At 69.2% G+C, this 439,054-nt stretch carries 447 protein-coding genes, 4 tRNA genes and 3 rRNA genes (1 of these 454 only partly in view); 237 read left to right on the top strand and 217 right to left on the bottom strand.

From position 1 onward, the window contains the following. The 8 genes from H284_RS0108725 to H284_RS0108755 all read right to left on the bottom strand — a co-directional run. On the bottom strand, positions 1-757 hold the 5' portion of the coding sequence (locus tag H284_RS0108725) for a hypothetical protein (protein WP_231371126.1). The gene continues 185 nt to the left of window position 1, outside the view; 757 of the gene's 942 nt are visible here — the first part of the coding sequence; the start codon lies at positions 755-757; the stop codon falls past the left edge of the window. A 59-nt stretch (positions 758-816) separates the two neighbouring features. Beyond that, positions 817-1,440 carry a hypothetical protein gene (locus H284_RS0108730; RefSeq protein WP_081630384.1) on the bottom strand — a complete coding sequence of 208 codons (624 nt, stop codon included), beginning with the start codon at positions 1,438-1,440 and terminating at the stop codon, positions 817-819. A gap of 783 nt (positions 1,441-2,223) precedes the next feature. After that, entirely contained in the window at positions 2,224-2,796 is a 573-nt protein-coding gene (locus tag H284_RS20870; protein WP_231371127.1) for a hypothetical protein, read from the bottom strand. Positions 2,797-2,914: 118 nt separating this feature from the next. Then, a complete protein-coding gene (locus H284_RS20875) occupies positions 2,915-3,355 on the bottom strand; it encodes a hypothetical protein (protein ID WP_155885453.1) in 441 nt (146 codons plus the stop codon). A 121-nt stretch (positions 3,356-3,476) separates the two neighbouring features. Beyond that, positions 3,477-3,815 carry a hypothetical protein gene (locus H284_RS0108740; protein ID WP_020075947.1) on the bottom strand — a complete coding sequence of 113 codons (339 nt, stop codon included), beginning with the start codon at positions 3,813-3,815 and terminating at the stop codon, positions 3,477-3,479. Between the two features lie 13 nt (positions 3,816-3,828). Further along, a complete protein-coding gene (locus tag H284_RS0108745) occupies positions 3,829-10,212 on the bottom strand; it encodes an RHS repeat-associated core domain-containing protein (RefSeq protein ID WP_020075948.1) in 6,384 nt (2,127 codons plus the stop codon). Further along, complete coding sequence (locus H284_RS21160) at positions 10,212-10,706, bottom strand: hypothetical protein (protein ID WP_231371128.1); 495 nt, start codon at positions 10,704-10,706, stop codon at positions 10,212-10,214. The genes H284_RS0108745 and H284_RS21160 overlap by 1 nt, the downstream gene beginning before the upstream one ends. Before the next feature lie 370 nt (positions 10,707-11,076). Further along, positions 11,077-12,708 (bottom strand): RecQ family ATP-dependent DNA helicase, encoded by a 1,632-nt coding sequence (locus H284_RS0108755; protein WP_020075950.1) that lies wholly within the window; start codon positions 12,706-12,708, stop codon positions 11,077-11,079. A gap of 78 nt (positions 12,709-12,786) precedes the next feature. On the opposite strand from H284_RS0108755, the gene H284_RS20060 reads away from it, so the two are divergent. Beyond that, complete coding sequence (locus tag H284_RS20060) at positions 12,787-13,761, top strand: SDR family NAD(P)-dependent oxidoreductase (RefSeq protein ID WP_020075951.1); 975 nt, start codon at positions 12,787-12,789, stop codon at positions 13,759-13,761. Between the two features lie 19 nt (positions 13,762-13,780). Here H284_RS20060 and H284_RS0108765 read toward each other — a convergent pair whose 3' ends face one another. Beyond that, complete coding sequence (locus H284_RS0108765) at positions 13,781-14,791, bottom strand: SDR family NAD(P)-dependent oxidoreductase (RefSeq protein WP_020075952.1); 1,011 nt, start codon at positions 14,789-14,791, stop codon at positions 13,781-13,783. Between the two features lie 160 nt (positions 14,792-14,951). Here H284_RS0108765 and H284_RS0108770 point away from each other — a divergent pair, with 160 nt between their 5' ends. Continuing rightward, the gene (locus H284_RS0108770) at positions 14,952-15,176 is read left to right on the top strand and encodes a hypothetical protein (protein ID WP_018189345.1); all 225 of its coding nucleotides are present in this window, start codon (positions 14,952-14,954) and stop codon (positions 15,174-15,176) included. Between the two features lie 64 nt (positions 15,177-15,240). Continuing rightward, positions 15,241-15,606, top strand: a complete 366-nt coding sequence (locus H284_RS0108775; RefSeq protein ID WP_018189344.1) for a hypothetical protein — start codon at positions 15,241-15,243, stop codon at positions 15,604-15,606. Positions 15,607-15,612: 6 nt separating this feature from the next. Here the strand turns inward: H284_RS0108775 and H284_RS0108780 are convergent, their stop codons facing one another. Together H284_RS0108780 and H284_RS0108785 are read right to left on the bottom strand one after the other, a co-directional pair. Continuing rightward, on the bottom strand, positions 15,613-16,614 hold the full coding sequence (locus H284_RS0108780) for a quinone oxidoreductase family protein (RefSeq protein ID WP_231371130.1): 1,002 nt from the start codon (positions 16,612-16,614) through the stop codon (positions 15,613-15,615). 7 nt (positions 16,615-16,621) lie between these two features. Beyond that, on the bottom strand, positions 16,622-16,915 hold the full coding sequence (locus tag H284_RS0108785; RefSeq protein WP_020075954.1) for a GNAT family N-acetyltransferase: 294 nt from the start codon (positions 16,913-16,915) through the stop codon (positions 16,622-16,624). Positions 16,916-17,086: 171 nt separating this feature from the next. Here H284_RS0108785 and H284_RS0108790 point away from each other — a divergent pair, with 171 nt between their 5' ends. The 3 genes from H284_RS0108790 (at position 17,087) to H284_RS0108800 (ending at position 18,370) form a co-directional block, all read left to right on the top strand. After that, the gene (locus H284_RS0108790) at positions 17,087-17,866 is read left to right on the top strand and encodes a dienelactone hydrolase family protein (RefSeq protein ID WP_020075955.1); all 780 of its coding nucleotides are present in this window, start codon (positions 17,087-17,089) and stop codon (positions 17,864-17,866) included. A 16-nt stretch (positions 17,867-17,882) separates the two neighbouring features. Further along, positions 17,883-18,269, top strand: a complete 387-nt coding sequence (locus H284_RS0108795) for an MmcQ/YjbR family DNA-binding protein (RefSeq protein ID WP_020075956.1) — start codon at positions 17,883-17,885, stop codon at positions 18,267-18,269. Positions 18,270-18,297: 28 nt separating this feature from the next. Next, positions 18,298-18,370: transfer RNA gene (locus tag H284_RS0108800), tRNA-Arg, on the top strand. 106 nt (positions 18,371-18,476) lie between these two features. Here the strand turns inward: H284_RS0108800 and H284_RS0108805 are convergent. Next, on the bottom strand, positions 18,477-20,831 hold the full coding sequence (locus H284_RS0108805) for a M1 family aminopeptidase (RefSeq protein ID WP_020075957.1): 2,355 nt from the start codon (positions 20,829-20,831) through the stop codon (positions 18,477-18,479). Between the two features lie 153 nt (positions 20,832-20,984). Here H284_RS0108805 and H284_RS21030 point away from each other — a divergent pair, with 153 nt between their 5' ends. Beyond that, positions 20,985-21,122, top strand: coding sequence for a hypothetical protein (locus tag H284_RS21030; RefSeq protein ID WP_018189338.1), 138 nt, complete (start codon positions 20,985-20,987; stop codon positions 21,120-21,122). Between the two features lie 15 nt (positions 21,123-21,137). On the opposite strand, the gene H284_RS0108815 is transcribed toward H284_RS21030, so the two are convergent. Next, entirely contained in the window at positions 21,138-22,190 is a 1,053-nt protein-coding gene (locus H284_RS0108815; protein ID WP_020075958.1) for a LacI family DNA-binding transcriptional regulator, read from the bottom strand. 129 nt (positions 22,191-22,319) lie between these two features. Between H284_RS0108815 and H284_RS0108820 the strand changes: the two genes are divergently transcribed. The 4 genes from H284_RS0108820 (at position 22,320) to H284_RS0108835 (ending at position 27,412) form a co-directional block, all read left to right on the top strand. Beyond that, the gene (locus H284_RS0108820) at positions 22,320-23,243 is read left to right on the top strand and encodes a carbohydrate ABC transporter permease (protein ID WP_020075959.1); all 924 of its coding nucleotides are present in this window, start codon (positions 22,320-22,322) and stop codon (positions 23,241-23,243) included. Next, a complete protein-coding gene (locus H284_RS0108825; RefSeq protein WP_020075960.1) occupies positions 23,243-24,178 on the top strand; it encodes a carbohydrate ABC transporter permease in 936 nt (311 codons plus the stop codon). Before H284_RS0108820 ends, H284_RS0108825 begins: the two co-directional genes overlap by 1 nt. A 50-nt stretch (positions 24,179-24,228) precedes the next feature. Continuing rightward, positions 24,229-25,575: an ABC transporter substrate-binding protein gene (locus tag H284_RS0108830; RefSeq protein ID WP_020075961.1), complete on the top strand. Its 1,347-nt coding sequence runs from the start codon at positions 24,229-24,231 to the stop codon at positions 25,573-25,575. 73 nt (positions 25,576-25,648) lie between these two features. Beyond that, positions 25,649-27,412, top strand: coding sequence for a glycoside hydrolase family 35 protein (locus H284_RS0108835; RefSeq protein ID WP_020075962.1), 1,764 nt, complete (start codon positions 25,649-25,651; stop codon positions 27,410-27,412). Positions 27,413-27,417: 5 nt separating this feature from the next. On the opposite strand, the gene H284_RS0108840 is transcribed toward H284_RS0108835, so the two are convergent. Then, positions 27,418-28,182, bottom strand: coding sequence for a COG4705 family protein (locus tag H284_RS0108840; protein WP_020075963.1), 765 nt, complete (start codon positions 28,180-28,182; stop codon positions 27,418-27,420). A gap of 124 nt (positions 28,183-28,306) precedes the next feature. Here H284_RS0108840 and H284_RS0108845 point away from each other — a divergent pair, with 124 nt between their 5' ends. Continuing rightward, positions 28,307-29,077: a FadR/GntR family transcriptional regulator gene (locus H284_RS0108845; RefSeq protein WP_020075964.1), complete on the top strand. Its 771-nt coding sequence runs from the start codon at positions 28,307-28,309 to the stop codon at positions 29,075-29,077. Between the two features lie 25 nt (positions 29,078-29,102). Here H284_RS0108845 and H284_RS0108850 read toward each other — a convergent pair whose 3' ends face one another. The 10 genes from H284_RS0108850 to H284_RS0108895 form a co-directional block, all read right to left on the bottom strand. Then, complete coding sequence (locus H284_RS0108850; protein WP_020075965.1) at positions 29,103-30,416, bottom strand: L-fuconate dehydratase; 1,314 nt, start codon at positions 30,414-30,416, stop codon at positions 29,103-29,105. 8 nt (positions 30,417-30,424) lie between these two features. Next, the gene (locus tag H284_RS0108855) at positions 30,425-32,053 is read right to left on the bottom strand and encodes a GH39 family glycosyl hydrolase (RefSeq protein WP_020075966.1); all 1,629 of its coding nucleotides are present in this window, start codon (positions 32,051-32,053) and stop codon (positions 30,425-30,427) included. 41 nt (positions 32,054-32,094) lie between these two features. After that, the gene (locus H284_RS0108860) at positions 32,095-32,508 is read right to left on the bottom strand and encodes an RbsD/FucU family protein (protein ID WP_018189327.1); all 414 of its coding nucleotides are present in this window, start codon (positions 32,506-32,508) and stop codon (positions 32,095-32,097) included. Beyond that, positions 32,505-33,563: an aldo/keto reductase gene (locus H284_RS0108865; protein WP_020075967.1), complete on the bottom strand. Its 1,059-nt coding sequence runs from the start codon at positions 33,561-33,563 to the stop codon at positions 32,505-32,507. The genes H284_RS0108860 and H284_RS0108865 overlap by 4 nt, the downstream gene beginning before the upstream one ends. A gap of 52 nt (positions 33,564-33,615) precedes the next feature. Then, positions 33,616-35,166 carry an alpha-L-fucosidase gene (locus tag H284_RS0108870; protein ID WP_020075968.1) on the bottom strand — a complete coding sequence of 517 codons (1,551 nt, stop codon included), beginning with the start codon at positions 35,164-35,166 and terminating at the stop codon, positions 33,616-33,618. A gap of 20 nt (positions 35,167-35,186) precedes the next feature. Beyond that, positions 35,187-36,056, bottom strand: coding sequence for a carbohydrate ABC transporter permease (locus H284_RS0108875; RefSeq protein WP_018189324.1), 870 nt, complete (start codon positions 36,054-36,056; stop codon positions 35,187-35,189). Further along, a complete protein-coding gene (locus H284_RS0108880) occupies positions 36,049-36,879 on the bottom strand; it encodes a carbohydrate ABC transporter permease (RefSeq protein WP_231371131.1) in 831 nt (276 codons plus the stop codon). The genes H284_RS0108875 and H284_RS0108880 overlap by 8 nt, the downstream gene beginning before the upstream one ends. Positions 36,880-37,004: 125 nt before the next feature. After that, a complete protein-coding gene (locus H284_RS0108885) occupies positions 37,005-38,276 on the bottom strand; it encodes an extracellular solute-binding protein (RefSeq protein WP_018189322.1) in 1,272 nt (423 codons plus the stop codon). A gap of 70 nt (positions 38,277-38,346) precedes the next feature. Beyond that, on the bottom strand, positions 38,347-39,357 hold the full coding sequence (locus H284_RS0108890) for a Gfo/Idh/MocA family protein (protein ID WP_018189321.1): 1,011 nt from the start codon (positions 39,355-39,357) through the stop codon (positions 38,347-38,349). Next, positions 39,354-40,181 (bottom strand): sugar phosphate isomerase/epimerase family protein, encoded by an 828-nt coding sequence (locus H284_RS0108895; RefSeq protein WP_018189320.1) that lies wholly within the window; start codon positions 40,179-40,181, stop codon positions 39,354-39,356. Before H284_RS0108895 ends, H284_RS0108890 begins: the two co-directional genes overlap by 4 nt. Positions 40,182-40,280: 99 nt before the next feature. Here H284_RS0108895 and H284_RS0108900 point away from each other — a divergent pair, with 99 nt between their 5' ends. The 5 genes from H284_RS0108900 (at position 40,281) to H284_RS0108920 (ending at position 44,987) form a co-directional block, all read left to right on the top strand. Next, positions 40,281-41,315, top strand: coding sequence for a LacI family DNA-binding transcriptional regulator (locus H284_RS0108900; RefSeq protein ID WP_018189319.1), 1,035 nt, complete (start codon positions 40,281-40,283; stop codon positions 41,313-41,315). After that, complete coding sequence (locus tag H284_RS0108905) at positions 41,312-42,034, top strand: SDR family oxidoreductase (protein ID WP_020075969.1); 723 nt, start codon at positions 41,312-41,314, stop codon at positions 42,032-42,034. Before H284_RS0108900 ends, H284_RS0108905 begins: the two co-directional genes overlap by 4 nt. A gap of 50 nt (positions 42,035-42,084) precedes the next feature. After that, positions 42,085-42,822, top strand: a complete 738-nt coding sequence (locus tag H284_RS0108910) for an SDR family NAD(P)-dependent oxidoreductase (RefSeq protein WP_020075970.1) — start codon at positions 42,085-42,087, stop codon at positions 42,820-42,822. A gap of 49 nt (positions 42,823-42,871) precedes the next feature. Then, positions 42,872-43,852 (top strand): NAD-dependent epimerase/dehydratase family protein, encoded by a 981-nt coding sequence (locus H284_RS0108915; RefSeq protein WP_020075971.1) that lies wholly within the window; start codon positions 42,872-42,874, stop codon positions 43,850-43,852. A gap of 139 nt (positions 43,853-43,991) precedes the next feature. Continuing rightward, positions 43,992-44,987 carry a LacI family DNA-binding transcriptional regulator gene (locus tag H284_RS0108920; protein ID WP_020075972.1) on the top strand — a complete coding sequence of 332 codons (996 nt, stop codon included), beginning with the start codon at positions 43,992-43,994 and terminating at the stop codon, positions 44,985-44,987. An 18-nt stretch (positions 44,988-45,005) separates the two neighbouring features. On the opposite strand, the gene H284_RS0108925 is transcribed toward H284_RS0108920, so the two are convergent. The 9 genes from H284_RS0108925 to H284_RS0108965 form a co-directional block, all read right to left on the bottom strand. After that, the gene (locus tag H284_RS0108925; RefSeq protein WP_231371132.1) at positions 45,006-45,839 is read right to left on the bottom strand and encodes an amidohydrolase family protein; all 834 of its coding nucleotides are present in this window, start codon (positions 45,837-45,839) and stop codon (positions 45,006-45,008) included. Then, a complete protein-coding gene (locus tag H284_RS0108930) occupies positions 45,836-46,174 on the bottom strand; it encodes an L-rhamnose mutarotase (protein ID WP_020075974.1) in 339 nt (112 codons plus the stop codon). The genes H284_RS0108925 and H284_RS0108930 overlap by 4 nt, the downstream gene beginning before the upstream one ends. Continuing rightward, a complete protein-coding gene (locus H284_RS0108935; protein ID WP_020075975.1) occupies positions 46,171-47,349 on the bottom strand; it encodes a mandelate racemase/muconate lactonizing enzyme family protein in 1,179 nt (392 codons plus the stop codon). Before H284_RS0108935 ends, H284_RS0108930 begins: the two co-directional genes overlap by 4 nt. Before the next feature lie 28 nt (positions 47,350-47,377). Beyond that, on the bottom strand, positions 47,378-48,280 hold the full coding sequence (locus tag H284_RS0108940) for a carbohydrate ABC transporter permease (RefSeq protein WP_029042879.1): 903 nt from the start codon (positions 48,278-48,280) through the stop codon (positions 47,378-47,380). A 2-nt stretch (positions 48,281-48,282) separates the two neighbouring features. Further along, positions 48,283-49,224, bottom strand: a complete 942-nt coding sequence (locus H284_RS0108945; RefSeq protein ID WP_018189310.1) for a carbohydrate ABC transporter permease — start codon at positions 49,222-49,224, stop codon at positions 48,283-48,285. A gap of 1 nt (position 49,225) precedes the next feature. Beyond that, complete coding sequence (locus H284_RS0108950; RefSeq protein WP_018189309.1) at positions 49,226-50,599, bottom strand: ABC transporter substrate-binding protein; 1,374 nt, start codon at positions 50,597-50,599, stop codon at positions 49,226-49,228. A gap of 111 nt (positions 50,600-50,710) precedes the next feature. Further along, positions 50,711-51,316, bottom strand: a complete 606-nt coding sequence (gene eda, locus H284_RS0108955) for a bifunctional 4-hydroxy-2-oxoglutarate aldolase/2-dehydro-3-deoxy-phosphogluconate aldolase (protein WP_039731235.1) — start codon at positions 51,314-51,316, stop codon at positions 50,711-50,713. Further along, positions 51,313-52,074 (bottom strand): SDR family oxidoreductase, encoded by a 762-nt coding sequence (locus tag H284_RS0108960; protein ID WP_020075978.1) that lies wholly within the window; start codon positions 52,072-52,074, stop codon positions 51,313-51,315. Before H284_RS0108960 ends, eda begins: the two co-directional genes overlap by 4 nt. Continuing rightward, positions 52,071-53,087 (bottom strand): zinc-dependent alcohol dehydrogenase, encoded by a 1,017-nt coding sequence (locus H284_RS0108965; protein ID WP_020075979.1) that lies wholly within the window; start codon positions 53,085-53,087, stop codon positions 52,071-52,073. Before H284_RS0108965 ends, H284_RS0108960 begins: the two co-directional genes overlap by 4 nt. Positions 53,088-53,219: 132 nt before the next feature. Here H284_RS0108965 and H284_RS0108970 point away from each other — a divergent pair, with 132 nt between their 5' ends. Both H284_RS0108970 and H284_RS0108975 read left to right on the top strand, forming a co-directional pair. Further along, positions 53,220-54,206, top strand: coding sequence for an aldo/keto reductase (locus H284_RS0108970; protein WP_018189305.1), 987 nt, complete (start codon positions 53,220-53,222; stop codon positions 54,204-54,206). A 164-nt stretch (positions 54,207-54,370) separates the two neighbouring features. Continuing rightward, a complete protein-coding gene (locus H284_RS0108975) occupies positions 54,371-56,962 on the top strand; it encodes a right-handed parallel beta-helix repeat-containing protein (RefSeq protein ID WP_018189304.1) in 2,592 nt (863 codons plus the stop codon). A gap of 78 nt (positions 56,963-57,040) precedes the next feature. Here the strand turns inward: H284_RS0108975 and H284_RS0108980 are convergent, their stop codons facing one another. The 6 genes from H284_RS0108980 to H284_RS0109005 all read right to left on the bottom strand — a co-directional run bounded on the left by H284_RS0108980 (position 57,041) and on the right by H284_RS0109005 (position 63,061). Next, on the bottom strand, positions 57,041-57,670 hold the full coding sequence (locus H284_RS0108980) for a putative glycolipid-binding domain-containing protein (RefSeq protein ID WP_231371133.1): 630 nt from the start codon (positions 57,668-57,670) through the stop codon (positions 57,041-57,043). A gap of 114 nt (positions 57,671-57,784) precedes the next feature. Continuing rightward, positions 57,785-59,002: an ROK family transcriptional regulator gene (locus tag H284_RS0108985; RefSeq protein ID WP_018189302.1), complete on the bottom strand. Its 1,218-nt coding sequence runs from the start codon at positions 59,000-59,002 to the stop codon at positions 57,785-57,787. Further along, a complete protein-coding gene (locus H284_RS0108990; RefSeq protein WP_018189301.1) occupies positions 58,999-59,805 on the bottom strand; it encodes a substrate-binding domain-containing protein in 807 nt (268 codons plus the stop codon). Before H284_RS0108990 ends, H284_RS0108985 begins: the two co-directional genes overlap by 4 nt. 84 nt (positions 59,806-59,889) lie before the next feature. Then, entirely contained in the window at positions 59,890-60,678 is a 789-nt protein-coding gene (locus tag H284_RS0108995; RefSeq protein ID WP_018189300.1) for a carbohydrate ABC transporter permease, read from the bottom strand. Continuing rightward, entirely contained in the window at positions 60,671-61,651 is a 981-nt protein-coding gene (locus H284_RS0109000; RefSeq protein ID WP_018189299.1) for a carbohydrate ABC transporter permease, read from the bottom strand. The genes H284_RS0108995 and H284_RS0109000 overlap by 8 nt, the downstream gene beginning before the upstream one ends. 33 nt (positions 61,652-61,684) lie before the next feature. Continuing rightward, positions 61,685-63,061: an ABC transporter substrate-binding protein gene (locus H284_RS0109005; protein WP_018189298.1), complete on the bottom strand. Its 1,377-nt coding sequence runs from the start codon at positions 63,059-63,061 to the stop codon at positions 61,685-61,687. Between the two features lie 217 nt (positions 63,062-63,278). Between H284_RS0109005 and H284_RS0109010 the strand changes: the two genes are divergently transcribed. From H284_RS0109010 to H284_RS0109025, 4 genes are read left to right on the top strand one after another with little or no spacing between them, the layout of a single operon-like run. Further along, a complete protein-coding gene (locus H284_RS0109010) occupies positions 63,279-64,046 on the top strand; it encodes a VOC family protein (protein WP_020075980.1) in 768 nt (255 codons plus the stop codon). Further along, positions 64,043-64,993: an aldo/keto reductase gene (locus tag H284_RS0109015; protein WP_018189296.1), complete on the top strand. Its 951-nt coding sequence runs from the start codon at positions 64,043-64,045 to the stop codon at positions 64,991-64,993. The genes H284_RS0109010 and H284_RS0109015 overlap by 4 nt, the downstream gene beginning before the upstream one ends. A gap of 39 nt (positions 64,994-65,032) precedes the next feature. Continuing rightward, the gene (locus H284_RS0109020; RefSeq protein WP_018189295.1) at positions 65,033-65,395 is read left to right on the top strand and encodes a tautomerase family protein; all 363 of its coding nucleotides are present in this window, start codon (positions 65,033-65,035) and stop codon (positions 65,393-65,395) included. Positions 65,396-65,397: 2 nt separating this feature from the next. After that, complete coding sequence (locus tag H284_RS0109025) at positions 65,398-66,780, top strand: GH1 family beta-glucosidase (protein WP_051087267.1); 1,383 nt, start codon at positions 65,398-65,400, stop codon at positions 66,778-66,780. 67 nt (positions 66,781-66,847) lie between these two features. On the opposite strand, the gene H284_RS0109030 is transcribed toward H284_RS0109025, so the two are convergent. Further along, positions 66,848-67,102: a DUF3072 domain-containing protein gene (locus H284_RS0109030; RefSeq protein WP_018189293.1), complete on the bottom strand. Its 255-nt coding sequence runs from the start codon at positions 67,100-67,102 to the stop codon at positions 66,848-66,850. A gap of 171 nt (positions 67,103-67,273) precedes the next feature. Here H284_RS0109030 and H284_RS0109035 point away from each other — a divergent pair, with 171 nt between their 5' ends. Further along, entirely contained in the window at positions 67,274-68,821 is a 1,548-nt protein-coding gene (locus H284_RS0109035; protein ID WP_231371134.1) for a hypothetical protein, read from the top strand. Positions 68,822-68,836: 15 nt separating this feature from the next. On the opposite strand, the gene H284_RS0109040 is transcribed toward H284_RS0109035, so the two are convergent. From H284_RS0109040 to H284_RS0109050, 3 genes are read right to left on the bottom strand one after another with little or no spacing between them, the layout of a single operon-like run. Further along, entirely contained in the window at positions 68,837-69,367 is a 531-nt protein-coding gene (locus H284_RS0109040; protein ID WP_020075982.1) for a hypothetical protein, read from the bottom strand. 31 nt (positions 69,368-69,398) lie between these two features. Then, entirely contained in the window at positions 69,399-69,674 is a 276-nt protein-coding gene (locus H284_RS0109045; RefSeq protein ID WP_018189290.1) for a hypothetical protein, read from the bottom strand. A 39-nt stretch (positions 69,675-69,713) separates the two neighbouring features. Beyond that, a complete protein-coding gene (locus H284_RS0109050) occupies positions 69,714-70,712 on the bottom strand; it encodes an EamA family transporter (RefSeq protein WP_020075983.1) in 999 nt (332 codons plus the stop codon). Between the two features lie 69 nt (positions 70,713-70,781). Here H284_RS0109050 and H284_RS0109055 point away from each other — a divergent pair, with 69 nt between their 5' ends. Further along, complete coding sequence (locus H284_RS0109055; protein WP_029042880.1) at positions 70,782-71,336, top strand: CGNR zinc finger domain-containing protein; 555 nt, start codon at positions 70,782-70,784, stop codon at positions 71,334-71,336. A gap of 9 nt (positions 71,337-71,345) precedes the next feature. On the opposite strand, the gene H284_RS0109060 is transcribed toward H284_RS0109055, so the two are convergent. Together H284_RS0109060 and H284_RS0109065 are read right to left on the bottom strand one after the other, a co-directional pair. Next, positions 71,346-72,665 (bottom strand): NtaA/DmoA family FMN-dependent monooxygenase, encoded by a 1,320-nt coding sequence (locus H284_RS0109060; RefSeq protein ID WP_018189287.1) that lies wholly within the window; start codon positions 72,663-72,665, stop codon positions 71,346-71,348. A 6-nt stretch (positions 72,666-72,671) separates the two neighbouring features. Next, positions 72,672-74,045, bottom strand: a complete 1,374-nt coding sequence (locus H284_RS0109065) for an O-acetylhomoserine aminocarboxypropyltransferase/cysteine synthase family protein (protein ID WP_020075985.1) — start codon at positions 74,043-74,045, stop codon at positions 72,672-72,674. Positions 74,046-74,194: 149 nt separating this feature from the next. Between H284_RS0109065 and H284_RS0109070 the strand changes: the two genes are divergently transcribed. After that, a complete protein-coding gene (locus H284_RS0109070) occupies positions 74,195-76,087 on the top strand; it encodes an FAD-binding monooxygenase (protein ID WP_020075986.1) in 1,893 nt (630 codons plus the stop codon). A 36-nt stretch (positions 76,088-76,123) separates the two neighbouring features. Next, positions 76,124-77,029 (top strand): MBL fold metallo-hydrolase, encoded by a 906-nt coding sequence (locus H284_RS0109075; RefSeq protein ID WP_020075987.1) that lies wholly within the window; start codon positions 76,124-76,126, stop codon positions 77,027-77,029. A gap of 105 nt (positions 77,030-77,134) precedes the next feature. Here the strand turns inward: H284_RS0109075 and H284_RS0109080 are convergent, their stop codons facing one another. Together H284_RS0109080 and H284_RS0109085 are read right to left on the bottom strand one after the other, a co-directional pair. After that, positions 77,135-77,812 (bottom strand): IclR family transcriptional regulator, encoded by a 678-nt coding sequence (locus H284_RS0109080; RefSeq protein WP_269457367.1) that lies wholly within the window; start codon positions 77,810-77,812, stop codon positions 77,135-77,137. 77 nt (positions 77,813-77,889) lie between these two features. Then, the gene (locus tag H284_RS0109085) at positions 77,890-79,083 is read right to left on the bottom strand and encodes an alpha/beta fold hydrolase (protein ID WP_020075989.1); all 1,194 of its coding nucleotides are present in this window, start codon (positions 79,081-79,083) and stop codon (positions 77,890-77,892) included. 108 nt (positions 79,084-79,191) lie between these two features. Here H284_RS0109085 and H284_RS0109090 point away from each other — a divergent pair, with 108 nt between their 5' ends. Next, complete coding sequence (locus H284_RS0109090) at positions 79,192-79,752, top strand: ATP-dependent Clp protease proteolytic subunit (RefSeq protein WP_020075990.1); 561 nt, start codon at positions 79,192-79,194, stop codon at positions 79,750-79,752. Positions 79,753-79,774: 22 nt separating this feature from the next. On the opposite strand, the gene H284_RS0109095 is transcribed toward H284_RS0109090, so the two are convergent. Beyond that, positions 79,775-80,248, bottom strand: a complete 474-nt coding sequence (locus H284_RS0109095) for a hypothetical protein (RefSeq protein WP_020075991.1) — start codon at positions 80,246-80,248, stop codon at positions 79,775-79,777. A 225-nt stretch (positions 80,249-80,473) separates the two neighbouring features. Here H284_RS0109095 and H284_RS0109100 point away from each other — a divergent pair, with 225 nt between their 5' ends. Together H284_RS0109100 and H284_RS0109105 are read left to right on the top strand one after the other, a co-directional pair. Beyond that, a complete protein-coding gene (locus H284_RS0109100; RefSeq protein WP_020075992.1) occupies positions 80,474-81,499 on the top strand; it encodes a glycoside hydrolase family 6 protein in 1,026 nt (341 codons plus the stop codon). Between the two features lie 2 nt (positions 81,500-81,501). Then, positions 81,502-81,948, top strand: coding sequence for a hypothetical protein (locus H284_RS0109105; RefSeq protein ID WP_231371135.1), 447 nt, complete (start codon positions 81,502-81,504; stop codon positions 81,946-81,948). A 10-nt stretch (positions 81,949-81,958) separates the two neighbouring features. On the opposite strand, the gene H284_RS0109110 is transcribed toward H284_RS0109105, so the two are convergent. From H284_RS0109110 to H284_RS0109140, 7 genes are all read right to left on the bottom strand, one after another. Then, complete coding sequence (locus tag H284_RS0109110) at positions 81,959-82,837, bottom strand: alpha/beta fold hydrolase (protein ID WP_018189277.1); 879 nt, start codon at positions 82,835-82,837, stop codon at positions 81,959-81,961. Between the two features lie 47 nt (positions 82,838-82,884). After that, positions 82,885-83,514, bottom strand: coding sequence for an HAD-IA family hydrolase (locus H284_RS0109115; RefSeq protein ID WP_018189276.1), 630 nt, complete (start codon positions 83,512-83,514; stop codon positions 82,885-82,887). Between the two features lie 142 nt (positions 83,515-83,656). Then, complete coding sequence (locus tag H284_RS0109120) at positions 83,657-84,787, bottom strand: NAD(P)/FAD-dependent oxidoreductase (protein ID WP_029042881.1); 1,131 nt, start codon at positions 84,785-84,787, stop codon at positions 83,657-83,659. A gap of 5 nt (positions 84,788-84,792) precedes the next feature. After that, positions 84,793-85,797: a Gfo/Idh/MocA family protein gene (locus tag H284_RS0109125; RefSeq protein ID WP_020075996.1), complete on the bottom strand. Its 1,005-nt coding sequence runs from the start codon at positions 85,795-85,797 to the stop codon at positions 84,793-84,795. Continuing rightward, a complete protein-coding gene (locus H284_RS0109130; protein WP_018189273.1) occupies positions 85,794-86,564 on the bottom strand; it encodes an amino acid ABC transporter ATP-binding protein in 771 nt (256 codons plus the stop codon). The genes H284_RS0109125 and H284_RS0109130 overlap by 4 nt, the downstream gene beginning before the upstream one ends. Continuing rightward, positions 86,561-87,349, bottom strand: a complete 789-nt coding sequence (locus tag H284_RS0109135) for an amino acid ABC transporter permease (protein ID WP_020075997.1) — start codon at positions 87,347-87,349, stop codon at positions 86,561-86,563. The genes H284_RS0109130 and H284_RS0109135 overlap by 4 nt, the downstream gene beginning before the upstream one ends. A gap of 18 nt (positions 87,350-87,367) precedes the next feature. Then, positions 87,368-88,234: an ABC transporter substrate-binding protein gene (locus H284_RS0109140; RefSeq protein WP_018189271.1), complete on the bottom strand. Its 867-nt coding sequence runs from the start codon at positions 88,232-88,234 to the stop codon at positions 87,368-87,370. Between the two features lie 190 nt (positions 88,235-88,424). Between H284_RS0109140 and H284_RS0109145 the strand changes: the two genes are divergently transcribed. Beyond that, positions 88,425-89,546, top strand: coding sequence for a LacI family DNA-binding transcriptional regulator (locus tag H284_RS0109145; RefSeq protein ID WP_020075998.1), 1,122 nt, complete (start codon positions 88,425-88,427; stop codon positions 89,544-89,546). Between the two features lie 51 nt (positions 89,547-89,597). Here the strand turns inward: H284_RS0109145 and H284_RS0109150 are convergent, their stop codons facing one another. Further along, a complete protein-coding gene (locus tag H284_RS0109150; RefSeq protein ID WP_231371136.1) occupies positions 89,598-89,813 on the bottom strand; it encodes a hypothetical protein in 216 nt (71 codons plus the stop codon). A gap of 85 nt (positions 89,814-89,898) precedes the next feature. Between H284_RS0109150 and H284_RS0109155 the strand changes: the two genes are divergently transcribed. Continuing rightward, positions 89,899-90,849: a helix-turn-helix domain-containing protein gene (locus tag H284_RS0109155; protein WP_020076000.1), complete on the top strand. Its 951-nt coding sequence runs from the start codon at positions 89,899-89,901 to the stop codon at positions 90,847-90,849. On the opposite strand, the gene H284_RS0109160 is transcribed toward H284_RS0109155, so the two are convergent. The 5 genes from H284_RS0109160 to H284_RS0109180 all read right to left on the bottom strand — a co-directional run bounded on the left by H284_RS0109160 (position 90,822) and on the right by H284_RS0109180 (position 92,938). Continuing rightward, entirely contained in the window at positions 90,822-91,139 is a 318-nt protein-coding gene (locus tag H284_RS0109160) for a hypothetical protein (RefSeq protein ID WP_020076001.1), read from the bottom strand. The genes H284_RS0109155 and H284_RS0109160 overlap by 28 nt on opposite strands. A 120-nt stretch (positions 91,140-91,259) precedes the next feature. After that, entirely contained in the window at positions 91,260-91,433 is a 174-nt protein-coding gene (locus H284_RS20065; protein WP_018189266.1) for a CsbD family protein, read from the bottom strand. 90 nt (positions 91,434-91,523) lie between these two features. After that, positions 91,524-91,922, bottom strand: a complete 399-nt coding sequence (locus H284_RS0109170) for a MarR family winged helix-turn-helix transcriptional regulator (RefSeq protein ID WP_231371137.1) — start codon at positions 91,920-91,922, stop codon at positions 91,524-91,526. Between the two features lie 111 nt (positions 91,923-92,033). Further along, entirely contained in the window at positions 92,034-92,588 is a 555-nt protein-coding gene (locus H284_RS0109175) for a MarR family winged helix-turn-helix transcriptional regulator (RefSeq protein WP_020076003.1), read from the bottom strand. A 35-nt stretch (positions 92,589-92,623) separates the two neighbouring features. Further along, the gene (locus H284_RS0109180) at positions 92,624-92,938 is read right to left on the bottom strand and encodes a DUF7882 family protein (RefSeq protein ID WP_020076004.1); all 315 of its coding nucleotides are present in this window, start codon (positions 92,936-92,938) and stop codon (positions 92,624-92,626) included. A 130-nt stretch (positions 92,939-93,068) separates the two neighbouring features. Between H284_RS0109180 and treY the strand changes: the two genes are divergently transcribed. The 7 genes from treY (at position 93,069) to H284_RS0109215 (ending at position 102,505) form a co-directional block, all read left to right on the top strand. Beyond that, positions 93,069-95,333 (top strand): malto-oligosyltrehalose synthase, encoded by a 2,265-nt coding sequence (treY, locus tag H284_RS0109185; protein WP_029042882.1) that lies wholly within the window; start codon positions 93,069-93,071, stop codon positions 95,331-95,333. After that, positions 95,330-97,030, top strand: a complete 1,701-nt coding sequence (gene treZ, locus H284_RS0109190; RefSeq protein WP_020076006.1) for a malto-oligosyltrehalose trehalohydrolase — start codon at positions 95,330-95,332, stop codon at positions 97,028-97,030. The genes treY and treZ overlap by 4 nt, the downstream gene beginning before the upstream one ends. A gap of 44 nt (positions 97,031-97,074) precedes the next feature. Next, the gene (locus H284_RS0109195; protein ID WP_020076007.1) at positions 97,075-97,299 is read left to right on the top strand and encodes a hypothetical protein; all 225 of its coding nucleotides are present in this window, start codon (positions 97,075-97,077) and stop codon (positions 97,297-97,299) included. After that, positions 97,296-97,688 carry a type II toxin-antitoxin system death-on-curing family toxin gene (locus tag H284_RS0109200; RefSeq protein ID WP_020076008.1) on the top strand — a complete coding sequence of 131 codons (393 nt, stop codon included), beginning with the start codon at positions 97,296-97,298 and terminating at the stop codon, positions 97,686-97,688. Before H284_RS0109195 ends, H284_RS0109200 begins: the two co-directional genes overlap by 4 nt. Before the next feature lie 151 nt (positions 97,689-97,839). Continuing rightward, complete coding sequence (gene glgX, locus H284_RS0109205; RefSeq protein ID WP_020076009.1) at positions 97,840-99,876, top strand: glycogen debranching protein GlgX; 2,037 nt, start codon at positions 97,840-97,842, stop codon at positions 99,874-99,876. Continuing rightward, entirely contained in the window at positions 99,876-100,733 is an 858-nt protein-coding gene (locus tag H284_RS0109210) for a serine/threonine-protein kinase (RefSeq protein ID WP_020076010.1), read from the top strand. The genes glgX and H284_RS0109210 overlap by 1 nt, the downstream gene beginning before the upstream one ends. Further along, positions 100,730-102,505, top strand: a complete 1,776-nt coding sequence (locus H284_RS0109215; protein ID WP_020076011.1) for a glycoside hydrolase family 15 protein — start codon at positions 100,730-100,732, stop codon at positions 102,503-102,505. The genes H284_RS0109210 and H284_RS0109215 overlap by 4 nt, the downstream gene beginning before the upstream one ends. Before the next feature lie 122 nt (positions 102,506-102,627). On the opposite strand, the gene acs is transcribed toward H284_RS0109215, so the two are convergent. The 3 genes from acs to H284_RS0109230 all read right to left on the bottom strand — a co-directional run bounded on the left by acs (position 102,628) and on the right by H284_RS0109230 (position 107,720). Next, the gene (gene acs, locus H284_RS0109220; protein WP_020076012.1) at positions 102,628-104,607 is read right to left on the bottom strand and encodes an acetate--CoA ligase; all 1,980 of its coding nucleotides are present in this window, start codon (positions 104,605-104,607) and stop codon (positions 102,628-102,630) included. A gap of 165 nt (positions 104,608-104,772) precedes the next feature. Beyond that, on the bottom strand, positions 104,773-107,115 hold the full coding sequence (locus tag H284_RS0109225; RefSeq protein WP_020076013.1) for an ATP-binding cassette domain-containing protein: 2,343 nt from the start codon (positions 107,113-107,115) through the stop codon (positions 104,773-104,775). Positions 107,116-107,150: 35 nt separating this feature from the next. Further along, on the bottom strand, positions 107,151-107,720 hold the full coding sequence (locus tag H284_RS0109230; protein ID WP_029042883.1) for a dihydrofolate reductase family protein: 570 nt from the start codon (positions 107,718-107,720) through the stop codon (positions 107,151-107,153). Between the two features lie 48 nt (positions 107,721-107,768). Here H284_RS0109230 and H284_RS0109235 point away from each other — a divergent pair, with 48 nt between their 5' ends. Further along, entirely contained in the window at positions 107,769-108,779 is a 1,011-nt protein-coding gene (locus H284_RS0109235) for a PHP domain-containing protein (protein ID WP_020076015.1), read from the top strand. Positions 108,780-108,857: 78 nt separating this feature from the next. Here the strand turns inward: H284_RS0109235 and H284_RS0109240 are convergent, their stop codons facing one another. Genes H284_RS0109240 through H284_RS0109250 form a run of 3 tightly spaced genes read right to left on the bottom strand, consistent with a single transcriptional unit; the run spans position 108,858 to position 111,893 of the window. Further along, complete coding sequence (locus H284_RS0109240; RefSeq protein WP_231371138.1) at positions 108,858-109,649, bottom strand: hypothetical protein; 792 nt, start codon at positions 109,647-109,649, stop codon at positions 108,858-108,860. Positions 109,650-109,695: 46 nt separating this feature from the next. Further along, a complete protein-coding gene (locus H284_RS0109245; RefSeq protein ID WP_231371139.1) occupies positions 109,696-110,190 on the bottom strand; it encodes a MarR family winged helix-turn-helix transcriptional regulator in 495 nt (164 codons plus the stop codon). Between the two features lie 23 nt (positions 110,191-110,213). Further along, positions 110,214-111,893 (bottom strand): MDR family MFS transporter, encoded by a 1,680-nt coding sequence (locus tag H284_RS0109250; protein WP_020076018.1) that lies wholly within the window; start codon positions 111,891-111,893, stop codon positions 110,214-110,216. Positions 111,894-112,028: 135 nt separating this feature from the next. Here H284_RS0109250 and H284_RS0109255 point away from each other — a divergent pair, with 135 nt between their 5' ends. The 4 genes from H284_RS0109255 to H284_RS0109270 all read left to right on the top strand — a co-directional run bounded on the left by H284_RS0109255 (position 112,029) and on the right by H284_RS0109270 (position 116,020). After that, complete coding sequence (locus H284_RS0109255; RefSeq protein WP_020076019.1) at positions 112,029-112,682, top strand: TetR/AcrR family transcriptional regulator; 654 nt, start codon at positions 112,029-112,031, stop codon at positions 112,680-112,682. Between the two features lie 66 nt (positions 112,683-112,748). Continuing rightward, positions 112,749-113,414 carry a phosphatase PAP2 family protein gene (locus H284_RS0109260; protein WP_020076020.1) on the top strand — a complete coding sequence of 222 codons (666 nt, stop codon included), beginning with the start codon at positions 112,749-112,751 and terminating at the stop codon, positions 113,412-113,414. A gap of 195 nt (positions 113,415-113,609) precedes the next feature. Then, positions 113,610-115,541, top strand: coding sequence for a sigma-70 family RNA polymerase sigma factor (locus H284_RS0109265; protein ID WP_020076021.1), 1,932 nt, complete (start codon positions 113,610-113,612; stop codon positions 115,539-115,541). 206 nt (positions 115,542-115,747) lie between these two features. After that, the gene (locus tag H284_RS0109270) at positions 115,748-116,020 is read left to right on the top strand and encodes a hypothetical protein (protein ID WP_020076022.1); all 273 of its coding nucleotides are present in this window, start codon (positions 115,748-115,750) and stop codon (positions 116,018-116,020) included. Between the two features lie 22 nt (positions 116,021-116,042). Here H284_RS0109270 and H284_RS0109275 read toward each other — a convergent pair whose 3' ends face one another. Further along, on the bottom strand, positions 116,043-117,161 hold the full coding sequence (locus H284_RS0109275; protein WP_020076023.1) for a S1C family serine protease: 1,119 nt from the start codon (positions 117,159-117,161) through the stop codon (positions 116,043-116,045). Between the two features lie 114 nt (positions 117,162-117,275). Here H284_RS0109275 and H284_RS0109280 point away from each other — a divergent pair, with 114 nt between their 5' ends. The 4 genes from H284_RS0109280 (at position 117,276) to H284_RS0109295 (ending at position 120,497) form a co-directional block, all read left to right on the top strand. Next, positions 117,276-117,494 (top strand): hypothetical protein, encoded by a 219-nt coding sequence (locus H284_RS0109280; protein WP_018189243.1) that lies wholly within the window; start codon positions 117,276-117,278, stop codon positions 117,492-117,494. Positions 117,495-117,582: 88 nt separating this feature from the next. After that, positions 117,583-117,765, top strand: coding sequence for a hypothetical protein (locus H284_RS0109285; RefSeq protein WP_020076024.1), 183 nt, complete (start codon positions 117,583-117,585; stop codon positions 117,763-117,765). Positions 117,766-117,868: 103 nt separating this feature from the next. Next, positions 117,869-118,093, top strand: a complete 225-nt coding sequence (locus tag H284_RS0109290) for a hypothetical protein (protein ID WP_018189241.1) — start codon at positions 117,869-117,871, stop codon at positions 118,091-118,093. A gap of 124 nt (positions 118,094-118,217) precedes the next feature. Beyond that, a complete protein-coding gene (locus H284_RS0109295) occupies positions 118,218-120,497 on the top strand; it encodes an ATP-binding protein (RefSeq protein WP_039731336.1) in 2,280 nt (759 codons plus the stop codon). A gap of 61 nt (positions 120,498-120,558) precedes the next feature. Here the strand turns inward: H284_RS0109295 and H284_RS0109300 are convergent, their stop codons facing one another. Both H284_RS0109300 and H284_RS0109305 read right to left on the bottom strand, forming a co-directional pair. Next, positions 120,559-121,119 carry an RNA polymerase sigma factor gene (locus H284_RS0109300; RefSeq protein ID WP_020076026.1) on the bottom strand — a complete coding sequence of 187 codons (561 nt, stop codon included), beginning with the start codon at positions 121,117-121,119 and terminating at the stop codon, positions 120,559-120,561. A 103-nt stretch (positions 121,120-121,222) separates the two neighbouring features. Beyond that, complete coding sequence (locus H284_RS0109305) at positions 121,223-122,278, bottom strand: UDP-N-acetylglucosamine 2-epimerase (protein WP_020076027.1); 1,056 nt, start codon at positions 122,276-122,278, stop codon at positions 121,223-121,225. Positions 122,279-122,368: 90 nt separating this feature from the next. On the opposite strand from H284_RS0109305, the gene H284_RS0109310 reads away from it, so the two are divergent. Next, complete coding sequence (locus H284_RS0109310) at positions 122,369-122,653, top strand: GNAT family N-acetyltransferase (RefSeq protein WP_018189237.1); 285 nt, start codon at positions 122,369-122,371, stop codon at positions 122,651-122,653. On the opposite strand, the gene H284_RS0109315 is transcribed toward H284_RS0109310, so the two are convergent. The 4 genes from H284_RS0109315 to H284_RS0109330 form a co-directional block, all read right to left on the bottom strand. Next, entirely contained in the window at positions 122,613-122,969 is a 357-nt protein-coding gene (locus tag H284_RS0109315; protein ID WP_020076028.1) for a hypothetical protein, read from the bottom strand. The genes H284_RS0109310 and H284_RS0109315 overlap by 41 nt on opposite strands. 73 nt (positions 122,970-123,042) lie before the next feature. Next, the gene (gene lplAB / locus H284_RS0109320; protein WP_020076029.1) at positions 123,043-124,092 is read right to left on the bottom strand and encodes a lipoate-protein ligase LplAB; all 1,050 of its coding nucleotides are present in this window, start codon (positions 124,090-124,092) and stop codon (positions 123,043-123,045) included. A 57-nt stretch (positions 124,093-124,149) separates the two neighbouring features. Further along, the gene (locus H284_RS0109325; RefSeq protein ID WP_018189234.1) at positions 124,150-124,377 is read right to left on the bottom strand and encodes a hypothetical protein; all 228 of its coding nucleotides are present in this window, start codon (positions 124,375-124,377) and stop codon (positions 124,150-124,152) included. 156 nt (positions 124,378-124,533) lie between these two features. Continuing rightward, a complete protein-coding gene (locus tag H284_RS0109330) occupies positions 124,534-125,409 on the bottom strand; it encodes an alpha/beta fold hydrolase (protein WP_020076030.1) in 876 nt (291 codons plus the stop codon). A gap of 72 nt (positions 125,410-125,481) precedes the next feature. Here H284_RS0109330 and H284_RS0109335 point away from each other — a divergent pair, with 72 nt between their 5' ends. The 8 genes from H284_RS0109335 (at position 125,482) to H284_RS0109370 (ending at position 131,966) form a co-directional block, all read left to right on the top strand. Next, positions 125,482-125,913 (top strand): MarR family winged helix-turn-helix transcriptional regulator, encoded by a 432-nt coding sequence (locus H284_RS0109335; protein ID WP_018189232.1) that lies wholly within the window; start codon positions 125,482-125,484, stop codon positions 125,911-125,913. Positions 125,914-125,918: 5 nt separating this feature from the next. Next, positions 125,919-127,217 carry an MFS transporter gene (locus tag H284_RS0109340; protein ID WP_020076031.1) on the top strand — a complete coding sequence of 433 codons (1,299 nt, stop codon included), beginning with the start codon at positions 125,919-125,921 and terminating at the stop codon, positions 127,215-127,217. Positions 127,218-127,222: 5 nt separating this feature from the next. Next, positions 127,223-128,185, top strand: a complete 963-nt coding sequence (pip, locus tag H284_RS0109345) for a prolyl aminopeptidase (RefSeq protein ID WP_020076032.1) — start codon at positions 127,223-127,225, stop codon at positions 128,183-128,185. A gap of 10 nt (positions 128,186-128,195) precedes the next feature. Next, entirely contained in the window at positions 128,196-128,888 is a 693-nt protein-coding gene (locus H284_RS0109350) for a nucleoside/nucleotide kinase family protein (protein WP_020076033.1), read from the top strand. Positions 128,889-128,897: 9 nt separating this feature from the next. Next, positions 128,898-129,155 carry a glutaredoxin family protein gene (locus H284_RS0109355; protein WP_018189228.1) on the top strand — a complete coding sequence of 86 codons (258 nt, stop codon included), beginning with the start codon at positions 128,898-128,900 and terminating at the stop codon, positions 129,153-129,155. A 50-nt stretch (positions 129,156-129,205) separates the two neighbouring features. After that, positions 129,206-130,003, top strand: a complete 798-nt coding sequence (locus tag H284_RS20510; RefSeq protein ID WP_020076034.1) for an alpha/beta hydrolase — start codon at positions 129,206-129,208, stop codon at positions 130,001-130,003. Between the two features lie 96 nt (positions 130,004-130,099). Then, complete coding sequence (locus tag H284_RS0109365) at positions 130,100-131,071, top strand: aldo/keto reductase (RefSeq protein WP_018189227.1); 972 nt, start codon at positions 130,100-130,102, stop codon at positions 131,069-131,071. Positions 131,072-131,102: 31 nt separating this feature from the next. Next, positions 131,103-131,966: an aldo/keto reductase gene (locus H284_RS0109370; protein WP_020076035.1), complete on the top strand. Its 864-nt coding sequence runs from the start codon at positions 131,103-131,105 to the stop codon at positions 131,964-131,966. A gap of 96 nt (positions 131,967-132,062) precedes the next feature. On the opposite strand, the gene H284_RS0109375 is transcribed toward H284_RS0109370, so the two are convergent. The 5 genes from H284_RS0109375 to H284_RS0109395 form a co-directional block, all read right to left on the bottom strand. Then, positions 132,063-132,968 (bottom strand): LysR family transcriptional regulator, encoded by a 906-nt coding sequence (locus H284_RS0109375; RefSeq protein WP_020076036.1) that lies wholly within the window; start codon positions 132,966-132,968, stop codon positions 132,063-132,065. Between the two features lie 64 nt (positions 132,969-133,032). Continuing rightward, entirely contained in the window at positions 133,033-133,743 is a 711-nt protein-coding gene (locus H284_RS0109380) for a winged helix-turn-helix transcriptional regulator (RefSeq protein ID WP_020076037.1), read from the bottom strand. A gap of 13 nt (positions 133,744-133,756) precedes the next feature. Then, positions 133,757-134,212 (bottom strand): VOC family protein, encoded by a 456-nt coding sequence (locus tag H284_RS0109385; RefSeq protein WP_020076038.1) that lies wholly within the window; start codon positions 134,210-134,212, stop codon positions 133,757-133,759. Positions 134,213-134,258: 46 nt separating this feature from the next. Then, the gene (locus tag H284_RS0109390; protein ID WP_020076039.1) at positions 134,259-134,918 is read right to left on the bottom strand and encodes an MOSC domain-containing protein; all 660 of its coding nucleotides are present in this window, start codon (positions 134,916-134,918) and stop codon (positions 134,259-134,261) included. Between the two features lie 31 nt (positions 134,919-134,949). Beyond that, complete coding sequence (locus H284_RS0109395; protein WP_020076040.1) at positions 134,950-136,434, bottom strand: oligopeptide:H+ symporter; 1,485 nt, start codon at positions 136,432-136,434, stop codon at positions 134,950-134,952. A 139-nt stretch (positions 136,435-136,573) separates the two neighbouring features. Here H284_RS0109395 and H284_RS0109400 point away from each other — a divergent pair, with 139 nt between their 5' ends. The 4 genes from H284_RS0109400 (at position 136,574) to H284_RS0109415 (ending at position 139,743) form a co-directional block, all read left to right on the top strand. Beyond that, positions 136,574-137,011: an Lrp/AsnC family transcriptional regulator gene (locus H284_RS0109400; RefSeq protein ID WP_018189220.1), complete on the top strand. Its 438-nt coding sequence runs from the start codon at positions 136,574-136,576 to the stop codon at positions 137,009-137,011. Between the two features lie 50 nt (positions 137,012-137,061). After that, on the top strand, positions 137,062-137,487 hold the full coding sequence (locus tag H284_RS0109405) for an SRPBCC family protein (protein ID WP_018189219.1): 426 nt from the start codon (positions 137,062-137,064) through the stop codon (positions 137,485-137,487). Positions 137,488-137,575: 88 nt separating this feature from the next. Next, a complete protein-coding gene (locus H284_RS0109410; RefSeq protein ID WP_018189218.1) occupies positions 137,576-138,322 on the top strand; it encodes a response regulator transcription factor in 747 nt (248 codons plus the stop codon). Continuing rightward, on the top strand, positions 138,319-139,743 hold the full coding sequence (locus H284_RS0109415) for a sensor histidine kinase (protein WP_018189217.1): 1,425 nt from the start codon (positions 138,319-138,321) through the stop codon (positions 139,741-139,743). The genes H284_RS0109410 and H284_RS0109415 overlap by 4 nt, the downstream gene beginning before the upstream one ends. 33 nt (positions 139,744-139,776) lie before the next feature. Here the strand turns inward: H284_RS0109415 and H284_RS0109420 are convergent, their stop codons facing one another. Further along, entirely contained in the window at positions 139,777-140,610 is an 834-nt protein-coding gene (locus tag H284_RS0109420) for an aldo/keto reductase (RefSeq protein ID WP_029042884.1), read from the bottom strand. 49 nt (positions 140,611-140,659) lie between these two features. Next, positions 140,660-144,346 carry a proline dehydrogenase family protein gene (locus H284_RS0109425; protein ID WP_020076042.1) on the bottom strand — a complete coding sequence of 1,229 codons (3,687 nt, stop codon included), beginning with the start codon at positions 144,344-144,346 and terminating at the stop codon, positions 140,660-140,662. A 94-nt stretch (positions 144,347-144,440) separates the two neighbouring features. Between H284_RS0109425 and H284_RS0109430 the strand changes: the two genes are divergently transcribed. Both H284_RS0109430 and H284_RS0109435 read left to right on the top strand, forming a co-directional pair. After that, positions 144,441-146,030, top strand: coding sequence for a phytoene desaturase family protein (locus H284_RS0109430; protein ID WP_020076043.1), 1,590 nt, complete (start codon positions 144,441-144,443; stop codon positions 146,028-146,030). 85 nt (positions 146,031-146,115) lie between these two features. After that, the gene (locus tag H284_RS0109435; RefSeq protein ID WP_018189213.1) at positions 146,116-146,667 is read left to right on the top strand and encodes an SRPBCC domain-containing protein; all 552 of its coding nucleotides are present in this window, start codon (positions 146,116-146,118) and stop codon (positions 146,665-146,667) included. A gap of 27 nt (positions 146,668-146,694) precedes the next feature. Here the strand turns inward: H284_RS0109435 and H284_RS0109440 are convergent, their stop codons facing one another. After that, complete coding sequence (locus H284_RS0109440; protein WP_020076044.1) at positions 146,695-147,678, bottom strand: DNA-3-methyladenine glycosylase family protein; 984 nt, start codon at positions 147,676-147,678, stop codon at positions 146,695-146,697. 86 nt (positions 147,679-147,764) lie between these two features. Between H284_RS0109440 and H284_RS0109445 the strand changes: the two genes are divergently transcribed. Continuing rightward, complete coding sequence (locus H284_RS0109445) at positions 147,765-149,135, top strand: FAD-binding oxidoreductase (protein ID WP_020076045.1); 1,371 nt, start codon at positions 147,765-147,767, stop codon at positions 149,133-149,135. A gap of 22 nt (positions 149,136-149,157) precedes the next feature. On the opposite strand, the gene H284_RS0109450 is transcribed toward H284_RS0109445, so the two are convergent. The 4 genes from H284_RS0109450 to H284_RS0109465 all read right to left on the bottom strand — a co-directional run bounded on the left by H284_RS0109450 (position 149,158) and on the right by H284_RS0109465 (position 152,372). Next, positions 149,158-149,718, bottom strand: a complete 561-nt coding sequence (locus H284_RS0109450) for an acyl-CoA thioesterase (RefSeq protein WP_018189210.1) — start codon at positions 149,716-149,718, stop codon at positions 149,158-149,160. Positions 149,719-149,827: 109 nt separating this feature from the next. Next, positions 149,828-150,154: a nuclear transport factor 2 family protein gene (locus H284_RS0109455; RefSeq protein ID WP_020076046.1), complete on the bottom strand. Its 327-nt coding sequence runs from the start codon at positions 150,152-150,154 to the stop codon at positions 149,828-149,830. Between the two features lie 48 nt (positions 150,155-150,202). Then, positions 150,203-152,023 carry a 2-succinyl-5-enolpyruvyl-6-hydroxy-3-cyclohexene-1-carboxylic-acid synthase gene (menD, locus tag H284_RS0109460; protein ID WP_020076047.1) on the bottom strand — a complete coding sequence of 607 codons (1,821 nt, stop codon included), beginning with the start codon at positions 152,021-152,023 and terminating at the stop codon, positions 150,203-150,205. Further along, entirely contained in the window at positions 152,016-152,372 is a 357-nt protein-coding gene (locus H284_RS0109465) for a PLD nuclease N-terminal domain-containing protein (protein WP_020076048.1), read from the bottom strand. The genes menD and H284_RS0109465 overlap by 8 nt, the downstream gene beginning before the upstream one ends. 42 nt (positions 152,373-152,414) lie before the next feature. Between H284_RS0109465 and H284_RS20075 the strand changes: the two genes are divergently transcribed. Beyond that, positions 152,415-152,768, top strand: a complete 354-nt coding sequence (locus tag H284_RS20075) for a DUF4229 domain-containing protein (RefSeq protein ID WP_231371143.1) — start codon at positions 152,415-152,417, stop codon at positions 152,766-152,768. A gap of 10 nt (positions 152,769-152,778) precedes the next feature. On the opposite strand, the gene H284_RS0109475 is transcribed toward H284_RS20075, so the two are convergent. The 3 genes from H284_RS0109475 to H284_RS0109485 form a co-directional block, all read right to left on the bottom strand. Next, the gene (locus tag H284_RS0109475; protein ID WP_020076050.1) at positions 152,779-153,762 is read right to left on the bottom strand and encodes a 1,4-dihydroxy-2-naphthoate polyprenyltransferase; all 984 of its coding nucleotides are present in this window, start codon (positions 153,760-153,762) and stop codon (positions 152,779-152,781) included. 26 nt (positions 153,763-153,788) lie between these two features. Continuing rightward, positions 153,789-154,811: an AMP-binding protein gene (locus H284_RS0109480; protein ID WP_020076051.1), complete on the bottom strand. Its 1,023-nt coding sequence runs from the start codon at positions 154,809-154,811 to the stop codon at positions 153,789-153,791. A gap of 186 nt (positions 154,812-154,997) precedes the next feature. Beyond that, the gene (locus tag H284_RS0109485) at positions 154,998-155,909 is read right to left on the bottom strand and encodes a 1,4-dihydroxy-2-naphthoyl-CoA synthase (protein ID WP_020076052.1); all 912 of its coding nucleotides are present in this window, start codon (positions 155,907-155,909) and stop codon (positions 154,998-155,000) included. Positions 155,910-155,965: 56 nt separating this feature from the next. Between H284_RS0109485 and H284_RS0109490 the strand changes: the two genes are divergently transcribed. Next, positions 155,966-156,958: an o-succinylbenzoate synthase gene (locus H284_RS0109490; protein WP_020076053.1), complete on the top strand. Its 993-nt coding sequence runs from the start codon at positions 155,966-155,968 to the stop codon at positions 156,956-156,958. 7 nt (positions 156,959-156,965) lie between these two features. On the opposite strand, the gene H284_RS0109495 is transcribed toward H284_RS0109490, so the two are convergent. The 10 genes from H284_RS0109495 to H284_RS0109540 all read right to left on the bottom strand — a co-directional run bounded on the left by H284_RS0109495 (position 156,966) and on the right by H284_RS0109540 (position 170,658). Next, positions 156,966-157,985, bottom strand: a complete 1,020-nt coding sequence (locus H284_RS0109495; RefSeq protein ID WP_020076054.1) for an HAD-IIA family hydrolase — start codon at positions 157,983-157,985, stop codon at positions 156,966-156,968. Beyond that, positions 157,960-158,598 (bottom strand): hypothetical protein, encoded by a 639-nt coding sequence (locus tag H284_RS21165; protein WP_231371144.1) that lies wholly within the window; start codon positions 158,596-158,598, stop codon positions 157,960-157,962. The genes H284_RS0109495 and H284_RS21165 overlap by 26 nt, the downstream gene beginning before the upstream one ends. Before the next feature lie 1,285 nt (positions 158,599-159,883). Then, positions 159,884-160,000, bottom strand: a 5S ribosomal RNA gene (rrf, locus tag H284_RS0109505). 134 nt (positions 160,001-160,134) lie between these two features. After that, positions 160,135-163,248 (bottom strand): 23S ribosomal RNA (locus H284_RS0109510). Between the two features lie 413 nt (positions 163,249-163,661). Then, positions 163,662-165,185 (bottom strand): 16S ribosomal RNA (locus H284_RS20080). Together the 16S, 23S and 5S rRNA genes form the textbook arrangement of a ribosomal RNA operon. A 696-nt stretch (positions 165,186-165,881) precedes the next feature. Further along, positions 165,882-166,955 carry a c-type cytochrome biogenesis protein CcsB gene (ccsB, locus tag H284_RS0109520; protein WP_020076056.1) on the bottom strand — a complete coding sequence of 358 codons (1,074 nt, stop codon included), beginning with the start codon at positions 166,953-166,955 and terminating at the stop codon, positions 165,882-165,884. A 9-nt stretch (positions 166,956-166,964) separates the two neighbouring features. Further along, positions 166,965-168,593, bottom strand: a complete 1,629-nt coding sequence (resB, locus tag H284_RS0109525; RefSeq protein ID WP_018189198.1) for a cytochrome c biogenesis protein ResB — start codon at positions 168,591-168,593, stop codon at positions 166,965-166,967. After that, entirely contained in the window at positions 168,577-169,317 is a 741-nt protein-coding gene (locus tag H284_RS0109530) for a cytochrome c biogenesis CcdA family protein (protein WP_020076057.1), read from the bottom strand. Before H284_RS0109530 ends, resB begins: the two co-directional genes overlap by 17 nt. A 1-nt stretch (position 169,318) precedes the next feature. Beyond that, entirely contained in the window at positions 169,319-169,936 is a 618-nt protein-coding gene (locus tag H284_RS0109535) for a TlpA disulfide reductase family protein (RefSeq protein ID WP_020076058.1), read from the bottom strand. Continuing rightward, the gene (locus tag H284_RS0109540) at positions 169,933-170,658 is read right to left on the bottom strand and encodes a histidine phosphatase family protein (protein ID WP_020076059.1); all 726 of its coding nucleotides are present in this window, start codon (positions 170,656-170,658) and stop codon (positions 169,933-169,935) included. The genes H284_RS0109535 and H284_RS0109540 overlap by 4 nt, the downstream gene beginning before the upstream one ends. 152 nt (positions 170,659-170,810) lie before the next feature. On the opposite strand from H284_RS0109540, the gene H284_RS0109545 reads away from it, so the two are divergent. Beyond that, on the top strand, positions 170,811-171,569 hold the full coding sequence (locus H284_RS0109545; protein WP_029042886.1) for a JAB domain-containing protein: 759 nt from the start codon (positions 170,811-170,813) through the stop codon (positions 171,567-171,569). Here the strand turns inward: H284_RS0109545 and aspS are convergent. Next, entirely contained in the window at positions 171,499-172,827 is a 1,329-nt protein-coding gene (gene aspS, locus H284_RS0109550) for an aspartate--tRNA(Asn) ligase (protein WP_029042887.1), read from the bottom strand. The two genes, H284_RS0109545 and aspS, sit on opposite strands and share 71 nt — an antisense overlap. Positions 172,828-172,900: 73 nt before the next feature. On the opposite strand from aspS, the gene H284_RS0109555 reads away from it, so the two are divergent. Then, entirely contained in the window at positions 172,901-174,085 is a 1,185-nt protein-coding gene (locus H284_RS0109555; RefSeq protein WP_020076061.1) for an acetyl-CoA C-acetyltransferase, read from the top strand. Positions 174,086-174,132: 47 nt separating this feature from the next. Here H284_RS0109555 and H284_RS0109560 read toward each other — a convergent pair whose 3' ends face one another. The 7 genes from H284_RS0109560 to H284_RS0109580 form a co-directional block, all read right to left on the bottom strand. Continuing rightward, a complete protein-coding gene (locus H284_RS0109560) occupies positions 174,133-175,260 on the bottom strand; it encodes a bifunctional 2-methylcitrate synthase/citrate synthase (protein WP_029042888.1) in 1,128 nt (375 codons plus the stop codon). Positions 175,261-175,479: 219 nt separating this feature from the next. After that, entirely contained in the window at positions 175,480-175,890 is a 411-nt protein-coding gene (locus tag H284_RS20880; RefSeq protein ID WP_155885454.1) for a hypothetical protein, read from the bottom strand. A 19-nt stretch (positions 175,891-175,909) separates the two neighbouring features. Then, complete coding sequence (locus tag H284_RS20885; protein ID WP_155885455.1) at positions 175,910-177,004, bottom strand: chymotrypsin family serine protease; 1,095 nt, start codon at positions 177,002-177,004, stop codon at positions 175,910-175,912. Between the two features lie 238 nt (positions 177,005-177,242). Further along, complete coding sequence (locus H284_RS0109565; RefSeq protein ID WP_020076064.1) at positions 177,243-178,160, bottom strand: recombinase family protein; 918 nt, start codon at positions 178,158-178,160, stop codon at positions 177,243-177,245. Positions 178,161-178,238: 78 nt separating this feature from the next. Continuing rightward, positions 178,239-178,610 (bottom strand): hypothetical protein, encoded by a 372-nt coding sequence (locus tag H284_RS0109570; protein ID WP_020076065.1) that lies wholly within the window; start codon positions 178,608-178,610, stop codon positions 178,239-178,241. Between the two features lie 78 nt (positions 178,611-178,688). Then, complete coding sequence (prpB, locus tag H284_RS0109575; protein WP_020076066.1) at positions 178,689-179,630, bottom strand: methylisocitrate lyase; 942 nt, start codon at positions 179,628-179,630, stop codon at positions 178,689-178,691. Beyond that, a complete protein-coding gene (locus H284_RS0109580) occupies positions 179,631-181,202 on the bottom strand; it encodes an MmgE/PrpD family protein (protein ID WP_020076067.1) in 1,572 nt (523 codons plus the stop codon). Positions 181,203-181,233: 31 nt separating this feature from the next. On the opposite strand from H284_RS0109580, the gene H284_RS0109585 reads away from it, so the two are divergent. After that, the gene (locus H284_RS0109585; RefSeq protein WP_020076068.1) at positions 181,234-181,872 is read left to right on the top strand and encodes a LysE family translocator; all 639 of its coding nucleotides are present in this window, start codon (positions 181,234-181,236) and stop codon (positions 181,870-181,872) included. Positions 181,873-181,930: 58 nt separating this feature from the next. Here the strand turns inward: H284_RS0109585 and H284_RS0109590 are convergent, their stop codons facing one another. Together H284_RS0109590 and H284_RS20085 are read right to left on the bottom strand one after the other, a co-directional pair. Then, complete coding sequence (locus H284_RS0109590) at positions 181,931-182,461, bottom strand: YbhB/YbcL family Raf kinase inhibitor-like protein (RefSeq protein WP_018189187.1); 531 nt, start codon at positions 182,459-182,461, stop codon at positions 181,931-181,933. A 9-nt stretch (positions 182,462-182,470) separates the two neighbouring features. After that, positions 182,471-183,247, bottom strand: coding sequence for a polyprenol monophosphomannose synthase (locus H284_RS20085; RefSeq protein WP_020076069.1), 777 nt, complete (start codon positions 183,245-183,247; stop codon positions 182,471-182,473). Positions 183,248-183,400: 153 nt separating this feature from the next. On the opposite strand from H284_RS20085, the gene trhO reads away from it, so the two are divergent. Both trhO and H284_RS0109605 read left to right on the top strand, forming a co-directional pair. Then, on the top strand, positions 183,401-184,288 hold the full coding sequence (trhO, locus tag H284_RS0109600; RefSeq protein ID WP_020076070.1) for an oxygen-dependent tRNA uridine(34) hydroxylase TrhO: 888 nt from the start codon (positions 183,401-183,403) through the stop codon (positions 184,286-184,288). 100 nt (positions 184,289-184,388) lie between these two features. Beyond that, positions 184,389-185,975, top strand: a complete 1,587-nt coding sequence (locus H284_RS0109605) for a Na+/H+ antiporter (RefSeq protein ID WP_231371145.1) — start codon at positions 184,389-184,391, stop codon at positions 185,973-185,975. Here H284_RS0109605 and H284_RS0109610 read toward each other — a convergent pair. Beyond that, entirely contained in the window at positions 185,968-187,416 is a 1,449-nt protein-coding gene (locus H284_RS0109610) for an LssY C-terminal domain-containing protein (RefSeq protein WP_020076071.1), read from the bottom strand. The genes H284_RS0109605 and H284_RS0109610 overlap by 8 nt on opposite strands. A 45-nt stretch (positions 187,417-187,461) precedes the next feature. Here H284_RS0109610 and H284_RS0109615 point away from each other — a divergent pair, with 45 nt between their 5' ends. From H284_RS0109615 to H284_RS0109625, 3 genes are read left to right on the top strand one after another with little or no spacing between them, the layout of a single operon-like run. Then, positions 187,462-188,238, top strand: coding sequence for an isocitrate lyase/PEP mutase family protein (locus H284_RS0109615; RefSeq protein WP_020076072.1), 777 nt, complete (start codon positions 187,462-187,464; stop codon positions 188,236-188,238). A 56-nt stretch (positions 188,239-188,294) separates the two neighbouring features. Then, complete coding sequence (locus tag H284_RS0109620; protein WP_020076073.1) at positions 188,295-189,317, top strand: MDR family oxidoreductase; 1,023 nt, start codon at positions 188,295-188,297, stop codon at positions 189,315-189,317. 28 nt (positions 189,318-189,345) lie between these two features. After that, positions 189,346-189,744, top strand: a complete 399-nt coding sequence (locus tag H284_RS0109625) for a DUF1304 domain-containing protein (protein ID WP_018189180.1) — start codon at positions 189,346-189,348, stop codon at positions 189,742-189,744. Between the two features lie 31 nt (positions 189,745-189,775). Here H284_RS0109625 and H284_RS0109630 read toward each other — a convergent pair whose 3' ends face one another. After that, positions 189,776-191,047, bottom strand: coding sequence for an FAD-dependent oxidoreductase (locus H284_RS0109630; RefSeq protein WP_020076074.1), 1,272 nt, complete (start codon positions 191,045-191,047; stop codon positions 189,776-189,778). 23 nt (positions 191,048-191,070) lie between these two features. Here H284_RS0109630 and H284_RS0109635 point away from each other — a divergent pair, with 23 nt between their 5' ends. Next, complete coding sequence (locus H284_RS0109635; RefSeq protein WP_018189178.1) at positions 191,071-191,460, top strand: DUF1304 domain-containing protein; 390 nt, start codon at positions 191,071-191,073, stop codon at positions 191,458-191,460. Between the two features lie 19 nt (positions 191,461-191,479). On the opposite strand, the gene H284_RS0109640 is transcribed toward H284_RS0109635, so the two are convergent. Next, positions 191,480-191,866, bottom strand: a complete 387-nt coding sequence (locus tag H284_RS0109640) for a hypothetical protein (RefSeq protein WP_018189177.1) — start codon at positions 191,864-191,866, stop codon at positions 191,480-191,482. A 107-nt stretch (positions 191,867-191,973) separates the two neighbouring features. On the opposite strand from H284_RS0109640, the gene H284_RS0109645 reads away from it, so the two are divergent. From H284_RS0109645 to H284_RS0109675, 5 genes are all read left to right on the top strand, one after another. Continuing rightward, the gene (locus H284_RS0109645) at positions 191,974-193,155 is read left to right on the top strand and encodes an ROK family transcriptional regulator (RefSeq protein ID WP_020076075.1); all 1,182 of its coding nucleotides are present in this window, start codon (positions 191,974-191,976) and stop codon (positions 193,153-193,155) included. A 138-nt stretch (positions 193,156-193,293) separates the two neighbouring features. Then, a complete protein-coding gene (locus H284_RS0109650) occupies positions 193,294-194,412 on the top strand; it encodes an ABC transporter substrate-binding protein (RefSeq protein ID WP_018189175.1) in 1,119 nt (372 codons plus the stop codon). Positions 194,413-194,541: 129 nt separating this feature from the next. Further along, positions 194,542-195,372, top strand: a complete 831-nt coding sequence (locus H284_RS20090; protein ID WP_018189174.1) for an ATP-binding cassette domain-containing protein — start codon at positions 194,542-194,544, stop codon at positions 195,370-195,372. Further along, on the top strand, positions 195,369-196,622 hold the full coding sequence (locus H284_RS0109670; RefSeq protein ID WP_018189173.1) for a sugar ABC transporter permease: 1,254 nt from the start codon (positions 195,369-195,371) through the stop codon (positions 196,620-196,622). Before H284_RS20090 ends, H284_RS0109670 begins: the two co-directional genes overlap by 4 nt. A gap of 44 nt (positions 196,623-196,666) precedes the next feature. Continuing rightward, positions 196,667-196,903, top strand: a complete 237-nt coding sequence (locus H284_RS0109675) for a hypothetical protein (protein WP_018189172.1) — start codon at positions 196,667-196,669, stop codon at positions 196,901-196,903. Between the two features lie 127 nt (positions 196,904-197,030). Here H284_RS0109675 and hemL read toward each other — a convergent pair whose 3' ends face one another. The 15 genes from hemL to hemE form a co-directional block, all read right to left on the bottom strand. Next, the gene (gene hemL, locus H284_RS0109680; RefSeq protein WP_039731342.1) at positions 197,031-198,338 is read right to left on the bottom strand and encodes a glutamate-1-semialdehyde 2,1-aminomutase; all 1,308 of its coding nucleotides are present in this window, start codon (positions 198,336-198,338) and stop codon (positions 197,031-197,033) included. Next, positions 198,335-199,306 (bottom strand): porphobilinogen synthase, encoded by a 972-nt coding sequence (gene hemB / locus H284_RS0109685; protein WP_039731343.1) that lies wholly within the window; start codon positions 199,304-199,306, stop codon positions 198,335-198,337. Before hemB ends, hemL begins: the two co-directional genes overlap by 4 nt. Before the next feature lie 55 nt (positions 199,307-199,361). After that, positions 199,362-199,673 carry a hypothetical protein gene (locus H284_RS0109690; RefSeq protein ID WP_089938100.1) on the bottom strand — a complete coding sequence of 104 codons (312 nt, stop codon included), beginning with the start codon at positions 199,671-199,673 and terminating at the stop codon, positions 199,362-199,364. A 20-nt stretch (positions 199,674-199,693) separates the two neighbouring features. Next, positions 199,694-200,041 (bottom strand): hypothetical protein, encoded by a 348-nt coding sequence (locus H284_RS20095; RefSeq protein WP_020076080.1) that lies wholly within the window; start codon positions 200,039-200,041, stop codon positions 199,694-199,696. A gap of 14 nt (positions 200,042-200,055) precedes the next feature. Beyond that, a complete protein-coding gene (locus H284_RS0109700; protein ID WP_155885456.1) occupies positions 200,056-201,288 on the bottom strand; it encodes a Tle-like phospholipase domain-containing protein in 1,233 nt (410 codons plus the stop codon). 527 nt (positions 201,289-201,815) lie between these two features. Further along, entirely contained in the window at positions 201,816-202,163 is a 348-nt protein-coding gene (locus tag H284_RS0109705; RefSeq protein ID WP_155885457.1) for a hypothetical protein, read from the bottom strand. A 158-nt stretch (positions 202,164-202,321) separates the two neighbouring features. Continuing rightward, positions 202,322-203,116 (bottom strand): uroporphyrinogen-III synthase, encoded by a 795-nt coding sequence (locus tag H284_RS0109710; protein ID WP_020076083.1) that lies wholly within the window; start codon positions 203,114-203,116, stop codon positions 202,322-202,324. Beyond that, complete coding sequence (gene hemC / locus H284_RS0109715) at positions 203,113-204,114, bottom strand: hydroxymethylbilane synthase (protein ID WP_020076084.1); 1,002 nt, start codon at positions 204,112-204,114, stop codon at positions 203,113-203,115. The genes H284_RS0109710 and hemC overlap by 4 nt, the downstream gene beginning before the upstream one ends. Then, a complete protein-coding gene (locus tag H284_RS0109720; RefSeq protein WP_020076085.1) occupies positions 204,111-205,292 on the bottom strand; it encodes a ferrochelatase in 1,182 nt (393 codons plus the stop codon). The genes hemC and H284_RS0109720 overlap by 4 nt, the downstream gene beginning before the upstream one ends. After that, positions 205,289-206,020 (bottom strand): hydrogen peroxide-dependent heme synthase, encoded by a 732-nt coding sequence (gene hemQ / locus H284_RS0109725; protein WP_018189166.1) that lies wholly within the window; start codon positions 206,018-206,020, stop codon positions 205,289-205,291. The genes H284_RS0109720 and hemQ overlap by 4 nt, the downstream gene beginning before the upstream one ends. A 49-nt stretch (positions 206,021-206,069) precedes the next feature. Further along, positions 206,070-206,285, bottom strand: coding sequence for a DUF3618 domain-containing protein (locus tag H284_RS0109730; protein ID WP_018189165.1), 216 nt, complete (start codon positions 206,283-206,285; stop codon positions 206,070-206,072). Next, complete coding sequence (locus H284_RS0109735; protein WP_018189164.1) at positions 206,275-206,760, bottom strand: phage holin family protein; 486 nt, start codon at positions 206,758-206,760, stop codon at positions 206,275-206,277. The genes H284_RS0109730 and H284_RS0109735 overlap by 11 nt, the downstream gene beginning before the upstream one ends. A gap of 37 nt (positions 206,761-206,797) precedes the next feature. Continuing rightward, positions 206,798-207,118 carry a hypothetical protein gene (locus tag H284_RS0109740; protein ID WP_018189163.1) on the bottom strand — a complete coding sequence of 107 codons (321 nt, stop codon included), beginning with the start codon at positions 207,116-207,118 and terminating at the stop codon, positions 206,798-206,800. A gap of 8 nt (positions 207,119-207,126) precedes the next feature. Further along, positions 207,127-208,788, bottom strand: coding sequence for a protoporphyrinogen oxidase (hemG, locus tag H284_RS0109745; RefSeq protein WP_020076086.1), 1,662 nt, complete (start codon positions 208,786-208,788; stop codon positions 207,127-207,129). After that, positions 208,773-209,921 (bottom strand): uroporphyrinogen decarboxylase, encoded by a 1,149-nt coding sequence (gene hemE / locus H284_RS0109750; RefSeq protein WP_020076087.1) that lies wholly within the window; start codon positions 209,919-209,921, stop codon positions 208,773-208,775. Before hemE ends, hemG begins: the two co-directional genes overlap by 16 nt. Before the next feature lie 98 nt (positions 209,922-210,019). Here hemE and H284_RS0109755 point away from each other — a divergent pair, with 98 nt between their 5' ends. The 6 genes from H284_RS0109755 to H284_RS0109780 all read left to right on the top strand — a co-directional run bounded on the left by H284_RS0109755 (position 210,020) and on the right by H284_RS0109780 (position 218,230). Beyond that, entirely contained in the window at positions 210,020-211,324 is a 1,305-nt protein-coding gene (locus tag H284_RS0109755) for a glutamyl-tRNA reductase (RefSeq protein WP_020076088.1), read from the top strand. 41 nt (positions 211,325-211,365) lie between these two features. Beyond that, positions 211,366-212,010 carry a GNAT family N-acetyltransferase gene (locus tag H284_RS0109760; protein ID WP_020076089.1) on the top strand — a complete coding sequence of 215 codons (645 nt, stop codon included), beginning with the start codon at positions 211,366-211,368 and terminating at the stop codon, positions 212,008-212,010. 111 nt (positions 212,011-212,121) lie between these two features. Continuing rightward, positions 212,122-213,021 carry an Abi family protein gene (locus H284_RS0109765; RefSeq protein WP_020076090.1) on the top strand — a complete coding sequence of 300 codons (900 nt, stop codon included), beginning with the start codon at positions 212,122-212,124 and terminating at the stop codon, positions 213,019-213,021. Positions 213,022-213,092: 71 nt separating this feature from the next. Continuing rightward, complete coding sequence (locus H284_RS0109770; RefSeq protein ID WP_020076091.1) at positions 213,093-214,481, top strand: glycine--tRNA ligase; 1,389 nt, start codon at positions 213,093-213,095, stop codon at positions 214,479-214,481. A gap of 64 nt (positions 214,482-214,545) precedes the next feature. Further along, positions 214,546-217,125, top strand: coding sequence for a DUF2156 domain-containing protein (locus tag H284_RS0109775; RefSeq protein ID WP_020076092.1), 2,580 nt, complete (start codon positions 214,546-214,548; stop codon positions 217,123-217,125). Positions 217,126-217,171: 46 nt separating this feature from the next. After that, on the top strand, positions 217,172-218,230 hold the full coding sequence (locus H284_RS0109780) for an NAD-dependent epimerase/dehydratase family protein (protein WP_020076093.1): 1,059 nt from the start codon (positions 217,172-217,174) through the stop codon (positions 218,228-218,230). On the opposite strand, the gene H284_RS0109785 is transcribed toward H284_RS0109780, so the two are convergent. Then, positions 218,194-219,354 (bottom strand): PrsW family glutamic-type intramembrane protease, encoded by a 1,161-nt coding sequence (locus tag H284_RS0109785; protein WP_020076094.1) that lies wholly within the window; start codon positions 219,352-219,354, stop codon positions 218,194-218,196. The genes H284_RS0109780 and H284_RS0109785 overlap by 37 nt on opposite strands. Before the next feature lie 121 nt (positions 219,355-219,475). On the opposite strand from H284_RS0109785, the gene H284_RS0109790 reads away from it, so the two are divergent. The 3 genes from H284_RS0109790 (at position 219,476) to H284_RS0109800 (ending at position 222,938) form a co-directional block, all read left to right on the top strand. Continuing rightward, a complete protein-coding gene (locus H284_RS0109790; RefSeq protein ID WP_018189152.1) occupies positions 219,476-219,877 on the top strand; it encodes a hypothetical protein in 402 nt (133 codons plus the stop codon). 16 nt (positions 219,878-219,893) lie between these two features. Beyond that, the gene (locus H284_RS0109795) at positions 219,894-221,870 is read left to right on the top strand and encodes a M13 family metallopeptidase (protein ID WP_020076095.1); all 1,977 of its coding nucleotides are present in this window, start codon (positions 219,894-219,896) and stop codon (positions 221,868-221,870) included. Between the two features lie 159 nt (positions 221,871-222,029). Continuing rightward, a complete protein-coding gene (locus tag H284_RS0109800) occupies positions 222,030-222,938 on the top strand; it encodes a serine hydrolase (RefSeq protein WP_020076096.1) in 909 nt (302 codons plus the stop codon). A 13-nt stretch (positions 222,939-222,951) separates the two neighbouring features. Here H284_RS0109800 and H284_RS0109805 read toward each other — a convergent pair whose 3' ends face one another. The 6 genes from H284_RS0109805 to H284_RS0109830 all read right to left on the bottom strand — a co-directional run bounded on the left by H284_RS0109805 (position 222,952) and on the right by H284_RS0109830 (position 228,333). After that, positions 222,952-223,371, bottom strand: coding sequence for a hypothetical protein (locus H284_RS0109805; RefSeq protein ID WP_231371146.1), 420 nt, complete (start codon positions 223,369-223,371; stop codon positions 222,952-222,954). 37 nt (positions 223,372-223,408) lie between these two features. Next, entirely contained in the window at positions 223,409-223,882 is a 474-nt protein-coding gene (locus H284_RS0109810) for a GbsR/MarR family transcriptional regulator (RefSeq protein WP_018189148.1), read from the bottom strand. 14 nt (positions 223,883-223,896) lie between these two features. Beyond that, on the bottom strand, positions 223,897-225,591 hold the full coding sequence (locus H284_RS0109815) for an ABC transporter permease (protein ID WP_020076098.1): 1,695 nt from the start codon (positions 225,589-225,591) through the stop codon (positions 223,897-223,899). Continuing rightward, positions 225,588-226,523: an ABC transporter ATP-binding protein gene (locus H284_RS0109820; protein WP_029042894.1), complete on the bottom strand. Its 936-nt coding sequence runs from the start codon at positions 226,521-226,523 to the stop codon at positions 225,588-225,590. Before H284_RS0109820 ends, H284_RS0109815 begins: the two co-directional genes overlap by 4 nt. A 69-nt stretch (positions 226,524-226,592) precedes the next feature. Next, a complete protein-coding gene (locus tag H284_RS20515; RefSeq protein ID WP_020076100.1) occupies positions 226,593-227,591 on the bottom strand; it encodes a hypothetical protein in 999 nt (332 codons plus the stop codon). Between the two features lie 106 nt (positions 227,592-227,697). Next, positions 227,698-228,333, bottom strand: a complete 636-nt coding sequence (locus tag H284_RS0109830; protein WP_020076101.1) for a hypothetical protein — start codon at positions 228,331-228,333, stop codon at positions 227,698-227,700. Positions 228,334-228,402: 69 nt separating this feature from the next. Here H284_RS0109830 and H284_RS0109835 point away from each other — a divergent pair, with 69 nt between their 5' ends. Further along, positions 228,403-229,743, top strand: coding sequence for an MATE family efflux transporter (locus tag H284_RS0109835; protein WP_020076102.1), 1,341 nt, complete (start codon positions 228,403-228,405; stop codon positions 229,741-229,743). A gap of 74 nt (positions 229,744-229,817) precedes the next feature. Here the strand turns inward: H284_RS0109835 and H284_RS0109840 are convergent, their stop codons facing one another. Further along, positions 229,818-231,026, bottom strand: a complete 1,209-nt coding sequence (locus H284_RS0109840; protein ID WP_020076103.1) for an amidohydrolase — start codon at positions 231,024-231,026, stop codon at positions 229,818-229,820. 4 nt (positions 231,027-231,030) lie between these two features. Continuing rightward, positions 231,031-232,122 (bottom strand): LacI family DNA-binding transcriptional regulator, encoded by a 1,092-nt coding sequence (locus H284_RS0109845; protein WP_020076104.1) that lies wholly within the window; start codon positions 232,120-232,122, stop codon positions 231,031-231,033. Between the two features lie 69 nt (positions 232,123-232,191). Here H284_RS0109845 and H284_RS0109850 point away from each other — a divergent pair, with 69 nt between their 5' ends. Beyond that, positions 232,192-233,454 (top strand): MFS transporter, encoded by a 1,263-nt coding sequence (locus tag H284_RS0109850; protein ID WP_020076105.1) that lies wholly within the window; start codon positions 232,192-232,194, stop codon positions 233,452-233,454. A gap of 41 nt (positions 233,455-233,495) precedes the next feature. Here the strand turns inward: H284_RS0109850 and H284_RS0109855 are convergent, their stop codons facing one another. Next, complete coding sequence (locus H284_RS0109855; protein WP_020076106.1) at positions 233,496-234,542, bottom strand: lactonase family protein; 1,047 nt, start codon at positions 234,540-234,542, stop codon at positions 233,496-233,498. Positions 234,543-234,587: 45 nt separating this feature from the next. On the opposite strand from H284_RS0109855, the gene nucS reads away from it, so the two are divergent. The 4 genes from nucS (at position 234,588) to H284_RS0109875 (ending at position 236,958) form a co-directional block, all read left to right on the top strand. Next, entirely contained in the window at positions 234,588-235,283 is a 696-nt protein-coding gene (gene nucS, locus H284_RS0109860; protein WP_018189138.1) for an endonuclease NucS, read from the top strand. Then, entirely contained in the window at positions 235,283-235,702 is a 420-nt protein-coding gene (locus H284_RS0109865) for an SseB family protein (protein WP_020076107.1), read from the top strand. The genes nucS and H284_RS0109865 overlap by 1 nt, the downstream gene beginning before the upstream one ends. Before the next feature lie 37 nt (positions 235,703-235,739). Further along, a complete protein-coding gene (locus H284_RS0109870) occupies positions 235,740-236,417 on the top strand; it encodes an HAD hydrolase-like protein (protein WP_018189136.1) in 678 nt (225 codons plus the stop codon). Positions 236,418-236,520: 103 nt separating this feature from the next. Continuing rightward, positions 236,521-236,958 carry a hypothetical protein gene (locus tag H284_RS0109875; protein WP_020076108.1) on the top strand — a complete coding sequence of 146 codons (438 nt, stop codon included), beginning with the start codon at positions 236,521-236,523 and terminating at the stop codon, positions 236,956-236,958. Between the two features lie 132 nt (positions 236,959-237,090). Here the strand turns inward: H284_RS0109875 and H284_RS0109880 are convergent, their stop codons facing one another. Continuing rightward, entirely contained in the window at positions 237,091-238,995 is a 1,905-nt protein-coding gene (locus H284_RS0109880) for a BglG family transcription antiterminator (RefSeq protein ID WP_020076109.1), read from the bottom strand. A gap of 165 nt (positions 238,996-239,160) precedes the next feature. Here H284_RS0109880 and H284_RS0109885 point away from each other — a divergent pair, with 165 nt between their 5' ends. The 10 genes from H284_RS0109885 to H284_RS0109930 all read left to right on the top strand — a co-directional run bounded on the left by H284_RS0109885 (position 239,161) and on the right by H284_RS0109930 (position 247,961). Beyond that, positions 239,161-239,469 (top strand): PTS sugar transporter subunit IIB, encoded by a 309-nt coding sequence (locus H284_RS0109885; protein WP_020076110.1) that lies wholly within the window; start codon positions 239,161-239,163, stop codon positions 239,467-239,469. 63 nt (positions 239,470-239,532) lie between these two features. Continuing rightward, a complete protein-coding gene (locus H284_RS0109890) occupies positions 239,533-239,799 on the top strand; it encodes an HPr family phosphocarrier protein (protein ID WP_018189132.1) in 267 nt (88 codons plus the stop codon). A 14-nt stretch (positions 239,800-239,813) separates the two neighbouring features. Further along, on the top strand, positions 239,814-241,523 hold the full coding sequence (gene ptsP, locus H284_RS0109895) for a phosphoenolpyruvate--protein phosphotransferase (protein ID WP_020076111.1): 1,710 nt from the start codon (positions 239,814-239,816) through the stop codon (positions 241,521-241,523). After that, complete coding sequence (locus H284_RS0109900) at positions 241,520-243,037, top strand: PTS mannitol transporter subunit IIBC (RefSeq protein WP_020076112.1); 1,518 nt, start codon at positions 241,520-241,522, stop codon at positions 243,035-243,037. The genes ptsP and H284_RS0109900 overlap by 4 nt, the downstream gene beginning before the upstream one ends. Next, on the top strand, positions 243,034-243,471 hold the full coding sequence (locus tag H284_RS0109905) for a PTS mannitol transporter subunit IIA (RefSeq protein ID WP_020076113.1): 438 nt from the start codon (positions 243,034-243,036) through the stop codon (positions 243,469-243,471). The genes H284_RS0109900 and H284_RS0109905 overlap by 4 nt, the downstream gene beginning before the upstream one ends. Continuing rightward, complete coding sequence (locus tag H284_RS0109910) at positions 243,468-244,640, top strand: mannitol-1-phosphate 5-dehydrogenase (RefSeq protein WP_020076114.1); 1,173 nt, start codon at positions 243,468-243,470, stop codon at positions 244,638-244,640. The genes H284_RS0109905 and H284_RS0109910 overlap by 4 nt, the downstream gene beginning before the upstream one ends. A 96-nt stretch (positions 244,641-244,736) precedes the next feature. After that, a complete protein-coding gene (locus tag H284_RS0109915; protein WP_020076115.1) occupies positions 244,737-245,927 on the top strand; it encodes a type III polyketide synthase in 1,191 nt (396 codons plus the stop codon). Further along, positions 245,924-246,451: an isoprenylcysteine carboxyl methyltransferase family protein gene (locus H284_RS0109920; RefSeq protein ID WP_018189126.1), complete on the top strand. Its 528-nt coding sequence runs from the start codon at positions 245,924-245,926 to the stop codon at positions 246,449-246,451. Before H284_RS0109915 ends, H284_RS0109920 begins: the two co-directional genes overlap by 4 nt. After that, entirely contained in the window at positions 246,448-247,488 is a 1,041-nt protein-coding gene (locus tag H284_RS0109925) for an NAD(P)/FAD-dependent oxidoreductase (RefSeq protein ID WP_020076116.1), read from the top strand. The genes H284_RS0109920 and H284_RS0109925 overlap by 4 nt, the downstream gene beginning before the upstream one ends. Before the next feature lie 188 nt (positions 247,489-247,676). Further along, positions 247,677-247,961, top strand: coding sequence for a ParB family protein (locus H284_RS0109930; protein WP_018189124.1), 285 nt, complete (start codon positions 247,677-247,679; stop codon positions 247,959-247,961). Between the two features lie 105 nt (positions 247,962-248,066). On the opposite strand, the gene H284_RS0109935 is transcribed toward H284_RS0109930, so the two are convergent. From H284_RS0109935 to H284_RS0109945, 3 genes are all read right to left on the bottom strand, one after another. After that, positions 248,067-249,719, bottom strand: a complete 1,653-nt coding sequence (locus tag H284_RS0109935; RefSeq protein WP_231371147.1) for a chaplin family protein — start codon at positions 249,717-249,719, stop codon at positions 248,067-248,069. Positions 249,720-249,809: 90 nt separating this feature from the next. After that, complete coding sequence (locus H284_RS0109940; RefSeq protein ID WP_020076118.1) at positions 249,810-250,769, bottom strand: hypothetical protein; 960 nt, start codon at positions 250,767-250,769, stop codon at positions 249,810-249,812. Positions 250,770-250,820: 51 nt separating this feature from the next. Further along, complete coding sequence (locus tag H284_RS0109945) at positions 250,821-252,023, bottom strand: MFS transporter (protein ID WP_020076119.1); 1,203 nt, start codon at positions 252,021-252,023, stop codon at positions 250,821-250,823. A gap of 124 nt (positions 252,024-252,147) precedes the next feature. On the opposite strand from H284_RS0109945, the gene H284_RS0109950 reads away from it, so the two are divergent. Beyond that, a complete protein-coding gene (locus H284_RS0109950) occupies positions 252,148-252,600 on the top strand; it encodes a MarR family winged helix-turn-helix transcriptional regulator (protein WP_020076120.1) in 453 nt (150 codons plus the stop codon). A 6-nt stretch (positions 252,601-252,606) separates the two neighbouring features. Here the strand turns inward: H284_RS0109950 and H284_RS0109955 are convergent, their stop codons facing one another. Beyond that, complete coding sequence (locus H284_RS0109955; RefSeq protein WP_020076121.1) at positions 252,607-253,110, bottom strand: hypothetical protein; 504 nt, start codon at positions 253,108-253,110, stop codon at positions 252,607-252,609. A gap of 47 nt (positions 253,111-253,157) precedes the next feature. Here H284_RS0109955 and H284_RS0109960 point away from each other — a divergent pair, with 47 nt between their 5' ends. Continuing rightward, on the top strand, positions 253,158-253,520 hold the full coding sequence (locus H284_RS0109960) for a nuclear transport factor 2 family protein (RefSeq protein ID WP_020076122.1): 363 nt from the start codon (positions 253,158-253,160) through the stop codon (positions 253,518-253,520). Between the two features lie 33 nt (positions 253,521-253,553). On the opposite strand, the gene crcB is transcribed toward H284_RS0109960, so the two are convergent. The 3 genes from crcB to H284_RS0109975 are packed head-to-tail and all read right to left on the bottom strand — an operon-like array spanning position 253,554 to position 254,895. Beyond that, on the bottom strand, positions 253,554-253,931 hold the full coding sequence (gene crcB, locus H284_RS0109965; RefSeq protein WP_018189117.1) for a fluoride efflux transporter CrcB: 378 nt from the start codon (positions 253,929-253,931) through the stop codon (positions 253,554-253,556). Further along, the gene (locus H284_RS0109970) at positions 253,928-254,371 is read right to left on the bottom strand and encodes a fluoride efflux transporter FluC (protein WP_018189116.1); all 444 of its coding nucleotides are present in this window, start codon (positions 254,369-254,371) and stop codon (positions 253,928-253,930) included. The genes crcB and H284_RS0109970 overlap by 4 nt, the downstream gene beginning before the upstream one ends. Further along, on the bottom strand, positions 254,368-254,895 hold the full coding sequence (locus H284_RS0109975; protein ID WP_020076123.1) for a universal stress protein: 528 nt from the start codon (positions 254,893-254,895) through the stop codon (positions 254,368-254,370). The genes H284_RS0109970 and H284_RS0109975 overlap by 4 nt, the downstream gene beginning before the upstream one ends. Positions 254,896-254,980: 85 nt before the next feature. Here H284_RS0109975 and H284_RS0109980 point away from each other — a divergent pair, with 85 nt between their 5' ends. The 4 genes from H284_RS0109980 to H284_RS0109995 are packed head-to-tail and all read left to right on the top strand — an operon-like array spanning position 254,981 to position 257,420. Next, positions 254,981-255,409, top strand: coding sequence for a phage holin family protein (locus tag H284_RS0109980; protein ID WP_018189114.1), 429 nt, complete (start codon positions 254,981-254,983; stop codon positions 255,407-255,409). Continuing rightward, positions 255,406-255,684 (top strand): hypothetical protein, encoded by a 279-nt coding sequence (locus H284_RS0109985; protein ID WP_018189113.1) that lies wholly within the window; start codon positions 255,406-255,408, stop codon positions 255,682-255,684. Before H284_RS0109980 ends, H284_RS0109985 begins: the two co-directional genes overlap by 4 nt. After that, positions 255,674-256,714, top strand: a complete 1,041-nt coding sequence (locus H284_RS0109990) for a YihY/virulence factor BrkB family protein (RefSeq protein WP_020076124.1) — start codon at positions 255,674-255,676, stop codon at positions 256,712-256,714. Before H284_RS0109985 ends, H284_RS0109990 begins: the two co-directional genes overlap by 11 nt. Before the next feature lie 49 nt (positions 256,715-256,763). Next, positions 256,764-257,420, top strand: a complete 657-nt coding sequence (locus H284_RS0109995) for an NUDIX domain-containing protein (RefSeq protein WP_020076125.1) — start codon at positions 256,764-256,766, stop codon at positions 257,418-257,420. Between the two features lie 33 nt (positions 257,421-257,453). Here the strand turns inward: H284_RS0109995 and H284_RS0110000 are convergent, their stop codons facing one another. From H284_RS0110000 to H284_RS0110010, 3 genes are all read right to left on the bottom strand, one after another. Then, positions 257,454-258,458: a hypothetical protein gene (locus H284_RS0110000; RefSeq protein WP_231371149.1), complete on the bottom strand. Its 1,005-nt coding sequence runs from the start codon at positions 258,456-258,458 to the stop codon at positions 257,454-257,456. 329 nt (positions 258,459-258,787) lie between these two features. Continuing rightward, positions 258,788-260,464 carry a sensor histidine kinase gene (locus H284_RS0110005; RefSeq protein ID WP_020076127.1) on the bottom strand — a complete coding sequence of 559 codons (1,677 nt, stop codon included), beginning with the start codon at positions 260,462-260,464 and terminating at the stop codon, positions 258,788-258,790. Between the two features lie 3 nt (positions 260,465-260,467). Next, complete coding sequence (locus tag H284_RS0110010) at positions 260,468-261,142, bottom strand: response regulator (RefSeq protein WP_231371150.1); 675 nt, start codon at positions 261,140-261,142, stop codon at positions 260,468-260,470. 114 nt (positions 261,143-261,256) lie between these two features. On the opposite strand from H284_RS0110010, the gene H284_RS0110015 reads away from it, so the two are divergent. Together H284_RS0110015 and H284_RS21035 are read left to right on the top strand one after the other, a co-directional pair. Next, positions 261,257-261,970, top strand: coding sequence for a copper resistance CopC family protein (locus H284_RS0110015; protein ID WP_020076128.1), 714 nt, complete (start codon positions 261,257-261,259; stop codon positions 261,968-261,970). A gap of 47 nt (positions 261,971-262,017) precedes the next feature. Next, the gene (locus H284_RS21035; RefSeq protein WP_018189106.1) at positions 262,018-262,161 is read left to right on the top strand and encodes a hypothetical protein; all 144 of its coding nucleotides are present in this window, start codon (positions 262,018-262,020) and stop codon (positions 262,159-262,161) included. A gap of 4 nt (positions 262,162-262,165) precedes the next feature. Here the strand turns inward: H284_RS21035 and H284_RS21040 are convergent, their stop codons facing one another. Beyond that, positions 262,166-262,321 carry a hypothetical protein gene (locus tag H284_RS21040; RefSeq protein ID WP_020076129.1) on the bottom strand — a complete coding sequence of 52 codons (156 nt, stop codon included), beginning with the start codon at positions 262,319-262,321 and terminating at the stop codon, positions 262,166-262,168. A gap of 135 nt (positions 262,322-262,456) precedes the next feature. Between H284_RS21040 and H284_RS0110030 the strand changes: the two genes are divergently transcribed. Together H284_RS0110030 and H284_RS0110035 are read left to right on the top strand one after the other, a co-directional pair. Continuing rightward, the gene (locus H284_RS0110030) at positions 262,457-263,644 is read left to right on the top strand and encodes a MarP family serine protease (RefSeq protein ID WP_020076130.1); all 1,188 of its coding nucleotides are present in this window, start codon (positions 262,457-262,459) and stop codon (positions 263,642-263,644) included. 53 nt (positions 263,645-263,697) lie between these two features. Then, positions 263,698-264,717 (top strand): NADPH:quinone reductase, encoded by a 1,020-nt coding sequence (locus H284_RS0110035; protein WP_018189103.1) that lies wholly within the window; start codon positions 263,698-263,700, stop codon positions 264,715-264,717. Here the strand turns inward: H284_RS0110035 and H284_RS0110040 are convergent. Next, positions 264,701-265,957: an MFS transporter gene (locus H284_RS0110040; protein WP_018189102.1), complete on the bottom strand. Its 1,257-nt coding sequence runs from the start codon at positions 265,955-265,957 to the stop codon at positions 264,701-264,703. The two genes, H284_RS0110035 and H284_RS0110040, sit on opposite strands and share 17 nt — an antisense overlap. Before the next feature lie 89 nt (positions 265,958-266,046). On the opposite strand from H284_RS0110040, the gene H284_RS0110045 reads away from it, so the two are divergent. Genes H284_RS0110045 through H284_RS0110055 form a run of 3 tightly spaced genes read left to right on the top strand, consistent with a single transcriptional unit; the run spans position 266,047 to position 267,666 of the window. Then, the gene (locus H284_RS0110045) at positions 266,047-266,592 is read left to right on the top strand and encodes a TetR/AcrR family transcriptional regulator (protein WP_018189101.1); all 546 of its coding nucleotides are present in this window, start codon (positions 266,047-266,049) and stop codon (positions 266,590-266,592) included. Between the two features lie 31 nt (positions 266,593-266,623). After that, on the top strand, positions 266,624-267,364 hold the full coding sequence (locus tag H284_RS0110050; protein WP_018189100.1) for an AzlC family ABC transporter permease: 741 nt from the start codon (positions 266,624-266,626) through the stop codon (positions 267,362-267,364). Further along, positions 267,361-267,666 (top strand): AzlD domain-containing protein, encoded by a 306-nt coding sequence (locus H284_RS0110055; RefSeq protein WP_020076131.1) that lies wholly within the window; start codon positions 267,361-267,363, stop codon positions 267,664-267,666. Before H284_RS0110050 ends, H284_RS0110055 begins: the two co-directional genes overlap by 4 nt. A gap of 548 nt (positions 267,667-268,214) precedes the next feature. On the opposite strand, the gene H284_RS0110065 is transcribed toward H284_RS0110055, so the two are convergent. The 5 genes from H284_RS0110065 to H284_RS0110085 form a co-directional block, all read right to left on the bottom strand. Then, the gene (locus H284_RS0110065; protein WP_231371151.1) at positions 268,215-268,886 is read right to left on the bottom strand and encodes a GntR family transcriptional regulator; all 672 of its coding nucleotides are present in this window, start codon (positions 268,884-268,886) and stop codon (positions 268,215-268,217) included. Between the two features lie 230 nt (positions 268,887-269,116). Beyond that, complete coding sequence (locus tag H284_RS0110070) at positions 269,117-270,208, bottom strand: substrate-binding domain-containing protein (RefSeq protein ID WP_020076134.1); 1,092 nt, start codon at positions 270,206-270,208, stop codon at positions 269,117-269,119. Between the two features lie 55 nt (positions 270,209-270,263). Further along, positions 270,264-271,607, bottom strand: a complete 1,344-nt coding sequence (gene mmsB, locus H284_RS0110075) for a multiple monosaccharide ABC transporter permease (protein WP_020076135.1) — start codon at positions 271,605-271,607, stop codon at positions 270,264-270,266. Positions 271,608-271,609: 2 nt separating this feature from the next. Further along, entirely contained in the window at positions 271,610-273,157 is a 1,548-nt protein-coding gene (gene mmsA / locus H284_RS0110080; RefSeq protein ID WP_020076136.1) for a multiple monosaccharide ABC transporter ATP-binding protein, read from the bottom strand. 117 nt (positions 273,158-273,274) lie between these two features. Further along, positions 273,275-274,465: an ROK family transcriptional regulator gene (locus H284_RS0110085; protein ID WP_020076137.1), complete on the bottom strand. Its 1,191-nt coding sequence runs from the start codon at positions 274,463-274,465 to the stop codon at positions 273,275-273,277. 111 nt (positions 274,466-274,576) lie between these two features. On the opposite strand from H284_RS0110085, the gene H284_RS0110090 reads away from it, so the two are divergent. The 3 genes from H284_RS0110090 (at position 274,577) to H284_RS0110100 (ending at position 276,184) form a co-directional block, all read left to right on the top strand. Next, complete coding sequence (locus H284_RS0110090; protein WP_020076138.1) at positions 274,577-275,392, top strand: shikimate 5-dehydrogenase; 816 nt, start codon at positions 274,577-274,579, stop codon at positions 275,390-275,392. A gap of 83 nt (positions 275,393-275,475) precedes the next feature. Beyond that, positions 275,476-275,718 (top strand): DUF6458 family protein, encoded by a 243-nt coding sequence (locus H284_RS0110095; RefSeq protein ID WP_018189090.1) that lies wholly within the window; start codon positions 275,476-275,478, stop codon positions 275,716-275,718. Positions 275,719-275,746: 28 nt separating this feature from the next. Continuing rightward, positions 275,747-276,184 (top strand): MarR family winged helix-turn-helix transcriptional regulator, encoded by a 438-nt coding sequence (locus H284_RS0110100; protein ID WP_020076139.1) that lies wholly within the window; start codon positions 275,747-275,749, stop codon positions 276,182-276,184. Positions 276,185-276,191: 7 nt separating this feature from the next. Here the strand turns inward: H284_RS0110100 and H284_RS0110105 are convergent, their stop codons facing one another. After that, complete coding sequence (locus tag H284_RS0110105) at positions 276,192-276,419, bottom strand: hypothetical protein (RefSeq protein ID WP_018189088.1); 228 nt, start codon at positions 276,417-276,419, stop codon at positions 276,192-276,194. Between the two features lie 92 nt (positions 276,420-276,511). Between H284_RS0110105 and H284_RS0110110 the strand changes: the two genes are divergently transcribed. The 4 genes from H284_RS0110110 (at position 276,512) to H284_RS0110125 (ending at position 279,958) form a co-directional block, all read left to right on the top strand. Next, the gene (locus H284_RS0110110; RefSeq protein WP_020076140.1) at positions 276,512-276,910 is read left to right on the top strand and encodes a MerR family transcriptional regulator; all 399 of its coding nucleotides are present in this window, start codon (positions 276,512-276,514) and stop codon (positions 276,908-276,910) included. A 132-nt stretch (positions 276,911-277,042) separates the two neighbouring features. Next, on the top strand, positions 277,043-277,300 hold the full coding sequence (locus H284_RS0110115) for a hypothetical protein (RefSeq protein WP_018189086.1): 258 nt from the start codon (positions 277,043-277,045) through the stop codon (positions 277,298-277,300). Between the two features lie 55 nt (positions 277,301-277,355). Continuing rightward, positions 277,356-277,913 carry a dihydrofolate reductase family protein gene (locus H284_RS0110120; RefSeq protein ID WP_020076141.1) on the top strand — a complete coding sequence of 186 codons (558 nt, stop codon included), beginning with the start codon at positions 277,356-277,358 and terminating at the stop codon, positions 277,911-277,913. Between the two features lie 110 nt (positions 277,914-278,023). After that, positions 278,024-279,958 carry a PKD domain-containing protein gene (locus H284_RS0110125; RefSeq protein ID WP_020076142.1) on the top strand — a complete coding sequence of 645 codons (1,935 nt, stop codon included), beginning with the start codon at positions 278,024-278,026 and terminating at the stop codon, positions 279,956-279,958. Between the two features lie 30 nt (positions 279,959-279,988). Here H284_RS0110125 and H284_RS0110130 read toward each other — a convergent pair whose 3' ends face one another. After that, positions 279,989-280,921 carry a hypothetical protein gene (locus tag H284_RS0110130; RefSeq protein WP_020076143.1) on the bottom strand — a complete coding sequence of 311 codons (933 nt, stop codon included), beginning with the start codon at positions 280,919-280,921 and terminating at the stop codon, positions 279,989-279,991. Between the two features lie 159 nt (positions 280,922-281,080). On the opposite strand from H284_RS0110130, the gene H284_RS0110135 reads away from it, so the two are divergent. From H284_RS0110135 to H284_RS0110145, 3 genes are read left to right on the top strand one after another with little or no spacing between them, the layout of a single operon-like run. After that, entirely contained in the window at positions 281,081-281,899 is an 819-nt protein-coding gene (locus H284_RS0110135) for a hypothetical protein (protein ID WP_020076144.1), read from the top strand. Then, positions 281,896-282,312, top strand: coding sequence for a phage holin family protein (locus tag H284_RS0110140; RefSeq protein WP_018189081.1), 417 nt, complete (start codon positions 281,896-281,898; stop codon positions 282,310-282,312). Before H284_RS0110135 ends, H284_RS0110140 begins: the two co-directional genes overlap by 4 nt. After that, positions 282,309-282,887: a DUF3618 domain-containing protein gene (locus tag H284_RS0110145; RefSeq protein ID WP_020076145.1), complete on the top strand. Its 579-nt coding sequence runs from the start codon at positions 282,309-282,311 to the stop codon at positions 282,885-282,887. Before H284_RS0110140 ends, H284_RS0110145 begins: the two co-directional genes overlap by 4 nt. 75 nt (positions 282,888-282,962) lie before the next feature. Here H284_RS0110145 and H284_RS0110150 read toward each other — a convergent pair whose 3' ends face one another. The 4 genes from H284_RS0110150 to H284_RS0110165 all read right to left on the bottom strand — a co-directional run bounded on the left by H284_RS0110150 (position 282,963) and on the right by H284_RS0110165 (position 286,462). After that, positions 282,963-284,282 carry a GGDEF domain-containing protein gene (locus H284_RS0110150; RefSeq protein WP_020076146.1) on the bottom strand — a complete coding sequence of 440 codons (1,320 nt, stop codon included), beginning with the start codon at positions 284,280-284,282 and terminating at the stop codon, positions 282,963-282,965. 51 nt (positions 284,283-284,333) lie between these two features. Beyond that, positions 284,334-285,095: an EAL domain-containing protein gene (locus H284_RS0110155; protein WP_018189078.1), complete on the bottom strand. Its 762-nt coding sequence runs from the start codon at positions 285,093-285,095 to the stop codon at positions 284,334-284,336. A gap of 105 nt (positions 285,096-285,200) precedes the next feature. Next, entirely contained in the window at positions 285,201-285,773 is a 573-nt protein-coding gene (locus H284_RS0110160; protein ID WP_020076147.1) for a GNAT family N-acetyltransferase, read from the bottom strand. Next, positions 285,770-286,462 carry a hypothetical protein gene (locus tag H284_RS0110165; RefSeq protein ID WP_020076148.1) on the bottom strand — a complete coding sequence of 231 codons (693 nt, stop codon included), beginning with the start codon at positions 286,460-286,462 and terminating at the stop codon, positions 285,770-285,772. Before H284_RS0110165 ends, H284_RS0110160 begins: the two co-directional genes overlap by 4 nt. Positions 286,463-286,576: 114 nt before the next feature. Between H284_RS0110165 and H284_RS0110170 the strand changes: the two genes are divergently transcribed. The 7 genes from H284_RS0110170 to H284_RS0110200 all read left to right on the top strand — a co-directional run bounded on the left by H284_RS0110170 (position 286,577) and on the right by H284_RS0110200 (position 293,358). Next, positions 286,577-287,965, top strand: a complete 1,389-nt coding sequence (locus H284_RS0110170; RefSeq protein ID WP_020076149.1) for an APC family permease — start codon at positions 286,577-286,579, stop codon at positions 287,963-287,965. Between the two features lie 12 nt (positions 287,966-287,977). After that, the gene (locus H284_RS0110175; RefSeq protein ID WP_020076150.1) at positions 287,978-288,667 is read left to right on the top strand and encodes an aspartate/glutamate racemase family protein; all 690 of its coding nucleotides are present in this window, start codon (positions 287,978-287,980) and stop codon (positions 288,665-288,667) included. A 93-nt stretch (positions 288,668-288,760) separates the two neighbouring features. Next, positions 288,761-290,146, top strand: coding sequence for a ferredoxin reductase family protein (locus H284_RS0110180; RefSeq protein WP_020076151.1), 1,386 nt, complete (start codon positions 288,761-288,763; stop codon positions 290,144-290,146). Further along, positions 290,143-290,673 (top strand): FMN-binding protein, encoded by a 531-nt coding sequence (locus H284_RS0110185; protein ID WP_020076152.1) that lies wholly within the window; start codon positions 290,143-290,145, stop codon positions 290,671-290,673. Before H284_RS0110180 ends, H284_RS0110185 begins: the two co-directional genes overlap by 4 nt. After that, positions 290,670-291,422 carry an FAD:protein FMN transferase gene (locus H284_RS0110190; RefSeq protein WP_029042897.1) on the top strand — a complete coding sequence of 251 codons (753 nt, stop codon included), beginning with the start codon at positions 290,670-290,672 and terminating at the stop codon, positions 291,420-291,422. The genes H284_RS0110185 and H284_RS0110190 overlap by 4 nt, the downstream gene beginning before the upstream one ends. A 50-nt stretch (positions 291,423-291,472) precedes the next feature. After that, the gene (locus H284_RS0110195; RefSeq protein WP_231371152.1) at positions 291,473-292,141 is read left to right on the top strand and encodes a response regulator transcription factor; all 669 of its coding nucleotides are present in this window, start codon (positions 291,473-291,475) and stop codon (positions 292,139-292,141) included. Next, positions 292,138-293,358 carry a sensor histidine kinase gene (locus tag H284_RS0110200; protein WP_020076154.1) on the top strand — a complete coding sequence of 407 codons (1,221 nt, stop codon included), beginning with the start codon at positions 292,138-292,140 and terminating at the stop codon, positions 293,356-293,358. The genes H284_RS0110195 and H284_RS0110200 overlap by 4 nt, the downstream gene beginning before the upstream one ends. 22 nt (positions 293,359-293,380) lie before the next feature. On the opposite strand, the gene H284_RS0110205 is transcribed toward H284_RS0110200, so the two are convergent. Together H284_RS0110205 and H284_RS0110210 are read right to left on the bottom strand one after the other, a co-directional pair. Continuing rightward, positions 293,381-294,814, bottom strand: a complete 1,434-nt coding sequence (locus H284_RS0110205) for an APC family permease (RefSeq protein WP_020076155.1) — start codon at positions 294,812-294,814, stop codon at positions 293,381-293,383. Between the two features lie 32 nt (positions 294,815-294,846). Then, positions 294,847-295,944: an alcohol dehydrogenase catalytic domain-containing protein gene (locus tag H284_RS0110210; protein ID WP_020076156.1), complete on the bottom strand. Its 1,098-nt coding sequence runs from the start codon at positions 295,942-295,944 to the stop codon at positions 294,847-294,849. A 113-nt stretch (positions 295,945-296,057) separates the two neighbouring features. Between H284_RS0110210 and H284_RS0110215 the strand changes: the two genes are divergently transcribed. Beyond that, complete coding sequence (locus H284_RS0110215; protein WP_020076157.1) at positions 296,058-297,482, top strand: PucR family transcriptional regulator; 1,425 nt, start codon at positions 296,058-296,060, stop codon at positions 297,480-297,482. 281 nt (positions 297,483-297,763) lie between these two features. Here the strand turns inward: H284_RS0110215 and H284_RS0110225 are convergent, their stop codons facing one another. Together H284_RS0110225 and H284_RS0110230 are read right to left on the bottom strand one after the other, a co-directional pair. Continuing rightward, complete coding sequence (locus H284_RS0110225) at positions 297,764-298,270, bottom strand: hypothetical protein (protein WP_020076159.1); 507 nt, start codon at positions 298,268-298,270, stop codon at positions 297,764-297,766. Further along, a complete protein-coding gene (locus H284_RS0110230) occupies positions 298,267-298,875 on the bottom strand; it encodes an RNA polymerase sigma factor (protein ID WP_020076160.1) in 609 nt (202 codons plus the stop codon). The genes H284_RS0110225 and H284_RS0110230 overlap by 4 nt, the downstream gene beginning before the upstream one ends. Positions 298,876-299,002: 127 nt before the next feature. On the opposite strand from H284_RS0110230, the gene H284_RS0110235 reads away from it, so the two are divergent. Then, positions 299,003-299,572 (top strand): hypothetical protein, encoded by a 570-nt coding sequence (locus H284_RS0110235; protein WP_231371153.1) that lies wholly within the window; start codon positions 299,003-299,005, stop codon positions 299,570-299,572. Positions 299,573-299,644: 72 nt separating this feature from the next. Here the strand turns inward: H284_RS0110235 and H284_RS0110240 are convergent, their stop codons facing one another. Beyond that, positions 299,645-301,426: a glycoside hydrolase family 3 protein gene (locus H284_RS0110240; RefSeq protein ID WP_020076162.1), complete on the bottom strand. Its 1,782-nt coding sequence runs from the start codon at positions 301,424-301,426 to the stop codon at positions 299,645-299,647. Beyond that, the gene (locus H284_RS0110245; protein WP_020076163.1) at positions 301,423-302,727 is read right to left on the bottom strand and encodes an MFS transporter; all 1,305 of its coding nucleotides are present in this window, start codon (positions 302,725-302,727) and stop codon (positions 301,423-301,425) included. The genes H284_RS0110240 and H284_RS0110245 overlap by 4 nt, the downstream gene beginning before the upstream one ends. A gap of 121 nt (positions 302,728-302,848) precedes the next feature. On the opposite strand from H284_RS0110245, the gene H284_RS0110250 reads away from it, so the two are divergent. Then, positions 302,849-304,117, top strand: a complete 1,269-nt coding sequence (locus tag H284_RS0110250) for a TetR family transcriptional regulator (RefSeq protein ID WP_020076164.1) — start codon at positions 302,849-302,851, stop codon at positions 304,115-304,117. A 73-nt stretch (positions 304,118-304,190) separates the two neighbouring features. Here the strand turns inward: H284_RS0110250 and H284_RS0110255 are convergent. Further along, positions 304,191-304,274, bottom strand: a tRNA-Leu gene (locus H284_RS0110255). Between the two features lie 142 nt (positions 304,275-304,416). Here H284_RS0110255 and H284_RS0110260 point away from each other — a divergent pair. The 7 genes from H284_RS0110260 (at position 304,417) to pknB (ending at position 313,347) form a co-directional block, all read left to right on the top strand. Continuing rightward, positions 304,417-305,154, top strand: coding sequence for an FHA domain-containing protein (locus H284_RS0110260; RefSeq protein WP_020076165.1), 738 nt, complete (start codon positions 304,417-304,419; stop codon positions 305,152-305,154). Beyond that, entirely contained in the window at positions 305,151-305,741 is a 591-nt protein-coding gene (locus tag H284_RS0110265; RefSeq protein WP_018189057.1) for an FHA domain-containing protein FhaB/FipA, read from the top strand. The genes H284_RS0110260 and H284_RS0110265 overlap by 4 nt, the downstream gene beginning before the upstream one ends. 3 nt (positions 305,742-305,744) lie before the next feature. Continuing rightward, positions 305,745-306,995 carry a Stp1/IreP family PP2C-type Ser/Thr phosphatase gene (locus tag H284_RS0110270; protein ID WP_020076166.1) on the top strand — a complete coding sequence of 417 codons (1,251 nt, stop codon included), beginning with the start codon at positions 305,745-305,747 and terminating at the stop codon, positions 306,993-306,995. Next, positions 306,979-308,385 carry an FtsW/RodA/SpoVE family cell cycle protein gene (locus tag H284_RS0110275; protein WP_020076167.1) on the top strand — a complete coding sequence of 469 codons (1,407 nt, stop codon included), beginning with the start codon at positions 306,979-306,981 and terminating at the stop codon, positions 308,383-308,385. Before H284_RS0110270 ends, H284_RS0110275 begins: the two co-directional genes overlap by 17 nt. A gap of 1 nt (position 308,386) precedes the next feature. Continuing rightward, positions 308,387-309,841 (top strand): peptidoglycan D,D-transpeptidase FtsI family protein, encoded by a 1,455-nt coding sequence (locus H284_RS0110280; RefSeq protein WP_018189054.1) that lies wholly within the window; start codon positions 308,387-308,389, stop codon positions 309,839-309,841. Continuing rightward, positions 309,838-311,574, top strand: a complete 1,737-nt coding sequence (locus tag H284_RS20105) for a serine/threonine-protein kinase (protein WP_020076168.1) — start codon at positions 309,838-309,840, stop codon at positions 311,572-311,574. The genes H284_RS0110280 and H284_RS20105 overlap by 4 nt, the downstream gene beginning before the upstream one ends. Before the next feature lie 78 nt (positions 311,575-311,652). Continuing rightward, positions 311,653-313,347 (top strand): Stk1 family PASTA domain-containing Ser/Thr kinase, encoded by a 1,695-nt coding sequence (gene pknB, locus H284_RS0110290; protein ID WP_196802828.1) that lies wholly within the window; start codon positions 311,653-311,655, stop codon positions 313,345-313,347. 43 nt (positions 313,348-313,390) lie between these two features. Here the strand turns inward: pknB and H284_RS0110295 are convergent, their stop codons facing one another. From H284_RS0110295 to H284_RS0110305, 3 genes are read right to left on the bottom strand one after another with little or no spacing between them, the layout of a single operon-like run. Continuing rightward, positions 313,391-314,029: an anthranilate synthase component II gene (locus tag H284_RS0110295; protein ID WP_020076170.1), complete on the bottom strand. Its 639-nt coding sequence runs from the start codon at positions 314,027-314,029 to the stop codon at positions 313,391-313,393. After that, the gene (locus H284_RS21045; protein WP_018189050.1) at positions 314,026-314,184 is read right to left on the bottom strand and encodes a hypothetical protein; all 159 of its coding nucleotides are present in this window, start codon (positions 314,182-314,184) and stop codon (positions 314,026-314,028) included. Before H284_RS21045 ends, H284_RS0110295 begins: the two co-directional genes overlap by 4 nt. A gap of 1 nt (position 314,185) precedes the next feature. Further along, entirely contained in the window at positions 314,186-314,947 is a 762-nt protein-coding gene (locus tag H284_RS0110305) for a class E sortase (protein WP_231371155.1), read from the bottom strand. Between the two features lie 109 nt (positions 314,948-315,056). Between H284_RS0110305 and H284_RS0110310 the strand changes: the two genes are divergently transcribed. Continuing rightward, on the top strand, positions 315,057-315,317 hold the full coding sequence (locus H284_RS0110310; RefSeq protein ID WP_018189048.1) for a cell division protein CrgA: 261 nt from the start codon (positions 315,057-315,059) through the stop codon (positions 315,315-315,317). A gap of 212 nt (positions 315,318-315,529) precedes the next feature. Here the strand turns inward: H284_RS0110310 and H284_RS0110315 are convergent, their stop codons facing one another. Together H284_RS0110315 and H284_RS0110320 are read right to left on the bottom strand one after the other, a co-directional pair. Continuing rightward, complete coding sequence (locus H284_RS0110315) at positions 315,530-316,387, bottom strand: rhomboid family intramembrane serine protease (protein WP_029042899.1); 858 nt, start codon at positions 316,385-316,387, stop codon at positions 315,530-315,532. A 23-nt stretch (positions 316,388-316,410) separates the two neighbouring features. After that, positions 316,411-316,950, bottom strand: coding sequence for a peptidylprolyl isomerase (locus H284_RS0110320; protein WP_018189046.1), 540 nt, complete (start codon positions 316,948-316,950; stop codon positions 316,411-316,413). A gap of 121 nt (positions 316,951-317,071) precedes the next feature. On the opposite strand from H284_RS0110320, the gene H284_RS0110325 reads away from it, so the two are divergent. Next, positions 317,072-317,650, top strand: coding sequence for a hypothetical protein (locus H284_RS0110325; protein WP_020076172.1), 579 nt, complete (start codon positions 317,072-317,074; stop codon positions 317,648-317,650). 78 nt (positions 317,651-317,728) lie between these two features. Further along, positions 317,729-317,932, top strand: a complete 204-nt coding sequence (locus H284_RS0110330) for a PspC domain-containing protein (RefSeq protein ID WP_029042900.1) — start codon at positions 317,729-317,731, stop codon at positions 317,930-317,932. Here the strand turns inward: H284_RS0110330 and H284_RS0110335 are convergent. Next, positions 317,929-318,354 carry an NUDIX hydrolase gene (locus tag H284_RS0110335; protein WP_029042901.1) on the bottom strand — a complete coding sequence of 142 codons (426 nt, stop codon included), beginning with the start codon at positions 318,352-318,354 and terminating at the stop codon, positions 317,929-317,931. The genes H284_RS0110330 and H284_RS0110335 overlap by 4 nt on opposite strands. A gap of 48 nt (positions 318,355-318,402) precedes the next feature. On the opposite strand from H284_RS0110335, the gene H284_RS0110340 reads away from it, so the two are divergent. Continuing rightward, positions 318,403-319,266 carry an Fpg/Nei family DNA glycosylase gene (locus H284_RS0110340; RefSeq protein ID WP_020076174.1) on the top strand — a complete coding sequence of 288 codons (864 nt, stop codon included), beginning with the start codon at positions 318,403-318,405 and terminating at the stop codon, positions 319,264-319,266. Positions 319,267-319,272: 6 nt separating this feature from the next. Here H284_RS0110340 and H284_RS0110345 read toward each other — a convergent pair whose 3' ends face one another. Together H284_RS0110345 and H284_RS21170 are read right to left on the bottom strand one after the other, a co-directional pair. Next, a complete protein-coding gene (locus H284_RS0110345) occupies positions 319,273-319,695 on the bottom strand; it encodes a rhodanese-like domain-containing protein (protein WP_020076175.1) in 423 nt (140 codons plus the stop codon). Positions 319,696-319,789: 94 nt separating this feature from the next. Continuing rightward, on the bottom strand, positions 319,790-319,963 hold the full coding sequence (locus tag H284_RS21170; protein WP_020076176.1) for a hypothetical protein: 174 nt from the start codon (positions 319,961-319,963) through the stop codon (positions 319,790-319,792). Here H284_RS21170 and H284_RS20115 point away from each other — a divergent pair. Then, positions 319,905-320,261, top strand: a complete 357-nt coding sequence (locus H284_RS20115) for an Lrp/AsnC family transcriptional regulator (RefSeq protein ID WP_231371156.1) — start codon at positions 319,905-319,907, stop codon at positions 320,259-320,261. The two genes, H284_RS21170 and H284_RS20115, sit on opposite strands and share 59 nt — an antisense overlap. A gap of 21 nt (positions 320,262-320,282) precedes the next feature. Here the strand turns inward: H284_RS20115 and H284_RS0110355 are convergent. From H284_RS0110355 to dnaA, 10 genes are all read right to left on the bottom strand, one after another. After that, positions 320,283-320,355, bottom strand: a tRNA-Ala gene (locus H284_RS0110355). A gap of 11 nt (positions 320,356-320,366) precedes the next feature. After that, positions 320,367-320,443: transfer RNA gene (locus H284_RS0110360), tRNA-Ile, on the bottom strand. A 50-nt stretch (positions 320,444-320,493) separates the two neighbouring features. Further along, complete coding sequence (locus H284_RS0110365; protein ID WP_018189039.1) at positions 320,494-320,907, bottom strand: DUF3566 domain-containing protein; 414 nt, start codon at positions 320,905-320,907, stop codon at positions 320,494-320,496. After that, on the bottom strand, positions 320,897-323,449 hold the full coding sequence (gene gyrA / locus H284_RS0110370; protein ID WP_018189038.1) for a DNA gyrase subunit A: 2,553 nt from the start codon (positions 323,447-323,449) through the stop codon (positions 320,897-320,899). The genes H284_RS0110365 and gyrA overlap by 11 nt, the downstream gene beginning before the upstream one ends. Before the next feature lie 47 nt (positions 323,450-323,496). Beyond that, entirely contained in the window at positions 323,497-325,497 is a 2,001-nt protein-coding gene (gene gyrB / locus H284_RS0110375) for a DNA topoisomerase (ATP-hydrolyzing) subunit B (RefSeq protein ID WP_018189037.1), read from the bottom strand. Between the two features lie 123 nt (positions 325,498-325,620). Then, positions 325,621-326,130, bottom strand: a complete 510-nt coding sequence (locus H284_RS0110380) for a DciA family protein (RefSeq protein ID WP_018189036.1) — start codon at positions 326,128-326,130, stop codon at positions 325,621-325,623. Then, positions 326,123-327,289 (bottom strand): DNA replication/repair protein RecF, encoded by a 1,167-nt coding sequence (recF, locus tag H284_RS0110385; protein WP_020076178.1) that lies wholly within the window; start codon positions 327,287-327,289, stop codon positions 326,123-326,125. The genes H284_RS0110380 and recF overlap by 8 nt, the downstream gene beginning before the upstream one ends. A 21-nt stretch (positions 327,290-327,310) precedes the next feature. Continuing rightward, on the bottom strand, positions 327,311-328,198 hold the full coding sequence (gene gnd, locus H284_RS0110390; RefSeq protein WP_018189034.1) for a phosphogluconate dehydrogenase (NAD(+)-dependent, decarboxylating): 888 nt from the start codon (positions 328,196-328,198) through the stop codon (positions 327,311-327,313). A gap of 38 nt (positions 328,199-328,236) precedes the next feature. Continuing rightward, positions 328,237-329,382 carry a DNA polymerase III subunit beta gene (dnaN, locus tag H284_RS0110395; protein WP_020076179.1) on the bottom strand — a complete coding sequence of 382 codons (1,146 nt, stop codon included), beginning with the start codon at positions 329,380-329,382 and terminating at the stop codon, positions 328,237-328,239. A gap of 413 nt (positions 329,383-329,795) precedes the next feature. Continuing rightward, on the bottom strand, positions 329,796-331,226 hold the full coding sequence (gene dnaA, locus H284_RS0110400; RefSeq protein ID WP_020076180.1) for a chromosomal replication initiator protein DnaA: 1,431 nt from the start codon (positions 331,224-331,226) through the stop codon (positions 329,796-329,798). A 447-nt stretch (positions 331,227-331,673) separates the two neighbouring features. On the opposite strand from dnaA, the gene rpmH reads away from it, so the two are divergent. The 8 genes from rpmH to H284_RS0110435 all read left to right on the top strand — a co-directional run bounded on the left by rpmH (position 331,674) and on the right by H284_RS0110435 (position 339,258). After that, positions 331,674-331,811, top strand: a complete 138-nt coding sequence (gene rpmH / locus H284_RS0110405) for a 50S ribosomal protein L34 (protein ID WP_018189031.1) — start codon at positions 331,674-331,676, stop codon at positions 331,809-331,811. Positions 331,812-331,820: 9 nt separating this feature from the next. Continuing rightward, positions 331,821-332,207: a ribonuclease P protein component gene (gene rnpA, locus H284_RS20705; RefSeq protein WP_081630390.1), complete on the top strand. Its 387-nt coding sequence runs from the start codon at positions 331,821-331,823 to the stop codon at positions 332,205-332,207. Continuing rightward, positions 332,204-332,533 carry a membrane protein insertion efficiency factor YidD gene (gene yidD, locus H284_RS0110410; protein ID WP_018189030.1) on the top strand — a complete coding sequence of 110 codons (330 nt, stop codon included), beginning with the start codon at positions 332,204-332,206 and terminating at the stop codon, positions 332,531-332,533. Before rnpA ends, yidD begins: the two co-directional genes overlap by 4 nt. Positions 332,534-332,542: 9 nt before the next feature. Then, positions 332,543-333,505 carry a membrane protein insertase YidC gene (gene yidC / locus H284_RS0110415; protein WP_020076181.1) on the top strand — a complete coding sequence of 321 codons (963 nt, stop codon included), beginning with the start codon at positions 332,543-332,545 and terminating at the stop codon, positions 333,503-333,505. A gap of 16 nt (positions 333,506-333,521) precedes the next feature. Further along, complete coding sequence (locus H284_RS0110420; protein WP_020076182.1) at positions 333,522-334,079, top strand: Jag family protein; 558 nt, start codon at positions 333,522-333,524, stop codon at positions 334,077-334,079. 14 nt (positions 334,080-334,093) lie between these two features. After that, positions 334,094-334,720 (top strand): 16S rRNA (guanine(527)-N(7))-methyltransferase RsmG, encoded by a 627-nt coding sequence (gene rsmG / locus H284_RS0110425; RefSeq protein WP_020076183.1) that lies wholly within the window; start codon positions 334,094-334,096, stop codon positions 334,718-334,720. A gap of 2,574 nt (positions 334,721-337,294) precedes the next feature. After that, positions 337,295-338,281, top strand: a complete 987-nt coding sequence (locus H284_RS0110430) for a ParA family protein (protein ID WP_020076184.1) — start codon at positions 337,295-337,297, stop codon at positions 338,279-338,281. After that, positions 338,281-339,258, top strand: a complete 978-nt coding sequence (locus H284_RS0110435) for a ParB/RepB/Spo0J family partition protein (RefSeq protein WP_018189025.1) — start codon at positions 338,281-338,283, stop codon at positions 339,256-339,258. The genes H284_RS0110430 and H284_RS0110435 overlap by 1 nt, the downstream gene beginning before the upstream one ends. Here the strand turns inward: H284_RS0110435 and H284_RS0110440 are convergent. From H284_RS0110440 to H284_RS0110465, 6 genes are all read right to left on the bottom strand, one after another. Continuing rightward, positions 339,249-340,214, bottom strand: a complete 966-nt coding sequence (locus tag H284_RS0110440; RefSeq protein WP_020076185.1) for a D-alanine--D-alanine ligase family protein — start codon at positions 340,212-340,214, stop codon at positions 339,249-339,251. The genes H284_RS0110435 and H284_RS0110440 overlap by 10 nt on opposite strands. A 14-nt stretch (positions 340,215-340,228) precedes the next feature. After that, a complete protein-coding gene (locus tag H284_RS0110445; protein WP_020076186.1) occupies positions 340,229-341,554 on the bottom strand; it encodes an aminotransferase-like domain-containing protein in 1,326 nt (441 codons plus the stop codon). Positions 341,555-341,690: 136 nt separating this feature from the next. Continuing rightward, a complete protein-coding gene (gene trxA / locus H284_RS0110450; RefSeq protein ID WP_481299496.1) occupies positions 341,691-342,035 on the bottom strand; it encodes a thioredoxin in 345 nt (114 codons plus the stop codon). Next, complete coding sequence (gene trxB, locus H284_RS0110455; RefSeq protein ID WP_018189021.1) at positions 342,032-343,018, bottom strand: thioredoxin-disulfide reductase; 987 nt, start codon at positions 343,016-343,018, stop codon at positions 342,032-342,034. Before trxB ends, trxA begins: the two co-directional genes overlap by 4 nt. A gap of 84 nt (positions 343,019-343,102) precedes the next feature. Continuing rightward, positions 343,103-344,710 carry a murein biosynthesis integral membrane protein MurJ gene (gene murJ / locus H284_RS0110460; RefSeq protein WP_018189020.1) on the bottom strand — a complete coding sequence of 536 codons (1,608 nt, stop codon included), beginning with the start codon at positions 344,708-344,710 and terminating at the stop codon, positions 343,103-343,105. Next, positions 344,703-346,976, bottom strand: a complete 2,274-nt coding sequence (locus H284_RS0110465; RefSeq protein WP_231371157.1) for a DUF6049 family protein — start codon at positions 346,974-346,976, stop codon at positions 344,703-344,705. The genes murJ and H284_RS0110465 overlap by 8 nt, the downstream gene beginning before the upstream one ends. A gap of 95 nt (positions 346,977-347,071) precedes the next feature. Between H284_RS0110465 and H284_RS0110470 the strand changes: the two genes are divergently transcribed. From H284_RS0110470 to dnaB, 9 genes are all read left to right on the top strand, one after another. Further along, positions 347,072-348,496, top strand: coding sequence for a CCA tRNA nucleotidyltransferase (locus H284_RS0110470; RefSeq protein ID WP_020076189.1), 1,425 nt, complete (start codon positions 347,072-347,074; stop codon positions 348,494-348,496). Further along, positions 348,481-349,383 (top strand): carbohydrate ABC transporter permease, encoded by a 903-nt coding sequence (locus H284_RS0110475; RefSeq protein ID WP_020076190.1) that lies wholly within the window; start codon positions 348,481-348,483, stop codon positions 349,381-349,383. Before H284_RS0110470 ends, H284_RS0110475 begins: the two co-directional genes overlap by 16 nt. Next, positions 349,370-350,203 (top strand): carbohydrate ABC transporter permease, encoded by an 834-nt coding sequence (locus H284_RS0110480; RefSeq protein ID WP_020076191.1) that lies wholly within the window; start codon positions 349,370-349,372, stop codon positions 350,201-350,203. Before H284_RS0110475 ends, H284_RS0110480 begins: the two co-directional genes overlap by 14 nt. 13 nt (positions 350,204-350,216) lie before the next feature. After that, complete coding sequence (locus tag H284_RS0110485) at positions 350,217-351,554, top strand: ABC transporter substrate-binding protein (RefSeq protein ID WP_020076192.1); 1,338 nt, start codon at positions 350,217-350,219, stop codon at positions 351,552-351,554. Positions 351,555-351,796: 242 nt separating this feature from the next. After that, positions 351,797-352,168, top strand: coding sequence for a 30S ribosomal protein S6 (gene rpsF, locus H284_RS0110490; protein ID WP_018189014.1), 372 nt, complete (start codon positions 351,797-351,799; stop codon positions 352,166-352,168). Between the two features lie 4 nt (positions 352,169-352,172). After that, a complete protein-coding gene (locus H284_RS0110495) occupies positions 352,173-352,685 on the top strand; it encodes a single-stranded DNA-binding protein (RefSeq protein WP_018189013.1) in 513 nt (170 codons plus the stop codon). Between the two features lie 81 nt (positions 352,686-352,766). Further along, the gene (rpsR, locus tag H284_RS0110500) at positions 352,767-353,030 is read left to right on the top strand and encodes a 30S ribosomal protein S18 (RefSeq protein WP_018189012.1); all 264 of its coding nucleotides are present in this window, start codon (positions 352,767-352,769) and stop codon (positions 353,028-353,030) included. An 11-nt stretch (positions 353,031-353,041) separates the two neighbouring features. Continuing rightward, a complete protein-coding gene (gene rplI / locus H284_RS0110505) occupies positions 353,042-353,494 on the top strand; it encodes a 50S ribosomal protein L9 (RefSeq protein ID WP_018189011.1) in 453 nt (150 codons plus the stop codon). Positions 353,495-353,955: 461 nt separating this feature from the next. Then, on the top strand, positions 353,956-355,329 hold the full coding sequence (gene dnaB / locus H284_RS0110510; RefSeq protein WP_018189010.1) for a replicative DNA helicase: 1,374 nt from the start codon (positions 353,956-353,958) through the stop codon (positions 355,327-355,329). Between the two features lie 148 nt (positions 355,330-355,477). Here dnaB and H284_RS0110515 read toward each other — a convergent pair whose 3' ends face one another. After that, positions 355,478-356,449, bottom strand: a complete 972-nt coding sequence (locus H284_RS0110515; RefSeq protein ID WP_039731246.1) for an aldo/keto reductase — start codon at positions 356,447-356,449, stop codon at positions 355,478-355,480. Positions 356,450-356,671: 222 nt separating this feature from the next. Between H284_RS0110515 and H284_RS20120 the strand changes: the two genes are divergently transcribed. Continuing rightward, positions 356,672-357,235, top strand: a complete 564-nt coding sequence (locus H284_RS20120) for a GNAT family N-acetyltransferase (RefSeq protein ID WP_020076195.1) — start codon at positions 356,672-356,674, stop codon at positions 357,233-357,235. On the opposite strand, the gene H284_RS0110525 is transcribed toward H284_RS20120, so the two are convergent. Further along, entirely contained in the window at positions 357,210-358,199 is a 990-nt protein-coding gene (locus tag H284_RS0110525) for an NADP-dependent oxidoreductase (protein WP_020076196.1), read from the bottom strand. The two genes, H284_RS20120 and H284_RS0110525, sit on opposite strands and share 26 nt — an antisense overlap. 79 nt (positions 358,200-358,278) lie before the next feature. On the opposite strand from H284_RS0110525, the gene H284_RS0110530 reads away from it, so the two are divergent. The 4 genes from H284_RS0110530 (at position 358,279) to H284_RS0110545 (ending at position 360,974) form a co-directional block, all read left to right on the top strand. After that, on the top strand, positions 358,279-358,830 hold the full coding sequence (locus H284_RS0110530; RefSeq protein WP_020076197.1) for a TetR/AcrR family transcriptional regulator: 552 nt from the start codon (positions 358,279-358,281) through the stop codon (positions 358,828-358,830). 85 nt (positions 358,831-358,915) lie between these two features. After that, on the top strand, positions 358,916-359,344 hold the full coding sequence (locus tag H284_RS0110535) for a helix-turn-helix domain-containing protein (RefSeq protein WP_020076198.1): 429 nt from the start codon (positions 358,916-358,918) through the stop codon (positions 359,342-359,344). A gap of 74 nt (positions 359,345-359,418) precedes the next feature. Then, a complete protein-coding gene (locus H284_RS0110540; RefSeq protein ID WP_018189005.1) occupies positions 359,419-359,832 on the top strand; it encodes a VOC family protein in 414 nt (137 codons plus the stop codon). A gap of 83 nt (positions 359,833-359,915) precedes the next feature. Beyond that, positions 359,916-360,974 carry a hypothetical protein gene (locus H284_RS0110545; protein ID WP_020076199.1) on the top strand — a complete coding sequence of 353 codons (1,059 nt, stop codon included), beginning with the start codon at positions 359,916-359,918 and terminating at the stop codon, positions 360,972-360,974. Between the two features lie 42 nt (positions 360,975-361,016). Here H284_RS0110545 and H284_RS0110550 read toward each other — a convergent pair whose 3' ends face one another. After that, entirely contained in the window at positions 361,017-361,616 is a 600-nt protein-coding gene (locus tag H284_RS0110550; RefSeq protein ID WP_029042903.1) for a gamma carbonic anhydrase family protein, read from the bottom strand. Between the two features lie 85 nt (positions 361,617-361,701). On the opposite strand from H284_RS0110550, the gene H284_RS0110555 reads away from it, so the two are divergent. Continuing rightward, positions 361,702-362,205: a hypothetical protein gene (locus tag H284_RS0110555; protein WP_020076201.1), complete on the top strand. Its 504-nt coding sequence runs from the start codon at positions 361,702-361,704 to the stop codon at positions 362,203-362,205. On the opposite strand, the gene H284_RS0110560 is transcribed toward H284_RS0110555, so the two are convergent. Continuing rightward, the gene (locus H284_RS0110560; protein WP_020076202.1) at positions 362,198-362,908 is read right to left on the bottom strand and encodes a Pr6Pr family membrane protein; all 711 of its coding nucleotides are present in this window, start codon (positions 362,906-362,908) and stop codon (positions 362,198-362,200) included. The genes H284_RS0110555 and H284_RS0110560 overlap by 8 nt on opposite strands. A 96-nt stretch (positions 362,909-363,004) precedes the next feature. Here H284_RS0110560 and H284_RS0110565 point away from each other — a divergent pair, with 96 nt between their 5' ends. Then, a complete protein-coding gene (locus tag H284_RS0110565; RefSeq protein ID WP_020076203.1) occupies positions 363,005-363,607 on the top strand; it encodes a DUF308 domain-containing protein in 603 nt (200 codons plus the stop codon). Then, positions 363,604-363,933, top strand: a complete 330-nt coding sequence (locus H284_RS0110570; protein ID WP_020076204.1) for a hypothetical protein — start codon at positions 363,604-363,606, stop codon at positions 363,931-363,933. The genes H284_RS0110565 and H284_RS0110570 overlap by 4 nt, the downstream gene beginning before the upstream one ends. Before the next feature lie 37 nt (positions 363,934-363,970). Here the strand turns inward: H284_RS0110570 and purB are convergent, their stop codons facing one another. Beyond that, positions 363,971-365,350: an adenylosuccinate lyase gene (gene purB, locus H284_RS0110575; RefSeq protein WP_020076205.1), complete on the bottom strand. Its 1,380-nt coding sequence runs from the start codon at positions 365,348-365,350 to the stop codon at positions 363,971-363,973. Positions 365,351-365,419: 69 nt separating this feature from the next. Continuing rightward, entirely contained in the window at positions 365,420-365,806 is a 387-nt protein-coding gene (locus tag H284_RS0110580; RefSeq protein WP_018188998.1) for a phage holin family protein, read from the bottom strand. Between the two features lie 57 nt (positions 365,807-365,863). Between H284_RS0110580 and H284_RS0110585 the strand changes: the two genes are divergently transcribed. The 14 genes from H284_RS0110585 (at position 365,864) to H284_RS0110650 (ending at position 378,162) form a co-directional block, all read left to right on the top strand. Further along, a complete protein-coding gene (locus H284_RS0110585; protein ID WP_231371158.1) occupies positions 365,864-366,352 on the top strand; it encodes a hypothetical protein in 489 nt (162 codons plus the stop codon). Positions 366,353-366,394: 42 nt separating this feature from the next. Next, on the top strand, positions 366,395-367,504 hold the full coding sequence (locus H284_RS0110590) for a pyridoxal phosphate-dependent aminotransferase (protein WP_286132272.1): 1,110 nt from the start codon (positions 366,395-366,397) through the stop codon (positions 367,502-367,504). 4 nt (positions 367,505-367,508) lie between these two features. Then, the gene (pdhA, locus tag H284_RS0110595) at positions 367,509-368,648 is read left to right on the top strand and encodes a pyruvate dehydrogenase (acetyl-transferring) E1 component subunit alpha (protein WP_020076208.1); all 1,140 of its coding nucleotides are present in this window, start codon (positions 367,509-367,511) and stop codon (positions 368,646-368,648) included. A gap of 383 nt (positions 368,649-369,031) precedes the next feature. Continuing rightward, positions 369,032-369,991, top strand: coding sequence for an alpha-ketoacid dehydrogenase subunit beta (locus H284_RS0110600; protein WP_039731350.1), 960 nt, complete (start codon positions 369,032-369,034; stop codon positions 369,989-369,991). Between the two features lie 59 nt (positions 369,992-370,050). Then, complete coding sequence (locus tag H284_RS0110605) at positions 370,051-371,514, top strand: dihydrolipoamide acetyltransferase family protein (protein WP_020076210.1); 1,464 nt, start codon at positions 370,051-370,053, stop codon at positions 371,512-371,514. A gap of 98 nt (positions 371,515-371,612) precedes the next feature. Continuing rightward, the gene (locus H284_RS0110610; protein ID WP_020076211.1) at positions 371,613-372,515 is read left to right on the top strand and encodes a metal ABC transporter solute-binding protein, Zn/Mn family; all 903 of its coding nucleotides are present in this window, start codon (positions 371,613-371,615) and stop codon (positions 372,513-372,515) included. Next, a complete protein-coding gene (locus H284_RS0110615; protein WP_020076212.1) occupies positions 372,512-373,372 on the top strand; it encodes a metal ABC transporter ATP-binding protein in 861 nt (286 codons plus the stop codon). The genes H284_RS0110610 and H284_RS0110615 overlap by 4 nt, the downstream gene beginning before the upstream one ends. Beyond that, a complete protein-coding gene (locus tag H284_RS0110620; protein ID WP_020076213.1) occupies positions 373,369-374,259 on the top strand; it encodes a metal ABC transporter permease in 891 nt (296 codons plus the stop codon). Before H284_RS0110615 ends, H284_RS0110620 begins: the two co-directional genes overlap by 4 nt. A 6-nt stretch (positions 374,260-374,265) precedes the next feature. Next, positions 374,266-374,682 (top strand): Fur family transcriptional regulator, encoded by a 417-nt coding sequence (locus tag H284_RS0110625; protein ID WP_020076214.1) that lies wholly within the window; start codon positions 374,266-374,268, stop codon positions 374,680-374,682. Between the two features lie 138 nt (positions 374,683-374,820). Next, entirely contained in the window at positions 374,821-375,057 is a 237-nt protein-coding gene (gene rpmB / locus H284_RS0110630) for a 50S ribosomal protein L28 (RefSeq protein ID WP_018188988.1), read from the top strand. Positions 375,058-375,059: 2 nt separating this feature from the next. Then, positions 375,060-375,227 (top strand): 50S ribosomal protein L33, encoded by a 168-nt coding sequence (gene rpmG / locus H284_RS0110635; RefSeq protein ID WP_018188987.1) that lies wholly within the window; start codon positions 375,060-375,062, stop codon positions 375,225-375,227. Between the two features lie 2 nt (positions 375,228-375,229). Further along, positions 375,230-375,535 (top strand): 30S ribosomal protein S14, encoded by a 306-nt coding sequence (rpsN, locus tag H284_RS0110640; protein ID WP_018188986.1) that lies wholly within the window; start codon positions 375,230-375,232, stop codon positions 375,533-375,535. Positions 375,536-375,781: 246 nt separating this feature from the next. After that, entirely contained in the window at positions 375,782-376,066 is a 285-nt protein-coding gene (locus H284_RS0110645) for an HU family DNA-binding protein (protein ID WP_018188985.1), read from the top strand. A gap of 185 nt (positions 376,067-376,251) precedes the next feature. Next, the gene (locus H284_RS0110650; protein WP_442911221.1) at positions 376,252-378,162 is read left to right on the top strand and encodes a bifunctional copper resistance protein CopD/cytochrome c oxidase assembly protein; all 1,911 of its coding nucleotides are present in this window, start codon (positions 376,252-376,254) and stop codon (positions 378,160-378,162) included. Positions 378,163-378,203: 41 nt separating this feature from the next. Here the strand turns inward: H284_RS0110650 and H284_RS0110655 are convergent, their stop codons facing one another. Then, positions 378,204-379,250: a hypothetical protein gene (locus H284_RS0110655; protein ID WP_020076216.1), complete on the bottom strand. Its 1,047-nt coding sequence runs from the start codon at positions 379,248-379,250 to the stop codon at positions 378,204-378,206. A 93-nt stretch (positions 379,251-379,343) separates the two neighbouring features. Here H284_RS0110655 and H284_RS0110660 point away from each other — a divergent pair, with 93 nt between their 5' ends. Next, positions 379,344-380,660 (top strand): ATP-dependent DNA helicase, encoded by a 1,317-nt coding sequence (locus H284_RS0110660; protein WP_018188982.1) that lies wholly within the window; start codon positions 379,344-379,346, stop codon positions 380,658-380,660. A 37-nt stretch (positions 380,661-380,697) separates the two neighbouring features. Further along, positions 380,698-381,051, top strand: a complete 354-nt coding sequence (locus H284_RS0110665) for an FHA domain-containing protein (RefSeq protein WP_018188981.1) — start codon at positions 380,698-380,700, stop codon at positions 381,049-381,051. A gap of 65 nt (positions 381,052-381,116) precedes the next feature. Here H284_RS0110665 and H284_RS0110670 read toward each other — a convergent pair whose 3' ends face one another. Then, positions 381,117-381,659: a hypothetical protein gene (locus H284_RS0110670; protein ID WP_020076217.1), complete on the bottom strand. Its 543-nt coding sequence runs from the start codon at positions 381,657-381,659 to the stop codon at positions 381,117-381,119. 29 nt (positions 381,660-381,688) lie between these two features. Then, positions 381,689-382,102: a DUF4383 domain-containing protein gene (locus H284_RS0110675; protein WP_020076218.1), complete on the bottom strand. Its 414-nt coding sequence runs from the start codon at positions 382,100-382,102 to the stop codon at positions 381,689-381,691. Between the two features lie 164 nt (positions 382,103-382,266). On the opposite strand from H284_RS0110675, the gene H284_RS0110680 reads away from it, so the two are divergent. Continuing rightward, complete coding sequence (locus H284_RS0110680) at positions 382,267-383,535, top strand: serine hydrolase domain-containing protein (RefSeq protein ID WP_020076219.1); 1,269 nt, start codon at positions 382,267-382,269, stop codon at positions 383,533-383,535. An 18-nt stretch (positions 383,536-383,553) separates the two neighbouring features. On the opposite strand, the gene H284_RS0110685 is transcribed toward H284_RS0110680, so the two are convergent. Genes H284_RS0110685 through flgN form a run of 4 tightly spaced genes read right to left on the bottom strand, consistent with a single transcriptional unit; the run spans position 383,554 to position 386,742 of the window. Continuing rightward, positions 383,554-383,937 carry a flagellar assembly protein FliW gene (locus H284_RS0110685; RefSeq protein WP_018188977.1) on the bottom strand — a complete coding sequence of 128 codons (384 nt, stop codon included), beginning with the start codon at positions 383,935-383,937 and terminating at the stop codon, positions 383,554-383,556. Beyond that, the gene (gene flgL, locus H284_RS0110690; RefSeq protein ID WP_331272597.1) at positions 383,934-384,806 is read right to left on the bottom strand and encodes a flagellar hook-associated protein FlgL; all 873 of its coding nucleotides are present in this window, start codon (positions 384,804-384,806) and stop codon (positions 383,934-383,936) included. The genes H284_RS0110685 and flgL overlap by 4 nt, the downstream gene beginning before the upstream one ends. Positions 384,807-384,821: 15 nt before the next feature. Beyond that, positions 384,822-386,246, bottom strand: coding sequence for a flagellar hook-associated protein FlgK (gene flgK, locus H284_RS0110695; protein WP_020076220.1), 1,425 nt, complete (start codon positions 386,244-386,246; stop codon positions 384,822-384,824). Positions 386,247-386,250: 4 nt separating this feature from the next. Beyond that, positions 386,251-386,742, bottom strand: a complete 492-nt coding sequence (gene flgN / locus H284_RS0110700) for a flagellar export chaperone FlgN (protein WP_018188974.1) — start codon at positions 386,740-386,742, stop codon at positions 386,251-386,253. A 388-nt stretch (positions 386,743-387,130) separates the two neighbouring features. Between flgN and H284_RS0110705 the strand changes: the two genes are divergently transcribed. The 22 genes from H284_RS0110705 to arfA all read left to right on the top strand — a co-directional run bounded on the left by H284_RS0110705 (position 387,131) and on the right by arfA (position 406,137). After that, positions 387,131-387,943, top strand: coding sequence for a sigma-70 family RNA polymerase sigma factor (locus H284_RS0110705; protein ID WP_020076221.1), 813 nt, complete (start codon positions 387,131-387,133; stop codon positions 387,941-387,943). Between the two features lie 155 nt (positions 387,944-388,098). Beyond that, positions 388,099-388,935, top strand: a complete 837-nt coding sequence (locus tag H284_RS0110710; protein ID WP_026306982.1) for a flagellin N-terminal helical domain-containing protein — start codon at positions 388,099-388,101, stop codon at positions 388,933-388,935. A 106-nt stretch (positions 388,936-389,041) separates the two neighbouring features. Further along, entirely contained in the window at positions 389,042-390,430 is a 1,389-nt protein-coding gene (gene fliD, locus H284_RS0110715) for a flagellar filament capping protein FliD (RefSeq protein WP_020076222.1), read from the top strand. After that, positions 390,427-390,858, top strand: coding sequence for a flagellar export chaperone FliS (locus H284_RS0110720; protein WP_018188970.1), 432 nt, complete (start codon positions 390,427-390,429; stop codon positions 390,856-390,858). Before fliD ends, H284_RS0110720 begins: the two co-directional genes overlap by 4 nt. Next, on the top strand, positions 390,839-391,183 hold the full coding sequence (locus H284_RS0110725; RefSeq protein ID WP_020076223.1) for a hypothetical protein: 345 nt from the start codon (positions 390,839-390,841) through the stop codon (positions 391,181-391,183). The genes H284_RS0110720 and H284_RS0110725 overlap by 20 nt, the downstream gene beginning before the upstream one ends. A gap of 359 nt (positions 391,184-391,542) precedes the next feature. Beyond that, positions 391,543-391,884, top strand: coding sequence for a flagellar basal body rod protein FlgB (gene flgB / locus H284_RS0110730; RefSeq protein WP_018188968.1), 342 nt, complete (start codon positions 391,543-391,545; stop codon positions 391,882-391,884). Between the two features lie 28 nt (positions 391,885-391,912). Beyond that, entirely contained in the window at positions 391,913-392,305 is a 393-nt protein-coding gene (locus H284_RS0110735; RefSeq protein ID WP_020076224.1) for a flagellar basal body rod protein FlgC, read from the top strand. Beyond that, positions 392,305-392,610, top strand: coding sequence for a flagellar hook-basal body complex protein FliE (gene fliE, locus H284_RS0110740; RefSeq protein ID WP_020076225.1), 306 nt, complete (start codon positions 392,305-392,307; stop codon positions 392,608-392,610). The genes H284_RS0110735 and fliE overlap by 1 nt, the downstream gene beginning before the upstream one ends. Then, on the top strand, positions 392,610-394,211 hold the full coding sequence (gene fliF / locus H284_RS0110745; protein ID WP_020076226.1) for a flagellar basal-body MS-ring/collar protein FliF: 1,602 nt from the start codon (positions 392,610-392,612) through the stop codon (positions 394,209-394,211). Before fliE ends, fliF begins: the two co-directional genes overlap by 1 nt. Further along, on the top strand, positions 394,208-395,218 hold the full coding sequence (fliG, locus tag H284_RS0110750; RefSeq protein ID WP_020076227.1) for a flagellar motor switch protein FliG: 1,011 nt from the start codon (positions 394,208-394,210) through the stop codon (positions 395,216-395,218). The genes fliF and fliG overlap by 4 nt, the downstream gene beginning before the upstream one ends. Next, a complete protein-coding gene (locus H284_RS0110755) occupies positions 395,208-395,816 on the top strand; it encodes a FliH/SctL family protein (RefSeq protein WP_020076228.1) in 609 nt (202 codons plus the stop codon). The genes fliG and H284_RS0110755 overlap by 11 nt, the downstream gene beginning before the upstream one ends. Before the next feature lie 2 nt (positions 395,817-395,818). Continuing rightward, positions 395,819-397,141, top strand: a complete 1,323-nt coding sequence (locus H284_RS0110760) for a FliI/YscN family ATPase (protein ID WP_051092457.1) — start codon at positions 395,819-395,821, stop codon at positions 397,139-397,141. Further along, the gene (locus tag H284_RS0110765) at positions 397,141-397,575 is read left to right on the top strand and encodes a hypothetical protein (protein ID WP_020076230.1); all 435 of its coding nucleotides are present in this window, start codon (positions 397,141-397,143) and stop codon (positions 397,573-397,575) included. The genes H284_RS0110760 and H284_RS0110765 overlap by 1 nt, the downstream gene beginning before the upstream one ends. Then, positions 397,572-398,264: a C40 family peptidase gene (locus H284_RS0110770; RefSeq protein WP_020076231.1), complete on the top strand. Its 693-nt coding sequence runs from the start codon at positions 397,572-397,574 to the stop codon at positions 398,262-398,264. The genes H284_RS0110765 and H284_RS0110770 overlap by 4 nt, the downstream gene beginning before the upstream one ends. Further along, entirely contained in the window at positions 398,261-399,757 is a 1,497-nt protein-coding gene (locus H284_RS20125; protein ID WP_020076232.1) for a flagellar hook-length control protein FliK, read from the top strand. Before H284_RS0110770 ends, H284_RS20125 begins: the two co-directional genes overlap by 4 nt. Before the next feature lie 12 nt (positions 399,758-399,769). Continuing rightward, positions 399,770-400,231, top strand: a complete 462-nt coding sequence (locus tag H284_RS0110785; RefSeq protein WP_020076233.1) for a flagellar hook assembly protein FlgD — start codon at positions 399,770-399,772, stop codon at positions 400,229-400,231. Between the two features lie 31 nt (positions 400,232-400,262). Beyond that, positions 400,263-401,435: a flagellar hook protein FlgE gene (locus H284_RS0110790; protein ID WP_018188958.1), complete on the top strand. Its 1,173-nt coding sequence runs from the start codon at positions 400,263-400,265 to the stop codon at positions 401,433-401,435. Positions 401,436-401,554: 119 nt separating this feature from the next. Beyond that, positions 401,555-401,899, top strand: coding sequence for an ArsR/SmtB family transcription factor (locus tag H284_RS0110795; RefSeq protein ID WP_020076234.1), 345 nt, complete (start codon positions 401,555-401,557; stop codon positions 401,897-401,899). Then, positions 401,896-402,558, top strand: coding sequence for a cation efflux transmembrane domain-containing protein (locus tag H284_RS0110800; protein WP_020076235.1), 663 nt, complete (start codon positions 401,896-401,898; stop codon positions 402,556-402,558). The genes H284_RS0110795 and H284_RS0110800 overlap by 4 nt, the downstream gene beginning before the upstream one ends. Before the next feature lie 62 nt (positions 402,559-402,620). After that, positions 402,621-403,370, top strand: a complete 750-nt coding sequence (locus tag H284_RS0110805) for an ABC transporter permease (protein WP_020076236.1) — start codon at positions 402,621-402,623, stop codon at positions 403,368-403,370. 99 nt (positions 403,371-403,469) lie between these two features. After that, positions 403,470-404,483, top strand: a complete 1,014-nt coding sequence (locus H284_RS0110810; RefSeq protein ID WP_020076237.1) for a LacI family DNA-binding transcriptional regulator — start codon at positions 403,470-403,472, stop codon at positions 404,481-404,483. 148 nt (positions 404,484-404,631) lie between these two features. Next, positions 404,632-406,137, top strand: a complete 1,506-nt coding sequence (gene arfA, locus H284_RS0110815; protein ID WP_020076238.1) for an arabinosylfuranosidase ArfA — start codon at positions 404,632-404,634, stop codon at positions 406,135-406,137. On the opposite strand, the gene H284_RS0110820 is transcribed toward arfA, so the two are convergent. The 4 genes from H284_RS0110820 to H284_RS0110835 all read right to left on the bottom strand — a co-directional run bounded on the left by H284_RS0110820 (position 406,134) and on the right by H284_RS0110835 (position 408,877). Then, the gene (locus H284_RS0110820) at positions 406,134-406,811 is read right to left on the bottom strand and encodes an SDR family NAD(P)-dependent oxidoreductase (protein ID WP_020076239.1); all 678 of its coding nucleotides are present in this window, start codon (positions 406,809-406,811) and stop codon (positions 406,134-406,136) included. The two genes, arfA and H284_RS0110820, sit on opposite strands and share 4 nt — an antisense overlap. A 92-nt stretch (positions 406,812-406,903) precedes the next feature. After that, positions 406,904-407,731 carry an OmpA/MotB family protein gene (locus H284_RS0110825; protein ID WP_020076240.1) on the bottom strand — a complete coding sequence of 276 codons (828 nt, stop codon included), beginning with the start codon at positions 407,729-407,731 and terminating at the stop codon, positions 406,904-406,906. A gap of 1 nt (position 407,732) precedes the next feature. Beyond that, entirely contained in the window at positions 407,733-408,551 is an 819-nt protein-coding gene (locus H284_RS0110830; RefSeq protein ID WP_018188952.1) for a motility protein A, read from the bottom strand. Beyond that, positions 408,551-408,877, bottom strand: coding sequence for a flagellar FlbD family protein (locus tag H284_RS0110835; RefSeq protein ID WP_018188951.1), 327 nt, complete (start codon positions 408,875-408,877; stop codon positions 408,551-408,553). The genes H284_RS0110830 and H284_RS0110835 overlap by 1 nt, the downstream gene beginning before the upstream one ends. A gap of 147 nt (positions 408,878-409,024) precedes the next feature. Between H284_RS0110835 and H284_RS0110840 the strand changes: the two genes are divergently transcribed. Next, a complete protein-coding gene (locus tag H284_RS0110840) occupies positions 409,025-409,909 on the top strand; it encodes a flagellar motor switch protein FliM (RefSeq protein WP_020076241.1) in 885 nt (294 codons plus the stop codon). A gap of 5 nt (positions 409,910-409,914) precedes the next feature. Further along, on the top strand, positions 409,915-410,631 hold the full coding sequence (gene fliN, locus H284_RS0110845) for a flagellar motor switch protein FliN (protein ID WP_020076242.1): 717 nt from the start codon (positions 409,915-409,917) through the stop codon (positions 410,629-410,631). A 10-nt stretch (positions 410,632-410,641) separates the two neighbouring features. On the opposite strand, the gene H284_RS0110850 is transcribed toward fliN, so the two are convergent. Further along, the gene (locus H284_RS0110850) at positions 410,642-411,580 is read right to left on the bottom strand and encodes an Lrp/AsnC family transcriptional regulator (protein ID WP_020076243.1); all 939 of its coding nucleotides are present in this window, start codon (positions 411,578-411,580) and stop codon (positions 410,642-410,644) included. 211 nt (positions 411,581-411,791) lie between these two features. Between H284_RS0110850 and H284_RS0110855 the strand changes: the two genes are divergently transcribed. From H284_RS0110855 to H284_RS0110875, 5 genes are read left to right on the top strand one after another with little or no spacing between them, the layout of a single operon-like run. Beyond that, the gene (locus H284_RS0110855) at positions 411,792-413,138 is read left to right on the top strand and encodes an MFS transporter (protein WP_020076244.1); all 1,347 of its coding nucleotides are present in this window, start codon (positions 411,792-411,794) and stop codon (positions 413,136-413,138) included. A 2-nt stretch (positions 413,139-413,140) separates the two neighbouring features. Continuing rightward, a complete protein-coding gene (locus H284_RS0110860; protein ID WP_020076245.1) occupies positions 413,141-414,814 on the top strand; it encodes an amidohydrolase in 1,674 nt (557 codons plus the stop codon). Beyond that, entirely contained in the window at positions 414,804-416,444 is a 1,641-nt protein-coding gene (locus tag H284_RS0110865) for a thiamine pyrophosphate-binding protein (protein ID WP_231371159.1), read from the top strand. The genes H284_RS0110860 and H284_RS0110865 overlap by 11 nt, the downstream gene beginning before the upstream one ends. A 10-nt stretch (positions 416,445-416,454) precedes the next feature. After that, entirely contained in the window at positions 416,455-417,462 is a 1,008-nt protein-coding gene (speB, locus tag H284_RS20130) for an agmatinase (RefSeq protein ID WP_231371160.1), read from the top strand. Continuing rightward, complete coding sequence (locus H284_RS0110875) at positions 417,455-418,450, top strand: C-terminal binding protein (protein WP_020076248.1); 996 nt, start codon at positions 417,455-417,457, stop codon at positions 418,448-418,450. The genes speB and H284_RS0110875 overlap by 8 nt, the downstream gene beginning before the upstream one ends. 16 nt (positions 418,451-418,466) lie before the next feature. Here H284_RS0110875 and H284_RS0110880 read toward each other — a convergent pair whose 3' ends face one another. Further along, positions 418,467-419,195: an SUMF1/EgtB/PvdO family nonheme iron enzyme gene (locus H284_RS0110880; protein WP_039731355.1), complete on the bottom strand. Its 729-nt coding sequence runs from the start codon at positions 419,193-419,195 to the stop codon at positions 418,467-418,469. Between the two features lie 136 nt (positions 419,196-419,331). Between H284_RS0110880 and fliO the strand changes: the two genes are divergently transcribed. Genes fliO through csrA form a run of 8 tightly spaced genes read left to right on the top strand, consistent with a single transcriptional unit; the run spans position 419,332 to position 425,762 of the window. Then, on the top strand, positions 419,332-419,829 hold the full coding sequence (gene fliO, locus H284_RS0110885) for a flagellar biosynthetic protein FliO (protein ID WP_020076250.1): 498 nt from the start codon (positions 419,332-419,334) through the stop codon (positions 419,827-419,829). A 38-nt stretch (positions 419,830-419,867) separates the two neighbouring features. Next, positions 419,868-420,680 (top strand): flagellar type III secretion system pore protein FliP, encoded by an 813-nt coding sequence (gene fliP, locus H284_RS0110890; protein WP_196802839.1) that lies wholly within the window; start codon positions 419,868-419,870, stop codon positions 420,678-420,680. After that, on the top strand, positions 420,677-420,952 hold the full coding sequence (gene fliQ, locus H284_RS0110895) for a flagellar biosynthesis protein FliQ (RefSeq protein WP_018188945.1): 276 nt from the start codon (positions 420,677-420,679) through the stop codon (positions 420,950-420,952). The genes fliP and fliQ overlap by 4 nt, the downstream gene beginning before the upstream one ends. Next, positions 420,952-421,713 carry a flagellar biosynthetic protein FliR gene (locus H284_RS0110900; RefSeq protein ID WP_018188944.1) on the top strand — a complete coding sequence of 254 codons (762 nt, stop codon included), beginning with the start codon at positions 420,952-420,954 and terminating at the stop codon, positions 421,711-421,713. Before fliQ ends, H284_RS0110900 begins: the two co-directional genes overlap by 1 nt. Beyond that, complete coding sequence (locus H284_RS0110905) at positions 421,710-422,804, top strand: EscU/YscU/HrcU family type III secretion system export apparatus switch protein (RefSeq protein WP_020076252.1); 1,095 nt, start codon at positions 421,710-421,712, stop codon at positions 422,802-422,804. Before H284_RS0110900 ends, H284_RS0110905 begins: the two co-directional genes overlap by 4 nt. Before the next feature lie 59 nt (positions 422,805-422,863). After that, complete coding sequence (locus H284_RS0110910; protein ID WP_391508768.1) at positions 422,864-424,858, top strand: flagellar biosynthesis protein FlhA; 1,995 nt, start codon at positions 422,864-422,866, stop codon at positions 424,856-424,858. Beyond that, a complete protein-coding gene (locus H284_RS0110915; RefSeq protein ID WP_020076253.1) occupies positions 424,836-425,516 on the top strand; it encodes a hypothetical protein in 681 nt (226 codons plus the stop codon). Before H284_RS0110910 ends, H284_RS0110915 begins: the two co-directional genes overlap by 23 nt. Before the next feature lie 9 nt (positions 425,517-425,525). Next, on the top strand, positions 425,526-425,762 hold the full coding sequence (gene csrA, locus H284_RS0110920) for a carbon storage regulator CsrA (RefSeq protein ID WP_018188940.1): 237 nt from the start codon (positions 425,526-425,528) through the stop codon (positions 425,760-425,762). Here the strand turns inward: csrA and H284_RS0110925 are convergent. Then, positions 425,740-426,492 carry a DUF4386 domain-containing protein gene (locus tag H284_RS0110925; protein WP_020076254.1) on the bottom strand — a complete coding sequence of 251 codons (753 nt, stop codon included), beginning with the start codon at positions 426,490-426,492 and terminating at the stop codon, positions 425,740-425,742. The genes csrA and H284_RS0110925 overlap by 23 nt on opposite strands. A 30-nt stretch (positions 426,493-426,522) precedes the next feature. On the opposite strand from H284_RS0110925, the gene H284_RS0110930 reads away from it, so the two are divergent. The 3 genes from H284_RS0110930 to H284_RS0110940 all read left to right on the top strand — a co-directional run bounded on the left by H284_RS0110930 (position 426,523) and on the right by H284_RS0110940 (position 428,106). Then, entirely contained in the window at positions 426,523-427,206 is a 684-nt protein-coding gene (locus H284_RS0110930; protein ID WP_231371161.1) for a TetR/AcrR family transcriptional regulator C-terminal domain-containing protein, read from the top strand. 65 nt (positions 427,207-427,271) lie between these two features. Further along, positions 427,272-427,901: a TMEM175 family protein gene (locus H284_RS0110935; RefSeq protein WP_020076255.1), complete on the top strand. Its 630-nt coding sequence runs from the start codon at positions 427,272-427,274 to the stop codon at positions 427,899-427,901. Between the two features lie 16 nt (positions 427,902-427,917). After that, the gene (locus tag H284_RS0110940) at positions 427,918-428,106 is read left to right on the top strand and encodes a hypothetical protein (RefSeq protein WP_018188936.1); all 189 of its coding nucleotides are present in this window, start codon (positions 427,918-427,920) and stop codon (positions 428,104-428,106) included. An 86-nt stretch (positions 428,107-428,192) separates the two neighbouring features. On the opposite strand, the gene H284_RS0110945 is transcribed toward H284_RS0110940, so the two are convergent. Then, complete coding sequence (locus H284_RS0110945) at positions 428,193-428,420, bottom strand: hypothetical protein (protein WP_018188935.1); 228 nt, start codon at positions 428,418-428,420, stop codon at positions 428,193-428,195. Positions 428,421-428,542: 122 nt separating this feature from the next. Between H284_RS0110945 and H284_RS0110950 the strand changes: the two genes are divergently transcribed. The 3 genes from H284_RS0110950 to H284_RS0110960 all read left to right on the top strand — a co-directional run bounded on the left by H284_RS0110950 (position 428,543) and on the right by H284_RS0110960 (position 432,131). Further along, positions 428,543-431,434 (top strand): hypothetical protein, encoded by a 2,892-nt coding sequence (locus H284_RS0110950; RefSeq protein WP_020076256.1) that lies wholly within the window; start codon positions 428,543-428,545, stop codon positions 431,432-431,434. 147 nt (positions 431,435-431,581) lie between these two features. Continuing rightward, on the top strand, positions 431,582-431,794 hold the full coding sequence (locus H284_RS0110955) for a hypothetical protein (protein ID WP_020076257.1): 213 nt from the start codon (positions 431,582-431,584) through the stop codon (positions 431,792-431,794). 22 nt (positions 431,795-431,816) lie between these two features. Next, positions 431,817-432,131, top strand: coding sequence for a hypothetical protein (locus tag H284_RS0110960; protein ID WP_020076258.1), 315 nt, complete (start codon positions 431,817-431,819; stop codon positions 432,129-432,131). Between the two features lie 114 nt (positions 432,132-432,245). Here H284_RS0110960 and H284_RS0110965 read toward each other — a convergent pair whose 3' ends face one another. The 4 genes from H284_RS0110965 to H284_RS0110980 form a co-directional block, all read right to left on the bottom strand. Then, positions 432,246-432,440 (bottom strand): hypothetical protein, encoded by a 195-nt coding sequence (locus H284_RS0110965; protein ID WP_020076259.1) that lies wholly within the window; start codon positions 432,438-432,440, stop codon positions 432,246-432,248. Between the two features lie 26 nt (positions 432,441-432,466). Continuing rightward, on the bottom strand, positions 432,467-432,814 hold the full coding sequence (locus H284_RS0110970; RefSeq protein ID WP_020076260.1) for a hypothetical protein: 348 nt from the start codon (positions 432,812-432,814) through the stop codon (positions 432,467-432,469). After that, positions 432,811-433,110 (bottom strand): hypothetical protein, encoded by a 300-nt coding sequence (locus tag H284_RS0110975; protein ID WP_018188929.1) that lies wholly within the window; start codon positions 433,108-433,110, stop codon positions 432,811-432,813. Before H284_RS0110975 ends, H284_RS0110970 begins: the two co-directional genes overlap by 4 nt. A 118-nt stretch (positions 433,111-433,228) precedes the next feature. Continuing rightward, positions 433,229-433,897, bottom strand: coding sequence for an HAD family hydrolase (locus tag H284_RS0110980; RefSeq protein ID WP_020076261.1), 669 nt, complete (start codon positions 433,895-433,897; stop codon positions 433,229-433,231). Positions 433,898-433,953: 56 nt separating this feature from the next. Between H284_RS0110980 and H284_RS20135 the strand changes: the two genes are divergently transcribed. Both H284_RS20135 and H284_RS20520 read left to right on the top strand, forming a co-directional pair. After that, positions 433,954-434,772 (top strand): SDR family oxidoreductase, encoded by an 819-nt coding sequence (locus H284_RS20135; protein WP_051092458.1) that lies wholly within the window; start codon positions 433,954-433,956, stop codon positions 434,770-434,772. A 563-nt stretch (positions 434,773-435,335) separates the two neighbouring features. After that, a partial coding sequence (locus H284_RS20520) for a CLIPPER-2 domain-containing protein (RefSeq protein WP_155885459.1) occupies positions 435,336-439,054 on the top strand: 3,719 nt, incomplete at its 3' end.

Consider the following 439,054-nt stretch of genomic DNA (forward strand, 5'->3'; position numbering starts at 1 on the left):
ATCGACCCGGCGGGTCGCACTCCGGCTCCCATTCACTGACCGTGAACGTCGGCTCTCGCTCGATGTTCCACCGGCTCGTCGTCCACCATTTCTCACTGGTGTCCATCTCGAACGGGCACTCCGCTCCTCTGGCCGCATCTCCGAGCGCGGCGCACGCGTCGAGGTGGGCTTTCGCCGCTCCGACGGCGCGCTCCTTCCCTCGTGCCGTCAGCGCGACTGCCGGCACCAGGCCAGAGTGCGAGCCGAACCCGGTGAGGGCGGCCGGGGCGCTCTTCACCGTGATGTCGCCGGTCGAAACGCCCTCCAGACGGTACGTGCCAGGAAAGGCGTGAAGAGTCAGCTCGCGCTCATCCGGGATCCGCTGCCCGCTGATCGTCCGACCCAAGCCGTCGGGCCCCGGCCGGATTTCGATGTAGCCGAGCGAAGCGGGAAGAAGGTTCCACCGCCCCGCCGTTCGCTTCACCGTCAGCCGCGTCAGCGCTCGGCCGCTCTTCTGAACGGTCCGAACCCTGACCTGCGCCTCGTCTCCATCGATGGTCGTCGTCATGATCCTGTAGCCGGTGATCCGGTCGGTCGCCGCGCGGTAGGCCGCGTTCGTGAGAAGGACCTCACTCACCGCCAGCCGGGTTCCATCCAGCTCGAGTGCCCCCTCGATGTCCCCGGCCACGATCCGGTCCAGGTAGGCCCGGACGGCCGCCTCCGGGCGCTCGGCGATCGGCGTGCAGCCGACGCTGCCTGCCACGAGAGCGCCAGCCACGGTCAGCACTGCAACCAAGCGGACGCAGCGGCGACGCTCCCGAGGAGTGCCGCTCGCAATCATGCGCCGGGAAGGTTCAGCCCGGCCGACCAACTTTCGGCGATGATCTCCTGAGCGACCTGCTTGGCGTCGGCGAGCGTCTCCTCCAGGTAGTCCACGGCTCGCTCGGTAGCCTCGTGGTCCTCCTCGTGATCCAGGGAGAACTCGACCAAGCGGTGCGCCTCGGCAGAGAGATCGCCGATCCACATTCCGGCCGCGTCCTTCGGCTGAGGCCGTGGAACAGCGTCGGCCGGTGTCGCCTTCGGGTCGTAGGCCGTCAGCTCATCCAGGGCGTCAGCGAGGTGTTCGCGCGTGGTATCGGACACCGCTTCCGAACCTTCCAGCAGACGCTGCAACTGCGTCAGCGCCCCACGAGCCGCCTCGACCTCCTTCTGCTTCGTCGCCAGCTTCTTCTGCGCCGCCCTGTCGTCTTCGTACAACGCGACGGCCTTCTTCTTGGCCGCCACGAACGTGTTCTCCACGGTCCGCTGGGAATTCATCGCGACCGCACCCGACGCCCCGGCACCTGCAGCGAAGACCACCACGCCGGCCGCGCTCCCAATGACGATCCGGGTGAAGCCGCTACGCGGACGGGCTGGGGCCGGTTTCTGGACAGGTGGTGCGTACTGTTCGCTGCTCGTCATGCGATTCCTTTTCGGTCGTCTCTTCCACCAAGACGAAATAGACCCGGGATCGTGACGCTGTCTCGCGAATCGTGTCCTGAGACGTGACCCGACGTAGTCAGGAAATCTGGAGCATCCGATCTCGGATCTCCGTCAACTCAGACGGAGTGAGGAACTTCGGCATCGGGGTATGCACTGACCGAGGGGCAAGCTCCAACGTGCACGCGGCGCGCGGCTGGGAACGCAACGTGAGTCGGAGGGCACGACCCACGACCTCGATGGACTCCACGCTTGACGACTCGATACTCCCGAAGGCGAAGGGTTCCCGCAGCCCGGTCCACAGTCGGATGTCGTTCGACCGGATCGTCACGGCCAGGTTATGGAGAGTGAAAACAGGCGCGAGTCCGCACGATTCAAGGTCGCGACGCGTACGAGATGACAACTGGATCGCTATGGCTTCGGAACCCTCGGCAGCCCGGATACGATCCAGCTGGCGCCGTACAGAGGCGCGATAGAGCAGCATAAGACTGGAGACAGCGAACAGCGCCGCAACTCCCCCGATCACGAAAGCCTGGAGCTGTGACGCCTGCCCCGTATTCAATGCTCCTGCGACCATTCCGGCGAGAATGAGTGAGCCAACGACGAATCCGGCCGCTCCAAATAGCGCGTCTCTTCTGTTGGCGTTTTGCATTATCGGGTCAGCCGAGGGCGTCGAGGATCGCGAACGGAAGGACCGTCAGGTTTACCGCGTCAGTCACAATGCGACTCCCCTTTCGGCTGGGACATCCGGAAATCGGCACTGCATCAGATTTGGGACACCGCGCGCGCAAGCCCCTTGGTGGCCCGACCAGATGGCACGAGCAATCGCGTAGCCAGCGCCCGAAGTCGCACAGGGGCCTTATGCGGGTCGATCGTCAGCATGGCGGCTCTTCGCTCTAGCCTTCCCTCGCGACTGCCGAAGGAAGCCCACACGTGCGACCGATCAACGCGCGTGACGGGGAAGCCCGCACCGTATGGCGTGTATAGGCAAAGGTGACGATCGCCCAAAGTCACGATGAACGGCGGAAGGCCCTGCCCGCTACTAACGAGCGAGCCGAATTTCTCTGCCAGTTCCGGCAGAGCACCCAATGACTCCTCTTCGAGACGGCACACCCATGTATTGATGCCGCGATGGCTCAATTGCTTTCGAGCTCGCGCGACCGCTCGGGTTGCCTTGATGCGCAGACCGAGCCGGATGAGGACGAGCACCGCAACAACGGCAAGGAGCGCAAGGAACTGCGAGAGAGCCTGAGCGCTGCCGAAGACAACGGCAACGAGCAGACCGGTCAACGTACCCGCTACTGCAAAGCCGGCGAGCCATCGAAACACCGTCATCATCAGCGAACTCTCTCGTCCCGCCATGCTGAGACAGTCGACGAACCCATCTCGCCACGCTCCCTGGCCCGACGACTTGCTCGGTAGGGGTGGCGCTCAGGATCGCAGCCTTCCGGCGAACTCATCGCCCTTGTGCTCGAGACGATAAAAAGTCACGTACCAACGCGTTCGCTGCCGCCTCTTGGTCGCGGGTAAGCGCTGGCTGCCCGGCCTTGCGAACGATGATACCCGTCGGCGAGTGACGTCTCTCCATTTCGTAATGTCCTTGCTTGCTTGTCGTGTAACCCGCAGCGAGTTCTTGCTTTTCCTTGCGCTCCATCATCCGGACACAAAAGAAAAGGACTATGCAGCCGACGAGGAAAGTCATCATGAACGCAAGCGTCACCGGATCCAACGTTTGCGTCCGCGCGACGACGGTGAGACCGCAGATGATCGCACCGGCCCCGCCCACCACTGCAGCGCATCCACCCCACAGCGCCCAGCTGGACCACTGCAAGACACTGGGCCCGGGGAGAAGGTCCCGCCGCTCCCAGCGTTGCCTCCGTTCAGGGCTATTGCTCATCGGCCGCTCCAATCGTGTCTTCTCTGCTTACCTTTCGCCGGCACAGGGCTAACCCCAACCGTGGGCAACGCCTGTTGTATTTCCGGCTACGCCCAAGCCGATCTGTTATGGCGTCGATCCACTATTGGATGCGCGGGAATCGCGACCAGCGCTCGAAGAACCGCGCCGCGTCGTCATACGTCTGCGGATCACTCTTCAGCCAGTCTCGGGCGACCATCCGTCCCATCCGCTCGCATTCATCCATGGATTGCCTTCCGCGGGGATGGTCATATAGATCGCTGACATCCATCCAGAGCACATAAGCCAATCCGGCATGGTCTGCGTCAAACAGCTTTGTGAAGCGAGCTGCGCCTTCCATTGACAGCTCGTACACTTCGCCTGGCGCGGCAGACATCATGCTGCGTGACACATCGGACATCGTGGAGAGCACGCGCCGCTCAAGCTCCGCACTATCACCCATTAGGCGGTTCCTCCTAACCTTCGCCGAGCCGAATCTTGAGTATCGCCTTCCCGTCGCATCCGCTTGGGGTGAATTCTGCTGTTGACCCCTCGAATCCGCTCGAATTCTCGTCACGCACGCTGTACTTCGCTCCGTTCTTCTCGAAGATTGTCGCGCGTCCTCCACCCACGACCCGCTTGCTCCATCCCGCGTTGATGAGATTTCTCTCGAAGTCGCCGCGAGTCACGCTTGTAGCGACATTTCGTACAGAACCACCCTTCGTGATGTCAATGTACGAGGACGATCCCTTGTAGCCTGCAGTGCCGCCAGCAGCGGTGATCCCGATCAGTACGAAGGGCAGGGCGGCGTCGTGAATAGCTTGGTTGGCTGCCACCAGATCGCGAACCCATTGCGGCTGTGTCGACAAACTGGCCTGGCTGAGCGCTTTACCGCACGCCTCATTGATGGCGAGCTGTTGCTGTGACGAACCCACCTTCATCTGCGTGTCGCAGTTGATCCCTGCCGGCCAGTAGGACTCGTACAGCGCATGCCGCCACGAAGGGTCGTTCTCCCAGGTGGGCCCCGTGGCGGTCTTTGTTGGTGGGTCCTTCTTCGCGGGAGTGTAGGGCGGCGGCTCGGGTGGCATCTTCACGTCTTGGTATGCCTTGTGGGGCGGTGCGCCGCACCCGAGTGGGAGCGCATCGCTGGCACCAGTACGTGGCGCGCACTTGTGACCGTCCGGGTCCAGGAACGTGACCGGGTTGCTCGACACGTAACGGTAACGGCCCAGGGAGGCCGGCTCCGTCAGCAGACCACGCCAACTGTCCGGGGTCGTCCAACTGCCGGTCGCTGGGTCATAGCTGCGAGCGAACGTGTGCACCTGACCCTGCGTCACATCCTGCGGATGACCGGTATACGACTCCGGAGCCGACCAACCGCTCGACTCGAAACGCTGAGCACCCCAATCATCGTACGAAGACAATTCGGTCACCGAACCCGCCCGAGCACCTGCGACCGTCGAACCCAGCCCATCCAGCAGATCCCATGTCGCCTCACCCGTGGAGGTCACATGCTCAGCCAACGCACCCGCAGCATCCCGGACCAGCGTTGTGGTCCCCTGACCGGACACGTTCGCTTGCACCAGCTCGGCACCGTCGTAACTGTTGCGGGTGGTCGACGTGCCATACCTCGACTGATCCGTCACCGACGCCCGGCGCCCCAGACCGTCATAGGCATAGGTTGTCGACCGGCCCTCACGCGTTACGGCACCCACCTGACCTGCCGCGTTGTACGCGAATGAAGTTCCCGTCCCCGCTACCGCCTGCGACACCCGGTTCCCGGCGCCGTCATACGAATACGAGGCGACGCCAGCGGAGACTCCACGACCAGAACCCGTGGTCACGGATTGCGTCAGCTGGTTGGCGTCGTTGAACGTCGCCGTCTGCGCGAAGTCCCCGTCCTTCGCGCCCGACCGAGACCACGATGTCCGGTTACCCGCGGCGTCATAGCCGTACATGTTCTTCTCGGCCGACGACGTCTGAGACGTCGCCAGCCGGTCGAGCCGGTCGTATCCGTAAGTCACGGAGGTCACGTTCGATATCGGTGCCGCCTTCGCGGCGGGCGTCGAGTCGGTCGACCGCCCCGACGTACCCGACGGGTGGGTGGAGCCGGGCTTTGGGGCGAACTCCTGCGTCGGCTGAGCGACGGTGCGGCTCGCCCCCGCGAGGTTGCCGTCGGCGTCGTAGTCGTAGTGGTAAGCGAGGGAACCGCCGTCGGGTACAGGTTTGGACGCCGTTGGGAGAGTCCGACCCTTCAGATAGGTGTTCGTGTGGGTGCACAGCGTGCTCTCCCCCGCCGCCGGGGCGCTCCGGGCGGACAAGTAGCCGGCGACCGTGGTGCACTTGGCAGCCGTGGCGTCCCCCGAAGCATAGGCAGCAGGTTTCGGCGACGGCGTGGATGTCGTCCCGGCGACAACCGCCGGCGTGGAGTGCCGCACATCGGTGACGCGGTTCGACCCGTCGTATGCGTACGTCGTAGTGACGCCGGTCGAGCGTTGCAGTTCGGTCAGGTTGCCCGCCGGATCCCACGCGTAGGCCAGTGACCCCCAGGGCGACGACTGGGATGTCGTCTTGCCCGCCCGATCGTACGTGTACGTCAGCTTCTGGCCGGTCGGCAGCGTCATGGACGCGAGCTGGCCCGCCTTGTCGTACGCGTTCGCGAGTCGGCCGCCCGACTGGTCGATCTGGGTGGTGACGCGGCCGTCATCGTCATAGACCCAGCCGGAGACGCCCGTGGGATCGGTCATCGCGATCAAACGCTGTTCCGCGTCGTACTCGTAAGTCGCCACAGCGCCGGCCTGGTCCTGCCTGACCAGGTCACCTCGCTTGTCGTAGGAAAGTGCGGTGGTCGCCCCCGTACCAGTGGTGGTCTTGGCAATCCGCCCTGCCGGTGTGTACATCCAGCTCGTCGTGTTGCCGACGGGGTTCGTTTCGGAGGTCGTCCGTCCCGATGGGTCGGACGTGTACCGAGTGGTGTGCCCGTTCGGGTCGGTGATCGTCGCAAGGTTGCCGTCGCGATCGTAGGTGTACGTCGAGACGACATTCGTGTCGGGTGAGGGTTTCGCTCCCGACTTGTGGCCTTCCGTGACCTTGACCAGCTGACCGGCCGGGTCGTAGCCGTAGAGAGTGCGGTGGCCCTTCGCGTCCGTGACGGAGGTCTGGTTACCGGCGGCGTCCCATCCATACTGGGTCACCCCTCCGACGGGATCCGTGGTGCTTACCTGATTGCCATCACCGTCATACGTGAAAGCGGTCACGTTGCCGTTCGGGTCGGTGACGGAAGTGGTGCGACCGTTGGCGTCGTATGCGTACGCGGTCGCGCTTCCCTCTGCATCGGTCGCCGCGACGAGTTGCTCGAGTGCATCATAGGAGTAGGACCGGGTCCGACCCAAGGCATCCGTGACAGAGGTGACGTTGCCGTCGGAGTCGTAGCCGAAGGAGGTGACGTCGCCCGACGGGCTCGTCTGGGAGACGACCCGGCCCACCGCGTCGTAGCGGTAGGCCGTTACGGCTCCGCCGCGGTCTGTGACCGAGGTGAGGTTGCCGTCGGAGTCGTAGGCCAGGTCCGTGTGCTTTCCACGACCATCGGTGATACGGGCGACGCGGTCCATCAGGTCGTAGGCGTACGAGGTGGTGACGCCGTCCGCGTCGATCTGCTTGATGAGACGGCCGACGCTGTCGTAGCTGTAGCGCGTCTTGCTCCCGGTGGGGCTCGTCTCCGCTGTCAGGTTGCCGTGGGTGTCATACGCGTAAGACGTCTTTCCGCCCTCGGGAGAGACGACGGATGTCAGGTTTCCGACGCTGTCATAGGAATAGCTCCACGTCCCGCCATTCGGGTCGACGGTCTTCACCGTTCGATCTCGCGCGTCGCTGGTGAAGGACGCCGTGCCGCCAAGGGGGTCCGACCGCTTCGACAGTGAATCCTCAGCCGTGTAGCCATACGTGGTCACGGCCCCTGACGGACTCGTCGAGTCGGTCAGGTGGAACATCGCGTCCCACGAGTACTTCGTAACGGCTCCGGTGGGATCGGTCAGCGAAGCGAGGTGGTCGTTCGGTTCCCACCCATAACGGAACACACTTCCCACCGCGTTGGTCGCCGTGACGACGCGGTCGCCCGAATCCCAGCTGTAGCGGGTGGAGTGGCCGCCGGGGTCGACCTGCGAGAGCATCCGTCCGGCCGCATCGTACGAGTACCGTGTGACGCCCCCGGCGGGATCGGTTTGCGACGCCGGCCGCCCCGCCGCGTCATAGTTATAGGTCGTGGTTGCTCCGGAGGGTTGCTCGGAGGAGACCAGGTTCCCTGCCGCGTCGTAGGCGTAACGCACGATCGTGGCATCCGGCTGATGCACCGCGACCGTGCGCCCGGAACCGTCATAGTCGTATGTCCACGTGCGCGGGGAGCCGCCCGGTCCCCCGGCGTCGGTCTTGGTTGCCACGTGGCCCGAGGCGCTGTACGTGTACTTCGTCACAACACCATCCGGTGCAGTCTCCGAGGTCAGGTTCCCTGACTGGTCGTAGGTATAGGCCGTGCGTGCGCCGTTCTCGTCCGTTGACGACGTCACGTTGTTGTCCGCGTCGAAGCGGAACGATGCGGTGGTGCCGTCGGGATGCTGTACCTTCGTGATCCGAGACTGGGCATCGTAGAAATACACCGAGACACGTCCGAGGTTGTCCGTGTACGTGGTCTGACCCTGGGTGGAGTAGTCGAGCGTTCGGACGTTGCCCTCAACGTCCCACTGCTTGACCACACGTCCCTGGCTGTCGTACTGGTTCTTGAGGTACAGCGCTCCGGTGGCGTCTGTCCCCGTCAGCAGCTGGTGGGCACCGTCGTAGGTGAACGAATGCGTCCGCCCGTCGGGAAGGGTGATCGTCGCGAGGTTCCCTTCGCCGTCGTACGCGAGTCCCCACCGATCACCGCCCGGGCGCGTGAAACCCGTAACCCGACCCAGAGCGTCCGAGCCGACCGAGATGACCTGGCCTGCCGGGCCCGTGATGGAGGCGAGCGGATAGAACTGGGAGGCCTTCGGGTCCGTCGCCGGCCCGTAGGCCAGGGTGGTCACGTGTCCTTGGTCGTCCGTGTATGAGACGAGGTTGCCGATGCCGTCGATGTTGGAGGCGTCGAAGACCCAGGATTCGCCCGAGACATCGGTCAACCGGAGTTTCCCTCCCGGTACCTCGGACAGCGTCTGGTGCACCCCGGCGTCGGCCGTCGTATACCCGCCATGGCCGTCTGCAGTGAACACGAAGGACGCCCCATCGCCACGGACCACCATCACCGAGCCGTCAATGAAGCGTTGGGCGCGTGCACCCCATTCGAACGACCAGCCGGCACCCACGCGTGTCAGCCGTCCGTCCTGCGAGTTGTACGTGAGGGTCAGGTCGGTCACCGATCCTCCGGGGCCGCGGAGCGAGAACAATTTCTCGTCCTCGATCAGGTTCCCCGTGGAGAACGAGAACGGCTCGCCACCATAGGTCTGGTGGTTCTGGTGTCCCAGCTGGCGCCACCGCGCGATCTCCGCCGCGGACGGCGGGGATGGCCAGCCGCCGGTCACGGGGTCCGTGCAGTCGAAGCCCTGCGATTCCAGGTAGACGCCGAGTCCGGTCAGGACACCGTTGGCAATGTCCGTCATCCCTTCATTGATGACGGGACGGTCGTAGTTGTGGTCGAGGAACAGCGGCTCCACGTGGGTGAACGCGTTGGGAAGTCCCGCGAACTCGTCGCCCGGGAAGTTCCCATTGTTGCCAAGGCTCTTTGCGGGCCGGTTGGTATAGGTGGGCAGCACACCGACCAGTGCGTTGGAGAGCGCGTCGTCGGGCGCCCCGCCGCGGGAGTACACCTGGGATCCCCCATCGCCGGGCGATCCCCACGCGGTTCCCTGATTGGTGTTGAAGCCGATCCCCAATGTCGCGACGGGATCGGCGGCAGCTGCCATCCCCGCTCGGATCTCGCGCGGGACGAATGGCTGGTTCGGGTCTTGCCGTGTGATCGTGACCGTCGCCCGGCAGTCCTGCTCCAAGAGTGCCGCCACCTGTTGCGCAAGTCGGATGTTGTACCCGAGCTCGGTGACCGGCGGCGCGGGGGTCGACGCACGTCCCTCGTCGTTGTCCGGATCGAGCACGACCACGGGACCGGCCGGGACCGGGAACGGGATGCCGATCACGACGAACTGCGAGAGGTGCGTGGACACACCCTTCACGACACCGGCCTTCGCGTCGTAGTAGGACGGCAGCGCTGTCCAGGGCTCGCCCGCACCCTCTCGGGTGTAGATCTGCAGGGTCGAAGGATCGAGGCTTTTTGCCTTGACGGCCGAGAGGTCCGGTTTCAGTTCGAGGGCGATGCCGGGGATGACGTCTGAGACGACCGGGCCATTGTCGCCACCTCCCCGCCTGTTCTCCGTCGAGGCCGGGAACTGTGTGACCTGCTCGCCGGCGTCGTTCACGGCGGTGATTTCGACCGGGTCCGACACCGGCGCACCTGCGCCGGGCGCCTCGGCCTTGGCAGCGCGCAAAGCGTTGGCCGGCGCCGCGCCGACGTTCACCGTGAGCGACGACGCGACACCGTTGCCGGAGAAGGTGGCCGACGCGCCCAAGTCCTTGGCCTGAACCGTCGATTCGGTTCCCGGTCGGATGGTCCCCTGAGCTTGCGGTGCGGGAGCCTCGATTTCTTCTCTGACGCGCACCTCCTGTTCGGCTGCGGCAGCACGGACCTCGGCGAGCGTGGCTGCCGCGACACGACGCGATGTCTCTGCCGGCGACGCCTCAGCGGTCGTGACGGTTCCGGACAGTGTCAGGGCGACGACGGCTACGCCCCCGATCAGCCCGCGCGTCATCCACCGGAGGCGCGGCGTCGAGAACCGCATCACGCGATCCCACTGGGGCGGACGGCGGCGGCGAACAGCGCGCGCTTCCGCGCCAGCATCACGCCGGTCACGATCAGCCCGACCGCGAACGCAATGATCAGCCAGATCGCGATCGCCTGACCCGTCGACGCCAGATCCCCCCGCGGCTTCACGCAGGCGGCCAGCTGAATGGCATCGGAGACGCCGTCGGCGTCGTAGTCCTCGTGCCCCGTTGCACATTCCGTGGTTCCGCAGATCACCACACTCGCCCAGCGCGGCACCCCGTTGCGATTGCTGTCGGTATTGTCCGTGTAACACGCCGCCGAACCGCAAGTAAGTATGCGTGCGTAGTCCGGGATTCCGTCGCCAGCACTATCTGTGGTGGGGGATGCACATCGCGCCGTCCCGCAGGCCATCACCTCGGTCCAGTCCGGGACGCCATCCTTGTCGGCGTCTTCGCGCCCCGTGGCTCCCGTAGCAGTACCGGCGACCACTCGCTCGACGGTATCCGGCACCGTGTCGCCGTCGGCGTCGCAGGAAGCAGCATCTCGCTGTGCGGGGCACGGCTCGTGAGCTGGAGCGGCGGAGGCTGCCGCTGCCGGAGCCCAGACTCCGACCAGCACCGCCAGCATCGTGAGTGCGCAGAGAATCGCTTGTCGGAAGGTGCGATTGCTCGCGGTGGACCGAGCCGGCATCGGGTACCCCAGTCAGTTGGACGGCATTGGACGTGCCGTGTCGGACGCCGCGGCGTCAGGAGGGCACATCAATGGAGACGAAGCGAAGCCGGGATCGTGACGCCGTCTCGCAAACCCCGTACCCGAGGTGGCCGACTGAGGAGTTAGGCGTACCGGTGCACGCCCGCGATCGGGTGGAGCCGAGTGGAGGTCAGGCCGCCGGACTGACGACCTCGAGCAGTCCGGCGTCCGTCACGGCCGAGAGCGAGAGGACCTTGTAGCCCGCGTCGTCGAAGAACACCGTGAGCCGGTCCGCCTCGGTGTGCATGACGACGCCGGGCCCCCACGTCTCGTGGCGCACGCGCGCGGCGAGCGGGAACGGGTCTTCGCGGGCCGCGTCGTGCTCCGCCGCCCAACGCTGCGCGCTTCCGGAGGAGCAGGTGTCGCAGTTGCCGCACGGCTCGGGAAGCTCCTCGCCGAAGTAGCCCAGCAGGAACTGACGACGGCACATTCCGGTTTCGGCATACTCCTGCATCAGCTGCGCGCGGGAGTGCTCGATGCGCTGTCGCGACTCTGCTTCGGCGACCGCCTTCGCGGCCGCATCGCCCGGAACGACATCGGCCGCACGGAGATCGTCGTCGCTCCCGGACAGCACGTCCGCATCCCGCAGCAGGCCGAGAAGCCGCCCGAGCGAGCGCACACTGATCTGCACGCGTTCCGCGAGGCCTGCACGGGTGATGCCCGGCTCGAGGGCGATCGCCCCGAAGACGCGGGCGAGCTCGTCGGCGTCCGGTCCGCCGCCGGAGAAGAACTTGGTGAGGGCGAAATCCTCCGGTCGATAGTGCAAGGTGACCCGAGCCGGCTCGCCGTCGCGGCCTGCCCGTCCCGCCTCCTGGTAGTAGCTGTCGAGGGAGTCGGTCACCGACGCGTGGACGACCGAGCGCACGTCGTGCTTGTCGATGCCCATCCCGAAGGCGCTGGTGGCCGTGACCACGCGGGCGCGCCCGTCCATGAAGCGCTCGTAGACGTCGTCGCGCTCGGCTCGGCGCAGTCCGGCGTGATATGCCGCCGCCGGGATGCCGGCCTCCCCGATCTCATCGGCGTACAGCTCGGCATCCTTGCGAGTGGCGACGTAGACGAGCCCGGCCCCCTCCAGCCCGCGGATCTGCTCCACGACGGCGGCACGCTTCGCCGCATCCTCTTCGTGACGCACCACCTCCAGCCGGAGATTCGGGCGGTCGAACCCTGTCGCGAACAACCGCGGTTTGCGGAGGCCCAGCCGCTCGGAGATCTCGGCGCGCACGGGAGGCGCTCCAGTCGCCGTCATCGCGACGACCGGTGGATGGCCCAGTTCGTCGATGACGTCGCCGAGCAGCAGGTAGTCGGGGCGGAAGTCATGGCCCCACGAGGAGACGCAGTGCGCCTCGTCGACCGCGAACAGCGAGACGTCGACGGCGCGCAGCCGCTCACGCACCTCCGGGTTGGCGAGCTGCTCAGGAGCGAGGAAGGCGAATCCGGCCTCGCCCGACTCCAGCGCCTCCCAATCCCGTTCTCGTTCGCGCTGCCCGGCCGAGGAGTTGATGGCGACCGCGCCCGGCACATCCCTCGCCTCGCTGAGCGCGCGCACCTGATCCTCCTGCAGGGAGATCAGCGGCGAGACGACGATCGTCACGCCGTCGAGGATGGTTCCGGTCACCTGATAGAGCGAGGACTTGCCGTACCCGGTCGGCATGACGGCGAGCACATCGCCCCCGCCGAGCAGCACCTCCATGGCCTCGGCCAAGCCGGGGCGCAGCTGCTCCCAACCGAAGGACTCGCGGGCGACTTCCTGGATGCGCGACACATCAGAACCGTAGCCGCTCCCGCGTATCCCGCTGTCAAGGCCTCACGGCATCCGGCCGCAGCGCCTACCGTCAGCGGCATGAGCGCATCCCCTGTCGTCGTCATCACCGGAGCATCCAGCGGCCTCGGCCGGGGAACCTCCCTGGAGTTCGCCAAACGCCACGCGAGGCTGGTCCTGGTCGCCCGCAGCGCATCCACCCTTCAGGACGTCGCCGCCGAGTGCACGGCCAAGGGAGCCCGTGACGTCGTCACGGTGGCCGGCGACACGGCCGACCGCGAGACGAGCGACCGGGCTGTCGACACCGCCATCGCCCGTCACGGCCGGCTCGACGTGTGGATCAACGCGGCCGCGGTCAGCAGCTACGGAGTGTTCTGGGAGCAGCCGCCTGCCGAGTTCGAGCGCATCATCGACGTCGACCTCCACGGCTACGCGAACGGCAGCAGGAGCGCGCTGCGCGTCATGCTGCGCCAGCGATCCGGCACCATCATCAACGTCGCATCCATCCTCGGAGAGGTGCCGCAGCCGTACACGACGGCGTACTCGATGTCGAAGGCCGCCGTGATCGCCCTCGGACGCAGCCTGCGTTCCGAGCTGTCGCTGGCGAAGTCGCCGGTGCACGTGGTGACGGTGCTGCCGCCCAACCTGGACACCCCGATCTTCCAGCACGCGGGCAACCGCACCGGCCGCGCCCTGCAGGCGCTTCCTCCGGTCTATCCGCCGACGGATGCGGTGAAGCAGATCGTCGCCGCATGGAAGCGACCGGGGACACCGGAGCGGACGGTCAGCGGCGCCGGCAGGGCGATGGTCCGCCAGCACCGTCGGCACCCTCAGGCGGTGGAAGCGGCGATCGCCCGGCAGACGGAGATCGGCCAGTTCCGGAAGGCACCGGCCGCCCAGACATCCGGCAACCTGGACAGCCCGTCGGGCGCTCCGCTCGGCGTGACGGGTGGCTGGGGCGGCCGGCGCAAGCGGGCCGGCCGCGTGCTGCTGCTCGCAGCACTCACGGCCGGCACCGCCTACGCCATCCGTTCGAGGCGCGACCAGCGCAGCTGAAGGACACCCCCTGCGGCAGTTACTGGACCGACCAGCCGCCGTCGCTCGGAAGCACCGCGCCGTTGATGTTGACGCCGTCGTCGCTGAGCAGGAAGGTGATCGACGCGGCCAGCTGCTCGGCGGTCGCGATGGTCGGGATCTGCTGCTGGAACGGGGTGAGTCGCGCGGTCCCGGCCTCCGACGGGTGCGCGGGCATCGGGATGCCGGTGGCCACCCCGCCCGGGGCGACGGCATTGACCCGGATGCCCTGCGGACCGTACATGAACGCCGTGCTGCGGGTGAGACCGATGACGCCGTGCTTGGAGACGGTGTACGCGGTGCCGGACGCGTTCCCGCGCAGGCCGGCCTCCGACGCCACGTTGACGATCGAGCCGACACCCGCCTGCAGCATGGCGGGGAGCACCGCCCGCGTGAGCTTGAACCCGCCGGTCAGATTGATGCCGATCGTACGGTCCCAGACGGCGTCGGAGGTCTCGTGCGCCGGCGAGAAGTCGTCGTTGACGCCCGCGACGTTCGCCAGGGCGTCGATGCGGTCGCCGGCGGCGGCCACGATGCTGTCGATGTCGTCCTGTTTGGTGATGTCGCCCACCACCGTGGTGACCGCGCCGGTCGGCAGGCTCGACGCGAGCTCGTCCAGGCGCTCCGCGGAGATGTCCACGGCGATCACCCGGCCGCCCTCGCGGGCGATGCGGGACGCGGTCGCCCGGCCGATCCCCGACGCAGCACCGGTGACGATCACCGTGCGCCCGTCGAAGCGACCAGGGGTGACCTTCTCCACCCAGCCGGTATCCACATCCTCGGGCATGACACCGTCGTTGGCCTGCAGCACCAGGTCGTCGACGACGGACTGCGGCAGCTGCCCCTGGCTGAGCGCGACCAACTGCTGGAGCGGGAGGCCCCGCACCGGCGCGAGCATCTCCTCGCCCACTCCCGCCTGGGCGAGCAGCCCCTGGATGAGCGGAGCGCCCTTCGGGTGATCCAGCCATTCGCCGATGGTGCTGTGCGCCGTCAGCGGCTTCGATTCGGTCATCGTCGTCCCTTCCTCGTCGGGTTGTCAGCCGATTATGACACCAAGTGCCAGAAAGAACACTGCCAATCGACGGCAGGATGCCGGCACGCCAGGGCTTGCCACGACGACGTCGGGGCGTAACGGTGGGAACAGACGATCCATCCGTCGAGGGAGGGCCACCATGGAGACAGTTCTCGCCGTGCTGGAGCGCGACGACGATGCCTTCGAGATCGAGTTCGAACGGACCAGCGAACCGCCCTTCGAGCTGCGCCTGCCATCGCACATCGGCGGGGCGGCAGTGATGGATGTGTTCGACCTGTGCGATTCGACGCTGTGGCCCGAACTGATCCGGTACCGCTTCTCGGAGTGCGTGCCGGTCGTCATCGGCTCCGACGACGACTTCTGACGGCCCTGAGCGCCGACGTTCTGCTGCATTCCCGGCGGCCGGGCCGCTGGCTATGCTGTGCGCCATGAGCACCAAGAGCCGCCAAGGGCCGCACCACGAGGAGACGCTCCAGCTGGGCGAGAAGCGGGGGCTCTGGGGGGCGTTCGCAGGCCTCATCACCGCCGTGCTGATCGCGTATCCGCTGTCGGCCTGCATCGCGTTCGCGACGCATCCCACGACCCAGAAGCTGTTCGGCGGGCGCCTGGAGTCAGCGTCGGCGGGCGGTTATGCGGCCTTCTGGTGGGTGCTCGCGCTCGGCTGCCTGGCGCTGCCGTTCCTGGTCGGCTTCGGGATCGCGCGCCTGTCGGCTCGCGCGGTGGTCACCATCGCGGGGATCGTCGTGCTCTTCATCATCGCCGTGGTCGTGCTGGGGCAGATGTTCGCGTTCTGAGCCGGCTCAGACCATCGTGAGGACGACCTTGCGTCCCGGCGCCGCTGATTCGGCCGCCCGGTGCGCCTCCCACACCTCGGAGAGCGGGAACTCCACCGGCTCCGCCGTGCGCAACCCGCCGGCGGCGACGTCGGCGAGGAGCGACGAGAGGAGGCGGCGGTAGGCGGTGCGGCGGGTCGCGATGAACAGCGGGGCGCTGCAGATGCGCTCCGACCGGTCGCGCGCGGCCCGTGTGAACCCCCGGACGGCGTCGGCCCGCTCCTGCCCGGCGCGCCCGGCGAAGCCCGTGCGGACGAGCACGCCCCCGGGCGCGAGCACCTCACGGACACGCGGTGAACCCGTGTGGTCGATCGCCGCATCCACCCCGCCGCCCGCCGCCTCGCGAACCAGGGCGGCCCAGTCGGAAGCGCCGTAATCGACCAGCGGGATGCCGAGGTCGGCGATCGCGGCGCGGCTGCGGGCGGAGGCGGTGCCGATCACGGTCCGTCCGGCACGCAGGGCCAGCTGTGCGGCGAGCATCCCGACGGCTCCGGACGCGCCCTGCACCAGGATGCTGTCCCCCGCGCCGGCGAGATCGAGGGCGTGCCCCGCTGTCACCCCGTCGAGCGGGAGCACCGCGGCCGTCGCCGGGTCGAGGTCCGCGGGGAGGGCGACGAGCAGTGTCGGAGCGATCGTGACGAACGTCGCGTGAGCGCCCATCCGCGGAAGCGCGGCGACCACCCGGGCACCGACGCGCAGGCCCAGGGCGACCGACACCGCCGACTCCGTGACGAGCTCACCGACGAAGTCGTATCCCGTGATGAAGCCGGGAGCCGGCTGCAGCACGTACCCGCCGCGCCGGGCCAGCACATCCGTCGCGCCCAGAGAGGCGTGCGTCACTCGCACGACGACCTCGTTGCCCCGCGGCGGACGCACCGCCTCCCGGGCCAGCACCATGGCCGTCGGGTCGCCGAACCGTGACACCCGCGCGACGAGACGCGAAGGAACGGCCGACCCCTCGGCTGCCATCGGGCGGTCAGCCCGCCCGGCGCTGCAGCAGGGCAGCGCGTTCCGGGTGCGCCTCGAACCAGTCGGCCACGTACCAGCACATCGGCACGATCCGCAGCGTCCCGCCCTTCTCGATCTCGCCGACCGCGTACTCGACCAGCTGCGCGGCGTAGCCCTTGCCCCGGTGGTGCGGCACGGTGAAGGCGCGCGTCAGGGAGATGGAGTCGCCGAGGATGCGGTAGTCGAGCACGCCGACGAGCTCGCCGTCGACGTGCATCGCGTAGCGGCTCGCATCCGTCTGATCGCTGAACTCGGTGGCCATGTGGCCCATCGTACGTCCGTCGTGCTCCGAGGGAACCCGCGGTAGTGTGAAGGCGTGGGAACCCGACCCGCACCCGACGGCTCCCGCGCGCATCCCGCGACCACGTCACAGCAGACCCGGCCGCCGACGGCGCCTGCCGTCCGCGCGACGTGACGACCCAGGAGCCGCCCTGTGACGAACGACAGCCCGTCGCCCGCTCTCGCCCCCGCCTTCCAGGCCCTGCTCGAGCAGGTCCCGATCGGTGAACGCTCGGTCATCGAGGCCGAGACGGTGGCGTACGAACACGAGGGAGTCCCGCTCGAGGGATACCTGGCACGGGATGCGCAGGCCGACGAGCGACGGCCGGCGGTGCTGGTGCTGCACGACTGGCACGGCGTCGGCGACAACGTGCGGATGCGCGCCCAGATGCTGGCGCGGTCCGGGTACGTCGCCTTCGCCGCCGACCTCTACGGGACCGGCGTGCGGCCGGCCGGAGACGCGGCGCCCGCCGAGGCCGGCAAGTACTTCAACGACCTCCCGCTGCTCCGCGCCCGGGTGGCTGCGGGATTCAGCTGGTTGCAGCAGCATCCCGCCGTCGACCCCGCACGCCTCGCCGTCATCGGCTACTGCTTCGGGGGGACGGCCGCCCTCGAGTTCGCACGCACCGGAGCCCCGGCCCGCGGCGTCGCCTCGTTCCACGGCGGCCTGATCGCGCACGATCCGTCCGACGCGGCGCAGATCGCCGCCTCCCTGCTGGTGCTGACCGGCGGCGACGACCCGGTCGTTCCCGATGAAGCGGTGGTCGCGTTCGAGCAGGAGCTGCGCGGCGCTCCACACGTCGACTGGCAGGTGAACACGTACTCGGGTGCGCCGCATGCGTTCACCATTCCGGGCACGGACCGGTACCGTCCCCTCGCCGACGCGCGGAGCTGGCGGGCGCTGGTGTGCTTCCTGGACGAGGTCTTCCGGTGATGCGGAGGACACACTGATGGAGCATCCACTGCTCTTCGAGGAGGGCGATGCTCTCGTGGAGCGCATCCGAAGCCTCTGCTTGGGACTGCCCGAGGCAGTCGAGACGCTGAACCACGGCCGCCCCTCGTGGAAGGCCGGCGAGAAGGGCCGGGCGTTCGCCGTGCTCGGGTCGTCGATGGACCGCCCGGACACCCTCGTGTTCAAGCCGGATCCCGCGGAAGCGCCGGCCTGGCGTGAGGACCCACGGGTGTTCGTCCCGAAGTACTGGGGCCCGAGCGGCTGGCTGGCCATCGACCTCGATCGGGGCACCCGGGACTGGTCGGAGACCTCCGAGCTCATCGAGACGTCATACCGCCAGGTCGCTCTCCGCCGTCAATTGGCGGTCTTGGATGGCGTCATGTAAGCTCGTATCCGGTCCGCGTGCGGGTCATGCGCCACTAGCTCAACGGATAGAGCATCTGACTACGGATCAGAAGGTTGGGGGTTCGAATCCCTCGTGGCGCACTGTGTTTATACACACCCCACTGGTTGAGACAGTAGAGAAGCCCCGCTGAACAGGCATTGCCGTTCAGCGGGGCTTTTCATTTGCGGCCGACCTCCGCGCCGGGGGCTAGTCCTGTGACGGGGCCACGGCCGTCATTCGTGTCGCCCGCCGGCGACGCCACCCCGCCAGCAGCAGCGCTGCAACTCCGGCCAGGAGCACTCCGGAGCCGACGCCGAGCGGCAGTGTCACCGACGAGCCGGTGCTGGCGAGTGCGCCGGAGCCCGTGGCGGCCGACTCGGTCTGCGGATCCGACGAACCCACGGCGGCGACCAGGGTCAGAGCGCCCCAGCCGATCAGGTCGCCCTGGGCATCGACGATCGCCAGCTTGTGCGCTCCCAGTGGGGCGTCCGCCGGAATGGTGACCGAGAAGGCCCCGCCGGAGACGACGGCCGCCGCGAGCGGCCGCGGGGTCGAGAAGAGCACGGGAGTGACCGTCTCGCCCTCGTGCGCCCCGCCGACGATCGTCACGCGGACCACGCCACCCGGAACGGCTGTCGCCGGCACGCGCACCGGGCCGCGAGTCGCATCGGTCAGGTCGGCCTCGGTGATCGGGTCCGGACCGGAGATGACCGGCGTCGTGAGGGTCGAGGAGCAGTCCGCACAGGTCGCGCCCAGCGCTCCCACCGAGGCCGTCGCGGTGAGCGTGCCGCCCGAAGAGGTCTTCGCGATGACCGCGGTGAAGGCGACGGTCGCCGTGCCGCTCGTCGCGGTGTCCGGCACTGTCCAGGTGAGGGTGGAGCCGTTCAGCGCCAGACCCACCGGGAGCGACGATGCGTCGATGGCCGCATCGTCGAGCACGTCGGCGAGGTCGACTGTCGCGGTCGCGCCGGTCAACGGGACCTGGCCCGTGTTGTTCGCGGTCAGGGTGTAGGTGATCTCCTGTTCGGGGGCGACTTCGCCGTCCACCGGGTCGGAGGTCAGGCCGAGCGTCCACGTCGAAGGCCACGCCGGCTTGTCGGCGTCGTACACCCAATCCTGGAAGAAGGCGCCCAGATCGCGACCGGAGAGTTCTTCGGCGAGCGCGATGAAGTCCTCGGTCGTCTTGCTCTGACCGGCGTAGCGCTGCACCCAGGTCTTCATGATGGCGTCGAAAGCGGTCTGGCCGACGGACTGGCGCAACGCCTCCAGGGTCATCGCTCCCCGGGTGTAGACCTGCCAGTCGAAGAGGTCGGCCGGGTCGGTCATGGCTGCGGAGGGAATGGTCCAGCGGGCGCTGCTCGCCGCAGTCGTGTTCCAGGTGGTGAACAGCGACGAGGCCGTCGTCGTGCTGCTGCCGTGGTCCTGGTTGTACTGGGTGGGGATAAACGTGGCCGGGCCCTCGTTCAGCCAGATGCTGTTCCAGTCGGCCGGCGTCACCGAGTCGCCGAACCATTGGTGCGCCAGCTCGTGGATGAACGTGCCCGACGAGACGGAGCGTTCGAAATAGGGGCGATCCTGGGTCTCCAGGGCGTAGCCGAGGGAGGTGATGTCGACGACGAAGCCCGTGCTCCCGCCCGGGTAGGCGCCGTACTTCGACTCGAGGTAGTTGAGGATCTCGGGGAGTGCGGCACGGCGCGTCTGGATCGTCGTCTGGTTCGTGGTCGTGACGGCCGGGTCGACGAAGGTCCATTCGTGGATGGTCCTGCCGCTCACCGCGAGCGCGATATCCGACTCGTAGACGAGGTACTTGCCGATGGTGATCATCGCCAGCTCGGTGGCCATCGGCCGCGTCTGCCGCCAGTGCCAGGAGGTGCGGCTCCCGTCGCCGCTGGGCGTCTTCGCGACGAGCTCACCGTTGCTCACGGCGGCAGCGGAGACGCCGTCGATCGTCGTCGGGGCGTCGATGGTGATGTCGTACGTGGCCTTGTCGGAAGGGGTGTTGTTGCTGGGAAGCCAGGTCATGGTGCCGACCGGCTGGCCGAGAGCGGTCGCCCCGTCGGAGGTGGAGACCCATCCCTCGCTCGATCCGTCGGGATCCACGTGCGTGACCGGGGTGCCCGAGTAGGCGACCGCCACGGTGAAGTCGCCGGTCACCGTCGACGCCGGCGTGACGACCAGCTTGTACGAGCTGATGCTCGGATCGCTCGTCCGGCTGAACGTCGCCGGGGTTCCGTTGACGAGCACCGACGAGACGGTGAGACCCTCGAAGTCGAGGGAGAACGAGGAGAGCGCCTGCGTCGCCGTTGCGGTGATCAGGGTCGTGGCGGTGATGCTCTTGTCGGCGTTGAACGCGAGCGCCACGTCGTAGTGCGTGACGTCGTAGCCGCCGTTCCCGATACCGCGGAAGAGCGAGTCCCCGATCGCCGTCGCACCGGGCGTGCCGTCAGCGGCGGCGGCCGGAGTGCTGAGTGCGATCTGGCTGGCGCCGATCAGGGTGGCTACGAGGACGGCGGGGAGGAGGCGCCGCAGCCGCCTCCGAGGTGCGGTGTTCCGTGGTTCCAACGGTGATCCTCCAGGGATGCTTCGTCCGTGAGCGTTCGGTGGGCGAGACCATACCGGACGTTTGTTTCGAACATGAGTCGATTCTCAGGAACGACTCGGGGCTCTCCGCTCGTGCCGGGTCTACGAGAAGATGAGGTGTCGAGAGGGGAACCCATGGCGAGACACCGGCACGAGGACGAGGCCAGCGAACTGGCGGAGGCGCAGGCCGCGGCGGCCACTGAGGCCACCGAGACCGACGACGACTTCGTGGATGCGGACGAGTCGCTCGAAGCGGACGAAGAGCCCTCGTAGCGAGCGGCCCGCCGGTCAGGAGGCCGGCGGTGCGGCCGTGCTCGCGCGCACGACCAGGCGCGTGTGGAGCACCGAGGAGCGCACCGGCTCCGGGCGCGCCTCGATCTCCGCGATCAGCAGTTCGAGGGCGCGGCGGCCGATGGCCTCGAACTCCTGATGGATGGTCGTCAGCGGCGGCCAGAACGAGTCCGACTCGGCCATGTCGTCGAATCCGACGACGCTGACGTCCTCCGGCACCCGCCGGCCGGCCTCGTGGAGGGCGCGCAGAACGCCGAGGGCCATCTGGTCGTTCGCCGCGAAGACGGCCGTGATCTCGGGGCGCGCGGCGATCTCCTGCCCGTGGCGATAGCCGGCCGAGGTCGACCAATCGCCGCGGAAGACCTCCGGCACAGGAGCTCCCGCCGCCTCCAGCGTCCGGCGCCACGACTCCTCCCTGCGTGCTGCCGAATACGAGTCGCCGGGACCGGAGATGTGCCAGACCGTCCGATGGCCGAGATCGAGCAGGTGCTGGGTGGCCTGCCGCGCACCCTCCGCCTGGTCCGTGTCGACCTGCGGGTAGTCGGGGCGCTCGGTCGAGTCGACGACCACGACCGACAGCCCGGACGGCAGCTCGACGTCGGCGCGGTCGACGATGTGCGCCTCGATCACGACGATGATGCCGTCGACCGCCTGCTCCAGCAGACGGCTGAGCGCGACGCTCACATCCTGCTGTGTCGGGCGTTCGACCGGGACGACCGTGATCGAGTAGCCGGCGGTCGCCGCTGACACGGCGATGGCGTCGAGGGTCCGCATGTTGCCGTAGGACGACAGGGTGAACATGACCACGCCGATGTTCCGGAAGCGGCCGGACCGCAGCGCCCGCGCCGCGCGATTCGGACGGTAGCCGAGCGCCTGCATCGAGGCGAGGACGCGCTGACGCGTGGTCTCCTCGACGTTGGTGAGGCCGTTCGCCACCCGCGACACGGTCTGCGTGGAGACGCCCGCGTGCGCCGCGACATCGCCCAACGACGGACCGCGTTTGCGCCCGGTTGCACGGGCGGACGGGGATTCGGCCAGCGACTCTGCCATGGTCTCCACTTCTCGGTGTTCAACACGAGTGTCAACACGACCTTGCATCATGTTGACGTGAACATGTTAGAGTAGCCGCCACGATGTTGACGTAAACATCCGCACACCGATCTCGAACCCAGGGAAGACATGACAACGACGTCCCTCACGCGGGCCACCGCGCCCGGCACCCCCCGCCGCGGCCGCCGGTCGCGCCGCGACTGGCGCGGCTGGGCCTTCGTGGCCCCCTTCATGGTCGTCTTCGCGGCGATGATCATCGCACCGGTGGTCTACGCGATCTACCTCAGCCTCTTCCGCCAGCAGCTCATCGGCGGCAACGCGTTCGTCGGGCTCGGCAACTACGTCGGCGTGTTCCAGGACGAGAAGTTCTGGGCGTCCCTCGGCCGCGTCTCGCTGTTCCTCGTCGTGCAGGTGCCGATCATGCTGGTCCTCTCGCTGGTCGCCGCCCTCGCGCTCGACAGCGCGCGGCTGCACGGCGCCGGATTCTTCCGGATCGCACTCTTCCTCCCCTACGCGGTGCCCGGTGTGGTGGCCGCGCTGATCTGGGGATTCATCTACGGCGACCAGTTCGGTCTGACCGCGAGCATCAACCAGTTGCTCGGGACCGGGCTCGCGCCGCTCAGCGGACAGTGGGTGCTGGCCTCCATCGGCAACATCGTCACCTGGGAGTTCATGGGCTACAACATGCTCATCTTCTACGCGGCGCTGCGCGTCATCCCGGGCGAGCTCTACGAGGCGGCCGAGATCGACGGCGCCGGAGCGTTCCGCACGGTGTTCAGCATCAAGCTGCCCGCCATCCGCGGCGCGCTCGTGATCGCGACGATCTTCTCGATCATCGGCAGCTTCCAGCTCTTCAACGAGCCGAACCTGCTCAAGCAGCTGGCGCCCAACGCGATCAGCAGCTACTTCACCCCGAACATGTACGCCTACAACCTCTCGTTCGCCGGCCAGCAGTTCAACTACGCCGCGACCGTCGCGATCGTGATGGGCGTCCTGACCGCCGTCATCGCGTATGTGGTGCAGCTGCGCGGCACGAGGAAGGAGGCCCGCTGATGGCCACGCTGACCGACACCCGCAGCACCCGCCCGCGCGAGGCTCCGTCGCGCGCCGCCGCTCGCGTCCGGGCCGGCGCCTCCTCCGGCCGCCGCATCCGCAAGTCGCCGCTGCTGACGATCGTGATGGTGCTCTTCGTCATCTACTCGTTCGTGCCGCTCATCTGGCTGATCGTCAACGCGACGAAGACCCAGCCGGACCTCTACTCGTCGTTCGGGCTCTGGTTCGGCAAGGACTTCAACCTCTTCCAGAACATCGCCGACACCTTCACCTACCGCGGCGGAATCTTCGTGCAGTGGCTGGGCAACACCCTCCTCTACGTGGTCGTCGGTGCGGGCGGGGCCACGCTGCTCGCCACCGTCGCCGGCTACGGAATGGCAAAGTACAACTTCCCCGGCAAGCGCGCCGTGTTCGCCGTGGTGCTCGGCGCGATCGCCGTCCCGGGGACCGCCCTGGCCGTCCCGACGTTCCTGCTGTTCAGCCAGGCCGGGCTCACCAACACCCCCTGGTCGGTGATCCTGCCCTCGCTCATCAGTCCGTTCGGCTTCTACCTCATCTGGACCTACGCGAGCGAGGCCATCCCGACCGAGCTGCTGGAGGCGGCGCGGATGGACGGGGCAGGCGAGTTCCGCACGTTCTTCACCATCTCGCTGCGGCTCCTCGCGCCCGGCATCGTCACGGTCGCACTGTTCGCGATCGTCGCGACCTGGAACAACTACTTCCTGCCGCTCATCATGCTGAGCGACCCCACCTGGTACCCCCTCACGGTGGGCCTCAGCCAGTGGAGCGCGCAGGCGACCGGGGTCGGCGCCCAGCCGATCTTCAACCTCGTGATCACCGGATCTCTCATCACGATCGTCCCGATCGTGGCCGCGTTCCTGGTGCTCCAGCGCTACTGGCAGTCGGGTCTGGCCGCCGGAAGCGTCAAGCAGTAACCCCATCCCCCATCCGCAATCTCATTCCACGAAGAAGTGAAAGGAAGCTCATGAAGAGCACTCTCGCGTCCCGGCGCATCGCCCGGGTCGTCACCGCTGCGGTGGTCGGCGCCGTCGCCGCCGCCTCCCTGGCCGCCTGCTCCGGCGGCACCTCGTCCGGCGGCGGAAGCGCCTCAGACATCGACGCGGCGCTCAAGCAGGGCGGGACCATCACCTACTGGTCGTGGACCCCGTCGGCGGAGGCCCAGGTCGCGGCGTTCGAGAAGGAGTACCCGAAGGTCAAGGTCAAGCTGGTCAACGCCGGCACGAACACGACCGAGTACACCAAGCTGCAGAACGCGATCAAAGCCGGATCGGGCGCCCCCGACGTCGCGCAGGTCGAGTACTACGCCATCCCGCAGTTCGCTCTCTCCGACTCGCTCGTCGACCTCAAGCAGTACGGCTTCGACAAGCTTCAGGACGACTACACCCCCGGCCCGTGGGGCTCGGTGAACGTCGGCGACAAGCTGGTCGGCCTCCCGCAGGACTCCGGCCCCATGGCGATGTTCTACAACAAGACCGTCTTCGACAAGAACGGCATCGCCGTGCCGAAGACCTGGGACGAGTACGTCGCGGCCGCGCAGAAGCTGCACGCCGCCGACCCCAACGCCTACATCACGAGCGACTCCGGCGACTCCGGCTTCACCACCTCGATGATCTGGCAGGCGGGCGGCCGCCCGTTCGACGTCGACGGCACCAAGGTGTCGATCAACCTCCAGGACGAGGGCACCAAGAAGTGGACGGGCACCTGGGACAAGCTGGTCGAGGGCAAGCTGCTCTCCAGCGTCCCCGGCTGGAGCGACGACTGGTTCAAGGCGCTCGGCAACGGCTCCATCGCCACGCTGATCACCGGCGCGTGGATGCCCGGCGTGCTCGAGTCGTCGGTGAAGGACGGCGCCGGTCAGTGGCGCGTCGCCCCGATCCCGACCTACGACGGCAAGCCGGCCAACGCCGAGAACGGCGGCGGCGGGCAGGTCGTGCTCAAGCAGAGCAAGAACCAGGCCCTCGCGGCCGGCTTCCTCAAGTGGCTGAACAACGACGAGGGCAGCATCAAGGTGTTCCTCGAGTCCGGCGGCTTCCCGTCGACCACGAAGGACCTGAACTCCTCCGAGTTCCTCGCTTCCGCCCCCGAGTACTTCGGCGGCCAGAAGATCAACGAGGTGCTGGTGGACGGCTCCAAGAACGTGTCGACCGGCTGGCAGTACCTGCCGTTCCAGGTCTACGCGAACAGCATCTACGGCGACACGGTCGGACAGTCCTACACGTCGAACTCCAGCCTGAACCCCGGCCTGCAGGCCTGGCAGAAGGCGCTGGTGGAGTACGGCAACCAGCAGGGCTTCACCGTCACCGGCAAGTAGCAGAAGCAGCACCTCCGTGGCCGGCCGCGCACGCCGCGGCCGGCCACAGCCTTCCCACCCCTTCAGGAGAACCATGACCACCTTCGAGATCGCGGGCGACGACTTCGTCCTCGACTGCGAGCCGTTCCGCATCCTCTCCGGAGCGCTGCACTACTTCCGGGTGCACCCGGACGACTGGGCCGACCGCATCCACAAGGCGCGCCTGATGGGGCTCAACACGATCGAGACCTACGTGCCGTGGAACGCGCACGAACCGCGCCCCGGCGAATGGCGTGCCGACGGCGCGCTCGATCTCGCCCGGTTCTTGAAGGCGGTGGCCGACGAGGGGATGTACGCGATCGTGCGCCCCGGACCGTACATCTGCGCCGAATGGGACAACGGCGGCCTGCCCGCGTGGCTGTTCACGGATCCGGAGGTCGGCATCCGGCGGTCGGAGCCGCGGTTCGTCGCCGCGCTGTCCGCCTACCTGCGGAACGTGCTCGACATCGTCCGGCCGCTGCAGGTGACGGAGGGCGGCCCTGTGCTGCTCGTGCAGGTCGAGAACGAGTACGGCGCGTACGGCGACGACAAGGATTACCTGCGTCAGCTGGTCGAGGTCATCCGAGGCGCCGGGATCACGGTGCCGCTGACGACGGTCGACCAGCCGCAGGACGACATGCTCGAGAACGGTTCGCTGCCGGAGCTGCTGAAGACCGCCTCCTTCGGCTCCCGTTCGCGCGAGCGGCTGGCGACGTTGCGCCGGCACCAGCCGACCGGTCCGCTGATGTGCTCGGAGTTCTGGGACGGCTGGTTCGACAGCTGGGGCGGTCACCACCACACCACCTCGGTGGAGGAGTCGGCGGCCGATCTGGATGCGCTGCTCGCGCTGGGCGCGTCCGTCAACCTGTACATGTTCCACGGCGGAACCAATTTCGGCTTCACCAACGGCGCCAACGACAAGGGCGTCTACCAGCCGATCGTCACCAGCTACGACTACGACGCCCCGCTCGACGAGGCGGGCGAGCCGACCGAGAAGTTCTGGGCGTTCCGCGATGTGATCGCGCAGTACGCCCCGGTGCCGGAGCTCGAGCCCGTCGCGGCCGCGGCCGCGCCCGCGTTCTCCGTCCCGTTCGGCTCCTCGGTTCCGCTCTGGTCGGTCGCCGACCGGCTGGGCGAGTGGTCGCACACGGACTCGCTGCCGACATTCGACGAGCTGGGCCACTACAGCGGTCTCGGCCTGTACCGCACGGAGATCGACACGACCGAGCCCGCGGTACTGGAGTTCGGCGAGGTCCGCGACCGCGCGTACGTCTCCGTCGGCGCCAGCCGTCTCGGCGTGCTCGCCCGCGACCACCACGACTCGGCCATCGCGCTCTCCCCCAGCCGCGGGACGCTCACCGTGCTCGTCGAGGACCAGGGCCGCGTCGACTACGGTCCCCGTATCGGCGAACCCAAGGGACTCATCGGTCCGGTGCAGTTGAACGGCGAGGAGCTGCGGCGCTGGAGCGTGCTCCCGCTCGAGCTGTCGTCGCTCGCGCCCGTGCGCGACGCCCTCGACGCTGCCGGCGCCGACACGCCCGAGCGCCTGGCCGGTCCGGTCTTCGCCCGCGCCGTCTTCGGCCTGGACGAGCCGTGCCCCCTGTTCCTCGACACGACGGGATGGGGCAAGGGCGTCGCCTGGATCAACGGCTTCCACCTCGGCCGCTACTGGACTCGCGGGCCGCAGGAGACGCTGTTCGTCCCGCGCGGCGTCTTGCGTGCCGGCGCGAATGAGCTGATCGTGCTGGAGCTGGAATCCGCCGCCGAGGCCGTCGCCGCGTTCGTGCCGGAACCGCGTCTGGGCCACACGGAGGTCTGATCCGGTCAGAGACCAGCGGCCGAGGGTGCCTCCGCGACTGTTCCGGTAGCCGGGCGCCCTCGGACGCTGAGCACGGTGACGCAGACCGCGATCGCGGCGAGCAGGATCAGGCTGACCGGTCCGGTCCCCAGCGCCAGTCCGCCGCGAGCGTGCGACACGGCGAGGCCGTCGGACAGCGACGCCCCGAACGGCCGGGTCAGCACGTACGCGGTCCAGAACGCCGCCGTCGCGCCGAAGCCCCACCAGCGATAAGCCGCGCCGGGAAGGGCGAACAGGATGCCGAACAGCAGAGCGGAGGCGAAGTAGCCCAGCCCGAGCGTGGTCGCGGTCAGGTCGCCGACCGCTGTTCCGAGGGCGAAAGTCGCCAGGACCGCGCACCAGTAGAACACCTGGCGCGCCGGAGTGTCGATGCGGTGCACCGACAGCGTTCGCTGGGTGGCGAACCAGAGGACGAAGACCATCGCGAGAGCGACGGCGAACACCACCGTCGAGACGAGGTACGGGACGCCGAGCTCGACATGCAGCACATCGGCCACCATCGTGCCGAAGACGGCGACCATCAGCACGGCGCTCCAGTAGACCCACGGGATGTACCGCCGCACGGCGAACTGCAGCCCGAGCGCCACGGCGAACACTACGAAGGCCCCATCGACGGCGACGACAGGGTCGATGGTCTTCACCAGGAAGTCGGACGCCGTCTCCCCCATGGCCGTCGTCAGCAGCTTGGTCACCCAGAACAGGGCGGTGACGGCGGGAACGGTGTTGCGCATCCACTCAGCATCCCGAACGGAGGCGGCTTCGCGCCTGGGTGGAGGGGGCGAACGCCTGAAAGGGCTCAGAGACTCCGATCACGCGCAGGCCGCACGGTGAGCACGACGCGCTAAGGTCATACCTATGGCGACCGACTCCGACGCTGCAGCCCGGCTCATCCCGCAGCGGCTGCCCGCCGCGCGGCTGGGCGTCGCCGTGGTGGCCGAGCTCGTCGAGATCATCGTCACGGGCCAACTGAAGGAGGGCGACCTCCTGCCGCCGGAGGGCCCGCTCAGCGAGCACTTCGGGGTCAGTCGAACGGTCCTCCGCGAGTCCGTGAAGCGGCTCGAGGAGAAGGGCCTGGTTATCGTGTCCCAGGGTCGCGGCACGCAGGTCCAGGCGCCCGGCTACTGGAACATGCTCGACCCGGTGGTGCTCTCTGCGCTCATCGACAACGACGAGAGCCTCGGCGTGCTCGACGAACTGACCGTCGTGCGCGCCAGCCTCGAGTCGGCGATGGCAGGCGCGGTCGCCCGCTCGCACACGGCCGACGGGCTGCGGCGCCTCGAGAACGCGCTCACCGCGATGCGCGAGAGCGAGTCGGAGACGGACTCCTTCCGGCAGGCCGACGTGGTGTTCCACTACGCGCTCATGGAGATCTCCGGCAACCGCCTCGCGGAGAACATCGCCAAGCACCTCTACAAGCGCGCCGTCGAGTCCAGCCGATACCAGGGCATCAACCCGCCGGACGCCGTGGCGCTGACTCTCGACGAGCACGCGGCCATCGTGGAGGCCATCGCCAACGGGGATGCGGCCGCCGCCGAGCGGGCCATGCACGACCACATCCACATCTCGTGGGAGCGCCGCCGACTGCCGGACCACGCGCCGGGCGCCCGCGCGAGCCAGTCGAGCTGACCGACAGGCGGCGGGTCGTCGGTGATCAGGGCGTAAGCGCGGCCTGGCGCCAGTAGCCGCCGTCCGGGTACGAATACCGCGCGACGGATTCACCGAACATCTCGGCGCTGTACCCGGGCTTCGACGGGAGCGTGTAGTTGCCGTCGACGACGATGCACGGGTCGGTGAAGTGCTCGTGGAGGTGATCCACGAACTCGGTCACCCGGTTCTCCAGAGTCCCCGAGACCGCGACGTAGTCGAAGATGGAGAGGTGCTGGACGAGTTCGCACAGTCCGACACCGCCGGCGTGCGGGCAGACCGGCACGCCGAACTTCTTCGCCATCAGGTACACGGCCAGGATCTCGTTGACGCTCGCGAGCCGAGCGGCGTCGAGTTGGCAGAAGTCGATGGCTTCGGCCTGGAACATCTGCTTGAACAAGACCCGGTTCATGCCGTGTTCGCCCGTGGCGACCCCGATGGGCGCGACAGCCTTCCGGACGGCGGCGTGTCCGAGGACATCGTCCGGGCTCGTCGGTTCCTCGATCCACAGTGGCGTGAACTCGGCGAGCTGCTGCACCCATTCGATGGCCTCCGGCACATCCCATACCTGATTGGCGTCGATCATGAGCGTGGCGTCCCAGCCGATGACCTCGCGGGTGATCCGAAGTCGACGGATGTCGTCGTCCAGGTTCGCGCCGACCTTGAGCTTCACGTGCCGGTAGCCCGCATCGACCGCCTCCCTGAGCAGACGACGGAGCTTGTCGTCGCTGTAGCCGAGCCAGCCGGCACTGGTCGTGTAGCAGGGATAGCCTCCGCGTGCTTCGAGCTCGGAGATGCGCTGAGCGCGGGTCGGCGCCATCTCGGTGAGGATGTCGATCGCCTCGTCGCGAGTGAGCGCGTCGGACAGGTACCGGAGGTCGGCGGCGCCGACGAGCTCCTCCGGTGTCATCTCCGCCAGGAGACGCCAGAGCGGCTTGCCTGCACGACGGGCGGCGAGGTCCCAGACGGCGTTCATGACGGCGGCCATCGCCAGGTGCACGACGCCCTTCTCCGGCCCGAGCCAGCGCAACTGGGTGTCGGACCCGAGCAGACGGTATGTTGCGCCGAGATCGCCGACGACCTCCTCCACCGAGCGGCCGATCAGCGGAAGCGCCCGCTGGCGAGCGGCCTCGACGCACAGGTCGTTTCCGCGGCCGATCGTGAAGGTGAACCCGAACCCGCTGAGCTCGGGGTCGTCGGTGTCGAGCACGACGTAGGCGGCCGAGTAGTCGCCGTCCTTGTTCATTGCGTCCGAGCCGTCGAGACTGAGCGACGTGGGAAAGCGCACGTCGAAGACGCGGGCGCCGGTGATCGTGGTCATGGTTGCGCCTACAGTGCGAAGACCGACGCCACGGCCCACGGGGCCAGGGCGAGGTCGATCTCGAGGGTCCCGTTCTCCGAGGCGATCAGGGTCTGCCGCTGAAGAGCGTCGCCCTGCTCGCGCAGGTAGGTGGCCTGGGCGCGGGAGAGGTTGAGGGGCCGGCCCATGGCACTCCACGCTTCGGCCGCGTCACCGTGCCCGGGGGCGAGGATCTCGACCGCGAAGACGGCGCCCGGCTCCAGCCCGCCGATGGTGTGCCGCACGCGCTCGTCGGCGCCTATTCCGATCAGGTCGCGCGTCGCCTCGTAGGAGGTGCGCGAGCCGACCGAGCGGCCGTTCATGTCGTCGGGGTAGTTGTAGAAGACCGCGGCCAGCCTTCCCGTCGCGCTGTGCTGCGAGACGACGCCGCGTTCGGTGGAGGCGATCAGCCGATCGCCCAGCCGGTTCAGCATCTCGAAGGCGTGGAAGGTCGGCTTGTGGATGCCCTGCTCGTTCACCAGGCCGAATCCGCCGTGGAACGGGCCGATCCCGGCGCCGCCCTCCTCGAAGATGTCGGTGAAGGTCCAGTAGGAGATGGAGTCGGCCAGGTCGGCGCAGCGGAGATAGGCCCGCGTGATGTAGGTGGCGGCGAACACCGTGTCGTGGATGTGGTCGCGGCTCGACGGTGAGCTCGACCACTCGGTGATGTGCACCTCCGCGTCCGGGTAGGCGCTCTGGCCGATCAGCCGCCGGAGCAACGTCAAGTCGTCCGAGGTCGCATCCGCGTAGCGGGTAAGACTGACGGCCTCTCCGTTGGCTCCGAAGGCGAAGTCGGTGGGGTACAGGTGCGTCGAGATGAAGTCGACCGGGAGCTCCCGCTCAGCGCACCAGGCGAGGAAGTCCTCGACCCACACCGGTCGCCAGTCCAGTGCGTCCGGGTCGGATGCCGCGGCGGTGGCGTGCTCAGCCGAGCGGTTCTCGGTCTCTCCCGCGTAGCGCTCGTCCGGCACGAAGACACTGGTCGACGGGCCGCCGACCTGGAGTTCAGGATCGATGGCCTTGATGGCCTGCGCCGTCCGGGCGTACAGCTCGAAGTACTCGGTCTTCGTTCCGGTCCAGAAATGGGGAACGAGGTTGGGTTCGTTCCAGACCTCGAACCGCCACTCCCGCACTTCGGCGAGACCGTAGCGCTCGATCCAATGCTCCACCGAACGCACCACCAGTTCCACCCAGCGATCCATGTCCTTCGGCGGGCTGCAGTGCGCACCCCACCAGAACACCGTCTCGGTCTGGGTGGCGAGCTCGCGCGGCATGAAGCCGAGTTCCACGAACGGCCGCACTCCCAGATCGATCAGGAAGTCGAACACCTTGTCCACGTAGGAGAAAGTGTGCACCGGGGTTTCGAGAGGCACATCCGGCCCGAAGCCTCCGCCATAGGAGCCGCGGTACACGAACATGTCGTCGTGGAAGACGCCGTGGAAGCGGAGGTAGCGGAACCCGAGGCGATCCACGGCCTCACGGAACTGCTGCTGCCAGTCGGCCCGAAGCGCTTCATTGGCCCGGCCCGCCCCCGCGCAGAGGCTCCAGACGTGGGGAAGGACGGTCGACTCGGTGACGCGGTCGTCGACGGTGATGACGGGAAGCGAGGCGGGTGCCATGGGAATGATCTCCAGATGGTGGTGGGCGAACCGGATCCGCGTCAGCGCAGACCGATCGTGAGCAGCAGGTTGCCGTACAGGCGTTCGTCTCCGGTGGCGATGACGACGCCCACGTCCGGAGAGCGCACCCGGTCGTAGAACGCGAACCGGTCGACTCTCTCCATGGGCACGTCCGCGCCCAGCCGGCGTTCGTAGTCGTCCTGCGCCGGCGCCGCGACCCCGGGCGGGGTCTGCATGACGGTTGCCGCTTCGATGTTGACGACGGTGAGCACGGCATCGAGCACCGATGTGACGTCGAGCAGGCCTGGGCGCAGATTGAGATGGATGAGGCGCACACCCGATCCGGTGGCGGTCAGGTACGGGTAGTTCCCGTCCGCGATCAGCACCCCGGAGCCGTGGCCCGACGAGGCGAGCGCCTCCAGGAGCGGAGGATGGACGAGCGGGCCGGTGATCATGCGGACACCTCCGCTGCTGCGCGGCCGGCCGCGCGATCCGCGGCGTAACCATCCCAGCTCGGGATCGTTCCGTCGACGTCCCACAGGTCGAGCCAGCTCCCGGCCCCGGGCCACAGGAACACCTGACCCTTGATGAGGCGGTTGTTCTGTTCCGCCGATCGCAGCTCCTCGAGCTCGGCAGGGGTCAGCGGGTCCTCGACGACCGACCGCAGGTTGGCGATCAACTGCGACTCCTTCACCGAGAACGGGATCGGGATCTGGCCGCGCTGCACCGCCCACTTCAGGCAGATCGCCGCCGGATGCACCCCGTGCGCACGGGCGATCGAGACCACGACGGGATGCTCCATGTCAGACACATCCGAGAGGACGCGGTCGCGTTCGGGTCGCGACGGCGAGCCCAGGGGCGAGTAGCCCACCGGCTGGATGCCGTGATCGAGGCAGAACCGGAAGAGCTCGGGCTGCTGGAAGCAGGGGTGCAGTTCCATCTCGTTCAACGCCGGTGCGATCCGCGCATCGGCGAGGATCGCCGTCAGCTTCGGGATGGTGACGTTGGAGGTCCCCAGGTGTCGCACGACCCCCTCGTCGACGAGACCCTCCAGCGCGTGCCAGAGCGCCATGTACTCCTCGTGGATGTACGGGCGCGCGTCCGGGTCGCGGTCGGCCGCGTCGGCGAACGGTGCATGGTGGTTCGGGAACGGCCAGTGCACGAACACCGCGTCGAGCACGTCGAGTCGGAGGTCGCGCAGCGATCGGCGGACCGAGGCGACCGCGGCCTCGGGGTCGTGGGCGTCATTCCACACCTTCGACATCACGAACAGCTCGTCACGGGGCACGCCGCCGGCGATCGCGTCCTGCAGGACCACGCCGACCTGTGCCTCGTTGCCGTACACGGACGCGCAGTCGATCAAACGGTACCCGGCTCGGATCGCGCCGGCCACGGCAGCGGCCACCTCGTCCGGCCCGTAATGGTCGGATCCGAACGTCCCGACGCCGATCGCGGGCATCACGGCCCCGCTCGCGAGGCGGCGGGTGGGCACGGTGTCGATCGTGGTCATGTGTGTTCTCCGTTTTTCGATGTGAGCGGGCGGATGTGTCGCGGCGCCCGCACTAGATGCCCAGGCCGTGGAAGAAGTCGATGCGTGTCTCGGCGGCAGGCGGCTCCAGCTCGATACGCACCACCGCGCCACCGGGTCCCGTGGTCTCCGCGGGCGGGAGCACCACTTCCAGGGCCTCGCCGGTGCGCGTCCACTCCGGCCGCTCCGAAGAGCCCAGGACGCGCACGTCGGCGATCGGGCGGTCGAGGAAGCGGCTGCCCGACCCGAAGCTCCGGATGCGCATCCGGCCGTCCTCCGGCCGCACCATCCCGATCGCGTAGACGTAGTCGTGGCCGACCTCCGTCATCCTGGTGAAACGGAGGTCCTCCGCCGAGTACACGGGAGCGGCTGCGTCGGTGAACGAGCCGGCGGCGGGAGCCGTCGGCCCCTCGCCGAAGACGACCCACGGGCTGGAGCCGTAGATCGCTTCGCCGTGGACGGCCAGCCAGTCGCCCACGGCCTCCAGCAGCGCGGCCTCCTCGTCGGGGATCGTCCCGTCAGGACGGGGGCCGATGTTGAGCAGCAGGTTCCCGTTCTTCGCGACCACGTCGACGAGCTCCTGGATGAGCTCGGAGGCGTCCTTGTAGTCGTGCCCTTCCACCCAGCTCCACGATGTCCGCGACACCGATGTGTCGTTCTGCCAGACGTCGGGGCGGATGCCGCCCATCGTGCCGCGCTCGATGTCGAGCACCGCCGAGCCCGGCGCGAACGACTCCCACTTGTAGTTGATGACGACGTCGCGCCCCCACTCCGCCGCACGGTTGTAGTAGTACGCGGCGAGTCTGCGGATGTAGGGCTCGAACGACGGCTCCTCGATTCCGGTGTCGAAGTAGAGGATCTGCGGCCGGTAGGAGTCGATGATCTCGACGGTCCGCAGCAGCCAGTCCTCCAGGAACCGCTCGGTGGGATTCATCTCCTTGCGGAGGGCCGGCCCGTACAGGTCGGCGTACGCGGGATCGCGGACGTCGGAGTCGAACTCCGCTCCCCCGTTCATGAAGAACCAGTGCTCCGCCCGGTGGGTGGACGCGCCGGTGATCAACCAGGCCTGGTCGACCGCCGCCAGCAGGTCTCCCATCACGTCGCGCTGCGGGCCGACCTGCGTCACGTTCCAGCGCGAACGCGCCGTGTCGTACATCGCGTAGCCGTCGTGATGCTCGGCGACCGGCACGACGAACTGCGCGCCCGCGCGCTTGAACAGTGCGACCCACTCCTGCGGGTCGTAGTGCTCCATGCGGAAATGCGGAAGGAAGTCCTTGTAACCGAAACGGTCATGCGGCCCGTACGTCGCCAGGTGGTGGTCGAACGCGGGCGTGCCGCGCCGGTACATCGTGCGCGGGTACCACTCGTTCCCGAACGCCGGCACCGAGAAGGCTCCCCAGTGCAGGAAGATGCCGAACTTGGCGTCGCGGTACCACTGCGGAGCGCGATACCGGGACAGCGACTCCCAGGTGGCGTCGTACGGCCCGGCGTCGATGACGGCGTCGACCATCGCGAGCGCTGCACGGTTGTCCGAGACGTCGACGGGCGCCGGCAGCGTCGAGGGGTCGAGCGGTTCGAGGTTCACATGTCTCCGTTCGTCGGGGCTCAACGGCCGCCGAAGGCGCCCGCGCCGATCGCGGCCACCAGCTGTCTCTGGGCGAGAGCGACCACGACCACCACCGGGGCGATCGTCATCACGCACGCGGCCATCAGCAGTTGCCATTGCGTGCCGGTCTGCGTCGTGAAACCGGCGATGCCGATGGGTATGGTCCACTTCTCCGAGCTGTTGAGGATGATCAACGGCCACAGGAAGCTGTTCCAGCTCCCGAGGAAGGCGAAGATCGCCAGGACGGACAGGGCCGGGCGCACGAGCGGGACGATGACGCTGATCAGGATGCGCCAGGTGGAGGCCCCGTCAAGGCGGGCGGCCTCCTCCAGCTCCCCGGGGATCTGGAGCATGAACTGCCGGAGCAGGAAGGCTCCGAACGCTCCGAACAGGCCGGGGAGGATCAGCGCGACCCACGTGTCGGCGAGCCCTGCCTGGTCGAAGCCGAGGAACAACGGCACGACGGCGACCTCGCTCGGCAGGGTCAACGTGATGACGAACAGCAGGAAGACCGCGCTGCGGCCGGGGAAACGCAGCCGGGCGAACGCGAACGCCGTCAGGGTCGCCACGATCAGGGTGAGGAACGTGGAGATGGCGGCCACGACCAGGCTGTTGAGAAGGAGGCGACCGAAGTCCACCTCCGTCCACGCATCCACGAAATTGGACCAGAGGACTTTCGAGCCGATGAAGGTGATCTGCGCAGCGAACACCTCGTTCGCCGGCTTCAGCGCCGTGAAGACGGTCCAGATCAGCGGAAACGAGAACACGAGCGCGAACAGCCACGCGGCCGTGGTGTTGGCGGCGAACCCGATGGTCCGCCCGCGGCGACGCCAGCGTGGAGCGGAGGCCGGCAGCTGATGCTCAGTCATAGTGGACCCACTTCCTCTGTCCCCAGAGTTGGAACAGCGTGAAGATCGCGATGATCACGAACAGCACGGTCGCGATGGCGGACGCATAGCCCAGCTGATTGTTCGTGAAAGCGGTCTGATAGAGGTACAGCATGATCGTCATCGTGCTGTTGCCCGGCCCGCCGCCGGTGATCACGTAAGCCTGGGCGAAGGTCTGCCAGGCGCCGATGACGGTCAGCACCGTGGTGAAGAACAGGGCGGGGCTGACCAGCGGCAGGGTGATCGAGACCAGGCGGCGGAAGCGACCGGCGCCGTCGATCCGCGACGCCGCGATCACATCGGGGCTGATCGAGTCGATCCCAGCGCCGAGCACGATCATGTTGTAGCCGAACGACTGCCAGAGGGACACCCCGATCACGGTGGCCAACGCCCAGTTGCCGTCACTGAGCCAGGGGATCGGACCGAGTCCGAAGACCGCGAGGCCCTGGTTGACGGCGCCGTCCTTCTGGAACAGCAACCGGAAGACCGCGGCGTTCGCCACCATCGGGGACAGGGCTGGGATCAGGAAGATCACCCGGAGCCAGTTGCGGCCCGCGATGCGGGTCTTGAGCCACATCGCCATCGCCAGGGAGATCGCGATGTTCGCCGGGACGTACACGAGCACGAAGATCGCCGTCACCATGACGCTGTTGAGGAATTGCGGGTCGCGGAACAGCCGGATGTAGTTCTCCGTGCCCGTGAACTGGACGCCCCCGAGCACGCTCGAGTCGGAGAACCCCAGGATCAGCGAGGCGACCTGCGGGATGACGATGAACACGGCCAGCCCGATGAGCCCGGGGAGCACGAAGGCCCACCCCACCCAGCGGGGCCCCCCGAGGGGCCGGCGGCGAAGCCGGCCCCTCGGGCGCTCCGGTTGGGCGACGGACCCCTCGGAGACCTCTTCCTCCGCACGGTCCAGACGCACGAACGTCATTGCGGAAGGCCCGCCTTCACTTGCTGGAGGACCTGCTCGACTGTGCTCTTGCCGGAGAACGCATCCACCTCGTACTGGGTCAGCAGCGTGTCGAGCTGCGCCTGGCTGGAGGGCACCGGTGATGGAGTCGCGTCACCGGTCATCTGCTTGATGACCGCGGTGAACGCAGGCGACCCGACGTTGGTGGACCACGCGTCCAGCGCATCGAGCCGCGCCGGCACGGAGGCCTGCGACTTCGTCACGAACTCCAGTCCGCTCTTGCTCGTCATCGCCTCGATGGCCTTGAAGGCCTTCTGCTTGTCGCCGCAGGTCTTCGTGATGCCGAAGCCCGAACCGCTGATGAAGCCCTTGGAGGTGCCGCTCTTGCTCGGGACCACAGCGATGCCGACGTTGTCCTTGCCGAGGGTCTGCTGCTCGTGCTGCAGATCCCACAGACCCTCGAGTTCCATGGCCGCCTGACCCGTGCTGAACGCATCGATGTCCGGGAAGGTGCCGCCCGCGGCCGCCTCCAGCGGCTTCGCGACCTTGTACTTGTTGGCCAGGTCGACGAGCAGCTGCAGCGCGTCGCGGAAGTTCGGGTCGTCCAGCTTCGGACCGTTCTTGTCGGCGTAGGGGTGGCCGTCGGCCGCCATGAGAGTGCTGATGGGCGTCGAGCCCTGTCCGATCGCGAAGCCGTACACGCCATTCTTCGTGGTGGCCTTCGCCGCGGCGATGAAGTCATCGACCGTCCAGTCGAGACCGGGCTCGGCCACCCCGGCGTCCGCGAACATCTTCTTGTTGTAGAAGATGACGTTGGGACCGGCATTGAACGGGATGGAGTAGAGCTTGCCGTCGACGCTGAGCTGCTCGAGCATCGCCGAGCTGTACGCCGACAGGTCGACCTTGTTCTTCTTCACCAGATCGTCCAGGGGCTCCAGCCCCTGCACGTACTGGTTCACCCGGCCGTTCTGGAACGTGACCAGGCACGGCGCACTGCTGCCCTTCATCACGGTGGGCAGCTTGGTGTAGTAGTCGCCGATGGGCGGGCCGGAGAAGCTGACAGCCATGTCCGGGTCGGCGTGCTTGCCTCCGGCGATGTAGTCGCTCCACTGCTGCTTGTCGGCCTTGCCGCCGATCCACGTGTACATCTTGAGCGTCTTGCCGTCGAGGCCCGACGTTCCACCGCCGCCTCCGGAACAGGCGGCGAGAGCGAGGGCCAGAACGCTCGCGACCGCGACGGCGACGCCGACGCGTCCCCGTCGCCTCGGGCTTTTCAACCGTGACTTCATGAACTCCTCCTTGAGTATGAGAGCGAAACGTTACGACTTCAGTGATGGTAAGAGCACCAGGAATGCGAAGTCAAGAGATAACACCGGTCACTAAACGTTTCGTTCGCTCGGATTCTTTCAGCAGATCGTGCGCCAGGATGGTCTCGGCGACGGTCATCGTCTTCAGCGCATCGCCGAAGTGCGACGAGGGAAGACGGCGCGAACGCACCGCCTCGATGAATTCGGCGCTCTTGGCGAGGAAGCCTCCGCGGACATAGAGGTCCGACGAGCCCGCCACCTCGCCGGCATCGAGCTCCTCCCGCCCCTCCGCGTCCCAGATGGTGGCCCCGACCTCGAGGTCGCCTTCCGCCATGATCCCCGGCCCGTGGACCTCCACGCCGAACGTCCTGCGGCCGCTCGTCCAGTTCGTGATCATGACCCCGACGGCGCCCGTGTCGAACTCGAGCGTCGCCGCGACGAAGTTGATCTCGTCGACGATGACCCTGCGCGTCACATCCGAGACGGCGACGACCTCGCCGCCGCAGAGGTGCCGGAGGGTGTCGATCACATGGACGCCGTCGTCCATCATCCTGTCGCGTGCCGACACCATCGGGGTCGGATCGTTCTTGTAGAACCGGCACACGGCATGGACGACCTCGCCCCGCTCGCGAACCCGCCCGACCATGCGCTCCAGGAGCGGGGACGAGCGCCGCTGGAAGCCGACCTGGGTGATGCAGTTGTTCTCGTCGGCGAGACGGGCGAGCGTTCTCGCCTGGTGGAGGGTGAGACCCAGCGGCTTCTCGACGAAGAGGTCGAGTCCACGAGTCAGACAGCCGCACCAGATGCCGAACATGAGTTCGGGGGGACCGATGACATAGACGGCATCCGGGCGCGTCTCGTCGAGCATCGCCGACCAGTCGTCGAACAGAGCGGTGATGCCCCAGCGCTCGCCGGTCGCCCGGAGGCGCTCCGGTGAGAGGTCGCAGATACCCACGATCTCCACGTCGGGCAGCGACGACAACGACGGGTAGTGGACGAGGTTCGCCATCTGGCCGGCGCCGATGACGGCAACGCGCACCGGCCGGGTCCCGCCGGCGGTCATCGGGCCACTCCGGCGCCGGCCGCGGCCCGCAGACTCTGCGCGTATTCGAGATCGCGCGTCACCTTCGCCACGAGGTCGCTCTCGTCGGTGTACTCGGCGGTGAGGCAGATCGGCCCGTCGAACCCGCGCTCCGCGAGGTAGGCGAGCGCGCGACCCCACTCCGCCATGCCACTGCGGGCGTCGGTGAACACCGGCTCCCAGACCGGATCCCCGAACGCGGACGCCGGTTCGTCGACCCGCTCGTAGTAGGCGCTCTTGAGGTTGACGATGCCGAGCCAGGGCCAGAGCAGTTCCAACCCGTGCTCGGGCCGCTTGCGCGCGAGGGCGTCGTGAGCCGAGTCCCAGATCGCCGCGACGTGGCGGGGGTCGGCATCCTGGAGCAGAGCGAAGAGCTCCGAGGAGTCGGCGATGTAGTCGTCGTAGTGCGGCTGGACGGCAACGCGGACCCCGTAGCGTTCGGCGCGGTCGGACAGACCGGCGAGCACACGGCGGATCTCCGTACCGGTCGCGGCGTAGCCGTTCACCCCGATCGGCACCATGATCCGGATGAACGGCACGCCCGCATCCGCGCAGGCCGCGAAGGTCGCCTCATCCGTTCCGGAGGCGATGCTCGCGATCCCCACGCCCGAACGCGCAAGCTCGCGCGCCGCGGCGGGCAGAGCCGTCGACACCTCGTCCGGGGTGACCTGGTAGCCGGGGCGCACCGGAAGCTCGACGGCGTCGAATCCCATCCCCGCGACCAGCTCACCGAGAGCTCCGACCTGCGGCTCTCGCCACGGTTTGGTGAAGACACTCCACGTCGTCTTCGGATCATCATGTGGCATGGCGAACTCCTTTGTCGGGACGTCGGGGGAATTTTGTGCAACGATACAGTGGTTTGTGCAACGATACAGTGATTCCAAATCACGTCAACAGGAAGTCAGGTGAGAGCGATCGCAACGATCAGGGATGTCGCCCAGGCCGCCGGAGTCTCACCCTCCACGGTCTCGAACCTGCTCAATGCGCGCGAGCACCTCATGCAGCCGGAGACGCGCCGACGCGTGCTCGAGGCGATGGAGGCGCTCTCCTACCGGCCGAGCCGCGTGGCGCAGCAACTCCGCGGCGCCCCCAACCCCACCCTGGGTCTCATCGTCCCCTCCGTGGCCAACCCGTTCTGGGGATCGTGGGCCGCCCATCTCGAAGCGGCGTTCCACGCGCACGGACGGCAGATCTACCTCTGCAACAGCGAGCGCGATCCCGAGCGCGAGCGCGCCTACGTCGAGCAGCTCTGGGCCGACGGCATCGAGCACATCGTGCTCTCCACCTCGCTTCCGTCGCTCGAACACCTGCGCCCCGCCATGGACGCGGGCGTGCAGATCATCGCATTCGACCGCGAACATCAGGAGACGGACCCGCCCGAGCTTCTGAACGTCAGCATCGACAACGAAGCCGGCGCATGGATAGCGACACAGCACCTCCTCGAGCGAGGTCACACCCGCATCGCCTTCGTCTCCGGTGCGATGCGCACGATCAGCCGCCAGCGGCGCTTCGCCGGCTACCGCCGGGCGCTCGACGAGAGCGGCATCCCCTTCGACGACGCCCTCGTCCCCCGCTCCCCCGACTTCGGGGACGCGGACAGCAGCCCGCTCGCACGGGACGCGGTGCACGCCCTGCTGGCGCTCGACCAGCCGCCGACGGCCCTGGTCGCCGTCAACGACATGTTCGCCCTCAGTGCCTCCGCCGCCATCCGGGATGCCGGCCGCGATATCGCCGAATTCGCCGTGGTGGGCTTCGACGACATCCCGATCGGCAGGCTCGTATCGCCCGCCCTGACGACGATCCAGCAGCCGCTGCGCGAGATGGCCGAGGCCGTCGTCCGGCTGACGGCCGGCGGAGGCGGCGACCGCGAGACAGGTCCGTCACTCGTCTTCCCGCCGACCCTCGTGGTGAGGGCCTCCAGCGAACGGAGAATCGCATGACCGCATCCGGAGCCCGAGTGCTCGTCGCGGGAGCAGCCGGCGGTGTCGGCCGCGCCGTCGCCCGTGCTGCGGCGGCGGACGGCGCGACCGTCCTGCTGCTCGGGCGCGACCGGAGCCGTCTCGAGGAGGTGCGAGCGGACGTTGCCGCTGTCGGCGGGACCGCGCACGTCGCGGTCGCCGACACGACCTCGGCGCCCCAGCTCGACGACGCCGTGTCATCTCTGCGGCACGACGCGGGCGGCATCGACGTCATCGTCAACGCCGTCGGCGTCAACCTCAAGGGCCGCCGCCTGGACCAGCTCGACATCGCCGGCTGGCGGTCGGTGCTGGAGAGCAACCTCGACTCCGCCTTCCTCCTCACGCAGGCGGTGCTTCCCGGGTTCCGCGCGGACGGCGGCGGCCTGCTCATCCACATCTCCTCCGTCGCCGCTCTCGTCCCCGACATGTCGGGAGCCGCCTACCAGGCCAGCAAAGCCGGTCTCGCCGCGCTCGCGCGCGCCACCGCGCTGGAGGCCGGTGCCGACGGCGTCCGGGTCACGACGATCTCACCCGGGCTCATCGACACCGACTTCGTCCGCCACCGCCCCACCGCGCCGACGCCCGACGAACTGGCGGGGGCGCTCCGCCCGGAGGACGTCGCCGATCTGTGCCTCGCCGTCATCCGGTTGCCCGCCCGGGCGACCGTCAGCGACATCGTCGTGCGGCCTTCCGCGCGCTGATCGGCGTCGACCTCCCCTGTACCGACCGACCGACCGAGACGGAGATCTCCATGACCGCACCCTCCACCGCACGAAACGTCCTGATCACCGGAGGCGCGACCGGAATCGGCCTGGGCATCGCCGAGGCGTTCCTGGACGCGGGCGACCGCGTGGCGATCACGACGAACGCCTCGCCCGTGCCCGAGCACGTGGCCGGACGGGTCGTCGCCGAACGGATGGACGTCACCGACAGCGCTCAGGTGAAAGCGGCCGTGGCGCGGATCGGAGAGGCGCTGGGGGGCAGGATCGACGTGCTCGTCAACAACGCCGGCGGACTCGTCGCACGCCGCCCGCTGGACGAGGCCGACGACGAGCACTGGCACCACGTGATCGAACTCAATCTCTCCAGCGTCTTCTACGTCATCCGCGCGGCCCTGCCCGCGATGGCCGAGGGCGGCCGCATCGTGAACATCTCGTCGCTGGCGGCGCACAACGGAGGAGGCCGGGGCGCCTCGGCCTACGCTGCGGCCAAGGCCGGCGTCGAGGGCCTCACCCGCGCTCTGGCGAAGGAACTCGGGCCACGGGGGATCGCCGTCTCCGCTGTAGCCCCTGGCCTCATCCTCGAGACACCGTTCCATGAGCGCTTCACCCCGGAAGCCGACCAGCGTGCGACCATAGCCGCCACCCCGCTTCGCCGAGCCGGCACACCCGCCGATGTCGCCGCGGCGACGATGTACCTCGCGTCAGAGGCAGGCGGCTTCGCGTCGGGAACTGTGGTCGCGGTCAACGGCGCTGCCGCCTTCCACTGAACGAAGCGGTCTCCGCGCCTCCGTGGCGCCTACCGGAAAGAGAGCAGACATGCGCATCGTCGTCATCGGAGCAACAGGCCACATCGGCGGCTACCTCGTGCCGCGCCTCATCGAGGACGGGCACGACGTGGTCGCGATCACGCGCGGCAGCTCGGCGCCGTATCGCGACGACCCGGCCTGGCAGAGGGTCGAACGCGTGATCGCCGACCGCGAGGCGGAGGATGCCGTCGGCATCTTCGGCTCGCGCGTCGCCGAGCTCGAACCGGACGTGGTGGTGGACATGATCTGCTTCACCCCGGAGTCCGCCCGGCAGCTCGCCGATTCCCTCCGCGGACGGGCGCGTCAGCTGGTGCACGTCGGCACGATCTGGACGCACGGAACCCTCACCGAGGTTCCGGCTCCCGAGGACGCCGTCAAACAGCCCTGGGGTGAGTACGGCACCCAGAAGGAGGCGATCGAACGTCTGCTGCTGGCCGAGTCCCGACGCCAGGACGGCCTTCCCGTGGCGATCGTGCACCCCGGTCACATCTCCGGTCCCGGCTGGCCCATCATCACCCCGCAGGGCACCACCGACCTCGAGGTGTGGCGGACCCTGGCGAACGGGCGTGAGCTCCTGCTGCCGGGATTCGGGCTCGAGACCGTGCACCACGTGCACGCCGACGACGTCGCACAGCTGGTCCGACTCTGCCTCGAACAACCGGACGAGGCGAACGGGGAGGCGTTCCACGCCGTCTCCGAGCGCGCTCTGACGCTGCGCGGCTTCGCGCAGGAGGCGGCTCGGTGGTTCGGGGTGGAAGCGAGGCTGCGCTTCGTACCGTTCGACGAGTTCAGCGCCTCCCTTCCCGAGGAGCACCGCGACTCCGCCTTCCAGCATGTCGCCCGCAGCCACGCGATGAGCATCGAGAAGGGGAGGCGACTGCTGGGCTATGCACCGGCCTACTCCTCGCTCGCTGCCGTGGCGGAGTCGGTGGAGTGGCTCCGACAAGCCGGCCGTCTGGGCGACGGCATCCCGCCCGTCCGATTCGGCTGAGACGCCGCGGGGTGGACATCGGCTCTCTCGGCCGAAACGATTCACGCCGCGCTGACGCTGGATTATGCTGAGCGGACGCTACGCCCAGATATCGGCGACCGTGGAGCGTGTAGGCGGCAACACCAGGAAAGACGGGGATGTGACGACATACAAGGACATCCAGCGGGCAACGGGACTCTCGCTCGCAACGATCTCCAAGTACTACAACGGGCGAAACGTTCTCGAGGCCAATCGAGAAGCCATCGAGGCGGCGGCACGCGAGCTCGACTTCCGGCCCAATCAGTTCGCCCGGACGCTGCGCTCCCGCCGGTCCCGGACGGTCGGGGTGCTGCTGCCGGCGCTCGACAACGACTTCCACCTGACGATCATCGCCGGTGTCGAGGAAGCTCTCCGCCCGCGTGGGATCAGCGTCATCGTGGCCGCCAGCCCCGACCCGAGCGAAGATCCCGTCAACCTGCTGATGGACCGGATGGTGGATGGAATCGTCGCGGTCACCCCGCCGCACGATGTGCCCGCACTGCGCGCCGCGGCGGCGCGCGTTCCGGTCGTGATGGTCGACTGGTACATCGACGACGTCGCCGCGGACGGCGTCTTCATCGACAATGCGGCGGCCGGAGCGCTCGGCGGCCGGCACCTCCTCGACCACGGCCATCGCCGTATCGGCCTCGTCGGCGGCGAACCGGTGATCTCCTCGATGCGCCTGCGCACCGAGGGGTTCGAGCGGGCACTGGCTTCCGAAGGGGTTCAGGTCGACCCGTCGCTGGAGCGTCTCGTGCCGCTGACGATCGAAGCGGGCTACCGCGCCGCCCAGGAGCTCCTGGCCCTGTGGCCGCGGCCCACCGCGCTCTTCGCCACGAACTACGAGCTCACCCTGGGCGCCGTCACGGCCGTGAACGATTCCGGACTGCGCATCGGACGGGACATCTCGGTCGTCGGGTTCGACAGCCGGGAGCTCGCCCAGGCGCTCGTGCCGAAGCTGACGGTCATCGTGCAGCCGACCCGCAAGATCGCCAAGCACGCGGCGCGCCTGATCGCCGACCACATCGAGTCACCGGACGAGCGCCCCGCCCCGACGATCGAATACCTCGACGCGCACCTCATTCCGGGCGCCTCCGTGACGCGCCTGGACGACTGACGCGTTCGGGCGGACAGCTCAGGCGAGGGAGTAGACCCGCTCCGCGTTGCCGCCCAGCAGGGCGTCACGCTCGGCCGGCGAGAGCTCCGAGACGAGCGTGTCGAAGGCCTCGCGCCATGAGGGAGCGCCGCCGCCGAGCTCGGCGAGCGGCCAGTCCGAGCCGTAGAGCAGGCGGTCGGGACCGAACGCCTCCAGCGCCGTCGAGACGATCCCGCGGAGGTCGCCTGCCGTCCAGGTCCCCGGCACCAGCCCCGACGTGAGCCCGGAGACCTTGGCCGAAACGTTCGGGAGGGCCGCGAGAGCGCGCAGCCCCGCCTCCCATCGCGACGCGTCCGCGTCGTCGGCGAGCGGACCCCCGAGGTGGTCGAGCACGAAGTAGACGCCGTCGTTGCGCGCAGCCACGCGAGCCGCCTGCTCCAGCTGCCAGTCGCGGATCACGAGATCGAAGACCAGCCCCTCGCGACCGAGGGCGGCGAGACCGTCGGCGGTGTCGGCCCGCAGTATCCACTCGGGGTCGGGATCGATGTGGGCGAGATGCCGGACGCCGACGACCGGCACGGATCCGGCGCGCACCTCGTCGAGCTGCGCGCAGACATCGCCGGCGAGGTCGACCCAGGCGACCAGTCCCGCCACCACCCGCGGGTCGCTGCGCGACAGCCGGACGCTCTCCTCGAGGCTGTTGCTCGCCTGCACCAGCACCGCGCGGTCCATCCCCGTCGCAGCCAGCATCCCGCGCAGATCATCGGTGGCGAAGTCGCGGTCGATCGCCGCCATCGAGACGGGATCGATCCAGTCCTGCGGATCGGTGGAGCGGTCCCACAGGTGCACGTGAGCGTCGATCCGGGCGGTCACCGCTGGCGCCACACTTCGTCGATCGGCTGCCACAGGGAGCCCGGGTCACGTTCCTCGGCGATGCGCACCTGGCACGGGTCCGTGTACGTCCACCACTCCTGCGACAGCGGGTCGTCCGCGATCCGCTGCAGGTCGGCCGCGTGATCGTCGCCGACGTACTCGTAGTGGGCGAACAGGATGTCGCCGAAGACGTAGATGCTGTAGTTGCGGATGTTGCACTCGGTCATCTTCGCCTCGACGCCCGGCCACACGGCGCGATGGAGTTCGAGGTACTCCTCGCGCTTCTCGGGCCGGACGCCGACGACGAACGCGAACCGCTGCGGCTCGCCGCTCACGAGACCGGCCTCAGCGGCACGGTCGGGTCGTCGATCACGTCGGGCTCGGCGACGAGTCGCAGCGCCGCGCGTTCGGGGCGGATGTGCGGACCGGTGGCGGGAGGTGCGGGAGTCCCGCCCTCGCCGGTCAGCTTGGCCTCGTCCACGATGATGCCGATCCCCGGCCGGTCGCCGAGGACGATGCCGCCGTCGTCGAACTCCTGGTCGACATCCAGTCCGATCGGGAAGGAGAGGTCCTGCACCTCGTGCGTCAGCAGGTTGGGGATGGCGGCGGCTGCATGGGCGGCCGGGTTGGTGTTGTAGGTGACCGGGCTCACCGGCAGGTCGTGCCCGTGGGCGAGGGTCGCGACACGGAGCAGGTGCGTGATGCCCCAGACATTGCCGACCTGCACGATGTCCACCGCTCCGCTGTCGAGCAGCGGCCGGTACTGCTCCAGTCCGGTCAGGTTCTCGCCGCTCGCCACGGCCGCGCGGATCTTGCCGCGCAGCGAGGCCATGCCCGCCGCATCCCATCGGCGCAGGGGCTCCTCGATCCAGGTGAGGTCGAGGCGTTCCTCGATGGCGCCGATGTACCGTGCGGCCTGCGCGTGGTTCCACGACTCGTTGACGTCGAACATGAGCGCGGGATGCCGCGAGTTGCGGCTGAGGATGTCGCGCAGCAGCTCCAGACGCGGGAGGTCGCGGTCGAGGTCGCGCCCGCCCTTGAGCTTGCCCGCCTTGAACCCGCGGTCGGCGAACCGCCCGTAGAGGTCGGACAGCTCGTCGTCGGTCAGGCCGTACTCGAGGCCGGATGCGTACCCGGGCACGAACCGCTCGCGCGCACCGAGCATGCGCCAAAGCGGCTCCTCCGCCCCCTTCGCCTTGAGATCCCAGAGCGCCATGTCGATGGCGCCGATCGTGCCGAACGTGGTTCCGGAGTGACCGGCCTTGAACACCCAGTCGAGCATCCGGTCGTAGAGGGCGACGACCGAGCGCGGGTCCTCCCCCTCGACCGCCGGGAACACCCGCGCGATGTCGGCGTGCGCGCCGACCCCGACCCCTTCGATGCCGCTGTCGGTCTCGATGATCAGGACGGGGACGGGCGTCGTGTTGCCGGTCTGCACGCCGTTGACGTCGCCGGTGACCCGGCCCCAGTCGTGGACGGTGCTCAGACTGCGATAGCCCGTGATCTTCATCGGTGGTTCTCCTTCGGTGCTGACGTGCTCATTCCTTGGTCCCTCCCGCGGTCATCCCCGAGACGAGGAACCGCTGCGAGAACAGGAAGACGATGAGGACGGGCAGGATCGACACGATGGTCGCCAACGCCAGGGTCGGCAGCTGGACCGAGTCGGAGCCCGCCGAGCTGGGGTTGAAGGCCGGCGTCGCCGAGAGCAGCGAGGTCAGCCCGACCTGGATCGGGTAGCCGTCGCTGGAGGGCAGCATCACAAACGGCAGGAAGAAGTTGTTCCAGTTCTGCACGAAGCTGAAGAACGCCACCAGTGCGACGATCGGAGCGGCCAGCGGCAGCGCGACCCGGGTGAACACCTGGAACTCGGTGCACCCGTCGATCCGTGCGGCCGCGAGCAGGTCGCGCGGGATGCTCGTCGAGAAGTAGATGTACGTCAGGTAGACGCCGAACGGGAAGAACGACATCGGCAGGATCACCGACAGCGGGCTCCCGATCAGGCCGACGCTGTTGAGCTCCAGGAAGATCGGCAGCACCAGCGCTGTGCTCGGGATGAGCATGACCACCAGGGTGAGCACGAGCAGCGCCTTGCGGAGCCGGAACTCGGTCAGCGCCAGCGCGTAGCCGGCCGGGATGCTCACGATCAGCGTGATGATCAGCGCGCCGATCGAGTACAGCGCCGAGTTGCCGATCCACAGCGTCACCGCGCCGTCCTGGAAGCCGAACAGCTGGTTCCAGTTGGCGACGAAGTCCGACCACGACCCGACCGAGAACGGGTTGGCGACGATCAGCGCCTTGGACGACTTGGTCACCGCGAACAGCAGCCAGACGATCGGGATGGCGAAGAACAGCACGAAGACGACGAGGATGACGCCCGCGATGGAGCGTCCGCTCCAGCCGCGCAGACTGGCGCGGCGGCGCTCTGCGGTGAGTGCGGTCATGGTCATTCCTTCTCGAACAGGCCGCCGCGGGTGACGAACACCCAGGACAGCAGGAGCGCGACGATCAGCAGCAGGAGCGAGATCGCGGCGGCGCCGTTGAAGTCGTTCTGCTGGAACGCGTACTGGTAGGCGAGCTGGTTGAGCGAGTAGTCGTTGGGGACGACAGCGTTGCTCGCCTGGCTGAGCAGCTGGGGCTCGACGAACAGCTGCGTGCCGGCCGCCAGCGACATCACCCCCATGTACGCGATCCACTTGCGGAGCATCGGCAATTGGATGCGGAGGGCGATCTGCACGGCGTTGGCCCCGTCGATGCGCGCCGCCTCGATCACGTCGGTGCTGATGTTGTTGAGCGCGCCGTACATGATCACGATCCAGCCGCCCGCGCCCGTCCAGAACGCGATGATCGCGAAGATGGCCGGCAGGTTGCCCGGCTGGATGACCTGCACGAAGCTGTTCATCCCCATCAGCCGGAGGAGTCCGCTGACCGGGCTTGCCGTCGGGTCGAGCACGAACAGCCAGAGCAGGACGCTGGAGGCGCCGGCGAGCGCGCCCGGCAGGTAGTAGATGAACCGCAGGCCGGTGCTCGCCCACCGCACGCGCAGGGCGTGGACGACGAGCGCCAGCAGCACGACGAAGATCACGAGGCCGATCAGCCAGATGACGAGGTAGATCGTCACGTGCAGCACGGCCGGCCAGAACCGGAAGTCGGTGACGACCGTGATGAAGTTGTCGATTCCGGCGAACCCGCCGTCCGCCCGGGTGAAGGCGAGCAGCACCGCGTACAGGGCGGGCAGGATGCCGAAGGCGATGGCGAGCAGAGCGTAGAGCGAGACGAAGACGTAGCCGATGGGCGTGCGTCCTGGTGCCCGGCTGGACCGCCGGGCTGACCGCCGGCGCTCTGGGGCGCCGGCGGCCAGCTGGTCGCTCGGTGGAGCGAGGGTCATGTCAGTTCACCTTGTATCCGTCGACCTTGGCCTGGTTCGCGATGGCCTCCTGCCAGGTGGGCAGCAGGCTCTCGATCGACTTCCCGCCCGTGATGGCCGGGGTCATCGTCTTGGCCCAAACGGCCTCCTGGCTGAAGACGCCGTAGCCCCAGCCGTCCCACACCTGGGAGGCGGCGGTCGCGACGGGCTCGAGCGAGGTGGCGTAGTACTTGCTGGCCTCCTGCTTCTCGATCCACTTCTTGGCCGCCGGCGCGTACGCCGGGTAGCCGGGGGCGACATCCACCTGGTAGTCGTCGGAGGTCGTGACGAACTGCGCGAACTTCTCGGCGGCCTTCAGGTTCTTGGAGTGGCTGGAGATGAACCAGGTGCCGCCGCCGACGTTGCCGGTCACGGCCTTGTCCTCGCCCTTCCAGGGCAGCGGGGCCGCGACGCCGAGCTCGCCCGCCGGCACGTTGAGCGACTGCGGGTTGTTGAAGATGGCGCCGGCGTACCAGGCGGGGCCGGGCATCATGAGCACCTTGCCCGCGTAGCTCTTGACGAACTCCGGGGTGAAGACGCTGACGGCCGGGACCGTCTTGTTCTCGCGGAGCGTGTCGAGCAGGGTGGCGGCGCGCTTGCACTCGGTGCTGTCGGTCTTGACGGTCACCGACTTCGGGCCGGTGATGTCGTTGGCCTGGCACTTGCTGCCCCACATGAACACCTCGGGTGTCCAGGCGTCACCGGCGGTGCCGATGATGTAACCGGGGTGCTCGGCCGCGACCTTCTCGCCGAGCGCCTGGTACTCCTCCCAGGTGGTGGGGACGGCGTAGCCGAACTTGTCCATCAGGGTCTTGTCGTACCAGAGCACGGCTTGGGCGAGGTCGTTGCGGAGGCAGTACACCTGGCCGTTGACGGTGCAGGGGTTGAGGGCGCCCTCGGTGAAGTTGTCGAGGGTGTCCTTGGGGACGAGGCCCTTGTCGAGCACGGCGGCGAAGGCCTGCTTGCCGTTGCTCTTCTGGCTCGCCCAGGCGGCGTCGTTGTTCTGGCTGGAGAAGACCACGTCCGGCCAGCCGCTGCCGGCACGGTCGAAGAGCTGCATCTTCGTCCTGAAGGAGTTGGAGCCGTTGGCCGACCCGTCGTAGGTGACGACCTTGATCTTGGTGTCCGGGTTCGCCTTCTCGAATGCCTTCGCCGCGGCCTGACGGTCCGCGTCCACCCAGACGGTGATCGTCGAGGAGGTGTCCTGCTTGGCTTCGGGAAAGCCGTACGACCCGTTCGCCGAGCTCCCGCCGGTACTGCAACCGGTGAGAGCCAGGAGCGCCGTCGCGGCGCCAAGTGCGGCGACGGTCAGCGCCGGCCTACGGCGTGAACGCACCACAGTGTGGATTCCGACCATGAGATGTCCTTGTCTTGTCGACTTCGTTGACGACTCCGAGGAGGCGTGATCCCGACTATAGGGCATACGTATGATGTTTGCCAAGTAGCTGACGCGACACGGCGCGGCCGGTCATCGTGCCGCCTCGACCGCCGCCCGGCATAGCTCTTCGACGCGTGCGAAATCGCCGGCCGCGATGGCGGCGCGCGGCACCATCCAACTGCCCCCGACCGCGATCACGGACGGCAACGCGAGATAGTCCGCGGCTCGAGACGCGTCGATCCCGCCGGTCGGGACGAACGCCAGGTCCGGGAACACGGACGACAGCGCCGACAGAGCGGCAGGTCCGCCCGAGGATTCGGCAGGGAAGAACTTCAGCGTCCGCAGCCCCAGCGACCGGGCGCGCATCACCTCGGTCGCCGTCACGGCGCCGGGAACGGCCTGCACTCCGCGCCGCGCGCACACCGCGAGGACGGATTCGGAGAGGCCCGGGCTCACCACGAACGTCGCGCCCGCGTCGATCGCGGCCTCTGCCTGCTCCGGCTCCAGGACGGTGCCGACGCCGACGCGCAACCCCGGCATCCCGGCCAGAGCCCGCAGCGCATCCAGAGCCGCCGGCGTCCGCAGCGTGATCTCGGCCTGGTGGATGCCGCCGGCGAGGAGCGCGCGGCCCAGCGCTTCGGCGTCTCGCGCATCGTCGATCACGACGACCGGGAGGATCGGTTCGAACCCCGTCATCGCCCGAGCCACCCGCCGTCGACGGGCAGGATCGCGCCCGAGACGTAGCGGGCGGCGTCGGAGGCGAGGAACACGGCCGCTCCCCCGATGTCCTCCGGCGTCCCCCATCGACCGGCGGGGATGCGCTCGAGGATCGACCGCGAGCGATCGGGGTCGTCCTGCAGCGCCTGGGTGTTGTCCGTCGCGATGTACCCGGGAGCGATGCCGTTCACCGTCACGCCCCTCCCGGCCCACTCGTTCGAGAGGGCGCGGACGAGCCCGGCCACGCCGGACTTGGCGGCGGCGTACCCGGGAACGTTGATGCCGCCCTGGAAGGACAGCAGGGAGGCTGTGAAGACGATCCGGCCGCCGCCCGCTTCCAGCATCCGGCCGCCGAGCGCCTGGCTGAGCACGAACCCGCTCGTCAGGTCGACCTCCAGAACCTCGTCGAACCACTCCAGCGGATGCTCGGCCGCCGGGGCCCGCCGGATGGTCCCGGCGTTGTTCACGAGGATGTCGGCGTGACGGTCGCGGGCGGCGAGCTCCGCGGCGAACGCGCTCACCTGGGCGCGGTCGGCGAAGTCGACGCGGTGCCCCTCGAAGCTCCGCCCGAGCGACCGCACCCGGTCGCCGATCGCCGACCCGTCGGGGTCGAGCGTTGCGGAGACGCCGACGATGTCGGCGCCGGCCGCGGCGAGCGCCTCCGCGATCGCGAAGCCGATGCCGCGCTTCGCCCCGGTGACGACCGCCAGCCGGCCGGAGAGGTCGAAGCCGCTCATCGGCCGACCTCTACGAGGATCTTCATCGCCCCGCCGGCCTCGAGGGCCTCGAACGCCGACGCCGTCTCGGCGAGCGGCACCACCCGTGTGATCAACCGGTCGGCGGGGATGTCACCTCCCGCGACGAGCTCCACTGCCCGCTCGAAGTCCTGCCGCTGGTACACGCGCGCTCCGAGGATGCGGAGCTCGCGCCAGAACACCCGGTGCAGATCGATCGGCCGCGGCTGGGAGTGGATGGCGACGACGACGAGCGTGCCGCGGACCTTCGCCAGCGACGTCGCGCCGAGAACGGCCGCCGCCGAGCCGGAGACCTCGAACACCACGTCCGCGCCGGCTCCCCCGGTCCACTCCTCGACCCACGCGACCTGGTCCACCGCACTCGGGTCGAGGGTCCGCAGGCCCATCTCCTCCGCAGCGGCCCGGCGGCCGGGATCGATCTCCGCGATCACGACCTCGGCGCCGAAGGCGCTCGCGACGGTGGCGATGAGCACGCCGATCGGGCCCGCGCCGATCACGACGGCCCGGTCGCCGGGCGCCAGCTCCGAGCGGCGCACGTCGTGAACGGCCACCGCGACCGGCTCGACCAGCGCCGCATCCCTCAGCGACACCCCGTCCGGCAGACGGACGAGCGTGGAGGCCGGGACGTTCCAGCTCTGCTGCAGGGCGCCGGGGCTGTCGATGCCGATGAAGTCGAGGTTCTGGCAGATGTGCTCGTTGCCCGCACGGCACGCGGGACACGTGCCGTCCCACGCCAGCGGCATGACCGTGACGGCGTCGCCGACCGCCCATCCCTCGACGTCCGGGCCGATCGCGGAGATCGTGCCGGACATCTCGTGGCCGATCGTCGCCGGCAGCGTGACCCGCGCATCCATGTCGCCGTGGTAGATGTGCAGATCGGTGCCGCAGATCCCCGCGTAGGCGACGGCGATCCGCACCTCGCCGGGTCGCAGCTCCGCCGCCTCCCGCTCCTCGATCGTGATCGTGTGCTCGCCTGCGTAGTTCGCCGCCAACATCGCCGGCCGCTCCTTCCTCGTCCCTCGCCCGTCCCGAACGGACCTGGCGTGACGTCCTCGTCTCGAATGATCCAAACATAATACGTATGCTGAAAGGAAGCGATTCTGCTCCTCCGACGAAGAAGGCCTGCGATGACACCGACACTGCCCACCCGCACCCTCCGCACCGGGACCGACCTGACGGAACTCGGCTTCGGCGCCGCCCAGCTCGGCAACCTCTTCCGCGAGACCACCGACGAGGAGGCCCAGCGGGCGGTGAACGCCGCCTGGGAGGAGGGCCTCCGGTACTTCGACACCGCGCCGCACTACGGGCTGGGCCTCTCCGAGCGCCGCCTCGGTCGCGCCCTCGGCGAGACGCCGCGCGACCGCTTCGCGCTCTCCTCCAAGGTCGGCCGACTGCTCGTCGACAGTCCGGAGAGCGCCGACCGCCTCGACGACGACGGCTTCGTCGTTCCGGCGAGCACGCGCAGGGTCTGGGACTTCAGCCGCGACGGCATCCTCCGCTCGGTGGAGCAGTCGCTCGCCCGACTCGGCACCGATCGGCTCGACATCGCCTACCTGCACGACCCGGACGACGACTGGGAGGCCGCATCCACCACCGGCGTCGACGCGCTGGTGGAGCTGCGCGAGCAGGGCGTGGTGGGAGCCATCGGCGCCGGCATGAACCAGTCCGCGATGCTCGCGGAGTTCGTCCGCCGCACCGACGTCGATGTCGTCATGGTGGCCGGCCGCTTCACCCTGCTCGACCCGTCGGCGCTGGACGACCTCCTGCCGGTCGCGGCGGAACGCGGCGTCGGCGTCGTCGCTGCCGCCGTCTACAACTCGGGGCTGCTGAGCTCCGAGACGATCGACCCGGCCGCGCACTTCGACTACGGATCGGCGCCGGCCGAGGTGATCGACCGCGCACGGAGGATCGCGGAGATCTGCCGCGATCACGGCGTCAGCCTTCCCGCAGCCGCCATCCAGTACCCGTTGCGGCATCCCGCCGTCGTGTCCGTCGTCACGGGGATGCGCACGGAAGACCATGTGCGCAGCACCGTCGATCGCTACCGGGCGGACATCCCGGAGGCCCTCTGGGAGGAGCTGGATGCGGCGGGCCTGGCCCCCGACCCGGCGTGATCGCGACGGATCACGCAAACATCATACGTCTCTTGCAGTAAACATCATACGTATGCTAACCCTGTTCTGGGGGCACCGACGCCCTCCATGACAGGAAGCGATCGAACATGACATTGACGTCAGACTCGCGACGATCGATGGCCAGGAGACGAGGGCGACCCGCAGTGCTTGCGGTCCTCGGAGCCGCAGCCGTCATCGCCTCCGCGCTGATCCCGCTCAAGGCGCAGGCCGCGCCCGCGACCATCTTCTACGCTGCGCCCGACGGCAAGAACGCCGGGCACTGCTCCCAGTCGCAGCCGTGCTCCCTCGAGCGCGCCCAGCACGTGCTGCGGCCATCGGTCAAACACGGTGACGTCACCGTGCAGCTGGCCGACGGCACGTACCGCATCGACAAGCCGCTCACCTTCGACGCCGACGACGGCGGCGGCACGAACACGGTCCACTGGGCTGCCGCACCCGGTGCGCACCCGGTCATCAGCGGGGCGTCCGACGTCTCCGGCTGGACGAAGTCGGACGCCGGCGCCGGGATCTGGGTCGCCGACACCCCGGCGGGGCTCGACACCCGCCAGCTCTACGTCGACGGCGTGATCGCTCCGCGCGCATCCATCCGCCTGGCCAACGCCGACGTGACACCCACCGCCACCGGGCTGACGATCAAGAACCCGGCGCTCGCGTACCTCGCCGGGCTCCCCGACCAGGGCCGCATCGAGTTCGAGTCGCTCGGCGACTTCACCAACCGATACTCGCCGGTGCAGAGCATCAGCCCGACGCAGATCACGATGGCGCAGCCTGCCTGGGACAACAACACCTGGGGCTGGGACACCGTCCAGAACTCCTTCCTGGCCGGGCCGAGCTGGTACCTCGACAACTCGCTCGCCTTCCTGACGCAGACCAACCAGTGGTACATCGACCCGCACGGCGGAAAGCTGTACTACAAGCCCGCCGAAGGCGTCGACCCGAACAAGCTCGACATCGAGCTGCCGCGGCTGCAGTCGCTGATCAGCATCGGCGGCACCTACGACAAGCCGGTGAGCGGTCTCTCGTTCGAGGGCATCCAGTTCTCGGGCACGTCGTGGCTCGGCCCGTCGACCGACGGGTACGCCGACCAGCAGAACGGGCTCTTCATCAAGGGCTCCTACGACTATCGGCCCGCCGACGCGTTCACCAGCTGCTCCCGCGGCTGCGAGATGTTCGAGCGCGCCCGCACGAGCTGGTACCAGGAGCCCGCGGCGGTGCAGGTGTCGGCGGCGAGCCGCGTCTCGTTCACCGGCAACACGTTCACGAACCTCGGGTCGTCGGCCCTCGGCATCGGCAACGACACCAACGCCATGGCGAACGGGATCGGATACGGCGCAAGCAGCATCGACGTGGTCGGCAACCGGTTCATGGAGGACAGCGGACACGGCATCGCGGTCGGAGGCGTCCTCCCCGACGCGCACCACCCGAGCGATCCCCGCATGGTCAACCAGGACATCCGCATCCAGGACAACACGATCGACCGGGTGTCGGTGGACTACAAGGACAACAGCGGGATCCTGAGCACCTACGTGACGCGGGCGCAGATCCTGCACAACGAGGTCTCCAACGTTCCGTACGACGGGATCGACACCGGCTACGGCTGGGGCATCAACGACGCCGGCGGATCGAACGACTACGTCGACCGTGGTTACTACAAGTGGAACACGCTGTACACGACGCCGACGACCCTGAAGGACAACCGGGTCGAGGGCAACCTCGTGCACAACACGAAGGCGCGTTTCGCCGACGGCGGCTCGGTCTACAACCTGTCCGCCAGCCCCGGATCGGTCGTCGACAAGAACTACCTGTTCAACATCTCGGGCGTCGGCCTCTACCTCGATGAGGGATCGCGGTACATGACGTACGAGAACAACGTGGTCCAGGGCGGCTCCTTCGTCTTCACGAACGCCTACAGCCTGAGGAACAACACCAGCGACAACACCATCCAGAACAACTGGTACAACTCCGGAGGAATCTCGGCCCCGAACGCCGCGGCCCACAACAACACGCTGGTCAACAACGTCAAGGTCTCCGGTGCCAACTGGCCCGCCGGCGCCCGTGACGTGATCTGCGCGGCCGGTGTGGCGCCGCAGTACCGGACGTCGCTCAACGCCAACCGGTTCGGGTTCACCGGCTGCCCGGTGGATGCGCCCGTCACGGGCCTGTCGACGGCCGGCTCCTCCGCGGTCAGCTCCTACTTCGGACAGGCCGGTGACGCCTACGGGATCGCCGCGGCCGGAGCGGACGTGTGGGGCGCGGGCGGTCAGCACTCCGACCAGTTCGGGGCGATCTACAAGGCCGGGTCGTTCACCGCGAACTCCGCGGTGTCGGCGCGGGTTGTATCGGTGAACGACGCGAACGCCTCGGCGAAGTCGGGCGTGATGGTCCGCAACGACATCACGAAGGCCGGTTCGTCGGCCGGCTACGCGGTCGTCGCGGTGACGGCACGCAACGGCGTGGTGTTCGAGTGGGATGCCAACGGCGACGGCTACCTCGACACGGAGGCGAAGGCGTCGGTCGACGTCTTCCGGCCGATCTGGGTGCAGCTCGCCCGCACCGGCACGTCCTACACGGCGTCGTACTCGTACGACGGCGTCAACTACGTGCCGATCGGCTCACCGGTCACCCTCGCCTCTGCGGCGGCGACGCAGGACGCCGGGATCTTCTCGACGTCGCACGACGTGACGCAGTCGGCGATCAACCAGTTCGACGGACTGTCGATCACGGCGACACCGTAGCGCGGCAGGCCCGAGGTCTCGGCGCCGTCAGCGGTCACGACTGCTGGCGGCGCCGATTCGGTGTGCGGTCGTGGGTGCTCAGAGGATGCGCCGGGCCAGCCGCGGGTAGTCGATCACGATGCCGTCCTCATCCACGGTGAGATCGGCCATGAACGTGTCGCCCACACTGCGGTACCGCACCACGCTGTGACCGGAAGCCGGGTCGTACGGTTTCGCGGCGCTGTACGCCTGCCGGCTCGGGATGACCGCGAGCGACGGCAGGTCGACCCACGCCATCGTGAGCTCGGTCTCCGCCAGCCCCTCTCGGGCACGCAGGCGCAGGATCGGCATCGTGTTGGTGACCGGGCAGAGCGCGAGGTCGCAGTCGAGTGCGTCCTCCAGGGCTTCCGGGTGTGCCGCGCCCGGATCGGGCATCGGTTCGCCGTGGTAGCGCACGTCGCCGTGGGCGTACGTCTCGGTCGCCCAGGTGCCGTGGGTGCTGCGCGTCAGCACGAGCCAGCGCGTGAACCCGCGGCCGGCGACCGACACCGAGAGCCGCGAGGTCACCCAGTCCGGCCCGGTCTCCAGCGCCCAGCTGGTGACGTAGTCGGTGGTCCGCGAGGTGCCGAGGGCGTCGAGCCTGTCCGGTGCGAGGGTCAGCACCGCGGCCTCCAGTCGTTGCGGGTCCTCGTCGCCCACCCACTCCACGTGCCGTACAGCTCCACGCATGCTGCTCGCCTCCGCCCAAGACCGCCGTGGCCGAACCATATCCCAGCGCGCGGTCGGTGTGGAGAGGTGTGCCGCGACGCGTTCGGCCGGCCCGTCGGTCCGAGGACCTCGTGGTCAGCGACCCGGCGCCGCATGCGGGGTGAGCGCGTGCTGGAGCGCGAGCGTCGCCGCTCCGCCGGCCGCCGCATCCAATCCGGGGTCGGCGAGCTCGATGACGACCGGGTGGATGGCGCGGGTGCGGGCGAACTGCGAGACGTACGCACGGATCTCGCGGACGTAGATGGCTCCGGCGTCCGCGAATCCGGGTCCGGCCAGCACGACACGGTCGAGGTCGAGCACGTTCACGATCGACAGCACCGCGGCGGCCACATACCGCGCCGAGCGCTTGATCAACTCGCAGCAGCGCGGCTCGCCTTGGGCGGCCGCCCGTGCGATCGCCTCGAAGTCCGCGCGGAAGCGTTGCGGGTCGCGGGTGAGGCCCAGTTGCAGGACGAGGTCGTCGTCGTCCAGTGCCTGCGCCACCACCGCGCGGGGCGCCGCCAGCATCTCCAGGCACCCGCGCGCGCCGCACCAGCACTGCGGACCGTCGATGTCGATGACCATGTGGCCGATCTCACCGACGTTCGAGGAGGCGCCGCGGGCCACGCTGCCGCCGACCATCAGCCCCAGACCGAAGCCGTTCGAGAGGTACAGCGTCGCGAAGTCCTGCGTCGCGGGCACCCGGCCGGCCCAGTACTGGCCGAGGGCGGCGCACGCGGCGTCGTTGTCGCGCACCACCGGCAGTCCGATGCGCGGTTCGAGCGCCTTGTTCAGCGCGAAGGACTCCCACTCGGTGGAGGTGATCGACAGGCGCTCCGCTCCGGCGCCCAGGTCGAGGCCGGCGCCGGCGACCCCGACGCCCACGACGGACTCCAGCGCGATGTCGAGCTGGACCAGCAATTGGCCGAGCTCGCGGGCGATGCGCACCACATCCTCGCTCGGTCCCGCCTCCTCGATCCCGGGGGAGACCAGCCGGCCGATGACCGTGCCCGCGAGATCGGTCACGACGTAGGTCAGGCGCCCGGCGTCGAGCGAGAGCCCGACGGCGAACCGCCCGGTCGAGTTGAGCTCCAAAAGGCTGCTGCGCTTGCCGCCGGTCGACTCACTGAAGCCGGTCTCGATGACCAGGCCGTCCTCGATCAGCGACTTGACGATTCGTGTGATGGAGGTGGCGGTCAGCCCCGATCGCTCCGCAAGCTCGGTGCGTGTGACGGTGCCGCCGGATCGGACCATGTCGAGCACGGCGCTCCGGGTGTTCGCGGACGACGGTCCCAGCCGTCGGGCCGCACTCACGACGTCTCCCGCACGACGACGACCGGTTCGGGCGCCGCCACCGGTCCGACATCGCCGTCGTGGATGGCGGCGAGCGCCGCCGTGCCCAGCAGCGCGCCGATCTCCCGGCCGTGACGGTCGATCGCGGTGATCGGACGGCTCGCGCTCTGGCACACCAGAGAGTCGCTCCAGCAGATCAGGGATACCGCGTCAGGGACCGCGACGCCGTGCTCCTCCAGGGCGTCGAGCGCCGCGACGGCGTCGTGGTCGCTGTCGAACACCAGGACGGTCGGCGCCTCCGGCGAGCTCTCGGCAGCGATGCGCACCGCATCCGCGACGACATCCGCCGTCTGGACGACCTCGATGCGCCGGCCGCCGTCACCCGCAGCGCTGCCTGCATCGCTCACCAGCGGATCCGGCTCCGACTGCGCCGTCACGTACACCCAGCGTCGGGCGGGGTGCCCGTCGAGGTAGGCGGCGAGCGCGCGCGAGGCGGCCGCCGCATCCACCGTCACCGCCGGGTAGTCGGTATCGTCCGCGGCTGGGGCGAGCGCGACGAAGGGCATGTCGATCTGACGGAGAAGCCGGATGCGGGCATCCTCTTCCCGCGCCCCGAGCACGATGACACCGGCGATTCCCCCGACGCGGGCCCACAGCCGGTAGGTGCGCAGCTCCGACTCCTCGTCGTCGACCGACCGGGTGATGAACCGCATGCCGGCCGCGAGCAGGGGGCCGGCGATCGCGCGCACGATCGCGGAGGCGACCGGGTCGCGGTCGCGGCCGTGCCGGATCACCAGGCCGATCGATGCCGCCTGATCCGTCATCTGCTCACCGCCTTCCCCTCGCTCCGCACGAGACCCCAGATAGGAAGTCTGCCGGATGCGGCCCTCCCGCCACGACTTCCTCCGTCACTTGATCGCGCCCGCCGCCATGCCGCGCTCGAACTGCCGCTGCAGTGCGATGTAGGCGATGATCGTCGGGATCGCGGTGATCACCGATGCGGCGAGGATCTTCGGCGTGTCGTCGTTGTACTGCCGTCGGAAGAACTCGGGCAGCTGCGTGACCACGCCCATCCCGTCGTCGATCAGGAACACCTTGGGCAGCAGGTACGAGTTCCACGCGTAGATGAGCACCAGCACCATGAGCGCCACGGCCATCGGGCGAGACAGCGGGACCAGGATCGACCAGAACACGCGCCAGGTGCTCGCGCCGTCGATGCGGGCGGCCTCGAACATCGCGTCGGGGATGCCGTCGACGTAGCCACGGGCGATCAGCACGGTGAACGGGATCTGGAGCGCCGCGATAGGCAGGATCACCGACCAGTACGTCCCGAGCAGCCCGAGCTTTACCGCGGTCGTATAAAGAGGAGCGATCAACACCACCTCAGGCAGCGTCAGCGCGGCCATCATGAGCCAGAAGTACAGCTCCTTGCCGCGCACGCGCAGCTTCGAGAAGCCGAACGCCGCCGCGAGCGTCGCCACGTAGACGATGACGATCGAGGCGACCGCGATGATGATCGTGTTGAGGAAGAACTTCGGGAAGCCGGGGACCTGAACCACCGCGAGGTAGTTGCCCCACCCCTGCCCCTCGAAGCTGGTCTGGAGCATCGCGATCAGCGGGATCACGAACGGCACGACGGCGACCGTGAGGACCAGCTGCAGGGTGATGCGCGCGCGGAGCGAGCGGGTCTCAAACATCGGCGGCCTCCTTGCGGCGCGGTTTCGTACGGGTCAGACGCTCGCGTCCACGCAGCTGCATGAAGACGGAGACGGCGATCGCGATGATCAGCACCAGGATGGACAGCGCCGACGCGTAACCGAGGTTGCGGTCGCTGCTCGCCGTCTCGGCGTAGATCATGGTTCCGAGGAACTCGGACGAGTGCGCCGGGCCGCCCTGAGTGATCAGCCACGGGCTGTCGAACAGCTTCAGCGCCGTGATGAAGTTCAGGATGGCGAGCGAGACGATGATCGGGCGAAGCGTCGGAAGGACGATCGAGAACAGCACGCGGAAGTTGCCCGCGCCGTCCAGCCTCCCGGCCTCGATGAGCTCGGGGTCGATCTGCGCCATGCCGGCGTAGATGAGGATGAAGCCGTAGCCGATCGCACCCCAGCATCCGACCAGGGTGACGACGAGCAGCGAGGTCGTCGACTGGCCGATCCACGGCTGCTGCAGAGCCGACAGGCCGAAGAAGCCCAGGATGCTGTTAACCGTGCCGTCGCTCTGCCAGACCTCGACATGCGCCGGGGCGAGCGTGGCCGGTGCCACGACGACGGGGATGACGACGAGCACCTTGTAGAGGTTCGCGAAGCGGATCTTGGAGTGCATGGCCGCCGCGAACAGCGTCCCGCCGGCCACCTGCACGATGAACACCACGACGAAATAGATGATCGTGTTGCGCAGCGAGGTCCAGAGCACCGGGTCCGCCAGCGCCGAGATGTAGTTGCCGAAGCCGACCGGCGTCATCAGCGCCCGGCCGCCGGGCCAGGAGAAGAACGACAGGTAGCCCGAGTAGATGATGCTGTAGTAGATCAGCCCGACGGAGATGGCGAACGCCGGAAGGATCCAGCGGAGGCCCCCGGGCAGGAGGCGGGCGCGCCGCTTGGGGCGCCCGCCTCCCTTCACCACGGGTGTCTGTCGGTCGGATCCGATCTCAAGATCCGTGACGGTCATGACGTAGATCGATCCGTTCTCGTTCGATGGCGATTACTTGGTGCCGACCTTGCTCGCCTCGGAGGAGGCCTGCTGGTCGTCCGCGATGCTCTTGATCGACTTGTTCACCGAGGGGTCGAGCACCTGCTGGATGGCGACCACGATCGCGTCGAGCGACTTCTGGGTGGTCTGCCACTGGCGGGACTCCGTGGTCTCGCCGCTCTCCTTGATGAGGGTCTCGATCGCCGGACGCTGCACAGCCTCGTCCACGAGCGTGATGTTCGACCAGTCGGGCGTGGTCCCCTTCAGGGCCGGAAGCAGGTCGAGCGCGTTGGCGACGTTCTGCTGGCCGGTCTTGTTCATGGTCATCCACGAGACGAACGTCTTGGCCGCACCGATGTTCTTCGACTCGGAGTTGATCGCCAGGCCGTAGTCGGCCTCACCGAAGTAGGTGCTCTTGTGGCCCTCACCGGCGACATCCGGGAACTGCGCGGGCAGCTGGACGAAGCAGGTCGGGTTGCTCACACCGGCGGCCTCCATCGAGGCCTTGCACGACTCGGCGCCCGCGTACTGCGTGTACCAGAAGCCCATCTGGACCATGGCGGCGTCGCCCTTCATGAACTCGTTGTTCGCGAGCGGATACTGCGGGCCGTCCAGCGCGTTCGGCGGGATGATGCCGTCGTCCTTCATCTTCTTGATGATCTCGAGCACCTTCTGGCCCTGCTCGTCGTTCCACTTCGCCTTGCCGGTGGCGGCCTTGATGAAGAAGTCCGGGTCGACGGTGTTGGCGATCGAGTGGTACATCTCGGTCGGGAAGGTGTCGGTGCCGCCGGCACCCATGGTGAAGCAGGTCTTGCCGATGGCCGTCACCTTCTTGCAGGTGTCCACCCAGGAGTTGTAGTCCGTCGGAACCTTCGCGCCGGCCTTGTCGAGGATGTCCTTGTTGTACCAGAGGAATCCGGCCGACATCCCGCCCAGCGGGAGCGAGACGAAACGGCCGTCCGAGCCGGTCAGCTGCTTCACGTAGGAGCCGCCGATCTGGTCCTTCCAGTCGTCGCCGAGGGTGTCCTTTGCGAGCGACGTCAGGTCGAGCGCGTAGGGGCCCCACAGGTCCGGCGAGCCGCCCGCGGGAGACAGGTCGAAGACGTCCGGACCCTTGCCCGAGTCGAGCGCGGGCGTGATCGTGTTGCGGTAGTCGACGTTCTCGAAGTTCTTGTAGGTGACCGTGATGTCCGGGTACTCCTTGTTGAACTCTGCGATGTACTTCTCGGCCACCGGAGTGTCGGGGGTCCAGCCCCACCAGGTGACGCTTCCGGATTTGGCCGGCTTGACATCCGAGGCCTGATCGCCGGACGAGCCGGTGCAGCCTGTGATCGCCAGTGCGGCGGCCGCAGCCACCGCTGCCGCGGAAATGAACCGCGTACGCATCATTGTGATTCCTCCACCTCTTTGTGCTGATCTCGTGCATGGCGGCGCACGTTCGGGGCGAGCCTACACACGCATCCGAACGACGCGCAATAGTTAAAACCTTTTTGTCAAAAACCTCGCCTTGCCATGTATTGTGTCGTCTAATGCCGCTTTCTCTGGCCGAATGCACTTAGTTGCGTACGTTGAGATAGTGAGCTTTCAGCGTAGAAAGGACTCTCCCTTGGCCATCGAATCCGTACTCTTGAACGTCACCGACATCCCGCGGTCGGTCGAGTTCTACCGCCGCCACCTCGGCGCCGAGGTCATCGGGGCGGGTGACGACAGCGCGGTACTCGACCTGGTCACCGCGCAGCTCGTGCTCTACCGCATCGACACCCCCGCCGAGTCGACCTGGGTGGGCGACGACCTCCAGCGCGGCTTCCGTCATGTCGGCTTCAAGGTCTCCGACCTCGACGCCCGCGTGGACGCCCTGCACGACGCCGGCGTGCCGTTCCACCTCGAGCCGATCCACGCCGAGGGGGATGTGCGCATCACGTTCTTCTACGACCCGGACGGCACGCTGCTCGAACTGGTCGAGGGCCCGCTCCAGTATCACGAGGTCTACGACCGCAGCGCGGTCGAGCGGGACTGGGGCCTCGGCGACCCCGACCGCCCCCGCTTCGACCACGTCGCCGAGACCGTCGCCGACCTGGAGGCGACCAAGGAGCACTACGGCGAGCTCGGGTACTCGCTGATGTCGGGCATCCACCAGCCGAGCGACGACCGCGGCTTCGAGATCAACTTCCTGCGCCACGGCGACAGCTCGCTCGAGATCTTCACCTACGACAAGGCCGAGAAGGCGGAGCGCAGCCCGCAGCTCGACGCGCCCGGCTTCGTCGCGGTCGCCTTCGAGGGCCGAACCGCTCCGGGCACGGTTGTCGGCACCACCGGCGACCGCGAGGTCTACAGCGGCCCCGACGGCCTGCTGTACACGGTCGCGAACGCATGACCGCATCCACCTCGCTGCGTCCGCTCGGCGCGACGGGACTCTCCGTCAGCGCGGTGACCCTCGGCGGCGCCCCACTCGGCAGCATGCCCGAGAACTTCGGCCACGAGGTCGCCGAGGCGGACGCAATCGCGCTGGTGCAGGACGTACTGCGCAGCGGCATCCGGACCATCGACACGTCGAACGGGTACTCCGACGGCCGCAGCGAGGAGCGCATCGGCAAGGCGATCGCGGAGTTCGGCGGCCTACCGGACGACGTCGTGGTGATCACCAAGACCGACCAGCGCGACGGCGACTACAGCGGTGAGCGCGTACGACGGTCGATCGCCGAGAGCACCGGGCGGCTCGGGATCCGTCCCCTGCCGCTCGTGCACCTGCACGACCCGGAGTTTCACGACTTCGACGCCATGACCGCTCCGGGAGGGGCGGTGGATGCGCTCGTGCGGGCGAAGAAGCGCGGCGACGTCGGCCACATCGGGCTCGCCGGCGGTGACGTCCGGGTGATGCGCCGCTACCTCGACCTCGGCGTCTTCGAGGTGCTGCTCGTGCACAACCGCTGGACGCTCGTCGACCGGAGCGCCGGACCCCTGCTCGACCGCGCGGCCGAGCTCGGGATCGGTGTCGTGAATGCGGCCGTTCTGGGTGGCGGCATCCTCGCCGACGAGACCGGCCGCAAGACCGACTACGGATACCGGCCGGCCTCGACGGAGACGCTCGACGCCATCGCGCGCATGCGGGAGGCCTGCCGCCGGTGGGACACCACCCTCGCGGCCGCCGCCCTCCGCTTCTCGACCCGCGACGACCGCTTCGCGAGCACGATCGTCGGGATCAGCAGGCCGGAGCGCATCCAGCAGACCCTCGACGCCGCCGCGCTCGACCGGCCGCAGGAGTTCTGGGACGAGCTGGAGTCGCTCCTGCCCTCCCCCGCGAACTGGCTCGACGCCGACTGACCGACACCGACCCACCACCGAACACACGAAAGAGACACCATGCCACTCGTCCGAATCGACATGCACAGCCCGCTGGCCGACCTCCGACCGCAGATGAGCGCGGCCATCAACTCCGCGCTCGCGGACGGATGGGGCATGCCGGCCGACGACCTGTTCCAGATCTTCACGCTGCACGAGCAGGGCGACCTGTTCTACAGCCGCACCTTCCCGGACGCGGATCGCTCGGACATCGTCTTCATCAGCATCCTGGCCTACAACGGGTACTCTCCCGAAGTGAAGCAGCGCGGTGCGGAGCTGGTCGTCGAGCGGCTCGCAGCGCTCGGGATCAAGCGCGACGACATCCTCATCTCCCTCTACGAGAACGGCGACGGCGACTGGCTCGCCCCGTCCAAGGAGCAGTGACCATGCAGAGAAGCGACCTTCCCGACGGCTTCGTCGTCGGGAGCGCGACCGCCTCGTACCAGATCGAAGGCGCCACCCACGAGGATGGCCGCGGCGAGAGCATTTGGGATGCCTTCGCACGCGTCCCCGGAGCCATCGCCGACGGCAGCACGGGCGACGTGGCCGACGATCACTACCACCGCTGGCCGGAAGACGTCGCGCTGATGTCCGACCTCGGCCTCGACGCCTACCGGTTCTCGGTCGCGTGGCCGCGCATCCAGGCCGACGGCACCGGCCCCGCGAACCGTGCGGGCCTGGACTTCTACCGTCGGCTCGCCGAGTCGCTGCGCGAGCGCGGCATCACCCCGTGGGCGACCCTGTACCACTGGGATCTGCCCCAGGCGCTGGAGGACCGCGGCGGCTGGCTCGATCGCGACACCGCGATGCGGTTCGCCGACTACGCCGCTCTCGTCGCCGAGGAGCTCGGCGACGTCGTGACCGACTGGATCACGCTCAACGAGCCGTGGTGCTCGGCCTTCCTCGGCTACGCGAGCGGGCACCACGCACCCGGGCGAACGCTCGGCTCCCGGTCGGCGCACGCGGCGCACCACCTCCTCCTGGGCCACGGCCACGCGCTGGAGGCGCTGCGTGCGACCGTCCCGTCGGCCAGCATCGGCACCACGCTCAACCTGTACTCGGTGCAGCCCGCGGGCGACTCCGAGGCGGATGCGGACGCGGCGCGCCGGATCGACGGCCTCAGCAACCGGTTCTTCCTCGACCCTGTGCTGAAGGGCGCTTATCCCGTCGATGTGCTCGAGGACCTCGGCGAGACGCGGTGGTTCGCCGAGAACGCGACCGACGACGACCTGAAGCGTATCTCGGCGCCGATCGACTTCCTCGGGATCAACTACTACAGCCGCCACACGGTCGCATCGGGCTCGAAGCCCGCGGCGGGCGCACCCTCTAGTGCCTACCCGGGCAGCGAGCACGTCCGCTTCGTCAAGACCGGGGCTCCGGTCACGCAGATGGGCTGGGAGATCCACCCCGACGGGATGGTGGATGTGCTCCGCCAGGCCAACGCGCTCGCGCCGGGCCTGCCGCTGTACATCACCGAGAACGGTGCTGCGTACCCGGACCAGGTGGACGCGGACGGCCAGATCGACGACCCGCAGCGCGCCGAGTACCTGGAGGCGCACTTCGAGGCGGCTCGGGATGCGGTCGCCGAGGGCCTACCGCTGCAGGGCTACTTCATCTGGTCGCTGATCGACAACTGGGAGTGGGCGTGGGGTTACTCCCGGCGCTTCGGGATCGTGCACGTCGACTACACGACGCAGAAGCGCACGCCCAAGCGCAGCGCGCGCTGGGTCGCGGACTTCCTCCGCGACGCGGTGCCCGCCTCCCGCTGACATCTGGTTGACGCAACACGCCGTCCGCCGTCGGCCGGGGACGGCGTGTTGCGTCAACTCCATTCCGTCAGCCCTGACCGCGCCCCGTCTTCTGCTGAAGCCGGTCGATGTGCTCCGATGCCTGCGCCTTCGTGAGGTCGGCGGGGAGCTCCCCACCGGCCTCGCGGGCGAGGGTGTCGAGGTAGCTGCGCTGGGATGCGGTCATCGGCTCGTCGCCGGTGACCCACTCCGACGGGTCCTTGCTCGCAGGGTTGCTGTCGTCGCCGCGGGCGCCGAGCACATCGTCGCCGGAGCCGTTCGTGGTGCCGCTGGTGTCGCTCATGCGGCAGACAGTACGCCGCCGCACCGACATCGTCAGGGGGCCGGCCGCAGAGCGACATGCATTGAGAGGCTCATAGACCCGACCCGCCGGGCCACGCGTCAGGAGGGGGTATACCGCTTCGTCTTCATCAGTAGCACCGCCGAGCAGAACGCCCGGCTGATGGGAGACGACATGAGAAGAATTCGCAGGCTGACCGCCCAGCTGGCTGTGGCCGCGGTAGCCATCGCGCTGATCCCCGGCACGACGGGCGCCGAACCGGCCTGGGCCGGTCCGGAGACGAGTCGCGTCACAGCCGAACTGAGCAGGATCCTGGACACCGGGACGGTCGACACCAGCGGGAAAGCCCTGGCCGCGCTGAGCGCCCCCGAGCTCCTGGACCTCGGGCGGAAGAAGTTCGCCGCACTGGTCGAGAAAGGCGGGGACTTCTCCGACCTCGCCGGGGCCGGCGCGAAGGACGGCAACGTGTTCACCGCCCTTCCCGCCACACGGGGCGAACTGAACGAGTTCGCCCACACCGCCAAGTTCCGCGACCTCAAGGGTCTCGAAGCTCTCGACGGCGTCGAGGCGCTGCGCTGGATCTTCGACGTCACGGGCGCCTTCGACTCCGACCTCTCGAAGCTCCAGAAGGCCGAGATCTTCGCCGGACAGGTTCCCGTGCTCGCCGAGGCCCTCGGGCTGGCGAACGCCATCACAAGCGGCGACGACATCGACATCGCCCAGAACGTGGTTGCTCTTCTGGCCAACTCGGCCGGCTTCGTGGTGTCCTTCGCAAGCCCGGTCGTCGCCATCGTGATCGTGCTGATCGGCGCCCTGATCGGCGCGTTCATCGCCGCGTTCCGGGACACCTCGCCGATTCAGGTCGACTACATGAAGGGCATCCGCGACAAGCGGTTCCAGGAGTGGCTGCCGGACCACATCGACGAGCTCACCACATCCATGTCCGCGGCCGCAGGAGACATGTTCGCGGCCTGGCAGGCGACCGAGGTGTTCAACCTGGGACTTGTGGATGCCGCGGTCGACCGGGCGGCGCTCGCGGCCGAGGTGGCCGATCCGCGCTCCGGAGCGGAAGTCGTGGCCAAGGCGGCGACGCAGAAGTGGCACGCCCACGCGGCACTCCAGGCCAAGCTCGCAGCGGACCGCGAGGCGTTCATCGCGCAGAGCACGGACGGGTTCGCCGCCGCGATCACGAAGGCGATCGCGGATCCCGAGATGGTCACGAAGATCACGGATCAGGTGTTCCCTCTGTCCTCCGCCACGATCGGGTCCGTGGTCTACGGAACCTCCTCGCAGGACGGCCGCCTGGGCAGCGACAGCAACTGGGCGACCCTGTTCCCCGAGGGGGACGACGCGACCTGGCCCTGGGCGAACGCCGAGGGATCGACCGGCGGCTGGGACATGTTCGCCGCCGATGCCGCGGCCGTTGAATCCAACCGGTTCCCGTTCCTCCCGCGCGAGCAGCCGTACTGCTTCGTCAGCGGTCGGGACGGCTCGTTCTACGCCGGCCAGTCCGTCGATTGGCTGAATCAGAACTGCTACGCGACCCTCACCCGGATGGCGGACCGGTATCGATCGATCGTGGAGGACCTGCGTGGCACGCCTCTTCCCACGGTCGACCAGGACCAGCTGAAGACGCTGTTCACGCAGCACCTGAACGATCCCGAGATCCAGAAGGATCTCACCGTCATGACGCTGCCGATCGCCAGCATCCCCGGGAGCTGACGACCCCGCCCCGGCTCAGCGGCGCAGCACGCTGGGCCGGGGCAGGCCGAGCTCCTCGAGCAGGTCGCCGAGCATCCGATCGAGTTCGAAGCCTGCCTGGGTGATCTTGTTGTTTCCGAAGCTCGCCAGCCGGCTGCTCGGCTGGTCGACGCTCAGCACCGTGCCGCCGCCACGCGCAGCGTGCAGTTCGACCCGGATCGGGGTGTACAGCAGTGTGCCGGGATCGTGCCGGAACATCCGCGCAGCCGTGGCGTAGTCGCCGATGAGGTAGACCGCGCTCGGGATGTCGGCGCCGCCCACGCGCATCACCGCCGTCGGGTGGTCGGTCCAGAACCGCACGAACCGATGGATGCCCGGTCCGGCCGTCTCGCGGGTGAGCCGGCGCCAGTCCGCATCCTCCGCGAGGAGGTCGCGCAGCTGCGTGACGTCGAGCGGGGGCACCTCCGCTTCGAACGCGCGGCGGAGGGTTCCGAAGGCGACGGCGGCCTCCAGTTCGATGCGGGTGACCGGGACGGGGACGATGCGCTCGGTCGCGGGGAGGGCCATCACCCCATTCTCGCCGCTGCCGGGCGGCGGCTCAGCCCCGGCCTGTCACGCCGCGCTTCGGCGGGACCTGCGGCAGGTCGTCCGATGACCCGCCCGCGCGCAGCCGGGCAACGTACGCCCGCTCCCGCTCGAGCGTGTCCGTCTCGGGAACGCCGAACCGCGACGGGTCGGGACGGTCCGCATCCTGCTCGACCGTCAGCAGGCCGTCCGGGTCCCGCGGGTCGCGCACGCCGGTCAGGCGCACGTCGATCGTCGACTTGTCCTCGTCGTGCCCACGCCGGTCCTCATCGCGGCTCGTCGCATCCATGTCCCCACCATCGGCGCGTACGAGAGCCGCGGCAAGGGGTCAGCGCGGTTTGCTCCCCGGGATCGCGGAACCGAGCGGCGCGGACTCCTCAGGCGAGCCTGTGTCGTCGGGTGCGACGCCGTCGGCCGGGTCGGAGCGATCCGCGCGCACCAGCGCGATCCCGCCGAGGATGAGCAGGCCGCCCAGCAGCTGGAGTAACCCGAGCTGCTCGCCCAGCATCAGCCACGCGTACAGGGTCGCCGCGACGACCTCCAGCAGACCGGTGAACGACGCGAGTCGAGAACCGAGCAGCTCCGTCGCGGTGATGCTCGCGGCGTAGGCGACGGCCGTGGCGAACACCCCGACAACGGCGAGCGGCACCCACCACGCCACCGACTGCCCGAACAGCGGCACGTCGGCGAAGCTCACCGTGACCGGCAGCACGCCCGTCGCGCCGACGACGCCGAGGGCGATCGCCCCGATCAGGAGTCCGCCGCAGGCCAGGGCGACGGGCGGGAGTCCGTCGCTCGGTCTCGCGGCGATGACGTAGAAGGCCGCGCATCCGCCCATGGCGAGCACCGCCAGCACGAGCCCGAGCGGGTCGAGCGCGCCGGACCCGCCGGGCGAGACGACCAGCACGAGTCCGCCGATCGCCAGCACAGAGCCGGCCAGGACGACGACCCGCGGAGCGCGACGGGTACGCATCCATACGGCGACGACAAGCAGGACGGGCGCGAGGTACTCGACGAGGATGCCCGTGCTCACGGGGATGCGCTGGATGGCCGCGAAGTACAGCACCTGGGTGCCGGCGACGCCGACGAGCGCCATCCCGAGCAGCCGCCAGCGGCCCCGCCAGACGGCAGCCCAACGGCCGCGCACCGCGATCAGCGCGAACGGCAGCAGCACGACCCCGCCGATCAGAGCGCGCGCGGTCACGGCGGCGACGGGCGACCACCCGCTCTCGAGCAGCGGCTTGATGAAGGCGCCCGACATCCCGAATGTCGCCGCAGAGAGCACGGCGATGAGCAGGCCGAGCGAAGTCGGATGCCGATGCGTCATAGGGTCACCTGTCAGGGTCGTCAGCGATGATGGTCCTGACGGTACGCTCGTCATGAGTAAGGAGTCAACTTGCATTTTGCCCCTGACACAGAGGATGCTCTGGAGTTCGCCGTCCTGCTCGGCAACACGGTGCCCGACGCCTCGCGCAGCGGCGAGGACGAGCTGGCGACTCCGGAGCAGCTGGTCGCGCTGCTCACCGAGAACCGCTACTCGGGTCGGGTCGACGGCGACGAGGCCGAACTGCGGGCCGTCCACGAGACGCGCGACCGCATCCGCCGCACCTGGACGCTCGACCGCGACGAGGCGGCCGTCGAGGTCAACGCCATGCTGGCAGAGGCGCACGCCCTGCCGTACCTGATGCGCCACGACGGGTTCGACTGGCACCTGCACGCCACGGCCCAGGATGCGCCGCTCGCCGAGCGCATCCGCGTCGAGATCGCGCTGGCCCTGGTGGATGTGATCCGCTCGGACGAGACGGGCCGCCTGCGCGTCTGCGCGGCCGACGACTGCACCGGCCTCCTGCTCGACCTCTCCCGCAACGGTTCCAAGCGCTTCTGCAGCGTGCGCTGCGGCAACCGGATGAACATGGTCGCCTTCCGCGCCCGCAAAGAGCAGGACGCGTAGCCGACCGGCTCAGAAGTCGGACAGGTTGCCGCGGATGCCGCCGTCGCCGAACTCGCGCCGCAGGATCCCGCGCCGCCGCAGCACCGGGACGAGCTCGTCCAGGTTGCGGTGCAGCGTCACCGGGTGCAGGTCGCCGGAGAAGATGAAGCCGTCGTTCGACGCCTCCTCCCCCAGTTCTTCGATGAAGTCGGCGATCTGCTCGGCCGTTCCGACGAATCCTTCGCGGTCGGCGATGCGTCCCTTGACGACCTTCGGTGCGACCAGGTCGCGCAGCGTGACCCCGTCGCGGATGCCCTGCTTGCCGAACAGCCCCTTGATGCTGCCCTGCGACACGTGGTCGCCGAACACCGAGACGTCGAACGGCTCGTCGAGCGACAGCTGCGTCAGATCGGTCTCCAGGTCGCTCGACTGGCCGGCGAGCTCCCGGTACAGCTCCGCGTCGGTGGGATGCTTCGACGCCTCGACGACCCTCCGCGCCTCCTCGTCGCTCGGCACGACCTCCGGCTTGAAGACGAACAGCACCTTGATGGAGTCGGGGTCGCGCCCGGCCGCCACCGCCGCCTCACGCACCTTGGCCCGGTAGTCGCGGATGCTCTGCGCGTCCAGCGGTGCGAGGGCGAGCTGAACGTCGGAGTGCGTCCCAGCGAACGCGATGCCGCGCGGCGAACCGCCCGGCGAGACGATCGCCGGGTCGCCCTCGGTGAACGGCACGGCGTTGAGCGGCCCGGCCACCCGGAAGTACTCGCCCTCGTGTTCGAATGGCCGGATCTTCGAGCCGTCGGCGAAGTGGCGCGTCGCGGCGTCCTCGATGAGCGCGTCGTCATCCCAGCTGTGCCACAACCGCCGGATCACGGTGAGCCACTCCTCCGCGCGGTCATAGGCCGCATCGTGCGAGAGCGCCGGGAGTCCGAGGTGCCGCGCGCTGCCGACGTCGGTGACCACGTTGACCCCGAGCCGGTGACCGCTCAGGTGGTGCAGGCTCGCGAACTGGCGGGCGGCGACGTAGGGAGGGTAGGCGCCGGCGTTGATCGTGGGCGCGACACCCAGGTGCTGCGTCGCATCCAGCAGATAGGGCGAGAGGATGAGCGGGTCGTGCTTCGGGCCGCCGTACGCCTCGCGCACCCGCAGGTCGACGGTCTCCGGGAAGCCGATCGACAGGGCGTCCTCGATGATGACCAGATCGAGTCCGGCCTGCTCGAGTTCGCGCGCCGACTGCTGGTACAGGTCGGGTCGCGTCCAGCGGTAGTCCCACTCCCAATACGGCCGGCCCCAGCCCTGGGGCCCGAAGCCGCGGCTGAAGAACCAGCCGAAATGCTGCAGTCGTGCCATGCTCGCCTACCTCCCCGCCACAGCGCTCAGCGGCGCCGATGTCAGCTCTGCGTCCCCCGCGACGGCCGCATCCGGGACGGCCGCACCGGCGACCACCACGTCCGCCGCAGCGACCGCCGCGATGCCTCGCGCCAGATCCGCGATCAGGTCGTCCGCGTCCTCCAGGCCGATCGACAGGCGCAGCAGCCCTGGGCCGATCCCGATCCCGTCGCGCACGTGCCGCGGCAGGTGCGCGTGCGTGGTCGAGGCCGGGTGGAGGATGAGCGACCGCACGTCTCCGATGTGCGTCATGCGACTGAACAGCTCGACGGCGTCGTAGAACCGTTCGGCCGCTGCGGCACCGCCCGCGAGCGTGAACCCGAGGACCGCGCCCTGACCGCGCGGCAGGTACCGCTGGGCGAGGGGATGCGACGGGTGCGACGGCAGGCCCGCGTATTCGACCCCGGTGACCTCGGGCTGCGCTTCGAGCCAGCGGGCGACGGCGAGCGCGGTGTCCGACTGCCGCTGCACGCGGAGCGAGAGCGTCTCGATGCCCTGCTGGATGAGGAACGCGTTCAGCGGGGACAGCACCGGCCCGAACAGTGACGCGACGACGGATCGGGTGAACGCCGTGTAGGCGGCCGCGCCGTGCGTGGCCACGTAGCTCGCGCCGTCCAGCCAGTCGTCGGGCCCGGTCAGGTGCGCGAACGGCGAGGTCGCCCAGTCGTAGCTGCCCTGGTCGACGACGAGGCCGCCCAGCGTGGAGCCGTGGCCGCCGAGGTACTTGCTGGCGGAGTGCACGACGATGTCCGCGCCGTGGTCGCCCGGCCGCAGCAGGTACGGGGTGGCGAGGGTGTTGTCGACGATGAAGGGGATGCCGTTCTCGTGCGCGACGGCGGCCACGCCGGCGATGTCGAGGATCTCGGTGCCGGGGTTCGCGATCGACTCCCCGAAGAGCACCCGCGTGGTGGGCCGGATGCGCCGCCGCCATTCCCCGAGGTCGGTCGGGTCGTCGACGAACTCGATCTCGACGCCGAGCCTGCGCAGGCCGTTCTCGAACAGCCCGCGGGTGCCCGAGTAGACGCTCTGGGCCGACAGGATGTGGTCGCCGGCCTGAACCAGCCCGAGCACGGCGACCGTCAGCGCGGCCTGGCCGCTGCCGACCGCGATCGCCTCGCGGCCGTGCTCCAGGGCGGCGACGCGGCGCTCGAGGGCGGCGGTCGTCGGGTTGCCGGAGCGGCTGTAGGTGTACCCGGGCTCGTCGCCGCCGAAGCGGCCTTCCGCCTGCGCGAAGCTGTCGAACTCGAAACCCGCGGTGAGGTAGATGGGCGTGACCCGGGCGCCGTGGGCGGCATCGCGGGTCTCTCCCGCGTGCACCTGGGCTGTGCTGAACTCCGACATCCCCCTATGGTGCGGCACCACCCCCGCTGCGGCGCCTTCTGTTGCACAAAGCTACGCGGTGCAGGCATTACGGGATGGGGTACTCTGGTCGCGCGATATGCGAACGGTGCGTTCGCATAATGAACGACTTACGACGAAGTGAGGTTCCCGTGCAGTTCCACCACCACGGCTACGTCTCCGGCGACCCGCGCATCCACGAGCCGGCCGGCACCGGGATCGACCGCCCCGCCGAGCTGCCGGACGAGATGGATGTGCTCATCGTGGGCACCGGCCCCGCCGGGATGATCGCCGCAGCCCAGCTCTCCCAGTTCCCGAACGTCACGACACGGATCGTGGAGCGCCGCCCGGGCCGGCTCGCCATCGGGCAGGCCGACGGCATCCAGGCCCGCAGCGTCGAGACGTTCCAGGCGTTCGGCTTCGCCGAGCGGATCATCGCCGAGGCCTACCGCATCACCGAGATGGCGTTCTGGAAGCCGGACCCCGCAGACCCCTCTCGGATCGTCCGCACCGCGCGCCCGGTCGACGACCCCACCGGTGTCAGCGAGTTCCCCCACCTGATCGTCAACCAGGCCCGCGTGCTCGACTACTTCGCCGAGGTGATGGCGAACTCGCCGGCCAGGATGACGCCCGACTACGGCTACGAGTTCGTGCGGCTCGAGGTCGGCGAGGGCGAGCATCCCGTCGCCGTCACCCTGCGCCGGACGGCCGGACCGGACGAGGGCGCCGAGCGCGTGGTGCACGCGAAGTACGTCGTCGGCGCGGACGGTGCGCGCAGCAAGGTCCGCGAAGCCATCGGCTGCCACCTCGCCGGCGACCAGGCGAACCACGCCTGGGGCGTGATGGATGCGCTGGCCGTCACGGACTTCCCGGACATCCGCACCAAGTGCTCGATCCAGTCGGAGGCGGGCAACATCCTGCTCATCCCCCGCGAAGGCGGCTACCTGTTCCGGATGTACGTCGACCTCGGCGAGGTCTCGGCCGAAGACAAGGGCGCGATCCGGGCCACCTCCATCGAGCAGATCATCGAGCAGGCCAACCGCATCCTGCACCCGTACACGCTGGATGTGCGCAACGTCGCCTGGCACAGCGTGTACGAGGTCAGTCACCGGCTCACCGACCGCTTCGACGACGTGCTGCCGGAGGAGCTCGGGATGCGCACCCCGCGCGTCTTCATCACCGGCGACGCCTGCCATACGCACAGCGCGAAGGCCGGCCAGGGCATGAACGTCTCGATGCAGGACGGCTTCAACATCGGCTGGAAGCTCGGGCACGTGCTCGACGGCCGCAGCCCGGAGAGCCTGCTCGCCACCTACTCCGCCGAGCGGCAGGTCGTCGCGAAGGACCTCATCGACTTCGACAAGCAGTGGTCGACCCTGATGGCGAAGAAGCCGGAGGAGTTCGAGAGCCCGTCGGAGTTGGAGGACTTCTACGTGCGTACCGCCGAGTTCCCGGCCGGATTCATGACGCAGTACGCGCCGTCGCTCATCGTCGGGGAGCAGAGCCACCAGGAGCTCGCGACCGGTTTTCCGGTCGGCAAGCGCTTCAAGTCCGCTCCCGTGGAACGGGTGTGCGACGGCAACCCCGTGCACCTGGGCCACCATGCGCGCGCCGACGGCCGGTGGCGCATCTACGTCTTCGCCGACGCCGCCCGGGCCGGTGAGCCCTCGGCGGTGGCCGACCTCGCCGCCTGGCTGTCAGCGTCGCCCGAGTCGCCGCTCGCCGCGACGCCGGCCGGCGCCGACCCGGACGCCTGGTTCGACGTCAAGGTGATCTATCAGCAGGACCACACGGCGGTCGACCTGGGCGCGGTCCCCGAGCTCTTCCTCCCGCGCGTGGGGCCGTTCGGCCTGATCGACTACGAGAAGGTGTACGCCGCCGACCCGGACGACGACATCTTCGCGGTCCGCGGGATCGACCGCGCCGGTGCGATCGTCGTCGTGCGGCCCGATCAGTACGTGTCGGCGGTCCTGCCCCTGGCGGCCACGGACGAGCTGGCGGCGTTCTTCCGTCCGATCCTGCTCAGCCGGGAGCTGGCCGGCTGACGCTCGAGAGTCCGACGGTCGTCTAGCCTGGCGGGCGTGGACCGCTTCGAGACGATCGCCGAGGGCGTGCACGCCGTACGCATCCCCATGCCGGGCGGCGGGCTGCCGTACAGCCTGGCCTACCTCGTCGAGGACGATCGTGGTCGCCTCCACGTCATCGACCCGGGCTCCCCCACGGTCGAGGCGACCGGTGCGCTCCTGGGCGCGGTGGATGCGCTGGGGCGAACCCCGCACGACATCGCCTCGATCGTCATCACGCACCTCCATGCCGACCACGCGGGAGGCACCGCGGCCGTGCGTGCCGCGAGCGGCTCCACCCTGCTGATGCACGCGCGCGAGGCCGAGGCCGCCGCGGCGCTCGCCCGAGGGATCCCCGCGCCGGACTTGGACGCGTGGGGCGTTCCCGCCGACCGCCGCCCGGAGCTGCTCGCGGCCGTCGCCTCACCGATCGCGGCCGGGCTGCCCGCGCCGGACGCCGTGCTCGCGGACGGGGACCTTCTCGACATCCCGGGCCGTCGCCTCCGCGCGTTGTGGACGCCCGGGCACACTCCCGGCCATCTGTGCCTCCATGAGGAGGATGCCGGGCTCGTCTTCACCGGGGACCATGTGCTGCCGACCGTCAACTCGGGTCTCGGCCTCGGCGGCCCGACGGCCACCAACCCGATCGCCGACTACCTCGCCGGCCTCAGCCGCATCGGGGAGTTGGACGCGCTCGCCCTGCCCGGGCACGAGCATCCCTTCACCGGCCTGGCGGAGCGCACGGCCGCCCTGCGCGAGCACCACCTCCGCCGGTCGCGGGAGGTCGCCGCGCATCCCGGCGGCACCGTGTGGGAGATCGCGCGCGACCTGACCTGGACCGGCGGCTGGGACTCCCTCTCCGGCTTCACCCTGCTCTCCGCACTCGCCCAAACCGCCCAGCACCGCGACTTCGTCGCCCCCTGACGCCCTCCTTGCCCGTTCCCACCCACCGTCGAGTCCGCACAAATTGCACACGAAACGCCGTGCGAGCGTGCAAAGTTTGCGGACTCGACGGTGGGTGGGAGGGGGTCAGCGGAGGTCGGACTCGATGGCGGCGGCTGCGGTGCGCAGGCGCGCTCCGATCGCGGCGGCGTCCACGTCGTTCGCGACGTAGACGACGGCGAGCGCCGCCACCGGCTGCCCGGGCGCCACGACCGGCACGGCGATCGACGCGAGACCGGCGATCACCTCGTCGTGGCTGGTCGCGTACCCCCGGCGCTGCGCGAGTGCGGCGTCGTCGCGGGGATGCTCCCCCGGCAGCGCCCGCCACTGCGCCTCGGTCAGGGCGGACTGGATGGCGATCCCCGGCGCACCCGAGGCGAGCGGGTGCCGCGTGCCCGGTCGCTGGGCGACCGTGGCGTGCGCGTGCGACGGCTCCACGGTCACCAGCGTGACCACGTCGTGGCGGTCGAGCACTGCGAGGAAGGCCGTCATCGTGAGCTCGTTCGCGACGGCCGTCAGCTGCGGAAGGGCCGCCGACTGCAGATCGCGCGACACCGACCGTGCGAGTGTCGCCATCCGCGGCCCGAGCTCCACCGCACCGGCCGCGTCGCGCACGACGAGCCCGTGGTCCTCGAGAGTGCGGAGGATGCGGTACGTGATCGATCGGTGCAGGCCCAGCCGCGACGCGATCACCGGGATGCTGAGCGGCTCCCCCGCGTCGGCGAGCAGTTCGAGCATCCGGATGCCGCGCGACAGGGTCTGCAGCGGCGGCGTCTGCGTACTCGTCTGGCCAGAGGGTTGCGCGGCATCATCGGTAGGCACGTGTTCGATTATAGAAACGATCAGCCGTTCGACCTGTCCGAGCGCTCGAAGAACCGCAGCACCGCCGGCATCGCCTTATTCGCCACCGTGCCGTGTGTCGCTCCCGCGATCTGGTCGTACACCACGTCCGTCCCGCGCCTCTTCTCTTCTGCCACGAAAGCCGCCGTCGCCGACGGTCGCACCAGCGTGTCGTTGAGCCCTTGGGCCACCAGCACCGGCGCCGGGATCGGCATTCCGCCCGGCGTGTTGGCCGCGAGCAGTCCCGCCCACGGCTCCGTCGTCTCCGGATCGCCCGACAGGAACCGGCCGACCAGGGGCTGTGCCACATCGTGCAGGGCGCTGTTCTGGGTGAGCAGACAGAATCCCGCCATCGTCGGAACGGCTGCGACGGCGGAGGGAGTGAGGATCGAGTCGAGCGGCGCCCCGTACACCTCCGAATACGCATCGAACGCGTATGACGCGATGCTGACCCCCGAGACGTCGCCGATGTCGGCGCGCATCAGGGACGCCAGGTCGGTCGCAGGGGCGGCGACGGCGACCGCTCGCACATCGAGTTCCGGCGCGTACGCCTTCCACAGCTGAGCTGCGAAGAGGGCCGCCTGGCCGCCCTGGGAATGCCCCCACAGCAGGACCCGGTCGCTCGCGGCCGACCCGAGGAAATCGCGGGCGGCACGCGCCGCGTCGAGCACGTTCCGCCCTTCGGTCCCGCCGACGAGGTACGAGTTCGGTCCGCCGACTCCCATCCCCGTGTAGTCGCTCGAGACCACCGCGTAGCCCTGGTCGAGCAGCACCCGCAAGCCTTCGATCCACACGTACGGGTCGACCGAGCGGGACGGCGCGCACTTCTCCGCGCTCCCGGTCGTCGGATGCGCCCACGACACGATGGTCCGGCCGCCGTCGGGCGCTGGTCCGTCCGGCTCCAGCAGCATCCCGCTGTTCAGGACCGGTCGGCCTGTCAGGTCGGTGGAGCGGAACAGGATGCGCCATGCGGTCGCTCCGAACGGGCCGCCGGCCGCCAACTCGGAACGCACGATCTCGCCCGGCTTCCCCGCGGCGGCGGGCGGATCGTCGTAGAAGGTCCCGGTGTACGGCCGCGCCGCGAGGTCCTCCTCGCCGCGCACCTCTTGCGAGCATCCGCCGAGGAGAGCGGATGTGAGCACGCCGACGAGCGCGACTCCCGCTCCGGCCTGCCACTTGCTCCCCCGCTTGCGCACCCGACCATGGTGGCATGCAGCATGCCCCGCCGCACGAGTCTGCCGTGCGCAGATTCGCGGCGGGCAGAAGCCGCAGACACCGCGGTCAGCGACTCCCACACTGGGCTCATGGACACCGACAAGACCTCTCCCGTGCAACGGCTGCTCGACGAGCGCATCGTCTTCCTCGGCAGCGAGGTGACCGACGAGGTCGCCAACGACATCTGCGCCCAGCTGCTCCTGCTGGATTCGATCGCGCCCGACCGCGACATCTTCCTCTACATCAACTCCCCGGGCGGTTCGGTCACCGCCGGGTTCGCGATCTTCGACACCATGAACTTCGTGAAAGCCGACGTGGCCACGCTCGCGCTGGGCTTCGCCGCCTCCATGGGCCAGTTCCTGCTGTCGTCGGGGAAGCGCGGCAAGCGCTACGCCCTGCCGAACTCCTCTGTGGTCATGCACCAGCCGCACGGCGGCTTCGGCGGCACCTCGGCCGACATCCAGACGCAGGCGAAGCAGATCCTGCACTTCAAGCGGCGGATGGCCGAGCTCACCAGCGAGCAGACCGGACGCCCGGTGGCGCAGATCATCGAGGACGGCGACCGCGACCGCTGGTTCACCGCCGACGAGGCCCGCGACTACGGCTTCGTGGATGAGGTGGTCGGCTCGACGACGGCACTCAAGCCGTAGCCGCCCTCCAGCCGCGGAGCCCTCAGGCGGAAACGGGCTGCCGGGTGTTGACCACATCCACCCGGGCGTCGATGAACGAGTGCACGCTCTCGTGGATGTGGTACTGCGTGTGCGAGAGGCGCGCGTCCCTGCTCCGCAGCAGCGCGCGTGCGGCCGCCCGACGCGGGCGCAGACGCCCGAGCGAGATCGCGGAGGCGAGCAGCACCGCCAGAGCCAGCGCGGCACCCGCGCCGTCGACCGCCGCCTGCCACCCGGGGGCGGTCACGGCGAGGGCGACCGCCCAGGCGGCACCGATCACGACGAGCGCCGTGCCGGCGGTCCACAGCGTGACGCGGGCGAGACGCAGCGGATGCGTCGCGAGCAGCGCCCGGGCCTCCGCGTTCTCGCGCTCGTGCTGACGACGGCGTTCCTTCGCCCAGTGCAGGTCGCGCTCGTGGCGGCGGGCGAGCAGTTGGGCCCGGTCGTGGGCATGGTTGTAGGGCAGGGTGGTGTGCACGATACGTCCTTTGCGCGTTCGGGTTCTCCCGCGGACCGGTTTCGGGTCGGCTCCCGCGGGGCTCAAGACAGTAACTCGGGTGTGACATCCGCGAGCATAGCCAGAAAGACCGGTCTGTGGGTCGTTTGGAGGACACCGGTCTGTACCCCAATCCGGGCGACACGGATGCGGTCCACCCGGCGCTGTTAGGGTGTGGACTTCCGGGAGTGCGCGGAAGGGGAGCGGATGCGGAAACCGGTCGTCGCAGCAGTCGTGGGGGCGCTCGCCCTCATAGCGGTCGCCGCGGCCGTCGGCGTGGGCCTCAAGGCCGCCACGCCCGCCCCTGCGGCGACCGCACCCTCCAGCCCTCCCCCGACCACCGACCGGCAGGCGCCGGCGTTCGCGTCGCCGCGGCTCTATCTCGATCCGAACACCGAGGCCGCCGCCGCGCAGAAGCGCCTGCTCGCCCTCGGGGACACCGCCGGTGCGGCCGTCGCCGATCAGATCGCCGCGGTACCGACGGCGGTCTGGCTGGGCGAGTGGTTCCAAGGTGACCGGCTGGTGGCCGAGCTCCGCAACGACATCACGGACGCCCGAGCGCAGAAGGCCACCCCGGTCTTCGTCGCCTACGGCATCCCGAACCGCGACTGCGGCGGATACTCGAAGGGCGGGCTCTCCGCCGACCAGTACCTGCCGTGGATCCGCACCATGGCATCGACCCTGCAGGGCAGTGGCGCGGTCGTGCTGCTGGAGCCCGACTCGCTGGCCATGCTGTCGTCCGAGAAGTGCGCGGGCTCGGCGGAGGTCCGTCTTCCGCTGCTGCGTTCGTCGGTGAGCATCCTCGAGGGGGCGGGCGTCGCCACCTACCTCGACGGCGGGAACGCCCGCTGGCTGTCGCCGGACGACCAGGCCGCGTGGCTGAAGCGCGCGAACATCGAGGAGGCGCACGGCTTCTTCACCAATGTCTCGAACTTCGACACCACGCAGCGCGAACGCGACTACGCGGGCCGCCTCTCGTCGAAGGTCGGCTGGAAGCACTACGTGATCGACGTCTCCCGCAACGGCAACGGCTGGACGGGCACGTGGTGCAATCCGCCGGGTGCCGCTCTCGGGCAGGACCCGAAGGTGACCGAAGGCAGCGACGGCAAGCTGGATGCGCTGCTCTGGGTGAAGCATCCCGGCGTCAGCGACGGCAGTTGCAACGGCGGTCCGGCCGCGGGCGTCTGGTGGCAGGCCGGAGCGGAGGCGCTCGTGAACGGCCGCGACAAGTGACCGTGAGCGCCTGCGAGCAGCTCGCCGCTGCCTGCGACCGCCTCGCCGCGCGGACTCCGCCCCTCTCGCCGGGGCGGCTCCTGCGCGACCTCGGCCACGAGGTCGCGGGGGTCCGGCGCGGTCCGTTCTGGTTCCTCGACGCCGGGCGTGGCGGCTCCAACCGCATCCGCGGCCGCGGCTTCCGCCGGCACGTGGACGACGGGACGGAGGGCCAGGCGCGCCACTTCGCCGGGATCGTCTCGGTCGCCGCCCGCGTGGGGCCGGGTCCGGCCCGCTGGCTGTCCATCCACGTCGGACGGGATGCGCCCGACACCGCCGACGGCCGCCTCACCGATCTCGCGCTCGACTTCGTGCGGTCCGTCCGCTCGGGCGAACTGCCGCTGAGCGACACCGGCGGCTGGGTGCGGGCGCGGCTCTGCGCGGGCGCCGCATCCTTCCAGCGCTCCTGAGCCGCCGCTGCTACTCCGTCGACGGCAGGTGACGCCCGCGGTGGATCTCGTACAGGCTCGCGTGCCCGGGCGAATCGGGGTCGTCGACGATCGGCTGGTCGGCCATGAACAGCCGGATGATGTGGGCCAGCTCGCCGGGATGGCTGAAGTTGATCGCGTGCGCCGCCCCCTCGATCCGCACCACCAGCACGTGGTTGTCCGTCGCCGACGCGATCTCCCGCACCCGGTCCGGGCCGGGCAGCAGCGGGTCGCGGTCGCCGATCACGACGAGGGTCGGGATGCGCAGCTCCAGCAGCCGCTCCAGCGACGGGTACGACGTGAGGGCGCTGAACATCTTGAACGTGCTCGGAACGCCGAAGCGGAGGTAGTCGGGCGTCGCCACCCGCATCATCCGGGGCGGCTCACGGCCACCGTCCTTGGTCAGCTGGCCGATGGCCCGACGCAGCGGCCGGTTGTAGACGCCTCCCGCCGGCGAGACCAGGATGGCGCGCTCGATGCGCTCGGGATAGTGGTGCGCGAACTCGAGGATGACCGGGCAACCCATGGAGTTGCCGACGAGGGTGACCGTCTCGATGCCCCGGTCGTCGAGGAACCGCGCTGCGTCGCGCGCGAGGTCCGGGATGTCGAGACCCTGCGGCACCTTGCCGCTCCGGCCGAAGCCGGGCAGGTCGGGGACGAGGGTGTGGAACTCGTTCGCGAGCCGCTCGGCGGTGGGCAGCAGGTACCGGCCGGACAGGCCGAAGCCGTGCACGTGCATCATCGCCGGGGCGTCCGGCGGGTTCGGCGATTCGCGGTAGAACACGTCGACCCCGTCGACGACGGTCCATCGCTCGGAGAGGCTCGACGCCGGTCGGCGCGGGAGGCGCCGCGGCACGCTCTTGGTGCTCATGGCGCGATCCTGCTCGCCTCAGGCGGCCTCGCGCAATGCAGTACCTGTCAGCGCAGCGCGGCCCGGAATCCGGCGTAGTCGTTGAGCCGGTCGAGACCCGCGGTGGCCGCGGATTCGTGCGACCCCACCACGACGACGCGAGCGCCGGACGCCACGGCGGCAGCGATGCCGGCCTCCGCGTCCTCGAACACGACGCAGTCGCCGATCGGTACGCCGAGCTGCTCGGCGGCGCGGAGGTAGCCCTCGGGATCCGGCTTGCCGTGGGTGACGTCCTCCGCAGCGACGAGAACGTCGGGCACGGGGACTCCGGCGGCGCGGAGTCGGCCGACGGCCAGCTCGCGCGGCGCACTGGTCACCACGGCGACCGGCACTCCGTCGGCCACGAGACGGCGGAGCAGAGCGACCGCGCCCGGGATCTCGACGATGCCGTCGGTGCGGGTGACCTCCTCTGCGACGAGCCCGCCGACCAGGCCGGCCCGCTCGTCGTCGGTCAGTGCGGGGAGGAAGTGCGCGACGGTGTCGACCGCCTGCCGGCCGTGAGCGTACGCGAGGAGCGCCGACGCATCCAGCCCGTGTCGGTCGGCGAAGGCCGTCCAGACGGATTCGACCACCGCCGTCGAGTCGACGAGAGTCCCGTCCATATCGAACAGGAAGCCGGCCGCCGAAATCTCATCCACGCTCCGAGCTTAGGAGACGGCAGGGGATGCGACCCCGGCCAGACGAGAAGGGCGGCGAGAAGGCGGCGAGAAGCGCGACAAAAGGGGGCGGAGGGGGCCCATCCCACGGTGCCGCCGGAGCGGCGGACCCCCTCCGCGACGTTCACACCAGGGCGGCTGAGAAGCGCGCGGGGCGGAACGTGTCGAGGAGCGGCGACTTCTCGCCGGTCAGGATCTCGCGGGCGAGGAGTTCTCCCGCGATCAGCCCGAGCGTCGCGCCGCTGTGGGTGAAGGCCACGAAGTAGCCGTCGATCTGCTCCAGCTCGCCGAGCACGGGCTCGCCGTCGCCGGGGATGGGCTTGCCGCCGATGCCGAAGCCGTCGAGCTCCAGCGTCGGGTGGCCGGCGAGCACGCGCGACGCCTCCTCCAGCAGGCGGTCGACGATGCCGTCCGGCACGGTCACGGAGCCGTCGTCTCCGACGATCAGCGCCTCTTCCGACCAGGCCGAGTCGAGGGCGAGGGCGCCGGTCGGGGTCGGACGGACGGCGACGTTGGGCGTGTTCAGCACGGCCGTGAGCCCGGTCTGCACCGGCTTGGTCCAGACGAGGAGCGCCTCGGGGCTGCCGTCCTCGATCGTCACGCCGTGCTCGGCCACCTGGGCGGGGACGCCGGGGCCGGTCGCGAGCAGCACGGCGTCGGCGTCGAAGCGACGACCGTCGGGGGTGACCGCGCCGACGGCGCGGCCGTCCTCCACCACGACCTCGACGTGTCCGGCGTTGGTGATCAGTGTTCCGCCGCGCGACGTGAACTCCGCCGCGAGGTACGCGATGAGCGACGGCAGGTCGACCCAGCCCTCGCCCGGGTTGAAGATGGCGCCCTCGGTGGCGATGGCTGCCGGGTCGACCCCGGGGGCCCACTCGGCGATGTCGTCGGCGCTGAGCCACTGGGCGTCGTAGCCGATGGCACGCTCGTGCTCCAGGATGTGCGCGAACGACTCGCCCTCCGGCGCCCAGGTCAGTCCCCCGTCGAAGCGAAGGAACTCCGCGACGTCGGCGCGGGCCGCGAGGGTGCGGTAGCGGTCGATCCCGAGCTGGCGCAGCGCATGGTACTCCGGCGAGCGCAGGCCGGCCGTGTTCAGCCAGGACAGCGAGCGTCCGCTTGCGCCGCTGGCGAGCTCCGCCTCGGTCAGCAGCGTCACCTGGGCGCCGGAGCGGACCAGCTGGGTCGCGGTCGAGACGCCGAGGACGCCGCCGCCGATGACGACGACGCGGGTGCGGGTGGATGGTGCGGTCATGGTGCTCACTTTCGGTTCAGCGTGTGGATGGTGTCGATCAGTTCGAGGGCCGCCAGGCTCTCCCGCGGGTCCACCGGAAGCGGTGTTCCGTCCTGGAGCGCCGAGGCGAGCCCGCGGTAGAAGGCGGCGTAGTCGCCGGGCACGAGCGGGATCTCGTCGGGATGCGCGTCCGTGCCGAGACGCCCCGGCGCGGACGCCTGCCCGAGCCGCGGATCCCCGGGGAGGGTGCCGCCTGCGAGCTGCGACTCCTGCGGGTCGAGGCCCCAGGAGACGAAGCCGGAGCGCGAGCCGAGCACGCGGAACCGCGGCCCGGCGATGGGAGCTACGGCGTTCATCCAGAGGTGGCTGGTGGTGCCGGCGTCGTGCTCGAGGACGACGAAGACGTCGTCGTCGGCCCCCGCGTCTCGCCGGTTGCGCAGCTCGGCGTGCGTCACCCGGGCGGGGCCGAACAGCAGCAGGGCCTGGTCGATGAGGTGCGCGCCGAGATCGAAGAGGATGCCGCCGCCCTCCTGCGCGGACGTGGTCGACTTCCACGACTCGTCGGCCGCGGGCTTCCACCACTCGAACCGGGACTCGAAACGGCGGACCTCGCCCAACACTCCGTCGTCGACGAGTCGCCGCAGGGTGAGGAAGTCTCCGTCCCACCGGCGGTTCTGGAAGACGGTGAACGGCACGTCCGCCGCTTCAGCACGCTCGATCAGGGCGCGGCCGGCCGCCGTGTCGGGCGCGAACGGCTTGTCGACGACCGTCGCCAGACCCGCATCGATGGCGGCCGTCGCGTGGGCGACGTGCAGCGGGGTCGGCGAGGCGACGACCATCAGGTCGAGCCCGGGATGCGCGAGCAGCGCATCCACGTCCGGCACCGCCGTCGCGCCCGGATGGTCGACGGCCAGCCGGTCCGTCTGCGAGGTGACGACCGTAGCGAGCTCGAACGCGGGGTCCGCCGCGAGGAACGGCGCATGGAAGACCCGCCCGGCGACGCCGTAGCCGATCAGGCCGACGCGGATCACAGCACCTCCGAGAGGAAACGCTGCAGGCGCGGGCTCTGCGGCCGATCGAACAGATCGTCCGGTCGTCCCGCCTCCACGACCCGACCCTCGTCCATGAACACGACCTGGTCGGCGACCTTGCGGGCGAAGTTCATCTCGTGGGTGACGACGACCATGGTCATGCCGCGGCGACCCAGGTCTGCCATCAGGTTCAGCACGCCCTTCACGAGCTCCGGGTCGAGTGCGCTGGTGACCTCGTCGAACAGCATGACCTCGGGCTCCATGGCGAGCGCTCGGGCGATGGCGACGCGCTGCTGCTGGCCGCCGGAGAGGTCGCGGGGGCGGTGGTCCATCCGCTCGCCGAGTCCGACCTCGACGAGGCGCTCCTCGGCGATCCGCTGCGCCTCCGCCTTGGGCATCCGCTTCACCGACCGCAGCGCCAGCATGACGTTCTGCAGCGCGGTGTGGTCGGGGAACAGGTTGAAGTGCTGGAACACCAGGCCGATGCGGCGGCGGAGCACATCCGGCTTCGTCCCGAGGATGCTCGCGCCGTCGAGGCGGACATCCCCGCTCTTCGGCTCGTGCAGCCGATTGATGCCGCGGAGCATCGTCGACTTGCCCGAGCCCGAGGGGCCGATGACGCAGGTGGTGGTGCCCGGTGCGACGGAGATGCTGACGCCGCGGAGCACGTCGATGTCGCCGTACGCCATCGTCAGGTCGACGAGGTCGAGCGCAGAGCCGCGGAAGTCCGGCGTCTGCTGCGCGGGAAGCGGAGAGGTGTACGTCATGTGTTGCTCCCGAGGGTGATCGGCGCCGGCGGCTGGACCTCGTCCAGCTCGTCCAGTCCGCTCTTCGGCGGGGCCGGCTTGCGTCGTCCGGTGCGGAACCGGTTGTCGAAGTAGTTGACGAGGTGCGTCAGCGGCACGGTGATCACCAGGTAGAACAGTCCGGCGAGCACGAGCGGAGACAGGTTGCCGGTCAGCACCGCGGCGTCCTGGCCGACGCGGAACAGCTCCCGCTCGCCCACCAGCAGCCCGAGGAAGTACACGAGGCTGGAGTCCTTCACGATGGCGATGAACTGGTTCACGAGCGCGGGGAGCACCCGGCGGATGCCCTGCGGCACGACCACCAGGGCCATCGCCTTGGCGTAGCTGAGGCCGAGCGCCCGGCAGGCCTCGAGCTGCCCGCGGTCGACGCTCTGGATGCCGGCGCGGAAGATCTCGCCGATGTACGCGGCGGCGATCAGCGACAGCGCCAGGATGCCCAGCGGGTACGGGGACGGCCCGAAGATCGACTGCGAGAACCGGGCGAAGCCCTGGCCGATGAGCAGGATGGTGAGGATCGCCGGGAGTCCGCGGAACACATCCGTGTAGATGCGGGCGGGGATGCGGAGCCAGCGCGAGGTGGAGATCCCCATGACGGCGACCACCATGCCGAGCACGACGCCGATGACGGTCGCCGCGATCGAGATGATCAGCGTGTTGACGAGTCCGACACCGAGGAGCTGCGGGAAGACCTGCAGCATCGACGGGATGTCGAAGAAGGTGTGCGTGATGGTGGTCAGCCAGTCCATGGGGATCTCCCTGAGCTCCTACTTCGACGGGGTGGGCGTCGAGGTCTGCTCCGCCTTCGGCAGGTACTGGGTCGGCATCGGCGACCCGGGGAACCACTTCTGGTAGAGCTTCTTCCAGGTGCCGTCCTCCATCGCCTCGTGGAGCGCCTTGTTCAGCGCGTTCTTCAGGGCGGGGTTGCCCTTCGCGATGGCGAAGCCGGCGGGGGCGTCGAACGAGGGGATGTCCTCCGCGTCCTTCAACGTCGGGTACTGGGCGACGTAGCTCTTGGCCGCCTCGTAGTCGAGGAAGTGCGCATCCACCGATCCGCTGTTGACCGCGGAGACGGCCGCGTTGTTGTCGGGGAAGCGCACGAGGCTCGCCTTGGGGAAGTTCTTGACGGCGTACGCCTCTTGCAGGGTGCCCTGGACGACGCCGAGGCGCTTGCCTGCGAGGTCCTTCGCGGAGTCGATGCCGCTGGCCTTCGTGGTGAGCACGGTGAGGTAGCCCGCCAGGTAGCCGTCGGAGAAGTCGACCGTCTTCTTGCGCTCGTCGGTGATGCCGATGGCGGCGACGCCGACGTCGAACTGGTGGTTCGCGACGGCGGCGAGCAGGCCGGAGAAGTCCTGGCCCGTGAACACGGCCTTGCCGAGGCCGGCGCGCTTGGCGACGTCGGTGAACAGTTCGACATCGAAGCCGGTGAAGTCGCCCTTGGCATCGGTGAAGGTGTACGGCTTGGCGTCACCGAGGCTGGCGACCCGAACCGTGCCCGCCTCGATGAGGCCGTAGGGGTTGTCCTTCGTCGCGGAGCCGGAGGCGCCGCCGGCGCTGCAGGCAGCCAGGACCAGGGCGGCGGTTGCCGCGGCGGCCAACAGCCCGGCCGGCCGGAGGATGGTGCGTCGTTTCACTGCGGGGGTCCAATCGTCTGGGGGATGGTCGGCGAGAAACGGGACGTGTGATCCTCGTCGATCGGTGCGGGTTGCTGAGACCGGTCTCTGGCGATTACACTGAGACCGGTCTCAGTTGGTTTTCTGGGACGCTACATCACGTTTCCCGCGTTCGTCAACACTCGGAGTTCGCAGGAGGAAGGCGGCACCGATGTCCCCACGCCCCGCATCCCGGCGCGCCGTCACGGTCGCCGACATCGCCCGCGCGGCCAAGGTGTCCAAGGCGACGGCCGCCCGCGCCCTGGGCGATTACGGGCAGGTCAGCGATGCGGTCCGCTCGCGCGTGCTGGCCGCGGCGGAGGAGCTCAACTACCGCCCGAACGCACTGGCCCGCTCCATGAACACCGGCCGCTCGAACACGATCGGCGTGGTCGTCGGCGACATCGAGAACCCGTTCTTCGCGCACGCCATGCGCGGCATCTCCGATGTCGCCAGCAAAGCCGGTTACGACGTCATCCTCACCAACTCCGACGAGGATGTGGATGCCGAGGAAGCGGCCGTCGACGTCCTGCTGGACAAGCAGGTCGACGCCCTCATCGTGGCGCCGGCCTCTTCGGCGCGGGTGGCCCACCTGGCCGCCGTCGGCGCCGCCGGCCGGCCCCTTGTCCTGCTCGACCGCCGGGCCGACGGCGAGCCCTACGACTCGGTCACGGTCGACAACCGGTCAGCCGCCGCACGAGCCACCGCCGAGCTCCTCGCCGAGGGGCATCGCCGCATCGCCTTCATCTCGACGCACGACCACCCGGCGTCGCACTACACGCCCGGCGATCGCATCACCATGTCCAGCGTCGCCGACCGCGTCGCCGGCGTGCTCGAGACGCTCGCTGCGGCCGGCATCCCCTCACCCGAGCGCAACATCCGCCTCGACGCCCGCCGCCGCGGAGTGGATGTGGTGGCGCGCGAGTTGCTCGACGACGACGACCCCGTGACCGCGATCATCGCGTCCGACAGTCTTATCGCCATGACGGTCTTTCAGACCATCCGGACGCTCGGGCTGCGCATCCCGGACGACGTCTCCCTGATCTCGTTCGACAACCCCGAGTGGACCAGCATCACCACCCCGCCGCTGACGGTCGTGGAGCAGCCCATCTACGAGCTGGGTGTCGCGGCGGCCCGCCGCGCGCTGGAGCGCATCCACGGCGAGCGGGTGGACGACGCGGCGGTCGTCTTCGACGCCGATCTGCTGCGTCGCTCGTCGGTCGGACCGGCGCCCCACGCCGCTGCGCGGCCCGTCGCCGCCCTCACCGATGCCGTGGGTCGCGACACGCCGTAATGGCGGCGCCATAACGGCGTGTTGCGCCCCCTGCATGCGGCTGGGCCGACGTCAGCGACCCGTCTCGCGCGCCGCCTGGATCGCCCGCAGTTCGCCGAGCGCCCGCTCGCTCTCGCGGTTCACGTGTCCGCCGCGCGCGAGGATCGCCGCGGGCAGCCAGTCGCTGAGCACGAACCGGCGCCGGCGCGGCGGTTCTCCGCCGTTCGTCCGGGCCGGACGCGCGACCCAGCTGTGTTCCATCCCCTGTGTCCATGTCGTGTTCGCCATGACCTTCACGTTACGGACGTAAAGATTCGGACACGAGATGGCTTCAGGTCTATCTTCGCAAAGATACGGCCATTACACTGACGGCATGATCCGATCGGTCGCGGTTCCCCTCATCGACGAGTTCGCCATGTTCGAGTTCGGGGTCGTCTGCGAGGTCTTCGGCCTCGACCGCAGCTATGCCGGGCTCGAGCCGTTCGACTTCCGCGTCTGCTCGATCACCCCCGGCTCTCCCGTCGTCAGCCCGGTCGGCGTCAGCGTCACCGCCCCCTACGGCCTCGAGGCGATGGACGACGCCGACCTCATCGCCGTCCCCGCCGCCACCATCCGCGACGAGTATCCGGAAGAGTTCCTGGATGCGCTCCGCCGGGCATACGACCGTGGCGCGATCCTGCTCAGCGTCTGCTCCGGTGCCTTCGCCCTCGGCGCCGCCGGCCTGCTCGACGGACACGACTGCACCACGCACTGGCGCTACTCCGACCAGCTGCAGCGCCGCTTCCCGGAGGCCCGCGTCGACCCGGACGTGCTGTTCGTCGACGACGGCCGCATCATCACCAGCGCGGGCACCTCGGCCGGCATCGACGCCAGCCTCCACCTCGTCCGCCGCGAGCTCGGCAGCGCCGTCGCGAACACGATCGCGCGCAACATGGTCGTGCCGCCGCAACGCGACGGCGGCCAGCGCCAGTACATCGACAAGCCGGTCAGTGACTGCGAGGACGACACCTTCAGCGAGCTCATCGACTACCTCACCGAGCGCCTCGACGAGGCCCACACCGTCGGCAGTCTCGCTGAGCGGACGCACATGTCGACCCGCAGCTTCTCGCGGCGCTTCGTCGCGGAGACCGGCGTGCCCCCGATGCAGTGGCTCACCACCCAGCGCATCCTGCACGCCCGGCTGCTGCTGGAGACCACCGACCTGCCCATCGACGAGGTGGCGCGCCAGTGCGGTTTCGGCAGTGCCACCCTCCTGCGCCACCACTTCGACGCCGAGGTCGGCGTGCCCCCGACGCGCTACCGGGCGGCCTTCGCGCGCGCCTGACGTGCCGGCACGTGGCGCCGCGCGTCCGCATCCCGCGAAACCGGATGGCGCGGCGGCACCAGATCGTCGCCACGGTAGTGCCGCAGCAGCCGCCGGTTGCGGAGGGCGAAGTCGCCGCACAGGCCGACAGTGACCAGCCCGCACACGATCACGCCCCAGGCACGCGGGTTCTCCCCTTGCGTCGGGATGGCGACGGCGAGCGCGACCGTCGCGACCAGGGTGAGGAGCGCCAGCAGTGCGCCGATCCCCGCCCGCCGCGCCGCCCTGGCGCGATCCGTCCGGTCTCCCATGCACCGGAAACTACTCCGCGGACCGGGTGAACGATAGGCAACATCCGTTCGACATGCGGGTGAACACGACGAAGCCCCCGACCGGAATCCGGGTCGGGGGCCTCGTGGTTCGTCCGAGGGTCAGTGCTTGAAGGCGTCCTTGATCTTCTCGCCGGCCTGCTTGACGTCGGCCTTGATCTGGTCGCCCTTGCCTTCGGCCTCGAGACGCTCGTCGCCGGTGGCCTTACCCGTGGCCTCCTTGGCGTTTCCGCCCAGCTTCTCTCCGGCGTTCTCGATCTTGTCGTCCAGTCCCATGACGTCCCCTTTCGTGGTCCGTTTCGCCTTCGACGCTCCCACCGTTGCGGAGGCGGGTCTACCCCCGCGGAGCGACCTCTCACGCGACGCTCAGGAGGTGCTGTCGCTGCGGTCCAGGCCTTCGAGTGCGGAGGACATCCGCCCGAGGAAGCTCTTCACGATCTCCGCCTGGCGCTCGTCCAGCTCCGAGGCGGCCTCGAGCATCCGGCGGTGCATCGCATCCAGGGTGTGCCGCACCTCTTCGTCGGCTCCGGGCGTCGCGACGATCACCAGGCTGCGCCGGTCGACAGGATGCGGCTGCCGGGTGACCCAGCCGGCCACGGTCAGGCGGTCGAGCATGACGGTGACCGACGACGACTTCAGGTTGAGGAGAGCACCGAGCTCGGCGGGGGTCGCCGGGACGCCTTCGTTCTGCCGCTTCAGCAGGAACCGCAGGGCACGCAGATCGTTCTCGCCCATCCGCATGGACTCGCGGGTACGGCGACGCATCGCCTGCTCGGCGGCGCGGTAGTCGCGCAGCGCATTCAGGACGTCAACGGTATGCGGGTCCGCACGGTCGTACCAGTACCGCCCGCCGGTCTGTGCTTCGATGCTCCGATTTTACGTGCTGCTGCGCGTGCGGTCGCCGGACCGGTTCGGTTGACCCGCCGCTTCCGCAGCGTCGATGTGGTCGACGGCCTCGCGCATCCTCTGCAGGAAGTCGATGACCACTGCAGCGTCTTCCGGGTCGAGGGATGCCGCCACGTCGACCAGCTCCTGGCGCATGTCGCCGAGGATCGCCCGCTGCAGTTCGTCCTCCGGAACGGTCGGGACGACGATCAGAGCGCGCCGATCGAAGGGACTCGACTGGCGCTGGATGTGGCCGGCGCGCTCCAGCCGATCGAGCAGGGCGGTCACCGACGAGCTCTGGATGCCGAGGTACTCGGCCAGCTCTTTCGGACCCACCGTGCGGCCGGCCTCCTGCGCGCGAAGCAGGTAGCGCATCGCGGAGACGTCGTTCTCGCTCATGCGCAGCACGCCCTCGGAGCGTCGGCGCATGGCCGACTCGGCGACGCCGTAGGCGCGCATCGCCTCGAGCACCTCGATGCCGGGAGTGCGCTGGCCCGCGCGCTCCTCGTACCAGTAGTGCGCCGATCCCTGGGTCTCGGACGTCATGCCCTTAACGATAGAGCACCTACAAACTAGACGGCCTAGCTTTTCCCTTTCGGACCCGACGACGGCGAGGGTTCTGGCGTGACGAGGAGCCCGTTGGGCCGGTGCGTGCCGTCCATCAGCAACTCGAGCCACTCGCGGTTGAGCGGCGCGATCACTCCCTCGTCGTAGCGGAAGCGGATGGGAAGACCGTTGTCGACCCAGATGGCCTCGCGGCCACCGTCGCCCTCGCGGATCCAGCTGAGGGCGAAGGACTCCCGGCGCCGCAGCTTCGTCGTGATGACGACCTGCACGTGGGCCAGCAGCCGATCCGAGAACTCGTAGTCGGCTCCCCCGTAGCTCAGTACTCCCACCCCACGTCCTCCTCGGTTCCCTCGCTGATCCAGCGGATATGTAGTTAGTCTAATCATATTGCTTGCTCGTCTAGCAAAATGCCGGGCGATCCATTTCAAGCCCTACTCGCCGGCCCCACCCTCCCGGAGAATGAACGCTGTGAGCACCTACCGCCTCCAGATCTCGCCCGCCTTCACCCTCCGCGACGCCACGCAGGTGCTCGACCACATCCAGCGCCTCGGCGCCGATTGGGTCTACCTGTCGCCCCTCCTGGTGGCGGAGCCGGGTTCGATGCACGGCTACGACGTGGTCGACCACAGTCGAGTGGATGCGTCGCGGGGAGGCCCTGCGGCGCTGCGCGAGTTCGCCGACGCCGCGCACGGCCGGGGCCTCAAAGTGCTCGTCGACATCGTCCCCAACCACATGGGCGTCGCCACCCCCGCGGTCAACGCCTGGTGGTGGGATGTGCTCGAGAACGGCCAGGAGTCGCCGTATGCCTCGTACTTCGACATCGACTGGGAGTTCGGCCACGGACGTCTGCGTCTCCCCATCCTCGGCGACGGCCCGGACGAGGAGGACGCGCTCCGCATCGAGGACGGCGAGCTGCGCTACTACGACCACCGCTTCCCGATCGCGCCCGGCACCGGCGATGGAACACCTCGCGAAGTCCACGCCCGCCAGCACTACGAGCTGATGTCCTGGCGCCGGGCCGACGCCGAGCTCAACTACCGCCGGTTCTTCGCCGTCAGCACGCTCGCCGGGCTCCGCGTCGAGGACCAGCGGGTGTTCGACGACACGCACCGCGAGATCGGCCGCTGGCTGAGCGAGGGGCTCGTCGACGGCCTCCGCGTCGATCACCCGGACGGCCTCCGCGACCCCGGCCAGTACCTGGAGCGCCTGCGCGACCTCGCCGGCGACGCCCCGATCTGGGTCGAGAAGATCATCGAGGGCGACGAGCGGATGCCGGACTGGCCCGTGCAGGGCACCACCGGGTATGACGCCCTCGCGATCATCGACCGCGTCTTCGTCGACCCGTCGGGTGAGGGACCGCTGACCGCCCTCGCGGGTGAGATCGACGAGCGCGAGGAGAGCCAGGACTGGGTGGAGCTCGTCCACCGCCGCAAGCGCGCCGTCGCCGACGGCATCCTGCGCTCCGAGGTGCTCCGGGTCGTCCGCGAGCTCGGCGAGGGGACGGACGAGGAGACCGCGGACGCCGTCGCGGAGCTGGCGGCGTGGTTCCCCGTGTACCGCAGCTATCTGCCGTACGGCGACGAATACCTGGAGGAGGCACGTCAGGCCGCCGCGGCGACGCGTCCGGACCTCGCACCCGTGATCGCTCGTATCGTCGACCGCCTGGGCGACCGGTTCGAGCAGACCACCGGCGCCATCATGGCGAAGGGCGTGGAGGACAACGCCTTCTACCGCTTCACGCGGCTCGTCTCGCTGACGGAGGTCGGCGCGGACCCGTCCGAGTTCGCGCTCTCGCCGGAGGAGTTCCACCGTCGGCAGAGCGATCGTGAGCGCCGGCTCCCCGAGTCGATGACGGTGCTGTCGACCCACGACACCAAGCGCGGAGAGGACACCCGGGCGCGCATCCACGTGCTCGCCGAGCTGCCGGGCCGCTGGGAGCGGTTCCTGCGGACGGTGCGCGAGCGCGTCGGTTTCGGCGACGGCTCGCTCGAGAGCCTGCTGTGGCAGTCGATCGTCGGCGCGTGGCCCGCGTCGCGGGAGCGCCTGCACGACTACGCCCTGAAAGCAGCGCGCGAGGCGGGCGCATCCACCGGCTGGACCGATCCCGACGAGGCGTTCGAGGAGCGGATGTTCGCCGCTGTCGACGCCGCCTTCGACGACGAGCGCGTGCGGGCCGAGGTCGAGGCGCTGGCGGCGGTGATCGAGGCGCCCGGCGCGAGCAACGGCCTCGGCGCCAAGCTCCTGCAGCTGATGGCGCCCGGCATCCCGGACGTGTACCAGGGGTCGGAGCGCTGGGAGCGCTCGCTCGTCGATCCCGACAACCGCCGTCCCGTCGAGTTCGACGCGGCAGCCGCCCTCCTCGCCCACATCGACGAGGGATGGCAGCCCGAGATCGACTCGTCGGGCGCGGCGAAAGAGCTGGTCACCGCCAAGGCGCTCCGCCTGCGCCGCGACCGGCCCGAGCTGTTCAGCGGTTACCGTCCCGTCTACGCCGAGGGCTCGCGTGCCGGCCACCTCGTCGGGTTCGACCGCGGCGGTGCGATCGCGCTCGCCACCCGCCTGCCCGTCGGGCTCTCCGCGACCGGCGGATGGGCGGACACCACCATCGACCTGGGAGAGGAGCCCATGCGCGACGAACTCACCGGACGCGACTACTCTGGCCGCGTCCCGCTCGCCTCCGTGTTCGAGACCTACCCGGTCGCCCTGCTGGCGGTGGCCCGATGACCGCCGCCGACCGCCGGTTCCCCGTGTGGGCCCCGGAGGCGCGATCGGTGGATGTGGTGCTCGGCGGCCTGGGCACCTTCCCGCTCGCGCGTGTGCCCGCGTCCGACGCGAGCCCGACCGGCGGATGGTGGGAGCTGGCGGAGGCGCCGGAGCTCCCGACCGAACCCCTCGACTACGGCTTCCTCGTCGACGGTGACGGCCCTTTCCCCGATCCGCGCTCGCTCCGCCAGCCGAACGGCGTGCACGAGCTGAGCCGGGAGTTCGACCCGCGTGCCCACGCCTGGGACGACGGCGCGTGGGAGGGCCGCGACCTGACCGGCGCCGTGATCTACGAGCTGCACATCGGCACCTTCACGCCCGAGGGCACCCTCGACGCCGCCGCCGCGCGGCTCGACCACCTGATCGGCCTCGGCGTCGACGCGATCGAGCTGCTCCCGGTGAACGCCTTCAACGGGACGCACAACTGGGGCTACGACGGCGTGCTCTGGTACGCCGTCCAGGAGCAGTACGGCGGACCGGCGGCGTACCAGCGCTTCGTGGAGGAGTGCCACCGCCGGGGTCTCGCCGTCATCCAGGATGTCGTCTACAACCACCTCGGCCCGAGCGGCAACTACCTGCCGAAGTTCGGCCCGTACCTCGGCCAGGGCGCCAGCACCTGGGGGGTGAATATCAACCTCGACGGCCCGCAGTCCGACGAGGTGCGCCGCTACATCCTCGACAACGCCGAGTACTGGTTGCGCGATATGCACGTCGACGGCCTGCGGCTGGATGCGGTACACGCCCTGGAGGACCACCGAGCCACCCACCTGCTCGAGGAACTCGCGCTCCTCGCCGACGAGCTGGCCGGGGAGACCGGTCGGCCGCGCACGCTGATCGCCGAGAGCGACCTGAACGACCCGAAGCTGATCCGCACCCGCTCGCACCACGGCTACGGCCTCCACGCGCAGTGGGATGATGACGTGCACCACGCGATCCACGCCACCCTGAGCGGCGAGGACACCGGCTACTACAGCGATTTCGCCCGACCGGAGGCGCTGGTGAAGGTGTTCCAGCGCGGCTTCTTCCACGACGGCACCTGGTCGAGCTTCCGCGAGCGCCACCACGGCCGCCCGATCGACCCGGACATCCCCTTCACCCGCCTGGTCGTGTTCAGCCAGGACCACGACCAGATCGGCAACCGCGCCGCGGGCGACCGCCTCACCGCGACGCTCGACCCCGGACGCCTCGCGGCGGCCGCAGCCCTCACCCTGCTCGGCCCGTTCACGCCGATGCTCTTCATGGGCGAGGAGTGGGCCGCGACGACGCCATGGCAGTTCTTCACCTCGCATCCCGAGCCCGAGTTGGGGAAGGCGACCGCTGAGGGTCGCATCGCGGAGTTCGCCAAGATGGGCTGGGACCCGGCCATCGTGCCCGACCCGCAGGACCCGGAGACCTTCCTGCGCTCCAAGCTCGACTGGTCGGAGCCGGAGCGACCGCAGAACGCGCGGATGCTCGACTGGTACCGCACCCTCACCGCCCTGCGCCGGACGATCCCCGCCGACGCGCCCGCGACCGAGGTGGCGTACGCGGACGGCGTCTTCCGGTTCCGCCGCGGCGAGCTGCTCGTCGAGGTGAGCCTGTCGGGCACGGGCCTCGGCGCGGCGCCGTCGGATGCGGTCGCGGCGTTCGGTGAGGCCGTGCGCGTGACGCGGCGGTAGGTGCGAGTATATACTTGCAATAACTCTCTATATAGGATTGGTGGGTGACCATGACAGCCCCCGCGCGCAGCAAGAAGCTCATCGCCTTTCGCGAAGACCAGGTCGAGGCGTTGGCCGCGATCGCAGACGATACGGACAGCACCTTCACGGCGACGGTCCTGGACGCCGTCGATTCCTACATCGCCGCACACGACCGCACCACGCAACAGATGATCGACCGCATCGTCAGTCAGAACTCCGGTCTGCTCGAGCGCCTGCGCGACGCGTGAGCGCCCGGTATCTGACCCTCGAGGAGTCGCTCCTCGCCGTCAGGGCGGTCCACGGCGGCGACCCGCTCCCGTATGTTCGCGACACCGTCCTCCTGCAGTCGGCGCTCGAGCGCCCGGCGGCGACGCTGTTCGGCCGTGACGCCTATCCGGACATCTACGCCAAGGGTGCGGCAATGCTGCACTCGCTCGTGCGCAACCATGCCCTACTCGACGGCAACAAGCGCACCGGGTGGATCCTGTGCGTCCTCTTCTTCGCGCTCAACGGTCATGACGAGCGCTACGACGAGGACGCGATGTTCGACTTCATCCTCGCGGTTGCGGCCGGTGAGATCGAGGACATCGGCGAGATCGCGCGTCGCCTCGCCGACTGGTTCCCGCCGCGCGCCTAACGGTCCGCAACCCCCGTGTCAATGCCTGGATGGGTGTGTCACCGCGCAGGTATCGTGGCGTTCTACCGAACGGAGGCACCGTGTCCCGACCCTGCCCCCGGCCCTATCGCCGGACCGCCCCCAGCGCACGCCGCTCGCAGGGGTCGTCCCTGTGACGGCCGCCTCCACGCCGTACCCGCTCGGGGTGACCCTGCGCGACGGCGGTGCGAATGTCGCCGTCTACAGCGAGCGCGCCGACAAGGTCATCGTCTCGATCTTCGACCACCGCGGCCGTGAGAAGCAGACCGTGCTCACCGAGCGCACGGGTCACGTCTTCCACGGGTTCGTCCCCGACCTCACCGCCGGAACGCGCTACGGGCTCCGCGTGGATGGACCGTGGGATCCGGCCAACGGGCTCCGGTTCTCCCCGGCCAAGGTCCTGCTCGCGCCGCAGGCCCGCGCCGTGACCGGCTCATGGGACAACACGCAGGCCGTCTTCGGCCACCAGCTCGGCCGCCCGAAGCGCCGCAGCGACACCAACGGCGCCCGCCACGTCGCCCTCGGCATCGCCATCGACCCGCAGGAGTTCGACTGGGGCGACCACGAGCGCCCGCACACCCCGCTCAGCGAGACCATCATCTACGAGCTGCACGTGAAGGGCTTCACGAAGCTGATGGAGTGGGTGCCCGAGGAGTTCCGCGGCACCTACGCCGGGCTGGCGCATCCCGCCGCCGTCGAGTACCTCAAGAACCTCGGCGTCACCGCAGTGGAGCTTCTGCCCATCCACCAGTTCGTTCAGGATGCGCACCTGCAGGAGAAGGGCCTCCGCAACTACTGGGGCTACAACTCCATCGGCTTCTTCGCCCCGCACAACGAGTACTCGGCGACCGGTGACACCGGGCACCAGGTCGACGAGTTCAAGGGCATGGTGAAGGCCCTGCACGCCGCCGGCATCGAGGTCATCCTCGACGTGGTCTACAACCACACCGCGGAGGGCAACGACCTCGGGCCGACGTACAGCTTCAAGGGCATCGACAACCCGTCGTACTACCGGCTGGTCGAAGGGGATGCCGCCCACTATTTCGACACGACCGGAACCGGCAACAGCTTCAACGTGAGCCACCCGGCCGCCCTGCAGGTCATCATGGACTCGCTGCGGTACTGGGTCGAGGACATGCACATCGACGGCTTCCGCTTCGACCTGGCCACGACGCTGACGCGCCAGGGCGGCGACGCCAGCCTCCACAGCGCCTTCCTGACGCTGATCCAGCAGGACCCGACCCTCGCGCAGGTGAAGCTGATCGCCGAGCCGTGGGATGTCGCCGGCTACCAGCTGGGCGGGTTCCCTGCGGGCTGGTCGGAGTGGAACGGCAAGTTCCGCGACGACGTCCGCGACTACTGGCGCGGCACCCCCGGGGTGCTGTCCACCCTGTCGCAGCGGGTGCTCGGCAGCCCGGACATCTACGAGGACTCGCGCCGCGCTCCCCTGTCGAGCGTCAACTTCGTCACCGCGCACGACGGCTTCACGCTCGCCGATCTCACCAGTTACAACGAGAAGCACAACGAGGCGAACGGCGAGGACAACCGCGACGGCGAATCCGACAACCGCTCCAGCAACTACGGCGTCGAGGGTCCGACGGACGGCCCCGGCATCAACGCTTTCCGCACGCGGCAGCGCAAGAACTTCCTTGCTACCGTCCTGCTGTCTGCCGGCGTCCCGATGATCCTCGGCGGCGACGAGATCGGGCGCACGCAGCGTGGCAACAACAACGCCTACTGCCAGGACAACGAGATCTCCTGGTTCGACTGGCAGAACGCCGACTGGGAGCTGCACGAGTTCACGTCGAAGCTCATCCGCCTGCGCCGCACCGAGCCCGCCCTCCGGCCGGAGTGGTACCGGCACGCGCCGGACGTCGGCGGCCCGGATGTCGTCTGCATCGTCCGGGCGGACGGCGAGCCGTTCGCCGACGAGGACTGGGCGGATCCCGAGGCGCGCTCGATCGCATTCGAGCTGCGGCACGAAGGGGCCGACTCGTTCCTGCTCATGCTGAACGCGGCCGGCAACGGTGTGGAGTTCGTGCTCCCCGACGCCCCGGGTTCGCACTGGGAGCTGGAGCTCTCGAGCGACCCCGAGCTTGCCTTGGCCGACGGCGAGAGCGTCATCCTCGGCGAGTCGTCCTTCGCCCTGCTGAGGTCGCGGAGCAGCTGATGCCCGAGTCCACCATCCCCGCGCTGCTCGGTCGCTACCGGCCGCAGCACGTCATCGGCCGCGGCGGCGAGGCCAGCATCTTCCGCGCGACCGACGAGCTGCTCGGGCGCGAGGTAGCCATCAAGCTGTACCGCTCGGGCGGCGAGGAGGAGATGGCGCAGTACCGCACCGAGCAGGCGGCGCTCGCGCGGTTGAGCCACCACGGCATCGTCTCGCTGATCGACGCCGGGATCGATTACTCCTCTCCGAAGGATCCGCGGCCGTTCCTCATCATGGAGCTGGTCTCCGGCACCGACCTCGCCAGCATGCTGGCCCAGCGGGAGCTGACGCTGGAGGAGATCGCGGAGGTCGCCTACGACATCTCCGAGGCGCTCGAGTACGTGCACGCCAACGGGGTGGTGCACCGCGACATCAAGCCGTCGAACATCATGCTCGTGTCGTACGGCACGACGACCTTCCGGGCACGGGCGCGGCTCACCGACTTCGGGATCGCCAGCGGCATCGTCGGAACACCCTCGCAGCCGGATGAGGGCAAGACGACCGGCACGGCGGCCTACCTCAGCCCCGAGCAGGCGATGCGTCAGCCGGCCACCTCGGCGAGCGACATCTACTCGCTGGGGCTCGTCCTGCTGGAGTGCTTCACACGCTCGGTCGCGTACCCCGGCGCCGCCGTCGAGTCGGCGATGGCCCGGCTGGAGCACGAGCCGCCCATCCCGGACGGCCTGCCGGACGACTGGTCACGCATCCTCCACGCCATGACCTCCATGGATCCGGCCGCGCGTCCCACCGCCGAGCAGCTGACACCGCTGTTCCGCGAGGCGGTCATCTCGGCGGCCGGTCTCCAGCAGCGGGCGTGACGGCGGACCGGATGGAGGCTGCGGCCGCGATCGAGGACCACGCCGCCCTCGGCGACGGCCGCACCGTCGCCCTGATCGACCGCTCCGGCACGGTCGACTGGCTGCCCGTCCCCAACCTCGACTCCGCCCCCGCCTTCGCGGCGCTGCTCGATCCGGAGCGCGGAGGCCGCATCCTGCTGCGTCCCGTCACCGCGTTCCGGACCCGTCGGCGGTACCTCCCCGGCACCAACGTTCTCGAGACGACCTTCATCGCGGAGAACGGCACGGTGCGGGTCACCGATGCACTGGTCACCGGGGTGGCCGGGCGCCTGCCGTGGCTGGAGCTGGCACGCCGCATCGAGGGGGTCAGCGGAACGGTCGTCATGGACTGGGCGGTCGAGCCCGGCACGATGCTCGGCGGGAGCAGCCCGTGGGCGGAGCGCGTCGACGGCAAGCGCATCCTCCGCGTCGGGAAGGTCAACATCGGGGTCACCGGCCTCAACGACGCCGAGGACGATGCGGATGCGCCCCGGTTCCGCGGCCGCATCCGGGTCGTCGAGGGCTCCCGCCGGACGCTCACCATCGTCGCGACCGACGACGAGCCGCTGCACCTGCCCGACCCGGGCAACGTCGACATCGGGATCGACCGGACGATCGGCAACTGGGAGCTGTGGTCCCGGACCTTCTCGTATCAGGGGCCGTGGGATGACGCCGTACAGCGCAGCGCTCTCGCTCTGAAGCTGCTGCTGTACGCGCCGACCGGCGCCATCGCGGCCGCCGCGACCACCTCCCTCCCTGAGACCGACCGCGGCGGCAAGAACTGGGACTACCGCTTCGCGTGGGTCCGCGACACCGCGTACACGCTCCGCGCCCTGGCGCGCTTCGGTCTGCGGGAGGAGACGCACGCCGCGATCTCGTGGCTGCTCCGCGCCGTGAAGGGCGACGTCTCCGAACTGCGGGTGCTGTACGGGCTGCGGGAGGAGTCGACAGCCGAGCCGCAGACGCACGACGTGCCCGGGTGGCGCGGCATCGGACCGGTCGTCACCGGCAACCGCGCGGCCGGCCAGCTGCAACTCGGCGTGTACGGCGATCTCCTCAGCGTCGCGCTCGCCTACGCCGCCGCCGGCAACGTGCTCGACGTCCCGACCCGCCGACTGGTCGCTGACGTGGCCGACCGCGTCTGCGACATCTGGCACCTGCCCGACTCCGGGATGTGGGAGCTCAGCGAACTCCGCCACCACACCTCGTCGAAGATGGGATGCTGGCAGGCGCTGCAGGCCGCCCTGCAGCTCGTCGAGCTGGGCCAGATCGAAGGCAACCCGTCACGCTGGCGGCGGGAGGCCGACGCCATCCACACCTGGGTGGACGAGCGGTGCTGGTCGGACCGCCTCGGCGCGTACACGATGGCCGCCGACGAGGACGAGCTCGATGCGTCGGTGCTGCTCCATGCTCCCAGCGGCTTCGACCGGGGCGAACGGATGCGCTCCACCATCGTCGCGCTCCGGCGCGAGCTGGGCGACGGTCCGCTGCTCTACCGCTTCACCGGCGCGGCAGCCGAGGGCGAGCGTCCATTCACCGCGTGCTCCTTCTGGCTCGCCGCCGCCCTGGCCTGCGTCGGCGAGATCGACGAGGCGACGACGCTGATGGATGATCTGGTCGGCCGCGCGAACGACGTCGGCCTCTACGCCGAGATGATGGATGCGGACGGCGCCTTCTGGGGCAACTTCCCGCAGGCGCTCTCCCACCTGGGACTGATCGACGCGGCCCTGACCATCGCCGACCTGCGTCCCTGACCGCGCCAGCCGCCGCCGGAAACGGAGGACATCGTGCGGGCTCCGCCCCGCATCCACCTCCGTTCGGCCCATTCCGCCGGCGTGTCGGCCCGCGGCACCTCCCTATCGCGCACGCCGCCCGGTCAGCGCGCCCGTGCGGCCAGCGTCTCCGCGATCGCGTGCGGAACCGTTTCGTCCTGCAGCGAGGTCGTATCGCCGAGCGGCCGGCCGTCGAACAGGTCGACCAGCAGGCGTCGCATGATCTTGCCCGACCGCGTCTTCGGAAGGTCGCCGACGATGACCACGTGCCGCGGCTTCGCGATCGCCCCGATCTCGCGCGTGACCTGGTCGCGGAGGTCGGCCTCCGCCGGTGTCTCGCCCGACGGCACGACGAACGCGGCGACCGCCTGCCCGGTCGTGTCGTCGCCCACGCCGACGACCGCGGCCTCCGCGACCCGGGGATGCGCGACCAGCGCCGACTCGATCTCGATGGTCGACAGCCGGTGACCGGAGACGTTGATCACGTCGTCGAGACGGCCGAGCAGCCAGATGTATCCATCGTCATCGACCGCGGCGCCGTCTCCGGCCAGGAAGTACCCGCGGTCGGCGTACGGCCGCCAGTACGAGTCGCGGTAGCGCTCCGGGTCGCCCCATACCGTGCGCGACATGGCCGGCCACGTGCCGTCGATGACGATCGAGCCGCCCGAGCCGCGGGGCACATCCTCGCCTCGCTCGTCGACGACCCGCACCGTGACGCCGGGCACAGCGACCGTCGCCGAGCCGGGCTTCAGCGCGGTCACCCCGGGCAGCGGGGCGACGATCGCGGCACCGGACTCGGACTGCCACCACGTGTCGACCACCGGCGCGCGTCCCGCACCGAGGTTCTCGCGGAACCAGACCCACGCCTCCGGGTTGATCGCCTCGCCGACCGTGCCGAGAAGCCGGATGCTGGAGAGGTCCCAGCCCTCCCCCGGCCCATCCGGGAACCAGGTCATGAAGGTGCGGATCAGCGTCGGCGCCGTGTAGTAGGTGGTCACGCCGTAGCGCTCGATGATCTCGAAGTGCCGGCCGGTGTGCGGGGTGTTCGGCGTCCCCTCGTAGATGACGGAGGTCGCGCCGTTCGACAGCGGACCGTACAGCACGTAGGTGTGCGCGGTGACCCAGGCGAGGTCCGCCGTGCACCAGTACACGTCGTCGTCCTTGGCGTCGAACAACGCCCAGTGGCTCCATGACGCCTGGGTCAGGTAGCCGCCGGTCGTGTGGACGACGCCCTTCGGCCGCCCCGTCGTCCCGGACGTGTAGATGATGAACAGCGGCGTCTCGGCGTCGAAGAATTCAGCTTCGTGCACGTCGGGCGCCGTCTCGACCACGTCGTGCCACCACACGTCGCGTCCGGGCGTCCAGGGCACGTCCGCCGTCAGCTCGCCCGTCCGCCGGACGACCAGCACGTGCTCGATCGCGTTGTCGCCGGCGACCGCCGCATCCGCATTCGCCTTGACGGCCACGGCGGATCCCCGGCGGAACTGCCCGTCGGAGGTCACCAGCAGCTTGGCTCCCGTGTCCTCCACGCGGAAGCGCAGCGCCTCCGCCGAGAAGCCACCGAACACGAGCGAGTGGATGGCGCCCACGCGCGCGATGGCCAGGGTGATGACGACCGTCTCGGGGATGACGGGGAGGTACACGACGACGCGGTCCCCCTTCCCGACGCCCAACGCCGTGAGGGCGTTCGCCGCCTGCGCCACCCGCCGCTGAAGGTCCGCGTATGTGATCGTCTCGCGGTCGCCCGGCTCGCCCTCGAAGTGCAGGGCGACGCGGTCGCCCCGGCCGGCGGCGACGTGTCGGTCGACGCAGTTGACGGCCGCGTTGAGGCGGCCGCCCGCGAACCACTCGGCCCGCGGGACCGTCAGCTCGCCGTCGTCACCGGGCGCGGCCGGTTGCCACGTGTGTGCCGTGTGCCACGGTTCCGCCCAGTCGAGGCGGGCGGCCTGGCGCTCCCAGAACGCCACCGGGTCGGCGGCGGCCTCCGCGAACACGGAGGCGTCGACGTTCGCCTGCGCCGCGAACTCCTCGGACGGCCGGTACAGCCGCGTCTCGCGGCCGAGGTTCTCGATCGGGGTGCTCACCCTCCGACGCTATCCGTCCCGTCGCGTGCGCCCCTCCGCCCTCGCAACCTTCCGTAACCCGCCGCATCCCGCGCCCTCAACCCCACCGTCGAGTCCGCAAACTTTGCACGCCGCGACGGCGATTCGTGTGCAATTTGTGCGGACTCGACGGTGGGGGGTGAGGGGTCAGGCGCCGACGTAGCGGGCGAGGTGCTCGCCGGTGAGAGTGGAGCGGGCGGCGACGAGGTCGGCGGGGGTGCCCTCGAAGACGAGCCGGCCGCCGTCGTGGCCGGCGCCGGGCCCGAGGTCGATGATCCAGTCGGCGTGCGCCATCACGGCCTGGTGGTGCTCGATCACGATCACCGACTTTCCCGCGTCGACGAGCCGGTCGAGAAGTCCGAGCAGCTGCTCCACGTCTGCCAGGTGCAGGCCGGTGGTCGGCTCGTCGAGCACGTACACACCGCCCTTCTCGGCCATGTGCGTCGCCAGCTTGAGCCGCTGCCGTTCGCCGCCCGAGAGCGTGGTGAGCGGCTGACCGATCGTCAGATAGCCGAGCCCCACATCCGACAGCCGCTGCAGGATGGCGTGCGCAGCGGGCAGCTTCGCCTCCCCTCCCGCGAAGAACTCCTCGGCCTCGGTGACCGGCATCGCCAGCACCTCGCTGATGTCGCGGCCGCCCAGGTGGTACTCGAGCACCGACTCGTCGAAGCGCTTGCCCTCGCACACCTCGCACACCGTCGAGACGCCGGCCATCACGCCGAGGTCGGTGTAGATGACGCCGGCGCCGTTGCAGTTCGGGCACGCGCCCTCGGAGTTGGCGCTGAACAGAGCGGGCTTCACCCCGTTGGCCTTCGCGAACGCCTTGCGAATCGGCTCCAGCATCCCCGTGTAGGTCGCCGGGTTGCTGCGGCGCGAGCCGCGGATCGCGCCCTGATCGACCGACACGACGCCGTCGCGCGGCGCCACGGACCCGTGGATGAGGGAGCTCTTCCCCGACCCGGCCACCCCCGTGACGACCACCAGCACGCCGAGCGGGATGTCGACATCCACGCCCTGCAGGTTGTGCTCGGAGGCGCCGCGCACCTCGAGTGCTCCCTTCGGCGTCCGCACCGTCTCCTTGAGGTGCGCGCGGTCGTCGAGGTGACGGCCGGTGAGAGTGTCGCTCGAGCGGAGCTCCTCCACCGTGCCCTCGAAGACGACCTCGCCCCCGGCCGAGCCGGCTCGCGGACCGAGGTCCACGACGTGGTCCGCGATCGCGATCGCCTCCGGCTTGTGCTCGACCACGAGCACCGTGTTCCCCTTGTCGCGCAGCTGCAGCAGCAGCTCGTTCATCCGCTGGATGTCGTGCGGATGCAGCCCGACGGTCGGCTCGTCGAAGACATACGTGACATCGGTGAGCGACGACCCCAGGTGGCGGATCATCTTCGTGCGCTGCGCCTCGCCGCCCGACAGCGTGCCGGAGGGCCGGTCGAGCGACAGGTAGCCGAGCCCGATGTCCACGAACGAGTCGAGCAGGTGCTGCAGGTTCTTGAGCAGCGGACGGACGGACGGCTCATCGAGCCCGCGCACCCAGTCCGACAGGTCGGTGATCTGCATGGCACAGGCGTCGGCGATGCTGATGTCGGCGATCTTCGACGACCGCGCGCCCTCGCTCAGCCGGGTGCCGCCGCATTCGGGACACGTCGCGAAGGTGACGGCGCGCTCCACGAACGCGCGGATGTGCGGCTGCATCGCGTCGACATCCTTCGACAGCATCGACTTCTGGACCTTGGGGACGAGTCCCTCGTAGGTCATGTTGATGCCCTCGATCTTCACCTTGACCGGCTCTTTGTAGAGGAAGTCCTTGCGCTCCTGCTCGGTGAACTCACGGATCGGCTTGTCCGCGGGCACGAAGCCCGAGCTTCCGATGATCCGCACCGCCCAGCCGTCGGCCGTATAGCCCGGGATGGTGATGGCGCCCTCCGCGAGCGACTTGCTGTCGTCGAAGAGCTGGGTGAGGTCGATGTCGCTCACGCTGCCCATGCCCTCGCAGCGCGGGCACATACCGCCGAGCTGCGTGAACTCGCGCGACTCCGTCTTGCCGCCGACGGTGATCGCGCCGCGTCCGGTGACCGAGGGGATGTTGAACGAGAAGGCTTGCGGCGAGCCGATGTGCGGCTGGCCGAGCCGGCTGAACAGGATGCGCAGCATCGCGTTCGCGTCGGTCACCGTGCCGACCGTCGACCGCGCGTTCGCGCCCATCCGCTCCTGGTCGACGATGATGGCGGTCGTCAGCCCTTCGAGCACGTCGACGTCCGGTCGGGCCAGCGACGGCATGAATCCCTGGACGAACGCGCTGTAGGTCTCGTTGATCATGCGCTGCGACTCGGCGGCGATCGTGCCGAAAACCAGCGAGCTCTTGCCCGACCCCGAGACGCCCGTGAACACCGTCAGCCGCCGCTTGGGCAGCTCGACGCTGACGTCTTTCAGGTTGTTCTCGCGCGCCCCCTGGACGCGGATCAGATCGTGGCTGTCGGCCGCTGCGGTCATGTCGAATCCCTCCGTCGAACGCGACCTACGGTATATCAGGCGGTCGATTCTGCGGCCAGGATGCGGTAACGCAGCCGGGCGAACTGACCGACCGCCTCCGCGGATTCGAGGTGCAGGCGGTCGGACTCCACCCGCCGCGGGAAGAGCGGCGCGCCGCCGGTCAGCGCGACCGGCGCGATCGACACCGCCAGCTCGTCCAGCGCGCCTGCGTCGAAGAACTGCCCCGCCAGGTCCCCTCCCCCGACGACCCAGATGTCGCCGTCGCCCGCCGCCTCCCGGATCTCCGGCAGCGCATCCGCCACCGAGCCGGAGACGAAGCGGATGTCCGCACCCTCGGGCACCGGCAGCTCGCGGTGGGTGAACACGAAGGTCGGGCGCGTGCCGTGGAACTCCTGCCACTTCTCCGGCGCCTCGAGGATGCCGCTCTCGCGCAGCACCCACTCGTACGTCGTGCGCCCCTCGACCATCACGGTCGCTCCACGGGGGATCAGGCTCTCGTCCGGCTCCTCTCCGCCGGGCACCGCGAACAGCCAGGACAGCGAGTCGTGCTCATCGGCGATCCACCCGTTGATGGTCGCGGCCGTGTCGAAGACGATTCTCCCCATGCGCCCGACGGTACCGGCCACCACCGACACGGTGGGAGCATGGTGCGCATGGATGCCGTCGACGCGCTGAACGAGATCGCCTTCTGGCTGGAGCGGGAGCTCGCCCCGAGCTTCAAAGTGCAGGCCTTCCGCCGCGCAGCCGCCACGATCGCGCCCTTCGACCAGGAGGAGCTCGCCGCGCGGGTCGCCGACGGCAGGCTCAAGCGCACCAAGGGCATCGGCGACCGTACCTTCCAGGTCATCGCGCAGGCGGTGGAGGGCAGCGTACCGGACTACCTGGCCGACCTGCGCGAGCGCAACGCACAGCCCCTCGAGACGGCAGGCGCGGACCTGCTCGCCCAGCTCCGAGGCGATCTGCACAGCCACACCGAGTGGTCGGACGGCACCGTCCCGATCGAGGTCATGGCCGCGGCCGCCGCGACGCTCGGCCGCGAGTACCAGGCGATCACCGACCACTCCCCCACACTCACCGTGGCGAGCGGGCTCAGTGCCGAGCGCCTGGAGGAGCAGCTGGACGTCATCGCAAGCCTCGACACCGGCTCCGTGACCCTGCTCCGCGGGATCGAGGTCGACATCCTCGAGGACGGCACGCTCGATCAGACGCCCGAGCTGCTCGGCCGATTGGATGTGGTGGTCGGCAGTGTCCACTCCAAGCTCCGCTCCGACAAGCGGACGATGACGAAGCGCATGCTGGGCGGCATCCGCGACCCGCACACGAACGTCCTCGGCCACTGCACCGGCCGCCTGGTGCAGGGCTCGCGCGGCACCCGGCCGCCGTCGGAGTTCGATGCGGATGCGGTGTTCGCCGCGTGCGTCGAGAACCAGGTCGCCGTCGAGATCAACTCGCGGCCGGAACGTCAGGACCCGCCGGACGACCTCATCCAGCGCGCCCTCGACGCGGGATGCTTCTTCTCGATCGACACGGACGCGCACGCACCCGGCCAGCTCGACTTCCTCGCATACGGCGCAGCGCGCGCCGCCGCGAACGGCGTCCCCGCCGACCGGATCATCACCACCTGGCCGCTGGACCGCCTGCGCACCTGGCTCGCCAAGTCCTGAGCAGCATCGCCGAGGTGCACGTAGTTGTGCCCGACACGCCGCAGGAGTGCGCAACAAGGTGCACCTCGACGAAGGGGGTCAGAGCCCCCAGGCGGAGGCGGGAGCCTGCACGATCTCGACCGGGCGCGTGCTCCAGTGCGTGCCGTTGCCGTAGTGGCTGGTCGCCCAGGGCGAGGCCCAGATCGCGGCGGCGGTCGCATCGGCGGAGGTGCCGGCCTCGAGCCCGGCCACGATGTCCGGGTAACCGCGCTGCAGGTTCTTCGCGCAGTACTCGGCCGCGCTGATCAGGTCCGGGTAGCTGCCGAGACCCGCTCCACCGCCCGAGCCGTAGCCGTTGTTGAGAGGATTGTTACGGTTCCACCAGTCCGGCGGACCGTTCTCCTGGCGCATCCAGCGCAGCATCACCGTCACGTTCGCGTCGGTCTGCGGCCAGCCGCCGAACATCAGCACCAGCTTCGCCCAGGCCTCGTTGGTGCCGACGCGGGCGAGCGTCTGCAAGCCGTCGGTCGCGCTCAGGTCCTCGCGGTTGACGACAGGGGCGGCGATCGTCGCATCGACCAGCAGCTCCTGGGCGGGCGCCGGTGCAGCCGCAGCGGCCGTGGTCGAGCCGGACGCGCCGTCACCCGGCGCGAGCGTCGTCGACGGCGCGACGAGGAGGGTGGATGCGAGCGCGTCATCCGTCGGAACGATCGAGAATCCGCACACCAGGCCGATGACCGCGAGGCTCACGCCGATGCGGTGCTGAAGCGGCAGCAGGGGGCGTCTCCGCGACCTCGGCAGCCGGATCCGCACGCGCTGCGTCGGCACAGCGGCGCGACGGCCTGCCGAGCGGCGGCCGCGGGAACGACGGGGGGCGGATGCGGACTGCATACCCGACGAAGGGTACCAGCGTCCCGCTGAATCGCCACCGGGAGTTCTAGCCGGTGACCTCGTTGAGGCGGCCGAGCAACTCCGCCAGGCGACGCACATCCGCTTCGCCCCAGCGCCGGAGGCCCCGGTACAGCGTCGCCTGGTCGGCGGCGCGCACCTCGTTGACCTTCTCGATGGCCTCGGGCGTCGCCGCGATGAAGCTGGCCCGCCGGTCGGTCGGGTCGGTCTTGCGCTCGATGAAGCCCATGTCCTCCAGCAGCTTCACCTGCCGGCTGATCACGCTCTTGTCGGTGTAGAGCATGGCGGCGAGGGCTCCGGCGTGGATGGGGCCGCTGCGCACGATCGTCGTCAGCAGTTTGTAGCTTCCCGGCTGCAGGTCCGGGTGGATGCGGACCGCACGGTCGCGCATGGCCGTGCCGACCTGGTTGAACAGCCGGGTGAACTGCTCCTCCACCTCGGAGATGGCCGCGTCGCTCGCCGGTTCCGGGGCGGCGGGAAGGGTGGCGGCGGAGCCCGCCGCCACCCGATCCGTGTTGTCCATGGCCGCGATCATAACGTGACCGTCTAGCGACCGTTCCCAGCCGGGCTGTCGCCGTCGCCGACCCGCCGGACCGCGGCGACCGAACCGGTGGCCGGGGCGCCGATCAGGGCTTCCGCGACCTCCACCGCGTTCTCCTCCGCTGCCTCGAGCGGCGTCTCGGCGTTCTCCTCGCGCATCCGCTCGATGGCGGTCTTGCTGCCGAGCTTGATGTTCGGGAGGAAGAGGATGGCGATGACGGAGATGATCGCGAGCGGGACGGCGACCAGGAAGATGTCGGCGACGGCCTGTCCGTAGACCGACTCGACGATGGTCCGGATCGGCACCGGGAGGGTGTTGACCTCGGGGAGCGTCCCGCTCTGCAGCGACTTGGCGGCGGCGACGCCCTTCGCGCCGAGCTTGCCGACGGCGGTCAGCAGTTCCTGGTGGCGGTCGGCCATCATGTCCTTCACCGCGGTGCCCAGGATGGATCCCATCACCGAGACGCCGATGGTGCCGCCGAGGCTGCGGAAGAACGCGACATTCGAGCTGGCGGCGCCGAGCTGGTCCGGACGCACCGTGTTCTGGACGATGAGCACCAGGTTCTGCATGACCATGCCGACGCCGGCGCCGAGCACGAGCATGTAGAGGGAGACGAGCCCGTAGTTCGTGTCGTACTCGATGGTGCTCATCAGGTACAGGCCGGCGGTGAGCAGCACGGACCCGGCGATCATGAAGCCCTTCCACTTGCCGAACCGGCTGATCAGGTTGCCCACGATCATCGAGGAGAGCAGCAGTCCGAGGATCATCGGCAGCGTCAGCAGACCGGACTCCGTCGGCGTCGCGCCGCGGGCGAGCTGCATGTACTGACCGAGGAAGACGGACGTGCCGAACATGGCGACACCGACCGAGATCGACGCGATGACGGCGAGCGTGAACGTACGGTTCTTGAACATCCCGAGCGGGATGATCGGCTCTTTCACGACGAGCTCTGTCACGATCGTCGCGACGATGAGCGCGATCGAGCCTCCGACCATCCACATGGTCTCGGCGCTCCACCAGTCGAAGTTCTTGCCCGCGAGCGATACCCAGATGAGCAGGAGCGAGACGCCGGCCGCGAGGAAGATCGCGCCGAGGTAGTCGATGCGCACCTTCCGCGCCGGACGCTTCGGCAGGCGAAGCGTGAACTGGAGCAGGATGATCGCGACCACCGCGACGGGCACGCCGACGAAGAAGTTCCAGCGCCAGCCGATCGAGTCGGTCAGCAGGCCGCCGATCAGCGGGCCGCCGACCGTGCCCACGGCCATGACACCGCCGAACAGGCCCATGTACCGGCCGCGCTCACGCGGGCTGATGATGTCGGCCATGATGATCTGGCTCAGAGCCGTCAGGCCGCCGGCGCCGAGGCCCTGGACCACGCGGAAGCCGATGAGCATGTTGGTGTCCTGCGAGAAGCCGGCCATCGCGGAGCCCGCGACGAAGATCACGAGGGCGAGCTGGATGAGCAGCTTGCGGTTGAGCAGGTCGGCGAGCTTGCCCCAGATGGGCGTCGACACCGTGGTGGCGAGCAGCGTGCTGGTGACGACCCAGGTGTAGGCGGTCTGGTCGCCGTGCAGTTCGGAGATGATCCGCGGCATCGAGGTCGACACGACCGTGCCCGCGAGGATCGAGACGAACATCCCGAGCAGGAGTCCGGAGAGGGATTCGAGCACCTGCCGGTGCGACATCACGACCGGTGACCCATCCCTGGAGAGCGTTGTTGACATGTGGATCCTTCGCACGATTGGTTGACGACGATCAACCATATATAATTAGGTGACCAAAGTCAACTAACAACGTACATAACTGCAAAATTTCCTCCTATGCAAACTTCAACAACCGACGGCCTCCGCGAGCGCAAGAAGGCCCAGGTCAGAGCCGACCTCGAACGCGCCACCCTGGAACTCGCGCTGGAGCGCGACCTCGACGAGGTGACGGTCGACGAGATCTGCGCACGCGTTCCGGTCTCCCACCGCACCTTCTTCAACTACTTCGACACGAAGGAGGACGCGCTCTTCGACGTGCGGCGCGCGTGGGGCGACCCGGTGTGGATCGGCCGCCGCCTGACCGACGCGTACCGGGGAAGCGTCGTCGCCGCCCTCGTCGACACCCTGTTCACCGCATCACTCCCGGACGAGCAGGATGCGGACCTCCGCGAGGCGCGCATGCTCATCGCCGCCCGTCACTCCGGCCTCCTCCGGCGCCGTCTCGGACGGTTCGACGACCTGCGGTCGGGACTCGTCTCCGCCGTCGCCGCGTTCCTGACGGACATCAGCCGGGACGACGACGATGTGCCCCGAGGAGCCTTGGACGAGGAGGACGCCGCCGCCCGCGCCGAGCTGCTCGTCGTCGCATGCATCGCCGCCATCCGCATCGCCGTCCGCGAATGGGCCGAGGCGGGCGGGGACGGCTCCGCCGCCGAGGTCGCCGACCGCGCCGTGGCGATCACGCGGTCGGTCGCACCGTTCGTCCGCTGAGCGTCTTCACACCGTCGGGCGGCGGACGTCCAGTCTTCGCGCGCAGCCGCTCCCTACGCTGAGGGGATGCACTCGCGGCGACAGACCTCGTGGGCCCTGCGCGCCCCGGCCCACTGGATCGTCTGGACCGTCGTCCTCTTCGCGGTCACGATCGGGCTCGGCTTCGCTGCGAAGGCGCTGCCCGCACTGCGCTTCGACGGTCTCGACGCGGCCGTGAACCGGGTCAACTCCCCTCTGCTCGACGACGCCGCCCTGCTGCTCGACCGGCTCGACCATCCCGTCGTGGTGGCGGCGATCCTCGTCGTCGTGTTCGTCATCCTGCTGTTCGCGGTGGGATGGCGCCGAGCGCTGGGCGCGTGCGTCGTGACGGGCGCCGGCTGGCTGACCACGCTGGTCGTCAAGACGGTCGTCGCCCAGCCGCGGCCGTCCACCGCCGACCTGACCCACGTGCTGCACATCTCGCCGGCGACGCTGAGCTACCCCAGCGGGCACGTGGTCTTCGCCGCGGCGCTCGTAACGGCCCTGGCCATGGTGTGCCGCGCGGGGCTCCCCCGAGCCATCGTGGTCGTCGTGGGCGCCGTGTTCGTGCTCGCTGTCGCCTGGTCCCGACTCTATGTCGGCGTCCACTACGGCACGGATGTCGTGGGCGGCGTGCTGAACGGTGTCGCCGGCGCCGTGCTGTTCGCCGGTCTCTGGAACCTGGCTACACGCGGCCGCCGCCGCACGCGCTGACCGGGCGGGTCGTCCGACCTACGCAGTCTCTCCGCAGTCCGACGGTCCCGTGACCGCGGGGACGGGCGGGATGGTGGTGCCACACCATCCCCGATCGACGACGAAGAACTTTTTTTCTTCGATCGCGTCATGATCCGCAATTCACTGCGTCCAAGTCAGTGAACGCCCGTACCGCTATTCAAGGACCCGACCCTTATGACCGGTGAACTCGACGACCTCTCCGACGCCGACCTGATCGTCCTCGCACGAGACGGAGACACGCTTGCCTACGGCGTGCTCTGGAAGCGGCATTGGCAGGCCGGCCGCGCCATGGCGGCCTCGATCACCGGCCGGTTCGACCCCGATGATCTCGCGTCGGAGGCGTTCGCGCGCATCCTGACCTCGCTCGGCCGTGGCAAGGGCCCCACCTCGGGATTCCGCTCCTACCTCGCCACGACGGTCCGCAACGTGGCCATCGACTGGTCGCGCCGGAAGACGACGCCGAACATCGAAGACGCCGACGTCATCGAAGACTGGACCTTCAGCGAGGTCACGGCCCTCGACCGCATGGACAGGCAGACGATGGCGAAGGCCTTCTACGCCCTGCCCGACAAGTGGCAGGAGGTGCTCTGGTACACCGAGATCGAAGACATGGCGCCTCGTGAGGTGGCGCCGCTCATGGGCCTCAACGCCAACGCGGTCTCCGCACTCGCACTCCGCGCACGCGAAGGGCTCCGGCAGTCCTGGATCAACGCCCACCTGGCGAGCGCACCGACCGAAGACCCGATCCACGCGTGGACGCTGAAGAAGCTCGGCCCGTTCGTTCGAGGGCGCCTCGCCAAGGCCGACCGCCGCAAGGTGACGCAGCACCTCGACGCCTGCGAGCGCTGCGCGGACGCCGCCTCCGAGGCCGACCGCGTCGGCTCGCGGATCGCTCTCGGAATCCTGCCCCTGTTCCTGGGGCTCGCCGGCGCGACCGCGTACCTCTCGACGATCGGCGGATCGGGAACCGCCGTCGCGGCGACGCTCACCGAGACGACGCCGGCCGGTCCGGTGGCCGCCGATCCGGCGGCCACCGTCCGCACCGGCGGCCGGCTGCGGCATCTGTCGAGCGCGGCGACGGGTGGTTCGAAGGCCGGGATGGCCGCCGTCGCGGCCAGTGTGGTGGCGGCGGCAGCCCTGACCTGCGGGGTGGTCGTCGCCGCACCCGGCTCGGAGCTCGCCGCGGCCGAGACCGGGAGCGGCTCCACGTCCGGCTCGCAGAGCGCGGGCGGCGACGGGCCCGACCGCGTGGCCGAGACGTCACGTCCCACGCCGGAGCAGAAGGCTCAACTCAAGCCGGAGGCTCCTGCGACGGGCGTCGTGCCCGTTCCGGCTCCGGATGGCGACGGCAGCACTCCGCCCGTGGTCGACTCTCCGATCACCGAGCCCGTCGTCCCCGTGGCTCCGAGCGTGCCCGGCGCCGAGGCGCCGGTGCTTCCGCCGGACCCCGCCCCCGCGCCCGCTCCGCAGGGCTGCGTCGCCGCCATCCAGGCGATCCCGGCGGCCGACACGCTGCTCGCGTACCGACTGGACGACGAGTCCGGAGCCCGCACCGCGACGGACCTCGTCCACGGGAGCACCGCACGCTATGCGGGACACCCCGGCGCGGGCGAGTGGAACTTGACGGACGAGACGCTTCGGCAGCCCGTCGACCGGTTCACCATCCAGATCTGGTTCCAGGCGACCGAGGGCGGCGGCCGGCTGCTGGGGTTCAGCGGATCGAGCGACGGTGTCTCGGCGTACTACGACCGCCACCTGTTCCTGACGGATGACGGCCGTCTGGTGTTCGGCGTCTTCCCGGAGGCCGTCCGAACCGTGACCTCCGCATCCAGCTACACCGATGGCCGCTGGCACCAGGCCACCGCGACGTTGTCGGACGACGGCATGGCGCTGTACGTCGACGGCGAGAGGGTCGCTCACGACGGCTCCGTCACGCAGGCGCACGCGTTTCCCGGCCATTGGCGCATCGGAGCCGACAACCTCGACAACTGGGGGCCGGAGACTCCGTCCGCACGGCAGATCACGGGGAGCCTCGCTTTCGCGGCCGTCTACGGCGTCCCGTTGTCTGCCGACCAGGTGCGCGCCCAATGGAAGCTGTGCAGCTGAGTTCGTCGCGTCACGATCGCTCGGCAACAACGTCTACATAAGCGGAGAGCGCGTCATCGGGCTTCGCGCGTCTCCACCGGAGCGCCCCCTATGGGCCTCCCTTTCGGAGTGGCTCGGCCCGCTCGTCGGGTATCGAACCGGCCGGGCCGCTCCGTCACAACACACCGCAACGTGCGACGAGAGGACGCGAGGACGAGATGAGGCTGATGCACTGGAATCCGCGGGAGCGTGCCGCCGGGCTCGTCAGCGTGACGACCGATGGATGGCGCGGCGAGATCGTCACGCCACTGATCCCCCGCGACCCCACCTCGCCGCTCCGTTCGGCCCTCCTCAACGAGCGGGCCGAGCGCCTGGGCGAGCTCCGCATCCTCGACTTCCGGGTCTATGACACGGTACGCGTCGAGGAGAACGGCCCGGGCGACAGCTACCGGATCATTGACCGGTTCAAGATCGCGATCGGTGTCGAACGCCCCGCCTGAGCCGCTCAGCCCGCTCGCCCGCTCAGCCGCTACCGAGAGTCACGGTGGTGGTCTGGCGCCGGCCGTCCCGCACGTAGACCACGTCGACACCGTCGCCGGGTTTGCTCGTGAGCTGGATCGCCGTGAGGTCGTCGACGCTGCCGACGGGCCTGCCGTCGACGCGGGTGATCACATCTCCGGCCCGCAGGCCTGCCTGCTGCGACGGTCCACCAGGCGTCACCGACTGCACGTACAGTCCCGGCTGGTCGTTGTCGCCCTGGCCGGGCTGGATGGGCGTGACCGAGATCCCGAAGATCGGATAGGTCACCTTGCCGGTCGAGATGATCTGCTGCGCGATCGGCATCGCCACCGCCTGCGGGACCGCGAAGCCGATGCCGACGCTCCCGCCGCCTGCTTCCCCGGAGGCGCCGGGAACGGTCGCGATGGCCGAGTTCACTCCGATGAGCCGGCCGTCGCAGTCGACGAGCGCGCCTCCCGAGTTGCCGGGATTGATCGAGGCGTCGGTCTGGATCGCATCCGCCAGCACGGCGTTGCGGTCGCTGTCGCTCTGCACGGGGACCGTGCGACCGAGGGCGCTGACCACTCCGGTCGTGACCGTGCTGGAGAGGCCCAGCGGAGCACCGAGCGCGACCACCGGCTGGCCGACCTTGAGCGTTGTGGAGTCCCCCTGCTTGATGACGGGAAGTCCGCTGGCCTCCACCTTCACCACGGCGATGTCGGCGCGCGGCGACCGCCCCACGAGCTTCGCCGGGTGCGTCGTCCCGTCGTTGTAGAGGACGGCGATCTTCGCGCCCTCCGCTGCGGGGGCGATGACATGGTTGTTGGTGAGGATGTAGCCGTCGGCGGAGATGATCTCCCCGCTGCCGGTGCCGCCGGAGCCGTCGCCGGCGACCACCCCGATCGTCACGATCGAGGGGAGCACGTCGCTCGCGATGCGTTCGGCGTCGCACACCGACGCGGACGACAGCGAAGCGGTCCGGGCCGGCGCCATCCCGAGTGTGGATGCACCCGAGCGGAGGGTGAGACCGCCGAGCACGCCCGATCCCAGCAGGATGACCGCGCCCAGCACGGCGAGCAGCACGGTCGCCCACACCGGGAACCGCCCGGGTCGGTCCGTCCTCTTCTGGTCGGTCGACGTCATCTCTCGCGCCCCCTCGCTTCTGTTCGGGGTCATGGTGTCTCGACCGGTCGAGAGCTGGATAGACAGTTGGGTCGAGAGCTACGCCACGAGGGACGCGAGGACTAATGTGAACGCATGGATTTCGGCGACGATGTGTTCACCGCATTCCTCGTGCACCCCGACCAACCCGGGCTGGACCGGTCGATCGACCTCCCGGTGCTCGAAACGCATCCCCCTGTCCGCGTGCGCATCCCGGCGGACCAGGCGATGGAGGTCTACGAGCTGGTGACCGCGGACGATTGGCCGCGCGAGGCGATCTACCGGCACGTCGGCCGCGAGTCGTCTGCCTCCTGACCACTCGATGGACTAGCGGAATCGCGTGGGTTCACGTCAAGCTACTTCTCGACGCCGGTCGATGTGCGACGGGGAGGGGTGGGGTGCGGTGAACGAGGACGCGAACGCCTTTCCGGAGCCGGGATCACCCGGGTGGATGCGCGTGCAGGGCCACCCCGACGTCGCCAGGATGGAGGTCGTCGGCCGAACGGTGCGCGTCCGGCTGGTCTCCGGCGTCGAGCTGGAATGGCGGCGCGACGACGATTCGGTGGACGACCGTTCGCACGCGTGACCTTATGGAAAACAGCTAGTCCCCAACGGACGCTCCAAGGTGCATCATGGCCTCGCCGCCATCGACGGGTCCGACTCCCGCCGGGCGGGAGGAGGCACAGAAGATGGCTGACGAATTCGACTACATCCACCCACCGCACCCTCCGCGCCTCCGTGAGCATGTCGGCCTGATCCGCTGGACCCACGACTCCGAGGGCGGGTGGGTGACAGAGACCGTCACCGGCCAGTTCGCCGGGGGCGACTCGCAGCGCTGGCTGCTCCGGCTCTACTCCGGAGTCGAGCTCGAATACGACCTGGAGACGTGGGCGCCGTATCAGCCACACCTGTGACAGCTGTCTTTCGAGCCGTACCCGCTCCTGACACCATGCGAGACGTAACACCCAACAGGGGCGTCGGCTCATGGATCAGACGACGGTCAGGGCCGGCGCCCCGCCCCGGCTGACGGGGGTCGGTATGCAGACATCGAACTCCACGCACGGGCTCCCCGTGCGCCTGGACCCGATGGTCGGGCGTCGCGAGGAGGTCTCGCTGATCCGCCGCCTGCTGCAGACCTCCACCCGTCTGGTGACCGTCACAGGAACCGCCGGCGTGGGGAAGAGCCGCGTCGCGATCGCGGCCGCGGAGTCGCTGCGGCGCTCGGTGTCGGGCGTCTGGTACGTGGATGTGCGCGGTCGCGGGCAGGATGTCGCACTGGCGGTCGCGCAGGAGCTGAAAGTCGATCCGGGCGACGACGCCCTCGCCGCCGTGATCGCCGCGATCGGCGACGAGGACGCGCTGCTCCTGATCGACGACGCGGACGAGGCCGTGGCCGAGACCTCGGCGGTGATCGACGCCCTCCTCCTGACGTGCCCGGGCGTGCGAGCCATCGTGACCTCCCGCGAGCCGCCCTCCTCCACCGCGCAGGCGCTGGTGGCGATCGGCCCCTTCGCCCACCACGACTTGACCGCCAGCAGCGACGCCGTCCGGCTGTTCGCGGATCGTGCCGCATCGGGCGACGCCCTGTTCTCCGTCGACGGAAGCACGTTGCCGGAGGTCGTCGCGATCTGCGAGGCGACCTACGGCGTCCCCCTGGCGATCGAGCTGGCCGCCGCGCAGCTTCAGTTCATGGATGTGCGGACACTCGCGAGCCGCATCTCCCATCAGCTGGACACCCTGGAGCCGGCCGCCGCGGAGTCCCGGTCCCTCCGCGCCGCCGTCGAGGACAGCTGGGATCGCTGCACCGAGACGGAGCGGCGCGTGTGGTCGGATCTCTCGGTCCTGGCCCCGGGCTGGGATCTCGATCTCGGAGAGGCCATGGCCGCCCTGAGTGCACGCGCCCCGAGAGATGCGAGCGCCGCGCTCAAGCAGCTCATCCGGCGTTCGGTGATCCATCGCCGACGCGTCGAGGGGGATGTGCGCTACGAGCTGCTGCCCGCGCTGCGGGAGTTCGGGGCCGAGCGGGCGACGCATCCACAGGACGCCCAGGGGCACTTCGTGTCGTGCATGCTGCTCCGGTTGCACGATGCGGAGGACAACTGGTTCAGCGGCCGCCAACGCGAGATCCTGCAGCGACTGCGCGGAGACATCGCCAACATCCGCCGGGCGGTGTCGACGGCAGCGGCGCTCGGCGACGCCGATCGCGCCGTCGAAGTCGCGGTGACGGCCTGGCGGCAGGCGTGGATGCTGCACGGCAGCGGTGACGAGGTCGCGACCTGGCTCGGCATCGCGTTCGCTTCGGGTCGGCCGTCGCCGTTCTGGGCGGCGCAGGGGCACGCCCTCCGCGCGGCCGTCTTCGGCCAGACGGGGAAGCCGGGTCTTGCGCGCAGCGAGCTGGGCATCGCCCGCGCTGCTCTCGAGGAGGTCGCGAACGGCGACGACGCCGAGGCGGCTCAGGACTGCGCGGTCAGTGTTCGGAGCGCTGCGGAGGTCGTCGACACGGACGACAGGCGTGCGCTGGAGCTGCTCCGCATCCTGATGGACGAACTCGGCGAGGACGCCTACCGGTTCGGCCGGACGAACACGCCGCAACGTCTCGCCGCCCGGCTGCACGCCCTCGGCGAGCGCGCGGAGGGATCCCGCGTCGACGACGACATCACCGAACGCGCCCTCCTGGTCGGCGACCGCTTCGAGCGGTCCTTCGCGCTCACGACGCGGGCGTCGGCGTGCGCCGCTGCCGGTGAGTACGAGACGACCGAGGCGGACGCACGGGAGGCGCTGGTGGTGAAACGCGGACTCGGCAACGGTCTGGGGGTCGCCCAGGCGCTCGAACTGCTCGCCGACGTCGCGCGCGAGCACGCGGATCCTGCGCGAGGCGCGACCCTGCTGGGTGCGGCGGCGGCCCGATGGCGTGACGCCGGAGCGATCCGCGCCAACTATCCGCCGTACTTCTACGATCGGGCGGCCACCGAGCGGGCGCTCCGTCACCGACTCGGCTCCGATTCGTTCGACCGCGCGTTCGCCTACGGGGCGGCGCTGAGCGAGGAGGAGAGCATCGACTTCGCCTTGCACGGGATGGTCGAGACCCGGACGCGCACCGGCATTCCCGCCTCGGCGCGGACACCGGAACTGACGCCGCGCGAGTCGCAGGTGGCGGCCCTGGTGGCGGACGGCGCCTCCAACAAGGAGATTGCCCGGCAACTCTTCGTGTCGATCCGCACGGTCGAGACGCACGTGCAGAACGCCCTGGTGAAGCTGGGGTTGCGCTCCCGCACCGAGCTGGCGCTGTGGCATCGGGAGCAGACGCCCCAGGGATGAGCTCCGGGCGACCGCTCACCCGGAGGACACGGCGGCAGCGCGCGCCCTCCGGGGCGGACATTCAGGCGGCGAGGGTGAGATCCTCGCCGGCGACACCGGTGACGGCCGCGCGCAGACCGGTGCGGGCTCGGGCGGCGAGCGCGGCGGCGGCGCCGGGCGTCATCCCGAGGATCTCTGCGGCGGCGGAGAGCGGCAGGCCGTGCACGCAGGTCAACAGCAGGATGCGCTGCCAGCGCTCGGGGAGGCTGCGGAACGGGTGCTCCAGCTCGCCCAGGTCGGCGACCTCGAACTCGTAGACCGGATGGCCGACCTCGTCGCCGAGGGGCACGACGGTGATCCGGGCGTCGCGCGCACCCCAGGTGGCCGCGACGTTGCGGATCGCCGTACGCAGATAGTGGGCGAAACCCTCCGTCGGCCCGTTGCCGTTGCGCAGGGCGGTGAGCACCTTGGTGAAGGCCTCCTGGACGATGTCCTCCGCGTCGTAGCGCGAAGTCGTGCGGCGGGCGACGTGGTGGGCCCACCCCTCGTACCGGGTCCACAGGTCGGCGAAGACCGCGTGCTCGCCGCGACGGACCCGGTGCAGCAGCTCCAGGTCGGTCGGACGGAGGGCGCTCGCGGGCATCCTGTCTCCTCGGTCGTTCTCGACGGACCGGCGGCGCGCCGGTCGAGTGACTCCAGGGTCTGTTGCGGACTGACGTGCGCGGCACCGCAGAACTACCGAGGAACTACCGAGATGCCAGTCCCATCTCGACGCGCGGCGCGAAGTCCGGCCACCGCTCGCCGCGGCCGAGCAGAGCCGACAGGGCCGCGACGATCCGGTCCGCTGCGCGTCCATCTCCGAAGGGGGTGGGCCGGCGCGCCATGGCGACATGGCGGAGCGGATCGGCGAGAAGCGCGGAGGCCTCGGCGACGATCGTCTCCACGCGCGTCCCGACGGTGTGCGACGTCCCCGCGAGGACGCCCTCCGGTCGGTCGGTCGTCGCCGCGAGGACAAGAACCGGCACATCGAGGCTCGGCGCCACCTCCTCCAGCTCACCGCAGTCGGTGAGCACGAGGGTCGCGTCGGCGAGAAGCCGGACGAGGCCGGCGAACGGCGGCAGCGGTGTCGACAGGATGTTCGGCGCCCGGCCTGCTGCGGTGGTCAATCCCGCATGCACCGCGAGCTCCGGCCCCGAGCACAGCACGAAGACGTGACCGGGGAATCGCGCCGCCAGCACGCGGACCGCGGAACCGATCCGCTGCATCGGAGCCCCACGGTTCTCCGGCCGGTGGGCGACGACGAGCACGACGCGCCGGTCTTCCGATGCCACGGTGGCGGTGTCGGCCGACAGCACCGCGTCGACGAGGGGATCTCCGGTGACGACGATCCGTCCCTCTGGGACAGCGGACGCCAGCAGGACGCGCCGCGCGTGCTCCGTCGGCGCCAGCTGGAGGGCGGCGATCCGCCCGAGCATCCGTCGAACGGGCTCGCTCGGGAGGGTGTCGGTGACATCGCCGTCGCAGTGTCCGGCATCCAGGTGCGCAACCGGGATGCCGCGCTCGGACGCAGCCGTCGCGGCTACCAAGGCCGCTGCCGAGCCGCCGTGGACGAGCACGACGCCTGGCCGGTGCTGCTCGATGAGGTCCGCGGGATCCGCCGCAGCATCCACCGAAGGAGAGGACGGATCGGCGACGGGCACCAGGAACCCGGCCCGACTGAGCGCGTCGACGACCGGGCGCATCCGGATCTCGGAGTCCCGGCTGCCGAAGAGGGATAGGGCGACGGGAAGGACGATCGGCACGGCGGCCTCCTCTCGACGAGGGCGACGGATCCGCCCTCACCCATAGAGACGCGGAAAAGAGGCACGACCTGACGGGGTAGCGTGAGATTCATGAGCCTGAGCGTCGAGAAACAGCCGGAGCAGTCCCGTTACGCCCTGCTTCAGGACGGCGAGGTGATCGGCGTCGCCGAGTACGAACTGCGGCACGACGCGATCGTCTTCACGCACACCGAGGTCGACGAGGAGAAGCGCGAGAAGGGGATGGCGTCCACGCTCGTGCAGACGGCGCTCGACGACGTGCGCGACAACACCGACCTGCGCGTCATCGCCTCCTGCCCCTACGTGCGGAGCTGGCTCAGCGAGCACCCCGACTACGCGGAGCTGCAGAAGCGGTAGCGCGGCCGTCCTCGCTGGGGGCACGGCCCTCGGCGCGCTGGCCGTGACCGGCAGGGCCCAGGTCGAGCGTGATCTTGCCGCCCTCCCAGGCGCCGTCGCCCTTGTCGCCGGGGAGCGGTGCGGGAGCGGGCAGCAGGGACTGACGGTCCATCTCCTGCTGCGCCTCGTGACGGGCGGGCGCGAAGATCTCGTCGAACGATCCGCCGATCGCGCCGCTCATGGTGCCCGAGCCGCGCTGCGCCTTGTTCGAGAGGTCGATCCAGCCCAGCTTCACGGCGACGACGATCAGGGCGACGAACGCCGCAATGATCCCCACGACCCACCAATTCACGCCCTCCAGGGTACCGGAGGACCCGTGCACTGCCTGAGGATCGCCTGGCCCTGAAGCGCTACGGGACGCGGTAGAGCCACTCCTCGGTCTCGAACTTCTCGGCGACCAGTTTCTCGGCGGCGGCGTACTCCGCGTCGGTAAGGTCGCCGTCCGTCGCCCCGTAGAGGCTCTTGAAAGTCAGCTTCATCTGCTCGATGATCTCGGCGCGGCTGAGGCCGGTCTGGCTGCGGAGGGGGTCGACGCGCTTCGCCGCGCTGGTGATGCCCTTGTCGCTGATCTTCTCGCGGCCGATGCGGAGCACCTCGGTCATCTTCTGGCCGTCCATGTCGTAGCTCATGGTGACGTGGTGCAGCACCGCGCCCGAGCCCAGCCGCTTCTGCGCGGCGCCGCCGATCTTGCCGGACGGGCTCGTGATGTCGTTCAGCGGCTGGTAGACGGCGTCGATCCCGAGCGACTTGAGGGCGATGATCGCCCACTCGTCCAGGAAGGCATAGCTGTCGGCGAAGCTCATGCCCTGTACCAGGTCGGCCGGGGCGTAGATCGAGTACGTGACGACCGATCCCGCCTCCATGAACATGGCGCCGCCGCCCGAAATGCGGCGCACGACCTGGATGCCGTACTTCTTCGCGTTCTCCGGGTCGACCTCGTTCTTCACCGACTGGAAGCTGCCGATCACGACCGCCGGCTCGTCCCACTCCCAGATGCGCAGGGTCGGCCCGCGGCGACCCTCGCCCACCTCGTTGGCGAGCACCTCATCCAGGGCGAGGTGCATCTGCGGGGAGACGGCCTTCGCGTGCACGATCTCCCAGTCGTAGTCGCGCCAGCTGGTCGCCTTCGCCAGAGCGCGCCGGACCGTCACAGCGACGGCTTCCGGCGAGAACCCGAGCAGGCTGGCGCCCTCGGGCAGGGCGTCCTTGACGGCTGCTGCGATCGTCTTCGCATCCGACTCCGCGGGCAGGCCGTTCACGGCAGCGTCGATAGCCTCCAGGGCGGAGTCCGGCTCGAGGAAGAAGTCGCCGGCGAGCTGGAAATCCGCGATCCTGCCGTCCACCACCTCCAGGTCGACGACGACGAGCTTGCCCCCGGGGACCTTGTACTCACCATGCATACCCTTACCCTACGTCCGCCCGGAGGCGGGCGGGCGGGCGGGCGGACCATCCGGCGGTCACGCCGGTGGCGGTGTGCCTCCCGGCGGGTTCCTCGGGTTGCCCCATTCGTCGAGCTCCCGCTCCGGGCTGCGCAGGAACGTCACGCCCAGGCCGATGAGCAGGATGACGAGCAGCACACCGAGGATCACGAGGATCCACGCGAGGTCGGTGTCGTGCCCGCTGAAGTTCGCGGGGTTGTCGATCGGCGTGAACCGAGACAGTCCGCTCAGGATGTGTTCTCCCATGACGCCCTCCCGCCTACAGTGTCCGCGCACTCCCCTCCGTCGCGCTAGACACTCCCGTACCCCCTCCACTCCCGCCGTCGAGTCCGCAAAAACTGCACGCTGATCGAGCGATCGGCGTGCAGTTTTTGCGGACTCGACGGTGGGCGGAGCCTGGGGCTAGTCGCGGGCGGGGAAGCGCTGGGTGAGCCAGGCGGTGAGGTCGGCGAACACCTCGGCGCGATTGGTCTCGTTGAAGATCTCGTGCCGGGCGCCCTCGTAGACGATCGTGGTGACGTCGGACAGGTGCGAGCGGGTGCGGTAGGCCTGCTCCAGCCGTCGGGCGCTGACCGGCCCGCCGAGCGGATCGTCCGAGCCCACCTGGATGAGGACGGGGAGGTCGTGGGCCAGGTTGCGGGCGGGGCGGCCGAGCAGGCGGGCGGCATCCACCATCCCGAAGAGCTTCTGCAACGGCGTGAGCGTCGTGAGCGGGTCGTCGACGAACGCCTGTGCCACCGCGGGATCGCGACTGAGCCACTCGGCGCCTGTCGTGCCGAGGTGGGCGTGCCGCTTGTTGAGGTCGCCGCCGTTCATCGACCCGAGCGCGCGGTACGCGGTGCCGGACAGCACCATCCCGTCATACTCGTCGCTGTGACGGTTGAGCACGATCTGCCCGATCAGCGATCCCCAGCTGTGGCCGACGTAGACCAGCGGCAGGTCGGGGTTCTCGGCCCGGATGAGATCGCTGAAGGCGTAGACGTCGCGGATCGCCGCGCGCAGCCCGCCCGGCCCCAGCTTTCCGAGGCGCGTGGCGTCGCCCTCCCACTGCTCCATCCCGGTGCGCCCGTGGCCGAGATGGTCGTCGGCGTAGACGGCATAGCCTGCGGCGGCCAGATGGGTGGCCAGCTCGCGGTACCGGCCGGCGTGTTCTCCGACACCATGGGCCAGCTGGATGGCGGCCGCGGGCGGTGTACCCTCCGGCGTCGGCGCGTACACATCGAAATAGACGCGGACGCCGTCCTCGTCGTCGAAACTCCGGCCCTGCTCACTGTGCACGGCCCCAGTCTGGCGTACGCCGGCAGCGAAGGGGGTTTAGTTAGCCAGCCTAATTTGTTAGGCTAACTATGTATGAGCGCACGACTGTCGACCCACGATCTGAGCGGCGCACTCCGCATCGCGGTGGCGCGGCTCTCCAGACGTCTGCGTTCCGAGAAGGAGGACCACGAGCTCTCCGACTCCCAGACGGCCGCTCTCGGCTACCTGGTGCGCGAGGGCTCGGCGACGATCGGCGCACTGAGCGACTTCGAGCGCGTCAAGCCGCCCTCGATGAACCGCACCGTCAACCGGCTGGAGCAGGCCGGCTACGTCGCCCGCACCGCCGACGAGGCCGACGGGCGCAGGGTCGTCGTGGTCCCGACCGAACGCGGCGTCGAGCTCGTCGCCGAGACGCGCAAGCGCCGGGACGCCTGGCTGCATCAGCGGCTCCGTACGCTCACCGCCGAGCAGCGCACCACCCTCGCCGAGGCCGCCGAGATCATGCGGGAGCTCGCCGACTCGTGAGTTCCATGTTCCGCTCGCTCGCCGGCGTCAACTATCGCATCTGGGCAGCCGGCGCGATCGTGTCGAACGTCGGCACCTGGATGCAGCGGACGGCCCAGGACTGGATCGTCCTCACCCAGCTCACCCACAACAACGCAGCGGCCGTCGGCTTCGTGATGGCGCTGCAGTTCGGCCCGCAGCTGCTTCTGCTGCCGGTGACGGGATGGGCGGCCGACCACCTCGACCGCCGTAAGCTCCTGATGGCGACGCAGGGCGCGATGGGACTGCTCGGACTCGGCCTCGGAATTCTCACCGTGACCGGTGTCGTCCAGCTGTGGCACGTCTATCTCTTCGCACTCCTGCTCGGAGTCGTCGCCGCTTTCGACGCGCCTGCCCGCCAGACGTTCGTCTCCGACTTGGTCGCCGGCCCGAACCTGTCGAATGCGGTGGCGCTGAACTCCGCCTCGTTCAACGCCGCGCGCCTCCTCGGCCCCGCGGTCGCGGGCCTCCTCACCGCAGCGGTCGGCGCCGGCTGGGTCTTCCTGATCAACGCAGCCACCTTCGGAGCGGTGCTGTTCTCGCTCGCGATGCTCCGGCGCGAGCAGCTCTACCGCACGGAGCGCGCGAAGCGCTCGCGCGGCAGCCTGGTCGACGGGTTCCGGTACGTGCGGCGCCGCCCGGACATCCTCGTCATCCTGATCATGGTGTTCCTGATCGGCACGTTCGGTCTGAACTTCCCGATCTTCATCTCGACCATGTCGGTGAGCGTCTTCCACCAGGGCGCCGGGGAGTACGGCATCCTCTCGTCGATCATGGCCGTGGGATCGGTGGTCGGCGCCCTGCTCTCCGCCCGGCGCGACCGGCCGCGCGTCTCCCTGCTGTTCGCCGGCGCAGCGTTGTTCGGCCTCGGCTGCGCGCTGGCCGCCGTGATGCCGACGTACTGGCTGTTCGCCGCAGCCCTCATCGTGATCGGCGTCTCGTCTCAGACGCTCATGACGACGGCCAATGGCACGGTGCAGATGACGACGGATCCGGTGCTCCGCGGTCGCGTCATGGCGATCTACATGGCCATCTTCATGGGAGGCACCCCGGTCGGCGCGCCGATCGTCGGCTGGGTGGCCGACACCTTCGGCCCGCGCTGGGCGATGGGCGTCGGCGCCGCCAGCGGCTTCGCGGCGGCGCTGGTCGGCGTGATCTACCTCGTGAAGTACCGCGGGCTGCGCGTCCGGTTCGCCGGTCTCCGCCCGCGGGTCGTGCTCGCGCCGCGGGAAGTGCTCCGCGAGGAACTCGAGGAGATCGAGGCGACGGCCACCCGCACCTCCTGATCGGGATGCGGTACCGTGCGGGCATGTTCCCTGTGGTCGAGCCGTACGCGCACGGATGGGTGGAGAACCCCGACGGAGACAGCATCTACTGGGAGACCAGCGGCAACCCGGACGGTATCCCCGTCCTCTGGCTGCACGGCGGGCCCGGCAGCGGCCTCGGGCCCGGCAACTACCGCAAGCGCTACGATCCCGAGAGGTTCCGCCTCGTCGGCATCGACCAGCGGGGATGCGGCCGCAGCACCCCGTCCGTCGTGGATGCGCTCGACCGACTGCCCGCGAACATCACCGACGGACTCATCGCCGACATCGAGCTGGTCCGCGCCGAGCTCGGGATCGACCGCTGGATCGTGACCGGCGGATCGTGGGGATCGACCCTCTCACTCGCCTACGCTCTGGCGCATCCCGAGCGGGTGACCGGCATCGTGCTCGGCGCGGTGACGACCACCGGTCGCGCCGAGGTCGACTGGATCACGGAGACGATGGGACGTGTCTTCCCGGAGGCGTGGGAGGCGCTCGAGCGGTCATCGCACCGCCGCCCCGGCGAGCGCGTGATCGACGCGTACGCACGCGTGCTCGCGACCGGCACTCTGGAGGAGCGGATCGCCGCGGCCGACGCCTGGGACGCGTGGGAGTCGACCCACGTCTCCCTCGACCCGAACTTCGTTCCCGGCCCCCTGCACACCGATCCGACGCAGCGGCTCGTCTTCGCAACACTGGTGACGCACTACTGGGCCAACGACGCGTTCCTGCCCGGCGAGCGCGCCATCCTGAATCGGGTCGACGAGCTGGCGCACATCCCGGCGGTGCTCATCCACGGCCGTCACGACGTCAGCGGTCCGGTCATCACCCCCTGGCTGCTGCACAAGCGGTGGCCCGCGAGCCGGCTGATCGTCGTCGAAGGAGAGGGGCATGGCGGACCGCAGTCGTCGGAGCTGATGGCGGAGGCGATCAGTGGATTCGCGCGCTGACCCCAGCAGAATGGGACGCGTGACCACCGAATCCCCCGCTTCACCCGTCTCCGACGTCTCGGCCCTCGCCCGACGCGCACTCGCGCTCGCACCGACGGGCGGCCGGGCGATCGTCGGTGTCGCGGGCAGCCCCGGATCGGGCAAGACAACGCTCGCCCGGCACGTCGCCGACCGGGTGAACGACCTGGCCGGGGCCGGCACCGCGGTCCACCTCCCGATGGACGGCTTCCATCTCGCCAACGCGACCCTCGACGCCCTGGGACGCCACGACCGCAAGGGCGCGATCGAAACCTTCGACGGGTGGGGATTCGCGGCCCTGCTGCAGCGCGTGCTGACCGAGACCGGCAACCCGGTCTACGCGCCGGCGTTCGAGCGAACGGTGGACGAACCGGTCGCCGGCTCCATCGCCGTGCCTCCGGCCACGCGGATCGTCGTGGTCGAGGGCAACTACCTCCTCATCGACGCCGACCCGTGGTCGCGCATCCCCGCACTCCTCGCCGAGTCGTGGTTCGTGGAGACGCCGGAGGACGAACGGATGCGCCGGCTGGTCGACCGGCACACCCGCCACGGCCGGTCGGCCGAGGCGGCGGCGGCGTGGGCGCGCGACGTCGACGGCGCGAACGCCGTGCTCATCGAGGCGTCCAAGACCCGCGCCACGCTGCTGGTCGACGGCACCACCGGACTCTCAGGCGACGGCGCTTAACCTGGAGCAATGACCTCTCCGACCGCGTCCTTCGACCGTGTGACCGTCTTCGGCGCCGACTGGTGCCGCGACTGCATCCGCTCCAAGTCCCTCCTCGACCGACTCGGCGCCGACTACGAGTACATCGACCTCGTCGCGCGCCCCGAGGAGGCCGACCGCGCGCAGCAGATCAGCGGACGCACCAACATCCCGGTCATCGTCTTCCCGGACGGCCGCCACCTGGTGGAGCCGACCGACCCCGAGCTCGAGGCCGCCCTCCGCGCCTGACCCGGCTATGCGATGCGGGCGCATCCTGTCGCCGGTGGGATGCTGAACCCATGGTCGATCCCGATGTCGCGCTGCTGCGTGCCGGGGCCCGCGCGCGTGCCCTGGCGCGCCCACGCGTGCCCTTCGACGGCGTCGTCGCCGACGAACGCGTCGGCGACGTGACCGCGCGCCGGTACACGCCGACGACAGCGACGCGCCTGGATGCCGCGGTGCTGTTCCTGCACGGCGGCTACGGCATCCTCGGCGACCTGGAACTGCAGGACGGATACTGCCGTCGGATCGCGGGCATCCTGGCTGTCCCGGTGCTCTCGGTCGACTACCGGCTGGCGCCGGAGGCTCGTCTCGCCGACTCCGCCGCCGATGCGGTTGCCGCTGCGGACACGCTTGGTCGCGAGGGAAAGGGCCATGTCGTGCTGTGGGGCGACTCCGCCGGGGGTGCGGTTGCGCTCGCGGCCGCACGCTCCACCGATGCGGACGGCCTGGTCCTCACCAACCCGAACGTCGACCTCAGCCTTGCGCGCTACGACGACGCCGCGCCGGGTGGGCCCGGTCGCGAACTCTCCGAGTGGGCGTTCCTGCACTGGACGGGCGTCGATCGCCTCGAAGACGCCCCAGACCTCGCCGCCGATGCGGCAGGTCTACCGCCGGTGTTCGTCGCCGTCGGCTCGGAGGACTCGCTGCTCCCGGATGCGCAGCACCTGGAGGCACGATGCGAGGCGGCAGGCGTCCCGGCGCTGCTCCGCGTGGTGCCCGGGGCATCGCACGGCTTCATGGGCGGGCCGGACATCGAGACCGCCGACGCGGTGATCCGCGAGGCCGGCCAGCGCATTCTCGACGGAGACGCGTAGCCGCTCCGAGCGTGACGCGATTCATCATCAGGACCGCGCAATCCCATCCACACCTCCTGTTGGACATCTGACTCGGCGGGGCGTTGAGTGGCGGATATGGAGTACACACACCTGGGCCGGTCCGGCCTGAAGGTCTCGCGCCTCGTCCTCGGCACGATGAACTTCGGTCCGCAGACCAGCGAAGAGGATTCCCATCAGATCATGGATGCCGCCCACGATGCCGGCATCAACTACTTCGACACCGCCAACGTCTACGGCCAGCACAAGGGACGCGGAGCCACCGAGACGATCGTCGGCAACTGGTTCGCGCAGGGCGGCGGCCGCCGCGAGCGCACCGTCATCGCGACCAAGCTGTACGGCGACATGGGCGACTGGCCGAACGAGAACCGGCTGTCGGCGCTGAACATCCGCCGCGCCCTCGATGCCAGCCTGAAGCGCCTGCAGACCGACTACATCGACATCTACCAGTTCCACCACGTCGACCGGGACACCCCGTGGGACGAGATCTGGCAGGGCATCGAGACCGCGATCGCGCAGGGCAAGATCCTGTACGCCGGATCGAGCAACTTCGCCGGCTGGCACATCGCCACGGCACAGGCCGAGGCGCGCAAGCGCAACCTGCTCGGGCTCGTGAGCGAGCAGTCGATCTACAACCTCCTCACCCGCCAGGTCGAACTGGAGGTGCTGCCCGCCGCGCAGGCGAACGGCGTCGGCGTCATCGCGTGGTCGCCGCTTCACGGCGGCCTCCTGGGGGGTGTGATCCGCAAGCAGAACGAGGGCAAGCGCCGGCTCGAGGGCCGCGCCGCCGAGACGCTCGAGAAGCACCGCGACGCGATCGAGGCCTATGAGGACTTCGCCGCCGAACTCGGCCACGAGCCGGGCGACCTCGCCCTGGCCTGGCTGCTGACGCGCCCCGGCGTGACCGGCCCGATCATCGGCCCGCGCACGCGCGAACAGCTCGACGGCGGCCTGCGCGCCCTCGACATCCACCTCGACGACGCGGCGCTCGCGCGGCTCGACGAGATCTTCCCGGGCCACAAGACGGCCCCCGAGGACTACGCCTGGTGACCCCGGGCCACACCGACACGAAGGAGAACGAGTGAAGACACGTACCATCGGCGACGTCCAGGTCTCGGCCATCGGCCTCGGCGGCATGCCCATGTCGATCGAAGGACGCCCCGACCGCGAGCGTTCGATCAAGACCATCCACGCGGCGCTCGACGAGGGCATCACCTTTATCGACACGGCCGACGCGTACCACCTGCACGCGGACGAGGTCGGCCACAACGAGGAGCTCATCGCCGAGGCGCTGCGCACGTGGACCGGCGGCGACGCGTCGGCCGTGCTGGTCGCCACCAAGGGCGGTCACCTGCGCCCGGGCGACGGATCCTGGACGCAGAACGGGCACCCGGACTACATCAAGCAGGCCGCGAAGGAGTCCCTCCGCCGACTCGGCGGCGACGCCATCGGGCTCTACCAGTTCCACCGGCCCGACCCCGAGGTCCCGTACGCGGAATCGGTGGGCGCGATCCGCGACCTGCTGGACGACGGCGTGATCCGGATGGCGGGCATCTCGAACGCGAACCCCGACCAGATCCGGCAGGCACAGGAGATCCTGGGCGGCCGTCTGGTGTCGGTGCAGAACCAGTTCTCGCCTGCGTTCCGGTCGAGCGAGCCGGAGCTCCGCCTCGCCGACGAGCTCGGCATCGCCTTCCTCCCGTGGAGCCCGCTCGGCGGCATCACCTCGGCCGGCGACCTCGGCAGCCGGTTCGAGCCGTTCAAGGACGTGGCGGATGCCCGCGGCATCAGCCCGCAGGTGGTCGCGCTCGCGTGGCACCTGGCGCAGAGCCCGCACGTCATCCCCATCCCGGGCTCGTCGCGTCCCGAGACGATCCGCGACTCCGTCACGGCCGTCGACGTCGAGCTGACGCCCGAGGAGCTCTCCCGCCTCAACGCCGCCTGACCCGCGGCATCCACGCCCTCGGCTCCCCCGCCATCGGCTCCCCCACCATCGGCTCCTGAGTTTTTCGACCCCGAACGCCGTTTCTGGCGGAAAAACTCAGGAGCCGGCGGCCGCGGTGGCGGGAGTCGGGGTCAGGGCGACCGGGTCGAGCTGCGTGAGGAACGCGGAGGCCGCGGGGCTCGGCTGCTCGGCGACCGCCACGGCGACGGTCCAGACCGGAGCGTCCTGCAGGCGGACCGCCCGCAGGGCGTCAGGACGCTTGCGGGCGAAGCTCTCCGGAACCACCGCTACGCCGAGGTTGTACCCCACGAGGTCGAGCAGCGGATGCACGTCGTTGACCTCCATCGCCGCCCGATAGTCGAATCCGGAGGCAGCGAACGCCCGCCGGCTCAGCGCCTGCGCGCCCCAGCCCTCCTGGAAGCCGACCAGAGGTTCCCCGCGCAGCGCGTCGAGCGGGATGCTCTGCTCCGCGGCGAAAGGGTGGTCCGGGTGGCAGAGCACCAGCATCTGCTGCGTGCTCAGCGGCCGCAGGTGCACGCCGGCCGGCGTGTGGCCGGTGTCGACGACCAGCGCGACGTCGGCGCGGCCGCCGGCCACGTCATCCACCAGTTCCTCGGATCCCGAGTAGCGCAGGCGCACCTCCACGCCGGGATTCGCGGTCCGGAACGCCGCGAGCTCGGCGGGAAGGTCGACCGAGCCGAGGCACGGCTCCGCGCCGATGGTCAGGCGTCCGCGCAGGAGCCCCCGCACGGCGGCGACCGCATCGCGGGCTGCCGCGGCACTCGCGAGGGTGCGCACTGAGTCGGCCAGGAGCGCCTGACCGGCAGCGGTCAGTTCCACTCGCCGGGTGCTGCGGATGAAGAGCGAGGTGCCCAGTTCCTGCTCGAGAGAGCGGATGGACGCGGACAACCCCGACTGCGATATGCGCAGCAGTTCCGCCGCGCGAGTGAAGTGCCGTTCTTCGGCCACGGTGACGAAGTGCTCCAGCTGCCGCAATTCCATTGTGCGATCGTACTGCTGAATCCTGACCTGCTGATACGCGACGTCGATACCGGTCCGGGATGTGTCAGGCGACTGAGGCCTCCGCGGTCACGTCTTCGCCGGGCGCGGCGTCGAAGCGGAAGGTTCGGCGGAAACGGTCCACGAGGCCGCGGTCGCCGGTCTCGACATCGAGCGGTGGAGTGTCCCCGCTGAGGAGTTCGCTCAAGCGCTCGCGCTCGACGCGGAACTCGAGCACGTCCGCCGGCGGCGGGATCGCGACCCGGCGCTGCGGCTGCGGGAGCGCGTCGGGGCCGACGTCCATCACGTCGAGGGTGCCTGCGTCTACGACGGCGCTCACGGACGTCTCCCCCGTGTGGATGACGTACTCGGTCGGCGGGAACCCGGCCGCGACCTCGCCGCGGAACGCTGCCCGCAACGTCACGGCCAGCGCATCGGCGGTCAGCACCTCACCCTCCGCCGGTTCGCCGGGTGCGGCCCAGCCCCAGCGTTCGAGCGCGAGGATGACCGGCTCGAGCTGGCGGCCGAGCGGTGTCAGCTCGTACCCGCCGCGAACGGTCGGGACGCGGCGGATGATGCCCGCCTGCTGCAGTTCTTTGAGCCGATCGCTGAGGATGTTGGTCGGGATCCGCGGCAGGCCGGCCTTGAGGTCGCTGTAGCGGCGCGCGCCGGCGAGCAGGTCGCGGACGATGAGCAGCGCCCACCGTTCGCCGACCCGCTCCACCGCGCGCGCCACTCCTCCGGCCTGGCCGAAGCCGCGGGGCGCCCGTGCCGCCATCCGGGATGCCGTGTCAGGCCTGCGCCGGAGCTTCGGCCGCGTGCTCGGTCATGTAGGCCTCCGGGCCCTTCTCGACGGCCTCGGGTGCCATGTAGAGGTAGGACAGGTTGTTGCCGTCCGGGTCCTCCAGGTCGCGCGAGTACATGAACCCGTAGTCCTGTGCCGGCCGCGGTTCCGTGCCGCCGGCCTCGAGCCCGCGCGCGACGATCGCGTCGACGTCCTCGCGGGAGTCCTGGCTGAGGGCGATGGTCGCACCGGTCTGCGTGGCCGGGTCGATGATCTGCTTGTCGGTGAAGGTGGCGAGGAACTCGCGCGTCTGCACCATGAAGTAGATGGTGTCGCTGAGGACGACGCAGGCTGCGTTGTCGTCGGTGAACATGGGGTTGATCGTGTACCCGAGAGCCTCGTAGAAGGTCTTCGCGCGCTCGAGGTCGTTCGTCGGGAAGTTGACGAAGATGTTCGTGGTCATGGTGTCCTCCGGTCGTCGGTGTGGCACTAGCTTGCTCTTTGCAAGTTCACTTGTCAAGAACAAGTAAACGTCTCGAGCGCAGCTTGTCGATGCCCTCCCGGATCTCCTGGACCAGCGTGATCGATCCGTCCGCCTCCGCTGCCTCTAGAGCGTCGGCCTGGGCGCCGTCGGCTGCGGTGAACCAGGAGGCGATCGTCACCCCGTGGCCGGGGCGCGAGAGCACCTCGACGCGGTCGCCGGCCCCGACGCTGCCCGACTTCACGACGGAGAGGTACGCCCCGGGGCGGCCTCTCTCCGTGAAGCGCTTGACCCACTGCGGCTCCCGCATGCGCCGCTGGAATACAGCGCACGGCTCCCGCGGGCAGGTGACTTCGACCACCAGTTCGTCGCCGATCCGCCAGCGCTCCCCGATCTCGGCGGCGTTCACGTCGATCCCCGCCGTGCGGAGGTTCTCGCCGAACAGGCCGGGCGGGATGTCGCGGCCGAGCTCCGAGGCCCACTCCTGTGCGTCCTCGTCGGCGTAGGCGTACAGCGCCTTCGACGCTCCACCGTGGTGCTTCCGGTCGGCCTGGACGTCGCCGTGCAGCCCGAGCGGTCTTACCCGCAGCCGCCTGTCCACCGGTCGCTTGTCGATGGCCGTGACACCGATCGTCCCGCTGTCGTGAAGGAGCTGTTCGACGCGGCACACCGCGAGAATCTCTGCCATCGACCCAGTATTCCAGCAGCCGTGCGCCGACTCATCGCACCCCGCGCATCAGCCGGAGCACCCACGGACTGAGCAGGGCAAGGAGCACCCCGATCCCGATCGCGATCCCGCCGATGATACTGAAGTAGATCCCTTCCGGCACCGTCGTGAAGAGCTTGCCGAGCTGGCCCGCCATCGCCGTCCCGAGGGCCACGGACAGGAAGTACAGCGCCACCATCTGCGCCTGGAACGAGCGTGGCGCCAGCTTGGTCGTCACGGACAGCCCGGGAGGCGAGATCAGCAGCTCCGCGACCGTGAAGACGAAGAGGATGCCGATCATGGCCAGCAGCGGCGTGCTGTGCTCCCCTCCACCCGCCCAGAACAGGAACAGGAAGAAGGCGAGGCCCATGAGAACCGTCCCCGCGGCGAACTTGATCGGCGTCGACGGTTGCTTCTCACCCCACTTCGTCCAGATCGCCGCGAAGACGCCCGAGAGCACGATGATGAAGATCGGATTGATGGACTGCACCCACGAGACCGGGAACTCCCAGCCGAAGAGATTCCGGTCCAGGCGCTTGTCGGAGTAGATGGTGACCACCGTGAACTGCTGCTGGTAGAGCGTCCAGAACGCCGCATTGGTGATGAACAGCGGGATGAAGGCGAAGAGCCGGCTGCGCTCGTCGGCGTTCAGGAGCTTCGACGTCAGGATGACGGCGAAGTAGGCGATCGCAGCCACGATGGTCACGGCGATCACCCACAGCGCGAGATTGGATGCGTTGATGAGCCCGGTGAGCACCAGAACGACGATCACGACGAGACCCGCAAGCCCGATGCCGATCATCAGTGGGTACCGCGAGCGCTCGAGAGGATGCGGCACCTGCCGCGCCTGGTCGGGGAGCCGCTTCCGGCCGAGCGAGTACTGGATGAGCCCGATCGCCATGCCGACCGCGGCGAGCGCGAAGCCCCAGTGGAAGCCGAGCGTCGACTGCAGCAGTCCGGTGAGGAGGGGTCCGAAGAAGGCGCCCAGGTTGATGCCGAGATAGAAGAGCGAGAATCCGGCATCGCGCCGCGGGTCTTTCTCCGAGTACAGCGTCCCGACGATCCGGGTGGCGTTCGCCTTCAGGCCGCCGCTTCCCAGGGCGACGAACAACAGGCCCACCAGGACGCCGGCAACACCGGGAATGACGGCGAGCGAGATGTGGCCGGCCATGATGACGACGGCGCTCCAGAACAGCACCCGTTCCGACCCGAACAGCCGGTCGGCGAGCCAGGCGCCGAGAATCGTGGAGAGGTAGACGGCGCCGCCATAGGCGCCGACCACACCGGTGGCCGTCGCCTCGTCGATGCCGAGGCCGCCGCGTTCGGCCGAGTAGTACAGGTAGATGAGCAGGATGCCCTGCATGCCGTAGAAGGAGAACCGCTCCCACATCTCGACGCCGAAGATGTTGGCGAGCGCGCGCGGCTGACCGAAGAAGCCGTGGCTGCTGTCGTCGTCGCGTCGCGCTGGTGCGGTGTCCGTTCTGCTCATGGCGACCATGCTCCCACCGCCGATCGCCCGGGTGAACGCCCGTTCGAGGACCGGTGGATAACTTCCGCGGCGCCACCATTGTGCAAACGGACGCACAAAACGGTCACTTCCCTGGCTTTCACGCAACGATTCACCATATGCTCGGCCCGTGGACAATCTCGATCGCAGCATCCTCGACCTGCTCCGTCAGAACGCCCGGGCGGGATACGGCGACATCGGTTCCGTCGTCGGGCTCTCGGCCTCAGCCGTGAAGCGCCGAGTGGACCGCCTGGTGGCCGATGGCGTGATCCGCGGGTTCACCATCCAGGTCGATCCCGCGATCGACGGGATGAGCACGGAGGCCTACGTCGAACTGTTCTGCCGGGGCACCGTGTCGCCGGAGGAGCTGTTGCGCATCCTCTCCGCCGTGCCCGAAGTCGTCGACGCCGGCACGGTGACCGGAAGCGCCGACGCCATCGTCCACATCCGCTCGCGCGACATCCCGAGCCTGGAGGCCGCGCTCGAGAAGGTACGGCTCGCCCCGAACGTCGATCACACGCGCAGCGCCATCGTGCTGTCGCGCCTGATAAACCGCGGCAACGCCTGAGCGTCGCGAAACTTCAAGACCCCGCCGCCCGAAGGGATGAGACTGGCGGCATGAGTACGACAGCACGCGCAGACATCCGCATCGACGCGTCCCGCGACCGCCTCTGGACGGCCCTGACCGACCCGGACACGATCGCCCGCTACCTCTTCGGCAGCCGCGTCTCGACCGATTGGAAGACGGGCAGTCCGATCGTCTATCGGGGCGAGTGGGAAGGCAAGCCCTACGAGGACAAGGGCACCATCCTGGAGATCGTCCCCGGCGAGCGCCTCGTCACCAGCTATTACAGTCCGCTGAGCGGAAAGCCGGACATCCCCGAGAGCTATCAGACCGTCTCGTACCTCCTCGCCGACGACGGCGACGGCACTGTCGTGACGATCACGCAGGACGGCTGCGCCGACGACGCAGAAGCCGAGCGATCGAGCGGCAATTGGCGCATGGTGCTCGACAGCATGAAGTCGGTCGTCGAGCGCGGCTGACCGTCTCCTGCGAGAACGTTCAGCGCGCCGACCCGGCGCGAGGGCACGATCCGAGCACCGGCACGGGGAACAGTGGCACGATGGGCGCATGAAACTGCTCGTTGTCGAAGACGATCCCGACATGGGAGGCCTCGTCCAGCGCGGTCTGGCGGCCGAGGGCTACGACGTCACCCTGGTCACCAATGGCGTCGACGCGCTCATCGCCCTGCGCAGCGATACGTTCTCTGCTGCGGCGATCGACGTGATGCTGCCCGGCATGAGCGGCTTCGAGCTGTGCCGCCACATCCGTGAGGCGTCGAACCCGATGCCGATCCTCCTGCTGACGGCGCGCGATGCCATCGAGGACCGCGTCCACGGCCTCGACTCGGGAGCGGACGACTACCTGACGAAGCCGTTCGCGTTCGCCGAGCTCGCGGCCCGGGTCCGCGCCCTGCTGCGCCGCGAGCCCACGGGGATGCGGCCTCAGGTGAGCGTCGGACGCCTGACGATCGACTCGCACGAGCACCAGGCACTGGTCGCCGGGCACGAGATGCCGTTGAGCCGCCGGGAGTTCACCCTCTTGCGCCTCTTCGCCACCAACCCGGACAAGACGCTGTCGCGTTCCGACATCCTCGAGTCGGTGTGGGGCACCACCGAGAACATCGGCACCAACGTCATCGACCAGTACGTCTCGTACCTCCGGAAGAAGCTGGATGCGGCAGGCGCCGGACTGAACATCGTCACCGAGCGGGGCCGCGGCTACCGTCTCGATGCCCGCAATGCTGTCGACACCAAGCGCACGACGCCGGGCGGCGACCACGTCCCGAGTAGCCACGACACCGCATCCACCTCGTGAATCGGCTGCGGCGCCTCTCGATCACGGCGCGCATCACGATCGGCAGTCTGATCGTCGCGGCGCTGTTCGGTCTGGTCGCCGTCTTCATCATCCGTGTCGGGGTGTCGTCCATCCTCCACAACGCGACAGTCACTCTCCTGAGCAATGACGTCGCAGCGCCAGTGGAGTCGCTGCCGTCGAAGCCGACGGGTCCGTTCGACCTGCCGGGCGGCGGCCAGGAGCTCGCGATCGTCGCCGAGGACGGCACCATCCTCGCGTCAACCATGCCGCAGGGGCTCGAGGACCGCATCGGGCGTCTCATCGATCAGGGCCGTGAGCCGCGCGAGGTGCAGGTGGGCGACGACCACTATCTCGTCCTCTCGCGCAGCGTCACCACGTCGGACGGCGTGATGCACGTCGTCGCCGCGCGGAACGACGAGACGACCGCGCTCATCCTCGACCGGCTGACGGCAGCCCTGCTCGCGGGCGCCGGTGTGCTGATCCTCGCGTTCGGCGCGGCGTCGTGGCTGCTCGCGCGGGCGGCGCTGCGGCCGGTGAGCCGGATGCGGGAGCAGGCGGATCGCATCGCCGGCTCGACCCCGCAGGAGGCGGCCCTGTTGACGGTCGGGCCGGCCCAGGACGAGTTGTCGGAGCTCGCGACGACGCTCAACGATCTGATCCTGCGCCTCCGTGCGTCGGCGGAACGAGAGCGTCAGATGGTGTCCGACGCCAGCCATGAGCTGCGCACGCCGCTGGCCGTGCTGCGCGGGCAGCTGGAGCTGGCCGAGCTGGATGCGGGGGATCCGAACGCCCTGCTGACCGACATCCGGGCCTCCCACGCGACGGCGATCCGCCTGGCGGCCCTCGCGAACAACCTGCTGGAGCTGTCGCGGATCGAGGCCGGCCCGTCGAGCGGTCGGATCGACTGGCGGACCCTGGTGGACGAGCTGACGGACGCGATCGACCGGGCGCGCCTGCTGGTGAGCAGCGACGACGAAGCCGCCGGCATCTCGGTCGACTTCGAGTACGACCCCCGACAGCGACCCGACCCGGAAGCACGCGTCGCCCTGTCCCCCACCGATTTCGGGCGCATCCTCGACAACCTGCTGGCGAACGCGATCATCGCCATCCGATCCTGTGGCGAAGACCGCCCTGAGGCGACCGTCGTTGCCGCGCTGTCGCTCGCGGACGGCACGGACGGCAGCGAGTCGGTGGTGCTGACGGTCCGGGATTCCGGCCCGGGGATGCCGGAGGAGTTCATCCCCGTCGCCCTGGACCGCTTCACACGCGCCGACGGGTCCCGTACGGGTCAGTCGGGTGGCGGGCTGGGGCTCGCGATCGTTGGCGCGTTGGCGGATGCAGCCGGCGGACGCGTCCGGCTCGCGAACGCCGAGCCCAACGGGCTCACGGTGACGGTGATCCTGCCCCTGCGCCGCGACTGACGGTCGGCGGCCCGACCGTCACCGTCCCGACCGTCAGTGGCCGGACCGGTCCGAGTCCACGCCCGCGTCGGGGCCTTCGTCGAGGGTGTCGAGCGCGCTCAGGTCGTCCGAATCGAGCTCGAAGTCGAACACCGACAGGTTCTCGGCCATGCGCTCTGGGTTGCGCGACTTCGGGATGGCGACGAGCCCGTTCTGCACATGCCAGCGGAGCACGATCTGGCCGGGGGTCCGGCCGTGCTTCTCGGCGAGCCGGGCGAGCACCGGCTCGGCGAGAAGGTCGCCCGTTCCGCCGATCGGGCTCCACGATTCGGTGACGATGCCGTGCTCACTGTCGTAGGCGCGCTGTTCGCGGCGCGGGATGGCGGGGCTGAGCTGAATCTGGTTGACCGCCGGCGTGACGCCCGTCTCGGCGATCAGGCGGTCGATGTGCGCCGGCTTGAAGTTCGAGACGCCGATGGCGCGCGCCTTGCCGGCGTCGCGCAGGCGGATGAAGGTCTGCCACGTGGAGACGTACTGGTCGCGTTGCGGCAGCGGCCAGTGGATGAGCAGCAGGTCGACGTAGTCGAGCCCGAGACGTGCCAGGCTGTCGTCGAGGCCGGCCACGGCCCGGTCATCGCCCTGATAGGTGCCGTCCAGCTTGGTCGTGACGAACCAGTCCTCGCGAGCGAGGCCGCTCCGTGCGAGCCCCCGCCCGACGCCGACCTCGTTGGCGTACTTGACCGCCGTGTCGACGTGCCGGTAGCCGATCTCGGCGGCGGCGACGATCGCCTTCTCGACCTCGGCGTCGTCCAGCGGCCACGTGCCCAGACCGAGTTGCGGGATGCTGCCGCCACCGGCGAGAGGCAGAGCGGGAATCGAAGGGGTCATGTCGGTCACAGTACGCGCTGCCTTCCACTCGGGGTGCGGTCGGGGATGGTCAGAGGATGTCGTCCGACAGGTGCGTCGGGTTGCCGAAGCGGTGGTTCGTGATCGAGATGGCCTGCTCGTGGAGGAACGTGAGCACCTCGACCCTCCCGGACGGCGTGACCGGTCCGCTGTAGACCGCGACGTCGGGGCTGCCGCCCAGAGCCGTCGCGAGCGCGACCGGATCCCCACCGATGAGCCGGATGCGATGGGCCGGGACGCGATGCGCCCGGATTCGGGACAGCCAGTGCGCGTCGGACTCGACCACGACCTCGATCTCCCGCTCGCGCAGAAGCGCGTGCATCCCCCGCGGCAGCTTCACCGGAGTGCTGACCGAGAACGGCGAGCGTGCCACCGTCCCGGCCGCCATCACGCGGAGCAGTTCGGGCAGCGAGCTGCCCTCGGAGAGCCGGATGGCCACGGGCACCGGCCGGTACCGGAAGAGGTTGCGTTCGACGCCGAGCCCCGAGACGTCCTTCACCCGGTGGTATTCGGTCGCGACGGCGATGGCGTCACTCAGGGCGGACCGCCGGACGAGGTCGAACGACGGATAGTCCATCGACGACTGCCCGGACTCGATGAGGTCGGAGACCCGGGTCTCCAAACCGCGAAGGTGCAGGCTCGAGCTCGAGTGCCCGACCTCGGGGATCCAGCTCCCGAGCCCGAGCAGATAGTTGGGTCCTCCGGCCTTGGTTCCGGCTCCGACGGAGGACCGCTTCCATCCACCGAACGGCTGTCGGCGCACGATGGCACCGGTGATTCCGCGGTTCACGTACAGGTTGCCTGCCTCGACAGTGTCGAGCCAGTGCACGAGCTCGTCCCGGTCGAGAGAGTGCAGCCCGGCGGTGAGCCCGTACTCGACGGCGTTCTGATAGCGGATCGCCTCGTCCAGGTCGCGCGCGGTCATGATGCCCAGTACCGGCCCGAAGAACTCCGTCAGGTGGAAGTACGAGCCGGGCTGGACACCGGTACGCACTCCGGGGGTCCAGAGCCGCCCGGTGTCGTCGAGGCGGCGCGGTTCGACGAGCCACTCCTCTTCGGCGCCCAGAGTCGTGAGCGCGTGGAGCAGCTTGCCCGACGCCGGCTCGATGAGCGGACCCATCTGGCTGGCCGCATCCTGCGGGTAGCCGACCCGCAGGCTGACCACCGCATCCACGAGCTGGTTGCGGAAGCGTTCGGACTTGGCGACCGAGCCGACCAAGATGACGAGGCTCGCGGCGGAGCACTTCTGCCCGGCATGGCCGAAGGCGCTCTTGACGATGTCGGAGACAGCGAGGTCGTAGTCGGCGCTCGGAGTCACGATGATGGCGTTCTTGCCGCTGGTCTCGGCGAGGAGCGGCAGATCCGGACGCCAGGAGCGGAACAGCTTCGCCGTCTCGTACGAACCGGTGAGGATGACCCGGTCGACCCGGCGGTCGGCGATCAGCTGCTGGCCGAGCTCGTTCTCGGCGACGTCGACCAAGGCGAGCAGGTGCCGAGGGATGCCGGACTCCCAGAGCGCCTCCACCATCACTGCAGCGGACCGCCGGGCCTGGGGAGCCGGCTTGATGATCACACCGCTCCCAGCGGCGAGCGCGGCCAGCACCGACCCGGCGGGGATGGCGACGGGAAAGTTCCACGGCGGAGCCACAACGGTCAGGGCACTTGGGACGAACTGCGCGCCCTGTACCGCGTCCAGCTCCCGGGCGCGGGTGGCGTAGTAGTGGGCGAAGTCGACCGCTTCGCTGACCTCCGGGTCCGCTTCCGCGATGGTCTTGCCGGTCTCGGCCGCCATCACCTCGATCAGGCGATCTCGGTTGGCCTCGAGAGCGTGCCCGGCGCGGTCGAGGATCGCTGCGCGGTCGTGGCCGGAACGCGCACCCCACTCCCGACCGGCCTCGGCGACCATTCCGAGGATGGCGTCGAGACGTCCCGCGTCCTGGACGGCCGCACCGGCGATGGTCTCCGCGCCGAGAGACGAGGTGGCGGAGCGGGCGAGGATGCGCTTGCCCCACGCGCGGTTCGCCGCGCGGGACGGGTCGGTGTCCGGCGCATTCCGGAAGTCGTCGGCCTCAGCCGACGGGACCACCGCGGCGGCAGTGCCGGGCGCCGCAGCCTCGTCAGGCGGAGTCAGCTCGATGCCGCCCGACCCTCGGGTCAGTCCCAGCACCACGCTCGTGAGCCCCTGCTCTTCGGGCGTCGCGGGCGCGGCAGGGGCGGGCGGTGCCGGAGGACGCGTGAAGGACGGCGCCGACGCTTCTTCCCACTCGCGCGCGCGATCCTGCTGCCGGTTCGGGACCGGCGCAGTACCGCGCGGCCCGGAGTCGCTCTCGAACTCGGCGACGGACGCGAGGAAGCGCTGCTTCTCACGCTCGAACAGCTCCGGGTCGGAGCCGAGCTGGAATACGGCCGACATGAAGTTCTCGGGACTGGCGTTCTCTTCCAGACGGCGGATCAGGTACGAGATCGCCACGTCGAACTCTCGGGGGTCGACGACCGGGGTGTAGAGCAGGAGCTCACCCACCGTGCGCTTGACCGCCTCCGCCTGGGCGGTCGCCATTCCGAGCAGCATCTCGAAGTCGATCCGGGCGGTGACTCCCCGCTTCTGTGCGAGCAGCCAGGCGTACGCGATGTCGAAGAGGTTGTGCCCCGCGATGCCGATCTTGACGGCATCCGTGTGTTCCGGAGTCAGAGCCCAGTCGAGCACCCGCTTGTAGTTCGCGTCGGTCGACTGCTTCGTGCCGTACGTGGCGAGCGGCCAGCCGTGGATCGTTGCATCCACGCGCTCCATCGCGAGGTTCGCTCCCTTGACGACCCGGATCTTGATCGGCGCTCCACCCTGCGCGCGCCGCTGGGTCGACCACTCGGTCAGCGTCTGCAGCGCGTCCAGAGCGTCCGGCAGGTACGCCTGCAGCACGATGCCCGCCTCGAGCCCGAGCAGCTGCGGCTTGCTGAGGATGCTGGTGAAGACCGCCATCGTCAGATCGAGGTCGCGGTACTCCTCCATATCGAGGTTGATGAACTTCGGAGTCGGCGACGCCGCGGCGAGCTCGTACAGAGGGGTGAGCCGTTCCACGACGCGCTCGACCGTCTCGTCGAACGCCCACATCGACAGCTGAGACGCGATCGAGGACACCTTGATGGAGACGTAGTCCACGTCGTCCCGGGCGAGGAGGGTCCGGGTCCCCTCAAGCCGCCGAAGCGCCTCCTTCTCGCCGAGCACCGCCTCCCCGAGCAGGTTCAGGTTGAGCCGTGCTCCATGACCGTCGGGGTCGTCGGGCGACCGGAGCCGCGCGATCGCCGGCCCCAGCTTCTCGGGTGTCGCATCGACCACGAGGTGCCCCACCATCCGCCGCAGCACGCGACGGGCGATCGGGATCACCACCCAGGGAAGGACCGGACCGAACACGCCGCCCAGCCAGATCGCGAACCGCATGTACCACGGCAGGAAGGCAGGGATGCGCTTGGCCACCCGCTGCAGGTTGTAGCCGGCGACGAACAGGTCTTGCGGTCGAGCCACGCCGTCGACGAAGCCCACGGCGAAGTCGAGACCGTGTGGGTCGCTGAGCACCCCCGCGAGTCTCTCGGCGGCGGGATCCTGGCGGGGCGCGGAGCCGTCGTCCCCACGCGCACTCTCGGCGAGCCAGCGCTGCACCAGCTCGACCGCCTCGTGAGCGATCGTCGCCGGGCGCGCCTCGGCGCCATCCGTTGTGTCGACCATGATGACGACACTATTACCCGGCGCTGGGCGGCCCCGGAAGCGACCTGAAGATGTGGAGAACTGACGGTTATCCACCGCGGCTAGAGTCGATTCCATGACCGACCGATCCCCCTCGTCCACCGCCGCGACGCACGACATCGTGATCGTCGGAGGCGGGCACAACGGCCTCACTGCCGCGGCGTACCTTGCGCGCGCCGGCAAGTCCGTCATCCTGCTCGAACGACTGGACGAGGTGGGCGGCGCCGCGGTCAGCGCGCAGGCGTTCGCGGGCGTCGAAGCGCGCCTCTCGCGCTACTCCTATCTGGTCAGCCTGCTGCCGCAGCGCATCATCGACGACCTCGGCCTCGACATCCGCCTGGCCCGCCGCCGCTACTCGTCGTACACGCCGGTTCCCGGCGACCCCGACGGCGCGGGACTGCTGATCGACAACACCGACGCGACGGCGACCGCGGCATCCTTCGCCCGGATCGGCGCGGCCGACGACGCTGACGCCTTCGACGGCGTCTACGAGAGCACCGGCGAGCTGGCCCGCGCACTCTGGCCGACCGTGACAGAGCCCCTCCTGACGCGGACGGAGGCGCGGGCGCTGGTCGGCGACGACGAGCTGTGGCAGGCCATGATCGAGCGTCCGATCGGCGAGTTCATCGAGTCGCGCCTCCAGAGCGACCTGGTGCGCGGGGTCGTCGCGACCGACGCGCTCATCGGCACCTTCGCCAGCCTCGGCGATCCGGAACTCGCGCAGAACCGGTGCTTCCTCTATCACGTCATCGGCCAGGGGACGGGCGAGTGGGATGTCCCGGTCGGCGGGATGGGCGCCGTCACCGGCGAGCTCGCCCGTGTCGCGCGTGAGGCCGGCGCCCGCATCGTGACCGGCGCGGAGGTGACGAGGATTGACCCGGACGGGACCGTCGAGTACCAGCGCAACGGCCACGAGCGACGGGTGGTCGGGCGCCACGTGCTCGCCAACGTCGCCCCCGGCGTCCTCGACCGGCTGCTGGGCGAGACCGCAGAGCCGGCCGCTCCGAAGGCCGAAGGCGCCCAGGTGAAGGTCAACCTGCTCCTGAAGCGCCTCCCGCGACTGCGCGACGAGGCGATCGACCCGAAGGCGGCGTTCGGCGGGACCTTCCACATCAACGAGACCTACACACAGCTCGAGGAGGCCTACTCGGGCATGACCCGGGGAGTGATGCCCGACCTCCTCCCCTGCGAGATCTACTGCCACACCCTGGCCGACCCGAGCATCCTCGACCCGGAGCTCGCCGAGACCGGCGCCCAGACCATCACGGTGTTCGGTCTGCACACGCCCGACCGCTGGCTCACGGACGAGAACAACGACGCCACCCGTCAGCGGCTTCAGGATGCTGTGCTCGCCTCCCTCAACTCGGTCCTGGCCGAGCCGGTCGAAGACCTCCTGCTGACCGACGCGGACGGCAACCCGTGCATCGAGACGAAGACCACGCGAGATCTCGAGCAGGCTCTCAACATGCCGGGCGGCAACATCTTCCACGGGCCCCTCTCCTGGCCGTTCGCCGAGGACGACGACGCCCTCGACACCCCGGCCGAGCGCTGGGGCGTCTCGACACGGCATCCGCGCATCCTGATGTGCGGGTCCGGCGCGCGGCGTGGTGGCGCGGTGAGCGGACTCGGCGGACACAACGCGGCGATGGCGGTGCTCGAAGGCTGAGAGCACTCGCAAGCCGCCCTCTGCCGATTCCGGGCGAGCGTGACTAGTGTGTGGATCACCAGAGGCTGAGCCGACGGAGGTCATCATGATGCCGCAGCCGACAGGAAGACTGGTCCGCAAGGACGACGGGGTCTACCTCGTCCTCGACCGGATGTTCAAAGCGCCCATCGAGGAGGTGTGGACCTTCTTCAGCCGCTCCCCGCGGCTCGCGGAATGGCTGGGCGAATACAAGGGCACCGGGTCGACCGGGGCGGTCAAGTTCCGTCTGACCGCCGACGGCGACGACGCCGAGTGGCAGGACGTCTCCGTGATGGAGTGCTCGGCGCCGCACCGGCTCCACGCGGACGTCGGAGGAGCGGGCGCATCCCACCGGATGTTCGTGCATCTTCGCGAGGCGAGCGGCCACACCACGGTCACTCTCGGCCGACGGTTGCGGTCGCTCGTGGAGGAGGCGGACTCCGGGCCCCGCTGGGACTACTACCTCGACCGTCTGGTGGCCGCGCACGATCACAAGCCGCTTCCCGAGTGGAGCAGCTACAGCCCCGCGATGACCGATCACTACCGGACGCTGTGCCGCGAACTCGACCGCGACCTGCGGTCGGAGCACACCGCCGCGCGCGCGGGAACCACCGGCTGACCTCAGCTGCGCAGTGACCTCAGATGTTCAGTGCCAGCGGTGCTCCTGCAGCGTCACGCGCGGGCCGCGCCGCTGGAAGCGGAAGCCGCTCGCGAAGATCAGGCGCACGACGCGCTGCCGATGGCCGGCCCAGGGCTCCAGCAGTTCGAGCATCCCGTCGTCGTCGACCCGGCGGCCGATGAGCGCTTCACCGACCTGGTGCGCGAGATGGTAATCGCCGACGCTGACCAGATCGGGGTGGCCGTGAGAGCGCTGAAGCGTCTCCGCCGCCGTCCACAGGCCGACGCCGGGGATGGTCTGCAGCACCGTCTCCGCCTCGGCGAGGGTCGACGCCCTGTCGGTCGCACGTTCGAGGGACGGCGCCACTGCGAGCACCGCCTGCACTGCTCGCGCCCGGCGAGGATCGACACCTGCGCGGTGCCACTCCCACGACGGGATGCCGCGCCACTGCTCGAGCGTCGGCGTGACACGCATCCCCTCCGGAGCAGGACCCGGTGCGGGCTCGCCGTACCAGCGGAGGAGCCGTGACCACGAACGGTAGGCCTCGATGCTGGTCACGCGCTGCTCGATGATGGCGGGGATGAGCGCCTCCAGCATCCGGGCGGTCCGCGCCAGCCGCAGACCCGGATTGCGGTGCAGGCTGTCGCGGAGCAGGGGATGACGCGCGACGTCGAGCCCCGACCAGTCGTCGTCCCGGCCGAGCAGGCTCGGAACGGCATCGATCGCCCATTCCGCTCCCGGCCCCCACGCGGAGGCCGAGACGCCGCCGCCGGACGCCCGATGGATGCGCAGAGTCGCCGCGCCCATCGGCGTACGCCAGGTGCGCCACATCCCCCGCAGGTCCCACGTCGTGGTGGGGTCGTACGGACCACGACCGAGCGGCGCGAGCGTCCCCGAGAGATCGAGCGTCCCGGCCGGCCGGTACACCGTCTCGACGTCCGGCGCCGAAGCCGCGGCGCGCGCCGCCGCACCCGCCGCTGACGCGGGAGCGGAGGGCAGGACGGCGGGCATGCTCGAATGCTACGTCACGCACCTGACACCGACCCGTCACGAAGATGGGGTTCCCTCATGTCGGTGGCCTCCCCTACATTTCCCCCATGGGAATCGAACTCGACACGAACGCTGTCGCGCGCCTGCGCGACGCCATCACCGGCACCGTCTACGTCCGAGGCGACGAGGGCCTCGCGGCCGAGGTCGCCTGCTTCAACCCGGCGATCCGTCACGATCCCGACATCGTGGTCGCTGTCGAATCCGAGAACGACGTCGCGGAGGCTGTGCGCTTCGCCCGGGAAGCCGGAGTCCCGGTGCGCGTACAGGCGACCGGCCACGGCGCGGAGGCACCGATCGTCGGGGGCATGATCGTCTCGACGCGCGGCCTCGACGGACTCTCGATCGACCCCGCGTCCCGGCTGGCCCGCATCGGCGCAGGCCTGCGCTGGGCGCCGGTGATCGTCGCCGCGGCCGAGCACGGACTGGCTCCGGTCACCGGCTCGTCGACCAGCGTCGGCGCCGTCGGCTACACCCTGGGCGGCGGGGTCGGACCGCTCGTCCGCCGCTACGGATTCACCAGCGACTGGGTGCGCGGGTTCCGTGTCGTCACCGCGGACGGCGAGCTGGTCACCGCCGACCGCGAGACGAATCCAGACCTCTTCTGGGCGCTCCGTGGAGGCAAGGGCGGGCTGGCCATCGTCACCGAGATGACCCTGGAGCTGGTGGAGCTGCGCTCGCTCTACGGTGGCAGCGTGTTCTTCGAAGGCGGGGCCATCGAGCCGGCGTTGCGCGCCTGGGTCGACTGGTCGGCGGAGCTGCCGGACGAGGCGACCACCTCCGTGGCGCTCCTCAACGTGCCGGACGTGGACGGACCGCCTCCCTTCCTGCGCGGCCGCACGCTCCTCAGCGTCCGGTTCGCCTACCCGGGTGATCCGGCCGAGGGCGAGCGGCTCTTCGCTCCCATCCGGGCGGCGGCTCCGGTCTCTCTCGACTTCGTGGCCGAGATGCCGACCACCGCCGTTGCGAGCATCCACAGCGATCCCGAGGAGGGCGGTCCGACCTGGATCCGCGGGTTCATGCTCGACTCCTTCGACCAGGACTCGGCCGACGTGATCCTCGAACTCGCTGGGCCCGGGTCCGGATCGCCCTTCGTCGCGGCCGAGATCCGCCAGCTGGGCGGAGCGACCGCACGCGACACGGAGGACGGCAGCTCGGTCGGCGGCCGGGACAGCGGCTACACGCTCAGCCTGCTCGCGGGCGATCCGTCGACCTTCGCCGACGCCGCACCCACCCGTGCCCAGGCGATCGCCGAGGCGTTGAAGGACACGGTGTCCGCGATCACCAACGTCAACTTCGCCGGTGACCTTTCGGACCGCGCCGCGTTCGAGAGGGTGTGGCCGCCGGTGATCTCGGAACGGCTCGAGGTCGTCCGTCGTCAGTGGGATCCCGACCGCGTCTTCGCGTTCGGGCCGGCCTGACCGGCGGCCCGGTCCGCGGGCGTCACTCGCTCCAGATGCTCGGCGCTTCGACGCGCGTCGACGGGAGGGCCGCATCCGCTCCCCAGGCACGCAGCCACTCGGGGACGGTGACATCGGTCGGCGACGGGCCGACAGCCTCCAGCAGTTCGTCGATCGTGACGATGCCGCCGCCGCGCTTGAGGAAGCGCCCGCGGATGAACGCCTGCGTGTAGATCTCGCCGTCGACGGTGAACCTCTGCTCGACGTAGACGGCCTTCTCGTCGAAGCCGAGGATGCGCGACTCGACGACGAACGGCTGCCACAGCTCCAGCGACTTGCGGAAGGAGATGGTCTCCGACGCGACGACCGGGTACCAGCCGCGCTTCTTGAAGATGGCCCAGACGCCGTTGCGCATCAACAGGTCGAAGCGGCCGATGTCGGCGATGGACAGGTACACGCCGTTGTTCATGTGCTTCAGGATGTCGAGGTCCGTCGGCAAGACACGGAACTTCGTGCGCGCCACATCCCAGTGGCCGAGCCGCGCTCCGAATCGGGAGATGATCGCGTGAAGCATCGTCCGAAAGATCATGTGCACGGCGATCATGTTAGTGATCCGCCACCGCAACGGCGCATTCGTTGTGCGATGTCTCCAAGCACCGGTCGGCCGGGGTGGATGCGGCTTGTGCGCTCCGCATCACACCGGCGGGACGGGGTCAGCTGATGCGAAGGCTGGCGATGCGGCCGTCGCGCAGCTGGAACTCCATCGGGCCCGTCCCGTTGAACCCGTCGCCTGTCACCGTCAGGGTGACGATCCAGGTGCCGGGCGAGCCTTCGTGGGCGTCGACGAGCTCGAAGTGCGACTTCACGCCGATGTTGTCGGTGCTGTCCCAGCTCCGCACCCCGGCGCGGCCGTGGAACTCCCGACCCCAGTCGTTCAGGTAGGCGTCGTCGGTGAAAGTGTCGACGAACGCGGCGGAATCGCCCTCGTTGGTCGTGTCGATGAACCGCTGGATGGGTTCGGGCAGTCCGTCCTGCGCCATGGCTGTCTCCTGTCTTCGTCGGTGGGTCCGAGGAGAATCTCAGCACGTTCAGCGCGGCAGCGGAACCTCCACGATGCTCGTACCCGCCGGCGGTGCGGAGAGCGCCTGGTCGAGCTCGCCCTTGGTGCGGGCGACGGCGTGGTGCCAGCCATAGGCTTTCGCGAGCGCCGAGATGTCGACCGCCTGGGGCGTGTAGAGGACGCGGTCGAAGGCGTCGGAGCTGGCGGTGGCGGCGACCTCCAGCCCGTCGAAGATCGTGCCGCCGCCGTCGTTGCCCACGATGACCTGCAGGTGCGGGCGCGTCTCCCCCGCGCCAAAGAGCAATGAACCGACGTCGTGCAGCAGCGCCAGGTCACCCAGCAGAACACGGGTCACTCCGCTCGGGGTGCCGGCCGCGCGTGCCGCTGTCTGGCTCGCGAGCGCGATCCCCGTCGCCGTGGCGATGGTTCCGTCGATGCCGGCGAGCCCGCGGTTGGCGTGCACGGCGATCTTCTTGCCCGGCACGATGCGGTCCACGTCCCGGATGAGGCGGGATGCGCCGAGCACCAGCCGGTCGTGCGGCCAGGTGTAGCGCCAGACTGCCTCCGCGAGCAGTGCGCGCGTGATCGGAGCCCGGATGGCCGCGAGTTCGGCGGAGGCGAAGGCGAGAGCGTCGGCCGGAGTGAACGAGCGGGCCTTCTCCACATCCGGTGCAACCGCGGCGGGGTCCGCTTCGCGTTCCGCGAGCTCGGCGATGCGCCGGCTGGCGAACACCCACCGGCCGACCCATCCCCTGACCTCCGGCGAGCGGACGTCGATCGTCTCGGCGGCCCGGACCCCGCCGACGATGTGCGCCCGGTGCCCGGGGTTGTATGCCTGCGCCCCGGTGGGAGCGACGACGACGACCTCCACATCGTCACGGGTGAGCAACGCCGGCACTTCCCTGCTGAGCGTGGGATGCCCGAACACGATCGCCCGCTCGACGGCACCGCCGAACGCGTCGTCGCGCAACAGTTCCCGGTACGACACGACGAGGTTCGGTCCGAAGTGGGCGCCGCTGGAGACCTCGGCCAGGAGCGGGAACCCGCCGGCGCGGGCGAATTCCTCAGCGATCGGCCCGGCGTCGGCGCCCGCGACGACGACGGTCTTCGGTCCGCCCCCGACCGAGACGACCTCGCGTCCGAGCGCCTCCGGCCCGGCGGTCACGGGCAGCGTGCCCGCGATCGGTTCGGGCAGCGGCGGGACTGCCACGGAGAGCGGTTCGCGGAACGCGACGTTCAGGTGGACCGGCCCGGGATCCGCGGTGTCGGCGCCGACTGCTGCGCGGACCGCCGCTGCACCGAGGGTGGACGCGCGATCGGCCTCTCCTGGCTCACCCGTCGGCGCGTCCACATCGTCCGACCAGTGGACGGCGGATGCGTAGAGACCGTCCTGCTGCGTGGTCTGGTTCGAGCGGATGCCGCGGAGCTCCTCCGGTCGATCACCCGTGACGATGATCAGCGGGATGCCGGCCTCGTGCGCTTCGAGGACGGCCGGGTGCAGGTTCGCAGTGGCGGTGCCGCTCGTGGTGACGACCACGGCGGGGGCGCCGGTCTCGCGGGCCAGCCCCAGGGCGACGAATCCGCCGGAGCGCTCGTCGATGCGCACGTGCAGCCGCGCGGAGCCAGATCGCTCGAGCTCGGCCGCGGCGAGCGCGAGAGCCTGGGACCGGGAACCGGGGCTCACGACGAGGTCACGGACTCCGTTTCGTACGAGGGCGCTCAGAAGCGCAAGCGAGAAGTCCGTCGCCGGATTCCCGGTGACCGCGCTGCCGCTGGCGGCGCTCATGCCCGGATCGACCGGTCTCGTGCCGACCGAGGTGACGTCGCCCGCGTGCGGGCGGTCACCCATCCCGGCGGCCGGTCTGATCGTTGTCGGGACCGTTGTCGTCGAGTTCAGCGAGCTCCTTCTCGAGCTGCCGGATGCGCTCCTCCTGGTCGTGGTCCATCCGGAGCTTGCCCAGGAATTCGGGGTCGTCGTCCGGTGCGCTCACGCGACGCGCGAGGTCCGCCTTCCGACGGCCCCGGCCTATCAGGAACCAGAGGATCCCGCCGATGACCGGGAACAGGATGATGACGAGCAGCCACACGGGCTTCGGAAGGCCACGCACACGAGAACGGTCGAACAGGGCGCAGTCTGCCACCGAATAGATGTAGAACACCACGGCTGCGACGCCGAGGGCTATCCAGAGGCGAACCATGGGTCAATCGTAACTCTCAGAGACGCTCTCTAAGCTGGGAGGGTGAAGCGGATTCCCTCTTGGATCACCTACACCGTGCTGCGCCTTCTGGTGTTCGCGGTGCCGCTCGTGATCCTGCTTCTCGTGGGCCTCGTCTGGTGGCTCGCCGTCATCGCGGCCGCGCTGATCGGACTGTGCCTCTCGTACATCTTCCTGAGCCGCCCGCGCAATGCGGTGTCGTCCGATCTGTATGCGGTCCGTCACCGCGAGAAGCCGGTGCGGTCGGAGGACGACGACGTCGAGGACGCGGCGGTCGACAACGCGGCGGTCGACAACGCGGCGGTCGACAACGCTGAGGCCGACGAGGCCACGGTCGACAACGCCACCGCCGAGCCGCAGGAGCGCAAGCGGGACTGACGCCCCCGCGTCAGAACGCGTACGCAGCGCCGAGGGCGATCCCCACCAGTAGGCCCGTGAGACTCGTCAACTGCAGCGCGGTGATGAGCTCGCGCGGCGTACGGCTGAAGAGTGTGATCACACAGGCGGGCAGCGCCGCCAGGAGGGCGAACATTCCGTACCAGGCGAACGGGTAGAACACGGCCAGCACCGCGAGGATGCCGAAGGGCACCAACAGCAGCACGCAGAACACGATGCGGGATGCGACCCGGCCGAGCAGGACCGCGAGCGTCCGCTTGCCCGCCAGCTTGTCCGGTTCGATGTCGCGGATGTTGTTCACCATGAGGACGGCACACGCGATGAGACCGGCGATCACCCCTCCGTACCAGGCCTCCTGGTTGACGAGGCCGGCAAGCATATAGGTCGTTCCGGCCGTGGCGACGAGCCCGAAGAAGACGAAGACGAAGACCTCGCCCAGGCCGTAGTACCCGTAGGGCCGCTTGCCGCCCGTGTAGAACCACGCCGCCGCAATGGCGGCAGCGCCGACGATCAGGACCCACCAGTACTGCGTCAGGATCACCAGGATGAGACCGGCGACGGCCGCGAGCCCGAAGAAGGTGAGGGCGACGGTCAGCACAGCGCGCGGTGTCGCCTTACCGGACCCGGTGAGCCGCCCCGGTCCGACCCGGAACTCGTCCGTTCCCCGGACGCCGTCCGAGTAGTCGTTGGCGTAGTTGACGCCGATCTGCAGCAGGACGGCGACGGCGAGACACAGCAACGCCCGGACCGGGTGCCAGACGCCCGGCCCCTCGGCGACCTTCGCGGCGCCGACACCGATCAGGACCGGTGCGATGGCGAGCGGAAGGGTGCGGAGGCGCGCGCCGGCGATCCAGTCGGCGGTCGTCGCGGGCTTCGCGGGAGCGGAGGCGGCTCCGGGACGTCGACTCCGGCCGCCGCGCGGCCCGCGGGAGGTCTGCGGCGCCATGCGCTCCATGCGGGGCTTGTTCTGACTCATCACAGAGCGAATTGTAACGACACGGGCTATGCCTCCAGCGCAGCGGCCAGCCGCGCGAGCACGACCCGATCCGGCTTGCCGCTGTTCAGCCGGGGAAGACGGTCCACTTCGACGATCCGGGCCGGCGCGGCCGCGCGCCCCAGACGCTCTCTGACAGCACGGCGCAGCGTCTCGAGCGTCGCCGAGGATGTCGCCTCGCCGCTCACCTCGACAACCACCACGGGCACCTGTCCCCAGCGTGCATCCTCCGCCGCGACCACGACGGCCTCGTGAAGCCCCGGGTGTTCGCGCACCGCCCGCTCGACCGCGTCGAGCAGCACCTTCTCGCCGCCGGAGATGATCACGTTGTCTACTCGTCCCAGCACCGTCACGCGTCCGGCGTCATCCACGGAGCCGAGGTCGCCTGTCCGGTACCAGCGAGCATCGTCCGCCTCGTGGAATGCGGCCGCGGTCCGATCGGGTTCGCCCAGGTACCCTTCCGCGAGCATCGGCCCGGATATCTCCAGCTGTCCGTCCACGGTGCGAACGACCGCGGTCCCGATCGGAACCCTGTCATACACGCACCCGCCGGCAGTCTCGCTCGAACCATAGGTGCTCACGATGCGCGCTCCGATCGCCTCCGCGCGCTCGCGCAGCTGCGTCGAGAGCGCCTGTCCGCCGACCAGGATGCCGTCGAACCGCCGCAATGCGTCCGCCACGGTGCGGGAACCCGCTTCCGCTGCTTCCACGAGCCGCGCCAATTGGACCGGGACGAGCGACGTGAAGCGCAGGTCGTGGTCGAGTTCCTGGGCGAGGGATGCGAATCGTTCCGCCTCGAAGTGCCCCCCGCCGTAGAGGATGGGCTCGGTCTCGGCGGCGAGCGATCTCACAAGCACCTGGGCGCCCGCCACGTAGTGCGCGGGGAGCGCCAGCAACCACTGACCTTGTCCGCCGAGAGCACTCGCGGACGCAGCCGCGCTCGCCAGCAGGGCATCCGCGGAGAGGGCGACCCGCTTCGGCACTCCCGTCGATCCGGACGTCTCGATCACGAGCGCCACGTTCTGCGCCACGCGCTCTCCCGCACTCGGCCACGGCTCGGGTGCTGCCCCAGGCTCCGGCATTGATCGAGTGCCGGAGGGAGCACTGCGAGGAACGACCGCCGCACCCCCGGCGGTCAGCGCCTCCCGCAAGGCGACAAACACCTCCTCCGGACGCGACGCATCGACGACGCGGAGCTCTCGGGTCATCTCGCTGCCTCAGTACTGCCAGGGGAACGGGGACCAGTCCGGCTCCCGCTTCTCCAGGAACGCGTCGCGGCCTTCGACCGCCTCGTCCGTCCCGTAGGCGAGCCGCGTCGCCTCCCCCGCGAACAGCTGCTGCCCCACCAGCCCGTCGTCGACCGCATTGAAGGCGTACTTGAGCATCCGGATGGCGGTGGGCGACTTCGTCAGGATCTCGTTCGCCCATTCGACCGCCACGGACTCCAGCTCCTCGTGCGGAACGACCGCGTTGACGGCGCCGCGTTCATACGCCCGTTGCGCCGAGTACTCCCGCGCCAGGAAGAACACCTCCCGACCGAACTTCTGGCCGACTTGCCGCGCAAAGTAAGCGGAGCCGTAACCCGCGTCGAAGGACCCCACATCGGCATCCGTCTGCTTGAACCGGCCGTGCTCCGCGCTCGCGATCGTGAGATCGCACACGACATGCAGCGAGTGCCCGCCGCCGGCGGCCCACCCGGGGACCACCGCGATCACGACCTTCGGCATGAAGCGGATCAGGCGCTGCACCTCCAGGATGTGCAATCGGCCGCCGCGGGCGGCATCGATGGAGGAGGCCGTCTCCCCCTCCGCGTACTTGTAGCCGTCGCGCCCCCGGATCCGCTGGTCGCCGCCCGAGCAGAACGCCCAGCCGCCGTCTTTCGGGCTCGGTCCATTGCCGGTCAGGAGCACCACACCGATCCGGGGATTGGTGCGGGCGTCTTCCAGCACCGCGTAGAGCTCGTCGACCGTGCGCGGGCGGAAGGCGTTCCGCACCTCCGGGCGGTCGAACGCCACCCGTGCGATCCTCCCGCTGACGTCGTGATGGTAGGTGATGTCGGTGAGGCCATCGAAGCCGGTGACCTCGCGCCATACCTCCGGGTCGAAGAGTTCTGAGACGTCCGCTTGCATGGATCCAGCCTACGGTTCGCCGTCCCACGCCGACCGGCTCGTGCAAAACTTGTGGAATGGTGCCGGACCTCGCCGACCTGTTGGCAACTTCACGCGTGGTCTCGCTCCCGATGACCACCCGCTTCCGCGGGATCACGGTGCGCGAGGCGGTGCTCATCGAGGGCCCATTCGGGTGGACGGAGTTCTCGCCGTTCGTCGAATACGACGACGAGGAAGCGACCTCCTGGCTGCGGGCGGCGATCGACTTCGGCTGGAGGGTGACACCCACGCCTCTCCGGGACCGCATCCCGGTGAACGCCACGGTCCCGGCCGTCGGGGCCGACGAGGTGCCGACTGTGCTCGCTCGGTTCCCCGGCGCCCGGACCGCGAAGGTCAAGGTCGCCGAACGCGGCCAGACCCTGGCCGACGATGTCGCGCGGGTGCGGGCGGTCCGCGAGGTGCTCGGCCCCGAGGGCCGCGTGCGCGTTGACGCCAACACGCTCTGGAACCTCGATGAGGCGGAGCACGCCATCCATGCCCTCGCGCCCTTCGATCTCGAATACGTGGAGCAGCCGTGCGCGACCGTCGACGAGCTCGCCGAACTGCGAGGTCGCATCCACTACATGGGCATTCCGATCGCGGCGGACGAGAGCGTGCGGAAGGCCGCCGATCCACTCGCCGTCGCCCGGGCGGGAGCGGCCGACATCGTCATCGTGAAGGCGCAGCCCTTGGGTGGGGTGCATGCAGCGCAGCGCATCGTCGCCGAAGCGGGTCTTCCGGCGGTGGTCTCCAGTGCACTCGACACGTCGGTGGGCATCGCCATGGGAGCACACCTGGCGGCGGCGCTCCCCGAGCTGGAGTTCGACTGCGGGCTCGGAACGGTCGCCCTCTTCGAGGAGGACGTCGCCGACGAACCGCTTCTTCCGGTGGACGGGAGCATCCCGGTCATTCGTCCGAGCGTGTCATCCGCGCGACTGGACCAGCTGCAGGCCGACCCCGAGCGCACCGGATGGTGGCTCGACCGCCTCGCACGGTGTCACCGCCTCCTCGAGCGCGGAATCGCACTCTGATCCGGCGTCAGCTGTAGAGGCGCTCGGGCACCTCGAGCCCGTAGATGGCTCGGCCCGAGTTCCAGATCGCCGCACACGCCGCACGAAGGAGATCGAGCTCGTCGTTTCCCTCGGACACGATGCGGACGTCGTTCCCGTCGATCGTGACGGTTGCGTCACGTACGCTGACCGCGCCGTTCCGCGCCGTCTTCACCTCGGGATAGGGCTCGCTGAGTCCGCGCAGGTCGCGCACGATGAACGTCGGCCGCGAGTCCGCATCGGCGGCGAGCAGCTGCTTTCCGCCGTCGATCCCGGTGAGGACGAGGACGGAGGCGATGCCCGCGCGGTTGGCGCCGAGGATGTCCGTGTCGAGCCGATCGCCGATGAAGAGTGGGCTCTGCGCCTGGAAGCGCGCGACCGCCTCGTCGAAGATCGCCCGCTCCGGCTTTCCTGCGACAAGGGGCAAGCGGCCCACCGCTGTGTGGACGGCTGACACCAGGGTCCCGTTGCCCGGCGCGATGCCTCGGGCGACCGGGATCGTCCAGTCGGTGTTGGTCGCGATCCAGGGACGCTCGTCGTCGGTGCGCCCCTGCAGGGCGAAGGCGGCCTCGGCGAGGTCGGCCCAGCCCACTTCGGGCGAGAAGCCCTGGATGACCGCCGCCGGCGACTCGTCGGCCGAGCGTGTGACCGTGAAGCCCCCCTTCACGACCTCGTCGACCAGCCCGTCTCCACCGACCACCAGGATGCTGGAGCCGGCCGGCACATGCTGCGCCAGGAGTCGCACGGCCGCCTGTGGGGACGTGACGACATCGCTCGGCTCGACGCGCAGGCCGAGCTGATTCAGGTGCTCGGCGACGGACGCATCTGTGCGCGAGGCGTTGTTCGTGATGTAACCGACTCGTGTGGTTTCAGCAACGGCGTTGAGGCTTTCGACGGCATGGGGGATGGCGTCGGGCCCTTTGTAGACGACACCGTCCAGATCGGCGAGGACGAGGTCAACGCCGTCGAGCGGCGCCCGGCCCTCACTGCTCCGTCGAAACAGGGCCATCGGTCGGCTCACCCTCCTCGTCGTCGGTGTGATCGTCTTGCCCGGCATCGCCTTCCTCGCTGAGGAGCGCTTCCACCTCGAGCTCGTCCTCGCTCAGGGGAGCCTCGTCGGAGAATTCCTCGGGGTCGAGAAGCACCTCCTCCTCGATGACGTCGATGGTCTCGAGTTCGTCGGTCGCGTGTGCCTGCTCGAAGGCCTCTTCAGCCCGCTGTGCCAGTTCTCGCCACCGCGCCGCATCGGCGTCGCGCCCGAGTTCTTCGAGCACTTCCGCGTAGGCGTGGAAAAGGTCGGCGCTGTAAGAGAACGCACGGGTGGGGTCGAGCTGCGGTATCTCCAACTCGGCCAACGCCGCTTCCGGCTGTTCGAGGTCGAGGCGGGCTCCGGACATGGCGATCGCGAGCGACACCTGCACGTCGGCCGGCAGGGTGGCGCGGTCGACGGAGCGTCCGAGTTCGAGGGCGCGGTCAGGTCGACCGACCCCGCGCTCGCTGTCCACCATCAGCGGCAGCTGGTCATTGGATCCGGAGATGCGACGGTACGTGCGCAGCTCCCGCAGCGCGAGGGCGAAATCGCCGATCGCATACGCGGTGATCGCGAGGGTCTCGCGGACCACGGCGACCCGCCCGGCTCGACGTGCCGCCGAGAGGGCGTGCTGGTGAGCGAGCTCCGGGTCCGTCTCGATCAGCCGGCTCGCCATCACCAGGTGCTTGGCGACCCAGTCGGCGTTGTCCTTGCTGAGCGTCTTCAGTTCGACGCGAGCCTCGCCGGGCAGATCCCGGGCCTGAATGTCCTCGGGGATGAGCGGGTCATCGTGGCGCGGACGGACGGACTGCAGCTCTCGCGCGAGCTGCGCCTCCTCGTCCGTACGCCAGCTCTCGTCTCGGGCGTCCCGATCGCCTCGCGCCGGACGTCCGTCGCGGGTCCAAAGCCCATCCTTCTGAGGAGGCCGCCCCTGACGGTCGTTACGGAACCCACCGGAACGCGGCCCATCGCCGGATCGGCTCGGCCGATCGTTGCTCCGGCCGCGGTCTCCGCCGGCGCGGTACCGGTCGCCGCCGTCTCCGCGCGGCTTCCACTCGCGCGACTGCCGATCGTCACCGCGCGGCTTCCACTCGCGCGAGCGTCCATCGTTGTCACCACGCGGCTTCCACTCGCGGGCGGGACGCCCGTCGTTGGATCGCGGCTTCCACTCGCGGGCAGGGCCCTCGTTCGATCGCGGCTTCCACTCGCGGGCGGGACGCCCGTCGTTCGAACGCGGTTGACGGTCGTCGCGCGAACGTCCGCGGTCCCGGTCGGATCCACCGCGTTCCGGGCGGTCTCCGCGGTACTGAGGTGCGCCGCCGCGGTCGGAACGATAGCCGCCCGAACGACGCTCGTCCGAACTGGAGCCGCCGTCGCGGTTGTTACGCCAGGTGCCGCCACCCGATACCGAACGGTCGCGGGATGCGCCGCCACCGGCACGGGGACGACCGCCGTGGTCTCCATCGTTCCGGTTGGGACGGTACCCGTCTCCGCCGGTCCGCGGACGGCCAGTGTCTGCGCGGTCGCCGCGCGGACGGTCGCCGTCACCGCTGCGCGACGGACGATATCCGTCGCCGCTGCGCGGTGCGCGACCGCCCTGATCTCCGTCACGGGAGGAGCGGTACCCGCCGTCCTCGCGCGGGCGCCGGCTCTGGCCCGAGCCGCCACGATCCGGTCGGTACCCGGCGCCGTCGCGACTCGATCGGTCGGGCTGCTGGCGCCGCGGTCGCTCGTTCCGGGCGTTCTCGTCTGCCGGTGTGTCGCTCACGGCTTCTCCTGTCGAGTCGGCGGGTCGAGCCCAGCCTATGCTTCGTGCTGCTACTGACCCCGTTAACGCGAAATGGCCACCCATCACTGGGTGGCCATCTCACAAAGAAGTCCGGCGGTGTCCTACTCTCCCACAGGGTCCCCCCTGCAGTACCATCGGCGCAGAGAGTCTTAGCTTCCGGGTTCGGAATGTAACCGGGCGTTTCCCTCTCGCTATGGCCGCCGAAACACTATTGATGTATCAAAGTGAACGATCAAGCTTTAGCTTGAATCAGTTCTCGACCGTACATCGAGAACCACATAGTGGACGCGAACAATCTTGGCCCCTCATAGCTGCCTTACAACGTTTATGAGAGTGGTGATTATCAAGTTATCGGCTTATTAGTACCGGTCAGCTCCATGGGTCTTTAGTCCCCACTTCCACATCCGGCCTATCAACCCAGTAGTCTAGCTGGGAGCCTCTCGCCCGAAGGCATGGAAATCTCATCTTGAGGCCGGCTTCCCGCTTAGATGCTTTCAGCGGTTATCCATCCCGAACGTAGCTAACCAGCGGTGCTCTTGGCAGAACAACTGGCACACCAGAGGTTCGTCCAACCCGGTCCTCTCGTACTAGGGTCAGATCCTCTCAAATTTCCTACGCGCGCAGCGGATAGGGACCGAACTGTCTCACGACGTTCTAAACCCAGCTCGCGTACCGCTTTAATGGGCGAACAGCCCAACCCTTGGGACCTACTCCAGCCCCAGGATGCGACGAGCCGACATCGAGGTGCCAAACCATGCCGTCGATATGGACTCTTGGGCAAGATCAGCCTGTTATCCCCGAGGTACCTTTTATCCGTTGAGCGACAGCGCTTCCACAAGCCACTGCCGGATCACTAGTCCCGACTTTCGTCCCTGCTCGACTTGTCAGTCTCACAGTCAAGCTCCCTTGTGCACTTACACTCGACACCTGATTGCCAACCAGGTTGAGGGAACCTTTGGGCGCCTCCGTTACTTTTTGGGAGGCAACCGCCCCAGTTAAACTACCCACCAGGCACTGTCCCTGAACCGGATTACGGTTCTAAGTTAGATATCCAGAGTGACCAGAGTGGTATTTCAACATTGACTCCACCGACACTGGCGTGCCGGCTTCAAAGTCTCCCACCTATCCTACACAAGCCACACCGAACACCAATACCAAGCTGTAGTAAAGGTCACGGGGTCTTTCCGTCCTGCTGCGCGTAACGAGCATCTTTACTCGTAGTGCAATTTCGCCGAGTTCGCGGTTGAGACAGCTGGGAAGTCGTTACGCCATTCGTGCAGGTCGGAACTTACCCGACAAGGAATTTCGCTACCTTAGGATGGTTATAGTTACCACCGCCGTTTACTGGGGCTTAAATTCTGAGCTTCGCCGAAGCTAACCCTTCCTCTTAACCTTCCAGCACCGGGCAGGCGTCAGTCCGTATACATCGTCTTGCGACTTGGCACGGACCTGTGTTTTTAGTAAACAGTCGCTTCCCACTGGTCTCTGCGGCCTTCAAACGCTCCAGGAGTAAATCCCTTCACGCCTCAGGCCCCCCTTCTCCCGAAGTTACGGGGGCATTTTGCCGAGTTCCTTAACCACGATTCTCTCGATCTCCTTGGTATTCTCTACCTGACCACCTGAGTCGGTTTGGGGTACGGGCGGCTGGAACCTCGCGTCGATGCTTTTCTTGGCAGCATAGGATCACCCATTTCGTCAATGAAGACTACGCATCGTGCCTGGGCCTATATGAGAGACGGATTTGCCTATCCCTCGGCTTACACACTTACACCGGGACAACCATCGCCCGGCTGGGCTACCTTCCTGCGTCACACCTGTTAATACGCTAGCCGCACCAGCATGGGGTCGAGCGTTAGGCCCGGACCTTCACCCCGAAGGGATCCGTGTCCAGGATTAGGACTCTTAGCACCACTGGATTAGCTTGGGCGGTTCTTCGCCGGTACGGGAATATCAACCCGTTGTCCATCGACTACGCCTGTCGGCCTCGCCTTAGGTCCCGACTTACCCAGGGCGGATTAGCCTGGCCCTGGAACCCTTGGTCTTTCGGAGGACGGGTTTCTCACCCGTCTTTCGCTACTCATGCCTGCATTCTCACTCGTGTGGCGTCCACGGCTGGTTTACACCGCCGCTTCACTCGCCACACGACGCTCTCCTACCCATCAACACGGCTGGACCACGAAGGCCTACCAATAATGTCAATGCCACAACTTCGGTGGCGTGCTTGAGCCCCGTTACATTGTCGGCGCGGAATCACTTGACCAGTGAGCTATTACGCACTCTTTCAAGGGTGGCTGCTTCTAAGCCAACCTCCTGGTTGTCTGTGCAACTCCACATCCTTTCCCACTTAGCACGCGCTTAGGGACCTTAGTTGGTGGTCTGGGTTGTTTCCCTCTCGACGATGAAGCTTATCCCCCACCGTCTCACTGCTGCGCTCTCACTTACCGGCATTCGGAGTTTGGCTGACGTCAGTAACCTTTTGGGGCCCATCGGCCATCCAGTAGCTCTACCTCCGGCAAGAAACACGCAACGCTGCACCTAAATGCATTTCGGAGAGAACCAGCTATCACGAAGTTTGATTGGCCTTTCACCCCTATCCACAGCTCATCCCCTCAGTTTTCAACCTAAGTGGGTTCGGTCCTCCACGACGTCTTACCGTCGCTTCAACCTGGCCATGGATAGATCACTTCGCTTCGGGTCTAGGACATGCGACTGAATCGCCCTATTCAGACTCGCTTTCGCTACGGCTACCCCTCACGGGTTAACCTCGCCACATATCGCTAACTCGCAGGCTCATTCTTCAAAAGGCACGCTGTCACCCCTACAAGGAGGCTCCAACGGTTTGTAAGCAAACGGTTTCAGGTACTATTTCACTCCCCTCCCGGGGTACTTTTCACCTTTCCCTCACGGTACTTGTCCGCTATCGGTCATCTGGGAGTATTTAGGCTTATCAGGTGGTCCTGACAGATTCACACGGGATTTCTCGGGCCCCGTGCTACTTGGGATACTCTTCGCGCCATTGGACCATTTCGGCTACGGGGTTGGCACCCTCTATGACTGGCCTTTCAATACCATTCGCCTATGATCCTTTGTAACGCTTGCAGTTCGGCAGAAGCTGCTGAAAAGTCCCGCAACCCCGACCATGCAACGCCTGCCGGCTATCACACATGATCGGTTTAGCCTCTTCCGGGTTCGCTCGCCACTACTAACGGAATCGCTTTTGCTTTCTCTTCCTGTGGGTACTGAGATGTTTCACTTCCCCACGTTCCCTCTACCCGCCCTATATATTCAGGCGGGAGTCACTGGGTCACCCAAAGGGCCCAGCGGGGTTTCCCCATTCGGAAATCCTCGGATCAAAGTTCGCTTATCAACTCCCCGAGGCTTATCGCAGATTGCTACGTCCTTCTTCGGCTCCAGATGCCAAGGCATCCACCGTTTGCTCTTAGAAACTTGAAATCACATGAGTTTGAATCGATCGGCCCATCCGAAGATGAGCAGATTGACCAATGATCTAATAAATCAGATCATCTTTTGTGATTCGAACCCGAAGGTTCGAATCTAAGATGCTCGCGTCCACTGTGTAGTTCTCAAAGTACGGGCGGTACCTTCTCCGCCGGCCGAGTTATGACCGACAAGAAAAGGTCCAGAGGATTCGGTTCTCATCTTTTCCGATGAGGTCCGGTCCCTCAGGACCCAACAGCGTGCATGTGCGAAGCTTTGCAGTCCGAACCGTTCCTATCCCGAAGGATGTACTGAGTTCGAGCCGATCGGCTCCGCACCAATGTCAATGTTCCACCCATGAGCTAACCGGCTGAGACGTTCGCTCAGATCCGGCGCCTGGACACCCGAGGGTGCCAGTTGCTCCTTAGAAAGGAGGTGATCCAGCCGCACCTTCCGGTACGGCTACCTTGTTACGACTTAGTCCTAATCACCGATCCCACCTTCGACGGCTCCCTCCACAAGGGTTGGGCCACCGGCTTCGGGTGTTACCGACTTTCATGACTTGACGGGCGGTGTGTACAAGGCCCGGGAACGTATTCACCGCAGCGTTGCTGATCTGCGATTACTAGCGACTCCGACTTCATGAGGTCGAGTTGCAGACCTCAATCCGAACTGAGACCGGCTTTTTGGGATTCGCTCCACCTTACGGTATTGCAGCCCTTTGTACCGGCCATTGTAGCATGCGTGAAGCCCAAGACATAAGGGGCATGATGATTTGACGTCATCCCCACCTTCCTCCGAGTTGACCCCGGCAGTCTCCTATGAGTTCCCACCATTACGTGCTGGCAACATAGAACGAGGGTTGCGCTCGTTGCGGGACTTAACCCAACATCTCACGACACGAGCTGACGACAACCATGCACCACCTGTTTACGAGTGTCCAAAGAGTTGACCATTTCTGGCCCGTTCTCGTATATGTCAAGCCTTGGTAAGGTTCTTCGCGTTGCATCGAATTAATCCGCATGCTCCGCCGCTTGTGCGGGCCCCCGTCAATTCCTTTGAGTTTTAGCCTTGCGGCCGTACTCCCCAGGCGGGGCGCTTAATGCGTTAGCTGCGACACGGAAACCGTGGAATGGTCCCCACATCTAGCGCCCAACGTTTACGGCGTGGACTACCAGGGTATCTAATCCTGTTCGCTCCCCACGCTTTCGCTCCTCAGCGTCAGTTACGGCCCAGAGAACTGCCTTCGCCATCGGTGTTCCTCCTGATATCTGCGCATTCCACCGCTACACCAGGAATTCCATTCTCCCCTACCGCACTCTAGTCTGCCCGTACCCACTGCAGGCCCGAGGTTGAGCCTCGGGTTTTCACAGCAGACGCGACAGACCGCCTACGAGCTCTTTACGCCCAATAATTCCGGACAACGCTCGCACCCTACGTATTACCGCGGCTGCTGGCACGTAGTTAGCCGGTGCTTTTTCTGCAGGTACCGTCACTTTCGCTTCTTCCCTACTAAAAGAGGTTTACAACCCGAAGGCCGTCATCCCTCACGCGGCGTTGCTGCATCAGGCTTGCGCCCATTGTGCAATATTCCCCACTGCTGCCTCCCGTAGGAGTCTGGGCCGTGTCTCAGTCCCAGTGTGGCCGGTCACCCTCTCAGGCCGGCTACCCGTCGTAGGCTTGGTGGGCCGTTACCTCACCAACTACCTGATAGGCCGCGAGTCCATCCTTGACCGAAATTCTTTCCACGTACAGGAGATGCCTCCGTACGTCATATCCGGTATTAGCTTCCGTTTCCGGAGGTTATCCCAGAGTCAAGGGCAGGTTACTCACGTGTTACTCACCCGTTCGCCACTAATTCCCCAGAGCAAGCTCCGGGTTCATCGTTCGACTTGCATGTGTTAAGCACGCCGCCAGCGTTCGTCCTGAGCCAGGATCAAACTCTCCGTAAAATGTTTAGCTCCACGATCGCAAGCGACCGGGAAACATAGTGCAGGCTTGGACAGGAAATATGTCCGCGCACTGCGAGTTTGTCTTGACTAGTTTCGAATATCTACTGACATTCTGTTTCTAATCCAAAGGAATCTCGCATCGACCACTAGACTAGGTCTAGGCAGTCAATGCCGAGGTTGTTTGGCATTTGACATTGTGCACGCTGTTGAGTTCTCAAGGATCGGACGCTCTCGCCTTCCAGCCTGTCGGCTTTCTCTGCGAGGCAACTTCTCTACCTTACCACTCTCAGTCAGTTTGTCAAGTCGGCGTTTCGTGTTCCTCGTTGGCCCGATATGTGGTGGGCACAACCGATCACACGATCCGAACCGGTTAGACCTGCTCAGTGAGTGGGTGTTAATCCTAAGCGCAGCAACCGAACTAATTCAAGTTCAGGTTTGCCGCTAGGCTAAGGATTTGGTCCCGCTTGAGGCCGGGGAGCTCTTCCGCTCTCCCGCACCTTTGGGGTGACAAGTAAGTACTTTACGCAGGCCTCCGTAGACGTGCAAATTCCGGCCGCAGCCCGGGCGTGTCGCGCTTGACATCCCCGGAATTCCGCGGATCTGCCCGGCCGCGTCTCTATCAAGGCCCGAAACGGGAGAACCCCCTCGAAGCCGAAGCTCCGAGGGGGTTCTGTCCGTGCGGCGGGATCTCCGGGCTCACAGTCCCGAGTACGCGTGCAGTCCGTGGAAGAACACGTTCACGATCCCGAAGTTGAAGAGCACGGCCGCGAAGCCGATGATCGCGAGCCATGCGGACCGCGAGCCGCGCCATCCACGAGTTGCGCGCGCGTGGATGTAGCCGGCGTAGATCACCCAGATGATGAACGTCCACACTTCCTTGGTGTCCCAACCCCAATACCGACCCCACGCCTTCTCGGCCCAGATGGCACCGGCGATGAGCGTGAAGGTCCAGGCGATGAAGCCGACGATGTTGATCCGGTACGCCAGGTTCTCGAGAGCGACCGAGCTCGGAAGAGTGGCCAGGAAGCGGAACTGCTGCGGGCGCGACTCGGCGACTTGCCGTTCCCGGCGGTACTGCAGCAACTGCAACCCCGACAGCGCGAACCCGAGCGCGAAGAACGCCGTACCCAAGACAGCCACGATGATGTGGATGACGAGCCAGTACGACTGGAGCGCCGGCTGCAACGGGACGACGGGTACGTAGTACCGCAGCAATGCGATCCCCTGCAGCACCAGCACCAACCCGAGCACGAACGTTCCGACGTACTTGATCTGCCACTTGAGGTTGGCCACCAGGAACACTCCGATGATGACGAGTGTCCCCGTCATCGAGAACTCCCACATGTTGGCCCACGGCACGCGAGCGGCGGCGATGCCCCTCAGCACGACCGCGACCAGGTGGAACGCGAAGCCGATGATCGTGAGCGCGAACGCCCACCTCATCGAAACCGAGTTCGCCGACCCGTTCACCAGGTCGTCCTCGACCCGGCTGCTGATCCGCGACGACAGACGGCCGAGCGCGGAGGACGGCTCCGGCGGCGCATCGCTCGCTCCGCCGCCGCCACCGATCACGGTCGTCGTGGGGGCCCCCCCCGGGGCGGCCACCTCAGCTCGGCGCGCCACCGCGCTCGGAACAACGGCGGCCTCGACCGCTGTCGCTCGTGCCCCACGGCGCGCGAGATCGAGCGCGAAGGCGATGAACGCCGCCGCGTAGAGTCCCATCGCCGCGTACAAGAACACGGTCGACAGCTGAGCGAGTGTCTCGGTCACAATGCAAGCCTAAGTCTTCGGGGAGCCGGCCAGGGCTCGGGAGTGCTGATCGGCGACCGCGGTCACGGCCGCCAGGAGGTTGGGGTCCTCGCCGCGCGCGAGCCCGGCGTACTCGAGCGTCAGGGAACCGTCCGGGTTCTCCACCGCCTTCACCCAGAGCCGGCGCCGGGGTACGAACAGCGACGTGAGCAGCCCGGCGAGGATGAGGATCGCGAACACCAGCACCCAGATCTGGGCCGGATCATGGTGCACCTCCAGGGTCGCGAACCGCTTGACGCCGTCGAGGGAGATCGTGCCGAGCCCGTTCGGCAGCTCCACCGTCTGTCCCGGCTTCAGCTGCAGGGCCTTCGTCTTGGTCGGCGGCCCGGCGAGCTGCTCGAGAGTGTCGGTGTTGAGGCTGTAGACGGACTGCGGGACGCCGTCATCGACGCCGAGATCGCCCGCGTAGACGTTCAGGCTCAAGACGGGATCGTTCAGACCGGGGAACTTCGACGCCAACGCGCCTCCGCCGGTCGAACTCTCCGTGACGGTCGGGTAGAAGAACCCGATCATCCCCACCTGCTGCTTCAAGCCGTCCGGCACCTTCACGAAACCGAGCGACGTCAGGTTGGGGTCCGCCTGCGGGATGAACGGGACCGAGTCGTTGAACACCACCTTGCCCGCCGGGTCCTTCACCGTGATCGTCGGTGCGTATCCGTTGCCCAGGAGGTACACGTTCGTCCCGCCGATCGCGAGCGGCTCGTTCACCTTGATCGTGGTGTCGGAGGACGCATCCCCGGGTCCCGTCGTCTTCACATGCGCGGTGTAGTCGAGCGGCGTGCCGATCGCATCCCGGTTCTTGGTCTCGTACGCCACATCCAGCTTGTCGACGGCGATCGAGAACGGGACCAGCGAAGCGTCGTTGAAGAACCGGCCCGGGTTGAACGAGTTGTACGACGGCAGGCTGTTCACGAAGCTCTGTCCCTCGACCACGATCTTCTGGCCGGTGTAACCGAAGCCGCCGCCCACGCCGATCGCCAGCAGCACACCGAGCAGGGCGATGTGGAAGACCAGGTTGCCCGTCTCGCGCAGATAGCCGCGCTCCGCCGAGACCGACGTCGACCGCGCGTCCTGATACAGGGCGACCCGATAGCGATTCGCCTTCAGCACATCGCGTGCGGTGAGGATCGGATCTGGCGCATCCGGGCGGAGCGCGGCGGGCAGGATGCGCGCCTGGAAGCCCGACATGCGCGTCAGGCGCACCGGCGTCCGCGGCGGCTTCGCGCGCATCGCCTCGAAGTGGTGGCGCGTGCGCGGGATGATGCAGCCGATCAGGGAGGCGAACAGCAGCAGGTAGATCGCCGAGAACCACACGGACGTGTAGACGTCGAAGAACTGCAGCTTGTCGAGCACGGGAGCGAGAGACGGGTTCTCGCTGAAGTACTTGGTGACGCCGTTGGGGTCGGAGCTCCGCTGCGGGACGAGGGACCCGGGCACGGCCGCGATCGCCAGGAGAAGCAGCAGGAACAACGCCGTGCGCATGCTTGTGAGCTGCCGCCAGAACCAGCGGATCCACCCGATCGGTCCCAGCTTCGGCTGGACGACCTCCGGGTCCTCCCGCTGGGGAGGCGCGTCGATGTGATCAGAGGGCCGGCTCAAAACCTTGGATCACCGCCAAGAACTGGGACATGAGCTCGCTCCAGAGACCGGTGACCATCAGGACCCCGATGGCCACGAGCAGGACGCCGCCGATGATGTTGATGACACGGATGTGCCGCTTGATGAACGCCACGGAACCCGCCACCCAGTCGAAGCCGAGAGCTACGAGGAGGAACGGGATGCCGAGGCCGATGCAGTAGAACAGCCCGAGCAGAGCGCCTCGCCACGGCGAACCGCTTCCGACGCTCAATGCGCTGATGGCGGCGAGCGTCGGTCCGATGCACGGCGTCCATCCCAGTCCGAAGACGATTCCGAGAAGTGGGGCGCCGATCAGCCCGGTCGCCGGACGCCACGACGGCTTGATGGTCCGCTGCAGGAAGGAGAACTGGCCGATGAACACCAGCCCCATGACGATGACGAGGGCTCCGAGCACGCGGACGACGACATCCTGCCAGCGCACAAGCCAGTAGCCGAGCGCACCGAACGCAGCTCCGTAGGCGACGAACACGATGGCGAACCCCAGGACGAACAGCGCAACACCGGTCAGCACGCGAGACCGGTCGCGCTTCGCGCCTGGATCGCTCATCCCGCCGACATAGGCCAGATATCCCGGGACCAGCGGGAGGACGCACGGGGACGCGAACGAGACCAGCCCCGCGAGGAGGGCGATCGGCAGCGCCAGCAGGAGCTGACCGCTGAAGACGATCTGACCGACGTCGCCCACGTCAGTTCTCGGCCACGGCGTCGGAGATGAGCGAGTCGAGGATGCTCTTGTCGGGGATCGCTCCGAGGATGCGCGCGGCGACGCGACCCTTCTTGTCGACGACCAGCGTCGTCGGGGTGGCCTTCGGCGGGACGGTCTTGCTGAACGCGAGGAGGACGGAGCCGGTGTCGCGGTCGAGCACGGACGGGTACGTGACGCCCTTCTCCTTCTCGAAGCTCTCCGCCGTCTGCGCCGAGTCGTACAGGTTGACGCCGAGGAAGCCGACGCCTTGCGCCTTGTACTTGTTGCTCAGCGATTCGAGATCAGGGGCCTCGACCCGGCACGGCGGGCAGCCGGCGTACCAGAAGTTCACGACGAGGACCTTGCCCGCGTAGTCCGCCGAGGACACCGTGCTGCCGTCCTGCAGTTTGCCGGTGAAGGAGACCGCGTCACCACGGTTGCCCGCGGCGAACTCGCTGACCGTGCCATCCCCGGCGATGTAGTTCTGGCCGTTGCCGGAGCGGTACTGGTTCGCGAGGCTGTCGTTGGCTGTGCAGCCGGAGAGCGCGAGCGCGGTCGCCGCAGCGAGGGCGGCGGCGGGCAGCAGGACGCGCGAGCGGAGACGGGACACGGTGCTCACACCGCCCCCACATCGGTGGCGGCGGCTTGGAGGCTTGCGGCGGGTTCGACGTAGCCGACCTCGACGAGACGCTGCGCTTCGGGGGTCCGGCCCGGGTGGATGGGGTTCTCGGTCGTGGTTTCGGCGCCGGCTGCGGATGTCGTGGTCGTGCTCGGCGACTCGGCGGTCACCCGTTCGAACGTCGTGATGCTCGACAAGGCGCAGCGGCGCTTGCGCGGATCGTGCGGGTAGCGCTCGCCGGCGACGGAGAGGTGAGCGACCCAGATCGGCAGCTGGTGGCTGACCAGGACGACGTCGCCCGACTCGACCGAATCGAAGGCGTCGTGAATGGCGGCGAGCATCCGACGCTCGATGCTCGTGTAGGCCTCGCCCCAGCTCGGGCGAAGCGGGTTGACGAGATAGGGCCAGTACTTGGGGTTGCGGACCGCGCGCTTCATGCGCGTTCCCTCGAAGCGGTTGGTCGGCTCGATGATCTGCTCGTCGATGATCGGATCGAGGCCGAAGGCTGCAGCCACGGGAGCCGCGGACTCCCGGGTGCGCTGGAGCGGCGAGACGCGGAGTGCGCTGATCGGACGGGACCGCTCGCGCAGGTCGTCGGCCGCGGCCTGGGCCATGCGGTGGCCGAGTTTGGAGAGGCCGAATCCCGGCAGCCTGCCGTACAGGATGCCGTCGGGATTGAACACCTCGCCATGACGGACGAGGTGAACCTGGCTCGCTACCACCGCTCCAGTCTACGGAGGGGGTTCCCTTGAATTCACTGAGCGCCCGCGGGGCTCGCGTGACAGGAACCGTCCACAGGCTGAGAGGACTCGCACTTCTCCACAGATTCCCGGCGTCGCGTCCGGTTCGCGGGCCGTCTTCGTAGCGTCGACTCATGGCCGACGAAGAAGAGGAAGTGGCTCTTGCGAACATCCCGAACCATGACCGCCCCCGTGAGCGGATGCGGCGACTGGGCGTCGGGGCCCTCACCGACGACGAGGTGCTCGCCCTGGTGCTGGGGTCCGGACAGACAGGACGCAGCGTTCTGGCGCTTGCTCGATCCGTGCTCCGCAGGACCGGCGGATTCCCGGGGCTGGCGACGATGGACTTCGCCCGGCTCGAACGTTTGCCGGGTGTCGGCCCGGCTACGGCCGGCCGGCTTGTCGCGATCATCGAGATCTGGCGCCGGGCCGGAGCGTCATCTGCCTGGACCAGGCTCACCGACCACAAGGCGGTCGCCGACGTCGTCCGCCCCGAACTCCTCCACCGCGACTCGGAGCGCTTCGTGGTGGTCGTCGCCGATCGTGCGTCGCGTCCGCTCGAGCTGGTGCTCCTACAGGACGGCGGTGTGGATGAGACCAGTGTCCAACCTGCGGACGTGCTTCAGGCGGTCCTCACGCGCGGCGGTCGATCATTCGCGGTCGCGCACAACCATCCGTCCGGCGTGCTCGACGCCTCCGTCGCAGACCTCATGCTCACCCGGCGACTCGATCAATCCGCCGCGACGCTCGGCCTGCGTTTCCTGGGCCACGTCCTGGTGGCGGGCGACAGCTGGACGGCTCTGCCCACCGCCGGCTCCGGCGCTACGGCGTCAGGCGGGTCGGCCCACGGAAGAGGTAGGTCGTCTCGCGCAGGTTCGAGAGGTGCAGCATGAGCATCAGCACGCGCGCCAGGCCCATGCCGAAACCGCCGTGCGGCGGGATGCCGTACCGGAAGAACGCCAGGACGTCCTCGAGCTCCTCGACCGAGAGGCCCTTCTCGACGGCCTGCTTCTCGAGGATGTCGACGCGGTGCTCGCGCTGAGCTCCGGTCGAGATCTCGACGCCGTTGAAGATCAGGTCGTAGCTGCGCGTGATCGACGGGTCCTCCGGATGACGCATGTGATAGTACGGGCGGATGCTCGCGGCGTAGTCCGTCAGGAAGACGAACTCATGTCCGTAGGTCTCCTTGACGTACGCGGAGATCTGGCGCTCGCCCTCCGGGTCCATGTCGTCGTCCTCGCGCTGCACCTCGTAGCCGCGCTCGGCGACGATGCGCTTCGCCTCAGCGAGCGGGATGCGCGGGAACGGCGTCGACGGGACGGTGACCTCGACGCCGAAGAGACGCTCGATCTCCTCGCCGTGCTTCTCCTTGACCGCAGTGAAACCGGCGACCAGGAGGTCCTCGTGCACCTTCATGACGTCTTCGTGGCTGTCGATCCAGCTGATCTCCGTGTCGACGCTCGTGAACTCGGTCGCGTGACGGCTGGTGAAGCTGGGGTCGGCGCGGAACGCCGGCCCGATCTCGAAGACGCGTCCGAATCCGGCCGCCTGTGCCATCTGCTTGAAGATCTGAGGGCTCTGAGCCAGATAAGCCGTGGTCTCGAAGTACGGCAGTTCGAACAGCTCGGCGCGCGACTCGGAAGCCGAGGCCATCAGCTTGGGCGTGTGGATCTCGACGAATCCGTTCTCCACCCAGTACTGGCGGAGCGCGTGCTCGAACGTGGTCTGCACGCGGAAGATGAGGTTGTGGCGCGGGTCGCGCAGGTCGAGGAAACGCCAGTCCATGCGCTTGTCGATGCCGCTGTCGGCGGCGATCGGCGTCTCAGGGATGGCGGCCGTCTCCACCTCGAGAGAGGTCAGCTTGATCTCGATGCCCCCGAGCTTGACGCGCTCGTCGTGCTTCAGCTCTCCGGTGGCTCGAACGAAGCTGCCCTGCGAGAGGCCGGAGATGGTGGTGGCAGGCTCGTCCGCAATCACTGCGCCGTCGTCGCCGACGGTCCGCGGGTTGACCAGCTGGACGGCCCCCGACTCGTCGCGCAGAACGACGAACTGCACCTTCTTCTGGTCGCGGACGGTCTCGACCCATCCGGCGACGCTCACGGGGCCGTCGGGAAGAGCGGCCAGGTCCTTGATCAAAACGCGTGCAGTCACGAGCCCCAAGCCTACCGGTGCGCCCGTCGTGCGCGGTGTGACAATGGGAGGACAAGGCACGAAGGAGTAGCCCATGAGTACCGACGACGTCGTCATCCTGTCCGCCGCCCGCACCCCGTTGGGGAAGATCAAGGGGGCGCTCGCCTCGCTGACCGCGGTGCAGTTGGGAACGATCGCCGTGAAGCAAGCCCTCGAGCGGTCGGGGATCGGAGCCGAGGCAGTCGACACGGTGCTCTTCGGCCAGGTGCTGCAGGCCGGTGCCGGACAGAACCCGGCCCGGCAGACGGCAATCGGTGCGGGGATCGGTTGGGACGTGCCGGCGACGACGATCAACAAGGTGTGCCTGTCGGGCCTCGCCGCCGTGATCGACGCCGCACGACTGATCCGCACCGGGGAGGCGACGGTGGTCGTGGCCGGAGGGCAGGAGTCGATGACGAACGCGCCTCACATCCTGCCCGGCTCACGGCTGGGCTGGAACTACGGGTCCATTCAGGCGCTCGACTCGGCCGCGCACGACGGGCTCACGGATGCCTTCGACGGTATCTCGATGGGCGCCTCGACAGAGAGCTACACGGAGAAGCTCGGGCTGACGAGGGAGGCGCAGGACGACTTCGCAGCACGATCGCACCAACGGGCGGGAGCGGCAGCCGACGCCGGAGTGTTCGACGACGAGATCGCGCCCGTCACCATCCCGCAGCGCAAGGGCGAGCCGCTCGTCGTGCGAACGGACGAGGGCGTCCGGCCGGATTCGACGACCGAGACGCTCTCGCGGCTGCGACCGAGCTTCGCGGAGGGCGGCACCCTCACCGCCGGCAACTCCTCCCCTCTCAGCGACGGCGCCGCGGCGCTGGTGCTGACCAACCGCGAGAACGCCGAGCGCCTCGGCCTTCCGTGGCTGGCGCTGGTCGGGGCGAGCGGGCAGGTCGCCGGCCCGGACAACTCGCTGCACTCGCAGCCGTCCCGCGCGATCGACGCCGCCCTCAAGCGTGCGAACTGGGACGTGTCGGAGCTCGACCTGATCGAGATCAACGAAGCGTTCGCGGCCGTGGCGCTGCAGTCGATGGCCGACCTGGGGCTCGATCCGGAGAAAGTGAACCTGCACGGCGGCGCAATCGCGCTCGGACACCCGATCGGTGCGTCCGGCGCCCGGCTCGCTGGTCACGCGGCGCACGAGTTGGCTCGGCGTGGTTCCGGGCGAGCTGCGGTCGCTCTGTGCGGTGGTGGTGGGCAGGGCGACGCGCTGCTGCTCTATCGCTGATCGGACGCTGCCGGAGACTGTTTGCACTCGGAGTGCCGGCCGGAGGGTCAGCGCTCCAGGTGACGCTCCGCCGGGCCGGTGTACTGCGACAGCGGCCGGATCAACGAGTTGGCGGAGTACTGCTCGAAGATGTGCGCCGTCCAGCCGGTGACCCGTGCCGCCGCGAACAGCGGAGTGAACGTCTCGGTGTCGAAGCCCATCAGGTTGTAGGCGGGACCGGACGGGTAGTCCAGGTTCGGCTTGATGTTCTTGCGCTCGCCCATCGCGCTCTCCAGAGCGTCGTACAGGTCGAGGAGGTCGCGACGGTCGTAGTGCTCCGCGAGGACCACCAGCGACGCGCGCATCGTCGGGACGCGGGAGTCGCCGTTCTTGTACACGCGATGGCCGAAGCCCATGATCTTGCGCTTCTCGGCGAGAGCCGCGTCGAGCCACTCCTCTGCGCGGTCGGCGCTCTGGATCTCGTCGAAGGCGTGCATGACGGCCTCGTTCGCGCCGCCGTGGAGGGGGCCCTTCAACGCTCCGACGGCACCGGTCACTGCCGAGTAGACATCCGACAGCGTCGAAGCGATCACCCGAGCCGTGAAGGTCGACGCGTTGAACGAGTGCTCCGCATACAGGACGAGCGAGACGCGGAACGCGTCCACGACCACGTCGTCCGGCACCTCGCCGAACGTCATCCAGAGGAAATTGCGCGAGTAGTCGAGGTCGTCGCGAGGCTCCACCACATCGAGACCGCGGCGGCGGCGCTGGATGTAGGCAACGATGGCGGGCAGCTGCGCGAACAGGTAGATGGCGCGGCCCTCGTTGAGTTCAGGGTCAAGGATGCTGTCGGGCTGCTGCAGCGTGGCGTCGAGGCCGCCCAGCTGGCTGACCGCGGTTCGCAGTGCGTCCATCGGGTGGGCCGACACCGGGATGTCACCCAGCGCGCGGCGCGTGCGGTCATCCAGTCGACGCAGCGACCGCTCCAGGGACTCGAAGGCGACCAGCTCATCCGCAGTCGGCAGTTCGCCGTGCCACAGGAGGTAGGCGACCTCTTCGAACGAGCAGTGCTCGGCCAGCTCCTGGACCGGGTAGCCGCGGTACAGCAGCGAGTTCGTCTGCGGGTTCACCGAGGAGATGGTCGTCGTGTCCACGACGACACCGGCGAGGCCCTTGTGGATCTCGGGGTCGGTCATGTGAGCTCCTTCGCTGCTGACGGGATGGCCGCCGGTGAGCGGCATCGAGAGAGGGCGCTACTTCCGCACGTCGAAGTTGTACACCGACGTGTCCAATGCGCTTCCTCAAACATACAGCGGGGGTCTCAGCGCCAGACGGGTACACCATACTGTTCAGCCACCCTTCGCATCAGAGCAGACGTAAGGAACTTCCGCTGCGAGTCGGCGTCCTTCACAGCGTCAATCGGATGGCCCGTGAAGCACTCGTTTACTTTCAAGATCGTTACTGACCGAGACATATCCGACGAAGGTCAGGGCTTCGGCGCTACACGGTGCCTTGTCACGGATGCCCTCGATTGTGAGCACCACTTCGTGCGTGCGCTCGTCGATGTGGGCGCGGGTTGGCCGGACGCACGTGTCGTCGCTGCGTGCCGAGAAGTAGATCCGGTTGTCGGCCGGATCGATGCGAATGAGGTGCCAGGGAACGAACGGTCCTGAGGGTTTAGCTGCCCGGTCCAGGGGCAACTGGCCTGTGGGCGTCGACGACGTGGGAGACGCGGAAGCGATGGGTGTCGTGGGCGCCTCGGCGGGCTGGCCGGCGGTGCAGCCGGCCAGCCCGAGGGTGACAGTCGCGTAGATGGCGGCAGTCACGACGGAAACGTGTTGTCTTCTATCCAAGAGCCGGCGATACTCCGAAGATTTGCACCTGGTACCCAACGTCAGCGAACAGCCCTTCGTGGCCGTTCATGTTGTTGGCACTAATCGTTCCAGCGATTCGAGCCACGCTACCCAGTGTCGGGTCTGTCGTCACGTTGGCCAAAACCGGACCTCCGCTATCTCCCGGCTCGACGATGACCGCGTTGGGGTCCTGCGCGATATCCAATCCGCAGACGGTGTACGTCTTTCCGTCCTCCGTGACGGCCGCGCAGGCGTTCGTCTCTCCCACAGTCGCACCACAAACCCAGCCCGTCGTAGACCCGTCGAAGCAGACCGAGGAGCCAGGTGCGACTGTGGCGGCGCCGCGGATATTGCGTGCTGATACCGACCCGTCCTGGTTCGATTGGTACACGAATCCCGAGTAGGTTGAGCCGCTCACGAGCTCACTGTCGGTGCGGTTGTCGCCCCATTGCACTGTGGCGACATTGCCGACGTTTCCATAGGTGTGGACGTTGGTTCCGTCGAAGTACCCCTGCTGCCAGTTGGTCCCAGTTGGAGCGCAGTGTCCCCCGGTCATTATGTAGCTGCTGCCGTATGCGCCTGTCGTGGTGCACTCGATCCAGAATGGCGAGCCGTTGATCGTTTGGTAGCTGATGATTCGGTCTCCTCCGTACCAGGGAGTGCCGAGAATATCGGCGTATGGCGGGCCGCCGTTTGGGGTGAGGTTGAGCGGGGACAGTTTCGATACCTGTGCGTGCTTGGCGGTGGCGGTGCTCTTGGGAGCCTCCTGGATCACCTTGATTCCTGGCGTGGCAGGCGTGCGCTTCTCGGCCGTGGTCCACGGCCCCTCCTTGAATACCTTCACCGGCTTATCCAGCCGGTTTGCGAGCGCGTTCTGTGCCGCGGCTGTTGGGCTTGACAGGCCGACGTAGATGACGCCGTCCCGCTCGTACCAGGTATTCAGCTGATTGCGGAGCCCCGCTGCGGTGGCCGCGGCCGGAACGGTCGTGCGGAACGCCAGATCGGAGGCGGCAGCAGGAGGAGCGGTGGGGGGAGGCGTAGCAGCGACGCTCGCTTGCGCTCCGAGCAGCGAGACGCTCGCCGCCATGCACACAACTAGTGCTCCGAGGAACTTTGATCTTGCCATTGAAGAAGTACCCTTCGTTGGGTCTGCTTCGGGTTTCGGCGGGGCGGGGGCAGCCGTCGCCGGCTACAACTGGAGCCTTTCGCATGAAGTTATCGCGGGTCAACTACCCATCGCGCTTCGGCTCCTTCGAACCTTCTCAGAAACGGTTCTCCGCCATCCGCGGGTCGATAGGGGCTATCACGCAGAGCGATGCTGGGGTCTAGACGTACAGCTCGGGGTAGCGAGGAACGACGCGGAAGTCGGTTCGGCCGTAGCCCTTCCGTGCGGGCGGTATCACCTCGACGTGATCGATCATCGCGGCGAGGGCGGTGCGGAGTTCGAGGGGTGATGCTGCGTCCCACAGGTCGGTGACGCGGACGGCGAGTTCGCGGACTTCCTCGACGGTGATGTCGGGGGCGGCGGGGGCAGTGTCGCGGGTGTTGAGCCGGTCGATCTCGGCTTGGAGGCGCTCGGCGGCGGCGTTGTAGGCGTCCTCGCTGATGCGGCCTTCGACCCAGCGGACGGTGAGCGCGCCGAGTGCGGCTCGTGACTTCGCGAGTCGGCGCGCTGCGGCGGCGCCGTCGTCAATCGCTGTGACGGCTCGGCGTTCCAGCGCTGCGGCGCGGGCGCCGTCTTGGATCTCGGCGGCGCGTTCGAGCACCCATGCTTTCACCGCGGCGATGGCGTTGTGTTCGAGGCAGGACACGAGCCTCCGGCCGTCGCGGTACTGGTACCACCGGGTGCACACGAACCCGGGCGCCATCTGCCCGCCCGCGGATGGCCGCTTCGCGAGCCGCATGCTGCCGCCGCAGTCGGCGCAGCGCAGCAGCCCGGAGAGCGGGGAGCGCGGCTCGACTTGGCGGGAGGGTCGGGGCGCTTCGCCGCGGCGGCGCAGGTACGCCTGCCACAGTTCGGCGCTGATGATCGCCGGGTGGCGCCCCGGATGGTAGGTGCGCCCCTCTGCGGTCATCTGCACGATCAGCCCGGCGGCGAACCCGGAGTCCAGGATGCGGGTCACCACGGGGATGGACCAGCTGCCGCCGCGCGCCGTCGGCACGCCTTCGCTGTTCAGCCACCGGGTGATGCGGGAGAACCCGTGCTCATCCTCGGCGTACCGGCGGTACGCCTCAGCGAGCACGATCGACTGCTCGGGGTGAAGCTCGTAGGTGTCCTTCTCGCCGCGGATGTACCCGAACCGGTCGCCGCCCGAGCTGCGCTACTTCTCGGTGAGAGTGAGGTCGAGTCCGTTGTCGGGATGATACGTCCACGACGCATCCACGCCGTCCCAGGTGCCCTCCTGGCGACCGTCAAGCGCCCGTGTGGTCTCGATCTCGTTGAGGATGGCGTCTGTGACGTTCAGTGCCTTCAGGATGCAGAGCTCGGTCTCCGCGCTCATCCCGTCGGAGTCTTCTTTGCCCTTGCCGTCGAGAATGAGCGTGTGCTTACCGTCACCGAGCGATAGGCCGGGCGAGACGCTAATCAAGTCGCACTTGTCCATCGCCTTCTGCATCACGGTACGGGTCTCCGTCGGCGTCGGCTTGGCCGTCGGGGAGGCGCATCCGCTGAGTGCGAGCGCGAGGCCCACCACAGCGACAACGAGGAGGTGGTTCTTTATGCTCGCGAGCGTACCGGACGGTCGGATGATGCACCCGTCCCGCGTTCGGGGTCAGGATGCTGGAGGGTCAGTCCTACGGCGGTCCCGGTCCTCGCGCAGGCCACTGTACGTTTCAAAAATTACGTTGTCGAAGGCGTTGTAGCCCTCGTAGTCAATCAGGTCGTACAGATCGGCGCGATGCTGCATGTCGTCCAGCATCGGCTTCAACGTTCCCTCGCCGACCAGCTGGTCAAGGCCACGCTCGGCGGCGCCCATCGCCAGGCGCAGAAGGGATACCGGCCAGATGACGATGTTCACGCCGACGTCACGCAACTGGTCGACGGTGAACAGGTCGCTCTTTCCGAACTCGGTCATGTTCGCCAGCACCGGCACGTCCACGGCGGCACGGACGGCCTCGAACTCGGACAGATCAGCCATCGCCTCGGGGAACAAGGCGTCGGCGCCGGCATCGACCAAGGCCTTCGCGCGGTCGATCGCCGCGGCGAGACCCTCGACAGCACGAATGTCCGTCCGCGCCATGATGAGGAGGTTGCCATCGCGCCGAGCATCCACGGCGGCCCGGATCCGCTTCAGAGCGGTGTCCTCATCCACAACCTGCTTGCCGTCGAGGTGACCGCACCGCTTGGGATTGACCTGATCCTCGATGTGCAGGCCGGCGACGCCGGCATCCTCCAACGCCTGAACCGTGCGCGCGACGTTCATCGGCTCGCCGAACCCGGTGTCCGCGTCGACGAGCGCAGGCAGGTCCGTCATGCGCGTGATCTGCGCGGATCGGCCGGCGACCTCCGTCTGCGTGGTCAGGCCGATGTCCGGCAGGCCGAGGTCTGCGGAGAGGACGGCGCCCGAGATATAGACGCCCTCGAAGCCCTTGCGCTCGATCAGGCGCGCGCTCAACGGATTGAACGCCCCGGGCATGCGGATCAGCTCACCCGACGCCAGCCGGGCTCGGAACGCTGCACGCTTCTCGTGCGCGGGAACCGACGAATACAGCATTTAGAAGAGTCCCTTCGGCGCGGGGGTCGCGGCCAGAAGTCCGGGACGCGCGGTGATGGTGAGGCCGGCCAGTTCGGAGGCGCTCAGTTCGGGCAGGCGTTCGGCCAGCGCCAGGAATCGCTCGATCTCGTCCTGCTCCAGAACGTCGGCCGCGAGCATGCGGAACTTCGCGACGTAGTCCGCCCGGGCGAAGGGCCGAGCACCCAGCGGGTGAGCATCGGCCACGGCGATCTCGTCCTCGATGACCCGGCCGTCAGCCAGACGGATCACCACGCGACCACCGAAAGCCTTCTCCGCAGGGTCGGTGGAGTGGTAGCGGCGGGTCCACTCCGGATCCTCCGATGTCGTCACCTTTCCCCACAGCTCGACGGTGTCCGGGCGAGCCGCACGCGACGGCAGGTACGACTCCACGTGATGCCAGCCGCCGTCCTGAAGGGCAACCGTGAAGATGTACGGGATGCTGTGGTCGAGCGTCTCGCGCGATGCGGTCGGGTCGTACTTCTGCGGGTCGTTCGCCCCCGAGCCGATCACGTAATGCGTGTGGTGGGACGTATGGATGACGATGCTCTCCACACGAGACGGGTCGGCCACCTCCGGATGCTCGCGGTGCAGCTTCCTCGCGAGGTCGATCCAGGCCTGGGCCTGGTACTCAGCGGAATGCTCTTTGGTGTACGAGTCGAGGATCGCCCGCTTCGCCTCTCCTGCGTCCGGCAGAGGCACGTCGTACGACGCGTCCGGACCGTCGAGCAGCCAGGCGATCACGCCGTCCTCCCCCTCGTAGATCGGGGTCGGGCTGGTCTCGCCACGCAGCGCCCTGTCGATCGCCTCGACCGCCATCTTGCCGGCGAAGGCGGGCGCGTGGGCCTTCCAGCTGGAGATCTCGCCCTTGCGCGACTGACGTGTCGCCGTGGTCGTGTGCAGCGCCTGTCCGATCGCCTGGTAGATCGTCTCGGCCGGGAGGCGGAGCAGGGTGCCGATGCCCGCCGCGGCGGACGGTCCGAGGTGGGCGACGTGATCGATCTTGTGCCGGTGCAAGCTGATCGCCCGAGCGAGGTCGATCTGGATCTCGTAGCCCGTCGCGATACCGCGGACGAGGTCCCGCCCGGTCAGCCCATAAGCCCGCGCCGCGTGCTGCGCGACCGCGGTGATCGGAGGGATGTTGTCACCGGGATGCGAGTACTCGGCGGCGAGGAACGTGTCGTGATAGTCCAGCTCCCGCACCGCGACTCCGTTGGCCCAGGCCGCCCACTCCGGCGAGACGCGGACGGTCTGCTGCTCGCCGAAGACGGTCGAGCCGTCCTGCGGGTGCTCCACCGACTCGGCGAGTTCCTCCAACTGGCGGGACGGGATCGGGTGCGCGAGAGCCTGCGACCGCGCCGAGACCACCGGCCGTCGAGTCAAGGACGCTGCGGCGACGGCGGCGTTGTCGATCACCCGGTTGATGACCATCTCGGTGACGTCCGCATCCACCTCCACCGGGTCGGTCGCGACCTGCGCGATCTTCCATGCGAGCTGGTCCTGACGGGCGAGGTTCTCCTCGCTGCTGTGCACACGAACGTTGTGGAGCTTCACGTAACGAACCTACCTCCCCTACGCTCGGCTCATGGTTCCCGGCCCGTCGCTGCTCGCGTTCGCCCTCGCGTCGATCGCGCTCATCATCATCCCCGGGCCGAGCGTGCTCTTCGTGATCGGGCGCTCTCTGGCGCTGGGACGGCTGGGCGGTCTGCTCAGCGTCGTGGGGAACGCTCTGGGAATGCTCCCGCTCGTGATCGCCGTGGCCCTGGGGATCGGCGCGGTCGTCGCGCAATCCCTGGTCCTGTTCACGATCATCAAGTTCGCGGGTGCCGCCTACCTCGTCTACCTGGGCATCCAGGCGATCCGCCACCGGCGGCACACCGCGGTCACCCACGAGGCCGCTCCGCCCCGGCGATCCTGGCTGCGCATCCTCGGCGAAGGATTCGTCGTCGGGCTGACGAATCCGAAGTCGCTCGTCTTCTTCGTCGCGGTGCTCCCGCAGTTCGTCGACTACCGCGCGGGCGGGATCCCCCTGCAACTGTTCGAACTCGGGGTGATCTTCCTCGTGCTCGCGCTGATGTTCGACAGCGTGTGGGCGCTCGCCGCAGGCACCGCCCGTCAGTGGTTCGGGCGCTCGCCCAAGCGCGTGGAACGGCTCGGAGCGACGGGAGGCGTCCTCATGATCGGCCTCGGCGGTGTGCTCGCCTTCACCGGCGTCAAGCACTGAAAACGCCGCGAGCCGGCGCCAGCTCGATCGCTGACGCCGGCACGCTCACGAACTCCGATCAGATGTCTCCCGCGGTGGCGACGGGCGCGATCACCGCCCGGGCGAGCGTGTGGAAGTGCACGTTGAAGCCGAGAACAGCCGGCGTCGACTCGGGGTCGAGATCCAGGTGCTCGACGTCCAGGGCGTGGACCACGATGTCGTAGCGGTGGGTTCCCGTCCCGGGAGGAGGTCCGGCACCCGTGAAGCTCTTCGACCGCATCTCATTCGAGAGCATCGACGCGCCTGCAGGCAGGTTCGCTCCGCCCTCCGCGCCGGCGCCCGCCGGAAGCTCGGTGACGGAGGCAGGGATGTTATAGACGGCCCAGTGCCAGAAACCCGAACCTGTGGGGGCATCCGGGTCGTGGATGGTCACCGCGAAACTCTTGGTCTCCGCAGGGAAGCCACTCCACGAGAGCTGGGGCGAGACGTCGCCGCCGCCACCGCCCGCACCCCACTGGGCGCGGGACAGGGGACGTCCGTCGGCGACATCCTCACTGGACACGATGAAAAGGGGGACAGCGCCGAAGCGCTCCAGAGGATCGTTGGCCATACAGCCACGCTACGCCCGCGCGGCGGATTCCGTCTCCGCCGGCGACGGACGCCTGCGGAACCGTCGAGGCAGGCCGGTCAGACCCCACAGAGTCACCCTCAGCATCGCCTCCACGACGATCCCGCCGCCCATCTTCGACGCGCCGCGTTCCCGCTCCACGAAGGTGATGGGCACCTCGACGATTCGCAGGCCCGCGTCGTAGGCGCGACGCGTCATGTCGATCTGGAAGCAGTAGCCCTGACTCTCGGTGCGGTCGAAATGCAGCCGCCGCAGCGCGTCCGCGGTGAACGCGCGGTAGCCGCCCGTGACATCCCGGATCGGCAGCCCGAGAGCCAGCCGCGAGTACGTACTGCCCCCACGGGAGATCAGGCGACGACGAGCCGGCCAGTTCACCACGCCACCGCCGTCGACCCAGCGTGAGCCCAGGACGACATCGGCGCCTGTCGGCAGCTCAGGCGAGCGAACCGCCTCCAGAAGACGCGGCAGCTGCTCCGGCTGGTGCGAGCCATCGGCATCCATCTCCACCACGACTTCGTAGCCGGCGTCGAGCGCCCACTGCATCCCCGCTCGATAGGCGGCCCCCAGGCCGTCCTTCCCGGTGCGGTGCAGGACGTGCACGCTGGCGTCGGTCGCGGCGAGCGCGTCCGCCAGCTCACCCGTGCCGTCCGGCGAGTTGTCGTCGACGATGAGCACGTCGGCGTCCGGCACGGACGCGCGCACCCGTCCGACGATCGAGCCGACGTTCTCTCGCTCGTCATAGGTCGGGATGATGACCAGGGTTCGCAACAACCCGCCTTTCTGTCAGGGGCACGCCCCGGAGGAACGCATTCGACCCTGTCCTACCAGTCTGAACGGCAGGCGAACGAGACTGCGGGCGTTCACAGCCTCCACGATCCTACGATCGGGTCCACTCCGGAACCGCTCGCCTACGATGAGGCGGTGGCCGTACCCAAGATCCTGCTCTTCTACGTCTTCGCGCCGCTCGCCGACCCGGAAGCCGTCCGGCTCTGGCAGCGCGAACTGTGCGAACGTCTGGGACTGCGGGGGCGCATCCTGCTCTCGCCGCACGGGATCAACGGGACACTGGGCGGCGAGCTCGACGCCCTCAAGCGCTACCTTCGCGTCACCAAGGAGTACGAGCCGTTCCGACGCCTCGACGCCAAATGGAGCGAGGGTTGCGGCCTTGATGCGGACGGCGCGAGCATCGACTTCCCGCGCCTCTCGGTGAAGGTGCGCGACGAAATCGTCTCCTTCGGGGCGCCCGACGAGCTGGTGGTCGACGAGAACGGCGTGCTCGGCGGCGGCGAGCGCCTCGCCCCCGAGCAACTGCACGCGCTCGCCGCGGAACGCGACGACCTCGTCTTCTTCGACGGCCGGAACCGCTTCGAAGCCGGGATCGGCCGCTTCCGTGACGCGGTCGTACCCGATGTGGCCAACACGCGAGAGTTCGTCGCAGCGCTCGACAGCGGGGCCTATGACCACCTCAAAGACAAGGCCGTCGTCACCTACTGCACCGGCGGCATCCGCTGCGAAGTGCTGTCGTCGCTGATGCGCTCCCGCGGATTCCAGGAGGTCTACCAGCTCGAGGGCGGGATCGCCCGCTACGGCGAGACGTACGGTGACGACGGACTCTGGGAGGGTGCCCGCTACGTCTTCGACGGGCGCGGCTCGCTCACCTTCAGCGACCACGCCGCCGTCCTCGGGCGGTGCGTCACGTGCGGCGAGGCCACAAGCCGGATGCGGAACTGCTCCGACCCGGCCTGTCGCGAGCAGCTCGTGGTCTGCGACGACTGCGGGATCGCGACCTGCGAGGCCCACGCCGCCTGAGCGACGGCGAAACCGTCCACATCGCCGAGGGCGAACGCGTTCTCCACCGACTCGCGGGAAACCTTGGCGGCCTCTTCGTGTTGCCGCCATCATGAACAGCATGGATCCGGTCTCCACCATCGTCTGGATCGTGTCGTTCGTCGTCGTCACGGTCACGGTCACCGGCCTGTCCCGACGGGTCGGCTGGTCGGCCCCCGTCGTGCTCGTCTTCGTCGGAGCGGCCGCATCCTTCGTGCCGGGCGTTCCGGAGGTGACGCTCGAACCGGAGGTCGTCCTGTTCGGCCTTCTCCCGCCCCTGCTCTTCGCGGCGGCGATCCAGACCTCGATCGTGGATGTGCGTGCCAGGCGCGACGGCATCCTGCTGTTGTCCGTCGGGCTGGTGGCGTTCACGGTCGTGGTGGTGGGATTCGCGACCTACCTGGTGGTCCCGGCCATCACTCTCGCGGCCGCGTTCGCCTTCGGTGCGGTGGTCGCGCCGACCGACACGGTGGCCGTACAGGCGGTCGCCGGCCGGGTGAAGCTCCCGCGGCGACTCGTCACCGTGCTGGAGGGCGAGAGCCTGCTCAACGACGCCACGGCCCTCGTCGCGCTCAACGCCAGCATCGCGGCGATCGTCAGCGTGGTGAACCCGGTCGCCGTCGGCGTCGACTTCGTGCTCGCCGTCGTGGTCGGCATCGGTGTCGGACTCCTCGTGGGGCTCGTCCTCGCGGCGATCCGCAAGCAGTTGAGGTCGCCGGTGCTCGACACGTCGCTCGCGCTGGTGACGCCATACCTCGCGTTCATTCCGGCCCAGCTGTTCCACGGGTCCGGCATTCTCGCGGTGGTCGTCGCCGGGCTGTACCTCGGTTACCGCTCCCCCACCATCCAGACGGCGGAGGCTCGGATCGCGGAGACGATCAACTGGCGGACGGTCAGCTTCCTGCTCGAGAACGCCGTCTTCCTCTTCATCGGGCTCGAGCTGCGGTCGATCCTCACGGCGGCCTTCACATCGGGCATCACGGTCCCGCAGACGATCGTCATCAGCATCGTCGTGCTGCTGGCCATCTTCCTCGCGCGCTTCCTGTGGATGATCGGCACGACCGCGCTCTACCGCTACGGTCCGCAGCGGCTACGGGAGCGCGGCTGGTCGTGGCCCACGGGCATCGCCGTCTCCTTCGCGGGTATCCGTGGTGTGGTGACGTTGGCTGCGGTGTTCCTCCTCCCGGAGGACACGCCGCACCGGGAGTTCCTGCAGTTCCTCGCGTTCGTCGTCGTGGTCGGCACGCTGCTCGAAGGCCTCGCGCTGCCCTGGGTGATCCGCAGGCTCAAGCTGCCGCCGCCTGACTTCGCGCAGGAGGCCAGCGAGATGCAACGACTGCTCGCCGAGGCGCAGTCCGCGGGGCTCGAGCACCTTGAATCGCAGGTCACCGGTGACGAGGACGAACGGGTCATCCAGCGGCTGCGGATCAATGCGCTGTTCCTGTCCGACGCCCTGGAGAACCCGTCGCCGGACGATCGCACCGACCTGCCGCTCGAGTACCGGCGCCTGCGCCGGACCATGATCACCGCCGAACGTCAGGCGGTGCTGGAGGCGCGGGCGGAAGGGCGCTACCAGGAGCCGGCGGTGCGGTCCGTGCTCGCCTTCCTCGATGCGGAGGAGTCCGCACTCAAGGCGGGCGGAGCCGACGGGAAGAAGCCGCTCATGTGAGCGTGGTCGAGTCCGCGGGCGCGGAGCCGGCAGGCGCAGAGCCGGCGGGCGTTGGCCCGGCGGTCGCGAGCGGCGCAGCGGCGGGACGTCCGCGGCCCCGGCGGGCGCGCGGGCGCCGAGCCCACAGGCGCGAGCGCTTCGAAGACAGGGCGAGCACCACCAGGATGTCCAGGGCCAACCCCAACAGGTTGTTGCGCAGCGAGATCTGGGGGCCGCCGTTGAAGTAGTCGATCGCCGAGACGATGATGATCAGCGAGCTGTACGACATCGCGGCGATACGGGCCCAGTTGCTCCCGAAGAACACCAGCAGGGCGAGCAGGAAGTACAGCACCAGTCCCGCGCCGAACGCCCCCATCGCGATGCCGAGCACCAGGCTCACCGCGTCACGCTCGCTCGCCGTCACCACCTCGCCGGCCAGTTCCGACATCACGAAGCGCTGCCAGTCGAGCAGGTTCAGCGCGATGTAGCTGACGCCCGCCAACACACGCAACGCCATCAGCAGCGCGCCGAGCGCCGTCGGCACGGGACGGCGCTCCGCCAGAGCCTCGCGGCGGGCATCTGCGTCGGCCGCGACCGTCGCGGCCTGCGCATCCACCGGGACCGCGCGCAGATCCACGATCGGGAGGTCGCCGTCCGTCTCGATCGTGTCACCCCCGCCGTTCCGCGAGTGGTACCCGGTCGAGAAGTCACGGATCACGGAGACCTCGGCCCCCACGTCCGCGGCCAGGAGTGTCGACACGATGTGGTCGCGCTCGATGTCGGTGTTCGCGTCGATCTTGTGCGTGATCTGCAAGGTGAACAGCGAGAAGCCCACCGAGCGGTCGAACGTCCCGGCCGCCAGCCAGTCCACTCCGTAGCCGCCCGGGAGCAACCACCCGTCCGGACACCGCCAGAACCGCACGTGGTGCCGCTTCGCCGGGTTGCCCTTCACCTCCTGCTGGTACGCCACATCCTGCTGACGGCCGAACAAGAAGAGCGGGCTCACCGGCGCCTCGTCATAGCTGCGCCGCAACAGCGTCGACGTGATGATCCGGCGGCTCGAACGCAGGGTGACATCGTCCGCGCGCGTCCAGCCGGCCTCGCGCATCGCGTCGTCCAACTGCGCCTCGGACCCGAGCAGCGCCAGGTTGATCGGGTCGCCGAGCAACCCGTCGCTCGTGCGCGCGCGGCCGATGAAATAGTCGGGGACGTAGATCTCGGTCAGGATGCGGTGCAGCCGCGGGAGCACCAGATAGGCGAGCACCACCCAGAACACCACGAAGAAGAGGATGAGGAACCAGCCCCACTCGAAGCTGTCCGTGAGCAGCAGCACCGCCAGCCAGACCGCGGCGACACCGCCGAACACGAAGAACGCGTAGTCGATCACCGTGCTCGCCGAGGCACGCCGGCCCGGCGCCGATCGGCTCTTCGGCACCTCCATCGGCTCCCCCGTGCGGGCCATGCCGCCATCCTAGAGCGAGGACCCGCCGCGACGTAGGGTGAGCGCATGACAGACATCCAGGCGCGTGGCGCCGAACTCCGCCGACTGCACGATGCACCCGAGCTGCTGCAGGTCGTCAATGTCTGGGATGCGATCAGCGCCCGCGTGATCGCCGACCTCCCCGACACCCGCGCCCTCGCGACCGCGAGCCACTCCATCGCGGCAACCCTCGGCTACGAGGACGGCGAGAAGATCCCGCTCGACCTGATGCTCGACATGGTCGGGCGCATCGTCGCGGCCACCGACCTGCCCGTGAGCGCCGACCTCGAAGGCGGCTACGGCGACTCCGGCGAGACCATCCGGCGCGCCATCGGCGTCGGAGTGGTCGGCGCCAACCTCGAAGACCAGCTCCGTCCCTTCGACGATGCCGTCGCCTCCGTGCGGGCCGCGATCCGGGCGGCGGACTCCGAGAACGTGCCGTTCGCGCTGAACGCGCGCACCGACGTGTTCCTCCGTGACACCTTCCCGACCGACCACGAGAAGGTGGAGGAGGCGATCCGACGGGGCCGCGCCTTCCTCGACGAGGGCGCCACGTGCGTGTTCGTCCCCGGCAAACTTGACGAGCGGACGGTCGAACGGCTGGTCGGCGGCCTCGGCGCGCGCAAGCTCAGCGTCATCGCCGTCCCGGGATCGGTCGCCCCGACACGGCTGGAGGAGCTGGGCGTCGCCCGCGTCTCCTACGGGCCGTGGACACAACGGGTCGCCCTCACGGCACTCAAGAACACGGCGCTCGAGTTGTACGCGGGCGGGGCGCTGCCCCTCGGGACGGAGCAGCTCAACTGAGGCAGGCGGCCGCAGGGCCGCCCGAGGCCCCGAACCGCCCGGCGTAGGGTGAGGGCATGAGCGATTTCCGGGCGATCGTGATCGAGCAGCAGGTCGACGGCGGACGGATCACCGCACACACCGCCGAGGTCCGGCGGGTCACCGACGACTTCCTCATGCCGGGGGATGTGACGATCGACGTCGAGTTCACCGACCTCAACTACAAGGACGGACTGGCCATCGGCGGCCGCCCCGGCGTCGCCCGCGTCTCGCCGCTCATCCCGGGGATCGACGTGGTCGGCACTGTGCGCGTCACCGACGACCCGCGGTGGCGTCCGGGCGATCGGGTGGTCCTCAACGGCGCCGGACTCGGCGAGCACCACCACGGCGGGATGGCGGAAAGAGCGCGCGTGAACGGTGACGCCCTGGTCCGCATCCCCGACTCCATCACCTCCGAGCAGGCGGCCGCCATCGGCACGGCGGGCTTCACGGCGATGCTGGCCGTGCTCGCACTCGAGCGCAACGGCGTGGATCCTCAGGACGTGACCGACCGCGGCGACAGCGTCCTCGTCACGGGTGCGGCCGGAGGCGTCGGATCGGTCGCCATCGCCCTCCTGGCGAAACTGGGTTACCCGGTCACCGCATCCACCGGCCGAGTGGAAGCGGCGAGCGACTACCTGACCGACCTCGGCGCCACGACGATCATCGACCGGTCGGAACTCGACGCCCCGGGCAAGCCCCTGCAGTCGCAGCGCTGGGCCGGCGCGGTCGACTCCGTCGGCAGCCAGACCCTTGCGACGGTGCTCGCGCAGACCCGTTACGGCGGCACGGTCACCGCGTGCGGCCTGGCGCAGGGCCCCGACCTTCCGGCGACGGTGCTCCCGTTCATCCTGCGCGCGGTCTCACTGGTCGGGATCAACTCGGTGGATGCGCCTGCAGCGTTGCGCGAGACCGCGTGGCGTCGGCTCGCCACCGACCTCGATGAGGAGGCGCTCGCCGCGATGACGCGTTTCGTGCCGCTCGCGGACGCGATTCCGGCGGCCGAGGACATCCTGGCCGGGCGCCTGCGCGGCCGGACTGTGGTCGACGTGCGCGGCTGACCCGCAGAACGCTCGGTATGCTGGCGCCATGATCGTCGTCGCCACCGTCGTGGTCACCCTCGCCGCCGCCCTCCACATCGCGATCTTCTTCATGGAGAGCGTCGCCTGGACCCGTCCGACGGTCTGGCGCCGGTTCGGCGTGGCCAGCCAGGAGGCGGCCGACACCGTCCGGCCGATGGCGTACAACCAGGGGTTCTACAACCTCTTCCTCGCGATCGGCGCGGTCGTCGGTCTGATCCTCTACGGCGTGGGCCAGCACGCGGCCGGGCTCGCGCTCATCATCTTCACGACGGCGTGCATGGTCGCGGCGGCCGTGGTGCTCGTCACGACGGGCCGCGGCTACCTGCGCCCCGCGCTCATCCAGGGATCGCTGCCCCTGATCGGGCTGGCGCTCCTCCTCATCGGGCTCGCCACCGGCCAGAGCTGATCGTTCAGAGTTGACCGCTCAGCGCTGAACGTCAGCGCAGCTCCGGCGAGACCGACTCCGGCCGGAGCCCCCGCCCGATCAGGCGGGAGCTGACCGCCTGCATGCCGGGCGTCGCCACGGCGAGCGCCGCTCGCAGCATCGCGGGCATCGACTCCGGGAGAAGCCGCACGCCCTCGGGCCGCGAGATCGTCCGATGAGCGGCGAGCTGGATGCGCTGCATCGCCGCGACCGCGGGCATCCGCCGCCGCTGGATGCCGTCGAGCAGCCGCAGATCGACCTCGGCCGTGGGGCCGGTCGCGGTTTCAGAGCCCCCCTCGACCCCCAGGGGCCCCAGCTCGCGCAGCGTCGCCGTCAGCGCGTTGGCCGTTGCGACCGCATCCTGAACCGCATAGTTGACGCCGACGCCGAACGCCGGCGACATCGCGTGGGCGGCATCCCCGATCGCCAGGAACCCACGCCGGTACCAGCGCGGAAGCCGGTCGATCTGCACGCTCAGCAGCTTCACCTGATCCCAGTCGGTGATCGTCTCGAGCGCCTCCCGCAGGTGCGGCGCCGCATCGATCACCGCGCGGCGGAAGGCGTCGAGCCCGCCGGCGTGCAACTCTCCGTATCCGCCCTTCGGAATGATCAGCCCGACCTGGACGTAGTCGTGACGCTCGATCGTGACGACCATGCCGCCTCCGCCGACGTACGCCAGCGTGTGCGCGGGGAGGTCGTCCGGCTTCGGGATGCGGAACCACAGCACGTCGATCGGCACCCCGAATCGCCGGGGGCGGAGACCCGCCTGCGACCGCAGCTCGGAGGCGCGGCCGTCCGCCGAGACGGTCAACCGGGCGCGGATCTCGAGGTCGCCGTCCGGGCCGTGCGCGACGACGCCGCGGACCGCATCCTCCTCCCAGATCAGCTCCGTCGCCTCCGTCTGCATCAGCAGCCGGAAGTTCGGGTGGCGGCGGGCGTCCTCGGCGAGGAAGTTCAGGAAGTCCCACTGCGGCGCGAGCACGAGGAAATCGTCCGGCGGAGCGAGCCGGCTGAAGTCGATCGGGTGGAGGCGGTTGCCGTTCACCACCACGTCCAGGGCTCGGACGCTGGTGTGCGGGAGGCCGAGGAAGCGCTCGCGCAGCCCCAGTTCGCCGAGCACCCCGATGGTCGACGGGTGGATGGTGTCCCCGCGGAAGTCGCGGAAGAAGTCGGCGTGCTTCTCGAGCACCACCACGTCGACTCCGTTGCGCGCCAGGATCAAGCCCAGCATCATCCCGGCCGGCCCACCCCCGGCGATGACGCACGTCGTGTTCAACGTCTCCATGGTCGGCAGCGTATCCTCCCGGCATGGCGATCATCGGGAGCGTCCTCATCGCCGCGGCGGCGCTCGTGCACCTCGTGTTCTTCGCGATGCAGAGCGTGCTCTGGTCGGCGCCCGGCGTGTGGAGCCGGTTCGGTGTCGGCTCCCAGCACGACGCGGACGTCGTGCGACCGGTCGCCTACAGCCAGGGCTTCTACAACCTGTTCCTCGCCGGAGGAGCGCTCGTCGGCCTCGTGCTCTACTGGACGACGCTCCACGACGTCGGGTTCGGCCTCATCTTCTTCTGCGGCGTCTGCATGGTGCTCGCGTCGCTGGTGCTGCTCACCATCGGCCGGAGGTTCTGGGTGGCCGCGCTGCTGCAGGGCGGGATCCCGCTGGTCGGGCTGATCTTGTTCGTGGTCGCCGAGAACGCCTGAACGCCTGAACGCCTGAGCGTCAGTCGATGACGCCGCCGTCGGCGGCCAGCTCGCTGCCATCGACGCGCAGCGCCTCCACCAGCCGAGCCGCGTGCGGGGTCGACACGATGATGCGGGAGTACTCCTCGCCGTCGAGGTCGATCACGACGGCCGCGCGCTGCTTGCCCTTGATGAGGAGGAAGTCCTTGCCGCCGTGGAACTTCCACGTCCCGATCGACAGCGTCAGCGGGACGGCGGCGCCCGGCGCGCGGATGCCGCGGATCCAGATCCACGGGTCCTCCGTGATGGCGACCGAGCGGATGCTGTCCCGCGGCACCACCAGATCCTCCCGCTTCATGGCCAGCACCTTCTCGGCCCGCGTGAGGTGGATCTCCAAGCGGTCGGGGTGAACGTGCAGGTCGGCCATAGCTCTATCCTGCCAAGCCGGGCAGCCCAGATGGTCATAGGAATCTCACAAAGCCATTACTTTCACTTTTGATCGACCCCCTTCCCCGGCCATGTATCCTTCTCGTCGTGGCAACGCAGCGACGAACTCCGGGTTCGCAGACTTCACTTCGTGAAGCCAACCGAGCCCGCATCGTCGACGCCATCAAGAAGCACGGAGGCCTCACGCAGGTCGAGCTGGCGGGGGCGACTGGGCTCTCCCCGGCGACCGTCTCGAACATCGTCAAGGAGCTCTCGACCTCCGGCGTCCTGCACACGACGCAGAGCATCCGCTCGGGTCGGCGCGCCCAGCACGTCACGCTGGCGCACGCGCTCGGCCTCGTCGTGGGCGTGCACTTCTCGACCAGACACCTGCGCGTCGCGCTGGCGGACGTCGCCCACACCGTGGTCGCCGAGAACCACATGCCCCTCGCCCGTGACCACCGCGCCGACAACGAGCTCGACAAGGTCTCGCTGCTCCTGAACGACATGCTCGAATCGGTGGATGCGTCCCGCGACGACCTGCTCGCCGTCGGGATCGCGGTCCCCGCTCCGATCGACCGGGCGACCGGGACGATCGCCCGCAGCGGCATCATGCGCGGCTGGGACGGCGTCGTGATCGCCGAGTCGATGGAACGCCGGATCAAGCGCCCGGTCTTCGTGGACAACGCCGCCAACCTCGCGGCTCTCGGTGAATCGCGTTTCGGCGCAGGACGCGGCAAGCGCAACACCATCACGATCGACGTCGGCGACGGGATCGGCGCCGGCCTGCTGCTCAACGGCCAGCTGTTCCGCGGGAACCACGGTGTCGCCGGGGAGTTCGGCCACACGACGATCCGCGAGAACGGACCGCTCTGCCGCTGCGGGAACCGCGGCTGCCTGGAGGCTCTGGCGGGCGGCCCCGCCATCCTCGACGAGCTGCGCGACCACCTCGGCAGCCTCAAGCTCGGCGACGTCGTCCTGCAGGCGATGGCCGGGGACGCGCGCTGCATCCGCGCGATCGGCGACGCGGGCCGTCATATCGGCGTAGCGACGGCGAACCTCTGCAACCTGATCGATCCGGAGCGCGTGATCGTGGGCGGCGAGTTGTCCCGCGCGGGCGAGTTGCTGCTCGGCCCGATGCGGCATGCCGTCGAGCGCTCGATCATCGTCAACCCGGACCTCATGCCGGACATCGTCCAGGCCCAGCTCGGGATGCGCGCCGCCGCGCTCGGGGCCGTCGCCTACGCCGTCGACTGCGTCTCGATCTCGCCGGACGGCGTCTCGTTCTGACCCTCCGGACCGGATGTCCCCCGAAGACGGTGGGAACCGTTATCGAAACCATTGTCTTCAACTCTTGACGCCAAACTCCCCGACTGGCACACTCAACGCAGCCGCCAACGAAGGCGGTGCCGAATCGGAGGTTTTTCAATGAAGATCGCCACCAAGAGAGCGGTCATCGCGTCGGCCGCGATCCTGCTCACAGCCGTCACCCTCACAGCGTGTTCGAACGGATCCGGAAACGGGTCCGGCGGAGGCAGCACCGGCGACGCCGCCAACGCCCAGATCGGCCTCCTCCTCCCGGACTCGGTCACCGCCCGTTACGAGGCGGCCGACAAGCCCTTCTTCGAGGCGAAGGTCAAGGAGCTCTGCTCCGGCTGCAAGGTCCTCTACGCGAACGCCGACGGAGACGCCAGCAAGCAGCAGCAGCAGGCGGAGTCGATGCTCACCCAGGGCGTCAAGGTGCTCGTGCTCGACCCGTTCGACGGCGAGGCCGCCGCATCCATCGTGGGTGAGGCCAAAGCCAAGAACGTTCCGGTCATCTCCTACGACCGCCTGATCAACAGCCCCGACAGCGACTACTACATCTCGTTCGACAACGAGAAGGTCGGCCAGCTGCAGGGCCAGGCCCTCGTCGACAAGCTCAAGAAGGACGGCGTGCCCTCGGGCAGCGGCATCCTCATGGTCAACGGATCCCCGACCGACAACAACGCGACCCTCTTCAAGAAGGGCGCGCACAGCGTCATCGACTCCAGCGGCTACAAGGTGCTCGCCGAGTACGACACACCAGGATGGGACCCCGCGAAGGCCCAGGACTGGGTGTCCGGCCAGGTCTCGCAGTTCAAGGACCAGATCAAGGGCGTCTACGCGGCGAATGACGGCACCGGCGGTGGCGCCATCGCGGCCATGAAGGCGGCCAACCTGAGCCCGTTCCCGCCCGTCACCGGACAGGACGCGGAGCTCGCGGGCATCCAGCGCATCCTCGCCGGCGACCAGTACATGACCGTGTACAAGGCCATCAAGCCGGAGGCGGAGAAGGCCGCGGAGCTCGCGGTCGGTCTCACCAAGGGTGACAAGCCCAAGGGCGACACCACGGTCGACACCGCGGGCGGCGCAGCGATCCAGTCCTTCCTGCTGACCCCGGTGTCGGTGACGACGGACAACATCGAGAGCACGGTCGTCAAGGACGAGTTCTACGGCTCGGACTCGGCAGCCAAGATCTGCACCGCCGACTACAAGGCCGCGTGCGACAAGTACGGCATCAAGTAACCGATCAACGGATGCCCGGCCCGGACAGCGCCTCCCCCGCAACAACGGGGAGGCGCCCCGGGCCGGGTTCCGCTCTACCCTGAGAACAGGAAGCATGCAGCGCACAGCTCGAAGGAGAACGCCGTGACCATGGAATCCGCGATCGTGGACGAGGAGCGGTCCTCCCGCCGTCCCGTCCTCTCCCTGCGGGGGGTCTCGAAAGGGTTCGGCGCCGTCCAAGCGCTCACCGACATCCACCTCGACGTCTACCCTGGGGAGGTCGTCGCCCTGGTCGGCGACAACGGCGCAGGCAAGTCGACGCTCGTCAAGATCCTCGCCGGCGTCCACCCGCAGGATGCGGGGACGATCGAGTTCGACGGCCAGGAGGTGAACATCCCCTCGCCCGCCGCCTCCCGGCAGCTCGGCATCGCCACCGTCTTCCAGGACCTCGCCCTGTGCGACAACCTCGACGTGGTCTCCAACCTGTTCCTCGGTCGCGAGATCAGCAAGGGAACGCTCGACGAGGAGGAGATGGAGAAGCGGTCGTGGAGCCTGCTCCGGCAGCTGTCGGCCCGCATCCCCTCGGTCCGCATCGCCGTCGCGTCGCTCTCCGGCGGACAGCGGCAGACCGTCGCGATCGCACGGTCGCTGATCGGCGACCCCCGCGTCGTCATCCTCGACGAGCCGACCGCCGCCCTGGGCGTCGCGCAGACCGCCGAGGTGCTCAACCTCATCGAGCGGCTGCGCGAGCGCGGGCTCGGCGTCATCCTGATCAGCCACAACATGGCCGACGTGCAGGCCGTCGCCGACCGCGTCGCGGTGCTGCGCCTCGGCCGCAACAACGGCGACTTCCGTGTGCCGGAGGTCAGCTACGAGGAGATCATCTCCGCCATCACCGGCGCGACCGACAACGTCGTGGTGCGTCGCGCCGAGCGGCTCATGGAGGCCGAAGAATCCACCGAACGGAGCCCGGAAGCATGACAAAGGCACCAGAGACGCCGGCCGAGCTGGCGGCGGACCTCCAGGACGAGCGGATCATCCGCGACGAAGGGCTCGGCGGAGCGGTCCGCGCCTTCGGACGCCGGGTGCGCGGCGGCGACCTCGGATCGCTGCCGGTCGTCATCGGACTCGTCGTGATCTGGGTCGTGTTCCAGATCCTCAACCCCAACTTCCTCAGCGCGAACAACCTGGTCAACCTGACGCTGCAGTGCGCCGCGATCGGCACGATCTCGATCGGCATCGTGCTGGTGCTGCTGCTCGGCCAGATCGACCTGTCGGTCGGGTCGGTGAGCGGTGTCGCCGCGGCCATCCTCGGGGTCGGCTTCACCCAGCTGCACTGGCCGCTGTGGCTCACGGTGATCGTCGCCATCCTCGCCGGTTCGGCGATCGGGCTGCTCTACGGCTTCCTGTTCACCCGCTTCGGCGTCCCGAGCTTCGTGATCACGCTGGCCGGTCTGCTCGGCTTCCTCGGCCTCCAGCTGTGGATCCTCGGCGCGAACAGCTCGATCAACATCCCCTACGACTCGTGGATCGTGAAGTTCGCGCAGCAGTGGTTCCTCCCGCCGTGGGCGGCGTACGCGCTGGCGGTGATCGCGGCGGGCGGGATGTTCTTCTCCGACTTCCGGCGCAACGTCCGCCGTCGCAACGCCGGGCTCTCGGAGGGATCGATGGCGGTGGTCGCCATCAAGGCCGCGCTGCTGCTCGTCGGACTGTGCATCAGCGTCTGGTACTTGTCCACCGACCGCGGCACGGGAGCGATGTTCCTGTTCTTCGTCGTGCTCGTGATCGTGATGAACTTCCTCCTCACCCGCACCCGCTGGGGCCGCTCGGTCTTCGCGGTCGGCGGCTCGGTGGAGGCGGCACGTCGAGCCGGTATCCGCGTCAACCGCGTCTTCATCAGCGTGTTCATCCTGTGTTCGACCTTCGCGGCCGTCGGCGGCCTGCTCGCCGCCGCCCGCCTGGCGTCGGTGGGAGCGGGCTCTGGTGGAACCGATACCAACCTGAACGCGATCGCGGCGGCGGTGATCGGCGGAACGAGCCTGTTCGGTGGACGCGGTTCGGCGTGGTCGGCGCTGCTCGGCATCCTGGTCATCCAGTCGATCTCGAATGGTCTGACGCTCCTCAACCTGGACTCGTCGTACCGCTTCATGATCACGGGCGCCGTGCTGCTTCTCGCCGTGATCATCGACTCGCTGTCGCGGCGCTCGAGGGCGTCGCACGGACAAGCCTAGGGACTCCGGTCCCGCCCTCCGGGCGGGCGTGGGAGAGTGGTGGGATGACCCGGACCACCACCTTCCGCGCCCGCCTTCTGCGTTCGGGCGCGGAACCGCAGACGGTGACCGTCCGCTCCGCGTCGGACGCCCCTCCGCGCACGCTCCGGCGCGCGGCCGGCGGAGGCGGGACGCTCAACTTCGACGTCTACGCGCTGCTGGATGCGGACGGCTGGCCCGCATCCGCGACCTACACCTACGTGGAATCCCTCTCGCGCGAGCCCGCCGCCCCCGACGCCTAGCCCCCTTCCCGAGTATTCCTCTGGCGTTGAGGTGCACGTTGTTGCGGTCGACACGCCGTGGGGATGCGCAACAAGGTGCACCTCGGCGAAGGGGATCGCGGAGGTGAAGGGCGAAGGGGATCGCGGGTCAGGTGGTGGGGGTGGCGGCGGCCGCTGCGCGGGCGGCGGCGGGGAGGGCGTTCAGGATGCGGTCGACAGCTGCCGCGTCGTGCGCGGCGGTGACGAACCACGCCTCGAAGACGCTCGGCGGCAGCGAGACGCCCTGGTCGAGCATCGCGTGGAAGAACGCACGGTAACGGTACGCCTCCTGGCGCTGCACCTCGGCGTACGTCCGCGGAGCCCGGTCGAAGTCGCCGAAGACGACGCTGAACAGGTTGCCCGCGTGCTGCACCCGGTGGGCGACTCCGGCGGCCGACAGCGCATCCGAGACCCCCGACGACACTGTCTCCGCAACGGTGTCGAGGCGGTCGTAGACGGCCTCGTCGGCGTTCGCCAGCGTGGCGAGACCGGCGGCGACCGCGACCGGGTTCCCGGAGAGCGTGCCCGCCTGGTACACCGGACCGGCCGGCGCGAGGAAGTCCATGAGCTCGGCGCGTCCGCCGAGGGCCGCCAGCGGCATACCGCCGCCGATGACCTTCCCGAAGGTCACCAGGTCGGGCGTGTACCCCCGGTCGAGTCCCCAGAAGCCGGCGTCGCTGACGCGGAAACCGGTCAGCACCTCGTCGAGGATGAGCAGCGCGCCGAACTCGTGCGCGAGGTCGGTCAGCGCGGCGTTGAAGCCGGCATCCGGCGGGACGACGCCCATGTTGGCGGCGGCGGCCTCGGTGATGACGGCGGCGATGTCGGGGCCCTGCGCCTCGAAGACTGCGCGCACCGCATCCAGATCGTTGTACGGGAGCACGATCGTCTGGGCTGCCGTCGCCTCGGTCACGCCGGCAGAGCCGGGGAGCGCGAGGGTCGCGAGGCCCGAACCGGCCTCGGCCAGAAGGCTGTCCGAGTGCCCGTGATAGTGCCCGGCGAACTTGATGAGCAGCGGCCGGCCCGTGAATCCGCGGGCGAGCCGGATGGCGCTCATCGTCGCCTCCGTGCCGGTGGAGACGAGCCGCAGCTTCTCGATGAACGGGACACGGCCGATCACGGCCTCGGCGAGCTCGGTCTCGGCGGGAGTCGACGCCCCGAAGGACAGGCCGCGCGCTGCCGCCTGCTGCACCGCATCCACGACGGCGGGATGCGCGTGGCCGAGGATCGCCGGACCCCACGACGCAACCAGATCGACGTACTCGCGGCCGTCCGCATCGGTGACGTACGGGCCGGAGGCGGACACCAGGAAGCGCGGTGTTCCGCCGACCGAGCGGAACGCGCGCACCGGCGAGTTCACACCGCCCGGGATGACGCGCTGCGCCCGCTCGAACTGCTGCTCGTTCTCGTCCTTCATCGCAGCCACCCGGCCACCTCCGTCGCCCAGTAGGTCATGATCGCGTCGGCGCCGGCGCGGCGCGCGCCGATCAGCGTCTCCTCGATGATCCGGTCGCGGTCGATCCAGCCGTTGGCCGCCGCGGCCTCCACCATCGCGTACTCCCCCGACACCTGGTACGCCCAGACCGGGACATCGCTGATCGCGGCGACATCGCTGAGAACGTCGAGGTAGCTGAGCGCCGGCTTCACCATGAGGATGTCGGCGCCCTCCTCCAGGTCGAGACGCGCCTCGCGCAGGCCCTCGCGCCGGTTCGCCGGGTCCTGCTGGTAGGCGCGGCGGTCGCCGGAGAGCTGCGAGTCGACGGCCTCGCGGAAGGGCCCGTAGAAGCCGGAGGCGTACTTGGCCGCGTAGGCCAGGATGACGACGTCCGTGTGCCCGGTCTCGTCGAGGGCCTCGCGGACGGCGGCGACCTGGCCGTCCATCATCCCGCTGAGGCCGAGGAGCTGCGAGCCGGCCTCCGCCTGCGCGACTGCCATGTCGCGGTAGCGGAGGAGGGTGGCGTCGTTGTCGACGTGACCGCGCGCATCCAGGACCCCGCAGTGACCGTGGTCGGTGAACTCATCGAGGCACAGGTCCGTCTGGACCACGAGCGCGTCGCCCACCTCGTCGGCGAGCACCCGCGTCGCGACGTTGAGGATGCCGTCGGGCTCGGTCGCTCCGGAGCCGATGGCGTCGCGCTCTTCCGGGACGCCGAAGAGCATCAGACCGCCGACGCCGGCCTCAGCAGCCTCGTTCGCGACGCGCTTCAACGAGTCGAGGCTGTGCTGGGAGACACCGGGCATCGAGGCGATCGGAACAGCCTCGGTGGCGCCCTCTCGGACGAAGAGCGGGAGGATCAGCTCGGCAGGGTGGAGGCGGGTCTCGGCGGTCAGCCGGCGCATCGCCGGGGACTGCCGCAGCCGTCGGGGCCGGATGACGGGATGCAGTTCACTCACTCACATCAGCCTACGCCCGCGTCACTGTGGGTCTTCCGAACGCTCCTCAGTCCAACCCGTCGCGAACGGCGATGAAGCGTTCGCGCACTTCGGACTGCTCACGAACCATCGCGTCGTACTCCTCCTCCAATTCGCCGACCTTGCGGCCTGCGGAGACCACGTTCTCGTGCGCGATGTCCGACGCATGCTGGAGCGCCTCGCGAAAGCCGGAGTCGTCTGCGACACCTGTGTGCACGCCGAAGTAGTAGAAGCTCTCCCGTACCTGATCGACACGGGACCGGTAGTGGCCGATGTACTCCTCAGCCTGCTCGATCCGCTTTCGCGCGATTCTGCGCTGCTGCTCCTGCTCGTCTTCCAACTCGTGGAGCGATCGATGGGTCACCATGCGATGCTGTTCACCCCTTGCGCGTAGTCGCTCTCTGTTGTCAGCTCACCGATTCCCCGTGTGACGGTGTCGGCAACCGCACCGGCCAGGACGGTGTTGTTGACGTCCGCCGTCCCGAGGGTGAATCCGACGCCCGCGCTCGCTGACATCACGATCGCGGACTCGCTGATCTTCACAGCGGCATTGCTGGCGTGAACGAGGGGCGGGATCACACTGTTGAGCAAGTTCACCGCCAGACCGTGAGCCTGGTCCTCGATCCAGTCCAGGACCTCAGAGACACCCGTCTGGATCTCGCGGTTGAGGCCATCGAAGAGTTCCTGCACGAAATCTGCCGAATCCATGATCAGCCGTCCTCCTAGCCGTCGAGTCCGAAGTTGAGAGCCCACCGCGCATCCTGCTCAATGGTGTTGCGCACGGATCGCGAGATTCCCTGACTGAGCTGGTCCACCCGTTCGATGTGGCGGTCGACCAGGCGATCCACCTCCCGCACGGCTTCCTGGTCGACGTTCTGGTGGACGTGCAGCCGATTGGTATCGATGCAGTTCTCGATGTCGTAAGCCGTGATGCACGGGAGGCCCGTCGCGGCGTTCTTGGCAGCCAGCAGCCCCTCCTCCATGCGCGGAACGATCCGGCTGTTGGCGAGCTTGATCTCCGTCAGCGCGGTCGCGGCACCACCGATGCTCGCCGCGAGGCCGAGAGCGGAGACCGTGTTGACCATCACCATCGCACCGGACGCGTTCTTCGCCAGGGATTTCATCGCAGCAGGGTTCCGCGCGATGCCTGCTAGAGCCATCAGTGCAGGGGACAGAGCAGCGGCCGCTCCCGGGAGGAGCGTGTCGACCGCGTTCGCGAAGATGTCCTCGAGGCGATGACCCTTGGCACCGGCGCCTGTGATGGTGCCGTCTGGGTTGACCGCAAACGCCTCACGCTTCGAAATGTTGTGATAGTCGGGAGTCGGACGGCCCCGCTTGTCGGCCACGAAGTCAGCAGCACCGGTCCGATTCCCGTAGATGTTGCCCACCACGTCCCACACGTTCACATAGTTGTGCAGGCGCTTGCTCCCGGCCCGAGCGTCGGCCTGCACGCGCTTCTTCTCCTCGGGCGTCAACCAGTCCCACGGATCGGGCCCATTGAAGGCCGTCGCATCCCAGTCGTTCTCCGCCGCAATGAGGAGAGCGAGGAACCCTCCCAGCGAATGCCCCACGGTCTCGATGGATGAGTCACGATGGTTCGCCCTCACCCGTTCGGCGAAGAGCTGCGCATCGCGCACCTGACTCATCGGACCCTGCGTGCCCCCGACAACCGTCTCGATGTCCTCCAAGAGGTCGGCTCGGTGATCCGGGTTGGTTCCCGCATACGACACGACGATGTGGGACATGTCCGGCTTGCCGTTCACGACCGGGGCGACGGCCATTGCCTGGAAGCCGTTGGCCGCGTTGGTTTCGGTGTCGATCACCTGATACATCTGCTGGTGACCGCCACTGCCGGCAGTGAACTTACTACCCTTGGCATACGGTGGATCCTTCTTGAGGCGATCCACGAAATAAGCTTCGGCCGAAATATCCATATACTCCTCGGCCGTTGTCATTCGATCATCTCCGACGTCCCGTCGCTGTAGACAACTGTCAGAGGAAGCCGCGAACTAGGAGTCGGCGCTGGGGGCGGCACGTCGCCGAGGGGAAACCCTGGCCCAATTTCTGGGCCAATAATCACCTCATAGTCCACGCCACCGACCGTGGCGACCGCGTTTGCTCCCCAAGGAGCACCGAGGCCCCCCCGGCTGCCCTCCTGTGTGAACCGGATCTTCTCGACGTTCGGTTGGTACTCGTCCCGGTAGTAAAGCGCGGCCTCCCGCTGCTGGACTTTCGCCGGAGGATCTGAACTCATCACGCGACTCCCTATCAACGAACAGGCTGTCAAGCCCACGACCAGGGCGACGCACAGCATCACAGAACTCACTGCCCGAGCCACTCGCATGCGAACCCCGCTCCCTGAACATCGGCCGAGGCACTCGAGTCCACGACCGGACGAAAATGTCCGTCACTTGAGAAGACGCAAGGCTCTATCGAACGTGACGCACCAAATCAGAAAGAGCGATCGGGTCGAGAGCGGTCGTCACTCGATCACCTCCGACGTCCCATCACTGTAGACAATCGTCAAGGAGAGGTGCGGAGGGGGCGTAGGCGCCTCGGGCGGCGCGCCATCTCCACCTACGAACGCCGGACCCGTTTCCGGCCCGACGATCACGTGGTAATCAGAGCCCGCGACCGTTGCGATCGCGTTGACGCGCCACGACGCGCCGAGGCCCGGCCGGTCGCCGTCCTGGGTGAAACGGATCTTCTCGACATTCGGTTGGTACTCATCCCGGTAGTAGAGCGCGGACTCCCGCTGCAGCTCCTTGACCGGAGGGTCCGGAGTCCTCAGACGATCACGCAGCGGTCCGCAGCCCATGAGCCCCGCCACCAGTGCGATACCTAGCAGGACGCCCCCGCCAACCCGGACCATACGCACGCGCCACCTCCGCCATCTGATTCGGAGAACCCGGGGGTTCGACCGGACGGCTCGAAGACCCGTCAGTCAGATAGACGTGGTGACCTGCCCGACCATGACGCATCGAGGCGTCAGTCGTCCTCCGCGGTGCGCGCCTGCGCGACCTGAACGACCGCGTCGATGAGGGATGCGGCGGTGCGCTCCGCGGCGATGACATCGACCCGGAGGCCTAAGGAACGGGCGTCGCGCGCGGTCTGCGGGCCGATGGCCGCGATCAGCGTCGACTCCGGGACGGGGCCGAGCTGCTTCTGCACCTGCTCGGCGACCGAGCCGCTGGTGACCAGGATCGCCTGCACGAGCCCGTCGCGCACGTCGGTTATCACCTTCTCGGGCACCGGCACGCCAACCGTCCGGTAGGCGACGACCGACTCGACATCGTGCCCGATGCGACGCAGCCCCTCGGTCAGGAGGGGCTTCGCGATCTCCGAGCGGAGGGTGAGGACGCGCAAGGGGAAGGCGCCCTGGGTGGCCGCCTCCCATTCCGCGAGCAGGCCGCGGGCCGAGTTGTCCTCCGAGGGCACCAGGTCGACGTGATAGCCGGCGGCGGCGAGTGCGGCGGCGGTCGTCTCGCCCACCGCGGCGACCCGTGTCGTGGGCGGGACGACGGCGCGCTGGGCGCTGAGCACATCCACTGTCGTTGCGCTCGTGACCGTCATCCAGTCGAACTCGCCGTTCGCCAGCCGGGCGAGGGCGGCCTCGAGCGCCGAGGCGTCCGCCGTCGGAGCGAAGTTGATCATCGCGGCGACGACCGGCGACGCGCCCTTCGCCCGCAGGTCGGCGGCGACCGAGTCGCCCCACGGGCCGCCGCGCGGCACGAGCACGCGCCAGCCGGCGAGCGGCTTCGGAGTCGGAGCGGTAGTGGTCATCGATCGCTCCCGAGTGGAGCAAGCGACGCGGCCCCGGCCTCCAGCAGCTCGGCGACCACGCGGGCGCCGACATCCTGTGCGGCCTCGTCGAGGTGAGCGGCGCTGAGGGAGTCGGGAGTGGCGGCGTGGGATGCGGTGAGCTTCTCCGTGCCGTCGGGGCGGTACACGGTCGCCGTGAGGAAGAGCAGGCCGTCGTCGACGAGGGCGGTGGCACCGATGGGAGCGGCGCATCCCGCTTCGAGACCGGCGAGCACGTGGCGCTCGGCGGTCACCGACGCGTGGGTGGTGACGTGGTCTACCGCTGAGAGCGCCCGGGCGATCGGCCCGCGGCCCTTCTCGTCTCCGGCACGGACCTCGAGCGCGAGCGCGCCCTGGCCCGGAGCGGTCGGGACGAGCGACAGCGGGAAGTAGTCGGTCACGGCGTCGAGGCGGCCGAGACGGCTGAGGCCCGCCGCGGCGAGCACCACCGCATCCAGCTCGCCGTCGGTCACCATGCGGAGACGCGTGTCGACGTTGCCGCGCAGGTCGACGACGTCGAGGTCGGGACGCTGCGACTTCAGCTGGGCGACGCGGCGTGGCGATCCGGTTCCGACGCGGGCACCCTCGGGGAGGGTCTCGAGCGTCAGACCGTCACGCGCGGCGAGGGTGTCGCGGGCATCGGCGCGCTTGGGGACGGCGCCGATGACGAGCCCGGGAGCGGGCGCAGTCGGGAGGTCCTTGAGCGAGTGCACGACGAGGTCGACCTCGCCGGCGCGCAGGGCGTCGCGCAGGGCGGTCGCGAACACGCCCGTGCCGCCGAGCTGAGCCAGCGACTCGCGCGACGTGTCGCCGTGGGTGGTCACCGTGACGAGTTCGACATCCAGCCCGGTCGCGCGCGCGATGGACTCGGCGACGGCCGTCGTCTGTGCGACCGCCAGCGCGCTGCCGCGGGTGCCGATGCGCAGCACGCCCTCGCGGCGCTCGGCGGCGCCGTCGACCCTCATCACGGTCCCGCTCACGGCGCGAGCCCCGCAGCGGCGGGCTTGAACCCGAGCCGGACGTTCTCGCAGCAGCCGGGGCGGCACACGTCATACCAGGGGCCGAGCGATGTCATCGCCGGGCGCTTGTCGACGGGGACGGCGTCGCGGCGCTCCAAGACCAGGTCGACCAGGCCCTTCACGTACGCCGCATGGGTGCCGGGGGTCGGGACGCGGACGGCGACCAGGCCGTTCTCGTCGCTGGTCTCCATCGCCTCGTTGTCGAGGTCCCAGAGGACCTCCATGTGGTCGCTGACGAAACCGAGCGGAACGATGACGACGCCCTTGATCCCCAGGGCGGGGAGCTCGGCGATGCGGTCGTTGATGTCCGGCTCCAGCCACGGCATCGACGGCGGGCCCGAGCGGGACTGGTAGACCAGATCCCAGCCGACGGTGCCGCCGGTCGCAGCGTGCGAGACGACCTCGGCGACCGCGAGGTGCTGGGCCGCATAGGCGCCGCCCTCGCCGAAGCCGCGCTCGGCCGGCCCGGACTTCGCCGCGTCGGTCGACGGGATGGAGTGCGTCGAGAAGAGGATGCGCACCTCGGTGGCCGGGTCGATGCCCGGAAGCTTCTGCTGCAGCTCGTCGATGGCGTTCTTCACGCCCTCGATGAACGGCTCGACGAAGCCAGGGTGGTCGAAGAACTGGCGCACCTTGTCGATCTGGATGCGGCCCTCGAGTCCCGTGGCCTCCAGCGCGCCCGCGAAGTCCTCGCGGTACTGGCGGCAGCTCGAATACGAGGAGTACGCGCTCGTCGCGATCGCGATCAGCTTGGTGAAGCCGCGTTCGTCGGCTTCGCGGAGCGCGTCGGCGAGGTACGGATCCCAGTTGCGGTTGCCCCACAGCACCGGCAGGTCGATGCCGCGCTCGGCGAGCTCCGCCTCCAGGGCCGCCTTGAGCTCGCGGTTCTGGTCGTTGATAGGGCTGACGCCGCCGAAGTGTCGGTAGTGATGGGCGACCTCTTCGAGCCGCTCCTCCGGGATGCCGCGACCGCGGGTGACGTTGCGGAGGAAGGGGATGACGTCGTCCTGCCCCTCCGGACCGCCGAAACCGGCGAGCAGGATGGCGTCGTACGCGGTCGGCTCGGTGACGTGCTCCGGACCCGCGGCGGCAGCCGGGGTCGCACCCAGCACGCGCTGGGCGGTCTGCGCATCCGTCACTGCAGGACCTCCACGACCTCGGCCGGCTGGATGCGGCGACCGGTGAAGAACGGGACCTCTTCGCGCACGTGGCGACGCGCCTCCGTGTAGCGGAGCTCGCGCATCATGTCGACGAGGTCGGTGAGCTCGTCGGCCTCGAGCGGCAGGATCCACTCGTAGTCGCCGAGGGCGAACGAGGCGACCGTGTTCGCGAGGACTGACCGGAACGCGGCGCCCTTCCGGCCGTGCTCGGCGAGCATCTTCGAGCGCTCCTCGTCCGGCAGCAGGTACCACTCGTAGCTGCGCACGAACGGGTAGACGCAGAGCCACTCCTTCGGGCCCTTGCCCCGGAGGAATCCGGGGACGTGGGCCTTGTTGAACTCGGCGTCGCGGTGGACGCCCATGGCGTTCCAGGTCGGGAGGAGCGCCTTCAGCAGCCGGGTGCGACGCAGCTGGCGGAGTCCCCACTGCAGCGCCTCCGCCTCGGGGCCGTGCAGCCAGATCATGACGTCGGCGTCGGCCCGGAGGCCGGAGACATCGTAGAGTCCGCGCGTCGTGACGTTCTGGAGCTCCATGTCGGCGATCACGCCTTCGAGCTCGGAGACGGCGGTCGGCACGTCCGTGCCGTCGAGGTCGTCCGGTCGGGCGGGATCGCGGCGCAGCACAGCCCAGAGCGTGAATCCGGTCGGGGTGTCGGTGGGGGTGTCGGGGGTGGTCGACTCTGCCGGAACGGCAGCCGGGGTACTCATACCCACAGTCTCCCTCTCAAACCTGAGAAGGCCAAAAACGGGGAGGCGCTCACCGTCGGATGAGACGGACGACGCCCCAGACGGCGAGGGCGGTCGCGGCGACCGCCCCGGCCGCGATACCGGCGAGGCCCAGCGGGTTGTCCCGACGGAGTCGCTCGATCGTCTCGGCCGCGCGCTTGGGCACGTTCAGCTTGTACTCGATCGCCTCCACCGTGGCGGCGAGCTCGGCCCGCGCCCGGTCGACGTCGCTGCGGTCAGTTGTCATACTTCCCCAGTCCCTTCAGCGCGTCCGCGTCTTCCTTGATGCTGTCGATGGTCTGCGAGGGGGCGACGCCGTCCATCTTCTTGAACGAGCGGATGCCGACCAGCGCCAGGATCACGGCGATCACGACCAGTGCGCCGAAGACGATGAGCGCGGCCGCCCAGGCGGGCAGCGCGACCGCGATGCCGAGGATGGCGGCAGCGACCAGTGTCCCGAACGCGAAGAACAGGAAGAAGGCGGCCCCGGCGAGGAGCCCTATGCCGACGCCGGCATACTTCGCCTTCTCGGCGAACTCGGCCTTGAGGTGGTTCAGCTCGGCCTTCAGCAGCTCGACGATCAGCCGGGGAAGGTCGGAGATCAGCTGGACGAGAGGTCGGGCCTTCGCCCGCTCCGCGCGTGCGCGCTCCCCCGGTGTCCGCACCTGCTGCGGTCCGGACGCGCCGGCAGCGCCTGCGGCTCCCCGCTCACGGTCGGTCATCGGCGTCTCCCCTCGTCGCTTCCGTACAGTACCCCCGTCAGGACGACGTGTCGCTGCTGCCGTCTCCCGCGCGGATGGCGGCTTCGGCGGCGGGCGACGGATACGGCGCCCGGGACTCGCGGCGGCGGCGGTTCGCCTGCACGACGAGCTTCTTCACGGTGATGTACGCGGTCTCCGGGAACTCGCCGACCTTCGCGGACACGAAGTCCTCCACCGCGTGGACCTGCTTCTGCACGCCCGGCGACTGCCACGCCTGCGTCGCCGCGGCCTTGATCTGGTCGTACCGTTCGCGTCCGGCGCGGGCGCCGAGCACGTAGCCCACCGCCGCTCCGGCGACGAAGAGGAGTTTGCCGCGCATTCCGTCTCCTAAGTGTCGAGTCCCTGTTCGGTGGTTCCTGAGGCGTCCGCCTGGAGAGCGGCCGTCAGGGCCCTCCAGCGTAGACCTCGCGCGCGCTCGGCAGTCCGGCGCGCATCCGGGATGACGGAGGCGAGGCCCGTACCGGTCAGCCAGGACCCGGTGACCTCGAGACCCTCGACGCCGTCGACCTCGGTGCGGACCCGCTGGATGCGTTCCCGCTGCCCCACTGTCGCATACGGGAGGGCGTTCGTCCAGGGGGTTCGGGCGAATGCGGTCACAGAGGATTCCGCGATCGGAATATTGAGGAGCCGGGACGCGTCGGCGACCGCCAGAGCACGCAGTCCGGCGTCGTCCAGATCCCGCGTCTCCGCCGCGCGACCGGCGCGGCCGTAGGAGAGCCGGACCACATGGCGGCCGGGTCCGGCGGCCTCCGCGACCCAGGCCCACTTCGCGCTGGAGTGGGTCATCGCCTTGGCACGAACATCCGTGCCGGGAACATCAGCGACGAGCACGCCCGTCCCGACCGGGGTGGTCGAGAGGCGGTCGTCGTCGATCACGAGGGTCACCAGCTCGACGCTGGAGGCGGCGGGCCAGTCCAGGCCCGCGAGGTCGGCGAGATCGCCCGTGTCGCCCGGCGCCGTTTCGAGTGCGGGGAGGAGCCGCAGCGAGGCGTCGGCCGGAGCGGCGAGCACCACGACATCGGCCGGGAGTTCGTGGCCGTCGGTCGTGCGCACGACCCAGCGGGCCGGGCGGGGCGCCTCCGCTTCCGGGACGGTCGCCGTCGCCTCGTCGCCCGCGAGCGACTCGGCCAGCACCGACTCGATGACAGCGCGCGCCGTCTCCTCGGCATCCGGCGCGCTCCACCGGTCGATGGCCGCGACCGCGGCGCCCGTGCGAACCGTCCCACCGCGCGCCTCGACGTCTGCGGCGAGCGCCTCCGGCAGCCGCCACATCCCGCCGCGGATCCCGCCGACCGCGCTCCCCGCCTTCGACGCCGATCGCAGTTCGCCGACCGCGCCGGACAGCGAGCCCAGCCGGGTGAGCGCGGAGTTGAGCCCCGGGGCGACCACTTCGACATCCAGCTCGTCGGGTGCGGCCGAGTACACGCCGGTCGCGACCGGGGCCACGAGGAGGTCGAGCACTCTGCTTCCCATGCGCTTGCGGACGAGCGTGCCGAGGCGACGCTCCTTGCCGATCTTGAGCACCGGCATCAGGCGGTCGAGGTACGCGCGCAGAGCTCCGGGCCAGCCGATCGCCGCTACGACGTCCTTGGCCAGCGGCGAGCTCGGGATGCCGAGCAGCCCGGCCTTCGGGAGAGGAACCGAGCGGCTCCCGTGGCGCACCCAGGCACCGGAGGGGTTGGGCTGCACCACGTCGTCGTCGAGACCCAGGTCGCTGAGGAGCTCGGAGACGTGGCCGCCTCGGGTCGCGAAGCTCTCGGCACCCGCGTCCAGCGTCATCCCGCCGAGGGGAAGCGGCGCGACACTGCCGCCGACGCGGTCGGAGGCCTCGAGGAGGGTGACCTCGAACCCCGGACGGGCGCACTCGCGCGCGACGACCAGCCCGGCCATCCCACCGCCGACGACGACGATGCGCGTGGGCGGCGCTTCGACCGCGTGGCGGATCTCGTCGCCGATGTCGTCGCCCTCGCCGCTCACTCCGGTCGCCACCCGTGCACCAGCTCGACGACGCGCGTCAGAACGGTGGGGTCGGTCTCCGGCGGGACGCCGTGACCGAGGTTCAGGATGTGCGCGGGCGCCTCGCGGCCGCGGTCGAGCACGTCGCGGACGTGCGCTTCGAGCACCGGCCACGGCGCGTCCAGCATCGCCGGATCGACGTTGCCCTGCACCGGCACGACGTGCCCCAGGCGGCGGCTGGCCTCGTCGAGCGGGATGCGGTAGTCGACGCCCACGGCATCCGCCCCGGCCTCGTGCATCGCCTTGAGCAGCTCGCCGGTGCCGACGCCGAAGTGCACGAGCGGGACGTTCCGCACGACGTCGTCGAGCGCAGGCTCGGCGTCGCCGGCTGCCGCGGTGCGGGGAAGCTCGTACGCCAGGTCGCGGACGTGCGACAGCGCCCGGGACGAGGCGGGGGCGACGTGGGTCACATAGTCGTGGAGCGAGAGCGACCCAGCCCACGAGTCGAAGAGCTGGGCGGCGCTCGCGCCGGCGAGCACCTGGGCGCGGAGGAACGCGCCGGAGACGTCGGCCGTCCACTCCATCAGGCGGGCCCACGCCTCCGGGTCCGCGTGCATGAGCGTCCGCGCGCGGATGTGGTCCTTCGACGGACCGCCCTCGACGAGGTAGGCGGCCAGCGTGAACGGAGCGCCGGCGAAGCCGATCAGCGGGGTGCTGCCCAGCTCGGCAACCGTGATGCGCACGGCCTCCTGGATCGGTGCGAAGACGCTCTCGTCGAGCGACGCCGGATCGATCGCCGTCAGGCGCTCGACATCCGCCGCCGTGCGGACGGCCTGAGCGAACACCGGCCCCTTGCCCGGCACGATCTCCACATCCACTCCCGCGAGCTTCAGCGGGACGACGATGTCGCTGAAGAAGATGCCCGCGTCGACACCATGGCGCCGCACCGGCTGCAGGGTGATCTCGCTCGCCATCGCCGGGTCGAGGCAGGCGTCGAGCATCCGCGTCCCGACCCGCAGTTCGCGGTACTCGGGCAGAGAGCGCCCCGCCTGGCGCATGAACCAGACCGGGGTCACCTCCTGGCGTTCGCCCTGGTACGCCCGGACGAGGGGGCTGGAGGCGGTGAGGCCGGCGGCGAGGGGATGGTCGGAGGCGAGGGTGGTCACTACACGATTGTGCCAGGGCTCTCCCGCGAGAACGCCCGGCTGAAGGGAACCTGGACCCCGATTCGAGGTTGCTCCGACGCGAGCGTAGGCTTTCCTCCGTGCTTCTGTGCTTCTCGTCGAGTCACCGGACGGCGGACTTCGACCTCCTGGAACGGCTCGAGCGTCACGCTCCGGCCATCACCGCCGCACTCTCGGAGCACAGCGACATCGTCTCGGGCTCGGTCGTTCTCGCGACCTGCAACCGCTTCGAGGCCTACCTCGACATCGACGAGCCGCTCCCGGCCGCCCGCGCCGTCTCCACCGAGGCCGTGCTGGATGCGGTGAGCAGCGCCGCCGGAATCGACCCCGACCTGCTCCGCGGCGCGAGCGCCGTCTACAGCGACCACGCGGTCGCCGAGCACCTGTTCGCCGTCACCAGCGGCCTCGAGTCGGTCGTCGTCGGCGAGGGTGAGATCGCCGGCCAGGTGCGCCGCGCACTGGAGTCGGCCCGCCGCGACGGATCGGTGACCAGCGAGCTGGAGCGCCTGTTCCAGGTCGCATCGCGCACCTCCCGCGGGGTGAAGAACCGCACCGGCATCATGACCGCCGGCCGCTCCCTCGTCCGCCTCGCCCTCGACCTCGCCGAGAGCCGGATCAGCGACTGGGCGCAGACGCGCGTGCTGCTCGTCGGCACCGGCAAGTATGCGGGGGCGAGCCTCGCCGCACTCCGCGATCGCGGCGTGACCGACGTGCGGGTGTACTCGCCGTCGGGTCGCGCGGCCAAGTTCGCCCTCTCGCACGACATCGCGCCCGTCGCTGCCGACGGGCTCGTCGACGCGCTGGCGGAGAGCGACCTCGTCGTCACCTGCTCCGCGGTCACCGACTACGTCCTGACCCGGCCCATCCTCGTCGAGGCCGTCGCCCTGCCCGGCGCGGTCGAGCGCCGCCTGGTGATCGACCTCGGCCTCCCCCGGAACGTCGACCCGACGGTCGCCGAGCTGCTCGGCGTCGAGCTGCTCGACCTCGAGACCATCAGCATCCACGCGCCGCTGACCGAGCTGCAGGCCGCGGACGACGCGCGCAGCATCGTGGACGCGGCCGCCGCCGAGTACCGCGCACGGACCGCCGAGCAGGAGGTCACCCCCGCGCTCGTCGCGCTGCGCAAGCACGTGTTCGACGTCCTCGACGCCGAGATCGAGCGCGCCAGGAACCGCGGAGACGGCAGCGAGCAGACCGAGGCGGCCCTGCGTCACCTGGCCGGCGTCCTGCTCCACACCCCGTCGGTCCGCGCGCGCGAACTCGCCCGGCAGGGCGACGCGCAGTCCTTCATCGACGGCGCCGCCGCCGTCTTCGGCGTGGATGTGGACGCCGAGCGCGCCCGCCCCCGCCTCACCGCTGTGGACGACGAGTCCGCGGCATCCTGAACCACAGCACCATCCCGCACCACACAGCACGAGGAGCGACCGTGAGCGACGAAGAAGCCACCACGACCGCCGTCATCCCGCCGCACGGCGCGAGCGGCCTGCCCTACGCCGCGGAACAGTTGCGCACCGAGCGCCTGCTGCTGCGCCCGCTGAACACGGGCGACCTGGAGGACGTGCACGCCTACCAGAAGCTGAAGGACGTCGTCCGCTACCTCTACTGGGAGGTGCACGACCACGACGAGTCGGCGGAGCACCTTCGCAAGCGGATCGCCATGAACCGGCTGGCCGAGAACGGCGACGGCATCGTGTTCGCCGTCGAGCTGGCCGACGCCGAGGGCGGCCGCGGCCGCGTGATCGGCGACATCAGCCTCTTCCTGAAGAACGCGACCTGGGGCAAGTTCGAGATGGGCTGGGTCTTCCACCCGGCGGTCCACGGAGCCGGCTACGCGACCGAGGCGGCCCAGCGGGTGCTCGAACTCTGCTTCGACACCCTCGGCGCCCACCGGGTCTTCGCCCAGCTCGACGCCCGCAACGACGCATCGGCCCGCCTGTGCGAGCGTCTCGGGATGCGCCAGGAGGCGCTCCTGCGCGAGACCGAGATCTTCAAGGGCGAGTGGTCGGACACCGCCGTCTACGCCATCCTCGAGCAGGAGTTCCGCTCGGCGCGCCAATCGCTCGCGGAGTAGCCGCGGCTCCTCCACGGCATGCGGCTCGCTGTGATAGTTTGGAACCAACATTCGGACCCACCCAGCCTTCGGGCTGGGTGGGTTCTTCGTTTGTATGGCGAGAGGTTGCATGTGAAGGACTGGATCGACCTGCGAGCGCAGGTCCAGCGGCACGTCGATCGTGGGTTGATCCTGGGCGATGTGAGCGCGGAGGCCTTCGCCATGTTCCTGTATTCCAGCAATTACTACCGGGTGAGCGGCTACGCGCGTTCCTTCTACGAAGGAGACAGCGACCGCTACAGGGCGAACGTGCGGGCAGCGCAGGTGATGGAGGTCTATGACCTCGACCGAGCTGTCCGCAACAGCGTCCTGGATGGAATCTCAGTCGTCGAGCCCACCTTGCGAAGCAGGGTCGCCTATCACCTCACCCAGGCCATCGGCGGCGGTGACGCATACCTCGACCCGGCCCTCTACCTACCCGCAGTGCCGGAGGTCGACGTGTCGGATCCTGGTCACCGGCGGTGGCACAGCGAGGCCGGCAACCGAAATGCCGTCCTTCGGGACTTCAACGCTGTTCAGCATCGCGACGAGATCTTCATCCGGCACCACCTTGACAGGGGCGATCCCGTACCTCTGTGGGCGGCGATCGAGGTCGTCTCGATCGGCACCTTCTCGCGGTTGTTGCGCGCGCTCAGGGACAAATCCATCCTCGAGCCCGTTGCCAGATCGATCCACATCGAGGACGTCCCCAAGCTCCTCCAAGCGGTGCAGAACATCGCTTTCCTGAGGAACATCGCGGCCCATCACGGACGACTGTGGAACAGGCGGATCAATGGCCATGTGACGTTGCCTGCCATCGCATTGAAGGTGAAACGGGAGTATCTGGCTCCAAAGACCCCGGCCGCTGCCCTGACCCTCCTTGCGGGGATGGTCGACCAGATCGAGAGCGGAAACAGCTACTCCACTCACCTCCTCGACCTCGTCCACTCGGTGCCGGGCCTGGAGCAGGGCTACTACAGACCCACGCTGTGAGCGACGCCCGGGTGCGCTTCCTCAGTAGGATGGACGGGTCCCCCACACACCCGCACCGCACAGGGAGCACCATGGCCGCACCGTCGAGACTGGATTCCGTCATCACGCTGGCTCAGCACCGTGGATTCGTCTTCCCCTCCGGAGAGATCTACGGCGGAACCCGGTCGGCGTGGGACTACGGTCCCCTCGGCGTGGAGCTGAAGGAGAACATCAAGCGCGAGTGGTGGAACTCCTTCGTGCGCGGCCGCGGCGACATGGTGGGCCTCGACTCGGCCATCATCCTGCCGACCGCCGTGTGGGAGGCGTCCGGTCACGTCCAGGTGTTCAGCGACCCGCTGACCGAGTCGCTGATCACCCACAAGCGCTACCGGGCCGACCACCTGTTCGAGGCGTACGAGGCCGAGCACGGCCACCCGCCGGCGAACGGCCTCGACGACATCCCGGACCCGGATCACCCGGACAAGGTCGGCCAGTGGACGCCGATCCGGCAGTTCTCGGGCCTCATGAAGACCTACCTCGGCGTCGTCGACGATGAGTCCGGCCTGCACTACATGCGCCCGGAGACGGCGCAGGGCATCTTCACCGACTTCGCCTCGGTGCTGCAGACCTCGCGCAAGAAGCCGCCGTTCGGCATCGGCCAGATCGGCAAGGCGTTCCGCAACGAGATCACGCCGGGCAACTTCATCTTCCGCACCCGCGAGTTCGAGCAGATGGAGATCGAGTATTTCGTCGAGCCGGGCACCGACGAGGAGTGGTTCGAGACCTGGATCGACCTCGCCTGGGAGTGGTTCACCGATCTGGGCATCAAGCCGGGCAACATCCGCCGGTTCGAGCACCCCAAGGAATCGCTGGCGCACTACTCGAAGCGGACCATCGACATCGAGTACCGGTTCGAGTTCGTCGGCAGCGAGTGGGGCGAGCTCATGGGTGTCGCCAACCGCACCGACTTCGACCTGAAGACGCACATCGAGCACTCCGGCAAAGACCTGAGCTACTTCGACCAGAACAAGAACGAGCGCTACGTGCCGTTCGTGATCGAGCCGTCGTTCGGTCTGACGCGCGCGCTCATGGCCTTCCTGGTCGACGCGTACGACGAGGAGCAGGTGCCGAACGCCAAGGGCGGCACCGACAAGCGCACGGTGCTGCGCCTCGACCCGCGCCTCGCGCCGGTCAAGGTCGCCGTGCTGCCACTCTCGCGCAACGAGGCCCTGTCCCCGCTCGCCCGCGGTCTCGCCGACCGGCTGCGCAAGCGCCGCAACGTCGACTTCGACGACTCGGGCGCGATCGGACGCCGGTACCGCCGGCAGGACGAGATCGGAACGCCGCTCGCCGTCACGGTCGACTTCGACTCGCTCGAGGACGACGCCGTGACGGTCCGCGACCGCGACACGATGCAGCAGGAGCGCATCCCGCTCGAGGGACTCGACCGCTACCTGGCCGAACGACTCCGCGAGATCTGACCCGCGCGGGCTCCGACATCCTCTAGCCTGTCCTCGGACCGAGCCCAGTGTGACGGAGGCCCGAATGAGCGACGCAGACACCGACCGGACGACGTCGACGCCCCCGAGCTCCCCCGCGCCCGAGGGCTCGGCCGAGACGGCTTCCGAGCAGCGCGGCGACGGCTTCGGGCGGATGCTGACCCGCTACGGGCGCATCGCTCCGGCCAGCATCGCGCTGGCGGTGGTGGTGCTCGCGACGTCCATCGTCACGGGGACGCTGTGGAGCGCCGCGACCGTCGGCGGCGACGCGCTCGTCTGGGCGGCCGGCGTCACCACGACCATCCGGGCCGGCTTCTGGTGGACCCCGTTCACGGCGCTCTTCGTGCCGGAGGACCTCGCGCAGACGATCATCGCGGTCGTGCTCGCCCTCACGGTGATGGCCGCGGCGGAGCGGCTGATCGGCACGGCCCGCACCGTCCTCGCGTTCCTGGTCACCGGGGTGCTCGGCATCACCCTCGGCGTCCTGCTGCAGTGGGGCGCGGCGAACGTCGGCGAGCTGTGGGCGACCGCCACCGAGTTCGACTTCACCCTCGACCCGACGGTCGGCATCGTCGGCACGCTGATCACGGCGAGCGCGTTCGCCAGCGCGCTGTGGCGCAGGCGCATCCGGCTGCTCACCTTCGCTGTCGTGCTCGTCTTCGTGCTCTACAACGGCGACCAGAACAACGTCTACCGGCTCATCGCGGCCCTGCTCGGTCTCGGCTTGGGAGTCCTGCTCCGTCGCGGCGGCCTCCGGCGGTTGCACCGCAGCTCGCACGCCGAGACGCGCACGCTGGTCGCCGCCATCATCGCCATCACGGCGTTCGGTCCGCTGCTCGCCCTGCTCCCTCCCGGTGGGTTCGGCCCGCTCTCGTTCGTCGCCGCGCTGTTCGAGCGCCCCGAGGTGGATGTCGCCGCGGTCATGGCGCGCTGCGACGTCTCGTACACGAGCAACTGCCGCAGTCAGCTGCTCATGGTGTCGGTGCAGGGCCCGGGTCCGCTGCTGCTCTCGATCCTGCCGTTGGCCCTGCTGCTCCTCACGGCCATCGGCCTGCGCCGCGGCCGCCGGTTCGCCCTGATCCTCGGCATCGCGGTCAACGCGGCGATGCTGCTGCTGCCGTTCACCGCGCTCGGCGGCGACGTCGACTTGGATGTGCAGAGCATCGACGCTCTCGCTCCCGCCCTCGAGGTGCTCCTGTGGCTGCTGGCCGCCCTGCTGGTTCCGATCGCGTCGATCGCGCTGCTGATCGCCACCCGCCGGCAGTTCCAGATCCGGTCGCCACGCGAGGCCGCCGTCCGCTTCGCGATCATCGTGTTCTGCACCTTCGCGCTCCTTGCGCTGGCCTACCTGATCGCCGGGCTCGCCTCCCTCACCGAGTTCGTGCCGGACGCCACCGTCGCCGACGTGTTCTCCTCGGCGCTGCGCCGCTTCGTCCCGGCCGGCTTCCTGTCGCTGCTCGGAACCCCGATCGTGCCGACCTCCCCGATCGTGGTCGTGCTCTACCACTGGGTCGGGCCGGTGTTCTGGATCGTGTTCATCTTCGCCACCCTGCAGTTGTACCGCGCGACGTTCACCGGCCGCACCGTGGCCGACGAGGAGCACTTCCGGTCGCTGCTGCGCCAGGGCGGTGGCGGAACGCTCGGCTTCATGGGCACCTGGCCGGGCAACGTCTACTGGTTCAGCTCCGACGGCGAGTCCGCGATCGCCTACCGGGTCATCAACGGGATCGCGATCACCCTCTCCGACCCGGTGTGCCGGCCGGAGCGTGCGGAGCGGACCATCGCCGAGTTCGTCCAGTTCTGCGACGCCAACAGCTGGACGCCGGTCTTCTACAGCATCCACGGCGAGTACCTCCCGGTCTTCGACGCTCTCGGCTGGCCGACGATGTCCGTCGGCGAGGAGACGCTGATGCACCCGCAGACCTTCGACCTCGTGGGCAAGCCATGGCAGAAGGTGCGGCAGGCCCACAACCGCGGCGTCAAGGCGCGCATCTCGACGCTCTGGACGACCTGGGACGACCTCTCCCCGCTCATCCAGACGCAGATCACGGCCGTCAGCGAGCAGTGGGTCTCCGAGAAGGAGCTGCCCGAGATGGGATTCACCCTCGGCGGCATCGATGAGCTCAAGGACCCCGACGTCCGGCTGTACCTGGCCTTCGACCCCGACGGCGGGCTCCAGGCCGTCACCAGCTGGCTGCCGAGCTGGCGCGACGGCCGGGTGGTCGGCTACACGATCGACTTCATGCGGCGTGCGGACGGCTCGATGTCCGGGATCATGGAATTCGTCATCGCCTCGGCCGCCCAGCACATGCGCGACGAGGGCATCGAGGTGCTCAGCCTGTCGGGCGCACCGCTCGCCACGAAACCGCTCGACGACGAGGACGCGGACGATCCGACGGCGATGGACCGGCTGCTCGCGTTCCTCGCCCGGACGCTCGAGCCCGCCTACGGGTTCGCCTCCCTGTTCTCGTTCAAGAGCAAGTTCAACCCCACCTACGAAACCATCTACATGGCATACCCGGACGCGGTCGCGCTCCCGGCGATCGGCAACGCGATCGGCAAGGCGTACCTGCCGGACGCCAACGCGCGCGAGTACGTCGCCCTCGCGCGCACCCTCATCCGGTAGCGTCTCCGGCCCACCTCGGAGCGCCTCCCCGGGGTACGGTGACCGCATGACCGCCACGACGCGTACCGCCATGATCATCGGCGGCACCGGACAGATCGGCTCCGCGGCCGCCCGGCGCCTCGCGCTCGACGGCTGGTCGGTGCTGCTCGCACACCGCGGACCGCACCGCGGCGACACCGACCTCGCCGACCTGGATGTGACGAGCATCCGGCTGGACCGCGAGGACACCGACGCGCTGCTCGACCGCGCGCGCGGCCACGACCTCGTGCTCGACACTGTCGCCTACGAGCCGCGGCACGCCGACCAGCTCGCGCAGCTGGCCGGAGACGTCGGATCGCTCGTCGTGATCTCGACGGGCTCGGTGTACGTCGGCGCCGACGGCGGGTACCTGGATGTGGTGACCGGGCCGGACGACTTCCCGCGCTATCCCGTGCCGCTCCGGGAGAGCGACCCGACCGTCGACAACGACAAACGGACGTACTCACCGCTCAAGGCCGCGATGGAGCGTCGGCTGCTCGCGGTCGACGACCTGCCGGTCAGCATCCTGCGCCCTGGCGCCATCCAGGGACCGTTCAGCCCTGCGCTCCGCGAGTGGTACTTCATCAAGCGCGCCCTCGACGGCCGGAAGCAGATCGTGCTCTCCGACGACGGGACCAACCGGTTCAGCACCTCATCGACGGTGAACATCGCGGAACTCGTCGCCCTGTGCGCCGCGCAGCCCGGCAGGCGCGTGCTCAACGCGGTGGACCGGGACGACCTCAGCGTCGCGGAGATCGCGCGGATCATCTTCCGGGCGCTCGATCACGACGTGGAGATCGTCGCGTTCCCCGGGCCCCCGATCGATGGCGTCGGCAGCACGCCGTGGACGGTCGCGCATCCCCTGCTACTGAGCATGACGGCGGCGACCGTCGAGCTCGGCTACCGGCAGTCGGTGACCTACGCCGAAGCGGTGGAGTCCACGATCGACTGGACCGTGCGCGAAGTGCTCGCCGCGGAGCGTCGGCAGGAGACGTGGGAGGCGGTGTTCCCGAACCTCGTCGAGCGGGCGCGGACCGACCGGTGGTTCGACTACGCCTCCGAGGACGAGTTCGTCGCCGCGCGCTGATCCGCCTCCTGCTGGTCCGACGCATCCTGCTGCGCTGCCTCCTGCTCCGACCTGCGCCGGATCCTCCGCGCGATCAGCAGCCAGGTGACCCCGCTGGCCACGACGAACACGAGGTCGAACAGCAGGATGGCGCCCCCGCGAGCCGCCGCCGGCCACGGCACGTTCTGCGCCAGCCATGCGGCTCCGTTGAACATCCCATGGGCCGCCGCGACACCGAGGTACGCCAGGACCACGCCGAACGTCACCCGGAAGCGGCCGTTGCGCACGGCGCCGAACACGGCCGCGGTGAGGAGGGCGGTGAACACCGGGTGCAGGAACGGGCCGGTGAGCTCCCTCCCGATCGCCGTCCCGACGAACACGCCGAAGCCGAGCGGCGAGTCCTGCCCGCGGGCGAACGCCTCCTGCAGGTAGCTGAGGTTCTCGATGACGCTGAACCCCAGCCCGACGGCACCGCCGACGAACAGCCCGATCCGGGCGTTCTTGACCGGCAGCCGGAGGGCCAGAAGGATCGCCGCGGTCACCTTGACCAGCTCCTCCACCACGCCGGCGAGCACCAGCGGCAGCCCACTCGGGTGCGACGACGTCCCGCCGCTCAACACATTGATCAGGGTGTTGATCGGGGCGGCGACGAGCGTCGCGGCCAGGCCACCGACGCCCGCGATGATGACGAGCCGCGAAGCGGACAGCCCGTCGGCAGGCTTCAGCCGGTAGGCCATCGTGTAGAGGATGGCCGCTGCCACCGTCGCCGCTCCCGTCACCAGGAGGAACGGGGAGAGCACCGCCGGTCCGTCATCGTCCGCGTGCGGTGCGATGGCGTTGAACAAGAGGCTGAAGCCGAACAGCCAGAGCCAGATGAAGACGCTGCAGCCGGCGAAGATCCACCCGCCGAACCGGCCGATCCACTTGTGCGGCGGCTTGGGCTTCTTCGCGGGTTGGACGGGCTGCGCCTGAACGGGATACGTGTAGGCGGTCCACTCCGCCCCGCTCCACCAGCGCAGCGAGCGCGCGTCGTACGGGTCGCCGTACCAGCCGGGAGGCGGGGTCCACGCGGGCGCGGTCTGGCCGGCGGAGCTCTGGCCGGCAGAGCTCTGGCCGGCAGAGCTGTCGGACGGTGCGATGGTCACCGGGCAAGCATACGAATTCCGCGCCCGCGGCACGCCTCCCCGTCCGGGCGACACGGCGAGCCTGCGGCGACGCGCCGGGCCGCCCTGACATCCTGGATGCTGAACACCAGGAGGAAACACCATGCGCTTCACCACCCCGCGCGAGAAGACGATCGTGATCGTCGTCCTCCTCGCGGTGACCCTGGTGCTCGTGCTGCTGTTCGACGCCCTCCACTCGGAGCCCGCATCCATCGTCCTCACCGTGCTGCAGACGCTCGGGTGGTACCTCGTCACGCGGGTGTTCCGCGGCCCGGGTGAGCCGGTGGCCGCCGCGCGACCCTGGTGGCGCATGACCAACCGGCCGCTGCTGAGCGGTGTGCTCGCTGCCGGCTACGGGCTGCTCGCCATCGTCAACATCGTGCTGTCGTTCGCCGGATTCGGCAGCCTGTCCGGAACCGTGTCGATCCTCGCCGAGCTCGCGCTGGCCTCGCTCTTCGCGCTCTCGTTCCTCCGGCTGAGCTCGGTGGCCCGCGCCACCGCCTGACCCGTAGGCTGGGCGCATGACGCTCGACTCCGGCATCCGCACCGACGAACTCGACCCGGCCGTCCGTCCGCAGGACGACCTCTTCCGGCACGTGAACGGGAAGTGGCTCGAGGCCACCGAGATTCCGGCCGACAAGGCGCGCTGGGGCTCGTTCATGATCCTCGCCGAGGAGTCGGAGACCGCCGTCCACGAGATCGTCGAGAAGGCGCAGAACGCGCCGGAGGGCACCGAGGAGCGAAAGTTCGGCGACCTCTACACGAGCTTCATGGACGAGGAGCGCATCGACGCTCTCGGCGTGGAGGCGATCCGCGACGAGCTGACCTTCGCGGAGGGCGTCGACAGCATCCCGAGCCTGCTTCAGACCATCGCGAAGCTGGAGCGTCGCGGCCTCGGCGGGTTCTACCAGCTGTTCGTCGACAACGACCCGGGCGACCCGGGGCGCTACCTCGTCTTCCTCGAGCAGGCGGGCATCTCGCTGCCGGACGAGTCGTACTTCCGCGAAGAGCGCTTCGCGCCCGTCCGCGAGGCCTTCGTCGCGCACATCCAGAAGATGTTCGAGCTCGCCGGCTACGACGACGCCCCCGAGCGGGCCCAGCGCGTGTTCGACCTCGAGACCGCGATCGCCGGCAAGCACTGGGACAACGTCGCGTCCCGCGACTCGGAGAAGACCTACAACCTCTACGACTGGGCCGACGCCAAGGCCGTGTTCACCGGCGGAGCCGCCGCCGGACAGGCCGCCGACCTCGACGTCTGGGCGGAGGCGCTGGACGCCCCGAAGGGAGCGCTGGCCGAGGTGGTCCTCCGCCAGCCGTCGTTCACCGCCGGGCTGGCGGAGCTCCTCACCGACGACCGCCTCGAGTCGTGGCGCGACTGGCTGACCTGGCAGGTCATCCACGGCGCCGCCCCCTACCTGTCGGGCGACTTCGTCGAGGCGAACTTCGACTTCTACGGCCGCACGCTGACCGGAACCCCGCAGATGCGCGTGCGCTGGAAGCGCGGCGTCTCGCTGGTCGAGGGCGCGATGGGCGAAGCGGTCGGCCGCATCTACGTCGAGCACCACTTCCCGCCCGCAGCCAAGCAGCAGATGGACGAGCTGGTCGCCAACCTGATCGAGGCGTACCGCCAGAGCATCCGCACCCTCGACTGGATGGGCGAGGAGACCAAGGAGCGCGCCCTCGACAAACTCGAGAAGTTCACGCCCAAGATCGGCTACCCGGTGAAGTGGCGCGACTACTCGCGTCTCGAGATCGACCCGACGAACCTCGTCGGCAACGTGCGCGCCGCCGCGCTCTTCGAGTTCGAGCGCGAGCTGGGCAAGATCGGCTCGCCGATCGACCGCGACGAGTGGTTCATGACCCCGCAGACGATCAACGCGTACTACAACCCCGGCTTCAACGAGATCGTGTTCCCCGCGGCCATCCTGCAGTTCCCGTTCTTCGATGCCGACAGGGATGCCGCAGCCAACTACGGCGCCATCGGAGCGGTCATCGGGCACGAGATCGGCCACGGCTTCGACGACCAGGGCTCCAAGTTCGACGGCGACGGCCGCCTCGAGGACTGGTGGACCGAGGCGGACCGTGCGGCCTTCGAGGAGCGCACGGCCAGCCTGATCGAGCAGTACAACGCACTCGCCCCGGCCCAAGTTCCCGAGCACCACGTCAACGGTGCCCTCACCATCGGGGAGAACATCGGCGACCTCGGCGGCCTCGGCATCGCCTGGAAGGCCTACCTGCTCTCGCTGAACGGCGAAGAGCCTCCCGTCATCGACGGGCTCACGGGCGCCGAGCGGTTCTTCCTCTCCTGGGCGCAGGCCTGGCAGCAGAAGGGCCGCGACGAGGAGGTCATCCGCCTGCTGGCGATCGACCCGCACGCGCCGAACGAGTTCCGCTGCAACCAGATCGTCCGCAACATCGACGCCTTCTACGACACCTTCCAGGTCGGCGACGGCGACCGGCTCTGGCTTCCGCCGGCCGAGCGCGTCTCCATCTGGTGAGCCGGCGACCATCGAGACGTGCCGCTCCATGACCCCCGATCACGGGGTAACATCGTCCCTGTCGTCGCCGCGGGCACCCCTGCGGCCCCGACCGCGGGGCCGGTGCACGGTCGCCGCAGTTCCGGTACACCGCACTCGGAAGAAAGACCCAGCGACACAGTGACGATCCAGGCGCAAGAGTCCTCACGGAGGGCCCGGCAGGCAGCCACCCGCCGCGGCCGTCACCGCGCGCCGGGATCGACCGAGACCTTCAGCCGGGGGTTCGACGCACTCGGCCGGCTCGCTGTCTCGGGGGTGCAGGTCTCCGCCCGGGCGACGGATCTGTCCACCGGCGCCGTGCTGTTCTCGGTCGACGATCACGTCGTCATGCCGACCGCGAGCATCGGCAAGGTGCTGCTGCTGGTCGAAGTGGCGGCACGCCTGCAGTCCGGTCAGCTCAGTCCGCTGGCGCACCTCGACCGCGACACCCGCGACATCGCCGGCGAGTCCGGCATCTGGCAGCACCTGCACGTCCCGTCCCTCCCGGTCGCCGACCTCGCCGCCCTCGTCGGTGCGACCAGCGACAACCTCGCCACGAACGTGCTCCTCCGTCGGGTTGGTCTCGAGGCGGTCAGTGCCCGCACCGAGTCGCTCGGGCTGACGCGCACGGCCCTCCTCGACCTGGTGCGCGACCACCGCGGCCCGGACGACGCCCCGCAGCTCTCCGTCGGCAGCGCGAACGAGCTGACCTGGCTGTTCTCGGCGCTGGCCCGCGGCGAGATCGTCAACCCGGCCACCAGCCAGCGCGTCATCTCCTGGTTGTCGCTGAACAGCGACTTCTCGCTCGTCTCCAGTGCGTTCGGCCTCGACCCGCACTCCCACCGCCACCCGGAGCACGGCATCCTGCTTGTCAACAAGACGGGGACGGATGAGGGCGTCCGCAGCGAGGTCGGCGTGCTCCGCGGTCCACGCGCCGGGGTCACCTACGCCGTCTCGACCTACTTCGACGACACGAGCCTGCCCGAGCGCCTGGCGGTCATCGAGGGGATGCGCGCGGTCGGCCTCGACCTGCTGGAGTACGTGTTCTGAGTCGCCGCCCGGCTCACGCCGACGTCGAGGGTTCGATGACGAGCGATCCGGCGCCGAACTCGAGCACCAGTTCGCCCTCGGCCGAGAAGCGCGCGACGAAGACCGTCTCCCCGCGCAGGTCCGCCAGAGCCTGGCGGTGGCCCGGCTGGCCCGCTCGAAGGATGGACGAACCACGGACGACCGTCGGAAGTTGATCCACCGTCATCACCTGCGTCAGGTCGCCCTCGAAGACCAGCTGCGGGACCTCGCCGCGGTAGCGGACGGTGTCGAACGTCGTGCCGGTCAGGGCGTCGATGCGGGCGGTCGCCCAGGCCACGGTGTCGGCCGCTTCGGCAGCCGAGCGGCGGCGACGAATGACCACGACGACGAAGGCCGCGACGGCTGCGGCGCACAGGCCCACCGTCGCCATCCCGAGGTCGGCTACCGGTGGCACGCGAACAGCATAACGGCGCGGCTCCGACCGAGTGCGGTCATTGCTGGCGGGCGCTGCGCACCTGCTCCCACTCGGCGATCATCCCGGGAAGCCGGCCCTGGATGAAGCGGTAGAACCCGGCCATGTCGCGCAGTCGCTCGGTCGCCGGCGAATCCGGGTCTCCGACCGCCGCGAGGCCCGCTTCCGCCTGGTCGGCGAGCACACCGTAGATGGGGCTGTTGCGCACCATGAGGGCGTACCAGTCGCTCGGGATCTCGTACCGGTCGCGCCGGCTCCCGGTCTGCGAAAGACGCCGGATGATTCCCAGGGTCTGCAGGTAGCGGACGGCTCCCGAGATGGCCGCCGGGCTCACCTCGAGACGCTCGGCGAGCTCGGCGGCCGTCAGCCCGGGCGTCTCCGTCACGGTGAGGGCCATCAGCACGCGCGCGGGCATCTTCGGGAACCCGGCGGCCGTCAGCACGGCAGCGGAGTGCTCCATCACCTCGGCGAGCGCCGCCTCGTCCTGGGCCATGGGCACCGTCCCGTCTATCCGATCGCGAAATCCCGGCGGCGGATCAGGGCCGCGGCGCCGACGAGCGCGACGACCGTGATGCCGAGCATCCAGTATCCACCGGTCCAGTCGACGTCGCCGACAACGACCGGCGCATCCGCGAACGGCGAAAGGTGCCGCACGCCCTCCGGCAGCTTGACCAACCCGCCGAAGATGCCGACGAACGCCCCGAGTCCGAGCGCCGCCCAGCCGACCGGGGCCGTCCAGCTCGGGACGAGCACGAACACCAGCGTCAGCACTCCGAGGTAGACGAGGGCGACGGGCACCTGCGCCGCGGCGGCCGCGAACGAGTCGCCGAAGGTGGATGCGCCCTCTCCCGCGGCGACCGCCGACAGTCCGGAGGCGACGGCCCCCGCGAGCAGCACCGCCAGCACCGCGATGACGCCGACCGCGACGTACGAGAACAGCCACCGCGTCCGGGTCACCGGGGCCGACATGACCAGTTCGGCGGTGCCGGAGGCCTCCTCCTGCCGGAGCCGGATGACCGTCTGCACCGCACACGCCGCCGCGAGCACACCCACGATGGAGAAGATCGCGGAGATGAACAGCTGGGTCAGCGGACCGGAACCGCCACCGCCGATGCGCCCGATCGCGTCGCGAATGCCCGAGAGCGCCGGATTGTCGGCGATCGAGCTGTTGATGACGCTGCCCAGCGCGCCCGCGAGAAGGCCGCCGAGGGCTCCACCGATCGTCCAGCCGAGCACGGTCGGCCACTGCAGTCGCCACGCGAGGCCGAAGACGCCGCCGAGTGTCGGGCGCGCGGTCGCTCTACCGGCCCGCTCCGGGATGAGTCCTGCACCCGAGTCACGGACGGCCTGCAGCCCGAACACGGCGGCGATCAGCACGACGGCGAGACCGAGCTGCAGGAGCAGTGGCCGCCAGTCGTCACCGGTGTACGGCGCGAACTGCTCGCCCCATCCGATCGGGCTGAGCCAGGTGGGCCACGCGGAACGCAGGTGCGTCCCGTCGCCGAAAGGCGCGCCCATCGCATCCCCGATCCCGCGCACGAGGTAGGCGAGGACGACTACCGCGGCCGCGAAGCCGTTGGCGCCGCGGGAGGTGCTCATTAGCTGGGCGAGCAGCAGGCCGACCGCGAAGAAGGCGAACCCGGCCCCGGCGGTTGCAGCGCCGGCGACGAACGACCCGTACGCCGGGAGTCCGGCGGCGATGAACCCGAGCGCGGTCACGACGGCGAGGGCCGCATTCACCGCGACAGCATGCAGAACCGTCGCCGTGGTCGGCAACAGGCGCCCCGCGGGCGTCGAACCGACCAGCTCGGCACGGCCGGACTCCTCCTCTGCTCGTGAATGGCGGACGGCCAGGAAGGTGTTCATCAGTCCGGCGAGCAGGGCCAGGAACGTGTAGATCTCGAAGAAGGCGACCGCCGCCAGCGACGTGCCCTGCGGCAGCCCCCGGAGCACGATGATGGTCGGGTCGGCGATCGCGAGGCGGATCAACTGCGCGCGCGCGTTCGCGTCCCCGTAGGTCTGATCGATGGCGGATGCCGAGAACATCGCCAGAAGGGCGATGCACAGGAGCCAGATGAGGATCTGCCAGCGGTCGCGGCGCAGGCGCTGGCGCATCAGCGCACCGAGGACGGCGCCCGCGGTCGCGCGGGGGACGGCCGCGCCGGTGCGCGCCGGACGGTCCGGCGCGAAGGTCGAGCTCATCGTGACGCCCCGACGCGTTCATCGGCGGTGACGTCGTCGCCGTAGTGACGGAGGAACAGCTCCTCCAGCGACGGCGGCGCGACGGTGAGGCCGCGCACCTCCAACCGCGAGAGCGCACCGAGCAGCGACGGCACGGCGTCGCTGTCCGCCGTGAACCGCACCCGGCCGTTGAGCACGTTCAGGTCGTGCGTGGCGGGGAGGGCCGCCAGCGCATCCTGTGCGACGCCCTCCGCGCTGAACGAGAACTCGGTGCGGGTCAGGTGGCGCAGCTCGTCGAGGGTCCCGGTCTCGACCGTCCGGCCGGCACGGATGATGCTGACCCTGTCGCAGAGCTGCTCCACCTCCGACAGGATGTGGCTCGACAGCAGCACCGTCGCACCCTCCGCCGCGACGCGCTGGATCTCGGCGTCGAACACCGCCTCCATCAACGGATCGAGTCCGCTGGTCGGCTCGTCGAGGATGTACAGGTCGGCCGGCGTCGCGAACGCGGCGACCAGGGCCACCTTCTGCCGGTTGCCCTTCGAGTAGGCGCGGCCCTTCTTGGTCGGATCGAGCTGGAACACGTCGATGAGGCGCTTCTTGCGCGCGGCGTACTGCGCATGATCGGCGGTGCCGCCGCGCAGACGCGCGAGGAGGTCGATCGCCTCTCCGCCGGAGAGGTTGGGCCAGAGGCTCACGTCGCCCGGGACGTACGCGAGGCGGCGGTGCAGAGCGACCGCGTCCTTCCACGGGTCGCCCCCGAAGACGGTGGCGTGGCCGCCGTCGGCCCGGGCGAGACCCAGCAGGACTCGGATCGTGGTCGACTTCCCCGCTCCGTTCGGGCCGAGGAAGCCGTGAACCTCGCCCGGCGTCACCGTCAGGTCGAGGCCATCGAGAGCACGTACGCGGCCGAATCTCTTCTCGAGACCGGCGACGTCGATCACTGCATCCATGGGCGGGATGCTACGCCTTTTTCAGTAATTTGTGAAAGTTGTGTTTTCTGGCGTGTCAGCGCCGCTGTGTCACGCCTGGCCGCACTGGACCGACTCGATGCCCGCGTAGTCGTACTCGGAGGCGCTGTCGGGGATGGTCAGGTCGTACGGGACCCCGGCCTCGAGGTCGACCGTGGTGGTCCACGAGTCGAGCGTCTCGCCCTCCGGGGTGTCGGCGAACGTGGCGGTGACGGTCGCGCCGGCGCAGGTCTGGCCGGGCGTGAGCTCGAAGGTCCAGCCGTCGACGTAGTGGACGTGAACGCCGTCGACGTCGTAATCGTCGACCTCGGAATCCTCGGAACCGGGGTCGCCGGAGCCCGGGTCCGATGGCTCCTCGGACGGGTCGTCGGACGAGCCGTCGCCTGGGTCGCTCTCGTACGGTGAGGCGCTGGAGCTGCTCTCGGCCTGCGCGATCCGGCTGGTGCTGGCGCCGATCGAGACGATGACGAGCACCGCGACCAGCAGGATGGCGAGGCCGCCGACGATCCCGCCCACCGTGATGCCCACGATGGCGCCGGTCGACATGCGCTTGCGGGGTGGCGGGGGCGGGTAGCCCTGGTACGCACCGAAGGCACCGGGGCCGTAGCCCGGCGCGGGTTGCCCGGGCTGGGGCTGGCCGGGTTGCGGCTGGCCGGGCTGGGCGTAGCCCTGTTGCGGATAGCCGGGCGGCGGGTAGCCGCCCTGCGCTGCGCCGGGGTATGACCCTCCGCTCGGCGTCTGGGGCGCCGCGCCGTACGGCTGCTGCGGGGCGAAGGGAGGCCGCGGCTGGGTCGGCGCATTCTGCGGCGGATACGGCTGCGTCGGCTGAGCGGGAGCGCTCTGCGGCGGATACGGCTGCGTCGCGTTCTGCGGGTAGGGCGGCTGCCAGGCGGATGCCGCGACCAGCGCATCCCGTGCCGCGGTCAGGGCATCACGGCGCTGCGGGTCGCCACCAGCCTCAGCGAGCCGCGCCTGATAGGTGCGCTCCACCTCGTCGCGTGTCGCTCCCGGCGACACCCCCAGCAGTTCTGCCGCCTCGTTCGGACTCACCGCGCCCCCCGTTCAGCTCACGCGTATGGCTCGATCGTAGTGGCGGTTCGCCGAGCCGCGACCCGCCATTGAGGACACGGCCGGCGCGACCTCACGCGGGAACCGATCAGACGAGCGCCGCGCCGAGCCCGCGCGCCAGCCCGGGAGCATCCCGACGGCCCGGACGCTCCGCCGTGGCGATCTCGCCGAGTTCACGGATCACCCGGTTGTAGTACGCCGCGGCGACGCCCGTGCGGTATGCGGCGGGCTGCAGGTCTGCCTCGTTGCGCAGACGGATCTCAGCCCGCGCCGCCTCGATCGGTGTGATGATCTTCACGCCCGCGCGGTACCGGATCAGCCGGTGTACCCACTGGTCGAGCGCCTCCGGCAGCCCCTTCGCCACCCGGTCGTGCTCGGTGGCGAGGGACGTGAGGGAGCGAGCTGCCGACGTGCTGGTCGACCCACCGGCCGACGCCGTCCCGCTCGCGGCGGCCTCTCGCTCGGCCGCGCGCCGGTCCGCCGCCATGACCGACAGGAGGTCGTCGTGCCGGTTGGCCTGCCGCGACAGCACCTCGAGCTCGTCGAGAGCCGTCGCGTACTCCTCCTCGTAGTCGGGGTAGTCGGCCGGATGCGCGGCGCGGTCGTTCACGAGGTCGGTGCGCGCGGTCGCCGCCTGGGCCCGGGTGAGCACCGTGCGACCGTTGCGCACGCGCTCGAGCCGCCAGGTCCAGGTCGCGAGGGGTTCCGGCATCAGGTGGCTCATGGCTCCACTGTAGGAAGGGCCACCGACATCGGTCCGACGACACGACGTCGGCGGCCCGGGCTAGCGTGGATGGTCGTGAGCACCCTTCTCCGCCGCCCGGTCGACCGCGAGATCCTCCGCCTCGCCGTTCCCGCTCTCGGGGCTCTGGTGGCGGAGCCGATCTTCCTTCTGGCCGACTCGGCGATGGTCGGGCACCTCGGGGTCGCGCCCCTCGCGGGTCTCGGCATCGCGAGTGCGGTGCTGCAGACGATCGTTGGGCTGATGGTGTTCCTCGCCTACAGCACGACTCCCGCTGTCGCGCGCCGGCTGGGAGCGGGCGACGAGCGCGGTGCGGTCGCGGCGGGCGTGGACGGCTGCTGGCTCGCGCTCGTGCTCGGAGTGGTGCTCGCCGGCGCGGGGTGGGCGGCCTCGCCGTTCCTGGTGAGTCTGTTCGGAGCGTCGTCCGAGGTCAGCGAGCAGGCGACGCAGTACCTGAGCCTGTCCATGCTGGGACTCCCGGCCATGTTGCTGGTCTATGCCGCGACCGGACTGCTGCGCGGCCTCCAGGACACCCGCACGCCACTCGCCGTCGCGGTCGCGGGCTTCGCCGCGAACATCGTGCTCAACTACCTGTTCATCTATGTCGCCGGACTCGGCATCCGCGGGTCGGCGCTCGGTACCGTCGCGGCGCAGTGGGCGATGGTGCTGGTGTACGCGATCATCGTGGCCCGTCACGCCCGCCGGGTCGGGGCCTCCCTCCTGCCCCATCACACCGGCATCGGCCGGACGGCGCGTGCCGGCGGCTGGCTGTTCCTCCGCACGGCGAGCCTGCGTGCGGCCATGCTGCTGGCGGTCTTCGCCGCCACCCGTCTCGGACCGGACGAACTCGCCGCCTTCCAGGTCACGATGACCGTGTTCGCGACTCTCGCCTTCGCCCTCGACGCCCTCGCCATCGCCGCGCAGGCACTCATCGGGAAGGGGCTGGGGGCCGGCGACCTCGAGAACGTCCGTGCGGTGCTGCGCCGGTGCGTGCAGTGGGGAATCGGCGCGGGCGCGGTTCTCGGCCTGGTGACGATCGCGCTGAGCCCTGTCGCGGCGGGCATCTTCACGAGCGATCCGTCGGTCGCCGCGCTGCTGCCCCTGTCGCTGGCGATCGTCGGCGCAGGCTCCCCGCTGGGCGGCTACGTGTTCGTGCTCGACGGGGTGCTCATCGGTGCCGGAGACGCCCGGTATCTCGCCCTCACCGGCCTCGCGAACGTGGCTGTTTTCGTCCCGCTCGCGGTCGCCGCCGCCGTCTGGGGCGGGCACGATGCGACCGGCCTGGCCGCCCTGACCGCAGCGTTCGCCTTCGGCTACCTCGGCGCCCGCGCGCTCACGCTCGGTCTGCGCGCTCGCGGCCGCACGTGGATGCGTGCGGGCGCGACGGTCTGACCCTCACGCTTCGGCCGCTACGCCTCCCCCGCCGGCGCAGACGGCACGGCCGCGCCGATGCTCCCCGCGAGCCCCTACGCCAGCCACTCCCGCGCAGCGACCACGAGCGCCCGGACCCCGGTGTCGATCGTCGGCTGCGGAAGCGGCGCGAAGAACGGCGAGTGGTTGGTCGGGATGTCGGTGTCGACCGTGCCCGCCGCCATCGCGGTGAGCACCGTCTCCGGGTCGGCCCCTCCGAGCATCCAGTAGACCAGCGGGGCGCCGGCCGCGGTCGCGAGATTGCCGACGTCCTCACTGCCGGAGAGCGCGCCGGGGTGCAGCACCCGATCGGCCCCGAACTCGGCCGCGAAGGCCGCATTGACCCGCTCTGTCGACTCGGGGTCGTTCACAGTGACGGGGTAGCGCTCCCCCCACTCCATATCCGGAGCCTTCGGGGCGCCGGACGCCTGCGACTCCGCCGCGATGACGCGGTGGACGCCGTCCAGCACGCGCTGCCGGACCTCCTCGTTGAAGCTGCGCACACTGATCCCGAGCGTGGCTTCGGCCGCGATGATGTTGTTCTTGGTGCCGGCGTGGAGGCTGCCGACCGTCACGACGGCGGTGTCCTGCGGCGAGATCTCGCGCGACACGACCGTCTGCAGGCGCATGACCGTCGCCGCCGCCATCACCACCGGATCGATCGTCGTCTCGGGCCGGGATCCGTGACCGCCGCGCCCGTGGAGCGTTACCTCCATCGTGTCGACCGCCGCCATGGCCGCACCGGGGTGCGCGCCGACCATCCCGGCCGGGTACGGCAGCACGTGCTGCCCCAGCACGACATCCGGAACCGGCACCTTCTCATACAGACCGTCGTCGACCATCACCTGAGCTCCGCCGCCGTGCTCCTCAGCAGGCTGGAAGAGGGCGACGAGGGTTCCGGACCACTCGCCGCGCGAGTCGTTCAGCGCCTCGACGGCACCGAGCAGGCAGGTGATGTGGATGTCGTGGCCGCACGCGTGCATCAGCGGCACGGCGTTGCCCGCCTCGTCGGTCACCGTCTCGGTCGAGGCCCACGGGAGCCCGGTCTGCTCGCGAACGGGGAGCGCATCCATGTCGGCCCGCAGCAGCACGGTCGGGCCGTCGCCGTTGCGCAGGACGCCCACGACGCCCGTCGTGGCGATGCCGGTGTGCACCTCGAGCCCCAGTTCGGCCAGCCGCTCGGCGACGATGTCGGCCGTGCGGTGCTCGGTGAAGGCGAGTTCGGGGTGGGCGTGAAGGTCGCGGTAGAGGGCTTCGAGATCCATGCCGTCAGCCTACGACCGGCGCCCCCGAGGAGACCCGTGGAGCCGCCGTTGTGTTGCCCTGGTGGAAAACGCTCGTGAATGTGGAGGGAATCGGCTCGCCGCCCTCCAGCATCTCGACGACAGCCCGCCCCGCGGCGCGCCCCTTCTCGACGGCGGGCTGAACGAGGGTCGTGAGGTCGTACGGCCAGAGGCCGTCGACGCGCACACCGTCGAAACCGACGACGCTGACATCCCACGGCACTTCCAGACCCAGCTCCTCGGCCGCACGGATGACGCCCGCGGCCAGCAGGTCGCTCTGGGCGATGACGGCGGTCGGCCGGTGCCGCGCGTCGGCGAGGAGGGCACGGCCGGCGGCGCGTCCTTCCTCCACGAACGACCCGCGCGTGACCCAGCCGGGGGCGTCCGGGAAGACGTCCCGGGCGCCGGCGAGCCGGTCGAGCGCGGTGGTGGAGCTGGCCGCCGCCAGGCGGTCCGGTGTCAGCGGTCCGCGCGCGCGATCGCGGGTGAGCGACAGCGTCACCACCGAGACGTCGCGGTGGCCGAGGTCGTAGAGGTGCTGGGCGGCGACGCGGGTGGCCTCCCGGTTGTCCTGACCGATCGTCGGGACGCCGTCGGCCGGGTCTCCCTCGATCGCGACGAGCGGGATGCCGCGCTGGCGGAGAGTCGCCACCGACTCGTCGAGACGCGGGCTGCAGCCGACAAGCACGACCGCATCCATCGGGGCGTCCTCGATCCGCTGCGCGGCCTCGCCGGCGTCGGTGAGGATGAGGAGGCCCGCGTCGATCGCGCCGATCTCCTCCGTGATGCCGTCGAGCAGGGCGATCTTGATGGGGTCGCGGAAGGCGTCGCGCACGCGCTCCTCCATCACGACACCGACGATGCCCGAGCGACCGCGGCGCAGTGACCGCGCCCGCGGGTCGGGCCCGGCGTAGTTGAGACGCTTCGCGGCGGCGAGCACGCGCTCGCGGGTGGCGTCAGAGACCGGGCCTGTTCCGGAGAACGCGAGCGATGCGGTGGAGTTCGACACACCGGCCAGGCGGGCGACCGCGGCCAGGGTGGGCCGGACGCTCGCGGGGGCTGTGCTGGGTTCGTTCACGTGTGGTAGCTTAGTCGAATCGTTTCGATCGAAACGATTCGAGCAGACGAACCCACAGGAATTCGCCCGATGTCACAGCCGATCTCGACCACCACGCGCTCCCGTCGGGAGCTCACCGCATGGCGCAACGCGGTCTTCGTCATCTTCATCCTCTCCGGGCTCGCCCTCGCGACCTGGGTGGCCCGCATCCCGGGCATCCGCGACGACCTGGGACTGGGCAAGGACCCCTCGGCCGTCGGGCTCCTCATCCTCGGGATGTCGGTGGGCGCCATCCTCGGCCTCACCGTCTCCTCCCCCATCCTGGTCCGCTTCGGTCCGCATCGCGGGATGGTCGCCGGCCTCGTGATCGTCGCCATCGGCATCCTGTTCATCGGCTTCGGAGCGACGACCTTCCACTCCATCCCTTCGGTCGCCGTCGGGCTCATCCTGCTCGGCTTCGGCAACGGCATGGTCGACGTGATGATGAACGTCGAGGCCACCGCCGTCGAGCGTGAGATCGGGAAGACGCTTCTGCCGCTCATGCACGCGTGCTTCAGCCTCGGCACGGTGCTCGGCGCCGGCATCGGTGCGGCGGCCGCAGCGCTCGGGGTCGCGGTCGTCTGGCACCTGCTCGGGACGGCCGTGGTCATCGTCGCGATCGCGATCGTGGCCGTCCGCTACATCCCGCGCGAGGCCGAACTCGGCGACGAGGCGGCCGAGAAGGAGCGCATCCCGTTCGGCGAGCGCATGCGCACCTCGCTCGCCGTCTGGGCCGACTGGCGGCTCATCCTCATCGGCGTCGTCATGCTCGGCATGGCGTTCGGCGAGGGCTCGGCGAACGACTGGATCTCGCTGGCCGTCGTCGACGGTCATGGTCAGGCCAACTCCGTCGGCGCGCTCGTGTTCGGCTTCTTCGTGGTCGCGATGACCGTCGGCCGGGTCGTCGGCGGCCCGATCGTCGACCGCATCGGCCGCGTCAATGCCATCCGGATCACCGCCGGCATGGGTGCCGTCGGCCTTGTGCTGTTCATCGTCGGCGGCCCGATGTGGCTGGTCGTCATCGGAACCGTGCTCTGGGGGTTCGGCGTCTCGCTCGGCTTCCCGCTCGGGATGTCGGCGGCCGCCGACGGCGCCGCGAACCCCGCCGCACGCGTCTCCGCGGTCGCGATCATCGGCTACTGCGCCTTCCTGGCCGGTCCGCCGCTGATCGGCTTCCTCGGCCAGCACTTCGGCCTCCTGAACGCGCTGTTCCTCGTGCTCGCGCTGCTGGTCGCCGCGTTCCTGGCGGCACCCGCCGTGCGCCCGGTCGACGCGCCCGCGGAGCGCCGCGCCGCCTCCCCCGACCCCGCCTGATGCAGCGCGAAAGCTGACGCCGCGCTCGACCTGACGCCGCGCTAGACGAAGCGGAGGCAGACCGGGGTCGGGACGGGCGAGGTCCCGAGCAGACGGAGGCTGCGCTCGGCATCGTCGAACGCGAGCACCGCGATCTCGTCGCTGTCTTGGCAGGCCGCCAGCACCCGGTCGCCTCCGGGCGCGATCACGAGGTCACGCGGCGTGCGGCCACCGACCGCGACGGAGTCCACCAGACGCAGCCGCGACGCCTCGGCGTCGAACGCGAAGATCGCGACCGCGTCATCCCCGCGGTTGCTCACCAGCACCGTGCGGCCGGAGTCGCTGATGCACACGGCGGCGGTCAGGTTGTCGCCGTCGGCCCCGTCGGCCCGGGTCGTCGTGCTCTGCACCCGCACGAAGCGGTCGCCCTCCCGCCGCAGCACGTCGGCGCTGGAATCGAGCTCGTTCACCAGCACCACGTGACGGCCGTCGGGATGGAACGCCAGGTGCCGCGGGCCGGCCGAGCCGAGCACAACGGTCGCCTCGGGGCGGAAGGTCAGCGCGCCGGCATCCGAGAACGCATACCAGCGCACCTCGCCGATGCCGAGATCCACGACGACGACATCGCCGCTCACCGGGTCGACGCTCAGCTGGTGCACGTGCGGCGCATCCTGCCGCTCCGGGTCGGGTCCGCGGCCCTCGTGCCGCACGAATGCGGTGCGCTCTCCGAGCGATCCGTCAGCGGCGAGAGCGAACACCGACACCGTGCCGCCGCCGTACGTCCCCGCGATGAGGAATCGCCCGCTCGGGTGCACCACCGCGTGCGCCGGAGACGGCCCGCCGCTCGACGCCGAGCCCAGCTCCGTCAGCGAGCCGTCGGCCGCGCGGGCAAAGGCGACGAGGCCACCGTCGGGCTCCGTCTCGCTGACCGCGTACACGTGCTCACCACCGGGCGCGGCCGTCACCCAGGACGGGTTCGCCACCCGCGCCGCGACCGACACATCGGTCACGTCCGACCCGTCGAAGCGGGCGCTGAGCACACCCTCGGCGTGACCGTCGACGTGCGGGAGGCGTTCGGTGTAGGTGCCGATGAGAAGCTCGTAGGCCATGCCGACCATCCAACCACCGTCCCCGGCTGCACTTAGGATGTTGCGGTGCGCCTCGTCATTGCCAACTGCTCCGTCGACTATGCGGGGCGGCTCAGCGCGCACCTGCCGCTGGCGACACGGCTGCTGATGCTGAAGGCCGACGGCAGCCTCCTCGTCCACTCCGACGGCGGGTCGTACAAGCCGCTCAACTGGATGAGCCCGCCGTGCACGCTGACCGTCGACGAGCCCGACGAGCTGCAGCGCGCGGCCGGGATCCGCGAGGTCTGGCGCGTCACCCAGGCGAAGACCGCCGACATGCTCGTCGTGTCCATCCACGAGATCATCAGCGACACCGCGCACGACCTCGGCATCGACCCGGGTCTGCAGAAGGACGGCGTGGAGGCACACCTGCAGAAGCTCCTCGCCGAGCAGATCCACCTTCTCGGCGACGGCCACGTGCTGGTCCGCCGGGAATACATGACCGCGATCGGCCCTGTCGACATCCTCGCCCGCGACTCCGCGGGAGCTGCGGTCGCCGTCGAGCTGAAGCGACGGGGCGACATCGACGGCGTCGAGCAGCTGACGCGCTACCTGGAGCTGATGAACCGCGACCCGCACCTCGCCCCGGTCACCGGCGTGTTCGCCGCCCAGGAGATCAAGCCGCAAGCGCGCACGCTGGCGGAAGACCGCGGCATCCGCTGCCTGGTGCTCGACTACGACGCCATGCGCGGCCTCGACGACAGCGACAGCAGGCTGTTCTGATGGCCCAGCCGCGTTTCCCCCAGAGCTACGAGAACGTCCCCGTCCGCAAGGCCCTGACCGCCCTCGCCGCCGAGCCGACCCTAGAGAACCTGGATGCGCTGCTCGCCGCCGCGGTGAAGGGCGGCCTGGTGGTGGATGTGACCGGCTCCACTCCGCAGGACACCCGGCTTCGCACCATCAGCTCCACCACCGGCGAGGCGGTGCTCCCCCTCTTCACGTCGATGAATGCGCTCCGGGCGGCCGTCGCCCAGTCGGCGGAGGGCGAGGGAGCGCGCGTGCAGGCGGTCATCGTGCCGGCGCACGAGGCGCTGGGATTCATCCACACCGCCGAGTTCGTCGCCGTGCAGTTCGACCCGGGAGCCGCGCACACCATGGTCGTCGCACGTTCTCACATCGAATCCGCCCTCGGCGAGCGCTGACCTGGGCTTCAGATACGTCACATACCATAGGACCGCTATGACCAACCCGACCACCACCGTCACCCGGACCTGGACCTGCGTCCTGTTCGACCTCGACGGCACCCTCACCGACTCCGCACCCGGCATCACGTCGTCGCTCGCCCGCATGTTCGCGACGATCGGCCAGCCGGTGCCGTCCCCCGCCCAACTCCTCGAGTACGTCGGTCCGCCGCTGCTCGACTCGCTGCAGAGCCTGGGCGGCATGACCGAGCCGGCCGCACGCCACGCCCTCGCCGTCTATCGCGAGGACTACGCCGCCCACGGCGCGTTCGACTCCGCCGTCTTCCCCGGAGTGCGCGGCCTGCTGCAGCGTCTGCACGCGGCCGGGATCCCCCTCGCCATCGCGACCAGCAAGCCCGAGGCGCAGGCGACCCGCATCCTCGAGCACTTCGGCCTGGCCGAGTACTTCGACGTCATCACCGGCGCGACCGACGACGAGAGCCGCAGCGCCAAGGCGGATGTGGTGGCCGAGGCTCTGCGCCGCCTCGGCGAGCGCGGCGTCGACCTCGAGCACACCGTCATGGTGGGCGACCGCCAGTACGACGTCGAGGGTGCGGGCGCGCACGGTCTGCCCACCATCCTCGTCGAGTGGGGCTACGGTTCACCGGCCGAGGCCGCCGGGGCGATCGCCGTCGTGCACTCCGCCGACCAGCTGAGCGCTCTGCTGCTCGGCTGACCGCTTCCGCCACTGTTCACCGACACGGACTAGGCGGCCCGGTGCGCTCACGGGTAGGCTGATGTGTTGCGAAACCGCACTTCATACAGCACTAGGAATCCATATGCGCACACGTAATCCGTTCGTTCCGGCTGCCATCGTGGCGGCCCTCACTATCGGCTCGCTGGCGGCCTGCTCCAGCGGCGGCAACACCAACTACGTCTCCTCGCACACGCCCGCGTCGTCGTCCTCGTCGGCGGCCGGTTCGTCCGAGGACGCGAAGTCCGAGGAACTGCCCTCCGACTTCCCGAAGGACGAAGTACCCGTCGTCGACGGCACCGTCGTCGTCGCCCGTGGCGACAAGGAGAACGGCTGGTCGGTCACCGTCCAGCCGTCGGGCAAGAACGGCTTTGCCGACGCGAAGTCCGCGCTCGAGGGCAAGGGCTTCACGCAGCAGCCCGGCGCCACCGACACGTCCGCCGTCTACACCAACGACACCTACACGGTCTCGGTGAAGACTCCTGGCGTCTCCGTGACCTACAACGTCACCGCCAACCAGTAACACCTCCTTCTCGCACCGCGCCGCCCACCGTCGACTACGCGAAAACTGCACGGAATCACGCGATTTCCGGTCAGTTTCTGCGGACTCGACGGTGGGCGGTTGTGCGTAGGGGCGGGGCGCGGCGGGCGGCGGTCAGGCGTCGATGATGCGGACGAGTTCGTCGATGAAGGCGGTGAAGGTGTCGGCACGGCGGATGAGGCCGAGCACGGTCTCGCGGTCGGAGAACACCTCGACGAACTGGTCGAAGACCGTCTGGAAGGACGCGCGACCCGCCGCCGAGAAGGCGATGAACGCGATCACGTTGACCCGGGCGTCGCCCCAGTCGATCGCCGTGTCGTTGACGACGATCGCGATCGCGGTGCGGTGTGCGCTCATCGTCATGGCGTGCGGCACCGCGAGGGAGTCGGTGAACGCCGTGGACGACATCTGCTCGCGCTCGACGGTCTGGTCGACGTACTCCTGGTCGATCGCTCCGGCCGCGATCATCCGGTCGCCGAGGGCGCGGATCATCGTGATCGGGTCGCGTGCGTAGAAGTTCCGCAGGAACAGGCTCTCGTCGAAGTACTCCAGCAGCTCGCTCTTGATCCGCGCGCGGTGGCGCTGACGGCGGATGCGGGACGCGGCCTGACGGATGTGCTCCACGTCGGTCTCGGTGAGGAACGGCTGCACGATGACCGTGTTCTCCCGCCGCCCGCGCGGGTCGATGGTGGTCAGCACCAGGTCGGCATCGATGGCGTCCCAGTCGGCGTCTGTCGACGTGATGACGCTGGTGATGTCGAGCTCGTCGCCGAGGGTGCTCTCCAGCCGGTCGCGCAGCAGGATGTGCATGTCGTAGTAGTTGGGGCACACCACCGCACAGGTGACCGCATCCCGCCGCCGTGACTGCTGCTCGAGATAGGCGCCGACGTGCATCGCGATGTAGGCGATCTCGTCGTCGTTGACCTCGATGCCCTCGGCCGACTGCAGCCGGCTGGCGATGTAGACGGCGAGCTCGTAGATCATCGGATACGAGCTCTTGATCGACCGGGTGAGCGGGTTGCGCGAGTAGGTGTTCTCGTGCGCCCGGGCCACCAGGTTCTGCACGTGCAGGGTGAGGCGGACGATGAAGTTCTCGTCGTGGAGGTCGACGAGGTACTCGGTAGATGCGCGGTCCACGATGCCGCGGACCACCGCCAGGTCGGCCGGGCTGACGAACTCCTCCACCGTGTCGCGCCCGGCGCCGGGTGCGATGACGCGCGTGCGCATGAGGATGGCCAGGTAGCGCAGCTCGGTCGTGTCGAGCGCCGTGCCGAAATGCCGTTCGATCAGCTGCCCCAGGTCATGCGCGAGTGAGCGGATGGTCTCGCTCGCCTCCGGCTCCTCGACAGCGGGGAGCACCCGATCCTTCGCGACGCGGTCGAGAGCGACCGCCATGTGCAGGAGGACGTCGTTGATGCCGTACTCGTTGACGAAGAAGCCGCGCGCGTCGAGCATCGCGACGAGGTCGGACTTGAAGTCGACCAGACCGCTCGATCCGAACGCCTCCTGGATGCGGGCGACGTCGACGACGCTCTGCCGCATCTCGTCGCGGAACAACCGGCTGAGCAGCTTCCGCCGCGCGATCTCGGGCCCGAGGAGCTGCACCACGGCGCCGTGGCGTTCGAGGGCGAGCTCCGTGCCGGAGAGGAGGCCGCGCATCCTCGTCAGGTCCGACTCGATCGTGGAGTCGCTGACGAACAGGCTCTCGGCCGTCTCGTAGACGTCGATTCCGTCCGGCTCGTCGAGCAGGCGCCGGGCGAGGAAGACGAGCCGTTCCTGCGGGGAGCCCGCCGTTCCGGTCTCCGAGGTGCCGTCGCCCGCCAGGTAGGCCGCGTAGGCATCGGGCTTGACGCGGTAGCCGTTCGATCCGGACTCGACGACATCGCCGAGCGCTGCCGCGTAGCTGCGGATGCTCCGGGTCGTCACCCCGATGTCGTGCGCGAGCTCGGCAGCCGTCACCCAGGCAGCACGACGCGCGAGGATGTCGAGCATCCTCGTCTGCTTCGCCGAGAGCGCCACCAGCGACCACCTTTCCCGACGAGTCAACCACCCCGTAGGGTGCCGCCGTGCGCTTCCGGCCAATTTTCCGCACCCCCGGAAGAAACGCTGCTGGAGCGCGGGCGCACAGCGAGCGAGCATTGCTGACGTTCCATGAGCTCCACCCAGCACGAAAGGCAAGGATCGATGAAGATCGTGGTCGTCTGCGGCGCCGGTGCGTCCAGCACCTTCGTGGCCGTCAAGCTGCGCAGTGCCGCCCGTGAGCGCGGGGCGATCATCGAGGTCCAGCCGGGGAGTGCGAGCCAGCTGGAGTCCCTCGCCGGAGTGGATGTCGTCCTCGTCGGCGCGCACCTCGAGTCGGCCGTCCCGGCGATCCGTGAGCGGGCCGCCGCCACCGGCACCGCCGTCGCCGTGCTTCCCCCCGTCTCCCCGGCCGCCCTCGACGGCGAGCGCGCCCTGGACCTGGCTCTCAACGCCAAGGCGGCGGCACTATGAGCAGAGCCGCATACGGAATGGCGGCGGCCACCAGGCCATCACGGAACGAAGGAGACCACAACCATGGCTGAACGGATCATCACGGTCGGATCGACGCACGGGCTGCACGCCCGCCCGGCGAAGCTCTTCGTGGAGGCGGTCAACAGCTCGGGCGCGAAGGTGAAGCTGACCAAGGAGGGCGGCAAGACCGTCGACGCCGGCAGCATCCTCGGCGTGATCTCGCTGGGCATCGACCACGGCGACAAGATCGTGCTCACCACCGACGCGGACAACGGCGAGGCGGTCCTCGACGACCTCGCGGTGATCCTGGCCACGGACCACGACGCCTGAGCGGCGGACGCATCATGAGCGACACGAACATCCTCACCGGCGCCGGCATCGGCCAGGGCGTCGCCGTCGGGCCTGTCCTGCGGATGTCGGCTCCACTGCCCGAGCCGTCGGATCAGCCGAGCACACGCACCCCCGACGAGGAGAAGGCCCGCGTGCAGCAGGCCGTCGCCACGGTCGCGGCGGACCTGCGCGAGCGCGCATCCACTGTCCAGGGCACGGCGGCGGATGTGCTGGAGGCGCAGTCGATGATGGCGGAGGATTCGACCCTCGCCGACGACGTCGCCTCCCGCATCGACGGAGGGAAGACCGCAGAGCGCGCCGTCTTCGAGGGCTTCGCCGTCTTCCGCGACATGCTCAAGGAGCTGGGCGGCTACATGGGCGAGCGCGCCGGCGACCTCGACGACGTCTCGCAGCGCGTCGTGGCGGCCCTGGAGGGCAAGCCGGCTCCCGGCGTGCCGCAGTCGGAGACCCCGTTCGTCCTGGTCGCGCACGATCTCGCCCCCGCGGACACGGCGCTGCTCGACCTGACCAAGGTGCTCGGGCTCGTGACCACCGAGGGCGGCCCCACCTCGCACACCGCCATCCTGGCGCGGGAGAAGTCCATCGTCGCGGTCGTCGGCGCGGCCGGCGCCGGAAGCCTCGCCGACGGCGACGAGGTCGTGGTGGATGCGGCGGCCGGTACGGTCACCGTCTCACCGACCGAGACCCAGCGTGCGGACGCGCTCCATCGCATCGAGGAGCGCGCCGCCGCCCTCGCCGGCGGGGTCGAGCCGGGCGCGCTCGCGGACGGCACCGCCGTCCCGCTGCTCGCGAACCTCGGCTCGGCCGCGGGGGCCGAGGACGCGCTGGCCGCAGGCGCCGAGGGCGTCGGACTGTTCCGCACGGAGTTCCTCTTCCTCGACCAGCGCCTGGCGCCCGATGTCGCTCAGCAGCGCGAGCAGTACGTGAAGCTGCTCAGCGCGTTCGGCGGCGGCCGCAAGGTGGTCGTTCGGGTGCTCGACGCCGGCGCGGACAAGCCGCTCGAGTTCCTCAACGACGCGCACGAGGACAATCCGGCACTCGGGCTCCGCGGGCTGCGCTCGCTGCGCGCCAACGAGGACATCCTCCGCGAGCAGCTCACCGCCCTCGCCGAAGCCGACGCGCAGACCGACGCGGACCTCTGGGTCATGGCACCGATGGTCTCGACCGTCGAGGAGACCCGCTACTTCACGGAGCTCGGCCGCGAGTACGGCCTGAAGACCGTCGGCGTCATGGTCGAGGTCCCCTCGGCGGCGCTTCTCGCCGACCGTGTGCTCCAGATCGCGGACTTCGCCTCGATCGGCACCAACGACCTCACGCAGTACACGCTCGCGGCCGACCGCCTGCTCGGTTCGGTCGCCGGGTTCCAGGATCCCTGGCATCCGGCTGTCCTCCGCCTCATCGGCGAGGTCGGCGCGGCAGGCGCGGCTTCGGGCAAGCCCGTCGGCATCTGCGGTGAGGCGGCGGCGGACCCCCTGCTCGCCGTCGTGCTCGTCGGCCTCGGCGCGACGACGCTCTCGATGTCGCCCGCGGCGATCGCCGACGTGCGGCTCTCGCTCAAGCGCTACACCCTCGGCCAGGCCCGTTCGCTGGCCGAGACCGCCCTGGCCGCCGACGGCGCGGCCGAAGCGCGGGCGGCGGTCCGTGAGGCCGCCGACCGTTTCACCTCACCAGCCCCCGACAACAGAAACGAGGCACCACAATGACATCGGCGACACAGACGTCGGCGACGGCGTCGGCCCCGAAGAAGCCCAACAGCGCGCGCGTCCACGTGCAGCGGTTCGGCACCTTCCTCTCCAACATGGTGATGCCCAACATCGCCGCATTCATCGCGTGGGGCATCGTCACCGCGCTCTTCATCGCTCAGGGCCCGTTCCCCAACAAGGACATCGCGAGCCTCGTCGGCCCGATGATCACCTACCTGCTCCCGCTCCTCCTCGCCAACACCGGCGGTCGCCTCGTCTACGGCGTGCGCGGCGGCGTGGTGGGCACCATCGCGGCTATGGGCGTGATCGTCGGCACCGACATCCCGATGTTCATCGGAGCGATGATCATGGGCCCGCTCGGCGGCTACCTGATGAAGCAGGTCGACCGCATCTGGGAGGGGAAGATCAAGGCGGGCTTCGAGATGCTCGTCAACAACTTCTCCGCCGGAATCCTCGGCTTCCTGTTGGCGGTGGGTGCGTTCTTCGGCATCGCCCCCCTGGTGCAGGGCCTGAGCAAGGCGCTCGAGGCCGGTGTGGACTGGCTGGTGTCGGTCCACCTGCTCCCCCTGGTCAGCATCCTGGTCGAGCCGGGCAAGGTGCTGTTCCTCAACAACGCGATCAACCACGGCGTGTTCACGCCGATCGGCACACTGGAGTCGCAGCAGGCGGGCAAGTCGATCCTCTTCCTCATCGAGACAAACCCCGGCCCCGGTGCCGGAATCCTGCTCGCGTGGGCGATCTTCGGTCTCGGTGCGGCCCGCGCGGCCGCCCCCGGCGCGTTCATCATCCAGTTCTTCGGCGGCATCCACGAGATCTACTTCCCGTACGTGCTCATGAAGCCCATCCTGATCATCGGCGCGATCCTCGGCGGCATGACCGGTGTCGCGGTGAACGTGGCCTTCCAGACCGGCCTTCGAGCGCCCGCTGCGCCAGGATCGGTGTTCGCCATCTTCGCGCAGGCGCCCGTCTCGAGCATGCTGGGCATCGCTCTGGCGATCATCTCCGCTGCCGCGGTCTCGTTCGCCTTCACCGCGATCGTCCTGCGATCCAGCCGCAAGCGCGACCTGCTGGCCGGCAACGCCGGCGACCTGTCGGCCGCCGTCGCCCAGACCGAGGCGAACAAGGGCAAGTCCTCCTCGGTGCTCGGCGGCCTCGTCGACGAGGCCGAGCACGACACCGGCGACGCCCAGGGCGACGCCACGGATCGACTGGTGCGCAACATCGTCTTCGCGTGCGACGCTGGCATGGGTTCGAGCGCGATGGGCGCATCGGTGCTCCGCAACAAGATGAAGAAGGCCGGAGTGGAGGGGGTCACGGTCACGAACCAGGCGATCAGCAACCTCGACGGAACGGCCGACCTGGTCATCACGCAGCAGCAGCTGACGGACCGCGCCAAGGGCCAGTCGCCCGACTCGATCCACGTCTCGGTCGACAACTTCATGAACAGCCCCAAGTACGACGAGGTCGTCGACCTCGTCAAGAACCAGCGAACCACGGAGGACGCCAACAAATGACCGACACGATTCTCGACCGGGCGAACGTCGTGGCCGCGGGCACCGCGACCACGCGGGAGGACGCGATCCGTGAGGCGGGTGAGCTGCTCGTGCAGTCGGGCGCCGTCGAGCCGGGTTACGTCGACTCGATGCAGGAGCGCGAGAACACCGTCTCCACCTTCATGGGGAACGGCCTCGCCATCCCGCACGGCACCAACGAGTCCAAGGACGAGATCAAGCGGTCCGCGCTCTCCTTCATCCGCTACTCCTCGCCGCTCGACTGGGGCGGCGAGGAGGTGCGGTTCGTGGTCGGCATCGCCGGTCAGAACAACGAGCACCTCGAGATCCTGTCGAAGATCGCCATCCTGTTCTCGGAGGAGGACGATGTCCAGAAGCTGCTCGACGCCCCCGACGCCGAGGCGCTGTACACGCTGTTGGGAGATGTGAACGAGTGAAGGCCGTCCACTTCGGAGCCGGCAACATCGGACGCGGCTTCGTGGGGCTCCTGCTCCACGAAGCCGGGTACGAGGTCGTGTTCGCGGACGTCAATGCCGAGCTCATCGACGCCCTCGCCGCGGCGGACTCGTATCGCGTCCACCTGGTGGGTGAGGACTCGGAGACGAAGACCGTCACCGGGTTCCGCGCGATCAACAGCGCGACCGAGGAGGATGCGCTGGTCGCCGAGATCGCCTCGGCCGACGTGGTGACGACGGCGGTCGGTCCCCGCATCCTCCGTTTCGTCGCCCCCGTGATCGCCCGCGGTCTGGCCGCTCGGGCGGACGACGCGCCCCGCCTGGCCGTGATGGCCTGCGAGAACGCGATCGGCGCCTCGGACCTGCTGGCGGCGGAGCTCATGGACGGGCTCCCGGACGACGACACCCGCGAGCAGCTGGCTGCGCGTGCGGTGTTCGCGAACACCGCCGTCGACCGCATCGTCCCCGCGCAGGCGGCGGACGCCGGGATCGACGTGACCGTCGAGACGTTCTACGAGTGGGTCGTCGACCGTTCGCCGTTCGCCGGGCACGCGCCCGAGATCCCGGGCGCCCACTTCGTCGACTCACTCGGCCCGTACATCGAGCGGAAGCTGTTCACGGTCAACACCGGGCACGCGACCGTGGCATACACCGGCTTCCTTCACGGGGCCACCACGATCAGCGAGGCCATCGCGATCCCCGCCGTCCGGGAGGCGGCGGAGGCCGCTCTGCGCGAGACCTCGGCAGCGCTCACCGCCAAGCACGGCCTGCCGGAGGAGGAGCTCGCCGCGTACCGCGCGAAGATCCTCGGCCGGTTCGCGAACCCGTACCTGGTCGACGAGGTCACTCGCGTCGGGCGCGAGCCCATCCGCAAGCTCGGCAGGAACGACCGCTTCATCGGTCCGGCTTCCGACTACGCGGAGCACGTCGGCGGCATCCCGACGGCCCTGATCCAGGCCGTCGGTTCCGCCCTCCGGTTCGACGTGCCCGAGGACACACAGAGCGTCGAGCTGCTCAAGCTGCTCGACGAGGCCGAGCCGGCCGCGATCGTCGAAGAGGTCATGGGCGTAGAGCCCGGTGAACCGCTCCACGAGCCGCTCGTCGAGACCGTCGCCCTGGCTCAGCAGGAGCGCTTGGACGCGGCGCTCTGACAGCTGCGGCCGGGCGGCTCCCCCCGCCGTCCGGCCGCCCCTGAGCATCCGCCGACCGCAGATCACAGCGCGCGGGGCTGGTGGTACGTTTCGCATGTGAGCCGAATCGTGTCGGTGGCCCCGGTGCTCCCCGCCCGGAGCTACAGCCAAGGGGAGATCACCGCCGCGCTGCTCGCGATGATCACGTCGGACCCCGCCAGGCAGCAGGTGATGCGCCGCATCCACGCCGCCTCCGGTGTGCAGACCCGCAGCCTCGTGATGCCCCTCGAGCGTTACAGTTCGCTGGCCTCGTTCCAGGAGTCCAACGACTTCTTCATCGCCGAGGGGACGACGCTGGCCGAGCGCGCCGTGACCGCGGCCCTCGACTCCGCCGGTCTCGCGCCCACCGACGTCGACTTCCTGCTCTTCACGTCGGTGACCGGCATCGCCGCCCCCTCCATCGACGCCCAGCTGGTGTCGCGGCTGGGCTTGCGCACCGACGTCAAGCGTCTCCCGAGCTTCGGACTGGGATGCGTCGCCGGCGCCGCCGGGATCGCCCGCGTCAATGATTACCTGGCTGGCCACCCGGACGAGGTGGCCATCCTGCTGTCCGTGGAGCTGTGCTCGCTCACCGTGCAGGCGAGCGACGACTCCATGGCGAACATCGTCGCGAGCGGCTTGTTCGGCGACGGCGCCGCGGCCGTCGTCATGGTCGGCGATCGGCGCGCAGAGAAGCTCGGCCTCGCCGGACCCGATGTCGTCGACTCGCGCAGCCACATCTACCCGGACACCGCCGACGTGATCGGCTGGGACATCGGCGGCACCGGATTCCGGATCGTCCTGAGCGCGGGCGTTCCGGAGGTCATCGAGCGCAACTTCGCCGGAGACGCCCGCGGCATCCTCGCCGCCCACGATCTGGAGGTGTCGGACGTCGGTGCCTGGGCCGCGCATCCCGGTGGGCCGAAGGTGCTGGAGGCCTTCTCGCAGGCCCTCGACCTGCCCGACGGCGCCCTCGACGCCAGCTGGCGCTCGCTCGCGAACGTCGGCAACCTGTCCTCCGCGGCCGTGCTGCACGTGCTCGCCGAGCAGCTGGATGCGCACGCAGCCGGCACCATCGGGCTGCTGTTCGCGCTCGGCCCGGGGGTGACGAGCGAGCTCGTCCTGCTGCGCTGGGCGGATGGCGCAGAGCGGTCGGGGCTGGTCTCCGTGCCGGCCGCGCTCCCCGCCGCGGTCGAGGCTGGCACGCCCGCCGCATCCACCGCCCCCGCCGCGCTTCCCGCGGCCGCCATGATCGACCCGGTCCCGTGATCTGGTACACCGTTCTCGTCCTCGCCACGGGCGCAGAACGCATCGCCGAGCTGATCGTCTCGACCCGCAACGCGAAGTGGTCGTTCGCCCGCGGCGGCGTGGAGTTCGGCAAGGGGCACTTCCCGCCGATGGTCGCGCTCCACACCGGGCTGCTGCTGGCGTGTCTGGCGGAGGTCTGGTTCGCCGACCGGCCGTTCCTACCGTGGCTCGGCTGGCCGATGCTCGTGCTGGTGCTCGCCAGCCAGGCGCTGCGCTGGTGGTGCATCGCCACGCTCGGTCCGCGCTGGAACACGCGCGTGATCGTCGTCCGCGACCTGCCGCTCGTGACCGGCGGACCGTACCGCTGGCTGAAGCACCCGAACTACGTCGCGGTGGTCGTCGAGGGCTTCGCCCTCCCGCTGGTCCACACGGCCTGGATCACGGCACTCGTCTTCACCGTGCTGAACGCCTGGCTGCTCGTGGTTCGCATCCGCTGCGAGAACCGGGCGCTCGCCACGGTGCTCGCCGCACCGGCACGCGCATGAACCCGCAGGTCGTCGTGGTCGGGGGCGGCCCCATCGGTCTCGCCTGCGCCATCGAGGCACGCGTGGACGGCCTGGAGGTCGTCCTCGTGGAGCCGCGCGTGGGGCCGATCGACAAGGCGTGCGGAGAGGGCCTGATGCCCGGAGCGCTGGCCGCACTGCACCGGATCGGGGTCGATCCCGCCGGGAGGCGGCTCGACGGCGTCGCCTACATCGACGCGGGATCCCGCGTCGAGCACCGCTTCGCGGAGCGCCCCGGGCGGGGCGTTCGTCGCACCGTGCTGCACCAGGCACTGGCGGAACGGGCGGCCGAGCTGGGCGCTCAGCGCATCCACGCCAGGGTCACCGGCCTCAACCAGGACGCCGACGGTGTCGACCTGACCCTGAGCGACGGCGAGACGCTGCGCGCCCCGTGGGTGATCGCCGCCGACGGCCTGCACTCACCGGTGCGCCGTATGCTCCGGCTGGACGGGCGTGCGCAGCCCGGAACCCGGAGGCGGTTCGGCCTGCGGAAGCACTTCGCGGTCGAACCGTGGACGTCGTTGGTGGAGGTGCACTGGTCGGCTGGGGCCGAGGCGTACGTGACGCCCGTCGACGAGCGCCTGGTCGGCGTCGCCGTGCTCGGCTCGCGGCCCCTCGATGTGGATGAGGTGATCGCGGGCATCCCCGAGCTCGCCGAACGCCTGCACGGCGCCGAGGTGGTGACCGACCCTCGCGGGGCAGGGCCCCTGCTGCAACGGGCGCGCTCGCGGGCCTCGGGGCGGGTGCTGCTGGCGGGCGACGCCTCCGGCTATGTGGACGCCCTGACCGGCGAGGGGATGCGCGTGGGCTTCGCTCAGGCGCGGGCGGCCGTCGCCGCGGTCACGATGGGGAACACCGAGCAGTACGAGCGGGCCTGGCGGGCGACGACACGGGATTTCCGCATGCTCACCTCCGCTCTGGTCGTGGCGGCGCGCTCGCGCTTCCGGCCGCGGATCGTGCCGACCGCCGCTCGTCGCCCCGAGCTGTTCGGCTCGATCGTGGAGCGCCTCTCGCACTGACGCCCTCTTCCGGGCCCGGCGCGCCTCCTCACACTTCCGCGCTCGGGAGACGGCGGTCGTCGAGCGTTATGCCTGCATACTCGGGCATTTAAAGCATGCTTAGCACCTGTGGAATGTGGTCTCCGCACGGGTAGACCGATTAGTATCTGGAATCGAGCATCGAAATCGGATATGCCGAAAGGTGAGACATGAACGCATCCGCACCCGGCCCCGTGGACGACGCGACCGCCCCCGCGCAGAAGGCGGTCAAGAAGCGCACGACGGTGACCTTCTACCTGACCGACGCCATGCGGAATCGTGCACGCGCCGCCTACCGCCAGACCTCGTTCGACGAACGCGACGGCAGTTGGTCGGAGATGCTGAACAAGGCCCTGCTGGCCGAAGTGCAGCGTCGCGAGAAGGCCTACAACGAGGGCAAGGTCTTCGTGGGCAACGACGAACCGCTGACGCCCGGGCGACCGATCGGGTTCTGACCCGCGCTCCGGACGCATACCAGACACGACGAACTCCCGGCACGTCGACGGCTGGGGAGCGTCGACGTGCCGGGAAGCGTCCGACCCGCGATCAGCGGGCGTCGATCACCGGGTGTGGTGGCGGCGCGTCCGGTTGGCGGACACGAACGCCAGCATCACTCCGAGGAGAGCGAGGAGGGCGCCCAGGGCGCCGACACCCAGCTCGTTGGAACCGGTGGAGGCGAGGGCCGCAGCCCCCGACCCGCTGCCCGCGGCCAGCGACATTGCCCCGCCCGCGGACGCCGTCACCGTGTCGGCACCGGTGCCACCCGTGGTCGGGGTGGTCGGAGTCGTCGGGGTGGTCGGAGTCGTGGGCGTGGTCGGGGTGGTCGGGGTGGTCGGGTCGGTCGGGTCGGTCGGCGTCGTGGTGGAGCCGGTGGTGGTGCTGTCGCCGACGACGCTGATCGCGTTGCCGCCGACGGTCACCGGAACATCCACACCGATCGGCAGATCGATGCCGCCGAGGGTCCCGTCGCCGGTGGTCCCACCGGTCGTCCCACCGCCGTTCGCCGGGGCGCTGGTGGAGGATCCGGCCGAGGTGGAGTCACCGACCACCGAGACCGCGTTCCCGCCGGCCGTCACCGGCACAGCGGCATCGATCGGAGCCTGGATGCCGGACAGCACCCCGCCATCCGAACCAGAACCCGACGTGGTGCTGCCGCTACCGGCAGCCGGAGCCGCCGTGTCCGAACCCGACGTCGTCGAGTCACCGACCACCGAAACCGCGTTACCGCCGGCCGTCACCGGCACAGCAGCATCGATCGGAGCCTGAACACCCGACAGGATGCCACCATCCGAACCAGAACCCGACGTGGTGCTGCCGCTACCGGCAGCCGGAGCCGCCGTGTCCGAACCCGACGTCGTCGAGTCACCAACCACCGAGACCGCGTTACCGCCCGCCGTCACCGGCACAGCAGCATCGATCGGAGCCTGGATGCCAGACAGCAGTCCGCCGTCCGAACCAGCACCCGAGCTCGCCGTGCTGCCGCTACCGGCAGCCGGAGCGGTCGTCTCCGAGCCCGAGGACTGCGAGTCGCCGAGGACGGAGATCGCATTGCCGCCGACCGTCACCGGCACTGCGGCGTCGATCGGAGCCTGGATGTCGGAGAGCAGTCCGCCGTCCGAGCCGGAGCTCGACGCCGTCGCCGACGAGCCGGAACCCGCGGCGGGCGCCGTGGCCGACGAATCGGTCGACGTCGAGTCGCCGAGGACCGAGATGGCGTTGCCACCGGCGGTCACCGGAACATCCACTGCCACCGGCGCCTGGATGCCCGACGCCACGCCGTCCGAACCATCGGAGGTAGCGCTCGCTCCCGAGTCGGCGGCCGCCGGAGCGGCAGCCGAATCGGATCCGGAACTGGTGGAGTCGCCGAGGACGCTCACCGAGTTCCCCGCCACCGTCACCGGGACGCTGACCGAGGCCACCGCCTGGTCGCCGCTGAGGACGCCGCCGATCGAGTCGGGCGAGATGGACACCGAGGGAGCCGCCGGTGCCGCCGGAGCCGCCGCCGTGGAGCCGCTGCTCGTCGAGTCGCCGAGGACCGAGATGCCGTTGCCCGAGAGGGACACCGGAACCGTGACGCCGACGACCGCCTGGTCGCCGCTCGCGACGCCGTCGCTGCTGGGAGCCTCGGCCGCGTTGGCCGCGGCCGTTCCGGCGAGCCACAGGCCGCCGACGCAGAGGGTGAACCACATCCCTCTGGATACGTACTTGTTCATGATCAAGCCTTTCGAATGAGTGTCTGCGCCCGGGCATGAGGATGCCGGGCGAATGGTCGCGTGCTGCCTCAGAGGGCAGCGGCGACCCACTCAGTCGGGGCTGATGTCGTGATCGGCGACGGGAGCCGCGGGGATGCGGTCATCCGCGGCAGCGCCGATGCGCCCGCTCCACGCGGAGCCGGGCAGGAGGAAACCGTCGGCCGTCGCGGCCGCACCGGGCGCAACTCCGCCCGGGCCACCGGAACCACCGGTCGTACCGGCGGTCCCGCCACCGGGCAGACCACCGCCGAGCAGGCCACCGCCAGGAAGACCTCCGGGCGCGTCTGAGGGCGCACCACCGGCTCCGGCTCCAGACGGGGCGACGAGCCCCGCGCCCGCGACGAAGGACGTGGCACCGGTCGCGGCGAGCAGCCCGAGAGCGGCACCGGCCGGCACCGCTGCAGTGGCCGGACCGGCCGCTGCACCGGGCGAGAGAAGGGATCCGAGGAGGTCCGTACCGTCGGACACCGTCGTGCCCGGGTCGGGCACGGGAAGCGCGGCGGCGGGAGGAGTCAGCGGCGTCACGGCCGTGTCGACCGCGCCCACGACATCCGACACCGCCTGGTCGACGCCACCGGTGACCGGCTGCGTGACCGATGAGACCGGGGCCGGCGGAAGGATGTCGCTGACGATCGGCACCTGCGCGACGACCTGGTCCACCACATCCACCACCGGGTCCACCGTGCTCGAGACCGGCGACTGCTCGACGACCTGGTCGACCGTGTCGGTGACCGGGGTCACCACCGCGGAGACGACCTGCTGCACGGGCTCGGGGACGGCCGGCGCGACCGCCGAGGTGACCGATCCGAGGACGTGTCCCACGGCTCCGGTCGCGTTCGATACGACCGCCGAGACGGGCGAGGACGGCGGGGCCGGTTCGGCCGCAGAGGCCGGCGAGCCTCCCATCAGGAAGCCGAGGACGGTCAGGCCGGCGCCGGCGATCAGAGAGCCGATCAGCACGCGCGCAGGGCTGACCTGACGCGGGTGCAGCTGCTGAGCAGCATCCGGCATACGATCACCCCCTGACCGTTCGAGACAAGGGGGACTGTACTCCGCCGTCTACTAGAACGGAAGCGATGCGTCCGAAGTCGCGATCTCGGCGCGTTCGTCGCGCGACGAGCGACGACGGGATGCGGCCGCCGCGATCGCGATGACGACGAGGGCTCCCACCGTCATCGCGGCGCCCACCCACAGGGGCGACGTGTAGCCGAGACCCGCCGCGATGGTGAGGCCGCCCAGCCAGGCGCCCAGAGCGTTGCCGAGGTTGAAGGCGGCGATGTTCCCGCCCGAGGCGAGGGTCGGTGCGTGGGAGGCGTAGGAGAGAACCCGCAGCTGGAGGGCCGGGACGGTCGCGAAGCCGAACGCTCCCATGAGCACGAGGGCGATCACCGCACCGACCGGGATCCCGGCGACCAGGGCGAAGCCCACCAGCACGACGGCAAGAGCAGCGAGCAGCCAGAGCAGCGTCCCGTCGATGGAGCGGTCGGCCAGGCGGCCGCCCACCCAGTTGCCCGCGAACAGCCCCAGCCCGAAGAGGATGAGGAGCCACGGAACCGCTGACGAGGCGAACCCCGAGACGCCGGTGAGCGTGTAGGCGATGTAGGTGAATGCGCCGAACATCCCGCCGAAACCGAGCACGGTCGCGGCCAGCGAGAGCCAGACCTGTCCGGAGCGGAACGCCGACAGCTCGCCGCGGAGACCACCAGTCGGCCGCTCCCCGGCGTCGCGCGGCACGAGCAGGGCGACGCCGATCATCGCGGCCACGCCGATCACCGTGATGGCCCAGAACGTCGACCGCCAGCCGAAGGCCTGGCCGAGAAGGGTGCCGAACGGCACGCCGAGCACGTTCGCGGCGGTGAGCCCGGTGAACATGACGGCGATGGCACGCGCCTGCTTCTCCGGAGCGACGAGACCGGCGGCGACCACGGAGCCGATGCCGAAGAACGCGCCGTGGCAGAGTGCGGCGAGGATGCGCCCGGCGAGCATGACGCCGTAGTCCGGGGCGATCGCCGAGAGCAGGTTGCCCACGATGAAGAGCACCATCAGCCCGAGCAGTGCCGCCTTGCGCGGGATGCGCGTGGCGGCGGCGGTGAGGCCGAGCGCGCCGACGACCACCGCGAGCGCGTACCCCGAGATCAGCCAGCCGGCGGTCGCCTCGTCGACGTGGAAGTCGGCGGCGACCTCGGGCAGGAGCCCGGCGATCACGAACTCGGTGAGTCCGATGCCGAACCCTCCGAGTGCGAGGGCGATCAGGCCAGCGGGCATGGATGTCTCCTTCGGGATGCGGGGGTGGTGCGCTACTCTGTTAGTTGCAGACGCGCTATAAATACTTGCACGTGCAACTACTTCGCGCAACCCGTCTGCCGAGACGACCGGGAAGGGGCGCCCCATGGGCATCGCCGACGACGCCGTAGAGGTGCGCGCGCACGGCTGGCGCACGCTCGCCGCGCTGCACGGGTACATCGAGGCGGAGCTGGAGCGCGAGCTGAGCAAGGCGGTCCAGCTGTCGGTCGTCGAGTACACGGTGCTCGACGCGCTGGCCCGCCAGGACGGCTGGCACATGCGCATGCAGCAGCTCGCCCGCGCGAGCGCCCTCAGTCCGAGCGCGACCACCCGTCTCGTCAACCGTCTCGAAGACCGCGGCCTGCTCACCCGCATCCTGTGCGACGACGACCGCCGCGGGATCTACACCGAGCTGACGGCGAACGGGCACGGCCTGCTCGACACCGCCCGCCCCGTCCACGACGCCGCGCTCTCGCGCGCGCTCGACGGCGCTCGCGAGGTGCCGGAGCTCGCCCCACTGGTGGACGCCCTCCCCCAGCTCAGCGTGCAGCCCGCCTGAACCGGGTCAGCGCAGCACCTCGACCAGGGCGACCCACGAGAACAGCACAGTCGTGACGATGGCCAGGATGGTGCCGACGGCCACCAGGACCAGCCCGAGCGGCAGCGTCGGCGCGAACACGAGCACGAGCCCGCCCACCGCGTAGACCGCAGGCGGAAGCGCGAACAGCGCGACCCGCTCCGCGGTGTAGCGGCGGAATTCGGTCTGGGCCGCATCGCGCTGCACCGCCACCGCGGAACGCACCACCACGACGGCGCACAGCGCGGTGCCGATGAGCACCTGGACGCCGTACCCGATCGTGCCCTGACCCGGGATGAGCGCGGCGCACGACAGCGCGACGCCCAGGATCAGGCCGGCGATGGATGCTCCCGCGCGGGCCGCGAGTCCCCGCGACTCGGCGATGGTCCTGATGTTGACCGACAGGGCGACGATGAGCAGACCGCCGAGGGCGGCGCCCGCCCCGGCGACCGCGACATTGAACTCCGACCACGACGCGAAGGGCTCCTCCATGGGCGCCAGCGTAGCGGTGCCCAGCGGCCAGGGCGTATAACGGGGACATGGCCGACGAGCTCACCACCTGGATCGACCGCTACCGACGCGCATGGGAGAGCAACGAGCCCGACGACATCCGCGCACTCTTCACCGAAGACGCCAGCTACCGCACCGAGCCGTTCGCCGAACCGTGGGACGGTCACATCGAGATCGTGGAGGGTTGGCTCGACGCCCAAGACGACCCGGGCGCGGCCACCTTCGAGTGGCGGCTCCTCGGGCAGGACGGCCCGGTGTACTTCGTCGAGGGCGTGACCGACTACCGCGACGGCCCGATCTACAGCAACCTGTGGATCATCCGGCTCGCAGAGGACGGCCGCGCCGAGGAGTTCACCGAGTGGTGGATGGAGCAGGAACCCGACCAGGACTGACCCGGCACGCCGGTCCGCCGGATCCGTCGGTCGTCACGCGAGCTGACCGAGCCACAGGCCGAGGCCGGCTGCGGCGAGCGCCAGCACCAGCATCCCGACGCCGTTGAACAGCGCCGCCCGATAGCGTCGCTGCTGCGCCAGGCGGACCGTCTCGTAGCTCGCGGTGCTGAACGTGGTGTAGCCGCCCAGGAAGCCCGTCCCCAGCACGGCACGCCACTCCGGGGGCAGGCCGTGGGCGAGCGCGAGCCCGGTGACCAGGCCGAGCAGGAACGATCCGGTGACGTTGATCACCGTCGTGCCGAGCGGGAACGAGACCCGCACCCGTGCCTTGAGGACGCCGTCGAGCACCAGCCGGGCGACCGCGCCCAGCCCGCCGGCCACCGCGACGGCGACCACCAGCAGCGCGGTCATCGGCCGCTCCGGTCGGCCCGGCGTCGCGCGATGCCGGACGCCAGGGCGATGCCGGCGACGGACGCGATGGCGCCGACCGCCACCGTGGCGACGGCGTACAGGATGCTGAGGCCGACGCTCTGAGCGGCGATCAGGCCGTCCGTGTCCACCGCGAGCGAGCTGTACGTGGTGTACCCGCCGAGGATGCCGGTGCCGACGAACAGCCGGAGATCGCGCCGCCGGCCCTCGTCCGGTCCGCGCAACGCGAGCGACTGCAGGAGCCACCCGAGCACGAAGGCGCCCGTCACATTGATGAGGAACGTGATGAGCGGCACGCCCGCGACGGGCGGCACCGACAGCGTGAGCAGGTACCGCACGGCCGCACCGAGCGCACCCCCCACGAACACGAGCAGGATCGAGCGCCAGTGCAGGTGCACGGGCGCGGGCGCGCGGGTCGTCACGAGACCGGCGGCTCTTCCCAGGGGAGCTTCTGGGCACCCGGAACCGGATTCAGCGGCACCACAACGACCGGGCGGTGCTGCCGGTGCGCAAGGTGCACGCCGACGGAGCCGTTGAAGAACTCGCGCAGGCTGCCGCGCAGACCGGCCTCGCGCGTCCCGACGACGATGTAGCGCGCCTCCATGTCGTCCGCCAGCCGCGATAGCGACCACGCGGGGTCACCGGCCAGCTGCTGCAGGGAATAGGGGATGCCGCGACTGTCGAGGAACCGCCGGATGTGCGCCTCCAGGTCCGGGTCGAACCGCGTCTCCTCCGTCTCGGGCAGATCGGGATCGTACGGCAAGGCGACCACCGTTCCGTCGACGTAGCTCGAGACGAGGTACCGGTCCGGGTCGACGTTGGCGCAGACGAGCGGGACGTCCAGGTCGTCGGCGAGACGGGCGGCCTCCTCCAGCACCGCGATCGGCTGACCGGGGACGACGGCCACCAGGATGCCACCCCGGCCGGAGAGCGCATTGCCGTTCATGCCCCTAGTGTGCACCATCCGGGTTCACTCGTACCGACGGGTGGGGTACGTTCGGCCATACAGCGTCCGAAGGGAGCCCGAACCGATGGCCCATACGCCTCCGCTGCCGCGCGAGCGCCGCCGTACCACCCGCGGACTCCGTCCGCTCCCTGAGTTGACGAAGGACCTCGTCGCTCAGCTGCGCCGCCTCGTCGCGTCGGAGATCGCCCTCTTCAAGGCGGAGATGACCGCCAAGGCGAAGGCGGCGGGGATCGGCGCAGGGCTTCTCGTCGGAGCCCTCCTGTTCCTGTTCTTCGCGTTCGGTGTGCTGGTGACCGCCGCCGTCCTCGGCTTCGCGCTCATCCTCCCCGCCTGGCTGGCGGCACTCATCGTCGCGGGCATCCTCATCCTGATCGCCGTCGTCCTCGGCCTCATCGGCTGGAGCAGTCTGAAGAAGGGCGTCCCGCCGGTGCCCGACGACCTGGGCAGCGAGCTGAGCGCCGACGCGAAGGCCCTGAAGGGAGAGCAGCCGTGACCTCGGACACCACACCATCGGTGAGCCGCCAGGGCCAGCGCCCTGCCGGACGCCCGCCGCTCCCCAAGGGCGCCGGCATCAACTCGCTGAAGCTCGACCTGGAGGTGACCAGGGAGGAGCTCGCGACCACGCTCGACGACCTCTTCGCCACCTTCAACATCCGGGTGCAGATCCGGTCGCATCCCACGTTCTTCGTCGGGCTCTTCCTCGCACTGACCGGGGCGGCGGCGGGAATCGCTGCGCTCCTCCTGCGGAGACGCGGGCGTGCCCGCTGACCAGGGCGGCGTCGGGAGCGACCGCGCCAAGGCGGTCCGGCGGATCGAGGATCGCCACAGTCTGCCCTGGTACCGGCTGCCGTGGGGGTTCATCCTCAAGCGGACGATGCGCAGCTTCAGCACCGACCAGTGCACCGACCTCGCCGCCGGACTGACCTACTTCGCCGTTCTGTCGCTGTTCCCTGCGCTGCTGGCGCTCGTCAGCATCCTGGGCATCGTCGGCCAGAGCCAGACCGGCATCGACGCCCTGTTCGGGATGGTCAACGAGCTGGCGCCCGGGATGACCGACGTCCTGAAGGGGCCGATCGAGGGCCTTGCGTCCTCTCCCGCCACCGGCTGGGCGCTGGTCATCGGAATCGTCGGCGCCGTGTGGTCGGCGTCCGGATACGTCGGCGGCTTCGGCCGGGCGCTCAACCGCGTGTACGGCGTGCCGGAGGGGCGCACGGCCCTGGTGCTCCGCCCGGTCCAGCTCGGCGTCACGCTGCTCACGCTGGTGCTGATCTCGCTGCTCGCCCTGATGCTCGTGGTGTCCGGCCCCGTGCTGTCGTTCCTCGGCGGCCTGATCGGGCTCGACGAGGCGTTCCAGGTGGCCTGGTCGATCCTCCGCTGGCCGGTCGTCATCGTCGTCCTGGTGCTGCTGCTCGCCGTGCTGTACGCGTCGACGCCGAACGTGAAACATCCGCGGTTCCGCTGGCTGACGCCGGGCTCGCTCGCCGCGATCATCGTGCTCGGCATCGCGTCGGCCCTGTTCGCCTTCTACGTCGGCAACTTCGGCAACTACGACCGCACCTACGGCGCGCTGGCCGGCATCATCGTGTTCCTGCTGTGGATCTGGATCGCCAACAACGCTCTGCTCTTCGGCGCCGAGCTCGACTCGGAGGTCGAGCGGGCGCGGGAGCTCGTCGCGGGCATCGAGGCGGACGACGTGCTGCGGCTGCCGCTCAAGTCGGACAAGGCACTGCTCAAGGCTCGTGAGGCGCACGCGGGCGACATCCTCGCCGCGCGAGAGCTTCGCCGCCGTTACCGCTGACACCGGGGCCGGCGCCGGGCCTCGTCGCCCGCGAAGCTAGTCTCGAAGCATGAGCGACCAGCGACCCGGCCACGACCTCCCCGACGCACGCGGACGGTCGGGACTCCACCGGACAGGGCTCGACCTCGACGGCAACCCGGACGTCCGGGTGCGGGAGGTCGAGGTCACCTCCGACGGCTGGCACGTGCTCCGGCGCACCACCTTCGATTACCGCGGACGCGACGGACGGTGGACGACGCAGACGCGCGAGACGTACGACCGCGGCAACGGGGCCACCGTGCTGCTGTACGACCCGGCCGGCCGCACGCTCCTGCTGACGCGCCAGTTTCGCTTCCCCGCCTACGTCAATGGACATCCGGACGGGATGCTGATCGAATCGGCGGCCGGGCTCCTCGACGGCGACTCGCCGGAGGAGGCGATCCGGCGGGAGGCCGCGGAGGAGCTCGGGGTGAGCATCGGCGAACTGACGCACCTGTTCGACCTCTACATGAGCCCCGGTTCGGTCACCGAGCGTGTGCACTTCTACGCGGCGCCCTATGTGCCCGCCGAGGTGGTCGGCGGCGGAGGTGTCGAGGAGGAGGGCGAGGAGATCGAACCGGTCGTCGTCCCCTACGACGAGGCGCTCGAACTGGTCGCGGACGGCCGGATCGCCGACGGCAAGGCTGTCATCCTGCTGCAGTGGGCGGCGCTCAACCTCTTCGGCTGAGTCTGCGAACGCCCGATCGGGCCGAGTGGGCGATCAGCCGTAACGGAGCGCGGGACCGTCCGACTTGAGGAAATCGATGTGCAGGTGGTTGCACGTGTCGTCGAACGGCTTGAAGTTGGTGAGGTCCATGGAGGAGCGGCAGCCGATCTGACCGAGGCCCGTGCCGTCCGGCACGATCGGGTCGAGGATCTTGATGAGCTGCACCGACTTCGCGTCGCCGCCGGTGAGGGGCGAGCCGTTGAGCAGGTAGAAGTCGAGGGCGTGACCGCCGCCGTCCGCATAGTGGGCGGACTCGGTTCCCGCTCCCTCGATCTGGCCGGTGCAGCGACGGTTGATGTCGCTGACGCCGACCTGGTTGAAGTTGTCGAGCGCGATCGAGATGGCCTGCAGAACGCGGTAGTCGATCCCGCAGCCGGGGACGGCGCGGCCCTCGGCGAGGTCGGCGATCTCGGGGATGTGGTTCGGCGTCGAGCCGACCAGGCGACCGGCCGCGACCGCGCCCATGAGCTGGACGGCGAGAGCCTGGACCGTCGGAGACACCGTCGTGTTGGTGGTGGAGTCGAGCGCCTGCGGGCTCTCCTGGATGTCGAGGCCGTCACGGGCGACCACCTGGGTCACGCCGCCGCCGGTCAACGTCTGCACCGCGAGGGCGGTCCGTGCGGCACCGACCGTGGAGCCCTCGCCCGTCGTCGCGTAGGCCGGGAGTGCTGCAGTGCCGAAGAAGGCGGCCAGCGCCAGCATGACGACGGCGTGGACGCCCCAGCGCCGACCCTCGGTGCGAGCCGGGCGGGCCGACCGCGGTGTCCGTGTGCGGCGCGGCGGACGGTTGGCGCGCTCCGCACGGGCGGCGGCTTTAGCGTCGCGTCGGTCGCGGGTCGGGCGCACGACGACGCGCTCGCGCTTCGCCGGCCGGCTGCGCTCGGCCTCGAGGGCGGCGCGGCGGCTCGGGAAGGTCTGCGTCGCGGTCAGTTCCTCGGCCGTGGTGAACGCGCTGACCGGGTCGTCCGACAGGTCGTGCTGCTGGTCCACATCCACCACGACGGGTGCCCTGAAACTGCGGCGAGGCCGCACTGAGGGAGTGGACTGGGGCAAGCTGCTGGTACTTCCTTGGCGAGACGGTCGGAGGATCGCGCCGGGGGGATGGGCGCGAAAGCGTACCGATCCTTTCTACCCGATTCCGCCTGGATGTTCCATCAATGCAGACGAATGGATCCCGGTCGGGGGCCCATCCCGCGCGTTCGGGTCACGCAGGGGCCCCCACCCGGGACCGGGGTCGGCACCGTCGTCCGTCCTCTGAAAACGTAGGCGTCGCAACGGATCGCGGGGTGACGGGATACGGCTGGCACGACCGGCCGTTCAGCATCCGGTCAGGGGATGGCGACCGCCAGTTCGACACGCCCGGACCGTTCGCGGAGGGCGACCGTTCCGCGCTCCGACAGCTGCTTGAGACCGATCCCGGCCTCGGAGGCGGCGAGCGCTCCGCCGGAGAGGACCACGACCTCGACGCCGCCGGACGCGGCCGGCCGCAGCTCCAGCGCGACCGGCGAGCCGTCGCCGTGCCGGACCGCGTTCGCGAGCCCTTCCGAGATCGCGTCGACCACCGCGGCGGTGCGCGACGCATCCCCCAGACGCTCCCAGACGCCGTCGCCGATGCCGACCGTCAGGCCGATGGCGGAGGACCAGCTGTCGAGCAGCGTCCGCACCTGCTCGGCCGCGTCCGGCTCGTCGTTGGCGCCGCGGAGGGCATCGCGCGCACGGCCGACGATCTCGGCCGTCCGTGCGCCGGCGTCGTTCGGGCCGGCGGAGACGGTCAGCGAGAGCGCCCCGGCGATCAGCTCGGACTGCACGCCCGCGTGCAGCAGCCGGGCGAGGGAGGCGCGCTCTCGCTCGTACTCGCTGCGGATCCGGGCGGCGGTGGCGACGTTGGACTGCAGCGCCGTCTCCAGCTCCGCCTGATCGAGACGGGTGCGGACGGCCAGAGAGCCCACGAAGGCCACCGCCACCGCGATGAGCGGGTAGGTCGCAGCCTCGAACCAGACGGACTCCGGCCGCACCCCCACGAGCAGGAGGGTCGTCTCGCCACTGAGCGCGAGCAGCACCCCGACCAGGGCGTAGATGCCGAGAAGAAAGAGCAACCTCAGGACGGGCCGGTGCGGGAGGCGGAGTCGCGCGACCACGGTGTTGGCCACCAGGAGCACCACGAGACCGACGACGAGCGGGAGGAGGCTGATCGCACCGAACAGGAGCACACCGAACGGCACCACCAGGGCGGAGAAGAGTGTGGCGGTCGCGATCGGCGGGGCGGCACGCATCCCGCCCAGGACGCTCGCCGACCACTCCCGCGCTCCCGCCATTGCGCCTTCCGGCACCGCGTCCGGTGCGGGAGAGGCGTAGACGCGATGGCTGGCGGGCCGCACGACGTCCTCGGCGAGCGTCCGCAGCAGCCGGGCGGCAGCACTCGGCTCCATCGGCCGGGAGGCGGCCGAGGCCGCGGCCTCCTCCAGCGCCGCCACGACGCCGTCCACGGTGTCGGCGCGCAACTGCCGGAGGCGCTCCGAGGCGTTCTCCACATCGAGTTGCGACGCGCGTTGCGCCGTCCGCAGCCGCCGGAAGACCCCGCGGTGCTCGCGGACGAGATCGACGCCGACGGCGATCAGCGAGAAGGCGACGACGAGGGCGACGACGTTGATGCCGATCCGTCCGGCCAGGTCGCCGGGCGCGACCGGGATGGAGAGGAGGCCGCCCGCCTCCAGGAAGAGGATGGGCCGGAGGCCGCCCGCGACGGCGAAGAACGCGAAGACCACGACGGGTCGCGCCCGTCCGTGCACGACGCGCAGCAGTGCGGCCCCGGCGAGCAGCACGCCGCCGAGGATGGCATGGGCGAGACCCGAGACGGCGAGCACCTCGAGCGGCCCGCCGCCGACATATTGCAGGCCCGACATGACGGTCACCGCGAAGGGAAGCGTGATGAGCCACGACCAGACGGTGATCGCCGACGGTCCGTAGACGCGTGCGAAGGAGCGACGGAAGTTCGTGAGCAGCACGGCTCAGAGCCCCGAGGCGGGATCGCCGAACGTCGTCGTGTAGAGCGTCGCGGCGGCGACGCGCGGTGTCGTGCGCTCACCGCCGAGCCCGAGCGCGGCGAACACCCGCTCGACGCTCTTCTCCACGGCGCGCACCGACACGCCCCGCCGCCGGGCGATCTCGGCGTTCGACAGGCCGGCGGCGAGCAGCCGGGTGGTCTCCAGCTGCGCGGCGGTCAGCCGGAGGAGTCGCGCCTGGGCGTCCGAGGCGGCGAGGTCGCGGGACACCGGCCGATCGGCGAGCACGGCCTCAGCCGCATCCACCAGCTCGTCGACAGATTCGACGGCGGCCTTGTTGACGAACGAGGCGCCGGTGACGGTGCTCTGCGCCTGCGCGGAGGCGGCCTCACGGGACAAGTTGCTCAGGAAGAGGATGGCGACGTGCGGTGCACGGGACCGCAGGATGGTGGCCAACTCCACACCGTTCGGTCGCTGGCGGAGGTCGATGTCCGTCACCAGCAGGTCCGGATCGAAGGCGTCGGCCAGGGCGAGGGCCTCCGGAGCGGACTCGGCCGACGCGACCTCGAATCCCCGCGCGCGGAAGGCATCGGAGACCAGGGAGCGCATGAGGGCGTGATCCTCCACCACGAGCGCGCGCCGGAGCCAGGTGCTCTCCCCCGCCCGACCAGACTCCGCCACCCGGCCAGGATAACGCGACACGCCGGGCGTTCCCGCTGGTCCGGCGGCCCCCGTTGTGGTCCCGTTCGCCCCGCGTACGCCACCCCCGCAGGACCGCAGCGTAGGGTTCTCGGCATGACGACCAGGCTGCTCGCCGCGGCCGCCGGCATCGCCGCGGCCGCCGTCCTCGCGCTCGCTCCCGTGTCCGCCGCATCGGCCCACGACTACGTGGTCGGCAGCGACCCGGCCGCCGGGTCCACGGTGACGACGGCACTCGACACGGTGACTGTGACCTTCAACGACCGCGTGCTCGACCTCTCGGGCACAGGATCGACGAACCTGCTCACGGTGACCGGCCCCGACGCGGGGACCCGTCATTTCGAAACGGGATGCGCCACTGTCGCCGACACCACGCTCAGCGCGCCGGTCGCCCTCGGCGGGGCCGGTCAGTACACGGTCACGTACCAGATCGTGTCGGCCGACGGCCACACGGTCTCGTCGTCCTACCCGTTCACCTACCAGCCGCCGTCCGGGGCCGCGGCGGCCGCGGGCTCAGAGACACCCGGCTGCGGTGCCGGAGGGTCGACAGCGCCGGCAACGACGGGCCCGACGGCGCCGACCCCGCAGGCGGGCTCCGGGCCCACCGCGACGGCCGCCGCATCCACTCCGCAGCCGACGACGCAGGCCTCCGGCACCGACCTGGGCCTGGTGATCGGCATCGCCGTCGCCATCGTCGTGCTGGCTGTCATCGGTGTCGTGATCGTCCTCCTCACCTCCCGACGCCGCCGCCCTTCCACCACGGATGCGGACGACGACGCGCACTTAGAGAGCTCTCAGGACGATCTCTGAGGCGGATGGGGCTTTCGGCTCCTGAGTTGCCGGCGTAGCGTTCGCGCATGGCCAGACAGACGACCGACCAGCAGACCGAGGACTTCCCGGACGTCGTGCCCGAGGAGCAGATGGATCCGGACATCGTCCCGGCTCCCCAGCCCGCGCCCGACTCCGTCGATGACGGCGACGAGGAGGACGGCCGCCTCTGAGCGGCTAGGGCGCCTCGCCCTCGCCCGACTCCTCAAGCTGTCCGTGCTCCGAGTCGTGCGCCGTCAGATCGGCGCTCGTGTACTGGCGCTCGCCGGCGTCGAGGTCCTCGCGCTCGTCGTCGCCGTTCGCGATCGGCGCGTCGGATCGGGATCCGGGCATGGGGTGCTCCTTCGTCTCGGGATGCGGTGGAGCTTCGAACGGTAGACCTGCGCCACCCGCGCCGACAGGGGATCGCCAGCCGCCGCAGAGCCGCGGTTGAGCGGGCGTCCAGTCTTCTGGGGCAGGGTATGCCCCGTGGAGATCGTTGTCGACGTCGTGCTCGTGGTGCTCGGCATCCTCGCGATCGCGGCCGGTTGGAGCAAGGGCGCCATCCGTTCAGCCGGCACCCTCGTGGGTCTCGGGCTCGGTCTCTGGCTGGGACTGACCATCGCCCCCATCGTCGTCGGCTGGTTCGCAGACTCCGGGTTCGGCGGGGTCACGCAGCGGTCCGTCGTCGCGGCCGTCGTCATCATCGTGTGCGCGGGCGTCGTGTACGCCATCGCGGGCGCCCTGGCGAGCATCATCGGCAAGCTCCTGCGTCACGGCCCCATCCGCTGGCTCGACTCCCTCGTCGGCGCCGTGCTGGGCCTGGCCACCTGGGCCGTCGTGGTCTGGCTGCTCGCCGGGTTCGCTCTGGCGACCAACCTCGCGACCGTCGTCCAGGCGGCGAACTCCTCCCGGGTCGTCTCGACCCTCAACAGCATGGCCCCGCTGCCGTCGTCGACCGTGCTCGGCGCGGTGGACGACGCCCTCGCCGGTGCCGGGCTCCCGAAGGTGTTCGAGGGCGGCGAGACGATCAAGGCGGTCCCGGCACCGGACGGCTCCGTGCCCGCCGCCGTCTCGGCCTCCGAGCAGTCGGTGGTGACGGTGCTCGCCTCCAAGCCCGCCTGCGGTGTCGACTCCGAGGGCAGTGGATGGGTCGTGCAGCGCGGTCGTGTCGTGACCAACGCGCACGTGGTCGCCGGTTCCTCCTCCATCGTCGTGCGGATGTCCGGGAGCCCCGACGTCGAGCGTGCGACCCTCGTCGCCTTCGACCCGTCCCGCGACCTGGCGGTGCTCGACGTCACCGACCTGACCGCTCCGGCGCTCGACATCGGACCGGACCTGACCGCCGGCGCCGCCGCGTTCGCCGCCGGGTATCCGGGCAACGGGCCGTTCACCGTCGCACCGCAGCGCGTCCGCGATCGGGTGGTCGCGCGCGGCACCGACATCTACCAGAGCGGCTCGGTCGACCGCGACATCTACTCGCTGCGCGGCGTCGTCCGTCCCGGCAACTCGGGCGGACCGCTGCTCGACTCCGATGGCCGGGTCGCCGGGGTCGTGTTCGCCCGGAGCGCGACGAACCCCGACACCGGCTACGCGCTGACCCTCGCCGAACTGCGGCCGGTGCTCTCGTCCGTCGGCTCCGCACCGATCAGCTCCGGAGCCTGCTCGGCGGGCTGACACGCGCCTGAGCCGCTCTCCCGTCGCGCCGTTCGCCGTGGTTGGCTGGTGACATGAAGGCTGTGAGCTACTCCTCCACCGGCGAATCCGACGTCCTGACCCTCGGCGAGCGCGAGGAGCCGCACCCCGGACCGGGTGAGGTGCGCGTCCGCATCCACGTGTCCGGTGTGAATCCCACCGACTGGAAGGCGCGGCGGGGCAGCGGCCCGGCGGAGCTTCCCCGGCCGCAGGTTCCGAACCAGGACGGCGCCGGCGTCGTCGACGAGGTCGGCGCGGGCGTCACGGCCTTCCGTGCGGGCGACCGCGTGTGGGTGTGGGATGCCGCCTACCAGCGTCCCGACGGAACGGCGCAGGAACTGGTCGTGCTTCCCGAGAAGCTGGTGGTCGCCCTGCCCGACGACGTCAGCTTCGACGAGGGTGCGTCGTTCGGCATCCCGGCGCTCACCGCCCATCGCGCGCTGACCTCGTACGAGCACGCCCCGGCGGAGCTCTCCCCCGGCTCGCTGGAGGGCCGCACCGTGCTCGTCGCCGGAGGGGCGGGCGCCGTCGGCCACGCCGCCATCCAGCTCGCCGTGTGGGCGGGCGCCACGGTCATCGCGACCGTCAGCAGCCATGAGAAGGCGGAGCTCGCGCGAGCCGCCGGCGCGCACCACGTCGTCAACTACACCGACCCGGACACCGCGGAAGCCATCGGTGCGCTGGCGCCCCGCGGCGTGGACATCGTCGTGGAGGTGAACGTGATCGCCAACGCGGCTCTCGACGTGAAGGTCGCCGGCCGCAACGCCACGATCGCGAGCTACGCAGACGCCCCCGGAGCGGAGGAGGTGACCATCCCCGTCCGCCCGAGCATGTCGAAGAACCTCCGCTGGCAGTTCGTGCTCACCTACACGGTGGCTCCGGAGAACAAGGAGGCCGCGGTGCGGGCCGTCGCCGCCGCTGCCGCCGACGGCGCACTGCGTGTCGGCGAGGAGCACGGCCTCCCGATCACACGCTTCCCGCTCGATCGGACGGCCGCGGCCCACGACGCCGTCGAGGACGGCATCGTGGGCAAGGTACTCATCGACGTGGCTTGATGGCCTGGACGACGAGCGCGACCACTGAGGCGACGGCGATCGCCGCGGCGTAGCCGAGCACCGTCGGCAGCAGCCCGATCGCGGTGATCAGCTCGCCGGCGACCAGCGCGGGAACGCCGTAGGCGAGGTAGCTGACGAGGAACACCCCGGCGAAGAGCTCCGCCCGCTGATCGTTCGGCGCGAGCGGGGCCAGGATGCGGAGGACCGCCGCGAAGCCGGCGCCGAAGCCGCCGCCCGCGATGGTCGCCCCCACGAAGAGCAGCGCGAGGATGCCCGCGCTGATCCCGATGGCGGCGAGCGCCACACCGACGAGGATGGCCGCCATCGCCCAGACGGCCGTGATCCGGGCGGGAGCGCGGGTCAGCATCAGGGCGGCGACGGCTCCGACCGCGGGCGGCACGGCGACGATGGCACCGTTGAGGAGTCCGCTGTCGAGGTGGAAGACGCCGTGCAGGATCGACGGCGAGAGTCCGATGAAGAGGCCCGCCAGCATCCACGTCGCCAGGAAGAGCGGGATGGCGCGAACGAACTCCGTGCGGGCGGGCCGCGGCACGAACAGGCGAGGGATGAGTGATCGCACCGCACCGGGCCGACGCTCGACCGTCTCCGGCGACACGGCGATCACGACGATGCCGGCGGCGAACAGCAGAGCGAGCGCGACGAACACGACGATCGTGGGCTGCGGCACGAACTGCACCGCGAGTCCGGTCAGGAAGGCTCCGATGGCGATGCCGCCGACGGGCGCCGTGCTTCCGATGGTCGCACCCAGCTTCTTCTGGCGCTCGGGAGCGAGCTCGACCAGGGCGGCGGTGAAGGTGCTCATCGCGGCACCCGTGGCGACGCCCTGCACGGAGCGAGCGCCGATGATCCACCCGATGTCGGGAGCGAACAGGAAGATCAGCATCGCCACCACCTGCAGCGCGAGCGCGCCGATCAGCACCGGCCGCCGGCCGATGTGGTCGGAGAGCGACCCGGCGATGAGGAGCGTGATGAGGAGCGTCACGGCGTAGATCGCGAACGCGACCGTGAGCAGCCACGGCTGGAAGCCCCACTCCTGCTCGTACAGCACGAACAGCGGACTCGGGGCGCCGACCGCCAGGGCGACGGCGACGAAGGCCAGCGCGGTGCCCGCGAACGCCACCGCGGGACGGAGCCGGCGGGGGCCGGCACCGCCCGTCGACCGGGCGGGCCGGACGGCGAGCATCCCGCCCGTGGGGAGGGTCTCTTCGGCTGTGGTCATGTCGAGCTCCTTAAAGCAAACTTGATTGCTTTAGCGACTATACGAGGGGATGTGGGATAAAGCAACGGAATTTGCTTTAAGCTATTCCCATGGAAACTACGACCACTCCGTCGAAGCGGACGGGCGGACGCAGCGCCGCGGTCATCCACAACGTGCGCACCGCCGTCGAAGAGCTCGTCGAGGAAAAGGGCCAGGACCGCGTCACCGTTCCGATGATCGCCGAGCGCGCCGGCGTCAACCCGACCAGCATCTACCGCCGCTGGGGCGACCTCCCGACCCTCATCAACGACATCGCCACCTACCAGCTCAACCCCGAGCGACCCCTGCCCGACAACGGCGACCTGCAGCGCGACCTCACCGCCTGGGCCTCCGAGCTGGTGGAGCACTACCGCAACCCGGTCAACGCGGCGCTCCTTCGCGGCGGCGCCTCGGCGGCCGGCGAGCGACAGTCGAACTGCCTCCGCAACCGGCGCACCGAGGCGGGCCTCATCCTGCAGCGCTATCCGGACTCCCCCGTCACCGACGACGACATCCTCGATGTCGTGGTCGCGCCGATCATCTACCGCGTCATCTTCGTGCCCTGGACGCTCGAGGACTCCACAGCCGAACACCTGGTCGAGCGACTGTTCCGCTGACCCGACCGCCACCCGGTAATGTCGGGAGGCGATGCGCCAGGAACGGACCAGCGAGGAACGCGCCGCGGCCCGCTCCGGCTGGGCCGTCGGGATCGCGACGGCCGTCTACGGCATCTCCTTCGGCGCCCTGGCAACGGCTTCCGGGCTCGACGTCTGGCAGACCTGCGTGCTCAGCCTGGTCATGTTCAGCGGCGGCTCGCAGTTCGCCCTCATCGGCGTGCTCGCCTCCGGCGGAGCCGCGGCCGGCGGCACCGCGATCATCAGCGCCGCGCTGCTGGGCGTGCGCAACTCCTTCTACGCCCTGCGGCTGTCGCGCATCATCGGCCCGGGATTCTGGAAGCGAGCCGCCGCCACCCAGCTGACCATCGACGAGTCCACCGCCGTCGCGACCGCCCAGAGCGAGCCGCGCGCGCAGCGCATCGGCTTCTGGATCACCGGCCTCGTCGTGTACATCGGCTGGAACCTGATGACACTCGCCGGCGCGCTCCTGGGCGACCTGATCGGCGACGTGAAGGCCTACGGACTGGATGCGGCTGCGGCCGCCGCATTCCTCGGCCTGCTCTGGCCCCGGCTGAAGGCACGCCAGACGCAGGCCGTCGCCGTCGCCGGCGGATTCGTCGCGACCCTGCTCACCCCGTTCCTCACGCCCGGCCTGCCCGTGCTGGCGGCGGCGGTCGTCGCCATCGTCGTCGGCGTCCTCAACCTGTTCGGCCGGAGGAACGACCCACCGCATCCGGAAGCGGTGCCCATGGAACGGGAGGTGGAGCCGTGACCACCTGGCATGTCATCCTGCTCGCCTCGATCTGCGTGCTCGGGCTCAAGGCCGTCGGCTGGATGGTGCCGCCGAAGGCGCTCGACCACCCGACGGTCGCGCGGGTGAGTGACCTCCTGACGGCCGCGCTGCTCGCCGCGCTGATCTGCGTGCAGACCCTCGGGGCCGGCCAGTCGCTGCAGCTCGACGCGCGGCTGCCCGCCGTCGCGATCGCCGCCGGGCTCTACGCGCTCCGGGTGCCGTTCATCGTCGTCGTGCCGGCGGCCGCGGTCGTCGCGGCGCTCATCCGGCTGTTCACCTGACCTGCCTTGGGCGCTCAGTCGTAGCCGAGGATGACGACGTCGTCGTCGGTGCGTTCCTGGTCGACTGCGGCACTGGGGGTCATGCAGGGATGCTAGGGCGGCGGAGCAGGCGCCGCCGATGTACATGACGTCCATCGCGCCGCGCGTTCCCGACGCGGTGTACAAGAGCGCGGTGAAGCCGGGCGTGGCGGTGTCGGCGGCGTCGCATACCGTGACGCCGTGAGCGCATCCTGGCACCCGGTGGCGAATGCGCAGCCCAGCGAGTGGCTGCTCCGCCAGGGGACGCTCGGCACGCCGTACGGCGTGATCCGCCGGTTCACGTTCGGAGACCCCAACCGCCCGGAGGTGTGGTTCCGCGTCGTCACCTGGGCGCCGACCTCGGAGGGGCGCGAGCTGATCGGCTGGTGCCGCACGCTCGAAGCTGCGGCCGCAGCGGCCTGGGACCACCGCTGCGCCGCCGAATCGTGGCGCCATCACATGGCCGCCCGCCGGACGGATGCCGCGACCATGGCCGCGCAGCGCCCGTCAGCCGCAGAACTCGTCCGGTTCTACCGTGCCGCGCTCCGGCGGGCGGACAGCACGCCCTCCAGCTCCGTGAGGAGATCCGCCCCGAGCTCGTCGGCCCGACCCGCGCCGGCCTCCGAGGGCGTCTCGGCACCGAGGGCGCGGATGAGCGCCACGACCCTGGCGGGCTGAAGCACCGCACGCGCGGCCGGCTCGAGCAGCAGGTACCGGACCACACGAAGGTCCGCCGCCCGCACGGCCTCGGCGAGGACACGGTTGGGGAGGGTGTCGACCACGACCGACAGAGCGCGGTGGAGCCCGTGGGCCGGATCGATGTCGCCGCGCTCGACCCGTCGGGCGAGCAGGGTCAGCTCGACCTCGCGCTCCAGAGAGGAAACGTCCGGGAAGCTCGCCAGCACCGCCGGCCAGAGCAGCCGCAGCACCGCCACCGCATCCGCGACCTCGGCTTCGTCGAGCACGGCGACCTCGGTGTAGCGGTTGGGAGACGTGGACATGAGCCCGACGGCCGTCAAACGGCTCACCGCCTCACGGACCGGTGTCCGCGAGACGCCCAGCCACGAGGTCAGGTCGGCGTCGCGCAGACGTTGGCCCGGCTGCAGCTCCCCCGAGAGGATGCGCTCCAGCACGAGCTCGTAGACATCGTTGCGGAGCAGCCGACGGCCGTCGTATCGCGCACGCGCATCCTGCTCCACCACGGCTCCTCGACGTCAGAAACGGTTCATACCTGTCCTAACATACCAGCCGCTTCGGGTGGCACGGAGCTGCATATCCGTGCTGCCACCGATGCCGACGGCGAGAGCCGCGTCCTAGCCTGTGATCAAGCTCGGCCAGGGGGACCGATCCCGTCGGGGGACGGATCGGGAAAGGGGCCGGAGTGCATCGCACTCCGGCCCCTTTCGTTTTCACACTCGGGGTGTGAGAACCGTTACTTGGTCAGCGGCTCCAGGGTCGGGTCGTTGGCGTACGCCTCGGCCGCGTTCTCCTTGGTGACGATGACCGGCTTCAGCAGGAAGGCCGGGACGACCTTCTTGCCGTTGTCGTACGACTTGTCGTCGTTGATCTCGGGCTTCTTGCCCTGCTGCAGGTCCTTCACCATGGTGATGGCCTGCTTGACCAGGTTGCGGGTGTCCTTGTTGATGGTCGAGTACTGCTCGCCCGCCATGATGGACTTGACCGACTCGGCCTCGGAGTCCTGACCGGTGACGATCGGGACCGGCTTGCCTGCACCCTTCACCGAGGTGATGATGGCGCGGGCCAGGGTGTCGTTCGGCGACAGGACGCCGTCGAGCTCAGTGGAGGCGTAGTTCTTGGCGAGCAGGTTGTCCATGCGGGTCTGCGCGTTCGCCGGCAGCCAGCCCTGGGTGGAGGTCTGCTTGATCTCGGTCTGACCCGAGACGACCTTCAGGGTGCCGTCGTCGATCTTCGGCTGGAGGACCTTCATGGCGCCGTTGAAGAAGACAGCCGAGTTGGCGTCGTCCGGCGAGCCCGAGAAGAGCTCGATGTTGAAGTTCTTCTTGTCCGGGAACTTCGCCTTCATGCCGTCGAGCAGGGCCTGACCCTGCAGCTCGCCGACCTTCTCGTTGTCGTACGCGACGTAGTAGTCCACGTCGTTGGTGTTCAGGATGAGGCGGTCGTACGCGATGACGGTCGCGCCGGCGTCGTGCGCGGCCTTGGCCTGCGCGGCGAGCTGGCCACCGTCGACGGCGCCGATGATGACGACCTTCGCACCGTTGGTGATCATCGACTGGATCTGCGACTGCTGGTCGGAGACACCGGAGCCACCGGCGTACTGGACGTCGCCCTTGAAGCCGGCCTCCTTGAGGCCGTCCTCGAACAGGCCACCGGCGAGAACCCAGTTCTCCGACGTCTTAGTCGGGAGGGCGACACCGATGGTGGAGTCCTTGGCGAAGCCGGACGCGGAGCTGCTGTCCGAACCGGAGCGGCTCGACGAGCAGCCGGTCAGGGCGAGCGCGGCGGCAGCTGCGACGGCCACTGTCGCGAGTGCGATTTTGCGCATTGCGTTTCTCTTTCTCTGTGTGTTGATGGTGCAGGGGGGATGAAAAACTAGGTGATCAGGACGTCAGCGAGCGCGAGCTGTCCTCGGCGGAGTCGCCGGACGGCACGACAGCGGGCTGCTCGGCGGCAGCGGCGTTCGCCTCCTGCGTCTTGCCGCCGCCGAACATCCTGCCGATCAACGACGGGCCGCCCCGGCGCTTGGAGTAGACGTCCACACCGACCGCGACGAGCAGGACCAGACCCTTGATGATCTGCACCTTGTCGCTGGTGACGCCGAGGAGCTGCAGGCCGTTGTTGAGGACGGCGATGACCAGACCACCGATGATGGAGCCGGCCACGGTTCCGATACCGCCGGAGACCGCAGCACCACCGATGAACACGGCCGCGATCGCGTCGAGCTCCCAGCCGAGGCCGTCCTGCGGCCCGGAGGAGACGGAGCGGGCGACGGCGATCATGCCGGCGAGCGCCGCGAGCACCGACATGTTCATCATGACGAAGAAGTTGATGCGCTTGATCTTGACGCCCGACAGCTCCGCGGCGTGCCAGTTGCCGCCGACCGCGTAGATGTGGCGACCGAAGATGGTGCTGCGCGTGATGAACGAGTACAGGATGATGAGCACGCCGAGGATCACGCCGGCGACGGGGAACGAGGTACCGACCCGGCCGCTTCCGAACAGCACCGCGGCGTAGATCACGACGGCGTCGAGGATGACCACCTTGAACACGCTGACCCACAGGGGAGCCTTCTCGGAGCCCATCTTCGTCTGCTTGCGACGGGTCCGGACCTCCGCCAGCGCGATGACGACCGCGATGATGATGCCGAGCAGCAGGGTGGAGTTGTTGAAGCCCGTGTTCGGGCCCCACTCCGGAAGGAAGCCGCCGCCGATGAAGGTGAAGCCGTCCGGGACGGGAATCGTGTTCGCGCTGCCGATCAGCTGGTTCAGACCGCGGAAGATGAGCATGCCGGCCAGGGTGACGATGAACGCGGGGACGCCGACGTAGGCGACCCACCATCCCTGCCAGGCTCCGATGACGACACCCACGAGCAGTCCGAGGATGATCGCGAGCGGCCACGGCACGTTCCAGTTGGTCATCGCCTCGGCGACGATGATGCCGACGAGGGCGGCGACCGAGCCGACCGACAGGTCGATGTGGCCGGCGATGATGACCATCACCATGCCGATGGCCAGGATCAGGACGTACACGTTCTGATTGACCAGGTTGATGAGGTTGACCGGCTCGAGCGTGGTGCCGCCCGTGAGCACCTCGAACAGCAGGATGATGACGACGAGGGCGCCGAGGATGCCGAACTGGCGTCCGGTGGACTGGCCGCCTCCGAACATCTTGCCGAGGTCGCGGAGACCGCCGGACTTCTTCTTCTCGGGAATCTGTGTGGTCATGGCTATCGGGCAATCCTCTTCTTGGCGGATGTCATGCTTTTCAGGAGGGTTTCGGGCGTCGCCTCGGCGATGGGCAGCTCGTCGGTGATCTGGCCCTCGAAGATCGTGTAGATGCGGTCCGAGATGCCGAGCAGTTCGGGCAGTTCGGACGAGATGACGATGACGCCCTTGCCCTGTGCGGCGAGCTGCTGGATGATCCCGTAGATCTCGAACTTGGCGCCGACATCGATGCCGCGGGTGGGCTCGTCGAGGATCAGGATGTCGGGGTCGGTGAACATCCACTTGGCCAGCACGACCTTCTGCTGGTTGCCGCCGGAGAGCGTCGACACGCCGCGGTCGACGTCGGGCGTCCGGATGCGGAGCAGCTTGCGGTACTCGTCCGCGACCGCGTACTCCTCCAGGTCGTCGACGACGCCGCGCTTGGCGATCTTCTTGAGCTTGGCGGCGACGACCGACTGCTTGATGTCGTCGAGGAGGTTCAGACCGAGCACTTTGCGGTCCTCGCTCACGTAGGCCATTCCGTTGTCGATGGCCTCGGAGACGTTGCGGACCTGGATCTCCTTGCCGTCCTTGTAGATCTCACCCGAGACCCAGTTGCCGTAGGAGTGGCCGAAGACGCTCATCGCGAGTTCGGTGCGGCCGGCGCCCATGAGGCCGGCGAAGCCGACGATTTCGCCGCGACGGACGTAGAAGCTGGAGTTCTTGACGACCAGTCGGTCCGGCACCTGCGGGTGCTGCACGACCCAGTCCTTCACCTCGAAGAACTTCTCGCCGATGTTCGGCGTGCGCTCCGGGAAGCGGCTCCCGAGCGTGCGGCCGACCATGCCGCGGATGATGCGGTCCTCATCGACGCCGTCCGCCTTGACGTCGAGCGTCTCGATCGTGCGGCCGTCGCGGATGATGGTGATCTGGTCGGCGATCTGCTCGATCTCGTTGAGCTTGTGGCTGATCATGATCGAGCTGACGCCGCGACCCTTCAGCCCGAGGATCAGGTCGAGGAGGTGCTGCGACTCGGCCTCGTTGAGCGCCGCGGTCGGCTCGTCGAGGATGAGGAGCTTGACGTTCTTGTTGAGCGCCTTGGCGATCTCGACCAGCTGCTGCTTGCCGACGCCGATGTTCTTGATCTGGGTGTCCGGGTCATCGGTCAGACCGACACGGGCGAGCAGCTCGACGGCGCGGGTCTTCGCCTCGCCCCAGTTGATGACGCCGCCGCGGCCCGGCTCGTTGCCGAGGAAGATGTTCTCGGTGATCGAGAGCTCGGGGATGAGCGCGAGCTCCTGGTGGATGATCACGATGCCCTGCTGCTCGCTGGACTTGATGTCCTTGAACCGCATCACGTCGCCCTGGTAGACGATGTCTCCGCTGTACGTCCCATAGGGGTACACGCCGGAGAGGACCTTCATGAGGGTGGACTTCCCCGCGCCGTTCTCGCCGCAGATCGCGTGGATCTCGTCGGCGTGGACGGTGAGGGAGACATCCTCCAGCGCTTTGACCCCGGGGAACTCCTTGGTGATCGCGCGCATCTCGAGGATGACTGCGTTCGACGGCATCGTCGCTCCTTGCGGGCTCGGGAATGGATGTGCCTAAGTAGTAAACGCTATCTTCGCACTTGTCGTCAAATAGTGAAGACAACGATGCGATAACGGCCGGAAGTGGTGGCGGAGACGTCAGCCCTCTTGCCCGGCCAGGGCGCCTTTGATCACGATCGCGGCTGCTCCGAGCGACTCGGCGCGGTCGCCCAGCGACGAGATCCGGACCGTCGTGGTGCCGGCGATGATCGGGATGGCGTTCTGCCGGATCCCGTGCCGGATCGGGTCGAGGAGCGCGTCGCCCAGACCGACCAGCGGTCCGCCGATGAGCACCAGTTCCGGGTTGATGACGTTCGCGATGTTGCCGATCGCCTGGCCGATCGCCGTGCCCGCGTCGCTGACGACGCGGAGGACGGCCGGGTCTTTGGCAAGCCCGCGGCGCAGGATGTCCGAAGCCGTGCGCGCGCCGTCGCCCCGCCCGAGCGACTCGAGCATCACGCTGGTCGACGCGATCGTCTCCAGGCAGCCGCGGTTGCCGCAGCGGCAGATGACGCCGTGCTCCGCGACCGGCGTGTGACCGAGTTCGCCTGTGATGCCGAGGAACCCGTAGTACGGCTGGCCGTTGAGGATGAGGCCCGCGCCGATCCCTGTGCCAATCTTGACGAAGATCAGGTTGCGCTCTCCGCGGTTCGCTCCCCAGGTGACTTCGGCGAGCGCACCGAGGTTGGCGTCGTTGTCGACGACGACCGGGAAGCCGAACACGTCCTCCAGCTCCCGTCGGGTGATTCCGACCCATTCGGGGAGGATGGCGCCCTGCAGCACCGTGCCGGTGCGGCGGTCGATGGGTCCGGGGATGCCGACGCCGACGGCGAGAACGGACTCGCGGTCGTGGCCGCCTTCGGCGAGCATCCGGTCGAGCAGCCGCGCAGCTTCCCGCACCGCGCCGAGCACGTCATAGCCGGGTTCGAGCGCCACCTGCTCCTCGGCGATGACGTCATAGCCGAGGGTGGTGAGCACGATGCGCACGTGGCGGCGGCCGAAGTCGACGCCGACGGCGATGTCGCCGGTGTCGGTGAGCTGTACGAGCAGGGCCCGCCGCCCGCTGGAGGTCACCGGGGAGGTCGTGACCACGCCCTTGGCCGCCATGTCGCGAACGATGTTCGACACGGTGGCGGTGGACAGGCCGGTCCCGCGCGCCAGCTCAGCCTGGGTGGACGGTCCGTTGGCCAGGAGGAACTCGACGAGTCGTTCCTGGTTCAAGTGCCTCAGTGCGCCCTGCGACCCGGGATTGCGTGCGCCACGAGGGATCAGCCCCTGGGTGGCGGTCATAGCGACAAGCGTGAACGATCGGGCTGTTGGAGTCAAGCTGTGAACGCAAGAGTTCGCCCCAGATCGGGTGACGGACCTGAGAATGCTGACACCTACTGCGATGATGGAGTCATGCCCATCCTGAACAAGGACATGCAGGTCTGCATCTCGCTCGCCGGTCGCCCCAGCAACATCGGGACGCGCTTCCACAACTTCCTGTACGACGAGCTCGGCCTGAACTTCGTCTACAAGGCGTTCACGACGGACGACCTGGAGGGCGCCGTGCGCGGCATCCGCGCGCTCGGGATCCGCGGATGCTCGGTCTCCATGCCGTTCAAGGAGGCGATCATCCCGCTCGTCGACAACCTCGAGGCGTCGGCCGTGGCGATCGAGTCGGTGAACACCGTCGTGAACGAGGACGGCCTGCTGACCGCCTCCAACACCGACTACGAGGCCGTCGCCCAGCTGCTCGCCGAGCACGAGGTCGACACCGCGCAGCGCGTTCTGGTGCGCGGGTCGGGCGGCATGGCGAAGGCCGTCGTCGCGGCGTTCCGCGGCGCGGGATTCGACGAGCTGACCGTTCTCGCGCGCAATGCCGAGGCCGGCCCCGCTCTCGCCGAGCGGTACGGCTACGAGTGGGTGGCGGAGGACCCGGAGCCCGGCTTCGACGTCATCGTCAACGTGACGCCGCTCGGGATGCGCGGCGACGCGGAGGACGTGATGGCGTTCGACGAGGCGTTCATCGAGCGCGCGACGACCGTCTTCGACGTCGTCGCCTTCCCCTCCGAGACGCCGCTGATCCGCGCCGCGCGGGCGACGGAGACGGCGGTGATCACCGGGGCGGAGGTCATCGCCCTGCAGGCCGCGCGTCAGTTCGAGCGATACACCGGAGTGCGGCTCACGCCGGAGCAGGTGGCCCGGGCGTCCGAGTTCTCGCGCGCCGAGTAGCTCCGGTCGCATCGACGGACCGGTGTGATGCGCTCCGGCGCGTCGGGGAGTAGCTTGAGCCCCGGACGTGAAGGAGCGTGCGCATGGGCATCGGAAGCGGCATCTTCATCTTCGTCGTCGGCCTCATCCTGGCCTTCGCCCTGCAGGTGCAGGTGAGCTGGATCGACCTGAAGATCACCGGGTACATCCTCATGGGCGCCGGCCTGGTCGTCTTCATCATCTCGCTGGCGTTCGCGTTGCGGCGCAGACCGCGCACGTCGATCCGGCAGGACGGCATCGACCCCGTCACCGGCCAGCGGGTCGAGCGGCGCACCGATGAGTATTGAGGCCAGGACCCAGCCATACAATGGCCGGATGTCCGACGACCTCCTCGCACTCGAGAACCAGGTGTGCTTCGGCCTCGCCGTGGCCGCGCGGAGTGTCATCGCGCTCTACCGCCCGGTGCTCGAACCGCTGTCGCTGACGCATCCGCAGTACCTCGTGATGCTGGCACTGTGGGAGCGCGAGCCGCGGTCGGTCAAGGACCTCAGCGACACCCTGGCCCTGGAGCCGGCCACCCTCTCCCCTCTGCTGAAACGGCTCGAGGCGACCGGTTACGTCGAACGGCGGCGCAGCGCCGCCGACGAGCGCGCGCTCGAGGTGCGCCTGACGGAGTCCGGGCGGGCGCTCCGAGCGGAGGCGGAGAAGATCCCGCCGCGCATCGTGGAGCGGCTCGGCCTTCCGGTCTCAGAGCTCGAGAATCTGCGCGAGAGCCTGCAGACGATCATCGGCGCGGCCGTCCGCACCGGATGACGCGGGTTCAGGCCGCCTGAACAGGCGCGGGGCACACCAGCCGCGTCGCGTCGCGCTGGCCGCCGGGCCGCAGCACCTCGTGCTCGGTCATCGGCCGGCCGCACATCGGGCAGGGAGCCGCGGCGGAACGCCGGTCGGGCGCCTCCGGGTGGCCCGCGCCGAGCTGCGCCGGACCGGCGATGCGGATGAGCTTCTCGTTCCACCGCGAATACCAGCTGGCGAAGCGTCCGGCCATGATCCCTCGATTCATTAGTGCACTAACGAATAGTGTACGCCATCTGGACCCTGACCCGCGGGGCAAGGTCTACGCTGACAGCGGAGGACGACATGCGCATCAGCGAACTGGCCGAGCGGGCGGGTGTGACGGTCAAGGCCGTGCGGTACTACGAGCGGCTCGGGCTCGTCTCGCCGGACCGGCTCGGCAACGGCTACCGCGAGTACGGCGACGAGCATCTGCGCGCTGTGCTCGAGATCCGCGAACTGGCCGACACGGGCATCCCGCCGGGCAAGGCGCGTCCCTTCATCGATTGCCTCGGCTCGGGCCACGCGCACAGCGACGAATGCCCCGCCTCACGCGACGCCTACCGCGACGGACTGGCCGAGCTGGATGCGGCGATCGCCGCTCTGGAGCGCCGCAGGGACCTCCTCGCCCGCCGTCTGGCCGGAGCCGAGCACCGCATCCCCGAGCCGGCCGACGGCTGCGGGTGCACCATCGACCCCTCCTGACCGACGCCGGGATCATCCCCAGGGATGACCTCCTCCCTACCTGGGGTCGATGCCCGTCCGGCTCGCACCCGGTTGACTCGGACATGTCCGCTCGAGCTCCCGTCTCGAGCGTCGACATGAAGGGGGAGACCGATGACGACACTGGGACACGGACTGCGAACCGCACCGACCCTCGGTACGGCATCGGTGCCGGTGCGGCGGCGAGCGCGGGGGCTGCTCGCCGCCGTCACCGGGAACCCCTACCTGCAGCTGCTGGTCACTCTCGTGCTGATCGCAGCGGGAGCGACCCTCCTGATGATCGGGATCGGCCTGGTGCTGGATGTCGCGGTGCCGTGGATCTTCGACGACGAGCTCCGCGCACTGAAGACCCTTCTTCCGCAGATCGGGTGACGGTCGGGTGAGCCGGGCTCTGGCCCCGGCGATCGGCCGCCCCTAGAGTCCCTGCATGGGACGTCTCCTCTTCTCGGCCATCGCCTCGATCGACGGCTACACCGTCGACAGCTCCGGATCGTTCGACTGGGCACAGCCCGACGAGGAGGTCCATGCGTTCGTCAACGACCGGGAACGTGACATCGGCACCTACCTGTACGGCCGCAGGATGTACGAGACCATGCGGGTCTGGCAGGACCTGGGCGACAGCGAGGAGCCGGTGATCGCCGACTACGCGGCCGTCTGGCAGCACGCCGAGAAGGTGGTGTTCTCGTCGACCCTGAGCGAGGTGACGACGCCGAAGACCCGCCTGCTGTCGCGATTCGATCCGGAGGATGTGCGCCGCCTGGTCGCGGACGCCGACCACGACGTCTCCATCGGCGGTCCGACGCTCGCCGCCGCGGCCTTCGCGGCCGGGCTGGTGGACGAGGTCCGGCTCTTCCTCGTCCCGGTCGCTGTCGGCGGCGGCACCCCGGCCCTCCCCCCGGGGCAGTTCCTGCGACTGCGACTGTTGGAGGAACGCGCCTTCGCCGGGGGCACGCTCGGGCTGCACTACGCGGTCGAGAAGTCCTGACTCGGCGACAATTCCTGAGCAAACCTCGTCTTCTACTCCCCGCGAGCCCCGCGGCGCGCTAGCGTGTGCCGCGACAGGCCCGCGACGGAACGGGCCGGGGAGCGTCGACGATGGCGAAGCATCGATTCCTCACCGTGGCGGGGCTGGCCGCCGCTGGCGTCATCCTCAGCGTCAGCGTGCCCCAGAGTGTTCAGGGCGTGGCGGCCGGAGCGGGCACCGTCCACTTCACGGCATCCGGCGACTACGGCCCGGGCACCGCGGCGCAGGCCGTCCTCACGGGCATCAAGAACCTCAGCCCCGACCTGCACCTCGCCCTCGGCGACCTCTCGTACGGCGCCACGGGCCAGGAGCAGGCCTGGTGCGACCTCGTCACCACCCGGACCGGCGCCGGCTTCCCGTTCGAACTCGTCTCGGGCAATCACGAGAGCAGCGGGCAGAACGGCAACATCAACGACTTCTCCGCCTGCCTCCCGAACCAGCTCCCCGGAGCGGTCGGGACCTACGGTCGCGAGTACTACGTCGATGTCCCGCAGGGCGCTCCCCTTGTGCGCTTCATCATGATCTCCCCGGGCCTCCCGTTCTCGGACGGCACCTGGACGTATGCATCGGGCACCTCCCACTACGCGTGGACGCAGGCCGCCATCGACGGAGCACGCGCGGCCGGAACGCCGTGGGTCGTCGTCGGAATGCACAAACCCTGCCTCTCGCTGGGCGACTACCCCTGCGAGGCCGGAGCCGACATCCTCAACCTGCTGGTGTCGAAGCGCGTGGATCTGGTGCTCACCGGACACGAGCACCTCTACCAGCGCACGAAGCAGCTGGCGACGGGAGCGGCCTGTCCGACGATCTCGCCGGGCACCTACACCGCGGCTTGCGTGGCGGATTCGGACGGGACACTCGTGAAGGGCGCGGGAACCGTCTTCGCGACGGTCGGTACCGGCGGCAACGGCAACTACGAGGTCCACCCGGCCGACGGCGAAGCCAACTACTTCGCGGCTTCGTACGGCAGCGCCGCCACACCGCTCTACGGCTCGCTCGATGTCAGCGCGACGGCGAGCCAACTGACGGCGTCGTTCGTCCGGGCCGCGGGGCCGTCGTTCACGGACGGCTTCTCGATCGGGCCGCCCGCCGCCGGCAACCAGCCTCCGAGCGCCGTGTTCGCCTCCTCTTGCGCCGACCTGACCTGCTCGCTGGATGGAACGGGCTCGACCGATCCGGACGGCGCGATCACCTCGTTCGCCTGGGACTTCGGCGACGGCTCGTCCGGCACCGGCGGCACGATCACGCACACCTACGCCGTCGCCGGCACCTACACTGCGCGGCTGACCGTGCTGGACGACGGCGGGGCGACAGCGTCGACCACCCGCACGCTGACCGTGACCGCGCCACCCCCACCCGCCGACACGCTCGCCGCCGATCCGTTCGAACGCGCCGTGACCAACGGCTGGGGAACCGCTCCGACCGGCGGGAACTGGTCGGTCTCGGGCAGCTCCAGCCTGTATTCGGTCGCGGGCGGGACGGGACGCATCCAGCTCCCCGCGGGCTCGGGCGGCACCGCCCGGCTTCCCGGAGTCAGCGCGACCGGCATCGACCTGCGACTCGGACTGACGATCGACAAGCTGCCCTCCTCGGGCAACGTGTACGTGACGGTCCAGGGACGGCGGATCGCGACGACCGGCTCCTACGGGTCCAAGGTGATCATCTCGTCGGCGGGCAAGGTGACCATCCAGATCGTCCGCGTCGACCAGAACGGCGGGAACGAGGTCGTCGTGCAGACGTCGGCCACCGTTCCGAACGTCACCTACACCGCGGGCATGCGCCTGAACGTGCGGATGCGGACCACCGGGACATCGCCGACGCTCGTCGAAACGAAGGCGTGGGCCGACGGCACCCCCGAGCCCTCGGCGTGGCAGCGGTCGGCGACGGACAGCACGGCCGCACTGCAGGGTGCGGGCGGGCTGGCGGTGACCGGGTACCTCTCGGGCGGGGTCGTGAACGCGCCGGTCACCCTGACCGTCGACGACCTGACCGCCGTGAAGCCGTGAGCAGGGCCGGCTGGCGCCGGTAGTCCGGCGTTAGGCGGCGTCCCACCACCGCAGGACACGGAGCGCCCGAAGCGTCACCCACTTGCTCTGGAACCCCTCCATGTCGAACTCGACGATCACCGGGCCCTCGTGGATGTTCTCGAGCACCCACCTGCCGTCGGCGTCGGCCTTGCCGCGGACCAGTTCGACGGCATCCGCCAGGCGGGGGTCGCGACGGTCCTGCTGCCGGAAGTGCTCCAGCCCGCGCAGGATGTCGTGGTACCAGCGCACGGGATACGACAGCATCGTGATCCTCGGATCCGGGGTGGAGCCGTCCGTGCGCCTCCGGTAGAGGCCGCGCTCGAGGAGGTACTCCTCGCCGGCCTCGACGACCTCGGTCGCGCGCGCGTCGTCGCCGCCGGCGCGCATCCACGCGCGCAGTCCCTCGACGGCGCAGATCGTGGAGTGGAAGGACGACACCCGGGCGCCGTACTCGGCCCAGCAGTTCCAGCCGCCGTCGTCCAGCCGGGAGCCGACGAGCGTCTCGGCGATCCGGTCGCCGCCCTCGCCGAAGTAGGCGGCGATCGTCAGGGCGACGCCGTTGATGCACGGCTCGGTCTCGCCCTCGAAGTAGGGCTCGCCGGCGTGCTCCCAGCGAACATTTTCGCGGACGCGGGCTACGGCCCGACGCGCCTCCTCGCTCGCCGGGTCGAGTCCGAAGTCCACGAGCTGCTGGAGGCTGAAGTGGGTGCCGCTCCACGCGTCGAAACCGTCGCGCTCGGGCGGAATCCACCCGGGACGGTACGTGCCGCCATCCCAGAGCCCGTCCTCCGCCTGCTCGGCGAGGAACGTCGCCCCCCAGCCGTCCGTTGCCACGCGGGCACGTTCGGCGGCGACCTCTTCCGGCGGGGCTCCCACCAGATCGTGAAGCACCTGCCAACGGATCGCCGGGTCGGAGTCGAGCAGCCAGTCCTGTACGTCCATTCCGGTCACCGTAGTCGCCACCCGCGACGAGGGGCAGTCCTCCGCGCACGAATACCCCCCGCCGGGGGGACGGTCAATCGCTGTACCCGCCTCAATCCGGTGTCTTGAGTGGTCCTCAACATCCCAACCGGACACATCCACCGAAAGGAAACGGCAGTCATGACCATGTCAGACGACCAGTCCGCGGACACACCGATCTTCGACAGCAGACGCGACGCGCTCGAGCCGGAGGCGGGCCTTCCCGAAACGGTGCAGCCGACCGGCGGCTCGCTCAGCGGCGGTGCCTCGACCGGTGAGCAGAGCGGCGTCCGCGAAGAAGCGGGGCGCGTCGCCGGCTCGGCAGCAGAGGCCGGCAAGGACGTCGCGGCCACCGCGAAGGAGCAGGCCAAGAACGTCGCGGGCGAGGCGAAGTCGCAGGCGAAGGATCTCTACCGCCAGACGCAGGAGGAGCTCCGGACGCAGGCGGCGCAGCAGCAGGAACGGGTCGCCAGCGGGCTCCGCTCCGTGGGCGACGAACTCGACCAGATGGCGTCCTCCTCCGAGTCGGATGGCCTGGCGACCGACCTGGTACGGCAGGCGGCGCAGCGCACCCACGCGATCGCCGGCTGGCTGAACGAGCGCGACCCCGGCTCCCTGCTGAACGAGGTGAAGTCGTACGCGCGGCGCAACCCGGGTACCTTCATCGCCGCGGCGGCCATCGCCGGCGCCCTCGCCGGCCGGCTGACCCGAGCCCTCGCCAGCGGGGGGGACGACTCCGGCAGCAGCACCGGCACGACGACCGGCACCACGGGCACCACCGGGACGACCGGCCTGGCGCCGAGCCCTGATATCACCGCCGTCTGCACCACCGGCGTCGGCGGCGCGGGCACCGGATCCACCGCCGGCGGCTACGGAAGTGCCACCGGCGATCTCTACGACGACTCCGGCAACGACCTTCCCGAGCTGCCGGGCGCCGGGTACACCGGAGGCCGGGCATGACCGATCAACCCACCCCCTCGGAGCAGCAAGCCGCGAACAGTTCGCTCGGCGAGTTGCTCGGAGAGGTCAGTCGTGACCTCTCCACACTGATCCGCCAGGAGATGGAACTCGCGAAGGCCGAGATCAAGCAGACCGTCACGCGTGCCGGCAAGGGCGCAGGGCTGCTGGGCGGCGCGGGTTACGCAGGCCTCATGGCCGTCTTCTTCCTGTCGATCGCCCTGTGGTGGGCGCTCGGCTACCTGGTGGGCAACGCCTGGTCCGCGGTGATCGTCGCGGTCATCTGGGGCGTCGTCGCACTGATCCTGTACCTGCGCGGTCGCAAGCAGCTCGAGACCGTCAAGGGTGCCCCCCAGACCGTGGAGACGGTCAAAGAATTCCCCGAGACACTGAAGCGAAATGAGGAGAACCGATGAGCGACGACCCCGACGCGATCCGCGCCGACATCGAGGCGACGCGCCGCAACCTGAGCGGTGATGTCGATGCCCTGGCCGACAAGGTCACGCCAAGCAAGATCGCCCAGCGCCAGACGCGCAAGGTGAAGGGCGCCTTCCATTCCATGAGCGAGCGGATCATGGGATCCGCCGACGACGTCCGGAGCGGCGTGGGCGGCGCCGTCTCCGACGCCGGCAGTTCGGTGGCCGACGCGGGCCGGACCGTCGTCGACAAGGCGCAGGGCAACCCGCTCGCCGTCGGCCTCATCGCCTTCGGCGTCGGCGCCCTGATCGCCTCCCTCATCCCGCCGAGCACCAAGGAGCAGGAGCTGGCATCCGCCGCCAAGGATGCCGCGCAGCCTCTGCTCCATGAGGCCGCGGAGGTCGGCAAGCAGGTCGCCGACGACCTCAAGGAGCCGGCGCAGCAGGCCGTTCAGTCGGTCAAGGAGACCGCGCAGGAGGGGGTGTCCACCGTCAAGGAGGAGGCCACTGATCGCGCGTCCGACGTCGCCGATGACGCCAAGCAGTCCGGACAGCGCTTGCAGTCCGACCAGTAGCACCCACGACGAAGCGCGGCGGCAGGCCTCCCCCGGGCCTCCGCCGCGCTTCTCTTTTTCAGCGAGCGAAGAAGGTCAGGCGACAGTGGCGCCCACGACGCGGTTGCCCCCGGCGTTCTTCGCCGAGTACATCGCGTGGTCGGCCTCGCGGATCAGCCGGTCCGGGTTCCACCCGGGGTCCTGGGTGCGCGCGAGCGACATGCCGATGCTGGCGCTGATCGGGAAGCCCTCCGGGATGTCCTGGAACGGCTGCTCGATGGAACGGCGGATGCGGTCGGCCACGTCTTCGGCGGCCGCCACCTCCGGCACCTCGCAGACGACCACGAACTCGTCGCCGCCGTAGCGGGCCACCAGGTCCTCCTGACGGACGGCCGCCTGCAGCCGCAGCCCGACCTCCCGGAGCAGCAGGTCGCCCGTGTGGTGGCCGAGGGCGTCGTTCACGCGCTTGAACCCGTCCAGGTCGATGAACAGCGTGGCGACGAGTGAGGAGGCCGACTGCTGGTATTCGATCAGCTGCGTCTCCAGGCGTCGGCGGTTCGGCAGCCCGGTCGTCTCGTCGTGCATGGCGGCGTGCTCGAGTTGCCGCTGCAGCCGCAGGGTGGTGATCGCCTGCGCCGCCTGTCCGGCCAGCGCGTCGGCCAGCGGTGCGGCCTCGGAGTCGAACTGCCGCGGGTGGAGGAAGAAGGCGGCGAACAGCCCGAAGAGCACGTCGTCGTGCTGGATGGGCGCCACCAGGACGGCGTGCACGCCCGCGTCGCGCATGGCCTGCCCGAGCACCGGGGCGATCTCGTCCGCGGCCGCCGCGCCGCTGAGCGCGACCACCCGGCGGAGCTGCGAGGCCTGCGTCACCAGCGATCCGGTCTGCTCCAGGGAGCGCAGCGGGTTGCTGCCGGAGGCCTGCGTGAACATCCCGAGCTCGTCGATCAGGAACACCGCGGACTGCTCCGCCTGGTACGCCTTGGCGACGGTCGACGCGAGGATGTCGACCAGCGACTGCTCGTCCGTCGCGGCCGAGAAGGCGATCGATGAGTCGATGATGAGCTCGAGTCGGTTGCGCGTACGTTCCTGGAGGGTGTGCGAGCGCACCATCTCCTGCTCGTGCTCGGCGCGCTCGGTCGCATCCACCAGCGTCAGCAGCTCACCGGTCTCCGCGGAGCGCCGGCCGACGATGATCGCCCTCGACGACCCGTCCACGTGCGCCAACCGGACGAGGCCGTCATCGCGGCCGTCGACCCCGGGGATCCGGATGCGCAGCGAGCTGAACGACCGGCCGTGCAGCTCGTTCATCGAGAGGCCGGTCCAGGTGACGAAGAGCTCGTTGGCGTCCTGGATGCGGCCGTCTCCGTCCACCTCGACGAGAGCGCAGGGCAGGTCGTCCGCAGCAATGGGCCGCACCGCACTCTCCTTCGGATGGCTGGGCCGCTTCGCGGCGAGTACACAATGAATTTAGCGCACGAATGTACCCAGACGGTCACCGAGGTCATCGGGAGGACACGGACGTGCGATGTAGTAGCCCTGGGCGCGGTCGCATCCGGAGGTCCGGATCTGCTCCAGCTGTTCGCGGGTCTCGATGCCCTCGGCGACGACCCGCATCCCGCTGTCCTGGGCCATCGCCACCGCGTCGCCGACGGCGTCCCAGTCTCCCCGCGCGACGAGGCTGCGATCCAGCTTGAGCTCACGCGCGTGGACGCCGACCGCCCGTTCGATCGACGAGTGTCCCGCGCCGAAATCGTCGATCGACACGGTGACCCCCCACTGCTGCACGATGTCGAGGCGCCCGGCGACGACCGCGTAGTCCTCGATGCGCTCGGCTTCCGTCACCTCGACGATGAGGTCGGCGGGAGGAAGCCCCGACTCGGCGAGCTGACGTTCCAGCTCGTCGAAGAAGCGGTCGGTCTCGAGCTGCAGGGGCGAGACGTTGACGGCGATGGCGAGCTGGTAGCCGCGCTCGCGCCAGTCGCGGCCGATGCGGCAGCACTCGCGCAACGCGAACAGGCCCAGCTCGTGGATGGTTCCGCTGGCCTCGGCGAGCGCCACGAACTCCGCGGGAGGGATCGGACCGCGGGTGGGATGCGTCCAGCGGCTGAGACCTTCGACGGCGACGATCTCACCCGTCGCCAGGTCGATCTGCGGCTGGACGTGCACCTCGAGTTCGTGCGCGGCGATGGCGTGGGACAGCTCTCGCGCCTCCACCTCGCACGTCACCACGCACACCTCCCTCGCCGGCCGCCGGCTCCGCTGGCCTGGACGCGATAGTGCCCGCGTGCGCAGCCGCTGTCAACGGGCTGGCCCCGGACCGGACGCCGGACGCGCTCAGCGGAACGTCGGTCGCGGGTCGGTGTGGAGCACGCTCATGAGGATGGAGTCGGTCCACTCGCCGTCCCAGAACAGGGTGTCGCGCTGGCGGCCCTCCACCACGAATCCGGCCTTCTCGTACGACCGCAGCGCCCGCGGGTTGAACGCGTACACGTCGAGTTGGACGCGGTGCAGTCCGATCTCCGCGAAGGCGTGATCGAGCACGACGGTCATCGCCTCCGTGCCGTACCCGCGGCCGGGTTGCCCGGGTGCCAACGCGATGCGCGTGTTCATGGATGCGTTGTCCTCGTCGAGCTCGTTGAGCACGATCTCGCCCAGGAAGCGATCGGTGGTCCTGTCGAGGATCGCCCAGTCCGCGCGGTCCGGGGCGGCGCCGATCCGTGCAAGGTGCGCGGCGATGACCTCCTCGGTGAACTCGGCGCGCGTCCCCGTCAGGCGGAGGTTCTCGGCGTCGTCGAGCCCGGACCAGACGTCGTCGAGGTGCTCCGGTCCGAGGGGCACCAGCCGGATGCGCGGGCCGTCGAGCGTTCGGACAGCGGTGAGCTCGGCGAGCGCCACCTCCGGCTTCACAGTTCGGGCTCCCTCGGCCGCAGGTCCGGCCGGGGGAATTCGGCGTCGAAGTCGCCGGTGGGATCCTCCTGGCGCAGCGTGTCCACGATGCTCGGGCCCGATCCGACGGGCGAGAACGCGGCCCGGTCGCCGCGGACGCTGCTCTGATACGTCTTCATCTGTCCGTCCACCGGAAGGTCGATCTCGGCCGGCGGCCGCCCCTCGTCGAGCGGGACGGCACGCTGCGTCGTGGTGCCGTCCTCCTCCACGAAGTCGGCGATGCCGAACGTCAGGTGGCCTCGGTCGAAGGAGGCCCGGACGAGCAGGTAGGTGCGCAGCGCGTCGTCGTCGAGCGCCGCCACCTCCGCGGCGAGCGCCCGCACCGCATCCGTGCGACCGAGCGCGTGCTCACCGTCATCCGGCGCCTCGGCCCAGGAACGGACGTGGCCGGCGAGGTCCGCGATGGCCTCCTCGTACGACGTCGGCGATGTCCCCCGGATGCCGAAATCGCCCCAGTCGGCCCAGTAGCGGTCGCCCTCGTCGTCGTGGCCCACGGGGACGGTGACGCGCGTCGCCGCCGTGCGGGAGGCCTTCCAGGCCGCCAGCTCGCCCGCGCTGAAAAGCTCGCCCAGCTGCCGGATGGCGTCGTCGTCGCCAGGGCCGGCGGCCGATGCGAGGATCGCCCGCTCGAAGAACGCATTGTCGTCCACTGCTCGTTCCCTTCGTCCCTGCCAGCATCGCATCCCCCGGCGCGAGTTCCGAGCCGGGCGGCGGAATCGGCTAGCGTCGAGAGGCAGTCAGAACCGGTACCGAAGGAGACACCCGTGACGACCACCCTGCCGACGACGACCGCGAAGGGCGCGTCGCTGCGGCGCAGCCTCGGACTGTGGGCCATCGTCGGTCTCGGTCTCGGCTACATGACGCCGACGGTCGTCTTCGACACGTTCGGCATCGTCTCCGGGCAGACGAACGGCGTCGTCCCGGCCGCCTACCTCGTCGCGCTCGTCGTGATGATGTTCACGGCGATCAGCTACGGCAAGATGGCGGGCGCCATCCCGAGCGCCGGCTCCGCCTACACGTACGTGCGCGAGTCCATCCACCCGAACCTGGGATTCATGGTCGGCTGGACCTCGCTCGTCGACTACGTGCTGCTGCCGATGGTGAACTGCCTCATCATCCGGCTGTATCTGGAGCAGCTGTTCCCCGCCGTCCCCGGATGGATCTGGGTCGTCGTCTACTGCGCGGGTGTCACCACTCTCATTGCGGTGACGATGCGCGGCACCTCGAACGTCAACATGATCCTGCTCGTGTTCGCGATCGCCGTGATGACCGTGTTCGTCGTGATGGTCGTCGTCCAGCTCGCCGGCGGCGCCGGTGACGGCACGGTCGCCTCGGTCAAGCCGTTCGTGCACGACGGCGTCACGCTCGGCGCGGTCCTCACCGGAGCGACGGTCGTCTGCTTCTCGTTCATCGGCTTCGACGCGGTGACGATGTACGCGGAGGAGGCCAAGACGCCGAAGATCATGCCGCGCGCCATCCTCTTCACCGTCATCATCGGCGGCGCGATCTTCCTGGTCGCCGCCTACTTCACCCAGCTCCGCTTCCCGACCAATGCGCCGTTCGGCGAGTTCACGGACGACCCGCTGCCGCAGATCGGCCGGATCGTCGGCGGACCGGTGTTCCAGGCCATCTTCGTCTCCGCCGGCTTCTGCGCCACCCTGGCGTCCGGACTCGCATCGCACGCGTCCGTCAGCCGGATGCTGCTGGTCATGGGACGGAACAACGTCCTCCCCCGCAGCTTCTTCGGGTACATCAGCCCGAAGACGCAGACGCCCATCTTCAACATCGTGCTGGTCGGCGTGATCTCGCTGCTGGCGATGGCGTTCTCGCTCGAGCTGATCTCCGCTTTCATCAACTTCGGCGCCCTGATCGCGTTCACCTTCGTCAACATCTCGGTGATCGCCTGGTTCGCGATCCGCAAGGGACGCCGTCGCACGGCGAAGGACATCGTGCGGTTCATCGTGCTCCCGGCGATCGGGACGGTGCTCACGGGAATCCTGTGGGTGAACCTCCACGCCGACGCGCTGATCGGCGGCATCGCGTGGGCGGTGATCGGCTTCGCCTACCTCCTCTTCCTGACGCGCGGTTTCCGCCGCCCGGTCGCCGCGTTCGACGAGGGCCAGCCGGTGACCGGGTTCAACAAGGCCATATAAAAGGGGTGCGCCATGAAGCGGATCGGGCTGCTCGGAGGCATGAGCTGGGAGAGCTCCGCTCTCTACTACCAGGCGATCAACGAGGGTGTGCGCGAACGGCTCGGCGGACTGCACTCGGCCGACCTGGTGATGATCTCCGTCGACTTCGCCGACATCGAGAGGCTGCAGTCGTCGGGCGACTGGGAGCGCGCCGGTGACATCCTGACCGAGGAGGCGATCCGGCTCGAACGCGCGGGCGCTTCCTGCGTCGTGATCTGCACGAACACCATGCACAAGGTCGCCGACCGGGTGCAGGCGGCAGTCGGCATCCCGCTGCTTCATCTGGCCGACGTCACGGCTGCAGCCGTCGTCGATGCCGGCGTCCACCGGGTCGCGCTCCTGGGCACGCGGTTCACCATGCGCGAGCCGTTCTACCGCGAGCGCTTGGAGTCGCACGGCCTCGAGGTAATCGTGCCGCCCGAGGAGACGCAGGCCATCCTGGACGGGATCATCTACGACGAGCTCGTCCTCGGTGTGGTCACCGACGCTTCCCGAGCCGTCTACCGGGAGGCGATCGCCGGCCTGATCGCGAGCGGCGCGGAGGGCGTCATCCTGGGCTGTACCGAGATCGAGCTGCTGGTGCGTCCGGAGGACTCGGCCGTGCCGACGTTCCCGACCACGGCATTGCATGCCGCTGCGGCCGTCGACTTCGCGCTCGGCTGACGCTCAGCGGGCTTCCACAACTCATACAGTGCGCATAGGGCGCTCCCAGCCCACGTAAGAATCCACAAAGAATGCGTCTGCATCGTGGAATACATGGATCAGACGTTGAGCGTTCCCGTGTCGGCACCGCCGGCGCCGCGCCGCAGCCGCAGAGCTGTCGGCGACCCGCGCCGGGGCGCCAGAACCGTTCGCGCCGTCCTCGCGCTCGGGGTCGTCGCTGTTCTCGGGATGTGGTGGCTGAGCGTGCCCGCCGGCTTCGCCGCAACCCCCGCCGACGCCCTCACCTCGATCGGCGAGCTGGCCGGCATGGTCGGCGGGTTCCTGGTCTGCGCGCAGGTGTTGCTGATCGCCCGCGTGCCCTGGTTCGAGAGAGCCGTCGGTCTCGACCGGCTGGTCTCCTGGCACCGCTCGCTCGGCGCATCCGTGCTGTTCCTGATCGTCGCGCACGTGCTCTTCCTGGTCTTCGGCGGCGAGCTGGTGGACAAGAATCCGCCGTGGACGGAGTTCGTCAGCATCCTGCAGAACTACCCGGACATGCTGACGGCTCTCGTCGGGACGATCGCCTTCCTGGTCGTCGGCCTCAGCAGTGCCCGGCTAATCCGCGCGAAGCTGTCCTACGAGGTCTGGTACTGGCTGCATGTCACGACGTACGTCTCGATCTTCCTCACCTTCTTCCACCAGCTGAGCGGCGGCGCCCACTTCGTCTCCGACCCCGTCAACCGGGTCCTCTGGATCGCGCTCTACCTGGGCACCGCAGCCGCCGTGTTGACGTGGCGGTTCCTCCTGCCTGCGCTCGATGCCTGGAAGGGACGGATGCGCGTCGCCGCGGTCGTTCCCGAGAGCGAAGGCGTGAACAGCGTCTGGCTGACCGGGCCGCGGGTCGACCAGCTGGGCGTCCGCGCAGGCAACTTCCTCCTGTTCCGCTTCCTCGCCTGGGGCCACCTGGGCACGGCGCATCCGTACTCGGTGTCGGCCGTCCCGGCCAACGGCTACCTGCGCATCACCGTCGGGGCCATCGGCGACCACTCGGCGCGCCTCCCCGCTCTGAAGCCCGGCTCGCTGGTCTTCGCGGAAGGACCGTTCGGCCGCTTCACCGCCGACCGGGCGAGCCGGGCGCGCATCCTGCTGGTCGCGGGCGGCGCCGGCATCGGCCCCATCCGCGCCCTGGCCGAAGAGCTGCTGCGGCGGGGCGCCCGCCCTGTCGTCCTCTACCGGGCCCGGACGCCGCGGCACCTCGCCCTCCTCGGCGAACTGCAGGCCCTCCCCGGCGTCACCGTCATCCCCCTCGTCGGACGACGTTCCGAGCTCGGCTACGACCCGCTGGATGCCGAGCCGCTCCGCCGCCTGATCCCCGACCTCCACGACTGGGAGGCCTTCATCTGCGGGCCGGAAGGGATGGGCGAGCGCGTCGAGTCCTCGCTTCGTGCCCTCCGGATGCCCAAGCGTTTCATCCACCGAGAAGAACTGAGCATGTCATGAACAGCAGATCCTGGCGGGGGACCGTCCTCTTCACTGTCATCCTCGTCGTCATGGGCGCGACCGTCGGCCTGAAGCTGTACGGCGTCGGAGATCAGGTCACCGCAGCATCCACCTCCGTCCATTCGACCGCATCCGGCACCGGGACCACGAGTTCCGGGTCGGAGTCGGAATCGTCCGATGCGACGAGCGGCGGCTCGTCCGCTCCGTCCACTCCGGCCCCGTCGGCGTCCTCGTCGTCCGGTTCCTCGTCAGCGGCCACGACCACCGTCACGGGGTCGGCCGTCCAAACCCGCTACGGCACCGTCCAGGTCGAGGTCACGTTCTCCGGCACCACGATCACGGCCGTGAAGACCCTCCAGTCGCCCGACCGCGACGGGCGCGACATCGAGATCAACAACCAGGCCCTGCCGATCCTGCAGCAGGAAGTCCTCGCATCGCAGTCGGCGAACATCGACACCGTGTCGGGTGCGACCTACACGTCCGAGGGCTACATCCAATCGGTGCAGTCGGCGATCGACCAGCGATGAGGTTCCTCGAGACGGTCATGGGCATCCCGATGTCCATCGATGTGCGGGACGACGTGGATGCGCGACCCGCGGCCGAGCGCGCGTTCCTGGTATTGCGGGAGGCGGACCGCCGCTTCAGCACGTACCGGCCGGACAGCGAGGTGAGCCGCGCGAACGCCTCCCGCGAATCCCCTGCCCCGTTCAGCGACGATTTCCGCGAGGTCGTCGCGATCGGCGAGACTGCCGCGCGCGACTCGGGAGGCGCCTTCCGCATCCGCCGGCCCGACGGCTCATGGGACCTCGACGGGGTTGTGAAGGGGTGGGCGGCAGCACGCGCGGCACGAGAGCTGCACGCGGCCGGCCTCCGCGACTTCTGCCTCAACGCCGGCGGTGACGTGGTCGTGTCGGGCAGCCCGGGCGACGGACGCCCGTGGAGCGTCGGCGTCCGCTCACCGTACGAGCCGACGGCGATGCTTGCCGTCCTCCAGGTCACCGACGCGGCTGTCGCGACCTCGGGCGCCTACGAGCGCGGATCGCACATCGTGGACGGCCGCGATGGATCCCCCGCGGCCGGGCTGCTCAGCGCCACCGTCGTCGCCGACGACCTGACGACCGCCGATGTCCTCGCCACCACCGTCTTCGCGATCGGACCCGACGGCGTCGATCACGCGCTGCGCTCCGGCGCCCGCGGTGTCCTCGCGGTGGATGCGTCCGGCCGTATCCTCGCCGCCGGCGACCTCGCGTTCGCGCGCCCGGCGGCCACCTCGTGACGGCCGGTGCCCCGCCGGTGGACGGCGCATCCGGCTCCTATACTGCGGATGTGAGCGGAAAGCCGCGTGTGCTGGTCGCCGAGGACGACAGCCGCCTCGCGAGCATGCTCGACGCGCTCCTCGGGTCCGAGGGCTTCGAAGTCGAGGTCGCGCGCGACGGTCAGCGGGCCCTGCATCTCGGCCTCACCGCGGGATTCGACGTGATCGTGCTCGACCGCGGGCTCCCCGCCGTCGAGGGGCTGGATGTGCTGCGCCGCCTCCGCGACGACGGCGTGACCACGCCCATCCTCGTGCTCTCCGCCCTCGGAACGGCCCCCGACCGCGTCGACGGCCTGAACGCGGGCGCCGAGGACTACCTGGCGAAGCCGTTCGACATCGACGAGCTCGTCGCCCGTGTCCGCGCGCTGACCCGCCGAGCCGCGGCCGTGGTGCCGATGGTCCGCTTCCCCGGCGGCCGGCTCGACACCGGCAGCCGCACGGTCACCCTCGACGACGGCTCGCGGACGGTGCTCTCGGAGCGCGAGTCCGACCTCCTGGAGCTGCTCGCCCGACGGCCAGGCCAGGTCTTCCCCCGCACGCTGCTGCTCGACGAGGTGTTCGCGGCCGCCGACGACCCGGGCGTGGTCGACACCTACGTGCACCATCTGCGCCGCAAATTCGGACGCTCCCTCGTCGAGACCGTGCGCGGCGTCGGCTACCGGATGGGGTCGCTCCCGTGAGCGACCGCACGCTGCGCGACACCGAGCTCCGCTCCGCCTCCCGGCGCCTCGCGGCCCAGTTCGCGCTGATCATCGTCGGCCTCTTCGTCGCGCTCGGCATCGTCGTCTACAGCGTCGTGGCTGCCGGGCAGGCCGAGGCCGCGAAACGGGCACTCTCCGATGCCTCCATGGTCGACTCGGTACACGACGCACCCCGCGATCTGCTGGTCACGGTGGTGACACCGCAGGGCCGGCAGAGTTCCCCCGACATGCCGGACGGGCTCCCGGACGAGGACGCGATCGAGCACGTGGTGCGCACCGGCAACCCGGTCTCCGGGTCGGTGGAGACCGACGGGCAGCGCTACCTCACCGTGACGGACGTGCGGAACGGCAAGGTGGTCCAGGTCGCCTACGGACTCGGCGAGCAGCAGGAGGAGCTGAGCCGGCTGGTGATCGCGCTGGTCGTCTCCGGGGTGATCGCGACCATCGCCGCGGGGGGCATCGGCCTCATCCTGGCCCGGCGATCCATCCGGCCCCTCGCGGACGCGCTCGCCCTGCAGCGACGTTTCGTCGCGGACGCCGGGCACGAGCTCCGCACCCCGCTCACCCTGCTCAGCACGCGCGCCCAGCTGCTGCGGCGCCATGTCTCAGCGCAGTCGACGGGCGCGCCGGACGAAGAACTGCGGTCAGGCCTGGACGAGATCGTCGACGACAGCCGGGCCCTCACCGAGATCGTGCAGGACCTCCTGACCGCCGCCGATCCGCGGCAGACGGCGGAGAGCGAGGGAGTCGACCTCGGCGAGCTGGCCGCGACGGTCGTCCGTTCGGCGAAGGGCCGGGCCGACGAGCGCGGCCTCACGATCGTCGTGCAGAGCGAGCCGGGCGCCGTCGTGACCGGCGCACCCGTGTCCCTCCGGCGGATGATCGTCGCCCTGGTGGACAACGCCCTGGATCACGCCGCCGCCGATGTCCGGGTGCGCGTTTCCACCTCCCGCGACCGCGTCATCCTCACCGTGGAGGACGACGGCCCCGGGTTCTCGGCCGGCGTCGAGGACCGCGCGTTCGAGCGTTTCGCGACCGCGCGGGATGCGCAGCCGGGCGACGACCGCGGCCGCCACTACGGCCTCGGCCTGGCCCTCGTCGCCGAGGTGGTGAACCGCCATCGCGGAACCGTCCAGGCCGCGAATGGGGACACGGGAGGCGCAGTCGTGACCGTGCGCCTCCCGCGTCGTCTGTGATTCCTGCGGCCTTTCGGGGCCCCTAGCCGACACCCTCCAGGGCGTCCGTCTCGGTGTTGCCGATGTTCTGGATGACCTGCGGCCGGCGCCTCCGCAGGTGGACGAACCAGGCCACCGCGGCGACCAGAGTCAGCAGGAACAGGTACGGGATGACGTTGAGCGGGAACGCCGGAACCGGCCAGACGTTCGCGAAGAACACATACGCCATCGCGGCGACCGCGACGACGGCGCACACCCAGACCAGCGTGTTCGGGATGCCCGCGCGGCGCGTGTAGGCGATGCACGCGATCGCCACGAGCGCGTACGCGACCATGTAGCCGTAGGTGCCGTACGTGTCGACCCAGACGACGATGTCCATCGGGTTCGCGCCGACAGCCAGCAGGATGACGTCGAGGACGATGGCCGCGGGACCGGCGACCAGCAGCACGCGGTGCGGGGTCAGGTGGCGTTCGTGCGTGCGGCCGAACCGCTCCGGGACGACGCCCTCTTTGCCCATCACGTAGATGACGCGACCGACGACGTTGAGCGGCGCGACGACGACGGCGAAGAACGAGGCGCCGACGCCGAACGTGAGGATCGGGCCGAACCAGGTCGGCATCCCGATCAGCTTCGCGATGTCCTCCAGCGGGCTGGCGCTCGTTGCGAGGTCGCCGTGGAGCACTGCGATCTGGGTGTACGCGGCGAAGACGTAGAGGACGCCGACCACGACGGCGCTCCACATGATGGCGCGGGGGATGGCGGTGTACGGGTTCTTGGCCTCGCGGCCGAGCGCATCGGCCGACGAGAATCCGACGAACCCGAGGATGCCGAGCACCATTCCGGCGGCGATGCCCTGGAACGGGGCTCCCTCAGCGAAAACCTGCGCCGGATCCCACGCGGCGGGTCCGGCCCAGACGAGCGCGGCGATGAGCAGGATGGTGATGATCGCCACCGAGACGAGTTCGAGCACCAGCGAGACCCGGGCCGAGAGCCGGATGCCGCGAATGGTGAACAGCGTCGCAAGGCCGCCCAGCACGATGGCGAGGCCGATGTACCAGCCGACGCCGCCCGCGGGCACGCCGAGGAGCACAAGGAACTGGTTGAAGTACGACACCGCGCCGCCGAGCGAGCCGGCGGCGATGCCCCAGCAGCCGATGACGAGGGTGACGCCCGCGAGGTACGCGCCGGTGGGGCCGAGGCCCTTCGCCACGTACGTGTAGAGCGAGCCCGCCGACGCGTGCTTGCGGGCGAAGACGACCACGCAGTAGCCGACGCAGAGGATGACGATGGTGGCGAGCACGAACGAGTAGATCGTCCCGTTGCCGGCGCCGACGAAGATCGACATCGCCGTGAACGCGATGACGGCGCTCGGCGCGATGTTCGCGATCGCCTGAGCCGCCAGCTCGGGTCCGCTCATGACTCCGCGCCGGAGTCCGGCGTCGGTCGGGCTGCTCGCCCGGGTTTCGGTGGTTGACATGGCTCTCCAGTGAGTCGTTTCGGGTTCGGGGGCTAGGGGATGAGGAGGGTGCGGAGCACGGAGCCGGCCTCGAGATCGTCGAAGGCCTCCGCCGCCTCCGCGAGGGGTCGCCGGCCCGAGATCAGCGGGTCGAGCAGCAGCTGTCCGTCCATGTAGCGGTCGACCAGTGCGGGGATGTCGATGGACGGGCGCACGGAGCCGTAGTTGGAACCGAGGATGCGCTGGTCGGCCTCCGCCAGCACGAGCGGTTCGAACGACGCCTTCGCGCCTGTCGGCGGCAGGCCGACGATGACGGCGGCACCGCCGAGTCCGAGCATCCGGATCGCCTGCTCGGTCGTGGAGGTGCGGCCGATCGCGTCGAACGCGTAGTCGACGCCGTCCGGGATGAGTTCGAAGAGCTGCTCGACCGCGTCCGCTCGGGAGGCATCGACCCGGTCGGTCGCTCCGAACTGCAGGGCCATCTGGGTCTTGTCCGGGAGCACGTCGATCGCGACGATCCGCTCCGCCCCGGCCAGCCGCGCGCCCTGCACCACGTTGAGGCCGACGCCGCCGCAGCCGATCACGGCGACGGTGGAGCCCGGCTCGACCGCAGCGGTGTTGAGCACGGCGCCGACGCCGGTCGCGACCGCGCAGCCGACGACCGCGATCACGTCGAGGGGTGCGTCGTCGCGCACCTTCACGGCGCCGGATGCGGGCACGACGACCTCTTCGGCGAACGACGAGACACCCAGGTAGTGATGGATGGTCTCCCCGTCGCGCGACAGTCGGGAGGTGCCGTCGAAGAGCACGCCCTTCGGCGCGACGATGGTGGCGACCTTCTGGCAGCGCGCCTCGTGTCCGGAGCGGCAGTACCGGCAGTCGCCGCACGGCGGCACCCAGCTGAGGACGACGTGGTCGCCCACGGCCAGCGAGGTGACGCCCTCGCCGAGCTCGGTGACCACACCGGAGCCCTCGTGTCCCATGACGAGCGGTGCCGGAGCATCCCACTCTCCGCGCTTCACGTGCAGGTCCGAGTGGCAGACGCCCGCCGCGGCGATACGCACGCGCACCTCCCCCGGGCCGGGCGCCGCGAGGTCCACCTCGGTGAACTGGATGGGCTCGGACGGTTCCGTGAAGATGACGGCCTGCATGGGTACTCCTTCGTGCGCGGGTCTCGCTCGATGCTAGGAAGCGCTCGCGGGCGTTGTCATTCACAGAAAGTGTGGATGCCTCGGGCTGAATCGACATTCCGTACACTGAGGCCATGAGCCGCGACATCGCCTCCGTCGCGCGTTCCGTTCAGGGTCGGCTGGTCGAAGGCCGCCTCGATGCCGGGACGCGCGTGGATGCGGTGGTCGGCCTCGACGACTTCTCGGTGGTCGGCCATCCCGCGTTCGCGACACTCGTCGTGGCGCCCGCCCGAGCCGCTGTGGCCGCCCTGACCGCGGAGGACGAACGCACGGAGGCACTCCGGCACGCCGTCATCGTCAGCCACGGCGCCGACACGGCTCTCCTGAGGGCGCTCGACCGGACGGGCACGACCGCGATCGTCGGTACCTCGGCCTCCGACGCGCTGCTCGCCCCCAGCCTCACCGCGCTCCTGGCCGTCGACCAGGCCGCCGAGGATCGCGCGGTCACCAGTGCCATGAAGGTGCTGACTCTGGCTGCCCGCCGCGGCGGTGTCTCCGGCGTCGTCGCCGAGCTGGCGCACCGCATCGACGGCTGGGCCGTGCTCCTCGATCGGCACGGCCAGGTCATCACGAGCGCGGGCGCCGGCGGCTTGCACGTGCAGGATGCGATGGCGGTCGCACTCTCCCGTCCCGTGCGCGTGCGCCACCGTTCGCTGCAGGTGCACACGGTCGGCTCCGGCGAAGACCTCTCGGCCCGGCTCGTCGTCAGCCCGCGGACCGAGTCGTCGAGCCGCGCTCGCGAACTCGGGTCGCAGGCGGCCGCTCTGCTCGACCTTGTGCTGCGGACGGACGACCCGACCCGCACCGAGCGTCTCGGACGCGCGGTCATGATCGACGCGCTGCTGGCCGGTGGCCCTCCCGCCGTCTCCCTCCTGCGGATGTGGGGTGTGCACGAGAGCTCGCTCACCGCGTTCGCCCTGACCGCGCGGTCGGCATCCGTCGAAGTGGAGCGCCTCGTATCGCACTGGCTCGACGAACTGGGCGCCGCCCACATCCATACCGAGAGTCACGGCCTGGTGACCGGGTTCCTCCGCGACGACCACGTGGATGCGGTGGCGACTCGCGTGGAGGCGTACTCGTCCGCGATGTTCCTCGGTGTGGGCGCGCCGGCGCCGACCGACACGCTGGCGGGGAGCGCGGCCGAGGCGCGGCACGCCGTGGAGTCGGCACGGGCGGAGGGCCGGCGGGTTGTGCGCTACCGGTCCATCCCGACCATCTCGCTCGTCCTCGACCGGCTCGATGACGATGACGCCCAGCGCATCGCGCGCCTGCTCGACCCGCTGCGGGATGCGGCGGGCCGGCACGGCGAGCTGACGGAGACGCTCCGCGTGTTCCTCGCCGAGAACGGCGCCTGGGGCGCCACGGCTGAGCGGCTCGGCGTCCACCGCCAGACGCTCACCGCGCGCATCCACCGCGTCGAGAGCCTCCTGGGGCTCTCCCTGGCCGATGCGGACGACCGCACGGCGGCGTGGCTCGCCCTGCGCGCCCTGCACGCATGAGCCGAGCCCGGCGCGGGCCGAACGGCCCCGCTCAGCCCTCGCCCGCGAGTGCCTGCTGGATGAGCGCCGTCATGTCGATGGGCTCCGTGGGCGGCAGCTCCAGCGCGGCCGGATCGATGGTCTTCATGGCGTCTCCTTCTTCTCTGTCTTGCTTCTCTGTCTGTCATCGGTTCGTCGTTCTCGGATGTGAGGCCGGGAGGTGCCCGCCGCCGCCTTCCCCCAGGCGTCTGATGCGGCGGGCACCGTCCCTTCTCCCGCGCGCGGTGGAGTACCCCTTCTCATCACTCGCGCGGGATCGTGAGGCCCAGTCGCGAGCACAGCTCGCTGAGGGCCTGGTCGGAGGGGAACACGGCCAGTCGCCCGTCGGGCAGCTGGCAGGTCTCCAGGTGGGGCACCGGATACTCCGCCGTGCTGGACGACCCTTCCGGTGAGAACACGCCGGTGCGCCAGGTGGCAGCGCACATGTCCTCGGCGAGGCGGATGCGCGCATCGAGCCGGTTGGGCGTCTTCTCGTCCAGGTCGGCGGTCACCATCACCGAGGTGCCGTGACGGGAATTCAGGTCGGCAGCCGCGTAGCAATCGGTGACGTTGTTGATCTGACCCTGGGAGGCGAGGGCGACGGCGATCGCGCCGGCGGTGGTCCCGGCGACGATGGCGCCGGCCACTCCGATGGCGATGATGCGGTGCTTCCGGGTCCGGCGGCGGTCGTCGACGGCGATGGTCTCGAACAGGTTCGCCTTGATCTGTTCGAAGCGCTCGTCGGTGGGCAGGAGGTCGTGATCGGTCATGGCATCCCCCTGAGGGTGCGGAGTTCGTTCCGGAGGCGCCCGCGGAGCCGGGAGAGGCGGTTGCGGATGGCGCCCTCGCTCAGGCCCACCTGGCGGGCAGCCTCCTCATAGCTGTGATCGCCTCGGATGCACAGCTCGAACACGGTGCGGTCGGGCTCGGTGAGCGCGGCGACCACGGATTCGACGTAGGCGAGCAGCTGGCCGCGTTCGGCGAGCTCCTCCGGCCCCGGCCGGGCGTCAGCGAGTGATCCGTCGACGGGGCTGTCGCTTCGGCGCTTCTCCACCACCTGGAGGGAGCGGCGGCGGTTGGCGATCAGGTTGCGGCTGGTGACGAGCAGCCAGGGAAGGACCGACTCGCCGGCGATGGTGATGGTCGCCCGTTTGCGCCAGAGGGTGACGAACACGTCCTGGCTGATCTCCTCCACATCCTCGCGGGGTTCGAGGCGCGCGGCGGTGTAGGCGTAGACGACGCGGCTGTACCGGTCGTAGAGGGCGGCGAGCGCAGCCTTGCTGCCGTCGGCGAGTCGCCGCAGCAGGTCGAGGTCCGTCGGAACGGACTCCTCCCCCGCATCCGCCGCACGGTGCGGCTCGGCCAACTCGCTCATATCCAGGAAATGTGTCCCCCCGCCGAATCCTCTCAACGAATCTCGAAATCGGTCGGCCGCGACGTCGGTGGGGCAGAATGGGCGTGCTCGGCAGGGGCCGGGCAGTATCCGCTTCGGGGGGAAGTCGATGAAGAGATCGTCTGTTTTGACGCGCCGTGCGGCGTCGGTCCTGGCTGCGGCGGCGGCCATCGCGGCGACGTTCGTGACGGCAGCGCCCGCTGCCGCTGCCGAGCCGCCCGCGCAGTCCTGCTCCTACGACCTGGGCACGCGCACGCTGGTGTGCGTGGATGCCGGCGAGGATCTCAACCGGGCCGTGCTGGAGCAGACCCACCTGCTGGTGGTCACTCCGCCGAGCTGGCCGGTCGCCGCCACCGCCGACCCATCCGCCGCCCGCGTCCTCCCCGAGGGCGTGCGCGCCACCTTCGTGCAGAGCCAGCTCTTCGACGACGCCGGGTACGGCGGATCGTTCTTCCAGATCACCAACTCGAGCGCCTGCAACGGAAGCACCACCTGGTACTTCGGCCCGCTCGGCAACGTCGGCTGGTCGGGCCGAGTCAGCTCGTTCAAGAGCTTCTCCGGATGCAGCACCAAGCTGTGGCAGGGCACGGCGTACACGGGTGCGTCCTACGGCTACGCCGTCAACGCGTCGTCGCTCGGCAGCATGAACGACCAGGCCAACTCGGTGACCCTCCGGTAGCCCGGCACACGAAAGCGGGACCCCCGGGAAGATCGGGGGTCCCGCTCGGGCAGGGCGTGCGACTCGGTCGCGTCAGTAACGCAGCCCGTCGCCGAACCGGAACAGCGGATCGGCGGTGTCGAACGGCACATCAGGGCGCGACTCCTCCACGGCGCGCATCGAGCGCGGCAGGTCGAACGGCAGCGACCCCTGCGGCGAGAACCGGCCGGTGAGCACATCGAGCAGCGCTTCGTCGCTTGCGCCCCAGTTGACGGTCAGAGCGCTGGCCGCATCCACCAGGGGCTCGAGGATCGCCGGCCGATCGGCGTACACGTCGACGATCGTCGGCGCGTGCTCGGCGAGTTCCCGCACGTGGTCGACGACCTCGGCGGGGAACTCCAGCGACCCCGAGTGGAACAGGCTCTCGAACACCGTCGGACGCTCCTCGTACGGCGCCTGCAGCCGCACCACGATCACGTCGGCGTCGGCGGGCGTCGCGACGACATCGCCATAGGCTGCAGCGCGCTCAGCGTCGATGCCCTCGACGTAGAGCCGCGGGCGCCCGCGCAGCGGCAGCACCGGCTCGCCATCGTGACCGTTGACCAGCAGGGTGATGGATGCGCGCTGCGCCTTCTCTCCCTCGGCACGGAAGTCGTCCTTCCCGACGATCGCGTCGGCGGCCTCCGCGTCGACCAGGCTCGACTCGAAGAGTCCGAGCTCGAACTTCTCGCGCAGGATGCGCCGCGCCGACTCGTCGATCCGCGACACGGGGACATCGCCGGACTCGACGAGGTCGATCAGCAGCTCCGGGCACGCCTCTCCCCCGAACTGGTCGGCGCCGGCGTCGATGATCTTCTTCATCCGCTCGCGCGGCGTCAGGTGCTCGACACCCCAGGCCCGCGCGGGGAACGGCTGGCCGAAGATCTCGGCATCGGTGATCAGTCCCCAGTCCGTGCACACCAGCCCGTCGAATCCCAAGCGCTCGCGGAGCAGACCGGTGATGACCGACCGGTTGAAGCCGAACCCGACCTCCTCGTACGCGGTTCCGACCGGCATCCCGTAATAGGGCATCATCTGGCGCGTGCCCGCCTCGATGAGCGCCTCGAACGGCCGGAGGTGCAGCTCGAAGGCGTCGCCGGGATAGACCTGCTCGCGTCCGTGGGCGAAATGCGGGTCCTCCCCGTCCTTCTGCGGACCGCCGCCCGGGAAGTGCTTCGTCATGGTCGACACGGATCCTGCGCCGAACGATCGGCCCTGGAAGCCGCGGACGTATGCGGCGCCCAGGCGGGAGGTGAGCTCGGCATCCTCGCCGAAGGTCGCCGCCTGGCGTGACCAGCGCGGTTCCGTGGCCAGGTCGACCTGCGGATGGAGTGCCACGCGGAGGCCGACCGCCAGGTACTCCTGGCGTGCGATGTCCGCGAAACGCTCGACCGTGTCCTCGTCGCGGATCGCCGCGAGCCCGAGCGGCTCGGGCCACTGCGAGAACGGCCCGGACAGCATCGCGGTCCCGGGGTTGTCGGTGAATGAGTGCCGCGGGTCCGTCGATAGCGTCACGGGGATCCCGAGCCGAGTGGACGCGGCCAGCCGCTGCAGAGCGTTGTGCCATTCCGCGATCTCCCGCCCGGTCGGCGCGACGCCGAGCAGGTTGAAGTGCGACATGTGCCGGCGCTCCACGTACTCCACCGCGGAGGGGAGCGAGAACGTCGGGTTCGGCTCGTCGAGCGGACCCATCCCGATCATCGTGTGGAAGAAGAGGCCGGCCTTCTCCTCGAGGGTCATCTCGGCGAGCAGCAGCTCCACGCGCTCGGCGACGGGACGCTGCGCGTCCAGCCAAGGACGGGTGGCGAGGGCGGTTTCCGTGGCGGTGTCGGTCATTTCACTCCTTTGATCCGGTAGACGAGCACGGCGCCGAGCAGTGCGATCAGGGCGCCGAAGAGGTACCACACCGAGTAACCGCCGATCGCGGTCGCGGAACCGAGGGCGATGATCCCCGGTGCGATGGCGGGAGCGATCGACTGCGGAAGGGCGTTGGCGATGTTGAGCACGCCGAGATCCTTGGCCGTGTCGTCGGGGCTCGGCAGCACCTGGGTGGCGAGGGCGAGGTCGACGGAGAAGAACGACCCGGCTCCGAGGCCGATCACGGCCTGCGCGAGGATGACGATCGCCACCGTCGGCGCGAACGCCAGAACGACCAGTCCGACAACCATGATGACGCCCGCCGCCGCGACGAACGGGCGGCGCTTGCCGAGCCGGTCGGAGAGGTAACCGCCGATGGGGCTGGAGATCACCATGCCGACGGTGGAGGCCAGGTTCGCCAGCAGGATCGTCGAGATGGCGCCCTGCTCGTCGAGGTGGAACTTCTCGGTCAGGTAGAAGGGGAGGAAGGTCGCGATGCCCGCGTAGCCGAACATCACGAAGAACTTCGTCAGCCACGTCCAGCCGAAGTCGCGGTGCTTGACCGGATTGAAGACGAACGAACCGAAGAACTGCCCGACGGTGAACTTCTGGCGCGGCTTCTCGGTGAGGCGGCGGTCCTTGAGCACTGCGACGAAGATCACCGCGAGCACGAGTGCGATGAGGCCGGGGATGAGGAAGCGCAGGAGGTCATCGCCGATGAAGTTGATGAGGAAGCTGCCCGCGAGGATCGCAAGGGGCGTGGTCACGCCGACGAGGCCCGAGACCTTGCCACGGCTGGCCGCGGGAACCTGATCGGGAAGCGTCGCGTTCGCGGCTGCGAGCACGGCGTTGAGCGACGCCTGCACCAGGCACCATCCGATGAGCACGACCCAGATGGATGTGGCCGCACCGATCAGCAGGAACGCGCCGACGCCGACGATGCTGCCGCCGAGGATCCACGGGCGACGCATCCCGTACCGGGAGGTGGTGCGGTCGGAGAGCCGGCCGGCGAGCGGGTTCGCCACCAGGGCGAACAGGGCTCCGACGCCGAGGACGAGTCCGAGCTGCGCCGTCGCCTCCTCCGTGGATGCGCTGAGGTGCTGCACCTTGAAGGCCATCGACACGAGCACCGGAGTGAGGAGCGCCAGGAGGACGCCGAAGTTCACGGCCGAGAGCGCCGGCGTGTAGCCGCGGGGAGTGCGCGCCGGCGTGGTGCCGGGCGTCTTGATACCGGTGGTCCCGGTTGCCGCCGCTGTCGCGGCGGGAGACAGCTCTGTCATTTCTCGAGTCCTTTCGTACCGTCGGCTTTGACGATGGCGGCCAGCATACACACAAAAGCGACCGTGTGGTAACTGAAATCCGACGCTACGGTAACCTGACTACGATGATGAGGTCGGGGAGGTGCACGTGACGTCGGTCATCGATGGGACACGGTTCGCGCGCGCCGCCGCGACACGGCAGGCGATCCTCGACGCCGCCACCGATCTGTTCTGCCGCAACGGCTACCGGTTCGTGTCGCTGCGCGACATCGCAGCGGAGGCCGGCATCACCCATCCCGCGCTCCTCAAGCACTTCGCCGGTAAAGAGGAGCTGCTGGGCCAGGTCGCCCGCCGGCTCGATGCCTCCGCAGCAGCAGCGGCGACCCCGCCCGACGCGCTGCCGTTCGCCGCCACAGCGCACCGACAGGACGCGGTCCGGGGTCACGCACCTCTCTTCGCCGCACTGACCGGCGAGGCCTCAGCACCCTCGCATCCCCTGCACGAATGGATGCGCGACCGCGCCGCCGAGCTGCGAGCCCGGCGCGCCGAGGCCCTCGCCGCGGGCGTCGACAGCGGCCTCGTCGCGGCCGACCGGTCGGTCGAGGACGAGGCGCTGCGCCTGACCGCAGCCTGGGACGGCCTGCGGATGCTGCAGCAGTACCTTCCGGACCGCGTCGATGTCGCCGCCACCCTGGAGCGCCATCAGGAGCTGATCGCGCGTCCACTCGGCTGGCGGGAGCCTGGAACGCACGCGGCGACGCATCCGCTTCCGCCCGCGCCCCCGCTCCCCCCGATCGCCGAGGAGCCGTCCGCCGCAGAGACGGGCTACCGTACCGGACGGGAGCGCCGCGCGAAGATCGTCGACGGCGCCATGGCCTTGTTCGCGCGGGAGGGCTACGGCGACACCAGCCTCCTCGACATCGCCACACGTGTCGGCGTCTCGAAGTCGGCGCTGTACCACCACTTCTCCTCGAAGGACGCCCTGCTGCACGAGGTCATGCGGGAGCGCGACCGCCGCATCGACGACCGCGGTACGCCGGACGCGGGGGCATCCGCCGCCGATGTCCTGCGCAGCTTCGCCGACGGAGCCGCCACCAACGAGGCGGAGCAGCCCGGACTGATCGAGCTCTACGCCGTCATCTCCTCCGAGGCGACACCGCCAACCCACGACGCGCACGCCTACTTCAAGCACCGCTTCGCCGTCGCGCTCGACGGCTTCGCGACCCTTCTCCGGGCCGCCGCGGACGACGGCGTCCTCCCGCCTCACCGCGATCCTGACCACGAAGCGCTCTGGCTCCTCGCCCTCTGGGACGGCCTGCAATACCAGTGGCTCTACGACCACGACACCGTCGACGTGGCCGCGCAGCTGCGCGCACACTTCGCGGACATCCTGCCCGAAACGCGAAGCTGACCGGTTTCGCGCATGCCTGCCGGACATGCGGAAAGGGCCGGATCGATGTCTCGATCCGGCCCTTTCACGTCCGTGCGCGAGGGGGGACTTGAACCCCCACGCCCTTGCGGGCACTGGCACCTGAAGCCAGCGCGTCTGCCAATTCCGCCACTCGCGCGAACCCAGGAACTCTAACACGACGCCGGGATCGTTCACGAATCCGGGCGTCCTCCGCAGGGCTGATCTTCACCGTATAGCCAGTCCCTTTTCCAGGGTTCCGACTAACATGCATGTAGTCATCGAGCCGGAAGCGGGAGACTGTGGGCATTCTGGACAACTTCGAGCGGGGGCTCGAGCGCGCCGTCAACGGCGCGTTCGCGAAGACCTTCCGCTCCGGGCTGCAGCCGGTCGAGCTCACCAGCGCGCTCCGCAAGGAACTCGACACGAAGGCCGCCGTGGTCGCGCGCGACCGCGTCCTCGCCCCCAACAGCTTCGTACTGCGGATGTCGTCCGCCGACTACGCGCGCATGCGATCGATGGGCGCCGCCCTCACCGACGAGCTGATCGACTTCGTCCAGAAGCACGCGGCGAGCCAGCACTACGCGTTCGCCGGCGGCATCTCCATCGACCTCGCGGAAGACCCGGAGCTGTCGGTCGGCATGCTCCAGGTCGAGTCCGAGAACGTGAAGGGCGACGTCGCCTGGACCCCGGTCCTCGACATCAACGGCAAGCACTATCCGCTCACCCACTCCCGCACCGTCGTCGGGCGTGGGGCGGACGCCGACATCACGGTCGACGACACCGGCATCTCCCGCCGGCACGTCATGATCACGTGGGATGGCCGCCGCGCCCAGGTGGAGGACCTCGGCTCGACCAACGGAACCAAGCTCGACGGAGAGCCCCTGCGCAAGGCGATCCTGGAGCCCGAATCCGTCGTGACCCTCGGCCGCACCCGCATCGTGTTCCGCGTGCTCCCCCAGGCGGCGCCCGCCCCCCGTGGCCGTGCGGAGGATGCCACCCGGCGGCACGACGTCGGCAACTTCTGGAGCCCCTCGTGAACCCGAGCGAGCTGACCCTGCTGGTGCTGCGGTTCGGCTTCCTGCTGGTCCTCTGGCTCTTCGTCTTCGGCATCGTCTACGCACTGCGCAGCGACATGTTCGGCCAGCGTGTCCGCAAGCTGCCCGAATCGGCGCAGCCTGCACCCGCCTCGCCGTTCCCGGCCGGAGCCGCGGCGAGCGCCCCCGCTGCCGCCGCACCCGCCGGCCCGACCGAGCCGGTGATGAAGTCGGCACCGGTCTCGTCGCTGCCGTCGGGCGCCAACCGCGCGGGCGGCCACACGAACGCCAGCGTGCAGAGCGCGCACCGCCTCGTCATCACCTCCGGACCGCGCGCCGGCACCGAGCTCGCCCTCGGCCGCGATCCCATCACCATCGGCCGCTCCGGCGAGTCGAACCTCGTCATCCGCGACGACTACACCTCCACCCACCACGCCCGCCTGCTCCTCTGGAACGACGAGTGGATGATCCAGGATCTCGACTCCACCAACGGCACGTTCCTCGACGGCCGCCGGGTGACCGTCCCGACCCAGGTCCCGCTCGACACGCCGATCAAGATCGGCACGACCACGTTCGAGCTGCGGCGGTAGACGGTGGCGGCGAACAAGGCGGCGGCCCTCTCCCACGTCGGGAAGATCCGCTCGAACAACCAGGACTCGGGCTATGCCGGCCGGGACCTGTTCGTCGTCGCCGACGGCATGGGCGGTCACGCCGGCGGAGACGTCGCCTCGGCGATCGCGGTCACCCGCATCCGCGAGGCCGACCGCGAGTACGCCTCCGCCTCCGAAGCCGAGTTCGCCCTGCAGTCCGCGTTGATCGCCGCCAACTCGCTCCTCGCCGAGACCGTGTTCGAGCATCCCGAGCTCACCGGGATGGGCACCACCGTCAGTGCGATGGTGCGCGTCGGCGACCAGATCGCGTTCGCCCACATCGGCGACTCCCGCATCTACCTCTACCGCGACGGCGAGTTGAAACAGGTCACCACCGACCACACCTTCGTGCAGCGTCTGGTCGACAGCGGACGCATCACCGAGGAGGAGGCGATGGTCCACCCCCGCCGCTCCGTGCTGATGCGCGTGCTGGGCGATGTGGATGCGTCCCCCGAGATCGACACATGGACGCTCGACACGCGCCCGGGCGACCGCTGGCTCATCTGCTCCGACGGCTTGAGCGGCGTGGTGAAGCACGACGACATGCTGGCGGCGCTCGCGTCGAAGGACGGCCCGAAGCAGGTCGCCGACCGGCTGCTGAAGCACAGCCTCGACGCCGGCGCGCCCGACAACGTCACCGTGGTCATCGTCGACATCGCCGACACGTCCCGCGGCGAGGTGCTCAAGGAGCCAGTCACGGTCGGGTCTGCCGCGTCTCCGCTCCAGTTCGGCACCGAGCCGAAGCCGACCACCCGCGCGGCGCGCCTTCCCGGACTGCGCCTGCATCCCATCCGCCCGGCCACCGGCCCCACCCACTTCGAGCCGCAGTCCGAGGACTACCTCGACGAGCTGATCGAGGAGGACGCCCGTCGCGTCCGCCGCCGCCGGCTCACCTGGATGATCGGCCTCATCCTGCTGGTCGTCGCCATCGTGCTCGCCATCTTCTTCGGCTACCAGTGGACGCAGTCCCGCTACTTCGTGGGCATGTCACCGGACCGCCACGTCGCGATCTACCAGGGGGTTCAGCAGGGCATCGGGCCCATCAGCCTCTCGCACCTGTACCAGGAGTCCGACGTGAAGGTGGACGACCTCCCCGAGTACGACAAACAGCAGGTGGAGCAGACCATCAACGCCGACGACCTTCCGGCGGCCAAGACGATCGTGGAGCAGTTGAGCGATGCCGGCGGACAGTAGAACGGCCGCCCGCGAGCAGGCGACGCCGCCCCGGAACGCGACCGGGCCGGTCAAACGGCTGCGCCTGCCCGCGAAGCTCCGCAACCGTGAGCTGTTCCTCCTCGTCATCGCGTGCGCGATCAACGCGGCGGCGGTCGTGCTGGTGCAGCTGGGCGCGCTCGGCCACGTCGATCTCACGCTGGTCTACCTCGGGGCCGGCCTCTCGGCTCTGGTGCTGGGCATGCACATCGCGCTCCGGTTCGTCGCCCCGCAGGCCGACCCGTTCTTGCTGCCGATCGCCACGCTGCTGACCGGCATCGGCATCGCCGAGATCTACCGCATCGACATCCATTACAAGGACGCCGGATGGGACAGCGCGGGCGTCAAGCAGATCGTGTGGAGTGCCATCGCGATCATCTGCGCGATCCTCGTCGTGGTCCTCATCCGCAACCACCGCATCCTGCAGCGCTACACCTACCTCTTCGGGTTCGCCGCGCTCGTGCTCCTGCTGCTGCCCATGCTCCCGGGAATCGGCCGCGAGATCTACGGCGCCCGCGTGTGGATCGGAATCGGCCCGTTCAGCTTCCAGCCCGGCGAGATCGCGAAGATCTGCCTCGCGATCTTCTTCGCCGGCTACCTGGTCCAGGCGCGCGACTCGCTCTCCATGGTGGGCAAGAAGTTCCTCGGGATGCGGTTCCCGCGCGCTCGAGACCTCGGACCGATCCTCATCGTCTGGCTGATGTCGATGGCCGTCATCGTCTTCCAGCGCGACCTCGGAACCGGTCTGCTCATCTTCGGCCTGTTCCTCGTCATGCTCTACGTCGCCACGGCGCGCATCAGCTGGGTGATCCTCGGCCTCCTGCTCATCGTCGGCGGCGCCGTCGTCGCCAGCCAGGTGCTCCCGTACGTGCACGACCGCTTCGCGAACTGGCTCAGCCCTTTCTCGCAGGGCGTCTACGACGCGCAGGGCGGCAGCTTCCAGCTGGTCCAGGGGCTGTTCGGGCTCGCGCACGGCGGGCTGATCGGAACCGGCCTCGGCCAGGGCCAGCCGTGGATCACTCCCGTGTCGCAGAGCGACTACATCATCGCGAGCCTGGGCGAGGAGCTCGGCCTCGCCGGCATCTTCGCCATCTTCGCGCTGTACCTGGTCTTCGTGGCGCGCGGCCTCCGCATCGGCTTCGCCGGCGCGGATGACTTCGGCAAGCTGCTCGCCGTCGGCCTGTCGTTCACCGTGGCGCTGCAGTGCTTCATCGTGATCGGCGGTGTGACCCGCGTCATCCCGCTCACCGGCCTGACGACGCCGTTCCTCGCCGCAGGAGGGTCGTCGCTGGTCGCCAACTGGATCATCGTGGCGCTGCTGCTGCGACTGTCCGACACCGTCCGCAACCAACCCCGGCTGGTGGTGAGCTGAGATGAACCGCGAGATCAAGCGCGTCAGCACGATCGTGCTGGCGATGTTCCTGGCGCTGCTGGTGTCCACCTCCATCCTCCAGGTGTTCCAGGCGGATGCGCTGGGTGCCGATGCGCGCAACACGCGTGCCCTGAACGACAGCTACTCGGCGCAGCGCGGCGCGATCCTGGTCGCCGGGCAGCCGATCGCGCAGTCCGTGCCGTCCAACGACGTCTACAAGTGGCAGCGCGTCTACAGCAACGGTCCCCTCTACTCCGCCGTGACCGGATTCTTCCCGATCAACGGCGAGCCGACCGGCCTCGAGGGAGCCCTCAACTCCAAGCTGAGCGGTTCGTCGAACTCCCAGTTCTTCGAGCGCGTGAACGCCATCCTGACGGGAAAGAACCCGCAGGGCGCGACGGTCGAGACGACGATCGACCCCGTCGCGCAGCAGGCGGCGTGGGATGCGCTGGGCGACTACCAGGGCGCCGTGGTGCTGCTGCAGCCCAAGACCGGGAAGATCCTGGCCATGGTCTCGAAGCCCACGTACGACCCGAACACCCTGGCGTCGCACGACGGCAAGGCGGTCGAGTCGACCTACAACCAGCTCCTCGCCGCCCCAGGCGACCCGCTCATCAACCGAACGATCGGCGGAGACCTCAACCCGCCCGGTTCGACGTTCAAGCCGGTGATGAGCGCTTCCGCCTTCGGCACCGGGCAGTACACGAAGGACAGCCAGCTCCCCAACCCGGCCTCCCTCCCGCTGCCCGATTCCCCCACGGTCGTCAAGAACGACTCGCTCACGACCTGCGGGCCGGGCGCGACGGTCTCGATCGCGACGGCGCAGATCCTGTCGTGCAACATCCCGTTCGCCGAGCTCGGCATGCAGCTGAAGCCCGAGGTCATCAAGGACCAGGCCGACAAGTTCGGGTTCAACCAGTCGTTCAGCATCCCCATCCCGGTCGAGAAGAGCGTGTACCCGCTCTATCCCGACGCGGCGGAGCGCGCGCTGGGCTCCTTCGGCCAGAAGGACGACCGCGCGACGCCGCTGCAGATGGCGATGGTCTCGGCGGCGATCGCCAACGGCGGCACGCTGATGACCCCGAACCTGGTGGACTCCATCCGGTCACCCGATCTGCAGACCTTGGAGAGCTTCCAGCCCAAGGAGTTCTCGCAGCCGCTGAGCCAGCAGAACGCCGACACCATCAAGCAGATGATGGTCGACGGCGTCGATCACGGCGTGGCGAGCAATGCAAGAATAGGTGGGGTTCAGGTCGGCGGTAAGACGGGCACGGCGCAGAACGGGGATGACGACCCCTACTCGCTGTGGTTCACCGGTTTCGCGCCGGCGAACGACCCGGAGTTCGCTGTGGCTGTAGTTGTCGAAAATGGCGGTGGACAGGGTCAGAGCGGCACGGGTAACTCCATCGCCGCTCCGATCGCGAGGAAAGTACTAGAGGCGGTGCTGAATAAATGAGACCCACAGCAGGGCTCACCTTCGGGGGACGTTACGAGCTGCAGTCGCGGATCGCGATCGGCGGTATGGGCGAGGTGTGGCAGGCCACCGACCTCGTCATCGGCCGTACCGTCGCCATCAAGATCCTGAAGGACGAGTACCTCGGCGACCCGGGCTTCCTCGAGCGCTTCCGCGCGGAGGCGCGTCACGCCGCCCTCGTCAACCACGAAGGCATCGCCAACGTGTACGACTACGGCGAGGAGGAGGGCAGCGCCTTCCTCGTCATGGAGCTCGTCCCCGGCGAGGCGCTCTCGAGCATCCTGGAGCGGGAGCACGTCCTCAGCACCGACCGGACGCTCGACATCGTCGCTCAGACGGCCGCCGCCCTGCACGCCGCTCACGCCGCCGGTCTCGTCCACCGCGACATCAAGCCGGGCAACCTCCTCATCACGCCCGACGGCCGCGTCAAGATCACCGACTTCGGCATCGCCCGCATCGCCGACCAGGTGCCGCTCACCGCCACCGGTCAGGTCATGGGCACCGTGCAGTACCTCTCGCCCGAGCAGGCGTCCGGTCACCCCGCCTCGCCGACCACCGACATCTACTCGCTCGGCATCGTCGCGTACGAGTGCCTGGCCGGCCGTCGGCCGTTCACGGGCGAGTCGCAGGTCGCCATCGCCATGGCGCAGATCAACGAGGCGCCGCCGGAGCTCCCCGCCACCGTCGCGGAGCCGGTCCGCAACCTGGTCTTCGCGTGCATCGCCAAGAACCCGGCCGATCGCCCCGCATCCGCCGCCCACCTGGCGCGTGCCGCCCAGGCGCTCCGCCGCGGCGACGTGCGCGCCGCCGCTCAGTCCGTGCCCGCGATCCTCGGCGGCGCGGCCATGACCGATGCCGCGACCGTCCTGATGCAGCCGCCCGCGGCACCGACGGCCGCGACCACCGTGCTCCCCGCGACCGCCGTAGCGCCCGTCGTCGACGAGGAGGCTGCCGCCCCCGTCGAGGAGCGCAAGCGCAGCCGCTGGACATGGCCGCTGATCGCCCTCATCGCCCTGCTCGCGCTCGTCCTGATCGGCACGATCATCACCCTGGTCGTCGCACCCAAAGCGCCCCCGACGCCCACGCCGTCGAACACCCCGACGCAGACGCAGCCGACGACGCCGAAGCCCACACCGACGCCCACCAGCAACACGGTCCAGATCACCGAGAGCGACTTCCTCGGCCTCACCGCCGACCAGGCCCGCGACAAGCTGCAGGGTCTCGGGATGGTCGCGGACGTCTCGCAGGGCAACGCGGCGACCACCAACGACCAGGCCAACAAGGTCTACTCGGTCAACCCGACCGGTCCGGTGCCGAAGGGCTCGACCGTCTCGGTGAAGGTCTACGGTCCTGTCGCGCCGATCCCGACGCCGACCGACACCGTCTCGGCCACGCCGCCGTCGGGTCAGGGCACCCCGAACTCGCAGATCACGGTGAACTTCGGTTCGGCCACCTGCCCAGCAGGGCAGAACCTGGTCGGCCGCCGTCTGTACATCAACGGGCAGCCGCAGACGCCGGTCAACGACACCAAGATGGTGTGGTCGCCGAGCACCGCGGCCACGTACCAGCTGACGTACACGATCTTCTGCGGCGAGTCGGTGGAGTCGAGCCAGTCCCCCGCGACGTCGTACGAGGTCGTCGGATCCACTCCGACGCCGGGTGCCGGCGGGGGTGGCGGCAACACGGGCGGCGGGACCGGCGGCGGCAACGGCTGAGCAGCCGAATACGCCCGAGGAGACATCCAGAATCGCCCCGCTACACTAGCCGGAGTCGTCACCGAGAAGGAGTTCGCATTGAGCCCAGATAGCCGCCTGCTCGCAGGCCGATATCAGGTGGGCGAACTCATCGGCCGGGGCGGTATGTCGGACGTCCATCGCGGCACCGACACCCGCCTGGGCCGCACCGTGGCCATCAAGCTGCTCAAGCCGTCCCTCGCGACCGACCCGGCGTTCCGCACCCGGTTCCGGCAGGAGGCGCAGGCCGCCGCCCGCATGACGCACCCCACGATCGTCCGCGTCTTCGACGCCGGAGAAGAGACGGTGCGCGAGCCGAACGGCCACGAGGCGCAGCTGCCCTTCATCGTGATGGAGTACGTCGACGGCGTCCTCCTCAAAGACCTGATCAAGAAGGGCCCGCTGGAGCGCGCGGAGGCCGTGCGCATCACCGAGGGCATCCTCACCGCGCTCGAGTACTCGCATCGCGCCGGCGTCGTGCACCGCGACATCAAGCCGGGCAACGTGATGATCACGAAGGCCGGCCAGGTGAAGGTGATGGACTTCGGCATCGCCCGGGCCATCAGCGACTCCTCGGCGACCGTGGCGCAGACCACCGCGGTGCTGGGCACCGCCAGCTACTTCTCCCCGGAGCAGGCCAAGGGCGAGTCCGTCGACGCGCGCACCGACCTCTACTCGACCGGTGTCGTGCTGTTCGAGATGCTCACTGGGCGTCCGCCGTTCCGCGGCGACACCCCGGTGGCGATCGCGTACCAGCACGTCAGCGAGACCGCCGTCCCCCCGAGCACCATCAACCCCAAGGTGTCGCCGGCGATGGATGTCGTCGTCGCCCGCGCGATGACGAAGGACCGCTTCGAGCGCTACCAGACGGTGGCGGAGTTCCGAGCCGACCTCGAAGAGGCCGCCGCGGGTCGCATCCCGAAGCGCAAGCACGAGGACGAGCTGGCCGAGACCCTGTTCGGCGCTCCGCCGAGCGCCGTCTCCGGTCCGGAGGCCGCCTTCCGTCAGCTGGCCGAAGACCAGACCATGACGCGCACCCAGCGTCGCCCACCCGTGATCTGGATCTGGGCCGGCATCGCGATCATGGCGGTCGTCATCGTGGCCGTGCTCGCCTGGGTGCTGCGTCTCGCACCGAGCACGACCATGCCGGACTCGTCGCACAAGGTGCCGAACCTGTCGGGCCAGACGCTCGACAAGGCCACCGCGCAGCTCGACGAGATGAAGCTGAAGTGGGCGCAGGTCACCGAGGCGAGCCCCACCTACGCCGAGGGCCAGGTGATCCGGACGGATCCGGGTGCCGGCATCGTGGTGGCGTCGGGCGACACCATCACGCTCTATGTCTCGACCGGTAAGAAGACCGTCACGGTCCCGGATGTCCACAACATGACCGTGGATGCTGCAACGCAGGCGCTGCAGCAGGCCGGTCTCACCGTCGGTCCGACGACCTCGGAGAACTCTGCCAGCGTGCCTGCAAACGTGGTGATCAAGACGGATCCCGCCGCCAACACCTCGGCGCACGAAGGCGACGCGATCGGGCTCCACGTGTCGAGCGGCAAGGTGACGCTGACCGATCTGACCGGTCAGACCATCCAGGCCGCCACGGGGATCCTGTCGCAGCTCGGACTGACCGGTAATCCAAAGCCGGATCCCAGCTGCCCGCAGGACAAGGGCGCGACGATGGTGCACACACAGTCGGTCGCTCCGGGCGACGTGCCGCAAGGGACCACGGTCGACCTGACGTACTGCTCGGGCTGAGTCCGAGCGGCCGGCGGGGTTCGCTTTTGCGTCCCCGCCTGCGTCAGCCCAGCTTGACGAGCGGGTTGAGGGCGCGGGATGCCTCTGCGGCGCCCGCCAGACCAGCGACCTCGAGCCAGTTGCCGAGCATCCGGTAGCCGCCCTCGGTGAGCACCGACTCGGGGTGGAACTGGACGCCGTAGATCGGCGCATCCGCGTGCTGCAGGGCCATGATCACGCCGCCGGCGGTGCGCGCGGTCACGTGGAGGTCCTCGGGGAGCGTCCCGTCGACGACCGCCAGCGAGTGGTACCGCGTGGCCGTGAACGGCTGAGCGACACCGTCGAACAGGGCACTGTCGTCGTGGGTGACCTGCGAGGTCTTGCCGTGCATGAGTTCTTCGGCGTTGGTGACCACGCCGCCGAACGCCTCCGCGATGGCCTGGTGACCGAGGCACACCCCGAGCAGCGGCTGACCGGTGCGGAGCGCCTGCTCGACGACCGGGATGGAGACTCCCGCGTCGGCCGGCTTGCCCGGGCCGGGTGAGACGAGCACGGCGTCGTACTCGGCCAGCTTCGCCGGAAGGTCGGCCACGGCGACGTCGTCGTTGCGCACGACGTCGGTCTCCGCGCCGAGTTCGCGCAGGTAGCCGTTCAGCGTGTAGACGAAGCTGTCGTAGTTGTCGATGACGAGTACGCGAGTCACGGGCCCACGGTACCTTCCTGCGGCCCGAGGAGCGAATCCACCCAGGGGAATACCCAGGTCACCAGAGCGAACAGCACCACGGCCACGAGAACGAGCAGCAGGATGATGCGCAGCCAGACCGGACCGGGGAGCACGCGCCACAGAGCTCCGTACATGTCAGCCTCCCTGCCCGACCGCTGCGGCGATCTCGCTCGGAACGTCCTGCGGCGGCGCGAACGACTGGAAGACGTTGTAGGCGATGAGCCGCTCCCCCGCGTGGAACGGCGGATTGCAGGTCGTGATGGTCATGAGCCGCTCGGTCGGGGTGGCCTGCGGCTGACGGGGCACGGGCAGCAGGACCTGCACGGCCGAGGGCTGCACGTACTCGAAGTTGCGGAAGGTGTAGGTGTACCAGCCGTCGGCGGTCTGCACGTAGATCCGGTCGCCGATCCGCAGCTTGGAGAGATCGATGAAGGTGTTGCCCCATCCCGAGTCGTGGCCGGCGACGGCGAAGTTGCCGACCTGACCGGGCAGCTGCGTGTCGATGTAGTGGCCGACCCCCGCGGTGTAGCTGTTGAGCACGCGCTCGACATCGACGGTCTGACGGATGGTGCGCTTCCAGTCCGGGCCGAGGCGCGGAACATAGATGACGGCGAACGGCTGATACGGAGCGGGCTTCGCCATCACGGGCGGATCGACCTGAGCGGTCGAGGTGTCTGGCGTGGGCTTCGGCGCCTTCACTGCGTCGTCGATCCACTTCTGGCTCTGCTGGGCGGCGGCGTTCGTCTGCTGGCCGGCCAGCACGAGGTTGTTCCACCAGATCTGCCAGCCGAGGAACAGAAGGACCAGGACTCCCGCCGTGATCAGCAGCTCGCCGAGGACGCCGAGCACCGTCGGGCGGCGATGCGGCCGTCCGGCGCGGGTTTCCCTCGAAGTCACGTCGCTGATTCTAGGGATGCTCGCTGAGAATCGTCACGGTTGTCCACAGGCCCTCCCCCGGACGGGGGGATCAGCGTCCTCCGGAGCTTCCCCGCTACACTGTGGTGCTATGGCACGCAGCAAGTCCAAGACCAGAACCGAGCGCCCCGTCCGCGCCGAGCGCAGCGCCGCGGCATCCGGCGAAGAGGCTCCGAACCCCGTCTGGTTCAAGCCGGTCATGTTCGGCTTCATGCTGCTGGGCCTGATCTGGATCATCGTCTTCTACGTCAGCCAGAACCAGTACCCCATCCCCGCGCTCGGCGCGTGGAACATCCTCGTCGGCTTCGGCATCGCGTTCATCGGCTTCCTGATGACCACACGCTGGCGGTAGCCGGCGACTCTCCGTGTCTTTTCGGGCCCGGGACGGCGTCAGCCGCCCCGGGCTTCGTGTTTTCCACAGTTGTCCACAGGCCCCCTGTGAACAGTTGCCGCGCGTTCCGCGCTGATTTCCCCAGTGTTAATAAGCCTGTGGAGAGTTACAGGCGTGTAATTCCTCACAGTGTTAATAAGCCTGTGGATAACTTATCCACGCCGTGTGGGGAACTACACGAAGAAGTGGATGAGGCTCACGGCGACGAAGATGAGGCACAGCAACACGAGGAGCGGCAACTGCCAGCGTCGCCGCTGCGGCTGCCGGGTCTCCACATAGATGAGGCCGACCAGGACGCCGCCGATCAGTCCGCCGACGTGCGCCTGCCAGGCGATGTTGAACCCAGGGAGGAATCCGATACCGAGGTTGATCGCCAGCAGCACGAGCATCTGCGTCGCGCTCCCGCCCAGACGGCGCTGGATGATGAAGAAGGCGCCGAACAGACCGAAGATGGCGCCGGACGCTCCGAGAACGGGCTGGACCGGCGATGCGAGCAGCAGCACGCCGAGAGATCCGGCGAACCCGCTGATCAGGAAGAGTGCGAGGTAACGCGCACGACCGAGCAGGGGTTCGAGCGCCATCCCGAAGATGAACAGCGTGTACATGTTCAGGGCGATGTGGATGATGTTGGCGTGCGCGAACACGCTGGTGAACATCCGCCACGGCTCGAAGGCCACACCGAACGTCCCGCTCGGGTACGAGTAAGCCCCCGCGTACACCAGGGCCGAGTTGACCGGGAGGTTGAGCAGCGATCCCAGGGTCTGGACGATGAAGACGAGCGCGCAGACAGCGATGATCGCGTACGTAACGACCGGTGCGCCGGAGCCGGTGAGCCGCGTCACCCACGCCGGCTTCGTTCGGGGGTGGGTGGCACGCTGCTGCGCCATGCACTCCGGGCAGACGACCCCGACCGCAGCCGGGGTCTGGCACTCAGGGCAGATCGTCCGGCCGCACCTCTGGCAGAGCACATAGCTCTGCCGATCGGGATGCCGGTAGCAGTAGTTCGCGCGTGCGTCGACGGGCTGAGTCATGTGTCCTGCTCGCCCGTCCTTCCTCAGACCTGCTCGATGTCGATGGACTCGATGACGACGTCGTCCAGCGGCCGGTCGCGAGCATCCGTCGGGACCTCGGCCAGCTTGTCGACGATCTTGCGCGACGCGTCGTCGGCGACCTCGCCGAAGATGGTGTGCTTGCCCTGCAGCCAGGTGGTCGGCGCGACGGTGATGAAGAACTGCGAGCCGTTGGTGCCCCTGCCGCCCTGGATGCCGGCGTTCGCCATGGCCAAGATGTACGGCTGCGTGAAGTCGAGATCGGGGCTGATCTCGTCGTCGAACTGGTAGCCCGGTCCGCCGACGCCCTGTCCGAGCGGGTCGCCGCCCTGGATCATGAAGCCCGGGATGATGCGGTGGAAGACCACGCCGTCGTAGAGAGGAGTCTTCGACTTCTCGCCCGTGGCGGGGTGCGTCCACTCGATCTCGCCCGTCGCCAGCCCGACGAAGTTCCGCACCGTCTTCGGCGCGTGGTTGCCGAAGAGGTTGACCTTGATGTCTCCGTAGTTAGTGTGGAGCGTGGCGACAGCGGTGTGCTTAGACATGGCATCAATTCTTGCACAGCGCGTATAGCTGACTTGGGCGGGCTCGAGACCTCTCGGGCCATCCCCAGCCCTTTCGGTGGCAAGATGGAGTCAGTCGCCACCCCGACCAACGGAGGAACAGATGAGCCTGACACGGAAGCGCAAGAAGGAGCTCAAGCGACTGCGCAGCGGAGCCGAGGACCTGTGGACTCAGCAGCAGGAGGTATTGGCCACCGCCAACGCCCTCGCTGCCGAGGCGCGCAAGCAGGCGGCCTACTACACGCGTGAGGAGATCGCGCCGCGCGTCCGTGACGGCTATGACCAGTACGTGCGCCCCGCGGCTCAGACCGCGAAGGAGACGGCGAGCCACTACGCGGGCCAGGCACGTCAGCGCGTCGTGACGGACGTCATCCCCGCTGTGGGCACGGCGGTCGGCACTGCGCTCTCGGTGGTCGACCACGCGCGCGCTGCTCGTGCGGCCGCCTTCGCCGGCGACTTCAAGAAGGCGGGCAAGGAGCTCTCGAAGAAGCCGAAGGCTCCCGCGAAGAAGTCCGGCCCCGGCGCCGGTGGTGTGATCGCGATCGGTCTCGGCATCGTGGCCGCCGTCGGCCTCCTCTACGCCGTGTGGCAGACCTTCCGCGCCGACGACGAGCTGTGGGTCGCCGACGAGGAGCCCACGACCCCGACGACGCCCGCGGCCACCGACACGGCGCAGCAATAGGGTCCGATCCCGCGATCAGGGTCTGTTCGGGGGTTACCCCGATGGTGCGGCGTGCGCGCCGCTGCGAGTCTGGGATGCATGAGCACTTTGATGCGTCCCCGTGATGGCCGTGTGATCGCCGGCGTGTGCGCCGGCTTGGCGAACCGGTTCGGCCTCCGGCCGTGGACCGTCCGCGTCCTATTCCTGCTGTCGTGCCTGCTTCCCGGTCCGCAGTTCATCGCTTACCTGGTGATGTGGATCGTCATCCCCGGCGAGCAGGGACGCGGCGCCGCGACGGTCTAGCGACGGCCGGTCAGTCCCGCCATCTCGAGTGCCGTGTCGACGAGCTCGACGCGCCGACTCGGGATGCGGTCGAGTGGAAACCACGCCGCCTCGTCGGTGGTGCCGTCGAGTTCGTTGGTGAGCGATCCGCCGACGACCTGCGCGCGGTAGACGATCCGCAGGGCGTGCAGCGGCCCCGCATCCGGTACGAACCGATGCTCGGCCGGAATCACCTTCGAGTCGATCCCCAGCAGGTCGCCGGCTTCGGCGGCATAGCCGGTCTCCTCCGCGATCTCGCGGACCACCGCATCCACCGGGTCCTCTCCCGGGTCGATGCCGCCGCCCGGCAGGGTCCAGCCCGAGCGGCCACCCTCGTTCCAGTGCGCGAGCAGGATGCGGTCGCCGTCGACGATGACGCCATATGCAGCCACTCTGATATCCATCGAACCAACGTACTGCCATTGTCGGTGGTCGAGGGCAGACTAGGGGTGATGCCCGAACTGCCGGAAGTCACCGCCCTCGCCGCCGACCTCGATGGCCGGCTGGAACCGCGTGTCATCGACCGGTTGAGCATCGTCGCCTTCTCCGCACTGAAGACCTTCGATCCTCCGGCCGACGCTTTGCACGGCTTGACGATCACGGGAGTGAGCCGTCACGGCAAGTTCCTCGACATCGCCGCAGGAGAGCTCCACATCGTCGTGCACCTCGCGCGCGCCGGCTGGATCCGTTGGCGCGACTCCCCTCCGCCACCGCCCAACGGGCGCCTGGGCAAGGGCCCTCTCGCTGCCCGACTCGTTCTGGACGACGGTTCCGGACTCGACATCACCGAGGCCGGAACGAAGAAGAGCCTCGCCATCTACGTCGTGCGCGATCCGGCCGAGGTGCCCGGCATCCAGCGCCTCGGACCCGACCCGCTCGACCCGTCGTTCACCGAGGAGGCGTTCGCAGGCATCCTCGCCGGGCAGGGGCGCGCGCAGATCAAGGGCGTGCTCCGCAATCAATCGCTCATCGCGGGGATCGGGAACGCCTACTCCGACGAGATCCTCCACGTCGCCAAGATGTCGCCATACAAGCCGGCCAACATGGCGGCCGACGACATCGCCCGCCTGTACGAGGCCATGCAGTCGACGCTGCGGGAGGCTCTCGCCCGAGCGGACGGACTCGCCGCCTCAGAGTTGAAGAGCGAGAAGAAGTCGAACCTCCGCGTCCACGGGCGCACCGGTCAGCCGTGCCCTGTGTGCGGCGGCACCATCCGGCAGGTCATCTTCCACGACTCGACCTTCCAGTACTGCCCCACGTGCCAGACCGGCGGCAAGCCGCTGGCCGATCGTGTGCTCTCCCGGCTCCTGAAGTAGTCCGGTTCAGCAGGCGCACTCGAACCCGGGAGGCGCGGTGAGCGGGTCGACCGACCGCTCGATCGGCCCGGAGTCATCCACGGTCGGGAGTCCCTCTCGCGCCCAGTACTCGTAGCCGCCGATCATCTCCCGCACCTCGTAGCCCAACCGGCTGAACGCGAGGGCCGCGCGCGTCGAGCCGTTGCATCCCGGGCCCCAGCAGTAGACGACGACGGGCATGTCCAGGGGAATCGACCCCGGCGCCCGACGTTCGATCTCCGCGGTCGGGAGGTGAACGGCTCCCGCCACGCGTCCGTGACTCCATGCGGCGGCGGCCCTGCTGTCGATGAGGACGAAGCGCTCGCCACGCTCGAACGCGGCGTGCACGTCGGACGGATCGGTCTCGAAGCGGAGCTTCGCGGCGAAGTGTTGGATGGCGTCTTCGGTCATTGTCGTCATGCCACGAGACTAGGAAAACCCGGCGGCCGGCTGAAGGACCGATCCACGGCCTTCAGCCGCTTCGACCGTCGATCTCATGGCAGAATCACGCCATGACCGTCACTTCCACGTTCGCCGTCGACAGCACCGACCGGAGCATCCTGGCGGAGCTGCAACGCGACGGCCGGTAGTCGATCGCCGAGCTGGCCCGCACCGTCCACATGTCGAACAGCGCGGTGGCCGAACGCGTGCGGCGGCTGGAGGAGGCCGGCGTGATCACGGGCTATCGGGCAGTGATCGACCCCGAGCGGCTGGGCTACGGGATCCTCGCCTACCTGCGACTGCGCTACCCCAGCAGTCAGCACAAGCCGCTCCACGACCTGCTCGCCGAGATCCCTGAAGTCGTCGAGGCGCACCACGTCACCGGAGACGACTGCTTCATCCTCAAAGTGGTCGCAACCTCCATGCGACACCTGGAGCAGATCAGCGGTCGCGTCGGAACACTGGGAAGCGTCACAACGAGCGTCTCGTACTCGAGCCCGTTCCCGACGCGGACGATCGTCCCGCCGCAGCCGTGAACCACGGCAGACCCGTAAGGGTGGAGCCTAGGAGATTCGAACTCCTGACATCCTGCTTGCAAAGCAGGCGCTCTACCAACTGAGCTAAGGCCCCGTATGAGGTGATGGTGGGGATACGAGGACTTGAACCTCGGACCTCTTCGTTATCAGCGAAGCGCTCTAACCGCCTGAGCTATATCCCCGAATGGGCAGATACGAGACTACCCGATCTGCCCGACCATTGCGAAATCGGTCAGTTGTTGGTGAAACCGACCAGCAGACCGCCGGTGATCTTCACCGAAAGGTTGTAGAGCAGCGCGAACACGGCACCCAGAGCGGTCACCACGACGATGTCGAGGATGGCGACGATGAGCGAGAAGCCCATCACCTGACCGAGCCCCAGGATCGAGCGGAGGTCGCTGCCGCCGGCACCCGAGATGTCCTTGAACAGGCTGTTCACCTGGTCGAAGATGCCGGTGCGGTCGAGCACGGTCCAGATCAGGAACGTGCCGACGATGGCGATGATCGCGAGGCAGATCCCGGCGAGGAACGACAGCTTCACGGTCGACCAGAAGTCGATGTACACCAGCTTCAGCCGCACCTGCTTGGCGGATGCGGGTCGGCGGGACGACTTCTTGGCCAACTTCTCGGCGACGCTACTGCTCATCTACGGTTTCATCCTTCCCGACGGCCTCGGCATCCTCCGCGGGAAGGGAGGATTCGAGATCACGTTCGGTGTTCTTCGCCAGAGCGATGATCTTGTCGGACTCGGCGAAACGTGCAAAGACGACACCCATGGTGTCGCGGCCCTTGGCTGGTACCTCGGCCACGGCAGAGCGTACCACCTTGCCGCTGGCAAGAACCACAAGGACCTCGTCGTCTTCGCCGACGATCAGTGCGCCCACCAGGTCTCCCCGGTCGTCGTTGAGTTTGGCCACCTTGATGCCCAGACCACCGCGGTTCTGCAGGCGGTACTGGTCCGCAGCGGTGCGCTTCGCGTACCCGCCCTCGGTGACGACGAAGACGTAGCCCTCGTCGGAGACCACCGAGGCGTCGAGCAGCCGGTCGTCGCCGCGGAAATGCATTCCGATGACACCGGAGGTCGACCGACCCATCGGACGGAGCGCCTCGTCGGACGCCGTGAAGCGGATGGACATGCCCTTGCGGGAGACCAGGAGCAGATCGGAGTCCTCTTCGACCAGCAGCGCGGAGACGAGCTCGTCGTCCTCACGCAGCTTGATCGCGATGATCCCGCCCGTACGGTTGGTGTCGTACTCCTCGAGCGCCGTCTTCTTGATCAGGCCGTCGCGCGTGGCGAGCACGAGGTACTTGGCCGCCTGATAGTCGCGGATGTCGAGGATCTCGGCGATCTCCTCATCCGGCTGCATGGCGAGCAGGTTGGCGACGTGCTGACCCTTGGCGTCGCGGCCGGCCTCCTGCACCTCGTAGGCCTTGGCGCGGTAGACGCGTCCCTTGTTCGTGAAGAAGAGGAGCCAGTGGTGCGTCGTCGTCACGAAGAAGTGGTCGACGACGTCCTCGCCGCGCAGCTGCGCGCCCTTCACGCCCTTCCCACCGCGGTGCTGGCTGCGGTAGTTGTCGCTGCGCGTCCGCTTGATGTACCCGCCGCGCGTGACGGTGACCACCATCTCCTCTTCGGGGATGAGGTCCTCGACGCTCATGTCGCCGTCGTAGCCGAACATGATCTCGGTGCGGCGGTCGTCGCCGAAGCGGTCGACGATCTCGGTGAGCTCCTCGCTCACGATCGAGCGCTGGCGCATCGGGTCGTCGAGGATGGCGTGGAACTCGGCGATCTGCTTCTCGATCGCGTCCGCCTCGTCCACGATCTTCTGCCGTTCGAGGGCGGCCAGGCGGCGGAGCTGCATGGCGAGGATCGCATCCGCCTGCACGTCGTCGACGTCGAGAAGGGTCTTCAGCCCTTCACGCGCGTCGTCGACCGTCGGCGAGCGACGGATGAGCGCGATGACCTCGTCGAGCGCATCCAGCGCCTTGAGGTAGCCGCGCAGGATGTGGGCGCGCTCCTCCGCCTTCCGCAGACGGAAGCGCGTGCGCCGGACGATGACCTCGATCTGGTGGTCCACCCACGCCGTGATGAATCCGTCGAGCGCCAGAGTGCGCGGCACGTTGTCGACGATCGCGAGCATGTTCGCGCCGAAGTTCTCCTGCAGCTGCGTGTGCTTGTACAGGTTGTTCAGCACGACCTTGGCCACGGCGTCGCGCTTCAGCACGATCACGAGACGCTGGCCAGTGCGGCCGGAGGTCTCGTCGCGGATGTCGGCGATGCCGCCGATCCGACCCTCCTTCACGAGGTCCGCGATCTTGATCGCGAGGTTGTCCGGGTTCACCTGGTACGGCAGCTCGGTGACCACGAGGCAGACCCGACCCTGGATCTCCTCGATCGTGACGACGGCGCGCATCGTGATCGAGCCACGTCCGGTGCGGTAGGCGTCGTGGATGCCCTTGACGCCGAGGATCTGCGCGCCGGTCGGGAAGTCCGGTCCCTTGATCCGCTTGATGAGCTCCTCGAGCAGCTCCTCACGGGAGGCCTCGGGATGCTGCAGGTGCCACAGAGCACCGTCGGCCACCTCGCGCAGGTTGTGCGGCGGGATGTTGGTGGCCATGCCGACCGCGATGCCGACGGAGCCGTTGACGAGCAGGTTCGGGAACCGGCTCGGCAGGACCGCCGGCTCCTGGGTGCGCCCGTCGTAGTTGTCCTGGAAGTCGACGGTCTCCTCGTCGATGTCCCGCACCATCTCGAGCGCGAGCGGGGCCATCTTCGTCTCGGTGTACCGCGGGGCCGCGGCGCCGTCGTTGCCCGGCGAGCCGAAGTTGCCCTGGCCGAGGGCCAGCGGGTAGCGCAGGCTCCACGGCTGGACCAGACGGACCAGCGCGTCGTAGATCGCCGAGTCGCCGTGCGGGTGGAACTGTCCCATCACGTCGCCGACGACGCGCGCGCACTTGGAGAACGCCTTGTCCGGGCGGTAGCCGCCGTCGAACATCGCGTAGATCACGCGGCGGTGCACCGGCTTCAGCCCGTCGCGCACCTCGGGCAGTGCACGCCCGATGATGACCGACATGGCGTAGTCGAGGTACGACCGCTGCATCTCCGACTGCAGGTCGACCTGGTCGATCCTGCCGTGGATGCCGAAGCCGGCCCCGCTCTCGCCCGACACGTTCTCTTCGTCCGTCACAGTCTTCTCTCCCTCGCGATCCCTCGTCGTTCACCCATGCCGGAGCATCAGATGTCGAGGAACCGCACGTCCTTGGCGTTCTTCTGGATGAACGAGCGGCGCGACTCGACGTCCTCGCCCATCAGCGTGGCGAAGATCTCGTCCGCGGCGGCCGCGTCGTCGAGCGTGACCTGGAGCAGCGTCCGGGTCTCCGGGTTCATCGTGGTCTCCCACAGCTCCTGGTAGTCCATCTCGCCGAGACCCTTGTAGCGCTGCACACCGTTGTCCTTCGGGATGCGCTTGCCCGCCGCGAGCCCCTCGGCCAGGAACGCGTCGCGCTCGCGGTCGGAGTACACGTACTCGTGCTCGGCGTTGGACCACTTGAGCCGGTAGAGCGGCGGCTGCGCCAGGTAGACGTAGCCGAGCTCGATCATCGGCCGCATGTAGCGGAACAACAGGGTGAGGAGCAGGGTGGTGATGTGCTGGCCGTCGACATCGGCGTCGGCCATGAGCACGATCTTGTGGTACCGCGCCTTCTCCGGGTCGAAGTCCTCGCCGATGCCGGCGCCGAACGCCGTGATCATCGCCTGCACCTCGTTGTTGCCGAGGGCGCGGTCGAGCCGCGCCTTCTCGACGTTGAGGATCTTGCCGCGCAGCGGCAGGATCGCCTGCGTCTCCGGGTTGCGACCCTGCACCGCCGAGCCGCCGGCCGAGTCACCCTCGACGATGAAGATCTCCGAGATCGTCGGGTCCTTCGACTGGCAGTCCTTCAGCTTGCCCGGCATCCCGCCGCTCTCCAGCAGGCCCTTGCGGCGCGCGGTCTCGCGCGCCTTGCGGGCGGCGAGGCGCGCGGTCGCGGCCTGGAGCGCCTTGCGGATGATGTCCCGCGCCTGATTCGGGTTGCGGTCGAACCAGTCGCCGAGCTGATCGCCGACGACCTTCTGCACGAAGGCCTTGGCCTCGGTGTTGCCGAGCTTCGTCTTGGTCTGGCCCTCGAACTGCGGCTCGGAGAGCTTCACGGAGATGACAGCTGTCAGACCCTCGCGCACGTCGTCGCCCGAGAGGTTGTCATCCTTGTCCTTGAGGATGCCCTTCTCGCGCGCATACCGGTTGACCAGCGTGGTCAGGGCAGCGCGGAAGCCCTCCTCGTGCGTGCCGCCCTCGTGCGTGTTGATCGTGTTCGCGTAGGTGAACACGCTCTCGTTGTAGCTGGTCGTCCACTGCATGGCGACCTCGAGAGCGATCTTGCGGTCGGTGTCCTCCGACTCGAACGAGATGATCTCGTCGTGGACGACCTCCACCTTCTTCGCGGAGTTCAGGTACTGGACGTAGTCCATCAGACCGCGCTCGTAGAGGAAGACCTCGTGACGCGGAGTGTGCTCCTCGTCGACCTCGCCCTCGACGTGCTCGATCTCGGGCGCGCGCTCGTCGGTGATCGCGATGCGCAGTCCCTTGTTCAGGAAGGCCATCTGCTGGAACCGCGTGCGCAGCGTCTCGTAGTCGAACACGATCGTCTCGAACGTCTCGGCACTCGGCCAGAACGTGATGATCGTTCCGGTGCGGTCCGACGCCTCGCCCTTCTCGAGCGGAGCCTGCGGGACACCGTTGCGGTAGCTCTGCCGCCACACGTGACCCTGTCGGTGCACCTCGACGTCGAGGCGGCTGGAGAGCGCGTTCACGACCGAGCTGCCGACGCCGTGGAGTCCGCCCGACACCGCATACCCGCCGCCGCCGAACTTTCCGCCGGCGTGCAGGATGGTGAGGACGACCTCCACCGTGGACTTCTTCTCGACCGGGTGCTCATCGACCGGGATGCCACGACCGTTGTCGTCGACGCGCACAGCGCCATCCGGGAGGATCGTCACCTCGATGTTGTCCGCGTGACCAGCGAGGGCCTCGTCGACCGAGTTGTCCACGATCTCGTAGACCAGGTGGTGAAGACCGCGGGGACCGGTGGAACCGATGTACATCCCGGGTCGTTTGCGGACGGCTTCGAGACCCTCGAGGACCTGGATCTCATTCGCGCCGTATTCGTGTTCCGTCCCGGCCGCGTTCGGTTCCATCGTCATATGAAATTAGGCTCCTGACCGCACTCAACAGTGACGTTTCATTCTACCAAGAGACGGGGGCCGAAATCCCCGAAAACGGCCGTCTGAGGCTTTTTCCGCACTGTGGCGACCTCTTTTGCGCTCTCAGCCGTAAGTATCGCGCGGGCCACGCCCTGGAATCGACCTGGGGCCTCTTTTCCAGGAGGGGGCGTCCGGCCCCTGAAAACGGATCGACTCGATGCCCGCCTCGGGGAATCGCTCCGCGATGCGCGCGAGCAGCTCCGAGCGCATCATCCGCAGCTGCGTCGCCCACGCCGTCGACTCGCATCGGACGACGAGGACGCCGTCGGTGATCTGGTCCGGTTCGGCGTGCTTCGCGGTCTCTTCGCCGGCCAGTTCGCGCCAACCCTCCAGCAGGTCGGATTTCGCGAGGGCGGAGGTCCAGCCGAGCTGCGCCGCGAGCGCGTCGACGACGTCACCGACACCGCGCGGGTCGCGCCCCGACCCGAAGGGCTGGCTGCCGGTCGTGCTCTCTTCGCGACGTGGGCCGCGCCGGTTTCGCGAGGTCGTGCCGGTGAAGAGCGCCTTCAGCCGCAGATAGACGGCCGATGCCTCGCTCTCGCTCGGTGTGTTCCGGGTTGTGCGATCAGGCATCGGGCGTCTCCACGATGCTGCCCGCCTCGATGCGGATGGTGTGCGCGGTGAGTTGGTCCGGCACGTCGTCGTAGACGGCCGCGGTGATGAGCACCTGCTCGTAACCGGCCACGGCGGTTGCGAGCATCCGTCGGCGAGCCTGGTCGAGTTCGGCGAAGACGTCGTCGAGGATGAGCACCGGGTCTCCGGTCGTCGACTCCTGGCGGAGGAGTTCCGCAGATGCCAGCTTGAGAGCCAGGGCGAACGACCACGATTCGCCGTGGCTGGCATACCCCTTCGCCGGGAGAGCGTTCAGCTCGAACAGCACGTCGTCGCGGTGCGGTCCGACCAGGGTGAGACCGCGGTCGAGCTCTTTGCGGCGCACGGCCGCGAGCGCCCGGCGGAAGGCCTCGGGGGTCGCGACACCGGCTGAGCCCGTTACATCCTCTTCCGTCGCGCCTTCCTCCTCATCGACGTGCGCGCCGTAGATGGTGAGCTGCGGGAGGAGCCGTGGATGGTGGTCGTCCCCTGCGACCGAGCGGTACGCCGCGACGAGGGGATCGCTCAGTCGCCCGACAAGGTCGAGCCGAGCGTCCATCAACTCGGAACCGAGCTGAACGAGCCGGTCGTCCCAGATCTCGAGGGTGCCCAGCTGGTCCTCTCGGACACGGGAGGCGCGCGCCGACTTCAGCAGCGTGTTCCGCTGCTTCAGTACGCGCTCATAGTCGGCGATGACCGCCGAGAAACGCGGATTCCGCTGGATGAGAAGCTGATCCAGGAACCGCCGGCGGATCCCCGGCTCCCCACGGACCAGGGCGAGGTCCTCGGGTGCGAACAGAACGCTGGAGAAGTACCGAGGCAGCTCACGCGGCTTGATGGCGGCCCGATTCACCTGGGCCCGATTCGGTGAGCTGCGGTTCAGCTGCACCTCGACGAGGATCTCCCGGCCGTCGTGCTGGATCCGTGCCCGGACGATCGCCGCGTCGGCATCTTTCCGGATCATCGCCTGATCGCTCGACACCCGATGCGACCCGAGGGTGCTCAGGTAGCCGAGCGATTCGACGAGGTTCGTCTTTCCCTGGCCGTTGCGGCCGACGAAGAGGTTCGCGCCGGCCGCGAACGGCACCTCCGCAGTGCGGTAATTGCGGAAGTCGGTCAGGGAGAGATGAGTGACACGCACAGAGTTTTCAGTTCACGCGTCTCAGTCGACGGCCTTGACGGCGTGGCCGCCGAACTGGTTCCGCAGGGCGGCGACGGCCTTCATGGCCGGCGAGTCCTCCTGGCGCGAGACGAACCGCGCGAAGATCGAGGCGCTGATCGTCGGAACGGGGACGGCGTTGTTGAGCGCCTCCTCGACGGTCCAGCGGCCCTCACCGGAATCCTGCACGTAGCCTTCGATGTGCTCGAACTCCGGGTCCTGCTCCAGAGCGCGGACGAGCAGGTCGAGCAGCCAGGACCGCACGACGGTCCCGCGCTGCCACGCCTTGAAGGTCCCGGTGACGTCCTTGATGATGTCCTTGCGCGTGTCGAGGAGCTCGTATCCCTCCGCGTACGCCTGCATCAGCGCGTACTCGATGCCGTTGTGCACCATCTTCGCGTAGTGACCGGCGCCGACCTCGCCGACGTGGACGAATCCCTCGTCGCGCGGACCCTCCGGGCGCAGCGCGTCGAAGACGGGCATGACGCGCTCGACCTGCGCGGCCGAACCGCCGACCATGAGGCCGTAGCCGTTCTCGAGTCCCCAGATGCCGCCGGACACACCGACGTCCATGAAGTCGACACCGCGCGGCGCGAGGAGCTCGGAGTGCTTGAAGTCCTCGGTGAACTTGGAGTTGCCGCCGTCGATGACGAGGTCGCCCTTCTCGAGCAGCGGTTCGAGCTCACGGATCACCGAGTCGGTGATCTGGCCTGCAGGCACCATGACCCAGATCGTGCGCGGCGCGGGGAGCGCCGCGACGAGGTCGGCCACGGTCGCGACGTCAGAGACCTCGGGGTTCGTGTCGTAGCCGGTGACGTCGATGCCGTTCTTCTCGAGCCGGGCACGCATGTTGTTGCCCATGCGTCCGAGACCGATGAGGCCGATGTGCATGATTGTCCTTCTCTTCCTTGCTTCAGCGGCGCCGGGTTCTAGCGCAGGAGCAGGTTGGGCTGGAGCAGATACTTGTAAGAGTCCGCGCCTGCCTGATCCTTGGACGTCTGGCTCGTGATGAGCACAGGGCCCGGCTTGTTGGGGTTCTCGGTCTTGGTGAACGAGATGCGCACGAATTCCGAGTGCACCGCACCGAGACCATCGAGCAGGAACTGCGGCTTCAATGAAACCACCGTCTCCTGGCCAGTGAGAAGAGCGTCGATGCTCTCGGATGCCTGCGCCTGCTCGGATCCGATCGCTTCCAGCGTCAGCCCGTCGGCGGTGAAGGTGTAGCGGAGCGCGGCCTCGCGCTCGAGGACGAGAGCGACTCGGCGGGTCGCCTCGATGAGCTCGGCGGTGTTCATCACCGCGTAGTTGTCGACCTGTTCAGGGAAGAGCCGGCGGACCGGGGGGAAGTTGCCCTTGATCAGGAGCGACGTGACGGTCTTCCTGTCCGCGGTGAACGCGATCAACTCGCGGTCGTCGCGGTTGGTGATGGAGATCGAGACGTTGCCGCTGTGCCCGAAGGTCTTGCCGATCTCGGTGAGCGTCCGGGCCGGAACGAGCGCGGTCACGGGCTCACCGGACGTGGTGCCGTTGTCCCAGTCGATCTCGCGAACGGCGACACGGTACCGGTCGGTGGCGACGAGCCCCAGCGTGTTGTCGCCGACCTCGAGCTGCACGCCGGTGATCACGGGGGTCACATCGTCGCGCGAGGCGGCGACGCCCACCTGCGCTACGGCTTCGGCGAATTCCTCCGCGGGCACCAGCCCGGCATCGCCGCCGACCTGCGGGATGCTCGGGTATTCCTCGACCGGCATGGACAGCAGGGTGAAGTTCGCCGATCCGGCACGGACGACGATCTTCGACTCCTCGGTCGAGAACTGCACCGGTGCGTTCGGAAGCTTCGAGGCGATCTCGGCGAGGAGGCGACCGGAGACCAGGACACGTCCGGGTTCTTCGACCTCTGCGGCGATCTCTGTCTGCGCAGATACCTCGTAGTCGAATGACGACAGCTGGAGTCCGTTGTCCGTCGTCTCGATGAGGACACCGCTCAGGATGGGCAGGGTCGTCCGCTGCGGCAGGAGCTTCACCGCGAAGGAGACAGCCTCGCTGAACACATCCCGATTGGCTTGGAACTTCACGAAGTCACCTCTGTCGGCTTGACGGTCACGGACGTCACAAATCCTAGCGCCTGCCCTGTGACGCGGATGCGGTGCTCGCTCGACCCCTTGAGGTTGTCGTCTGCCCTCATTGAAAAGAGTTAAGGAGTAATCGTGTTAACCGCTGTGGAAAATGTGGATAACTCTGTTGAGGCCGCGCGATCACAGGGAACTACACGTCGGTGACTTGTTGATGACCTGAGGATTCCGGCTGTTCACAACGATCCGCAGGGGTGGGGCCGAGCGACGCCTTTTCACAGCATCGCGAGCGCAGTCCCCATTAAACGTGTGGTTCTCCGGAAGCTCTCCACAAGTTATCCACAAGTGTTAATAACGCTTTGTCCCCACTCTGGGGATGGATATGTGGATAAGTTCTGCGCTAGAGGGGCGCGTCGCTACTTGCCGTAGCGGTGATTCTGCTTGATCCGGCTCGTGAGCTCGGTGACCTGGTTGTAGATCGAGCGCCGCTCCTTCATGAGCTCGCTGATCTTCTTGTTCGCGTACATGACCGTGGTGTGGTCGCGGCCGCCGAACAGCTGGCCGATCTTGGGCAAAGAGAGATTCGTCAGCTCGCGGCACAGGTACATGGCGATCTGCCGGGCGGTGGCGACCGCCTGCGACCGGCTGGAGCCGTAGAGGTCGTCGACGCTGAGCTTGAAGTACTCGGCGGTGTTGGTGATGATGTCCGTCGGCGCGATGACGTTGTCGTCGTCGAGCGTGATCAGGTCCTTCAGGACGGTCTGAACGAGTGGCATGTCCACCGGGGTGCGGTTCAGGCTCGCGAAGGCGGTGACGCGGATGAGCGTCCCCTCGAGCTCGCGGATGTTGCTCGACACCTTCGAGGCCATGAACTCCAGGATGTCGTCGGGAACCTGGATCTTCTCGCTCTGCGCCTTCTTGCGGAGGATCGCGATGCGGGTCTCGAGGTCCGGTACCTGGACATCGGTGATCAGGCCCCACTCGAAGCGCGACCGCATGCGGTCCTCGAAGCCGGTGAGGTGCTTGGGTGGGAGGTCGGAGGTGATGACCACCTGCTTGTTGTGGTCGTGGAGCGTGTTGAAGGTGTGGAAGAACGCCTCCTGCGTCTCGACCGCCCTCTGGAGGAACTGGATGTCGTCGATCAGCAGGATGTCGATGTTGCGGTAGCGCGCCTGGAACGACGAGCCGCGGTTGTTCGCGATCGAGTTGATGAAGTCGTTCGTGAACTCCTCCGACGAGACGTATCGGACACGGATCCCCGGGTAGAGACTCATCGCGTAGTGGCCGATGGCATGGAGGAGGTGTGTCTTGCCGAGGCCCGAGTCGCCGTAGATGAAGAGCGGGTTGTAAGCCTTGGCCGGCGCTTCGGCCACGGCAACCGCGGCCGCGTGCGCGAAGCGGTTGGACTGGCCGATGACGAAGTTGTCGAAGCTGTACTTGGCGTTGAGCCGGGTGTCGCCGCCACGCGGCGGTGCCGTGATCTCGGTGGGCGTCGAGATGACCGGAGCGGCCTGCTCGACATAAGAGGGCGCCGATTCGGTCTCCGGCGCAGGGCCGGCCATCGTGTCCTGCTGGATCTCGGGGTTGACCACGATCGCGAAGGTGTTGACCTGGAGCTCGTCGTCGAGCGAGCCGATCGCGTGGAGGAGCGGGACCCGGCTGCGCTGCTCGATCATTCCGCGTGTGAACTCGTTGGGCACCTCCAGATAGAAGGTGCCGGCCATGATGCCCTTGGGCTCGACCAGGCTGAGGAACCCGTACAGCTGCGGGGTGATCCGGTCGTCCGTCTCGAGCTTTCCGAGCACGTCCTGCCATGCCGCAGCTATGGACTCTTCGCCGCCTGCCATCGTTCCCCGTCTTCGTCTGTGTTGCGGATGCCGTCAGCCCGACGAGGGGACGAGTCGACCCCCGGTGACTCTCGTCGGGTTGGCGGCTTCGGATGCCGCCGGTGGGTATTCACAGAGTTATCCACCGCTGTGTGAGCAATACCGTAGCGATCTCCGGCCAGAATTGGCATGGCCTGGGGATAACTTTCGACCTCACGGTAACTTGTCCACAGAAGAGCGATCAAATCCGATCGGCGGCATACGTCGGCGCGTCGGCCATCGCTTCCCTGCTAATACCGTGCATAATCAGTGGATTTGACTCGATCGGTTTGACCTCGTCCCACCCCAGGCCGTAGTTTTAATCAGTTGACTTGCGGCCGTTCCGGCTGCCCTGTAACTTTCCTGGCCTCCCCGTGCTGGCTCTTTCTCTCAGCACAGGCCTGTGAAGAGACCACCACGGAGATAGATATGAGCAAGAGAACTTTCCAGCCGAACAACCGCAAGCGTGCGAAGACCCACGGTTTCCGTCTGCGCATGCGCACCCGCGCGGGTCGCGCCATCCTCTCCGCTCGCCGCCGCAAGGGCCGCGAGAAGCTCTCGGCGTAACCGCTTCCGGTGCTCGCGAAAGCCAATCGCATCACGCGGGGGGCGGACTACCGGGCGACCGTACGACGCGGTGCTCGCTTCACTGGAGCGTCCACCGTCACGTACATCCGCCCGAATCCGGACTCCAGTGTGGTGCGATTCGGCTTTATCGTGAGCAAGACGGTCGGTAACGCGGTCATGCGGAACCGGGTCCGGCGCCGGCTCAAGGCCGCCGCCTACGATCTGCTTCCGCTCTACTCTCCGAGTCCGGGCGATACTGCCGGGCTCGACGTGGTCGTGCGCGCATTGCCAGCCTCCGTTCAAGCACCGTGGGCTAGCCTGCACGAAGAGCTCTCACGGGCATCCTCTCGTTTCACCAGCCGCAGTCATCTCAGTAAGGGCAGCGTCCGTTCATGAACACCGCGCTCGCAGCAGTGCTCCTCGCGCCGCGCAATGCCGCGGTGCTGGTGCTGCGTGCGTATCGGGCCGTGATCTCGCCGCTCTACGGTGACGTCTGCCGGTACTACCCGTCGTGTTCGGCCTATGCATTGCAGGCCATCCAGCAGCACGGCGTGGTCGTGGGCTCGTTCCTCGGCATCCGGCGCATCGCCCGGTGCCACCCGTGGGCGGCCGGCGGGGTCGACGACGTCCCCCCGGCGAAGAAGCCGCGGTATCGGGTGACCCCGTTCGGATTCGTCGTCGCCACCACCCACGGCAGCGTCATCAGTCAGCGAAGGGCCTAGCAACAACACATGGACATCATCGGTACCATCCTCTGGCCCATCAAATGGGTCGTGGAGCTGATCCTCGTCGCCTTCCACTGGCTGTTCACCCAGATGGGGCTGGACCCGGCTGCGGGCATCACCTGGGTGCTGGCCATCGTCGGACTGACGGTCGTCGTGCGCGCAGCGCTGATCCCGATCTTCGTGCGCCAGATCAAGAACCAGCGACGAATGCTGGAGATCGCGCCGCAGCTGAAGAAGATCCAGGACAAGTACAAGGGCAAGAAGGATCAGTTCTCTCGTGAGGCCATGTCGCGCGAGACGATGGACCTCTACAAGAAGACCGGCACCAACCCGCTGAGTTCGTGCCTCCCTCTCCTGCTCCAGATGCCTGTCTTCTTCTCGCTCTTCCAGGTGCTCAACGGCGCCCAGAGCGGTCACGCCGGTGTCGGCCCGCTGAACGAGGAGCTTGCGCAGCAGTTCGGAAATGCGACGCTCTTCGGCGTCGCACCGCTGCACCAGAGCTTCCAGGGTGCGATGAACGCGCACCCCCCGCAGGTCGCCGTCATGATCATCGCGGCCGTTATGGTTATTCTGATGACCGGGTCGCAGTTCCTCACGCAGCTGCAGATCGTCTCGAAGAACATGTCGCCGGAGACCAAGGCGAGCCCGCAGTTCAAGCAGCAGCGCATTCTGCTGTACCTGCTCCCCTTCGTCTTCCTCTTCTCCGGTTTCGCCTTCCCGCTCGGTGTCATGTTCTACTGGCTGACCTCGAACCTGTGGACCATGGGTCAGCAGTTCCTCGTCATCCGCAACATGCCGACCCCCGGGTCGGACGCGGCAAAGGCTCGGGAGGCGCGCCTGGCGAAGAAGGGCAAGCTGGTCCAGCCGGATGGCGCGACTGTGCTGACCGTCGAGGAGCAGCCCAAGAAGCAGGTCCAGCGCGTTCAGCCGGTGAGCAAGGCTCGCGCGAAGAAGCAGGCCGGAAAGTAGTTAGGATCTTCAACCGATGACCGACGTGCAGACCTCCTCCCCCGATCCCGCCGACCTCACCGAGGTGGTGGCGGACGACGCTTCCGTCTCTGTCGAGAAGGACGAGCCGACCGCTGCCGACCTTGACCGCGAGGGTGATATCGCGGCCGACTACATCGAGGAGCTGCTCGACATCGCCGACATCGACGGCGACATCGACATCGACACCCGCAACGGTCGTGCGTACATCTCGGTCAACACCGACGACGAGTCGTCCAACCTCTCGCTCCTGGCCAACGCCGACACCGTTGCCGCGCTTCAGGAGCTGACGCGCCTGGCCGTGCAGAACCAGACCGGCGGCTACTCGCGCTTGATCCTGGACATCGCCGGCTCGCGCGATGCACGCCAGGCCGAGCTGGCACGTCTCGTCGACCGCGCGATCGAGCGGCTCGATGAGGGGGCAGCGGAGGCTGCCCTTCCTCCCATGTCGTCTTACGAGCGCAAGCTCGTGCACGACGTGGTCTCGGAGCGCGGCTATGTGTCGACCTCGCGTGGCGAAGGCCGTGACCGTTACACGGTCATCACCGCCAGCTAGTTTCACGTGAAACTGTGACCGACGTCGAGCAGGAACCCGAAGCGGCGGCCGTCCTCTTCGGCGACCGCATCGACCTCGCCCGCGAGTTCACGCACAACCTCGCGCAACAGGGTGAGGAACGCGGTCTCATCGGACCCTTGGAACTCCCCCGCCTCTGGTCGCGTCACATCCTGAACTGCGCGATCGTCGCTCCCCTGCTTCGGCCAGGGCGAGTTGGGGATGTCGGAAGCGGGGCCGGGCTGCCGGGACTGGTGCTCGCCATTGCCCGGCCTGACGTGTCTTTCGTCTTGATCGAGCCGATGGAGCGTCGAGTCGCCTGGCTGAATGAGCAGGTCGCGGAGCTGGGTCTCGACAACGTGGTGGTCCTTCGCGCCCGCGCCGAGGACGCGAGGATCGATGATCCGCTCGACCAGGTGACGGCTCGTGCCGTCAGCGCCTTCCGCAAGCTCCTTCCGCTGACCGCTCCCCTCGTCCGTGACGGCGGCGAGCTTGTCCTCATGAAGGGCGCGGCGGCCCCGGCCGAGGTCGAGGCCGCGACCAAGGAGATCCGGAAGTACAAGGTGACCGATATCGAGGTTCTGACCCTCGGTGAGGGTGTCTTGACAGAAGTCACGCGCGTCATTCGCGCTCGCGTGCGCTGATCCCGGCCTCCCGGCGACGCTGCGATCGGGCTTAGGATCCCTCTCCGACAACCGGAGCACGTGCTTCCGTTGTGTCAGAGCCATTCTGAGGCGATGTTCGACGCTGGCTCCGGTGTCGATTTCGGGTCTGCGGGGCATGTTTCGCGGTCGAGACAGGGACAGAGCATGTCCGCGACATCGTTGACTCTCCCCTCGGAGCTGACTGACCGGCGGCTGGATTGTTCTTTCGGAGAGTGGCAGCGCTCGAGTGACGCCAACGTCGACGACCTGGGGCGTGCTCTCGTTTCGGGGAGCCGCGCCGATCGCTGACGGGACTTGGGAGACGCGGAGGTACGACGGCGTGTGCACCTCGCGTGCCTTCGTGGGCGGGATGCCGCAACGCTCTTGTCCCAGTCCAGGCTCTACTCGTTTCATATGGTCGTCGTCGCATGTTCAGGCGAGAGGCCGGGGCGACCGGCCCGAACGCATGTACGGCGACCGGGTGGCGAGCGCGCTGCGTTGTTCGGCGCCCGTGGATCCTTGGACACTCGCCGCCTCAGCGAGCCCATATTCGGACGCGTCGGTGTTTCACGTGAAACGCCGGCGGGGCGTGCTGGTCCGGCGGTCACTTTCACGTTCGCTGGGTTGGGCGGCAGTCGCTCGGTCGGTTATAGCGCTGCGAGTCCGGTCCGGCCAGCGCGCCCAAAGGCGGAACCGCCGCATGTTTCGACCAGGGACGAGGAGCCGAGGAGTCAGGACTCTGGCTGTATCTGGGATCGACTCCGCGGGCGGAAAATGCGGATCACCGCCGTAAGGGGGCGCGTCTCAGCTTCGTCCTACCCCGACCGGGCGTCGAAGACCTGAGTCCTTCGAATGGAAAGACTCCCCTGGTTTGCAGCTCTTGGGCCTAGCCGCGACCTGAGCTATCTCGCCAGTTCCCCGGAGGCTCCGTTGTGCGTGCGACTCCGGGGCGACGGAAGGCGAGATGACAGGTGAGCGCGATATCAGCGCAACCGGAGTCCAGTGAACGATTGGCGGGAGTTCACGAGCTCCCGAGCTCATTGTGACCGATGACTCGACGTACGGAAACGGACGGACGGTAAAGGACGGGCTACGTCTTAGCGGCGCTGGGGCCGCCACTTGGAGTCATTGTGCACCGTCGACCGCACGCCATGCAGGATGCGGCGCAAGTTTCACGTGAAACAGCCGGCTGTGATCGCGGGAAGAGATCGTATTCGGGACTCTCGCCAGCTGTTTACGGGCCGACAGTGGCGACCTCGAGTAGAAGCGCGCTCTGTAGCGAGCTTCGTGCCGGATTCAGCGCCGGACCTTGGTACCAGGGCTGGGTGCGTGGCTTCCGCGGTCGGCTTTTGCCACGAGTTGCGTAGGGCGTGGATGGCGGGGTTTCCTGAGGCGTGGGTGGCGGGCTTCCGTGGCGGGCTTTCGTGGCGGGTTTGCGTAAGGCGTGGGTGACGGGTTGCGCGAGGCGTGGGTCGCGGGCTTTCGCGGGGCTTTCGCGGCGGGGTTTCGTGCCGAGGTTGCGTAGGGGATGCGTGGCGGGGCTCTCGCGAGGCCTCTGCGGCGGGGTTTCGTGGCGGGGTGTCGAGGGATTTTTGCAGCAGGCTTATGTCGGGGTTGCGTGGCGCTTTCGCCGCGGGCTTTCGCGGCGGCCTTGCGGCGGGGGGCGGAAGTCCGCAACCGGCACGGCCCCGTGGGTGCTCGAGAGGATTGGGGCGGGACTCCGCGCCCTGTAGCCACGGCAGGCTGGGCAGGCGTGATGTCGTTTCACGTGAAACGATGCGGATTCCCGACACATCGCCATGCGATCGGCGGAGTCTGACCGGACGTGCAAGGGCTGAGGGAGCTTGGCAGACCATTCGACGCGCGGCGCTCAGCTCGCCATGAGAGGAAGCCCTCAGTTCGCCACCGTTCCTCGTCGAGAATTGACCCGGACAAGCCCTCCGGTTTCGATTACGACCGCGTGCGCGCAGCAGCGGGCCAGCGCAGGACGCGGGAGCACTCCAGGACAGACACACATCCTCCCCGCCGACTCAAGAGCGGCCGTTCGGGTATGGACGCGATCTGCGATTGGTGACGCGGATCCCGTGAAGTTACGAATAGGTTCCCGATCGATACCGGGCGGTCGGGGCCCAAGCACTCCCCCAGCCAGACCGCTGCGATCCTGCCCATTCCCCAGCTGCGCGCCGGCGTACTCGTTAGTCCCTCAGGACTCGAGACACTCCGGCCAGTCGACCATGATGGCTCCGTGGGGAAATTCAAGCCTCGAGGTGTTGGGCGGGTGGTGGTGGCGTCATCATGGTTTCACGTGAAACGCGCGCAGGACGGAGTTTGCCGTCGCGGGACTGATCAGCTGGGGCACAGATAGATGCGGGCCGCCCCGACCGGAAGACAGCGACGACACAGGCCAACGTTTCACGTGAAACAGACCACGCCGCACCACCCATGCGCGCGATCGGAACGACACTTCTCCACAGGTTGCGCGCCGCGCGGAAAGCGTCGGACATCCGAGTTAGAGTGGTTCACGGGTGCGCTGCTGGTGCGCCGACGACCAGCCGGAAGCCGGTGCCACGCATTATGGAGCGACGCGAGTTTCACGTGAAACAATCCCATCAGGACGAGCACGATCAGGACGAGCACGGCGGAGTAGGTGAGATCGACAGCGTGACGGATGCCGACACGACCGACGACAGCTTTGACGTGGGTACTCCCCTGGCGGAGGAGATTCAGGACCTGGCCCGCCGTCGGCAGGTGATCGCGTCCACAACGTTGCCGCTTCCCTCTCAGACGCGCATCTTCACCATCTCGAATCAGAAGGGTGGCGTCGGCAAGACCACCACGGTGGTCAACCTGAGCGCGGCGCTCGCCAAATCGGGCGCGCGGGTGCTGGTGATCGACCTCGACCCGCAGGGCAACGCATCGACGGCCCTCAGTGTCGAGCACCGCGAAGGAACGCCCAGCGTCTATGACGTAGTGGTGAACGACCGAGAGCTCGAAGAGGTGATCCAGAAGAGCCCGGAGTTCGATGGGCTCTTCGTTGTTCCGGCGACCATCGACCTCGCCGGCGCCGAAATTGAACTCGTCTCCATGGTGGCGCGGGAGCAGCGGCTGTCGCGCGCCCTCAACCGCTTCCTCGACGAGTACGACATCGACTACGTACTCATCGACTGCCCGCCGTCACTCGGGCTCCTCACGATCAACGCGTTCGTTGCTGCCAGCGAAGTGCTCATCCCCATCCAGTGCGAGTACTACGCGCTGGAGGGCCTCAGCCAGCTGCTGAAGAACATCCAGCTGATCGAGCGTCATCTGAATCCCCGGCTGCAGGTGTCCACGATCCTGCTGACGATGTACGACTCCCGCACGAACCTCGCTCACCAGGTCGCTGCGGATGTTCGTGAGCATTTCCCCAACGAGGTGCTCGACACGATCATCCCCCGCTCCGTCCGCATCTCCGAAGCACCCAGCTACGGCCAGAGCGTCATCAGCTACGACACCAACTCCAGCGGTTCCCTCTCCTACATGGAGGCGGCCGCCGAGATCGCACGAAGAGGAGTACCCCGCTAATGGCAGCGAAGCGCACCGGATTGGGCCGAGGAATCGGCGCACTCATCCCCACCAGCGATCAGTCCGCCCGTCCCGTCGACGTCTTCTTCCCTGATAACAGCGCGGGAGGCGCCGCCGCCCGCTCATCGGCCGCGGTCGCCGTCGCGGAGCGCGAGGACGACCTGGTCGCGGTTCCCGGCGCTCGCCTCGCCAGCATCTCCCCCGCCGACATCGTCCCGAACCGCGTGCAGCCGCGCACCGAGTTCGACCGAGACGCCCTCGACGAGCTGATCGCGAGCATCCGCGAGGTCGGGGTCCTCCAGCCGGTCGTCGTGCGTCCACTCCCCGACGAGCCGGGCCGCTACGAACTGATCATGGGCGAGCGCCGCCTGCGGGCGACCAAGGAGCTCGGGCTGGACTCCATCCCCGCGGTGGTCAAGGACACCGCGGACGAGGACATGCTGCGCGACGCGCTGCTGGAGAACCTCCACCGCAGCCAGCTGAACCCCCTCGAAGAGGCATCCGCCTACCAGCAGCTCCTGGCCGACTTCGGCATCACCCAGGAAGAGCTGGCGACCCGGATCGGACGCTCTCGTCCGCAGATCACCAACACCATCCGGCTTCTCAAGCTGCCCGCGTCGGTGCAGGCGCGTGTCGCCGCCGGCGTGCTCAGCGCAGGGCACGCCCGCGCGATCCTGTCACTCGGTGACGACCAGGAGGCGATGATCCGCCTCGCCGACAAGATCGTCAACGAAGACCTCTCCGTGCGGGCGGCCGAGGCCGCCGCCAGCAAGACCCCGAAGCCTCCGCGCACTAAGGCGACGGCAGGTCGGCACCGCGGCCACTTGGATGAAATTGCTGGTCAGCTGGGAGATCGGCTGAACACTCGGGTGAAGATATCCCTGGGCGCACGCAAGGGTCAGATCGTCGTCGACTTCGCGACCATCCAAGACCTCAACCGGATCCTCGACGAGATCGGGCAACCCAGCTACAGCTGAGAGGCGTCGGCGATCGCCGCGGCAGCCAGCGCCGCGTACACCTCGGCCGGCTCGCGCCCGGAGGCGCTGATGGCCTGCGGCATGATGGACGTCTCCGTCAGTCCCGGCAATACGTTCGCTTCGAGGAACCAGGGCGTGCCGGCGCCATCGACGATCAGGTCGATTCGCGAGAGATGCCGCAGGCCCAGCGCGTTGTGGGCGGTACGCGCCGCTTCGGCCACCGCCTCCAGGACCTTCTCGTCCAGCCGTGCGGGCACGTAGAACCGGGTCTCCCCCGCGTTGTACCGCGCGTCGAAGGTGTACACGCCGTCGACGGGTTCGATCTCCACCGCGGGCAGAGCCTCCGGACCATCGCCGGTGTCCACCACCGCGACCGAGACCTCCACGCCCTCGACCTTGCGCTCGATCAGCGCGACGTCCGAATACGTGTACGCGTCGACCATGGCGCGCGGCAACTCCTCGGCCGACGTCACGATGGTGACGCCCTGCGCGGACCCGCCCTGGGCGGGTTTCACGACGACCGGGAGGTCCAGTCCCGAGAGCACGGTCGTGAGCACACTGCCCGCCCCGAGTTCACGGAAGGTCTCCTGCGGAAGAGTGACCGACTCCGGTGTCGCGACTCCTGCACGAGCGACGATCGTCTTCGCTGTCGGCTTCGACCAGGCAAGACGGGAGGCGTCGGCCCGCGAACCCACGAAGGGCACGCCGGTGATCTCCAGCAGGCCGCGCAGTGCCCCATCCTCTCCACTGGCACCGTGCAGCGCCGGCCACACGACGTCGGGCGCTGACTCCTCCAGGAAGGCAAGCAGCGAGGCATCGGGGTCGCGGAAGGTCACCGTGTGGCCCAGCGCGTTCAGCCCGTCGGCCACGCGGCGCCCCGTGCGCAGGGAGACGTCGCGCTCGTGCGAGATTCCCCCGGCGAGGACGACGACATTCAGTGCTGCTTTTTCGGCCATGATCAGGTCTTTCTCTAGCGCAGATCGGTCGGAGGGTTGGCGCTCGTGCGGCTGCGGCGCTGAGAGGCTTCGAGCGGGCCGGTGCCGGCGAAGGTGTCAAGCAGGTCCTGCTCTCCGCCGATCACGTTTGCGAGCCGCCGCACACCGACCCTGATGTTCTCCGGAGTCGGGTAGCAGAACGACAGCCGGATGTTGTGAGCACCAGATCCATCGGCATAGAAGGCCGTGCCCGGCGTATAGGCCACGAGCTCGGTCACGGCGCGAGGGAGCATGGCCTTCGAGTCGAGGTGCGGCGGCAGGGTGAGCCAGACGTAGAACCCACCGTTGGGATCGGTCCAGCTCAGCTCGGGCAGGTGCTCGTTCAGAGCGGAGATCATCGCCTCCTTGCGCTCCCGGTAGACGCCGCGGAAGGTGTCGATCTGCGCCTTCCAGTCCGCGTCCTGCAGGTACTCCGAGATCACCAGCTGACTGAACGAACTCGGGCTCAGCACAGCCGCCTCGTTGGCGAGGATGAGCTTCTCGCGGATGGCGTGCGGCGCCAGGGCCCAGCCCACCCGGAACCCGGGAGCCAGCGTCTTGGAGAATGTCCCCAGGTAGACGACGCCGTCCTTCTCGACCGAGCGCATCGCCGCGGGCGGCTTCTCCTCGAAGTAGAGCAACCCGTACGGGTTGTCCTCCAGCACGAGGATGTCGTTCTCTCGCGCGATCGCGAGGATCTCCAGCCGTCGCTCCCAGGTCAGGGTGACGCCGGCGGGGTTGTGGAAGGTCGGCACGGTGTACAGGAACTTCACGCGTCGTCCGGCCGCCTTCAGCCGCGCGATGTGCTCGCGCAGCGCCTCGGGGATGAGGCCGTGCGCATCCATCGGGACGTGGTCCACCTCGGCCTGGTACGACTTGAAGATGACCATCGCGGTCACATAGCTGGGCCCTTCGGCGAGCACGACGTCGCCCGGATCGATGAAGAGCTTGCTGAACAGCTCCAGGGCATGCTGCGAGCCGGTGGTAACGACGACGTCGTCGGCGCTGCCGCTGATGCCCTCGAGCGCCATGACGTCGAGGATCTGCTCGCGCAGGGCCGGGACGCCCTGACCGGAGCCGTACTGGAGGGCGACCGCTCCCTGCTCGCGCATGACGCGATCCATCGCGCCGACCACCAGGTCTTGCGGGAGGGCGGAGACGAACGGCATGCCGCCGGCCAGCGAGACCACCTCGGGGCGGCTGGCGACGGCGAACAGGGCTCGGACCTCACTGGCGGCGAGGCCGCTCGTACGCTGCGCGTAGTGGTGATACCACGGGTCCAGATTGTTGCCCCGCTGCTGCGGAGTGCCCTGTTCGATCACGTGTGAGTTCCGTTTCTCTGCCGTTGAGCCATGCTATGGGGGCGACGCACTGCGGAGAAAATCGTGCGTCGCCGGGTACGAAAAAGACCCGCCCGGCGGGTGAGCGCCGGACGGGTCTGAAGAAGGACGGGTCGCGCTACGCCAGGTAGGCGGCCAGGTCGGCCTCGAGGGCGGGCTTCGGCTTGGCGCCGATGACGGTCTTGACGACCTCGCCACCCTGGTAGACCTTCATCGCGGGGATGGAGGTGATCTGGTACTTCGCAGCGGTCTGCGGGTTCTCGTCGACGTTGAGCTTGACGATCTCGATCTTGTCGGCGTGCTCGGAGGCGATCTGGTCGAGGATCGGGCCGACGGCGCGACACGGACCGCACCACTCAGCCCAGAAGTCCACCAGAATGGTCTTCTCGCTGTTGAGGACGTCCTGCTCGAAGCTGGAGTCCGTAACCGAACGTGCTGCTGACATTTTCTTGTATCTCCTTATGCGGTGGTCGTGAGTTCGAGGTCACCCGACGCGCCATCCGCTGCGCTGTCGAGCAAGTTCTGGGGAAGCGTCGTCAGGTAGTGCTCCGCGTCGAGCGCGGCGACCGTACCGGACGCCGCGGCGGTGACCGCCTGGCGGTAGGTCGGGTCGATGACGTCACCTGCGGCGAACACGCCGGGCAGGTTGGTCTTCGAGCTCCGGCCGTCGACCGCGATCGTACCTTCGGGGGTCAGGTCGAGCTGACCGTGCACCAAGTGGACGCGGGGGTCGTTGCCGATCGCGATGAACAGACCGTGCAGCTGCAGCTCGCTCTCCTCGCCCGTGACCAGGTTGCGGAGGGTGATGTTCTGCACCTGCTCGTCGCCGCCGATCGCCACGACCTCGGAGTTCCAGATGAACTCGATCTTGTCGTTGGCGAACGCGCGGTCCTGCATGATCTTGGAGGCGCGCAGCGAGTCGCGACGGTGGATGACGTACACCTTGTCGGCGAATCGGGTGAGGAAGGTGGCCTCCTCCATCGCCGAGTCTCCGCCGCCGACGACGGCGATCGTGCGCTGGCGGAAGAAGAACCCGTCACAAGTGGCGCACCAGGAGACGCCGTGGCCGGAGAGGCGCTCTTCGTCCTCCAGGCCAAGCTTGCGGTACGCGGACCCCGTCGCGAAGATCACGGCGAGAGCCTCGTGCACGGCGCCCGATCCGAGCGTGACGCGCTTGACCTCACCGGTCAGGTCGACGGAGACGACGTCGTCGAGGACGATCTCGGTGCCGAACTTCTCGGCCTGCGCCTGCATCTTGAACATGAGGTCCGGGCCCATGACGGCCTCCGGGAACCCCGGGAAGTTCTCGACCTCCGTAGTGTTCATCAGCTCACCGCCGGCCTCGACCGAGGAGGCGATCAGCAGCGGCTTCAGATTGGCGCGGGCCGCGTAAATGGCCGCGGTGTAACCGGCAGGGCCGGAACCGATGATGATGATCTGCCGCACGGCGGAACTCCTTGACCTGATCGCGACACCTTCGTCTGGAGGCGTCGACCTGTAGAACACATCCTAGGCGGATGCTATTCCGTGTCACCTGGGCGTGCGTGAACGCCTTCCGGCGCGGCCCAGGAGGGGCGCGAGACCGGCCTCCAGGTCGGGCGATCGCAGCATCCCCAGGAAGCCGACGTAGACGACGAGCATGACCACGCCGACGATCGCCGTGGCGACGACGGCCGCGATCGGGCCGCTCACCGGAAACGCCCCCTTCTCGACGCCGCCGAGGATGATGAGGAAGCCCGCGCCGGCGGCCATGGCGGCGAGGGCGGCGACGAGGAAGCGCCAGAGCGAGCTCAGGATGCGCGCCCCATCCACTCCCCCGGTCCGGCGGCGCAGCAGGGCGAAGGCCAGGATCGCCTGCACGAAGCTGGCGATCGAGACGACGAGGGCGACGGCGGCAGCCCGGTTCGGGGCGGGCACCAGGAAGCAGAGCAGCACGCCGGCGAGGATGACGGCGACCTGGGCCAGGGTGAAGAAGAACGGCGTGCGCGTGTCCCCCAGCGAGTAGAAGGCCCGCTGCGCCATGAAGACGAGGGAGAAGGGCACGAGGCCGACCAGGTACGCGATGAGGACGAGCCCCATCGCCTGGTAGTCGCCGGTGAACACGCGAGCGATCGGGTAGGCCGTGACGATGAGGGCCGCCGACGAGAAGACGATGAGGAACATAATCGACCGCGCCGCCGACGAGAAGTCCTGACGGAAGTCGGCTGTGGCGCCCCGATGCGCGTGCTCGGCCATGCGCGTATAGAAGGCGGTCACGATGGAGACGGCGATGATGCCGTGCGGGAGCATGAAGATCAGCCACGCGTTCTGCATGACGAAGGGACCGGCGTTGGCCTCCCCCGCCGAGTTGGAGACGTTCGTCTCGACCAGCCCGGCGATCTGGGTGGCGATGAGCATGGCGAACGTCCAGCCCGCGGCCTTGCCCGCCGTCCCGAGGTTCACCCCGCGCCAGCCGAAGTCGAACCGGAAGCGCAGCCCGACCCGCCGCCAGAAGACGAACAGGATGAGCGCCTGCACCGCCACGCCCAGGGTGGCACCGCCGGCCAGCAGGGCGATCATCCAGAACGACCAGCCGCTGTCGTGCTTGCCGGAGGCGGCGGTGCCGAAGGCAAGGATGAAAGCCGCGAGCAGCACGATGGCGATCACGTTGTTGACGACCGGCGCCCAGGTGAACGGCCCGAAGGACTTGCGAGCGTTCAGCACCTCGCCGAGCAGCGTGTAGAGGCCGAGGAAGAAGATCTGCGGCAGCGACCAGTAGGCGAACGCGGTGGCGAGGTCCCTCTGGGCGGCGGGGATGCCGAAGAGGGAGACCAGGACCGGTGCGAGGAATGTGGCGACCACCGCGACCGCGGCGAAGACGACCATCCCGAGCGTGACGAGCTTGTTGATGTACGCGCGGCCGCCGTCTGCGTTGACGGAGGCGCGGACGATCTGCGGGACGAGGACGGCGTTGAGGATTCCCTGCGCGATGATCGCGTAGACGCTGTTGGGGACGATCGTCGCGGTGCCGTAGGCGTTCGCGGCGAAGCTGATCGCGCCGATCGCCTGCACCAGGAGCCACGCCTTCGCGAACCCGAGAAGACGCGACACGAGGGTGCCGGAGGCGAGGAGCGCGCTGGCGCGGCCGACGCTAGCCACCGGGCCGCTCCTCCGGAGGGGATGCTGCCGCAGAGTCGGAACCCTCTGACGGGACAGCCTCGGCTTCGGCGTCTTCGGCCTCAGCCGCCTCGGCGGCATCCTCAGCCCGCTTCGACCGCCGCCGCAGGATGTTCCGCACGATCCCGAAGCCGAACAGCAGCACCAGCAGGATGCCGAAGATCAGCGCGCCGATGCCCTCCCAGTCGGCGTGCACATCCACCGTCACCGAAGTCGGATCGCCGATGGGCACGCCGGTCGGGCTGTACAGATGCAGCGACAGCACGACCTGGCCGTTGCCCACCTTGGCCTTGACCGGGATGAGGACGGTCGCGCGCGAGTCCTTGACGATGCGCTTGGTGGTCGACTGGTCGACCTCGAGCCGGCCGTTGGAGGGAGCGGCGGTCAGCACGATCGTCACGGCTTCGTCGGTGAGGCCGTTGCTCACCGTGAAGGGGATGGACCCCTGGGCGCTCACGAGGTTGACGTTCTCCGTCGGCAGGATGCGGATGGAGTGCAGCGTCTTGTCCGTCGTTGCCCGCTCCTTCGCGACGGCGGTATTCCAGTCGGTCCGCGGGTTCAGCCACGAGACCGCGAGCAGTGCGAGCAGATCCGAACGGGTACGGCCGGTCAGCGTCGTCGGGTCGTCGAGCACCGTGGCGAACTGACCCAGCGCGACCTCGTCCTGGATGAGCGCGCGGATGCCGGTGATGCGATCGGCGCTCTCCGGGGTGTCGACGAGATCGAAACCGGCGGTCTGGGGTGCGCCGGCGATCGCCGGGAAGGAGGCGGGAGCCGACCACGGCGAAGAGAACAGCGCGTTGAGCGTTCGCTCGAACTGCGTTCCGCTCGACGGCCAGGAGCGGTCGAGCGCCACGAGGAGCCGGCGCGCGTCGCCGGACTCCTGCGCGATGAGCTCAAGCTGAGCGTTCACCTTCGACATGGCCGAGTTCCACGCGACGTCGCTGGGCGCGGAGATCGCCTGCCGCAGCGCGTCGCTCAGTGGCTGGTCGGAGGCCAGGATGCGGCTGTCTCCCGAGCTCAGGGTCGCGTTCGGGGTCGTGCTCAGGTCGTTCGCGTTGGTGTTGCTGCCGGAGACGATGGTGGTCTTCAGGCCGGCGGCCGCGAGCGGTGCGAGGTCGGCTCGACGGACCGTCTTGTCACCCGGCCAGCCGATGCCGGTGAGGGTGTAGTCCCAGGCGAGCAGCTCATCCATCGTCGGCAGCACAGGCCCGGGGCTGGTGGTCGGTGTGGGGCTGGGCGTCGACGTCGAGGTCTTCGGTGCGGGGGTCGGTGTTGCCGTGGCCGGCTCCCCCACGGGTGTGGGCGCCGGCGTGAAGTTCTTCGGGTCGATCGCGTACGAGAGCGAGGTCGGTTGCAGCGGCGTCGGGAGGCCCGCCTGGAGCTGGCCGGCGAGGTCAGCATCCCCGTAACCCAGTGAGAAGGTTTCGTTGGGCAGGTCGGCCAGCCGCTCCAGCCAGTCGAGCGCGCTCGCCGGGGCCGCGTTGCCGAGGGCTCGGATCGAGGCGATGATCATCGGATCGATGCCGACCGTGACGGTGGTGTGTCCGGCGAGGCCGTCGAGTTCGCGGGTGAGGATGCCGTTGGGCGCCGTGTAGGTCGCGAGGTCGTCTGCCGCGATGATCCCGTTCGTGCCGGACGGCGTGACGATCGGCAGAGCGACGTTGACGCTGGCCTGCTTCGCGGTGCCGCCCGGGTACCAGACGGCGGAGCCCCGCGCGGTGGCGTCCGAGGATCCGGCAAGCACCGAGGCGCCGATCCCGAACACCGCCGACGACGTGCGGCCGGCGAACGGGAGCGAGGCCGCGGGCGCGGTCACGCGCACCACCGTGCTCGAGCCCGGCTCGAGCGTGTTCAGCTGCGCCTTGCCGAGGTCGACGGCGCCCGACACGGAGTCGGTGGATGCGAGCCACGAGGCCAACGCCTTCCGGTCGTTCTGCGCCGCCGGATCGACCCAGAGCGAGACGGTGCCCGACTGGAAAGCGGTGTCGGTCGGGTTCGAGACCGTGACCGAGACCCCGAGGTCTTTGCCGGGCGTCACAACCCCCGCGTCATCAGCGGTGATGGATGCGGTCAGCTCTGTTCCGGCCGCGGCCTTCGGAGCCGGCGTGACCGCTTCCGCTGCACCTGAGGGATGCGCGACGCCTGCGAGAACGGCGAGCGCCCCGACGGCGACGGCTGCCGCCGTCACACGCAGACGGGCGCGGAGCGACGCACCCCTCCGGAGGGTGGAGGAGGTTGCCGTCATGCGTCGACGCGCGATCCCGACTCGGCCTCCATGTGGTCGATTGTAGAGGCCGCCTGCTGAGAGGCCGGCGAGGAGGGCCGTTAAACTGGGGCACCATGCAGAGCGTCGCCGAATCCCTCGAACGCCTCGGCGACCTCGCACGCACGCCGTCGGTCGCCCGTCTCGCCGACGCCTTCCAGGCCGCGGGGCACGAGCTCGCGCTCGTCGGCGGCCCCGTGCGCGACGCCCTGATCGGCCGGCCGGTGCACGATCTCGACTTCACCACGGACGCCCGCCCCGACGACATCGTCCGGGTCGTCGGGCCCATCGCCGATGCGATCTGGGATGTCGGCCGCAAGTACGGCACGATCGGCGCGCGCCTCGGCGATGACACCGTCGAGATCACCACCTACCGGAGCGACAGCTACGACGGCACCACCCGCAAGCCGGAGGTCGAGTTCGGCGACACCCTCGAGGGTGACCTGCTGCGCCGCGACTTCACGGTCAACGCGCTCGCCCTCCGGCTGCCGGAAGTGCGCCTGGTGGACCCCTCGGGCGGTGTCGAGGACCTCATCGCCGGGGTGATCACCACACCGAGCAGCCCCCAGATCTCCTTCGGCGACGACCCGCTGCGGATGATGCGGGCCGCGCGCTTCACTGCACAGCTGGGCTTCACGGTCGACGAGGCCACGCGGGAGGCCATGTCGTCCATGGCCGAGCGGATCGAGATCGTCAGCGCCGAGCGCGTCCGCGACGAGCTGAGCAAGCTGCTGATGGCGGACGAGCCGCGGCGGGGGTTCGAACTGCTCGTGGAGACCGGCCTGGCCGATGAGGTGATCCCCGAGATCCCCGCGCTCCGGCTGGAGGCCGACGAGCACCACCACCACAAGGACGTCTACCAGCACAGCCTCACCGTGCTTGACCAGGCGATCGGATACGAGAAGGAGCGGCATCCCGGCGAGGCACCCGATCTGGTGCTGCGTCTGGCCGCGATCCTCCACGACATCGGCAAGCCGGCGACCCGCCGCTTCGAGCCCGGCGGGGCGGTCAGCTTCTATCACCACGACGTCGTCGGCGCGAAGCTCGCAAAGAAGCGGCTCACCGCCCTGCGGTTCGACAAGTCGACCATCGACTCCGTCGCCCGGCTGATCGAGTTGCACCTGCGGTTCTTCGGCTACGCCGACGCGCACTGGACCGACTCGGCCGTGCGCCGCTACGTCCGCGACGCCGGCCCGGAGCTCGAACGCCTGCACATGCTCACGCGGGCCGACGTCACGACCCGTAACCGGCGGAAGGCCGACCGTCTGGGCTTCGCCTACGATGACCTCGAAACGCGCATCCGCGAACTCCGCGAGCAGGAGGAGATGGATGCGGTGCGCCCGGATCTGAACGGAGAGCAGGTGATGAGCATCCTCGGCATCCGCCCCGGCAGGGAGGTGGGTCAGGCGATGAGGTTCCTCCTCGAACTCCGCCTCGACGAGGGGCCCCTCGGCGAGGAGGAGGCCACGCGGCGTCTCCTCACCTGGTGGGAGAACCGCTGACCCAGCGTTCCCGCTCCCGCGCGCTGCGCCGACGGGATGCCGTCACCGGCTATGCACTGCTCGCGCCGAGCCTGTTCGGCGTCGCGTGCTTCCTCGTGCTGCCGGTGCTCGTGGTGGTGTGGCTCAGCTTCCAGAGCTGGGATCTCATCCACCCGCTGCGGTTCGCCGGGCTGGCCAACTACGCCTCGGTTCTGACCGATCCCGTCTTCGGCAATGCCTTATTGGTGACGGCGGTGTTCGTGGTGATCGTCATCCCGGTCCAGACCGCGCTCGGGCTGTTCGGCGCATCGCTGCTGACGCGTGGACTCCCCGGCTCGGCCGTGCTGCGCACGATCTACGCCCTCCCCTGGATCTGCGCGCCCCTGGCGCTGGGGGTCGTGTGGAAGTGGATCTTCGCCCCGACGGGCGGTGCGCTCAACGCGCTGCTTGGTGTGCGCGTCGAGTGGCTGACGGACCCCGTGCTCGCGCTGCCCGCCGCGGCCGCTGTGGTCATCTGGACGAACGTCGGCTACGTCACTCTCTTCTTCCTCGCCGGGCTGTTGAACATCCCGAACCACATCGTGGAGGCCGCACGCATCGACGGCGCCGGTCCGGTCGCCCTGTTCTGGCGGATCAAGCTGCCCCTGCTCCGGCCGACGATGTTCTTCGTGCTGGTCACGAGCGTGATCGCCACCTTCCAGCTCTTCGACCAGATCTATGCGCTCACCGGCGGCGGGCCGGAGCACCGGACGGATGTGGTCGCGAACCGCATCTACACGGAGGCCTTCCAGTCGTTCGACCTCGGGCGGGCATCCGTCATGGCCGTGGTGCTGCTCGTGCTGCTGGTGGCGATCACCGTCGGGCAGCAGCTGTACTTCCGCAGGAGGACGACCTATGACCTCGGGTAGGCGGGTCCTCCGGACGGTCGGCGTCTACCTCCTGCTGCTGGTCGGCGCGGCGGTGACGCTCGCGCCCTTCCTGCTCAGCGCGATGACGGCCTTCAAGACGCCGGCCCAGTTCGCCCGCACGCCCGCGTTGACGCCGCCCGATCCATGGACGCTCGACAACCTCGTCTCGCTGTTCACCGGCCCGGCCGGTTTCGGCCGGGCGCTCCTCGTCACGGCGCTCGTCAGCCTGTTCATCCTGGTGTTCCAGCTGGTCTTCTCGATCATGGCCGCCTACGCGTTCGCCCGCGTCGACTTCCCCGGACGGGATGCGCTGTTCTGGGTATACCTCGCGACGCTCATGGTGCCGGCGATCGTGCTCGTCATCCCGCTGTACCTGATGATGGCCCAGCTGGGACTGCGCGATACGTTCTGGGGCCTCGTGCTCCCCTTCTCCTTCGGGAGCCCGTACGCGATCTTCCTTCTGCGCGAGTACTTCCGCGGGATCCCGCAGGAGCTCATCGACGCCGCCCGGCTCGACGGCGCATCCACCCTGGACATCCTCGTGGAGATCGTGGTCCCGCTCTCCCGGCCGATCATCGCGACGCTCGTGCTGATCACGGTGGTGAGCCAGTGGAACAACTTCCTGTGGCCGCTCGTCATCACAAGCGGTAACACGTGGCGGGTGGCCACCGTCGCCACTGCTAGCCTCCAATCCCAGTACAACGGCAACTGGACAGTTGTCATGGCAGCGACGACGCTGGCGATCGTGCCGCTCGTCGTGCTCTTCCTGATCTTCCAGAAGCGCTTCGTGCGGTCCATCACGATCACCGGCTTACGGTAGAGGAGGATCTGACATGGCCAAGCGCTCGACCGTCATCGCGGCATCGGTGGCGGGTCTCGTCGTGCTGGTCGCCGCGGTCGGCATCACGACAGCTGTCGCGGGATCTGCGCAGCCGGCGAAGCAGACGGTCACGGTGCGGCTGTGGGACGAGCAGGTGCAGAAGGCCTATCGAACCTCGTTCGCCGAGTTCGAGAAGAAGAACTCCGACATCGACGTGAAGACGGTGCTCGTGCCGTGGGCGGACTACTTCACGAAGCTGCGCACCGATGTCGCCGCCGGCGACGCCGACGACGTCTTCTGGGTGAACGCCGGCAACTTCGAGGACTACGCGACGGGCGGCGACCTGGTCGACGTCGGCAAGACCCTGGGATCCGCAGCCTCGAAGCGCTGGCAGCCCAACGTCGTGAAGCAGTACACGCTCGACGGATCGCTGTGGGGTGTTCCCCAGCTCGCGGACCCGGGCATCGGAGTCTTCTACAACGCCGACCTGCTGAAGAAGGCGGGCGTCGACCCGGCGTCGCTGGGCAGCCTCCACTGGTCACCCGATCGCGCGTCGGACACCCTCCTCCCCGTGCTGCAGAAGCTGACGCTGGATGCGGCGGGCCACACGGCGGCCGACCCCGGCTTCGACCCGCAGCACATCGTGCAGTACGGCTACAACGCGGCCAACGACTTGAACGCGATCTACATCAACTACCTCGGGTCGAACGGCGCCGCGCTGCAGAAGGGGGGCCGCTTCGTCTTCGATACCCCGCAGGGCAGGCAGGCGTTCCAGTACGTCGTCGACCTGATCGACAAGTACCACGTCGCACCATCGGCGGCGGACACGAACACCAACGGCGACTTCAGCCGCGACCAGTTCACGCAGGGCCGCCTCGCGCTGTTCCAGACCGGCTCGTACAACCTGGCGAACGTCGAACAGGGCGCGTCGTTCCGCTGGGGCGTGGCTCCGCTTCCGGCCGGCCCTGCCGGCGCGATCAGCGTGACCGACGGCGTGATCGCCGCCGGCAATGCGCATTCGAAGCACCCGGACGCGGTCGACAAAGTGCTGCGGTGGCTCGGAAGTGCCGAGGGCTCGGCGGCGATCGGCGAGGACGGCTCCGCCTCCCCCGCCGTGGTCGCGGCCCAGCAGGGGTTCCTCGACTATTGGAAGAGGAAGGACGTCGACGTCTCCCCGCTCTACGAGGTGCTGAAGAACGGCAGCGTGCAAGCACCGCAGGGCGCCGGGTGGGCGAAGGCGCAGGATGCGTTCGGGCCCGTGTTCGAGGAGATGTTCCTCGGGCGCATCCCGGTGGCGGACGCCCTGAAGAAGGCGCAGACGGCGGCGAACGCGGCGATCGGCGCCGACTGAGGGATTCCGTCCACAGATCTCCCCATCGCTCGGTTGTCCACAGATGCGGGTTTCCGGGCTCGCGGACGAGCAGGCCCGGCGAGGGTGGAGGCATGACCGAGATCACCGCCGGCTGGCGCCCCGCACCCGCATCCGTTACGCTAGGGAAGTTGCCCGGGCAGAGTCCTGCCTTGGGCACGTCTATGACACCCTCCTGCTGCAGAACGTCTGCAGCCGCTGAGACCAGAGGAGGTGGGTTAGTCATGCATCAGTACGAGTTGATGGTCATCCTCGATCCCGAGATCGATGAGCGCACCGTGGCTCCGAGCCTTGACAAGTTCCTCAACGTCGTCCGGAACGACGGTGGAACGATCGACAACGTCGACATCTGGGGACGTCGTCGCCTGGCTTACGAGATCAACAAGAAGTCCGAGGGCATCTACGCCGTCGTCCAGCTCACCGCTGAGGGCGACACGACCAAGGAGCTCGACCGCCAGCTGAAGCTCAGCGAGGCCGTCATGCGCACCAAGGTCCTCCGCGCCGAGGAGGCGATCGCTCAGGTCGCCGCCGCTCAGAAGCGCGCCGACGAGAAGGCCGCCCGTAAGGCTGCCACCTCCGAGAAGGCCGGCGCCTAGTCCCATGGCCGGCGAGACCGTCATCACCGTGGTGGGGAACCTCACCGCCGATCCCGAGCTGCGCTACACGCAGAACGGGCTGGCTGTCGCCAACTTCACCATCGCGTCCACCCCCCGCACGTTCGACCGTCAGGCGAACGAGTGGAAGGACGGTGAGGCTCTGTTCCTCCGCGCCAGCGTCTGGCGCGAGTTCGCAGAGCACGTCGCCGGTTCGCTGACCAAGGGGTCGCGCGTCATCGCGCAGGGCCGCCTCAAGCAGCGCTCCTACGAGACGAAGGAAGGCGAGAAGCGCACCAGCATCGAGCTCGAGATCGATGAGATCGGCCCGTCGCTGCGCTACGCCACCGCTCAGATCACCCGCACGCAGTCGTCCGGAGGCGGACGAGGCCCGGGTGGCTTCGGCGGAGGTTCGCCTGCTGTCGAGGAGCCGTGGGCCGCATCGGCTCCGGCGGATCCCTCCGCCGGTGCGGATGTCTGGAACACTCCGGGCTCCTACAACGACGAGACCCCCTTCTAACGAGACTCGCTCCTCCGTAGAGGGGCACACATCATCAGCCCGCCGGCCGGAGGCCGGGTCGGGCGGAAAGCAAAGGAAACCATGGCTGGAAAGTCGAGCGGCGACCGCCGCAAGCCGATCCGCAAGGGCAAGGACGGCAAGAACGCCGCTCCCGCGAAGTCCGTTCGCGTGGGCGTCATCGATTACAAGGACGTCGCCACCCTGCGTAAGTTCATCTCGGAGCGTGGAAAGATCCGCGCCCGTCGCATCACCGGTGTCTCCGTCCAGGAGCAGCGACTCATCGCCCGCGCGGTCAAGAACGCGCGCGAGATGGCGCTCCTCCCCTACGCCGGCTCTGGCCGCTAAGGAGCAACGACATGTCGAAGGTTATTCTCACGCACGAGGTCACCGGCCTCGGCTCGGCCGGTGACGTCGTCGACGTCAAGAACGGCTACGCCCGTAACTACCTCGTCCCGCAGGGCTTCGCAATCGCGTGGTCGCGTGGTGGCGAGAAGCAGGTCGAGCAGATCAAGGCGGCCCGCGCCGCTCGCGAGCTGCACACCGTCGAGCAGGCTCAGGACCTCAAGGCCAAGCTCGAGGCGACCAAGGTCAAGCTGACCGTCAAGGCGGGCCGCGAGGGCCGTCTGTTCGGTTCGGTCAAGACCGGTGATGTCGCGGACGCCGTCAAGGCGGCCGGCATCGGCGAGCTGGACAAGCGCAAGATCGAGCTTCCGAACCCCATCAAGGTCGTCGGCGACCACGAGGCGACCGTGCGTCTGCACGACGACCTCTCGGCCGTCATCAGCCTCCAGGTGGTCGCTGCCAAGTAGGCGCGACGAAGCAGAAGTGTAGCGGCGGGCGAAGGCCCGCCGCTACCTTTCGTTAAGGCTGTTTTCCCCCGTTCTGTGCACAGGGCGTGATCGTTCCGAAGCAAGCTTGAACACAGGGTTCAAGGAAGTTTTTACACACAGCCTGGGGAAAGTAAAACTGCTGTTCAGCAGATATATTCGCTCCAAAAGTTCTTTTTTCTCCACAGGGTTCCACACACCTTCTACACACGCTCTACGGCGTTTCGCCCACATTCTCCCCAGTTTTATCCACAGGCTGAGTTGTCACCGCGGACAGGGGTTCGTAGGGTTGATCGACGTCGACGGACGGCAGCCGCGAGGAGCGGCGATGTCGGAGGTCGTCCCGACAATCGACCCGAGGGAACTCGTCCGCGCGAAAGCGTCGAACGACCCCACGACGGCTTCGTCGTGCCCCGAGGCAACGGACCAGTAGAGGAGTGAACGTGTCGATCGCCCATATCGGTCTCGCCGACGGTCGTGACCCGGGCGACGCCCGCTCGCCGGAGCGCACTCCGCCGCACGACCTCCTCGCCGAGCAGAGTGCCCTCGGTGGAATGCTGCTCAGCAAGGATGCCGTCGCCGACGTCGTCGAGGTGATCCGTGGCACCGACTTCTACATCCCCAAGCACGAGATCATCTACGACGCGATCCTGTCGCTGTACTCGCACGGCGAGCCGACCGACGTCATCACCGTCACCGACGAGCTGACCAAGATCGGCGAACTCTCCCGTGCCGGCGGCGCCGAGTACCTCCACACGCTGACGAGCCTTGTCCCGACCGCGGCGAACGCGGGCTACTACGCCAACATCGTCGGCGAGAAGGCGCTGCTCCGGCGGCTCGTCGAGGCCGGCACGCGCATCACGCAGATGGGCTACAAGGCCGAGGGCGAGGTTCTCGACCTGGTCAACAACGCGCAGGCCGAGATCTACTCGGTGACGGGAACGCAGGAGACCGAGGACTACGTCCCGCTCACCGAGGCCGTCACCGTCGCGATCGACGAGATCGAGGCGGCGAAGCACAAGGACGGCTCGATGACCGGTGTCCCCACCGGCTTCGCCGAGCTGGACGAGCTGACCAACGGGCTCCATCCCGGCCAGATGGTCATCGTGGCCGCCCGACCCGCACTCGGTAAGTCGACGCTCGCGCTCGACTTCGCACGCGCCGCGGCGATCAAGCACGACATGCCCACCATCTTCTTCTCCCTCGAGATGGGGCGCAGCGAGATCGCGATGCGCCTCCTGTCCGCGGAGGCGACCGTCCCGCTGCAGAACATGCGCAAGGGAACCGTCGACAACCGCGACTGGACGACCATCGCATCCACCCGCGGCCGCATCAACGACGCACCGCTGTACATCGACGACAGCCCCAACATGACCCTCGTCGAGATCCGCGCCAAGTGCCGCCGCCTCAAGCAGCGCGTCGGTCTCAAGATGGTCATCATCGACTACCTGCAGCTCATGACCAGCGGCAAGCGCGTCGAGAGCCGCCAGCAGGAGGTCAGTGAGTTCTCGCGTGCGCTCAAGCTCCTCGCCAAAGAGCTGCAGGTTCCGGTCATCGCCCTGTCACAGCTGAACCGTGGTCCCGAGCAGCGAGCGGACAAGCTCCCCGCGCTGAGCGACCTCCGCGAGTCCGGCTCGATCGAGCAGGACGCCGACGTCGTCATCCTGCTTCACCGCGAGTCCGCTTACGAGAAGGACAACCCCCGAGCGGGCGAGGCCGACCTCATCGTCGCTAAGCACCGCAACGGCCCCACCCGTACCGTCACCGTGGCCTTCCAGGGCATGTACTCGCGCTTCACGGACATGGCCCCGATCTGACCCGACGTTGTCGACCGTTGTCGCAGTTCGTCGCTCCCCTATGAAGTTCGTCCGTCTCGGGGCAGAGACAATCCAGGTGGTGGCCCGTGCATTTATTTCGCAGTTGAGAAACCGCACCGATCCGTCGGTGATGACGGGGTGCCCGTCGTCAACGCACGAGGTCGACGGTCAGGGCCGACACCGCTTCAAGCTGCTCGGGCGCAAGGTCGACGTCGGCTGCCGAAGCGTTTGCCTGGATCTCTTCAACCGTCTCGGCTCCGACAATGACCGACGCGACCGCGGGTCTGGAGAGGAGCCAGGCTAGCGATACCTGCGCCATGGTCAAACCCCACTCGGTGGCGAGACGGTCAACTTCGCGGGCGACCCTGATCTCCGCCTCCGAGAAGCCGGGGCCACCGAAGCGCATGTCGCCTGAGATCTCGCGATCGAGCACCGAGAGATTCGCCAGCAGGCCCCCGTGAACGGGAGCGAACGGGACAATCGACGTGCCGAAGTGGACGCTGGCAGCGGAAAGCTCTGTCTCGGCGCTGCGATCGAGCAGGCTGTACTTCACCTGCGAGGCCACCGGTGCAGAGACGAGCCGGCGATCGTCGACGATCCACAGCGCCTCCACCAGCTGCCATGCCGGATGGTTGGACAGGGCGATGTAGCGCAGCTTGCCTTGATGGATCAGGTCGTCGTAAACCGCGAGTGTCTGTTCGAGCGGGGTGTTCGGGTCCGGGAAGTGTGCATAGTAGAGATCGATGTACTCGGTGCGAAGGCGTTTCAGGCTGCGCTCGACCTGTTGAATGATGTACCGCCTGGAGAGGCCGGCATCTCGGTCGAAGCGCCGTTCCCCGGACTTCGTGGCAAGCACCACGCCCTCGCGGCGGCCCTGCAGCGCGGCGCCCAGAATCTCCTCGGCGGATACTCGCTCCGCAGCTGCGGGCACCCCCGGGCGATCGAAGGTAGGGGAGGAGCCGTAGACGTTCGCCGTGTCGAAGAAGTTGATGCCGAGATCGAGCGCCGCACCGACGACTCCGGCGGCGTTCTCCGCGGATGGCGCCACGCCGAAGGTGGCCGATCCGAGACAGATCTGTGAGACACGCACACCAGTGGGCCCAAGACTCGAGTACTTCACGGTACGCGTCCTTCCAGAGGGTGGTGCTGGGCCCCGACCCTCGCTAGGCCGAGCGGTCATGCCTGAACACTAGCTCGCCGACGCATCGATCCGTACGGACAATCAGACTGGCGAGCGTGTTGGACGATCTACCGATGGAGTCGTGGTCTGACCGACGAGATGACAAGCTGATCCCGTCCTCAACACGTGTAGGTTCCGGGCTATGAGGCATCGGGAGTTGGCATGACCGTCCGGGTGGAGCCGGCGACCGCGGAGAGGTGGGCGGACATCGCACAGGTGTTCGGCCCGCAGGGGCGCAGAGCCGACTCGTGTTGGTGCCAGCGCTTCCGTGACGCCGACGGTCCCGACAATCGGACGGCCCTCCACGAGGAGATCGCTCACTCCGACGTCCCCGTTGGGCTCATGGCCTACGACGGCGAGGAGGCGGTGGGATGGACGCGCGTCGCGCCGCGATCGACGCTTCCCGGAGTCACACGCAACCGTGCGCTCGCCCGCATCCTCGACGACGACCCCGCCGCCTGGTGGGTGGCGTGCTTCGTCGTCCGGCGGGATCATCGCGGACACGGAATCGGCGTCCAGCTGCTCGGAGAGGCGATCGACTGGGCCGGGCGGCACGGAGCGAGCGTTCTCGACGGTCATCCGGTGGACACCGGCCTGCTCTCGGGGGCGACCGCTCCCTCGGCGGTGTTCACCGGCACCATGCGGATGTTCGAACGGGCCGGCTTCACCGAGTTGGGCCGCACGTTCCCGAGTCGCCCGGTCATGAGGCGCGCGATCTCCGACTGACGGCCTCCTGGGGCGGCAGCACGACGAGCTTGCCGTGGGGCGCGCCCGAAACGCTCGCCTCCATGGCCTCGCGCCAGTCGCTGAATGGGAAGGTGCCGGCGATGGGGAGCCGGAACTCGCCTCTGGCTGCGAGTTCGGCGTACTCCGCGACGACGCCGGCGTCCGGAAACGCGCCGGAGGCGAGGAGCAGGTCGAGGTTGACCCGGGCGCCGAGCTGTCGCGCCTCGTCGTGGTTGCTGATGGTCACGACACGGGACGGCACGCCGCCTGCGAGCGCGATGAGTTCGGCCAGTGTTCCCGGGCTGGGACGCGGGGTGTCGAGCACCAGGTCCACGTCGCCACCGGCTAGGGCGCGCACCCGATCGGGCATTCCCTCTCCATAAGGAGTGACAAGGGCGCCGAACTCCTCCAACTGATCCGCGAGGCTCGGTCCAGCTGTCGCGATGACGCGAACACCGCGCCGCAGGGCCACCTGCACCGCCGCGAAGCCGACCATGCCGCCGGCGCCGTGGACGAGAAGCGTGGAGCCGCGCTCCACCCCCATGGCGTCGAGCGTCCACACCGCGGTCTTGACGACCATCGGGAGGGTGGCGGCGTGCGCTTCGTCGAGACCGTCGGGCAGCGGGAACCACTCGCGGAGGATCGCCACATCGGCAAGGCCGCCGCTGGCCTGTCCTGTGACGTCCGCCGTGCCGAAAACCCGATCGCCGACGGCGACGCCATCCACCCCAGTTCCGACGGCGTCGACGGTTCCGGCGACGTCGAAGCCGATCCCGCGCGGCAGTTCACCGGCCTGGAAGCCGCGGCACACCTCCCAGTCGGCGGGATTGAGGCCGACCGCGGCGACTCGGACACGGACCTGGCCGGCGACGGGTTCGGGGATCTCGATCCGCTCCTCACGGAGCACATCGGACGGTTCGCCGTATTCGTGGAAACGGACGGTGCGGGACGGGATGGCGGTCATGCGCTCCTCCTCGGTATCGTTGTGACAGTCGCTGACGCTACCACGTTAAGTCAGTGACTGTCACTACGAAGGAGATCGCATGCCGAGAAGCGGCGCGGATGCACGCCGTCGCCTGCGGGAGGCTGCGCTCGAGCTCTACGGCGAGCAGGGCTACGACTCGACCACCACCGCGCAGATCGCCGCCCGCGCCGGCGTAACCGAGCGCACGTTCTTCCGGCACTTCGCCGACAAGCGGGAGGTACTCTTCGGCGGTGACTCCGAGTTGCGCGACACGATGGTCGGCGCCATCGCGGGCGCGGCGCCCGAGACGTCGCCCCTCGATCTCGTGGTCGGCGCCTACCTCGCCGCCGTGCCCCTGTTCGTCGCCGGGCGCCCGATCGCGATCCGGCGCGCAGAACTCATCGACGCCACTCCGGCCCTTCAAGAGCGAGCGCACGCTAAAACCGCTGCCCTCGCCGACGCCGTCGTTGACGCCCTGATGTCGCGGGGCATCACCGAGCCGACTGCCCGACTCGCTGCCCAGGTCGGTGCCGCAGCATTCCAGCGCGCGGGCGCACAGTGGTACGCAGACCCGTCGCTCGACCTCCCGACGCTGGTCCGGGACGCCGTCGACGAGGTCCGGCGGCTCTGACACCGAACCATGAGGTTGTAGCTGGACGCGGACGGCCTGGCGCCACCTCTGCCACCTGACGCGTCCGAGCTCCTAACCTGGGGACGTGAGCCGCGAAGTCGAGGAGCGCAACCGGCGCCTGCTGCGGGCCCGCGACGCCATGGACAGGTCGTACGCCGAGCCGCTCGATGTGCGCGCCGTCGCGGCCGTCGCCCACATCTCGCCTGCGCATTTCAGCCGCTCCTTCCGTGCCGTGTTCGGCGAGTCGCCTCACCAGTACCTGCAACGACGGAGGGTCGAGCGGGCGATGTTCCTGCTGCGTGAGACCGGACGTCCCGTGAGCGAGATCTGCCTCGACGTCGGATTCAGCAGTCCGGGGACGTTCAGCAGAACCTTCCGGGCGATCGTCGGGGTGACCCCCGGCGCCTACCGGAAGCGGCACGGGCCCGCGGTGACGCCGCACTGTGTCCAGCTCACCGTCATGCGACCCGTCCCCGGGCCGCGTCGACTCGAGCAAGAGAGCACGTTCGGATAAGTCCTCGACCCTCGCCGCTTTCTAGGATCGGGACTGACAATGGGGACTCATAAGGCGAAGGAGCCGGGAAGACGATGATCACCGCACTGAATGTCGCGTCCATCTTCGTTCTGAACAAGGACGAGGCACTGGACTTCTACGTCGGCAAACTCGGGCTGGAAAAAGGGAACGACGTCCAGCAGGGCACCTACCGCTGGCTCACGGTCCGCGTACCCGGAGGCGAGACCGAGATCTCCCTCGAGGAGCCTGGCCCGCCGGTGCACGACGAGGCGACGGGAGATCAGATCCGCGAGCTGATCACCAAGGGCGCACTCGGCGGGGGCCTCGTGTTCATTGCGGATGACGTGAGAGCCCTGTACGACACTCTGCGCGAGCGCGGGGTCACCGACTTCACGCAGGAGCCGACCGAGCACTTCTACGGCACCGACATGGGCGTCCGCGATCCGTTCGGCAACCCGATCCGCATCCTGCAGCAGGGGAACGGCTGAGCCGTCGCTGCAAGCGCGTGACGAGGGTGCCCCTGACCGTCGATATGCTGTGGCTCGCATGACTTCGATCAGGGGGAATCGGTATGGCGACGCGCACTCGGCTGTGGATCGTGATCGGGGCGTTCGTCACCGCCCTCTGCCTCGGACTGGGCGCCACCGTGGTGGTCCTGTTCTTCAGTGCCCGAGCAGCGTCGCAGCCGTCCGCAGTCGTGGCGTCCTACCTGTCGCACGTGGAGCGCGGAGACATCGCGACCGCGCTGCGGATGGAAGGTCGTGCAGCGAAGCCGACAGAGGTCCTGCTCACCGGCAAGGCCTACAGCCACGCCACGGATCGGATGACCGGTTTCCGCATCCTCGACACGCGCACGGTCGGAGCGGTGTCGACGGTCGAAGCGCGCATCGAACAGAAGAGCGGTTCGACGACGGCGAAGTTCGAACTGGCCAAACGGCGTGATCCGGCCAGCCTGCTGGGCGTGGACACGTGGAAACTCCGGCCGGTGGCACTGACGACGGTGGAGGTCACCCTCGGCGCGCCCGGCCGCATCGACGCGACCATTTCCGGAGTTCCCCTGGGGTGGAAGGGCGCGGTGCTGCGCATCCACGCGTTCCCGGGGAAGTATCCGGTGGCCGTCACGTCGCAGTCGCCGTGGTTCACCATTCCGAGTGCTGCGGTTGCCGTCGCCGGTTTCGGCCACTCGGACCGGTTCCAGGTCCCCGCGACGCTGACCGCGAAGGGCGAGGAAGCCGCAACGGCCGCCGCCAACGCCTGGTTCGACAAATGCGTGGCCGATCCGTCGTTCCACCCGACGGGATGCTCCTTCTGGCTGACCTCCGGTGCCGATCCCGGCGAGGTGTGGGCGAACCAGACCTGGCAGGTGCAGTCCCGGCCGACGCTCGCACTCGGCGCCTGGGATTTCGGATGCCGCACACCCACGACGGCGGACGTGAGCGCCGGCGGGTGCTGGCCGGTGACGACGTCGACGCCGGGCGAAGTCATGTTCCACGCGGACTATTCGATTCCGGCAACCGGTGAGACGGGTGAGATCACTTCGACGGGTCCGATCGAGGCGAATGTCGAAGGTTCGATCACCTCCTTCACGGACGCGGGCGCGATGTTCACCTCCGTCCTCTGGACCGACTAGAACAGTCGACGCTCGGACGCATGGCGGCGCGAAGCCTGCTCGTCAGCTCCCGTCGATCACCGTGTCGTCGGCGTGAGCGCCGTAGAACTCCGACTGCCGCCGCATGATCTCCCGCATCGACGTGTCGGGGCCGGCGCCGTAGACGGTTCCCGCGAAGTCGAGTTCCCGCTGGATGGCCCAGATGTCGTCATGCCGTTCCGGCGGCAGGAGGGATGCGGGTGAACCGACCGCGATCCATCCGATCGGGACGACGACGCCCGGCTCGAGCACGGTGTTCACCTGGACGACCCCGTTGATGCGCACTTCCGCGCCCGTGCCGATGCGGCTGCCGGGGAAGAGTGAGGCGCCGGTCGCGATGAAGGCCTCATCCTCGACGATGCTCCCGTTCACGTGGGCATGCGGCCCGACCATGACGGCGGCGCCGACCCGCGTCGGGTGCCCCGACCGTCCGCGGATCAGCGCATGCTCCATGACGACGGTGTCCTCGCCGATGGTCACCTCACCGTCCTCCGCGCTGAGCACGGCCCCGTGAAGGATGCGAGCGCCCGCCCCGACCCGGACGTCGCCGACGAGGACCGCGGACGGCGCGACAGAGGCGGTCGCGTGGATCGACGGTTCACGGTCTCGGTGTCTGATGAGCATGCGCCCATGATGGCCGATCGCGGTCGTGGACGGGATCATCCTCCGGGAGGACGCGCGATCGTGTCTGGAGGCGTTCAATAGACGCATGATCGGCATCCTCCTCCCGGTGCTGCAGGGCGCAGGCAGCGTGGCGCTCGCGTTCGTCGCTTTCGCCCTCGCGTTCAGCTGGCCCTCGCTCCTGGCGCCGCTCCTGCGGCTGCGGACCGAGCGGTCACGGCTCGCCGGGTTCGCCGGCCTGGGGCTCGTGCTCGTGCTGGCCGCATCCCTCATCTACGCGACGCCGGGCGTGCTGCTCCGCGACCCGCTGGGGCTGCTGCTCGCGTTCCCGGTCGCCGCACTGTGGCTCATCGGCGCCGTCGCCCTCGTCATCCGCGGGCTCGTCCTGGACGGCGCCGCGCGCGCCATCTCGGTCGCGTTCGCTGTGGTGGCGGGATGCGGAGCTCTCGCCGGCATCGTCTCGGCCGTCCTCGTCCAGCACGGGATGTCGGACACGGTCACGCCGACGGGCGCGTTCCTTCTCACGGTCGGGGCGCTCGCCGCTGTAGTGTTCTGGGCGCGCGCGGAGGAGCCGGAACCGCAGCTCAGCTGACCCCGGCGGCCGCCGCTGCGGCGTCGGGCAGGGGCCGACCGCCCCGCCACCGTCGGGAGATCCAGACGACTCCGTAGCCGGCGGCGAGGATGACGACGGCGATGAGAACCACGTAGAACGCGACGGACAGGTAGCCGTTCGGGCTCGTCTGCGGGTTCAGGAACGGGTACGGATACCACGGCGACTTCCCCGTCACCGGGTCCGCGGCGAACGGCGCGCGGATCAGCGTGTACACCGCCCAGAGGATCGGGAAGACGGCGATCCCCCACACGGCGCGCAGGCGCAGTGGGGTTCGCCCGGGCGCGAAGAGCCAGTCGATCAGCAGGTAAGCGGGCGCGATCACGTGCAGCACTTCGTTCGACCAGCCGACCGTCGTCCCCTGCGCGAGCGAGATGTTGCGCAGCAGCAGGTTGTAGACCACCCCGGTCGTCACCAGATAGGTGACGGATGCGGCACGCAGCCCGGTGAACCATCCCGGGTCGTCCCCCTTCCGCACGATCAGCAGAACCGCGCCGATCCCGAGCACGACGACTCCCAGAACGTTCGAGTCGATCGTGAAGAAGCTGAAGAAGTTCGCAACCAGACCGGCGACGTTGCCGCCCCGATCGCCGATGGATCGAACACTGGTCGTGAACTGGGCGATGACCGCCGCCAGGGTGAGGAGGAAGAACACCGCGCGGAGAACCGCGAAACCGATCCGCATGCCGCGATCGTAGCGAGCGAGCGGCCGTCGGTGGGCGAACGCGCAGGAACCCGCCGACTAGAATGGTTGGCGAATCCCGTATGAAAGAGGGCCTACGTGGCTACCGCCGTCCCTGCCCAGCATTCCGACATCCACGCGCACAGCCGGTACTGGGTCGTTCCCGCCGTCCGTGCCGTCGTCGCGTTGGCCGCCGCAGCGGTCATCACCTTCACCCGGGATGCGCACACGGCGATGTTCGGCCTCATCGTGTTCGGGGTCTTCGCGATCGTCGACGGGCTCGCCACCGGCGTGTTGAGCGCACTGCTCGCCGGCCGCCGCATCACCCGCGTGCTCTTCGCGGTGCAGGGAGCGATCGGCGTGATCGCCGGCGTCCTCGCCCTGGTGCTGTCGCACTCCGGGCTCGGCCTCTTCCTCTACCTGGTGACGGTGTGGGCGGCGCTCACCGGCATCCTCGAGCTCTACAACGGTGTCCGCGAACGCGGCCGCGACGCCGCCGCCCGCGACTGGCTCATCACCGGCGCCCTGACCGCCGTGTTGGCTCTCGTCCTGCTGTTCGTGCCCGCCGACGCGGTGCTCGCGATCGGCCTGTTCGGCGCCTGGGCCGTCATTGTCGGCGTCTTCCAGGGGATCGGGGCGGCGACGTTGCGGAGCGCGGCGCACGAGCGGACGCCATCGCGCGGAGCGGAGAGCGGATCGTGAGCCGGCGCAGCAAGAAGGACTCCCGAGTGAACCAGAGCCTGCAGCCGACGCGGCGCGACCGCTTCCTTCCCGTCGAGCTGCTGGGCATCTCGGCCGGGCTCGCCGTCTTCGTCGGCCTGATCGTGCTGGTCGCCACGCGGGAGTTCGTGCTCGCCGGGGTCGGCCTCGGCGTCACGTTCATCATCAGCGTCGTCCTGCTCGCCCTGTTCGCGCTCGCGTTCAAGCCGACCGAGGCCGAGGTGCAGGACATCCACGAGCAGGATGCGGAGGCGCGCGCCAAGGCGCAGGCCCGCGCGGAGGGCGAAGACCGGCCCCGCGGCCACTGACCGCTCCCCCGGCCCGCGCTGGCGGGGTCGCCGCGCCCTACAGGTAGTCGACCAGCTCCGACGCCAGGCCGATGTAGCCGGCCGGCGTGAGGGCCAGCAGCCGGTTCTTCGCGGCCTGGCCGATCTCCAGCCCGTTGACGAACTCGGTCAGCGCGGCGTGGTCGACCCGCTTGCCGCGCGTCAGTTCCTTCAGCAGCGCGTACGGGTCGGTGATGGTCGAACGGCCGGCGGTGACCTCGGCGCGGATCACCGTCTGGATGGCCTCGGCGAGCACCTCCCAGTTGGCGTCGAGGTCGTCGGCGAGAGCCTGGCGGTCGATCGCGATCTGGCCGAGTCCGCGCTCGATGTTGTCGAGGGCGAGGAGCGAGTGACCGAGCCCGACGCCGATGTTCCGCTGCGTGGTCGAGTCGGTCAGGTCGCGCTGCAGGCGGCTGGTGACGAGCGTCGCGGCGAGCGAGTCGAGCACCGCGCTCGAGAGCTCGAGGTTGGCCTCGGCGTTCTCGAAGCGGATCGGGTTCACCTTGTGCGGCATGGTCGACGAACCGGTGGCGCCCGGCTCGGGGACCTGACGGAAGTAGCCGAGCGAGATGTACGTCCAGATGTCGGTGCACAGGTTGTGCAGGATGCGGTTGGCGTGCGAGATGCGCGAGTAGAGCTCGGCCTGCCAGTCGTGCGACTCGATCTGCGTGGTCAGCGGGTTCCAGTCGAGGCCGAGGCTCTCGACGAACTCGCGCGAGATGCGCGGCCAGTCGGCGTCCGGGTCGGCGACGAGATGCGCCGCGAAGGTGCCCGTCGCGCCGCTGAACTTGCCCAGGTGCACGCCGCCCTCGATCTGCTCCCGCACCCGCTCGAGGCGGTGCACGAAGACCGCGAGCTCTTTGCCCATGGTCGTCGGGGTGGCCGGCTGCCCGTGCGTGCGGGCGAGCATCGCGTCGTCGCGGTACTGCTTCGCCTGTGCGCGGAGCTCCGCGATGACCGCCCGGAACTTCGGCAGCCAGGACTCGCTCACCGCGGCGCTCACCGTCAGGGCGTACGAGAGGTTGTTGATGTCCTCGCTGGTCGCAGCGAAGTGCGTGAGCTCGGCGATGTGGTCGAGTCCGAGCGCGTGCAGCCGCTCGCGGACCAGGTACTCGACGGCCTTCACGTCGTGCCTGGTGGTCGCCTCCAGCTCGGCGAGCCGGTCGATCTCTGCCTGCCCGAACTCGTCGGCGAGCGCCCGGAGCATCGCCTTCTGCTCACCGGTCAGCGGGGAGGAGCCGAACATCCGGTGCTCGGTCAGGTAGATCAGCCACTCGACCTCGACCTGGACGCGGGCACGGTTCAGGCCGGCCTCCGACAGGTGGTCGCCGAGGCCGATCACGGCGGACCGGTAGCGGCCGTCGAGGGGGCTGAGCGGCTGGGGAGGCAGGGCGGACATGGTGCTCCTCGCGGGATCAGGCGGCGGGTACCCGACCATTCTCCCGCACGTGCGCGGCGCCCGCGGACGTCAGTCGCGGCTGACGGGCCGGATGAGCAGCCCGAGCAGCCACGCGATGATGCCCAGCACGAGCGCGCCGAGGACGCCCCACCAGAAGCCGTCGATGTGGAGCCCGAAGCCCATGGCATCGCTGATCCACGACACGATGAACAGCAGGAACGCGTTCACGAGCAGCGAGATCAGCCCGAGCGTGAGGATGTACAGCGGGAACGCGACCACCCGGATGACCGTGCCGACGATCGCGTTCACCAGGCCGAAGATCAGCGCGATGAGCAGGTAGGTCAGAACGGTGGCGGTGGTGTCCGGAGCGTACGGGTGCACGGTCACACCGCTGACGATCAGCGTCGTGAGCCAGAGGGCGAGGGCGTTGACGATCAGTCTGAGCAGGAATCGCATGGCTTCATCCTTCCAGTGAGCGCGGCTGGGGTACAGGGGTGGCGCTAGAGTCGGCGCGTGGCGAGAGCGGATGGGCTGATCGAACCGGAGCCGTTGCGGGCCGTCCCGGCGAAGAAGGTGTACCCACCACTGCAGTGGTGGCCGCTCCGCGTGATGAACCCGTGGCACAAACTCGCGGTGCTCGTCGTGCAGAACGCGGCGATTCGTCTCATCAGCCTCAGCCTCGGTCTGGTGCTTCCGGCCATGGTGAACTCGGTAGTCACCCAGACCCTCGTGGTTGTCACTGTCATTGCGACGGCGCGCTCGTTCCGCGGCTTCGGAGAGCCCGTTGCCGCGCCCAGGGCGTGGTGGAGGCTGTCGGCACGCCCGCTGATCGGCTGGTGGCTGGCCGCGATGTACCTCCTCGGCGCTTCCACCCCGCTCTTCGACCCCCGCCTCCGTGACGCGGGCTGGGCGATCGTGTTCGTGGAGACCGCCTTCTTGGGCCTCGCGTTCCTCAACTCGTCGATTCGCCTCACAGCCCAGCGGCGTCATCCACAGATCTAGGGAATTCCTCCCGCGGTATGCGGGCGCGGCTAAGTTGGGTCTGTGAGTTCGGATGACACGCTCGGCGTGAGACTACGGCCCGAGATCGTCGCGGTGCCCGCCTACAGGCAGGGGCGACCCGCGCCGGCTGACGGCTTCAAGCTGTCGAGCAACGAGAATCCTTTCCCGCCTCTGCCCTCGGTCGTCGAGGCCGTGGCGGCCACCCTGCGCGAGCTCAACCGTTACCCGAACGCGGGCGGCGCCGACCTGCGCGAGCGCCTGGCGGAGCGGCATGGCGTGAGCGTCGGCGAGGTCCACCTGGGCAGCGGCTCGGTCGCGCTGCTCTCTCAGCTGATCTCGGCTGCAGCCGGGGTCGGCGACGAGGTCGTGTACTCCTGGCGGTCGTTCGAGGCCTACCCCGGTCTGGTTACCGTCGCGGGAGCGACCAGTGTGCAGGTGCCGAACCGCCCAGACGGCAGCCACGACCTGGAGGCGATGGCCGCCGCCATCACCGACCGCACGCGGGTAGTCATCGTGTGCACTCCCAACAACCCCACCGGCACCATCGTGACCGCCGCCGACTTCGAGGCGTTCATGGCACGGGTGCCGTCCGACCTGCTCGTGCTGCTCGACGAGGCGTACTACGAGTTCGTCACCGACGATGCAGCTGTCGACGGCATCCCGCTGCTCTCCCGCTATCCCAACCTCGTCGTGCTGCGCACGTTCTCGAAGGCCTATGGGCTGGCGGCGCTGCGTATCGGCTATGCCGTCGGCCCGCAGGCGGTGCTGGATGCTGCCCGTTCGGCGGCCATCCCGCTCTCGGTGACCGACGCCTCCCGCGTCGCGGCCCTCGCGTCCATCGAGGCGGAGGACGAGCTGATGGAGCGCGTCGCTCGAGTGGCGATGCGCCGCGACCGGCTCCGCAACGCCCTGCTCGAACAGGGCTGGGCGGTTCCAGAGGCTCAGGGCAACTTCGTGTGGCTCGCAACCGGTGAGCAGACCGTGGAGGCCAACGACGCCTTCTTCGACGCCGGGCTGACCGTACGGGCTTTCCCGCCGGAGGGCATCCGCATCAGCGTCGGCGAGGAGGAATCTGTGGAGAAACTCCTGCAGGTCGCGGGTGATCTTGTGCAGAACCTACCAAATGGGCACCCGGGCAAGCGGTTAGGTTAGACAGGTGGTTGCGACGAACGAAATCCCGCGCCCGGCGAACACCGTCCAGCTGCTGACCGCGGAAGGCCGGTTCCAGCCGAGCGAGACGTCGGCCGAATACCTCCCCTACCTGGAGCGGCTCGACGAGAACGACTACCGCCGCTTCTACCGCGACATGGTGCGCGTTCGCGCCTTGGACCATGAGGCGGCGAACCTGCAGCGGCAGGGACAACTCGGGCTCTGGGTCCCGAGCGAAGGGCAGGAAGGCGCCCAGGTCGGCTCGGCGCATGCCGCCAAGCCGCAGGACCACCTCTTCCCGTCCTACCGCGAACACGCCGTCGGAATGGTCCGGGGCATCGACCCGATCGGGATCATCGGCCTCCTCCGCGGCACGACACACGGCGGATGGGACCCGACCGACCCGGCCGTCGGCAACTTCCACCTCTACACGCTGGTCATCGGCTCGCAGACCCTGCACGCCACCGGCTACGCCATGGGCATAAAGCTCGATGGCAAGGTCGGCACGGGCGACCCGTCGAAGGACGAGGCGTCCATCGTGTACTTCGGCGACGGCGCGACCAGCCAGGGGGATGTCAACGAGGCGTACGTCTTCGCGGCCAGCTACCAGACCCCGCAGGTGTTCTTCCTGCAGAACAACCACTGGGCGATCTCCGTGCCGGTGAGCACGCAGTCGCGCACCCCGCTCTACCTCCGGTCGAGCGGGTTCGGCATCCCGGGCGTCCAGATCGACGGAAACGACGTGCTCGCGGCCTACGCCGTGACCGCCAAGCACCTCGACGACGCCAGGAACGGCGAGGGCCCGAGCATGATCGAGGCCCTGACCTACCGGATGGGCGCCCACACCTCCAGCGACGACCCGAGCAAGTACCGCACCGACGAGGAGCTGGCCTCCTGGGCCGAGCGCGACCCGATCCGCCGGTTCCGCGTCTTCCTCGAAGAGCAGGGCGTCGGGCAGGGCTTCTTCGACAGCGCAGACGAGGAGGCGGCCGATCTCGCCGCCGACATCCGCCGTCGCACGCTCGAGCTGGCGCCGCCGCCTGTCGCGTCGATGTTCCAGCACGTCTACAGTGAGCCGCATCCCGTGACGGACGAGCAACGACGCTGGCTCGAGGAGTACGAGGCGTCGTTCGGAGGTGACGCATGAGTGACGTGAGGAGCGAGGCCGAATACGTGGAGGCCGAGCTGATCGAGAATCCCGGCGACAGCGCAGAGTCACGCGACGACGGGGCCTCCGTCGACACCGCGTCGCTCGACACGCAGGCGATCGACGTCGTCGAGATCGTCGAGAGCGACCCCGACTCGCGGGTGCTCGAGGAGCACGTCGCCGAGCAGGAGTGGACGCGTGAATTCGTGATCGACGACGAGGAGAGCGATCGGGTCGACGAGCAGGAGACCGCGCAGCCGGACCTCCAGGCATCGGCCGAGGTCGGAGAGGCGGCGGCCGAGGCGGAGCACGACGGTCCGGCGGTCACCGACTCCGAGCCGACGGTGGATGCGGCGCCCGAGCCGCGCATCCAGTCCCTTCCGATGGTCAAGGCGCTCAACGCCGGTCTGCGACGCGCGCTCGCCGACGACCCGCGCGTCATCCTGATGGGCGAGGACATCGGCCCGCTGGGCGGCGTCTTCCGCGTCACCGAGGGGCTGCAGAAGGAGTTCGGACCGCAGCGGGTGATGGACACACCGCTCGCCGAGGCCGGCATCATCGGAACCGCGATCGGACTCGCGATGCGCGGATACCGTCCGGTCGTCGAGATCCAGTTCAACGGCTTCGTCTTCCCCGGCTTCGACCAGATCACGACGCAGCTCGCGAAGATGACCAACCGCCACAGCGGCCGCATCCCCTTCCCCGTCGTCATCCGCATCCCACACGGCGGACACATCGGGGCCGTCGAGCACCACCAGGAGGCCCCGGAGGCGTACTTCGCCCACACCGCAGGTCTGCGCGTGGTCGCCCCGTCCACACCGCACGACGCCTACTGGATGATCCAGGAGGCGATCCGCTCCGACGATCCCGTCGTCTTCTTCGAACCGATGAGCCGCTACTGGCCGAAGGGCGAGGTCGACCTGGTCGAGAACCCGACGCCGCTGCACGCCAGCCGGGTCGTCCGAACCGGAACGGACGCGACCATCGTCGCGTGGGCAGGCATGGTGAGCGTCGCCCTGCGCGCCGCCGAGCTCGCCGCCGAGGAGGGCCGCAGCCTCGAGGTCGTCGACCTCCGCTCGCTCTCCCCCGTCGACTACGGCCCGGTGATCGCATCCGTGCAGAAGACCGGCCGGCTGATCATCGCGCAGGAGGCGCCGAGCAACGTCTCGGTGGGCTCCGAGGTCGCGGCGACCGTCGCCGAGAAGGCCTTCTATTCGCTGGAGGCGCCCGTCATGCGCGTCGCCGGCTTCGACGTCCCGTTCCCGCCGGCGAAGCTCGAGGAGCTGTACCTCCCCGACGCCGACCGCATCCTCGAGGCCGTCGACCGGGCGCTCGCCTACTGACGCCCGGCGCATACATCGGCGGCGCTGCCCGCCGCGAGACCGACAGAGAGAAGTCGCACATGAGCGAGTCCCAGTTCCTCCTGCCCGATGTGGGCGAGGGCCTGACCGAGGCGGAGATCGTCTCGTGGAAGGTGACCCCGGGCGAGCAGGTCGCGGTCAACCAGGTGATCGTCGAGATCGAGACCGCGAAGTCGCTCGTCGAGCTGCCGTCGCCGTTCGAGGGAACGGTCGGCGAACTCCTCGTCTCCGAAGGCCAGACCGTCGAGGTCGGCACCCCGATCTTCACGGTGACGGCCGGCGGGGAGGCCGCCGAGGCGCCCGTCCGTGAGCCGCAGCCCGCCGAGGAGCTCGCGGCCGACACCGCCGCGAGCGTCTCGCACGAAGAGGAGCCGAAGGCCGGTGCCGTGCTGGTCGGCTACGGCTCCGCCGGGCACGGATCGAGCCGTCGCCGCCGCGTCACGCACCCTGGCACGGCGTCCCTGCCGGTGGCCTTCTCCGGATCCGTCGCACAGCAGGCGGCGCCCACCGCCCCGTCGGCTCCCGCTCCCGCGGCCACGGCTGCACAGGCTACCCCTGCCGCGGCCTCCCCGGCCTCGGCGCCCGCCGCACCTGCACCCCACGCAGCACCTGTGGCACACACCGCTCCGACGCCGCACGCCGGCGGCCCGGTGATCGCCAAGCCGCCCGTCCGCAAGCTCGCCAAAGACCTGGGCGTCGACATCACCGTCGTCACTCCGACCGGCCCTGTCGGCGACGTCACCCGCGACGACGTGCTGCGCGAGGCGTCGCAGGTCACGGTCTTCCGCAACATCCAGACGCCGGAGTGGCCGGACGACCGCGAGGAGCGCATCCCGGTCAAGGGCGTCCGCAAGGCGATCGCCAACGCGATGACGTCGAGCGCGTTCAGCGCCCCGCACGTCAGCCTCTTCGTCGACGTGGATGCCACCCGCACCATGGAGTTCGTCAAGCGGCTCAAGAACTCGACCGACTTCGCCGGCATCAAGGTGTCTCCGCTGCTGATCATGGCGAAGGCCATCATCTGGGCCGTCCGCCGCAACCCCACCGTCAACTCGGCGTGGACGGACGAGGAGATCATCGTCCGCCACTACGTGAACCTCGGGATCGCCGCGGCGACCCCCCGCGGCCTCATCGTGCCGAACATCAAGGAGGCGCAGGGCATGACGCTGCTGGAGCTGGCGCGAGCCCTCGAGCAGCTGACCCTCACAGCCCGCGACGGCAAGACGCCGCCGGCAGACATGAGCGGCGGCACGATCACCATCACGAACATCGGCGTGTTCGGGATGGACACCGGCACGCCCATCCTGAACCCGGGCGAGGTCGGCATCGTCGCCCTCGGAACGATCAAGCAGAAGCCCTGGGTGGTCGACGGCGAGGTCCGCCCGCGCTTCGTCACCACACTGGGCGCGTCGTTCGACCACCGTGTCGTCGACGGGGATGTGGCATCGCGCTTCCTGGCGGACGTCGCGTCGATCATCGAAGAGCCTGCGCTGCTCCTCGACTGAATTTGACAATCATTTTCAATAAGCCGTAATGTGAGCGGGTGCCCGCGACCGCGGGCATCCACTTCTTCACGTCGTTCGCGACTTAGACAGGCTTACCCATGAAGACGCGTTCTCTCGTCTCCGCCCTCACCGCGGCCGCCATCGCCCTGACCCTGGCCGGCTGCTCCTCGTCGTCGGCCGGCTCCGACGACGGCACCGTCCGCGTCGTCGCCAGCACCGATGTATACGGCGACATCGCGACCACCATCGGCGGCGACGCCGTGCACGTCACCTCGCTGATGACCGACCCCGCGCAGGATCCGCATTCCTTCGAGGCGAGCGCCCAGAACCAGCTCGCGGTGTCGAAGGCCGACGTCGTCATCGAGAATGGCGGCGGCTACGACGACTACATGCGGAACCTCGTGAAGGGCGCGAAGAACAGCGGCGTCACGGTGCTGAACGTCGTCGATCTCTCGGGCAAGAAGCCCGTCGACGGCGAACTCAACGAACACGTCTGGTACGACTTCCCCACGGTGCAGAAGTTCGCCGATGCGCTCACCGCCGCCCTGTCCGCCGCGGACCCTTCGCAGAAGGCGACCTTCGAGAAGAACGCTTCGGCGTTCGGCGAGAAGCTGTCGGCACTCGAGGCCACCGAGGCGCAGCTGAAGTCGACGTACGCGGGCGAAGGCGTAGCCATCACCGAACCCGTGCCGCTGTACCTGCTGGACGCCATCGGGCTGGTCAACAAGACCCCCGAGAAGTTCAGCGAGGCCATCGAGGAGGAGAACGATGTCTCCCCCATCGTGCTGAAGGACACCCTCCAGCTGTTCAGCGGTCACCAGGTGAAGCTCCTCGCCTACAACGAGCAGACCACCGGCGCCGAGACCGAGAAGGTCCTCGCTGCGGCCAAGGCGGCCGGCATCCCGGTCGTCCCGGTCACCGAGACCCTGCCAGAGGGCATGCACTACATCGAGTGGATGAGCGGCAACCTCGGCGCCGTGAAGGGCGCGCTGGCGAAGTGACCGAACCGCTCGAACGCGTGCCCGCCCCCGACTCCCGGGACGTGGTGCTCCGGCTGCGCGATGCGTCGCTCGGCTTCGGCGACCGCACCCTCTGGAGCGGTCTCGACCTCGACGTGCACGCGGGCGAGTTCGTCGCGGTGCTCGGGCCGAACGGCTCGGGTAAGACGAGCCTGCTGCGGACCATCCTCGGGCAGCAGCACCTCGACAGCGGAGAGATCGCCTTCGAGGGGCACCCGGTACGCCGGGGCGACCGACGGATCGGCTACATCCCGCAGCAGAAGCTCATCCCGGCGGGCACGCCCATGCGCGCCCGCGACCTCGTCGCCCTCGGCGTCAACGGTCACCGCTGGGGGCTGCCGCTCCCCCGCCGCTCCGACCGCGAGCAGGTCGACCGGCTGATCGACTCCGTCGGCGCGCGCCGCTACGCCGACACGGCGGTGGGCTCGCTGTCCGGCGGCGAGCAGCAGCGACTGCGTGTGGCGCAGGCGCTCGCCGGTGACCCGGCCCTGCTGCTCTGCGATGAGCCGCTCCTGTCCCTCGACCTCCAGCACCAGCGCGGCGTGAGCGAGCTCATCGACCGCCGTCGCCGCGACCACGGGAGCGCCGTCGTCTTCGTGACCCACGACGTGAATCCGGTGCTCGGGATGGTGGACCGCGTCCTGTATCTGGCCGGCGGCCGCTTCCGCACGGGCACACCGGACGAGGTGCTCCGCAGCGACGTGCTGACCGACCTGTACGGGACGCCGGTGGATGTCATCCGCAGCCGCGGCAGGATCGTGGTCGTCGGCATCCCGGACGCCGAGACGCACGACCACCACATCCACACCCGCACCGAGCACCCGGAGCCGGCGGCATGATGCACCTCGACATCTGGCAGCAGCTGTTCGACTTCAGCGACTACGGCGAGCTGCTGCTACTCGTGAAGAACTCGATCTTCGCCGGAGCGATCCTCGGTATCGTCGGCGGTCTGATCGGCGTGTTCGTGATGCAGCGGGACATGGCGTTCGCGGTGCACGGGATCAGCGAGCTGTCGTTCGCCGGAGCGGCGATCGCCCTGCTGTTCGGCGTCAACGTCGTGGCGGGGTCGCTCGCCGGGTCGCTGGTTGCAGCCGTCCTGATCGGTCTCCTCGGGGCGAAAGCCCGCGACCGCAACTCGATCATCGCCGTGCTGATGCCCTTCGGGCTCGGGCTCGGCATCCTGGCGCTCGCGCTCTACCCCGGTCGCAGCGCGAACAAGTTCGGGCTGCTCACCGGGCAGATCGTGTCGGTCGACGATCCGCAGCTCGGCTGGCTGCTGATCATCGGCGCGATCGTGCTGGTCGCGCTGCTGCTGATGTGGCGCCCGCTGACCTTCGACAGCCTGGATGCGGACGTCGCCGCCTCACGCGGCGTCCCGACCAGGTTCGTCGCCCTGGCCTTCATGGTGCTGCTCGGCCTTGCGGTCGCGGTGTCCGTCCAGATCGTCGGCGCGCTGCTCGTGCTCTCGCTGCTGGTCACACCCGCCGCGGCCGCGATGCGCATCTCGTCGTCGCCCCTCGGCGTGCCGGTGCTCAGCGTGCTGTTCGCTCTGGTCTCGGTGGTGGGCGGCATCCTGCTCGCCCTGGGCAGCGCGCTCCCCATCAGCCCGTACGTGACGACCATCTCGTTCCTGATCTACGTCGTCTGCCGCATCGTCGGCGGTCGGCGTGTGCGCCGCCGCGGTGCGGCGACGACTTCTCGGCGACTCGTGAGCCAGGCGGGCTAGCCTGGGATGGTGAAGCGGAACACCTGGCAGCGGGAGGCCGTCCGCGAGGCCCTGACCTCGACGGAGGGCTTCATCAGCGCGCAGGGGCTGCACCTGAGCCTGCACGAGGCGGGCTCGCCCATCGGCCTGGCCACCGTGTACCGCGCGCTCGCCGACCTCGCGGCGGAAGGCGACGCCGACTCGCTCCAGTCGCCCGAGGGCGAGAGCCTGTACCGCGCCTGCACCACGGGCCACCATCATCACCTGATCTGCCGCAACTGCGGGCTGACGGTGGAGATCGAGGCGGATGCGGTCGAGCAGTGGGCGCGGCAGGCCGCCGCGGCCCACGGATTCACGCAGGCGCAGCACGTCGTCGATGTCTTCGGGCTGTGCGCCGCGTGCACGGCCAAGAGCGATTTGGCCGGCACCGCGTCCATGCCGTAGCATGGTTGTTTGGCTGAGTGGGCTCCTCCCGCTCAGATCGTATGCGAAACCCCCATCACGAAGACGACGGGGAAGTCGTATGCCGACAAGTGACCTTGGGTGGTGCCGACCGGCACCACGGTATTGGAGAAGAAAGCAATGGCAGCAGTGTGCCAGGTGACTGGAGCCGTTCCCGGCTTCGGTCACAACATCTCGCACTCGCACCGTCGCACGAAGCGCCGGTTCGACCCGAACATCCAGAAGAAGACGTACTACGTGCCGTCGCTTCGCCGTAACGTCACCCTGACGCTGAGCGCCAAGGGCATCAAGGTCATCGATGCCCGTGGCATCGAGTCCGTGGTCAAGGACCTCCTGGCCCGTGGGGAGAAGATCTAAGCATGGCGAAGCAGCAGGACGTCCGTCCGATCATCAAGCTCCGTTCGACGGCGGGCACCGGGTACACCTACGTGACCCGCAAGAACCGCCGCAACGACCCCGACCGACTCGTGCTCAAGAAGTACGACCCCGTAGTGCGCAAGCACGTCGACTTCCGAGAGGAGCGCTAAACATGGCCAAGAAGTCAAAGATCGCCAAGAACGAGCAGCGCAAGGTCATCGTCGAGCGCTACGCCGCGAAGCGTGCCGAGCTGAAGAAGGCTCTCGTCGACCCGAACGGCTCCGACGAGTCCCGTGAGGCCGCTCGCCTGGGCCTGCAGAAGCTGCCCCGCGACGCCTCCCCGATCCGCGTGCGCAACCGCGACGCGGTCGACGGCCGTCCGCGCGGAAACCTCAGCAAGTTCGGTATCTCGCGTGTCCGTTTCCGTGACATGGCGCACCGCGGCGAGCTGCCCGGCATCACCAAGTCGAGCTGGTAAGCCAGCGCGACGACGCACCTCGAGGGGCGTCCGGCTTCGGCCGGGCGCCCCTTTGCCGTACCCGAATGGATGCTCGAAGCTGCGCATCCGGTCCGATGTCGGCGAAAGAGGACGAAGTTCCGCGTGTTTCCGCGGGTTTCTGATACATTCAAGGCGGTCAACCGACCAAACGTTACGGCCCTCAGTGGCCTCAACCGTTCCACAAGATAGCTGTAGATCCAGCACAAGGTCCGAGGAGGACACTCAATGGCTGACAACCTGAACAAGACCGAGCTCGTTGCTGCCGTCGCTGCGGCGTCGGGTCAGAGCCAGGCCACCGTCTCGAGCGTCGTCGACGCGTTCTTCAGCACCATCAGTGAGACCGTCGCCAAGGGCGGCAAGGTCACCATCCCCGGCTGGCTCGCCGCCGAGCGCAGCGAGACCGCTGCCCGCACCGGCCGCAACCCGCAGACCGGCGAGGAGATCTCCATCCCGGCCGGCCACCGCGTCAAGCTGACCGCGGGCTCGAAGCTCAAGGCTGCCGTCAAGTAGTCCTTCCCAGCTTTGCCTGAGGGCGGCGCCGCATCGTGCGGCGCCGCCCTCGTCGTATCTCCGGCGGGCATACGGGGGAACAGGCTGTGGGCGGCCGTCCAGGGCGGGGGACGTAGGCTGGACAGGTGCCTCGAATCCTCCGTGTGATCGGCCCTGCCGCGCTGCTCGTCGCAGCTGTGGCGGCGATGATCGCCGCCCTCGCGTTCGGCGGAGGAGCGAATGCGCCGCTGCTCGCGGACCCGGGTGCGCTCGTGCGCTGGGGTCTGCCCGCGGCGACCCTGGTGGTCAACCTCAGCCTGGCGGGCACGGTGGGCGCCCTGGTCCTGGCCTGCTTCGCGTTCAGCCCGGATCGCGACGAGTACGGCAACGCCCTCGATTTCGCCGCCGGCAGCGCCGCGGTGATGACGGTCGCCTCCGCCGCGACGGGACTGTTCACCTTCGTCAGCGTCTCGAACGTGCCCTGGTCGTTCGACGCGACCTTCAGCAACGGGCTCAGCTCGTTCATCACCAGCGTTTCGCTGGGCCAGGCGTGGCTCGGGATCACCCTCATCGCGGCGGCCGTCACGGTGCTCTGCTTCGCGGTTCGCAACCAGACGGCGATCGTCTTCGTCACTCTGCTGGCCATGGCGACCGTCGTGCCGATGGCGCAGCAGGGCCACAGCGCGGAGGCAGCCGGTCACGACGCCGCGGTGACGTCGTTCGGGCTCCACGTACTGTTCGCGGCGATCTGGCTGGGCGGCCTGGTGACGCTCATCGTGGTGAAGCAGCGGCTGGGCAACGGGCGACTCGTCACCGTCCTGGAGCGGTACTCGACCGTCGCGCTGATCTGCTTCGTGGTCGTCGCCGCGTCCGGATATGTCAACGCCGAGCTCCGCGTCGGGACCCTGGCCGAGCTGGCGACGCCGTACGGCATCCTGGTGCTGGTCAAGGTCGCCGCGCTCGTCGTGCTCGGCCTGTTCGGCCTCACGCAGCGGCGGTACCTGATCGGTCGGCTCAAGCAGTCCGGCGAGCCGCGGAGCTTCTGGTGGATCGTCGTGGCCGAGCTGGCGTTCATGGGCATCGCGTCCGGCGTCGCCGCAGCGCTCGCCCGCACGGTCACGCCCGTCCCGCAGACCCGTGCCGCCACCCCGACGCCCGCCGAGATCCTCACCGGAGAGAAGCTGCCTCCCGCTCTCACCTGGGACCGGCTCTTCACCTCGTGGAACTTCGACCTGCTGTGGGTGCTGGCCTGCGCCTTCGGCCTGTTCTTCTACTTCGCCGGCGTCTGGCGGCTGCGCAAGCGCGGCGACGCGTGGCCGATCTACCGCACGGTGCTGTGGACGCTGGGCATCGTCCTGCTGTTCTACATCACCAACGGCGGCGTCAACGTCTACGAGAAGTACCTGTTCTCGGCCCACATGTCGGCGCACATGGTGCTGACGATGGGCGTGCCCCTGCTGCTGGTCCCTGGTGCTCCGATCACCCTGGCGGCGCGGGCGATCCGGAAGCGTCGCGACGGCTCGCGCGGCGGCCGGGAGTGGCTGCTCCTCGCCGTGCACTCGCGTTTCGCGGGTGTGATCTCCAACCCGATCGTCGCGGCGGTCCTGTTCGCCGGGTCGCTCTGGGTCTTCTACTACACCCCCGTCTTCCGCTGGGCGACGACCGACCACATCGGGCACGAGTGGATGATCGTCCACTTCCTGATCACGGGCTACCTCTTCGTGCAGTCGCTGATCGGGATCGACCCGGTGAAGTACCGCCTCCCGTACCCGTTCCGACTGCTCCTGCTGCTGCTCACGATGGCGTTCCACGCGTTCTTCGGGCTCTCGATCATGCAGATGCACGGACTGCTGCTGGCCGATTGGTTCGGGGCCATGGGCCGAACCTGGGGCGACTCCCCGCTCGTCGACCAGCAGGCCGGCGGGGGCATCGCGTGGAGCATCGGCGAGATCCCCACGGTGATCCTCGCCATCGTCGTGGCGATCCAGTGGAGCCGCAGTGACGAGCGCGAGACGAAGCGGCGCGACCGGAATGCGGATCGCACAGGCGAGGCCGAACTGAAGGCGTACAACGAGCGGCTGGCGCGCATGGCCGACCGCGACCGCGTCTCCCGCTGATCACCCGCGGAGACGGCCCGGACCGTGGCTGACGCTCGCGCTCAGGGCTCCTGTGCGACGACGATGTCGAGCGAGCCGTCCGAGCGGATGGTGACACTGCTGAGGCTCATCGCGAACGGCTCCGGATCGCTGCGCGGGGTCACCGTTCCGTCGAACAGCGACTGGACGGTCACGTCGAGGTGCGCGACGCCGACCATCCGGCCGGTGGCCCATCCCGTGTCCCCCGCCTGCAGCCGGACGTCGGGGTAGGTGTCGATCGACCAGGAGGGGTCGCCCTGCACCCGGTCGTCGATCTCGACGCCGAAGGGGCACCCGGCGGGTTGCAGCACGTGCTGCTCGGCGCAGCGGTCGAGGAAGCCGTCGACCTGCTTCTGCACCGCGGACGTGAACGCGGGGGTGGGCTGCGCATCCACCGTGGTCTCGGTGATCCGGCCGGGCGAGGCGGATGCGGCGACGGGCGTGGCGCGGACGTAGCGCGAGCTGTGGCTCAGTTCGAGGGGCGCGAGCGGCAGCACGAGGTAGTCGGCGGAGACCGTGAAAGCGCCGGCGGGCTGATCGGGCGATGCGGCACGCGGGTTCACGGTGTGGCGGCCGACGGTGAAGGTGGAGGCGTGCGCGACGGTGATGCGCGCGACGCCGACGGGCGAGGTCGCGAACGACCAGGTGGGCAGCATCCCGAGCACGGCTCCCGTCTGACGGACGCGGAACGTCGCCGAGACGGGGTCGCCGTTCGCGACGGCCCGCACGACGACGGTGTGGACGCCGTCCGCTCCGGTCGTGTCGGAGGTGACGGCGATATCGCGCACGGTCGGCAGGATGTCGGAGCGCAGGAGCTCGCGGGAGGCGCCCACCGGGAGCCGCGCGGCGTCCAGGGTCGAGGCGGTCGGGTTGGCTCCCGGCATGGCGAGAGCTGTGGACACGTCATGGGAGGCGATCGAATCAGCGAACGCCATGGCGAACCCCGTCGGGCTGTAATACGCGCGCTGCACCGCGCCGAAGCCCGCGAGCACGGCGGCGACCAGGAGGACGCCGACACCCGACCAGATCAGGACGGCGCGTCGGTGCGCGTGCGCATCCCCCACAGCCATGAGGCCATCCTAGGGTCCTGTGGATGAGCGGCTCCGGGGAGCTGCGCCGGGTTAGAGTAGTCCGGCAGGTCGGGCGACACGGAAGGGGCGGGGATGGGCCGGCTTTCCCTCTCGCCGGAGCAGCAGGCGGTGTTCGAGCTCATCGAGCACACCCGCGAGCATGTCTTCGTGACCGGCCGTGCCGGCACAGGCAAGTCGACGCTTCTCAACCACCTCTCGTGGAACACCGAGAAGTCGCTCGTCATCGCGGCACCGACGGGTGTCGCCGCGCTCAATGTCGGCGGCCAGACCATCCACTCGCTGTTCCGGCTGCCGATCGGCGTCATCGCCGACCACGCCATCGACCAGAGCGCCGAGCTGCGCAAGCTGCTGAACAGCATCGACACGCTCGTCATCGACGAGGTCTCGATGGTGAACGCCGACCTGATGGATGCGGTGGATCGCAGCCTGCGCCAGGCACGTCAGCGGGCGGGCGAGCCGTTCGGCGGCGTCCAGGTCGTGCTGTTCGGCGATCCGTACCAGCTGGCCCCGGTCCCCGGCGACCGCGAGGAGCGCGCCTACTTCGCCGATACCTATCGCTCGATGTGGTTCTTCGACGCGCGCGTCTGGCAGGAGACCGATCTGCGCATCGTCGAGCTGCTGCAGGTCCACCGCCAGCACGAATCCGACTTCCGGTTCATGCTCAACGCCGTGCGCCACGGACAGGTCACCAAGGAGATCGCCGACCGGTTGAACGAGGTCGGCGCGCGCCCGGCCCCCGACGACGGCACCATCACCCTCGCCACCCGCAACGACACGGTCAACCGCATCAACGCGCAGGCGCTGGAGCGCCTCCCGGGCCGTGCCCTCACCGCGAAGGCGGAGGTCAGCGGTGACTTCGGCGGACGCAATTTCCCGGCCGACGAGTCGCTCGAGCTGAAGGTGGGCGCCCAGGTGATGTTCCTGCGCAACGACGTGGGCCAGGGCGACGGGCCGCGCTGGGTGAACGGCACCATCGGCACGGTCACGCGCATCGACTCCAACGTCTACGTGGATGTCGACGGCGAGGTGCACGAGGTCGAGCCGGCGATCTGGGAGAAGTTCAAGTACACCTGGTCGCCCGAGACGAAGAAGCTGACGAAGGACGTCGTGGCGGAGTTCACGCAGTTCCCGCTGCGGCTGGCGTGGGCCGTCACCATCCACAAGTCGCAGGGCAAGACCTACGACGCGGCGATCGTCGATCTCGGGACGCGCGCGTTCACCTCGGGGCAGACGTATGTCGCCCTGAGCAGGATCACGACGCTCGACGGGCTGTACCTGACGAGGCCGCTGCGGCCGAGCGACATCACCGTCGACCCGGATGTGGAGCGCTTCATGCGCGACGCCCGGCCGGTGACGATCCCGGTCGCGGGTGCCCAGCAGGCCGGATGAGACGAGTGCTGACGATGCATCGGGAGAGGGGTCGGACGTGGCGGTGACCTTCGTGCTGGACTTCAGCGACGGACAGCACATCGAGACGAGCGGCAACGGCGTGATCGGGCGCAACCCGGCCGTCCACACGCCGGGGACGGAGATGGACGACCCCGGTCACGTGCAGCTGATCACGATCCAGGACGACGTGAAGTCGGTGTCGCGAGCGCATCTGGCGTTCGGTCAGTACGACGGCGTGTTCTGGGTGATGGACCTGGGCTCCGCCAACGGCACCACGATCACCTACCCGGGCGAAGGCACGTTCGCGTGCGATCCGAAGACGCGGCACGAGGTCGACCCGGGGTCGATCGTGCGGTTCGGCGCGGAGTCGTTCGCACTGACCCGCCGCTGACGCGCCGCTGACCCGCCGCTGACGCGTCGCTGACCCGGCCGCGCGGGAGCATGCCCGGCGCGTCGTCAGTGGTGGTGATGCACCGTGACGGCGGCGATGCCCGCGTCGGTGAGCCCGAGCGCCGGGATGGTGACGGCGCAGACCGCGCAGGCGCTCAGCACGAGCGCGAGGAAGAAGCGCAGTCCGCCCTGGTCGGGTCGGGCCTTGCCGGCGCGGATGACGACCGCTGCGGTGGCTGCGACGGCGACATCCAGCAGGGAGGCCGCGCCCATCGGAATGAGCGGGAGCGCGATGACCGTGCCACCGGACGCCGTTGCTCCGACGATGGCGAGCGCCGCCCAGAGCCCGACCGGGAGGAGGGCCAGCGCGGGGACGAGGCGGAACGCCGGAGGACGATCGCGCGCGAGGGTCGCGGCCGCCCATCCCAGCTCCGCCACGGCGAGCAGGAGGAAGGCCGCCAGCAGAGCAGGGGGTGCGCTGGGGGCGAGCGCCGCGTGAAGCAGCCCCGCCCCCAGAGCGGCCACGGCGAGGAAGGCGCGGGTCGCCGAGCCCACCGCGACGGCCGTGGTGGCCGAGGCGGCGGGGGCGACCCGCAGCGTTCCTGTCATCCTGCTCATGGGAGCCGTGGCCCCGCCGGTCAGGCGGCGGCCGTCGTGGCGCGCGTTCCGCGGTCGGCACCGAGGCCGGTTCCGAGGAGGACGATCGCGCTCACCAGGTGGAGGAAGTGGTCGGGGGTGTTCAGCGCGAGGATGTTCGCGTCGGTGCCCACCAGGAAGAAGCCCACGATACCGAGCAGCAGGTAGACCGCCCCGACCGTGATGTTGACGGCCTTCGCGGCCGCAACGCGGGTCAGGCCGGCGATCAGCAGAGCGGCGCCGATGAGGAGGTGGGCGATGTTGTGCAGCGGGTTCACTTCGAAGATGCCCAGCAGCAGACCGCCCTTGGTGGCGACGAATCCGATGCCTCCGGTGACAGCGAAGCCGAGCAGCCCGACGAGCAGATAGACCGCTCCGAAGATGGTGGCAACAAGGCGGTTCGGAGATGTGCGCATTGTTCGTTCCTTCCGTAGGACGGCGCACGGACGCGCGCCTCACTTGTCCATTCGCAGCATCGGCCCGATCGGATTGCGGCCACAGCCCCTTGCGCGTCCGTTCCGTTTCTGCCGCACGTTACAATCGCTGGACACGCAGGGCCGACACCCCGGGAGTTTCATCGATGCGACGTCACACGAAGTTCGGGCGGATCGCGCTCGCCGCGACAGCCGGACTCGTGGCGCTGGTCCTCTCGGCCTGCACCTCGACGGCGGGCGCGAAGCTCCCCGAGCAGCAGAAGGGCGGGTTCTCCGCCGACGTCGAGAAGCGGCTCTCGTCAGCGGTCACCGACGCGATGACGCTCGCCGACGCCTCCGCCGGCTTCGCCGGGGTGTGGGCGCCCTGGTCCGGGACCTGGACCACCGCGCAGGGGACGACCACGCGTGGAGGCTCCAAGCCGGTCAGCGAGGACATGCGCTTCCGTATCGGGCAGAACACCACGCCGATGACCTGCACGGTGCTGCTGCAGCTCGTCGACGACGGAGCGGTGGGGCTCGACGACCCGCTGACCAAGTGGCTTCCCGGGCTGGTCGGGGTCGAGGGCGTCACCCTGCGCGAGCTCTGCCAGAACACGTCCGGCATCGGCGACTACCTGGCGCAGCTCAACCCGGAGTTCATCATGAACCCGACGCGGCAGTGGCCCCCGCTGGAGCTGGCCAGCGACGGGATCGCGATGCAGCGCTACGGCAATCCCGGCGAGAAATGGGGTCGCTCGTCCACGAACGCCGTGCTCCTGGGGATGGCCCTCCAGAACGCGACGAGTCGCAGCTGGCACGACCTCTACAAGCAGTACATCTTCGACAAGCTCGGGATGACGGCGAGCTCCCTGCCCGAGAGCTCGCAGTTCTCGGTGCCCGGGCCGCATCCCACTGGGTATTCGGTGGGGCTGGATGGGGCGGGCGCCATCGTCTGCGAGCCGATGCGCGATGTGAGCAGCATGTCGCCGTCCCAGGGCTGGACGTCGGCCGGAGTCGTCTCCAACATCACCGACCTGAAGGCGTTCGGCCAGGCGCTCGCATCGGGGAGCCTCCTGAGCGAGAAGTCGCGCAAGGCGCAGGCCGACGGGATCGTGATCGGCCAGTCGTGGGAGAGTTACGGGCTCGGGATGCAGATGCTCGGCCCGCTGCGGGGCAGCAGCGGCGCGGTTCCCGGGTATCTGTCCGCGATGTACACGGACCCGGCGTCCGGCTTGACGATCGTCGTCGCGCTCAACAACTCCACGCCGGGGCCGGGCTTCGCCCAGCTCCTGGCCCAGCGGCTCGCCTCCATAGTCTCCAAGACGCCGGCCAAGGAGAAGGGCGCGAAGGTCGTCGCTTCCCTGCCCTGGTCCGAGCAGCAGGCGGTCGACGGGATGACCAAGTCGGCACCCTGCCCGGCCAAGAAGGCCGGGTAGGCGGCGAACGCGGGCCGGTTACGCTCCTGCGAGAGCCGCCAGCTCGGCGCGCACCGGGAAGGCGTCGTCGTCGAGTACCAGCTGGAGGGCCGACCCGGTCGCCCGGTTGACGATCACCGGAGCCAGCAGGTTGACCGTGCTGCCCTCGGGCGACGGCGTGACCACGACGAGGAGCAGGGCGTCCGCGGCCTCGGCGATGCCGAGCTCGGCGGCGCGGTCGTCCGGCAGCTCCGGCGAGTAGCCGGGCAGGTGGCGCTCGGCGTCGATGGTGAACAGCCGGATCTCCGGCCGCTCGATCGAGGCGAGCGTGTACAGCCCGTCGGCGCCGGCGACCGGGTCGAGGTCGAACGCATCGAGCGGCTCGAGTCCGGGCGGCGGGGTGAGGAAGCGGACCGCGCTCACCGGAGGAAGTCCATCAGCGTCGGCTGGAGCACGCGGGCCGTGACGGCGATCGCGGTCTGGTAGTTCACATCCTGCGTCTTCAGGTCGAGGATCACCTTGCTCAGGTCGACGTCCTCCAGGGAGGAGCGCTGACCCTCCAGCGCGTTGGCTCCGACGGCGAGCGTATCCTTCGCCTTGTCGATGCGGGTCTGTCGACCGCCGACCTCCGCGTGCTCTCCCACGATCGCCTTCATCCTGTCGTCGATCTCCGCGAGGCGCGGGGTGACGTTCACACCCGTGCGGAGGTCGTTCACGGTGTTGTCGATCAGCGCGAACACCGACGACGCGCCGGTTCCGAAGACCGCGGCGCCGTCCGCATCCACCCGCACCGTGGTGTCGGGGCCGATCCTGCGCTCCACTGTACTTCCCGCCGTCCCGGTGAACGAGTAGTCGGGCTGGAAGGCGACACCGGCGTCCGAGTTGCCCGCGAACACCGTGCGGCCGAGGTAGGTCGTGTTGGCGAGCGACAGGAGGCTCTTCTTGAGTCCGTCGAGCTCCGTCGCGATCGACTCCTTCGCCTCGGGCGACATGGCGCCGTCGTTCGCGCCCTGCAGCGTGAGGTCGCGGACCCGGCGCATGAGCGTCTCGACCGACGTCAGGGCCGAGTCGGCGGTGGTCAGCCAGGCGTCGCCGTTGCCGACGTTGCGCTGATACTGGGCGGTGGCCGCGGCGTCCGACCGCACTCCCATGGCGCTCGCCGTGGCGGTGGGATCGTCCGACGGCTTGTTCAGCAGCCGTCGGCTCGTGGCCTGGTCGTACAGCTGCGCCTGGCGCTGCAGACTGAGCTGGAGGTTGCGCTGGGCGTTGAGGGTCTGGGTGGCGTTGGTCACGCGGCTGATCACGGTTTATCTCCCGACGAGTCCGGTGTGGTTGATGAGCACATCGAGGGCCTCGTCCACGGCGGTCATCACGCGCGCGGCGCCCTGGTAGGCGTGCTGGAAGGACAGCATGTTCATGTTCTCCTCGTCGAGGTCGACGGAGGAGCCGGCGAGCTGGGCGTTCGTCGCGGCGCTGGACGCGAGGTCGGCGAGGTCCGACTGCTGCTTCTCGGTGCGGCTGGCGACGCCGACGCGCACGACGAAGGACGACCACTGCTTGTCGACGGCGCTCGCTCCGGTGCCGAGCTGGCTGATCGCGTCGGCGATGCTGCCGTCGGTGCCACCCGCTCCCGGGGTGCCCGTGGCGATCTGGCCGACGCCGGTCGGCACGACCGAGAGGCCGAGCGCGGCCGGCTTCGTGGGGTCGATGGCGAAGAAGTCGAGGCCGGTGGCGCCGGTGGGGGTCGCCCCGGTGGAGTGGACGGCGTTGACGCGCTGGGCGAGCGTCACGGCGAACGCGTTGTAGCTGACGACCGCTTCCGCGAGCACTCCCCCGGTGCCCGAGGCGTCGGCGGGGGCGAGCGTGGAGACGGCTCCGGCGATCGATCCGCCCTCGAGCGCGATCGCCGCGCCCGGCCGGTACGCCCACTCGAGGCGCGCCGGGTCGGCCGCGGCGTCCGCCATGCGGGAGGCGCCGGCCGCCTTCACGAGGTTGGTGCTGGTGCCGGAGACCAGCGCGTTTCCGCCGACCAGCACATCCACGGTGCCGTCGTCGTTCGGCCGGACCACTCCCCCGGCGAGCTTGGCGATGGATGCGGTGAGCAGGTCGCGCCGGTCGAGCAGCTCGTTCGCCGACTGACCCGACGCCAGTGCGGAGCGGATGCGCCCGTTGAGGTCGGCGACGGCGGTCGCTGCGGTGTTCAGGTCGGAGGCCATGCCGTCCATCGACGCGCGGAGCGTGGTCCACTGGTCGTCGACCGACCGGTACCCGGTCTGCAGCTGGGTGACGAGGCTGCCCGCCTGCCCGAGCAGCACGCCGGCCGGCGCCTGCTCCCCCGCCTGGTTGGCGACGTCGCCCCAGGCCGACCAGAACTTCTGCAGCTGGGCCGAGAGGCCGTTGGTCCCCGGCTCGTTGAGCGACTGCTCGAGGGTCGCCAGGGCGTCGGCACGGGTGTTCGTGTACCCGGAGAGCGCGGTGGTCGTGCGCACCCGCGCATCCAGTGCAGCGTCGTCGAGGCGCTGGATGCCGTCGATCGTGACGCCCTGGCCCGGGCGGACGCCGCCGCTGAAGAGCCCGGCGGACGACAGCGCGGGCACGCCCGAGGTCGTCACGCGCTGCCGGGTGTAGCCCTGCGTGTTCGCGTTCACGAGGTTCTGGCCGACCACGTCGAGCCCCGCCTTGGCGGCGACCAGCCCGGTGTACGCGGTGTTCAGGCCGCTGAAGGTGCTCATCCGGTCAGGCCTCCGTGTCGAAGAAGCGTGCGGTGTCGCCCGCCTGGCCCGTGCCGCCTGCTCCGTACACGCCCGGGTCGTCGCCGGCGCCCGAGAGCGAGCTCAGCGTCTCCTGCGTGGAGCGGGCGGCCTCCCGGAGCAGGCGCTCGTTGGTGTCGCGCACCTCGGCGATCTGCGCGGTCAGCTCGGTCATGGCCGCGAGGTGCGACCCGAAGATGTCGGACCAGATGCCGTCGGGTGCGGCGGTGGCGAGCTCGCGGAGGGTCGCATCCTGACCGAGGCCCCACTCCTCCGCCAGCGCGGCGACCTCGACGGTGCGGGCGAGACCGACGGCGCGCATCCGCTCGATGACCTGCTCGACCTCACGGGTGGCGTGCGAGATCCACCGCGACTTGCCCGCGATGAGCAGCAGCTGCTCCTCCTCCAGCTTGAACAGCAGGAGCTCGAGGAGCTCGCGTTCCTTCCAGAGCTGCGCAGAGAGTTCGCTCGCGGCCATGTCGCTACCAACTTCCTCGTGAGTCGATGTGCGCACCTGGTCTCCTCGGGTTCCGAAGGCGGTGGATGTGTTCCGCCACCCCAGACCATCGGCACGCTTGCGCCCGATGTTAGGCGCGCGATCACACCGGCGAGAGGCACGACCTACCGCTTTTCGGGGTGCTGTCAGTATTCCCCGTACTGGGGGTACTCACTGCCCCGTAATGGGGACAGAAAGCATGCAATCTGAACAGTCTCGAATTGTTACCGTGAACAGCGGAAGACACCTAGCACCTCGCTCGGCACCCGACCCAGCCCGAGCGTCCACCGCACCGCCCGAGTACCCGCGACACCCTCCCCCGAAAGAGGTCGACGCGCGGTACCCGTCCGATGAAGAGGGGTCGCCCAGCGTGAACCGGAACGAACGCAACACGCTCGTCGTGGAGAACCTGCCGCTCGTCGGCTATCTGGTCTCCGACCTGTGCTCCCGCGCCACCCACCTGTCGCGCGACGACCTGGCCTCGGCCGGCGCTGTCGCCCTCGTGCAGGCGGCCGACGCGTACGACGCCACCACGGGCGTCCCGTTCGGCGCGTACGCCCGCACCCGCATCCTCGGCGCACTCGCCGACGAGCTGCGCGCATCCGACTGGGCCACACGTTCCGCGCGCAAGCGCATCAAGGAGACCCTCGCGGTGCAGGAGAGCCTGACCTCGGCCCTCGGGAGGAAGCCCAGCGTCGACGAGATCGCCGGTGCGCTCGGCGTCGACCGCGAGACGGCCGCTGCCGGCCTCGCCGACGCCTCGCGCACGGTGACCGCGCTCGACGAGACCATCGAGCCGCTGCTCGTCTCGGAGACCGTCGGCCCCGAGGACTCCCTGCTGGCCGACGAGCAGACCGCCTACGTGCGTGCTGCGGTCGCCGCCCTCCCCGACCGGATGCGATCCATCGTCGAGGCCATCTACTTCGACGACCGCACGGTGACCGAGATCGCGGAGGAGCTGGGGATCACCCACTCGGCCGTGTCGCAGCAGCGCTCGGAGGCCATCCGCCTCATGCGCGAGGGCATGGCCACCCACTACGCCGACGAGGGCGACCCCGTCGTCATCGAGGCGAAGACCTCCCAGGCCCGGCGCAGCGCCTACCTGGCGCGTCTCGCGCAGCACGCGGTCGCGGGCGTCTCGCGCCTCTCCCCCACGTCCCCGAGCTCTGCCCGGGCGTCCTGAGCCATCAGCTCCTGACTTTTTCCGCCTGAATCGGCCGAAAGACGCGAAAAAGTCAGGAGCGGATTGCTGCTAACGGGACGGACAAGACAGCCGATAGAGGCTGATGCGGACCACGGAAGGGCCGCGAACCACCACCCAGTCATGGAGGAAACATCATGGGTATGCAGATCAACACCAACATCGCGGCGAACAACGCCTACCGCAACCTGAACAACACGCAGAGCGACCTCTCGAAGTCGCTCGAGAAGCTGTCCAGCGGCCTCCGCATCAACCGTGCGGCGGACGACGCGGCGGGTCTCGCCATCTCGGAGGGCCTGAAGTCGCAGGTCGGCGGTCTGACCGTCGCCGCCCGCAACGCTCAGGACGGCATCAGCGTCGTGCAGACCGCTGAAGGTTCGCTCACCGAGGTCCACTCCATCCTGCAGCGCATGCGCGACCTCGCGGTGCAGGGCGGTAACGACTCGAACAACACCACCTCGCGTGCGGCCATCAAGACCGAGGCGGACGAGCTCGGCAAGGAGCTCGACCGCATCACGCAGGGCACGAACTTCAACGGGATCGACCTGCTCAAGGGCGGCTCGCTGAACTTCCAGGTGGGCGCGGGCTCGACGGCGAACGACACCATCGCGGTCGGCCTGGCCGATGTCGCCACCTCCGTCGGCACCCTCGGGGGCGCCACCGGCGCGACCGGGTTCGACGTCAGCACCAACGCTGCCGCGAACACGACCATCACGGCGATCGACACCGCGATCACCGCGATCTCGACCGCTCGCTCGGAGCTCGGCGCCTCGCAGAACCGCTTCGAGTCCGCTGTCCGCAGCCTCAACGTCTCGAAGGAGAACCTCTCGGCCGCGTCCAGCCGCATCACCGACACCGACATGGCGGAGGAGATGGTGAAGTACACCCGCTCCAACATCCTGTCGCAGGCCGGCACCGCGATGCTCGCTCAGGCGAACCAGTCCAACCAGGGCGTCCTGCAGCTGCTCCGCTGATCGGGCCCGGCGGCCGGGGCGTAGTCCCCAAAGCGTGCCCCGGCCGCCGCACCATCCCGCACCACCGCACCACCCCGAACCACCGTCGTAGGAGGGAGACCACCGCATGGGCATGGCGATCGACGGGCTCATCAGCGGCCTGCAGACGACGGATCTGATCAACAGCCTGATGCAGGCGGAGGCGATTCCGCAGACCCTGCTCAAGAACAAGGTCACCGACTCCACCAACTTCATCTCGGCGATGCAGGCGCTCAACTCGAAGGTCGCCGCGCTCGCCGACTCCGCCGCGAAGCTGGCGAAGCCCGCCGGCACCGACCTGCACACGGCGAGCACCAGCTCCACCACGGTCACCGCCACCGCCGGCACGGGCGCCGTGGACGGCACCATCGACTTCACGGTCGACCGCCTCGCGCAGTCGCAGGTCACCGTGACCGGGCCGCTGACCGAGTGGCCGGACCAGCCGCCGATCCTCACCTTCGTCGCCGCCGACGGCACGACCAAGCAGATCACCGCCGCCAGTTCGTCGCTCGCCGATGTCGCCGCCGCCATCAACCAGGCCGGCGCGGGTGTCAGCGCGACACGGGTCGCCGCGGGTCTCGACCCCGCGACCGGGCAGCAGTTGTACCGCCTGCAGCTCAGCTCCACGAAGACCGGGGCCGCGGCCGCCTTCACGGCCTATCGCGGGACGGCGGCGGATGTCGCGGCCGGCACCGCGACGAACATCCTGTCGGACGCGGGCTCGTCGCAGGTGCGGCAGGCCCAGGACGCCCAGCTCACCCTCTGGGCCGGCACCGGCGCCGCGCAGACCGTGACCAGCGCGACCAACAGCTTCGCCGACGTGCTCCCCGGCGTGACCGTCTCGGTGACCGCCGCGTCCACCTCCCCCGTGACCCTGACGGTCGCGCGCGACGACAAGAGCATCTCCGCGGCGGCCGGCTCGCTGGCGACCGCCGTCAACGACATCCTCACGTACATCGGCCAGAAACAGGCCGTCTCGACCTCGACCGACGCCGCGGGCGGCACGGTCGTCACGGGAGGCGTGTTCACGGGCGAGTCGTCGGTGCGCGATGTCAACCAGAAGCTGGTGGATGCGGTGATCGCCCCCATCGGCGGCGTCTCCCCCTCGACCTACGGCATCAGTATCACGCGGGACGGCGCGGTCACCTTCGACCAGGACGTCTTCGCCACGGCCATGGCCGCCGACCCCGACGCGGTGAAGACCGCCGTCGCCACGATCGCCCAGCGCGTCGCGGACGCGGCCACCGATGCCAGCGACACGTACACCGGCTCGATCTCGCTCAAGATCAAGGGCGAGCAGTCCACGGTCAAGAGCCTCAACGACCAGATCACCGATTGGGACGGCCGTCTCGCCGACCGCCGCGCGACCCTCGAGAAGACGTACGCCAACCTCGAAGTGCAGCTCCAGCAGCTGCAGTCCCAGTCGTCGTGGCTCACCGGCCAGCTGTCCTCCCTCCCGTCTGCGAGCGCATCATGAACGTCCTCACCTCCGCGGCCGCGAAGCTCTCGGCCTACAACCGCGACAGCGTCCTCTCCGCCAGCCCGGCGCGACTCCTCACGATGCTGTACGACCGGCTCCTGCTCGACCTCACCCGCGGCGAGGCCGCGCTCACGGCCGAGCAGTGGCCGACCGCCTGGGAGAACCTGCGGCACGCCGACCAGATCGTGGCCGAGCTCGCGGGGACGCTGCGGGTGGAGCTGTGGGACGGCGCCGAGGGTCTGCTGCAGCTGTACGGCTACCTGGCGGATCTCATCGTCGGCGGGATGATCGAGCGCGACCCGGCGAAGGTGCGCGAGGCCATCGAGCTCGCCGAGCCCCTGCGCCGGACCTGGCACGAGGCCGCGGCGCTGCTGCCGGCGGCCGCCACCACGACGGAAGCGGACCGTGACCTCGGCGTCGCCTGACGACCTGCTGCGCGACGTGCCCGAGGTCGCTCCGGAGGCCGCTTCTGAGGCCGCCGCCTGGGCCGAAGCGCTCGATCGCATGGAAGACGAGCTGCACGGTGCGCTCGCACAGGTGGACCCGGTCCCCTGGCGTCCGCCGATCGCGCTTGGCCCGATCCCACCGGAGCTGCAGGAACGCGCGACGCGTCTCCTGGAGGCGCAGTTGCACACCATCCGCTATCTCGAGGACGTGCGTCAGACGACCGCGCGGCACCTCGCGGCGGTGCGTTCTGTACCCCGGTCCGAGGTCGGCGCGCACCCGGTCTACTTCGACCTGATCGGCTGACTCCCCATAGCAGTTCTCCACCTGTGGATAACTCTGTGCAGAATCAGTGGATGAGAGCGCGAATCGTGTGGAGGACACGCGCGAGATGTGTGCACTCTCAGATTCTCAGGTTCTAAAAACCCGACTTGACCAGCAGTTTCCCTCCCATTCTGTGACAATCGAACACCCCTTCGAAACAACACGGGTGTAATTCACATCGGGGTACACGCTGTGGATGACGGTGTGGGAAATCGCTCGGCGAACACGCCCGGGATGTCGTCCCTAACGGGCGGGGGAGAGCTGCCGATAGCTCCTTTCGAGCACGGATCGCTCATCGACTTGGCCACGGATGGGCCGCCCCACGACCCAGGAGTGCAGCTGTGCTCGAATCCGTGACCAGCGCCGCCCTCGCGAGCGCCCTCGACGGCCTCGCCGCGCGCCAACGCGCCATCGCGAACAACATCGCCAACGTCAACACCCCCGGCTACACGGCCGAGCGCGTGTCGTTCGAGGACGCTCTCGCCGCCTCCGTCGCCGACCACGACGGGCACGCAGCCGCGACGACCGCCCGGTCGCTGGAGCCGACGCGGCTCGACGGGAACAACGTCAACCTCGACACCGAGACGCTCTCGAACGTCGACACGGTGCTGCGCTTCCAGTTCGCCTCGCAAGCCGCAGGCGGGCAGTTCTCGGCCATCCGCGCCGCCCTGAAGACCAGCTGAGCCAGGACATCGACGAGAGGAGCACGACATGACCTTCGACGCCATCGGAATCGCCGGGACGGGGCTGAACCTGCACCGCCACTGGCTGGACGCCATCTCCGACAACCTGGCCAACATCAACACCGCGAAGCCGACCAACGGCGCTGCGTTCCAGGCGCGCTACGTGGTCGCGCAGGAGGGCGAAGGCGTCTCCGGCGTCTACGTCGCCGGCGCCGCCCTCGGAAGTGCCGAGGGACGCATGGTCTACGAGCCGGACAACCCCGTCGCCGACGAGAAGGGGTACGTGCGGTACCCCGACATCGACCTGTCCGAGCAGATGGGCTCGCTGATCATGGCGCAGCGCGGCTACCAGGCCAACGCGGCCGTCGTCGACCGCGCCAAGGAGACCTACCAGGCGGCGCTCCAGATCGGGAGGAACTGATGCCCATTCCCGCGATCGGAGCGCTCTCCGGCATCGACGCCACCGCCGGGGTCTCAGCGACCCAGCAGATCGGCGGCACCGGGGGAGCCGCCTTCGGCAACGCCCTCACCGGGGCGATCGACGACCTGCAGGGACTGCAGGGCACGAGCGACCGCCTGGCGATCCAGGCCGTCACCGGCAACCTCGACGACATCCATAACGCGACGCTCGCATCCACGCGTGCCCAGGTCACCCTGGAGCTCGTCGCCGGCGTCCGGAACAAGGCGGTCGACGCCTTCAACGAGATCATGCGGATGCAGGCCTGATGCCTCAGCAGGTGACCAGCTTCTTCCGGCGGATCGGCGACTCGATCCGCGGCTTCTCCGTGGCCCAGCGGGTGATCGCCCTCATCGGTGTCGCGGTCGTCGCGCTCGGCGCGACGGGTCTCGCCCTGTGGGCATCGCAGCCGTCGTACACGCCGCTGTTCTCCGGAGTCGCGGCGTCGGACGCCTCCGCGATCGTCGACCAGCTCCGCACGGACGGGGTGCCGTACCAGCTGACGGACGGCGGATCGACCATCCTCGTCCCGCAGGAGAAGGTCTACGACGAACGGCTCAAGGCCGCTTCGGCGGGCCTCCCGGCCTCCACCACCGGCGGGTACTCGCTGCTCGACAAGATGGGCGTGACCTCGTCCGAGTTCCAGCAGAACGTCACCTACAAGCGCGCGATGGAGGGGGAGCTCGGCAACACCATCGCCGCCATGAAGGGCGTCAAGGCGGCGTCGGTACGACTCGCCATCCCGGAGGAGACGGTCTTCGCGTCCGAGAAGAAGGACCCGACCGCGTCGGTGTTCGTGGAGACGCAGAGCGGGGTGACCCTCAGCGCCGACCAGGTGCAGGCCATCGTGCACCTGACCAGCGCGGCCGTTCCGGGCATGAAGCCGACGGACGTCGCCGTGGTGGATGCCGACGGCACGGTGCTCAGCACGGTCGGCGGGGGCGCGACCGGGGGAGCGGACAAGCAGGCCAGCGACTATGAGACCCGCGTGAAGTCCGCTGTGCAGGAGATGCTCGACAAGGTCGTGGGCCCGGGAAACGCGACCGTCGCCGTCGCCGCCGATGTGAGCACCGAGAGTGCCCAGCGCACGGAGGAGTCGTATACGGCCCCGACGGATGCGCCGTCGCTCAGCGAGACGACCCAGAAGGAGACCTACACGGGCTCCGGCGGCAGCAACGCCGGGGTGCTCGGGCCCGACAACATCGCGGTCCCGAACGGCACCAACGGCAACGGCACCTTCAACTCCGAATCGAGCACGAAGGACAACGCGGTCGACAAGGTCACCGAGCAGCGCACCATCCCGGCCGGTGCCATCAACCGGCAGACCGTCTCCGTCGCCCTGAACTCGGACGCCGTGGGGGATGTCAGCGCCAACGAGATCCGCAACCTGGTCAACGCGGCCGCCGGCATCGATGTGAAGCGCGGCGACGCGGTCAGCGTCGAGATGGTGCCGTTCAGCAAGACCGGTGCGACCGAGGCGGCCAAGGCGCTGCAGGAGGCCAAGGATGCCGCTGCGGCCGACCAGCTCAGCAGCATCATCCGGACCTCCGTCATCGCGGCGGCGATCGTCGCCGCGGCCATCATCGCGTTCCTCCTGTTCCGCCGCGGCCGGCGCCGAGCGGCCGAGACGGCGGCGCTCGCCGAGGACGCCGACACGCTGGCTCTCGACGCAGCGGCCTTCCCGATCGCGCTGGAGCAGGCCGCGCCGACGGTGCCGATGCAGCTCGACCCGCTTCCCGACCCGACGCCCGACCCGGCCGAGGTGGAGGCCGACCGCCGTCGCGCCGAGATCGAGGCGCTCGCCGAGCGCGACCCGCAGCGTACGGCGGAGTTCCTCCGCAGCCTCATGGATGACAGGGCGGGCGTATGAGCACCGCTCTGACCGGCGCGCAGAAGGTCGCGGTCGTGCTGATGAACATGGATCAGCAGCGCGCGGCCCAGGTGATGAAGCAGTTCTCCGACGAGGAGGCCGACGAGATCACCGCCGAGATCCTGCGGCTGCGCCGAGTGGATCCGGGGGTCGCCGAGAAGGCGCTCAACGAGTTCCACGACCTGGCCACCCGCGGTGCGGTGACCACGCGCGGTGGGCGGGACATCGCGGTCGGACTGCTGGAGGCGTCGTTCGGCGCCGAACGGGCGACCGGCGTGCTCAACAGGGTCGCATCCAATCTGGCCGGGAAGCAGTTCGAGTTCCTCGACGCGGTGGAGCCGGCGCAGGTGCAGATGCTGCTCGCCGGGGAGCTGCCGCAGACCAGCGCGCTCGTGCTCGCGCACCTGCGCGCGGACCACGCGTCCCGCGTGCTCGCCGGGCTGGATGACACGGCCCGCACCGAGGTCGCCCACGCCATCGCCACGATGGGGTCGCCCAGTCCGGACGCCGTGCGGGTCGTCGCCGAGACGCTCAAGCAGCGGGCCAGCGCGGTCGTGTCGTCGCGGGCGGCGTCCGACGCCGTCGGGGGAGTGCAGCCGCTCGTCGACATCATCAACCGTTCCGATGCCGCCACCGAGAAGGCCCTGCTGGAGGCGCTGGAGCAGCGCGACCCGCAGCTCGCCGAAGAGGTGCGGTCGCGGATGCTCACGTTCGACGACATCGTCCGGCTCGAGTCGCGCGACGTTCAGCAGGTGCTGCGCGGCGTCGACGCGGCTGTTCTGGCGGTCGCGATGAAGGGCGCGTCGGAGGCGGTCAGCGAGATCATCACCACCAACCTGTCGGAGCGCAACCGCGAGATCCTCGAGGACGAGGTGCGCATCCTCGGCCCTGTCCGCGTCTCGCAGGTGGAGGACGCCCGCGCCGAGATCGTGCGGGCCATCCGCGACCTGGAGGCGACCGGCGCGATCACCGTGCAGCGCGGGGACGAGGACGCGTATGTCGAATGACGCCGCCGTCGCGCGCGACTTCGCGCCGCTGACCGTCCCGGTGCTGGCCGAGACGCAGCACGAGCGCGCCGCAATGACGTCCGCCCGTTCCCGCGGCTACGCGGCCGGCTTCGCCAAGGGGCGCCGTGCGGCCGCACGCGAGCAGGCGGAGTGGGTCGACCGGGCGGACGCCGCCCGTGCCGCCGAATCGGCGGAGGCCGCCGAACAGGTCGCGGTGCTCGCCCGGGCGCTGCGCACGGCGGCCGTCGAGCTGCGGGAGGCGACCGTTCCGGTGCTCGCCGACGCCGAGTCCGCGCTGGTGGATGCGGCGTTCGAGCTGGCGACGGCCGTCGTCGGTGTCGCGCTGAAGGACCGGGTCGCCGCCGCGCGCGCTGCCGTCGGACGTGTGCTGTCCGCAGCGCCGGGCGGTGTCGTGCCGGTGGTCCGCCTCCATCCCGAGGACATCGCCGCCCTCCGCGCGGCCGGGGCGGGGGAGGACCTGCAACTGATCGTCGACCCGACGCTCGCGCCGGGCGACGCCATCGGCGAGCTCCCGCACGGCTGGCTGGATGCGCGCATCCACGCCGCCCTCGACCGGGCGAAGGAGGCCCTGTCGTGAGCATGGTTCTGAGCCCGGTCATCGGCGGTCGCTGGGATGCGGCCGTGGCGGCTGCGCGGGTCGAGACCGTCGGCCGGGTCAGTGCCGTCGTGGGTCTCGGCGCCGAACTCGAAGGCGTTCCCGCCGCCATCGGCGACGTCGTGGTCATCGGGGAGGAACCCGGGGTGCACGCCGAGGTCGTGGCGACGACCGCCGACCGCGTCCGCGTGATGCCGTACGGCCCGTTGACCGGTGTGGCCGCCGGTGCCCCCGCACGCGCCGTGCGCGCCCCGCTGCTCGTCCCGACCGGGCGGGGGATGCTCGGCCGCGTCATCGACGCGCTCGGCCGCCCCGTCGATGGCCGCGGGCCGATCGAGGCGGACGGCTTCGTCGCGCTGGGCAACCGCGCACCCGACGCGATGCGCCGCGCGCGCATCCTGCAGCCCATCGGACTGGGCGTCCGCGTGCTCGACACGATGGTGACCACCGGCCGCGGCCAGCGCCTGGGCCTGTTCGCCGGCTCGGGCGTCGGCAAGTCGTCGCTGCTCTCGATGATCGCGCGGGGGACCGACGCCCAGGTGTCGGTCATCGCGCTGGTGGGGGAGCGCGGGCGCGAGGTGCGCGAATTCCTCGAAGACGACCTCGGCCCCGAAGGCCTCGCACGTTCGGTCGTGGTCGTGGCGACCTCGGACGAACCGGCCGTCATGCGCCTGCGCGCGGCGTTCGCGGCGACCCGCATCGCCGAGGCGTTCCGCGACGACGGCGCCGACGTCGTGCTGATGATGGACTCCCTGACCCGTGTCGCCATGGCGCAGCGCGAGATCGGCCTCTCGGCCGGAGAGCCGCCCGCGACGCGCGGCTACCCGCCGTCGACGTTCTCGCTGCTCGCGCAACTGCTCGAACGGGCGGGAACCGGCGAGACCGGCTCGATCACGGGCCTGTACACCGTGCTCGTGGACGGCGACGACCACAACGAGCCGATCGCCGACGCGGCGCGCTCCATCCTCGACGGTCACGTCGTGCTCGACCGCAGGCTCTCGGTGGTCGGGCACTTCCCGTCAGTGGATGTGCTGGGCTCGGTCTCCCGTCTCGCCTCACGCGTGACGACCCCCGAGCAGCGCGCGGCGGCGATCGCCCTGCGCAGCGTGCTGGCCGCCAAGGTCGCCGCACAGGACCTGCTCGACGTCGGCGCCTACAAGCCGGGGACCAATCCGAAGGTGGATGCGGCGGTCGCCAACGCCGACGCCATCGACGCGTTCCTGCGCCAGGGAATCGGCGAACCGGCCCCGTCGGCGGAGTCGTGGGCCCGGTTGCAGGCACTCATCGGGATGCTGGGAGGCGTGTGATGGCACGAGCATTCGCACTGGCCGGTCTGCTGCGGCTTCGGCAGATCGAGAAGGAGCACGCCGCGAGCGACCTCGCCGCGGCCAACGCCCTCCGGCGGGATGCGGGGGAGCGGCAGGCACGCGCCATCGCCGCACTGCACGCCGTGCCTGTGGACGCGACCGACGCGGGGACGCTCTTCGCCATGGCCGCCGCGCGCGCATCCAGCCGCAGCATGCTCGCCGACCTGTCGGCGCTCGCCGCGGAACGCGAAGCCGAGGCGGCCGCTGCTCAGGAGGCGTTCACCGAGGCCAAGAAGCGCGCGGTCGGGCTGGAGAAGCTGGAGAACCGCCACCGCGCCGAGGTCGTCGCCGGCGAACTGAGCGCCGAGCAGTCGGCCATCGACGAGATGGCCACCGGCGCGTGGCAGCGCGCGCGAGAAGGGGGAGACGCATGACCGTCACGGACGCCATCGGGCGCATCGCGCAGATCCAGGCGACGCTGGTGCAGCTGGAGAACCCGGCGAAGACGGCGGCTGCCGGGTCGGCATCGTCCGCTTCCGGAACGTCGGGGGCGTCGGCCACGTCGGCCACGGACTTCGCTGCTGCGCTGTCCGGCGCGCTCGGTGCGACGAGCGGCACCGGGTCGCCGACGGGCGCCGATGTCGTCGCCGACGCCAAGAAGTACCTCGGCGTCCCCTACGTCTTCGGCGGCACCAGCGCCTCCGGGCTCGACTGCTCCGGGCTGGTGCAGCGCGTGTTCAAGGATCTCGGCATCGACGTGCCGCGCCTCGTCTCCGGACAGTCGACCGTCGGCACCGAGGTGCCATCGCTCGCCCAGGCGCAGCCGGGCGACCTCATCGTCACCAACGGCGGCGAGCACATCGTCATCTACGCGGGAGACGGCAAGGTCATCCACGCTCCGAGCGAAGGGCGCAACGTCAGCCTGGTGGACAACTGGATGAGCGACTCCGACATCGTCACGATCCGGCGGGTGCTTCCGCAGACGGCGCCGGCGAGTGCGGCTCCGGCTGCGGCGCTGGCGGGGCTCGGTGGCTCTGCGTCGTCGGCGTCGTCCGCGTCGTCCGCTCAGGCGGACATGATGCGCTCGCTGTTCGCGTCACTCGTGCAGGGAGGATCCCTGTGAGCCCGGCAACGGTCACGTCCGCGCAGCCCGCTGCGCCGGCCACGGGCGCCCGGTCCGGATCCGGCGCGACCAAGGGTTCGGGCGATGCGTTCGACGCCTTCCTGCAGGGCGCGGTGGATGCCACCCCGCGGGATGCGCACGGCGGATCGCGGCCGAAGCCGGCGCGCGAGCACGACCGGAGTGTGGACAAGCCGGATGCGGCGGGGGCCGCCGCCGCGCGAGACACTGCTCGACCGGCGCAGACCGCGGGCGCGGACGGCCAGAAGGACGCTGCCGCCGGCGCGGACGGCGTGTCAGCGGGTGCCGCAACGACCGGCACGGAAACTCCGTCTTCGTCGACCGCACCGACGCAGGCCGCCACCACGGTTCCGGGTCTCCCGGCCGCGACGACGGACGCCGCAACGTCCCCCGTCGTGACCGCGGCCGCCGCATCCACACCGGCCGACGCATCCCCGATCGTCGCCGCCCCGACCGTCGCTGGCCCATCCGTCGGGGCGCCTTCCGCTGGGGCCCAAACCGTCGACGCGCCGGCCGCCGCGCCTCAATCCGCCGCGCCGACGCCCCCGGTCCCCGCCGCCCCGGCCTCGACTAGAGACATCACGTCACCACTCGACCCGAATTCGAGCACCGAGTCACCGCTCGTGGCGGCCGTCGCGGTCGCGAACGCGGGGGAGAGCGGAGAGGCGGGTGCTCCTTCGCGGCCGGGCCGCGGCACGAGCGGCCCCGCTGCCGCCTCGCGCGTGGATTCGGGCGAGGCTGGTGCTGCCCCGGCTCCGACAACGGGGACCGGCGGAGCGGCGACCGCGCCCGCGGCACCGGCGGCAGGTGCCCAGGCCGCAGCCGTTCCGACGACGCCTCCCCTTTCCCCGCAGACCGCGGCCGTCGGAGCGTCGGCCGAGGCTGCGCCGTCCGCAGCCGCGGCGCCCACCACATCCACTCGCCCCGAGCCCCCGAAGGCCGACCCGGTCGCCGCGCCGACGGCCGCCCCGCAGCCGCTGCCCGGTCTCGACCGCGCTCCGACCGCGCAACCGGTCGCCGCCCCCGCTCCCGCTGCCCCCGCACCGCAGGCCACGCTGGGCGCGCAGCTCGCTCGCCCGGTGTTCACGCTCGCGGCGGCCGGAGCCGGCGAGCACGTCATGACCGTGCACGTCACCCCGGACGCACTCGGGCCGGTGACGGTCCGTGCGCACGTCGGCGGCGAGGGCGTCCGCGTCGAGTTGTTCGCGCCGACGGATGCCGGGCGGGATGCGCTGCGCGCCATCCTCCCGGACCTGCGTCGTGACCTCGGCGGCGCGGGCCTCACCGGGACGCTCGACCTGTCGTCCCAGAACCAGCCGGCGCCGCAGCACGACGCGCCGGGCGGCGGTCGTCACGGCGTACCCGAGGGACGCCCGACCGCACCGCGGGCCTCCTCCGAGGGCGTCGCATCCCCCCGATCCACCCTGTCCGCGCCCGCGGACGAGTCCGCTCACACCATCGACCTGATCGTCTAGAAGGGAGCCACCGTGGCCGTCGACCCCATCACAGGAGCAGACACCGCCTCCACGGGCGGCATCTACTCCACACCGCCGACGCGGACGCCGAAGCAGTCGCTCGACAGCGAGGCCTTCATGCAGCTGCTGGTCACCCAGCTCCGCAACCAGGACCCCAGCTCGCCGATGGACACCAACCAGATGATCGCCCAGACGACGCAGCTGGCCATGATGGAGAAGCTCACCAACATGGACACGACCGCGCAGGAGGGCTTCGCCCTCCAGATGCGGCAGGCCGCGGCCGCGCTCATCGGTCACACCGTGAGCTACCTCGACAAGAACGGCGACACCCAGACCGGGCTCGCCTCGTCCGTCTCCTACGCCGGCGCCGTCCCGATCGTCACGGTCGGCGATCAGAAGCTCGCCCTCGACGCCATCCTCGGCGTGGTCACCCCTGCCCCAGCCGGCTCGGGCTCCACGACGCCGACCGCCTGACCTCACGCACCTTCCTCAGAAAGGAAACGCCATGCTCCGCTCGCTCTACTCCGGAATCTCCGGCCTCCGCTCGCACCAGACCATGCTGGATGTGACGGGCAACAACATCGCCAACGTCAACACGACCGCATTCAAGTCGTCCGCCGTGCAGTTCCAGGACACCCTGTCGCAGCTGGTGCAGGGCGCCGGCGCGCCGCAGGGCCAGACCGGTGGAACGAACCCCGCCCAGATCGGCCTCGGCGTGCTCGTCGCGGGCATCTCGACCAACTTCACGCAGGGCGCCGCCCAGGCGACGGGTCGCTCCACCGACATCATGATCAACGGCGACGGCTTCTTCGTCATGAAGGTCGGCGGCGAGACGGTCTACACGCGCGCGGGGTCGCTCGACCCTGACGCGCTGGGCCGTCTGGTCGGCCCGGGCGGCGCCATCCTGCAGGGGTGGAATGCCGTCAACGGCGTCGTCCAGCAGGGCGGCGCGCTGAGCGACATCACCATCCCGCTGAAGGCGGTCACCCCCGCCGCGGCCACGACGACCTCGAACGTCACCGGCAACCTGCCCTCCGACGCCGCGGTCGGCGACCAGCTGGTGCGCGACATCTCCGTGTACGACGCCAACGGCACCGCCCGCAAGCTCACCCTCACCTTCACCAAGACCGGCACCGGCTGGGATGTGGCGGGCGCCGACGCCGCGGGAGCGACAGGAAACAGCACGCTCACCTTCACCAACGGCGTCCTCACCGGCGGCGGCGCGCTCACCGTCGGCGGCGTCGCGGTCAACCTCAGCGCGGTCACCGGGTACTCCGGCATCACCACGGTCGCCTTCAAGGACCAGAACGGCCGTGCGGCGGGAACCCTCGAGTCGTTCACCCTCGACAAGGACGGCACCATCACCGGCCTCTTCTCGAACGGCGACAAGCAGGCCGTCGGCCGCATCGCGCTCGCCACGTTCGTGAACCCGGGCGGCCTCGAGAAGGGCGGCGGGTCCACCTACCGCGCCACGGTCAACTCGGGCGCAGCCCAGCTCGGCGGCCCCGGCGAGGACGGCCTGGGCCAGCTGCAGGGCGGCTCGCTCGAGATGTCGAACGTCGACCTCTCGCAGGAGTTCACCAACCTGATCGTCGCGCAGCGCGGCTTCCAGGCGAACGCCCGCATCATCACGACCTCCGACGAGGTGCTGCAGGAGCTCACCAACCTCAAGCGCTGACCGCGTCGAAACGGAGGGGATCCGGCGCAGGATCGGTCGGATCCCCTCCGTTTCGTGCATCCGCTGCGGATCCTCTGCCTCACTGCGATTAATACAGCGTTTGCTTTACTATCGGTGTCATGACGATCGTCGCTCCTGCCGCCACCGTTACACACACGGCTGCACTGGCCCGTTTCGGCCATGCGCTCTCGGACCCGACGCGAGTCGGCATCCTGCTCGCGTTGCGTGAGGCCCCGGCGTTTCCCTCCGACCTCGCCGAGGCGCTCGGCGTCTCTCGGCAGGTCATGTCGAATCAACTCGCGTGTCTGCGCGGGTGCGGGTTGGTCGAGGCCATCCCGGAAGGGCGGCGCACCTGGTATCGCCTGGCCGACGGGCACATCGGTCCCGCCCTGCAGGAACTGCTTCGGGTGACGCTGTTCGTCGAGCCCGGATGCTGCGCAGGCGACGAGTGTCACTGCGCATGACCGCAACCGTCTCCGTTGACCGCGCCACCCTCCTGCAGCGCCGGATCCGCTGGATCGTCGGCGCGACGATCGGCTACAACCTGATCGAGGCCGTCGTCGCGATCGCCGCGGGCAGCGCCGCCTCGTCCTCCGCCCTGATCGGATTCGGACTGGACTCGACGATCGAAGTCCTCTCCGCCGCGGCAGTCGCCTGGCAGTTCACCCGCCGAGACCCGGAACGCTGGGAGAAGCCCACCCTGCGGGTGATAGCGGTCGCGTTCTTCGCCCTCGCCGCCTACGTCACGGTCAGTGCGCTCGTGACCCTGGTCGCTCACGTCGAGGTCCATCATTCGCCGGTCGGAATCGTCCTCACCGCGCTGAGCGTGGTCGTCATGCCGTTCCTGTCGTTCGCGGAACGTCGCGCCGGTCGCGAGCTGGGATCCGCGACCGCCGTCGCCGACTCCAAGCAGACGCTGATCTGCACCTACCTGTCGGTCGCCGTCCTCCTCGGACTCCTGCTGAACAGCCTGTTCGGCTGGTGGTGGGCCGACCCGCTCGCCAGTCTCGTCATTGCGGTCTTCGCCATTCGTGAGGGCGTCGAAGCCTGGAAAGGCGATGCCTGCGCGACGTCCGTCGGAATGCTGCTCGACGACGACCACGAGGACGAACACCACCTCTAGCCGCTGACGCGCCTGCGTCGCCTGTTTTCCGCTGCCGCGGCGCCGCGCCGTAGGCTCGTCGGGTGCCCATCGTCCACGAGCTGGCGCCCACGCTGCTGGGCGTCGCCGTGCTCGCGCTCGTCGCGGTCGGGGTGCTCGCCGCTTACGGCGTGCCGCACCGCTGGGCGCCGGCCCTCGCGATCCTCCGCGGCGCCGCGCAGCTGGCCGTCATCAGCGTGGTGCTCGCCGGCGTCATCACCGACCCGCTGTGGGTCGCGCTCGCACTCCTGGTCATGTTCTCGGTTGCGGCCGCGACGGCCACGCGGCGGATCGGATGGTCGTCGGAGCACGCCGTCATGATGGCGACGGCCATGGCGGTCGGCGTCGTCGTGTCGTTCTCGGTGGTGTTCCTCACGGGTGCCATCGAGTTCAGTGCGCGCTACGCGCTCGCGATCGGCGGCATCGTGATCGGCAACTCGATGAGCATCGCCACGCTGGCCGGACGTCGATTCACCGAGGCGGTCGGCGACCACTGGGACGAGGTGGAGGGATGGCTCGCGCTGGGCGCGACGCCCCGGCAGTCGACGCTGGAGCTTGCACGCAACGCCGTCTATTCGGCCCTGATCCCGTCCGTCGACCAGACGAAGACGACCGGACTCGTCACGCTTCCCGGCGCATTCGTCGGAGCGATCTTCGGCGGGGTGTCGCCGCTCGAGGCCGGCCGGTTCCAGGTCGTCGTGCTCGCGGCGATCATGGCGGCGGGAGCTCTCACGGCGGTGATCGTCTCGGCGTGGCTCGCGCCGGTGCGCGTCCGCCCCGCTGCTCTTCGCTGACCCGGCGCCGCGGCACTCGGCGCGCGTTCGGACCGCTCCTGCGACGATCGCCGTTCCAACGTTATAAAGTCACACCAGGACGCCGAGAGGGGAGCGTGCATGGCCGCGACGATGCAGGATGTGAGCGTGCTCGCCGGAGTGTCGGTGAAGACCGTCTCCAACGTGATCAACGACCACCCGCACGTCCGTGAGCAGACGCGACGCAAGGTGCTGGATGCGATCGACGTGCTCGGCTACCGCCCCAACTTCCTGGCGCGTGGGCTCCGGTCCGGGCGGACCAACGTGATCTCGCTGATGATCCCGAACCTGCGCAACGCGTACTTCGCCGAACTGGCGGACGCGGTGATGATGGCGGCGTCCGAGCGGGGGCTGGCCGTGCTGATCGAGCAGTACGGACTCGACCGCGGGCAGGAGATCGGGGCTCTGCGGCATCCACACGCCCAGACGGTCGACGGCGTGCTGCACAGCGTTCTCGCCCTCGACCAGAGCGACGTCGACCTGCTCGCGGAGCTCGGCACGCCGGTGGTGCTGCTGGGAGACCGCAACGTGGATGTGCCGCGCGACCATGTGATCATCGCCAACACCGAGGGCGTCCGGGCGGCGACCGAGCACCTGCTGTCGTCCGGCCGCCGACGGATCGTCGCGTTCGGCGCGCATCCCGCCGCCGTCGTCGGCTCGGCCGCCCTGCGTCTCTTGGGGTACCGTCAGGCGCTCGACGCCGCGGGCCTCCCGTTCGATGAGGCGCTCGTGGTGCCGGTCGATCCCTGGCACCGACGCAACGGGGCCGACGCGATGCGCGAACTGCTCGCCACCGGGATGAAGTTCGACGGTGTCGTCGCGTTCAACGACGCCATCGCCCTCGGGGCGCTCCGCGCGCTGCAGGAGGCCGGACGACGGGTCCCGGAGGACGTGGCCGTCATCGGCTTCGACGACATCGAGGAGACGGAGTACTCCATCCCGAGCCTGTCGACGATCGACCCGGACCGGGAGCGGATCGCCCGCACGGCCGTCGACCTGCTGGTGCGGAGGATCGAGCACCCGGACGAGCCGTTCGTCCCGGAGCGACTGCCGATGCCGTTCCGCCTGGTCGAACGCGAGTCCACGGCGTCCTGACCACGCCGTTTGACACGGTCACCTTCCGTTCTGCATCATGGTTCTACATCGTTATTCTCTAACGTTGTAGACAGCGGTGTCGGCGCGCGAAGGGCTCCCGACGACGAAGGTCTGCACAGCGGCAGAGACTCGAAAACAGGAGACCCTTTTGTCTGAGACCCGCATCGCCCTCGACCGCACCGCGCGCGTCGCCACCGTCAACCGCCGCATCTTCGGCTCGTTCGTCGAGCACCTGGGGCGCTGCGTCTACGACGGCATCTACGAGCCGGGGCACCCGACCGCCAACGAGGACGGCTTCCGTCTCGACGTCGTGGAGCTCGTCCGAGAGCTCGGCTCGACGACGATCCGCTACCCGGGCGGGAACTTCGTCTCCGGCTTCCGCTGGGAGGACTCGGTCGGCCCGCGCGACAAGCGCCCGGTGCGGCGCGACCTCGCCTGGCACTCGCTGGAGTCCAACCAGGTCGGACTCGACGAGTTCTCGCGCTGGCTGAAGCTCACCGACTCGGAGCTGATGCTCGCGGTGAACCTCGGCACCCGCGGGATCCAGGCCGCGCTCGACCTGCTCGAGTACGCCAATCACCCGTCGGGGACGGCGCTCAGCGACCAGCGCATCGCAAACGGCACGCCGGAGCCGCACGACATCCGGATGTGGTGCCTGGGCAACGAGATGGACGGGCCCTGGCAGACCGGCTACATGACCGCGGACGACTACGGCAAGCTCGCCGCCCGCACGGCTGCAGCGATGAAGATGGCTGACAAGGACCTCGAGCTCGTGGTCTGCGGCTCCTCCGGCTCGGGGATGCCGACCTTCGGCGAGTGGGAGCGCGTCGTTCTCGAGCACTCCTACGAGCACGTCGACTACGTGTCGGCGCACGCGTACTACCAGGAGCGCGGCGGCGACCTCGGTTCCTTCCTCGCCTCCTCCGTGGACATGCAGTACTTCATCGACACGGTCGTCTCGACGGCCGATCACGTCGGCTACCGGCTCAAGAGCAAGAAGAAGATCCAGATCTCGTTCGACGAGTGGAACATCTGGTACCTCGACGAGCACAAGGAGTCGGAGGAGGTCAACGACGAGTGGCGGTACGCCCCGCGGCAGCTGGAGGACGTCTACTCGGCGGCCGACGCCGTCGTGCTCGGCAACCTGCTGATCACACTGCTGAAGAACCACGACCGGGTGACCAGTGCCTCCCTCGCCCAGCTGGTGAACGTGATCGCGCCGATCATGACCGAGCCGGGCGGCGACGCCTGGCGCCAGACCACGTTCTTCCCGTTCTCGGTGACCAGCCGACTGGCCCGCGGCGAGGTGCTCCGCCCGCGCATCGAGACCGGCTCGTACGAGACCGCCGTCTACGGCGAGGCGGACCTGGTGGATGCGGTGGCCACCTTCGACGAGGCCGACGGCTCGGCCGCGCTGTTCGTCGTGAACCGGAGCCTCACCGAGACGCAGACCGTCCGGGTGGACGTGCGCGACCTCGGCGTCTCCTCGGTGCGCGAGGCCGTGTCCCTGTGGGATGAGGACGTGTACGCCAAGAACACCCTGCACGATCAGAACCGCGTGGGCCTGCGCCCGACGCCTACCGCATCCCTCGACGACGGCGTGCTCACGCTCGAGCTGCCTCCCGTCTCGTGGACGGGCGTCTCGCTCGGCTAGAGCAGGGTCGTCCCCAGCATCCGGTGGCCGATGGCGATGGACTCGCCGTCGACCGCCGACAGAGGCGAGGTGAGGAAGGCGACCAGGTCGGCGATCTGGTCCGGAGACGATTCCCCGCCCCGCCCCGGTGCGACCTGGGCGTCGGGGGTCTCGGTGACGAGGCCCGGGTTGATGACGTTGACGGCGACGCCCGTGCCGGCCAGCTCGTCGGCGAGGTTCTTCGCGATGAGGATGGTGGATGCGTTGCGCACCACGGCGGTGATGTTTCCGCTGATGTAGGCGTTCTGGCCGCTGATCGCGACGATCCGGCCGAAGCCGGCCTCCCGCATCGCGGGGATCACCGCGCGAGCGACCCGGAGGAACGACAGCGCCTTGCCGTCGATCGCGCTCAGGATCTGCTCGGGGTCGGAGCTGCGGGCGGGGTCGAGGGTCTGCGCCGGCGGCGCGGCCGTCACGACCAGGCCGTCGATGCGTCCGTGACGCTCCAGCACGGTGTCGATGCCGCGGCGCACGGACTCCTCGTCCGAGGCGTCCAACGTGACTCCCTCGGAGGCGTTGCGGGAGGCGACGACCACGGTCGCGCCCTCGGCGCGGAGGCGGTCGGCGACCGCGGAGCCGATGAAGCCGGTGCCGCCGACGACGAGGACGACGCGATTCTCAAGCTGAAGATCCATACCCGTCCCAACCCCGTCGAGTCCACAAAAATTGCACGTCTGAGCCGTGGTTTCTGTGCAGTTTGTGCGTACTCGACGGTGGGTGGAGGGCGTCAGCGGGAGGCGGCGGGGGCCGTGGTGGGCGCGGGCGACTGCAGCGCCTGGGGGATGAGCTTGCGGATGGCGTCGGGCTGCGACGACAGCACCACCACATCCACCCGCCGGTTCTGCGCCAGGTCGGAGTCGGTCGTGCCGGTGTGCCCGGCGACCGGACGCGCCGACCCGAAGCTGACCGCGGCGATGCGCTCCTGCGGGAAGCCGTTCACCTCGACCAGGTGCCTCAGCACGCTGGTCGCTCGGCCGGCGGAGAGCTCCCAGTTGGTCGGATACGGAGCTCCGGGCTGCCGCAGGTCGGCGTGGCCCTCCACCGAGACCTCGTACGCTTCCGGAGCGAGCACCGGTCCGATGTCGTTCAGAACGGACACGGCGCGCGGGCTGAGCTCCGCGCGGTTCGAGTCGAAGAACGTCGAGTTGCCGACCAGGCCGATCGTGAGGCCGCGCTCGTCGATCTTCAGTTCCACCGCATCCTGCAGGCCGTCGCGGGTGAGGGCGGCCTGGATGAGGTCCTTCAGGTGCTGCAGGTTCTGCGCCTCCTGCTGGGCGAGGGCGAAGTCGGTGGATTTGCCGGACTCGTCGACGTGCTTGGGCGGCACCACGACTCCGGATGCGGTGTCGACCTTCTGGGTCTTCACCTGCCCGAAGCCGGTCGCCAGCGAATCCTTCAGCTGCTCGAACTTCTTCGCATCCACCGTCGACATGGCGAAGAGCACGATGAACATGCACATGAGCACGGTGACCATGTCCATGTAGGAGGCCATCCAGCGCTCCTCGTTCTCGTGCTCCTCCGGCTCCTCGTGTCTCTTCCGACGGCGGGCCGACATGTCAGGCCGCTTCCTCGACGGGATCCTTCGAACCGCGTGCGGGCTTGGCGGCCTTCGCGGCGCCCTTCTCGGCGTCGCCGTCCGGGACCATCGCGCGCAGGCGCTCGCCGAGGAGGCGCGGCTGCGAGCCGGATTGCACCGCGAGCACGCCCTCCATGAGCAGGGTCATGCGCTCCACATCCAGTTCGGACAGCCGGCGCAGGCGCGCGCCCAGCGGGAGCCAGAGGAAGTTGGCCGACAGCAGACCCCAGAGGGTCGCGACGAACGCGCTGGCGATCATCGGCCCGAGCTCGCCCGGCTCGGCCAGGTTCTCGAGCACGTGGGTCAGGGAGACGACGGTTCCGATGATGCCGATCGTTGGCGCATACCCGCCCATCGCGCTGAAGAACTTTGCGGCGACCCGGTCCTTCTTCGACCGTGTCGCGATCTCGTCCTCCAGCAGCACGCGCAGCTCGTCGCCGTCGGTGCCGTCCGCGATGTTCTGCAGTGCGCGCTTGAGGAACGGGTCGTCGACGTTGTCGGCCTCCTGCTCCATGGCGAGCAGGCCGTTGGCGCGGGCCTTCTCCGCCAGGCCGACGACCTGGTCGATCACCTGCTGCGGCGGCTCCACCTTCCCGCGGAGCGCGCGGGGGAGCGCCTTGACCGCGGTCAGGAAGTCCTTGATCGTTCCGCTGGCGATCCCGACCGCGATGGTGGCCCCGAAGACGAGCACCATGGGGGCGGGCAGCAGCAGAGCGCTCAGGTGCGCGCCCTCCATCGTCACCATCGCGACGACGGCGCCGAACGCGAGGACGATGCCGATGATCGTTGCCGGGTCCATTACTTCTTCCTTGCTCGCAGGGGGACGGCGCGGGCTTCGGGGTGAGCCCTCCCCGTCTCGTCGTCTTCCAGGCCGGTGAGCGTCACGAGCCCGAGCGGCGGCGCGGGAACGGGTCGCGGGCCGGCGGCGGGCAGATCGTGGGCGAGCGCGATCACGCGCGCCCGGTACGCGGCGATCTTCTCGATCACTTCGGACATGGACTCGGTGACGATGAACTTCGCCCCGTCGACCATGACGAGAGTGGTGTCCGGACTGGCGTGGATGCGCTCGATGAGGTCGGGGTTGACCGCAAACTGGCTGTCGTTCAATCGGGTGACGACGATCATGGGCGCGAATCCTGGTCTCGGCTCCGGGTGAGCCGTCACGAGTGCACTATCGGCCCGCGTCGGTCGGTCGTTAGGGGGACGCGGGGTGGATGGAGAGTGGAAGTGCTGTGGCTAACGGACACCGATACCCTGCCGATAGTCCCTCCCGTGACGACTCTGCAGGCCCCGTCGCCGGACGCCCCCGAGGCGCCGGTCTACGACTTCCGGCGGCCGACGACGCTCGCGCGCGAGCATTCGCGCGTGCTGGAGCTGGCGTTCGAGACGTTCGCCCGGCAGTGGGGCACGCAGCTGACCGCGAAGGTGCGCGTGCTCAGCCAGGTGGAGTGCGACTTCGTCCAGTTGCAGACGTACGACGAGTACGCGGCGTCGCTTCCGGCGACCACGGCCATGGTGCTGTGCGAGCTGGAGCACATCGCCCCGAAGGCGGTCATCCAGTTCCCGACCACGGCCGCCCTCTCGTGGGTGAACGCGATGCTCGGCGGTCAGGGCACCCCGGTCGATCACGAGCGCACCTTCACCCAGATCGAGCACGCGCTGGTGCGCCGGCTGATGGATGACGCACTGGAGGATCTGCGCTATTCGCTGGGCTCGATCCTTCTCGCGCCGATCACCGTCGACGCCATCCAGTACAACTCGCAGTTCGCGCAGGCCGCGGCGACCTCCGAGCTGATGATCGTTGCGGGTTTCGAGCTGCGTGTCGGCGAGAACGTCGCCCGTGCGACCGTCGCCCTGCCCGCCGTCGCCCTGCTCCCGCAATTGGGCGAGACGAATCCGACCCACACCACCGAGAACGCGCGCGAGCTGGTCGACGCCCAGCTGGCGCGCGTCCCCGTGGATGTTGCCCTGCGGCTGGCCCCGGCGGCCGTGCGTCCCAGCGTTGTGCTGGGGCTGGCGGTCGGTGACCTGCTGCCGCTCCCGCATCCACAGCACCGACCCTTCGATCTCACGGTCGGCGGGCAGACCGTCGCTTCGGCCGCTCTCGGCTCCAGCGGCTCGCGTCTCGCCTGCGTGATCGTCAACACAGAGGACTGATTCCGATGAGCATGACCAGCACCGCACACGCCTCCGGCCTCTCGCTCGGGCAGGCGCAGGCCGCCGCCGAGGCGCTCGCCCGCGTGCTGCCGACCGGCGCGCCGCTGACCCCGCTGCTGTCGCAGGGGTCGGATGTGCAGGACGCGGCACGTGCCGTTGTCGCGACGTTCGTCGGCGCCGTCTCCGCCGATCTCGCCGTCGTGCTGCTCGAGGCGCCGCAGCTGGTCGACGAGGGTGCGGACGGCGCGCCGGTGGTGGCGCTCCAGGATGTGCTGCAGCCGGCCCTCGAGGCCGCCAGCGACACGCTCGGCGCGGGCGTTCTGGATGACGCCCGCCCGGACGACGCCTCGGAACTGTTCGCCGACCCGGCCACCTCGGTCTTCGCCCTGTCCGGTCCGTCCGGGGTCGCCGGCTGGTTCGCGGTCCGCGGCCGCGCGTCCGTCGCCGAGCGTACGGGCAACAGCGCGCTGGGCGGCAAGCTGGCACGCATCAGCAACGTCGAGATGGCGCTGACCGTCGAGATCGGCCGCACCCGCATGGCCGTGCGCGACGTGCTCGCGATGGAGCCGGGCGCGGTCATCGAGCTCGACCGCTCCGCCGGGTCGCCTGCCGACGTGCTGCTCAACGGCCGCCTGATCGCGCACGGCGAGATCGTGGTCGTCGACCAGGACTACGCGGTCCGCATCACGAAGATCCTCGACACGGCGGAAGACCTGGACTGACCGAAGCTCGCTACGGCCGCACGATGCGGCCGAGCGTGCGCGTGTAGTCCTCTTTGATGATGTCGAGGTGCGCCCAGGTCTCCAGCGACCCGACGCTGGGAAGCGCGCGCAACTCCTCGATGATCGCGAGCACGCTTGCCGTCGCGGTTCCGACGATCGTGGCGATGACGTCGTAGGCACCGTGCGCGGCGGCCGCGAGGTCGACCGCGGAGGTCGCGACGAGGTACCGGTGCACCGGATCGGGGTCGCCGCGCAGGGCGATCCCGACGCCGACGGCGACGCGGTTGCGGGAGAGACCGCCGGCGTCGATCGCCGCGATGCGGATGACACCCGCGTCGAGCAGCCGGCGCACACGCGCACGCGCTGACGACGGGGAGAGCCGGACCGCGTCGGCAAGAGCCCTGTAGCTGGCGCGACCGTCGTCCTGCAGGATCGCGATGAGGTCGTGGTCGAGCCGATCGAGACGCACATCGCTGACCGACGCGGCCGTGATGAACTCCTTCAGCAATGCGTCGTAGGTGGTGACGCGCACCCGCCGTACGCCGGCGATCGCCCGGATGGCGGCCAGCGTGGCGCTCAGCTCGTCCGCATCCCCGTGGCGCGACTCGAACACCAGGGAGGAGGCGCCGGCGACGAGGGAGACGAACACGGTGTCCGGCAGCTCGGCGATCCGCTCGGCGACCGGTCGGGCCGGCCCGTCCACGTCGACGAGCCCGTGGATGAGCACATTGAGGCCGGCGAATCCGGGGTCGAGCGCCGCGACGACGCGCAGACCGTCGCGGCCGATCAGCATGCTGAGACGCCGCGAGACGAGGTCCCGCGAGACCCCGAGGGTGCGGGCGAGCTCGTGGATACTCGCACGGCCGTCCGCCTGCAGGGCGCGCACCAGGCTGCTGTCGAGCGCGTCGCTGTCGCGATCGGGGGTGCTTCGGTCGTGGCGGATCGGCACATCGGGCAGAATACCCGGAATCGCTCCCCGTGTGCGTCGAATCGTCGGCGCGAGGACAATGGATGTGACGATCCGCGCCATAAATGACGGTCGGGTGAAGCAGATCGACGGCCAGTGGCGCTGCGTCACGCGGAACTGCGCTTGCGCCCGCGGCCGGACGGCGTGAGACTTCACGACGAACTTGATGACAATACGAGCAAAGGAGCTGTGTGTGTCTGTCACCGAAGCGCGTCCCGTCGGACACCGTCGGGCGCTGAAAGCCGGTCTCGCCTCCGTGGTCGGGACGACCATCGAATGGTACGACTTCTACGTCTACGCGACGGCCGCGGCCATCGTCTTCCCCCAGGTGTTCTTCCCCGAGGTCAACCACGCGCTCGGAACGCTCGCGTCGTTCGGCACCTATGCCGTCGCCTACTTCATGCGCCCGCTGGGCGGCATCATCTTCGGGCACATCGGCGACAAGCTCGGCCGCAAGCGCGCGCTGACCCTGACGCTGTTCATCATGGGCGTCGCCACCGTCCTGGTCGGCTGCCTCCCCGGCTACGCCGCCATCGGGATCGCCGCGCCCATCCTGCTGATCCTCCTCCGCATCGCCCAGGGCCTCGCGGTCGGCGGCGAGTGGGGAGGCGCGAGCCTGATGTCGGTGGAGAGTGCGCCGCCCAAGTTCAAGACCTTCTACGGCGGGTTCACCCAGCTCGGCAACCCGCTCGGAGCGCTCCTGGCGTCCGGAGCCTTCTGGATCCTCGCCGCAGCGGGCGACGACGTCCTGCTCACGTGGGGCTGGCGCATCCCGTTCCTCTTCAGCATCGTGCTGATCGGCGTCGGCATCTGGGTGCGGTACCGGGTGGAGGAGACCCCGGTCTTCGAGGAGAAGATCGAGGGTCACACGCAGTCCACCCCGATCCTGTTCGCTCTGCGGAACAACTGGCTGCCGATGCTGCTGGGCTTCTGCACCATCGCGATGTCGTCGGGCGGCTACGTGATCGCGACCACGTTCGTGCAGAACTTCGCCACCAGTCCGGAGGTGGGTCTGCAGGCCAGCATCATCCTCGGCGCCATGACCGTCGCATCGTTCGTGGAAGCGCTGGTCACCCTCCCGCTGGCGATGCTGGGCGACAAGTGGGGCGGCAAGCGCGTCATCATCCTCGGCTCGGTGCTCTCCTTCATTGCCGTGATACCGCTCGTTCTCGTCATCCAGAACCACCAGGTGGCCCTGATCTACGTGTTCGTCAGCGTCATCCGCATCACACTCAGCGGAGCGTGGGCCCCGCTGTCCACCGTGATGACCCAGATGTTCCGGCCGCAGGCCCGCTACACCTCCATGTCGCTGTCGTACGGGATCGGCGCCGCCGTCTGGGGCGGCCTGTCTCCGGCGATCGCGACCGGGCTGATCGTCGCCACGGGCACCTTCTGGTCGGCGATCTGGTTCTTCGGGGCGCTCGCGCTCATCGCGGTGATCGGCACGTGGTTCGCCCCACAGCACTCCGACTCCGCCCCGGTGACCGGGTCGTTCAACCCGCGCCTCGACACCACCGCCATCAACACGACGAGGATCTGACCGTGCGACACCTGGCCACTTTCGACGACCGCGACTCGGCCCCGACGGTCGTGACCGCGGACCGCATCCTGACCGTCGACGACAGCGCCCCGCGTGCGGAGGCCATGCTCACCGCGGGTGGGAGGATCCTGGCCGTCGGCACGCGGGACGAGGTCGAGTCGGAGGCGCGCGGGCTGGGCCTCGAACCACGTCACGCCGACTTCCCGGGCGCGACGATCGTGCCGGGTTTCGTCGACGCGCACGCGCATCCCCTCATGTACGGGCAGCTTCTCACCTGGGTGGATGTCAGCCCCGAGAAGGCGGGCTCGATCCCGGAGATCGTGGAGCGGATGCGCGAGGGCGCCCTCCGGCTGCCGCCCGGCGTCCCACTGCGCGGCTACGGCTACGAGCAGCGCAACCTCGCGGAGCGCCGGCACCCCACCAAGGAGGAGCTGGACGCGATCGCCACCGACCGCGAGGTGTACGTCATGAACGCCTCGGGTCACGGGGGAGTGGTCAACACGTTCACGCTCGACACGTACGGGATCACCCGCGACACCCCGAACCCGGAGGGCGGCGAGTTCTTCCGCGACGCGGACGGCGAGCTCACGGGCGAGCTGTCCGACGCCGCCTGCAACGTGCTCACCGGTCTGCACGGCGTGAAGATCGGCCACCACGGCCCGAACTTCCACCTCGGGGATGAGCCGGCCGAGCACCAGCGCCAGCTCGACATCGCGCAGCGCGAGTTCCTCTCCGCCGGCGTCACCGCGCTCGGCGACGCGCAGGTCTCGAAGCGCGAGCTCGCCGCCTACCTCGCGATGGCGGACCGCGGCGCGCTGTCGATGCGGGTCTCGATGTACCTCCTGTCGCATCTGCTCGACCAGGCGATCGACATCGGCCTCACCGGGCCGTTCGGCAACGCGTTCCTCTCCGTCGCGGGCATCAAGCTGTACGCCGACGGCACGCTCGGCGGCTGGACGGCGTACTTCCCGGAAGGGTACGTGGGCGACCCGTGCCGCCGCGGGCAGCTGTACCACGAGCCCGCGGAGTACGCGGGACTGGTCGCGAAGGCACATAGCGCCGGGCTCCAGACGGCGACCCACGCGCAGTCGCCGACCGCCATCGCGATGGTCGTCGACGCCGTCGAGCAGGTGCTGAGCGAACATCCCGATCCGGATGCGCGGCACAGGATCGAGCACTGCGGACTGCCGGCTCCTGCCGAGATCGAGCGGATGGCGCGCCTCGGCATCCGGCCCGTCAACCAGACCCAGCACTACTACAACTGGGGCGAGGGCGTCGAGCAGGCGATCGGGACGCCCGGCGAGCGCTTCAACCCGCTCGGCGAGTTCCTCGAGGCGGGAGTGCCGGTGACGATCTCGTCCGACGCTCCCGTCGCCGAGCCGCGGCCGCTGGAGGCGATCCAGGCCGCCGTGACCCGGGTCACGCGCCGCGGCCACAAGCTCGGCCCGGACTCTTTGCGCATCAGCGCGGAGGCGGCCCTGCGGGCGCACACCCTGGAGGGGGCGATCTCCCTCGGCCGCGAGAACGAGTTCGGGTCGCTCGAACCGGGCAAGCGGGCCGACTTCGTGGTGCTCGGCGCGAATCCGTTGATGGTCGAGGCGGACACCATCGCGGACATCCCGGTCGTGGCGACCTGGGTGGACGGCACCGAAAGGCACCGTGCCGATGTCGCCTGAGACCACGGAGGAGGGCGCCGAGATGGAGACGCAGACCAGGCGCACGACCGGCTGGGCCGTCATCGAGACGCTGCGCGGCTACGGCGTGGACACCGTGTTCGGGATCCCGGGAACGCACAACCTGGAGTTCTACCGGCCGCTCCCGGCGCTCGGCGTGCATCCCGTGACCACCCGTCACGAGCAGGGCGCCGGCTACGCGGCCGATGGATGGTCGCTGCAGACGGGCATGCCGGGCGTGGTCATCACCACGAGCGGACCCGGCCTGCTCAACGCGCTCTCGGCGGCTGGAACCGCATACTGCGAGTCGCGGCCCATGATCCTTCTGGCGCCCGGGCCCGCGCGCGGGCACGAGTTCGCGGACGCGGGCACGCTGCACGAGACCAAGGACCAGCTGGGCGCCGCCTCCGCCATCGTCGAGTGGGGGCGCCGCGTGCAGTCGGCCGAGGAGGCCGTCGACGCCGTTCATGACGCGTTCGCGCTGTTCGCGACCGGGCGACCACGCCCGGTCTACATCGAGGTGCCGCTCGACCTTCTGGAGGAGGAGGCCGAGCTGTCGCCCGAGGTCGTGGCACCGCGCCGCCCCGCAGGCATCCCGGCGCCCGAAGACGCTGCGATCGCCGAGGCGGCCCGACTGCTCGCCGCGGCGAGCGACCCCGTGATCCTCGCCGGCGGCGGATCGCGCCGTGCGACCGTCGAACTGCGCGCCCTGGCCGAGCGCCTGGGTGCACCGGTGGTCACGACTCTCAACGCGAAGGGCGTGCTCGACGAGCACCACCCCTTGTCGCTCGGTGCGAACCTGCGGCTGGCCGCCGCGCGCAACCGCGCCAGGGATGCGGATGTGCTCCTGGTCGTCGGCTCGAAGCTCGGCGAGGCCGAGCTGTGGGTCGAGAAGCTGGAGGCGCGCGGGCGCGTCATCCGCATCGATGTGCTGGAGTCGCAGCTGCACAAGAACCAGCCGGCCGAGATCGGCATCGTGGCGGACGCAGCGGCGGCGCTCGCCGCGCTCGCCGAAGCACTGAGTGCCGGTGAGCCGTCGACCGACGCCCGCGTGGAGGAGACCCTCGCAGCCGTAGCCGCCGAATGCGCCGCGCTGTCGCCCATCAACACCGCGATCGCCGACGCCATCGCAGCGACGCTCCCCGCCGACGCGATCGTCACCACGGACTCGTCGCAGATCGGCTACTGGGGCCTGCTCAACCGGCTCCGGGTCGCCACCCCGAACTCCACGCCCTACATGGCCACGTACGCGACGCTCGGCTACGGCCTGCCTGCGGCCATCGGCTCGCGTATCGCCGCACCGCACCGACCGGTGTTCGCCGTCGTCGGCGACGGCGCGCTCATGTTCTCCCTCCAGGAGTTCATGACGGTCGTCGAGCAGCGGCTCGACATCACCGTGATCGTCGTCGACAACGGCGGCTACGCCGAGATCAAGCAGAACGAGGCGGATGCCGGGATAGCGCCCATCGGGGTCGACCTCGCGCAGCCCGACTGGGCCGCCCTGGCCGCGGCGTTCGGCGGCACGGGACACCGGGTGCGGTCCGTGGGCGAGCTTGCGCGGGCGGTCGCCGTCGCGGGCGAAGCAGGCGGTCTCCACCTCATCCACCTGCCCCAGTCCGACTTCACCGAGTGAGGAACCACGCATGAGCACTCCGCCCATGAGCACGCCGCCCATCGGCCCGTCCGACGCGTCGAAGACCCCCCGCTACGCCGGGCTGTCCACCTTCGCCCGACTGCCCCGCCTCGAGGACGTCCCGGCCGTCGACCTCGCCGTGGTCGGCATCCCCTTCGACACCGGCGTCAGCTTCCGGCCGGGGGCGCGGTTCGGCCCGGAGCACGTGCGCGCGTCCAGCCGTCTGCTTCGCCCCTACAACCCGGCGCAGGACTTCTCGGCGTGGGAGGCCGTGCAGATCGCGGACGCAGGCGACATCGCCGTCAACCCGTTCCACATCGACGAGGCCGTTCGGCAGATCACGGACGCCGCCCGTGACCTGGGCAGCCGAGTACAGCGCATCCTCACGGTCGGCGGCGATCACACCATCGCGTATCCGCTGCTCAAGGCGATCAGCGAGAAGCACGGACCGGTCGCCGTGCTGCACTTCGACGCGCACCTCGACACCTGGGACACCTACTTCGACGAGCCGATCACCCACGGCACCCCGTTCCGGCGGGCGTCCGAGGAGGGCTTCCTCGACCGCTCCGCCTCGGTCCATGTCGGCACCCGCGGTCCGCTCTACAGCAAGCAGGACCTCGAAGACGACGAGCGGCTCGGGTTCGCCATCGTGTCGAGCGAGTACATCGAGGAGAACGGCGTCCCGGCCGCGTTGGAGCGCATCCGCCGGCGGGTGGGCGACCGGCCGCTGTACATCTCCATCGACATCGACGTGCTCGACCCGGCCCACGCGCCCGGCACGGGCACCCCGGAGGCCGGCGGCCTCACGAGCCGCGAGCTGCTGCGCTTGCTGCGTGGACTCACCGACCTGAACATCGTCGGCGCCGACCTCGTCGAGGTGGCGCCCGCCTACGATCACGCCCAGATCACCGGCATCGCCGCCGCCCACGTCGCCTACGAGCTGATGACGGCGATGGCGCAGGTCATCGTGCGGGAGGGCAGCGCGCATCCCCGCGGTGCTGCGGATTCGCATGACTGACGCGCCCACTCGCCGCCCGGTCGCCGTCTACACGGACGTCGACGACACCGACCCGGCTCCCGGCATCGCCCTGCTCGAGGCCAACGGCTTCGAGGTGCGGGTGCTGGGCACGCGCGACCCGGAGGCGATCATCGCGGGAGCCCGGGATGCTGACGTGCTGCTGCCCGGCTACGCCGCGATCGGTCGCGACGTGATCGAGGCCCTCCCGCAGCTGCGTGTCATCGCGCTCATGTCGATGGGATTCGACTACGTCGACGTGGATGCCGCCACGGAACACGGGGTCTGGGTGACGAACGTGCCGGGTGCCGCGACGGAGGAGGTGGCGACCCACGCGCTCGCCCTGATGCTGGCCAGCGCGCGGCAGCTCCGGTTCTACACGGCGTCCGCGACGCCGGAGCGATGGAACGATCGTGCCGTCCCGGCACCGCCGCGACTCAGCGAACTGACGCTCGGCATCGTCGGCCTGGGCCGGATCGGTCGGGAGTTCGCTCGCTTCGCCGGCCCGCTGTTCGGGCGGGTGCTCGGCTACGACCCGATGCTGCCGGACACCGCATCCACCGCCGCCGACCTGGGCGCGCTGGGGATCGAGCGGACGTCGCTCGAGGAGGTCAGGCGCAGCTCCCACGCCCTGTCGCTGCACGTCCCGCTCACCCCGGAGACCGAGCGGATGGTGGATGCGGCCTTCCTCGACGACATGCCCGCCGGCTCCCTGCTGCTGAACGTGTCGCGGGGCGGTCTCATCGACAACGCGGCCCTGGTCGCTGCGCTGGACTCCGGGCGGCTGGCCGGCGCGGCGCTCGACGTGCTCGACGAGGAGCCACCGAGCCCGCAGCATCCCCTCGTCGGGAGGGATGGCGTCGTGCTGACCCCGCACATCGCCTACTTCTCGCGGCGCACCGAGATCGAGTACGTCCGCATCCAGGCGCAGAACGCCGTGACCGCGCTCGCGACGGGAACGCCCGACTCGCCCGTGAACCGTCTGAGCTGACGCGAGCCGTCCACCCTCACCGCAGCGGCGTCCACCCCGGCGGCAGCGCGCCGCCGAGCCCGGCGCGCTCGGCGTCCGCGGCCGCCGACCAGCCCTGCGCCGCGCCCTCGGCGTCGAACCCTCCCCGGGCCACGCGGAAGCCGACGTCCTCGTGCTGCGTGCGCGGCGGTCCGCCGCGCCGGACGGACGCCCGTACGTTCCACGCGTCGTCGGCGAACCCGCCGCCGCGGAACACCCGGTAGTCGCGGTACCGGCCCGGGTCCAGGAGGTCCCAGCACCACTCCCACACGTTGCCGAGGGTGTCGAACAGGCCGTTGAGATTGGGCAGCCGCTGCCCGACGTCTGCGGGAACCGTCAGACCGTCGGCGCTCGTCCAAGCGACCTCGGGCAGAGGTCCGTAGTGCGGGCCGGTCGAGCCGGCCCGGCACGCGAACTCCCACTCGGCCTCGGTCGGCAGGCGGTAGCCGTCCGCATCCACGTGCCAGGTCACATCCTCGCCGTCGAAGGTGTAGGCGGGGTCGAAACCCTCCCACTCCGAGGCCGCGTTGCAGATGCGCACGGCGCGCAGCCAGCTGATGCGGGTCGCCGGACGGCGGGGATGCGGGGCCGGCTCGCCGATCAGCTCGGCGACCTGCTGCTCGGTCACGGCGAACACGCCCAGCTCGAACGGTTCCAGCTCTACCGTCCAACGCCGCTTGCGCCGGGCGTCGTGCAGCTGCACGCTCCCGCCCCCAACGCTCGCCATCTCGAAGTCCACTCCTCCACTCTCCCACGCAGCGCCGAAGTGCACGTCGTGGCGGGTATTCGGCGCGGATAGCGACCACGACGCGCACCTCGGCGAACCCCTAACGGCACGGACCAGGCGGCCGATAGTGCGCAGCGTGGAGACCCTGTTCGTTGCGTTGCGCGTCGCGGTGGTGCTCGGCGTCATCGTCGCGCTGCTGTGGTTCGTGCAGCGACGGGTGACGAAGGGCCGCACGTCGGCACGCGGCCGCCGCGGCAACGCCGTGACCGTCGTCGGGCGTCAGGGCATCGGCCAGAAGGCGTCGGTCGTCGTCGTGGATGTCGACGGCAGCCGGTTCGTGCTGGGCGTCACCGAGCGCCAGGTCAGCGTCCTCCATTCCGGTGACCGCCCGCAGGATGCGGACGTCACCCCGCTCAAGCCCGTGCGCGAGGTGGAGGCCAAGACCGGCACCACCGACGCGGCGGCGAGCACAGGTACCACCAGCACCACCAGCACCACGACGACCACCAGGCAGGATGCCGACTTCCTCACGGCGCAGGGACGCGCCTCGCTCTTCGACGAGGCACTCAAAGGCTCGATCCTGTCCCCGGCAACGTGGCGTCAGGCGAGTTCGGCGGTGCGCCCTAAGAAGTGATGGCGCCGGAGGTCACGGCGCGCACAGCGCGCGCCCGCATGCCCCGACTCGCGGTGGCCGGCGTCCTGGTCGCACTGATCGTCGCGGCCATCGTCCTCCTCAGCGCCACCGCCGCGCACGCCGTTCCCACGCCCGTCCCGACCCCGTCCGGACCGGCCGGTCCCACGGGCGGTTCCGGCGGCATCACCCTCGACATCAACGGCCCGAACGGCACGCCGAGCGCCGCCATCCTGACCCTGCTCGGCATCACCGTGCTGTCGGTGGCACCCGCCCTGCTTCTGATGATGTCGTCGTTCACGAAGATCTTCGTCGTGCTCGCGATCACCCGGAACGCGCTGGCGCTCCCGTCCATCCCGCCGAACCAGGTGCTCGCGGGTCTGTCGCTGTTCCTCAGCCTGTTCATCATGAGCCCGGTGCTCGTCGACATCAACAACACGGCCGTGCAGCCGTATCTCGCCGGGCACATCGACTTCACCGCCGCAGCGCACGCGGCTGAGGCACCGCTGCGCGGGTTCATGGCGGCGCACACCCGCGAGGAGGACATCGCCCTGATGACCCGCGCCGCGGGCCGCCCCAACCCGGAGAGCGTGAGCGCGGTGCCCCTGCTGACGCTCATCCCGGCATTCATGATCTCCGAGCTGCGTGCCGCGTTCATCATCGGCTTCGTCATCTTCGTGCCGTTCCTGGTGATCGACATGGTGGTCTCGGCGGCGCTCATGTCGATGGGCATGATGATGCTCCCGCCGGTGATGATCTCGCTGCCGTTCAAGATCCTGCTGTTCGTGCTGGTCGACGGATGGGGGCTCATCATCACGAGCCTGATAACGAGCTACGGGGGTGGTGGCGGATGAACCCGAACGCCGTCCTCGACATCGCCATGCAGGGCCTCATGGTCACCGCGAAGCTGGCCGCTCCGATCGTGGTCACCGCCTTGGTCGTCGGCTTCGCGATCTCGCTGGTGCAGTCGATCACGCAGATCCAGGAGGTCACCCTCTCGTTCGTGCCGAAGGCCGCCGCCGTGGCCATCGCGCTGATCATCTGCGGGCAGTGGATGATCGCCGAGCTCGTCTCCTTCACCCACGTCCTCTTCGACAAGATCCCGCAGCTGCTGGGCGGTGGCTGATGTCCATCCCCATCGACCTGGCTGCGATCGAGGCGATCGCGCTGGCCTCCCTCCGCATGGTCGCCTTCCTGGTGATCGCGCCGCCGTTCTCGTACAACGGCTTCCCGGCGCAGGTGAAGGGGATGCTCGCCATCGGGCTCGCCGTCGCCGTCGCCCCGCGCGTGGGCGCCGGCTACCGGTCGGCCGACACCGGAGCGTTCCTGCTCGACATGGTGCGCGAGCTCGCCGTGGGGGCGACGCTCGGGTTCCTGGTCTTCGTGGTGTTCGCCGCGATCCAGTCGGCGGGCAGCCTGATCGACCTGTTCGGCGGCTTCCAGCTGGCGCAGGCGTTCGATCCGCAGTCGATGATCAACGGCGCGCAGTTCACACGGATGTTCCAGCTCACGGCCCTCGCACTGCTGTTCGCGTCGGGTGGCTACCAGCTGATCATCGGCGGGCTCATCCGCACGTTCGACGCCGTCCCGCTCGCCGCGGGCCTCAGCATGGCCGACCCGGCGAAGCAGATGGTCGACGGGCTGACCCAGATGTTCCTCGCGGCACTGCAGATCGCCGGGCCGCTGATCGTGGTGCTGTTCCTCGCCGACGTGGGCCTCGGCCTCCTCACTCGGGTCGCCCCCGCGCTGAACGCCTTCTCGCTCGGCTTCCCGCTCAAGATCATGCTCACCGTCGTGCTCGCGGCCATCGTCTTCGTCGCGCTTCCGGGCGTCGTCTCCGGGCTCACCGACACCGCCGTCAAGACCATGCTGGGGGTGGGCCGATGAGCGACGCGCAGGAACGCACCGAGCAGGCGACCGAGAAGCGGATGAAGGAGGCGCGCTCCAAGGGCCGCCTCTCGAAGTCGACCGACCTGACCGCCTGGGTCGGCGTCGGAGCCGCCGCCGTCATGCTGCCGTTCACGCTGCAGGCGGGCAGCACCGCGGCGATCGAGCAGCTGTTCTCGGTCCGGTCCGTGATCGAGAGCCCGGACCCGGCGAAGGCGGTCGCCGCCCTCGGCGACGGTCTCGGCAGCATCATGGCGACGATCGGACCGCTGCTGGCGGTCGGTGCCCTCGCCGTGGTGGGCGCCGCGGCCGTGCAGGGCGGCATCCACTTCAAGAAGCTCGAGGGCAAGTACGAGCAGTTCAACCTGGTGCAGGGCATCGGCCGGGTGTTCGGGATGCGCGCCCTCTGGGAGGGCGCCAAGACCTTGCTGAAGTCGGCCGTTGTCGCGATCGGCCTGTTCCTGGTCGTCCAGGGGCTGATGCCCGTGCTGCTCACCTCCGGTTCGATGCCGCTCGCCTCTCTGCTCTCGGCCGCATCCGGCGGCACGGCCGGGCTGCTGCAGGCCGCGATCGGCGCGGGACTCGTGCTCGCCGGACTCGACGTGCTCGTGGTCATGCGCCGCAACCGCAAGCACACGCGCATGAGCAAGCAGGAGGTGCGCGACGAGAACAAGAACACCGAGGGCGACCCGTTGGTGCGTTCGCACCGGCGCTCCCGGCAGCTGGCGATGAGCCGCAACCGCATGATCGCGGCGATCGGCGGGTCGGATGTGGTGCTCGTCAACCCGACGCACATCGCCGTGGCGGTGAAGTACGAACCGGGCAAGTCGGCCCCGCGGGTCGTCGCGAAGGGTGCGGGCGCCATCGCCCTGCGCATCCGCGAGAAGGCGGAGGAGGAGCGCTTGCCGATCGTCAAGGACATCCCGCTCGCCCGGGCGCTGCACGCCGGGTGCGAGATCGGCGACGAGATCCCGGTCGAGCTCTACAACGCGGTCGCGCGGGTGCTCGCCTTCGTCATGTCGCTCAAGCAGCGCGGTTCCGCCGCCGGGATGCACACCATGCGACCGCAGCTCCAGGGAGGGATGTCGTGAAGCCGAACAAGGGTCTCGCCGCCAAGGTCGCCGTGCCGATCGGGGTCGTCGGCATCATCATGCTGCTCGTCGTCCCGGTGCCGTCGTGGATCCTCGACATGCTCATCATCGTCAACATCATGCTGGCGCTGGTCATCCTGCTCACGACGATGTTCGTCAAGAAGCCGCTCGACTTCTCCGTCTTCCCGTCGCTGCTGCTCGTCGCGACCCTGTTCCGGCTCGGACTCAATGTCGCCTCCACGCGCCTGGTGCTGGGCGACGGGTTCGCCGGTCAGGTCATCCAGGCGTTCGGGCACGTGGCGGTCGGCGGGTCGATCATCATCGGCGCCGTGGTCTTCCTCATCCTGGTGGTCATCCAGTTCATCGTCGTCACCAAGGGCGCGGAGCGCGTGGCGGAGGTGGGCGCCCGCTTCACGCTCGACGCCATGCCGGGCAAGCAGATGGCGATCGACGCCGACCTCAACGCCGGTCTCATCACCGAGGAGCAGGCGCGGGCGCGGCGCGCGGAGGTGTCGGCCGAGGCGGACTTCTACGGCGCGATGGACGGCGCATCGAAGTTCGTCAAGGGCGACGCGATCGCGGGCATCCTCATCATCGTCATCAACGTCGTCGGCGGCATCGCGATCGGCATGATCCAGCGGGGCATGGAGCTCGGCGACGCGGTCAACTCCTACACGCTGCTGACCATCGGCGACGGTCTCGTGTCGCAGATCCCCGCGCTGCTCATGGCCGTGTCGACGGGCATGATCGTGACCCGGTCGAACGCCGAGTCCGAGATGGGCACGACGGCGAGCAACCAGCTCAGCCAGTCGCGCAACGCCCTGATGATCGCGGGATGCGCCGCGATCGTCATGGCGCTCATCCCCGGGATGCCGCCCATCCCGTTCGTGCTCGTCGGCGCGTTCCTCATCCTCGCGTCGCAGCGGATCAAGACCGCACAGGCGGCGGCGAAGAAGGCGCAGGCGGCGCAGAACGCCGTCGCCACGGCCACCAAGTCGGAGACGACGGAAGACCTGATCGAGCAGATGCGGGTCCACGCCCTCGAGATCACGCTCGCCCCCGACCTCGTCGACATCGTCAGCGGCGCCTCCGACGACCTGCTCGCGCGCGTGCGGGCGCTGCGCCGCAAGATCGCGCTCGAACTGGGCGTCATCGTCCCGCCGGTCCGCACCCGCGACAGCGCCGAGTTGCCGCCGTCGACCTACGTGATCAAGATCGCCGGCGTGGAGGCCGGCCGCGGGCAGGCGCCCTCCGGCCGGGTGCTCGCCCTCGGCGACGCCCTCGACAACCTGCCGGGCACGCCGACCGTCGAGCCGGTGTTCGGGCTCCCGGCAAAATGGATCCCCTCCGAGATGCGGCACAGCGCCGAGCTGGGCGGCGCTACGGTCATCGACCGCGTCTCCGTGCTCATCACGCACCTGTCGTCGATCATCACGGCGAACGCGGCACGCCTTCTCACCCGGGAGGATGTGCGTCTCCTCACCGAGGGCGTCAAACAGGTGAACCCGCCCGCGGTGGAGGAGCTCATCCCTGCTCTGCTCTCCCTGGCGGAAGTGCAGCGCGTGCTGCAGGGGCTGCTCGCCGAGCAGGTGCCGATCAACGACCTGCCGCGCATCCTGGAGGCGCTGACGCTGCGCGCGAAGGTGTCGAACGACCCGGAGGGACTGGTCGAGGCCGCCCGGGCCGCCCTCGGCCCGGCCGTCGTCGCTCCCCACCTCGACGAGGGGACGCTGCGGGTCATCATGATCGACCCCGGGCTCGAGCAGTCGATGCTCGAAGGCCTGCGTCCGTCGGAGGGCGGCACGCAGATCGTGCTCGACCCTGTGCGGCTGGAGGCGGTCCTCGCCTCCGTGCGCGACACCGCGGCGCGGCTCGACGACTCCGGCGTCTCGGCGGTCCTGGTCTGCGCGCCCGCGCTGCGCCCGGCCATCCGGCGGCTCGTCGCCGGCCAGATCGCCGGACTCGCCGTGCTCTCCTATCAGGAGGTGACCGCCGTGCAGGCGGCCATCGAGACGGTGGGGGTGGTCCGCGGTGCGGAGTCGATCGCGGCCTGAGTGGGTCGGCGGCGACGACGAGGTCCTCCCGGCCGTCTCGACGTCGTCGCTCGCGTTCCAGGCGGTCCTCGACGACCTCGTGCGCGCCGTCGACGCGCCCGACCTCGCCCCGCCCGCCCCGCCCGCCCCTGAGCCGAAGGGCACGTTGTGGCGAGAAAACGACTCGGATAGCAGCCACGACGTGCACTTCGGCGACGTGGTGCCGGCCGGTCCGCCTCCGGCGCGCCTGCGCGGCCGCGGCGACCTCACCCTCGTGGTCGGGCTCGGGGCGGACGCGGAGGCCGCCGCCCGCGTCCTCGCCGCCTCCGCCGACGCAGGCGCCGAGGTGCAGCACCTCGCCGACCGCCGCGACGCGCTGGCCGCGCGTGCAGACGGTGTGCGCCGCGACATCCCCGTCGTGGCCGCGTTCCCGCTCGCCGGCCCCGCCACCGTGCCCACGCTCGCCGCCGACCTGGCCGGCATCGCCCCCGACCAGGTCTGGGTAGCCGTCGACGTCTCGCGCACGTTCGGCGACACGAGCACCTGGGTCCGGGCGGTGGATGCGGTGCTCGCCGTGGACGCGGTGGCCGCGACCGGCGCATCCTTCACCTCGACGCCGGACGACGTGCACCGGCTCGGCCTGCCGGTGCTCTGGCTGGACGCGCCGCCCGGCGGATAGGCTGGACCGATGCTGGTATTGACGCGCAAGGCGGGGGAGCGGGTGCTCATCGGCGACGACATCGTCGTGACGATCCTCGAAGCGCGTGGTGACGGCGTGCGGATCGGCATCGACGCGCCGCGCGGCATCCGCATCCAGCGCGACGAGGTCGTCAAGGCCGTGACCGAGGCCAACCAGGAGGCGACCGAGCGCGCCGCCGGCACCGACGACGCCGAGGCGCTGATCAAGAAGTCGCTGGGACTCTGACCGTCGACCCCGGCGCTGCCTGGGCGGACCGCCGGTGGAACCCGTGGACGGTCAGGTAGATGCCGAGGAACAGCTCCCACACGACCTCCGGCAGCGTGAGCACGGCCGACCACGCTGAGACCTGATCCCAGACGCCGAACAGCACGGCGATGCCGGACAGTGACACCAACGGCCCGCCGATCATGCCGAACCACGCCCAGCCGCGCGGCACGAGTCCGGCCCGGTGCAGCATCCAGCCGAGCATCAGGCCGTTTCCGATGCCGACGACGAAGCCGGGGCCGAGCAGGAACGTCCAGCCGTGCAGGGCGCCGAGCGCGTGCGCCACGACGACGGCCGAGCCCGCAGCGCCTCCGTCGGTCTCCCGCAGCGTCACGACGGAGAGCAGGCTGAGGATCCCGACGGCGATCAGCGTCGACTCCATCACCCGGGCGACGACGTAGCCGAGCGCCAGCGAGGGGCTGGTCCGCCGGAGCACCGGATAGAGCACGAGAGCCGTGCCAAGGTTGGCGATGACCAGCGCGATCTCGAGCAGGGCGCCCGCGAGAACCGGCGTGGCCGATCCCGAGCCGAGCACGAAGCGCGGATCGCTCAGCACCGGCCCGTACAGCAGAGCGCCGGGGATGGAGGTGGCGAAGGTGAGCAGGAAGAGCACGCCCGCGAGGAGCGAGCGGCGACGATCCGGGTCCATGATGTCCTCTCGGAAGGCGAGGTGTACGGCGTACACCTTCATCGCGATCAGGCTAGGCGTACGCTGTACACCATGTCAAGAGACGTCGCGGCAGCCAGGCAGACGCTGAGCACCGCACGGGTGATCGAGGCGGCCGTCGAGCTGGCCGATCGCGAGGGACTCGACGGCCTCAGCATGCGCGAGCTTGCTCAGCGCCTCGGCGTGGTACCAATGGCGCTGTACAAGCACGTCGCCAACAAGGACGACCTGCTCGACGGCATGGTCGACACCGTGTGGGCGGAGGTCGAGGCTCCCTCGCCCGAACTCGGCTGGCGCGAGGCGATGCGCCGCCGCTCCATCTCCCTGCGCGATGCCCTGATGCGGCACCGCTGGGCCGTCGGACTCCTGGAGGCCCGGATGCGTCCGGGCCCGGCCAACCTCAGCCAGCACAACGCGATGATGGGCTGCCTGCGCACCGCCGGCTTCACATTCCGCACGACGGTGCACGTCACGTCGGCCCTCGACGCCTACGTGTACGGCTTCGCGCTGCAGGAGAAGACGCTCCCATTCGGCACCCCTGAGGAGTCGGGGGAGGCGGCCGCTGCCAAGCTCGACGCCACCCCTCCGGAGCTGGCGCAGCAGTTCCCGCACCTGCTCGAAGTGGTCTCCGAGCTCGCCCGCGCCGGGTACGACTACGACGAGGAGTTCCTCACCGGCCTCGACCTCCTCCTCGACGGAGTGGAGCGTCTGCGACCGGAGTGGATCACGACCGGCTGACGCGCATCCTCCGCCGCGCGCCGGAGCAGAGGGCTCGCGACTGACCTCTGCGGCAGAATGTCCGCATGGCGGTGATCAGGACGGAGCGCGGGCTCGACCGGCTCGTGAACTTCTCCGACGCGACGGTCGCGATCGCGATCACCTTGCTGATCCTTCCGCTCGTCGATCAGGCCTCGAAGCTGGGCGGCAAGTCGTTCGGCGACTTCCTCGCCGAGAACGGCTGGGAGATCTTCGCTTTCGTCATCTCGTTCGCCGTCATCGCGCGCTTCTGGGTCGTCCATCACCGCATGTTCGAGAGCGTGCGCGACTACAACTCCTGGGTCATCTGGTTCAACTTCCTCTGGCTGCTCGCCATCGTCGCGATCCCGTTCAGCGCCAACGTGCTCGCCGAGTCCGACGGGCAGCGCGCGGAGGTCTATGCGCTCTACATCGGCGACATGCTCGTCGCGACGATCGCGACCCGGCTGATCGCCGAGGTGCTGTACCGCAACCCGGAGCTGCTCACCGAGGAGGCGCGGGCGCAGATCGACCGCACCAACGGGATCGCCGAGGCGAGCATCATGGCCGTCGCCCTCGTGCTCGCCGTGCTGTTCCCGAGCATCAACCTGTTCTGGCTGTTCCTGCTGTTCCTGTCGGGCCCCCTGCATGCCCTTCTGCACAGGCTCGTCTACGGCCCTTCCCAGACGACAGCCTGAGGGCTAGCGTCGGGGCATGCGCCTGAAGACCGTTCTCATCCTTGTCGTCGTGGCCGTCGCGTACCTGCTCGGAGCCCGCGCCGGGCGCGAACGCTACGAGCAGATCACCGAGGCCGTCACCTCGTTCTGGAACGCGCCCGATGTGAAGAAGGCGCGTAAGAAGGCCGCGGCGCAGGCTCAGAAGGCGCGCAAGCGCCTGTCCTGACGGCTCTGTCCGGCTTGATCGCCTGACCTGATCGCGGTTGACCCGCGCGGATCCCGCCCGAGTGGATCCGACGGGGTCAGCGAGGTTCAGGGCTCGTCGTAGTCCCCGTCGGTGTATTCGCCTTCGGGGGCGTCGGCGGCCTCGTCCGCATCCGTGTACGTACCCTCGACCGCGGGGTCGGGGCCGGGGTTCTCCTCGGTCTCGGTGTACTGACCGTGGACCGTGCGCTCGTGCGGCGCCTCGCCGTCGACCTCGGTGTAGCTGCCCTCGAGGTTCTCGCGTGCGTCGCCGGTCGGCTGCTCTGGGTTGCTCATAGCAGGGACATTACGCCGTGCCGTCGCGCACGGCTACAGGTGCGGTGTGCGCAACGTCGCTGTAGCCGTCCGAGTCCGGCTGAGAGTAGTCTGCGCGCGTCACCCGGACGATCGGCGGAGGGATGAGCGACGAGGCGCGGCCCCACGACTGGCCCCATCATGTGCTCGAGTTGCGCATCCACGGCATCAAGAACACCCCGCCGACGGAGATGCTCGGGCGCGAGCAGAGCGAGCTGCGGCAGACGCAGGGCGACGAGAACGGCGGGTTCTGGTGGGCGCCGAAACAGGATGAGCCCGACCGCGATCCCGATGACGCGCCCGGAACGATCGACCCGGCCGTTCCGCCGCCCGACGTGCGTACCGAGGCGTACTCGTGGGGCCGGCTGGCCCGGTACGGCTCCGGCCCGCTGCTGTTCATCGGGCAGCTCTTCGTCCAGCTCGCCTGGCTGCTGCTGGCCCCGTTCGGCCTGGCGAACTCGGCGTACTGGACCCGGCGCATCCCGACCCAGCGGCCGGGCGGCGAGTGGGATGCCGGGGTCGGCGGCGCGTCCCTCCGCATCTTCGCGCTCGGACTGACCCTGCTCTACGTCTGCGCCCTCGGCTCCGTGAGCCTCGACCTGGGCGTGCAGTGTGTGACGGGCACGGCGTGCACCGCGCTTCCGGAGGCGGTCACCGGCTTCTTCGCGAACGCGCCGCTGAGCTGGCGCGGTCCGCAGCTGTCGCTACTCTCGCTGGTGCCGATCGCGGGCGTCCTGCTCCTGTTCCTGGTGTCGCGCCGGGCCAGGGCGCGCTACGAAGCGGCGATCTTCGACGCGGCCGACCGGATGGGCGGGCGCGGTGTCCGGCGCAGCGGCCGGCTGCGTCCGCTCGCGTCGGAGGGCTTCTGGCGTACGGCGCGCGTCGGCTCCCCGACCGAACGCCTGCACCTGGCGGCCGCCTTCCTGCTCGTCGCCCTGCTGCTCGCCTGGGACCGCATGTTCGCCGGCGCTGCCGCGTGCGTGAAGCTGCAGACCTTCGTGTCGGGCGAGTGCCTCAGTGCCGCGTTCGGATCGCGGGACGTTCTCGCCCTCAGCGGCGGGATCATCGCGGCGGCAGGGCTGACGGTCACCATCATCCTGGTCGGGGTGTTCGCCGAGACGACGAGCACGGGGGATGCCGGCGATACCTCGGTCGACGAGTTCCTGCGCGACCGCCTCCGCCGCACCGGCACGGTCACAGCCTGGGTGCTGGTGGTGTCCGTCCTCGTCTACCTCTACGTCGGCGCAACCCTGTGGTTCGGCGGCGAGTATGCGGCGCCGCCGTCGGGGGCGTTCCTCGGGCTCGCGACCGCGCCATCCATCATCCTCGGCGTGCTGCTCGCCATCTGCATCTCGGCGCTGGGATGGCGGCGCGGGGTGCCGCACTGGCTGTCGATCGCCCTGATGACCGGTGCCGGGCTGACCTTCCTCGCCGGTGTCGCGCAGAATCCGCCGACGCAGAACGCCGCGCCGGGTCCGCTTCGTTTGCCCCTGTTCGCCATCGCGGCCGTGCTGACCCTCGCGCAGCTGATCCTCGTCTGGCGATGGCCGTACTTCCCGAGCGGCCGCCGGGCCGGCCCGCCGGAGCGGTTCCGGGCCGAAGGCTGGGCGGGCATGGGTCCGGGCGTCGTCATGTTGTGGTCGCTGGGCGCCGCGATGATCCTCTCCACCCTGCTCGTGCTCGGGGTGCAGGGCTGGCTGGTCAGCGGGTCGCCGCCGTGCGGCTGTGCGACCCCGCCGCACGCGGTGCTGAGACCGCCGATCGTCTACCACAACTTCGGCGACGTGCTCCCGTTCATCGCCATCGCGCTCGCCCTCGTCGGGATCGGCGTCGCCGCCGCGGTCCTGCGCTGGGTGCCCCTGCTGACGACACCCCGCACGCGCGACGGCCGTCGCCCGCTGCTGGAGCAGGTGGATGCGTACCGCGACGGGCGCATCGCCGCGAGCACGACGGCCGACCGCCTGGCGCTGAAGATCCTGCGTGCACGGCGACTGGCCGCGCTGGTGCACCGGGGCGAGCCCATCCTCGGAATCCTCGCCGCGCTGCTCGCCGTCGGCTTCGTCGTGGCGCTCGCCGTCTCGTACTCGGTCGTCTTCCGCTGGATCGACGCGCTCGTCGGTCCGGCCCTCGCGGTCATCGCCGCCGCCATCCTCGCCGTGGTGGTGGAGAACGCGCTGACCGCCAAGGAACGCCCCATCAGCATCATGTGGGACCTCATGTGCTTCCTTCCGCGGGCGGGCCATCCGTTCGGTCCCCCCTGCTACGCGGAGCGCGTCGTCCCCGAGCTGCGCGACCGTGTCGCCGACTGGCTGACGCACGACCTGGAGCCGCCGGAAGGGCTCACGCTGGCCGAACGACTCCGCTGGCGCGACGAGCAGGAGGAGGTCGCGCTCGGCGAGAAGCGCCCGTTCAGCGTGGTCCTCTCGGCGCACAGCCTGGGCGCCGTGCTCGCGGTCTCGACGCTGTTCACCCTGCGACCGGACGACGCCGACCGGCTGCGCAACGTCGCGCTGCTCACCTACGGGTCGCAACTGCGGGTCTACTTCGGACGGTTCTTCCCCGAGCTGTTCGGACCGGATGCCCTCGGCACTCTCGGCTCGCGGCGTCCGCTCCTCGGCAAGGCCGACCCGTGGTTCACCCAGGTGGAGCGTGATCAGGACGGCGACCCGGTCGTCGTGGGCGCATCCGGCGCATCCGACCCGTCACTCGTCGAGCTGCTGAGGCAGGAGGACGGCTCGGTCGCCTGGATCAACCTGTGGCGCCGGACCGACTACCTGGGCTTCCCGGTCAACAGCTACCGCCTCGAAGACCGCCGCCCGGACGACATCGACCGGGGAGCCGACGAGTTCGGTCCGCCGCGCTACCTCGTGAAGGTCGCGACGCATCCCGACTACCAGTCGGCGCCGCAGTACCGCGTGGCGCTCCTCGACCTCATCGCCCGCCTCGACGCTCCCGCCCCGCCCGCCTCACTCGGCTCCCCATCCAACAGCTCCTGAGTTTTTCGCCCTTTTCGACCGCGAAACGCGGAAAAACTCCGGAGCTGTTGGCGAGGGGGCGCGGGAGCGGGGGTGCACGGTACGCCGGGAGGCGGGCGCGGGTAAGCCCCCTTGCGGGCGGCGGGGGCGCGGCGTTTCGTGGGGCCCATGACCGATTCGCGCGATGCACATGAGCCGATCACCGGCCACGACCCGACCAACGGGCTGGCCGGCGATCTCGAGGGCGACGACGGCGGTGTCGCCGCGCCCTCCGCGGACAGGGACGTGATCCAGGAGGTCATCCCGGATCTCGACGACGCCCGCGCCGAACCGGAGGACGGGACCTCCGCCACCTCGTACAGCGAAGAGGGCAAGCCGTGAGGCGCCCGGGAAGGAGCGAAGCATGAGCGACACCAGCGGACTGCCGAACACGGACGCCGAGGGCGTTCCGGCCGAGGACAAGCCCGAACGCTTCGAGCAGGGTCAGGGCGCCGACGCCGACCGCGACGCCCAGGCCGCCGAGCCCGCTGAGACGGAGCCCGGCCAGTCCGGAGACGTCTCCGAACCGCACGAGACGGGAGTCGCACCGGAAGGTGCAGAGGATGTGACGGCCGCCGACAGCGGCACCGACCAGGCCGAGCCCCCGCCCGCCGACTTCGATCCGGCCGACCAGCCGTCCAACCCGGACCTCGTGGGGCACGTCGAGCCCCCGGACTGATCCGCCGCATCCAGCCACCGGCGTGACGCCGGTACCCGACCGGCCCCGCCCTCTTCATCCCAGGGCGGGGCTGCTCGCTGTCCGGGCACGGCAGTCAGCGGGCAGCAGCGCAGCTCACACGTGCGGCCGCCCGGCCAGCCAGCAGGCGCCCGCGAGGAGCCCGACCACGCACATCCCCACGCCCACGCCGAGCACCGGGGCGTCCCCGCCGGTCCGGGGCAGCAGCAGGCCGACGACGAAGAGCAGCGCGCCGACGTTGAGCGTCACGGCGGAGACCCAGCCGAGTGTCGTGCGCAGCGTCGCGTTCATCCGGGCAATCGTAGCCCGTCGGGCGGCTACTCCCCGTCGATCAGCTCGAGCAGGCGCTTGGTCTCACGGGCGATGTCGTCGTGGTCGTTCTGTGCGGCGCGGCTCTCCAGCGAGATCACCGCGCAGCGGTGCACCTTCGTGAAGTCGCCGTACGGGAAGCTGAAGCGGCCCTTGGTCTCCTCGCTCTTGTCCGGATCCTCGCCGAGGTGCCAGAGCGCGTAGTCGTCCCAGCCGTTCTTCTCGATGTAGCGGTTCTCCTCGTCGGCGCTGGGGGCATGCTCACTCCAGTCGTCGCGCTCGTCGTGCACGACCTTGCCCTGCTCGACCAGCTTCCTGGCGTGCTCCAGCGCCTTCTTGTTGAGACGTACCGTCATGCCTCTCCCTGGTTGCCTGTCGCGGCCGTCTCCGCGTCCAGCGACTCGTTGATGAGGGATGCGACGAGCATCTTCCAGTCGGATCCTTCGTGCAGCGTCTCCGTGTAGCCCGGGGGCACGGCGCCGAACACCGGCTCGTGCTCCTCCCCTTCGACGGCGACGCGGACCAGGGTCCCCAGTTCGGCGTGCGATTCGTCGAGGACGACCCACACCCCCGCCGTCTTCTTCTCCACGTGGAAGATGCGGCCCCGGTACGGGTACCGCACGCTGGACATCTCGAGCTCGCTCGCCGACATGGCGACTCCTCTCGTCGGACTCGTCGGCACCTATCGAACGCCCAGCGCCCGCGCTTGGCAAGAGGGATGTCGTGAGCGGCGGCTGCGGAGCGCGCGCTCGCCGCAGGCCCAGCGGCTTTCAGGCGGACCGTCGACCGCTGAGAACGCCGTCGATGCGGTCGAGTAGGTCGGCCGGGTCGTCGAACACCGACACCGCTCCGGCCTCCAGCAGCTCGGAAGGCCCCACCCCGCCGGACAGCACGCCCGCCGCGCGGACGTGCGCGCGCGCCGCGGCCATCATGTCCCACGTCGAGTCGCCGATGAAGAGCGCGTCGGAGGGCGCGCATCCCGCGCGTTCCAGCGCGACCTCGATGATCCCGGGCTCGGGCTTGGCCGTCGCCACATCGTCGGCGTTCGTCGTCGCGTGGATGGCGTCCTCCGCATCCAGCGCATCCATCAGCAGTTCCAGCTCGTCCGTCGGCGCGGAGGTCGCGAGCACCACCCGGATCCCGCGCGACGACAGCCCCCGCAGCAGGTCGCCCGCGTGCTCGAACGCCCGCAGCCGCCCGGCCTGCTCGCGGTAGTACCGCGAGTGCAGGTCCTTCGCCCGCGTGACCCAGTCGTCGTCGCGGTCACCGACCAGCCCCTCCAGCAGCCGGGCGGAGTCCTGCCCGATGGCCCGGTGGATGCGCCACGAGTCGACGGGCGTCCCCATGTCGGCGAACGCGCGGCTCCACGCGTCGACGTGCAGGAAGTTGGAGTCGACCAGGGTCCCGTCGACGTCGAAGAGCACAGCGGAGATCGTCATGGCTCCACGATTACCACCCCTTGCGCACGCCCGGCATGGGGTGCACCGTTCCGGGCATGGCTGATCACTCGTATCCGGAACTCACCGACCCGCGCACCGCCATCGTCACCGGCTCCGACTCCGGCATCGGCCGAGCGACCGCGGTCGCCCTCGCCCAGGCCGGCATGGACGTCGGCATCACCTGGCACTCCGACGAGGAGGGCGCGGAGGAGACCGCGCGCCTCGTCCGCGAGACCGGCCGCCGTGCCGTCGTCGCGCAACTCGACACCACCGACGCCCCCGCCTGCGGCGACGTCGTCGACCGCATGGCCGACGAGCTCGGCGGCTGCGACGTCTTCGTCAACAATGCCGGCCTCAACGGCGGCACCCGGTTCTTCGAGACCGACTGGGAGACCTGGCGGAAGACCGTCTGCGCCGACCTCGACGGCGCGTTCGTCTGCATCCAGCGCATGGCCCGGCGGATGGTGGATGCGGGACGCGGTGGCCGCATCATCGGCGTCACCAGCGTCCACGAGCACCAGCCGCGGGTCGGATCCGCCGCGTACGACGCCGCCAAGCACGGGCTCGGCGGCCTCCTGAAGACCCTCGCGCTGGAGCTCGGCGAGTACGGCATCACCGCGAACGCCGTCGCGCCCGGCGAGATCTCGACGCCGATGAACGACCCAGAGGATGAGGACCCGCGCGAGGTCCACCGCCCCGGCATCCCGCTTGGGCGTCCGGGAGACGCGCGCGAGATCGCCGCGGTCATCGCGTTCCTCGCTTCGCCGGCGGCCTCGTACGTCACCGGCGCATCCTGGGCGGTCGACGGCGGGATGCTGCAGATGGGCCCGCAGGCCGGGTCGCACCTGACTTCGGACGACTGGCGCCGCCTGTAGTCCTGCTCTTTACGTTCTGACGGCCCGCGCCGTCGCACCTCGTCGTGCGGCGGCGCGGACTTTTCTGCGTCAGCTGTCTTTCTTTGTCGGCGGCCGCCTGGTGTGATCGGTCCGGGGCCATCTCCCGCGTCGGCGTCTCCCATCCGCCGCCCCGAGATGAAGACCGGTGGGTTCGCCTGGCTTCGGGTGCCCGCGAACCCGCCGGCGCCTCCCTTCCCGCGTGCTGTCTGCTTTGCATTTCTTTTGCCTGATCAGGTGTTTTTCTTCGACAGGTGTCTTTCGGGCCCGTTCTCGACGTGGTGATAGTTCGGTAATAAAAACCTGGCCGTCGTCGCGTAATAGAACACCGGAACCATCGTCCTCATAAGTGAGGACACCTGGTCCCCGAACGCATTCGCTCGTGAAAGCGGCGCTTGTCCGACTCGTCGGAGGCGCTGCGATCGCTGAACGTTGAGGAACATTTTGAAGCGCTCACTCGTGACGACACACGTGCTCACCGACCGACCCCTGGTCGGCTGGTCCCCCCTGTGCAGCGACTGGGCGCGAGTGGGGGAGTGCTGACCATGACGCGTCAAATCCGAAGCCGTTCCCGCCGGGTCAAGCTGGCTCGCCGCTGGAGCCTCGGCATGTTCGTCGCGGCGTGCGTCGCCGTCGGCGCGCTCGTCGGCACCCTGATCCTCCCGCAGTACTACTCGAACGCCGCGACCACCGCCGTCTCCACCATCTTCAAGACGGCGACCAACACGACGAACGGCTCCGTGGCGCGCTCCTCCGACGCCCCGGGCGGCGCGGCGACCGGCACGGCGAAGCCCGGCGACAACCTCAAGTGGGTCGTCAGCTACCAGAACAACACGGGTGAGAACGGCTCCGTCGACCTCAGAGACACGATCACCAGCTCCGGCACGTACGTCCCCGGGTCGCTGCAGCTCCCGCCCAACCAGAACGCCGCGGGCGAGATCAAGCCCCAGTACTCCACAGACGGCGGCGTCAGCTGGGCGCCCGGCACGCCCCCGTCGAACGCCAACGGTCTCGGCTACACCGGGACGGTGGTGCCGCAGGGCACTGCCCAGGTGTCGGCGAAGTTCCCGAGCCCGACCTCGAACATCCTGACGACGGCGTCCGGTGACGCTTACATGACGCTCTCGCGCAATGGCCTGACCTACAACGTGTATCACCACCGCACCGGGCCGATCGTCTATTGCGCGAAGACCGACGGCACGACCTGCCCCGGCTGGCCCACGAACGCGAACAACCAGTACTGGTCCTCGACGGTCGGCCAGGCGATCGGTACGGGCACCGACTTCGTCGGGTTCTCCGCCAGCCAGAATGGTATGTGGATCGACGCGAACAAGATGTACTGGTACGCGGGCACCGGCACGCCCGGTAGCTCGACCGGCCAGGTGGGCGTGGCGTGTCTCGATCTGTCCACGACGACCCCGACGAGCTGTGGATTCCGGGGTCTGTTCACGGCACCGGACATCAACGGGACCATCGGCGCCATGATCAGTGGCACCGGGCTCTTCTACAACGGGTTCACGTACGCGTCCGTCATGACGGCGAGCGGTGTGCGCCTCCTTCAGATCACGCCGACCGGAACTCTGCAGAACAGCGTCCTGCTGCCCAACGCCGTTGCCGTCAGCAACATCAACCTCACGACCGCAGTATTCGGCAATAGAATCTTCGTTACTGCGCCGATTTCTCCGGTCGCCGGCACGTCCAACCGCACCTATTGTTACAGCACGATTACGTGGAACGTGTGTTCCGGCAACTGGCCTGTCGTGGCCCCGGGTCTCGCGACTGCGGGCGCCGTCGTGTACGCGCCGATTCTGGAGACGACCGGCGCCCAGCAGGGTGTCTGTGCCATGGCCAGCACAGCCAATGGGGGCGCCTCCGCGTGCTGGGACGTCACCGGAAGTCCCAGGGCGAATCCGTACACCGGCACGGGGGCGAACTTCACGTTCCTCATGGGTGAGGGGTTCCAACAAGGCGCCAAGGTGTACACGGCGGCAACGAACAACGTCACGTGTCGCGACTTCTCCCTCTGGAGCGGCACGGGCGCTGTTCCGGCGTGCGCAGGCTTCACTCCGCCGCAGAACCGGGCCAACTACACGACGCGCACGGCGTATGACGTCGCTCCGAACTGTCTCGTCGCGACCGGCGACTCCGGTCAGATCACCTTCTTCAACGCGATTACCGGCGGCGGTTGCGTCGGAGTCACCGGACCGAGCACCATCACGGTCAATCCGCCCGCCTACTACTGCGGCACGGGATCATCGAGCTTCCGCGGCTGGACAACTCTCACCCTGCCGGGCATGGTGGCGGGCACCTACACCAACTCGTCGGTCACTTTGCGTGACCAGAGCAACAACATCATCAGCGGCTTCAACAACGTGACCCTGGCACCGGGGGGCACGCTCAATCTCGCGACCATCCCCACCACGGTCACCTCGATCACAGCCTCCGTCACGGTGAACGGCGTCAACGACCCGTCCGGCGTCGTGAACGGCCAGATCAAGCTCAACTGGTCCGGCGACGCTCCTCAGCTCTGCTTTCAGACCACGGCTCCGCCGGTCTCGTGCGACGCGGCAACTCCGGTCACCCTCTCAAACATCGCCAAGGCGGTCACCACCTCCGCGGCCGGCAGCGACGCCCCCGGTGGCAACTCCTCGGGTCCGACTGAGTTCACGGTGAAAGCCGACCCGTCGCAGTGTTCCCTGGCGATCAAGAAGTCCGTCTCCACCCCGTACGCGAAACCGGGGGACAAGATCACCTACACGATCACCGTGAAGAACACGGGCACCCAGGCGTACAACAGCGCTTCGTTCACGGACGACCTGACGGACACGCTGAAGGAGTCCACCTACAACAACGACCAGACCGCTTCGCAGGGCTCGATCAACTACACCGCCCCGAACCTCGCATGGTCGGGCGGCCTTGCGGCGGGTGCGACCGCCACCATCACCTACTCGGTGACCGCTAACGCCGCGACAGCGGGCGGCGATCGCAAGCTCGACAACGTGGTCGTCTCGACCACGGTGGGCAGCAACTGTGCGGCCGGACCAGACGTGAACTGCACGGCCACGTCGTCGGTCGGAACGATCTCCGTCACCAAGACCGCTGACGATGCAGCGGTGGCGAAGCCGGCGAAGGTCGGCGACACCATCACGTACAACTTCTCGGCGAAGAACACCGGCGGCAACACGTTGACGGGCGTCACGATCAATGACCCGCACGCGGGCCTGTCCGCGCTCACCTACACCTGGCCGACGCCGGCGTCTCCGGGCCGCCTGCTCGTAGGCGAGACCGTGACGGCGACGGCAACGTACAAGCTGACGCAGGCCGACATCGACAACGGACTCGTGCCGAACACCGCGACCTCCACCGGCAACATGCCGAACGGCGTCGCCGTGACGTCCACCCCCGCGAACGCCCAGGTCCCGCTGACGCAGGGTCCGGATCTGACGTTCACGAAGGATGCGGTGAGTTCGGGGGTGTCCTCGCCGGCGAAGGTGGGCGATGTGATCACCTACGTGATGAAGGCGAAGAACACCGGGAACACGACGTTGACCGGGGTGACGATCACCGATCCGAAGCCGGGTCTGTCGAACCTGGTCTACACCTGGCCCGGCGTGGCGGGAGTGTTGCAGCCGTCGCAGGAGGTGATCGCGCAGGCGCAGTATGTGCTCACGCAGGCGGACCTGAATGTGGGCATGGTGTCCAACACGGCCACCAGCTCCGGGAACCCGCCGACCGGTCCTCCGGTGACCCCGCCGCCGGCGACCACGGACACCCCGTTGACTCAGGGTCCGGGCCTGTCGTTGACCAAGGGCGTCAACAACTCCCAGGTGAAGATCCCGGCCGCGGTCGGCGATGTGATCACCTACACGTTCGTCACAGAGAACACCGGCAATGTCACGATGACCGGGGTCACCATCACCGACCCCAAGCCGGGCCTGTCCGCGCTGACCTACACCTGGCCGGGCACCCCGGGCACCCTGCAGCCGAAGGAGAAGGTCACCGCGACCGCGACCTACCGGCTCACCCAGGCCGACCTGGACGCCGGTGAGGTGAACAACCAGGCCACCACCTCCGGGAAGACCCCGGACGGGACCACGGTCACCCCGCCCCCGGCCGCGACCGACACCCCGCTGGTGGCGAACCCCACCCTGAACCTGATCAAGACCGCGAACGCGTCCGCGGTGAAGAACCCGGCGACGGTCGGGGACACGATCACCTACACCTTCACCTCCACCAACACCGGCAACGTCACCCTCACCGGGGT

Source organism: Cryocola sp. 340MFSha3.1 (assembly GCF_000383315.1).
Lineage (GTDB): Bacteria > Actinomycetota > Actinomycetes > Actinomycetales > Microbacteriaceae > Leifsonia.

Bases quoted from the DNA above. Each gene is read 5' to 3' on its own strand.
- H284_RS0109795 (WP_020076095.1), top strand. From the start codon at position 219,894: ATGACGCTCGACTCCGGCATCCGCACCGACGAACTCGACCCGGCCGTC.
- H284_RS0109475 (WP_020076050.1), bottom strand. From the start codon at position 153,762: ATGAGTCAGAACAAGCCCCGCATGGAGCGCATGGCGCCGCAGACCTCC.
- H284_RS0109225 (WP_020076013.1), bottom strand. From the start codon at position 107,115: ATGACCGCAGCGGCCGACAGCCACGATCTGATCCGCGTCCAGGGGGCG.
- H284_RS0110550 (WP_029042903.1), bottom strand. From the start codon at position 361,616: ATGCTCATCAGACACCGAGACCGTGAACCGTCGATCCACGCGACCGCC.
- H284_RS0109065 (WP_020075985.1), bottom strand. From the start codon at position 74,045: ATGTCGGAGTTCAGCACAGCCCAGGTGCACGCGGGAGAGACCCGCGAT.
- H284_RS0109240 (WP_231371138.1), bottom strand. From the start codon at position 109,649: ATGCAGTCCGCATCCGCCCCCCGTCGTTCCCGCGGCCGCCGCTCGGCA.
- H284_RS0109150 (WP_231371136.1), bottom strand. From the start codon at position 89,813: ATGGCGAACACGACATGGACACAGGGGATGGAACACAGCTGGGTCGCG.
- H284_RS0109850 (WP_020076105.1), top strand. From the start codon at position 232,192: ATGTCACAGCCGATCTCGACCACCACGCGCTCCCGTCGGGAGCTCACC.
- H284_RS0110790 (WP_018188958.1), top strand. From the start codon at position 400,263: ATGCTCCGCTCGCTCTACTCCGGAATCTCCGGCCTCCGCTCGCACCAG.
- H284_RS0110980 (WP_020076261.1), bottom strand. From the start codon at position 433,897: ATGACGATCTCCGCTGTGCTCTTCGACGTCGACGGGACCCTGGTCGAC.
- H284_RS0110140 (WP_018189081.1), top strand. From the start codon at position 281,896: ATGACCGATCAACCCACCCCCTCGGAGCAGCAAGCCGCGAACAGTTCG.
- H284_RS0108865 (WP_020075967.1), bottom strand. From the start codon at position 33,563: ATGACCACGATCGACACCGTGCCCACCCGCCGCCTCGCGAGCGGGGCC.
- H284_RS0109050 (WP_020075983.1), bottom strand. From the start codon at position 70,712: ATGACGCATCGGCATCCGACTTCGCTCGGCCTGCTCATCGCCGTGCTC.
- mmsA (WP_020076136.1), bottom strand. From the start codon at position 273,157: ATGCCGTCGAACGCAGTCATCCTCGAGATGCGCGCGATCACCAAGGAG.
- H284_RS0109605 (WP_231371145.1), top strand. From the start codon at position 184,389: ATGGATCCGGTCTCCACCATCGTCTGGATCGTGTCGTTCGTCGTCGTC.
- H284_RS0109730 (WP_018189165.1), bottom strand. From the start codon at position 206,285: ATGACAACTGACCGCAGCGACGTCGACCGGGCGCGGGCCGAGCTCGCC.
- H284_RS0109560 (WP_029042888.1), bottom strand. From the start codon at position 175,260: ATGACCGACCCCGAGATCCACAAGGGCCTCGCCGGTGTCGTCGTGGAC.
- H284_RS0110070 (WP_020076134.1), bottom strand. From the start codon at position 270,208: ATGCGCAAAATCGCACTCGCGACAGTGGCCGTCGCAGCTGCCGCCGCG.
- H284_RS0108935 (WP_020075975.1), bottom strand. From the start codon at position 47,349: ATGAAGATCACGGGCTATCGCAGTCTGAGCACCGTCCACGACTGGGGC.
- H284_RS0110310 (WP_018189048.1), top strand. From the start codon at position 315,057: ATGGCACGCAGCAAGTCCAAGACCAGAACCGAGCGCCCCGTCCGCGCC.
- H284_RS0109000 (WP_018189299.1), bottom strand. From the start codon at position 61,651: ATGACCGTCACGGATCTTGAGATCGGATCCGACCGACAGACACCCGTG.
- H284_RS0109430 (WP_020076043.1), top strand. From the start codon at position 144,441: ATGACCGACCGATCCCCCTCGTCCACCGCCGCGACGCACGACATCGTG.
- H284_RS0110910 (WP_391508768.1), top strand. From the start codon at position 422,864: ATGCTGCTCGTCGTCCCGGTGCCGTCGTGGATCCTCGACATGCTCATC.
- flgK (WP_020076220.1), bottom strand. From the start codon at position 386,246: ATGAGCACCTTCAGCGGCCTGAACACCGCGTACACCGGGCTGGTCGCC.
- H284_RS0110145 (WP_020076145.1), top strand. From the start codon at position 282,309: ATGAGCGACGACCCCGACGCGATCCGCGCCGACATCGAGGCGACGCGC.
- H284_RS0109610 (WP_020076071.1), bottom strand. From the start codon at position 187,416: ATGGCCCGCACGGGGGAGCCGATGGAGGTGCCGAAGAGCCGATCGGCG.
- H284_RS0109265 (WP_020076021.1), top strand. From the start codon at position 113,610: ATGACCGGTGAACTCGACGACCTCTCCGACGCCGACCTGATCGTCCTC.
- H284_RS0110605 (WP_020076210.1), top strand. From the start codon at position 370,051: ATGAGCGAGTCCCAGTTCCTCCTGCCCGATGTGGGCGAGGGCCTGACC.
- csrA (WP_018188940.1), top strand. From the start codon at position 425,526: ATGCTGGTATTGACGCGCAAGGCGGGGGAGCGGGTGCTCATCGGCGAC.
- H284_RS0108940 (WP_029042879.1), bottom strand. From the start codon at position 48,280: ATGACCGCACTCACCGCAGAGCGCCGCCGCGCCAGTCTGCGCGGCTGG.
- H284_RS0110900 (WP_018188944.1), top strand. From the start codon at position 420,952: ATGTCCATCCCCATCGACCTGGCTGCGATCGAGGCGATCGCGCTGGCC.
- H284_RS0110315 (WP_029042899.1), bottom strand. From the start codon at position 316,387: ATGACTCAGCCCGTCGACGCACGCGCGAACTACTGCTACCGGCATCCC.
- H284_RS0109820 (WP_029042894.1), bottom strand. From the start codon at position 226,523: ATGGATGCAGTGATCGACGTCGCCGGTCTCGAGAAGAGATTCGGCCGC.
- H284_RS0110960 (WP_020076258.1), top strand. From the start codon at position 431,817: ATGAGCGACACCAGCGGACTGCCGAACACGGACGCCGAGGGCGTTCCG.
- H284_RS0108885 (WP_018189322.1), bottom strand. From the start codon at position 38,276: ATGAAGTCACGGTTGAAAAGCCCGAGGCGACGGGGACGCGTCGGCGTC.
- H284_RS0109295 (WP_039731336.1), top strand. From the start codon at position 118,218: ATGCAGACATCGAACTCCACGCACGGGCTCCCCGTGCGCCTGGACCCG.
- H284_RS0109635 (WP_018189178.1), top strand. From the start codon at position 191,071: ATGGCGATCATCGGGAGCGTCCTCATCGCCGCGGCGGCGCTCGTGCAC.
- H284_RS0108795 (WP_020075956.1), top strand. From the start codon at position 17,883: ATGGAGCATCCACTGCTCTTCGAGGAGGGCGATGCTCTCGTGGAGCGC.
- H284_RS0109410 (WP_018189218.1), top strand. From the start codon at position 137,576: ATGAAACTGCTCGTTGTCGAAGACGATCCCGACATGGGAGGCCTCGTC.
- H284_RS0108950 (WP_018189309.1), bottom strand. From the start codon at position 50,599: ATGGTCGGAATCCACACTGTGGTGCGTTCACGCCGTAGGCCGGCGCTG.
- H284_RS0110865 (WP_231371159.1), top strand. From the start codon at position 414,804: ATGTCGCCTGAGACCACGGAGGAGGGCGCCGAGATGGAGACGCAGACC.
- H284_RS0109995 (WP_020076125.1), top strand. From the start codon at position 256,764: ATGAGCGACCAGCGACCCGGCCACGACCTCCCCGACGCACGCGGACGG.
- H284_RS0108850 (WP_020075965.1), bottom strand. From the start codon at position 30,416: ATGACCACGATCACCGGCGCCCGCGTCTTCGACGTGCGCTTTCCCACG.
- H284_RS0108845 (WP_020075964.1), top strand. From the start codon at position 28,307: ATGGCGACCGACTCCGACGCTGCAGCCCGGCTCATCCCGCAGCGGCTG.
- H284_RS0110045 (WP_018189101.1), top strand. From the start codon at position 266,047: ATGGAAACTACGACCACTCCGTCGAAGCGGACGGGCGGACGCAGCGCC.
- H284_RS0108860 (WP_018189327.1), bottom strand. From the start codon at position 32,508: ATGATCACCGGCCCGCTCGTCCATCCTCCGCTCCTGGAGGCGCTCGCC.
- H284_RS0108815 (WP_020075958.1), bottom strand. From the start codon at position 22,190: ATGGCAGAGTCGCTGGCCGAATCCCCGTCCGCCCGTGCAACCGGGCGC.
- H284_RS0109545 (WP_029042886.1), top strand. From the start codon at position 170,811: ATGGCCGACGAAGAAGAGGAAGTGGCTCTTGCGAACATCCCGAACCAT.
- fliE (WP_020076225.1), top strand. From the start codon at position 392,305: ATGCCCATTCCCGCGATCGGAGCGCTCTCCGGCATCGACGCCACCGCC.
- H284_RS0110600 (WP_039731350.1), top strand. From the start codon at position 369,032: ATGGTCAAGGCGCTCAACGCCGGTCTGCGACGCGCGCTCGCCGACGAC.
- H284_RS0110810 (WP_020076237.1), top strand. From the start codon at position 403,470: ATGGCCGCGACGATGCAGGATGTGAGCGTGCTCGCCGGAGTGTCGGTG.
- H284_RS21030 (WP_018189338.1), top strand. From the start codon at position 20,985: ATGGCGAGACACCGGCACGAGGACGAGGCCAGCGAACTGGCGGAGGCG.
- H284_RS20105 (WP_020076168.1), top strand. From the start codon at position 309,838: ATGAGACCCACAGCAGGGCTCACCTTCGGGGGACGTTACGAGCTGCAG.
- H284_RS0109950 (WP_020076120.1), top strand. From the start codon at position 252,148: ATGGGCATCGCCGACGACGCCGTAGAGGTGCGCGCGCACGGCTGGCGC.
- H284_RS0108835 (WP_020075962.1), top strand. From the start codon at position 25,649: ATGACCACCTTCGAGATCGCGGGCGACGACTTCGTCCTCGACTGCGAG.
- H284_RS0109585 (WP_020076068.1), top strand. From the start codon at position 181,234: ATGGTTCCCGGCCCGTCGCTGCTCGCGTTCGCCCTCGCGTCGATCGCG.
- H284_RS0109590 (WP_018189187.1), bottom strand. From the start codon at position 182,461: ATGGCCAACGATCCTCTGGAGCGCTTCGGCGCTGTCCCCCTTTTCATC.
- fliP (WP_196802839.1), top strand. From the start codon at position 419,868: ATGCCCCGACTCGCGGTGGCCGGCGTCCTGGTCGCACTGATCGTCGCG.
- H284_RS0110965 (WP_020076259.1), bottom strand. From the start codon at position 432,440: ATGAACGCGACGCTGCGCACGACACTCGGCTGGGTCTCCGCCGTGACG.
- H284_RS0110970 (WP_020076260.1), bottom strand. From the start codon at position 432,814: ATGACGGTACGTCTCAACAAGAAGGCGCTGGAGCACGCCAGGAAGCTG.
- H284_RS0110945 (WP_018188935.1), bottom strand. From the start codon at position 428,420: ATGAGCAACCCAGAGCAGCCGACCGGCGACGCACGCGAGAACCTCGAG.
- H284_RS0109385 (WP_020076038.1), bottom strand. From the start codon at position 134,212: ATGACCACGAACATCTTCGTCAACTTCCCGACGAACGACCTCGAGCGC.
- H284_RS0109870 (WP_018189136.1), top strand. From the start codon at position 235,740: ATGACCAACCCGACCACCACCGTCACCCGGACCTGGACCTGCGTCCTG.
- H284_RS0109230 (WP_029042883.1), bottom strand. From the start codon at position 107,720: ATGGGGAGAATCGTCTTCGACACGGCCGCGACCATCAACGGGTGGATC.
- H284_RS0109270 (WP_020076022.1), top strand. From the start codon at position 115,748: ATGCACTGGAATCCGCGGGAGCGTGCCGCCGGGCTCGTCAGCGTGACG.
- H284_RS0109890 (WP_018189132.1), top strand. From the start codon at position 239,533: ATGGCTGAACGGATCATCACGGTCGGATCGACGCACGGGCTGCACGCC.
- H284_RS0110190 (WP_029042897.1), top strand. From the start codon at position 290,670: ATGAGGTTCCTCGAGACGGTCATGGGCATCCCGATGTCCATCGATGTG.
- H284_RS20065 (WP_018189266.1), bottom strand. From the start codon at position 91,433: ATGGGACTGGACGACAAGATCGAGAACGCCGGAGAGAAGCTGGGCGGA.
- H284_RS0110825 (WP_020076240.1), bottom strand. From the start codon at position 407,731: ATGTCGGCCCGCCGTCGGAAGAGACACGAGGAGCCGGAGGAGCACGAG.
- H284_RS0109930 (WP_018189124.1), top strand. From the start codon at position 247,677: ATGAACGCATCCGCACCCGGCCCCGTGGACGACGCGACCGCCCCCGCG.
- H284_RS0109145 (WP_020075998.1), top strand. From the start codon at position 88,425: ATGTCCCCACGCCCCGCATCCCGGCGCGCCGTCACGGTCGCCGACATC.
- H284_RS0109135 (WP_020075997.1), bottom strand. From the start codon at position 87,349: ATGGACTGGCTGACCACCATCACGCACACCTTCTTCGACATCCCGTCG.
- H284_RS0110480 (WP_020076191.1), top strand. From the start codon at position 349,370: ATGACCTCGGGTAGGCGGGTCCTCCGGACGGTCGGCGTCTACCTCCTG.
- H284_RS0110975 (WP_018188929.1), bottom strand. From the start codon at position 433,110: ATGTCGGCGAGCGAGCTCGAGATGTCCAGCGTGCGGTACCCGTACCGG.
- hemQ (WP_018189166.1), bottom strand. From the start codon at position 206,020: ATGAGTACCCCGGCTGCCGTTCCGGCAGAGTCGACCACCCCCGACACC.
- H284_RS0109455 (WP_020076046.1), bottom strand. From the start codon at position 150,154: ATGGCGCAGGACGGACTGCCCGAACCCATCCAGCGGTTCATCGACACG.
- H284_RS0110680 (WP_020076219.1), top strand. From the start codon at position 382,267: ATGCGACGTCACACGAAGTTCGGGCGGATCGCGCTCGCCGCGACAGCC.
- H284_RS0108785 (WP_020075954.1), bottom strand. From the start codon at position 16,915: ATGGCCACCGAGTTCAGCGATCAGACGGATGCGAGCCGCTACGCGATG.
- H284_RS0110950 (WP_020076256.1), top strand. From the start codon at position 428,543: ATGAGCGACGAGGCGCGGCCCCACGACTGGCCCCATCATGTGCTCGAG.
- pip (WP_020076032.1), top strand. From the start codon at position 127,223: ATGCGGTACCGTGCGGGCATGTTCCCTGTGGTCGAGCCGTACGCGCAC.
- H284_RS0109630 (WP_020076074.1), bottom strand. From the start codon at position 191,047: ATGGAGACGTTGAACACGACGTGCGTCATCGCCGGGGGTGGGCCGGCC.
- H284_RS0110225 (WP_020076159.1), bottom strand. From the start codon at position 298,270: ATGACCGATCACGACCTCCTGCCCACCGACGAGCGCTTCGAACAGATC.
- H284_RS0110135 (WP_020076144.1), top strand. From the start codon at position 281,081: ATGACCATGTCAGACGACCAGTCCGCGGACACACCGATCTTCGACAGC.
- rpsF (WP_018189014.1), top strand. From the start codon at position 351,797: ATGCATCAGTACGAGTTGATGGTCATCCTCGATCCCGAGATCGATGAG.
- H284_RS0108825 (WP_020075960.1), top strand. From the start codon at position 23,243: ATGGCCACGCTGACCGACACCCGCAGCACCCGCCCGCGCGAGGCTCCG.
- H284_RS0110905 (WP_020076252.1), top strand. From the start codon at position 421,710: ATGAGCGACGCGCAGGAACGCACCGAGCAGGCGACCGAGAAGCGGATG.
- H284_RS0109875 (WP_020076108.1), top strand. From the start codon at position 236,521: ATGCGCACACGTAATCCGTTCGTTCCGGCTGCCATCGTGGCGGCCCTC.
- H284_RS0110100 (WP_020076139.1), top strand. From the start codon at position 275,747: ATGTCCGACGACCTCCTCGCACTCGAGAACCAGGTGTGCTTCGGCCTC.
- H284_RS0109375 (WP_020076036.1), bottom strand. From the start codon at position 132,968: ATGGAATTGCGGCAGCTGGAGCACTTCGTCACCGTGGCCGAAGAACGG.
- H284_RS0110670 (WP_020076217.1), bottom strand. From the start codon at position 381,659: ATGACAGGAACGCTGCGGGTCGCCCCCGCCGCCTCGGCCACCACGGCC.
- H284_RS0109940 (WP_020076118.1), bottom strand. From the start codon at position 250,769: ATGCCGGATGCTGCTCAGCAGCTGCACCCGCGTCAGGTCAGCCCTGCG.
- H284_RS0110110 (WP_020076140.1), top strand. From the start codon at position 276,512: ATGCGCATCAGCGAACTGGCCGAGCGGGCGGGTGTGACGGTCAAGGCC.
- H284_RS0109260 (WP_020076020.1), top strand. From the start codon at position 112,749: ATGCACTCGCGGCGACAGACCTCGTGGGCCCTGCGCGCCCCGGCCCAC.
- H284_RS0109405 (WP_018189219.1), top strand. From the start codon at position 137,062: ATGAGTACGACAGCACGCGCAGACATCCGCATCGACGCGTCCCGCGAC.
- H284_RS0109350 (WP_020076033.1), top strand. From the start codon at position 128,196: ATGGGACGCGTGACCACCGAATCCCCCGCTTCACCCGTCTCCGACGTC.
- H284_RS0110940 (WP_018188936.1), top strand. From the start codon at position 427,918: ATGCGCCTGAAGACCGTTCTCATCCTTGTCGTCGTGGCCGTCGCGTAC.
- H284_RS0110125 (WP_020076142.1), top strand. From the start codon at position 278,024: ATGGCGAAGCATCGATTCCTCACCGTGGCGGGGCTGGCCGCCGCTGGC.
- H284_RS0108775 (WP_018189344.1), top strand. From the start codon at position 15,241: ATGAGCACCAAGAGCCGCCAAGGGCCGCACCACGAGGAGACGCTCCAG.
- lplAB (WP_020076029.1), bottom strand. From the start codon at position 124,092: ATGCATGGTGAGTACAAGGTCCCCGGGGGCAAGCTCGTCGTCGTCGAC.
- H284_RS0110095 (WP_018189090.1), top strand. From the start codon at position 275,476: ATGGGCATCGGAAGCGGCATCTTCATCTTCGTCGTCGGCCTCATCCTG.
- H284_RS0109620 (WP_020076073.1), top strand. From the start codon at position 188,295: ATGAGCGATTTCCGGGCGATCGTGATCGAGCAGCAGGTCGACGGCGGA.
- H284_RS0109675 (WP_018189172.1), top strand. From the start codon at position 196,667: ATGACCCGGACCACCACCTTCCGCGCCCGCCTTCTGCGTTCGGGCGCG.
- H284_RS0110035 (WP_018189103.1), top strand. From the start codon at position 263,698: ATGAAGGCTGTGAGCTACTCCTCCACCGGCGAATCCGACGTCCTGACC.
- H284_RS0109810 (WP_018189148.1), bottom strand. From the start codon at position 223,882: ATGGCCCAGGACGAGGCGGCGCTCGCCGAGGTGATGGAGCACTCCGCT.
- H284_RS0108740 (WP_020075947.1), bottom strand. From the start codon at position 3,815: ATGGGTGATAGTGCGGAGCTTGAGCGGCGCGTGCTCTCCACGATGTCC.
- H284_RS0110235 (WP_231371153.1), top strand. From the start codon at position 299,003: ATGAAGAGATCGTCTGTTTTGACGCGCCGTGCGGCGTCGGTCCTGGCT.
- H284_RS0110555 (WP_020076201.1), top strand. From the start codon at position 361,702: ATGATCGGCATCCTCCTCCCGGTGCTGCAGGGCGCAGGCAGCGTGGCG.
- H284_RS0109395 (WP_020076040.1), bottom strand. From the start codon at position 136,434: ATGGTCGCCATGAGCAGAACGGACACCGCACCAGCGCGACGCGACGAC.
- H284_RS0109615 (WP_020076072.1), top strand. From the start codon at position 187,462: ATGACAGACATCCAGGCGCGTGGCGCCGAACTCCGCCGACTGCACGAT.
- H284_RS0108995 (WP_018189300.1), bottom strand. From the start codon at position 60,678: ATGTTTGAGACCCGCTCGCTCCGCGCGCGCATCACCCTGCAGCTGGTC.
- H284_RS0108875 (WP_018189324.1), bottom strand. From the start codon at position 36,056: ATGACTGAGCATCAGCTGCCGGCCTCCGCTCCACGCTGGCGTCGCCGC.
- H284_RS0109495 (WP_020076054.1), bottom strand. From the start codon at position 157,985: ATGGCCCTGTTTCGACGGAGCAGTGAGGGCCGGGCGCCGCTCGACGGC.
- H284_RS0109020 (WP_018189295.1), top strand. From the start codon at position 65,033: ATGCCACTCGTCCGAATCGACATGCACAGCCCGCTGGCCGACCTCCGA.
- H284_RS0108830 (WP_020075961.1), top strand. From the start codon at position 24,229: ATGAAGAGCACTCTCGCGTCCCGGCGCATCGCCCGGGTCGTCACCGCT.
- H284_RS0110050 (WP_018189100.1), top strand. From the start codon at position 266,624: ATGCGCCAGGAACGGACCAGCGAGGAACGCGCCGCGGCCCGCTCCGGC.
- H284_RS0109485 (WP_020076052.1), bottom strand. From the start codon at position 155,909: ATGCAAGCGGACGTCTCAGAACTCTTCGACCCGGAGGTATGGCGCGAG.
- H284_RS20120 (WP_020076195.1), top strand. From the start codon at position 356,672: ATGACCGTCCGGGTGGAGCCGGCGACCGCGGAGAGGTGGGCGGACATC.
- H284_RS0109980 (WP_018189114.1), top strand. From the start codon at position 254,981: ATGGCCCATACGCCTCCGCTGCCGCGCGAGCGCCGCCGTACCACCCGC.
- H284_RS0108745 (WP_020075948.1), bottom strand. From the start codon at position 10,212: ATGCGGTTCTCGACGCCGCGCCTCCGGTGGATGACGCGCGGGCTGATC.
- H284_RS0109670 (WP_018189173.1), top strand. From the start codon at position 195,369: ATGACAAAGGCACCAGAGACGCCGGCCGAGCTGGCGGCGGACCTCCAG.
- H284_RS0109235 (WP_020076015.1), top strand. From the start codon at position 107,769: ATGGATGCCGTCGACGCGCTGAACGAGATCGCCTTCTGGCTGGAGCGG.
- H284_RS0110795 (WP_020076234.1), top strand. From the start codon at position 401,555: ATGACGATCGTCGCTCCTGCCGCCACCGTTACACACACGGCTGCACTG.
- H284_RS0110340 (WP_020076174.1), top strand. From the start codon at position 318,403: ATGCCCGAACTGCCGGAAGTCACCGCCCTCGCCGCCGACCTCGATGGC.
- H284_RS0110620 (WP_020076213.1), top strand. From the start codon at position 373,369: ATGATGCACCTCGACATCTGGCAGCAGCTGTTCGACTTCAGCGACTAC.
- H284_RS0109160 (WP_020076001.1), bottom strand. From the start codon at position 91,139: ATGGGAGACCGGACGGATCGCGCCAGGGCGGCGCGGCGGGCGGGGATC.
- H284_RS0110120 (WP_020076141.1), top strand. From the start codon at position 277,356: ATGGGACGTCTCCTCTTCTCGGCCATCGCCTCGATCGACGGCTACACC.
- H284_RS0110240 (WP_020076162.1), bottom strand. From the start codon at position 301,426: ATGACCGACACCGCCACGGAAACCGCCCTCGCCACCCGTCCTTGGCTG.
- H284_RS0110720 (WP_018188970.1), top strand. From the start codon at position 390,427: ATGAACGTCCTCACCTCCGCGGCCGCGAAGCTCTCGGCCTACAACCGC.
- H284_RS0109710 (WP_020076083.1), bottom strand. From the start codon at position 203,116: ATGACCACTACCGCTCCGACTCCGAAGCCGCTCGCCGGCTGGCGCGTG.
- H284_RS0108905 (WP_020075969.1), top strand. From the start codon at position 41,312: ATGACCGCATCCGGAGCCCGAGTGCTCGTCGCGGGAGCAGCCGGCGGT.
- purB (WP_020076205.1), bottom strand. From the start codon at position 365,350: ATGTCCGCCCTGCCTCCCCAGCCGCTCAGCCCCCTCGACGGCCGCTAC.
- H284_RS0110085 (WP_020076137.1), bottom strand. From the start codon at position 274,465: ATGACCGCCACCCAGGGGCTGATCCCTCGTGGCGCACGCAATCCCGGG.
- H284_RS0109445 (WP_020076045.1), top strand. From the start codon at position 147,765: ATGGGAATCGAACTCGACACGAACGCTGTCGCGCGCCTGCGCGACGCC.
- eda (WP_039731235.1), bottom strand. From the start codon at position 51,316: ATGACGGGGTTCGAACCGATCCTCCCGGTCGTCGTGATCGACGATGCG.
- H284_RS21040 (WP_020076129.1), bottom strand. From the start codon at position 262,321: ATGCCCGGATCCCGATCCGACGCGCCGATCGCGAACGGCGACGACGAG.
- H284_RS0109955 (WP_020076121.1), bottom strand. From the start codon at position 253,110: ATGGAGGAGCCCTTCGCGTCGTGGTCGGAGTTCAATGTCGCGGTCGCC.
- H284_RS20875 (WP_155885453.1), bottom strand. From the start codon at position 3,355: ATGAGCAATAGCCCTGAACGGAGGCAACGCTGGGAGCGGCGGGACCTT.
- H284_RS0109250 (WP_020076018.1), bottom strand. From the start codon at position 111,893: ATGTCGCACCGGCAGGTGCTCGAATCCCTCTCCGGACTCCTGCTCGGG.
- H284_RS0110090 (WP_020076138.1), top strand. From the start codon at position 274,577: ATGCCCATCCTGAACAAGGACATGCAGGTCTGCATCTCGCTCGCCGGT.
- H284_RS0109335 (WP_018189232.1), top strand. From the start codon at position 125,482: ATGAGCGCACGACTGTCGACCCACGATCTGAGCGGCGCACTCCGCATC.
- H284_RS0109440 (WP_020076044.1), bottom strand. From the start codon at position 147,678: ATGCCCGCCGTCCTGCCCTCCGCTCCCGCGTCAGCGGCGGGTGCGGCG.
- H284_RS0110650 (WP_442911221.1), top strand. From the start codon at position 376,252: ATGATCGCCGCCCTCGCGTTCGGCGGAGGAGCGAATGCGCCGCTGCTC.
- rpmB (WP_018188988.1), top strand. From the start codon at position 374,821: ATGGCAGCAGTGTGCCAGGTGACTGGAGCCGTTCCCGGCTTCGGTCAC.
- H284_RS0109155 (WP_020076000.1), top strand. From the start codon at position 89,899: ATGATCCGATCGGTCGCGGTTCCCCTCATCGACGAGTTCGCCATGTTC.
- H284_RS0109925 (WP_020076116.1), top strand. From the start codon at position 246,448: ATGAACCCGCAGGTCGTCGTGGTCGGGGGCGGCCCCATCGGTCTCGCC.
- H284_RS0110625 (WP_020076214.1), top strand. From the start codon at position 374,266: ATGGTGAAGCGGAACACCTGGCAGCGGGAGGCCGTCCGCGAGGCCCTG.
- H284_RS0109045 (WP_018189290.1), bottom strand. From the start codon at position 69,674: ATGGATGCGACGAGCCGCGATGAGGACCGGCGTGGGCACGACGAGGAC.
- H284_RS0108890 (WP_018189321.1), bottom strand. From the start codon at position 39,357: ATGACCGCCGGCGGGACCCGGCCGGTGCGCGTTGCCGTCATCGGCGCC.
- H284_RS0110880 (WP_039731355.1), bottom strand. From the start codon at position 419,195: ATGGCGAGCGTTGGGGGCGGGAGCGTGCAGCTGCACGACGCCCGGCGC.
- H284_RS0110875 (WP_020076248.1), top strand. From the start codon at position 417,455: ATGACTGACGCGCCCACTCGCCGCCCGGTCGCCGTCTACACGGACGTC.
- H284_RS20870 (WP_231371127.1), bottom strand. From the start codon at position 2,796: ATGATGACGGTGTTTCGATGGCTCGCCGGCTTTGCAGTAGCGGGTACG.
- H284_RS0109005 (WP_018189298.1), bottom strand. From the start codon at position 63,061: ATGATGCGTACGCGGTTCATTTCCGCGGCAGCGGTGGCTGCGGCCGCC.
- H284_RS0110345 (WP_020076175.1), bottom strand. From the start codon at position 319,695: ATGACCGAAGACGCCATCCAACACTTCGCCGCGAAGCTCCGCTTCGAG.
- H284_RS0110470 (WP_020076189.1), top strand. From the start codon at position 347,072: ATGCAGAGCGTCGCCGAATCCCTCGAACGCCTCGGCGACCTCGCACGC.
- H284_RS0110660 (WP_018188982.1), top strand. From the start codon at position 379,344: ATGGGCCGGCTTTCCCTCTCGCCGGAGCAGCAGGCGGTGTTCGAGCTC.
- gyrB (WP_018189037.1), bottom strand. From the start codon at position 325,497: ATGACGATGGAACCGAACGCGGCCGGGACGGAACACGAATACGGCGCG.
- H284_RS0108840 (WP_020075963.1), bottom strand. From the start codon at position 28,182: ATGCGCAACACCGTTCCCGCCGTCACCGCCCTGTTCTGGGTGACCAAG.
- H284_RS20510 (WP_020076034.1), top strand. From the start codon at position 129,206: ATGGTCGATCCCGATGTCGCGCTGCTGCGTGCCGGGGCCCGCGCGCGT.
- H284_RS0110115 (WP_018189086.1), top strand. From the start codon at position 277,043: ATGACGACACTGGGACACGGACTGCGAACCGCACCGACCCTCGGTACG.
- H284_RS0109120 (WP_029042881.1), bottom strand. From the start codon at position 84,787: ATGACCGCACCATCCACCCGCACCCGCGTCGTCGTCATCGGCGGCGGC.
- H284_RS0109280 (WP_018189243.1), top strand. From the start codon at position 117,276: ATGGATTTCGGCGACGATGTGTTCACCGCATTCCTCGTGCACCCCGAC.
- H284_RS0110465 (WP_231371157.1), bottom strand. From the start codon at position 346,976: ATGACGGCAACCTCCTCCACCCTCCGGAGGGGTGCGTCGCTCCGCGCC.
- H284_RS0110930 (WP_231371161.1), top strand. From the start codon at position 426,523: ATGTCAAGAGACGTCGCGGCAGCCAGGCAGACGCTGAGCACCGCACGG.
- H284_RS0109935 (WP_231371147.1), bottom strand. From the start codon at position 249,719: ATGAACAAGTACGTATCCAGAGGGATGTGGTTCACCCTCTGCGTCGGC.
- H284_RS0109365 (WP_018189227.1), top strand. From the start codon at position 130,100: ATGGAGTACACACACCTGGGCCGGTCCGGCCTGAAGGTCTCGCGCCTC.
- H284_RS0109435 (WP_018189213.1), top strand. From the start codon at position 146,116: ATGATGCCGCAGCCGACAGGAAGACTGGTCCGCAAGGACGACGGGGTC.
- H284_RS21035 (WP_018189106.1), top strand. From the start codon at position 262,018: ATGGCCAGACAGACGACCGACCAGCAGACCGAGGACTTCCCGGACGTC.
- flgN (WP_018188974.1), bottom strand. From the start codon at position 386,742: ATGGCCGCGAGCGAACTCTCTGCGCAGCTCTGGAAGGAACGCGAGCTC.
- crcB (WP_018189117.1), bottom strand. From the start codon at position 253,931: ATGACCGCGCTGCTGGTGGTCGCCGTCGCGGTGGCCGGCGGGCTGGGC.
- H284_RS0109275 (WP_020076023.1), bottom strand. From the start codon at position 117,161: ATGACGTCGACCGACCAGAAGAGGACGGACCGACCCGGGCGGTTCCCG.
- H284_RS0109175 (WP_020076003.1), bottom strand. From the start codon at position 92,588: ATGACGTCCGAGACCCAGGGATCGGCGCACTACTGGTACGAGGAGCGC.
- fliQ (WP_018188945.1), top strand. From the start codon at position 420,677: ATGAACCCGAACGCCGTCCTCGACATCGCCATGCAGGGCCTCATGGTC.
- H284_RS0110275 (WP_020076167.1), top strand. From the start codon at position 306,979: ATGCCGGCGGACAGTAGAACGGCCGCCCGCGAGCAGGCGACGCCGCCC.
- H284_RS0109310 (WP_018189237.1), top strand. From the start codon at position 122,369: ATGAGCCTGAGCGTCGAGAAACAGCCGGAGCAGTCCCGTTACGCCCTG.
- H284_RS0110755 (WP_020076228.1), top strand. From the start codon at position 395,208: ATGTCGAATGACGCCGCCGTCGCGCGCGACTTCGCGCCGCTGACCGTC.
- H284_RS0110440 (WP_020076185.1), bottom strand. From the start codon at position 340,214: ATGGCCGAAAAAGCAGCACTGAATGTCGTCGTCCTCGCCGGGGGAATC.
- H284_RS0108945 (WP_018189310.1), bottom strand. From the start codon at position 49,224: ATGACCCTCGCTCCACCGAGCGACCAGCTGGCCGCCGGCGCCCCAGAG.
- H284_RS0110820 (WP_020076239.1), bottom strand. From the start codon at position 406,811: ATGGATCTTCAGCTTGAGAATCGCGTCGTCCTCGTCGTCGGCGGCACC.
- H284_RS0109885 (WP_020076110.1), top strand. From the start codon at position 239,161: ATGAAGATCGTGGTCGTCTGCGGCGCCGGTGCGTCCAGCACCTTCGTG.
- H284_RS0109830 (WP_020076101.1), bottom strand. From the start codon at position 228,333: ATGAGCCACCTGATGCCGGAACCCCTCGCGACCTGGACCTGGCGGCTC.
- H284_RS0110330 (WP_029042900.1), top strand. From the start codon at position 317,729: ATGAGCACTTTGATGCGTCCCCGTGATGGCCGTGTGATCGCCGGCGTG.
- gnd (WP_018189034.1), bottom strand. From the start codon at position 328,198: ATGCACATCGGCCTCATCGGTCTCGGACGCATGGGCAACAACATGCGT.
- H284_RS0109865 (WP_020076107.1), top strand. From the start codon at position 235,283: ATGGCCCAGCCGCGTTTCCCCCAGAGCTACGAGAACGTCCCCGTCCGC.
- yidD (WP_018189030.1), top strand. From the start codon at position 332,204: ATGAACACCGCGCTCGCAGCAGTGCTCCTCGCGCCGCGCAATGCCGCG.
- H284_RS0110215 (WP_020076157.1), top strand. From the start codon at position 296,058: ATGAGCCGCGACATCGCCTCCGTCGCGCGTTCCGTTCAGGGTCGGCTG.
- H284_RS0109905 (WP_020076113.1), top strand. From the start codon at position 243,034: ATGACCGACACGATTCTCGACCGGGCGAACGTCGTGGCCGCGGGCACC.
- H284_RS0110210 (WP_020076156.1), bottom strand. From the start codon at position 295,944: ATGCAGGCCGTCATCTTCACGGAACCGTCCGAGCCCATCCAGTTCACC.
- H284_RS0109130 (WP_018189273.1), bottom strand. From the start codon at position 86,564: ATGACGTACACCTCTCCGCTTCCCGCGCAGCAGACGCCGGACTTCCGC.
- H284_RS20060 (WP_020075951.1), top strand. From the start codon at position 12,787: ATGAGCGCATCCCCTGTCGTCGTCATCACCGGAGCATCCAGCGGCCTC.
- H284_RS0109900 (WP_020076112.1), top strand. From the start codon at position 241,520: ATGACATCGGCGACACAGACGTCGGCGACGGCGTCGGCCCCGAAGAAG.
- H284_RS0109700 (WP_155885456.1), bottom strand. From the start codon at position 201,288: ATGACAACGGCCGAGGAGTATATGGATATTTCGGCCGAAGCTTATTTC.
- H284_RS0109025 (WP_051087267.1), top strand. From the start codon at position 65,398: ATGCAGAGAAGCGACCTTCCCGACGGCTTCGTCGTCGGGAGCGCGACC.
- H284_RS0110765 (WP_020076230.1), top strand. From the start codon at position 397,141: ATGGCACGAGCATTCGCACTGGCCGGTCTGCTGCGGCTTCGGCAGATC.
- H284_RS0108765 (WP_020075952.1), bottom strand. From the start codon at position 14,791: ATGACCGAATCGAAGCCGCTGACGGCGCACAGCACCATCGGCGAATGG.
- H284_RS0109420 (WP_029042884.1), bottom strand. From the start codon at position 140,610: ATGACCCCTTCGATTCCCGCTCTGCCTCTCGCCGGTGGCGGCAGCATC.
- H284_RS0109040 (WP_020075982.1), bottom strand. From the start codon at position 69,367: ATGGCCCTCCCCGCGACCGAGCGCATCGTCCCCGTCCCGGTCACCCGC.
- H284_RS0108820 (WP_020075959.1), top strand. From the start codon at position 22,320: ATGACAACGACGTCCCTCACGCGGGCCACCGCGCCCGGCACCCCCCGC.
- menD (WP_020076047.1), bottom strand. From the start codon at position 152,023: ATGGGTGACCGCCCGCACGCGGGCGACGTCACCTCGGTCGGCACGAGA.
- H284_RS0109960 (WP_020076122.1), top strand. From the start codon at position 253,158: ATGGCCGACGAGCTCACCACCTGGATCGACCGCTACCGACGCGCATGG.
- H284_RS0109775 (WP_020076092.1), top strand. From the start codon at position 214,546: ATGAGCGACGCAGACACCGACCGGACGACGTCGACGCCCCCGAGCTCC.
- H284_RS0110130 (WP_020076143.1), bottom strand. From the start codon at position 280,921: ATGGACGTACAGGACTGGCTGCTCGACTCCGACCCGGCGATCCGTTGG.
- H284_RS0109490 (WP_020076053.1), top strand. From the start codon at position 155,966: ATGGTGCCGGACCTCGCCGACCTGTTGGCAACTTCACGCGTGGTCTCG.
- H284_RS0110175 (WP_020076150.1), top strand. From the start codon at position 287,978: ATGAAGCGGATCGGGCTGCTCGGAGGCATGAGCTGGGAGAGCTCCGCT.
- rplI (WP_018189011.1), top strand. From the start codon at position 353,042: ATGTCGAAGGTTATTCTCACGCACGAGGTCACCGGCCTCGGCTCGGCC.
- H284_RS0110545 (WP_020076199.1), top strand. From the start codon at position 359,916: ATGGCGACGCGCACTCGGCTGTGGATCGTGATCGGGGCGTTCGTCACC.
- ptsP (WP_020076111.1), top strand. From the start codon at position 239,814: ATGAGCGACACGAACATCCTCACCGGCGCCGGCATCGGCCAGGGCGTC.
- H284_RS0109975 (WP_020076123.1), bottom strand. From the start codon at position 254,895: ATGAACGGCAATGCGCTCTCCGGCCGGGGTGGCATCCTGGTGGCCGTC.
- H284_RS0110185 (WP_020076152.1), top strand. From the start codon at position 290,143: ATGAACAGCAGATCCTGGCGGGGGACCGTCCTCTTCACTGTCATCCTC.
- H284_RS0109100 (WP_020075992.1), top strand. From the start codon at position 80,474: ATGCGGAAACCGGTCGTCGCAGCAGTCGTGGGGGCGCTCGCCCTCATA.
- H284_RS0110770 (WP_020076231.1), top strand. From the start codon at position 397,572: ATGACCGTCACGGACGCCATCGGGCGCATCGCGCAGATCCAGGCGACG.
- H284_RS0110735 (WP_020076224.1), top strand. From the start codon at position 391,913: ATGACCTTCGACGCCATCGGAATCGCCGGGACGGGGCTGAACCTGCAC.
- H284_RS0108990 (WP_018189301.1), bottom strand. From the start codon at position 59,805: ATGACGGATCAGGCGGCATCGATCGGCCTGGTGATCCGGCACGGCCGC.
- H284_RS0110435 (WP_018189025.1), top strand. From the start codon at position 338,281: ATGGCAGCGAAGCGCACCGGATTGGGCCGAGGAATCGGCGCACTCATC.
- H284_RS0109355 (WP_018189228.1), top strand. From the start codon at position 128,898: ATGACCTCTCCGACCGCGTCCTTCGACCGTGTGACCGTCTTCGGCGCC.
- H284_RS0109740 (WP_018189163.1), bottom strand. From the start codon at position 207,118: ATGCGCGGCAAACTCCTCTTCGTCGCCGGAGCGGCGGTGGGCTACGTG.
- H284_RS0110760 (WP_051092457.1), top strand. From the start codon at position 395,819: ATGGTTCTGAGCCCGGTCATCGGCGGTCGCTGGGATGCGGCCGTGGCG.
- H284_RS0110245 (WP_020076163.1), bottom strand. From the start codon at position 302,727: ATGACAGAGCTGTCTCCCGCCGCGACAGCGGCGGCAACCGGGACCACC.
- H284_RS0109380 (WP_020076037.1), bottom strand. From the start codon at position 133,743: ATGGCGGCACGGGCGCCCCGCGGCTTCGGCCAGGCCGGAGGAGTGGCG.
- H284_RS0109245 (WP_231371139.1), bottom strand. From the start codon at position 110,190: ATGGACAACACGGATCGGGTGGCGGCGGGCTCCGCCGCCACCCTTCCC.
- H284_RS0110325 (WP_020076172.1), top strand. From the start codon at position 317,072: ATGAGCCTGACACGGAAGCGCAAGAAGGAGCTCAAGCGACTGCGCAGC.
- H284_RS0110710 (WP_026306982.1), top strand. From the start codon at position 388,099: ATGGGTATGCAGATCAACACCAACATCGCGGCGAACAACGCCTACCGC.
- H284_RS0109170 (WP_231371137.1), bottom strand. From the start codon at position 91,922: ATGCGTCGCCGTACCCGCGAGTCCATGCGGATGGGCGAGAACGATCTG.
- H284_RS20115 (WP_231371156.1), top strand. From the start codon at position 319,905: ATGTCGAACAGCGCGGTGGCCGAACGCGTGCGGCGGCTGGAGGAGGCC.
- H284_RS0110610 (WP_020076211.1), top strand. From the start codon at position 371,613: ATGAAGACGCGTTCTCTCGTCTCCGCCCTCACCGCGGCCGCCATCGCC.
- H284_RS0110365 (WP_018189039.1), bottom strand. From the start codon at position 320,907: ATGAGCAGTAGCGTCGCCGAGAAGTTGGCCAAGAAGTCGTCCCGCCGA.
- H284_RS0109770 (WP_020076091.1), top strand. From the start codon at position 213,093: ATGGCCGCACCGTCGAGACTGGATTCCGTCATCACGCTGGCTCAGCAC.
- H284_RS0109625 (WP_018189180.1), top strand. From the start codon at position 189,346: ATGATCGTCGTCGCCACCGTCGTGGTCACCCTCGCCGCCGCCCTCCAC.
- H284_RS0110485 (WP_020076192.1), top strand. From the start codon at position 350,217: ATGGCCAAGCGCTCGACCGTCATCGCGGCATCGGTGGCGGGTCTCGTC.
- H284_RS0110180 (WP_020076151.1), top strand. From the start codon at position 288,761: ATGGATCAGACGTTGAGCGTTCCCGTGTCGGCACCGCCGGCGCCGCGC.
- hemL (WP_039731342.1), bottom strand. From the start codon at position 198,338: ATGAAGGACGAGAACGAGCAGCAGTTCGAGCGGGCGCAGCGCGTCATC.
- H284_RS0110495 (WP_018189013.1), top strand. From the start codon at position 352,173: ATGGCCGGCGAGACCGTCATCACCGTGGTGGGGAACCTCACCGCCGAT.
- H284_RS0110015 (WP_020076128.1), top strand. From the start codon at position 261,257: ATGACGACCAGGCTGCTCGCCGCGGCCGCCGGCATCGCCGCGGCCGCC.
- H284_RS0109255 (WP_020076019.1), top strand. From the start codon at position 112,029: ATGCAAACTTCAACAACCGACGGCCTCCGCGAGCGCAAGAAGGCCCAG.
- mmsB (WP_020076135.1), bottom strand. From the start codon at position 271,607: ATGACCACACAGATTCCCGAGAAGAAGAAGTCCGGCGGTCTCCGCGAC.
- H284_RS0109210 (WP_020076010.1), top strand. From the start codon at position 99,876: ATGCCCGAGTCCACCATCCCCGCGCTGCTCGGTCGCTACCGGCCGCAG.
- H284_RS20135 (WP_051092458.1), top strand. From the start codon at position 433,954: ATGGCTGATCACTCGTATCCGGAACTCACCGACCCGCGCACCGCCATC.
- H284_RS0109060 (WP_018189287.1), bottom strand. From the start codon at position 72,665: ATGGCACGACTGCAGCATTTCGGCTGGTTCTTCAGCCGCGGCTTCGGG.
- H284_RS0109110 (WP_018189277.1), bottom strand. From the start codon at position 82,837: ATGAGCACCAAGAGCGTGCCGCGGCGCCTCCCGCGCCGACCGGCGTCG.
- H284_RS0108855 (WP_020075966.1), bottom strand. From the start codon at position 32,053: ATGGCACCCGCCTCGCTTCCCGTCATCACCGTCGACGACCGCGTCACC.
- H284_RS0109340 (WP_020076031.1), top strand. From the start codon at position 125,919: ATGTTCCGCTCGCTCGCCGGCGTCAACTATCGCATCTGGGCAGCCGGC.
- H284_RS0110525 (WP_020076196.1), bottom strand. From the start codon at position 358,199: ATGACCGCCATCCCGTCCCGCACCGTCCGTTTCCACGAATACGGCGAA.
- H284_RS0110675 (WP_020076218.1), bottom strand. From the start codon at position 382,102: ATGCGCACATCTCCGAACCGCCTTGTTGCCACCATCTTCGGAGCGGTC.
- H284_RS0109015 (WP_018189296.1), top strand. From the start codon at position 64,043: ATGACCGCATCCACCTCGCTGCGTCCGCTCGGCGCGACGGGACTCTCC.
- speB (WP_231371160.1), top strand. From the start codon at position 416,455: ATGAGCACTCCGCCCATGAGCACGCCGCCCATCGGCCCGTCCGACGCG.
- H284_RS0109790 (WP_018189152.1), top strand. From the start codon at position 219,476: ATGCGCTTCACCACCCCGCGCGAGAAGACGATCGTGATCGTCGTCCTC.
- H284_RS0109555 (WP_020076061.1), top strand. From the start codon at position 172,901: ATGAGTACCGACGACGTCGTCATCCTGTCCGCCGCCCGCACCCCGTTG.
- yidC (WP_020076181.1), top strand. From the start codon at position 332,543: ATGGACATCATCGGTACCATCCTCTGGCCCATCAAATGGGTCGTGGAG.
- H284_RS0110105 (WP_018189088.1), bottom strand. From the start codon at position 276,419: ATGGCCGGACGCTTCGCCAGCTGGTATTCGCGGTGGAACGAGAAGCTC.
- H284_RS0108980 (WP_231371133.1), bottom strand. From the start codon at position 57,670: ATGCGTGGAGCTGTACGGCACGTGGAGTGGGTGGGCGACGAGGACCCG.
- H284_RS0108970 (WP_018189305.1), top strand. From the start codon at position 53,220: ATGACACCGACACTGCCCACCCGCACCCTCCGCACCGGGACCGACCTG.
- H284_RS0110955 (WP_020076257.1), top strand. From the start codon at position 431,582: ATGACCGATTCGCGCGATGCACATGAGCCGATCACCGGCCACGACCCG.
- H284_RS0110230 (WP_020076160.1), bottom strand. From the start codon at position 298,875: ATGAGCGAGTTGGCCGAGCCGCACCGTGCGGCGGATGCGGGGGAGGAG.
- H284_RS0109840 (WP_020076103.1), bottom strand. From the start codon at position 231,026: ATGGATCTCGAAGCCCTCTACCGCGACCTTCACGCCCACCCCGAACTC.
- H284_RS0108895 (WP_018189320.1), bottom strand. From the start codon at position 40,181: ATGCCACATGATGATCCGAAGACGACGTGGAGTGTCTTCACCAAACCG.
- H284_RS0109640 (WP_018189177.1), bottom strand. From the start codon at position 191,866: ATGGCCGACCTGCACGTTCACCCCGACCGCTTGGAGATCCACCTCACG.
- H284_RS0110655 (WP_020076216.1), bottom strand. From the start codon at position 379,250: ATGGCTGTGGGGGATGCGCACGCGCACCGACGCGCCGTCCTGATCTGG.
- H284_RS0110280 (WP_018189054.1), top strand. From the start codon at position 308,387: ATGAACCGCGAGATCAAGCGCGTCAGCACGATCGTGCTGGCGATGTTC.
- H284_RS0109815 (WP_020076098.1), bottom strand. From the start codon at position 225,591: ATGAGCTCGACCTTCGCGCCGGACCGTCCGGCGCGCACCGGCGCGGCC.
- H284_RS21045 (WP_018189050.1), bottom strand. From the start codon at position 314,184: ATGTACGGAGCTCTGTGGCGCGTGCTCCCCGGTCCGGTCTGGCTGCGC.
- H284_RS0110530 (WP_020076197.1), top strand. From the start codon at position 358,279: ATGCCGAGAAGCGGCGCGGATGCACGCCGTCGCCTGCGGGAGGCTGCG.
- H284_RS0110925 (WP_020076254.1), bottom strand. From the start codon at position 426,492: ATGAAGGTGTACGCCGTACACCTCGCCTTCCGAGAGGACATCATGGAC.
- H284_RS0109325 (WP_018189234.1), bottom strand. From the start codon at position 124,377: ATGGGAGAACACATCCTGAGCGGACTGTCTCGGTTCACGCCGATCGAC.
- H284_RS0109465 (WP_020076048.1), bottom strand. From the start codon at position 152,372: ATGGTTCGCCTCTGGATAGCCCTCGGCGTCGCAGCCGTGGTGTTCTAC.
- H284_RS0110320 (WP_018189046.1), bottom strand. From the start codon at position 316,950: ATGTCTAAGCACACCGCTGTCGCCACGCTCCACACTAACTACGGAGAC.
- H284_RS0109835 (WP_020076102.1), top strand. From the start codon at position 228,403: ATGGTCGTGAGCACCCTTCTCCGCCGCCCGGTCGACCGCGAGATCCTC.
- H284_RS20095 (WP_020076080.1), bottom strand. From the start codon at position 200,041: ATGGATTCGGCAGATTTCGTGCAGGAACTCTTCGATGGCCTCAACCGC.
- H284_RS20090 (WP_018189174.1), top strand. From the start codon at position 194,542: ATGGAATCCGCGATCGTGGACGAGGAGCGGTCCTCCCGCCGTCCCGTC.
- H284_RS0108730 (WP_081630384.1), bottom strand. From the start codon at position 1,440: ATGACGAGCAGCGAACAGTACGCACCACCTGTCCAGAAACCGGCCCCA.
- fliG (WP_020076227.1), top strand. From the start codon at position 394,208: ATGAGCACCGCTCTGACCGGCGCGCAGAAGGTCGCGGTCGTGCTGATG.
- H284_RS0110560 (WP_020076202.1), bottom strand. From the start codon at position 362,908: ATGCGGATCGGTTTCGCGGTTCTCCGCGCGGTGTTCTTCCTCCTCACC.
- H284_RS0110830 (WP_018188952.1), bottom strand. From the start codon at position 408,551: ATGGACCCGGCAACGATCATCGGCATCGTCCTCGCGTTCGGCGCCGTC.
- H284_RS0109855 (WP_020076106.1), bottom strand. From the start codon at position 234,542: ATGGCCTACGAGCTTCTCATCGGCACCTACACCGAACGCCTCCCGCAC.
- H284_RS0110800 (WP_020076235.1), top strand. From the start codon at position 401,896: ATGACCGCAACCGTCTCCGTTGACCGCGCCACCCTCCTGCAGCGCCGG.
- H284_RS0109450 (WP_018189210.1), bottom strand. From the start codon at position 149,718: ATGATCGCCGTGCACATGATCTTTCGGACGATGCTTCACGCGATCATC.
- H284_RS0110935 (WP_020076255.1), top strand. From the start codon at position 427,272: ATGGCGGTGATCAGGACGGAGCGCGGGCTCGACCGGCTCGTGAACTTC.
- H284_RS0109300 (WP_020076026.1), bottom strand. From the start codon at position 121,119: ATGCCCGCGAGCGCCCTCCGTCCGACCGACCTGGAGCTGCTGCACCGG.
- H284_RS0109945 (WP_020076119.1), bottom strand. From the start codon at position 252,023: ATGCCCGCTGGCCTGATCGCCCTCGCACTCGGAGGGTTCGGCATCGGA.
- H284_RS0110380 (WP_018189036.1), bottom strand. From the start codon at position 326,130: ATGCCTGATCGCACAACCCGGAACACACCGAGCGAGAGCGAGGCATCG.
- H284_RS0108965 (WP_020075979.1), bottom strand. From the start codon at position 53,087: ATGTTGGCGGCGAACTACGCAGGCGAGCACACGATCACGATCGAGGAG.
- H284_RS0109035 (WP_231371134.1), top strand. From the start codon at position 67,274: ATGAGAAGAATTCGCAGGCTGACCGCCCAGCTGGCTGTGGCCGCGGTA.
- H284_RS0110420 (WP_020076182.1), top strand. From the start codon at position 333,522: ATGACCGACGTGCAGACCTCCTCCCCCGATCCCGCCGACCTCACCGAG.
- rpmH (WP_018189031.1), top strand. From the start codon at position 331,674: ATGAGCAAGAGAACTTTCCAGCCGAACAACCGCAAGCGTGCGAAGACC.
- dnaA (WP_020076180.1), bottom strand. From the start codon at position 331,226: ATGGCAGGCGGCGAAGAGTCCATAGCTGCGGCATGGCAGGACGTGCTC.
- rpmG (WP_018188987.1), top strand. From the start codon at position 375,060: ATGGCGAAGCAGCAGGACGTCCGTCCGATCATCAAGCTCCGTTCGACG.
- H284_RS0110430 (WP_020076184.1), top strand. From the start codon at position 337,295: ATGGAGCGACGCGAGTTTCACGTGAAACAATCCCATCAGGACGAGCAC.
- H284_RS0108910 (WP_020075970.1), top strand. From the start codon at position 42,085: ATGACCGCACCCTCCACCGCACGAAACGTCCTGATCACCGGAGGCGCG.
- treZ (WP_020076006.1), top strand. From the start codon at position 95,330: ATGACCGCCGCCGACCGCCGGTTCCCCGTGTGGGCCCCGGAGGCGCGA.
- H284_RS0109425 (WP_020076042.1), bottom strand. From the start codon at position 144,346: ATGGTCGACACAACGGATGGCGCCGAGGCGCGCCCGGCGACGATCGCT.
- H284_RS0109090 (WP_020075990.1), top strand. From the start codon at position 79,192: ATGGACACCGACAAGACCTCTCCCGTGCAACGGCTGCTCGACGAGCGC.
- H284_RS0110205 (WP_020076155.1), bottom strand. From the start codon at position 294,814: ATGTCAACCACCGAAACCCGGGCGAGCAGCCCGACCGACGCCGGACTC.
- fliN (WP_020076242.1), top strand. From the start codon at position 409,915: ATGAGCATGACCAGCACCGCACACGCCTCCGGCCTCTCGCTCGGGCAG.
- H284_RS0110580 (WP_018188998.1), bottom strand. From the start codon at position 365,806: ATGCGATTCCTGCTCAGACTGATCGTCAACGCCCTCGCCCTCTGGCTC.
- prpB (WP_020076066.1), bottom strand. From the start codon at position 179,630: ATGCTGTATTCGTCGGTTCCCGCGCACGAGAAGCGTGCAGCGTTCCGA.
- H284_RS0109650 (WP_018189175.1), top strand. From the start codon at position 193,294: ATGAAGATCGCCACCAAGAGAGCGGTCATCGCGTCGGCCGCGATCCTG.
- H284_RS0108915 (WP_020075971.1), top strand. From the start codon at position 42,872: ATGCGCATCGTCGTCATCGGAGCAACAGGCCACATCGGCGGCTACCTC.
- H284_RS0109290 (WP_018189241.1), top strand. From the start codon at position 117,869: ATGGCTGACGAATTCGACTACATCCACCCACCGCACCCTCCGCGCCTC.
- fliF (WP_020076226.1), top strand. From the start codon at position 392,610: ATGCCTCAGCAGGTGACCAGCTTCTTCCGGCGGATCGGCGACTCGATC.
- H284_RS0110335 (WP_029042901.1), bottom strand. From the start codon at position 318,354: ATGGATATCAGAGTGGCTGCATATGGCGTCATCGTCGACGGCGACCGC.
- H284_RS0108780 (WP_231371130.1), bottom strand. From the start codon at position 16,614: ATGGCAGCCGAGGGGTCGGCCGTTCCTTCGCGTCTCGTCGCGCGGGTG.
- H284_RS0110645 (WP_018188985.1), top strand. From the start codon at position 375,782: ATGGCTGACAACCTGAACAAGACCGAGCTCGTTGCTGCCGTCGCTGCG.
- treY (WP_029042882.1), top strand. From the start codon at position 93,069: ATGAACGCTGTGAGCACCTACCGCCTCCAGATCTCGCCCGCCTTCACC.
- H284_RS0110040 (WP_018189102.1), bottom strand. From the start codon at position 265,957: ATGACCACAGCCGAAGAGACCCTCCCCACGGGCGGGATGCTCGCCGTC.
- rpsN (WP_018188986.1), top strand. From the start codon at position 375,230: ATGGCCAAGAAGTCAAAGATCGCCAAGAACGAGCAGCGCAAGGTCATC.
- H284_RS0109390 (WP_020076039.1), bottom strand. From the start codon at position 134,918: ATGGCAGAGATTCTCGCGGTGTGCCGCGTCGAACAGCTCCTTCACGAC.
- fliD (WP_020076222.1), top strand. From the start codon at position 389,042: ATGGGCATGGCGATCGACGGGCTCATCAGCGGCCTGCAGACGACGGAT.
- rpsR (WP_018189012.1), top strand. From the start codon at position 352,767: ATGGCTGGAAAGTCGAGCGGCGACCGCCGCAAGCCGATCCGCAAGGGC.
- H284_RS0110540 (WP_018189005.1), top strand. From the start codon at position 359,419: ATGATCACCGCACTGAATGTCGCGTCCATCTTCGTTCTGAACAAGGAC.
- H284_RS0109735 (WP_018189164.1), bottom strand. From the start codon at position 206,760: ATGACCGACCGTGAGCGGGGAGCCGCAGGCGCTGCCGGCGCGTCCGGA.
- H284_RS0109030 (WP_018189293.1), bottom strand. From the start codon at position 67,102: ATGAGCGACACCAGCGGCACCACGAACGGCTCCGGCGACGATGTGCTC.
- H284_RS20885 (WP_155885455.1), bottom strand. From the start codon at position 177,004: ATGGCGGCGAGCGTCTCGCTGCTCGGAGCGCAAGCGAGCGTCGCTGCT.
- H284_RS0109780 (WP_020076093.1), top strand. From the start codon at position 217,172: ATGACCGCCACGACGCGTACCGCCATGATCATCGGCGGCACCGGACAG.
- H284_RS0108960 (WP_020075978.1), bottom strand. From the start codon at position 52,074: ATGAGCGGCTTCGACCTCTCCGGCCGGCTGGCGGTCGTCACCGGGGCG.
- H284_RS0108770 (WP_018189345.1), top strand. From the start codon at position 14,952: ATGGAGACAGTTCTCGCCGTGCTGGAGCGCGACGACGATGCCTTCGAG.
- H284_RS0110835 (WP_018188951.1), bottom strand. From the start codon at position 408,877: ATGATCGTCGTCACCCGATTGAACGACAGCCAGTTTGCGGTCAACCCC.